Below are 438,466 nucleotides of genomic sequence, written 5' to 3' on the forward strand. Positions count from 1 at the left end.
GCGTACGTCAACGGGCTGCCCGGCTTCGACGTCGCCGACGGCTACGATTCCGCGCTGCGCAACGCGACCGTGCCGGCCGACGAGCCGGTGGTCGGGCGGTACGGGCTGGAGAAGTCGATCTTCGCCGGCTACACCTCGACCGCGATCGAGGAAGGCCTGTCCTGGACGCTCGAGGGCGCGATCAACGACTACGGCCTCGCGGTCTGGTCGGCCGCGCTGGCCGGGAGTGCCGCCGCGGACGACCCGCGCCGGGAGGAATACCGGGCGAACGCGCGCTACTTCGCCTCCCGCGCGGCCTGGTACGTGAACCTGTTCGACGAACGGGCCGGCTTCTTCGTCGGCCGTGATGATCATGGTGCGTTCCGGGTCGGGCCGGACGACTACGACCCGCGCCAGTGGGGCGGCGACTACACCGAGACCAACGGCTGGGGGATGGCGTTCACGGTGCCGCAGGACGGTGCCGGGCTGGCGGCGCTGCACGGCGGCCGAGATCAACTCCGGGCCAGGCTGGACGCCTTCTTCGACACCGACGAGACCGGCGCCGAGGACGTCAAGGGCGACTACGGCCACGTGATCCACGAGATGACCGAGGCCCGCAACATCCGGCTCGGCATGCTCGGCCTGTCCAACCAGCCGGCCCACCACATCCCGTACTTCTATCTGCACGCGGGGGCGCCGGAGCGGACCCAGCAGCTGGTCCGGGAGTGCGTCCGGCGGCTGTTCCTCGGTTCCGAGATCGGCCAGGGCTACCCGGGCGACGAGGACAACGGCGAGCTGTCCGCCTGGTACCTCTTCTCCGCCTTCGGCCTCTACCCGCTGTCGCTGGCCAGCGGTGAACTGGTGCTGACCGCGCCGACCTTCGCCGAGGTGCGGATCGCCCTGGACCATGATCGGGAGCTGGTGATCATCGCCCATGATCAACATCCCGACCACCACTACATCCAGTCGGTGCTGATCGACGGCGAACCGTGGACCTCGGTCGCGGTGCCGTACCGGAAGGTGGCCGACGGGGCCACCATCGAGGTCTTCCTCGGCCCGGAGCCGTCCGACTGGGGTGCCGGCAGCGCCCCGGCCTCGCTGACGCCGGCCGGTGAATGCCCGCGCCCGCTGGCCGACCTGACCCGCCCGGACGGCCGGTACAGCGCCAGCTTCGGCGACGGCCGTGCCGCGGTCGACGACACCTCCGCCACCGCCCTGGTGCTGCCGGGCGGCGGCTGGATCGCCTACGAGTTCGACGAGCCGCGGGCCTTCGAGCTCTACACGATCACCGCCTCACCGGGCGGCCTGACCTCCTGGGTGCTGGAGGGCTCCGACGACGGCACCGACTGGAAGCCGATCGACGAGCGCACCGCGGAGGAGTTCCGCTGGCGCCGCCAGACCCGCCCCTTCCTGCCGGCTCACCCGGCCGCGTACCGCCAGGTCCGGCTCCGGGTCGCCGAGGCCCACGGCGCCGCCGACCTCCACCAATGGGAACTCCTCGCCTGACTCCCTCCAAGAAAAGCCGCCGACCGGTCACCAAAGCAGCGCATTCGACGGAGTGTCGCTGCTGTTGTGCCCGGTCGGCAGACTCGGGTCGGGCGAAGTCAGCGCGCAGCCTGATCAGGGCGCGGACCGAGCCGAGCCGCCCGGGGACCGTGATCCGCCTCAGACCCTGGCTGTACTGCGGGGGCTTCGTCGATGAGTCGCCCAGGTTCCAACTGAACGGCTCCGGCGCCCTGACCACCAGTCCCACCGCAGATCCCGCGGTCCGTGCGAGCCGCTCTCGATCCAGCCGACATCGACTCGACGCTTGTGACGGCGATCCGACGCGAGAAGGTGCCCTTCCAGTCGGTTGTGGCCGAACCCCCGAACCACGAGCGACCCTTACGACGCACTGCTCCGGATCGCGGCCGGCGGCGTCGCCCTCGATCTCGAGACGCTCCGACCGGAACGTTCGGCGGCCTGACCGAGCGCGAACACGAGGTGCTCGTCCTGCGCGACGACGGCACCACCGCCGCGCCGGGATCGTCGACCTCGGCGCGGGTGACCGAATTCCAGCGGACTTCGGCCCGACTGGCCCCCTACGGGTCCGAAGGGGTCAAGTCCGCTGGCCCTCGGTCACTCGACCAGCTTGCCGGCGGTCGAGACGTCCTTGATCAACCTCCCGATCTCCTCCGGTACGGCCGCAATCGGCTCCCGGACGACGCCGGTTGCGGGTGACCAGACCAGGTTGACCTGGAGGGCAGGGTCGAGGTCGGGGAAGTCGGAGCGGTTGTGGCAGCCGCGGGTCTCCCGGCGCTCCAGGGCCGACTCGAGGGTCGCCCGGGCGGCGAGGATCGACGCCTTCAGGTCGAACGCGTGGGCCAGGTCGCCGTACCCGGCGAGGTCGGGATGGACGCCGATCTTGGTCGCGCGCTCCTCGATCTCGGCCAGTTCGGCCAGTCCCGTGGTCAGGCCGTCCTCGTCGCGGACCACGCCGGCATGCTCGGTCATCGTCGTACGCAGCGCCCGCTGCAGGGCCCGGACGTTCTCCGGGCCGTCGGCGCCGAGCAGTCCGTCGAGCTCGGCCCGGGCGTCGGCGACCGCGCCGGGGGAGCGGCGCTGCACGGAACGGCGGGCGGCGAACTCGGCCGCGGCGCGGCCGGTGAGCCGGCCGTAGACCAGGAGTTCGATCAAGGAGTTGCCGCCGAGCCGATTGGCGCCGTGCAGGCCACTGGCCGCCTCGCCGATCGCGTACAGGCCGGCCACGTCGGTGCCATGATCATCGGGCCGGGTCCGGACGCCGCCCATCGAGTAGTGCGCGGTCGGCGCGACCTCGATCGGCTGTTGCGTGATGTCGAGCAACTGCAGGTCGAGCAGGGTCTGGTAGACCCGAGGTAGCCGGTTCATGATCGTTTCCCGCGGCAGGTGCGAGACGTCCAGCCAGACGCCGCCGTTCTCGGTGCCGCGGCCCGCCTTGATCTCCGTGTACGCGGCGAGGGCGACCCGGTCCCGCGTCGACAGCTCCATCCGCTCCGGGTCGTAGCGCTCCATGAACCGTTCCCCGACGGCGTTGCGCAGGATGCCGCCCTCGCCGCGGGCCGCCTCCGAGACCAGCGTCCCGGCCGCGCTCTCCGGCTCGAGGATCCCGGACGGGTGGAACTGGACCAGCTCGGCGTCGCGCAGCCGGCCGCCGGCCTCGACCGCCAGCCGGAACGCGTCACCGGTGTTCTCGTCCCGTCGCGACGACGTCCGCCGCCAGATCCTGGTGTGCCCGCCCGCGGCCAGGATCACCGCGTCGGCGTGGATCAGGGCCGGACTGCCGTCGGCCAGGTCGAAGCCGTACGCGCCGAAGACGGTGTTGTCGTCGACCAGGATCCGGGTCACGTACAGCCTGTCCAGGATCGGGATCTCCAGCTGCTCGGCACGGGCGAGCAGGCTGCGCTGGATCTCCAGTCCGGTGTAGTCGCCGGCGAACGCGGTGCGCCGGAACGTGTGCGCGCCGAAGAACCGCTGCGAGATCCGGCCGTCGGTCTCCCGGGCGAACGCCATCCCGTAGCGCTCAAGATCACGGATGCCCTGCTCGGCGCCGCGGGTGACGATCTCGACGGTCCGCGGATCGGCCAGGAAGTAGCTCTCCTTGATTGTGTCCGCCGCGTGCTGCTGCCAGGAGTCCTGCGGATCCATGGTGCCGAGCGGTGCGTTGATGCCACCCGCGGCGAGCGAGGTGTGCGCGTCCAGCCGAGGCCGCTTGCCGAGCACGATCACGTCCACCCGCTGTTCGGCGAGCTCGATCGCGGCGCGGAGCCCCGAGCCACCGCTGCCGATCACCAGGACCGTGGTCGCGATCCGCCGTTCCGCGCTGTTGTTCATCAGATTCCCTTCGGATGATGGCCGAGCGCAAGCTTCGGCCGAGGTGACTCGATCGCCGGCGGTGGCGGGAAATGATCTTCGATGTAGCCGCCGCTGGGCAGCCGGACGATCACGCCGGTGGGCCGGCCGTGTTCGGCCAGTTCGGCGTCCTGGCGTTGCAGCCAGCGGCACAGACTCCAGGTCATGCCGAAGCCGAGCACCGGGCCGGTGATCAACATCACCTGGAGCACGGTGAGGATCTGGTTCAGCCCGAGGCCGAACTCTCCTGCCATGATGTCGGCGCTGGCCGCGGCCCAGAGGACTCCGTAGAAGATCATTCCGGCGACTCCGATGCCGGTCCGGACCGGTACGTCGCGCGGCCGGTCGAGCAGGTCATGATCAAGCCGGTCACGCGTGAACCGTTCCTCGAGGAAGGGATACAGCGCGACGATCAGCATGAACGTGCTGATCACGGCGAGCGGCGCGATCACCGCCAGGGTCCAGGTGCTGCCGAGCCAGGTGATCTCCCAACCGGGCGGCACCAGCCGCAGCGCACCGTCCAGGAACCCGGTGTACCAGTCCGGCTGGCTGCCGGCCGAGGCGTCGCTGGTGGAGGCGGGGCCGTACAGCCAGATCGGGCTGATCGTCATCGTGCCCGCCATCACCATGATCACGCCGACCGACAGCGCGAACAGGCCGCCGGCCCGGACCGCCGCTGTCGGCAGCAGCGCCACCTCGCCGACCGGCTTGCCGCGCCGGCGCAACGGGCGTTCCTTGATCGCCGACCGCAGCCACAGCGCGATCAGGCCGACCAGCAGGGCACCGGTCACCCAGACGTGGACCGGGAACAGGAACTCCAGCACCCGGCCCGGGAAGGCGTCGCCGAAGACCAGCCCGGAGGCCAGCGTGCCGATCACCGGGATGCCGAGCATGATGCCCTCGAAGATCCGCAATCCGGTGCCGGACAAGGAATCGTCCGGCAGCGCGTACCCGCTCCAGCCGCCGAGCAGCGCGGTGAGGAACAGCCCGAACAGCAGCAGCCAGCGGAACCGGTGCGGCTTCCGGAACGCTCCGGTGAAGAACGTCACCAGCAGCTGCAGCATGATCGCGGCCGGCAGCAGCAGCGCGGCCCAGTGGTGGGCCTGCCGCACCAGCAGGCCGCCGGGCAGGTCGACCGAGATCCGCAGCGTCGACGCGTACGCCTTGGACACCTCGGCGCCGTTCAGCGGGCCGTAGCTCCCGTGGTACACGGTCGAGTCGCTGGACGGCTCGTAGAAGACCATCAGGATCACGCCGGTCACCAGCAGCACCACGACGCAGGCGAAGGCGAGGATGCCGAACAGGTTCGACCAGTGCGGGACGAAGGTGCGCTGCCGCAACGGCAGCGGCCGCTCAGCTGGCATGATCGACTTCCTTTCGCTCGGTCGGAATGGGCTTCGGTACGACGATCGACTCGGCCGCCTCGGTGAACGCCTGGCGCGGATGCTGCACCGCGAGCAGCGAAACCGTGTCCCGGCCGAAGAAGAACGCGGCCAGCCAGACCAGCAGGACCCGGATCTTGCGTTCCCAGGTCGGCACCGCGAGCACGTGGTAGCCGCGGTGCATCAGCCAGGCGAGCAGGCCCTTGATCACCAGACCGCGCCACTGGAAGATCCCGCGACCGAGGCCGAGCGTGGCGACGACGCCCAGGCTGTGGTGCTTGTACGGCTTCGGGCTGCGGCCGCGCAGGTCGGCGACCAGGTTGGCCGCCAGCAACCGGCCCTGCCGGACCGCGTGCTGCGCATTGGGTACGGTCAGCGCCCCCGGCACCGCCAGGTCCGGGACGGCCGCGTTGTCACCGGCCGCCCAGGCGTCCTCGACGATCTCCTCGTCGGGTTCGCCCTGGCGCAGCACCACCCGGAGGTCGGCCCGTACCGGCAGCATCCCGCGGTTGTCGATCGGCAGGTCGGTGTGCGACGCGACGACCGGGTTCGCGGCGTTGCCGGCGGTCCAGATCAGCAGCTCGGAATCGTATTCCGTACCGTCGGACAAGGTGACGTGGCCGCCGGTGGCGGACACCAGCCGGCTGTTCAGGTGGACCGTGGCGCCGCGGCGCTCCAGGTCCCGGACGACCCAGGCACCGGGCTCGTCGGTCACCTCGGGCAGGATCCGCGGCGTCGCCTCGACCAGGTGGAAGGCCAGGTCGTCGAAGCTCAGCTCCGGGTAGCGCTTCAGCAGCGCGGTGGCCAGCGACAGCAACTCGCCGGTCGCCTCGACGCCGGTGAACCCGCCGCCGACCACGGTCACCGTGAGCAACGAGCGGCGGCGCGGGCCGGCCGGCAGGTTGGACGCGCGCTCGAAGGCGGTCAGCAGCCGGTCCCGGATCGCGACGGCCTCCTCGACGTGCTTCAGGCCGATCGCGTTCTCGGCGATGCCGGGAATGGCGAACGTCCGGGTGACGGCGCCGGCCGTGATCACGATCGTGTCGTAGCCGAGCTCGCGGTCCGGACCCTCCAGCGGGCGTACCCGGACCGTCCGGTCGGCGTGGTGGATCGCGGTGACCGTACCGGCGATGATCTTGGTCCGGTGCAGGTGGCCGCGCAGCGCGACGGCGACGTGCCGGGCCTCGACGGAACCGGCCGTGACCTCGGGCAGGAACGGCTGGTACGTCATGTAGGGGCGGGGATCGACGAGGGTGACCTCGGCCTCACCGCGGCGGAGCCTCTTCTCGAGTCCCCAGGCCGTGTAGAAGCCGGCGTAACCGCCGCCGATGATCAGGATCCTTCGCATCTCTGCCTCCGTTGGGTCTCACCCTTAAGACCGTGCAGGTGGCTCCGTTGTGACAGGACGTGACCAAGCGGACACCACGTGACGGAGAGCACGTGACCCCCGATGACATCCGTCATGGATGTCCGGGCGAGGGTCCACGGCGAGGCGCTGCCCGTTGACCGGCCGCGACAGGTCTCCTAGCGTCCGTGTAAACGATTTCGAGCGACCAAAGGGGGCCGCCGTGACGGGTGTGACACGACGCGGATTCGTAGCCGGTACGTCAGCGGCGGTGGCCGCGGGCTGGTTGAGCGGGGCGGCCGGGACCGCCTGGGCCGAGACCGGGACACCACCCGACGAGGACGGTTCCCAGCTTTGGCTGCGCTACCCGCTGGTGTCCGACCGGGGCCTGCTCGATGCGTACCGGCGGGACCTCCGCTACGTGGTGGCGCCCGATGGCGACGGCCCGCTCGGCTCCGCGGCCGCAGAGCTGTCCCGGGCGCTCACCACGCTGCTCGGCCGGGACGTGCCGATCCGGCGCCGGGTCGACGGCGCCGGCCCACTCGTGCTCCGCACCGCCGCATCGGGTTCCGGTCCGGAGAGCTACACCCTCCGCCGCGGCCGGGTCGACGGGACCGCTGCCGTGATCATCACCGGCGGTGGCGAACGCGGCGTGCTCTACGGGGCGTTCCATCTGCTCCGACTGGTCCAGACGCAGACGGCGCTCGACAAGCTCGACCTGGCCGAGCGGCCACGGAACCCGCTCCGGCTGGCCAACCACTGGGACAACCTGGACGGCAGCGTCGAGCGCGGCTACGCGGGCCGGTCGGTGTTCGGGTTCGCGGACCTGCCGGAGCTGACCGAACGGCACTCCACCTACGCCCGCGCCCTGGCCTCGGTCGGGTTGAACGGGACCGTGATCAACAACGTCAACGCGAACGCCCAGTTCATCGCGCCGGAGATGTTGATCAAGCTGCAACCGCTGGCCGCGCTGCTCCGCAGCTGGGGCGTCTCGCTCTACCTCTCGCTCAACTTCGCCAGTCCGATGATCTTGGGCGGCCTGTCCACGGCCGACCCGTTCGACGCCGGCGTGAAGGACTGGTGGCGGACCAAGATCACCGAGATCTACCAGGCGATCCCCGATCTCGGCGGCTTCCTGGTCAAGGCCGACTCGGAGGGCCAACCGGGCCCGATCTCGTACGGCCGTACGCATGCCGACGGCGCGAACCTGATCGCGGAGGCCGTCGCACCGCACGGCGGGATCGTCATGTGGCGGGCGTTCGTCCACGACTTCAACGCGCTGGAGTGGTCCAACAAGGCGTACGAGACGTTCAAGCCGCTGGACGGCAAGTTCGCCGACAACGCCGTGGTCCAGATCAAGAACGGCCCGATCGATTTCCAGGTCCGGGAGCCCGCCCACCCGCTGTTCGGCGCCCTGCCGAACACCAACGCGATGATGGAGCTCCAGGTCACCCAGGAGTACACCGGGCAGTCCACCCACCTGTGCTATCTGGTGCCGCAGTGGCAGGAGGTGTACGGGTTCGACACCCATGCCGAGGGCGCCGGGACCACCGTCGCCAAGATCATCTCCGGCCAGGCCCACGGCCGTGAGCTCGGCGGCGTCGCCGGCGTGATGAACCTCGGCGACTATACCGACTGGACCCGGCACCAGCTTGCCGCCGCGAACACGCACGGCTACGGCCGGCTGGCCTGGAACCCAGGACTGAAGGCGCGCGACATCGCCACCGAGTGGACCCGGCAGACGTTCGGCAACGATCGACGCGCGGTCGCGGTGATCACCGACCTGCTGCTCGGCTCCTGGCAGACCTATCTCGACTACACGAACCCGCTCGGGGTCAGCTTCCTGATCAAGGGCGACCACTTCACGCCGAGCCCGCAGACCAACACCGCCTGGCACCAGGCCGACGCGGAGGGCACCGGCTTCGACCGGACGGTCGCCACCGGCAACGGCTTCACCGGCTTCTACCACCGGCCCGTCGCGGACCGGTTCGAGAGCCTCGCCGACTGCCCGGACGAGCTGCTGCTTTTCCTGCACCACGTCCCGTACGGGCACCGGCTGACCTCCGGCAAGACCGTGATCCAGCACGTCTACGACAGTCACTTCGACGGCGCGGCCGCGGCCGGCCGGATGCGGGACCGGTGGCGCGAGCTGCGTGGCCGGATCGATCAGCAACGGTGGGCGGACACCGCGGAACGCTTCGACCGGCACCGGGAGCAGGCGACGCTGTGGCGCGACACGATCGCCGGCTACTACTTCGCCGCGTCCCGGGTGCTCGACGAACGGCGTTCCTGGGTTCAGGTGACGCCGACCGGCAACGCCGCGATCTGCCTGATCGGCGGCCGGGAGAACCAGGTCCGGCTGGCCCTGGCCAACGCCTCGGCGAACGAGGCCGAGCTGGTCGCCGGGCTGCCCGAGCGGGACGGCTGGACCAGCGGCACGGCCAGTCTGGTGCTGCCCTCGAAGGGCGACGGGACCGTCGACGTCCCGGTGACCCCGTCGCTGCCGCCGCAGGTGCTGACCCTCCGGCCCACCCTGCGCTCAGGTGACCTGCCCGCGCTGATCGCCGAGCAGCCGGTGATCACCGCGCCGGCCGGCGATCGCTGCCTGCTCGCGGTCGACGCCGGCTCGGCGACCTCGCCGGTGCTGGACGGGTACCGCCGACTGTCACCGTCGGACGTCTGGGCCGACGGCGCGCCGTACGGCTGGGTCGGTGGCGCGCCCCAATCGCGGGACCGCAACATCGCCGATCCGCTGCTGCGCGACTTCGTCAACGACACCAGGGCCCGGACGCTGCGGCTCACCGTGCCGGCCGGTGATCATGAACTGCACCTGCTCACCGGCGACGTGCACGACTCGTTCCCGACCACGGTCAAGCTGGACGGCACGGTGGTCGCGGTCAGCGAGTTCCTGCTCGGCGGCTCCTTCGCCTGGCTGACCGTTGCGGTGACCGGAGGTCGTACGATCGACCTCGAGTTCTCCGGCGTGCCCGGTCAGCACTGGCACCTGAACGGGCTCGCCATCCTGAGCTGAGGCCGGCTCACGGTGCTCGAGTTAGCGGTCGCCGGGCAGCGCCGCTGCGGCGACCTCGGCCGCCACAGCCCTCGCCTCGTCGAGCCGCCGGCCGTCGGCCACCGCCTGCAGCACCCGGGTGAGGGCACTGAACCGGGCGGGCCAGGCGATCGCCTGCAGATCCAGCACCGTCTGCGCACCGAAGCCCAGCTGGCCGATCTGCCATGACATCAGGGTCCGCAGCGACGTGAAGCGGCCTGCCTCCCACAGCCGATAGGCGGTGCCGGAGGCGGTCCCCATCACCCGCGCATCCCTTGCAGCGGCACGATGCAGCAGCCCGAGGTAGGTCGAGAGGCGTCGCCGCTCGTCGTCCGGCTCCGGCAACCCCCGGCCCGCGGCTTCCTCGGCCGACGGTGCGGGTGTCAGCTCGACCACCGAACGGCCCGCCTCGCCGGGGAGGACCGCGCTCACGATCGCGGGCCGGATCTGGTCGGTGGTCAGCGTGTAGAACCCGTCGGCGTTGACCGTGTCGGAGCGCCGCAGCGGCCGGGTGGCCATCGCGACCCGGCCCACCGTGAGGTCGGCGGTGAAGGCGAGCCAGCCCGCCGCGAAGGCCTTCTCGGCGATGAAGGCGCTGGCGGTGATCGTCGACACCGCGCCGGGCGTGAGCCAGATGTCGTTGGCCAGGACCGGGACCGGCTCCGACGGGAGGTCGGTCAGCGGACGATCGAGCCGCTGCGCGGTCTGCGCCGCCGGCGGGATCCCGTCGGCAATCTCGCGGAGCCGGCGGATCAGGGCATCGAACCGCTCCCGCCCCGGTCGGGCCATCAGCTCGATCCGCGTCGAGAGCGGCATCGCCAGTCGGCGCAGCAGATCCTCGGCGACGGCGCCGTAGGGCAGATCCTCCAGCGCCGTCGGCGCCGGCAACTCGGCGCGTCGCCAACCGGTGACGAAGGTGGGGTCGCGGTCGGACGCCCGCCGCACCAGCTGCCGTAGCTCCGCCCGGTCGACCACACCATCGAGGTCGTCGGCCGGCGGCGCCGGAACCCATTCCACCTGGGCTTCGAACCCGCCGTCGGCGCGGCGGGCGACGCCACTCAGCTGCACCAGGCCGATCGCCTCGTACCTGATCTCCCGGGCCTCCGGATCCGAGTCGCGCGACCGGACGAGCAGGCCGAACGCCCCGTCGGCGGCCCGCCCCGCCCAGACCGCATGCCGGTGCCGGGAGACCTCGGGCCAGGCGGCCGGGCTCGGCCTGGTCCGGGTCCGGTCCCCGACGGCCAGGTTGACGTCTTCGTTGAGATGCACCGGAGCCGTGAGCAACGGGACGCCGGGGAAGTCCTCCGGGCCGGGCCGGAGTGCCTCGGCGAGGCGCTCCCGGCCGGCGAGGGCCGGCCGCCACTCGTCGGCTGCCCGACCGTACGCGAAGCGCAGCGCGACTCGCCCGGTCATCCGGTGCAGCATCACGATCGCTGCGTCCCACGCTTCGCCCTGGACGCCTCGGATCCGGTCGTGCAGTTCCCGGTACAGGTCGTCATCGGGCGGCGCGGTGGGCACCGGCGGACCCGACTCGGCGTACCGGTGGGCCACCATCGCGACCGAGTCCGCCGACGGCTCGACCGCCAGGACGTACGTGTCCCAGTCCGGCTCGCCCAGCTCCGGCAGGGCCAGGAGGTCCCGGGCGATCGCCGCCCTGAACTCGGCCAGGAGCGAGGCCCGTGCCTCGGCTCCCACCGCTTCGTGGAACAGCTCGCGGAAGGTCGCCTCGTCGACGCCGGGGTCGACCATGAGCCAGCCCGGCTTGTTGTTCGCCGGGTACGTCGTCCCGAGCTCTCGGTCGACCAGCTCCGGGACGCGCTGCTCGTCGAACAGGAGGACGACCCGGCCGTCCCTGACGAAGCCACGCATCACGCCTTCGACGGTCACGCTGCCGTTGGCGGCGAGGTCGGATCCAGAACTCAGTTCGTTCCACACCAGCCGCTCGTACAGCGGTACGTGATCCACGTGCTCATCATCGCAGGGCGACGCCGGCGGGTCGGGTGCTTCAGGCGAGTTCGCTCAGGTGGACCACCCGGCGTTCCCGGAGGCTGCGCCAGACGGCCTCGGTGAAGGTCAGATAGCCCAGCCCGTCGGCGAAGGTGGTGCGCCGCACCGGCTCGGTGCCGCGGATGGCGCCGATGAACTCCTCCTCGACCCGCCAGCCGATCCGCTCGGTGTCCGGGATGTCGATCCTGGTCGGCTCGGCCTCGCCGCGGCGGGCGCCGCGGAGTCCGTCCGCGGTGAGCCGGAGGGTGCCGTCGGTGCCGTACAGCCAGACGCCGTTGGCCGGCGCGTGACCGGTGACCTGGGAGACCGCGATCCGCAGCTGGGCGCCGGAGGGCAGGGCGCCGATCACGTCGAGATGGTCCGGTACGTCGACGAACTCGCTCGCGCCGTCCCCGCCGGGCCGCCTGGTGATCATGGTCCGGCCGGCGGCCATCACCCAGGCCGCGTCGCCCAGCCAGCGCTGCAGCGCCTCGTACCAGATGCCGAGCGACATCACGTTCACGCCGGAGATCGCCGTGGTCTGTCGCCAGGTCCGGGGCGTCGTCGGGTCGGTGAAGCCGGACCGGTCGGTGATCTCTACCGCGACCAGGTCGCCGAGGTAGCCCTCGCCGAGCAACCGGGAGATCGTCGCGTCGTACGCCAGCGTGAACGGCGACGGGACGACCTGGGTGATCAACCGGGGCCGGCGCTCGGCGGCGGCGATCATCAGCTTCGCCTCGGCCACGTTGCGGGCCAGCCGGGCCTCGCACAGCACGTGCTTCCCGGCTTCCAGGGCGGCGATCGTGACCTGCGCGTGCAGGTTGGGCCAGGTGCCGATCACGATCGCGTCGAGCTCCGGGTCGGCGATCAGTTCGGTCCAGTGCGCGGCGACCCGCGGGATGCCGAACTCGCCGGCGACCGCCTCGCCGGAGGCCACCGAGCGGTTGCTCACCGCGACCACCTCGACGCCCTCGATCGCCTGCAGCTTGGGCAGGTGGTGCAGCTTGGTGTTGCCACCGGCACCGACCACGCCGACGCGGATCACCGAATCGATCATGGTCACCAATCTAGGGGTTCGGTCAGCCGAGCCTCGGCTGCAGGGCGAGCTTGACACCGAAGCCGACCAGGACGACCCCGCAGACGCGGTCGCACCACCTGATCACGGCCGGCCGGCGCAGCCAGCGCCCGGCCAGCTCGGCACCGAAGATGATCATGGCGAACCAGACCAGGCTGAGCAGGCTGTGCTCGGTCGCCAGCAGCGCGCCGACCAACAGCGGCGACGTGCCTTCCGGGATGAACTGGGGCAGTGTGGCCAGATAGAACGCGCCGATCTTGGGGTTCAGCAGATTGGTGCCGATCCCGGACAACCAGCCCCGGACCGGCGAACGGTCAGGCGCCGGATGATCATGGGCGATCGCCGCTCCGTCCGGATCGCGGCGGCGCAGCGTACGCAGCAGCAGGGTGAGGCCGAGCCAGCACAGGTAGCCGGCCCCGGCCAGGGTGAGCAGCCGGTACCCGAGTTCGGAGGCGGCCAGCAGGGCGGAGGCTCCGGCGGCCGCCGCGAGTCCCCAGATCAGCGCACCGGTGCCGATCCCGAGGGCTGCCGCGAAGGCGTACCCGCGGCCGCGGCTGATCGCCGACCGCAGCACCAGCGTGGTGTCCAGGCCGGGAATGATCGCCATCAGGGCGGCCAGCAGACCGAACGACACGAGGGATGACCAGATCTCCACCCGCCGACGATAACCGCGGGTAGCTTCTGCCTATGACCACACCGATCGTCACCGTCCGCGGCGAGGCGGAACTCGACGTTCCGCCCGATCTTGCCGAACTGCGGATCACCCTGCACGCCGCCGCGGCCGACGCCCGGGCGGTCTTCGCCGAACTGGCCAGGTCCGGTTCCGGCCTGACCGAGGTGATGGACAGCCACGCCGCCGCGATCGAGGAACGGGCCACCACCGGGGCCCATGTCGGCCCGGTGTTCCACCGGCGCAGCCAGACCAAGATCACGGGCTATCGGGGCAGCCAGCACACCCGCGTGGTCGTGCACGACTTCGACGCCCTCTCGCCGTTGCTGCTGGCCGTGGTCGAGCTGCCCAACGGGCAGGTGGACGGGCCCGACTGGTCGCTGCGCCCGGACAATCCGGTCTATCGGGAGGCCCGGCTCGCCGCGATCGAGGACGCGCGGTCGCGGGCTGCGGACTACGCGGCCGGCTTCGGGGGCCGGATCGCCGAGCTGCTGGAGATCTCCGATCTCGAGGAGGGCTTCGGCGGTCCGCGCCCGCTGGCCATGTACGCCCGCGCCGCCGGCGGCATGGCCGACGAGGTGGAGCTCGATCTGGAGCCGCAGCCGCAGCGGGTCACCGGCCGGATCACCGTCCGGTTCGGCCTCGCCGCGGTCTCCGTCGGCTGATTCCCCGGCCCGTCCCGAGGTGTCCATCCCCGGCCCGCGGATTCGGGGGCGCGGCGCGCGGAAGATAGATTCAGGGGCATGTTCGCCAAGGTCTTGGTCGCCAATCGGGGCGAAATCGCCGTCCGAGCCTTCCGCGCCGCGTACGAGTTGGGGGCGGCCACCGTCGCCGTCTATCCGTACGAGGATCGCAACGCCGTCCACCGGATCAAGGCGGACGAGGCGTACCTGATCGGGTCGAAGGGACACCCGGTCCGGGCCTACCTGGACGTCGCGGAGATCATCCGCGCGGCCAAGGAGTGCGGTGCCGACGCGATCTATCCCGGGTATGGCTTCCTGAGCGAGAACCCGGACCTGGCCAGGGCCTGCGCCGAGGCCGGGATCACCTTCATCGGCCCGCCGGCCGACGTGCTCGAGCTGGCCGGCAACAAGGTGCGCGCGCTGGCCGCGGCCAAGGCCGCCGGCATCCCGACGCTGCGCTCCACCCCGCCGTCCGACGATGCGGAGACGCTGCTCGCGGGCGCCGCCGAGATCGGTTTCCCGGTCTTCGTCAAGGCCGTCGCCGGTGGTGGTGGCCGCGGCATGCGGCGGGTCGACGATCCGGCCGCGCTGCCGGAGGCACTGGCCGCCGCCATGCGCGAGGCCGAGGGCGCGTTCGGCGACCCGACCGTCTTCATCGAGCAGGCGGTCGGCCGGCCGCGGCACATCGAGGTGCAGATCCTGGCCGACAACGACGGCAACACGATGCACCTGTTCGAGCGCGACTGCTCGATCCAGCGGCGGCACCAGAAGGTCGTCGAGATCGCGCCGGCCCCCAACATCTCCACCGAACTGCGCGAGGCGCTCTGCCGCGACGCGGTCGCCTTCGCCAAGTCGCTCGGCTACTCCTGCGCCGGCACCGTCGAGTTCCTGGTCGAGACCGAGGGCGAGCGGGCCGGCCAGCACGTGTTCATCGAGATGAACCCGCGGATCCAGGTCGAGCACACGGTCACCGAGGAGATCACCGACGTCGACCTGGTCCAGGCGCAGATGCGGATCGCGTCGGGCGAGTCCCTCGATGATCTTGGTCTGAGCCAGGACGTGGTCCGGATCAACGGCGCCGCGCTGCAGTGCCGGATCACCACCGAGGACCCGGCCAACGGGTTCCGGCCGGACACCGGGACGATCACCGCGTACCGGTCGGCCGGTGGAGCAGGCGTCCGGCTGGACGGCGGCACCGCGGCGACCGGCGCCGAGATCAGTGCCCACTTCGACTCGATGCTGGTCAAGCTGACCTGCCGCGGCCGGACCTTCCAGGCCGCGGTGGCCCGGGCCCGGCGCGCGCTGGCGGAGTTCCGGATCCGCGGCGTCAGTACCAACATTCCTTTCCTGCAAGCCGTTCTGGAAGATCACGACTTCCTGGTCGGGGACGTCTCGACCGGCTTCATCGAGCAGCGGCCGCAGCTGCTGACCACTCACGCGCCGGCCGACCGCGGCACCCGGCTGCTGCGCTGGCTGGCCGAGGTGACGGTCAACCAGCCGTACGGCAAGGCGCCGACCCTGCTCGATCCGGGGGAGAAGCGGCCGCCCGGCATCGATCTCGATCAACCGTCGCCGCACGGTTCGCGGCAGCGGCTGCTCGAGCTCGGCCCGGAGGGGTTCGCCGCCGACCTGCGGAACCGGACCGGGGTCGAGGTCACCGACACCACCTTCCGAGACGCGCACCAGTCGCTGCTGGCGACCCGGCTGCGGACCAAGGACATGCTCCGGATCGCGCCGTACGTGGGCCGGATGACGCCGGAGCTGTTCTCGGTGGAGTGCTGGGGCGGCGCCACGTACGACGTCGCGCTGCGGTTCCTCAACGAGGATCCGTGGGAGCGGCTGGCCGCGCTGCGCTACAACATGCCGGGCCTGTGCCTGCAGATGCTGCTGCGCGGGCGGAACACGGTCGGCTACACCCCGTACCCGGAGAAGGTGACCAGCGCGTTCGTCGCCGAGGCCGCCGAGACCGGGATCGACATCTTCCGGATCTTCGACGCGCTGAACGACGTCGAGCAGATGCGGCCGGCGATCGAGGCGGTCCGGGAGACCGGGACCACGGTCGCCGAGGTCGCCCTCTGCTACACGGCCGACCTGAGCGATCCGGCCGAGGACCTCTACACGCTGGACTACTACCTCCGGTTGGCCGAGAAGATCGTCGACGCCGGCGCGCACATCCTGGCGATCAAGGACATGGCCGGGTTGCTCCGGCCGCCGGCCGCGCGGACCCTGGTCACCGCGCTCCGGGAGCGGTTCGCCCTGCCGGTGCACCTGCACACCCACGACACCGCGGGCGGCCAGCTGGCCACCCTGCTGGCGGCCGTGGACGCCGGGGTGGACGCGGTCGACGTGGCGAGCGCGCCGATGTCGTCGACGACCAGCCAGCCGCCCGCGTCGGCCCTGGTCGCGGCGCTGCAGCACACCGAGCGTGCGACGAATCTCGATCTTCGTGCGGTGATGGACCTGGAGCCGTACTGGGAGGCGGTGCGGAGGGCGTACCTGCCGTTCGAGTCCGGCCTGCCCAGCCCGACCGGCCGCGTTTACGATCATGAGATCCCGGGCGGTCAGCTGTCCAACCTGCGCCAGCAGGCGATCGCGCTCGGGCTCGGCGACAAGTTCGAGCAGATCGAGGCGATGTACACCGCCGCGAACAAGATCCTCGGGCGGCCGACCAAGGTCACGCCGTCCTCGAAGGTCGTCGGTGATCTTGCTCTGCACCTGGTCGCGGCGGGCGCGGATCCGGCCGAGTTCGCCGAGCACCCGGAGAACTACGACGTGCCGGACTCCGTGATCGGCTTCCTGAACGGCGAACTGGGCGACCCGCCCGGCGGCTGGCCGGAACCGTTCCGGAGCAAGGCGCTGCAGGGCCGCAAGGTGCCGCCAGCCCGGGCCGACCTGTCCGAGGACGACTCGGCCGCGCTGGACAAGCCCGGCCGGGACCGCCAGATCACCCTGAACCGGCTGCTGTTCCCCGGACCCTCGAAGGACTTCGAGGCGGCCCGCGAGACGTACGGCGACGTCGGCCGGCTCGACACGATCGACTACCTGTACGGCCTGCGCCCGGGCGAGGAACACGTCGCCCGGATCGGCAAGGGCGTCAGCTTGATCTTGGGCCTGGAGGCGATCGGCGAGGCCGACGAGCGCGGCCTGCGGACCGTCATGTGCACCCTGAACGGCCAGCTGCGGCCGATCCGGGTCCGCGACAACTCGATCAAGGTCGACGTGAAGGCCGCCGAGCGGGCCGACAACGGCAACCCGGGCCACGTGGCCGCGCCGTTCGCCGGCGTGGTCAGCGTGACCGTCGCCGAGGGCGACAAGGTCGAGGCCGGCGCGACCGTGGCCACCATCGAGGCGATGAAGATGGAGGCCTCGATCACGGCGCCGATCGCCGGCACCGTGCAACGGCTCGCCATCGGCCGCGTCCAGCAGGCCGAGGGCGGCGACCTGGTCCTGGTGATCAACCCCGGCTGACCTCGTCCCGGTCAGGCGCTCCAGTCGCCGACCCTGTGAAGCAGGTGGGCCGGCGACCGACCGGAATCGCGGACCGTCCGCTTGACGCGGGCGGGGACCGGCCGCGATCGCGCGGAAGGCGAACCAGCCGGGCTCGGCGTCGACCAGCCGGGCCGCCCGGTCCGCGGTCGTGCCCATTTCCGATGTCACGATTTCTCTTTGCACCGACCGGTTAAGCGCTTGAACGATCGTTCGGGGCCCGTTAGAAGAGAAATCGCGTCAAGGTCCGCTGGACCAAGCCCACCGAAGGCCTACCGCGAGTCGGCCCGGGGCAGTTCCGCGGCTGCGTGTCGGGCCTGTCCGGCGGGCCGCCGGACCGACAGATCCAGCCTGCCCGGTGTCAGTCCGGCCAGTCGCCAACCCGGCGCAGCAGGTCGGCGGTGGGCCGGCGTCCGACGGCGATCGCGGATCGGCCGCTCGGTGCGGGCTGGGGCCGGCCCAGGGCGATCGCATGGTGCGCGGACCAGCCCGGCTCGGCGTCGACCAGCCGGGCTGCCCGGTCCGCGTTGGGCTCCGGATACAGGCTGACCACGCAGCTGCCCAGGCCGGACTCGGCGGCGGCGATCATGATCGACTGCGCAACCCGACCGAGATCGAAGGCGGTGTCTCGGCCCTCCTCGGTCGGACTGAGCAGGACCAGCACGGCCGGAGCGTGCCGGAGCAGCCCGGCGTAGGCGCCGAGCCGCGCGAGCTGATCCTGACGGCGCGGGTCCCGGACCGCTGCGAAGCGCCACGGCTGCCCGTTGCGCGCCGACCCCGTCCACCGGGCGCGGTCGATCAGCTCACGTACCGTCTGCAGCGGGATCGGCTCCGGCGCGAACGTCCGGACGGCGCGGGGCGCGAAAGGCGGGCGTTCTCCCATGGCCGTAGTGTGCCCGGTCGCTCTCCTCCCGAACCTCCGGGCGGGCCACTATCCTGCTGCGATGTCTCAACCTGGATCCGCACCGCCCCGGCCGAGAGCGGCTGCCGCCATGATCACGGCAGCAGTCCTGGCGCCGCTCGGCGGCCTGGTCTGCAGCGTGATCAACTACCTGATGGCGCTGGCGGCGGTGGAGGCGATGCCGCTGCGGCTGCTGTTCGGTACGCCGATCTCGCTGCCGATCCGTCTCCGGCCGGCCGGGCTGGTGGCGACGCTGGTCGCACTCGTCGTCGTCGCGGTCGTGGTGGCGTTGATCGTCTGGCTGGTGGCCCGCGCCGCGTCGCCGCGGTACGGGTTCGCGGCGGTCCTGTTCGGCGGCTGGATCGCGGTGGTCCTGGCCGGCTGGCTGGCGGCGCTGGCCACGTCACCCCTGGTGGCGCTCGACTTCGAGTACCCGGCGGAGATGGTCGGGCAGCTGGTGCTGCAGCGGATCAGCGCGGGCGGCGGCTGGGGACTGTACTGGGGCTGGCTGACCGGCCTGGCCGCCGCGGTGGTGTTCCTGATCACCAACCGGGCCAGGCGAGGTGGTCCGGTGCCGGGGCAGCCGACCCCGTAGGCTCGCCAGCATGGAGTTGCGCGAACTGTCTGATGCCGTCGAGTCGCGGTCGGAGTCGTACGCCCGGCATTTCAAGATCGACCGGACTCCGGACTGGCTGATGCTCAAGCTCAACGAGGAGGTCGGGGAGCTGACCCGGGCCTACCTGATGCGCAGCGGCCAGTCCCGGGACCACGGCCTGGACGCCGCCGACGTCGACGACCTGCTCGGCGAGGAGATGGCCGACGTGTTCGCGCACGTCCTGCTGCTCGCCCGGAAGTACGACATCGACCTCGAGGCCGAGGTCAAGAAGAAGTGGCTCTGAGCCAGGCATCATGATCCGGCACCGCGTCCCGCCGGCCGCCGCGATCGGCCTGGCCGCCCTCATCGCGCTGTCCGCCTGCTCGACCGCGCCACCGTCGGATTCCGCCGCGTCACCGTCCGCGACCCAGCCGTCCGCCGAGACCGCCACGCCCACCCCGCCAGCCACACCCACACCGACGCCGACCCCGACTCCGACGTCGGCGAACCCGGAGAAGGCCAGGGGGACCGTCGAGGGCACCTGGTGCCCGACGAAGCAGAGCAACGCGAAGCGTTGCCTCACGGTGAAGCTGCCCAAGGTCACCTACGACGACGGATCGAGCTACACGATCGTGGGCAAGCCTTTCCGGCAGGAGGACGGAGGACTTCAGTACTCGTTCGAGGGCGCGCCTTTCGGTGCGTTCTACGCCGCGGGAACCAAGATCGACATCCCGGACCACTACTCCGGCGCCGACCTGCCGCAGCAGGACCGCATCTGGAATGCGCAGACCGGAGACCTCTTCGTACGCGAGCAGACCGGCTAACTCCGGCCCTCCCGGAGCTGCCGCGGCGAGGCGCCCAGCCTGGCCCGGCAGAACTTGTTGAACGTCTGCAGGTCGCCGATTCCGATGCTCGCCGCGACCGACCCGATCGACTGTGTCGTATCCCGGAGCAGGTGCTGCACCTGGTCCGCCCGGCGCCGCCGGACATAGCCGGCGACCCCGACGCCGAATCCCGTTCGGAACAGCCGATTCAGATGGCTGGCCGACACATGCGCCGCGCCCGCCACCCGCTCCACGGTGATCCGCCGGGCCAGATTCCCCTCGATGAAGCCCACCGCCGCCGCGACCGCCGGGTGGTCCGGGCCGGCTCCGGGATCGGGCCCCGCCGGACCGGTCGCCGCCCGCCAGAGCAGCGACCAGAGTTCGGCCGACCGCCGGGCGGCCGGTGCCACCACGATCGCGGTGAGCCGGGCCCGGACGGAGGCGGCGTCGTCGCCGAGGTTCTGCATGATCGGTGCCGCCACGGCCCGGCCGGCGCGCGGCAGCCTGAGGTGGGCGTACACGTGCTCCGACGGCCCGCGATACCGGAACTCCATCGGTGCCCCGGCCGGGATGATGCTGAGCGATCCCGGCTCGATCGGGTAGCCGACGCCCGCGACGACGACCTCCGCGTCGTAGTCGTACAGGTGGACGGAATGGAGTTCCGGCAACAGCCACTGCTCGACCCGTTCCCGCAGCCCATGCCGGCCGACGCCGACGCCCACCACCTCCGGCGGTGCCTCGAGCCGGAGCGGGACGAACGATGCGGACATGATCGGTTTCTACCACCAGCCGATCGGTCTTGACCACGACCCGGGCGGCGGAGATTCGTAAGCTCACAAGCCATGAGAGCAGCGATCAGCCGCAACGATGATCAACTCGGCAACGCCCGGATGCGTGCCGGCAACCACGGGAGCCTGACCCAGGACCAGGTCCTCCGGTACGACACCGAGGGCTATCTGGTCCTCGACGGGCTGCTCGACGACGCCGACATGGCACCGGTCCGGGCCGCGCTGACCGAGAAGGTGGACCGGATCGCGGCCGACCTGCTGGCCGCCGGCAAGATCGACGACCCGCTGACCGAGGTCGGCTTCCCGTACCGGCTGGCGCGGTTGTTCGACGGCCTGACCGGCGACGACTTCCTGGAGTACGGGCGCAGCTGGCGGGACCGGATCGCCGGCTATCACACGCTGATGAGCAACCCGAGGATCCTCGACGCGGTGGAGAGCCTGATCGGCCCGGAGATCTTCGCCAACCCGGTCTACAACGTCCGGCCCAAGGTGCCGCGGATCGCCGCCGGCGCGGTGCCCTGGCACCAGGACAAGTCGTACTGGCCGGACGCCAACTCGAACCCGGTGATCACGGTCTGGATCTCCTTCGTCGACGCCACCCTGGAGAACGGCTGCCTGCACGTCTACCCGCGGACGCAGCGGCACCGGGTGATGACGTACGAGGCCGAGCAGCAGTCCGGCACCGGCTACCTGACCCTCGGGGCCGGCGAGCTCGACCTCGAGCCGAGCCGGGTCGTCGCCCTGCCGGTGCGGGCCGGGACGGCGATCCTGTTCAACGACCGGCTGGTGCACAGCTCGACGCCGAACGACTCCGACCACGTCCGGTGGAGCGTCGACCTGCGTTACCAGCCGACCGACCAGGACCCGATGCCGCAGCACGGCGCAGGATTCCTGGCCCGGAGCCGACGGCACCCGGAGCGGGTGGCCACCGAGGAGGACTGGCTCGCCGAGCGGCCCGAGCACGGCCAACCCGTGCCCTGAGCCCCCGCTCCCGTGCCTGGCTCCCGTGCCCTGAGCCCGTCGAAGGGCCGTCAGCCGACGACCCAGAACCCGATCAGGTCCGGCGTCGGCCGGCCGAGCTGCTGCGCCACCCCGGCCCAGTGCACGAACCCGTCCAGCCAGCTGACCAGGCCGGAGATCAGCTCCTGCTGCTCCGGCGTCTTGATCTCCGGCATCGCCGACCGGTACGCCGACGCCATCCCGAGCGCCTTCGGGTACGGGTGGTAGCCGACCACCAGGCCCTGCACCGGCACCAGGTTGACGCTGGTCGGGGAGTTGAGCAGGTGCCGCAGCCCGACCGCGGCCGAGACGCCGCCCCGGGCCAGCGCGAAGTCGAGGTCGTCCAGCGACCGGGAGGTCAGCTCGAGCTTGGTGGCGCCCCAGGCCGAACCGGCGACCAGGATCTCCAGCAGCCGCCAGGTCGCGCCGACCCGGTCCGGCGGGATGTAGGAGCCGCCGAGCAACGCGTCCAGGTCGGCCGGCAGCGGTTGGGTCGGGGACAGCACCGGGGCGGACGTGTCGCGCCGGAAGATCGGGCCGAGCCGGGACAGCAGTCCGCCGGACGGGGCGGCCGGGGCAGGCTCCAGGGCACGCTGCGCCACCTCACGCAGCCGGGCCGCCTGCTCGGGACGGGCGCCGAACATGCCGCGGACCTCATCGATCCCGATCGCGTACAGCCGAAGCTCTCCCATGGCAGAACCGTAATGGAGCCGCGACGAGGGTCGCCAGAGTCGGCGCGGCTCACCGACCTGTGGATTTTCGATCGGCCGGTCCGGCGAGCGAGGATGGACCGGTGACCCCGCGGACCAGGCGCGCGATCGTCTCCGGCGTGCTGATCGGACTTCTTGCCGTGATCGTGATCGCCGCCCTCTGGCAGCAGCTCGGCTGACTCAGCCCCACACGGCCGTCGAGCCGGAGTGGCCCGCGCGCACCACCTGGACGGTCGCGCCGACCCCGGCCACCACCGAGAGCGCCATCCCGACCCAGGTGGCGATCCGCTGCCAGAGCACCGGCGCGGCGTCGGACCTGTCGATCAGGAACTGGAGCACGGTCACCGCGGCGGCGCCGACGAACAGCAGCACCACCCACGGCAGTAGGCCGCCGGCGATCTCCATGTGGCTGGTCATCTCCGCGGTCGGGCGCGGGAAGGTCTCGTACAGGTGGGCGCCGGCCTGCTGCGCCACGAAGGTCGACCCGGCGGCCACCAGCGCGAAGGCCGTGGTCAGCCAGCCGTACCGGCGGCGGATCCAGACCGAGACCGCGATGGCGACCGCGCCGAGTGCCGACAGCGGGACGAAGACGACGACCGCGTGCACGACCAGAGGGTGCAGCGGCAACCCGGCGAGTTCCATGGTTGAAGCGTAAAGAGCGACCGCGCGCTGGGCCAGCACTCGGCGCGCGTGGGGGGATCACGTACTCTCTGTGGGCGGGTGAATCGCCGGAACGGAGGACCAACGGATGATGCGGACGGCCGGGCGCGTCCTGGTGTCGGCGCTGATCCTGCTGCCGCTCTCGGCCGGGTTGTGGGCGGCGACGCCGCGCCCGGCGGCGGCCGAGGACAAGGTGGCGTTCACGATCAGCGACGAGCGGATCGAGGAGTCGTCCGGGCTGGCGACCGACTTCGACAACGAGCGCTACTGGACCGTCAACGACTCCGGCGACGAGGGTCGGGCGTTCGCGCTCGACCCGGACGGCGAGGTCACCGGCACCTTGTCCTTCCGCGGCGAGCCGACCGACATCGAGGCAGTCGCGTTCCATGACGGCCGGCTCTACCTGGCCGACATCGGCGACAACGACGCCGAGCGCGAGTTCGTCACGGTCTACTACTTCGACGATGCCGAACCGAGTTCCGAGTCGCGCCAGTACCGCTCGTACGACTTCAAGTACCCGGACGGCCCACGGGACGCCGAGGCCCTGTTCGTCGACGACGACGGCCGGCTCTACATCGTCAGCAAGGAGGGCGACGGCGGCATCTACGCGGCGCCGGAGAACCCGTCCCGGCAGGGTGTCAACGAGCTGGAACGGGTCGCCGACGCGCCGGCCTTCGTCACCGATGCGGTCGCGCTGCCGGACGGCCAGGGCTTCGCGCTCCGTACCTACGTCTCGGTCGAGATCTACGACACCGACAACTTCGAGGTGATCGGCCGGGAACCGCTGCCGTTCCAGCGGCAGGGCGAGTCGATCACCGTCTCGCTGGACGGCGAGAACCTGCTGGTCGGCAGCGAGGGCAAGAATTCCGAGGTGCTCCAGGTCGCCATTCCCGACGAGGTCAAGAAGGCCTCGGAGGGATCGAGCACGCCGCCGAAGAAGGAGTCGAAGACCCCGAAGCCGTCGTCCAGCGCCCCGGCGCCGGAACCGTCCGAGACCGCGCCGCCGACCGCCGGGCCGAGCCGCGTCGGCACCATGTTCTCGCTCGGCGCGGCCGCCGTGGTCGCCCTGATCGCCGGCCTCGTCGTCGCCCTGCTCAAGGGCCGCTGAGCGGTCAGTTGTGCTCGATCGGGCGGCCGCTCCGCCGGCCGCCCCTCGGATCGGGGTCCGACGACGAGCACCCAACCGCCGGCCTCACTCCGCCGACGCGTCCGAGGAAGATCAGCCGGCGAGGCGCTCCAGGATCCAGTCGATGCAGGTGCAGAGTCGGCTGACGTCGTCCGGGTCGACGTTCGGGTACATCCCGACCCGGAGCTGGTTCCGGCCCAGTTTCCGGTACGGCTCCGTGTCCACGACTCCGTTCTCGCGCAGCACGGCGGCGATCCGGGCCGCGTCGACGCCGGTGAAGTCGACCGTGCCGACGACGGGGGAGCGCTGCGCCGGATCGGCGACGAACGGGGTGGCGACCGGCGACGCGTCCGCCCAGTCGTAGAGCCGGGTCGACGACTCCGCGGTCCGGGCGGCGGCGAAGGCCAGGCCACCATGATCATTGAGCCAGTTCACCTGGTCGGCGAGCATGATCAACGTCGCGATCGCCGGGGTGTTCAGGGTCTGGTCCTTGGCCGAGTTGTCGATCGCCGTGGCGAGGCTGAGGCTCTCCGGGATCCAGCGGTCGGTCGCCGCGATCTCGGCGGCCCGGTCCAGCGCGGCGGGCGACAGCAGCGCCAGCCAGAGCCCGCCGTCGGAGCCGAAGCTCTTCTGCGGTGCGAAGTAGTACACGTCGGACTCGGCGACGTCGACCTGGACACCGCCGGCCGCCGACGTACCGTCGATGATCATCAGCGCGCCGTCGTCGGCGCCGGCCACCCGGGCCACCGGCGCGATCGCCCCGGTCGAGGTCTCGTTGTGGGCCCAGGCATAGCTGTCCACGCCCGGCACAGCGGCCGGGACCGCGATCGAGCCCGGCTCCGCCGACGTGACCGCCGGATCCTCCAGGTGCGGGGCCGCGGCGGCCGCCGCGGCGAACTTCGCGGAGAACTCGCCGAAGCTGCCGTGCGCGCTGCGGCGCCGGATCAGGGACGCGATGGCCAGGTCCCAGAACAGCGTGGAGCCGCCGTTGCCGAGCACCACCTGGTAGCCGTCCGGCAGGGCGAACAGCGCGGCCAGGCCTTCCTTGACCTCGCCGACCAGCCGGCGGATCGGTGCCTGCCGGTGCGAGGTGCCGAGGAGGTCGGCGCGGTCAACGGCCAGCGCCTTGATCGATTCCGGCCGGACCTTCGCCGGGCCGGAGCCGAACCGGCCGTCGGCGGGCAGCACGTCGGCGGGAAGCTTGAGCTCGGTCACGTCCGCTCATTCTTCCATCCGGCCGGCAGCAGGCCGAAATGGCTCAGCACCTGCTCTGCGACCTGGTGCGGCGAGAGTTCGTCGGTGTCGATCACCGCCTCGTCCAGGTCCGCCTCGGCGAGCTGCCGGGTGAGCTCCAGGTGACGCTCCAGATGCCAGTTCAGCGCGTCGCTCTGGGACGCCGAGTAGCGGCCGTGCAGGCGCCGCTCCGTGGTCTCCGGCGACGCGACCAGCCGCACCGGCCGGACCTCCAGTCCGAAGGCGTTCCGGTAGCGATCATGGATCGCCCGGTCGGAGATCACGCCGCTGACCACCAGACGGCGCGGCCCGACCCGCCGGTAGTTGGTCCAGGCGAAGGCCATGTTCTCGGCCTCGATGATCTTGTTCCCGAGGTCGAAGTCGGCGGGCGGCCAGGACCGGTGGAACCAGTCGACGTCCATCAGGCTGAACGGCTGCTCGGTCCGGAACAGCAGATCGCCGATGTGGTCCAGGGTGGACGACTTGCCGACGCCGTACGAGCCGTTGAGGAAGATCGCGTACTCCGTGGTGGCCATCCGTCGACCCTAGCGACCGGAGTGCGAGACTGGGCCTGTGGCCGACACTCCGAGCAATCCTGATCTCGCCGCCGAGCGAGTGGACTACACCGGTGATCATCTTCTGGAGTCCGCCGCGCCGCCGAACCCGTACCCGCTGTTCGAGGCGTGGCTCGCGGAGGCCTTCGCTGCCAAGGAATCCGGCGTGCTGCCGGAACCGACCGCGATGGTCGTCGGTACGGTCAGCGAGGGCCGGCCGCGGTCCCGGACGGTGCTGCTCAAGGAGGCCGACCAGGACGGCTTCGTCTTCTACACCAACTACGACTCGGCCAAGGGCCGGGAACTGGCCGGCCAGCCGGCTGCGTCGCTGTTGTTCGGCTGGTATCCGCTGCACCGCCAGGTCCGCGTCGAGGGTACGGCCGCGCCGGTGCCGCGGGCCGAGTCGGAGGCCTACTTCGCGACCCGGCCGCGCGGCTCGCAACTCGGGGCCTGGGCGTCGGCCCAGTCCAGCCGGGTGACCTTCGAGGAACTGCACGCCTCGTACCGAACGGCGGAGGAGCGGTTCGCGGAGCGCGACGTGCCCTGCCCGCCGCACTGGGGCGGCTACCGGGTGGTCCCGACCATGATCGAGTTCTGGCAGGGCCAGCCGAGCCGGATGCATGATCGACTTCGGTACGACCGCGTCGGCGGCGGCTGGACGATCACTCGCCTGGCCCCTTAGAAGGGTGCTGAAGGATCCTGACCTACCGAGCGGCGAGGATCCTTCAGCACCCTTCTAGGCCGGCTCCACCAGCAGGATCCACGAACCGACCGAGTCCCGATCGGCGACGACGGACAGCCGCGGGCCGGCCAGCGGGACCGACCGGCCGGTGGCCAGGTCGGTCACCCGGTAGGCCCGTCCCGAGTCGAGACCGCTGACCGGCAGAGTGGCCGGCGTCGCGCCACCGGCCAGCCGGAAACCGGCGACCAGGTGCCGGTCGCCGAGGCTCAGCTGGAACACCGGCACCCGCTCGCCCTCGCCGCCCCGCAGCGGCTGCCCGGCCGGCCGCCGCAGCACCCCGTCCCGGACGAACGGCGCGACCACGGTCCGGAACAGCTCGACGTGGGTCCGCAGCCGGTTCCGCAGGTCGGAACGCAGTTCGGGGAGCCGGAGCGACACCCCGAACCGGTGCAGCAGCGCCGCCCGGAGCATGGTGTCGAAGTCGTCCGGGCCGAGCGTGGCGAAGTCCAGCTGCGAGGGGGCGTAGTCGTTGCGCCACTGCGACCAGGACCAGTGCAGGATCGCCGCCGGCGGCAGCATCAGGCCGGCGCCCCAGAACACCTGCAGCGCGTGCTCGGTGTAGTCCGGGTCGGACAGGAAGAAACAGTGCACGTGCCGGGCCAGGCCGAGATCGATCCTCAAGCCCCCCGACGAACAGGCCTCGACGATCACGTCCGGGTGCCGGGCCCGGAAGGCGTCGAGCACCGCATAGAGGCCCTGATAGTGGCGGAACAGCCCGTCGCCGGGCCCGTGACCATGATCATCCCGGGTACAGCCGGCGTCCGGGTCGATGTTGAAGTCGATCTTGATCCACTCCGCGCCCATCGCCGCGACGGTCCGGTCCAGGGCCTCGGCGGCGAAGGCGCGGCCCTCCGGCGAGCCGAGACAGACGTAGCCGAGGAAACCGGGATCGTCGGGATCGAGCGACACGGTCATCGTCCGGTACGCGCTCGGATCCCGGGCCGCGTCCGACCGGGCGACCAGGCCCGGCCGGGTCCGGCGCAGCTCGGCCGCCGCCCCGATCGCCTCCAGCTCGATCCAGATCCCCGGTTTCACTCCGTGCCTGCGGATCTCGGCCCCCAGGGCGTCCAGTCCGCTCGGGAACCGGGCCGTGTTGACCCGGTCCCAGTCGCCGCGCTGGAGTTGCCAATCGCTGCCGGCGTCGGCGTCACCGAACCAGCCCGCGTCGACGGTGCACACCTCGAGGCCCAGGTCGGCGGCCAGTTCGGCGTTGTCGGCGATCACCTGCTCGGTCACCTCGGCGTCCTCGTACGGCCACCAGTGGTTCCACTCCACCGGCAGCGCCTCCGACGCCGGCGACCGCGGCAGCAGGTGCCGGCCGACCGCACCGGTCAGCGCGACCGCGGCCTCGTCCAGGGTCGGCCCGGTGGCGATGATCACCGACGGCGCGGTCAGCCGCTCACCGGGGGCCAGCACGGTGGCGAACCGCCACGGCGAGAGGCCGGCGGCGATCCGGTGATCATGATCGATCTCGATCCGCCAGTTGCCGCTCCAGGCCGGGGCGATGATCACCGCGAGGCCGTACCGCTCCAGACCGAGCCACGGCGACCAGCCGTGCGAGGAGCGGCCGGACCGGGACTCGATCAACAGGCCGTCCCTGGTCTCGGAGCGCACCGGGGCGAACTCGTCGCCCCAGGCCGACCGGAACGCCAGTGCCTGCCAGTTCGTCCCGGCGAGCCGCCCGGCCAGCGGATCCATCCGGGTGATCGTCACCGGCTGGTCACCGACGTTCGTCAGGTCCAGGGTCAGCTCCCAGACCGGGCCGTCGCCGATCCGGTGCACCCCGGGCTCGGCCCGCAGGTGATCATGGTCGGCGGTCACCGCGTGGGTCTCGGGCGACTCCAGGATCGCCGACAGCGCGGACGGGTTCATCGGTCAGGCACTCCGATCGATCAGCGGCCGACGCCGGCGGCCAGCCCCTGCATCACGTACCGGGATGCGAAGGCGAGCAACAGGATCGGCGGCAGGGCGGTGATCAACAAGCCGGCCGAGACCAGCGGTTGATCGGTCAGGTAGCGCTCGCCGATCTGGGCCAGCGCCGGGGTGAGCAGGCGTTTGTCGTCGTCCGGCAACAGGATGTAGGCGAACAGCAGCTCGTTCCACATGCCGAGGAACTGCAGCACGGCCAGGGTGGCGACGCCGGACGCGCCGATCGGCAGCACGACCGAGAACAGGGTCCGGAAGAAGCCGGCGCCGTCCAGCCGAGCCGCCTCCAGCACGTCGTCCGGGATCGCCCGGAACGTCAACGACAGGAAGAAGACCGCGAACGGCAGCCCGGTCGCGAGATAGACCAGGACCAGCCCGGGGAGGTCGCCGACCAGCCGCAGCCGGGACAGCATCAGGTAGATCGGGATGATCAACACCTGGCTCGGGATCAACATCACCGACACGAACGAGGCGTTGATCCAGCGCAGCCCGGGCACGTCCAGCTTGGCCATCGCGTAGCCGGCGGCGACCGCGAGCAGCAGTTCCAGGATCAAGGCCGAGCCGACGACGATCAGGCTGTTCAGGGCGGCCCGGCCGGCGCCGTAGTTGTTGATCAACACCAGGAAGTTCTGCCCGGTCAGCTCGGCCGGCAGCCCGAACGGGTTGCGCAGGTAGTCGGTGTTGGTCCGGAACGCCGACAGGGCCAGGAAGACGATCGGGTACGCCACTGTCAGCGCGACGACCACCAGCAGTGCGAAGATCGGCCCGCGGGCCCGCCGCGGCAGGGTGGCACTGGTCTCGGCCATGGCTCACTCCTCCCCGGACAACCGGAAGAACCGGGCCTGGATCACGGTCAGCAGGCCGATGAACAGGAACAGCAGCACGGCCAGCGCGGCGCCGGAGCCGAGGTTGCCGGAGCTCGAGAACGCCTTCAGGTAGACGAGATAGTCGACCGTCGTGGTGTCGTACCCGGGACCGCCGGCGGTCATCACGAAGACGAACCCGAACAGCGAACTGAACGTGTAGAGCACGTTGATGATGAAGACGAAGCCGAGCACCCGGCGGATGTTCGGCAGCGTCACGTGCCAGAGCCGCCGCCACCAGCCGGCGCCGTCCAGCGCGGCCGCCTCGAACACGGTGGGCGGGATCGCGGTCAGCCCGCTGAGCAGCAGCAGGCTCTGGTAGCCGAAGCCGGACCAGACCAGGGCGAGCACGATCACCGTGATCGCCGTGTTGCCGTCGATGAACGGATCGATCCGCCGCCCGGTGGCCGCCTCCAGCAGCGCGTTCAGCGGGCCGTTGTAGCCGAAGATCGACTTGAACATGATGCCGACCACCGCGGCCGACAGCACGTTCGGCAGGAAGAACAGGATCCGGAAGAACCGCCAGCCCCGGATCCGCTCGAACAGCAGCACCGCGGTGATCAAGGAAACGAAGATCACCAACGGCACCGAGATCAGGAACTTGAGGTTGGTCACCAGCACCTGGCCGACCAGCGGATCGGTGACCAGGTCGACGTAGTTGTCCAGCCCGATCCAGCGGAACGAGACGCCGTTGGACCGGTTGAGCGACAGGAACAGGGCGAACAGCACCGGGTAGATCATGAAGCCGACCACGATCACCAGCGCGGGAGCGACGGCGGCCAGCCCGATCCAGCGCTCCCGGGCGCGCCAGGACCGACGGCGCGGCGCCGGCGCTCCGGTACGGCTCGCCGGGACCGCCGTGGCGGGCTGGACCAGGGTCACCGCTGCTCCAGTTCCTTGGCTCCCGCGTCCTTCAACTGCTTCACCGCGTCCTCCGGCGTCGTCGAGCCGATGAAGGTGCTGGCGTTGACCTTGTAGAACAAGTCGATCATGGCCTGCGGCATCACGTTGTCGTACGGGAAGACGACGGCGTCGGCCTGCTTCAGGGTCTCCGCCTCGGTCTTCAGCAGCGGATTCGTGATCACCGACGCGTCGGCGCGCTTGCTGTTCGACGGCTCGGTCTGGAACAGCCGGACGTAGGTGTCGATCATCTCCGGCGTGGCCAGGAACCGCAGGAAGTCCTTGGCCAGCTCCTGCTTCTTCGAGTAGTTGGTGATCGACACCGCGACGTTCGGACCGCCGGCGATGGCCGCCGGGTAGCGGGCACCGCTGAGCATCGGGATCGGGAAGACGCCGACGTCGTCGCCGAGCGCCTCGTCCAGCACCGCGTTGTCCCAGCCGCCGGAGATGAAGAAGACACCCTTGCCCTGGATGAAGCCGGCGGCGGCGTCGCCGTTGCCGACACTGCCCGCGTCGGGGTTGGTCAGCTTCCGCGAGAACAGCTGGGTGTAGGCCTGGTACGCCTTCAGCATCGCCGGGTCGTCCAGTGGCACCGTGCCGTTGAACATGTCGGTGAACGCGGTGCCGCCGAGCTGGCCGCCGACCAGGGCGGCGATCACCCAGGCGCCGACGTACCCCTCCTGATTGCCCATCCAGAACGGGGTCTCGCCGGTCTGCTTGACCTTCTCGGCGTCGGCGAGCAGGCCCTCCCAGGTGGCCGGCGGGGTGCTCAGGTCGAGGCCGGCCGCGGCCGCCTTCTTCTTGCTGTAGAAGACGTAGAAGTAGGAGCCGCCGCCGTACGGCAGACCGAGCAGCTCGCCCTCCTCGGTGTAGCCCTTGCGGACCGTGTTCCAGCCGGTCAGGTCGGCCGTGGTCTGTTCGTCGAACGTGCCGTCCAGGTCGAGCAGGAAGTCGGCGAACGACGTCGTGTTGCCGCCGGTGTAGGCGGTCCGGATGTCGGGGCCGTTGCCGGCGATCGAGGCGGCCTGGAACTGGGCCGAGTTCGCGCTGATGTCGCCGGTGGTGGTGACGATCTCGACGGTGACGCCGGGATGGTCCTGCTCGAACCGGTCCGCGGCCTGGTGCAGGAACGACTTGGCGGTGTCCACCTTGCCGTCGTCGGTGCTCTTGGTGAGCAGCCCGGAGTCCCAGATCAGCAGGGTGCCGGTCTTGTCCTCGGTGCAGGACGTGGTCAGCCCGGTGATCAACACGGCGGCGGCCAGCGCCGCCGCGACTTTCCTGAGTTTCATGGCATGTCCTGGTGGGTTCGGTGATCAGAAGGTGGCGGTCAGGCCGCCGTCGACGGCCAGGATCTGGCCGCTCACATAGCTGTTCTGCGGGGAGACGAAGAACTCGGCGACCGCGGCGATCTCCTCGGGTTGCGCCGGCCGGCCGCGCGGCAGCCGGCGGTGCTCGAGATAGATCGAGCGGAACCAGTCCGTGTCGTACTCCTTCGATCCGTCCGGCAGCCGGGCCATCGCCGTGTCGACGAAGCCCGGCGCGAGCGCGTTGACGAGGATGCCGCGACCGGCCAGGTCCACGGCCAGGGCTCGGGTGGCGTTGACCAGCCCGCCCTTCGACACCGCGTACGCCAGCGAGTCCTCGGCCGCTCGGAAGCCGTGGATGGAGGCGATGTTGAGCACCCGCGGGGCGTCGGACCGCTCGAGTCGGCCGGCCAGGGCCAGGGTGATCGCGATCGCCGCGTCGAGGTTCACCGTCAGCACCCGCCTGTACCGCTCCGGGTCGAAGCGGACCGTCGGGGTGTCGTCGAGCAGGCCGGCCGAGTGGACCAGCACGTCGAGCCGGCCGTCCGGCCAGTCCAGAGCGGCGAGCCGGCCGGCGGCGTCCGGCTCGGCCAGGTCGAGCGTGACGCCGGTGGCGCTGATCCCGTCCCGGACCAGACCGGCCACGGTCTCGGCCAGGGCTCGCTCGTCCACGTCGACGCAGGTCACGGCATGGCCGGTGCGGCCGAGCCGGCCGGCGATCGCCGCACCGATGCCCCCTGCGGCTCCGGTGACCAGGGCCGTCCTTGGATCCTGTGACATCGTCTCCCTCAAATCTGCTTTCATCATACTTTATGACATCTGCTGGACAGTCAAGGTGGACTCAGAAGCATTCTTAGATACGATGTAATGGCTGGGTCAGGGCCGTGGGTCGGCTCGGGGCGACAAGAACAGGAACCCATGAAGATCGAATCGGTTGACTTCTTCTACGCGGCGATGCCTGAGATCACGCTCGACGCCGACGGCAGCCAGGACGCGCTGATCGTTCGCGTCCGGGCCGGGGACCACGTGGGCTGGGGCGAGTGCGAGGCCTCGCCGCTGGTGTCGATCGCCGCGTTCGTGACGCCCCGCTCGCACGGCGTCTGCCGTCCGGTGTCCGACTCGGTCCTCGGCGAGCGGCTCGACGGGCCGGCGGACATCGGCCGGATCGCCGACCTGGTGGCCCGCAACAGCATGGACCTGCTGCAGGCGCAGCACACCTTCTCCGGCATCGAGATCGCGCTCTGGGACCTGCTCGGCCGGGTTCGCGGCGAACCGGTCTGGAAGCTGCTCGGCTATCCGCGGTCGTACCCGAAGCTCCCGTACGCCTCGATGCTGTTCGGCGCGACGCCGGAGGAGACGCTGCGGGCCGCCCGGGACGCGGTCGGGCGCGGCTTCCGGGCGATCAAGGTCGGCTGGAACGGCTTCGGGGAGGGGAGTGCCGCCGCCGACGCCGACCAGCTCGCGGCGGCCCGGGAGGGTCTCGGCCCGGACGGGCAGCTGCTGGTCGACGCCGGCCAGATCTGGGGCTCCGACCTGGCCGCTGCCCTGGAGCGGCTGCCGAGCCTGGAGCGGGCCGGCGTCACCTGGATCGAGGAGCCGTTCCATCCGCTCGACTACGGCGCCCACGCCGCGTTCGCCCGGCAGAGCGGACGGGTCGCCGTGGCGGGTGGCGAGAGCGCGCACCAGGCCCGGCTCGCGACGAACCTGATCGACCACGGCGGGATCCGGTTCGTCCAGATCGACACCGGCCGGATCGGCGGGATCGGGGCCGCGAAGCTGGTCGCGGACCACGCCGTGGCGCGCGGGGTGACCTTCGTCAACCACACCTTCACCTCGCAGCTGGCGCTGTCCGCCTCACTGCAGCCGTTCGCCGGGCTGGCCGAGCACCGGCTCAGCGAATACCCGGTGCATCCCACTCCGCTGGCCCGCGACCTCACCGCCGGCGAGCTGAGCCTCGACTCGTCCGGCGAGATCGCGGCGCCGGACGCTCCCGGTCTCGGCGTCGAGGTCGATCTGGACGCGCTGGTACCGTACCTGCGGACCGTGGAGATCTCGGTGTCCGGCCAGCAGCTCTATCCGTCCGGGGAGACCCGGGACGGCACCGGCCGGACCCGCGACCGGGCCGGGCAGCCGGTCGGCTGACGCGACGCTCGGAGGAATCGGATGGCAGCTCGGGAGCCCGCCCGCGACTCACCCGGCGGGTACGCGCTGCGCGGACGGCAGGGCCAGGTGATCGACGACCTCGGCCGGCAGATCGTCGGCGGCCGCTACCGGCCCGGTGACCTGCTGCCGCGCGAGCCCGAACTGATCACCGAGTACCAGGTCAGCCGGACCGTGATCCGCGAGGCGATGAAGGTGCTCGCCGCGAAGGGCCTGATCGAGATCCGGCCCAAGATCGGCACCCGGGTCCGGCCGGAGGAGCTGTGGGGCGTCTTCGACAGTGACATCCTGCGCTGGTACGAGGCGCAGGGCCGGGGCGAGGAGGTCATGGGCGACCTGATCGAGATCCGTCAGCTGCTCGAGCCATCGGCGGCCCGGCTGGCGGCCGGTCGATCGCAGATGGCCGACCTGCGCCGGATCGAGCTCGCGGTGGACCGGATGCGGGACCAGGCCCATGATCATCTCGGCTACGCCGACGCCGACGTCGAGTTCCACATGGCCGTCTACGCGGCCTCGCACAACGCTTTGCTGCAACGGTTCGGCCGCCTGGTGGCCGACTTCATGCGGCTCACCTTCGACGTCCAGCAGCGGGCCCGGGCCGGTGCGAAGGGCGGGGTCGACTTCGCCGACGACGCGGCCGCGCACGCCGCCGTCTACCAGGCGATCACCCGCGGGGACGCGGAAGGCGCCGCCGAGGCGATGCTGGTCGTCGTCCTGGAGGGCAAGCGGGCCCTGATCGAGGCGATGTCCCGGCAGCCGTGATCAGGCGAGCTCGTTGAGGCCGATCTCGACGGCGGTGAATTGGCGTGGCAGGTCCTGCAGGACAGCCAGCTTCGGGTCGGGCACCGGGTAGAGCCGGGGCATGATCAACGGGCGCAGCGGTGCCAGTCGATGATCATCGAGGACGGCGTCGACGCCCGCCCGGTCACCGCCGGTGGCCACCGCGTCCAGTCGGTTCAGTTCCGGGACGAGCAGCCGGTCGGCATGATCGGCGACGTCGCCGTACAGTGCGGTCGCCTGGTTGTCCCGGCGCCGCGCGAACCGCTGCTGCGACCAGCCACCGGCCTTGGTCTTGCCTTGCACGTAACGGGATCCGACCTTCGAGACGATCAAGGCCGACCCGGCGAAGACGCCGACCGCGTACCCGCTGCGGCGGACCAGCAGGGCGCCGACCCGGCGCTCGGCGGCGACATGGGCGAGCAGGGTCTCGAGCGGGTCGCCGTCCGGCGGCAGTGGAGGGAAGGGCGGTGTGATCACGGCGATCGCCCCGTCGTCGGCGTTGATCGTGATCTTGCCGGCGTCCAGGTCGCCCCGGAACGCACCGTGTCGCCGCCGGAACCCGTCCAGCCAGGCCGGCAACCGTACACCGGGGATGGTGACCGTCCTGGTGATCATGGTCCGACCTTCTACCAGAGAAAGGACGAACCCGCGAGCTCTTCGTCGACCACCGACTCAGTGCGTCGGCTGATCAACGGCCGGGAGGACAAGCCCTGGCGCTCGCGGGTCCGGGTGTCGGCCTTTGGATTAGCCGGTCATGGACCGACAGTCACAAGACCTGGTCAGCGACTAGCTGGCCGCCACCTCACGAGTCCCAAAAGAATTCATTCTTCGGACCACCTCCTTTCACGTGTGCCACCACCGTAGGCGGCGACCAAAAGGCCGTCAACGGATTTCACTCGCAGCGATCCGGGTCGTCCCCGCATCGCCGGTCGCGGCTGCGTGCGGGATCGGCGGGGCGGGCGGTCAGGCGAGGATCACTTCGGGGCCGGCGGCTCGGAGGGCGGCGACGATCTCCGGGTCGGCGTCGGCGTCGGTGAGTACGGCGTCGACCTCGTCGACCCGGCAGATCCGGCAGAAGTCGACCCGGCCGAGCTTCGCGGAGTCGGCGACGACGACGGTCCGCTTGGCCTGCTGCATCATCACCCGGTTGATCGCGGCCTCGGCCTCGTCGTTGGTGGTCAGGCCGGCCTCCGGGTCGAGTCCGACGACGCCGAGGAAGCACAGGTCCGGGGTGAGCTGGCTCAGGGTCTCGCCGGCGATGGCGCCGACCAGTTCGTAGCTCTGCGGCCGGGCCACGCCGCCGCAGACGACGATCTTGATGAACGGGCGGACGGTCAGTTCGGTGGCGATGTTGAGCGCGTTGGTGACGACCGTGATCCCGTGCGGCTCCATGCTGCCCGGCGCGGACTCCCGGAGCCGGGCCGCCCGGGGCAGGGCGCGGGCCACCTCGACGGTGGTCGTACCGCCGTTCATCGAGACGGTGCAGCCCGGCCAGAGCAGTTCGACGGCGCGCTCCGCGATCCGGGCCTTGGCCTCGCTGCGGGCGCTGGTCTTGTAGCGCAACGGGAGGTCGTAGCTGGTCGTGTTCGGGACTGCGCCACCATGGGTCCGGGCGAGCAGTTGCTGTTCGGCCAGGTAGTCGAGGTCGCGCCGGATCGTCGCGGCGGAGACCCCGAAGAAGGCGGCCGCGTCCTCGACCTCGAGTTGCCCGGCGGAGACGAGGCGTTCGAGGAGTGCCGACAACCGCTCCGCCCGGGTGAGTTCGGCTTTCATGGTGATCAGCATGATATGCTCATATCTGCACATTTGGGTGCGAAACACGCATAATTACGACCAGGATGTTGCCCATGAGCTTCCATGTCGAGGCGGAGATCGCCTCTCAACCCGACTGCTGGTCCACGGCGGTCGACCGCGCCGCCCGGGTGGCCGACCGGCTGCCGAAGCCAGGGGAGCGGGTCGCCTTCGTCGGCTGCGGCACCTCCTGGTTCGTCGCGCAGATCGTCGCGCACTGGCGCGAGGCGCGCGGGCTCGGCGAGAGCGACGCCTACACGGCCTCCGAAGCGCTGCTGGACCGCGGGTACGACCGGGTCGTCGCGCTGACCCGGTCCGGCACCACGACCGAGGTGCTCGACGTGCTGACCCGGCTGCGCGGCCGGGTGCCCACCGTCGCCGTGACCGGTGACCTGAGCACTCCGGTGGTCGATCTGGCCGACGAGATCGTCGACCTCGCGTTCGCCGACGAGCAGTCGGTGGTGCAGACCCGGTTCGCCACCTCGACGCTGGCGCTGTTCCGCTCCGCGTACGGCGATGATCTTGATCCGCTGATCGCGGCGGCCAAGGACACGGTCGCCGCGCCGCTGCCGGAGGGTCTGCCGGAGGCGGAGCAGCTCACCTTCCTGGGTCGCGGCTGGTCGGTCGGGATCGCCCACGAGGCGGCGTTGAAGTTCCGCGAGACCTCGGCCAGCTGGGCGGAGTCGTACCCGGCGATGGACTACCGGCACGGCCCGATCTCCATTGCCAGCAAGGGACGTGCGGTCTGGATGTTCGGCGACGCTCCGGCCGGCCTGGCCGACGACGTGACCGCGACCGGCGCGACCTTCGTCGATCATGATCTTGATCCGCTGGTCGACCTGATCCTGGCCCAGCGGGTCGCGGTGGCCCGGGCGATCGGGCTCGGCGTCAACCCCGATGAGCCGCGGCACCTGAGCCGCTCGGTCGTCCTGGACGCTTGATGGCTGATTCGCCCGAGTGCGTCGTCGCGGTCGATCTCGGCGGCACCCTGACCAAGATCGGGTACGTCAGCGAGGACGGCACCGCCTCCGCGGTGCGACGCCTGGACACCTACCGGGCCGGCGGCGCGGACGGACTGGCCGACTGGCTCGGTGACCGGATCGCCGAGGCGGCGGCCGCGGCACCCGGCCCCTGCCACGGTTTCGGCATCGTCGTCCCCGGCATCATCGACGCGGCCAGCGGCACCGTCCGGGCCGCGCCCAACGTCGGCTGGACCGAGATGCCGATCCGGGACCGGCTGCACGACCGCACCGGGCTGTCCGGCGCGGTCGGCCACGACGTCCGGGCCGGCGGCCTGGCCGAATGGCAGCTCGGCCGCCCGGACGCCCAGAACGTGTTCTTCCTGCCGATCGGCACCGGCATCGCGGCGGCCATGATCGTGGACGGGCGGCTGCTCGAGGCCGGCGGCTATGCCGGCGAGATCGGCCACACCCGGGTCCGGGCGGCCGGCGAGACCCCGTGCGCCTGCGGCCAGATCGGCTGTCTGGAGACGGTGGCCTCGGCCGCCGGTGTGGCCCGCGGCTACGCGGCCGCCCGCGGCGAGGAGGTCGGGCCGAACCCGGACGCCCGCGCGGTCGCCGAGGCGGCCCGCGCCGGAGACCCGGACGCTCTGGCCGCGTTCGCCGTGGTGATCGACGCGCTCACCGAGTCGCTGCTGCTGAGCACCACGCTGCTCGGCTCCGAGGTGATCATCATCGGCGGCGGGCTGTCCGGTGCGGCCGACCTGTTCCTGCCCGAGGTGGAGCGCCGGATCGCCGCCACGGCGACGTTCCAGCGGGTGCCGGAGTTCCGGCTGGCCAGCCTCGGCGCCGACGCCGGCCTGATCGGGGCGGGCCTGCTCGGCTGGGCCGAACTGCGAGGTGATCATGACTGAGACCGTGCTGCGTTGCGAGCGCGTGGTGACGCCGGACGGGGTCCGCACCGACGTCAGGATCAAGATCGCCGACGGTGTGATCACCGACCTCGGCCCCTCGACGGGTTCCGGCGAACCGGTGGCGGGCTGGGTGCTGCCGGGCTACGTCGACACCCATGTGCACGGCGGTGGCGGCGGCGACTACCCGACCACGGACGCCGACGAGGCCCGTACGGCGCGGGAGTTCCATGCCCGCAAAGGAACCACGACCAGCTACGCCAGCCTGGTCAGCGCCGCGCCGGACCTGCTGGTGCAGCAGATCGAGACCCTGGTGCCGCTGGTCGACTCCGGCGCGTTCGCCGGCATCCACCTCGAGGGCCCGTTCCTCTCGGCGGCCAAGTGCGGAGCGCACGACCCGGCCCTGCTGACCCCGCCGACCCCCGAGCTGCTGGACCGGGTGCTGGCGGCGGGCGACGGCCGGATCGCCATGATCACGCTGGCCCCGGAACTCGATCATGGTCCGGAGGCGATCGAACGGCTGACCCGGGCCGGGATCCGGGTGGCGTTCGGGCACAGCGACTCCGACGAGCGGCAGACCGCGGCGGCGATCGACGCCGGTGCCACGGTGGCGACCCACCTGTTCAACGCGATGCGGCCGATCCATCACCGGGAACCAGGTCCGGTGCCGCGGCTGCTCGACGATCAACGGGTGACCGTCGAACTGATCTGCGACGGGATCCACCTGCACCCGGACGTGATCAGGCTGGCGATCGACGCCGCCGGCCCGGACCGGGTGGCGTTGATCACCGACGCGATGTCCGCGGCCGGCCTCGCCGACGGTACGTATTCACTGGGGCACCTGGAGGTGGCGGTCGCCGGCGGCGCCGTGCACCTGGTCAATCCGGACGGCAGCGCCGGCTCGATCGCGGGCTCGACCCTGACCATGGCCGGCGCCGTCGAGTTCGTCGTCGGGCTCGGGGTGCCCGTCCCCGACGCCGCACGGATGGCCGCGACCACCCCGGCCCGCGCGCACGGTCTGGACCGGGTGGGCGAGCTCACGGTCGGCCGCGCCGCCGACCTCTGCGTTGTCGATGATCATGGCCGGCTGCAGCGCGTGCTGCGGGCCGGGAACTGGCTGGAGACCGAATGACCCTGGCGACCCTGACCGACGTCCTCGCGACCGCCGCCGAGCGCCAGCAGGCGGTCGGCGCGTTCAACGTGTTCAGCATCGAGCACGCCGAGGCCCTGGTGGCCGGCGCCGAGCAGGCCGGCGCCGACGTGGTGCTGCAGGTGTCCCAGAACGCCGTGCGCTATCACGGCGCGCTGCGCCCGATCGGGCTGGCGACGCTGGCGATCGCGGAGGCGGCGTCGGTCCGGGCCGTGGTGCATCTCGATCACGCGACCGAGCGCGGGCTGGTCGACCAGGCGGTCGAGGTCGGCTTCACCTCGGTGATGTTCGACGCGTCGGCGCTGCCGTACGCGGAGAACGTGGCGGAGACGGCGGCCGTGGTGGCCCAGTGCCGGGCCCGCGGGATCTCGGTCGAGGCCGAGCTGGGCGAGGTCGGCGGCAAGGACGGCGTGCACGCGCCGGGCGCCCGGACGCGGCCGGACGAGGCGGTCGCCTTCGTCGCGGAGACCGGTGTCGACGCCCTGGCGGTCGCCGTCGGCTCGTCGCACGCGATGACCGAGCGGACCGCGAAGCTGGACCTGGACCTGATCGCCGAACTGGCCGCCGCGGTGCCGGTGCCGTTGGTGCTGCACGGCTCGTCCGGGGTGGCCGACGACGAGATCGTCCGGGCCGTCGCCGCCGGCATGACGAAGATCAACATCGCCACCCATCTGAACGCCGTGTTCACCGACCGGGTCCGGGCCGTGCTCGGCGACAACCCGGCCATGGTGGACAGCCGGAAGTATCTCGGCCCGGCTCGTGACGCGGTGGCCGCCGAAGTGGCCCGACTGCTGACGCTGCTGGCATCCTGACTCAGGAACGTGGTGTCGAGCAGTCGGGGACGGCATTGATTGCCATGTTCTAGTCTTACGAACACGTTCGTGCGGCCTCTCGACAGTGCAGCGCGGCAGCTGGATCCGAGGGCGCTGACGACTGCGCCGTGTAACTTTGGTTTGATCAGGGAGAATGGGCACCGTGAGCGATTTGATCGACACCACGGAGATGTATCTGCGGACCATCTTCGAGCTTGAGGAAGAGGGGATCGTGCCGCTGCGGGCCCGGATCGCCGAGCGGTTGCACCAGAGCGGGCCGACCGTCTCGCAGACGGTCGCGCGGATGGAGCGGGACGGACTGGTCAAGGTCGAGGGCGACCGTCATCTCGAACTGTCCCCGGAGGGCCGGGACCGGGCCATGCGGGTGATGCGGAAGCACCGGCTGGCGGAACGGCTGCTGACCGACGTGATCGGGCTGGAGTGGGAGAAGGTGCACGTCGAGGCGTGCCGCTGGGAACACGTCATCTCCACCGACGTCGAGCACCGACTGGTCGAGCTGCTGGAGGCTCCCGTCGCTTCGCCGTACGGCAATCCGATCCCGGGCCTGGAGGAACTCGGTGTGAAGGCGCCGAAGGTGGAGTTCCGGGCCGGCAACGACCAGCTGCGGGACCTGATCGAGCGCACCGACGGCGCCTCCGCCCGGGTCGTCGTCGAGCGGATCAGCGAAGAGATCCAGAAGGACATCGACACCATGGGGACGCTGCGGGCGGCAGGCATCAAGCCCGGGGTCGAGGTGCAGGTCGAGGGCGGTGGTCTCGGGGTCAAGCTGACCGCGGTCGACGCCCCGCCCTGCGAGATCTCGCTCGAGGCGTCCGCCTACCTGTTCGTCTCCCGGGTGTGATGCCGGCCCTCGTCGTGTCCGAGGACGGTCTGGACTGGCCGCGGTTCCTGGCCCAGTTCCACGCGGCTCGCCCGGGCGTCATCGAAGCCGTGCTGTCCCGGTCGCTGGCCGGCGACCACACGCCGTACCGCTGGCTGGCCCGGGCCGTCTCCGACGCCGGTACGGTGCTCGACGTCGCCTGCGGCTCCGGCCCGATGTCGCGCGAACTGCTGAGCCGGCCGCCCAGTGCCTCGAAGGTACGGACCGTGATCGGCGTCGACCTGTCCGCCGGGGAGCTGAGGCTGGCGGCCGAGCGCGGCCCCGGGCCATGGGTGCGCGGCGACGCCCTGCGGCTGCCGTTCCGGGACGGGTCGGTGGACGCCGTGACCAGTTCGATGGGCCTGCTGGTGATCCGGCCGCTGGACCGGGTGCTGGCCGAGATCGCCCGGGTCCTCAAGCCGGGCGGCGTGCTGGCGGCGATCGCGCCCGCACTGCGCCCGCTGTCCCCGGCCGAGATGCGGGTGCCGGCCCGGATCAACGCCCGGCTGCGCGGCTCGCCCCGGTTCCCCGGCTCGGTGGAGCTGGCCGGCTTCACCCGAACCCTGCTGGGGGCCGGGCTGCGCCGGGTCGAGGACGCCCGCGAGCGCTACCACTACACGGTGACCTCCCGCGAGGACGCCGAACTGCTGCTCTCGGCGCTCTACCTGCCGAGCACCAAGCCGGCCCGGGTCGCGTCCGCGGTCGACTTCCTGACCCACCGGCTGGCCAAGCGCGGGCCGTTCCCGATCACCATTCCGATGCGGCGGGTGGTGGCGATCAAGTAGCGTGCGGGGCTTGCGGGCCCCGGAATAGTCCGGCCCCCGCCGGGCGTTACAGCCGGCGACAAGGCATTCATCACAACCGCTGCCGTCAGGGCAGCCAGGAGCAGACATGGCAACGATCGAACTCAACTCTGACCAGTTCGAGAAGACGATCTCCGACAACGACATCGTGTTGGTCGACTTCTGGGCCGAGTGGTGCCCGCCGTGCAAGCGGTTCGGCCCGGTCTTCGAGGCCGAGTCCGAGAGTCACTCCGACATCGTGTTCGCCAAGCTGGACACCGACGCCAACCAGGCCCTGAGCGGCCAGCTCGGCGTCTCCAGCATCCCGACCCTGATGGCGTTCCGCGAGGGCGTGCTGGTGTTCAACCAGGCCGGCGCGCTGCAGGCCCCGCAGCTGAAGCAGGTCGTGGACGCGGTGAAGGGTCTCGACATGGAGAAGGTGCATGCCGAGGTCGCGAAGCTGAAGGAAGAGCACGGCGAGGCCTGAGCCCCGTGTTCGCCGCCCCGGCGCCTGGTGACAGGCGCCGGGGCTTCCGTCACCCTGCGGACCCGGTGCGGCGCCCTCGCTGTGGTACCTGATAGAAGTTGATCATGACCACGACGGCGCCGCTGGCGCTGGCCACGTTCCGCGTCGACGCCACCCCGCCGGTCGGCAGCGAGATGGCGTACCGGCAGGTCGGGGCGACCGACGAACTCTCCCTCAGCTGTCGCGGCATCGTACTGCTCGGCGCCGAGGCACCGATCGTGCTCTGCGCGGTGGACTGGATCGGGATCGGCAACGAGGGCCACGACGCGTTCCGGGACCGGCTCGCCGACGCGGCGGGTACGACGCCGGACCGGGTCGCCGTCCACACGCTGCACCAGCATGACGCCCCGGCGTGTGACTTCTCGGCCGAACGGATCCTGATCGAGGCCGGCCGCGAACCCGGTCGCTGGGACGGCACGCTCGCCCGCCGGGTGCTCGACGACGCCGCCGCCGCGATCAAGCTCTCGCTCGCCGAACCGGTCCCGGTCAGCCATCTCGGCTGGGGCACCGCGAACGTCGAACGGGTCGCCTCCAACCGCCGGATCCTCGGCGACGACGGCCGGGTCCGGGCGATGCGGATGACCAAGACGGTCGAGCCCGAACTGCGGGCCGAGCCGGAGGGCGTGATCGACCCCGAGGTCAGCCTGGTCACGTTCTTCGCGGGGGAGCGCCCGGTGGCGCTGCTCAGCTACTACGCCTGCCATCCGCAGAGCTACTACCTGACCGAGACACCCAGCCCGGACTTCCCCGGCATCGCGCGGTTCCTGCGCGGGCAGTCGGTGCCCGGCGCGCTGCACGTCCACTTCAACGGAGCGGGCGGCAACATCGGTGCCGGCAAGTACAACGACGGCGACCCGGAGAACCGGGTCGTGCTGGCCGGCCGGCTGGCCGACGGGCTGCGCCGGGCCTGGGCGGCGACCGAGCGGACCCCGATCACGGCGGCCGACGTCGGCTGGCGCACCGAGCCGGTCCGGTTGCCGCCCGCCGAACACCTGGACGAGCCGGCGCTGCTGGCGATGATCGACGCGGGGGAGGGTGACGCGTTCCTGTCCGGAGCGGACCGGCTCAGCTGGCTGCGCCGGGCCCGGGCCGGGCGGGCGATCGACCTGCAACTGCTCCGGGCCGGTGGGGTGCGGTTGCTGCACCTGCCCGGCGAGGCCTTCGTCGAGTACCAGCTGGCGGCCAAGCAGCTGCGGCCGGACCTCGGTGTCGGCGTCGCGGCGTACGGCGACTACGGGCCGGGCTACATCGGCACCGCGCGGGCGTACGGGGAGGGCGGCTACGAGACCAGCGAGCGGGCCAGCAACGTCAGCCCGGCCGCCGAGGCCGAGTTGCTCCGGGCGATCACGGAACTGCTGAAGGACTGATCAGCCGGCCGGGTCGGCGACCGTGATCCCGTGGCTGCCCGGCCGGTCCATCGCCTGCAGCGCCGCCCCGGCGCCGGCCAGGTCCGTCCGGTTCATGATCAACTTGCCGGGATCGACCGCGCCGGACGTGATCAACTCCAGCATGGCCGGGTAGTCCGCCGCCGGCATCCCGTGCGAGCCGAGCACGGCCAGCTCCCAGGCGATCACCCGGTCCAGCGGCAGCGGGGGTGTGGAGTGATCACCGAGCAGCAGGCCGACCTGCACGTGCCGGCCGCGGCGGCGCAAGGAGCCGACCGCGGCGACCGCGGCGACGGGCGAGCCGGCGCAGTCCAGGGTGAGGTCGGCACCGCCGAGGTCCATGATCGACTGCGGTACGTCCAGCGCGGCCGGATCCATGATCAGCTCCGCGCCGAACCCGGTGGCCAGGTCGCGGGCCGCCGGCGCCGGGTCGATCGCGATCACCCGGGCGCCGCGCGCGCGGGCGATCATGATCGCGGACAGGCCGGCGCCGCCGCAGCCGAACACCGCGACCAGCTGACCCGCGGCCAGGCCGCCCTGTGCGGTGAGCGCGTGATAGGCGGTGGCGAACCGGCAGCCGAGCGCCGCCGCCTCGGCGAACCCGAGCGACTCCGGCAGCCGGACCAGGTTCAGGTCGGCCGCGGCCACCGGCACCAGTTCGGCGAACGAACCCCAGCCGGTGAACCCCGGCTGGGTCTGCGCCGGGCACACCTGCGCCTGACCCGCGGCACAGTAGGCACAGTGCCCGCAGCCGTTGACGAACGGGGCCGTGACCCGGTCGCCGACCGCCCAGGTCCGGACCCCGTCCCCGACGGCGGCGATCACGCCGGCGAACTCGTGGCCGCCGACGTGCGGCAGCCGGACCGGGTCGTGGCCCTGCCAGGCGTGCCAGTCCGACCGGCAGACTCCCGTCGCCGCCACCCGGATGATCACGCCGTCGGGCGGGCAGTCCGGGTCCGGGACGTCGCGGACCGCCGGCGGCCCGGCGACCTCGTCGTAGACCAGGGCCCTCATCGGATCGTCGGCCCGTCCGGGAGAAGTCGCTGCACGCGGTCACGGTAACCCGAGGTTGTCGGTGGTGGCCCCTAGAGTCCGGCGCATGGTGACCGAGGAGATGATCGACCGGGCCGGGCGGTTCGTGATCGGCAACGGCCGGCTGGTCGAGCGGCGGCTCTGGCAACTCGTCCGGTGTCGTGCCGGCGGCGGCAGGGGCCCGGCGGACCCGGCCGTCGGACACGCGGTGCTGGCGGCGCTGGACGGCTATCGGAACCCCGACGGGGGCCTCGGCCACGGGCTGGAAGCGGACGTGCAGGCGCCGGACAGCCAGCCGGTCGCGGTGGACTTCGCCCTGGGCGTGATCGACCAGGTGCTCGACCTGGTCGACGACGCCGGCGTGCGCGAGCACGCGCGCGACTTCGGGGCCCGGACGCTGCCGTACCTGGCGGCGGTGGCGGCCCCCAGCGGCGCACTGCCGATCGTGCTGCCGTCGGTCCAGGACCACCCGCACGCGGACCACTGGGACAGCGAGGCGTTCCCGCTCGGCCTCAACCCGACCGGTGGGATCGTGGTCCGGCTGCGCCGGCTCGGCCTCGCCTCCTCCTGGCTGGACCGAGCCGAGGCGTGCTGCCGTACCGAGGTCGAACAGTCACTGGAGGAGCCCGAGCTCGGCGGCCACGCCGCCCTGAACATCGCCGCGTTCCTGGCCGGCAGCGACGACCGGGCCTGGGCGGACGAGCAGTTCCAGGTGCTGGCCGGTCGGGTCGACACGCTGTCGCACTTCCACCTCTACCCGGGGCCGGGCTACGGCGTGACGCCGCTCCAGTTCGCGCCGAAGCCGGACGCGCCCGCTCGGCGGCTGTTCCCCGACGACGCCGTCAAGGCGCACCTGGACGCCCTCGTCGCGGGCCAGCAGGACGACGGCGGCTGGCCGATCAGCTGGCAGCCGCCCGGCCCGGTGGCCGAACTGGCCTGGCGCGGCGTGGTGACCGTCGACGCGGTCCGGACGCTGGTGGCCTACTCGCGGGGGTGGTCGGCCGGATAGCTGTGCCGGCGGTCCGCCGGATCGACCCGGCCGGCCTCGTCCTCCGGGTCCCGCCGCCGGCGCGGCTCGTCGGAAGGTTCGGAGTCGGCTGGGGCACTGGGCCCGGCCGACCGGGCGGCCTCGAGGCGCTCGGCCGCCTCGGCCTCCTTCCGGTCCGCCTCCGTCTGGTGGGTCTCGGCGGCCCGGTCGCGGCGTTCGGCCTCGACCTCGGCCCGGTCCGCGGCGGCGCGGGCCTGTTCGGCGTCGGCGCGGGCGTGGTCGGCTGCCGCCCGGTGGTCGACGGCGTCAGCTCGGCGAGCCTTCGCCGCGAGCTGGGACTGGTTGCCCGCCTCCCGGAGTGCGCTGGCGCGCTCCTGGTCGCGGTTCAGTTGCGCCTCTCTCGCCTTGGCCCGACTCCGCATCACCACGGAGATCACGATGAGGGCGAGGACGATCAGGATGACGAGACCGAGGACCGGCAGGAGCCATGCGGTGGGGTCCATCGGATCCCTCCTTCGACAGGTACGGGTTGACTCGGCCGACGTACCCGTACGTGGTGGGACCGAAACCCGTAGTCTCAGCGCATGAGGATTCGCCGGGCCGCCGAGGCCGATCTCGGGGAGCTGCAGCGGGCGATCTTCACCGACATGACCCTGGCCGAACTGCGGGCGGCCGACGAACGGTTCAACCGCCCGCCGGACTCGCTCCACATCGTCGCCGAGAACGATGACGGCGAGATCGTCGCCAGCTGCAACCTGATCCGGGAGACCCACCGGATGCGCCGGCACCGGGCCGAGCTCGGCGGCTTCGTGATCGTCCCGGCCGAACGCGGGTCCGGGCTGGCCCGGCGCATGATCGACTACCTGGCCCGCTATGCCCGGCGGGAGTGGGACGTCTCGATCCTGGACGTGGCCTGCCGGGGCGGCACGGCCGCCGAGCGCGCCTATCGCGGGCTGGGCTTCACCGAGTGGGCGCGGCTGCCCGGGGGCTATCTCGACTACGACGCGATCTACGACGAGGTACGGCTCTACCGGCCCGTTCCGCCCTTGGACTGACCGCCGTCCCGGCGTTTCCGGGGGGCGGCTGACCGCGGCGGCTGCGCCCGCATGTGATCACGGACCCGGGCCATGATCTCGCCGAGCCGGCCCAGGTCCCGGTCGGACAGCGGCTCGAAGAGCAGCCGGCTGACCACCTCGATGTGGCCGGGCAGTGCCCGGTTGACCAGGGCGACGCCCTTCCTGGTGATCGTGACGAGCGTGCCGCGCTCGTCGTCCGGGCTCGGCTCGCGGGTGATCAGGCCGGCCTTCTCCAACAGCCCCGCCTGGTACGTCAGCCCGCTGCGGCTGTAGACCACGCCGTCGGCGAGCGCCGTCATGGTCAGCTTCCCGTCGGCAGCGGCGAGGCTGCTCAGCACCTGGAACTGGACCGTGCTCAACCCGACGCTGCGCAGCTGCTGCTCCACCTGGTGCTGGAGCAGGGTGACGGCCTCCATGAGCGCGAAGTACGCGCCCAGGCGCTGGGGATCGGGAGCCTCGACGTCGTCGCCGAGGTCGATCAGTGGGCCGGTCATCGCCGGCCAGCCTACCTGCTTCGAGTTCGAAGCATGTGCCGCAGGTCACCCTCGCACCCTATGTGCTTCGAATTCGAAGCGAGCTAGATTCGTACTCAAGTGCTTCGAATTCGAAGCAGATCGAGGAGAGGAATGTTGATCATGAAGGCCATGCGTTATCACTCCCACGGCGACTCCGGTGTCCTGGTCTACGAGGATGTGGACCGTCCGGTCGCCGGCGCGGGTCAGGTGGTGTTGCAGGTGGCCGGCACTGCGTTCAACCTGCTGGACGCCGCGATCCGGATCGGCATCATGCGGGACGCCTTCGCGGTGTCCTTCCCGCACACGCCCAACCTCGACGTGTCCGGCGTGATCACCGAGGTCGGCCCGGAGGTCGACGGCTGGCGGGTCGGGGACGCCGTGATCGGGATGCTGCCGGCGACGGAACCCGGTGCGGCCGCCGAGTACGTCACCGCACCGGCCGCTGTCCTGGCCCGGGCGCCGCGGGCGGTCGATCCGGCCGACGCGGCGGCCCTGCCGGTGGTCGGGCTGACCGCCTGGCAGGCCCTGTTCGAGGTCGCCGGGTTGCAGCCGGGGCAGCGGATCTTGATCAACGGCGCCGGCGGGGGTGTGGGCGGCTACGCTGTGCAGCTCGCCCGGCGGGCCGGTGCCGCCGTGACCGCGGTCGCCGCGCCGCGCAGTGCGGAACGGGTCCGGGCCCGCGGCGCGGAGCGGGTGGTCGACCACACCGCCGGCCCGATCGAGGAGGCGCTGGCCGGCGAGCGGTTCGACGTCGTGCTGCACCTGGTCCGGACCGGCCCGGAGGAGACCGCTCGGCTGATCGGCCTGGTCGCCGACGGCGGCGCCTTCGTCAGCACCACCACGCCTGGTCCCGAACAAGCCGGGCGTGGTGTCCGTACCCTGCGGGTCTTCGTGCGTCCCGACCCGGACCAGCTGGCCGAACTGGTCGCGCTCGTGGATGCCGGCGAGCTGGTGATCGACGTCGCCGAACGGCGCTCGCTGACCGAACTGGCCGACGTCCACGACCGGGGCGTCGCCGGGCGGCTGGCCGGCCGGACGATCCTGGTTCCGTGAGCGTTCAGTCGATGAGCACCCGGCGGCCCCGCCAGGCCGACTGGCCGAGCAGGCGGCCGAGCTCGGTGACGAGGCGGTCGGCGACCTCCTCGGTCGGCGGGACCGCGGTGACCAGGGTCTGCCCGTCCGGCAGGCTGAGCACGAGGGTGAGATCGTCCTGGCCGGCGCAGGTGCGGGTGCAGCCGGCGAGCGCGATGGTGATGGCGTCGGTGTTCAGTGCGGCGGACACCGCTGACCGGAGCCGGCGCAACCAACGGGCGGAACGGTCGGGCAGGCAGCGCTCGCACACGGTCAGGATGGCGTCCCGGCGGGCCTGCCACACGAAGCCTCCGGGCGCGGTCGCCGGCCGCCCGGCCGGGCGGCCGGGGTCGAAGGTCTCGAACGGCATGGAGCTCCTGCGGGTCGCGTCGACCTGATTCTACATATCGTAGAAGTCCTGTCGGGGCGGGGTCGCGGAAGCCCTGGGCGGGCCTGTCTCAGCCGGCCCAGTCCGGCGGTGGGGCGGCCCGGAAGGTGTCGTACACGACCCTCGGGGTGTCGCCGTCCCAGCGCAGCATTCCCATGTAGGACAGGCCGTTCAACTCCATGTTGTAGTTCCGGCGCTGCTTGTAGTCCTTGAGCACCCAGAACGCGTAGCCGGCGACGTACGGCTTCGCGACGACCTGGTCCCAGTGGGCCTGGAAGTAGGCCGCGTGGTGTTCCTCGGTGCCGGCCTCGGCCGGGTCGCCGTGGTTGCCCCAGAATGACCAGGTGCCGTTCTCGGTGATCAGGATCGGCTTGCCGGGATGGTTGGCGTGGACCTGGTCGAGGGTCGGCGTGAGGTCCTCGTTCTTGCCGTAGAAATAGCCGAAGTACTCGTTGAAGCCGACCACGTCGGCCAGGTCGAACGCCTCGTCCCAGCTGGTCGCCGAGGCCCAGGTGACCGGGCGGTCGGCCAGGTCGACGGCCTTCACCGCATCCCGCATCTGGGCCAGCCAGGCCCGGTAGGTCGGCGTGTTCGGGGTGCATTCGTTCTGCAGCCCCCACATGATCACCGACGGGTGGTTGTGGTTGTGCCAGACGGTGGCCGCGGCGAGTGCCGCGGAGAGGCCGTAGTCGAGCTGGATCGCCTGCTGGGCCTCGGAGATCCACATCGTGTCCCACTCGTCCAGCTGCAGTACGCCGTTGTGGTCGGCCCAGTCCGTGACGTACGGGTGCCGCTGGTAGACCGCGTTCCGGAGCAGGTTGGCGCCGAGCTCCTTGGCGTGGCCGAGTTCATGATCATATTCGGCTCGGGTCAGCGACCGGCCGCTCCGGTCGGTCTCCTCGTGCCAGTTGTAGCCCTTGAGGAAGACCGGCGTCCCGTTCAGCAGAAGTTGATCTTGACCGACGCTCACGGTGCGGCGCCCGTACGTCGACGACAGGGTGTCCGTGATCGGCCGGCCGGCGGTCCCGGTGAGCGTCGCCGTCGCGCGCAGCACGGTCGGGCTCGCCGGGCTCCACTCCGGTGCCCGGGGGATCGGCAGGTCGGCCGCGGCCACGGCGACGCCGCCGGCCGGGACTGCGACCGCCAGTGTGACCGGCCGTCCGCCGGCGCGCCGACCGGGATCGATGATGATCTTGCCGCGGAACGTGCGGTCGCTGTGGTTCTCGATCACGGCGCGCGCGTCCAGGGTCGACCCGCCGGCGTTCAGCAGCAGCTTCGCCACCGTCACCTCCGGCACGGCCTCCAGCCAGAGGGAGCGGGTCAGTCCCGCGTACGGCCAGTAGTCGACCGGCCCGGACGGCAGCGCCCGGTCGGCGGCGATCGGCTGGCCGGTCCCGTCGTAGGCGGTGTAGGTGGCGGCCCGGTGCACCCGGATCGCGATCGTCGCGGTCCGGCCGGGTCGCAGTGCGGTGCCGTCGACCGGCAGCGCGAACGGCGTGTGGCCGCCCTCGTGGGTGCCGAGCCAGGTCCCGTTCACCCAGGCATCGGCGCGGTAGAACGCGCCGAGGAAGGCGAGCCGGACGTGCCGGCCCCGCCACCCGGCCGGGATCTCGATCTTGGTCCGGTACCACCCGTAGCCGTCGATCAGGCTGCCGCCCTTGCCGAAGTCGGCGCCGTCGTAACCGGCCCAGCCGTCGTTGTCGCGCAGGTCCCACGACGACGGTACGGCGATCGAACCCCAACCGCCGTCGTCGAAGCCGGGCCGCTGCCAGCCGGCCGCCTCGCCGGTGCCGTCACGGTCGTAGGCGAACTTCCAGCGGCCGTCCAGGTCGAGGTAGTCGCGCGTCGGTTCGTGCGTGGTCCAGCCGTCGAGGGACGGCAGCACGGTGCCGTAGCTGAACACGACGACGGTGCCGTCGATCGTGCGGAGTTCGGTGCCGGAGGGCTCGCGGTCGGAGCCGGGTTCGGCACGTGCGGTGTACGGGAGCGTCGAGGCCAGCGCGGTCAGGCCGGCGCCGGCGATCAGGGCCCGACGACGCAGTCGGGCTGGCGACCAAGGCATGTGTTAACGCTAACATCGCGCCTGGAGGTCGAACCAGGGCCAATTTCTGCTGCGGGCGAAGTGGGCTGGCCCCGGCGCTGCCGTACCGGCTGGAATGGGTGCATGAGCCAAGTCCTGATTCTCGGCGGTACGGCCTGGCTGGGCGGCGAGCTGGCCCGGCAGGCGGTGGCCCGCGGCGACGAGGTGGTCTGCCTGGCGCGGGGCGCCGGTGCCGGGGTGCCCGACGGCGCCGCACTGATCAAGGCCGACCGGGAACGCCCGGACGCGTACGGCGAGGTCGCCGACACGGACTGGGACCTGGTGGTCGACGTCAGCCGGCAGCCCGGTCAGGTGCGCGGGGCCGTTCGGGCGCTGGCGGATCGGGCCCGGCACTGGGTCTTCGTCTCGACCTGTTCCGTGTACGCGGAGCACGGTCGCCCAGGCGTCGACGAGTCGGACCCGCTGCTGCCCGCGCTCGACGGCGACGTCGCGACCGTCGAGCAGTACGGGGAGGGCAAGGTGGCCTGTGAACAGGCCTGCCGGGACGCGCTCGGCGACCGCGTCGTCCTGGCCCGGGTCGGCCTGATCGGCGGCTGTGGCGACGAGAGTGACCGGTTCGGCTACTGGCCGGGCCGGTTCGCCCGGGACGGTGGGCCGGTGCTGGTCCCCGACGCCGCGAACCAGCCGACGCAGACCATCGACGTCCGCGACCTGGCGGCCTGGCTGCTGCTGGCCGGGGACGAGCGGCTGACCGGGCCGTACAACGTGCTGGGCGAGCAGATCCCGTTCGGCGAGATTCTCGAGCTGGCCCGCGCCGCCGCCGGTTTCGCCGGCGAGGTCGTACCGGTGCCGGGGGAGTGGCTGCTGGAGCAGGGCGTCGAGCCGTGGATGGGGCCGCGCTCGCTGCCGCTGTGGCTGCCCGGTGCCGAGTACGCCGGCTTCATGTCCCGCAGCGTCGAGCGGGCGGTCGCCGACGGACTGACCCGGCGGCCGCCGGCCGAGACGGTCGAGCAGGCGCTGGCCGAGGAGCGTGAGCGCGGGCTGGATCGGGACCGGAAGGCCGGGCTCACCCCGGCCGAGGAGCAGGAACTGTTGGCCGCGCGGGGCTAAGCGAAGGCGTAGCGGACGATCCGCATGGACTTCCGCATGCCGAGTGCGTTCATGATCGCGTACAGCAGCCGGATGCTCGCGGGTGCCTGGGAGATCAACGGCGAGTCGTTCATCGGCGTCTCGCCGAGGTAGCGCAGTCGCGGATGCCAGTCGGCCAGGCCGGCGGGGTCGTTGCAGGCGAAATTGAACCTGGTGCCGTACTTGCGCAGCGTCGGATCCCAGGCCGAGGTGCGCTGGATCCAGGTCGGGCAGGTCTCGAACTGGAACTGGCCGAGCGGGAACGCCGCCACGAGATCGGTGAGCAGTCGGCGCACCTCGTCCACGGTCAGGTACGGCACCAGTCCTTCGGCGATCATCAGCACCGGCCGGCCGCGAGGGATCCGGTCCAGCCAGGCCGGGTCGGTCACGCTGGTCCCGATCATGGTCGTGTGGTCGCGCTCGGGCAGCAGCTCGCGGCGCAGGGCGATCACGTCCGGATAGTCGAGGTCGTACCAGTCGACGGTGGCCGGCGGATCGACCCGGAAGACGCGGGCGTCGAGCCCGCAGCCCAGGTGCAGCACCACCGCGTCGGGATGGGCGGCGAGGAAGTCGCGCGCCCAGTCGTCATGCGCCTTGGCCCGGACGACTGCGCCGATCCCGGCCTGACTGGTCGCGAACCGGCCCCGGTCGTAGTCCGGGTCCAGTGCCCGCATCGTCCGCTCGGCCCAACTGTCGCCGAGCACCGGCTCGGGCAGCCGGTTGTCCAGCGCCTTGGCCCGGAGCACCGGCGTGAGGGTCCGCTGGACCCCGGCGAGTTCGTGGTCGGCCACGCCCCTCATCGTACTCGTATGTCATGAATTTCGTGAAGTTCTTGCAGCCTCTAAACTGCAGGGGTGACGGCAGCGAGGGACGAGTCGGTGGCCGCGTTCCGGGAACGGTTCGCTCAGATCATGATCGAGTCGGGCATGCCCAGGATGGCGGCGCGGGTGTACGCGGCGCTGGTCGTCGAGGACTCCGGGACGCTGGCGCCGGCCGACCTCGCCGAGCGGCTGGGCGTGGTCCCGTCGGCCGTCTCGGGTGCGGTCAAGTATCTGGTGCAGGTCCGGCTGGTCGAGCGCGGCCGCGATCCCGGGACCCGGCGCGACTTCTGCCGGATCCACGAACACACCTGGAGCCATTTCATCAGCCAGTCCGACCCCGTCTTCGTACGGTTGCAGAGCGGGGCCGACGAGGGCATCGAGGTGCTGGGCGCCGACACCCCGGCCGGGCGGCGGCTGGACGAGACCCGCCGGTTCTTCGCCTTCATGCGCGAGGAGATCCGGCAGGCGATGGTCAAATGGCAGAGCCTCGACCAGTGAGTCCCTGGTCGCTGGTCCGGGTCGGATAGAGCCTGATGCCGGGGCTCTCGACATGCGGGAAGGACCGGTAGAACCCGAGCGACTCCGGCTCGCTGAGCAGGTCGACCCGCGCTCCGCCGGCCAGTCGCAGCGCCTCGGTCACCAGCGACCGGCCGATCCCGGCGCCACGGCGCTCCCGGTCCACCGCGAGCAGGGCCAGGAACGCCTGCAGTTCGCCGTCGCTGAACAGTTGGGCGAAGCCGAGCACCGTAGCGTCCTCGACGGCGACCACCGTGGTGACGCCGGGAGCGGTCAGCACCCGGACGGCGCGCTCGGGATCGGCCGGGAACGACGGCCAGCCCTCGGCCTCGCAGAGTCGGACCACGCCGTCGAGGTGGGAACGTTCGAACCGCAGCAAGGTGATCACCCGTCGATCCTGCGCGGCGTGAGCCCGGCGCACAATGGGTATGCCTGCTCGGGGACCCTCGCCCGACGCCCCGGGAGGACTCGTGACCGACAGCGTGAACGGCATGGCCGTCAGCGCGACGCTGCACTGCCTGACCGGTTGTGCCATCGGCGAGATCACCGGCCTGCTGATCGGCACCGCCGCCGGCTGGCCGACCGCGCCGACGATCGCGATCTCGATCGCGCTGGCGTTCTTCTTCGGCTACCTGCTGTCGACGCTGCCGCTGCTCAGGGCCGGGCTCGCCGTCGGTGCCGCACTGCGGATCGTGCTGGCCGCCGACACCGCCTCGATCGCCACCATGGAGATCGTCGACAACCTCGTGATGATGATCATCCCCGGCGCGATGGAGGCCGGTCTGGTCAACATCGTCTTCTGGGTCGGGATGATGATCGCGTTCGCCGCGGCCTTCGCTGCCGCGTACCCGGTCAACCGCTGGCTGCTGGGGCGCGGGAAGGGGCATGCGCTCACCCATGGCTATCACGACGAGGCCGCGGACCGGGGCGCCCGCCGGTTCATTCCGTCGTTCCGTACCTGCGCGTTGGTCGCGGTGCTGGTCGCGTTCATGCTGGGCGGCCTGATCGTCGCGATCGCCGACGAGCTCGGCACCGCCGATGATCATGCGATCCCGTCCGGGAGCACGGAAGGTGGCTCATGATCACCCGCTTCCGCCGCGCCGAGCCGCGCGAGGCGCGGGACTTGGAGGAGCTCCAGAGTCGGTCCGCCTCGCACTGGGGCTATCCGGACGGCTACTTCGACTGGGCCGGGGACGCGCGCAGGATCTCGGCGGCGTACGTCCGCGACAACCGGGTGCAGGTGCTCGTCGACGGCGACGGTCGGCGGCTCGGCTTCTACAGCTTCACCGAGGACCAGGGTGGCCTGCTGCTGGACCGGATGTTCCTCGACGCCGACCAGATCGGCCGCGGCCTGGGGCGGACGCTGTGGCAGCACGCCGTGCGGACGGCGCGCGACCTCGGGGTCGCGGAGTTCCGGATCGGCGCCGACCCCAACGCGGCGGCCTTCTACGAGGCGATGGGCGCGCGCTGGTGCGGCTCGCAACCGACCGCCGAGCCGACCTGGACGATACAGTTGTATCGCTTCAGGGTGTCGGGACGCCCAGCCGAGTGAAGACGCGCTCGACGGCCGCGGGCTCCAGCGGCTCGAGCCCGAGCACAGCACCGAGGTAGAGCCCGTCGCCGACCAGGCGGATGATGTCGGCGAGCACCGGGTCGTCCACCTCGGCGCGGAGTGCGTCGCTCCACACGCTGAAGACCTCCTGGACCAGGTCACGGGTCTCCTGGCTCACCTCGATCCCGCTGCGCAGGGCACTGAACACGGCCCAGTAGTGCTCTGCCTCGACGCCGCCGGGCCGGGAGGTCTCGAGGAACGTACGCACCGCGCCGTCCTCCGCCGCTCGCCGCACGTTGGCCGCCGTGTAGTCGCGCAGGCGTTCGGCCAGCCCCTCGATCAGGGCCGACTTGGAGGGGAAGTGGTAGAGCAGTCCGCCCTTGGAGACCCCGGCCAGTTCGGCCACGGCGTCCAGGGTCAACTGACCCGCACCGCGCTCGACCAGGATCTGCCTCGTCGCGTCGAGCAGTCGGGCCCGGGTCTCTTCCGGTCGCCTTCTTGCCATCGGTCACTCTCCGATCTACTGTACCGTCCAGACGGTACAGTACCAGGGCGAGAAGCACCCGACGAGAAGCACCAGACGAGGCAGCAACCGAGGGAGTGGTGACGATGAGGAAAGTCCCGGTTCGAGATGGGCACGTGGTGGTCGAGGAGCGGTCGCCGGCCGGGCCCGGCCCGGTGGTGCTGCTGGTGGCCGGCACCGGCTGCTCGCTGGACTTCTGGCGGCCCGACCTCTGCGAGGCGCTGGTGGCGGCGGGGTTCCGGGTGATCCGGTTCGACCAGCGGGACACCGGCGAGGCCTCGGCCGATCCGGCCGGTGCGCCCCGGTACGGACTGCCTGACCTGGTCGAGGACGCCGTCGCCGTCCTCGACGCGCTGAAGGTACGGCAGGCGCACTGGGTCGGCTTCTCCCAGGGCGGCTGGGTCGCGCAACTGGCCGCCCTGCGGCATCCCAGTCGGGTCCAGTCCCTGACGCTGATCGCCTCCCGGCCCGTCGCGCACGGCCCGAACGATCCCGACCTGCCCGAGGTGACCGAGGAACTGCTGGCCGCCTTCGCCGCCGACGCGCCCACCCCGGAGCCGGCCGACCGGGCGGGCTGGGTCGGCTATCTGGTGGACGGCGAACGGCCCTTCGCGAGCGCGCAGCGGCCCTTCGACCTCGAAGATGCCCGGGCCCTGGCGGCGACGGTCGTCGAGCGAACCCGTGATCTTGGAGCCATGCTGACCAACCATCCCGTCGCGCCGCAGGGCGACCGCTGGCGGGAGCGGCTCGGTGAGATCGCCGTACCGGTTACGGTGATCCACGGCGAGGACGACCCGCTGTTCCCGCCGGGCAACGGCGCGGCACTGGCGCGGGAGATCCCGGACGCCCGGCTGCACGTCGTGGCCGGGATGGGCCACGAACTGCCGCGACGGGTCCGCCCGGTCGTCGCGTCCTTGATCGTCGACGCCGTCCGGAAGGTGGCGCCCCCGGCAGGATTCGAACCTGCGCACAAGGTTTAGGAAACCTCTGCTCTATCCCCTGAGCTACGGGGGCGTGACGCGGCAACGCTACCCCGGCCCGGCTCGGTCGGGCCAGTCGAAGCGGGCCCGACCGATCGCCCGTCCGGGCCACTAGGAATATCGAAGGTGCTAGGCGAGTTACGGGTGACATGCCCTTGAACGGAGAATATGAACCCAGCCCGTCGGACTTCGCCCGGAACCAGGTCGAACTGTACGAGGCGTCCGGAGGTCGGGAAGGCACCACGAACCGGGGCCGCCCGGTGGTCGTGCTGACCACGCTGGGCGCGAAGAGCGGGAAGGTCCGCAAGACGCCGCTGCAGCGGGTCGAGCACGGTGGCGAGTATGCGGTGGTGGCCTCCCTGGGCGGGGCGCCGAAGCCGCCGAAGTGGTACTACAACGTGCTGGCCCATCCCGAGGTCGAATTGCAGGACGGCCCGGTCAAGAAGGACTACCGCGCCCGTGAGGTGACCGGCGAGGAACGCGCCGTCTGGTGGGAGCGTGCGGTGGAGTCGTGGCCCGACTACGCGAACTACCAGACCAAGACCGACCGCGAGATCCAGGTCTTCGTCCTGACGCCGGTCGGGGCCTGACCAGCGGCCATGTGGCGCACGGGCGGTCCACCCGTCCGTAGACTCTGCGCTCATGGCGGTCCGAATCAAGAGCCGGATCATCGTCGCCTGCGCCTGGCTGGTGCTGGGCGCGGCGATGATCATCGTTCCGACCCTGGTTGCGGTGAACGCGCTGCGGGCGACCCTGGCCGGGCATCCGGTCAATCTGATCCTGACCGTGATCTGCCTGGTCATCGGCGTGATCGGCATCGCCTGGGGGATCGGCAGCCTGATCCTCGGCGAACGCTACGACCAGGTCGACCGCAGTGGCCGGCGGCCCCGGCAGCGCACGCCCGAGGAGATCCAGCGGCAGGTGAAGCGGCGGATCGCGCTCGCCGTACCGGCCATGATCATCGGGCTGGTGCTCGTCGTCGCGGTCGGGTACGCGAGCCCGCGGGTGGCGGTCGAGCCGGCGCTCGGTGAACTCCGGTCGGACGAAACGGTACGAGTCGTCGACAAACTCACCTGGTACGAACTCGTCCCGGACCGCCGTGACCGCTACGACAACGTGATCGAACCGACCACCGGCTTCGTCTTCTACCCGGGCGGGCGGGTCGATCCCCAGGCGTACGCGGCGATGCTGCGGCCGCTCGCCGAGGCCGGCTACCTGGTCGCCGTGCTCAAGGTGCCGCTCTCGCTGGCCATGATCGACATCGACCACGCCCGCTCGGTGATCAATGTGCATCCCGAGATCGACGCCTGGGCGGTGGCCGGGCACTCGCTGGGCGGCGTCGCCGCTGCGGCGTACCTGGACAGCGACGATCGGGTGGACGGGCTGGTGCTCTACGCCTCGTACCCGTCGGCCAAGATCAAACGCGACGACTTCCAGGCACTGTCGCTGTTCGGCTCGGCCGACGACCAGACCACACCGGCCCGGGTGGACGCGGCGAAGGACCTGCTGCCGCCGAAGACCCGCTACGTGGCGCTGGACGGTGCCACCCATGACGTCTACGGCGACTACGGCGGCGAGACCGGCGATGCGGCGGCGGACCGGAACCTGCGCGGCGTGATCATCAAGGAGACCGTCGAACTGCTGAAGGCGATCAAGCCCGCCCCCTGACCCCGGAGGCGCTGCCCTACGATCGTTGCCTGTGACCGACGGATTGCAGCGAGCCCAGCAGAAGATGGCCGAGGCCGGCGTCGCCGAGCAGGCGATCAACGTCTTCACCGACTACTACCGGCAGCTGGAGCAGGGCAGCACCGGCTACATCGCCGAGGACTCGATCGAGCCGCTCACCGATCCCGACCTGCTCAGCGAGGTCGAGCTGGATCCGGAGGACGCGCGCCGGGCGATCGACCGGACCGTGATCATCAAGCTGAACGGCGGTCTGGGCACCTCGATGGGCCTGGACCGCGCCAAGTCGCTGCTGCCGGTGCGCGACGGCGCGACGTTCCTCGACCTGATCGCCGGGCAGGTGCTGGCGGCCCGCGCCGAGCACGGCGCCCGGCTGCCGCTGATCTTCATGGACAGCTTCCGGACCAGGGACGACACCCTGGACCAGCTGCTCCGGCACCCCCAGCTGCCCGTCGCCGGGCTCGACCTGGACTTCCTGCAGAACTCCGAGCCGAAGCTGCGCGCCGACGACCTGACCCCGGTCGAGTGGCCGGCCGACCCGAGCCTGGAGTGGTGCCCGCCCGGGCACGGCGACCTCTACCCGGCGCTGGCCGCCTCCGGCCTGCTGGATCGCCTGCTGGAGCAGGGTTTCCGGTACGCGTCGGTGTCCAACTCCGACAACCTCGGGGCGGCGCCGAACGCCACCATCGCCGGCTGGTTCGCGGCCAGCGGGGCGCCGTACGCGGCCGAGGTGTGCCGGCGGACGGCCGCCGACCGCAAGGGCGGTCACCTGGCGATCCGGAAGTCCGATCGCCGGCTGATCCTGCGGGACACCGCGCAGACCTCGGCCGACGAGATGGACTACTTCACCGACGAGCACCGGCACCCGTACTTCCACACCAACAACCTGTGGTTCGACCTCGAGGTGCTGGCCGCCACGCTGGCCGAACGCAACGGCGTGCTGGGCCTGCCCATGATCAGGAACGAGAAGACGGTCGACCCGACCGACCCGTCCTCGCCCAAGGTGATCCAGGTCGAGTCGGCGATGGGCGCCGCCGTCGAGGTGTTCGACGGGGCCACCGCAATCGGCGTCGGCCGGGAGCGCTTCCTGCCGGTCAAGACGACCAACGACCTGCTGCTGCTCCGCTCCGACGCGTACCGGGTCGCCGACGACGGCCGCCTGGTCAGCACCGCCGACCCGATGCCGCTGGTCGACCTCGACCCGGCCCACTACAAGACGATCCAGGACTTCGACGAGCGGATCCGCGTCGTGCCGTCGCTGCGCGAGGCGACCCGGCTCTCGGTCCGCGGCGACTGGACCTTCGACCAGCCGGTACGCGTCGTCGGCGAAGCCGTCCTCGACGGCCCCGGCGGCCAGGTCCCACCCGTCCTCGGCGACGCCTGACCCGAAAGACCCGCCGACCGGTCACCAAAGCAGCGGTTCTTGCGGCGTGTCGCTGCAGAACTGACTGGTCGGTGCGGAGAGCGGGCCTGTCTCCGGCAGATCCGTCCGGTCGACCAAGCCGCGTCCGCACCGGTGACCGAAATCGAGCGCACTTCGGCGGAACCGGCGTGCCTCGGCCACACTTCGCTCGAGTGCGCTGGATTCCGGTCAGCCGGTCGCGACACGCTGGGCCACCCCACCGACCGGTCACCTACGCAGCGACACGCCGCAAGAACCGCTGCTTTGGTGACCGGTCGGCGTCAGGGGGTGGGGTGGGCGTACTTGGCCCAGAGGTCCTCGGCGGGGAGCGCGGTCTCCTTCTCGGAGAGCTTCGGGGCCTCGGGCTTGGCGGACCGGGCGGCGTCCGGCAGTTGCGGCTGCTCGGGCGGCTTGATCACGTCGCGGAACGAGATGCCGCGCGGGGCGGCCGGCTGGCTCCACTTCTCGCCGGAGGCCTTCGCCCCGCCCTGCGGGCAGGCCCAGATGTGGTCCAGCCCGGTCGGCAGGGTGGAGCTGAAATCATTGCCGTCCAGGCAGTTGCCGGAGCCGGGCGCTCGTTCGGTCGCCACGTAGGCAAGATCGACTTCGTTCTCCCGGGCGACGTTGCCGGTGAGCCGGTTGTCCAGCGGCGCGATGTCCTCGGAGGAGGAGATCACGATGCCGGCGGTCGGGTTGCCGGTGATCAGGTTCTTGGTCAGCTCGTTGTCCTGGCCGCCGGAGATGCCGATCCCGATCCCGTACGCGCCCTCGGCCTGCTCGGGCGTCTTCTCGGCGTCGTTGTCGGCGATCAGGTTGCCGGCGATCAGGGCCTTCCGCTGCGGGACGTAGGCCTCCTGGTAGTCCGACAGCAGGGTCATCCCGACCCGGTTGTTGGTGAACCTGTTCCGCACCACCGAGACCACGTTGCTCGCGTTGGCCTGTTCGTAGCCGACCGCGTTGAACTCGGAGATGTTGTTGCGGACCACGATGTTGCAGTCGTCGCACTGGCCGACGTAGATGCCCGAGTCGGCGTGCCCGGAGGCGTAGTTGTTCTCGATCACGCCGTTCTGCGAGTCGAACGCGTAGATCCCGTACAGGGCGTTGTTGGAGGCCGTGACGTAACGGACCGCGAAGCCCTGCAGCGGGGGGAACTTCTTCTCGTCCAGCCGCCGGTAGCCGTCGCTGCCGCTGGCCAGGCCGCCGTTCTCGTCGACCAGGCCGGTGATCAACACGCCGTTCAGGTTGAAGCCGCGGACGGTCAGGTTGGCGACCGTGACCCGCGGGGCGGTGACCACGATGCCGTTGCCGCGCAGGCCGCCGCCGTCGATGATCACCGCGTTCCGGTCGGTCCCGACCAGGGTCACGTCGGGGGTCTTGAGCGCCACACTCTCGCCGTACGTTCCCGGTGCCACCTGGATCGTGTCGCCCGGCCGGGCGGCGTCGGCGGCCTGCTGGATCGTGGTGGCGTCACCGGGGACCTTGATGGTCACCGGGCCGTCTCCGGGCGGTCGGACCTCGACCTCGGGCTGGCCACAGCCGCCGGCCGCGACCAGCACGACCAGCACCACGGCGAGAGCCCAGCGGCGTAGAAGCATGGGGGACAATCTAACCGGGTGGCCCAGCGGGAGCGGAACCGCGGCCGGACGGCGTCGCCGGACCCGCCGGGGCGACTGCCCCTAGGATTCCGACATGCCTGAACAGGATCGTTCCGATCCGGGAAATCTGCGGCGTCGCTTGGTCCTCGGCGGTGGCATCGTCGCCGTCGGTGCGGCGGGAGTCGGGTACGGTCTCGGCCGGGTGGCACCGAGCGCTGCGGAGACAGTCCCGTCCACGAACACGTCGGCCACGCCGGAGCCGGAGTCCCAGCTGGTGGACCCGTACGGGCCGCAGCAGGCCGGCATCGCCCGGCCGGCGGTCCGGCAGGGCCACATCGGCCTGACCGTCGCCGACCTGACCGCCGGCGTCCGCCCGCTCGAGCTGCTCGCCGAACTCGGCCAGACGATCGCGGCGCTGACCAGCGGCACCGACCCGGCCCTGGCCGGCGTGCCGCCGGCCCGGCTGACGGTCACCGTCGGCATCGGGCCGGCCGTCGTCACGGCCATCCGCGGCGGCGGTCCGGGCAGCCAGGATCTGCCACGCTTCCGCCGCGAGGACCTGACCGATGCGTCCCGCGGCGGTGATCTGCTGCTGCAGGTCTGCGCCGACGACCCGACCGTGATCGTGCTGGCCGAGCAGGCCCTGCTGACCAGACTTTCCGGGGCGGTGACGGCGCGCTGGCAGCTGTCCGGCTTCCGCGGTGCGCTGGACGGCCCGGCCGCCCGCAACCTGCTCGGCTTCTACGACGGCATCAGCGTGCCGCGGACCGAGGCCGAGCTGGGCGCGGACGTCTGGCTGACCGATGCCGACCGGGTCGCCGACGGCGACGGCACCAAGGAGCAGGGCGGCGCCCCCGGGGATGCGGCCGGTCTGGCCGGTGGGTCGATCGCCGTGGTCCGGATCATGCCGATCGACGTCGCCGGCTTCGCCCGGCTCCCGGTGGAGCGGCAGGAGGCCGCGATCGGCCGGAAGCGGGGGAGCGGGGTGCCGCTCTCCGGCGGCACGCTGGACGAGGACCCGAACCTGCAGACCAAGAACGAGCAGGGCGTCTGGGCCATCGCCGTCGACGCCCATGTCCGGCGGGCCCACCCGCTGCCGTCCGGCGCCCCCGGCCTGATGCTGCGGCGCAGCTACTCCTACTCGCGCGGGCCGCAGGACCAGGGCCTGATCTTCGTCGCCTTCCAGCGGTCCCTGCTCACGTTCACCCGGACCCAGGCCCGGATGGACGAGCAGGACGCGCTGATGGAGTTCACCCGGACCACCGCGTCGGGCACGTTCCTGATCCTGCCGGGCTTCACCGCCGACCGGCCGCTCGGCTCGACGCTGCCACGCTAGCCCTACGATTTCCGACATGCCCGACGCCGATCCCGCCCTGGTCCGCGCGATCGCGTACGCCCTCGCCGGCGACCCGGACTCCGCGCCGGGAGTCACCGATCCGGACGACCTGATCGAGCGCCTCGGCGGCACGGCGCCGCTCCGGGCCCATGCCTCCGCGGTGCGCTCGGCGGGCGAGCCGTGGCCGCATCCCGTCCCGGCCGAACTGCGGGCCGGCCTGAGCGCAGCCCAACTGCACGCCGCGATCGAGCAGGCGCGGCGCCGGATCGATCCGCCGCCGAACCGCCCGGTGCGCCGTACCGCGGCGCCGGATGCCGATGATCTCCGGCTGCTCCGTGAGGTGCCCCCGCATCACGGGGGCTGAGGCCGGAGTCGGCGGGGTCAGCCCTGCCGGTCGCGCAGCAGGTCGCGGATCTCGGTCAGCAGTTCCTCAGTCGTCGCGGCGGCCTCCGGCTCCTCCTTCTTGAACCGCTCGCGCAGCCGGTTGTACGGCAGCACGATGCCGAAATAGACCACGAACGCGATGATCAGGAACGTGATCAGCGCGGACAGGAACGCGCCGATGTTGATCCCGCCGACCGCGACCGTGCTGAAGCTGTCGACGTTGGCGACCTTGCCGACCAGGTCCAAGATGATGTTGACCAGTGCCGTGACCACCGCACCGAACGCCGTGGCCATGACGACCGCAACGGCAAGCTCGATGAGGTTCCCTCGCATCAGGAACTCTTTGAAGCCCTTCACCCCTGCTCCTCCTTGGCATTTCGCTGACTGGGTCGCCCGTCGTCGTTGCGACCAAGATCACAGGGACACTAGCAGAGACGATCTTGGCGGAAATGATCTTGCCGAAATGATCTTGCCCTCAGCGGAGCAGCACCGACAGGGTCGAGACGCTCGCGGCCCGGGCCAGCTCGGCGGCCGTCTCGGCGTCGGCCTCAACCAGGACGAGCACGCCGCCCGCCTCCGGGGCCGGTTCCTCGTTCACCGGGATCGTCACGATCCGGGCCCGCTCGGCGACGGTCCGGACCGGCCCGCCCTGGCCGTCGGCGGCCAGCAGGTCCACCAGGTCGCCGGGCCGCAGCACCGCCGCCAGGCCGGGATCGGCGAGCCGGACCGGAGCCAGCAGCCGGCCGGGACCGACCGACCGTTCGCCGACCAGGTCGTAGCCGGTCAGCACCTGGCCCGCGGGGACCGGCCCCGCGACGAGCCGGCCGATCGCCTGCCCGGGGTCGGTCAGGGCCTCGTCGGGGACCGAGCCGACGGCGACCTCCGCGGCCCGGACCTGGCCCTCGGCGACCGGCCTGCCGCCGGGCAGCAGGTCGACGGCCCGGAGCACGGTGACGGTGTCCGGCGGCTGCGGTGCCGCGGCGTTGATACCGGTCAGCACGGCCAGCACGGCCGCGACGACGGCCAGCTTGCGCCGGTGCCACGACACGGCGCGGGCCAGGCTGCGCCAGGCCTGACGAAGCCCGGACCGACGGGATGGGGATTGCACGATGACCTCCTCGGGTTCTCGCCCGAGGAGGTTAAGCAGGAGGGCGCGGGCCGTTCACGCTGTCCACAGTTGCACGGCGATGGCCGCGCCTGTGGACAAGTCAGGCGGCGCCGGCGCTGACCTTGGAGCCGCTGGACCCGGAGCTGCTCGAGCTCGCGGAGCCGGACTTGGCCGAGCCGGAGTCCGAGGACGAGGACGTCGTCGAGGAGGACGAGTCGCTCTTCTTCGCCGCGTCGGACTTGCTCTCGCCGGACGACGACGAGGAGGAGGACGAGTCCGACTTCGTACCGCTGCCGCCGGACTTGCCGTCCGACCGGCTGTCGGTGCGATAGAAACCGGAACCCTTGAACACGACGCCGACGGCGTTGAAGACCTTGCGCAGCGATCCGGAGCACTCCGGGCAGGTGGTCAACGGCGAGTCGGTGAACTTCTGCACGATCTCGAGCTCGTTGCTGCACGCGGTGCATCGGTACTGATAGGTAGGCATGGTGTTCGGGTTCTCCTGCTCCCGGGCCCGGTGTGGTGGTCCCGCTGGCACTCAAGCATACCGACTGCTAATCGAGTGGGCGAGTCGAACCAATAGGCTGACCCGGTGCCTCGTCGCCTGCCGCGCTGGTTGATCCTGACCGTCATCATCGTCGTGCTCGCGCTGGGCGGGCTGTCCAGCCTCGGCGTGACCACGGTACGGCGCTCGTTCCCGCAGACCGAGGGCCAGCTCTCGCTGCCGATGCTGTCCCGGCCGGTCGAGGTGTTGCGCGACGCACGCGGGGTGCCGCACCTCTACGCCGACGACCCGCAGGACCTGTTCGCGGCGCAGGGCTTCGTCCATGCCCAGGACCGGTTCTTCGAGATGGACGTGCGGCGGCACATCACGGCCGGCCGGCTGTCCGAGCTGTTCGGGCCGTCCCAGGTGAACACCGACGCCTTCATCCGGACGATGGGCTGGCGCCGGGTGGCCGAGCAGGAGCTCGAGCTGCTGTCGGCCGAGACCCGGCGCTATCTCGACGCGTACGCCTCCGGCGTGAACGCCTACCTCCGGGAACGCGGCACCAGCGACCTGTCCCTGGAGTACGCGTTGCTCGGCGTCCAGGGGCTGAACTACCGGCCGGAGGACTGGACCGCGGTCGACTCGCTGGCCTGGCTGAAGGCGATGGCCTGGGACCTCGGGGCGAACCGGCAGCAGGAGATCGACCAGGCGCTCACGGCCGCCGCGGTGGGCAGCGAGCGGGCCGCCGAGCTGTGGCCGGACTACCCCCTGCACGACTTCGCCCCGATCGTCGGCTCCGGCAAGGTCAACGACGGCGCCTTCACGCCGGGCGGCCCGGTGACCGGTGCCGCGGCCTCGCTCACCGACGCCCAACGCCGGTCGGCCGTCCCGGCTCTGGAGACCGTCCGCCGGATCTCGGCGGCGCTGCCCGAGCTGGTCGCGCCGGATGACCTGGGCGCCGAGGTCGGCTCCAACTCCTGGGTCGTCGCCGGCTCGCGGACCGAGTCCGGGAAACCGCTGCTGGGCAACGATCCGCACCTGGCCACCTCGATCCCGTCGGTGTTCGCCCAGGTCGGGCTGCACTGCCGGGTGGTCTCCGACGCCTGCCCGTTCGACGTCAGCGGGTTCAGCTTCGCGGGCATGCCCGGCGTGGTGATCGGCCGGAACGCCAGGATCAGCTGGGGCCTGACCACGAGTTACGCCGACGTCCAGGATCTCTACCTGGAAGAGTTGCAGGGCAACACGGTGCGGGTCGGCAATGCCTTCCAGCCGCTCGAGGTCCGCACCGAGCAGATCACCGTACGCGGCGAGGACGAGCCGCGGACCTTGATCATCCGGACCGGCAAGCACGGTCCGCTGCTGTCCGACGTCGACCAGGACCTGGGGCAGCTCTCCGGTGGCCAGCCGGACGACGGCAAGAACTACGGGATCGCGCTCAACTGGGTCGCCCTGACGCCGAGCCGGTCCATGGACGCGATCTTCGGCCTGAACCGGGCCGGGAACTTCGAGCAGTTCCGGAAGGCGCTGGCGAGGTTCGGTGCGCCCTCCCAGAACATCGTGTACGCCGACGTCGAGGGCAACATCGGCTACCAGCTGGCGGGCCAGCTGCCGGCGCGGCGCAAGGGCGACGGCCGCACTCTCGCCCCGGGCTGGGACCCGGCCTACGACTGGCGCGGGCTGCTCCCGTACCAGGCGCTGCCGTACAGCCTCAATCCGCCGGAGGGCTACCTCGTCGCCGCCAACCAGCCGATCATCGGGAAGGGCTACCCGTACCGGCTCGGCTCGGACTATTCGTACGGGTGGCGCAGCCAGGAGCTGACCGACCGGCTGGCCAACGCCGAGGACCTGACGCTCGATCAGGCCGAGCAGCTCTTCTACGTCGACACGAACCGGTTCGCCGCCGACCTGGTGCCGCTGCTGCTCAAGATCAAGGTCGACGATCCGTGGGTGGCCGAGGGCCAGAAGACCTTGGTGGGCTGGGACTACGGCACACCGGCGGACTCGGCGGCCGCGGCCTACTTCAACGTCGTGGTGAACAACCTGCTCGAGGTCACCTTCCGCGACGAGCTGCCGGAACGGCTCTGGCCGGCCGGCGGCGATCGCTGGTACGGAGTGCTGTCCCGCCTGCTGGAGCAGCCGAAGGCGGACTGGTGGGACGACCGGGCGACGCCGGACGTCACCGAGCGCCGCGACGACATGCTGGAGCGGGCGATGATCGAGGCCCGCAAGGAGATCACCTCCAAGATCGCCCGCGACACGAACCATTGGGAGTGGGGCAAGCTGCATCGGGTGACACTGCGGCACCAGACCCTCGGTGCCAGCGGGATCCCGCCGGTCGAGGCAATCTTCAACCGCGGCGACTTCGCCGTTCCCGGCGGGCCGGCCGTGGTGAACGCGCTCGGCTACCGTCTCGACGAGCCGTACCGGGTGATCAACGGGCCGACGATGCGGATGCTGATCGACCTCGGTGATCTTGATCGCTCCCGCTGGGTCAATCAGTCCGGCGTCTCCGGCCACGCCTACCACCCGAACTACGACGACCAGACCCAGCTCTGGGCCCGCAACGAGACCTGGCCGTTCCTGGCCGGCCGGGCTCAGGTGGAGGCGGCCACGACGCAGCGGCTGGAGCTCCGGCCCGGCGAGTGATCAGCGGCCGGCCAGCCGCTCGATCCCGTCCAAGATCAACGCCAGGTCGAAGCGCAGCCACTGTTCCGGATCGGCTTCGGCGTAGCCCTCCAGCATCGGCTCCAGTTCGGGCTGGTGCGGACCGCCGGCGTCGCGCACCTGGCGCCGCCACCAGGTGACGTTGTCCTCGCCCGATGCGGCCGCGTGCCGGGCCTCGGAGGTGGCGAGTAGGGCGACGGCCTGGACATGGCCGGCGACGGCCATGATCGCGCTGACCGCGTCCTGAGGTCCGAGGCGCAGTTCGGCGATGCCGGTCAGGGCCCACGCCATCGATCGCAACGTGCTGGGCCCGATCGGCGGGCGACTGGTCACGGTCGCGGTCAGCACCCACGGATGCTCCAGATACATCGCCCAGTCGTACTCGGCGAGGGTGGTCAGGTTCTCCCGCCAGGTCCGTCCGTCGTGATCCGGGTAGGCGTACCGCGCCATCACCGCGTCCACCATCGCCGAGACCAGCCGCTCCTTGTTGGGTACGTGCCGGTAGAGCGACATCACGCCGGCGCCGAGCCGTTCGGCGATCGCCCGCATCGAGACGGCGTCCAGCCCGCCCTCGTCGGCCAGCGCGATGCCGTGCTCGACGATCGCTGCCTCGCTCAGGATTCCTCGCTGCACCGCCATGGCTTGGCAGTCTAGCGAACCCATGCGTATAGTGTACGCAACTCGTGCGTACGGCGTACGCAAATTGGCGGCGAAGGGAGAGGCGATGGCACGGGCGGGGACCCGGGAGTGGCTCGGGCTGGCGGCCCTGCTGCTGCCGGTGATGATCACGTCGATGGACATCTCGGTGCTCTACCTGGCGGTGCCGCGGCTGTCCGAGGACCTGCGGCCGAGCGCCGGTGAGCTGCTCTGGATCCTCGACGTGTACGGCTTCCTGCTGGCCGGCCTGCTGATCACCATGGGCAACCTGGGCGACCGGATCGGGCGCCGCCGGCTGCTGATGATCGGCGCGGCGGTGTTCGGCCTGGCCTCCGCGCTGGCGGCGTTCGCGAGCAGCCCGGAGCAGTTGATCATCGCGCGGGCCCTGATGGGGATCGGCGGCTCCACCCTGATGCCGTCGACGCTCTCGTTGATCCGCAACCTGTTCCACGACGACGGCCAGCGGGCGACCGCGATCGGCATCTGGAGCGCCGCGTTCGCCGGCGGCTCGGCACTCGGCCCGGTCGTCGGCGGCGTGCTGCTGCAGTTCCTGCCCTGGGGCTCGGTCTTCCTGATCAATCTTCCGGTCGTGCTGATCATGCTGATCGGCACCGCGATCCTGGTGCCCGAGTACCGGCACCCGCGGCCGGACCGGCTGGACCCGCTCAGCGTCGTCCTGTCGATCGGCGCGATCCTGCCGATCGTCTGGGCGATCAAGCACGCCGCGGAACGGCTCGCGTTCGACGGCTGGACCGCGCTGGCACTGCTGATCGGCGTCGCCGCGGCGTTCGGCTTCGTCCGCCGGCAGCACCGGCTCGCCACTCCGCTGGTCGATCTCGACCTGATCCGGCGGCCGGCCGTCTGCGGCTCGGTGCTCGGCGGGATGATGTCGCTGTTCGCCTTGCTGGGCGTGAATCTCTATCTGACGCAGTACCTGCAGTTGGTGCTCGGGCTGGACCCGCTGCCGGCCGCGCTGTGGACGCTGCCCGGCATGATCACCGTCGCCGCCGGTGCCGTGTTCTCGCCGAAGCTGCGGGCCCGGGTCGGGGCGCCGCGGTCCTTCCTGATCGGGTTCGCCGCGGCCGCGGCGGGCGTCGCGGTGTTGATCTTCACCCCGGACGCGGGCGGGCTGCCGGTCGTCGTCGCCGCTGAGTTGATCTTCGGCTTCGGGCTCAGCGTCGCGCTGACAATCGCGACCGACCTGGTCGTCGCGGCGGCGCCGCCGGACCGGGCCGGCGCCGCCTCGGCGATCTCGGAGACCGGCAACGAACTCGGTGCCGCGCTCGGGGTGGCCGTGCTCGGCTCGGTCGGCACCGCGCTGTACCGGGCCACCATCGACGGCGTGCTGCCGGCCGGGCTGCCCGGTCCGGTCCGGGAGGCCGCCGAGACGACCCTGGCCGGCGCCGTCGGGTCGGCCCGGGAGCTGAGCCCGGAGCTGGCGGAGACGATGATCACCGCGGCCCGCTCGGTCTTCGTCGACAGCCTGTCCGCCGTCGCGGTGTGCGGGACCGCGGTGCTGGCCGCGCTGGCCGTGCTCATCCCGCGGCTGGTCCGGCGGGCCGGATCCGTACCGGAGGAAAAGGGTGCGGCAACCGGCGGCCGGAGCGAGCTACCATCGTTCCAGCACGGCGTTGACCCGGCCATCACCGGCGAGCCTCCGGAAGAACCAGACTCTCCCGATCGCAACGGCCTACGCCGCGGGAAGCTGCAGTAGAACCGGACGGGTGGGCCCGTCACAGCCCGCGACGAGTGGTCGCCCCGGCCCGGCCGGAGCGGCAATCGAGGTGGTACCGCGGTGGTGACATCGTCCTCGGGCCTGGTGACCGAGACGAAAGACGATCATGAACTACCCGAAGGCGACCACCGGTGATCACGACCGCGTCCCGTCCAGCCTGAGCCTGCCCGAGCTGGAGGAGCGGGTGCTGGCGTACTGGAAGACGGACGACACCTTCCGCGCCTCGATCGAGCAGCGGCCCGCCGGCGACCGCGGGGCGAACGAGTTCGTCTTCTACGACGGTCCGCCGTTCGCCAACGGGCTGCCGCACTACGGGCACCTGCTCACCGGCTACGTCAAGGACGTGGTGCCGCGGTTCCAGACCATGCGCGGCCGCCGGGTGGAGCGGCGGTTCGGCTGGGACACCCACGGGCTGCCCGCCGAGCTGGAGGCGATGAGCCAGCTCGGCCTGAAGCGGCGGGACGAGATCCTCGAGCTCGGCATCGAGAAGTTCAACGCGGCGACCCGGGAGTCGGTGTTCCGCTACACCGAGGAATGGGTCCGCTACGTGACCCGGCAGGCGCGCTGGGTCGATTTCGATCATGACTACAAGACGCTCGACCGGGACTACATGGAGAGCGTGCTGTGGGGCTTCAAGACCCTGTACGACAAGGGCCTGGTGTATCAGGGCCTGCGGGTGCTGCCGTACTGCTGGAACGACGAGACGCCGCTGTCCTCGCACGAGCTGCGGATGGACGACGACGTCTACCAGGACCGCGAGGACCCGTCGGTCACGGTCGGGCTGCGACTGGAGACCGGTGAGCTGGCGCTGATCTGGACGACGACTCCGTGGACCCTGCCGTCCAACCTGGCGATCATGGTCGGACCGGCGATCGACTACGTGGTCGTCGAGGCGGGCGGTGAGCGGTACGTGATCGCCGACGCCCTGCTGGCCTCCTACCCGGAGCTGGCCGACGGCACGGTCGTCCAACGCCTGAAGGGAACCGACCTGGTCGGCCGGTCCTACACGCCGCCGTTCGACTACTTCGCCGGCCATCCAGGTGCGCACCGGATCGTCGCGGCCGACTTCGTCACCACCGACGAGGGCACCGGGCTGGTGCACAACGCCGGCGCCTTCGGCGAGGAGGACCTCGACGTCGCCCGGGCCGAAGGGATCGAGCCGGTGCTGCCGGTCGATGCCGGCGGCAGGTTCACCGCTCCCGTCGACGAGTACGCCGGGCTGCTGGTGCTGGACGCCAATCTGAAGATCATCGACGACCTGCGCGCGGGGTCGGACCGGGTGTCGGCCGGCACGGTGTTGCTGCGCAGCGCACCGTACCGGCACTCCTATCCGCACTGCTGGCGCTGCCGGAACCCCTTGATCTACAAGGCGGTGACCAGCTGGTTCGTCGCGGTGACCAAGATCAGGGACCGGATGGGCGAGCTGAACCAGCAGATCGGCTGGGTGCCCGAGCACATCAAGGACGGCCAGTTCGGCCGCTGGCTGGCCGGCGCGCGGGACTGGTCGATCAGCCGGAATCGCTTCTGGGGCAGCCCGATCCCGATCTGGGTGTCGGACGACCCGGCCCACCCGCGGATCGACGTGTACGGCTCCGTGGCCGAGCTCGAGGCCGACTTCGGGGTGCCGGTGCCGGACCTGCACCGGCCCTACATCGACCAGCTGACCCGGCCCAACCCGGACGACCCGACCGGGCGCTCCACCATGCGCCGGGTGCCGGACGTGCTGGACGTCTGGTTCGACTCCGGGTCGATGCCGTTCGCCCAGGTGCACTACCCGTTCGAGAACGCGGACTGGTTCGATGATCATTTCCCGGGCGACTTCATCGTCGAGTACGTCGGCCAGACCCGGGGCTGGTTCTACACCATGCACGTGCTGGCGACCGCGCTCTTCGACCGGCCGGCCTTCCGGAACTGCCTCAGTCACGGCATCGTGCTGGGCAGCGACGGGCAGAAGATGAGCAAGTCGCTGCGCAACTACCCCGACATCTGGGAGGTGTTCGACCGGGACGGCGCCGACGCGATGCGCTGGTTCCTGATGTCGTCGCCGATCCTGCGCGGCGGCAATCTGGTGGTCACCGAGCCGGCCATCCGCGAGGGCGTCCGGCAGGTGATCATCCCGCTCTGGAACACCTGGCACTTCTTCGCCCTGTACGCCGGTGTCGCGCGCGGCGGCCACGGCTACCAGGCCAAGATCGTCGAGGACGCCGAGCACGTCCTGGACCGCTACATCCTGGCCCGGACCCGGACGTTCGTCGCGGCGGTCGGTGATCATCTGGAGGCGCTGGACATCGCCGACGCCTGCGACGACGTCAAGGACTTCCTCGACACGTTGTCCAACTGGTATGTGCGGCGGTCCCGGGATCGCTTCTGGAACGGGGAATCCGAGGAGGCCCTGGCCGCGTTCGACACCCTCCACACGGTGCTCGAGGCCGCGGTCCGGGCGATGGCGCCGCTGCTGCCGCTGGTCGGCGAGGAGATCTGGCGCGGCCTGACCGGCGGCCGGTCGGTGCACCTGACCGACTGGCCCGATCTCGATCGACTGCCGGCCGACGACGGGCTGGTCGCGGCGATGGAACGCGCCCGGACGATCTGCTCGACCGCGTCGGCCCTGCGCAAGTCGGCGGGGCTCCGGGTTCGGCTGCCGCTGGCCCGGCTGACCGTCGTCTCCGCCGACGCCGCCTCGCTGGCCGGGCTGACCGAGGTGATCACCGCCGAGCTGAACGTCCGCGAGGTCGACCTGCTCGACCCGGCCGACGTGGATCCGGCGACGCTCGGCGTCCACCGGGAGCTGCGGGTGGACGCCCGCGCCGCCGGGCCGCGGCTCGGCCGGGACGTCCAGACGGCGATCCGGGCCAGCAAGATCGGCGACTGGTCGGTCGACGACGCCGGCCGGGTCACGGCCGGCGGGATCGCCCTGCTGGAAGGGGAGTACGCCGTGCACACTGTCGCCGACCAGGCCGGAGCCGATGATCGACGCGCCGTCGCGCTGCTGCCGGACGCCGGCTTCGTGATCTTGGAGACCGCCGTCACTCCGGACCTCGCCGCCGAGGGGCTGGCCCGCGACGTCGTACGCGCCGTGCAGCAGGCCCGCCGCGACGCCGGCCTGGAGATCACCGACCGGATCGAGCTCACCCTGGCCGGTGATCACGACGTCCGGGCGGCGATCCAGACCCACCGGGACCTGATCGTCGCCGAGACCCTGACCGACCGGCTCACCGTCACCGAGCCGACCGGCAACGACACCGTGGAGGTCGGCGAGGGCCAGCGACTCGGCGTCACCGTCGTGCAGCTGTGAGAGCCTTGTCTGCGGAGGTGGAGCCATGGGTGACATCACGATCCACGATCTGCCCGCCGACGCCGAGCAACGACTGCGGCAGCGCGCGGCCGCGCATGGCCGCTTGGTGGAAGCCGAGGCTCGCGCGATCCTCCTCGATGCCCTCGACGCCACAGAGCGCGAGGAACGGACCTGGATCTGGGCGCTGAAGGCGGCCGGTGATGAATCCGGTGGAGTCGAACTGCCGGTGCCTGAAGCCTGAGCCTCCTCACCCCTTCTCGGCCAGCACCAGCAGGTACTCCCACGGCATGGCCCCGCCGGACAGGAAGCGGGCCACCAGGTCGTCGATCTCCCGGTCCAGGGCGGCGGTGCGGTCCGGGTCGTCGGCGATCGCCCGGTAGACGGCGATGGTCGGGCCGTAGTTCTCCTTGAAGTACGTCCGGAAGGCCGGCCCGTCCTCGAAATGATCAACGATCAGCTCCTGCCGGCGCAGCCGCAGGTCGCGGACCCGGTCGCCGAAGAGCTCCCGGAGATGATCTTCGTCGCCCCAGCGCGGCGGCGGCTCGACACCGGGCGGCGGCGCCGGCGCGTACGGCTTCATGGTGGCGAACAGCTGTCCGATGAAGCCCTCCGGCGTCCAGTTGATCATGGCGATCCGGCCGCCGGGCCGGCAGACGCGGAGCAGTTCGTCGGCGGTGCGCCGGTGGTGCGGGGCGAACATGGCGCCGATGCAGGACAGCACGATGTCGTACGCGTCGTCCGGGAACGGCAGCGCTTCGACGTCGGCCTCCCGCCAGGTCAGCGCGACGCCCTCGGCCTCGGCGGCCGCCCGGCCGACGGCGAGCAGCTCCGGGGTGAGGTCGGAGGCGGTCACGTCGGCGCCGGTACGGGCGGCCGGGATGGCGGCGTTGCCGGTCCCGGCCCCGGCGTCGAGCACCCGGTCGCCGGCCGTCACGGCGGCGGCCTCGACGAGCACCGGGCCGAGCGGGGCGACCAGGTCGACCGCGACGGACGGGTAGTCGCCCAGCGCCCACAGGGCTCGGTGCTTGGCCTTGAGCGCCTGATCGGCGTCGGTGGGTGACGTGGTGGTTGTGTTCATGCGTTCCCCCTGGGGATCGATTCGTTCCTGACCGCACCAGGGTCCGGCCGCCGGCGCCGCCGTTCCAGTGCTGGATCTGTACCGGCCGCGGTTCTCGATCTGTACCGAAAGGCCCTGGTGGCGGCGTGGTTCGCGAGGCTCTACTGGTGGCGTCCGAACGGAAGGACGGGGAGACGATGACGTCGTACGGGCAGTTCTGTCCCATCGCCAAGGCGATGGAGGTGCTGGACGAGCGGTGGACGCTGCTGGTGATCCGGGAACTGCTGCTCGGCAGCACCCGGTTCAACGAGCTCCGCCGCGGCGTCCCGAAGATGTCGCCGGCCCTCCTGTCGAAGCGGCTCCGCTCGCTGACCCGGGCCGGCATCGTGGCCCGGACCCCGGCCGGCTACAGCCTCACGCCGTGCGGGGCGGAACTGGTCGACGTGGTCACCGCGCTCGGTGTCTGGGGCACTCGCTGGATCGGCGAGCTGGGCGAGGCCGACCTCGATCCGCATCTGCTGCTCTGGGACATGCGGCGCACGGTGCCGGTCTCCGCCTGGCCGCGCGCCCGGACCACCGTCGCGATCCGGTTCGACGACATCCCGCGGGCGACCGCCTGGTGGCTGGTCGTCGCCGGTGACGAGGCGGACCTGTGCGACTACGACCCGGGCTTCGACGTCACGGTCACGGTCCGGACCGGATTGGGCACGCTGACCCGGATCTGGCGCGGCGACCTGTCCTGGGAGTCCGCGTTGCGGGCCGGCCGGGTGACCCTGGACGGCCCCGAGCACGCCCGCCGCGCGCTGCCGACCTGGATCGGCCAGAGCACGCTCGCGGCCACGCCTCGCCCCCTGGTGTCCTGACACCACTAGGATCAGCGCCGATGAAGAAGCCCAACCCGGCGCTGGTGATCCTGACCGCCCTCTGGCGGGTCGGCATCGCCGTCTGCGCGTTCTCCGGCTGGTGGATCTACGGCCACGACCCGGCGGAGCTGCCGTTCCTCACCCAGAGCGGCAACCTGCTGGTGGCGATCGTCTACCTCGGCCTGGCCTTCTATTACCCGATCGCCAGTTTCGCGCTGGGCCGCGAGCCCGGCCGGGGCAAGCTCCGCGGCGCGATGACGCTGCTGCTGGTCATCGTCGGCTGCACCTACGTCGGCGTGATGGGCGGCGATCTCGAGGACCCGAAGGACCTGCTGACCCACGTGGTCACGCCGCTGCTGGTGTTCCTCGACTGGTGCTTCGTCGGCCGCAGCCAGAACCGGGCCCGGTGGTGGCACCCGTTCGTCTGGATCGTCATCCCGGCACTGTGGCTGATCGGCTACTCGCTGACCGGCGGCTACTCCTGGGTGCGCGGCGGCAGCCCGCTCTACAGCTTCGCCAACCCGAACCGGGGCAGCTACCCGATGATCCTGCTCGGGCTGGTGGTGGCCTCGCTCGCCGCGGCGTTCCTGCTGTACGGGATCGCGAAGCTCAAGAACGTCCTGTCCCGGGCGATCCGGGGGCCCGAACAGCCGGCCCAGCAGCAACAGCGGCCGCCGCTCCCGCACCGGCAACCACCCCAGCAGCCGTGGGCCGGGCCGCCGCAGCCGCCGGGGACGTACCAGCCGATCCCGCAACAGCCGGCGACCTATCAGCCGGTCCCGGGCCAGCAGCCCTATCCGCCCGGACCGCCGCCCCAGCAGGGTTTTCCGCCGCACCAGGGCTACCCGCCCGTACCGCAGCAGCCCGGGCCCTACCCGCCCGGGCCGCCGCAGCAGGGCTACGGGCAGCCGCCGCCGCGAGGCTGACTCAGGCCAGCGCCCGGCCGACGGAGGCGACCTGCTCGTCGGTCAGGATGATCTTGCCCGCCCGGGCGTTGGACTCCAGCTGGTCGACGTTGGAGGAGCTCGGGATCTGCGGGCCCATCCCCGGCAGCGTCAACAGGTACGCCAGCGCCAGCTGGCTCACCTCGAGGTCCCACTCCTTCGCCAGCCCGGCCAGCGCCCGCACCTTGTCCAGGCTGCCCGCGATCGCCTCCAGCGACCCCTCGTCGTGCAGCCGGTCGCCGGCGCCGACCTTGGCCGGGTCCAGGTAGCGGCCGGTCAGCAGGCCACGCCCGAGCGGCGAGTACGGCACATAGGAGATCGCGTTCTCGGCGCAGAACTTGAGCACTCCGGCATGGTTGTCGGTCTCGCCGTCGACCGGGTTGTACTGGTTCTGCACCGCGACCGGCCGGCACCGCCGCGAGATCTGGCCGGCCGCGTCGACCAGCTCGGTCAGCTCGTCGACGGAGAAGTTGGACACCGCGAGGTAGCGGATCTTGCCCGCCCGGACCAGGTCGTCGATGGTCTCCAGGCTCTCCTCGACCGGAGTGCTCGGGTCCGGCCGGTGGAAGTAGAGGACGTCCAGGTAGTCCAGCTGCAGCCGGGCCAGGGACGCGTCCAGCGCGTCGATGATCGCGCCGCGGGACAGCCCGCAGTGGTTCGGCGTGTAGCCGTCCATGCCGCCGTGCACCTTGGAGGCGAGCACGACGTTGCGGCGCTGGTCGGGATTGGCCCGGAACCAGCGGCCGATGATCCGCTCCGAGTTGCCGGAGCCGTTGTTGTAGCGGTTCGCGGTGTCCCAGAACGTGACGCCCAGCTCGATCGAGCGGTCCAGGATCTCGAAGCTGCCCGGCCCGTCCACCCGGGACCCGTCACCGGTGTCGGGGTAGCCGAACTTCCAGGTGCCCAGCCCGATCGACGCGGCCGACAGGCCGGAGCCGCCGAGCTTGCGGTACGGCATCTGATGGAAGCTGTCCATCGCGTACGGGACGTCGTAACGGTCGGGCCTGGGTGTGAGGTGATCCATGGCCATGATCTTCACCGATCGCGAAATGACCCGGCCAGTCGGGGGTCCGCCCGCTGGTCAGCCGTTGAGCGCGGTGATCGTGACGAACAGCGAGATCGCGAACAGGGCCAGCGCGGCCAGCCCGATCAGGACGTAGAACAACGCGGGTCGCTGGGTCTCGCCGGGGTCGCTGTCGGCCGCGGGGGTCGGAGACTGCTCGACGTACTGCTGCTGCGGCTGTTGCTGCAGGTACGGGTTCGGCGGGTAGCTCGGCGGCTGGGTGCCCGGCAGCTGGGTGCCCGGTGACTGGTAGCCGTAGGCCTGCTGCTGGTAGGACGGCGGCTGTCCGGAACCGGGCGGGCCGATCATGCTGGTCGGGCTGCCGCCGGACTGCACCGGCGGCGTCGTGCCCGGGCTGTGCGGCGTGGCACCGGGCCCCGGCGGGGTGGTGCCCGGGCTGTGCGGCGACGGATTCTGCAGGTACGCGGTCGCCGGCGACGGCCGCAGCGTCGTGGAGTCGGGCAGCGGGCTGACCTCGGCGGACGCGGAGTGCATCTGGTCGGCGATGCTGTCCAGCGCCTGCGCCAGCACGTCCGCCGACGGCGGCCGGCGCTGCGGATCCGTGGACAGGCCGGACACCATCAGGGCGTCCAGGATCGGCGGCGCACCCAGTCGGTCGGCGATCGGCTCCGGGTTGGCCTGCGGGCCGCGGCCGAGGATGTCGGCCAGCGAGCGCACCTTGAACGGCGGCTCGCCGGTCAGCATCGCGTACGTCAGCGCGGTCAGCGAGTAGATGTCGGCCCGGTGGTCCAGCGTGCCGATCCCGGTGGCCTGCTCCATCGCCATGTACGAGGGCGTACCGGCCGTCATCGTCGCCCCGGCCGCGTCGATCATCGACTTGGCCACGCCGAGATCGGCGATCAGGACCAGGGTCTCGCCGTTGCCTCCCCGGCTGATCAGCAGGTTCCCCGGCGTGACGTCGCGGTGGATGATGTCGTTGTCGTGCAGGACCTGGAGTGCCCGGCAGCCCTCGGCACACAGCCGCAGCGCGCGCTCCGGTTCGACCCGCTGCTTCCGCAGGTCGTCCAGCGAGCCGCCGTCGATGAAGTCCATCACGAAGTACGGGCGGCCGTCGTCCAGGGTGCCGATGTCGTACACCTGGACGATCCGCTTGTCCCGGATCTTGCGCATGATCCGGGCCTCGGCGAGGAAACGCTGCCGGACGTCCTCGTTGGCCGACCAGTTCTCGGCCAGCACCTTGATGGCGACCGGAACGTCGAGGCTGTCGTCGTGGCCCAGGTACACGGTCGCGAAGGACCCGGCGCCGAGGCGCCGGACCAGGCGGTAGCGACCGATCGTCTCCATCGTGAACATTCTTGCCCAAGGACGCGTCACGTGGGCCGACGGCTCCCCGTCCGTGCGTGTCGCGTGCCAGGAGGGTGGTGTCGAACGGTGACCTACGGCGCGGCACCCGGGCACGCGCCTCGCGGCGCGCGAGTCGCTCGCGCTACGGCCCGGTAGCCCTTCACTCCTCGCGCACCCCGAGGCACGCACCCGGGCACCTGCTCGCTACGGCCACCGTTCGACACCACCCTCCTAGGGCTCTGCTCAGGCGGTCTCGACGGGCAGCTCGGGGCGGTTGGACCACTGGGACCAGGACCCGGGGTAGAGGACCGGCCGGTAGCCGGCCACGGTCAGCGCCGCCGCGGCGTGCGAGGCGGTGATCCCGGAGCCGCAGTAGACGGCGACCTCGGCGCCGTCCGGCAGGCCGAGGGCGGCATAGCGCTCGCGCAGCGCGGCCGGGGCCAGGAAGTGCTGGTCCGGCCCGAGGTTCTCGCCGGTCGGCGCGTTCAGGGCACCCGGGATGTGACCGGCGCGCGGGTCGATCGGCTCGGTCTCGCCGCGGTAGCGCTCGGCGGCCCGGACGTCGATCAGCCGGCCCCGGTCGGCGAAGCCGGTGACGTGGTCCAGGTCGGTGGTCGGCAGCGCGCCGTACGCGAGGGTGACCGAGCCCGGGTCCGGCGTGACGTCCCCGGACTCGGTCGGCAGCCCGGCGGCGACCCAGCCGGCCAGGGCGCCGTCGAGGATCCGGACGTCGGTCAGGCCGGCGTGCCGGAGCAGCCACCAGGCCCGGGCCGCGGCCAGGTTGCCGGCGTCGTCGTAGACCACGATGGCCGAGTCGTCGTCGACGCCCCAGCCGCGGGCGGCCTGCTGCAGCACCGCGAGGTCCGGCAGCGGATGCCGGCCGTCGGCCGCGGTGGGCGGCGCGGCCAGTTGTTGATCAAGGTCGACGTACACGGCGCCGGGCAGATGCCGCTCCCGGTAGGCCGGCCGCCCGTCCGGTTCGGCCAGCGTCCAGCGGACGTCGAGCAGCACCGGACGGCGGTCGGAGGAGGCCAGGGCCTCGGTCAGCTCGCCCGCGGTGATCAAGATCTCGGTGTTCGTACCCACCTCACTAGGCTAGGGCGCGTGAGTAATGACATCCCGGTCGGCTCCCCGCCCGTCCCGCCCGGCCGCCATGCGGCGCCCGGCGGCTGGTATCCGGATCCGGTCGATCCGGCCCGGGAACGGTACTGGGACGGCTGGCAGTGGTCGCGGAACACGCGCGAGGCCGAGGTGCCGCCACCGCCCGCTCCGCAACCGGGTCTCCCGGTCCAGGGCCCGCCGCAGGGTTACCCGCAGCAACAGGGTTACCCACCACAGCAGGGTTACCCGCAGCAGCCAGGCATGCCGCAGCAGTACGGGATGCCGCAGCCCATGCCGGCCGGAGCTCAGCCGGTGCTGCGGACCGCGGACGGTGTCGAGGTGTCCGGCTGGTGGTACCGGGTGCTGGCCGTGGTGATCGACTGGCTGATCTTCACGGTGGTCTCGGGCCTGGTCTCGATCCCGATCTACCTGCGGATGGTGCCGGCGTTCCAGGCGCTGTTCGAGGAGTCGATGCGGGCGGCCGAACAGGGCCGGATCATGCCGCTGACCGACACCACCCGGCTCATCCCGCCGGGTGATCAACTGCTGCTCACGGTGATCGCGATCGGCGTCGGCCTGCTCTACCACGGATTCTTCCTGCGCTGGCGGGGCGCGACGCCGGGCAAGCTGGTCGTCGGGCTGCGGGTGGTGCCGCTCGACGAGGGCCGGTTCACCGGGCACCTGCCCTGGCGCGCGGTGATCCTGCGGACCTTGATCTGGGTGCTGCCGGGCGTCGCGGCGGTGCTGGCGATCTTCCAGTTGATCGACGTCCTGGTGCCGCTCGGCCATCCCAAGAAGCAGGCGCTCCATGATCTTGCCGCGGGCACCCAGGTGATCAAGAAACTGCCCGGAACCTGATCAACGTTTGATCACGAGGCGGCGGCCGCCAGTTCCCGGTGCTGCTGCGGACTGATCCCGCGCTCTCGTTTGAAGGCGGCACTGAGCGCGAACGCCGTCGCGTAGCCGACCCGGCGCGCCACGGCTTCCAGGGTCAGGCCCGGCTGACAGACCAGATCGGCGGCCAGGGCCAGCCGCCAGCCCGTCAGGTACGCCATCGGCGGCTCGCCGACCAGGTCGGAGAACCGGCGGGCCAGCACCGCCCGGGAGACGCCGACCTCCTTGGCCAGCGCGGCCACCGTCCACGGGTGCTCCGGCGCGTGCTGGAGCAGCCGCAGCGCCTTGCCGACCACGGGGTCGCCCTGGGCCCGGTACCAGGCCGGGGCCTTGTCCCGCTGTCGGCCGAACCAGGTGCGCAGGACCGCGATCACCAGCGCGTCCAGCAGCCGGTCCAGCATCGCCCGCTGGCCCGGTCCGTCCCGGTTGGACTCGTGGGCGATCAGCGAGACCAGCGGTGAGTCCCACTCCTCGCGGCGCACCGCGAGCAGCGGCGGCAGCGCGGCCAGCAGGGCTCGGCTGACCTCGCCGGCGCGCTCGTAGCTGGCGGTCAGCAGCACGGTTGCGCCGTCGGCGTGCTCGCCCCAGGTCCGGATGCCGAGGTTCCATTCATCCACCAGCGACCGGCCGTCCGCGGCGTCGGTGCAGCGCTGGCCGGGGTAGACGATCACCGAGGGCTCGGTGTCGGGGTGGTCGGCGACGGTGTAGTGCCCGCCGCCGGTCGCCACCGCGATGTCACCGGGGACCAGCCGGACCGCGTCGCCGTCGGGCGGCACGATCCAGGCCCAGCCGGCGATCGGGGCGACGACCGTGAGCGGTGATTCGTCCTCGATCCGGATCGACCAGGGCGGGCTCATGATCGACCGCAGCAGGAAGGCGCTCCGGGCGCGTGGCCCGTCCAGCAACCCGTCGAGCATGTCCATGATGGTCACCGTTCCTGGTGGGAGTTGATCAGTACGATAGCCCGGGCGCCTTGTGCAGCGAGGATTCGTCGGTCAGCCGGCCGACCAGGTAGTCCGCGACATCGGCCCGCGAGATCTTCAGGGTGAGTTCCGCCCGGGTGTCGAAGTCGTGCTGGTAGACCCCGGTCCGCGGGCCGTCGGTGAAGGCGGCCGGCCGGACGATCGTCCAGTCCAGGCCGCTCTCCCGGACGGCGGCCTCCTGGAGCTCGTGGTCGGCGTACGCCTTGCGCAGCAGCAGCCCGAACATCACGGAGCGCCACCAGAAGTTCAGGTGCGGCCGGCTGTCCCCGGCGCCGAGGGTGGACTGGCAGATCAGCCGGCGGACGCCGGCCAGGCGCATCGCTTCGATGACCGCGATCGTGCCGGCGGAGCGGACCCCGCCCTTGGCCCCGCCGCCGAGCGCGACGATCACGGCATCCGTGCCGGCCAGTGCCGGGGCGAGCTGGGCGGGGTCGAGCGGGTCGGCCTCGACCACGGTGAGCCGCTCGGCCCGGGTGCTGATCTTGGTGCGGTCCCGGGTCACGGCGGTGACGGCATGGCCGGCGTCGAGGGCCTGCTGGACGACCAGTCGGCCGACGGTTCCGGTGGCTCCGATGACGGTGACGTTCATGATCCTGCTCCTTCGATCGTTCTGGCTTGGTGTCTCCAGTACACGGTCTGCGGAGCGCCGGAACCATCGTTCTGAGTCTCGACGGCATGCGTGATCGTCTCGACTTTGAAGTCGAGTGCGTATGGTGTTGGTCAATCGGCGGTGGCCCAGCCCCGGTCGGCCAGGCCCTGCGCGACCGCTGCCGGCGCGGCGACCTCGATCCCGAGCAGCCGACGCCGGAGCCGTCGGCCCTGGTCCGGGTCCGGCGGGCCGTCCAGAGGTGCGGTCCCGTCCACGATCCCGGTCATGATCATGATCAACTCGGCGGCGCGGTCGGCGGACCCGACCGGCCCGGTGATCACGAACGGGACGTCGGCCTCGATCAACGCCTCGACCCGGTCCGTGATCTCGCCCTCGTCGCGTACCGCGGCCGAGAGCCCCTCCACCTCGGCTGTCTCGACCGCCCGCTGCCAGCCCGGCGCGTCCGGGATCTCGATCATGACCGTGACCTCGGGCTCCAGCTCCCGCGCCGCGACGGCGACCCGGGCCGCCGCCCCGGCAAGATCATCGAGATCACGCAGCCCGGTCCGGACACCGGTCAGCCGCAGCCGTTCGAACCGCCGCCGGGCCAGCGCGAGCAAACCGCCGGCCCCACCCGTGTTGATCACCCGACAGGGCACCGGACCCTCGGTCTGCAGCCCGCGTTCCACCGCAGTGAGCCGGTCGTCGGTCAGCACCAGGGACCCGATCATCGCAGCGTGTGGCGCGTCGAGCCGCGCCTGCCACGCCGGCGCCGCGTCGGTGCGTGATGCGTCGTCAAACAGCCCGTTCAGCCAGGAATCACCCATCCGGTCACGGTAACGGCTCGCGCCCGTGGGTTCGAAGCCAGCAAGGGCACGGCCCTTCTGATCCCGATCAGCTCGATCCCGCCGGGATCACCGCGCTGCGGTTCGCTGAGCTTGTCGAAGGGCCGAAGCCGACTCCCGACCCCGGTCGGACTCAGCGGTCGGTCGTGATCACGTCGGGGAAAGCCAGCCCCAGCCAGAACGAACCGGCCTCGGATCCGGAGGCGACCACGCCGCGGGACACCAGCCACGCCGTGAGCACCATTCCGTGAGTGGCGACAACGACCCGGCCGCCAAGATCATCGATGCCGGCCTGGAACCGGGCGGCCGCCTGCTCCGGCGACTCCCAACCCTGGTGCCGGTCGTCGGGACGGCCGATGACCCAGGCCAGCCGCCGGTTCCGGTGATCGCCGTCGAACGGCTCGCCGGGTCGCACGACTTCGCCGAGACGGCGGTCGACGTGTAGTTCGTCGCGCTCCCTGTCGGCGGCGAGACACAGCGTCTCGATCGCCTTCGTCTCCGCACTGGCAGCGAGGGTGGTTCCGGTCGTGACACGCAGGCGGAGCGCGGTCGCCGCACGCCGTCCCGCCGGACTCAGCGACCAGGCGCTCGGATCGAGGTCGGCTCGGCTCACCGGAGCGGCGTGGCGGATCAGCGTCACCCGGTTCGGCATCTCCGCAGCCTAGCTCCGGGACTGTCGTCATTCCGCCTCAACTGAGCCGATAAAGCGCTTCAGAGGCTCCCAGCGCCGGAGCTGAGGAGTTCTTGCGACACCGACTGCGGCGAACGTTGTGCGTCCGGAGTCGACAGACGCGCCGTTGCTGGCGGCAGAATGGCGGAATGGCTGCAACGGCATACACCGACGACGATGTTGATCATGCACTGGCCGCGGTCCGGGCGGCCTGCCTGGGACTGCCGGAGGCGTCGGAACGGCCGAGTCACGGCGGGCCGGCGTTCTTCATCAAGGACAAGAAGTGCTTCGTGATGTTCCTTGATGATCATCACGGGGACGGGCGGCTGGCGATCTGGTGCGCAGCGCCGCCCGGCGCGCAGGCGGACCTGGTGGACACCGAGCCGGACCGGTTCTTCGTGCCGCCCTACGTGGGTCACCGGGGTTGGCTCGGCGTCCACCTGGTCGAGATCGATCAGGACGAACTGAACGCGATCTGCCTGGACGCGTTCCGCAGCGTGGCGCCCAAGCGGGTGCTGGAGCAGCTCAACGATCAAGATCAGAGATAGCTGCCCTGCAGCGGTTCCGGCTGCCAGCGGCCCTCCTTCACCACGGTACGGACGCGGTCGGTGGTCAGGTCCTCCCCGTACGCGAGCAGGGCGCGCCGGACGATCTCGCGGAGATCGGCACCGGACACGTTGTCCGGCAGCAGGGCTGCGATCGCGTCGACGTCGACCTCGGACTCGAGGCCGGCCAGGTAACGCGTGAGGATCCGGGCCCGGTCGGCCTGGTCGGGATAGCCGAGCGTGATGATCGAATCGAACCGGGCGCTTCGGACGGCGGCTGCGTCGAGGGCTCCGGGGTCGTTGGTCGAGGCGATGGTGAGCACCTCCTCGTATTCCTCGGCTCCGTCCATCACCGAGAGGAAGTCGGCCAGCGCGGAGCCGCGGTCCCCCTGTCGGCGATCGCCGAGGTAGAGGTCGATGTCCTCCAGGATGATCAAGGTCGGGCCGAACCGCTCGGTCTCCCGGTACACCGCGCGCAGCGCGTTGGCGCCGGCGCGGGCGTCGACGATGATCACCGTGAACCGGCCGACCAGCTCGCCGGCGATCACCCGGGCGACGGCGCTCTTGCCGACGCCGGGCGGGCCGGCGATCAGGACACCTCGGCGGGTGCTGAAGCCGCGCTCGCGCATCACGGCGGCCCGGTCGGTCAGCGCGGCGAGGTTGAGGTCGAGCTCGGCCCAGACGTCGGGCTTGATGATCAGGTCCTGCCGGCGGAGCCGCGGCGTCTCGATGATCTTCCACTGCAGGGCCAGGGCAAGATCGACGCCGACCATCCGGCCGCGATAGAAGTTCTTGTCCTCGACGGCGGTGCGGTTCAGCTCGTCGAGCAGGGCGCGCGCCTCGGCCCGGTGCGCCGGATCGGCGAAGACCCGCAGGATCCAGGAGAAGTCGCCGTACTCCTCGCGCTCGATCTGGACGACCAGGGCGGCCTCCGAGACCGTACCGGCGGGGAAGTGGGCCGCCGTGGCGGACGGCAGCGACAGGGTCTCGCCGTCCAGGCCGAACTGGGTCCAGGTCGGCGCCTGGTCGCTCACCGCCGGGCCGAGCTGCGGATCGTGCTTCACGATCAGGTCGTTGAAGGCTGCCGAGAGCGAGATGCCGGCCCAGGCCGTCGTCGTGATCGACTCGCAGGCGAGCGAGGTCGGCTGGGCGCCGAGGGCGCGCCAGACGAACGACTCCGGCGATTCGGCGATCGAGGCGGAGTCGGTGAGCAGCTCGCCGAGCAGTTGCAGCGCCCGCCGCACGTCGTGCGGTTCGCCGAGCAGTCGCGACTGCATCGAGATGTCGTCCATGGGTCCTTTCGTACGGTCGTGGTCAGGCGAACATTCCAGAATACGGAGCGGTTCGTGTCCGTACAACGGGATTTCCGGTCGCCCGATCGATGATCATGATCGGGCGACCCTTGTGGTCGGCCGGACATCCTTGTTACCGTGTGGCGCAAAGTCGTTAATCGATTAACTAGTATGGTGCCCTGCATGCGGAGCAGATTGGACCCAACGATGATGTTCACGTCCCGTCCTCGGACCCTCCTCGCGCTGCTGGTGGCCACCGCCTGTGCCGTCGCCACCGCCGGGGTGTCGACTGCCGACGCGGAGGACACCGCCGCGGCGACCGAGTTCACGATCACCACCCGCACCGCCGCGGCCGACGACGCCGGCCGGCTCAAGCTGGCCATCGCGCCCGGCACCGATCTGCAGCCGACGAAGCTCTACCTGCCGCCGGACACCGACCTCACGGTCACCCTGTCCGGGGTGGCCGCCGGCGACCCGAACGGCCTGCCCAAGATCGCGATCGGGGCGCCGGCCACCCAGGTCGATCCGGACGCGACGCCCGAAACCCCTTGGTACGAAAGGGTTCTGGACCCGCGCTACACCCAGTTGAAGCCGGGCTCGACGACGGTCTCGGACTCCGAGGGTGGCGTGATCTACGTCAGCTACCCGGCCCGGACGGCGAAGCCGAGCACGGCCACGGTCGGCATCGGCGACGCGGCACAGGCCATGGCGACGTTCACCCTCGGCGCCACCTCGGAACGGCAGTTCCAACAGCAACTCGATCACCGCACGGCACCCTTCGTCGAGCTCTACGGGGCGCGGTCGATGATGACGTTCCAGCGTGATCAAGTGCTGCGCTACCGGAACGAGAACCATGCCAACCTGCTGCGCACCCTGGACCGGGTGATCGAGATCGAGGACCGGCTGGCCGGCTACGACGACAGCGGGCCCGCCGCCCGCCCGGCCGGACCGCACCATCTGGTCGGCTATCCCGGCGCGATCGACGGTGTCGGCGCCTACGCGACCACCTCCTTCACCGCCTACCCGCCGCCGATCCAGGAGAAGCTGCTGACGGTGAAGGGGCTGCGCACCGACGGCTGGGGGCCGTACCACGAGCTCGGGCACCAGCACCAGCGGACGCCGGTCAACCCGGGCGACCTGGTCGAGGTGTCGGTGAACGTCTACTCGCTCGCCGTCCAACGCGACTTCGCCCGCTACGGCCAGCCGCCGCGGCTCCGGGTGGTGAACGCGAGCGGCACCTCCTACTGGGACGACGCGATGACCGCACTTGATCAAGGAATCGGTTCGTACGTCGACCTGAACATCTTCGTCAAGATCATCCCGTTCGAACAGCTGCGGCTGGCGTACGGCGAGGAGATGATCACTCGCTGGCACGACGTGGTCCGGGAGCAGGACCTGCCGGCGCCGGACGACGCGGCGCGGTGGCAGAACGTCGTCTACAGCACCAGCGTCGCCGCCGAGGCCGACCTGGCCGACTTCTGGGACACCTGGGGCGTCACGGTCACCGCTGAGACGCGAGCCAGGATCGCCGCGCTCGACCTGCCGGCTCCGGCCGACGATCTCACCTCGCTCCGCGAACCGAACGCCTGAGTCCGTCGCCGCCGTAGGCTCGCCGGATGGACGTCGACTGGAACGCGGAGCTCGTTGATCAACTCGAGGCGCACTGGCAGCAGCAGCTCCGGCCGCGGCTGGACGGGCTGACCGACGAGGAGTTCTCCTGGCAGCCGGTCCGCGGCTGCTGGACGCTGAGCCGCCGCGGGGAGAGCCCGACCACGGCACCGATCGGGGACGGCCCGTTCGTCATGGACTACGCGCCGCCGCCGTACGAGCGGGTGCCGGTGACCACGATCGCCTGGCGGCTGGCTCACCTGATCGACGTCTTCGGGCCGCCGGACCGGCCGCACTTCGAGAGCCCGCGGGTTGATCATCCGGTCGCCGACTTCCCCGGCACGGCGGACGGCGCACTGCGTGCCCTCGACGAGGGGTACGCGGCTTGGCTGGCGGACCTGCGCGGCATCGGCGCGCCGGGCCTCGGGCTGCGCCAAGGCCGGCCGCAACTGTTCGCCGAGGCACCGATGGCGAAGTTCGTCCTGCACATCCACCGTGAGGTGATCCACCACGGTGCCGAGGTCTCGCTGCTCCGCGACCTCTACGCCTGGCGGGACGCCGAGGAGGGTGGTGTCGAACGGTGACCTACTGCGCGGCGCCCGGGCACCTGCTCGCTACGGCCACCGCTCGTCACCACCCTCCTAGCGGAGCTCGCCGGTGAAGGCGACACCGGCGTCGTCCAGTGCGGTCCGGGCGGCGGGCCAGCGGTCCGGGGCGACGGCGGCGGTCAGGTCGAGCAGCACCCGGGTGTCCAGGCCGTTGGCGCGGGCGTCCAGCGCGGTGGCGCGGACGCAGTAGTCGGTCGCGATGCCGCAGACGTCGACCCGGTTGACGTGGTGCTCGGTCAGCCAGGCGGCCAGTCCCCGACCGTCGGAGGACCGGCCTTCGAAGCCCGAGTAGGCGGCGGCGTACTCGCCCTTGTCGAAGACCGCCGCGAAGTCGCGGAAGGTCAGCTGATCATGGAACTCGACGCCAGGTGTGCCGACCACGCAGTGCGGCGGCCAGGAGTCGACGAAGTCCGGCTGATCGGAGAAATGATCACCGGGATCGATGTGGTGATCACGGGTCGCCACGACGTGGTCGTAGTCGTGGCCGCCCTGCAGCAGGGCGCTGATCCTGCCCGCGACGGCGGCGCCGCCGGCGACGGCCAGCGAGCCGCCCTCGCAGAAGTCCCGTTGTACGTCGACGACGATCAGTGCCGTGGTCATGATCGACTTCCCTTTCCGGTCCGGTACGGATTCGCGGCGTCCTCGCCATGATCGAGATAGCGCGTCTCGATCACCGGTTCGCCGCGGGACATCTTCAAGGCCTCGATCGGAAGCTCGGCCCGGGACCGGAAGTGGCGCTCCCGGGCGGCCGACAGCGGTTCCTCGCCGACGACCTCACCCTGATCGACGAGCTGCTTCAGCAGCGGCCGGTCGTTCTCGTCGCCCGCCGGCGGCTCGCCGATCCCGATCACCTCGGCCTCCGCGACCCCGGCCCGGTCCAGCCGGCGCAGCGCGAACTTGCGGCCGCCCACGCTGATCTTGTCGGTGCTCTTCTTCGCGACGCTGACCAGCTCCGCGTCCCGGTCGGCCGAACCCGCCCGGGCCACCAGCTTGTAGACGAAACCGCAGGTCGGGTGACCGCTGCCGGTGACCAGGGCGGTGCCGACGCCGTACCCGTCGACCGGGGCGCCGGACAGGGCCGCGATGGTGAACTCGTCCAGATCACTGGTCACGATGATCTTGGTCCTGGTCGCGCCGAGCGAGTCGAGCAGGTCGCGGACCTGCTTCGCCAGCAGGCCGAGATCGCCCGAGTCGAGCCGGACCGCGCCGAGCCGGCCCTCGGTGAGCCGCACTCCGGTCCGTACCGCCTCGAAGACGTCGTAGGTGTCGACCAGCAGCGTGGTCTGCTCGCCCATCGCCGCCAGCTGGGCGGCGAACGCGGCCTCCTCGGTGTCGTGCAGCAAGGTGAAGGAATGCGCCGCGGTCCCGGTCGTCGGCACCCCGTAGCGGCGCCCGGCCTCGAGATTGGAGGTGGCCTGGAACCCGGCGATGTAGGCGGCCCGAGCGGCCCCGACCGCGGCCAGTTCCTGGGTCCGCCGGGACCCCATCTCGATACACGGCCGGTCGCCCGCGGTCACCGTCATCCGGGACGCCGCCGAGGCGATCGCCGAGTCGTGGTTGTAGATGCTGAGCAGTACGGTCTCCAGCAGCACGCCCTCGGCGAACGTGCCGTCGACCACCAGCAGCGGCGAACCGGGGAAGTAGACCTCGCCCTCGGGATAGCCCCAGATCGACCCGGCGAACCGGTAGTCGGCCAACCAGTCCGCCGTCTCGGAGTCGACCACGTCGCGGTCGATCAGGAAGCGGATCGTCTCCTCGTCGAACCGGAAGTGCCGCAGTGCCCGGAGTGCCCGGCCGACCCCGGCCACGACGCCGTACCGGCGACCGGGCGGCAGCCGGCGTGGAAACAGCTCGAACACGCTGCGCCGCAGGGCCGTGCCGTCGCGCAGGGAGGCGCGCAGCATGGTCAGTTCGTAATGGTCGGTGAGCAGGGCCGTGGTCGGCACTTCGCTCGGTCCCCAGCTCGGCGTGATCGCCGCCGGGTCGTGTTCCGCTGCCACGTGGCCAGCCTACGGCGCCGGTCCGGCGCGGGCCGGGAATGCCGCCCGTGGCCTGGTGGTTGGACCCACCCGACGGAAGGTGTTGACATGGTTGGGGATGCGGTGGACGCGGCGATCGACGACGCGCTGGCGGAGCGGCGGATCGTCGGCGCCGTGGTGCTGATCGCGAAGGACGGGGAGCTCGCGTACCGGCGCGAGGCCGGGCTGGCCGACCGGGAGAGCGGCCGGCCGATGACGGAGGAGACCTGGTTCCGCTGGTCGTCGCTGACCAAGCCGGTCACGGCCGCGACCACGATGGCCCTGGTCGAGCGCGGCGTGCTGGATCTGACCAGCCCGATCACCCGCTGGCTGCCTGACTTCCGGCCGGCGCTCGCCGACGGCACCCGGCCCGACATCACGGTCGACCACCTGCTGCTGCACAGCGCCGGCCTCCGGTACGGCTTCGGCGACCCGAGCGGCGCCTATCCCGCCGGCGGCATCTCCGACGGACTGGACCGGACCGAGTTGACCCTGGCCGAGAACGTGGCCCGGATCGCCGAGGTCCCGTTGCTCTTCGCACCGGGCTCGGGCTGGGAGTACTCGGTCGGCTACGACGTCCTCGGCGCGGTGATCGAGGCGGCGACCGGCCGACCGCTGCCCGACGTCGTCGCCGACCTGATCACCAGTCCGCTGGGCCTGGCCGCCCGGTTCGCGGTCGAGAGCGACGAGCTGCTCGCCGTCCCGTACGCGGACGGGGTGCCGGAGCCGGCCCGGCTGCTCGAGACGACGCCGGTCCCGTTCGCCGACCTCGGCGAGCTCCGGATGTCGCCGGAACGGATCCTCGACGCGAACCAGTTCCCCGCCGGCGGCGCCGGGATGGCGGGCCCGGCCGGCGACCTGCTGACGTTCCTGGAGGCGATCCGGACCGGCGGCGGCCCGATCCTCAGCGCGGGCACGGCGGCAGCGATGCTGCCGTCCCGGATCGCCCGCGAGGTCGTACCCGGAGTCAGCGGAGGCTTCGGCCGCGGCTGGTCGGTGATCGTCGACCCGGCCGCCGAGGGCAGCCCGCTGTCGGCCGGCTCGATCACCTGGGGCGGCGTCTTCGGCCACAGTTGGGCCGTCGACCTGGACCGCGGGCTCACGATCGTCAGCTGCAGCAACACCGCCCTGGAAGGGATGTGGGGCCGCTTCCCGGCCGACGTGTTCGCCGCCGCGGTGTCCGGCTGAGCCGCCGGCTTGGACCGGGCCGGACCTTTGACACAATGGCGGCATGTCGCAAACCGAGGGTCCGGTGGTCACGCCGGCCGGAGGGACCGCGATCGCCGAGCGTCCCGTCGAGGATGCCGTTCAGGACACTCCCTGGGTGACGATCGTCTGGGACGATCCGGTCAATCTGATGTCGTACGTCACCCATGTCTTCGTCACGTACTTCCACTATCCGAAGGCCAAGGCCGAACGGTTGATGCTGCAGGTGCACAACGACGGCAAGGCGATCGTGGCCAGTGGGACCCGGGAGGCGATGGAGCGCGACGTCAAGGCGATGCACGAGTACGGGCTCTGGGCCACGCTCGACCGCGCCGAACAGTAAGGAACTGGGTATCACGTTGCAGAGGTTCAAGCGCAAGGGCGGGACGATCGTCACGACGCTGAGCGCCGACGAGGTCGAGTTGCTGGCCTCGCTGGTCGGTCAGCTGGTCGAGATGGTGTCCGAGGGGGAGCCGGAGCAGTACGCGGGCCCGGCGGACGACTCGTTCGCCCGGTGGGCCCGGGAGCTGGAACAGCCCGACGAGACCACCGAACCGGACGATCCGGTGCTGAAGCGGCTGTTCCCGAACGCGTACCCCGCCGACGCCGACGCGGCCGCCGACTTCCGGCGTTTCACCGAGCGGGACCTGCGGGCGACCAAGGTGGCCGAGGCGACTGCGGTGCTGCGCCGGCTCGGCGAGACCGACCGCGGGCGCAACCCGCTCCGGATCCCGGCCGAGGAGACCGACGCCTGGCTGCGCACCCTGACCAGTGTCCGGCTCGCGGTCGCCACCCGGCTCGGCGTCACCGACACCGCGGCGGCCGAGGAGATCGCCTCGATCCCACCGCACGATCCGCGCGCCTTCATGGCCAGCGTGTACGAGTGGCTGGGGTTCGCCCAGGAGACGATGATCATGGCCCTGGACCGGTGAGCGGGTGACCACGACCGAGTCCGGTCCGCCGACCAGCTGGCGCGACCTGGCGCCCTGGCAGGGCAAGGCGACCCGGCTGGACAAGGCGCTGCTGATCTCGATCCTCGTCCTGATCGCGTACGGCTTCGTGATGATGCCGTTGAAGCCCTTCCTGATCGCGTCCCACCCGGTACTGCTGGAGTTCCTCACCGGCGGCTACGCCTCGATCGGTGCGGCCGCCGCCTTCGCCCGGGTCGGCGACTTCCCGCTCTGGCAGGTGATCTTCGCGGGCGTCGTCGGCATGATCAAGTTCGACTGGCTGTTCTGGTGGACCGGACGGCAGTGGGGCCGCGGCATCATCAAGCTGTTCGCCAACGGGGAGCGGGCGAAGCGGTTCGCCGGCCGGGCGCACGACCTCAACCCGTGGCTGGTCCGGTCCGCCGTCGTGCTGGCGATGCTGCCGGGCATCCCGTCCGCGCTGGTCTTCGCGATCGCCGGCTGGACCGGGATGCGGCTGCTGACCTTCATGCTGCTGGACGCGCTCGGTGCGCTGATGATCACCGGCCTGGTGGCCGGGCTCGGCTTCCAGCTCGGCCAGTGGGCGGTCGACATCGTGCTCACGGTCGACAAGTACGCGCTCTGGGTCAGCCTGGCCTTGATCATCGGGATCTCGATCATCACCGGCGTCAAGCAGAGCCGGCGGCAGGCGAGGGCCGCGGCGAAGACCCCGGAGGCGAAGTCTCAGGATGCGGGCGCGGCGCCGGAGCCCGTCCCGAGCGGCCTAGGCTCCACGTCTGTGCTGACGATTCGCCGTGACCTGGTCGATGACATCATCGCGCACGCCAAGCAAGATCATCCGGACGAGGCCTGCGGTGTGATCACCGGGCCGGAGGGCTCCGACGACCCGGTGCGGCTGGTCCGGATGACCAACGCGGCGCGGTCGCCGACGTTCTTCGAGTTCGACTCGACCGAGCACAAGCAGTTGGCCAACGAGCTGTTCGAGCAGGACCACGAGATCGTCGTGGTCTATCACTCGCACACGGCGACCGAGGCCTACCCCTCGCGGACCGACATCTCGCTGGCCGCCGAGCCGCAGGCGCACTACCTGCTGGTGTCGACGGCGGAGAGCGGCAACGGCGACGGCCCGGTCTCGGTGCGTTCGTACCGGATCCTGGACGGCGTCGTCACCGAAGAGGAGATCGCGTACCGGGAATAGCCCGGCCCGACGAGGGTGTTGCTGACGGAGTGGGACCCGCACCGGCGGGCGAGCGAAGGAGAAGGTGAATGGCCGTCGAGATCAGGATTCCGACCATTCTGCGGACGTACACGGACGGGCAGAAGCAGGTGCAGGGCACCGGTGACACCGTCGAGCGGGTGATCGACGACCTGGAGAGCCGGCATCCCGGCCTGAAGGACCGACTGGTCGAGGAGGCAGGCATCCGCCGCTTCGTCAACGTCTACGTGAACGACGAGGACGTCCGGTTCACCGGCGGGCTCGGCTCCCCGGTCGCCGACGGCGACGTGATCGTCGTCCTGCCGGCCGTCGCCGGAGGCTGACCGGCCGATGACCCGGTACGAGTCGCTCGCGGCCTCGGTCGGCAACACGCCCCTGATCGGGCTGCCCCGGTTGTCGCCGGGGGAGGGCGTGCGGCTCTGGGCCAAGCTCGAGGACCGCAACCCGACCGGATCGATCAAGGACCGGGCCGCCCTGTCCATGATCGACGCGGCCGAGGCGGACGGCACGCTGCGGCCGGGCTGCACGATCCTGGAACCGACCAGCGGCAACACCGGCATCGCGCTGGCCATGGCGGCCAAGATCAAGGGCTACCGGCTGGTCTGTGTGATGCCGGAGAACACTTCCGCCGAACGCAAGCAGTTGCTCGCCATGTGGGGCGCCGAGATCGTCTCCTCGCCCGCGGCCGGCGGCTCCAACCAGGCGGTCAGCGTGGCCAAGAAGCTTGCCGCGGAGCACCCGGACTGGGTGATGCTCTACCAGTACGGCAATCGGGCCAATGCCGATGCGCACTTCGCCGGCACCGCCCCGGAGATCGCCGCCGACCTGCCCGAGGTGACCCACATCGTCGCCGGGCTCGGCACCACCGGCACCCTGATGGGGATCGGCCGCTACTTCGCCGAGCACCGTCCGTCGGTCAAGATCATCGCCGCCGAGCCGCGCTACGGCGAACTCGTCTACGGCCTGCGCAACCTCGACGAGGGTTTCGTCCCGGAGCTCTACGAGGAGAAGTACGTGACCGGCCGGTTCTCGGTCGGCGCCCGGGACGCGATCCGCCGGGTCCGGCAACTGCTGGAGACCGAGGGCATCTTCGCCGGCCTGTCCACCGGCGCCGTGCTGCACGCCGCGCTGGCCCAGGCCGCGCGCTCCCTGAAGGCCGGCGAGACCGCGGACATCGTCGTGATCATCGCCGACGGTGGCTGGAAGTACCTGTCCACCGGCGCCTACGACACCGACCTGGACACCGCCGAGGAACTGCTGGACGGCCAGGTCTGGGCCTAGCGCCCGTGGCCCGGCCCCTTCGACAGGCTCAGGGGACGTCGGTAGCCGGCTTGACCCTTCGGCAGGCTCAGGGGACGTTCTGGCGGCGCCAGTCCCACAACTCCGGTAAACGCTTGCCGATCTTGATCTTGCGATGGTACGTTGAGCCGCGTTCGAGGCGAAGACAGGCACCGTGGCCGCATTCGGGAGTGATCAACATGCCTCCGTTCAACCGTCGACAGTTCCTCGCCGCCAGTGCGGCCGGCACGGCCGGTGTCGCGTTCGCGGCCGGCACCGCGCACGCCGCGACCGAGGGGATCACGGTCCGGGTCGGCGACGCCGCCGGACCGGGGATGACGCTGGTCGGCTTCAACACCGGGCACTTCATGCCGAACGGGAACACGGCAGCCTGGATCGAGTACGCCGCCGTCAACGCGGTCCGGTTCTTCGCCAACCTGTCCGAGTGGTGCCCGGACGCCGCGTTCGACGACGGCGCCGGGGTCGAGACGATCGCCGACTTCGACACGCGGATCTCCCACCTGCGCAAGGATTCCGGCCGGTTCATCGACTGGCGGACGCTGCGCCGGGTCTGGTCGACCCACATCTACGAGACGACCAACCACTACAACCTCGACCACCAGGTCGACCGGCTGCACCGGCTCGGCATCACGCCGATCATGGAGGCGGCCGAACTCCGGTGGAACGCGCCGTGGTCCGGGCTCTGGCTGATGTGGCAGAAGCACTACGCCTTCACCCACCACCTGGCGTCGCGGTGGGGCGTCGAGCGGTACAACTTCGTCAACGAACCCGATCACCCGAGCGCGGCCGGGGACATCGTCGATCAGGCCGTCTACATCCGCGGGCTGCAGATCGCCGCGAACGCGGTCCGGGCGGCGATCGCCGACGTCAACGCCGAGCACGGCCGGACGCTCCGGGCGATCGTGCAGGCGCCGGTGATCACCCACGCGTCGCAGACCGGTGCCGACTACCACATGGACGCCGACCCGGACGCCGATGCCCGCGACGACGAGCACGGCTGGGGCGAGATCTGCCTGCGCAACCTGCGCACCGACTACCACGGCGAGACCGTCGACCATGATCTGTTCGACGTGTTCGACACCCACCTGTACAACAAGACGGCCGACACGTACGCGTACGAGCTGGGGATGATGCGCGCGAAGATGCGCGAGTACACCCCGACCGGAGTGGCGCTGCCGATCGTCTACTCGGAGTTCAACCGCCGCAACACCGGAGCCTTCGAGACCAGTGGTGACGATCTGAACACGCCGATGATCTTCAGCGACCTGGCCGAGATCTGGGGCGCGACCCTGACCGGCGGCGCCGAGGGGATGATCTGCTTCAAGTTCGACAACACCATGCGGGCCAACGGGATCCCTTACGGGACCGGGCACTACTACGTCGAGAACTCCGGCGACTGCAACATCCGCGGCGCGAAGAAGGCCGCCGAGGCGAACCGGATGTTCGCCGACCGGTTCGCGGCCCGGGACGAGCGGGTCGTGCTGGCGGCCGACGTCAGCTCGGCCGGGCCGGCGGTGATGGCCGGGGCGATCGCGGCCTCCCATGATCGAGATCTCGGGCGCTGCTCGCTGTGGCTGCCGCACCGTTCGTCCGAGGCCGCCCACCCGCTGACCCTCGACCTGTCCGGCGCCCCGCTCCGGGCCGCCGGCTCGACCATGATCATCCGCGAGGTGAGTGCCGGCCACAGCGGCGACGTGATCATGGTGGACACGGTGCCGGCGTCCGGCGTGATCACGGTGAACCAGCCGGCCGGCTGCGTCTGGCTGATCACCCTGCTCGAGTGGCGCTCCGAGCCGCGGCGGCGGACACCGTTCGCGGCGGTCGGGCTGACCCCCGACGGCACGGCGGAGCACCTGCCGGTCGGCCGCGGCCCGGGCGCGGCGCCCGCCGTCAGTTATCTCGCCTTCGAGGCGCCGGCGGATACCGGTGCCCGGTCGGCGATCCTCGAACTCGACGGCGTTGCCGGCGACGGGTCGCCGCTGACGTTCCAGGTGTACGCCCTGACCCGGACCGACTGGGCCGGCGACGAGCTGACCTGGGACTCGGCGCCATGCCTCGAACCGGTCGAGGTCAGGGCCGGCGCGGTCGGCCGGGAGGCGTTCCCGGCCGGACAGGTGACCGCTCCGGCCGAGCCGGGAACGGCGCGGCTCGACGTCACCCGGGTGCTCGGCAAGGCGCGGCAGGGCCGGCTCGGTTTCCTGCTGGTCCGCGAACAGGCGCACGACGGGGACACCGCCGACGACGGGCGCCGGGCCGAGTTCACCGGGGCTCGGCTCGTGCTGTGGCCCTGACCTCGAACCCGCTCCACCATTAGGCTCCCCGGCGTGAGCGAATTCCCTGTCTATCAACCGGGCCAGAGTTCCGAGGCCAAGCCCGAGGGCATGTTCTACGTGCTGGTGGAGTTCTCGAACCAGGGTCAGGCGAAGCCGCCGACCTTGATCGAGTACGGCGTCGAACAGGCCTTCCCGTCACTGGAGCAGGCCCAGCAGGAGGCACGCCGGATCGCCTTCGAGTTCGAGCCGCCGGACCCGTTCTCGCCGCAGGGCCGGCAGATCTTCCAGACCGGCGACCGGGAGTACGTGACGATCATCCAGGGCGCCATGTCGACGTTCCACTTCTTCACCCGGGTGGCCCAGTACCTCGGCGGTTCATGATCGCCGGCGCGCCTCGTCCTTGACATGGAACGGTGCCGCGATCACGATCATTCGTGACGTGGCACACCGTTTCGTGTTCGCGTGATCGGTGTCGGAGACCGGCGAGGGGACTGATCATGACTTGGAGGATGCGCACGCGACGGACGGTGGCGGTGCTCGCGATCGCCGGGGTGCTCGGGCTGGCGACGGCCCAGGCGCAGACGCTGCCGCAGCGGGTGGTCGGGACACCGGCGCCGCTGCTGGCGAACCCGGGATTCGATGCCGGCAACGGATCCGCGCAGCCGCTCGGCTGGGCGGTGACTGGCCCGCAGGGCTCGGCCGTGGTGATCAACCGGGCCGCCGACCGCACCGCCGGGCCGGGATCGCTGCAGCTGACCGACCCGGCCGCCGGCTCCGTGTCCGTACGGTCGGAGAAGGTCGTCGCCACGCCCGGCCGGGACTACCGGCTGACCGCGAAGGTCAAGACCGGCAGCGGCACTCCGGCTTCGCTCTACCTCGAGTTCTGGGACTTCAACCGCGCCAGGGTCGGTGTCGTCGATCTCGTACCGGAGCCGTCGTCGGAATGGCAGACGGTGACGCTGTCGGCCAAGGCGCCGCCGACCGCGGCCCACGTGACCGCGCTGATCTACGGCACCCAGGCGCCGGCCGGCGTCTCGTACTGGGACGAAGTCGATCTTGAAGCCGCGGCGCCCGGCTACGACCCGGCGCTGACCGGGGCGCGGGAGCTGTTCCTGGACGACTACCGGATCGAGTCGGCGCACGACGTCGGCCGGGTCGTCCATCCGGCCACGGTGGCACCGGCACCGGTGCTGCGGGCGGACCGGCCGTGGGAGGACAGCGCGTACATCTACGGCTCGGTGATCAAGATCGGCTCGACGTACCGGATGTGGTACACGTGCTACAACGACCAGCCGCCGAACTACCACCTCTGCTACGCCGAGTCGAAGGACCTGAGGGCCTGGACCAAGCCGCTCGGCCGCGGCTCGGTCGGGTACGGCGACCTGCCCGCCTCGAAGACCAACATCGTCGCCGAGCATTCGGGCACCGTCGCCTACAACCCGGAGGCTCCGGCCGATCGTCGCTACGTGATGCTGACCTTCCGGTCCGGCACCGTGAACGACACCCTCGGCTACTACACGCGGTTCTCCGCCGACGGCTACACCTGGACCGAGATCACCGCCAAGCCGCAGCTGCTGGACGGCGACGTCTCCAACATCAGCTGGGACCCGGTGACGAAGCGCTACGTCGCGACGATCAAGAAGCGGATGTTCACCGCGCGGACGCCGGGCACCTACGAGCGGTCGGCGTTCGTGTCGACCAGCCCGGACGCGATCACCTGGACCGAGCCGACGCTCGCGGTCAGCGGCGACTACGCCGACGACGGACGGGCCGAGCAGCTCGGCGGCCTGGAGGGCCAGATCTACGGCATGCCGGCGATCCGGTACGAGAGCACGTACCTCGGCTTTCCCTGGGTCTTCTCGCTGACCGACTTCACCTCCGGCGAGCACAAGGCGGCGGCCGACGGACCGGTCGAGGTCCAGGTCGCCTCGTCCCGGGATCTGCTCGACTGGCACCGCCCGGTCCGCGATCCGGTGATCGAGACCGGAACGCCCGGGGCCTGGAACGACGGCGCGCACTACACGGCCAGCACGCTGCACGTGACGCCGGAGACGGTCAGCCTGCTCTACGGCGCGTTCAACAACGAGCACGGCGGCGCCGATCCGAACGACCCGAACCGCGACCGCCACGTCGGCAACATCGGCCTCGCGACCTGGCGCCGGGACGGTTGGGTGTCGCTCAGCAACGGTGCCGCGGGCGGCGTCGGCGACCCGGGGCAGCTGATCACGAAGCCGATCACCGTGCCGGCCGGGCGGTTGCGCCTGAACGGGACGGCACGTCCGGAGGGGAAGCTGGTGGTCGAGGTGCTCGACCAGCAGGGCCGGGTGATCGACGGGTTCGGCCGCGACCAGGCGGTGCCGATCACGGGCGACCGGCTGGACGCCGAGGTCACCTGGCGCGGCGGCCGGCGGCTGTCCGAGTTGCGGGGGCAGCAGGTCAAGCTCCGCATCGCGATCGAGAACGCCGACCTCTACGCCTTCTGGTTCTCCGATTGAGATTACGCTGGCCGGGTGAATCCACAGGCACCGATCGGGATCTTCGATTCGGGGTTCGGCGGGCTGACCGTCGCGCGGGCGGTGCTGGACCAGCTGCCGTACGAGGACGTGCTCTACCTGGGTGACACGGCCCGGGCCCCGTACGGCGAGAAGCCGCTGGCCGAGGTCCGGGAGTACGCGCTTGAGTGCCTGGACCACCTGGTCGAACAGGACGTCAAGCTGCTCGTGATCGCCTGCAACTCGGCCAGTTCGGCGGTGCTGCGCGACGCCCGGGAGCGCTACCCGGTGCCGGTGGTCGAGGTGATCCTGCCGGCCGCCCGGCGGGCGGTGGCGGCAACCGCGACCGGGCGGGTCGGGGTGATCTGCACCGAGGCGACGGCGACCTCGCTGTCCTACGACGACGCCTTCGCGGCGGCGCCGCAGGTCGACCTGCACACGGCCGCCTGCCCGCGGTTCGTGGAATTCGTCGAGGCCGGGATCACCGGCGGGCCGGAGCTGCTGGCCTGCGCCGAGGAATACCTGAAGCCCTTGCAGGCGGCCGACATCGACACGTTGATCTTGGGCTGCACGCACTATCCGCTGCTCACCGGCGTGATCTCGTACGTGATCGGCGACGTGACGCTGGTGTCCAGCGCGGAGGAGTGCGCCAAGGAGGCGTACGCGGTGCTGACCCGGCTCGGGCTGGTGCACGAGACCCCGCGCCGGAGCAACACCCGGTTCCTCACCACCGGCAGCCCGGACCAGTTCGCCCGGCTGGGGCAGCGGCTGATGCCGGGCATGATCAACATCGTGGAACAGTTCAGCTGAGCGGAGAGTGATCATGAAGCTGACCATCGTCGGTTGCAGCGGTTCCGGGTCCGGTCCGGAGTCGCCGGCCTCGAGCTACCTGGTCCAGGCCGATCACGAGGGCCGTACCTTCTCGCTGCTGCTGGATCTCGGGCCGGGCTCGTTCGGGGCGCTCTACCGCTACGTCGACCCGTCCGAGGTCGAGGCCGTCCTGCTCAGTCATCTGCATCCCGACCACTGCCTCGACCTGTGCGCCCTGTACGTCGGCGCCAGCTACTCGCCGACCGCGCCGTGGCGGCCGGCCGCCGTCTACGGCCCGGCCGACACCGCCGAACGCCTGGTCCGTGCCTACGACGTCGCCGCCCCGCCCGGCGTCGAACCGGCCGAGCCCGCCGGCGGCATCGCCGAGTACTTCGCTTTCCACGCCTGGCAGCCGAGCCAGCGGATCGGCCCGTTCGACGTCACCGTGGCGCGGGTGGCGCATCCCGTCGAGGCGTACGGGATCCGGCTCACCGAGCGGGCCGGCGGCGCCTCACTGGTCTTCTCCGGCGACACCGGCCCGTCGCCGGCGCTGACCGAGCTGGCCGCCGGCGCCGACCTGCTGCTGATCGAGGCGTCCTTCCTGGACCGGCCGGACAACCCGTCCGGGCTGCACCTGTCCGGCCGGCAGGCCGCGGAGCTCGGAACGGCCGCGGGTGTCGGTGCCGTGGTGCTGACCCACATCCCACCCTGGCACGACCCGGACCAGGTGCTCGCCGAGGCCGTCCCGCACTTCGCGGGTTCGGTCGAGCTGGCCCGGTCCGGGGCGCGCTGGACGATCGGCTAGGGCTCGCGCGGCGGCAGCACCTGCCGACCCTGGTAGCGACCGCAGGCCGGGCAGGCCTGGTGCTTCGGGGTCAGTTCACCGCACGCCGGGTTGGCGCACCGGGTCAGCGGTACGGCGGAGATCCGCCGCCACTGGGCGCGGTGCCGCCGGACCCGGGCCCGGGAGCGTCGTCGAAACATCGAACTGGACATGATCGAACTCCTTGGTAGTCGGGGAGGCGAAGACCGAGGAGTCGAGGCGGGTCACGGCCGACCTCGGGCCGGAGCACGAGCGCGTGCCGGGCCGTGTGGTCGGGAACGAGTCGGTCGCGGGCAGACCGACGAACCGGAGGTATTCCGGTGATCACGAAGGATTCCCCTCAGAGCGGGCGGACCCTCACGGTCCGCGGAGGCAGGGACGCCAACGCCGCCGCGCACCGGTTCCGGTGGGCAGCGACCTGTCCGGAGCTAGGAGGCTTCCGGGCTCTCCGAGGGGGGATTCACCCGCCGCACGATAGTGGCGGATCCGCGGCCGGGCCATCGATTTTCGACCCGGCGACGGGATCGCCGGCAGCGCGTCAGGGGATCCGGCTGTAGACGATGCGCCCGTCGTCGTCGCCGAGCCCGTACCAGCGGCCGGCGTACTCCGAGAAGTCGTCGTTGAAGCGGGCCGCGAAGTAGGTGTCCGACTCGGCGCCGTCCAGGCTCACCCGGAGCCGCCGGCCGTCGAGCGACCAGGTGTAGCTCGCGTCGTTGCCGAGGCTGTCCAGGTAGCGGGCCCGTACCGTCCCGGTCGCCGGATCGTGGGCCAGGTGCTGCAGGTTCGTCATCGCGGTGCCGTCGACGTCGACCGTGACCAGCCCGACCAGCAGCCGCCCGTCGTGGTGGGACCGGTACTCGGCGCGGCCCTCGATGCCCGGCCCGGTGACGCGCCAACGGCCGTCCAGCCGCCCGGCCAGCGCCGCGAACTGCGGGTTCAGCTCCGGCGATTCCGGTGCGCCGGTGTCGTCGGTCTCGGTCATGATGCTCCTTGAACTGAGGTGGTGAGTGGGCTCTCACCTTCACCACGAACCGGGAACGCCGGTCCGGACACCTCGGTCCCGGGAAAGAATGTCGGATCGGGATCGCGGCGTTCGTGGAGTGGGCGAGCGACCCGCTCGGGGTCGCAGGTCCGAGAGGAGAAGACCGTGCCGCAATACCTGATCGCGTTCAACGACGAGTGGGTGCCCGCGCACACGCCGGAGGAGCTCGCGGCGAAGGGCGTCGCCGTCCGCGCCGTGTCGGCCGAGATGAAGGAGGCCGGGATCCTCCGGTACGAGAACGGCGGCATCGACGCCTCGACCGTGGTCTGCAGTGTCGTGAAGAAGGACGGGAAGCCGATCTTCACCGACGGGCCGTACGTCGAGACCAAGGAGCACCTCGGCGGCTTCTGCGTCATCGAGGTGCCGGACGACGAGGCGGCCCGCCACTGGGCCGGCCGGATGGCCGTCGCCCTCGACTGGCCCCAGGAGGTGCATCGCTTCCCGGACCACACGGCGTGATCAATCGAGGCGACGGGAGGCCAGCCAGCTCCGCAGCCGGTCGGCCTTCTCGGTGCGCCCGAGCAGCTGGTACGCCCTCGCCCACACCACCGGATCCGCCAGTGGCAGACCACGCCAGGTCCCGCTGACCCGGGTCGGCAACGGCTCCAGCCCGTCGGGTCCGCGCAGCGCGAAGTTGACCATCAGGTCCAGGTGATCATGGACCTTGAGGCAGCGGTCGGTGCCGTAGACGCCGTCCGTCCTGGTGGCGTCGCGACAGGGCAGCCCAGCACCGTCGAGGGCTGCCTGCACCGCCTCGGCCGGAGCGTCGACGGTGACGTCCCAGTCGTGCGCGACCGTGCCCAGCCCGAGGGCCACCAGCAGCCCGGAGCCGCCCACGGCCGGCTGCCAGCCCTGCCCGCGCAGGACGGACAGCAGCCGATCCAGGCCCTCCCGGGGCGGCAGGTGCAGGGTTTCGGTCGATGGCGGGACCACGGGGCCAGTGTCCCAGCCCGGCCGCATTCCCCCTCCCGTACCTGCACGCGGCCGGACCCGACTAGGGTGGGCTGCCGTGACGAAACGAGCCGATGGACGGGCCAACGACCAGCTACGCGACGTGAAGATCACGCGGGGGTGGCTGGACCACGCCGAGGGATCGGTGCTGGTCGAATTCGGCCACACCCGGGTGCTGATCGCGGCCAGCGTGACCGAGGGTGTGCCGCGGTGGCGGAAGGGCTCCGGGCTCGGCTGGGTGACCAGCGAGTACGCGATGCTGCCCCGGTCCACCCACACCAGGTCGGACCGCGAGTCGATCAAGGGCCGGGTCGGCGGCCGGACCCACGAGATCAGCCGGCTGATCGGCCGCAGCCTGCGCGCGGTGATCGACTACCAGGCGCTCGGCGAGAACACGATCGTGCTCGACTGCGACGTGCTGCAGGCCGACGGCGGCACCCGGACCGCCTCGATCACCGGTGCCTACGTGGCGCTGGCGGACGCGGTGGACTGGCTGCGGCACCGCAACCTGCTGGCCGGTGAGCCGCTGACCGGGTCGGTGGCCGCGGTGTCGGTCGGCGTCGTCGGCGGCGATCCGATGCTCGATCTCTGCTACACCGAGGACGCCGCCGCCGAGGTCGACATGAACGTCGTGATGAGCGGTGCCGGCGAGTTCATCGAGGTGCAGGGCACGGCCGAGGGCAAGCCGTTCGACCGGACCACGCTGAACGACCTGCTCGAGCTGGGCAGCGCCGGCTGCGTCGCCCTGACCAGGCTGCAGGAGAAGGCCCTGGCAGGTCGTTGATCATGGAGTCCGTCGTCCTGGCCACCGCCAACGCCAAGAAGCTGGCCGAGCTGCGCCGGCTGGTCGCCGCCGCCGGTCTCGACGTGACGGTGCACGGTCTCGGTGAGGTCGCGGACTATCCGCCGCCGGCCGAGACCGAGCCGACCTTCGAGGGCAACGCGTTGATCAAGGCCCGGGCCTGCGTCGCGGCGACCGGCCTGCCCGCGCTCGCGGACGACTCCGGGATCGCCGTCGACGTGCTGAACGGCATGCCCGGGGTACGGTCGGCGCGCTGGGCCGGGCCGGATGCCACCGACGAGGACAACAACACCCTGCTGCTGCGGCAACTGGACGACGTGCCGGACGAGCGTCGTACCGCACGGTTCGTCTGCGCCATGGCCCTGGTTCTTCCGGACGGGACCGAACATCTCCGGACCGGGGAGATGCACGGGCGGCTGCTGCGGGCACCGGCCGGCGTGCGCGGCTTCGGCTACGACCCGCTGTTCGTCACCGACGGGCAGACGGTGACGAACGCCGAGCTGACCGGGGAGGCCAAGGACGCGATCAGCCATCGCGGCCAGGCGGTCCGGGCGATCCTGGAGGTGCTGGCCGAGGAACTGGAGAGGACCGGACGTGAAGACCTATCTCGATCTTCTTGATCATGTGCTGACCACCGGGGTCCGCAAGGGCGACCGGACCGGTACCGGGACCTTGAGCACGTTCGGCTATCAGTTGCGGTTCGACCTGGCCCAAGGGTTTCCGCTGCTGACGACGAAGAAGCTGCACACGAAGTCGATCTTCGCCGAGCTGCTCTGGTTCATCGCCGGCTCGACCAACGTCCGGCCGCTGCAGGAGCAGGGCGTGTCGATCTGGGACGAGTGGGCCGACGAGGACGGCGACCTCGGCCCGATCTACGGCTATCAGTGGCGGTCCTGGCCGTCCCATGACGGCGGGAACCTTGATCAACTCGCGGCGGTGATCGACGCGATCAAGACGAACCCGGACTCGCGGCGGCACCTGGTCAGTGCCTGGAACGTGGCCGACCTGGACCGGATGGCGCTGCCGCCGTGCCACACGCTGTTCCAGTTCTATGTCGCCGAGAGGAAGCTGTCCTGCCAGCTGTACCAGCGGTCGGCGGACATCTTCCTGGGCGTCCCGTTCAACATCGCCTCGTACGCGTTGCTGACCAGCATGATCGCCCAGGTCTGCGGCCTGGCCCCGGGCGAGTTCGTGCACACGCTCGGCGACGCGCACCTCTACCTGAATCACGTCGAGCAGGCCCGGGCCCAGCTGGCCCGGGAGCCGCGGCCGCTGCCGAAGCTGATCATCAACCCGGACGTGAAGGACATCGACGAGTTCACCCTGGCCGATTTCACGATCGAGGGCTACCAGCCGCATCCGGGCATCAAGGCCCCGATCGCCGTCTGATGCCCTCGACGATTCCTGAGCCTGTCGAAGGGCCCGCGCTCGTCGCCGGGGCGGAGCCGGGCTCGATCGTCGCGATCGCCGCGTACGCCCGGAACCGGGTGATCGGCAACGGGCCGGAGATCCCGTGGCGGATCTCCGAGGACTGGAAGCGATTCCGCCGGATCACCGACGGTCACGTGCTGATCATGGGCCGGAAGACGTACGCCTCGATCGGCCGGCCGCTGCCGGGCCGGCACACGATCGTGATCACCCGCGATCCGGACTGGCGGGCCGACGGCGTGATCGCCGCCGGCGGCCTGGACCGGGCGATCGAGCTGGCTCGCGTACGGCATCCGGAGGCGATCATCTTCATCGCCGGCGGCGGCGAGATCTACCGGGCCGCGTGGGACCGCACCGAGTTCCTGGACGTCACCGAGGTGGACGCCGAACCGAAGGGCGACATCACCTTCCCGGAGATCACGGACGCCGAGTGGCAGGAGGTGTCCCGGGACCAGCGGGACGGCTTCGCCTGGGTCGGTTATCGGCGGTTCGTCGCCTGAATCATTGCCTGAGCGACGTTCTCGGCTGACAATGCCGGAATCGGCCCGTCATCCCGGCGGGCCCTCGGCAACGGAGGAGATCTCCATGAGTGAGCCTCGCTTGGCCGCCAAACTGGGCGCTGAGTTCCTGGGCACGTTCTGGCTGGTCTTCGGGGGATGCGGCAGCGCGGTGCTGGCCGCGAAGTTTCTGTCGGCTGATCCCGGCACCAACACGCAGGTCCAGCTCGGGATCGGATTCGTCGGCGTCGCACTGGCGTTCGGCCTGACCGTGCTGACCGGCGCGTACGCCTTCGGGCACGTGTCCGGCGGCCATTTCAACCCGGCTGTGACGATCGGCCTGGCGATCGCGAAGCGGTTCGAGTGGAAGGGCGTGCTGCCCTACATCGTGACCCAGATCGTCGCTGCCTCGTTCGCGGGGCTGGTGCTGTTCATCATCGCCGCCGGCAAGGACGGCTTCAACGCCGTGGAGAGCGGGTTCGCGACGAACGGGTTCGGTGATCGTTCGCCGGGCGGCTACAGCCTGCTGGCCGCGTTGATCATCGAGGTGGTGCTCACCGCGGTGTTCCTCTACATCATCCTCGGCGCCACCGACGACCGGGCGCCGAAGGGCTTCGCGCCGATCGCGATCGGTCTCGGCCTGACCCTGATCCACCTGGTCAGCATCCCGGTGACCAACACCTCGGTGAACCCGGCCCGTTCCCTCGGCGTCGCCTGGTTCGCCGGTGGGGCCGCGTTGTCGCAGGTCTGGTTGTTCATCGTCGCGCCGATCATCGGGGCGGCGATCGCCGGCTTCACGTACGCGCTGATCACCGGGGCCAACGCGACGCCGGTGGACGAGGGGGTCGCCAACAACCCCTGATCCACCCGGTTGGGCTCACGACCCGGCGTCGGTCGCCGTCACGGCGAACCGACGCCGGGTCTCGTCGTCCGCGGGCACGAACGTCTCCAGGTGCAGCCCCTCCAGGGTCGCGTCGGCCGCCGTGGTCAGCCGGCTCGAGATGCTGAACAGCCGCAGCACGCCGCCGTCGACGGCCAGCTCCAGGGCGAGCACCGGCCCGGTGATCACCGGCCCGGCCGCGGGTCGGAGCGCCCCGACCTCCGCGGCCAGCTCCGCCAGCCGCGGATCGTGGGTGCGCTCGGCCCGGGCCACCAGCTGATGGTGCAGGTGTGCGCTCCAGGCGTCGAAGTTGACGATCCGCGGCGCCAGGCCGTCCGGGTGCACCGAGAGCCGGATGACGTTGATCGGCGGCTCCAGCAGCTCCGGGGCGCAGCCGGCCAGCAACGGATCGACGCCGGCATTGGAGTCGATCACGTCCCAGTGATCATCGAGCAGCAGCGCCGGGTACGGCAGGTGAGCGTCGAGCAGCCGACGCAGCCCGTCCATCACCACGGACACCTCAGCACTGTCCAACTCCTGATCTTGGTAGCGCGGCGCGTAGCCGGCCGCCAGCAGCAGCCGGTTCCGGTCCCGCAGCGGCACCTCCAGGTGATCGGCCAGCCGGATGATCATCTCCGCCGTCGGATGGGCCTTGCCGGTCTCGACCCGGCTGACGTGCCGGGTGGAGATGTCGGAGCGGTCCGAGAGCTCCTGCTGGCTGTAGCGACGGCGCTCGCGCCACTGGCGCAGCAGCGGCCCGATCGGGCGCTGCTCGGCGGTGCTGATCATGGCCGTCACTGTAACGCCGCAGGTCCAGACCTTCATGACCTCCGAGGTCATGGCCCGTCGACGCCGGCCGGGTGAGGCTTGGTCTCGTCAACACCACGAACGACGAAGGAGCAAGATCATGAACGACATCGTCAAGGCCTACCTGGAGACCTGGAACGCCGACGGCGCCGACCGCGACCGGCTGCTCGCCGAGCACTGGTCGGAGTCGGTCGGCTACACCGACCCGCTCGCCGAAGTCTCCGGCCACGCCGGCATTGCCGCCGTGATCGACGGCGCCCGGCAACAGTTCCCCGGCTTCGTCTTCACCCCGGTCGGCGAGCCGGATGCGCACCACCGGCAGGTCCGGTTCCAGTGGGGCCTCGGCCCGGAGGGCGCCGAGCCCCTGGTGATCGGCTTCGACGTCATCGTGCTGGACGAGCAGGGCCGGATCAGCGACGTCCGGGGCTTCCTGGACAAGCTCCCCGGCTGACCACTCTCGGCGCATGAAGGTGTGAGGGCTCAGCTATGGCGCCGGGGTGCGCGGCGGCGTACAACGGGAGGATCGACTGCTCATCGAGGAGGAGCCATGTCCAAACTCGCACGGATCGTCGCCCCGGCGATCATCGTCACGGCCGGTCTCACCGGGAGCCCGGCCGCGGCGGCCACGCCGGCCATTCCCTTGAGCGGCGGCCAGGAAACACAAGCCGCCGACCCCGACGGCCACGGCTTCGTCACCTACACGGTCGAGGGAACCGAGTTCTGCTGGACCCTCGCCTGGCAGGACATCGAGGCCCCGACCGCCGCGCACATCCACGTCGGCGCCCGGCACGTCGCCGGTCCGGTGGTCATCCCGCTGGACGTCGACGGCGCGCCCGGCCCCGATCCGGCCGGCTGCACGACGATCGGCACGGAACTGGCCTCGGCGATCAAGGCGGACCCGGGCCACTACTACGCCAACGTGCACAACCGATCGTTTCCGGCCGGTGCCATCCGCGGCCAACTCAAGGAGCAGCAGCCTGGGTAGGATGAGGCGGCACCAGCCGAAGTGGTGGAACTGGTAGACACGCAGGATTTAGGTTCCTGTGCCCACGGGTGTGCGGGTTCGAGTCCCGCCTTCGGCACTCCCGGTGGGGGCGTGGTGATCAGATGCCGAGGTCGCGGCGCAGCTTGGCGACGTGCCCGGTGGCCTTCACGTTGTACTGGGCGACGGCGATCGTGCCGTTCCCGTCGGCGTCGACGTCGATCACGAACGTGGAGCGGATCACGCCCTGGATCAGCTTCCCGTACAACATCTTCTCGCCGAACGCCGCGTACGCCTCCAGCGTGGACTTGTCCTCGTCGGACAGCAGCGGGAAGGACACCGACTCGGCATCGCGGAACTGCGCCAGCTTCTTGACCGGGTCGGGCGAGATGCCGAGCACCTGCAGCCCGGCCTGGTCCAGTTCCGGTCCGGCGGCCGTGAAATCGACCGCCTGCGTGGTGCAGCCGGGGGTCATCGCGGCCGGGTAGAAGTAGACGATCACCCGCTGGCCGGCGAAGTCGGACAGCGAGACCGGCTTGCCGTCCGCGTCGGGCAGGGAGAAGGCGGGCGCGACGTCGCCCGCGGTCAGTCGATCGGTCATGGTGAGCACCCTATTGCCTGAACTTCGCGGCCACGGCCGGGGCACGGCCCGCACAGCGGGTCAGGTGCAATACGCTGTTGCGGGTTGACGGCACGGGATCGCAGGAGAAACGGCCGAAGGAGGATCGCCGATGGCGACGGAAGCACAGCGCCCGGAACGGACGCGGGCCGAGATCGAGGCCGATCTCGCAGCGGCCCGAGCGCGGCTCGGCCACTCCGTGGAGCAGCTGATCGACCAGGTGCACCCGACCCGGATCAAGCAGCGGCAGATCGCCGGCATCAAGGACTGGGCGACCGCCGAGCTGGAGAACGCCAAGGCACAGTTCGTCAACGAGGACGGAAAGGTACGGACCGAGCGCCTCGCCGTGATCGGTGGGGCCGTGGCCGGCTTCGTCACCTTCGTGGTGATCGTCCGCGCGATCGTACGGAAGAGGAAAAGCTGACTCGTGGCTGATCAAACAGGCAGCGCAGACCCGCTGCCGATTCGGATGCTGCACGACCGTCTCCTGGTTTCGGCCGAGAGTGAGGCCGGGGAGCGCCGGAGCGGGGGAGGGATCGTCATCCCGGCAACCGTGTCCATCGGACGGCGGTTGGCCTGGGCCAAGGTGGTCGCGGTCGGGGCGGGAGTCCGGACCGTCAAGGTGGACGACCGCGTGCTGTACGACCCGGCCGACCGGGCCGAGGTCGAGGTGCGCAACAAGGACTACGTCCTGCTCCGGGAACGCGATCTGCACGCCGTCGCCGCCGAGCGGTTGTCCGACGGCAACACCGGCCTCTACCTCTGAGCCTCGTCCAGATAGAGGAAGTCCTTCACGTCGGCCAGGGCGAGCACCTGGCTGACGAACACCTTCGGCATGTGCCGCCGGGTCTCGTCGTGCACGACCCGCGGATTGATCAGTGAGTGCCGCTGTCCGCGGGTCAGCAGGTCGCAGCCGCCGGCGGCGAGGACGTTCTTCACCCAGTCCGCCTCCGGACCGTAGGTGAGGGCGATGACGAAGCCGTCGTCGGTGCGGAAGACGTTGAGCGGGGTACGGAACTCCCGGCCGGACCTGCGGCCGCGGTGCAGCACGATGCCGAAGCCGGGCAGCCGGTCCGCGATGTGCCTGGTCAGCCGGTTGAGCCCGACCCGATTGAGTTCGGCGACCTTCTTGGGAAACACCATGGCAGGTCCTTCCTCGGATTAATTCAACACTTGTAGAATAACACCCATGGCTCGAGGACGAAGGCCCGGCGGACCGGACACCCGGGCGGCAGTGCTGGACGCGGCCCGCAGCCGGTTCGCCGAGGTCGGGTACGCCCGCGCGTCGCTGCGGTCCATCGCGACCGCGGCCGGGGTCGACCCGTCGCTCGTGGTGCACTACTTCGGTTCCAAGGAGGGGCTGTTCCGGGCCGTGATCGAGTGGCCCTTCGATCCCGCTGTGTTCCTTGATCAACTCACCGTCGCCGGGCCGGACGGGCTGGGTCAGCGGCTGGCGGCCGGCTTCCTCGGCATGTGGGAGTCCGCCGACACCGGGCCGCGGCTGCAGGCGGTGTTCCGCGCCGCGGTCACCGACGACGCCGTCGCGGCCCTGATCCGGGAGTTCCTGACCGAGGTGGTGGCGGACCGGCTGGCGGCGGTGATCGGCCGGGACGGTGCCGAACAACGGATCGAGCTGGCCCTGGGCACGCTGCTCGGCATCGCTGTCGTACGGCACATTCTGCGGGTCGAGCCGCTCGCCGGGCTTGCGATCGACGAACTCGTCGACCGGGTCGCTCCGGCGGTGCAGCACCAGCTCGACGGGGCCCTTACAGTGGATTGATGGACCGACCGCGCCCCGACGGCGGGGCGGCGCTGCCGCGGCTGGCCGAACTCGACGACCGAGTGCGGCAGTTGCATCGAGTCCACGACGAGTTCCTGGCCACCGGCGAGACCGTCGCCGCGCGCGGTCTCGTCCTCGAATCGTGGCGCCGAAGCCTCGCCGCCGGCGTCGATCCGGAGTCCGCCCGCGTCCCGCTCCGGCTGAGCGGGGACGACCTGAACCGGCTGCGGGCCGATCATCCGCTGGCTCCGGCGATGCCGGTGATCCGCAAGCTCCTGGTCGCCGAGGCGGCCGACGCGGGCATGATCGTCGCCGTCTCCGACGCGGCCGGCCGGCTGCTCTGGGTGGAGGGCGACCGCGGGCTGCGCGGCCGGGCCGAGGGGATGCTGTTCGTCGAGGGCGCGGACTGGAGCGAGGAGGTCGCCGGCACCAACGCGCCGGGCACCGCGCTCAGCCTGGACCGGCCGGTGCAGATCCTCGGGGCCGAGCACCTGGTCCGGCAGGTGACGCCGTGGAGTTGCGCCGCCGCTCCGATCCATGACCCGGACACCGGCGCCATGCTCGGCGTCCTCGACGTGACCGGCGGCGACGAGGTCGCGCTGCCGCAGAGCCTGTCGCTGGTCCGGGCCACAGCGTCCGCGGTCGAGGCCGAGCTCCGGGTGGCGCGGATCCTCGGCCGTTCGATCCCGTCCCGGACCGCCGTCGATCCGCAGACGCCGCGGCTCGAGGTCCTCGGTGCCCACACCGGGATCCTGGCCGGACCGGACACCGTGCACCGGCTGAGCCTGCGGCACTCAGAACTGCTGGTGCTGCTCGCGCTGGCCGGCGACGGGCTGACCGCGGCCGAGCTGGCCGTCGCTCTGCACCAGCGCGAGGTGCCCGAGGTGACCGTCCGCGCCGAGCTGGTCCGGCTGCGCCAGGTGCTCGCGCCGGTTCGGTTACTGGCACGGCCGTATCGGCTGGGCGATCCACTGGACACCGACGTCGGCCGGCTCCGGACGGCCCTGGCCCAGGGCGATCTGCGGGGCGCCGTGACGGCCTATCGCGGACCGGTACTGCCGCAGTCGGAGGCGCCGGCGATCATCGACCTGCGGGCCGATCTGCATCATCGGCTGCGCGCCGGTCTGCTCCGGTCCGACGACGCGGACGCCCTGCTGCGGTTCGCCGACACCGCCCATGGGGCCGACGACTACGAGGTCTGGCTGGCCTCGCTGCGAGCCCTGCCGCCGGCGTCGCCGCGGCGGCCGCAGGTGCAGGCCCACCTGGCCCGGCTGGACACTTCGCTGCGCTGATCAAGCTGCTGGGCTGATCAAGGTCGCAACGTTGTTGCAACCCTTGCCGAACTAGCGTCGGGTCGCCGGGCGAGGCCGCTCGGCGCCGCAGCTTTCGAGGAGTGTCGATGACGACGTACGCCAAGCCGGGCGAAGCGGAGAGCCCGGTCAGCTATCAATCCCGCTACGAGAACTGGATCGGCGGCGAGTTCGTACCGCCGGTCAAGGGTGGCTATTTCGAGAACCCGTCGCCGGTGACCGGTCAGACGTTCTGCGAGGTGGCCCGGTCCACCGCCGAGGACGTCGACCTGGCGCTGGACGCGGCCCACGTGGCGGCGCCGGCCTGGGGCAAGACCTCGCCGGCCGAACGCGCGGTGATCTTGAACAAGATCGCCGACCGGATCGAGGAGAACCTGGAACTGCTCGCCGTCGGCGAGACCTGGGACAACGGCAAGCCGGTCCGTGAGACGCTCGCCGCCGACCTGCCGCTCGCCGTTGATCATTTCCGTTACTTCGCCGGGGCGATCCGGGCCCAGGAGGGCGGTCTCAGCCAGCTCGACGACAACACGGTGGCGTACCACTTCCACGAGCCGCTCGGCGTCGTCGGCCAGATCATCCCGTGGAACTTTCCTTTGTTGATGGCGACCTGGAAGCTCGCCCCGGCCCTGGCCGCCGGCAACGCGGTCGTGATCAAGCCGGCCGAGCAGACCCCGGCGTCGATCATGCTGCTGATCCAGCTGATCGCCGATCTGCTGCCGCCCGGCGTGGTCAACGTCGTCAACGGGTTCGGGGTGGAGGCCGGCAAGCCGTTGGCGTCGTCGCGGCGGATCCGCAAGATCGCGTTCACCGGCGAGACGACCACCGGCCGGTTGATCATGCAGTACGCCAGCCAGAACCTGATCCCGGTCACCCTGGAGCTGGGCGGCAAGAGCCCGAACCTCTTCTTCGACGACGTGACCCGGGCCGACGACGCCTTCTACGACAAGGCTCTCGAGGGCTTCGCCATGTTCGCGCTGAACCAGGGCGAAGTCTGCACCTGCCCGAGCCGGGCGCTGATCCAGCGGTCGATCTACGACCAGTTCCTGCCCGCGGCCACCGAGCGGACCAAGAAGATCGTCCAGGGCAACCCGCTGGACACCGACACCATGATCGGCGCCCAGGCGAGCAATGATCAACTGGAGAAGATCCTGTCCTACATCCAGATCGGGCTGGAGGAGGGGGCCCGAGTGATCGCGGGCGGCGAGCGCGTCGATCTTGGCGGCGACCTGTCCGGGGGCTACTACGTCGCGCCGACGATCTTCGAGGGTACGAACCGGATGCGGATCTTCCAGGAGGAGATCTTCGGTCCGGTCGTCTCGGTGACCAGCTTCGACGACTACGACGACGCGATCTCGATCGCCAATGACACCCTGTACGGCCTCGGCGCCGGCGTCTGGTCCCGGGACGCCAACACCGCGTACCGGGCCGGTCGGGACATCCAGGCCGGCCGGGTCTGGACCAACTGCTACCACGCCTACCCGGCGCACGCGGCGTTCGGTGGTTACAAGTCGTCCGGCATCGGCCGGGAGAACCACGCCATGATGCTTGATCATTATCAGCAGACGAAGAACCTGCTCGTCTCCTACGACGAGAACGCCCAGGGATTCTTCTGATGCCCGAGCGGGTCGCCGTCACCCCTCCGGCCGCGGACCTGCTCCGCGACCTGTGGGACCAGCACGGGCCGCTGATGTTCCACCAGTCCGGCGGCTGCTGTGACGGGTCGTCGCCGATGTGCTACCCCGACGGCGAATTCCTGATCGGGGACTCGGACGTACGCCTCGGTGATCTTGACCTGGGCGACGGCCGTACGGTCCCGGTCTGGATGTCCGCCGAGCAGTTCGAGCTGTGGTCGCACACCCACCTGACCATCGACGTGGTGCCCGGCCGGGGCTCCGGCTTCTCCCTGGAGGCCCCGACCGGCCACCGCTTCCTGATCAGATCCCGCCTGCTCCGCCCCGACATCCTCACTGAACGCGTCGGCAGCCGCCCGATCCCGGCGGCCGACCTCCTCACTCCTGCCGACCCACCGAGCTCGTGACCGAAATCCAGCGCACTCTGCGGAAACTCGCCCGTTGGGCACCGGTGACGCGAAAGTCGGCTCGATTCCGGTCACTCAACCGGATCCAGGCTCCCGACCTGTGGGAGGCATGGTGCGTCGGATCAAGATCATCTCCGCGCTCGTCGGAGCGCTGGCAGCCGTGCTGGTAGGAGTCCTGCCGGTGACGGCCGCCCAGGCAAAGCCGGCCGCGGACCCGACGAACTGCGTCGCGGCGGCGATCGACCTGAACGGCGGCGAAGCCAGCACGGCACCGTTCGCCGGGACCGGCACGCTGGACTGCACCGCGCCGACCGACTTCACCCTGCGGTTCCTGGTGAACGGTCAGCAGGTCAAGCAGACCACCACGTCGAGCGGCGCGGGCACCGTAACCGTCGACGCCACCCTGTCCGCCGCCGAGGCGCCCGGCTGCCTGATCACCCCGACCCCGGCCGCCGGCTCCGGCGACTGCGTCGGCCTCCGCTCCGACCTCGAGCGCTTCGCCGTCAGCGATCCGAACGTGACCCGCTTCCTCGGCGACGCGACCATCCGCTGCTACGACCCGACCGACCTCGGTGGCCGGCTCACCGTGAACGGCGCCACGGTGCCGTCCTTCTTCTACCCGGACTGGCCTCCCGGTGACATCCCGGTCTTCGAGGGCGTCCCGGCCGCCGAGGTCGACGACCAGCCCGGCGACGAGGTCTGCTGGTTCGCCCGCGTGTACGGCTACGACGCGGTCGGTGCCTGCGACACGTACGACGACTGAGAACCGGGCTCTGACAAGCCGAAACCCCCGGCCGGATCGCTCCGGCCGGGGGCCTTTCGGTGCGCCATCAGGGACTCGAACCCCGAACCCAGTGATTAAGAGTCACTTGCTCTGCCAATTGAGCTAATGGCGCGCGGGGATGACTGTAGCAAAGGTGGGGCGGAGTCGCGAAATCGGAATCGGACGGCGCCGTTCCGGGCCCGGGTGGACGGCGATCACTACGATCAGCACCCTGCGGAGGGTGAGCCAGGAGGTGTCGAGATGCCACGCCGATCCGGTGCGGAGACCCAGGCCCTGTTGTTGGAGACGGCCAAGGAGCTGCTGCTCGAGCGGGGAGTGGCCAACGGGGTGGCCCATATCAGGCTGCAGGAGGTGGTACGGCGGACCGGGCTGACCACGGGCGCCGCGTACCGGCTCTGGGCCGACCAGGAGGACTTCCAGCGCGACCTGGCGGCGGCGGTCGTGCGTTGGCGGCAGGACGCGCCGGTGGAGAGCACCGAGCGGGCGGTCGGGGCGTTGCTGGAGGCCGGGTCGAGCCTGGACGAGGTGATCCGGATCGCGTCCGCCAGGCACGTGGCGACGTTCACCGCGGCGACCGCGGGCGGCTCCCGCTCCTCGCGGCTCTTCCTGCTCGCCCTCGCGGTCCGGGCGACGGCGCAGGCCTGTGACGGGTTGCGGGACGCCAGCCGGGAGCGGCACGCCGAGTCGGTGGCCGAGTTCATGGCCTTCTACCGGCGGGTGCTGGACCGGTTCGGCTACCGGCTGCGCCGGCCGTACACGCTCGAGCAGTTCGCCGAGGCGATGGCGGCGCTCGGTGAAGGGTTCGGCCTGCACGCGCTGGAGGGGCTCGCGCATCCGGACGTGATCGTCGACGAGGACGACGAGGCGGCGGCCGGCAGGTGGACGCTGTTCGGCATCTGTGTCCGCGGGCTGGTCGGCGAGTTCTTGATCATGAAAGACCCGGCCGAGCCGGAACCGGTCACTGCCGATTCCGACCCGGCCGGGGCGGTGGGGGGTCAAGATCAAGATCAGGAGAAGACGGTCTTCACCCGGACGACGGCCCAGTAGACCTTCGCGGTGTCGAGGCAGGCGCCGCGCCGCGGGTCGTACCACTTGTACGTGTAGCGGCACTCGCTCGACATGTTGCGCAGCAGATCGGAGTCGCAGGAGCTGCGCTTCTTCTGCTTGTACTGGATGCACATGTCGTGCCGGGCGCACGGACCGCGGAAGTCGGCGTTCTTGCCCGGCGTCGGGAACGAGTCAGGGGACTTGGTGCAGTAGTCGTGCAGCGTGCGCTGGTGCTTCGTGTTCGGGTTGTAGACGTAGTTCGACGGAATGCTGATGTGCTTGGCATCGGCGGCCGCGGCCGGCGTGATGCCGAGGGCGGGGACGATGAACAGGGCCAGTACGGCCCCGAGGATGAGTCGGACGGCGATCTTCATGGCAGGCTCCTCGGTCCGCAGCCACCGGGAGGTGGCCTCCTGGTACCGATGCTGGCCGACCGTGCGCCCGCTTGTACAGAAAGATCATTTATTTATCCTCGGCCCCGTGATCAAGGAGCTCGAGGACGGCTTGAGCGGCGTTGTGACCGGCGATCCCGCTGACCGCGCCGCCTCGGACGGCGCCTGAGCCGCAGAGCAGGATCCGGGGATCGTCGGTGGCCACGCCCCACCGTTCGGCAGCGGTACGGGGAGCGTCCGGCCCGGCCAGCCACGGCCAGGACAGGTCGCCGTGGAAGATCTGGCCGCCGGGCATGCCGAGCTCGGCCTCGATGTCGAGCGGGCTCATCGCCTCGACACAGGGCCGGCCGTTCGCGTCGGTGGCGAGGCAGTCCTCCAGCGGCTCGGCCAGCGCGTGCTGCAGGCTGCGCAGCGCCGCGTCACGGACCCGGTCCCGGGTTCCCTCGGGATCGGTGCGGAAGAGTCGGGCCGGGGTGTGCAGCCCGAACAGGGTCAGGGTGTGCCAGCCGGCGGCGGCCAGTCCGTCACCGAGGATCGAGCGGTCGGTCAGCGTGTGGCAGTAGACCTCGCAGGGCAGCGGCTCCGGGATCCGGCCGGCCGCGGCCTCGTCCGCGGCTCGGGCGAGCTCGGTGAGGGACTGGTGCAGGTGCAGGGTGCCCGCGAACGCCTGCTCGGGATCGCGGCCGGACCGCAGCCGGGGCAGCCGGCGCAGCACCATGTTGATCTTGATCTGGGTACCCTCGGCCTCCTCGGCGGGCGTACGGCCGCGCAGCCGGTCCAGCACGGCCGGCGCACAGTTGGCCAGCACCAGTCCGGCGCGGAGTTCGGTCCCGTCGGCCAACTCGAGCACGCGATCGTCGCCGTCCTCGCGGACCGCCTCGACCCGGGTGCCGAGCCGCAGTTCGGCGCCGGCGTCGCGGGCGGCGCGCTCGATCTCGGCCGCGACGACGCCCATGCCGCCGACCGGGACCCGCCACTCGCCGGTGCCGTTGCCGATCACGTGGTAGAGGAAGCAGCGGTTCTGCCGCAGTGTCGGGTCGTCCAGCCGGGTGTCGGTGCCGATCAGGGCGTCGGTCGCGACGATGCCGCGGACCACATCGCTGCCGAAGCGCTCCCGCAACAGCTCGTCCAGCGGCCGCTCCACCAAACCGCTCCAGAGTGCTGGGTCGATCAGGGCGCGGACGTCGTCGACCACCGGCAGCGGCTCGGTCAGGGTCGGCGCGATCGCGGCCGCCACCGCCCCGAGCTGATCATGGAACTCGCCCCAGGCCGGGTAGTCGGCGCTGCCGGCCAGCCGCGCGAACGACACCGCCGTCTCGTCGCCCTCCGGTCGTTCGACGAGGATGCCGTCGTCGCCGACCGGCGTGTACGAGGCGACCGGCCGCGACCGCAACTCGATCCGGAGGCCGAGGTCGGCGACGATCCGGTCGGGCAGCAACGAGACCAGGTAGGAGAACCTGGACAGGTCGGCCGCGACGCCGGGGAAGACGGGTTCGCTCGCGACCGCCCCGCCGAACCGGTCCCGCGCCTCGCAGACGACCACCCGCAGCCCGGCGCGGGCGAGATAGGCCGCCGCGACGCCCGCGTTGTGGCCGCCGCCGATGACGGCGACGTCCGGGTCAGCCGGCACGGTACGCCTCGGCCGGCACCCGGGCCAGGACCGCGATGGCCAGCACCGCCTGCGCGCCGAGGTAGGTGATCATCACCCAGGCGCCCTGGGTGGGAAAGGCCATGCTCGGCACGAACAGCATCAGGGCCAGGATCGTGTCGGAGACGAAGAACAGCAACCCGCCGATCACCCCGAGCCGGCCCAGTCCGGTCGCCAGCACCGCCATGGTGCCGACCAGCAGGGCGTAGCCGATCACCGGGATCGCCAGATTCCCCGCGTACGGGATCAGGAAGACGATCATGGCGACGGTCGCGATCGCGTACAAGATCAGGAACTGGGGCCTGCGAACCACGCTGTTCCGCCAGAACGGCAGGAACGCCACCAGGTAACAGATCTGGGCCACCGCGAAGAAGGCGATCTTGACGATCACCTGCTGGCCGAACGCGTCGCCGAGCCAGGAGAACACGATCGCGGCGAGCAACCAGCGGACCAGCGCCCCGGCCGGTCGGACCCGGGCCAGGACGTAGCCGAAGAGCAGCGGCATCGGGAAGAAGATCAGGATCCGGGTCAGCGTCTTCGCTTCGGCGAACTCGGCCGCCACGTCGGCGACGCTCATGATCAGGAAGGCCCCGAACCAGAGCTTGGTGGCCAACGTGGGCAGGATCGAGCGCCGGGCGGCTCCCGCAAGGCCGTTCCGTATCGTCATGATCAGTGGGTCGTCCTCATGGCCGCCAGGATACGCCGACGACGGAGCTCATCGACGTCAGTACGGACCAGAGAACGCAGGGAACGGTCCAGCGCCAGACCGAGGATCCGGTCGGCCAGGCCCGGGTTGCGGGCCAGCACCGGGCCCTGCAGGTTGGTCCCGACCACCGACCCGGTCACGGCGCCCTCGGTGCCGTCGCCGCAGTTGCCGGAGCCGACGCTGATCATCGCCAGCGGATCGGCGCCCGGCCCGAGATGGGTCAGCCCGGAATGATCTTCGTAGCCGGTCAGGATCTGCGGATCCGACGCGGCCTGGTCGGCGTCCAGTCCGGGCTCCGGCGGATGCGTCTCCTCGGCCTTCGGCCGCTCCGCTCCCTTCCGGTCCGCCGCGATCCGGTTGCCGGCCAGCAGATGCAGGCGTCCGACCACCTCGCCGCGCGCGGGTTCCGGGCCCGGAACCGTCTCGATGTCGAGCAGTCCGAGGCCGTCGATCCGGGCACCGTCGGGCGCCGGGAAGGAACGGCCCAGCAGTTGATAGCCGCCGCCGGTCGCGAACACCAGGGCCCCGCCGGTGGCGGCCCGGGCCAGCCGGCCGTCGGCGGCCAGCAACTGGACGGCAGCGACCTGGGCCGGGCCCTCCGCGCCGCCGATCAGGTACAGCCGGGCGTCGTCCGGCACCGGCTGATCATGGCCGATCAGCCGCAGCCGGGGCCGGAAGCCGCGCCACGCGAGCCGACGGGCCAGCACCTCCGCGTTGCCGGCGTCACCGGGAGCCCGGAGCAGGTCGGGGTAGACCACGACGATCCCGACTTCCTCGCCGGGTGTCTGGTTCATGATCGGCCGCCGAGCCGGAGCAGGGCCCGGAACGCGCCCGGGGTTGCGATCACGTCGGCACCGCGGCGGTGCCCGGCGAGGGCGGCGGCCAGCTCCGGGACGTCCCGGCAGTCCAGGCCGGCGTGCCCGAGCCGTACCGCGACGTCCGGGGCGCGCGGACCGGTGGCGATCATGGTCCGGCCGGCCAGCGGAGCCGGATCGCAGTCCCAAAGCCAGGGCAGTTCGCTATCGTCGGTGGCCATGATCACGGTAGGGTTCTCGATCATGGAAAGGGCGTCGGTGAACTCCGCGGGGTGGCGGGCGACGATCAGCCGCGCCATCGTCTCGCCGAGCTTGATCGGAGCGAACCGGCCGAGCGCGTCGTCACACTGGCGCATGCCGACGAAGACCGTACCGGCGTTGATGCCCAGCGTTCCCGCCGTGGCCAGGGCGAAGCAGGCCTGATCGATGATCAACCGGCCCGGCAGCGGTAATCGGGGATCCCAGACCTGACCCTCGGCGTCGGTGATCTTGCCGTCCTGCACGAGGTAGTCCGGCTCGGGCTGCCGGTAGTCGCGCCGCGGGCAGCTCCAGCCGGGATGATCATCGGTGTTCCAGGTCAGGATCGAACCGCAGCCCGGACACAGGAGTTGATCATGGTACGTCCTGGTGCCGCGAACCCAGATCGTCCTCCGGGCGGACCCGGCAGCCAGCACCGTCATCGGGTCGTCGGCGTCGGCGATCACCGGGACCACCGCATGGATCCGGTCGATCGCCGCGCGTAATCGGCGGGCCTGGGCGTAGCGCTCGTTCGGGGCCACGCCCGAACTGTTCACCAGCACGATGGCCCGCGGCAGGTCGCCGGTCGAGAGCAGTTCCACCGCGTCGTCGGGCCGGGTGGCGAGGACGGCCAGTTCCGGGACCACGCGATCGGTCAGTGTGGCGACCACCCCGTCCAGCCCGTCGTCGGCCTCGGTCTGCGCGAGCGGTCGTTCGTGGGTGCCGTGCGAGGCCCGTACCGCCGCCACCAGCAGGCTGGACAGCACCGTGGTCCCGTACTGCCCGACGACCAGGACCCAGGGCTGGCGGCGGACCACCCGGGAGAGCGCGGCCGGGTCGACCCGGCGGATCACCTGGCCACGCAGCGCGGCACCGTCCTGGCGGGTGATCCGGCTCGCCGCAGCAGCGACGCGGCCGGCCAGGGACGCCACTCCGAAGCGGGCGCGCGACGATGCAGCGGTCGCGGGCACCCCCCGATGCGCTGCTGTGGTCCGTTTGCCTTCCGGCCCCCTGGACATGGGCCCTATTGTTGCCGATCCATCAATCGGACGCGGACCGAACTGGGCCTGCTGCGGCTCAGGATCGGCTCAAGTCCCCTAGGAAATGGCCCTGACCAGGGGCGAAGCCTTCGTCCCCGGCTGTCGCTGGAGTGCGCCGGCACTGTGGACAACGTGCTCGCGACTCACCACGCGGACAACGTGGAACCCAGCGCCGGGTCTCGTCGGCGCGAAGTTCCACCCTCGGGCAACGGCCACGTTGGGGTGCCGTCGTACGCGTGCCGAGGTCCCGAGTTGATATCAGCAGCGCTCGGCGGGGTGACCTGCTGGCGCAGATAGGGGACCATGGATGCTGACGGACGATGCGGTCAGACGCCGGCAGGCGGGTTGGGACGGGAGCTTGCCGGCTTTCCGGTCGGGGGTGCGACCGGGGACCGGTACGTTCGGCTGTCCTGAAGTACATCCAGTGCGGGAGGATGATCATGGTCGAAGCATGGTGGCAGCACGGTGCGGCGTCGATCCTGTCGACAGACGACGACGTGGACGCAATGATCGACAGCATGGTCCGGGCCGGCGCCGACTACTCGGTCGCCTCGCTGACCTGTCCGGACCGAAAGACCCTGCCGAGCGGACTGCCGGATCACGAGCTCCGGATCGCGGCGCTCTGCAAGAACGGCGGCATCCTGTACGGCGGCCCGATCGACGGTCACGACGGCACCTGGTACGCGGCGGGCGCCGTGTCGGACCAACCGCCGGTCGAGTACTACCACCTGGGCAAGGACGAGGAATGGCCGGCCGACTCCCTGGTCCCGGTCGACCTGGTCCGAGCCGCGGTGAAGGACTTCATGATCAACGGCGGTGACCGGCCGACCGGCGTCGAGTGGCGGCCCTGGCCCGGCTGAGGTGCCGCCGCCCGGGTGATTTTCGCGTAATCGCCGCGCGAGCACCGCGGTCCGGAATAGCATCCTTCCACCTTTGAGCGTGGGGGCGTGCGGAATGATCACTGGTCGTGGGGGCCGGGACAAGCGGGTGCCGTTTCGGCTGGCGGCTGACGGCTGGCCGGCGTCTTTGCAGCGGGGGGGGGGTAGCTCGACGAATGTTCGTCGACAACCCGGCCGTCATCACCGATCCCGGCGTGACCTGGCAGCAGTTCGAGCGGGCCATGTTCAACATCCACCTCGGCGGGACGGCCAAGATCACCTGGCGCGGACGCCAGACGGCGGCTGATCAACTGCTGCTGGACCACGTCCCGCTCGACGGCGCCAGGATCGTCGAGATGGGTGCCAGTGACGGGAGTACGGCGGTCGATCTGATCGACCGGCTCGGCGACCGGTTCGCCTCGTACCTGATCACTGACCGGTTCGTCCGGATCGAGGCCGCGAAATACGGCGGCTGGACGATTCTGTTCCGGGACGGTCTCGGCGTGGTCGTCGCCGGCCGCAGAGTCGTCGCGTGGCCGCAGATGGCGCCCTGGATGGCGAGGGCGCTGGCCCCGATCCTGGCCGCCGCGGCACGCCGGCCACGGTCCGAGATCCTGATGCTGAATCCCGAAGCCCGAGCGATCCTCGACCGGGACCCGAGGGTGACCTGGGCCGAGCACGACGTCTTCGTACCGCTGGCGGAACCGGCCGACGTGATCAAGGTCGGCAACCTGCTCCGCCCGGTCTACTTCACCGATGATCAGATCCGGGTCGCGCTGCGGGCGATCCATGCGAGTCTGGCCGGGTCGGGACACCTGTTGATCGCGGACCATCTCCGCGAGTCCGCCGGGAGCCTGTTCCGGCGCACCGAGACCGGATTCGTGGCGGTGGCCGTGACCGACCCGCGATCGGAGATCCATGATCTCGTGGTCGAGCCCGGCCTGGTCGGCGACGCCGTACGAGCTCCTGAGATCGAGTAGTCAGTTGTGCAGCGACACGCCGCCAGAACGCCTGCTTTTCTGACCGGTCGGCGAAAAAGGGGGGGTGGGGGACGAGCCGGTCGGTAAGCCGGATTCCATGTGAACGTCGCCTGACTAGGGAACTTGTCCCGCCTGCTCCGTCTCTGCTCCGTCCCAGAACGTCAGACGCTGGACGAATGGGCGGCCCGGATGCCGCGGAGCAGGTCCCGGAACCCGCCGGTCGCGGGCTCGGCCGGGAACCGCTGCTGCAGCTCGTCGTCGAGTTCGCTCGCGACGAGGACCAGCGACGGCAGCGACACCCGCTCGGTACTGAGCGCCGCGGTCCCGAGCGTCGCGGCCTGCTCGAGGTCGCCGGCCCGGGCGGCGACGGTGCCGAGGGTGATCCGGGCCTCGGCCATCCGCATCGGTGACTGCTCGGTGCCGTCCGGCCGGCGCCCGGCGGCGAGGACCTCGCGGGCGTGCTGCTCGGCCAGGTCGTCCTGGCCGGCGATCCGGAACGCGTCCATGGCGTAGAAGTCCCACTTGGCCGGGTCGACGACGAAGTGGTGGTCGGTCCGTTCCGGCCGGGGGAGGCGGGCGAGGATCTCGCGGCCGAGGTCGAGGGACTGGACCAGGTTCGGGTCGCCGATCCGGGCCTGTGCCTTGGCCTGCTGGGCGATCAGCTGGACGTGCACGCTATGGCCGCGGTCGGCGGCCCGGCCGGCCTCTGCGGCGGTGATCACGTCCTGGTAGCGGCCCTGGGTCAGGGCGTACCAGGCGGCCATCTCCCACGACCAGCCGACGATCTCGCTGTTGCCTGCCTCGTCGCCGATCGAGCGGGCGGCGCGGCGGGTCGTCTCGGCCGCGGTCCTCATGCCGAGGTCGTACTCCAGGCAGCCGATCAGCAGCGCCAGCCACCCGGCCGAGACCAGCAGCTCGGTGTGCTCGCGCAGGCCGACCGGCTTCCGGACGAGCCGGCCGACGTGCTGCAGCCAGCCCTGCGCCTCGGCCCGCAGCTGGGCGGCGTTGCGGTAGGGGTACTGGCAGCACAGCTCGGAGACGGTCGCCTGCAGCGCGTCGAGCGTGCCGGGCGCGGTGTCGGAGGCCTGGATCCGGCCGAGGAGTTCGGCGGTCTGCCACGGCTGGGTGTCGTGCTTTGCGGCCTGGTCCATGTGCTCGGCGGCGACCAGGAGCCCGCCGGCGCCGAGGGCCCGGTCGACGGCCCGGGCGAACCGCTCGTTGGGCGGCTTGTTCCCGCGCTCGACGTTGGAGATGTAGCCCTTGTTGTACGCGGCCAGCTGGGCCAGCGTGGCGAGGGACATGCCCCGGCTGTTGCGGAACTCGCGCAGCTGGTCACCGAAGGTCATGCGGGCGGGCGGGGGGTTACCTGTCGCCCGTTCGGACGAGGCGACGGTAACCCCTGGCTGGTCGGGGTCGGTGGGGCGCAGGGTCGGATCCATGGTCCACATTTCTGCGGCGGGGTCTCGGTCGATCCCCATTGTTACAGGTCCGCCGGAGCCTGCCGTGTCGGTCGCGTCACAGCTGCGCGTACAGCTGTGGTTCGGGCCGCACCTGCTGCACAACTACCGGGCCGACGCCGCGGCCGCCGAGGAGTACGCCGCGGCGATCGGCCGCCGCTTCCCCGGGCTGACGATCAAGCTCGATACGGAGGTCAGCGACGACCTGGCGACCATCCCGTGTGAGCAGCTGTGGGGTGTCCTGACGCCATGACCGACGCACCGACGCCGCGCACCGCCGAGAGCACGGCGAGCCTGTTGCACGCGGCCTGGGAGACGGCCCGGTCGCGGCAGCGCAGTCCCGGCGCGCTCGCCGCCGAGAAGGATGCCCGCGAGACCCTCGAGCGGTGGCTCGATGATCATGGGCTGGCCGGCGGCCGGTGGGACCCGCGCTAGTCAGGGTGGTGTTCGGGCACGACGAACGCGATCAGGTCCCAGCCGTCCGGGATCTTCGCCCGGGCGAGTTCGCGGGCCTCGTCGTAGTCGGCGGCCTCGGCTTCGACCTCGTCGATCTCGGCCGGGTCGGTGTCGGTCTTGCGGATCCGGGCGATCACCTTCATGCGGTGAACTTTGCCAGACGTTGACCGTTTCGAACAATCGTTCGATACTCGGGTCATGGGTGGGTACGGACGCACGCCGGCGTGGTGGGAGCAGCTGGCCCCGAAGAACGAGCCCGACGTGGCGAACGAGGAATGGCCGCCCGGCCAGACCGCCCGCTACCTCCCCGAGATGGGCCGCGTCGAGGTCGAGGCCCGGGTGGTGTGGTCCGACGGCACCGAGGAGTGGATCCGCGGGTACGCCACGAAGTGGGTACGGCCGGTCGCCCTGGTCGAGCTCCACGACCCGCGCCGCGCCAGGGTCTGGCTTCCGGCCGCAGACGTACGTAGGCATGACGAAACGCCCCCACCCTCGGTATGAGGGTGGGGGCGGTGTCGCTCCAGGATCCGGTGGTCAGGTCGTCTGTGGGCTGATCTTCAGCACCCGCATCAGGTAGCTCAAGATCGTCACCAGTGCGGTCTTGGCCAGCGCGAGGCCGACCGCTCCCCACTGGATCGTGGCGACAGTCTCGGCGTTCGTGATCACCGGGTACAGGAACACCACCGCGGCGATCAGCAGGTCGGTCAGCAGGCCCTGCAGGAAGGTGCGGACCGCCCGGTGGAGGGCGTCGCGCTTGGTGTCGTCGGCGGTCTCCGCCGGCGGCGTCGGTTCGGTCATGATCATCACTTCTTCCGGCGCAGGTACGCCTTGGCGAACCAGTTGTCGTGGGCCGTGACCAGCCAGGTCCGGCGCTTGTCGGTGACCTGCTTGATCACCGTGATGTCCCGGCCCGGCTTCGCCTTGATGTTCTTCCGGGTGCCGCGCTTCAGGCCCCACAGGAACGTGGAGACCTTGTCCGGATCGACCTCCCAGACGCCGGGGATGCCATCGCCGGCCGGCTTCTCGCCGCCGCCACCGCCCGCGCCCGTCGGCGGGGCGACGTAGGCACCCGTGGCGAAGAAGACGTGCACGTGGTCCGTGTGCGGGTTATCGCCGTGGTACGGCTGCGCGGTCGACGGCTTGCCCGGGCTGGTCGAGCGGATCGTCCGGTTCCAGATGATCCACTTCACGCCGAGGCGCTTCCGGTTCGTCCAGAGGTAGGCGGCGAGGAAGTCGCCTGCCGCCTTGCCTCCAGCCGAGCCGGTGATCATCAGGTCCAGGGCCCGGCCGGTCGGATGCTCGGATCCCCGGGTGCCGATGCCCCAGAGTCGGGTCATCTTGTAGCCGGCGGCTGCGGCGACGTCCCACAGCTCCTCGGCTTTGTCGCGGGTCGGGCTGGTGACCTTGCCCAGCGTGGAGAGAGCGGACTCCTTGCTCATGCCGGTTGGTCCTCCTCGGCGTCATCGACTCCGACGCCTTCGCCCTCGGCGTCGTCGTCCGAGTCGTCCTCGTCCTCGCCGGGCTCTGGGTCGTGGTCGTAGTCCTCGTCCAGCGGCGCGCCGTCGGCGCCGGGCTCGTTCTCGATCTCGTCGAGCTCCGGGCGGACCTCGTCGGTCGGGTCGGTCATGGTGATTCCTCCTGGGTGGGTTCCTCCGTCGGGGTGACGGTGATCGTGGTGGTGGGTCCGGGCTGCGGTGCGCAGGCGCCGGCGTCCTCGTCGGTGGTGCCGTCGGTGTAGGTGATGCGCCAGCGGCCGTCGACGCACTCGGTATCGGCGATGCCGCGGCCGTCCTTGCCGGGTGCGCCGTCCTTGCCGTCCTTCCCGTCATGGCCGTCCTTGCCCGGCTCACCGCGGCACGCCCCGTCAGCGCAGTACGCGGCCACGCCGGCGGCGATCTGCGCGTCGGACGGCCCGGGTCCCTGGTCGCCCGTGTCGCCCTTCTCGCCGCGGCACTGGCCGTTCGCGTCGCAGTAGCCGGCGATCGCCAGCGCGGCCTGCTCGGCGGTCACGTTCTTGCCGTCCTTGCCCGGCGTACCGGGCCGGCCGGACGGTCCCCGGCAGCCGCCGTTGTCGCGGCAGAACGCCGCCACGGCGACGCCGATCTGCTCGAGGCTGGGCGGCTGAGCATCCCGGCCGTCACGCCCGTCCTTGCCGGGAATCGGGGCGACCGCGCCGGCGGTAGGCGTCGGCGGGGCTGGCGGCGGGGTCGGAGCCGGAGGGACGGGGACCGTGGCCTCGCCCGCCCGGGCGAGCTTCGCGTTCGCCTCCTCGGCCGCTTCACGGGCCCGGTTGCCGTCCTCGACCAGCTGCCGCACGACCGCGTCCCGTTCAGCGGCCCGGGCGGCGTTCTCCTTGCTGAGGTTGCCGAGGTTGTTGACCATCGCGGCGTTGACCGCGAACATGATCACCAGCGAGACCCCGAGCAGGCCTATCGCCAGCAACATCTGCGACTTAAACGACAGTCGTCTGATCGTCATCTTCATCGTTGGCCTTCTCGTTGTGGCGGAGCATGGTTTCGAACGACCGCTTCAGAGACGGAGGAACGTGCGGGAGGATCGGATTCCCGAGGATGGTTCCGGTTTCGAACCAGTCCCAGGTCCGCTGGAGCAAGATCATCGCGTTGCTGTAGGGGGCGTTCGCCCGCCGCAGCGCGGCGACCGCGAGGATCACGCCGCCGATCGCGGCACCGACTGCGGTCACAAGCCCCGCGATGAAACCCGACTCCACTTCGCCCTCCTTACGCAGTGGTAGACGAGGACTCCGTGCACGGCGGCCAGGAACAGGAACGGCGGCGCGGTGATCCCCGACGTTGTGCCGATCACGACTCCGGCGATGAGCGTGCCGAAGAAGTTGATCGAGAAGACGAACCCGACCAGGTGGCCGACGATGCCGATCGTCATGCGCCACCGCTCATCGCTGCGGGTCCAGTGAGTGGTGATGATCAACAGCGCGCCCAAGATCAGGAAGGGCATCGACCAGGAGGCGACCGCCTCGAACGGGGTCACGCGGGACGGGGAACGGTTCAGCAGACCGAACAGCCTGCCGATCATCTCGCCGGCGAGGGCGAACCCGGTGATCTGGGCCAGCCAGGCGATCGGGTTGGTCTGGCGGTCGGTCGGGATCGGCGTCGGCGTGTTCATCCCTGGCCGGTCTTCCACGCGGTGACGTGCCGGTGCTCGTACTGCCACTGCACGGTTCGGATCCCGTCGAGGGTCTGATCGGCGATCACCTTCGTGCAGCGTTCGTCGGTGTCGGTGGGGAACAGGCCGGCGGTGATCAGCGCGTCGATCGCGGCCGCGCCGGTCTTGCTGCCGATCGCGGCGATCCCGGCCGTGCGGAGCTCGGCGGGCGTCACGTGACCGACGCCCATCCGGTGTTGCCGACCCCGGTCTGCTTCAGGTAGCGGGTCGTGCCGGCGCCGCCACCGGTTCGGGTGTAGCTGGTGCCCGGCGGCGCCGCGACCGCTCCCTCCGGCGCGGCCGTGCCGACCATGACTGGCTGGTAGCCGGGCAGGACCTGTAGCCCGGTGAACGATCCGGCGGCTGCCGCGGGCGCGGCGATCTGGAGCTCGGCCGCGTAGCCGGACGCCGCGAGCCGCGAGATCGCATCCCCCGCCTTCAGCGTGCCGAGGTAGATCATCGGGCCGGCCGACCCGGTCGCTGTGATCCCGTCGAGCTCGACGGCGGTTCCGGCCCCGGTGGCCCGGAACACAGGGATCGCGAGAGTGCCCTCGACAACGACGTTCCGGACGGTGACCCGATTGCTGCCCTGCCCGTACGCCGAGGCGGTGGTGATGAACCCGCGGCCGGTGCCCGTGTCGGTGGCGCAGACTCCGATCGCGTAGACGCCGTCGATCAGGATGTCGTCGCAGCCGAAGTCGAGCACAATGTCGTTGGCGTACTCGCCGGACCCGCCGCGCAGCACCAGGTTGCGGATCTGGACGTTGCGGTAGCCGGAGACGGCGACACCCTCGATCACGGTGTCGGACGGCTCGACCGACTTCGGTTCGGGGTCGATCGATTCGCAGTCGAGCAGCGCGACGTTCTTCGCCCAGCTGATCTTGCCGACCGGCAGGGTTGACGGGTTGGCGTGGAAGATGTGGAAGCTGGTGCGGCACCTGAACGCCCGGCACCGGATCAGGGTCACGTCGCGGGCCGGCGCGGTCTGGGTGTGGCCCTTGACCTGGAATCCGGCGTTGTGGTCGTACACGGTGCAGTCGACGACGGCGACCCGGTAGCAGCCCTCGTCGATCTCGATGCCGTGTTGATCACCCGAGTTGAGCGGCCGGGTGCGTTCGACCACGCACTGCTCGATCAGCAGGTCGGACGAGTCGTGGCAGGTGATCGGGTCGTCCCGCACGCTGTCGGCGGCGTAGCAGCCGGAGATGATCACCCGCTGCGACGGGCCCGGCACGACGTAGTTGACGTCACCGTCCTCGCCGGGCAGGTAGGTCGGCTGGTACTGCGATGCGCACACGTCGATGCAGTGCAGGTAGCCGTTGATCGAGCGGACGTTGATGATCTTGGAGTCGCGGACGGTCGACAGGCGGATGTTCGATCCGTGGGTGTCGTTCGGCACGGTGAACGGCCGGTCGTGGCCGCGGCCGTCGACGGTCAGGTCGCGGATCGTGATCCCGGTCAGGTAGGTCGTGTGCTCGGTGCCGTCGGTGAGCGTGTTCGCGGACTGGATAAGGTTCAGGTTGTTCGGCATCGACAGGGCTGCCCGGATGATCGATCGGTCCCGGCCCATCCCGGCCAGGGTCTGGCCGGCCTTCAGCCGGAGGCTGCCGGAGATCAGATAGGTGCCGGGCGGCAGCAGCACGGTGTCGAAGTTGTCGAGCAGCCCCTGCAGGATGGAGGTGCAGTCGGTGACGCCGTCGGCGACAGCGCCGCGGGCGATCGCGTCGACCCCGGCCCGGTCTAGCCGGGCCGAGACCGCTGCGCCGGCACCACCCAGCTGGGGCAGCCCGGGCCAGGTGGCGACGCCGTCACCGACCCGGGCCTCGACGGTGCCGTCACCGTGCCGAGCCAGGACCATCTGCCCGTCGAGCGGAACGAGCGGTGAACCTTCCCAGACGGTGACCGGGCCGCGGGCGAACTGGACAGGACTCTCGGACACGATCCCTCCCTCAGACGGCGGCGCCGGTGGCGTCGCGCCACGCGGTTCCGTTGGACCAGAGCGGTTTGCCGAGGGTGGAGTCGTAGATCATCGCTCCGGCCCCGGCGGTCGAAGCGGACGGCCGGCTACCGCTGGCGTAGGTCGCGGTCCGGACGAAGCCACCCGCGGTGATCGCGCCGGCTGCGACGACGTTCGACCCGGCCGCGCCGAGCTGGATCTGGTTGTTCGCGCTGGTTGTCGCGTTGGGCCCGATCGCGACCGAGCTGGTGTGCGTGGTGAGCGCGTTGATGCCGAGCGCGACGCTGGACGCGCCGTTCGCCTTCGCGGTGTGGCCGAGCGCGGTGGCGTTGGTGACGGCCTCGGCGGCAGGACCGATCGCGATCGCGTTGTTGTAGTTGGTGATGTTGGCGTACGGGCCGATGGCGATGCCCTCGGTACCGGAGATCCGGGTATTGGCAGCGCCGTACCCGATTGCGATGTTGCGTCGGTTCGTGCTCGCCGTCGGCGCGACGACGCCGCCGGTGAAGTTCTCCAGCGCTCCGTACCCGATGGCGACGTGGCCGTCGGTGTGGGTGGCGAGCCGGAGCGCGTTGTTGCCGAGCGCCACGTTGTAGTTGCCGGACGCCATCTGGAGCATCGCCGACGCGCCGAGCGCGGTGTTGAAGCTGGCCTTCAGTCCGTCGCGGAGAGCGCCGTCACCGATCGCCGTGGAGGACCGGACCAGGAAGCCATGCGCGAGCGCGTTCGTGCCGGCCGCGACGCACTGGCTGGACTTCACCGCGTGCAGCAGCGAGTTCCTGCCGAGGCCGACGTTGTCGGCGTTGTCGTTCTCGTTCACCGCGACCTGCGCCGGCGAGCTCGGCGTGCCGACCAGGTCGGCCCGGGCCGTCGGCCACCGGTCGGCCGCGTCGATCCCGGCCAGGCTGTACGCCGGGTTGCCCTCGAAGAAGTCGTGCTGGTGGGCCAGCGGGTCCGGGTCGCCGGCCCACTTCCCGGCGTTGGACCCGACGAACGTGTTCCGGTCGGCCCAGACGGAGAACATGCCGGCGTCGGTGCCGACCCACACGTTGCGGCGGGCGTTGCCGTTGGTCTCGGTCACGCCGGGCCGGTCGTAGTCGCCGAGCATCTTCCCGGCGCCGGACCCGATCGCGGTGTTGCGCTGCGACTTGCTCGGGTTCATCAGCGCGTTGGTGCCGACCGCGACGTTCGCGCCGGACTCGTCGCCGGCGTTCAGCGCCGCGCCCTGGCCCAAGATCACGATGTTGCGGTGGCCGTCGCCGATCATCTGCGAGTTGATCGGCTGCGGGACCCACCGGTCGAGCCGCTGGATCTCGCCGTCCATCCCGGCGCCGGTGAACACCAGCTGGCCCTCGCCGAAGAACCGGCCGTCGGGCAGGTCGGTCGACGCGGCGGTGATCTTGTACGTGCCGGTGGGCACGTAGCCGCTCCGGCCGGCCGACGCGATCGCGACGAACGCGGCGGTGTCGTCGGCGATCCCGTTGCCGACGGCGCCCGCGGTCTTCACGTTCACCGCGAGCTCGACCTGCTGCGCGATCGCCTTCGCCTCGTTCGCGGTGACGACGGCCGCGTCGATGTCTTCCTGCGCGGCCGCGAGCATCGCGTCGACCTGGACCTGCAACTCGGCGAGCGCGACGCTGGTCTCGACCTGCACGATCTGCTTGGTAAAGGTCGGGTTGACCGGCCACCGGACGCCGTCGATCTCCAGCCACAGTGTGGCGGTCTGATCTTCGGCGAACCAGGCGAACCGGCCGAGGCTGTTCGCGGTGACCTGGCCGCCGGTCGCGTCGCCTGGGGTGAGCGGCGGCACAACCGCGAACGTCGCTGTGTACGGCGACGAGTCGAGCACCGAGCCGTAAACGGTGGCGACCGTGCCGGGCTTGATGTTCCCGGCCGGGTCCTGCATGACGTCGCCCGGGGTGAAGCCGTACAAGATCATCGCCATGGGTCAGCCCTTCCGCCAGGTCTTGGTGGCGGTGACGACCGTCCCGGCGGACCCGTCCAGCGTTCCGCCCGGGTAGATGTGGGTGACTGCGACGTTGCCGTTGACGGAGACGTTGATGTTGCCGCAGCAGGAGGCGAGGAACTGGACCGGGACCTGGCCGAGCACGGGCTTGACCTGTGAGGGCAGCAGCATCACGGGGATGTCGGAGATGTTGCCGCCGTTGGTCGGGTTCCCGACCGCGTTGTCGCCGGTGTAGGTGGCACGCAGATAGAAGTCGATCCGGCCGTTGTACTTCGACCAGCGTGACGCTACGTCGGACCACCCGGTCGCCCACACCGTCTCCGGGAACGTCTGCCAGTCGGTGAATTCGTACAGGGTGACCCAGCCGGGCACGGTGACGCCCTCGACGACGGTGAAGGTCCGCAGCCATACGTACCAAGGCGCCTGGGTGGTGCTGACGACAGAGCCGGCAGGCAGGTCTCCGTACTTCGAGTCGCGGTCGCCGATCGACACCGCGTGCAGCAGGATGTTCGGGTCGATCGCGTCGACGATCTGCTGCATCTGCGCAGGGCCTGCCGGTCCTTCCGGGAAGGTCGGCACCGGGATCTTGCCGAACGGACTGAGGTTGGGCACGACGGACAGCCCCCTTCGGGTCGGATGATCATGGAAGATGAGTGATCAGGAAGCGTTGAAGTTGATCACCAAGCGACCGGCGGAGCCGGTGAACTTCATGTAGTCGCCCTGGCCGGAGCCAGAGACGAAGAAGCCGCGCATCGCACCGGACGCGAGCAGGTCCCGCCAGGCGGCGGGGAGCGTGTAATTGCGGGCCTGATTCGGTTCGAGCTTGAACGGCGTCCGCGGACCCTCCGACTTGGGCGGCTTGCCCTTGGTCTGGCGATCATGCAGACCGAGGTGCACCGGGACGCCGGAGTTCCAGCCGATACCGCCACCGGCCCGGGCCAACCTGATCACCATCGACTTCACGGACTTGCCGGCGCAGGCGTCCTCGATCGCGTCGCCGTAGAACCAGCCGCCGAGCCAGTTCCCGAGGCTGGTCCACGATCCCTGCAGCACATCGGATTCCGTCTGCCCGGACGGCCGCCATGACCCGCGGGCGGTCGGCTCCAGAGTGATCGACTTCGGCGCGGTCTTGGCCGGCGGCTTGGTCGGCTTCGTCGGCGCGGTCGTCGGCGGGGGAGCGGCCACGGCCTCGTCGAAGTAGATGTCGCGGCCGCCGCTGCCAGTGTCGCGGAAGTAGACCCCCGCCGCCGGCCGCCACGACGGATCCGACGGCGCGCCGGTACCCCAGCTGATCTGGGGGACCGGCTTGATGTCGCCGCGGACGTCCTCGTCGCCGGCCTTGAAGTCCACGGTCAGCGAATCGGTCGCCGCTTCGAGCTGCTCCACCGTGGCGAACGGAGGCGCCTCACCGACTGACGATCGGAACATGACTTCCCAGTTGCCGGACGGGGCACGCATCACCCAGACCGGGTCGCCGATCGCCCGGATCGGGTAGCCGGACGAGCACGGCACCTGCTCGATGATCGACGTCCCGAACGCGAGGTTCACCGTGCCGTCGTCGCCGACCGCCGACACCGTCGCGTACATGATCGGCAGCGCGGCGGCGATCATCTGCTGAATCTTGTCCTGCAGGTCGCCGGAGCTGCTCACAGCGACTCACCGTCCAGCCCGACCTCGTCGGCCACGTCGGAGATGTCGCCGGCGAGCCGGGTCTGCTGGGTCCGGGTCTGGCACTGCATCGGGCCCGGCGTTGAGGAAAGGTCGAACGGGACCGTGTCCAGGATGATCTTGTGGTCGCCGTCGAACGCCCGGACGATCCCGACGTCGCCGGCCCGGACGGTCGGGTCGTGCAGCCGGCCGAACGTGAACGACCGCCGGACACCGAGCCGGTTCGCCAGTCGCGCCCGGGCGACGTTCTCCGCCTGCGCGACCGACGTGATCATCTGCGACTGGTATTCCGGCGCGGCGATCTCCCCGAACCCGCCGTCGTCGATCGCCCGGCCGACGTAGGTCAGCGACGCTGCGTCGGTGTCGCGGGCGATGCCCGGGCCGATCACCGCGCCGCCGGCGGTCCCGACGACGACCTCGACGTTGTACACGCCCTCCGACGTCAGCTCCTCCGCGGCGCCGAGCGAGACGCCGAGCTCGCCGTCGGTGACGGTCCAGGCCGGTTCGTCCTGCAGCGACGGGACCGGCGCGACCTGCCAGATGCCGGTGCCGTCGACGAAGACCCGGCCGCCGAGCGCTTTGCCGACCGACCGGGAGTCCCGGTCGCCGTCGACGGTGGCCCACCGGTCGGTGACGGCGACGAGCCGCGGCAGTTCCAGGTCCTTGTCGATGTCGGGATGCCAGTTGATCGTGGCGTCGCGCAGCACCTCGGTGATCAGGCCGCGGCGGCGGCCGAACTCGGCCCGCGGGTTCTCGATGATGTCCTGCGCCGATGCCGGCTGGATCGTCCGCGGCTGGTACAGCCGGGCCCGCTGCACGTAGGACTCGAACGACTGCCCCGTCAGCTGGATCAGATCATCGGTCTCGGACCGGGCGCACGAGGCGCACCGGTAGACGCCGAGCCCGACGAACTCCGGGTTCTCGTACGGGCTGAACCGGATCCCGCGCAGGATCCGGAACCGGGTCGTGAACGGGTTGATCCCGTCCCGGCCGAACGGCACGTCGGTGATCGCGATGTCGCAGGTCCACCGGATCTGCGAGGTCTGCGAGTTCGTCGCGGTGCCGGACACGAACGTCGACGGCCGCCACTCCCGGCCGCCGTCGTTGGACCAGTCCACCCGGGTCACGAACTGGGGCGACCCGTCGCCGCGCAGCTGCGCCATGAACCGTGCCGACGGCATCAGGGTGCGCCCTCGTCGCCACCGCCGCCAGTCTCCGGGATGATCGAGTCCGGGATCGGTGGCGCCGTGATCAACAGGTCCAGCCATGTTGGGACGATGGTCTGCAGGTGATCCCACGACAGGTACGCGGCGTTCACATCGGCCCACGAGTGGCCCGGCACGTACAGCGGCGCGCCCTCGGTCGGCGGCCGGCGGCACGGGTTGAAGGTGATGGTCACGGTCCGCCGCTGGTCGTAGGCGCCGACGTGGTAGGCCCATTGCAGCCGGCCGAGCTTGGCGAACTCGTCCGGGATGCCGTACAGGTGGTGGGTCTGGATGAGCATCGGGCCAGCGCTGACCAGGTCCTGCAGGGCGCGGAACTCGGCGTGGGTGTAGGTGCGGAACGTGTACGTCATGGGCTGCCGGACGGGGACGTCCCAGCCGCCGGCGAGGTACTCGCTGCCGGGGATGGCCTGCCCCGAGTCGCGACCTTCGAGCGCGCCTTCGGGATCCGGGCCGCGGCCCTCGAGCCTCAGCTGCAGCGGGGTCGCGACGGACTTGATCCAGAAGTCCTGCTCGTCGTCGACAGTCGGCGCGGCCAGTTGCACTCCCTGCGACGGCGGCCCGTCGACGAGTTGCCCGGCCTGCCAGAACACGGGGATCGCGTACCAGGCCGACGGCACCCCGCCGGGCGCTTCCCGGTCGTAGGCGACCGCGGTGCCGCCGGGGGCGGTGGCGTCGTGCCCGGACCGTACCGGGACCTGGGCCAGGCCGCGGACGAACCGGACCTTCCGCGGTGCCGGGTTCAGGTCGGAGAAGTTGGCGTACAGGAACACGCCGCCGCCCTCGGGGTGGGTGATGGCGCGGAGCCGGCCGTCAGCCGACTCGGCCTGCACCGGCAGCTGCGGCGTGGTGGCGCCGGGAGGGACGACGACCGGCATCAGTGCGACCTTCCGATTCCTCCGACAAGATCACCGACGACCCGCTCGGCCGCCGGCCGGGCGATGCCCTCGATGTAGGCCTGCCCGTTCCGCAGGGACAGCGCGCCCTCGATCCGCATGCCGTCCAGCGCCTGCCGCAGCGCGCCGACGTCGACCGCGGGGGCTGGCTGGACGTAGCCGCCGCCCGCGTAGCTGCGGGTGTAGTGCCGGGCCGGGCGCTGCGTGCCGTAGTTGATCTCGTGCAGCAGCGACAGGTTGCGGGCGGTTGCCGCGGCGTTGATCACGTACTCGCCCGTCGAGAGCCGGGCCGGGATCGAGTCGGACGTGGCCGTGCCGGGCCCGGTGACGAAGCCGCCGCCGGCGTAGCGGCCCTGCCCGGTCGCGCCGAGGTAGCCGAGCTTGTCCGCGACGTCCTGCAGGCCCTGGCTGACCTTGTTGAGCTCGCCGATCAGCGGCTTCCCGCCGGAGATGATCTCCGCCGCGAGCTCGCCGCCGCCGTTGACGCCCATCCCGATGATCTGCTGCAGCAGCGTCTCGGACAGGCCCCGGCTCCGGAGCGTCTGGATCTGCTTCAGGAACCCGCCGACGTCCTTCGTACCGGTCCGCATGAGGTCGATCCACGACCGGACGTCGGTCGAGTTCGCCTCGTACGCGGACCGGAACTGGTCCGACATCGACCGGGCCGTGTCGGCGACCTGCTTCTGCGCGTCGGCGAGGGCCTGCTGGGCGTCCTTCAACTTGTCCGCGGCGGCCTGGTTCCGGTCCTGCGCAGCGGTCAGCTTCTGTTGCGCGGCGGTCCGTTCCTTCTCGGCCTTGGACAGCGCGGTGTTGAGCTTGGCGAGGTCGGCGGTGTTGCCGCGGCTGATCTTGTCGCGCCGGTCCTTCGCCGCGTCGAGCCGGTCCTTGACCTCGGCGGCGTGCCGGTCGGCCGCCGTCTTGCCCTTCGTCGCGTCGGCCGCCTTCTTCGCCGCCCGGTACTCCTTCTCCAGGTCAGCGACCCGATCCCGGGCACGCTTCAGCTGCTCGGCGTTCGACCCGCGGGCATCGTCGCGGGCGTCCCGGGCGCGCAGGTACGCGGCGTTGGCCCGGTCGTACGCCTTCCGGACCGGGTCGCCCTTGTCGACCGAGTTCTCCCACGCGTCGCGAGCCTTCGCCACGGCGGCGGTCAGCTTGCCGAGGTCCTTGATCGGCTGCTCGATCGCCCGGATCAGCTTGACGATGATCGACACGTCGAACTGGGTGGACCGGCCGAACGCGGACGGGGCGACAGGGCCGCCGGTGGCGTAGCCGCCCATCGTGCCGCCGAGCGCGTTCAGCTTCGCCAGCAGCGTCGGCCCGATCACCTTGGCCGCCTTCTCGCGCAGCACGTACTCGCCATTGCTGGCCCAGATCGGCACCCGGTCATCGGTCGGGCCGCCCGGGCCGCGGACCGGGCCGCCTGCGGCGAGCCCGTTCCCGCCGCGGAGGTAGTCCTGCCACTGCCAGACCGCGCTGCCAGCCCCGTACCCGGCGCCCGGGCCGAAGATGCCGTGCATATGGCTGACCCAGTTCCCGAGTCCGGTCCGGTCCCACAGCTTCAGGCCGTGCCGGATCCCGGCACGCATCAGCGCCGAGTCGACCCGGGCGTCGATCGCATCCCCCTGGTGCGACGTGCCCGAGTAGCTCGTGCGCGGACGGAAGCCGCCCTGGAAGATCACGAACTGGCGGCCGGCGTCCTTCTCCGTCGCTGCCAGTGTCGCCGCGGCGAGGTTGGAGAACGTGTGCCCGCGGAACGTGGTGAGCCCGCGGGGGTTGGAGACGTCGATCTTGGTGTACGCGCCGCCAGGGATCTCGGTGGCCAGTTCGGCGGCGGCCTTCCTCAGCTGGCTCGCGGCCTCGGAGATCATCTTCTCGCCGGCCTTGCCCATCCGGTCGGCAGCCTTGGCCAGCGGGTCGTCCAGATCGAGCTTGCTGGCCGACGGGAACGCCGAGTTGACCGTGATCTTGCGCGACACGCGGCCGCCGTCGTAGAAGCCGGGCAGGGTGCCGGTGCGGTTCAGATGATCAAGTGCGCCCGGGTGCGAGGCTTCGAACCGGCTGCGGGATTCCTTCCGGACAACGAACTCGTCGCGGTGCACGACACCGGCCGGCTCGTACTTCCCGCCCGGACCGGTCCAGCCACCCTCGTGGTAGCCGCCGGGTGCAGGGTTGGCCGAGACAGTCTTGTTGCCGATCTTGATCGCGGTACCGGTCTCGAAATCGAGCGTGGTGCCCTTCACACCGAACGAGGCGGTGATGTTGATGACCTTGTCTTCGAGGTCCCTGATCTTGGTCTTCAGGTCGTCGATTTCGCCCTGGGCTTCCTTGATCCCGGGCGCGTCGGTCTTGACGTTGAGTTCCTTCGGTGCCTTCGTGACCGACCCGGCGAGCTTCTCGACCTCCTCGCGGTTCTGCCCGGCCGCGTCGGCGTTGTCGAGGATCTGCTCCATCCCCTTCTTCATTTCCTCGCGGGCCGTCTTGTAGGCGCGTTCGGCGGCCTGCTGCTGGGTTTCGCCCTTCCGGACCTCGGTGTTCTCCTTGAAGTTCGCGGCGACCTTCGCGTTCAGCGCCTCGACGGCGTCGACGATCGCCCGACGGTTCCGGCGCCCGGCCTCGGTGCCGGCGTCCAGCGACTTCGCGCCCTGGATCTCGGCAGCAGCCGCCCGCAGCGCCTGCTTCTCGTTCATGCCCTCGGCCTGGTACTTCTTGACGAGTTCGTCGCGGTTGAGCTTCAGCGACCCCGAGATGTTGTCGAGTGCCTCTTCGTAGGCGACCGTGGCCCGCTCCCCGGACAGGGCGCCCTCGTTCAAGATCGTGAACTTGTCGATCATCTTCTGCGTCTCGTCCGCGAGTGTCTGTGTCGCGGTTTCGAGCGCGTCGTACTTGGTGCCGAGGTCCTTCACGGTCAGTGCCAGGTCGCTGGTGCTGGTGTTGGCCTGTGCTGCTGCGGCGCCCTGCCCGGACATCGCCTGGGTCAGATCGGACACGTTGGTGAAGCCGCCGCCGGCGGCCTCGGCGGCCTTCCTGATCTTGTCGGAGTACTCCGGGAACAGGGCGACGAGTTGATCAAGGGGGATCTGCTGCTCTTCGGCGATCTGGCGGATCTGATCGAACGTCTTCGCTGCTTCGGTCCCGTCCATCGCGGACAGTTGGCGGTCGAGCTCGGAGAAGGTGTCCTTGGCGTCCTGAGCCATGGACGACATGCCGAACAGCCCGGAGACGGCTCCCTGCACGGTGTTGCCCAGGTTGACCTGGCTGACCGCCTTCATCGCTTCGCCGACGCCGTTGATCCGGTCCTTGATCAACACGCCGGACTCGAACTGGAAGAGGTCGTCCAGCGACTTCCGGTCTTGGTTGGTGTTCAGGTCGTCCAGGGCCTTCGTGGCGGCCTCGACTGATGGCGTGAATTCGCCGATAAGTGACTTCGCTACAGCGCCGACGATCTGCATCGCGGCGAACGAGGCACCCGCGAGGGCTGCGGCCTTGCCAAGCCCGGTGATCGACGAGGCTGCCCGTGGTGACTCGGCACGGAGTGTGCGGATCGACGTAGTCAGCCCAGCAACTGCCGTGACGGCCTTGAGCGCGCCACCGCCGAGGAGCGCGAACGCGGCAACGGTCGCACCGATCGCGACGACTGCCTGCTTCGCTGGGTCGGGGATGTCACCGAACAGGCCGGCGAACTCGGCGATGCCGCCAGAGATGTCCCGGACGATCGGCAGGATCTCCGCGCCGGCGTCGATCGCGGCGTCCTTGATCCCGTTCCAGGCGATCTTGACCTGGGACTCGGTGGTGGCGTACCGCTTCGCGGCTTCCTCGGCGAGCGCCGTGTTCTCCTGCCAGGCGGTGTTGCCGGTCTCCAGCGACTTGGACAGCAGGTCCCCGGCCGACGCGAGCCGGCGCAGCGCGTCCGCTTCGCGGATGCCGGTGATGCCGAGGGACTTAAGGATCGCCGTGGTGTCGCCACCCTCGCGCTGGACACGGCCGAGCCCGGAGATGAACTGCTCGACGGCCGCGCCGGCGTCCTTGGTGAACGCGTCGCGGAACTCTGCTCCGGTCATGCCTGCGGTCTCGGCGAGCGTTTCGAGCTTCGCGCCGCCGGACCGTACGGCCTGCTCGATGCGGAGGAAGCTGGTGGAGATCGCGGTGCCGCCGGCCTCGGCTTCGATCCCGACGGACGCGAGCGCGTTGGCGTAGGCCAGGACCTGGGTCTCGTTCAGCCCGATCGTGTTGCCGGCGCCGGCGATCCGCTGGCCCATTTCGACGATCTGCCGCTCGGTCGAGGCGCCCTTGTTACCAAGATCAACAATGGTCGCGCCGAGCCGGTCGACGTCCTGTCCGGACGTGCCCATAATGTTCGAGAACTGCGCCAAGCTGGTCGCGGCTTCGTCCGCGGTGAGGTTCGTCGTCTCACCGAGGTCGATCATGGTCTTGGTGAACTTCGAGATGTCGGCCGTCTTCACACCGAGCTGCCCGGCCGCCTCAGCGACAGCAGCGATCTCGCCGTGCGCCGCGGGCATGGTCTTGGCCATGTCGCGGAGTTCGTCCTGCAGGTGGCCCAGTTCCGCGGCGGACCCGTCGACGGTCTTAGTGACCCCGGCCCAGGCGGACTCCCAATCCATGGCCGCCTTGCCGGCTGCAGCCAGCCCGACGACGCCTGCCGTGCCGATGCCGAGCAGGGTCGTCGAGATCCGGTCCAGTGAGGCGGACTGCTTGTCCAGCTGGGCGAACGCATCGCCGAGGGACTTCACCTTCCGGCTGTCGGGGATTGAGTCCTTGACCTTCTTCGACGACCGCGACACCCGGTCCAGCCCGTCCGCGGTGCGGCCCATCGCACGCAGCGACAGCGCCAGCTTGTCGGCCGACGAGGCGGCCCGGTCGAGGTCGGTGGGGAACGATCCGAGGTCGGCCTTGATGGCGACGGCAACGCTGCGATCGGACATGCGTCACCGCCTTCCGGGTTGGGGTCAGGGGATTGGGTCGACCGTCCAGAGACGGGCGGAGTGGGGGACGTGCCGGCCCTTCTTCTCCAGGGCTTCGTCCTTCAGGTGCTGCTGGTGCTGAGCACGAGAGCGGGCCTGGCAGGCCATGCACACGCTGTAGCCGACTCGGTAGCGGCGGTGCTCGCCGCCGTGGCCGTGGAGCGACTCGGAGAGCGGCTGGCCGCAGCCGGGGCACAGGTCGGCCTCGTAGGCCTGGACCGCGTCGATGAGTGCGCGGTCTTCGAGACTCCATTCGGGGTCTCGGGTGGTGATCATCTCTGTTGGACGGCCCTCGGCGTCGTAGATGATCTTGGTTCGTTCGGCCGGCTCCCACCCCTCGAAGCGGCGGGGTGAGATACCGGCCTTGAGGCAGGCTTGGAGCGCCCGCAGTTCTACCGGGTGTTTGCGGAGGGCTTCGACGAGAAAGGGACTTCGACGCGCCGCTGGTTCAGGTGCAGCACGGACATGACCATCGGCTCCCACTCGCCGAACGTGAGTCCTTCGCAGATGTCGGCCCACTCGTAGTCGTCGGACTCTTCCTTGCCGTCCCGCTTCACCTTGGCCAGGCACTCGGACGCGAGATGATCAAGGAACGCATGCCACTTCACCGTGACCAGCTGGCCGCGTTCGTTGTGGGTGTCGTCGTGCTCGTTGACGATGCGCTGGTAGTGCACCGACGACAGGCTGCGGAACGTGAGTTCCATCGTCGCGGCGGCGATCTCGGCGTTCTTCGCCTCGATCAGTTGATCAAGATCGGTGGTGTCCTTCTTCGGCTTGCCGCCGAGGCGCGGCGGCTCCTTCGGGTCGACCGCGGTCAGTGCCGCCTTCTGGATCTCCAGGCGCTCGAGGTCGGCGATGAGGCTCGTGTCGAGGCAGATGTCGACGGTGATCGTGCCGAGCGCGCCGGCCTTCTTCTGCCGGTCACGCAGGAGGGTCCGCAGGGAATCGAATTCGGGCATGGCTGGTCCTTCGGTGCAGGTGAGGGGTGCAGGTGCAGGTGAAGGGGTACGTGCCGGCCCGGTACCTGCGGACCGGGCCGGCACGCGCTCAGGGGCTACGGCCCGGCGACGATCGCCACGTCTTCGCGGACCAGGCCGGTGACGAACGGCTTCTGGATGATCTCGAACTTGCCGCCTTCGGCGTTCGGGTCGATCGCGACCCGGCGCTGGTCGCCCAGTTGGACCGGGTAGACGTCGACCTTCTGGGCGACGGCCAGCGCGGCCGTCTCGGCGTCGAGGCCGCGGCGGTCGATCAGGTAGCCGGTGACGCCGCGCTTCATGGCGTCGTAGTGGACGTTGTCCGGGTCGGCCGCTGCGGCCTGCGGGTCGTAGACGTAGGTGATGTCGTTCAGGGTCTTGTTGACCCGGCCCGGCGACTCGAACGTCTGCTTGGACCCGAGCCGAACGTCCGGCACCGAGGACTGCTCGGACTGCGGTTCGAACCCGCGGACCGCGAACGAGAGGTTGATCGCGGCAGTGCCGGTCAGCTCGGTGAGCTTCGGGGCAGTCGGGTCGGCCAGGGTCGGGACGAAGATCAGGGACTCGGCGCCCTGCGAGGACACACCCTCGGGGTAGAAGACGGTCACGACTGGTTCTCCTTCTTGTCAGCGCGAGCGGCGGGCCTGGGCTGGCCCGTGGGCGGCGGGTCGGCGGCCGGTACGGGATCGGCCGGGGCCGGTTCGGGCGCGGGCGGTGCAGGCGCCTCGTCGGCGTCGGTCGGCTTCAGCGGCCGGCCGTCCCGGTTCACGGCCTTCAGGTCCTCGCGGATTTCCAGGCCCCGGGCCTCGGCGAACGCCCGGGTCACCGTGGCGTGCTGCTTCGACTCAGGGATCAGCACGCGGACGTAGTCGGGCTGAGACATGATCAACTCCTGTTGGTGGTGAGGGTGTAGCGAAGGGTCAGGGACCATCGGGGTCCGCCCGGGGCGTCGTCGTCGCGCTGCATGGTGGCGCCGGTCTCGTCCTCCTTGAGCCGGCCCATCGACTTCCGTTCGGGGTCCGGCCGCCAGCCGGTCAGCGCGCCGCGGACCTGGTCCACGACCCGGGTGCATTGGGTGGGGGAGTAGCCGACGCAGACGACGTAGAATGGCCAGCCGAGACCGTCGGCGACCGATCCGAGGAACTCGGCCGTGGCGTTCCCGGTGCCGGGGTAGAACACGGCGTAGCCCTGCGCGGGGCCGGTCGGGACCTCGGCGTTCAGCGCGGTCAGGTTGGGCAGGCTTTTGAGCCTGTCCATGATCAACTCGGACAGGCTGGTGACGGTGGGCACGGCTACAGCAGCCTGTCCAGGATCTGGCCGAGGGCCTTCTCGAACCGGGGCAGGTGCCGGTCCGCGGCCGGCATCATGTACGGCTGCGGAGCCTGCTTCCAGGTGCCGAACTCGACGTGCGCGCCGTAGTTCGCGGTCGGGCCGACTTCGGCGGCCAGGTAGTCGGGGGAGAACTCGCGGCTGATCGAGTTCCGCAGGTGGCCGGTGTCGACCGGGCACAGTCGTTTCGCGTCGGACTCGATGTCGGCGGCGACCTTGACCACGACCGCGGCCGCCTTGCCCTCGGCGGTCCGGCCGGCGCGGCGGAGATCGCGGGCCAGCTTCTGCAGTTCGCGCACGTCGGCGGGCATCAGGTCACCGCCTTCCCGGGCTGGGTGGTGGAGCAGAACAGGTCGCGTTCCCACACGTCGGTGCCGACGGCCGCGGCGACCACGTAGATCGGCTTGGTGTTCAGCACCGCGTCGGACGAGGCGGTGACGCGGGCGACCGTGCCGGGCGGGAGGTCGGTCGCGGTGTAGGGGATGGTGATCAAGTAGTCGCCGACCGAGAGGCGCTGCTCGCCGACGGTCGGGTTCTGCTCGTCGTTCAGCCGCTGCACCCGGCACGGCACAGCGCCGGGCAAGATCAACGGGCCCGGCACCCACACGATGCTGTTGGTGGCCGGGTCCTCGACCCGCACGTCCGGCCCGCGGAGCTCGCACCAGCCGGTCATGGTCCCAGCCGCTGTCGGCCGATGATCTTCAGCCCACGAGGCGGGAATGACCTCGGTTCCGGGCCGGCCGTGGTGCATGGGCCTCACCGCAGAGGCCATTCGGTCAGTTCGGGCCGGCCGGGCCCGTACGGCTGGAACGGGACGATCTGGAACGCGAACCCGTCCTCGTCCTGCTGCTCGTCGTCGTCCTGCAGCCGCAGCGCGGCGGCCCGTTTCCGCAGCGCGTCGGCGACCTTCGCGCCGTCGGTGCCGACGTCCTGGGTACGGATCACCTTGGACCGCAGAGCCTCGTTGTCGGCGATCGTGTCCAGCGCCTGCGCCGCGGCCCGCTTGACCCGGCCGCCCTCGAGCTCGAGGAACGTCGCAATCTCGGGGTCGGTGAAGATCGGACGGGCGTTGTCGACGTCGTTGATCAACAGCCGGACCTTGCCGGCGTCCGTGGTCGGGTCGTAGGGCATGATCAACTCCCTCACTGGTCAGGTTGTGGGCCGGGCGCAGATCGGCCGTACGAGGGTGGAAAGGAACGCTCCGGCGCCGGCGTGGCTATGCCCGCCACGGCACCCTCAGTCCGTCTTCCCGACCGGCAACGGATGACCCTGCGAGCTACGCCGGATTCGGTTCGGGTTGACGCCCGGCCCAACAGCTAGGGCGGCGCCCGGGCGGCGGGGCTTCGGTCACCGCCCGGGCGTCGTGATCAGGAACCCAGCGACACGTACGTGAACGTCGGGTCGCCCTGCTGGTGGCCGACGATATGACGCACCCGGTACTGGATGTCATCGACCTCGAACGACCCCTCGATCGGGGAGATGTCGCCGCCACCGATCCGGTTGCCGGTGTTGGCCTTGACCCGGAGGTCCGGGGTCTCGTAGCCGCGGAGGAACGCCGCGAACGACGCCGGGCGCCGCTGGCCGGTCTTCGGCAGCACGAACCACGTGGTGAGCGCCTTCGCGTTGGTGTTGATCACGTCCAGCATCGGCTCGACGGTGTAGTCGAGGTCGACCAGGAAGTTGTCGAACACGTTCGTGGTGTCGCCGTTCGTGATCCGGATCTCGCGCAGTGCCCGGATCCGCTTCATCTGCTGCTCCAGCGCCTTCGGCACCAGCAGCTGCAGGCTCGGCATCCCGACGAGCTTCCCGTTCTTCGACTTCCGCGTCCCCACGGCCTGGATGACCGCGTCGAGGTTCTCGGCGGTCAGCGGCAGCGCGGTCGGCGCGTTCCCGTTGGCCGCCTTGAAGAACGCGGTGTTGACCCCGTCGGCCAGGTTCGTCTCCGGGTTGACGTTGAGGATGTTCGCGAGCGCGTTGATCGTCTCGGTCTCGCCGGCGGCCCGGGCGTACTTGGTCGGGATGTCCTCGAGCTCGTCGATGGCCTCGTTGTTCTTCAGCGCCTCGAACGAGATCGCGTCACGCAGGCCGTACTTGAACACGTTGATCCAGAACTGGTCGTGCCCGCCCTTCGCGCCGGTCGGGTACTCGGTGAGCTCCGGCACCTGCTTCAGGCCCAGCTGGTTGTCCCAGCGGTCCTGGAGCCGCTTCGGCCGGAAGTCGTTGACCAGCGTGGTGTCGGTGTACTGCCGCCACACCGACGGCAGCTCGGCGTACTGCTGCTGCGTCTCGAAGTCGATCGCGGCGAACGCGGCCAGCGTGAAGTCACTGGTCGAGAACGCCTCGCGGATGTCCTTCTCCGACTTCCGGCCGGCGAACGCCTCCGACAGGAAGGTGTGCGCCCGGTCCATCAGCGACTCGCTGATCCGGTACCGGCGCGGCGCCACCATCCCCTCGAAGAACTTGCTGTCGTCGGCGCCCTCGGAGGCGGGACCGTTCAGCATTTCCAGCATGATTTTCTCCTGCTCAGTTCGCGATGCGAACGGTCAGCGGCCCCGACGTGGCCGACTTGGTGGACAGGGCGTGCCCGAACAGGTTGTTGCCGGACGCGGTGGCGGTCAGAGCGCCGCCGGGGGTCATGTAGACCGGGTCGCCGATGTTGGTGATCGCGAAGTCGACGACGAAGTCCCAGGCGCCCTTCAGCCACACCGTGGCGTAGCCGTGCGGGTTGAGATTCACCGCCGGGCCGCGGACCTCGTCCGGGGTCACCGACGTGTCGGACCTGTCGGTCTGCAGCACGCCGTTGAGGCCGCCGATCCGGATCGGATCACCGGACTTCTTCCCGGCCGGGACCGGGAGGCTCAGGTGGTCGGCGTCCCGGAACTTCTCGTTGCGCGCCATGATCAGGCCTCCTTGTTGATCTCGCGGCCCCAGCCGTTCTGGCGGGGGCGGGCGGATTCGGTGACCGGGCCGGACTGGCCGAACCCGGTGACCCCGGACGGGGCGAACTTGGCGGCGTAGGCCTGCTCGGCCTCGACCGCCTTGGTGACGGCCTGGTCGAACGCCGGCTCGTCCAGCCGGCCGTCCTTGGTCGGGATGTCCCGGCCCTCGCCGGCGACGGACTCGACGACCCGGTCGGCCATCGCCGGGTGCAGGTCCTTCACGGCGTCGCGGGCGCGCTTCTCGGCGGCCTCGCGCAGGTCGCGGGCTGCGAGCGCGGCACGGGCCTCCTCGGCGAGCCGCTTGGCTTCGGTCAGCTCGGTCTCGAGAGCCGGCACCCGCCCTGCAGCCTCAGTGAGTTCGGCCAGCTTGCCGGCCTCGATCTCGGGCATGTGAATCTCCTCGGATTCGGTGGTGGTGGTGCGCCCTGCCGAGGCGACAGGGACGTAGGTGGTGACGACACGGACCTCGGTCGGATCGCCGGTCAGCGTGACGCTGCGGTCGTCGTCGGCGACCTCGTACGACTGGGCGTAGATCCGGGACTTGTCGGAGTCCTCGTCGTACTGCGTGTAGAACACTTCGGCGGCGTCCGGGTCGAAGTCCCGCACGTACGCCCGTTCCGGCACGGCCCGCTCCAGCTGGTCTCGCCGGTCGCTGGTGACGGTCTCGCTGATCCGGGCCGATTCGAGGACCGACAGCACAGCGCCGCCGCGGCCCGGGCGCGTGACGAAGTCGACCGACGCGCACTCGGTCAGCGCCTCGATCACGCGGACCCGGCGGCCGTCATGCGTGCCTTCGGACACCTCGCCGTCGCAGCGGATCGACATGCCGATGTCCGGCGCCGCCTCGGCCAGCAACGGCCGATACGTCGAGTAGATCCGGGCCTTCGCCACGACCGCACCGTTCGACCAGCGGGCGTCCTCGGTCAGCGACCCGGCCAGGTCGCGCACGGACCGCTCCGGCCGCTCGAACGCCTCCGACGCGGTCGGATGATCAAGGAACAGCTGGGTGCCCTTGCCGAACACCTTGTTCTTGACGGCCTCGGTGAGCGTCTTCTCGGGGTACAGGCCGGACGACCCCATGCCGGGGCTGATGATCTGGAGCTCGAACAGCCCGTTGCTGTCGGCTTCGGATACGACAACCGGGCGTGCCTCGGTGATCTTGGGCATGGCGTGGTCTCCCGTAGGATCGGTCGGGTGGTGGATGACGGGCAGGACTGCCCGGAGCACGTGTTCCGGCTGACTGGTGCCGATCTGCGCGCCGACGGTGCGTTGAAGCGGTACGAGTGCCCGCGGTGCGATGCGCTGGTGCTGGAGCAGCCGGCCGGGTCAGCCGACCGGCGCGACCTGCCAGCTGTCCCGCCAGCCTGAGTTGCGGCGCAGCGTCGCCATGTCGTCCCACCCGATCCGGCCCTGCCGGTAGGCGGCGAGCCGGCCGGCGCCCATGATCTGCCGCTGCACCTTCTCCGGCTGCTGGTCGAACCATTCGCGGCCGGCCGGGATGCCGAGCGGCGCCGGCTCGTCCAGGACGATGCCGAGGTCGGCCCACGACCGGGTGACCGGGATCGCGGTGCACCGGCAGTTCGGGTGACCGTTCGGGCCTGGCTCGTCGGCCGGGTACTCGGTGCCGTCCAGCGACAGGCACGCCGGGCAGGTCCGCGACGACAGTGTCGCCGCCCACCGCCAGCCCGCCAGGATCGGCAGGTTCGCCTTCCGCGACTCCAGCGCCGCTGCCCGGTGCGCGTCGAGCAACTCGGTCCGGGCGATCGTCGTGGCCCGGTGCAGGCCGCCGTCGAACCCGCCCCGGGTCCGTTCGAGCATCCGCGCCGCGGCCCGGCGCGGGTTGTCGCCGACCACGACACCGCGGATCAGGGACTGCCGCATCGCCGCCTCGGCCTCGACCGACAGCGGCCGGGTCAGCGCGGTGATCTGCCCGGTCGTGCGCCGCACGATCTGCTCCAGCGCCCGGTCCCCGGTCGGGGTCCAGGCGACGCCCGGCCCGACGGTCGGCAGCTGCGACGCGACGAGCATCTGCTGCAGCCGGTCCATCTCCTGCACGATCAGCGGCACGCCGGCGGTGATCGTCACCCCGGCCCGTTCGGCCAGGTCGGTCAGCGCGTCACCGGCCGCCTTCAGCGCGTTCACCACCGACTGCGCACGGAGCACCTGCGACCGGGTCGGCCAGTCACCGTCGCCTAGCTCGATCAGGTCATCGACGGCGAGCCGGAGCTCGTCGGCGATCTCCTGCCACGCGTTCGCCCACGCCTCGACCAGTCGGCGGGTCGCGTCGTCGACCTGCTCGTCGAGCAGGATCCGCAACTCGCGCAGCGCGTGCAGCGTCTCCGACGTGACGGCCATGATCAGGCTTCGCCGCGGTCCTGCTGCCGGGCCGTGGTGGCGGCGTTTCGGGTCTGCGGCGGAACCCAGTTCCCGTCGTCGTCGGTGACCTGGTCGATGATGTCGTCGATGTCCTCGACCTCGAACAGCTTCAAGATCAACTTCAGGATCACGACCTCGGGGACCTTCTCGGTCGAGTCGGCAAGGCTGATCGCCTTCATCAGCACGTCGATCGGCGTCGAGTCCCACTCCGGCCAGGTGACCTCGACCGTCCGCTGATCACCGGCCGGAAGATCAACAACGAGCCGGTCACCGTCGCGGCGGTTCGTGCCGCGCAGCCCGTTCGCCGGGGCGAGGACAGCGGAGTCGATGACGTAGTCCGCGATGTCCTGCAGCACCCCGGTCCACAGCTTCTGCCGCAGACCCATCTCCAGTTCCAGCGGCTCGTCCAGCGTCTCGGCGACCGCCCGGGCCCCGGTGGAGCCGGGATCGCCGAGCAGCATCGTCAGCGGCACACCGAACGCCGCAGCGACGTACGAGGCGAGCGGCTTGTGGCTGTCGGCGTCGATCTCCGCACCCGACTTCGACACCACCGACATCGCGGTGTTCGGGTCCATGAGCGCGGTGGAGCCGGCTCCGCCCGGGTTGTGCGGCGCGGCCTGCGACGCGAGCACCGCGGCGGCCGCCTCCTGCGCCTTCGACCCCTTCGCGGTGACCTGGTACAGGATCCGGGTCATCGCCTTCATGTAGACGGCCCAGTTCTCCAGGAACTCCTTGTCCAGCTTCGCCCACGGCAGCGCGGCGAACACGTCGCCGATACCGCGCTGGTCGTTCGGGCGGAGCTTGTTCACCGCGATGAACCGGACCGGCGCATCCCACCGGATCTCCTCGCCGCCCCAGGTCCGCGGCCGCAGCGCCGGCCGCCACCCAAGCCGCGGATAGTAGGTGACCTTCTCCTCGACCTTCTCGCGGCCATTCGACTCCCTGGTCCGCACGGTCCAGCGGCGCCGGTACAGCCACACGTTCGCGGCGTCCTCGGGGTCGGAGACGATGTCGTCGATCTCCTCGGGCGGGATGTTCCGCACCCGGACCCGGCCCGTGATCGGGTCGGTCGGCAGCGCGAGGACGACTTCGCCGTCGGTGTGCAGCTGCCGCTCGAGCGCGGTCTGTGCCTCCGGCGCGCAGAACGTGGTCGTGTTCAGCGGGTCTTCCCAGAACGCCTGCCAGGTCGCGTTGACGTCCTGCCCGGTCGCGCCGTCGTCGGCGATCGCGACGGTCACGCCCTGGCCCCAGATGTAGCCGATGCGCAGGTTCACGCCCCGCTTGATCAGCGGGTTCGCGAGCGCCATGATCCGCGAGTACGCGGCGATCTGCTTCCGGGCCTTCGGCTTGAACTGCTCGTCGCCTTCGGCGCCGATCTTCCGCCAGCCGAGGTCTTCCATGTAGAGCCGTTCGAGGTCGGCCAGCGCCTCCTGCAGGAACGCGTTCGACTGCAGCGCGCCGGCCAGCTGCTCGCTGAGCGGCGGCTCGGCGAGCACGGTGGCGCCGTCACCGTTGATCGTCCATTCGGGCACGGGTCACCGCCTCTCGTTGATCATCAGTAGGGGCTGGCTTCCCAGCCGATGTAGTCCATCCGGTCGTACTCGTCGGGCTGGTGCACCGCATCGTCACCGGCCAGCAGCGGCTGCAGCAGCAGCCGGTTGATCGCCTGCGTCAGCGCGTCGACCCGGTCGTCGTGGGTGCCGTTCGGGAACGCGGCGCACTCCTCGATCAGGTCACCCACCCACGGCGCGAGCTCCGGCGTTGGCAGGTGCACGTTCCCGGCCTCGACGAACGGGGAGATCGCCGCCGCCCGGGCCTGTTTCGACCCGTTCGGTTCCTCCGGCACGATGCCCGGCACGACCCGCGACAGCGCCGAGATCACCGCCGGCCCGTTCGCCTTGTCCTCGACCAGCTTCAGCACCGCCTGCGGCCACTTCGCCGACAGGGCACGGAACTGGCGGCACGTCTCGACGAAGTCGAACCGGCCGTGGACCTGGTCGACCAGGTAGGCGTGCACGCCCCGCTTCAGCCACACCTGCCCGCACACGTAGTCCGAGCTCGCGGTGTCCTTGAACGCGAGGTCCCACGAGGCGATCAGTTCGGCGTCGGTGTCGAGCGCGATCCGGGCGCCGTCCTCGCGTTCGATCCACATCGGCTGGTGGTAACGGCGTTCACCTTCGTCGCCGTCCCACCAGTCGCGCTTCAGCAGGTCACCGCCGGCCGGGGACGGGCGGCCCTGGTAGAGGCTGGCCCAGGTGCGGGCGCCGGACCGGAGCTTGATCGCGTCCCACTGCCGCTCGGTGCGGCCGCGGGCCGAGATCATGTACTCGCCCGGCTGCCGGCCGAGCGGGTCGGTCTCGCCCTTCTCGGGACGGTGGTCGGCCTGCGCCGGGATGTTGATCACCCGCCACAGGTGCCCATCCTCAGCGGCCAGCAGCCGCCCGGCAAGATCATCTTCGTGCCAGCGGGTCAAGATCACGACCACGGGGGCGCCGGGCGCCAGCCGGGTCGCGGCGACGTCGGTCCACCAGTTCCACACGTTCTCGCGGAACGTCTCCGAGTCGGCTTCCTTGCGGTCCTTGATCGGATCGTCGATGATCAGCAGGTCCGCCGGGCGGCCGGTCAGACCGGCACCAACACCGACCGACAGCACGCCGCCGTCGTGCCCGGCGATCTGCCACTCGTGCACGGCGCCGTTGTCCGGCGCGATCGCCAGCCCCAGCTGCGGATGGCTGGTGATGTTGTTCCGGATCGTGCGGCCGTTCCGGTTCGCCAGGCCCTGCGCGTAGGACGCGGTGACGATCCGGCAGTCCGGGTTCTCGGTCAGCACCCAGGTCGGGAAGTCCTTCGCGACCCGGGTGGACTTGCCCTCCTGCGGCGGCATCGAGATGATCAGCCGGCCGTCTGGCGTGTCGAGGAGTCGGACGAGTTCGGCGTCGATCAGGTCGAGCGCCGGAGTCTGCCTCGTCCGATCGTCCAACTCACGGGCCAGGTGGCCCGGGGTGGGCCAGCGTCGGCCCTGGGTGAAGTGCTCAGCGACCATGCGCCACACCGGATCGACGATCGCGGTCATGATCAGACCGGCTCAACGTTCAGCACCCCTGACACCATCACGCCGTCCGCGCCCTTGCTGATCGCGGTCGCGACGTTCGCCGGGGTGACGCAGATGTGCCCGATGATCGGCTTCCCCGGCGCGGCCGCGGCCAGCGCATCCCACGCGGCCTGCGGCGCGGCGTGGTCCATGCCGACGATCGACCACCGGTCGGCGTAGGTGAAGTCCGACGCCTCGTAGAAGTAGCCCCACGACTCGTACCCGCGGGCCGCCGCCCGGGCCGCCCAGCTGGTCGAGTCCTCCGGCTGGCCGCCCTGCACGCCGAAGAACTTCGCGACGAACCGGTCGTGCGGATCGTTCGGCTGGCCGTCGATCAGGTCGAACAGTTCGTCGGCGTGGCCCATGGCGTACTTCGGATCGAAGAACACGACGCAGTCGGTCAGCTGGCCGAGGAGGTCCTCGAACCGGGCGTACGGCCGGTCCGGGGTGGTCGGGTTGTCCTCGCAGATCGCGCCGTCGATCAGCAGCGCCTGCACGTCGACCCAGTCCAGGGTGGCCGGGTCGATGTCCACGCCCGACGTCCGCAGCAGCGTCTGATCGTGCAGCCCGAACCAGACCCCATCAGCGGTGCGGGCCAGGCTGACCTCGACGGCCCGGTAGCCGGCCAGCACGGCCTGCGCGTACGCGTAGCTGGACATCTCGGGCCAGGCCCGGGAACCGCCGCGGTGCGCGACCGTGAACCCTTCGGTGGCGAGCATCGCCGTCACCGACGGGAAGCCGGGACCGAACCGGCGCAGCCGGGCCGGGGTGCGGGCGGTGATCCCGTCGGAGATCGCGAGCCTGCCGGGGGTGGTGAGCCCGCCGCCGAGCGACCACAGGATCGGCACGCCCGGCTCGCCGCTGGCCTTCGTCGGGATGGCGAGTTGGAACACGACCGCGTGCGCCGACCCGTTGAACGAGGCGAGCGTGTGCGCGGCGATCGGGCCCTGCCCGGCCCACGCGACCAGCACCGACCGGCTGACCGCGGTGTTCTCCGGGTCGTCGGCAGGGTTCCGGGCCACGCGCAGCATCGCGAGCTCGTCGCCGGGGATGCTGGTGAATCCGGACTGGGCGCCGCCGCCGAAGTTCGCCGCCCACACCTGCAGGACGAACCCGGACTGTGCGAAGCCGGGCACGGCGAGGCTGGTGTCGTTGGTCTCCCGGTCGGTGTACGGCGAGTTCGCGGTGATCGGCAACTCCAGGTCCGGAGCGGCGATCATGAACCCGACGTTCCGGCCGGTCGACCCGGTGAACGCGAACGTCGGCGCCGGATCGCCCGGCTGGAACACGCGGCCGAACACGGCGGTGAACCGGATCCCGACGTCGGTCGGGACGAACGCCGGGCCGAGCCGCTGCCAGCCGGCCGCGACGGCGTCGGCTGTCATGCCGGTCGACTGTGAGTGCAGGATCGCCAGGCACAGGTCACCCGCGGCGACTCCGACCGGGAACGGCACCTGCAGTTCGCTGGTGGCGTTGGTGGCGGTCGCGCCGATCTTGATGCCGCCGGCGAGCGCCGACACCGCGACGTCGACCCAGTAGTTCGCGCCGTTGAACGTGGACCCGGGGTAGCCGAGCGGTCCGGTCCGGAACGAGCCCTGCGCGTTGTCGGTCGCGTCGGCGGTCGACGGGGCGGTCAGGTGCTGGTCGGTGGTCCCGGCGGCGCCGGGCCCGGTGGTGAAGTAGGCGCCGGTCGCCGCGTAGCAGCCGCCAGGGTGGTAGACGGCGGCCCGGTACCGCGACAGCGGGCTGAGCATGATCGTTTCGGTCGGCGTGTGCGCCTGCCAGCCGGACCCGGCGACCGGCAGCGTGCCGGTGTAGAGCAACGCGAACGACGACGGGCCGTCGACCCGGTACAGCGCGACCTGCCGGTCGGCTGCCGAGATGGTGCCGGTCGACGGCTGCCAGAACATGATCGACTCGAGCCGGCACGGCGCGTCGACGATGATCTCGACTCCGACGGTCAGTTCGGAGGTGTCGTCGGCGGACGCGGTGGGCGGTGTGGCCCCGGCGAAGAGCCGCATGGCTACGGCAGCTCGACGATCCAGGTCCCGGCGGGCGGGACTGGCACGGTGTCGCCGACGTCGGCGAAGTTCTCGACGATCACTGGCAGGGGCCGGGCGTCGAGTTGGGCCTGCAGGTCGTCGATGGTGGCCTGCAGCAGCTGCACCTGGCTGATCGGGTGCTGGTGCCCGGCGGCCGGGAAAGTGGCGGGGTAGTCGGGCAGGGCCTCGACCTGGTCGTAGCTGACGAGACCGGCGCCGCCGCCGGCGGCCTGGAGTGCTTCGGTGAGGCCGGCGACGTCCTTGATCGCTGCGCGGAACACGGGGTCACCGTCCTTCCTGGTGTGGGGATGAAGAAACCCCCGCCTGGTGAGCCTGGGGCTCAGAGCGGGGGTCGGGCCGGCCGATCAACGACGGGCGGGGTTGGGGGCTGCTCCTGTCGACAAGGATTCGCAGCTAACCACGAAGGTAGTGGACATTTGTCAAGTCGTACAAACCCGTCACGCGCAGAGGGTGCGGAGGGTGGCGTTCCTCGGTACGCGGGCGGCGATCCTGGCGCGTTCGACCTCGGCCATTCGGAAGCGGAGGGGTCGGACTGCAGCCGGTGTCAGGTGGCCGAGCTTGACCCACCGACGGACGGTCTCGACGCGGACGCCGAGGCTTGCTGCTGCCGCTTGAATGTCGATCACGGTTCCATGATCGCACGCTGCTCAACGATCTAGTTGCGGAGTGTCAAGTGTGCACTTGACTTGAGTGTCTAGGGTGCCCTAGAATAAGATCATGAAGCGACGAGAAGTTCTCAAGACTCTTCGGGAGGCGGCTGAACGCGAAGGTCTCGACTACGAAGAGATCGAGGGTGGGCCGCACACGAAGGTCAAGGTCGGCGGCAAGAAGTCGACGATCAGCCGCACGACCGAGGTCGACGAGATCACGGCCAAGAAGTTCTTCAAGCAGTACGAAGAAGTCCTCGGGGAGGGATGGTGGAAATGACCAAGTACACCGTAACTGCGGAACGCGGTAAGCGCGTATGGGTCCTGCAGTGCGTCGAGGTGCCGGGCGCGATTTCGGAGGTCACCCGGCTCGACCAGGCCGACCAGATCAAGGACGCGATCGCCTGGGTCGCTGACGTACCCGAAGACTCCATCGAGATCGAGGTCATCCCACAGATCTCAGCTGACACCCGGGCACACATGGAAGCCGCCCGGCGCCTACGCGAGGAGTCCGACCGCGCCAAGACCCGGGCAGCCGAGGAGGCGAGGTCGGCCGCGGCAGCACTGGCCCGAGAGGGTCTATCCCTGCGGGACATCGGAACTGTCATGGACGTCAGCTTCCAGCGGGCTCAGCAGCTGGTATCCGAGGCCGACGCCGGAGTGTTCCGCCAACCGGCCCGCAAGGCCGCACGGCGCCGGGTGTCTGCTCGTAACGTGCCTGTGAAGGGCTCCGTCGTCCACCAGGTAGCGAAGGAGGGCGCCAAGCGCGCCGCCGCGAGGAAGTCCGCCGCGAAGACCGCCGCCGCCGCGAAGACCGCGGCAAAGACCGCGGCTAAGCGGGCCGTCGCTGCCCGCGCCTCCAAGAAGACCAGCCGCTAACGGCCCGGCCGGCTGGCTCGGATGATCACCGCGATCAGTTCTGGGCTGCAGCCGATCACGCGGGCCAGCTTCTCGTACGTCCACGACGGATCATCGCGCCGCAGCTGCCGGATCAGCTGATCCCGCCGGGCCCGGTGCCGGGCGCCGTCGGCGGCCGCGGCCAGGGAGGCCTCGTGTGCTTCCCTGGCCGCCGCTGCGCGGGCGTCCATCAGACCCGGCCTGCCGAGAAGTCGGCGAGCAGCTGGGGCGCGGCCGAGTCGACCCCGACGAGGTCGAGCATCCCCGGATCGGTGGGGTCCGCGATCGTGACGTTCGTCGCGGTCATGCCCCAGACGACGAGCCGGGCCGGGATGCCGGTCTTCTCCCGGTACCGGCGCAGCGCCTGGTGCGGGTGGATATTCCCGTGCCAGGTCTCGTTGTCGGTGATCACGAGGAACGTGTCGACCTGCAGGCCGAGCTCGAGCGCCTTGATCATCGGCAGCGCGCAGTCCGTCCCGCCGAACGGCAGGTTGGACACGGTCCGGATCACGTCGTCGAGCCGCCGCCGCGGGCTGATCGGGAGCGCCTTCATCGCGGTCTCGCCGCCGAGCCAGCTGGTCCCGGACGCCGAGGTGAACCCGTACGTGGCAGTGGCCGGCTCGGTCGCCGCGGTGATCAGCGACATCGCCGCGGACGCGTCCCGAGCCGACAGCGGGCTGTCGGCGATCTGGGCGCCCATGGACCCGGATACATCGAGCCCGATCAGGGTCCGCTTCCCGGCCGGGCCGACGTTGCCGTAGCTGGCGTAGAACGCCCGGTCGAGCGCGTCCACGATCGGCCGCGCCGGTGTCCATGTCGACGTGCCACGGAACGACCGGCCGGCCGCGTAGGTGCGCTGCGCGACCAGCACGTTGAACGGGTGGATCCGCGCCGTCTTCAGCCGGTCCCGGTCCTCGAGCATGGTGGCGACCTGCTCGGTCCGGTCACCGCGCCGGAGCGGGTTCCCGATCACCTCGAGCCGGGTCAACCGCGGCAGCTGCCGGACCAGCGCGCCGATCGGCATGCCCTGGTCGACGAGCGCCATCCACACGGCCGGGTCGGTCAGCGCCGCGTCGGGCAGCATCTCCCACGACAGCCGGTAGGTGTTGATCAACTCGACCCACGTCGCGACGTCCCCGGCCGCCTGCGCGGCAAGGTAGCCATGCACGATGTCGGGCAGGCCGTCGGACACGGTGCCCTGCGTGACCCAGCCGTACAGCGCGTTCCGTGCCTCGTCGAGGGTGCGCGGGTGGATCAGCCGGAGCAGGTCGCGCTGGGTGTAGCCCTCGCGCTGCCGGTACTTCACGACCTGGTAGGCCAGCTGGTCGACCGACTTCTGGTCGTACCAGCGGCGGCCGGCCTTCATCAGCCCGGTGCCCCAGCCGCGGAACTGCTTCACGTACTTCACGAACAGCGCCAGGTGGGTGCCGGTGCGGAGCACGGCCGGGAGAGCGTCGAACGCGGCCTTGCGGCCGGCCAGGTCGGGCGACGCCGCGGCGGCGGCGAGCGCGAAGATCGTCGGGTTCTGCTTCGGCGCCCGGCCGGCGAGCGAGATCTCGGTCAGGATCTCGACGAGCCGGACCGGGTCGTTCGCGGCGAACTCGATCAGCACCGACGCGTTCTCGCGAGTGAGTTCCTTCTCGCCCTGGTAGTAGGTGCCGCCGGTCGTGCCCAAGATCAGGAACCGGCGCAGCCGATCCTCGGGCGTGACGGTGAACGTGTAACCGCCGGCGTGGTTCTTCTCCTGGCGGCGGTCGGCGCGCTCGATCTGCGGGGTCGAGCGGGTGTTGATCATGGTGAGCGGATCGCCCATGGATTCCCCCTGGTGTGTTCGGTCCACCGGATCGGTGGACAAGTGAACGGGCGGCTCCCAGACAAGGGGTGATCACTCGGGTTAAGCGCTCTAGGCCACTGAGCTACCCCTGGTTGCCCAAGGGCCGGGATTCGAACCCGGGTCTCTCCTTTTCGAGAGGTAACGAATGATCTTCGGTCTGGGAGTTCACCCATCAGGCCGCACAGACAAGTTGGTGGCCACCCGTGTAACTGCTCTAGCCACTGAGCTACATCCCGGTTTCCCGGGATGGCGGGATTCGAACCCGCGACCTGTCGCTTAAGAGGCGATAACGGATGATCTTCGGTCTGTGCGGTCTGAAAGGAGGGGAGAGGACAAGGGGTGACAACCGGGATCATTTCACCTGAAGAAGTTAACCGACTGTCTTCGGTCCTCTCCCAACCGATCAAGCTATTCACTTGTTGTCTGCAATCCACTGTAATGCAGTACGGGAGAAGCTAGAAACCTGTTAAGCGACCCGCCGCCGGTTCATGATCAACTGCCCGGTCCGGTTCCACGTCCACGACGGCCACTCGACCCGGCACGATCGGCATCGCAGCACCGGCTGCTTCGCCTCGTCCCTGGGGAAGATGGCTTCGACCTCACCGGGGCAGATCACGGCAGGCCTCGGCGGCCGCGCCGGTTCGAGCTCGACGATGCACGGGCCGACGGTGATCCGGGTCCGGTTCTCCGGGTAGTCGATCGCCGCCATGATCCGGTACTGCAGCATCCGCAGCGACACCACCACGTCCGGCGCCGCCGTGTGCCCGGCCAGCCGGTCCAGCCACAGTTCGATCAGGACGGCCATCCCGGCCACGGTGTACACGTCCCGGGAGTGCACGATCCGTCGGCACGACAGGTGCGGGCAGTCCCGACGGCCGGCGCCTTCCTGGCAGACCGGACCGTTGATCATCGGGACCAGGTCGGCGGACAGTTCGTCGCGCAGCAGCTTCGTCCAGAACTCGAGCAGCGCCCGCTGCTCGCGCAGCATGTCGCCGGCGCGCACGTCGTACGGTCTCCGGGCCGTGTCCGCTTCGGTGATGTCGTCGAGGTACTTGAACCCGACCAGCGACCACGCCAGCCCAGGGTCCGAGCCGCGGCCGCCGTCGTTCGGCGCGGCCATCTTCGTGTCGCGGGCGAGCTTGATCAACAACTCCTGCCGGTTCTCCTCCTGGTCGGCGAGGATGCCGCGGGTCCGTTCGATGCAGCCGTTGCAGACGAGTTTGCCCTGCCGGGCGGGGTAGGCGTTGCAGGCGGTGCAGGTATCGGTCATCAGCCCTCCCAGTTGATCTTGGCCAGGATCTCGTTCATCTCCGTCACGGTCGGCGGCCGGAGCTTCAGATCGTTGGTGAACACGCACGCGTTCGCGCAGTACCAGCAGACGGTGACGTCGCCGGGCTGTGGGGTGGCGTCCCCGGTGGGGTCGTTGTGCAGTTCGTTGGTGGCGCCGCAGTACGGGCAGACGGCGTCGAGCTCGGTGATCACGGGCGCCACTCTTCGCGGTAGTCGGGGTGATCGGCGTACGGCTTCGCAGCAGCCTTGATGATCTCCTCGGCGCGCCGGTGCTCCCACCATGCGCCGTCCTCAAGGATTTCCACGCAGAGCTCGAGGATGGCGCGCTTGGCCTGTACCTCGGCGAGGATGCGAGTCGGGTCGAACCGGTCGATGTGGCCGGTCGTGCCGCCGTGGTACGTCTGTGCGATCGGGAAACCGAGACGATCAAGTACCTCGGCCCGGTAGCCGCCGGGGACCACGCCGACGGGCTGGACGTTCGACCACTGCCCGACCCGCCATGGTGATTCGGCGGCGCCGTATGCGGTCTCGTGGTCCTCGTCGAGGCGGGCGCGGAGGAACGCGATCAGGTCACTCATCGTCGGCCTCCGGGTCGAACGTGCAGGTCGCCCATGTGAACGAGTCCGGGCTGGCGTAGCCGAGCACTGGCGCCTGGCGGAACTCGGCCGGGGACGGTGGCATGGGTGAGCCGGCGGGCAGGAACCGGACCGCGTCGAGCAGCTGGCCGTCGCTGTCGATCGCGTGGCTGTCGTCGATCGGGTCGATGATCAGGTCAGGCATCGTCGGTCGCCTTTCGGATGATCTGGCAGTCGGGGCAGTGTTCGAACGCGCCGGCCTTGACCAGTCGTGCGCCGGCCGGGCGGGCGATGTCGATGATCTTGTACGGCACACGGATCGCGGCCGGGAGCAGACAGGACGGGCACCAGATGCCGAACTCGGGGCTGCCGGGCTTGATCATCATCGTGATCTGGCGCGGGGACCGGATCAGGTGCGGGTCCGGCAGGACGGGCAGCGAGTGCGCACCGCCTGGGCCGACGATGCCGCCGCGGTTGTACCGGATCCGGGAACGGCCCGGCCGGAGCCGGTCGAGGAGCCGCCGGAGCAGCAGCATGATCATCGCTGGTCCGCCTTCGGCATGCGGCGGTTGCAGTTCGGGCAGAACCAGTGGCGTTCGTCGCCGACGATCCGCGGGTCGACCCAAGATCCGCAGAACCCGCACTGGACCCGGGTGTCGAGCACCTCGGGGACGTGACCGACGAACGTCCGCGGTTCGGTCTCCCCGGAGAGGGTGATCGACAACGGGAGGTCGGGTGTGCGGCATTGGCAGCAGTCGCGGTCGAGGTGGAACGTGACATTGCGGGCGGGGATGGGAACGTCAGGCATCGGTGCCTCCGTCCTGAACGGCGAGCTTGAGGCCGTCGGCCGGGAACGGTGCCGGCGGCGCATCGAGCTGGATCGTGTGGGTGGCGACCCGACGGTCCGCGCCGAACGGGTCCGGCCCAAGGACGTACCGGTCGATGGTGATCGTCTTCGCCTCGTAGTCGGCGGTGATGGTGGCCGGGAGCAGAATGCGAACGGGGTCGATCCCGTACCGGTCGAGCCAGGCCCGCCACGCTGCCTCGACGCCGGGGGTCATGCTGCCGAAGTTCCGATCTTCGGGAGCGTGGGCGGTGATGATCTTGCCCGCGAGGTCGTTGGTCATGGTTGGTCTCCTTCGTTGTTGATCATGGGTAGTCCGCGGGCCTCGGCGTCCTCGCCGTAGAACCAGGTCTCGCCTTCGCCGAAGTACGGCGGGGCGCCGGCGTTGATCACGTCCGGGTCGTCGTCGGGCTCCATCGCGCAGGCGCAGATGCAGTCGCCGTCGTGGTGGCGGGGCAGGATGCAGCCGTGCGAGCCCCAGTAGACGCGGCACACGTCGAGAACGATGAACGTGTCCGGCGGGCCGGGCACGCCGCCGGCGAGGTCGATTTCCTCCTCCAGCCCGGCCCGCTGCCGGGCGGTCCAACTGTTGATCACGGGGACGAACACGACCGCGATCAGCCCACCGGCGACCATGCCGGCCACCATCGCCAGCCACACCCCGCCGGTCATGATGCGGCCGCCTTCCCGGACGTCTCCAACGACCGCAACGCGTCCACGATCACCGCATCCGCCGACCCGTCGATCGTGACCCGCGGATCCGCCACCAACGTCCGCAGCACCCCGGCCAGCTGCTCGGCCTGCGCCCGCGCCACCTCGACCATCGCCGCGTCCACACCGGCCTTCAGCGACGCCGCGGCGTAGTCGGCCAGGTCCCGCTCGGCCTGCCGCAGCATGGCCAGCGCGATGTGCGGCTTCGCCTCCTCGGTCGTGCCGAAGTCGTCGCCGCCAGTCTTGATCTTCGACACCCCCCACGTCAGGTCCTCCTCAGGGAGCTCAGCGACCCGGAACCGCCAATAGGCGACCTCGGACGCCTTCCACTGGACGAGCTCCAGCAACGCCTGCGCCGGGTGCACATCCCGCCGGCCGCCCCACAGGTCGACCTGCCGGCGGGCGATCTCGACCTCCGCGAACCGGGAGTGGTTCCGGGTCGACCCGCCGTGCAGCTTGCAGCGGCCGATGCCGGGGTGTGTGGTGCCCCAACCGGCCGGGCGTTTGCACAGTTCGCCCTCGTACTCGGGTTGCCGCTTGAGGCCGTTGCAGAGGCCGTTGTCACGACCTGCGGCCGGGTCGGTAGTGGTCATGGCCTGCCTTCCTTGATGGCTTGGGCGAGTGCCTTGATCAGTTGGGCTTGGGCGTTGAGTTCTGATCCGAGTCGGTTGATCATCGGGCCGAGGTTGGCTCCGACGTCCAGTCCGTTGAGAGCGGTGATCCGCTCGCGGCTGAGGTCGGCTTCGCGGATGAGGGCGTCGAGGTTGATCATGCTGCGTCGCCTCCGAGGTGGGTGCCGATGGTGCCGAGGGCGCGGATGTCGTGGGCGGGGAGTTCGGCGAGGGGTTGGCTGGGGATGGTTTCGCCGTCGGCGATGCGGCGGCGGGTGTCGCGGAGCCAGGTGACGGTCTCGGCCGGGGTGAGGTCCGGCGGTGGAGGCGGCTCGGGGTGTTCGGCGAGGCGGCGTTCGCGGATGCGGTGGACCTCCTTGCGGATCTCGGCGGGGGACACGAACGACTGGGTGCGGCCGAGGTTGGTGGCGGCTTCTTCGGCGTCGACGTAGCGGAGGTCGGCGAGGAGCCTGGCCCAAGCCTGCGGGGTGAACTCGTCGATGGCTTGTTGGGGGCAGCAGGCGCGGACGTAGCGGCAGAGGGTGACGGCTTCGGTGGGGGTCATGTCCCGATCGCTTTCTGTTCTTGGTCGGCGGCCCAGGCCATGGCCTGGTCGAAGGTGCGGTCGACGGCGGCCTGTCTTCGGTCCGTGGCGGTGGCCGGGCGGGAGTTGATGACTTCGTTGACGACGGAGGGGAGGGTCGACGGGTTGAGGCCTTTCGCTTGCCAGCGGATGAGGCCGGTCCGGACCTGCAGGTACGGGATGTGGTCGACGTCGAGGAGTTGCTTGACGAGCTTGGAGATCTGCCCGATGACCTGGCCGGGTGGCCGGGTGTGGCAGTGGTCGATCCATTCGGCGACGAGGCGCTGGGTCGGGGTCGCGTTGGGGCCGAGCTCGGCGGCGGGCGTTTCGCCCGCCGTAGGCGGAATCCTCTGTTCCTCTGTTCCCCTGTTCCCCTGATTAGGGATTGAGGGCTCTTGAGGACTCTTGAGCGCTCCGGAGGGCTCAGGTGTTGGGCCTGCGATTGAGGAGTCTCCGTAGTTCAAAGTGCCGTCTGGCCTGGGATGACGCCCCTTCGTCGGCCGGTTGATGTACTGCACCGACTCCCACCACGAGATGTAGAGCAGGTTCGTGCCGGCGACCTCGTATCTGTGGACCAATCCGGCTGCTGCGAGCTCGTCTACAGCTACTTGAACCCTCTTGAGGGTGCTGGAGGGCTCCCGAGCGAGGTCCCTGGAGAACAGGTCGCCGACGATCAGCTCGAGGTCGTCCTTCCCGACCCCGTTGTCGTCGACGTACGACTCCAGGCCCTTCAACACGAACCGGGACTCCCAGGACACGGAAGCGATCCGGCGCGACCGCCAGAACTCGGGCTTGGTGCTGCGGATACGCATCAGGCGGTGTCCTCTCCGTCGGTGGTGTTGCGGTCTTCGTCGACCAGCTGGGCGAACAACTCCTCGGCTTCGGTGCCGTGCGCTGCCTCGTGCTCGTGCTTGGCCTGCAGCAGCACCTGCAGGACGTGCTCGGGGTCGAGGTGCGGTACGGCGAGCGCGATGAGCCGGGCCCGCTCGGCCGAGTCGATGTCGGCGTGGCAGGCCCGGCGCAGCATCGCCCGGCGCAGCGGGTACAGACCGTGCGTCATGGCGTCCCCCGGGCGGCGTGGCCGAGGTAGGACGGCCGGCCGGCCTTGACCCAGCGCTGGTCGTACGTGACCGCCTCGGCGATGCACTTCTTGCGGAGGTGGAACGTGACCGGCTGGCCGTTCGGCACGACCAGGTTGTCCGGCCACGTCTGCCGTAGCTGCCGTGTCCCGACGGGTTCCTCGCAGGCCGGGCAGACGCCGGGGATCTCGTACCGGCGAGACCGTTCGGCGGCGGCCTGGACCTGGTGGTCGATGACCTGTTCGCGGCACGGGATCGGACCGCCGCAGGTCCGGCACACCGGGTAGTGGACGGGGTCGGGGTACCGGTAGAGCACGGTCCACTTCCCGACGGCGTAGTGCGTCCGATCGCCGCCGCCGGCCGGCTCGACGACCAGGACGTGCGTGTAGTCGTTGGCGAGGAGATCGGCGGGTCGCTGGGTGACCTCGATCAGGGTCCACACCTGGTGATCGATCGCGAGCGTGTCGCCGACCGTGAGCACGTCGACGTGCGCCCACTCGGACCCCAGCGGAGCGCGGGGGAGGTTCCTGTCGATCCTCATGGCCGCACCCACTCGCTGACGGTGCCGCGTTCGAGGTGGGCCTCGGCGCCGAGCGCGATCGCGTGCCGGACCCAGCGGTGCGCGGCGGCCGCGGACAGCCAGTGGACGCGGTCGCGCCGCGGGCAGGCGATGAGGAAATACCCGTAGTCGGTGTCGTCGTCCAGGTTCATCAGGTCGGGGTCGTTCTCGTCCATCTGTTGCACGCTCATGTCGTGCGGCAGCAGGCCGCGGTCGGCGAGGTCACGTAGATCCCGGGGCGGCGACTCGACGTGGCCGAACTGGGACGAGTCGGAGTACAGCCGGTCCCAGCCGTTGGGGCACCAGTCGGGCCAGCGGTCGACGATCACCCGGTAGACGTACGTCGGCCGGGTCACGGCTGCTCCTCATCGGGCGCGGCGAGCGCGAGCGCCAGCACGGCGTCCAGGACCGCGGCGCGGGAGACCGCCGGGTCGCGTACCACCGATAGCGTCGCCTCGTAGGTGCCGTTGCCGCGGTCGGCGACAAGCGCGACAGCGATCGTGCCGGGCGGCAGGTCCAGCTGGACACCGTCGTGCACGCTCGGGCCGGACAGTTCGGCGGCAACCCTTGCCGGCTTTGGCGGGATCGTCCAGTCGGGTCGGTCAGCCACGGTGATCACCGCCGTTCCGACGCCGCCAGCGGATGACGACAGTTGGCAGCGGGCAGACGTAGTGGTGGTAGTAGCCGATCCACCAGTCGTTCAGGTCGATGTAGATCTTGATCATGACTGATCACCGCCACTCCCGGTCAGCGCGGCACGCACCGCGGCCCACTTGTGATGATCAGCGAACGGCGCCTCAGCCCCGTCGAACTCGTCGATCAGCCGGATCGCCTCATCCTGTCCGGCCTGCAATCGCTCGACCTCGGCCACCAGCCAGTTGACGTCGTAGAACGCGTCCCGCGGCTCCCTGTCGTACAGGTGCCGGCGGCGCCTGATCTCATGCAGTCGATCACTCATGAGTCGGCCGCCTTGATCAACTCGTAGCCGCACTCGGCGAGGGACGCCTCGGTGACTAGGTAGATCGTGGTCTCGCCGAGCAGGTCATCGCGGGACTCGGCGATCGCGATGTCCCCGGCCAGGCAGTGGTACCTGAAGCCGGGAGTCAGCGCGGGACTGACCGCGGTCCGGACGACGTGGAGTTCGGCGCCGAGTTCGTTGCGGTACAGGCCCTTCGGGACAGCGTTGGTCATGATGCGATTCCTTCGAGCAGGGTGGGTTGGACGGCTTCGCCGCGGCGTCGGTGCGCGACCCGGTAGACGGCGATCCGGCGGCGCTTGGCCGGCCGGTAGGTGGAGCGGGTGGTCTCGCCGTGGAACGTGATCAGGCCTTTCGCGCAGGCCTCGGCGAACAGCGGCCCGTACGCGGCCGGCGGGACCTGCGCGGCTTCGAGCTCGCGGCGGACGTGGTCGATGCTGATCTTGGTCCCGGCGCGACGGCCGGAGATCGCGAGACGGAGGACCGGCAGGTAGCTCATGCTGCGGCCTCATCGGTCTGCTTGAGCCGGCGGACGAGGTCGCCACGGCGGAGGCGGAAGAGGCGCCGCTCAATCGCGTGTGGGGACGAGCGGAGGCGCCGGCTGACCCCGGCGAGCGTTTCGCCGGTGTCGAGCATCCAAACGATGTCCTCGATCCACGCCTCAGCGCGCCGCTTCGCCCGGATCTCGGACCTGGCCTTGATCAACTTCTCCAGGTTCTCGCCAGCGTGCGGGTCGGGCTCGATCGGCGTGCGCCACCACGAGAAGTCGGCCCGTTCCGCGAGGAGGTCGTCGATCATGATCCGCCTGCGCTCGGCGTCTTGCGGTCCCGCTGGCCCCGCTTCATGCAGGTGATGCACAACCGGTGGCCGCGGCTGCTGGTGGTCGTGTTCTCCGGCGTGTACGGGTGCCCGTGGCGACACTTCGTCGCCGGGGCCCGGACGGGCTTCGGCGCCAGCATCTCGAGTCGCTCCGCCGCCGACTTGCCGCCGCGGATACCCCAGCGTGCGCCGTCAGTAGCGAGGTCGTCCGCGAGGCACTCGGCCCTGACCGGGCAGCCGTTGCAGAACTCCTTGTACACCGCCTCGTGGGCGTCCAGGTCGGACGGGTCCGGGAAGAACACCTCGGGGTCCTCAGCGTCGGAGCAGTTGGCCCGGTCCCGCCAGGTCTCCGTACGTTCCGGCTCGGGCTTCGGCGCGTGCCGCTCGGCGCGGCTGTGTGCGCCTCCGCTCAAGTAGGTCGCCTTACCCGGGTTCGCGACAAGATCAACAGTGCTCACTTCTCCAACTCCCGTCGGCGTGGAACGTTCAGCAGGGTGGGGACTTCGCCGGTGGCGTAGGCCTCGGCGAGGGCGGGCAGCAGGTGCTCGCGGACGGTCGCGCCGCCGGGCAGGACCATGTGCATGGCGAACTCGTCTTCGAACGTGACGATCCCGGACTCGACGGCCTGCAGCTTGGCCTTGATCACCAGCGCGAGGGCGCGCCACTGGGCGCGGCACGCCTGCTCCCACGCGGCACGGGCGGGCCCGGCGGCACGCCACAGACCGGTCGGGGTGTGGGTGAATTCCCGGTCCTTCGGGTCGGGCAGCGGCAGGATGAATCGGATCTGTCGGTTGCTGACGACGAAGCCGAGCACGGCCTGATCGGCCGACCAACCGTAGGCGAACTGCTGCGCCCCGTACTTGGCCAGCGTCTTCTCGATCTCGTCCCGGCTCCGCGACGTCGCGACATCGGTCTTCGCCGCATAGGTGTTGGGCATCAGGATCCTTCCGTGTTGGTGGGGTCGGTCCAGGCCGTGCAGGCGGGCCAGGACTTGCGGAGATCGGTGCCGACCATCGATCCGGTCGGACCGTGGAGCTGCTTCGCGCACTTGAAGTACCGGCCCGACCCGATCCCGAGCAGGCCGCATTCCTTGATCACGAAGTGCGCGCAGTCGCCGCACGTGTGCCCGTTGTCGGCTAGCGGCCGCCGGGTCGCCGGGTGCTGGCCGGCGGCGATCATGTCCCGCTGCCTCGCGGTCCGGCGAGCGTCATGGCCGAGCCCGGCGTACGGGTCGACGGGCGGCTCCGGATCGGGGTAGCCGGCGAACAGCGGCTCAGTCACGGATCTCCTCCTCGAGAGGGCCGCCGCAGCAGGCCATGTGAGGGACGGCGACGTGGTTGCCGTCGCGGATCACCTCGCCGCACAGGCACCAGGTCTGGTTCCGCTGCGGGTGGTAGGTGACGCCGGGGTGGCCGTGCTGCGCGCACAGGTCCGGCCGCTTCCGGGTCCGAGGCTTCGTGATCATGACGCCTCCTTGCCGAACAGGTCAGGCTGCGATTCCGTAGCCTCGAAGGGGATGACGCGAACCTTCCGCCCGAAGTGGGCGTCTCGGGCCAGGTGCTCGGCAAGGTTTGCGTGGAAGAGCTGGCCGCGAACGCCGCCCGGAACCCACTCCTGATCAGTCCGCCAGTACGCGGCCCAATGGCACATCCCGTAGTCGCTCGTCTCTGACTCGACGATGATCAAGGTCTCGTCAGTGCCGAGACCGTAGGCGTCAGCGATCTCCCGCGCTGTCGGATGCCCGGTCATGGCGCCTCCCACAGATCCAGCTGTCCCGGCAAGGGTGCGGCCGGCTCCGGCTGGCTGTCGTGGACGGTGACCTTGGCGTGCGCCGCCAGGTCGTAGTAGTCGATCCGCTGTAGGCCGGTGATCAAGACGCGCAGGCTGGTCTCGCGAATCGTGAACGCGATCTCGGTGGCGTACAGGGTGCGGGTCTCCAGGCCGAGAGGAACGGTCAGCCAGTGGCGCAGGTGGCCGTGGGTCAGGTCCTCGGCGGCGATCACGGTGCTGGTCATGCCGCGAACACCTCCCCGTGCAGCACGGCGCGGAGCCGGAGCGCGATCCACTCGCCGACGGCCGGGGTGACGGCGTTGCCGTAGCCGTCGACCTGGTCGCGGGCGGAGCCCCAGACGATGAACTGGCCCTTGCGGCCGTTCCAGTCGACGTCGAAGCCGCAGCCGCGGCCGATCTCGTGGGCGGCCATCATGCGGAAGTAGCAGTCCTCGAGCTGGACCTCGGACAGTCCGGCCCACCACTCGGCGTTCAGCAGCGCGGTGGTGTCGCGGGAGGTCAGCGTGCCGAGCGGATCCGTCAGCGGGTGGGGCGCGGTCTCGTCGCCGTTGGAGCCGTTCTGCTTGTACCAGCCGGAGAACAGCACCGCGTGGTGGTTCCCGGTCGCGGTGACCGTCCGCAGCGGGTCGTCGACGGGGAACACGCGCCGGTCGACGCCCTCGTTCTGCTGCATGAACCCGGCCGCCGTGACCACGCCGGGGATCTGCTCGGCCGTGACGGTCGGCATCGCCTCGGCGTGCGACACCGGGGCGGTGTGCTGCCGGTACGGGACAATCCCGCTGGCCAGGATGCCGAGGCCGCCGGACCCGGCGCCGGCGACGACGGTCTCCATCGGCTCGCCGAGGCCGCGGCTGGTCGCGTTGGTCCGGTTCGGCATCACCCGCGCCGAGATCACGCCCATGGTCTCCGACCCGCCCTGCGTCGGCAGCGGCTCGCCGGCACTCCGCGGTGCGCCCTGGAAGTTGTCCACGGCCACCGCGGTGGGCGGGGTGATCATGCCCATGCCGTTGGTGCTGGTCTGCGTCGGCAGCGGTTCGGAGAAGTCGCGGGTGCGGCAGCCCGATCCCGGCCGCTCGTACGTGTTCCCGGCGGCCGCCATCAGCGCGCCGGTCGACAGGACCGCGGTCTCCTGCTGGCTGGTCTGGGTCGCCAGCGGCTGCCACGGATGCTTCTCGGTGCCGTGCACCGCTTTGGCCGGCATCAGCACGGCCGGGAACTCGGCGAACTTCTGGCGGCACCGCTCGGCCCGCTCCATCGTCGCCCGGGCCAGCGGCGCCTGGTACACCTCGCCGGTCTTCTTGTCCTTGATCGTTTTCAGCGGCATGTCACCGATCCGGGTGCCGAGGTCGGACAGGTCGAGCGCGTCCAGCGACGGCGTGAACGGCGGGATCACCGTGCCGCGGCACGACGGGCACCGGTAGCAGTACTGCTTCCCGTACTGCACCGTGCCCGACTGCGGGATCCCGGTCCGCCACGCCTGGAACGCCTCGACGACCGTGTCGCACCGCGAGCACCACGACGGCGGCCGGTGATCAAGATCAGGGGCCGGGAGCTTGTCGTCCCAGAACACCCAGTAGGCGCGATCGCGGGACTGGCCGACACCGAAGAACATCGAGTTGAGGAACAGCACCTTGTACCGGTAGCCCTGGATCTCGAACTGCTTCAGCCACCACCGATACGTCGACCCGTCGCCGATCTTCCGGCTGCCCGGAACGAGCTTCCCCCACGACTGCAGCTGCGTGGTGCACTCGACCAAGATCAACCGCGGGTGATGCTCGGCCGCGTAGTGCAGCACACAGTTCGCGGTCGCCCGGTCCCGCTCCGAACGAGTGACCTGGTCCTCGTAGTCGGGGTCGTGAAGATCGAACAGCGACGCGCCCTGCTGGTAGGCGCGCTGGCTGTTGGACAGGGAGTGGTTCTTGCACGACACGCCGGCGCACAGCATGTCGGCCGGCGGCAGGTCCCGCACCGAGTGGTAGTCGGCCGCGTCCCGGTCGACCAGGTCCGCCCGCCAGTGCTCGGCGTACGGATGGTTCTGCTCGTGGACCAGGACCTTGTACTCGTTGTGGTTCGCGCACATGATCACGTCGAACCCGGCCAGCTGGACGCCCCTGGTCAACCCTCCGAACCCGGAGAACAGGTCGAGCGCGGTCGGGGTGTCGTGGCGGAACCGGCGCTGACGTAGCGCCGGGCGGTGCTGCGCGGCGCGGCGCGTACGGTTGGACCTCGCGACCCGGGCGCTCACCGTGCCGCCTCGCACTTCTCGCAGGAGACGACCCCGTCGATCTTCTTCGTCGTGTCGTCGAAGACCCGGCCGCACCGGGTCTCGACCTGCACCCGGTAGCCGACGGTGTCGTCGCCGACGATGGTCACCCGGATGCCGTGCGTGGTCTTCTCGCGGCCGAACTTCGCGACGATCTCAGTCGCGATCAGGGCGTCGGCGATCATGGGACCTCCCGCGGCTCGGTGAGGGTGACCGTGACCTGGATCCGGCGCGAGGCCGTCGGCCGGCGGCTGGCCTCGGGGGAGAGCTCGCCGATCGTGATCAGCGGGCCCTGGACCCACTCGTGGTTGTCGTCGGGGAACACGCCGGCGTCGACCAGGCCGTCAGTCCACGCCTTCGCCGAGGGCTGCCAGTTGTTCTCGTCGCGGCGTTGCCGGTCGAGCATCCCGAGCGTGTAGACGACCAGGCGGCGTTCGGTGGCCGGGTCGAGTTGCTGCCCGAGGTGGCGGCCGAGCATCCGGAGGGTCGCGGTCTTCTCGCCCCTCCGTGACCAGTGCAGCCGGTCGTTCGCGTTGATCAACAGCGACGGATGGACCATGATCGCCGCCTGCGTTCTCACCGGCGTACACCGCCCTCCGCGTGCAGCGCAGCCGCGAGCAGCTCGGCGGCGAACGCTCGGGCAGCACGGACGGGAATGTTGCGCCCTGTCACCGTGTCGTGAACGCCCCAGTGCTCACCGGCGATGTAGCGGGCGCCGGCGTCCGGCAGCGTGACCACGACCGCCCGGCGCACCGGGCCGAGGTCGGCGATCTCGTCGTTGGTCCACTTCCGGCCACTGTGGTCGAGGTCGACCCAGGTGCCGTCGTACTCGTTGCCGAAGTGGCGCCCGTCTCCGGCGGTGATCAGGTCCCACAACTGCCACTCGGGCGCGGGCTCAGGTCGATCACCGGATGGATCGCTGACGTCACGCATGTGCAGCCCGTCATGCCCTGCTGGGAGAACACACATCGGCGGCGGTCCGTACACGTCCGGGCAGCCATAGGTCCCGGCTCCAATGGGTGCTCCGCAGGAGTCATCCTCGTCGTGGGTCTCCTCGTGAATCTGCGGTCCGATCGGGTGGCCGACTGTGATCTTGGTCGGGTCGATCCGGGGATCGTTGGCGGCGATTGGTTCGAGCAGGTACGCGTCGGGCATGCCGTGGGCGGCCGGGATGAAGTGCAGCCGGACCTTGGTGGCGCCGCCGTTGCGTACGGCGCGCTTCCGCATCCGATTGAGCTTGGTCGCGTACTTGATCATGACTTGTTCTCCGTGGTTCGCAGGTTGAGGTGCTTCCGGGCCTGGGCCAGGTCGAGCTCGGCAGCGGCGATCGCGGACTCGGTCGCTTCGGTAGCGAGGGCAAGGAGGTTGCCGAGATTCGGCGGCAGCCGGCGCCACCGAAGCGGTCGGTCGTCGTCGGCCCGGAACGCGGCCAGAGCAGCGTCCTCCAGGTCGGCGAAGGCCTCGTCGATGTCGCGCTGCGCCGACCGGGCGATCGCCTTCCACGCCCGGCGGTGATCGTCGGCGCGGGTCGCCGTGTAGTGCAGGATGTCGGCGTTCGGGTTCGCGGTGAGCGTCATGGCGTCTCCTGCGCGTAGTCGTTGGTGAACGCGTCCCGCGGATCAGGTGCGGGCGCCGGGGCGGGCCGGTGGTCGAACTCGCGGTCGACCGTCTCCAGTGCCCGCTTCGCCTTCTGCAGGTGCGACCGGAGGATCGCGCCGCGGGCCGCCTCGACCCATGTCACCGCCGACGCGACCTCGGTCTCGACGGCTTCGAGCCGCTGGTCGAGGTAGGCGATGATCGGCGCGATCTCGGTGATCGGCTGCCGGTCCGTCATTTGCCGGCCGCCTCACCGGCAGCTTCACGCCACTCGTCGGCGTGGTCCTGGAGGATCAGGACGCGGTCCTCGATCGGATGGGCGATCCCGACCGCCCTCGAACCCCAGCCGCCGCCCTCGGGGAACAGCACGAGGACCTGGCGGCCGGTGATCTTCTCCCACGATTCGGCCCCGACCACGCGCAAGATCTGCATCAGGTGGTCGGTGCCGTACGCGGTGCCGACCCGCTGGCTCTTCTCCTTGTCGTAGCTGTCGAGCGTGTACCCGCCGACGGAGATGCCGGTCGACCCGCCCTCGCAGTGCAGGTAGGCGGACAGGATCCCGCGGGAGTCCTCGCCGTTGCCGAGGTAGGTGGACGTGATGATCATGGGTTCAGCGGTGTACGTGGCGCCGTTGTGCTCGATGGTTGTGGAGCGCTTCATCGTTCGTTTCCTTCGGTGTCGTAGCGCTCGTGCAGCTGCTCCCCGAGGAGGTAGCGGCGGACGAGCTTGATGATCTTGATGAGCAGGCGACGCTGCAGCCGCTGCTCGATAGTCAGCGGCCTCCGGTCGTCCCACTCGGCGAGCTCGGCTTCGAGGACGACGATGAAGTCCTTGATCATGCGACGCTCCGCTCCGGTTCGACGTAGGCGCAGGGCCAGGTCGTGTTCGGCGGTTCGGAGTGCTGACCGTTACCGAGGCGGCGGTAGTGCGCGGCGCGCTGCTGGGCGTCGAACCAGCCGGCCTGCAGCCGCATCAGGTCGGCGACCGGGACGAGCGGGAGCAGGTCGTTGTCGGCGGCCAGGATGTACAGCAGCCGCAGCGAGGCGAGCGCGTCCGCGGTGGCGTCGTGCGCCGGGAACGTGATCCCGCGCCGGCTCGCCAGCGCAGACAGGGTGCGGGAACCGGTGGTCAGGTCGAACCGGCGGAACAGCACCAGCGTGTCCAGCACCAGCAGGCCGTCCGGCAGCTGGCCGAGACCGTGCCGGGCGAAGTCGTGCGCCAGCACGGTTAGGTCGAACTGCAGGTTGTGACCGACGACCGGGATATGCGCGTCGGCCACCGCGGCCAGCGCCTCCCGGACCCGACCCAGCCCCGACGACGGCGCCAGACCCTCGGCCGCGGCGCGTTCGTTGGTGATGCCGTGGACCTTGACCGCGTCCTCGGGGATCTCAACGTCGGGCTTGATCAACACCTGGCACGACGGGTTCCAGTGGCCAGCGTGCTGAGAGATCCCGACGCAGGCCTGCACGACGTGCGCCGTGTGCTGGTCGGCCGACGTGGTCTCGGTGTCCAGCGCGGCGAGCGGCGCGTCGATCCACCTCATGCCACACCGCCGGGCTCCGCGGCCGCCGGCCACTCGTCGACGATCTCGCCCTCGATCGGTTCGTCCGGATCGTCGCCGAACGCCCGGTCGATCTCGACCTCGCCCGTCAGCGGGTCGACGTGCTCGCCGTCGGCAGTCTGGATCGGTTCGATCCGGGACTCGCCGCGCTGCTCGGCTGCGACCTCCTGCGCGGCCCGCAGCTGCTCCTTGCGGTACTCGGCCGAGGTCGGCACCCACTTCGCCAGCTGCCGCACCGCCGACTTCAGCCACATCGCGGCCTCGTGCTTGTTCCACGGCGAGTAGTCCGAGTGCGCCGACCGGGACGAGGCCCGGATCCGGGCAATGTCCGCGCCGTTCAGCACGATCACCTTCGACGTGGCGCCGTCCTTCATCACCGCGTACGCGTAGACCAGGCGCAGCTTCCCGCGGTCGTCGGCGTCCCAATTGATGACGTGCTGCGGCCGGTCGTGCCGGCCGGGCTGGTACTCGAACTCGTCGTGCTCGTAGACGACCTCGGCGATCACCGACGACACCGCACCGGCCCGGTAGATCAGTTCGATCAGGCCCTGGTAGCCGACGACGCCCATGATCACCGCCGGGGTGCCCTTCTTCGGCGGCTGCGGCACCAGGTAGAACTGCTCGGTGCCGGGCTCCAACCCGAGCCGGGCCGCGGTCAGCATCGCGCCGAGGAACGTGCCGACGTCGTTGGCCGCCGCCTGGGCGACATTCGGGTCGCGGCGGAGCGCGCCGAGCGCGACGCCCATCCACTGCTTGCCGTCGATGTGGGACGGCAGGGTCGAGGTCAGGTCGTGCTCGTACTTCCGGACCAGTCCGGCCGGGCTGTTGTCCTGCGTGGCGACGGCGTTGCTGACGGTGTTGGTGGTCATGATCATTTCCTCGCGTTCTTGATCGACGGCGGCGCCATCAGCTGCTTGACGGTCTTGGCGTCTGCCATCAGGTAAGGGATTCCAGGCGTCCCGTCGGGACGCTTCCGGGCGGTGCGGTAGGCAACCCGGGTGCCGTCGACCTTGGCGTTCCGAGCGCGGCCCATCGCGTCGAGCACCCGCGACTTCATGCCGGTAAGTTCGGCTTCGAGCTGCTTCGCCGCGATCACCGCGCCGAGGAACTCGTTGGCCAGGTCCTGGTCGATCTCGACGTCCTCGGGGTCGATCTCCGGGTGCAGTTCGCGGACGACCTGCAGGGTCTGCTCGTGATCGTCGATGTCCGGCCGGACGTCGTTGATCAGCGAGTCGATGAACTCCCGTCCGGCGGCCCGCATGATGTCGAGGTCCTCGCGGGCCCGGTCGTCGAGCTCGATCACGTACTCGCGGTAGTCGCAGCCGGAGATCAGCACCACGACGTGGGCTCGGCGCAGGCCGAGCACGTCGAGGTACCACAGCACCTGGGTGCGGTAGTAGATCGGGATCTCGTCCGTGCCGGCGTCGCCCCAGCCCTCGCCCATCGGGGAGGTCTTCACCTCCAAAATCGCGTCCGGGTTGTTCCCGACGAACGACACCAGGTGATCAGGGCTGGCGGTCTGCCAGCGCCGGTCCGAGTGAACGAACGTTCCGCGGCCCAGCGACACGTACTCGTCGTGCACTTCGAGGAACTTCGCAAGGACGGCCGGCTCCAGCCGGTTGCCCCACTCCATCTCCGGGTTCATCTCGGCCGGAGCGGCGTAGCCCTTTTTCCGGTGCCACAGGGCGAACCGGGACTCGTACGGCGACAGGCCGAGCACCGCGGCGATCTCCGACCCGCCGATCGCGAACCGGCGCTGGTCGAGCCACTCGACCGTGCCGGGCTCGTGGTGGGCGACAGCGACCGCGGTCACGGCGTCCACCCCTTCGGCATTTTCGGCTTGCCGCGGCGGCGGAGTTCGGCGGCCCTCTCGGTGGTGACGTAGCTGGCTCCGAGGCAGTCGGGGCAATCGATGATCTTCGCGGCCGGGCCCTTGACCCGGTACGACTCCTGGAACTCGCCGAGACCGCCGCAGGACGGGCAATCGACGTTGCCCGGGGCCAGGATCAGCCCAGCCCGCTGCAGGTCCTTGGTGGTGTCGATGATCATGCGATCGCCTCTGGCAGGTGCCCGCGCAGCTGCGCGTCGCTGATCATGAGGTCGGCGATCGCGGACGCTGCTCGCTCGGTCAGGGACTCGACCGGCTGTGGCCGCTGGTCCCGCTGCTGGCGGCGCAGGTCGTCGAGGTGGTGCCGCTTCTCGATGTGGTCGGCCCGGCGGGCCTGGAAGGTCAGGACGGCGGGCTTCACACCGGCGAGCTCGGCGAGGTTGTCGATGTTGTCGATCCGGTCGGCGAGGTAGTTCGCGACGACCAGCGCGGCCAGGTTGCGGCTGGTGAGCGCGAGATCGCGGGCGACCTCGGCGACAGCGATCTCGGAGGCCAGCGCCTCCGGCTGCACGGCGGTCACCACGCACCGCCGATGATCTTGGCCACGAACAACACGAAGTGCCGGATGAGGTGGACGACGCCGGCGAGCACGAACAGCGCCAGGAGGATCGCGCCGACCTCGTAGGCGACGCGCCGCGCCCGCTGCTCGATGCGCCGCGCCCGACGAGCCGTCGCTGGCTCGTAATCGAACTGGCTGGTCATCGCTAGGATGTCCTTTCGTTGGAGGCTCCGGTGTCTTGTTCAGGGATTGCCGGGGCCTTCGGCTTGTTCTGTTGGTGGTGGGTGGCGGCCTGACGAACGGGGGTCTGACCGCCACCCGGTGTGCCCAGTCGGGGAACTGGCACGTCTTGGGTTCTCAGCGGACCGAGTTGACGTCGCTATGCATGTCGCCTCCTCTCGGCTCTGTCCGCAGTTGTTGATCAAGCTGTGCGGCGCAGGACCCGGGCGTTCTTGGTCGGGGTCTGCGCGTGGTTCTCGCGGCGGCGCTCGTACTCCTCGAGGTCGGCCTCCCGGATCCGCCAGCGCGGCTGGCGGCCGTTGCCGATGTTGATTGCCGTCAGCCCGCCGGGGACGTGGATCGCCTGCAGCACGGCCTTCTCGTTGCACTGCCAGCGCTCGGTGAGTTCGGCGACGGTGAGGAACTTCTTCTTACTGGTCACGCGACGTCCTTCTGATCGAACGGCGTGACGATGGCGGCCAGCGGGACGCCGAGGACGTCGGCGACGCGGCGGGCGATCTCCGGAGTCAGCGGGCGGCGGCCGGCCTCGATGTTGGCGAGGTAGCTGTGGCTGACTCCGACCGCGGTGGCGAACTTCCCGACCCGCCAGCCGTAGGCCTCTCGGAGGGCTCGGACCGTCGCGCCTTCGCGGGTCCGTTCCGGTTGGTTCTGGATCATGCCTACAGCGTAGGAACAGAACGGAACAAAGTCAAGGAGGGAACAGGAACGTATAGGTACAAACTGCATCCCACCTGATCAAGTGGGAATCACATCATTGGAGTTACTCCGATGTGTTTCCGGTTTTGGACCCCTACATTCCGTTTGGTTCCGGTTGATGTTTCTTCTTGTTCCCTAGATGCTTACTGGTGTGGCGAACGAACAGGACTGGAAGCGACTCGGCTCGACCGTGGTCGAGTGGCGCGTCCGGCGCGGGTACAAAACGACCAAGGCTTTCGCTGACGCACTCGGCCTGAGCTCCCGCATCGTCGGCGACATTGAGAACGGCCGGCGCACGTCGTACCGGCCCGCCACGCTCGCCGCGATCGAAGATGCGTTGCAGTGGTCGCCCGGATCGGCCCAGCGCGTGCTGGACGGCCGGGATCCACAACCCGACTCGATCCGGGAACTCATCGAGTTGAAAGAACGAAACCCGACCCCGCCCGATCAGTTCCAACGGCCGGCCAATCTGCACCGCAACCGGGTCCTGATGGAGCAGGTCCTCGCGGGCGAGATATCCGCGGCAGCTGGTCAGCTGATCGAGCTGGTCAACGGAGTCAGTGCCACCCTCGACTACGTAGAGGTGCTCCAACAGATGGGCGTCGACCAGGCGCTGACCCGGCGGCTCGCGTTCACCGCGATCAGAGCGTTCGACGAGGCCGGCGGTGTCGCGTTGGCGTCCGAGCTGGACCCTGAAGAGACCGAGCGAATCCTGCTCAGATCCCTGCGGCTGCAGGGCAGAGAGCCCGTCCAAGCGGAAGGAGGTGAGGTGGATGCAGGACAGGCTGAGGCTCAGAAGACCGAGCCCGACGTGGACGACGGCGTAATCGGTTCCGGCCGGCCGAGGCGCCGGAAGACCTCCCGAGAAGACGAGTAACGAAACGAGTTTCTGTAATTTCGAAGGAAACCGTTCCCCGAACGTTCATCAATGCTTAGGATTGCCGCACTCCGGGGTGGGGAAATCGCAAGCTTCAGCACGAGTCCGAACGCATCAGCGGAGATGCGTTCGGCTCGGCACTGTCGGGGAAGGTCATAGTCAGGACGTGTCTGGTAACAGGCGCGGAGATCCACTCACACCTGTCAGCTGCTCTGCCCAGCGGCTGTCCGGATGGATCTTCGCGCTCGAAAATCTCGATAGGGGCACCGAGAAGATCATCACCAGTCAGCAGGTCGTGCTGCTCGACGTAGACGCCTGGGGCGACGACTACGAGGAGGGGGTCGCCCACGGCGCCGCGCACATCGACCTCGGACACCGGCCCGTCAACGGCCAATTCACAGCGGTACAGGAGATCCAGGCGGACCACCTGTGCGATATCAGGCTCGACCGATGGGAGGTTGAGTCATGATCAACAAAGTCAACTCGATCTAGGGAACGCGATGAGGGATCAAGGCGAATACGCCAAAGCGCTCGACCAACTTGACGCGATGCACGCGGCCGGCAAGATCGGCCGCAACGAGTACGAACTGAAGCGAGCGGCGCTGATCAAGGAGTCCACCCAATCGGGCAGGCCTCTCGCCTGGCGCGTGATCGGCTGGGTCACCGGCGGCATCCTGGCGTTGCTGCTCATCCTGCTGATCGTGCAGGGCGTGATCAACATGACCCGGTCGTAGGAGCCTCGCCCGTGGCTCACATCCGTGATGTCTGGATGAAGAAGGGCCCCAACGGTCGGAAGGTCAAGACCGACCGTTGGGGCACGGGCAAGCGGTGGCAGGTCCGGTGGGTCGAGAATGGTGTCGAGCAGTCGCAGACCTACAGCACCAAGGACGCCGCCGAGGACAAGGTCGCCAAGCTCGAGCTAGGCCTGACCGGGCCGACCTGGACCGGCATGACGGTCGCCGAGTTCGCCGAGGTCTGGCTGGCGAACCAGCTGCACTACGCCGACAATTCCCGCACGACCGCGGCGAACCGGATCCACAGCCAGATCGTGCCGGCGTTCGGCGACCGCCGGATGGTCGACGTGACCAGGCTCGAGGTGCAGACGCAGGTCACGCGTTGGTCGGAGGACCTCGCGCCGAACACGGTGCGGCTGGTCGTCAGCTTCCTCCGCAACATGTTCGGCACGGCGGCCGAGGACAAGCTGATCCCGATCTCGCCGTGCGTCCGGCTGAACCTGCCACCGCGGTCCCGCCGCAAGATCATCCCGCTGTCCTCGGAGCAGGTCGGGACGATCGCCGCGGCCGTCGCGCCGCGGTATCGGGCGATGGTGATCGTCGCGGCGCAGAACGGGCTGCGGCCGGGCGAACTGGCCGGCCTGACGACGGAGCAGGTCGTCCTGGGCGACCTGGTCATCGACCGGCAGTTGGTCGACGTGCTGCCCGGCGGTGCTCCGGTGTTCGGGCCGCCGAAGTCGGAGGCCTCGGACCGCCGGATCGCGAACGGCTACCTCGGCCAGGCCGCGCTGGCCGAGCACATGGAACAGTTCCCGCCCGGCCGGGACGGGCTGATCTTCACTACCCGCCAGAGTGGGGCACTGCGCCGAACTCAGCTGGGTCAGATCTGGCGGGCAGCCACGGAGGGTATGGGGCTGCGACCGCGCACCGGGTGGCACGAGCTCCGGCACTACCACGCCTCGGTGCTGATCCATGCCGGTCGCTCACCGAAGGCCGTCGCCGAGCGGATGGGCCACGCCGACGCAGCCGAGACGCTGCGGACCTACGCCCACCTGTGGCCGTCGGACGAGGCCGATCTGGTGGCGATTCTGGACGCCGAACTTGCTCCGTATATCTCCGTCACAGCCTCGGCCGATCCGGAATTCACGCGGGGCCTGCACCGTATTTCTCCGTCGCGAACGGGCGCGGAATGGAGCGAAGTGGAGTCGCAAGGGAACGTGCGATCCCTAGTCAAGGCCTGATTCAGCCTGGCCAGGCGGCGAGTGGGGGACGAGCCGGTCGATAAGCCGGATTCTGTTCTCACCGTACGGTGAGCGACGATCATCCATCTGCGACCGCTGTTGCCAGCGGCCTGGTGCGATCTACCCGGAGACTCGGGCGAGCAGCCCTCGGGCGTCTCCGCAGATGCGCGCTCGGCGCATCCTCTTGATCTTGCTCCGGGTGGGGTTTACCGAGCCACCCCAGTCACCTGGGGTGCTGGTGGTCTCTTACACCACCGTTTCACCCTTACCTCCGCTCCGGCGGACCGGAGCAGCGGCGGTCTGTTCTCTGTGGCACTGTCCCGCGGGTCGCCCCGGGTGGGTGTTGCCCACCACCCTGCTCTGTGGAGTCCGGACTTTCCTCGGTGCCGCCGGGCGGCACCGCGATCGTCTGACCGGCTCGTCCACGGACATGGTAGCCCGCGCGACACTCCGTGACCTCTAGGTTAGCCTTTCCTTACCTAGGGAGAGGGGAAGGTTGTGGCCGCAGGGCTGACCGGCACGCGCCGGCGAGGGATTCCGATCATGATCGTGGTGGCGGTGGTCGCGTTGCTGGCCTCCGCCTGCGGGCAGGGTGCGGGGGCGGCGCCGGCGGAGGAACGGCCGGAGATCTCGATCGAGCACACGTTCGGTACGTCGACCTTCCCGGCGAGCCCGCAGCGGGTGGTCACGTTCAGCGCTCCGTGGACCGACGCCCTGGTGGCGCTCGACGTACCGATCACGGCCGAGTTCATCACCCGCAACTACTCCGGCGACAACGGCGCCTTCCCGTGGACGCCGCAGCACGAGTCGGAGAAGGTCGTCGGCGCGGACAACACCGACATCGACTACGAGAAGCTGGCCGCGCTGCAGCCTGAGTTGATCTTGGCCGGGTACCAGACCAAGGAGACCTACGACCGGCTGTCCGCGATCGCCCCGACGATCCCGGTGATGGACTCCACCGCGGTGCTGGACAGCTGGCAGGACGTGACCGCGACTGCCGGAAAGATCTTCGGCAAGCAGGCCGAGGCCGATGCGCTGATCGCCGACGTCACGGCCAAGATCGACACGTTCAAGTCCGACTTCCCTTCCGTGCAAGGCAAGACGTTCAGCTACGGGCAGTTCACCGGTGATCAGTTCGGGCTCGTCGCGGCCGACACCGACCCGGCCGCACGGGTCCTCGCCGAGTTGGGCCTGACCCTCGATCCCAAGTCCAAGAAGGAGGGCAAGGGATCGGCCCGGGTGCTGGTGTCGCTGGAGAAGGTCGAGGTGCTGGACGCCGACCTGGTGATCATGTGGCCGCTGACCGGCGGCGAGGAGGTGCTGAAGGGTGCGGTCGGCTGGTCGGACCTGGCGGCCGTCCGCCGCGGCTCGTACGTGATCGTCGACGACACCACCGCCTCCGCCCTGGCCAGCCCGAGCATCTACTCGGTGCCGTGGGCGCTGGAGCATCAGCTCCGCCCGGCGGCCGCCGAGCTGCGGTAATTTCGTGGTCATGACCGACCCGGAAGAGCAGTGGTGGTACGACCTCACGACGAAGCAGGTGGTCCGCGGCCGCAAGCTGGGCAAGGCCGTCGACCGACTGGGCCCGTACGCCAGCCGCGAGGAGGCCGAGCAGGCGATGGAGCGGGTGGCCGAACGCAACGAGGAATGGGAACACGACCCCAAGTGGAACGACGACGAGGAGAACTGAACCCTTCGACAGGCTCAGGGAACGGCTGGGTCAGCGGGCGGTGATCGCCTCGGCGAACGCGGTGAACATCCGCACTCCCGCCGCGTCGATCGGCGCGGCGACGGCGTCGTAGTCGGCCAGCAGCCGCTGCCGGCCGTCCGGCCCGAGATCGGCGGCCATCTCGGGCACCTCGAGCCAGTCCGCCAGCAGGGCCCGGTCGGCCTCCAGGTGGAACTGGGTCGCGAAGACCGCGTCGCCGATCCGGTACGCCTGGTTCGGTGTGCCGGGGGAGCGGGCCAGCACGGTCGCGCCCGGCGGCGGGTCGACGATGTCGCCGTGCCAGTGCACCACGGGCTGGACCGTGCCCGGCACGCCGAGCGGCCCGTCCGCGATCACCTCGACGGTGCCGATTCCGGCCTCCCGGTCGGCGCCGGGATGGAGCGCCGCGCCGAGCGCGGTCGCGATCAGCTGATGACCGAGGCAGACCCCGAACAGCGGCACGCCGGCCTCCGCGCACTCACGGACCAACTGGGCCTCGACCGCCAGCCCGGGATGCGTCTCGACGTCCAGCGCACCCATCGGCCCGCCGAGCAGCACCAGCCCGGCCAGCCGGTCGACCGCCGGAGCCTCGGAACGGGCCCTCACCCCGGTCAAGCACGTCGTGGTCCAGCCGAGACCGTGGTCGGACAGCACCTCGCCGAGCCGGGCCGGGCGCTCCCAGGGAACGTGCTGGACCACCAGCACTGAACGGTCGGTCACCGACGGGAGGCCTTGCGGCGGCGCAGCCGGCGGAACACCAGGGCACCGACGCCGACCGCGGCGGCCACGCCGGCGATCACCGGCACCAGGGAGCGGCGCCGTTCGGCGACAGCCGGGGTGGCCGAGTCGGCCTGCTCGATCAGGGTCACCTGCCCGGCGTCGCCGTCGACGGTGATCCGTTCGCCGCTGCGGATCCGGCGGGTCGCCGAGCCGGTGCCGAGGACCGCCGGGATGCCGTACTCGCGGGCGACGATGGAACTGTGGCTGAGCGGCCCGCCGATGTCGGTCACCACCGCCGAGGCCTTGGCGAACAAGGACGTCCAGGCCGGCGTCGTGATGCTGGCGACGAGCACGTCACCCGGTTCCAGCCGGCCGAAGTCGGCCGGCCCGCCGAGCACCCGGGCCGTGGCCGTCACCGAGCCGGCGCTGGCTCCGATGCCGCGCAGCACCGGGCCGGTCTCGTTGCCGGACACCGCCGGCATCCAGCGGGCGAACAGCTTGGCCCAGCCGTTGTCGGGCAGCATCTGCGGCGGTGTGGCCAGCCGCTGCCCGCGCCAGACCGCCTTCCGCTTCGCGATCTCGTCGGTACGCGAGCCGAGCACGCCGCCGGACAGCCAGTCCTTCAGCTCGGCATCGCGCAGCCAGTAGACCTGGTCCGCCTCGTCGATCACTCCGTCGCGGACCAGCCGCCGGCCCAGCTCGCCGAGCAGCTGGCGCAGCCGCGGCCAGGCCAGCCCGACATCGGCCAGCGCGTCCTCGCGGATCGGGGCGAACCGTTGCGCCTGACCCACCAGTCGGGTGAACACCGAACGGCGGACCGGGTCGAGCCGGTCCGAGATCTCGCGGACCAGGCGGTCCCGCCGGGCGGCCGCCTCGGCCTGCCGCCGGTGCGGGTCGGTGCCCTGACCGGTGAGGAAGAACCGCAGCGTGTCCAGCACCGGGTCCGGGTCGTCGGCCGGCACCGGTTGCGAGAAGTCGAGGTTGTACGTGGTGTGGCCGAACCGGGCCAGATGATCATGGAATCGGGTCCGGAACTCGTCGGCGTCGGCGGGCTCGTGGGTGGCTTGATCGTTGAGCAGCCACTCCTTGAGCTCCGGCCGCTCGGCGGCCCAGGCGGCGAGATCGTACAGCGACTTCTCGGCCAGGATCGGCAGCGAGTCGTAGCCGAGCAGCAGGGTCGAGGCGGGCGGGTCGCCGGCGCGCCGGACCGCCCGGTCGTAGAACGAGGTCAGCGCGGTCTCGCTGCTGGCCGCCGGCGGGATGATCGTCTGCACGACCGTGTAGTAGGTGGCGCCGGCCTCGAGCAGCTCCGCGACGCCGTCGTAGAGGTCGGCCGACGACAGCCGGGTCAGGTCGCGCGCGTTCCAGTCGGCCACCAGCCGCTGGTAGGCCGGGTGGGCGTCGTCGCGCCAGCGCTCGACGAAGCCGGCCCGGCCGGTGATCGCCTTCATCGCCGACGGCAGGGCGGTCATCACCCGGCCGAACGCCGAGATCTCGTACGCGTAGTAGGCGTAGCCGTTGATCATGGGGAAGGTCATCGCGCCCGGCGGCAGCGCGTCCTTGCCGAGCAGCTCGGCGAAGATCCCGGTCAGCGAACGCGAGACGGCGCCGTTGATCAGATCCCCGAACAGCGGCGTCAGCGGATCCGGCAACTGCTCGACGATGCTGGCCCGGAAGTACCAGCTGTTGGCCCGCGGCACGTCCCAGCGGGTCGGCACGTCGCCGGTCTCCTCCGGCAGGGCGGTGATCGGCCGCGCCTGCACGATGAAGAACTCGCCGTCCCTGCGGGCCCACTCGATGTCCTGCGGGGCGCCGTAGTGATCACTGACCCGGCGGCCGAGGCCGGCCAGTTCGGCGGCCGCCGCGTCGTCGAGGACGGCCAACCGACGGCGTGCCTCGGGCACGGGAAGCTCGGCGGTCCCGTGGTCGACGTAGCGGGTCTGCACCGCCTTGTCCGCCGTGTGCCGCTCGATCACCCGGCCGGTGCCGTCGACCACCAGGTCATCGGTGTTGACCGCGCCGCTGACGATCGCCTCGCCGAGGCCCCAGGCGGCCGCGATCACCGTCTGGTCCCGGCGGCCGTTGGTCGGGTTGGCCGTGAACATCACCCCGGACGCGTCGGACTCGATCATCTGCTGCACCACGACGGCGAGGCTGACCTGGTCCGGTGCGATGCCCTGCCGGGCCCGGTAGCCGATCGCCCGCGCGGTCCACAGCGACGCCCAGCAGCGGCGGACCGCGTCGAGCAGTTCGGCGTCACCACGGATGTTGAGGTACGTGTCCTGCTGACCCGCGAAGCTGGCGTCGGCCAGATCCTCGGCGGTCGCGGAGGACCGGACGGCGACCCGGACGTCGCCACCCAGTCCGTGGTACGCGGCGAGGATCTCGGTCGCCATCGGGTCGGGCACCGGCGACCGGGCGAACAGGGCGGCGATCGTCTCGGAGGCGGTCTGCAATCGAACCGGGTCGTCGGTGTCGGTGCCGGCCGCCTCGATGATCGCCGGGCCGATGCCGGTGTCCCGGACGAACGTCCGGTAGGCCTCGGTGATCACCACGAAGCCCGGTGGCACAGGGAATTCGGCGCCGGTCAGCTCGCCGAGGTTGGCGCCCTTGCCGCCGGCCGTTTCCAGGTCGGACCTGCCGATGTCCGCGAACTGCCGCACCAGATTCACGGATGGCACGTTACTCCCGGCCTGGGAGTGGTGTGTAGTGCCCCTAGCGCAGTGTCTGGCGACGCCCGGGCACGCACATCGCTGCGTTCTCCTCGGTCGCGTTGCGACCCGGCAGCCCTCCCTCGTCGGCCTGGCGCTGCACGCACCCGGGCGCCGCCAGACACCACGCTAGGGGCACTACACACCACTGGCGATCAATCGACCCGAAGGCCCTTGATCACCGTGTCCATCAGCGCGATCCGTTGGCTGTCACCGATCGGGACCAGCCCGACGAAACCGGACAGCCGGTCCCGGCGGCCGTCGTCGACGAAGATCACGGCGACCCGGTCGCCGTCGACCGAGATGTCGGTCCGGTCGACCCGGACCTCGGCCATGATCATCCAGGCCGGCCGCCCATCCACCGTGATCGCCTTGTTCTGCAGATCCTTCCGGCCGGAGAAGTGCTCGAAGCCGTCGCCGGTGATCATGCACTGCAGGGTGTGCTCGGCCGCCTGCTGCTGGTTGCCGAACAGCCCGGCCCGCTGCACCTCGCCCAGCGTGAACGACGAGGCCCAGCCCGGCTCGGTGACCTGGAACTGGGACGCGGTGTCGTAGAACCAGGAGAGCCGCGGCCTCGGCTGCGGAGCGGCATAGCCCGCGACCATCGCGTACGAGAGCCGGCCGCCGTGCACCCGCCGGTCGGCCGGCTTGGCCGGCCCACGGGTCGGATTCCCTTCCGGGCAGCGCAGCCGGTTCTCGGACGGGCTCGGGCTCGACGGCCGCCGGGAGGCCAGCGTGGTCGGCACCGGAGTGGGTCGCGGCGACGGCCCGGCCGTCGGGCTGCTGTCGTCCCAGGCCGAGGCGGCCGGTGGCTGCGGGCCGGTCAGGCCGAGGTCGGGGCCGCGCCAGATCAGGAACCCGCCCGCGGCGACGATGATCAACAGCAGCAGTGCACCGCCGATCACCAGGACGCGGCGGCCGCGCCGGTTCGGAGCCGCGGCCGCGCGGGCCGGCTGATAGCGGGGGTCGATCGCCCGGGTCGGCTCAGCGGTGCTGCCGACCGCGGCCGTTCCGGACGCCCGGCGCGGAACGCCTTCGGCCGGCGGAGCGGTGCGCGGGTCGGTGGTGGTCGTCGCGGACCAGGCCTGGCCGTCCCAGTAGCGGTAACGGCCGGACGTACCGTCCGGATCCGGGTACCAGCCCGCAGTCGACATCGATCCAGGCTACCGAACTCACCTGCCGGGCCGCGAGCGTCACCATGATCAACTGGACACCGCGGCACCGGCCAGGCTCAGGACGCGGTCACGGCAAGATCGAGCTCCGGCTCCGGTACCGCAGCGCCGTCCGCCGGCAGGCTCGGTGCTCCGGCCACGTGGCGCAGCCAGACCGCCGCCCCGCTCTCGACCCGGTGCGCGGACGCCTCGGCCCGGGTCAGGAACACCGTGACCGGATCGCCCGGGCCGGCCAGGTCGACCTCGAGCCGTACCTCGAAACCGACCCTGGTGTAGCGGCCGACCCGCCCCGGCACGCCGCCGTCCAGCGGCGCGGTCGAGATCTCCAGGTCGTGCGGCCGGACCAGCCGGCCGGCCAGCGTGGTGACCGGCCCGAGGAAGCTCATCACGAACGGGTTGGCCGGCCGGTCGTACAGCTCGTCCGGGGTGCCGACCTGCTCGACGGTGCCGTTGTTGATCACCACGATCTGGTCGGCGATCTCCAGCGCCTCCTCCTGATCATGGGTGACGAAGACCGTCGTCACATGCACCTCGTCGTGCAGCCGGCGCAGCCAGTCCCGGAGTTCCTTGCGGACCTTGGCGTCCAGGGCGCCGAACGGCTCGTCCAGCAGCAGCACGGCCGGCTCGATCGCCAGCGCGCGGGCCAGCGCCATCCGCTGCCGCTGACCGCCGGACAACTGGGCGGGAAGCCGGTCGGCGAACTGGGACAGGTGCACCAGCCGCAGCAGCTCGTCGACCCGGGCCGCGATCTCCGCCTTCGGCCGGCGCCTGATCTTGAGCCCGAAGCCGACGTTGCCGGCGACCGTCAGGTGCCGGAACGCCGCGTAGTGCTGGAAGACGAAGCCGACGTTGCGGCGCTGCGCCGGCAGCCGGGTGGCGTCCTGGCCGTCGATCTCCACCGTGCCGGAGTCCGCCTCCTCCAGGCCGGCGATGATCCGGAGCAGGGTGGACTTGCCGCCGCCGCTCGGGCCGAGCAGGGCGGTCAGGCCGCCGCTCGGGATGTCGACCGAGACGTCGTTCAGCGCCACGAAATCGCCGAAGCGCCGGCTGATCCGGCTGGCTCGGATGCTCATGATCGTTTCCCCTTAACGTGATCCGGGCTTGGCGCCGTGGTTCGGGCGGAGCAGTGCGACGATGATCAACGCGACCACCGCGGTGAGGGCCAGCACGAAGGCGGCCGTGTAGGCGGTCGTGGTGTTCGCCACGCCGAACTGCTGGTAGCGCTCCTCGACCAGCAGTGTCGCGGTCTGGGTGCGCAGTGCGACCCCGCCGGAAACGATCTTGACCGCACCGAACTCGCCCAGCGACCGGGCCAGGCTGAGCACGATCCCGTACAGCAGGGCCCAGCGGATGGCCGGCAGCGTGATCCGGGCGAACGTCTGCAGCGGCGAGGCGCCCAGGCTGCGGGCGGCCTGCTCGGAGTCGGTGCCGAGCTCGGTCAGCACCGGGACGATCTCGCGGACCACCAAGGGCAGGCTGATGAACGTGGTGGCCAGGATGATGCCGAGCGGCGCGTAGATCACCTGGATCCCGACGTTCTCCAGCAACGGCCCGAACCAGCCGGTCCGGCCGCCGTACGCCAGCAGCAGGGCGAGCCCGACCACGACCGGCGACACCGACAGCGGCAGGTCGATCAGGGCGGACAGCAGGCGCCGGCCGGGGAACCGGGTCCGGACCAGCAGCAACGAGATGCCGACCCCGAACACGGTGTTGATCAAGACCGCCCAGAACGAGACCGAGACGCTGAGCTGGAAGGCGAAGATCACCTCGGGCTGGGACAACGCGTCCAGCACCGGGCCGACACCGCGGGCGAACGTCGCCTGCGCCACCAGGGCGGTCGGCCAGATGATCAACAGGAACAGGTAGCCGATCACGATCAGGCGCAGCGCCCAGCGGACCGGCCCGCCGGAACTCCTTCGCGGCGGGCGCTCCGTCGGCGCGGCCGGGACCTTCTCGCGGGTCAGGGTGTCAGTCACGGCGGGCCACCCGGCGGGAGATCACGTCGAGCGCGATGATCACGGCGAGCGCGATCACCAGCAGCAGCGACGCCACGGCGGCGGCGCTGGTGAGCTGATCACCTTCGACGTAGGAGAGGATCCGGACCGAGGCGACCTCGGTGTCGTACGGGAGGTTGCCGGACAGCAGCACCAGCGACCCGTACTCGCTGATCCCGCGGGCGAACGACAGTGCCGCACCGGAGGCGATCGCCGGAGCCAGCGCCGGCAGCACGATCAGCCGGAAGGTGGTGAACCGGCCGGCCCCGAGCGACGCCGCGGCCTCCTCGACCTCCGGCTCCAACTCCAGCAGCACGGGCTGCACGGTCCGGACCACGAACGGCACCGTGACGAAGAGCAGCGCGAGGAACACCGCGATCCGGGTGTTCGCCCAGTTCACGCCGAGCGGGCTGCCCGGCCCGTACAGGGTGAGCAGCACCAGCCCGGCCACGATCGTCGGCAGCGCGAACGGGATGTCGATCACGACCTCGAGGATCCGCTTGCCCCAGAACCGGTCCCGGACCAGCACCCAGGCGATCATGGTGCCGATCACGACGTTGACCGCGGTCACCGCGGCCGCCTCGCCGACGGTGAGGGCCAGCGCGGAGAACGTCTGCGGACTGCCCAGCGCCGCCCAGTAGCCGGCCCAGCCGCCGCTCGAGGCCTGGACCAGGATGGCCAGCAGCGGGATCAGCACCAGCAGGCTGAACCAGAGCAGGGCGACCCCGAGGCCGAGGCCGGAACCGCGGGTCAGCGTGCTGACCCGCTGCGTCGCGACCGTGGTGCTCATTGCTTGTCGGTCTCGGCCTGGATGCGCGGCACCAGGCCCGTCTTGTCGGCGAAGAACTTCTCGTTCACGCTCTTCCAGCCACCCAGGTCGTCGTTGATCGTGAACAGCCGCTTCGGCAGCGGGAACGGGTTCGCCGGGTCGTTCGCGCCGGCCACCTCACCGACCGTCACCCCCTCGACGACCGGCCGGAAACCCTTGCCGGCAAAGGCCTGCTGGCCGTTCGGGCTGAGCACGAAGTCCAGGTACGCCTTCGCCTTCGGGTCGGCGTCCTTGAGCACGGCTCCCGGGTTCTCGATCTTGAGCGTGTCGTCCGGCACCAGGTAGTCGAAGGTCTCGCCGGACTGCCGGGCCAGGATCGCCTCGTTCTCGTACGAGATCAGGACGTCGGCCGTGCCCTGCAGGAAGGCGGTCGTGGCGTCGCGGCCGCTGCCCGGCAGGGCCACCACGTTGCCGAAGAACTTGCGCAGGTACTCCTCCGCCTCGGCCTCGGTGCCGCCGGCCGAGATCACCTGCTGGTAGGCGGCCAGGATGTTCCAGCGCGCGGAGCCGGACGAGGCCGGGTTCGGCGTCACGATCCGTACCCCGGGCTTGATCAGGTCGTCCCAGCCGGTGATCTTCTTCGGATTGCCCTGGGCGACCACGATCACGACCACCGAGTCGGACACGATGCCCTTCGTCGGCCCGTCCTTCCAGGTCGGGTCGACCAGCCCGGCGTCGACCAGCCGGGTCACGTCGCCCTCGAGCGAGAAGTTCACGTAGTCGGCCTTCAGCCCGTTGACGACCGCGCGGCTCTGGTCGCCGGACGCGCCGTAGGACTGTTCCCAAGTGATGCCCGCGCCCTCGGGCGTCTTCGCCCAGGCCTCCTGGGCCGCCTTGTTCGCCTCGGCCGGTACGGCGAACCCGACCAGGTGCAGCGTCGTCCCGCCCGTGCCGGAACCGACCGCGCCACCGACGCAGCCGGTCAGCGCGAGCAGGCCGGCGACGACGCCGGCGAGCAGGACCACGGCACCGCGTCGTACGCGCCGCCCCCGAATGATTCCGACTCGGTCGGTATTGTCTGTCGACATAGCGGGGAATATAGGCATACTCGGGACCGGTCGGGACGACTGTCCGGTCGCCGAGACGGCTGCTCAGTGCGCACTGAGCCTGTCGAAGTGCCGAGCCTGCCCTTCGACAAGCTCAGGGAACGTTGGCCAGCTCAGTGATCGGGGGCCCTAGTCGACCCGCAGGCCCGCCTTGGTGGCGTCCAGAATCGAGAGCAGGCGCCGGTCCCCGATGGTCCCGGCGCCGAGATACATGCCGAGGCCGTCCGGGTCCCCGGTGTCGACGACGATCACGTCGACGGTGTCGCCGCCGGCCTCCACGTTCGGGTCCTTGATCCGGATGTCGGTGCGGATCCACCAGGCCTGGCGGCCGTCGATCTTCACGGCCGCGGACTTCTGCTCGTCCGCGCCGGTGAAGTGGGCGTAGAAGCTGGAACTCGCGACGCACTGGACGATGCTCTCGGCCGCCTGCCGGGGCTCGACGAACCCGTCGGAACGACGGAGCTCGCCCACCGCGACCAGCGAGAACCAGCCGGGCTCCTGGTTCTGGCTCTGCGACCCGACGTCGTGGGCCCAGCTGATCCCGCTGCCGTGCAGATCGTCCTCCCAGTCGGAGAGTCGGGGGAAGGACAATCCGCCGCCGTGGACCCGGTCGTCGGTCGGATGCTGCCGGCGGGCTCGCGGGTCGCCGAAGGGGCACTCGGTCAACGGACGTACGGTCGACGAACCGGACGGGCTGGGGGTCGGCGATGGTGACGGACTGGGGGAGGGAGCCGCGGTCGGGCTGCTGTCGTCCCAGCCGGTCACCGTCTCCGTGGGTACGGGAGCGTCGGTGATCCGGACCGGCCGGTCACCCAGCTGTCCCAGGACGAAGGCGACGATCAGGCCGATCACCAGGACCAGCGCGACGGCGCCGATGATCAAGGGAGCCGTGCGGCGCCGGTTCGGCCCGGCCGGCGGCTGACCGCTCGGGCGGTCGGTGGTCTGCGCGGACCAGGCGTGGCCGTCCCAGTAACGGAAGCGGCCAGGCGCACCGGAGGGATCCGGGTACCAGCCGGGCGTCGACACCGCGGGTCAGTCCAGCAGGTCTTCGACGCGTTGCACCTTCGCGGTCAGCTGGCCGGTGTGGCCGGGCCGGATGTCGGCCTTGATCACCAGGCTGACCCGGTCGGCGTGGGCGAGGACGGCGTCGGTGGCCTGCTTGATCACGGCCATCACCTCGTCCCACTCGCCCTCGACGTTGGTGAACATCGCGTTCGTCTCCGAGGGCAGGCCCGAGGCGCGGACGATCCGTACCGCATCGGCGACGGCGGCGGCTACCGAGCCGTCCGGGTCGGCAGTGGCAGGGGCGATGCTGAAGGCGACGAGCATGCCGCCATTCTTCACCACTGGCCTTTGTGCTCGGGAACCCGGAACACCAGCGGCAGGGTCAGCACGATGATCCCGGCGAAGATCAGGAACACCACCGAGAGGGTGGCGCCGGGGTCGTCGCTGCGGGCCATCACCGCGGTCGCGATCGAGATCGCGATGATCGAACCGGACTGCCGGAACATGCCGCGCAGGCCCGCCACGCCCGCGGCCTCGTCGGGCGCGAGCTGCAGCACGGCGTTGTTGCCGGCCGGAACGGACAGGCCCATGCCGAGACCGGTGACGCCGGCCGCGATGGCCAGCCAGAGCACCTGGGACACCCCCGGCGGCGGGAAGCAGATCGCGACCATGCCCGCCGCCAGCACCGAGAACCCGACGATCATGGGCAGCCGGTAGCCGGTCCGCCGCAGCGTCATCACGGCCACCCCGGCGATGCAGATCATGCCGATCGCCCGAGCGGTCATCAGGGTGCCCGACTCGAGGATCGGGATCCCGAACCGGGCCTGGGCGAACAGCGGGACCAGCGCGCCGAAGCCGATCGCCGCGGCGCCCTGCAGGAAGTTGATCACGTTCATCACGCCGAACCCGCGGCCGCGGAGCAGTCGCATCGGGATGAACGGGGCGGTGCCGCGGGAGGCGTTCCGGAGGAACAGCACCAGGGCGACGACGGCGATCGCCTCGGGCACGATGAACTGCGGGCTGAGCGGGGTGCCGTCCTTGCTGCCCAACGAGGTGACTCCGAGCATCACGCCGAGGATCAGGACGCCGAGCAGCACGATGCCGTAGACGTCCAGGCGCCGGCTCGCCGGCTGCCGGCTCTCCGGGATCACCAGCAGTGCGAGCACCAGCAGCAGGATGCCGACCGGTACGTTGACGATGAAGATCGCCCGCCAGTCCCAGTACGTCAGCAGGATGCCGCCGATGATCGGGCCGACGATGCCGCCGATCGGGAACACGCTGGTGAACATGCCGACCGCCCGGTCCCGGTTCGGCCCGAAGTTGTCGGCGACGATGCCGGTCGCCGCCGGCATGAAGGCGCCGCCGCCGATCGCCTGGATGGCGCGCAGGAGGACGAGCAGGTAGATGTTGTCGACCAGGCCGCAGAGCAGCGAGGCAGCCGTGAAGAGGGCCGCCGCGACGACGAAGACCCGCTTGCGTCCGTACTGATCACTCAGCTTGCCGGCCAGCGGCATCACCAGCACCGCGCCGAGCGAATAGATCGTCACGGTCCAGCCGGCCCACTCGAGCCCGGTGCCGAGATCGGCCTGGATCGAGGGCAGTGCGATCGCGACGACGGTGTGGTCGATCGACGACATGAACAGTGCCATCGAGACCACGGCGAAGATCAGCCAGCGTCGTGGGGAAGCCTCCGGCAGCTTGGTATCGTGCGCGTCCTCGACGATCGGGACCGATGAGCCGGGCGGAAGGCGTGACATCCGAGCGCAGACCCTCCTTCCGGGGATCGGGCCGTTCTCGGGCTGTGCTGTTCTCGTTGGGATATTACATTGCGTGCCGGCAAGCAAGTAACTGGAAGGCCAGGGGATGGACACGGACGATGTGGCTCGGCTGCGAGCGGTGATCGGCCGGCTGTCGCGCCAGCTCAACGCTTCGGCCACCCATGAGGGGCTGACGCCGAGCCAGGCGTCGGCCCTCGGCCTGATCGGCGGGCGCGGACCACTGAGCCTGGCCGAACTGGCCCGGCTGGAGAGCCTGAACCCCACGATGGTGTCGCGGATCGTCGGCCGGCTGGACGAACTCGGACTGATCCGGCGGAGGCAGAACCCCGACGACCTGCGGGCGGCGTGGGTCGAGATCACCACGGACGGCCGGGCGATGACGGACCGGATCCGGGACAGCCGGGGTCAGGTCGTCAAGGCCTGCCTTGATCAACTGGACGCCCCGGACCGGGAGGCGATCGCCGCCGCACTGCCGGCCCTGGAGCATCTGGTCGACGAGCTCAAGAAGCTCGCCGAGTCCTGAGCCGCCGCGCGGCCCTCAGCACGAGAAAGCCTCCGCCGGAAGATCCGGCGGAGGCTTCACGTACTGCTCTGATCAGGTGGCGTCAGTTGGTGTGGACGCCGAGCGAGTTCAGCCAGGGCTGCGGGTTCGACGCGCTGTACACGTCGCCGTAGCGGGCGCCCGGCTTGTAGAGCTCGAAGTGCAGGTGCGCACCGAACGCACGGCCGGTGGAGCCGACGTGGCCGATCACCTGGCCGGCCTCGACCCGCTGGCCGGGGCTCACCGAGTTGCTCGACATGTGCGCGTACAGCGTGGTGTTGCCGTCCGGGTGCTTGACCGCGACGTAGTTGCCCGCCCAGCTGCCGGCGTTGCCGCCGTAACCGGCGTGCAGCACGGTGCCCGACTGGACCGACTTGATCGGGGTACCCGAGCCGGCCCGGAAGTCGAGGCCGGTGTGGTACCGCGCCCAGAGCCCGGTCTGGCCGAAGTAGGCGCCGATCACCGCTCCCGGCACCGGCGAGGCGGCGCCGCCACCGGACGACGGCGGCTCGGTGTCGTCACCGGAGTCGTCGTACGAACCGTCGTCGGAGTCGTCGTTCGAGCTGTCGTCGGAGAAGTCGTCCTGGTTACCTTCGGCGGCCCGGCGAGCAGCGGCCTCGCGACGCTCCTTGGCGATCCGCGCGGCGTTCTCGTAGCTCTCCTTCTCCGTCTCGCTCAGATCCTCGGAGCGCTGCTTGAGGTTCTCCTCGTGCGCTGCCTTGAGGGCGGCCTCGGCGTCGCGGGCCAGCGCCTCTTCGCGGTAGGCGGCGAGTTCCTTGGCCTGCAGTTCACGATCTTGGCTGCGGCTCGGGTCCTCGGCGGCGGAGTCGCGCCGGTCGCTCTGGTTCTGCGGCTGGGCCGCCTGTGACTGGGCCGCCTGCGGCCGGGTGATCGCGACCTGGCCGCCACCCTCGGCTGCGGAGGTGCTCAGCGCGACGGAGCCGGCGACCGCGAGGCCGAGGGCCGAGACCGTCAGCGCGGCGATGCCATGGGTCAACCAACCGCGTCGTTCTTGGGGCTCGATGGAAGAAAGCGCCCGGCGCGACTTGCGCCGGAGCGGTTCGGGAATCACCTACGGATCTCCTCGTCGTTCCACGTACGGCGAACGCCCCCGGTTGTCGCTTCCTCAACCGTCAACGTTCATCCCTTCACTCTGGGGTAGGTGACCCCGCATAGTCCCTGCCGCGTATCGCTCGGGTGAGCGACCACTGAAAGAAGATAACGGAAAGATAACTGGTCCACAAACCCCGGGCCATTTTTCCCGTTGCGTGTCGCGTTCCGGCGAGCGCCGAGCCTAGTGGTAGCCGGTGATGACCCGGGAAGTCCCCGTCTCGCAGGATGGGAAACCGAGTTCTGAGGTGCTTCGGCGGGCGCGGTTCGTCGTATCGGAAATGCGCATGGCGACCTTTCGAACAAATGTTCGTTAATTCAGTGGGGGTGGCGGTAGTAATCTGCCCGGGTGAATACCGTTTCGTCGGAATCGGCGGGTTCCGGCCGACTGCGCATCGTGGTCGCCAAACCGGGCCTGGACGGTCACGACCGGGGCGTCAAGGTGGTCGCCCGGGCCCTGCGCGACGCCGGTATGGAGGTCATCTACACGGGGCTGCACCAGAGCCCGGAACAGATCGTCCGGACCGCGATCGCCGAGGACGCCGACGGGATCGGGCTGTCCGTGTTGTCCGGCGCCCACCTGACGCTGTTCGCCCGGGTGGTCGAACTGCTCAAGGAGGCCGACGCCGGCGACATCGTCGTGTTCGGCGGCGGGATCATCCCGGATGCGGACCGCGAGCGGCTGGCCGAGCTGGGCGTCGCCGGGATCTTCACGCCGGGGGCGTCGATGGCCGAGATCGTCGACTGGGTCCGTGCCAACGTCGGCCGGGCCGGGTGACGGGGCCCCGATTGTGCTCACCGTACGGCTGAGACGTTAGGCTCCGATCGCACTGAAGCAAGCAATCAGACACAACGAAATCTGGATGGAGCCGTCGTGGATCTGTACGAGTACCAGGCGCGCGATCTCTTCGAGGCGCATGGGGTTCCCGTCCTGCGCGGGATCACTGCGACGACACCGGCGGAGGCCAAGGCCGCTGCGGAGCAGCTGGGCACGCCGGTGGTCGTGGTCAAGGCGCAGGTGAAGACCGGTGGCCGGGGCAAGGCGGGCGGGGTCAAGATCGCCAAGAGCCCGGACGAGGCCGCGGCCCGCGCCGAGGAGATCCTCGGGATGGACATCAAGGGCCACACGGTGCGGACGGTGATGATCGCCGAGGGCGCCGACATCGCCGAGGAGTACTACTTCTCTCTGCTGCTGGACCGGGCGAACCGCCAATACCTGGCGATGTGCTCGAAGGAAGGCGGCATGGACATCGAGCAGCTCGCCGTCGAGCGGCCGGACGCGCTGGCCCGGATCCCGGTCGACCCGAACGTCGGCATCGATCAGGCCAAGGCGGACGAGATCGTCGAGGCCGCGGGCTTCGCCGAGGCGGACCGGGCCGAGATCGCCCGGGTGCTGCAGATCCTCGGCACCGTGTACGGGGCGGAGGACACCACGCTGGTCGAGGTCAACCCGCTGGTGAAGACCGGCGACGGCAAGATCATCGCGCTGGACGGCAAGGTGACGCTGGACGACAACGCGTCCTTCCGGCACCCGGACCATGCGGCGCTGGCGGACAAGTCGGCCGAGGACCCGCTGGAGGCGGCGGCCAAGGCCAAGGACCTCAACTACGTGAAGCTGGACGGCGCGGTCGGCATCATCGGCAACGGCGCCGGGCTCGTGATGAGCACCCTCGACGTCGTCGCGTACGCGGGCGAGGAGTTCACCGCCAAGCCGAAGCCGGCCAACTTCCTCGACATCGGCGGCGGTGCGAACGCCGAGGTGATGGCGTCCGGGCTGGAGATCATCCTCGGTGATCAGCAGGTGAAGAGCGTCTTCGTGAACGTCTTCGGCGGGATCACCGCCTGTGACGAGGTGGCCAACGGCATCGTGCAGGCGTTCCAGCTGCTCGAGTCGCGTGGCGAGGCGGTGACCAAGCCGCTGGTGGTCCGGTTGGACGGCAACAACGCCGAGCTGGGCCGGTCGATCCTGACCGAGGCGAAGCTGCCCGGCCTGGAACAGGTGGACACGATGGACGGTGCGGCCCGCCGCGCCGCCGAGCTGGCAGCGAGCTGAGGGAGCGTCGAGTCATGGCAGTTTGGTTGAACGCGGATTCGAAGGTCATCGTCCAGGGCATGACCGGCTCCGAAGGCCGCAAGCACACCGCCCGGATGATCAAGTCCGGTACGAAGATCGTCGGCGGCGTCACGCCGGGCAAGGGCGGCCAGTCGGTCGACTTCGACGGCACCGAGGTGCCGGTCTACGGCTCGGTCGGCGAGGCCGTCGCCGCCACCGGTGCGAACGTCAGCGTGATCTTCGTCCCCGCGAAGTTCACCAAGGGCGCGGTCGTCGAGGCGATCGAGGCCGAGGTGCCGCTGGTCGTCGTGATCACCGAAGGCGTACCGGTCAAGGACACGGCCGAGTTCTTCACCCTGGCCAAGGGTTCCAAGACCCGGCTGATCGGCCCGAACTGCCCCGGGTTGATCACGCCCGGGGTCTCCAATGCCGGCATCATCCCGGCCGACATCACCAAGTCCGGCCGGATCGGGCTGGTCTCGAAGTCGGGCACGCTGACGTACCAGATGATGTACGAGTTGCGTGACTTCGGCTTCTCCACCGCGATCGGGATCGGTGGCGACCCGGTGATCGGCAGCACCCACATCGACGCCCTGCAAGCGTTCCAGGACGATCCGGACACCGACGCCGTGGTGATGATCGGCGAGATCGGCGGCGACGCCGAGGAGCGGGCGGCCGAGTTCATCAAGACGAACGTGACCAAGCCGGTCGTCGGTTACGTGGCCGGGTTCACCGCGCCGGAGGGCAAGACGATGGGCCACGCCGGCGCGATCGTCTCCGGCTCGTCGGGCACCGCCGCGGCCAAGAAAGAGGCCCTCGAGGCCGCCGGGGTCAAGGTCGGCAAGACGCCGAGCGAGACCGCCCAGCTGATGCGGGAGATCATGACCGGCCTCGCCGGCTCCTGATCGACTTCGACGGCGCCCCGCCCTCCTGATTGTGGAGCGCGGGGCGCAGTCATGTCCGGATCCGTGACGGAGAAGGGAATGTGCAGGTGAGCTGGCAGCGACGGTCCAGCCGGGAGATCTATCGCAACGCCTGGATCAGCGTCCGCGAGGACGACGTGGTCCGGCCGGACGGGGTGCCCGGGACGTACGGGGTGGTCACGGTGAACCGCCCGGCGGTCTTCGTCGTCCCGGTCACCGGCGGCGGCGAGGTGATCATGATCAGGCAGCGCCGCTACACCACGGGCGCCGAGTCGCTCGAGGTGCCGGGCGGCGGGATGGACGACGACGAGCCGCTGGTGGCCGCGGCCCGGGAGTTGCGCGAGGAGACCGGGTACGCGGCCGGGACCTGGCGCGACCTGGGCCCGGTGTACAGCCTGAACGGTGTCGCCGACGCACCCGGCCGGGTCTTCCTGGCCACCGACCTGACGAGGGTCGGTGGCGACGAGCGCGAGGCCGAGGGTATCTCCGACGTGATCGCGGTCGGGCTCGCCGATCTGGTCGCGAGGATCGGCCGCCGGGAGATCACCGACAACGAATCGCTGGCCGCCCTGCTGCTCGCCCTGGTCGCACTGGATCGGGTGCGCAGCTCCTGACCCCGTCGTCCGAACGCGCCCGGATCCACCCGCCGCTGCTGGTCGGCCGCAGTGACCGAAATCCAGCGCACTTTCGCCGATTCTCGCTCGCCGAGGTCGATCTCGGCGAAGTGCGCTCGATTCCGGCCAGGCGCTCGCGGTCCGCTACCTGATCTACGCGGCCACCCGGAGCGAGCCCGGCCCGGACGCACTGCGCTCCTGGGCGTTGGCGATGCTGGGTTTCGTCGGTGTGACCGTCGTGGTCCTGGTCGTAGTGCAGGTCCTGTTCCACGTCGTGCTCGCGGCCCGGCTGTCCGTCACCGACGGGGACGCCGCCGAGCGGGTGATGACCTCGTCGCTGCTGCCGGACGAGATGGACCGCACGATCCGCCTGCGGTCCGGCCAGCTGGGCTACCTGATCGTCGGGCTCGGCTTCGTCGCTGCGCTGGCGGCCGGGGCGCTGGGAGCCTCGGCCGTCGCCGTCCTGCACATCGTCCTCGGCGCGTTCCTGGTCGGTTCGCTGGCCGGCGGCGCGGTCACGGTCTACCGCCTCGAACGGGCCATGGCTGAGAAGTTGATCATCACCATCAACATCCGCCGGCTCCGGTTCTTCGCCGGCGAGATGACCCAGCTGGAACTCGCCGAACGAGTCGGCGCCTCGCGCCAGACGATCATGAACGTCGAGGCCGGCAAGTACGGGCCGTCGCTCGAGCTCGCCTTCCGGATCGCCGACGCGTTCGGGGTGCAGATCGGCGAGGTCTTCGAGCGTCAGTCGGCAGAACACAACGACGAGGACCAATGACGGGGGACAACCTCAAGGCCCGGTTCGCCGGGGCCATGTTCGTGACGGCCAGCCTGGCCGGCGGCACGCTGATCCAGACGGTGCTGGGCCGGCCCGACGCCGCTGATCAGCTTCGGCCGGACCGCTGGTGATCATCGGCGCGATGCTCGAGTTGATCAACGCGCTGGCGGTGATCGGGATCGCCGCGGCGCTGTTCACCGCGGTCCGGGACGGCCTGGTCGGGACCGGCGTGCCGGTGCTGTTCGGGGCGGTGCTGCTGTACCTGATGTTGCACCGGTCCGGCCTGGTCCCGCGCGCGCTCCGGCCGCTGCTGGTGCTGCCGATCATCACGCGCCCGGATCCACCCGCCGCTGCTGGTCGGCCGCAGTGACCGAAATCCAGCGCACTTTCGCCGATTCTCGCTCGCCGAGGTTGATCTCGGCGAAGTGCGCTCGATTCCGGTCAGGCTCTCGTCGGGATCGGGTTCGCCGCGGCGCTCGCGGCCCGGCCCGACCCGGGATCATGACCGGCGTACTCGCGGCTACCTGATGGCCCGCGGCTTCCGCCGGACCCGTCCCAGCCGGTGCCGGTCAGTTGACCTGGGTGGCCCGCTCGGCGGCGCGGACGGTGACGCGCTTCCAGTCCCCGTCGGTGATGTCCAGGTTCTTGGTCGGGCTGAGGAAGGTGTAGACGACCTTCGGGCCCACCCAGGCCACGCCGACCCGGAAGATCCGCGCGTTCGCGTTGCTGGTCGGCACCTTGATCTCGGTCACCCAGCCGTTGATCTTGGCGTCCTTCGCCCCGGTGCCCTTGATCTTCGCCGGGTCCTCGACCTTCGGCGTGATCTTGCGCTTCTCGCAGGACTTCCAGTCGTCGACGAACTTCTTGGCCAGCTTCTTGGCCTCCGCCTCGGACTTCAGCGTGACCATGTATTCGTCGAGGCCGAAGTCGCCGGAGTCGCCGTCCACCAGGAAGGTCCGGGACACCGCGCGGCCGCCGGCGACCTTGGACAGGTCGGCGGTCTCGCAGGTGCTGTCGTGCTGGGCTTCGGTGAGGTTGCGCGGCTCGTCGGCGAACCAGGGGCCGGCCTGGTCGCCCGGCGTCGGCAGGTCGCCGCCGGACAGGTAGCCCGGCTGGTCGCCGACCGGCGGCGGGCCGGCCTTGTCGGCGGTCTGCTTGGCGCAGGCCCCGCCGGCGGTGGTGCACTGGCGATTGACGGCCGCGGCCACGGTCCGTACCGCCTTGTCGACCGGTACGTCGTCGGACTGCTTGGCCACGTCGACCACGTTCAGCACCCGGCCGGTCCGGCTCAGGATCAGGCTGCGGTACTCGGGCTGCTCGCCGCCGGCCAGCTTGACCACGACGCCGAGCGACTGGTCGCCGAGGCCGGTCACCACACGTGCCGTGTAGAGCCAGGCCCCGCGGTCCTTCACGGTGCAGTTGCCGATCGCCTTCGCGATCAGGGCGTACGCCTGCGCGGCCTCCTCGGGCGAGCCGTAGGCGCTGGCCAGGTGCAGGATCGCCGGCGGCTCCTTGCCGTTGCTCTCCAGCGTCTGGATCATCGCCTCGCGGGCCGTCGGCAGCCCCTCGATCGCGGTGCCGAGGCAGACCGCCTTCGGCGAGTTGTTGTCCGTCTTGGTCAGGGTGCGGGACACCTTCCAGTCCCGAGCTCCGTCGATCGGCTTCGCGTCGGCGGCGGCGACCAGCATCTCGGTCGTCAGCAGCTCGCCCCTCGGCTGCTCCGGGGTGCCGGTGGTGCTGGTCTCGGAGGCGGAGGGGGAGTTGCTCGGACTGGGCGGGTTCGCGCTCGGGCCGTTCGGCCGGCCGATCACGGCGTAGCCGATGGCCAGGCCGAGGACGACCACGGCAGCGACGGCGCCGATCAGCAGGGCGAGCCGGCCGCGCTGGCCGAGCCGGGGCCCTTCCTCGTCGATGTCGCCGAGGTCGTCCAGGACGTCCTCGTCGGGGTGCCGGCTGTCCGGGAGCCGCACCCGCGGAGTCGCGGCGGGCTGCTGGATCCGGGTCCGGTCGTCGAAGCTGCTCTCGCCCGGAACCTCGTCGCGGTAGAGCGGCTTCGGCTGGTCGGGCTCGGCCTCCGCATAAGCCGGGAAGCCGAACGCCGTGTCGTCGTCCTCTTCGGGGTGTCCGTCGGTAAGATCATCGGCCGGGGTTGACGGCTGCTGAGCCGGTGGCTGAGGAGGGACCGGCTGCTGCTCGGGGAGGTCGACCTCATCGTCGGCGGGTAGCGCGCGCCGTGGGCGGTAATCGGAAGAATCCTTGCCGACCATCGTTTCCTTCGTACTCCTCGACTGTGGGTCGCCACACCCCCGACGTGGGCGCGGACCTGCAAACTTTACTCGCTCAGGGCGTGTCCGGGCGATTTTCGCCGATCGACTGGGCAACCATGGGATCACCATGGCCTCCCCGTCCCCCGGCAACGTGTCCTCGCGGACGACTGCGCGCCGGCCGGGCGAGACGATCGAACTGACCACGACTGTGCCACGTGCAGCCGGTTCAGCCAATCCCTCGTCGGGTCCGGACCGCCCGTTGGTCGGCGGCTGGCCGGTCGCGGCGATCGGCGCGGCGGTCACCGCGGCGGTCGGCTGGGTGCTCGCCGCCGGTTTCGCCGTGGTGGGCTGGCTGACCTCGGTCCCGGGCACCCTGCTGGACGCCCTCGGCGTCGGCACCCAGCTCTGGCTGCTCGGCAACGGCGCCGGCGCGACGCTCGGTGCGACCAGGATCACCCTGATCCCCTGGGGACTGACCGCGATCTTCGTCCTGTTGCACTTCCAGGTCGCCGGCTATGCGGCCCGCCGCAGCCGCGCCGAGACCGATCTGTCGGCGGTGCTCAGCGTGACCGGCGTCATGGTCGGCGGGTACGTCCTCGCGGTGACCGGAACGACCCTGCTGGCCGGGGACCCGGCCCAGCTGCCGCGCGCCGCCGTGATCTCCGCCCTGATCGCCGGGCTGCCGGCCGCGGCCGGTGCCGCGCACGCGCTCGGCCTGGACCCGGCGGAGCGCTGGCCGGACTGGGCCAGATCGCTGCCGCGGGCCGTGATCGCGGCCCAGTTGGCCCTGCTGGTCGGCGGCGCCGGGCTGCTGGTGACCTCGCTGGCGCTGGCCTGGGGCCAGGTCGGCGGCCTGATCGACGCGCTGGCGCCCGGCGTCCCGGGCAACATCGCGCTGCTGGTGCTGCAACTGGCCTTCGCGCCCAATCTGATCGTCTGGGCCGCGTCCTTCGCCCTCGGCGCCGGCTTCAGCTTCGGCCCCGGCACCGTGGTGTCGCCGGCCGACACCGACCTCGGCCTGCTGCCGGCCATCCCGGTGCTGGCCGGGCTGCCGGACGAGGGTCCGGGCCGGCCCGAACAGCTGGCCTGGCTGGCCGTCGGCGTCGTCGCCGGCGGCGTGGCGGCCTGGCTGGTCAACCGGGCCCGTACGGACGTGCGGCCGGACCAGACCTGCCTGGTCGGCGGCCTGGCCGGTGCGCTGGCGGGGCTGGTCTTCGTCGCGCTCGCCTGGGCCTGCAGCGGCGACCTGGGGCAGGCCCGGCTGGCCGGCATCGGACCGCGGCTGCCGGAGCTCGCGGTGCTCGCGGTGAGCACGCTCGGCCTGTCCGGGCTGCTGGTCGGCCTGGGGTACGGGCTGGTCCGGCAACTGCGCCGGTAGGCTGCGCCCGTGAATGAGTCAGGGCCTGATCGAAAACGCCTTGTCGTGCTGATCTCCGGCAGCGGCACGCTGTTGCAGGCCCTGATCGACGCCTCCGCCGATCCCGGGTTCGGCGCTGAGGTGGTCGGGGTCGGCGCCGACCGGTCCAAGATCGCCGGGCTGGACCGGGCCCGCGCCGCCGGGATCGACTCGTTCGCGCTGCCGTACAAGAAGGGATCGGACCGGGCCGCCTGGGACCGTGAGCTGACCGAGCGGGTGGCCGCCTTCCGGCCGGACCTGGTGATCAGCGCCGGCTTCATGAAGCTGGTCGGGCCGGCCTTCCTGGACGCGTTCGCCGGCCGCATGATCAACACCCATCCGGCGCTGCTGCCGTCCTTCCCCGGGATGCACGGGCCGCGGGACGCGCTGGCGTACGGAGTGAAGGTGACCGGCGCGACGATCTTCCTGGTCGACCACGGCGTCGACGACGGGGTGATCATCGCCCAGGCCGCCGTACCGGTGCTCGACGACGACACCGAGGACACGTTGCACGAACGCATCAAGATCACCGAGCGCACATTGCTCGTCGAGACGACCCACCGGCTCGTCACCCAACCGTGGCGAGTGATCGACAGAAAGGTCTGCTGGGACCGATGACCCAAGACACCCCCGACCGCATCCAGATCAAGCGCGCGCTGATCTCGGTCTACGACAAGACCGACCTGCTGGTGATCGCGCAGCAGCTCGTCGACGCCGGCGTCGAACTCGTCTCCACCGGCTCGACCGCCGGCCGGATCGCCGACGCGGGCCTGCCGGTGACCCAGGTCGAGCAGCTGACCGGCTTCCCGGAGTGCCTGGACGGCCGGGTGAAGACACTGCACCCGAAGATCCACGCCGGCCTGCTGGCCGACCTGCGGCTCGATGATCATCGCAACCAGCTGGACGAGCTCGGCGTGGCGCCGTTCCAGTTGTTGATCAGCAACCTGTACCCGTTCATCGAGACCGTCGCGGCCGGTGCGAGCCCGGACGAGTGCATCGAGCAGATCGACATCGGCGGCCCGGCGATGGTCCGCGCGGCGGCGAAGAACCACCCGTCGGTCGCGGTGATCACCTCGCCGGCGCAGTACGCCCAGCTCACCGAGGCCCTGGCGGCCGGCGGGTTCACGCTGGCCGAGCGGCAGGCGCTGGCCGCCGCCGCGTTCACCCACACCGCGACCTACGACGTCGCGGTGGCCAGCTGGCTCGGCAACGTGCTCACCGACACCAGTGAGGGGACCGGGTTCCCGGCCTGGGTCGGGGCCACCTGGACCAAGCAGGCGACCCTGCGGTACGGGGAGAACCCGCACCAGAAGGCGGCGCTCTACCGCAGCGGCTACGGCCCGGCCGGCCTGGCCGGGGCGACCCAGCTGCACGGCAAGGAGATGTCGTACAACAACTACGTCGACGCCGACGCGGCCCGCCGTGCCGCGGCCGACTTCGAGGCCCCGGCGGTCGCGATCATCAAGCACACCAACCCGTGCGGCATCGCGGTCGGCGCCGACATCGCGGAGGCGCACCGCAAGGCGCACGCCTGCGACCCGGTCTCCGCGTTCGGCGGTGTGATCGCCGCCAACCGGCCGGTCAGCGTCGAGATGGCCCGCCAGGTGGCCGAGGTGTTCACCGAGGTGATCATGGCGCCGGGGTACGACGACGGCGCCGTGGAGATCCTGCAGGCCAAGAAGAACATCCGGATCCTCGTGGTCGAGCCGGTGCCGTCCGGCGGCGCCGAGATCCGGCCGGTCTCCGGCGGCCTGCTGATGCAGACCGTCGACGTCACCGACGCCGATCATGATCACGCCGCGAACTGGCAGCTGGCGACCGGCGAGCCGGCGGCGGAGTCGGTGCTGGCCGACCTTGAGTTCGCCTGGAAGGCCTCCCGGTCGGTCAAGTCGAACGCGATCCTGCTCGCCAAGGACGGCGCCTCGGTCGGCGTCGGGATGGGCCAGGTGAACCGGGTCGACTCGGCCCGGCTGGCGGTCAGCCGGGCGGGCGACCGGGCGGCCGGCTCGGTGGCTGCGTCGGACGCCTTCTTCCCGTTCGCCGACGGCGCGCAGATCCTGATCGACGCGGGCGTCTCGGCGATCGTCCAGCCCGGCGGCTCGGTCCGCGACGCCGAGGTGATCGAGGCAGCCAAGGCGGCCGGGGTGACCATGTACCTCACCGGGGCCCGGCACTTCTTCCACTGAGGCCGATGTGGACGAGTTGATCATGGACCAGCCGGAGCCGGAACCGGAACGCCGGCTGGCCCCCGACCGCGGCCTCAGCCCGTGGGCCCTGCTGCTCGTCCTGGCCGGCGTCCTGGCCGGCCTCGGCTACGCCGTGATCGGCGGCGCCGGGGCCTGGCGGATCGGCTGCATGATCATCGGCGGCTCGCTCGGCGTCGGCGGCCTGCTCCGCCTGTTCCTGCCGAAGGAGGGCGCCGGCCTGCTCGCCGTCCGCGCCCGCGGCTTCGACGTGACCATGCTGATCCTGGCCGGCGCCGCCGTCATCATCCTCGCCCTGGTCATCCCGCCCGGCCGCTGACCCCTTCCGGACTGGCCCGCCGGTTTTTCACGTTGCGTGAAAAACTGTCGCTTCACCAGAGAAGTTTCTCGGGTAAAGCGCCAGGAAAGTTGGTGAGGTGCTGCTGGTGGGGCGTCGGCCTTAGGGTGGAGGCATGATCACAACCCGGGGCCGGCAGTTGATCATCGACGGGAAGCCGCGGGTGATCTTCGCGGGCGAGGTGCACTACTTCCGCCTGGCCCGGGACGCGTGGCGGGACCGGCTGGTCGCGCTGCGGGACACCGGGGCGCAGGCCGTCGCGACCTACATCCCGTGGGTGGTCCACGAACTGCCGGACGGCCGGATCGACGTCACCGGCGAGACCGCGGACTGGCGCGATCTCGGCGCCTTCTGCGACCTGGCCGCCGAGCTGGGGCTGCTGGTGATCGCGCGCCCTGGACCGTTCTGCATGGCGGAGCTGAAGAACGAGGGCATCCCGCACCGGGTGTACGGGCTGCCCGGCGTGGTGGCTCCCGGCTGGCGCGGCGCCCCGCCGCCGACCCGGGACCTGGACTACCTGGCGCCGGCCTTCCTGACCGAGGCCCGCCGCTGGTACGACGCGGTGCTGCCGGTGCTCGCCGCGCGGCACCATGATCACGGCGGCCCGGTGATCGCGATCCAGCTGGACAACGAGATCGGGATGCTGGCCTGGGTCTCCAACAGCCCGGCGCTGACCGAGGCGGTCGCGGCCGACTGGCGGGACTGGCTGACGGTGCAGGACCGGCTGGACCGGCACCCCGGACTCACCGGCGCCGAGCCCGCCGACGTGCTCGGTTACCTGGCCGACCCGCCGGCCGGCGCGGCGGTCGCGGTCGCCGACGACCTGATGCGGTTCTGCCGGGCCCGGTTCCGTCGTTACACCGACACCCTGGCCGGTTGGGTGGCCGAGCACGGGCTCGGCACGGTGCCGCTCTTGATCAACATCCACGGCACCGGCGGCGGCCGCGGGCTGACGTACCCCATCGGCATCTCGCAGCTGATCGGCACCTGGCGGAACCGGCCCGGCACGGTGGCCGGCTCCGACATGTATCTGGGCGATCTCACCGTCGGCAACGTCGCCGATTTCGTGCTGGGCAACGTGTTCGCGGCCGCCACGGCCGGTCCGAACCAGCCCCTGACCGCGCTCGAGTTCGAGGCCGGGGACGGCGACTACGGCCAGGACCTGGGCGCGCTGGTGCCGCCCGAGGCGACCGCGCTGAAGACCCGGCTGGCGCACGCGCTCGGCAATCGCTTGATCAACATCTATCTGTTCGCCGGCGGGGTCAACCCGCCGCTGGCCGCCGATCCCGAGCTGCCCGGCGGTGACGGGATCGATCGGATCGCCTTCACCGGCGAGGAACACGGCTTCGCCGCGCCGCTCGGCCCGACCGGCCGGCCGAACCGGACCCTGCCGGTCCTGGCCGAGACGATCACCGACCTGAACCGGATCGAGCAGCGGGCCGCCGGGATGGTCCCGCACTCCGACCTGGCGTACGGTTTCGTCGCCGACCACTACCTGACCGAGTACGCCGTGCCGGGCGACCCGGCCACCCGGGAGCTCCATGATGATCTTGGCCGGTTCCGCGGCTTCGGGCCGCGGCAGATCCTGGCCCGGGCCCTCGTCCTCGGCGGGTACGGCCTGGCCGGTGTCGACCTGAGCCCACACGATGATCTTGACCGGACCGACCCGCGGCCGGTCGACCAGGCCGAGCTGCCGGCGACCCTCAGCCCGGCCTCGCATCCCGTGCTGGCGTTGGCCTCCGGGCGTTCGCTGGCCGCCGCCACCCAACGGCTGCTGGCCGACTACGTGGCCGCCGGCGGCCGGCTGCTGCTGGCCGGCGCGCTGCCCGTCCAGGACGAACTGGGCCGGGACTGCCGGGAGCTCGCGGACGCGCTCACGATCACGGTGGGGGAGCCGCTGCCGGACCAGCTGGTCGATCGGCTGGGCCGGTCCCGCAGCAACCATCCGACGGTCCGGCTCGACCCCGACACCACCGGCCTGACCCGGCCGGAGGTGCGGGTCGGCTTCGCGCAGCCGCTGCGGCATCCCGACGCGACCGTGCTGGCGCGGACCACCGGCGGCGACGCGGTGGCGCTGGAGTTGCGGCACGGCGCCGGTACGGCGATCGTGCTGACCACCGACTACCCGTGCGATCTCGGAGTCCATGCGGCCCTGCTGGAGCGGCTCGGCGTGCGCCGCCGTTACCGTACCGACGCCGTGGATCCGGGGCTCGTGGTGGCGGGCCTGGTCAGCCCGGACGGCACCGACGACCTGGTGCAGGTGATCAACGTCGCCCCGTACCCGATCGAGACCTCGGTCTGGCGGGAGGCGGAACTGATCACGCCCCGACCGATCACGGTCGGGGCGCGCTCAGCGGTGTTGCTTCAGTAGGCGGCCGCGCCGACGGAGGCGACCATGACCACGATGAAGATGATGTAGATGATCACGAACACGATGCCGATGATGCCCAGGATCGTGGTGACCATGCCGAGGATCTTGCCGACGTTGATGTTGGACTCGTTGGAGTAGCGGGCTCCCGTGGCCTGCATCTCCTTCTGGACCTTGTTCCCCATGTACCAGGCGATCGCTCCGCAGATGCCGCTGGTGACGAAGCCGAGGATGCCGAGAACCAGGATGATCGTGCCCTGCGGGTGTTCCTGCATCATCTGGAACGGCTGCTGCTGCGCGTACGGCGACGGCTGCTGATACGGGGCCGGCTGGCCGTAGGGCTGTTGCTGCCCGTACTGCGGCTGCTGGCCGTAAGGCTGCTGCCCGTACTGAGGCTGCTGGCCCTGTGGTTCGGACTGACCGTAGGGTTCCTGGCCGTACGGCGGCGGGTTCTGGCTCACTGTTCTTCCATTCGCGTGAAGTCCGGTGTACCGGTGCTCAGTAGGCGGCGACGGACGCCATCATGCCGGCAATCAGGACGATGTAGACGATGAAGTAGGCGATCACGATCGCCACTCCGACAATACCGAGGATTGTCGTCACCATGCCCAAGATCTTGCCGATGTTGACGTTCGACTCGTTGCCGTACCGCACGCCGGTGGCCTGGATCTCCTTCATCGTCTTGTGGCCCATGTACCAGGCGACGATCCCGCAGGGGAAGACGAAGAAGCCGAGGATGCCGAGGACGAGGATGGTCGTGCCCTGCGGGTGCTCCGGCAGCGGATAGCCGTAGCCGTAGGGCTGCTGGGAGTAGGGGGACTGCTGCGGCGGGTACGGACTCTGCTGTCCGTACCCGTAGGACTGGTAGTACGGCGGTTGGCTCATCGGGGCTCCGTTCGGCCGAGAAGGTCAATGGGGACGTCCGGTGTTCCGGACGTCCCCAGTCGCGCCGCGGTTCCCCTCGGCACAGAGGTCAGTTCAAGGCGCCCGAGCCGACGGCGGCGGCGATCGCGATGATGTAGATGATCCAGAAGACGATCGCGACGATGCCGATGATCAGGCCGACGATGCCGCAGATGCGGCCGATGTTGACCTGCTGGCGGTTGTTGTACGCCGACGGGTTCGCGTCGATCTCGGCCAGGACGGGCTTGGACTGCACCATCGTGACGATGCCGAGGATCAGACCGACGACACCGCAGCCGAGGACGATCGACAGGATGCCGAGGACAAGGATCATGGTGCCCTTGGGGTGGGGCTGCGGCACGGCGCCGCCCCCACCACCGTAGGGATTCTGGTCGTATGGGTTGCTCATGGCGGACATTCTTGCGTAAACGGGGCCAGCTTGGCCACGGAGGTCGAAATTAGGCTGGCCTTAGGTCGCCGTTGAGCCGTCAGACCTCCGACGCGATGATGGCGATCACGACGATGACCAGGTAGATCGCCCAGAACGCCGCGTACACGATCGAGATGATCCCGAGCACCCAGCCGGCCGTGATCATGCCGCCGTTGCTGTAGCGCTGGGGCTCGGCCTGGACCTCCTTGCGGGCCCGGGACGAGATCGTGAAGCCGACGATGCCGACGATCGGGCAGACCACCAGGCCGAGGATCCCGAGCACCAGCGCCGTGGTGCCCTTCGGATGCTGCTGCTGGGCGTAGCCGTACGGGTTGGCGGCGGCGTACTGATAGCCGCCGGTGTCGTACGGGTTCGGCGGATAGCCGGTCGACTGGCCGTAGCTGGCGCCGTACGCGGGCGGGGACGGCACCGGGTCGGACGCGGACGGCGCCGAGTACGGGTCGGCAGGCGTGGTCGACCCGCCCGGCGGCGCGTAGGGCGCGTCCGGAGACGGGTAGGTCGAGCCCGAGGGATACGAAGAGCCCGAGGGATACGAAGAGGAGCCCGAGGGATACGACGACGAGCTCGAGGGATACGACGAGCTCGAAGGGTAGGGCTGGGTCTGGTCCGACCAGGAGCCGGAGCTCGCCGGGTAGCCCGGGTCCGCGGGGTAGGACTGCGTCGAGGAGTACGTACCGGGGCCGGTGTAGGGGTCCGCGGACGGGTAGGCCGGCGGCCCGCCGGGGGAGCCGACGATGCCGTCCGGCTCGGTGTCGTCCTCCGGGCCTGAGCTCGGCGCCGGGCTGTCCGCCCCGAGCCCCGCGCCGTCCCCGGCCGCCTCGCGGCTGAACGGGTTCGGCGCGGCACCCGGCGTCGGCGGCCGGTCCGACTCGCCGTCGGGACCGCCGGGATGCTGCTGACTCATGGGGGCCAGCTTAGGGCGTCCTGGTTGCGCTTCCGGATTCTCAGCCGATCAGGCCGAGCGCCTTCACGGCGTCGCGCTCCTCGGCGAGCTCGGCCACGCTGGCGTCGATCTTGGCGCGGGAGAACTCGTTGATCTCGAGGCCGGGGACGATCGTGTACTCGCCGCCGGAGGTGGTCACCGGGAAGGAGCTGATCAAGCCCTCCGGCACGCCGTACGAGCCGTCGGACGGGACGGCCTGGGAGACCCAGTCGCCGGACGGCGTGCCGAGCAGCCAGTCGCGGGCGTGCTCGACGGTGGCGTTGGCCGCGCTGGCCGCCGAGCTGGCGCCGCGGGCCTCGATGATCGCCGCGCCGCGCTTCTGCACGGTGGGCAGGAAGTCCTGCTCCAGCCACTCCTGGTCGTTGATCACCTTCGCCGCGTTCTGGCCGGCGATCAAGGTGTTGTAGAGGTCCGGGTACTGGGTCGCCGAGTGGTTGCCCCAGATGGTCAGGTGGCTGACGTCGCTGACCGCGACGCCGGCCTTGGCCGCGACCTGCGCCTTGGCCCGGTTGTGGTCCAGCCGGGTCAGCGCGTTGAACCGCTCGGCCGGGATGTCCGGGGCGTTGTGGCGGGCGATCAGGGCGTTGGTGTTGGCCGGGTTGCCGGTGATCAACACCCGTACGTCGTCGGCGGCATGATCATTGAGGGCCTTGCCCTGGGCGCTGAAGATCGCGCCATTGGCCTCCAGCAGGTCGCCCCGCTCCATGCCCTTCGAACGCGGCCGCGCACCGACCAGCAGGGCCAGGTTCACGCCGTCGAAGATCTTGGCCGGGTCGTCGCCGGTCTTGACGTCGCTGAGCAGATCGAACGCGCAGTCCTCCAGCTCCATCACCACACCGTCCAGCGCCTTCAGCGCCGGCGTGATCTCCAGCAGACGCAGCTCGACCGGCCGGTCGGGACCGAAGATCGCGCCGCTGGCGATCCGGAACAACAGGCTGTAGCCGATCTGACCGGCGGCACCGGTGACGGCGATCTTGACGGGAGTGCTGGCGGGCACAGTGGTCTCCTTCTCGACGAAACGCTGACTGACCGTAGGCTATGCCCCGGCCGTTTCCGCGGACAGCGGGGAGGCGGTTCCAGGGCAGGCCTGGGTCAACGGGGAGGACTGGGAAGCGTGGACGACGCAACGTTCGCATGGCATCCGCTCGCGACACCGGAGGGCAAGGGCTGGCCCGACGAGGCCACCATCCGCCGCTACGACCGGTTGCCGCGGCACGCCGAGGGCAAGGTCCCGGAGGAGGTCTGGGCGCTGAGCCGGCATTCCAGCTCGCTCTACTCGCGCTTCCGTACCGACGCGACCCAGATCCGGGCCCGCTGGCGGCTCGGCCTGGAGAACCTGGCCATGTGGCACATGCCGAACGTCGCGGTCAGCGGCCTCGACCTGTACGGCGAGAGCGAGCCCGGCAGCTGGCGCTGGGTCGGCTGCGCTGCCGCCAGCGGCTTTCCCGAGTCGGAGAACGTGCTGGCGGTCGACCTGGACCCGGCGGATCGCCGCTACACCGTCTACTTCGGGATCTTCAACCGGCTCGAGGACATCGAGATCGGCGTACCCGAGGGGTCGAGCTTCGAGCTGGTGCCGGCCGACCCGACGCCGCCGGTGGTCTACTACGGCACGTCGATCGTGCACGGTGCCGCCGCCTCGCGGGCGGGGATGACCCTGCCGGCCCAGCTCGGCCGGCGGCTGGGCCGTCCGGTGATCGGGCTCGGCTTCTCCGGCCGGGGCAAGATGGAGGTCGAGCTGGCCGAGTTGATCGGTGAGATCGACGCGGCGCTGTGGATCGTCGACTGCCTGCCGAACATGGACGCGGACCTGGTCGCCGAACGGGCCGTGCCGTTCGTCCAGGCGTTGCGGGAACGGCGACCGGAGGGGCCGATCGTGCTCGTCGAGGACCGGACCTGGACCGGGTCCTGGGCCAAGTCGTCCCAGGCCGACGCCTCGCGGGCGAAGCGGGCCGCCTTCCGGGTCGGCTACGAGAAGCTGGTCGCCGACGGGACGCCGGACCTGCACTACGTCGAGGGCGAGACGCTGCTCGGCCAGGACCGTGACGACACGGTCGACGGCTCCCACCCGACCGATCTCGGATTCCTCCGGATGACCGATCGGCTGGAAGCCGTCGTCGCGCCGTTGTTGATCAATCGGTAGCCGTCAGGCGCCGGGCTCCAGCTTCCCGGACAACATCCACATGATCACGAAGTTGTCCGCGTACGGGGCGTTGGCCAGGATCGGGTCGCCGTCCGGCGGGAACGCCTTGATCCGCGTCCCTTCCAGAGCCGGGTTGTTGCCGTACCGCTCGAACAGCGGGACCATCGGCAGCAGCTCGTTGAACGCGATCGCGATCTTGGTCACGTTCGCCTTCTGAGCGGCCTCGTCCAGGCCGGAACCGGCCGCCGTGACGGCCTCCTGGAGATCGATCGCGCCGAACGCCTTGGTGGTCGTCTTCAGTTCGAACGCCATGCCCTTGCCGCCCTGGTTCTTGGCGATCGGGATGTTGTGGGTGAAGAGGTCCTGCACGAACGCGAAGTGCGGGTGCGGGTGGTTGGACGCGCCCCAGGCCTGGATCGCCAGCTGGAAGGCGCCCTTGTCGATGTCGACCGGAGCCTGCTTGTCGTCGACGCCGCGTGGCACCACCTTGATCCCGAACGCGGACAGCTGTTCGGCCGCGTTGGTGGCCGCGGCCGACCAGTCGGCGTAGGTCTGCGGGAACTGGATCTCGTACTCGGCGGCCTTGCCCTGCGGGGTGGTCCAGGCGTTGCCGTTCTTCTTCCAGCCCGCGTCGGTGAGCAGCTGGGCCGCCTTGTCCAGGTCGAGCTCGTACTTGTTGAGCTTGCCCTGGTCCTCGGCGGACAGCCAGTCCGGGACCTGGTTGTCGGAGAACCCGGCCATGAACTCGACACCCTTGCCCGACTCGCCGAGCGCGACCGTACCGTTGGCCTTGCGGTCGATGATGTGGGCGACGGCCTGCCGGGCCCGCGGGTCGCCGAACTCCTTCAGCTTGTCCAGGTTGAACAGCAGCGCCGGGCCGGAGTAGACCGGCGGCCGGAGGATCCGGAAGCCGGCCGACTGGAACGACTTCTCCGAGGCGGTCGGGAAGCCGTGGGTCGCGTAGTCGACCTCCTTCTGCTGCACCAGCGGCGTGATCTCCGGGGTCTCACCGTTGTAGATCACGATCTTGTCGAACTTGACCACGTCGGCCGCGAACCCGGTCGGGTTCTTGACCATGTTGATCTGCGTGTTCGACACGGCCTTGTAGTCGATGTTGAACGGCCCGCTGGCCACGTACTCCTTGGGCAGGAACTTCTGGAACTCGGTGCCGAGCTTCTCGCCGTCAGGCGACGACATGTCCTTGCCGGAGGCGTGCAGGGCGGCGGCCTTGTCGGCCCACTCGCCGAACACCGACGTGGCGATGATGTTGCTGCGCAGGATGTAGCGCTCCACCACCGTGGACGGCTGGTTCATCGTGATCACGAACGTCTGGTCGTCCGGCGCGTCCAGCTTGGTGACGTAGTTCCACAGCGAGGTGCGCTGGATGAACTGGCACCAGAACGTCGTCAGGTAGTCCTTCGACGTGATCGCGCTGCCGTCGCTCCACTTGAGACCCGACTTGACCTTGACCGTGAAGGTGTTGGCCTTCGAATCGAGCGTGTAGGACTCGGCCAGGTACAGCTCCCACTTCTTGTCGGCCCAGTAGTACATGCCGGACGGGAGGCAGATCAGGTCGCCGTACGGGGAGTCGGTCAGGATCCGGTACGGGATGCCGGCGAAGGGGACGCCGGCGTTGTTGAAGTTGCCCTCCGGCGGCTGCTTGTACGGCCAGCCGCCGTGGAACTCGCCGCCCGTGCCGGCCGGGCCGGACCCCTGCGGCGTGTTCGGCTCGGCCGGTGCGCAAGCCGTGGCCAGGCCACCGGCGCCGGCGACGACGGTGCTGAGGCCAGTCGCCTGCAGCAGCGTCCGCCGCGACAGGGATGGCTTGTTTTCGGTCATTTCTCCTCCTCGCGACGAACACTGCGTTGTTTCGTCGAATTGCGATGGGTCAGGTGATGCAGGACGACGGCGACGGCTCCGATGCCGACCCCGACGCCGACGGTCGCCACGCTGATCACGAACGCCCCGGTCCCGGGACGCACCACGAGCAGCATCAGCAACGCGCCGATGGTGATGAAGCAGGCGAGCACGAGGATCGCTCTGCTGAGTTCAGGCATGCGCGGCTCGTTCCCGCTGCTCGACGATGCAGGCGACGCTACGCGTTTCTTCGGTGAACAGCAGTTCCGGGCGCTCCGTGTCGCAGGTTCCCGGTTCGTACTGCGGGCAGCGCGGGTGGAACGGGCAGCCGGCCGGCAGGTCGCGCAGGCTCGGGATGTCCGCGGAGCGCAGCCCCCCGTCCGGCAGCTTGGTCCGGGCCAGATCCGGGTCGGGTTCCGGCACGGCGTTGAGCAGCGCCCGGGTGTACGGATGCTGCGGGTTGTTGATCACGTCCGGGGTCCGGCCGAACTCGACGATCCGGCCCAGGTACATCACGGCGATCCGGCCGGACCACCCGAAATACTTGGCGATCGCGAGGTCGTGGGTGATGAACAGGAATCCGACGTCGAGGTCGTCCCGGAGCCGGCCCAGCATGTTGAGCATGCCCACCCGGATCGACACGTCGAGCATCGAGGTGGACTCGTCGGCGATGATCAACTTCGGGTCCAGGGTGAGCGCCCGGGCCACCGCGACCCGCTGCCGCTGGCCGCCGGACAGCTGGTGCGGGAACTTGGCCAGGTAGGCGTCGGCGGGCTTCAGGTCGACCCGCTCCAGGAGTTCCCCGGCGAGCTGCTCGGCCTGACCGCCGTTCTTGGCCAGCTTGTGCTTGAGCAACGGGGCGGTCAGCGTCTTGCCGATCGAGCGGATCGGGTTGAGCGAGGCGTAGGGGTCCTGGTGCACGTACTGGACGGCGCGCCGGAAGTTCACGAACTCCGGCTTGTCCATCGTCCAGATGTCCTTGCCGCCGAACTCGACGGTGCCCCCGGTGGGCCGGTTCAGGCCGGCCGCCATCCGGGCGCTGGTGGTCTTGCCGCAGCCGGACTCGCCGACCAGGCAGAGCACCTCGCCCGGGTTGACCTGGAAGCTCACCTGGTCCACCGCCGGGACGTCGCCGCGCTTGGTCTTGAAGACCTGGGACGCCTCGTTGAGTCTGATCAGCGGGGTCGAGCTGGAACCGGGATCAGACACGGTCGATCACCTTCCGTTCGTGCCGCACGTCCTGCCAGCGGATGCAGGCCGCCTCATGATCACGGCCGCGGCCGCGGGCCTCGATCTCCAGCAGCGGGGGCTGCTCGAGCCCGCACTGATCCACCGCGTAGCTGCAGCGCGGCTGGAACGAGCAGCCGGGCGGCAGCGCGGTGAGGCTCGGCGGCGAACCGCCGATCGACGCCAGCTCCGGCAGGTCGCCGGCCACCGGCGGGACCGCGTTGATCAGACCCGAGGTGTACGGGTGCCGCGGGGAGTAGAAGATGTCCCGGCTGGTCCCGGTCTCGATGATCTGGCCGGCGTACATGGTGGCCACCCGGTCCGCCAGTTCCGCGGCGACGCCGAGGTCGTGCGAGATGAAGATCATCGCGAACTTGTGCCGCTCCCGGAGCTCGGCCAGGACGTCGACGATCGAGCGCTGGGTCAGGATGTCCAGCGCCGTCGTCGGCTCGTCCAGCACCAGCAGGCGCGGCTCCAGCAGCAGGCTCATCGCGATCAGCACGCGCTGCCGCATGCCGCCGGACAGTTCGTGCGGATAGCTGGACAGCACCCGGGCCGGTTCCAGCCGGACCGCCCGGAGCAGGTCCGAGCCGCGTTCGATCACTTCCGCCCGGCTCGGCTTCGCGCCGTCGGCGTGCGCCCGGAGCGTGTCGCCGATCTGCTCGACGATCCGGAGCACCGGGTTGAACGAGTTCATCGCGCCCTGGAACACCATGGCCGCCTGGCGCCAGCGCCAGCGCCGCAACGGCCCGCGGTCCAGCTTGACCACATCGATCTCGCGGCCCTCGGCGGTGCGATAGATCACGCTGCCGGACGGGATGGTGCCGAGCCGCGGCAGCAGCCGGAGCAGGCCCAGGCCGAGCGTGGTCTTGCCACAGCCGGACTCGCCGACCAGGGCCAGTGACTGGTCCGGGTAGAGGTCGAACGAGACGCCGCGGACGGCGTCCACCTCGGAGCCGGCGCCGGTCCGGTAGCGGACCACCAGATCACGGACGGAGAGGATCGGGGCGTCGTCCTGTTCGGGTTCGGACAAGGTGATCACCGGTCTCTCAGCCTTGGGTTCAGGATCTCCTCGAGGGAGCGGGTCAACATGATCAGCCCGAGCTGCAGCAGCACGATCATGGTCACCGGCGCGACGATGTAGAGGATCGCGTCCTGGTTGAACATGGCCCCCTTGATCCACGCGTCGTTGATCATGATGCCCCAGTTGGCACCGGCCAGCGGTGCCAGGCCGAGCAGGTAGAGCCCGACCAGGGCATAGATCGCGTTGGTCACCGCGATGATGAAGTTGATCAAGATGTAGGAGGCCATGTTGGGCACGATCTCGACGAACACCACGCGGAGGGTGCCCAGGTCGAGCAGCCGGGCCGCCTCGACGAACTCACGCTCCTTGAGCGAGAGCACCTGGGCCCGGATCGAGCGCATCAGCACCGGCCAGGACAGCACCCCGATCAGCACCGCCAGCGCGACCGGCGAATCGAGCCGGAAGAACGCTCCCATCACCGCCAGCAGGACGATCTGCGGGATCGTCATGACGATGTCGGTGAGCTGCAGCATGACCGCGTCGAACCGGCCGCGGAAGTAGGCGGCCAGGGCGCCGATCACCACGGCGATCACCGTGGTGATCGCCGCTGCGGCGAAGCCGACGAAGATCACGGTCTGGCCGCCGAGCAGGATCTGCTTCAGCGTGTCCTTGCCACTGCCGTCGGTGCCGAGCGGATGCTCCAGCGAGGGCCGGCCCCAGATCTTCTCCAGGTCGGTCGGGTTGTCCGCGCTCACCACGAACGGCGCGACGATCGTCATGCCGACGATCAGAGCGACCAGGACGAAGCCGGCGAAGCCCGCCTTGCTGCGGGTCAGCTCACGGAGGAAGCCCTTGGCGGCGTTGGCCCGGGGCAAGGCGACGGGCGTGGTCGCGGCCGACATCAGTTCCCCCCTTCATCGGTACGGATGCGCGGGTCGAGCACGCTGTAGATCAGGTCGGCGGCCAGGTTGGCCAGCACCACGGTGATCGTCACCACGAGCAGAATCCCTTGGATCACGGGGTAGTCGCGGGCGTTCACCGATTCGAAGAGGGTGATGCCGATGCCGTCGTACTGGAAGGTCTTCTCGACGAAGATCGCCCCGCCGACGACGAAGCCGGCCTGGGTCGCGATCTGCGCGACCAGCGGGAGCACCGCGTTGCGGCCGACGTACTGACTGCCGATCCTGAAGCCGGACAGACCGCGGGCCCGGGCCACCATGACGTAGTCCTCGCCGAGGATCTGGGTGGTCGAGGACTTCATCACCAGGGCCCAGGTGCCCACCGTGGTGAGGATGTAGGTCAACATCGGCAGCGTCGCGTGATACATCGCGTCCGAGAAGAACGCGAGCGTGAACTGCGGCTCGACGCCGGGCGAGCTGTGCCCGCGCATCCGGGCGAAGTTCAGCGGCGACCTGGGGTCGTCCGGCTGGATCGCGACCAGGATCAGCACGATCAAGATCGCCAGCAGGTAGTTGGGGATCGCGTGGAACACGCTGCCCACCGTGCTGACGGTGTGGTCGATCACACCGCTGCGCCGGTAGGCCATCACCATCCCGAGCAGCAGGCCGACCCCGACCGAGATGAGCAGGGCGAGGCCGACGCTGAACAAGGTCCACGGCAGGTGCAGCGCGATCTTGTCCAGCACCGTGGTGCCGGGGGACAGGATCGACATCCCGAAGTCGCCACGGACGATGCCGGCCAGGTAGTTCAGGTACTGCAGCGGCAGCGGCGTGTTCGGGTCGAACGTGAAGAGCGCGGCGGCCTGGGCCGCGGCCGCCTCGTAGGAGAGGCCGTACATCGCGATCTGGGTGTTGATGTAGACGTCGACCGGGTTGCCCGGCAGCAGCCGGACCAGGAAGAAGACGCCGGTGGCGACGATCCAGATGACGAAGATCGCGCGCAGCACACGGCGGAGAACGTAGTTGTGCCAGATCCGAAGCGGCAGTGGAGTGGTGCGGTCGGACCGGCGGCCGGCAGTTGCTGGGGCGGCGACTGTCGTAGTCACATCACATCCTTGTCTGGGTCAGGCCGTTCGCCGGCATCTGCTTCGTTCGTCGGAAGGGTAACCCTGCGCATTCGTGTTCGCTGACGAACCGCTGCAACCGTATCCGATCATTGACCAGGCTGATACGGGATCGCAACACGGCGGCTCCGGCCAGCTTTGCAGCAGCCGTTTTGTGGATTTCGAGGGGGTCGAATGTCCACTCACCGGATGGTCTGCTGAGTCCTTAAATGAAAATGGTTATCGTATGCAGATGACTCGGGGGATTCAGCGGTACGGAGCTGGGGTGGCGCTCCGGACCCAGGACCAGGTGAGCGTCGGCGACTCAAGGGTGCGCGGCGCCGCGATTGAACCGTTTCTTCCTTCCCCGGCCCCGATCCGATGACGGCCGGCCTCGGTCTGCCGACCAGACTCGGTGTGGGGTCGCGGCTCGGGCTGGCCGGAATGATCTTGTTCGTCGCCTTGATCATCGCGGCCGGGACCGGCGTCGCGCTCGGCACCGCCGATCTCAGCCCGGGCGAGGTGATCAACATCATCGCGGGCCGGCTCGGCTGGGGACCGGCGGACCTGGCCTCGCCGCGGGACACCGTGGTGGTGTTGCAGGTACGGCTGCCGCGGGTGATCGTCGCGGCCCTCGTCGGGGCGGCGCTCGGCGTCGCCGGAGCTGCTCTGCAGGGCGTGTTCCGGAACCCGCTCGCCGAGCCCGGCGTGGTCGGGGTCTCCGCCGGCGGCGCGCTCGGCGCGGTGATCGCGCTCTACTTCGGGCTGACCTCGATCAGCCGCTGGATCCTGCCCGGGCTGGCGTTCCTGGGATCGGCCGCGGCGATCGCGGTGGTGCTCGGCGTCGCGGCCCTCAACGCCCGCCGGCTGGTCTCGTCGCTGCTGCTGGTCGGCATCGCGATCAACGCGCTGCTCGGTGCGGTGATCTCGATGATGGTCGCGACCGCCGACACCGACGACGACCTGCGCAGCATCGTGTTCTGGCTGCAGGGCGGGCTGCAGGCACGGACCTGGGACCATGTCGGGTTGATCATCGTCCCGGTCGGGCTCGGGCTGGTGTTGATCATGACCTTCGGCCGGGAGCTGAACGTGCTCGGCCTCGGCGACGAGCAGGCCCGCGCCGGCGGGGTCGACGTCACCAGGACGCGGATGATCATCCTGTTGCTGGCCGCGTTGATCACCGGGGCCTCGGTCGCGGTGTCCGGCACGATCTCGTTCGTCGGCGTGGTGGTGCCGCATGCCATCCGGCTGATCGCCGGTCCTGATCACCGGGTGCTGCTGCCGGCCAGCGCGCTCGGCGGCGCGACGTTCCTGATCCTGGCCGATCTGATCGCGCGCACCGTGTTCGCGCCGGTGGTGCTGCAGGTCGGCGTGATCACCGCGCTGATCGGTGCGCCGGTGCTGCTCTGGTTCGTCGTCCGGTCCACCCGGGAGCGGCTCTGATGGCCACGCCCTCCCTGCTGGAACTCAGCGACGTCACGGTGACCGGCGGTGCCACGACGATCGTGGACCGGGTCACCGCCGCCGCCGGGGCCGGTGCGGTGATCGGCCTGATCGGGCCGAACGGTGCCGGCAAGTCGACCTTGTTGCGCACCGTGGCCGGCACCGTCCGGCCGGCCTCCGGTGCGGTGCTGATCGACGGCTGGGCGGTGCGCGGCTGGTCGGCCCGGGAGCTGGCCCGCACGGTCGCGTTCGTACCGCAGAACACGAACGTCGACTTCGGCTTCACCGTCCGCGACGTGGTGCTGATGGGCCGGCATCCGCACCTCGGCCGGTTCGGGGTCGAGGGCCCGGCCGACCGGGAGCTCGCCGCGGCGGCGTTGGAGCGGACCGGCACCGCGGGGCTGGCCGACCGGGTGATCACCACCCTGTCCGGCGGCGAACGGCAGCTGGTGCTGATCGCGAAGGCGTTGGCGCAACAACCCCGGATCCTGGTGCTCGACGAGCCGGTCTCCGCGCTCGACCTGCGGCACCAGCTCACCGTGCTGCGGCTGATCGAGGCCGTCGCCGCGACCGGCTGCCTGGTCGTGGTGGCGATCCACGACCTCGAACTGGCGGCCCGGTGCTGCGAGCGGCTCTGGCTGCTGGACCGCGGTCGGCTGCTCGCCGACGGGCCGCCCGGCGACGTGCTGCGGCCGGACCTGATCCGGACCGCCTTCGGCGTGACGGCGTCCGTCCGGCCCCATCCAGACCTGAAGACGATCACGGTCACGGCCCTGGACGCCGTGGACCGGGAAGGAGAACTCCGATGAGAAGGTTGATCATCCCGTTGCTGTTGTTGATCATGGCGAGCGGCTGTGCCGGGACGGCGGCCGCACCGCCGGGGGCCGGCGGGGGCGGCGTGGCCGACGGCGCGGACTGGCCGCGGACGATCGACTACCCGGGCGGGTCGGTGACGCTCGCCGGGGCACCGCAGCGGGTGGTCGCGCTGTCGTCCGACGTGGCCGACGTCGCGCTGCAGCTGGTCGAGCCGGAGCGGATCGCTGCCGTACCGACGCTGAACACGAACCCGCACCAGTCGCTGCGCTCCGCCGAGGCGAGCCGGGTGGCCGGCCGGCTGGCATCGGCCACCGGTGCCGATCCCGAGTCCGTGCTGAGCTTCGATCCGGACCTGGTGCTGGTGACCACGCGACACGATGCGGAGAGCGACGCGTTCGCGATCCTGGAGCAGGCCGGAGTGCCGATCCTGGCGATCACCAACACCTGGTCCGATCCGGCGATGTACGCCGACAACGTCCGACTGATCGGCCGCGCCCTGGGTGCCGAGACCCCGGCCGAGACGTTGATCAAGGACTACCAGGCGCGCTGGCAGCGGGTCGCCGACGCGACCGCCGGGCTCGCCGATGATCAACGTCCGCTGGCCGGCCAGCTGCGGGTGATCGGTGACACCATCTATCTCTCCGGGCCCGGCTCGATCAACCAGGCCGTCCTCGGCGCCGCCGGGGCCCGGCAGGTGAGCGACGTGCTCGGCCTGCAGAAGAGCCAGCCGGCCGCCACCGAGCAGCTGATCTCGGCGGCACCCACGGAGCTGGTGGTGCTGGACGGCACCGGCAAGGGCCGGGGGCAGTACGACCACCTGTTCGGGTCGCCGGGCATGGCGGCCGTACCGGCGGTGGCGGAGGGGCGGATCCTGGTCCTGCCGGCCGCCGCGATGTCGTCCGGCTCCGGCGGGATCGACGCCCTGGAAGCGATCGCGCATTGGCTGCATCCCGACCTGGTGTCGGCGCCATGATGGATCCGCCACGCCTGGTCCTTGCGACGGTCGGCTTCGAACAGGCGGCCGCGCTGCCGCTCCGGCGGGCGATCGAACAGCTCGCCGACGCAGGGGAGTTGATCACCGAGTGGCGTCGCGTCCCCGGCCCGGCCGTACTGGCGGACGATCCGTCGGTGGCGGCGGCGCTGGACGGCGCGGACGTGCTGCTCACCTCGACCGCCGATCCCCGGGTCTGCGGCCCGCTGCTGGAGTTGATCATGGAGCGGCCCGGCCTCGCTGTCGTACCGCTGCTGCTGGCCGACCAGGGCCTCCTCGATCAGGCCCGCCTCGGAGCGTTCGACCCGTCCGGGCGGGCGGGGCCGAGCCGGGAGTCGATCATGGCCGCTGCGGGGGCGCTGGCCGCGGCGGGCGTGCCGGTGCCGGCCGAGCTCGGGCCGATCCTGCGTGCTGCGGCCACGACGGCGCACCGGCTGCCGGCCGGTGATCTCCGGACGCTCGCCCTGGTGATCATGTGCTTCCGCCAGCTCAGTGTCGGCAACCTCGTGCTCGCGCTACGCCTGCTGGCCCGTCGGACCGGAGCGGACCGCCGGCCGGTGGACGATCTCGGCGTCCCCGAACCGCAGCCGGAGCACGGGCTCTGGCATCCCGCCGGAACCGTGCCCGCGCGCGGGACGCCGGTGATCGTCGTGGCCTGCTCGCGGAGCCAGCTGTTCAGCGGCAACGACGGGCACCTGCGGGCACTGTTCGACCGGCTGGAAGGGTCCGGTCACCCGGCGGTCGGCTGGTTCGGCTCGACCGCGGACCTGGCCGTCGACCTGGAGCCGTACGCGGACGGGATCCGGCTCTGGATCAACACCCGCGGCTTCACTCTGAGCGGCCAGCACGGCTCGCCCGAACTGGCCGAGGGGCTGGCCGCGCTGGCCCGCGCGGACGTACCGATGATCGCCACGGTCACGCTGAGCAACCAGACGCTGCAGGAGTGGCTGGCCGACCCGACCGGGCTGTCCCGGACGACGGTGGCGATGCAGCTCGCGGTGCCGGAGTTGCAGGGCGGGATCGCGCCGCTGGTGATCGCCGGGCGGGACGCCGCGACCGACGAACTGGTCGCCGTCGATGATCAACTCGACCGGCTGGTCCGACTGGCCGGCCGGATGATCAGGCTCCGGGCCAAGCCGGTGTCGGACCGGCGGATCGCGGTGATCTTGGTGTCGCACGCTCCGGAGAAGGGCGCGATCGGCGCCGCGGCTTCGCTCGACGTCTGGGCCTCGCTGCAGGCCCTGCTCGATGCGCTGGCCGGGGCGGGTTACCGGGTGGACGTACCGGAGGATGCCGAGGCGACCTTCGACGCCGTCGTCGAGCGCGCGGCGCCGGCGACCGCACGGGTGCTCGCCCGCTACCCCGCGGCCGACTATCTGCGGGAGTACCGGGCCGGCCGCCGGATCACCGCGGCGTGGGGACCGGCGCCGGGGGAGTTCGACAACGACGGCGAGGCCTTCGAGGTGCACGGCGCCCGGTTCGGCAACGTCACGGTCTGTTTCCAGCCGTCCCGTGGCTACGGTGCCGATCCGGCCGGCCTGCTGGCCAAGCCGGATGCCACCCCGACCCACGCGTTCGCGGCCTGTTACACCTGGCTGGATCGGCACCTGGACCCGGATCTGGTGCTGCACTTCGGCACCCACGGCGCCCTGGAGTTCATGCCGGGCAAGCAGACCGGGCTGGTCCGGACCGACTTCTCCGATCACCTGCTGAACGCGATTCCGCACAGTTATCTCTATGTCGCGTCCAATCCGTCCGAGGCGGCGATCGCCAAGCGCCGTTCGGCGGCCACCATCGTCAACCACCTCTCGCCGCCGCTCGCCGACGCCGAACTGGACGGCAGGCTGCGGGGGCTGCGGGACGACATCGCGGGTTGCCTGGCCGCCGCTCCGGCGCTCCGGGCCCAGCGGCTCGCCACGATCACCGAGGCCGCCGAGGCCGAGGGCCTGCACCACGACGTCGACGCCGACCTGGCGACCTCCGACCCGGCGACCTATCTGGAGCGGCTGGCCGCGACGCTGGACGAGGTCGCGGAGACGCTGATCTCGGTCGGGCTGCACCGGCTCGGCCGGGGGATGGCGCCCGAGGACACCCGGGCGATCCTGCGCGCCTGCTGCGACCAGGGGTGCGACGAGCGGGGCCTGGCCGGCCTGATCGACGAGCCGGACCGGGCCGAGGCGCTGGTCGACGCGGTGATCAACGGCCGGCCCGGCGATGATCATGATCCGGCCTGGTACGACTACCTGGCCGACACCATGATCAAACTGGGTCGCAACGACGAGCTCGGCGCGTTGCTGCACACCCTGGACGGCGGCTTCGTCCCGCCGGGGCCGGGCGGTGACCCGATCCGGGAGCCCAACGTGCTGCCGACCGGCCGGAACACGTACTCGATCGACCCGACCACCATCCCGACCGCGGCGGCGGTGCGGCGCGGCCGCGCCTCCGCGCAGGCCCTGCTGGACAAGCTCACCGACACCGGGGACCTGCCCGAATCGGTGGCGCTGGTGATCTGGGGGATTGAAACGATCAAGAGCCGCGGCGAGACGCTGGGCCAGGCGTTCGCGCTGCTCGGCGTCGAGCCGTACGCCGACTCGCACGGCCGGGTCAACCGGTTCCGGATCATCGACCCGGCGACGCTCGGTCGGCCCCGGATCGATGTCGTCCTGACCGCCTCGGGGGTGTTCCGCGACCTGTTCGGGCAGGCGATGGCGCTGCTGGACGAGGCGATCCGGGCGGTCGCGCTCCTCGACGAGGATCCGGAGCAGAACTACGTCCGCAAGCACGCCCTCGAGCAGGCCCGCGAGCTCGGGATCGACGTCGCGGACGCCGCCACCCGGGTCTTCTCCAACGCGCCGGGCGACTACGGCTCCGGTGTCAACCACGTCGTCGACGCCTCGACCTGGGAGACCGATCTCGAACTCGGCGAGCTGTACGCGAACCGTCAGGGCTACGCCTACGGAGTGAGCCTGACCGGGGCCGAGGCGGGCCGGCTGTTCCGGTCCGTGCTGGCCACGGTCGACGTGACCTTCCAGAATCTCGACTCAGTGGAACGGTCGCTGGCCGACAGCGACCACTACTTCGAATACCTCGGCGGGGTCTCGGCCGCGGTGAAGGCGGCCGGCGGCCGGGCGCCGCGGGTGCTGGTGTCCGACACGTACTCGCCGCGGGCCCGGGTCCGCGACATCGACGAGGCGCTGCGGCTGGAGTCCCGGACCCGGCTGCTCAATCCGCGCTGGTACGAGGCGATGCTCGAGCACGGCTTCCAGGGCGTACGGGAGGTGGCGCAGCGGCTGGACAACACGTTCGGTTGGTCGGCGACCGTCGACGCCGTGGACGACTGGATCTACTCCGCCGCCGCGGCGACGTTCCTCTTCGACGACGCGCTGCGGGACCGGATGGCGGCCGTCAACCCGGCCGCCGTGCGGTCGATGGCACTGCGGCTCGACGAGGCGGACCGGCGCGGCCTGTGGCAGCCCGGTCCCGCCGAACGGGCCCGGCTCGACCAGGTCGCCGACCTGCTCGAGGACGCGGTGGAAGGAGTCGGGCCGTCGGCCGCCTGACCATGATCGGAAACGGACCATGATCGAAAACGGAGAACCCATGATCGACAACGAACCACCGGTCTTCCCGTTCAGCGCGGTCGCCGGCCAGGTCGAACTGAAGCGGGCGCTGCTGCTGTGCGCCGTGGATCCACGGATCGGCGGCGTGCTGGCGCTCGGCGACCGCGGCACGGCGAAGTCGACCACCGTCCGCGCGCTCGGCCAGCTGCTCGCGCTGACCGACCCGGACCGCGTGGTCGTGACGCTGCCGCTCGGGGCCAGCGAGGACCGGGTGATCGGCTCGATCGACCTGGAGGCCGCGCTGACCACCGGCGAGCGGCGGTTCGCGCCGGGCCTGCTCGCCGCCGCGCACCGCGGGTTCCTCTACGTCGACGAGGTGAACCTGCTCGACGACTACCTGGTCGACGTGCTGCTCGACGTCGCGGCGTCCGGGGTCAACGTGGTGGAGCGGGAGGGGATCAGCCACCGGCACCCGTGCGAGTTCGTCCTGGTCGGATCGGGCAACCCGGAGGAGGGCGAGCTGCGGCCGCAGCTGACCGACCGGTTCGGCCTGGCCACGACGGTGTCCACCGAGCGCGACCCGGCCGTACGGCGGGAGATCATCCGGCGCCGGCTGGAGTTCGCCGACGACCGGGACGGGTTCTACCGGCGCTGGTCTGCGGCCGAGGTCGAGCTCGCGGCGAGCGTGGCCGAGGCACGCCGGCGGCTCGAGGCCGTGCTGCTGCCGGACGCGGTGCTGGAGTCGATCATCGAGCTCTGTGTCGCCGCCGGGGCGATCGGGCATCGCGGCGAGGTGGTGCTGAGCTATGTCGCCCGGGCCGGCGCGGCGTTGCGGGGTGCCGAACAGGTCGAGCTGCGCGACGTTGTCGATCATGCCCTGCTGGCGTTGCGCCACCGGGTGCACCGGGAGGCGTTCGACAGCGCCGAGACGATCGACCGGCGGTTGCTGGACCTGGTCCGGTCGGTGATCAGCCCGGCTCCCGTACCGGCGTGATCATGATCGATCCCACGCTGCTGGCGGCGATCCTGGAGGACCCGGGACCCGGGTTGGTGGTCACCGGTGATGCCCTGGTACGGGAGCGGGTCTGGCGCGAGCTGGCCCTGGCTCTGGTGGAACGTGGTCACCGGGTCCGGCCGGTGCCGCCCGGCCTGGCCGCCGGCGAGCTCGAGCCTCTCGGGACGGGTGCGGTGATCATGGTCGCCACCGCGGAGCTGGTGGAGCCGGAGCTGGCCGCCGGGTTGGCCAGGCTTCCCGCGGTGATCGTTTCCGCCCCCGCCCTGGCTGCGCTGCCGGCGGCGCTGGCCCGCCGGTGCTGTGCCGTGGTCGACCTCCCGCCGGGCCTCGTCTCGCTCCGGGACCTCCTGGCTGGGCGGCTGCTGCCGGATCCGTCCAGCGCCGTGGCCGGAGCGGAGGACGCCCGGGAGCGGATCGTGACGACGGTGGTGGAACTGGCCGACGGCCACGGGATCGCCGATCATGGACTGGAGCTCGGTGCGGCCCGGCTGGCCGAACTGGTGCACCGGGCCGGGGCCGATCCGCGGCCGATCCTGATCGATCATGTCTTCGGTCCCCGCGCCGTCACGGCGGCCCAGGTGCCGGCTGTGCCGGACGACGCCGGCGACCATGATCAGGACGGCGACCGGGAATCGGGCCGTCGCGACGGGGGTCGCGACGACAGGCCGGATCAAGGTCAGGATGGGAGCGACGGAGCCGACCGAGGGCCGGATCGCCGGGGCGGTGCAGCGCCCGGAACGCGACGCGGCGAGGACGCCGGCTCCGACGAGAGCGAGCCGACGGCGGCGGCCGAACCGTTGCCGCCGGCCCGGTCGGACGCGGCCGGGCCGCCGCCGGCCCGGGTCCGCCGCGCACCGGCCGGACGTCGCGGCGCGGTGATCACCGGTGGGGCCCGGGGCCGGCCGGGCCGCGTGGTGCCGTACGGGCGGCGCGGGGCACCACTGGCGCTGCTGCCGACGCTGCGGACCGCGCTGCCCTGGCAGCAGGTCCGGTCCGGCGGCCGCCCGGGCCGGGTGATCATCGCGCCGGAGGACCTGCGCGGCCAGCTGCGCCGGCGGCGGGCCGGCCGGTTGACGATCATGATCGTCGACGCGTCGGGATCGATGGGCCGCGACGCCGTCCGTACCGCGAAGGCGCTGGCGCTCGGGTTGCTCGACGTCGCGTACCAGCGGCGGGACGAGGTGGCGATCGTGCTGGCTCGCGGCAGCCGGGCCGTCCTCGGCCTGGCCCCGACCCGCAGCCGGGCCAAGGCGCTGCTCTGCCTGCGCCGCCTGCCGGCCGGCGGCGGCACCCCGCTGGCTTCCGCGCTGTTGTTGGCGGCCGGGTTGGCCGGCCGCTACGACCCGCCGGCCGTGGAACTGGTGATCTTCACCGACGGCCGCGCCAACGTCGGGGTCGGCGGCGACGCCCAGGAGGATGCCGCGCAGGCGGCCCGGCTGGCCGCCCGCCGCTGCGGCTCGGTACGGGTCGTCCCGCCGGCCCGCCCGTCCCGCCGTGACGACACCTGGCTGACCGACGCGTTCGCCTCGGCCGCCCGGACGTTCCGCTAGGTCCCTACCCGCAGGTCCGGGGTCCTCACCAGGCTGCGGCGACCGGTCACTTCCGCAGCGACACGCCGTCAGAACGCCTGCTCTTCTGACCGGTCGGCGGAGGGTCAGAGGGTGGCGGCTCGGCCGATCTGGACCAGCTTCCAGCCGGCGTCGCGCCAGGTGGGCGCGTGCAGCTTGAGTCGGCCGTCGATGATGATCTTGGACTTGACCAGGGGGCCCAGCTCGCTCGGATCCAGGTAGCGGAACTCGGGCCAGGCGGTCAGGTGCAGCACGATGTCGGCGTCCCGGACGGCCTCGGTGACGCTGCCGACCTGGGTGAATCCGTCCCGCGGGGCGAGGTGGGCCTGCGGGTCGTACACCTCGACGATCGCGCCGCGATCATGGAGATGGTCGGCGACGGTGAGTGAGGGGGAGTCCCGGGTGTCGTCGGTGCCCTCCTTGAAGGCGGCACCGAGGACGGCGACCTTCTTGCCCGCGATGTCGCCGCCGACCTGGTCGATCGCGAGTTCGGCCAGCTCGATCCGCTGGGCGGAATTGATCACCTCGACGCTCTTGATCAAGTCGCTCAGGACGTTCACGCCGAGTTCGTCGGCCCGTACCGCCAGAGCCCTGATGTCCTTGGGGAAACAGCCACCGCCGAAGCCGAGGCCCGGGCTCAGGTGGCCGCGGCCGATCCGGGCATCCAGGCCCAGCGCGTCGGCCAGCACGGTCACGTCGCCGCCGGCCACCTGGCACAGCTGGGCCATCGCGTTGATGAAGCTGATCTTGGTCGCCAGGAACGTGTTCGCCGCCTGCTTGATCAACTCCGCGGTGGCCAGGTCGCAGGTGATCACCGGGGTCTCCTCGGACAGCGGGATCGCGTACGCCTGTTCGAGCAGGCGGAGCGCGTGATCGGACTGCACGCCGAAGACCAGTCGGTCCGGCCGCAGCGTGTCACCGACCGCGAAGCCCTCGCGGAGGAACTCCGGCTGCCAGGCCAGTTCGATCCCGTCGCCGGCCGGGGCGAGCCGCCGGAGCCGTTCCTGCAGCGCGGGCGCGGTGCCGACCGGAACGGTCGACCGGCCGACCACCAGGGCCGGCCTGGTGAGCTTCGGCGCCAGCGCGTCGATGGTCGCGTGCAGCTGGCTGAGATCCGCCGAGCCGTCCGGCAGCGCGGGTGTGCCGAGGGTCAGGAAGTGCACATCGGCCCAGTCGGCGATGTCGTCGTAGTCCAGCGTGAAGCGGAGCCGACCGGACCCGGTGTGCTGCTCCAGCAGGTGTTCCAGGCCGTTCTCGAAGATGTGCGGCTGGCCGGCGTTGAGTTTCTTCACCACCTCCGGCACGACGTCGACGCCGATCACCTCGTGGCCGAACTCGGCCAGTCCGGCGGCGAGCGTCGAGCCCAGATAGCCCGTCCCGATGACGCTGATCCGCAAAGTCACTCAGCGAGTGTGGCACACGCGATGGAACAACAGGAGATCGTCCACCGTCCCGTCGGCGAGCACCTCGGCGGCCGGCTGGGTCCCGACCAGCGCGAAGCCGGCCCGCTCCGCGACCCGCCGGGAACCGGCGTTTGTCGCGGCGCAGCGGATCAGGGCCGAACGCACCGGAACCGACAGCCCGGTGGTACGGCTGCTGAGGAAGTCGACCACGGTGCGCACCGCCGCACTGGTCAGGCCGCGCCCGCGCGCGTCCGGGTGGGCCGAGTAGCCGAGCTCGGCGCGGCCGGCGTCGGACAGGGCGACGGTGATCGTGCCGGCGGCGACGTCGGTCGCCGGATCCGTGTAGCACCAGCCGAAGCCGCGGCCGGTGGCGGCGGCCTCGCGCAGCGACTCGACGAACTCCACCGCATCCCGCCTCGTGTAGGGGTACGGCAGCCGCGGCGCGAAGCGCCGGACCGCCGGATCGGTGCAGATCTGGACCAGCCGCTCCGCGTCGTCCTCGGTGTACGGCCGCACCCGGACCGGCGGGCCGGACGGGGAGGCTTCCCCGGTCAGGACGGGGTTCTCGGGCAGCCGGATCGGCTGCCGCGGATCGTCGCAGGTCATCGTGGCGACCCAGCCGTCGACCAGCTCACCGCGGATGTCGAGCGATCGCCGGATCCGGCCGTCGAACCGGAAGCCGGCCGCGGCAGCCACCCGTCGGGACGGCCAGTTGCCGACCCGGGCGCGCCAGCGGAGCACCCGTACCCCCAACCTGTCGAAGCCATAATCACGGACCAGCCGCACCGCGGTGCTCATCACGCCGTGGCCACGGGCGGCCGGATGCAGGCTGAACCCGATCTCGGCACTGCCGTCGTCGCGCAGCCCGAGGTCGACCGAGCCGGCATAGCGGTGGCCATGCCCGAGGACGGCGTCGATCGCCCAGCCGAAGCCGGTCCCGGACCGCCAGCCGGCCGGGATGACGCCGAGGGCGTACTCGCGGGCCTCGGCGAGCCCGTACCCGTCGGCCGGGATCGGGACCGGGGTCCAGCGCCGCGCGTCGGGGTCGTTGCTCTGTTCGACGATGGCCGGCAGATCGGCCTCGGTGTGGGCCCGCAGCCGGATCCGTCCGGACGGATCGGCCAGGATCGGGACCTCGTCGGGGAACACCCGGCCGTGCCGGTCTCCGGCACTCGGCCGATCGGTCGCCATGGCCCTATCCAACACCCCAGGCCGCGCCGTCCCCGAGGGGGACGGCACGGCACTAAAGTAACGCCGGTGATCAGCGAACACGCGCCGGATCCGGGCCCCGTGCCGGATGCCGAGGCTGCGCCGACCGACGACGGGGAAAGTCACAGTACGCAGCAGGTGTGTCCGTGAACGACACCCTGCTGAACATCCTCGTCATCTTCGTCTTCATCCTGATCGGCGGTGTCTTCGCCGCCGCCGAGATGGCCCTGGTCTCGTTGCGGGACAGCCAGGTCAAACAACTCGCCCAACGGAGCAAGAGCGGCCGGACCGTCGCCCGGCTGAGTGAGAACCCGAACCGGTTCCTGTCCGCCGTCCAGATCGGCGTCACCCTGGCCGGCTTCCTGTCCGCCGCGTTCGGTGGCGCGACGTTGGCCGACGACCTGGGGCCGCTGCTGGCCCAGGTGCTGCCGATCTCGGAGGCCGTCGGCGGCACGATCGCCCTGGTCGTGGTGACGATCATCATCTCCTACGTCTCGATCGTGGTCGGCGAGCTGACCGCGAAGCGGCTGGCCCTGCAGCGGGCGGAGTCGTTCGCGCTGGCGCTCGCGCCGCTGGTCGATTTTATCGCCCGGCTGGCCCGCCCGGTGATCTGGCTGCTCGGCGTCTCCACCGACGGCCTGGTCCGGCTGCTCGGCGGCGACCCGAAGGCCGCCCGCGAGGAGGTGACCGACGAGGAGATCCGCTCCCTGGTCAGCACCTCCTCGACGCTCGGCGCGGAGGAACGGCAGATCGTCGAGGACGTCTTCGCCGCCGGCGACCGCGGGCTGCGCGAGGTGATGGTGCCGCGGACCGAGGTGGACTTCCTGCCCGGGGACATGCCGGTGCACCGCGCCGTCCGGGAGACCGCCGACGCGCCGCGATCCCGGTATCCGGTGACCGGCCGGTCGGCCGACGACATCCTCGGCTTCATCCACGTCCGGGACCTCTTCCACAGCGACCCGTCCCGGAGCACGGTGCCGGTCCGCGAACTGGTCCGGCCGGTGCTCTCCCTGCCCGAGACGGTACGGGTGCTGCACGCGCTCACCATGATGCGGCGCGATTCGGCACACCTGGCGATCGTCGCCGACGAGTACGGCGGCACGGCCGGCATCGTCACGATGGAGGACCTGGTCGAGGAACTGGTCGGCGACATCACCGACGAGTACGACATCGTCACCGAACGGCCGGCCGACAACGGCGGCGAGGTGATCATCGACGGACTGACCACGCTGGACGAGTTCGCCGACCGGTTCACCCTGCCGCTGCCCGACGGCCCGTACGACACGGTGGCCGGATTCGTGGTGGCCCGGCTGGGCCGGCTGGCCAAGGTCGGCGACCTGCTGGTCGAGGTGGTCGGCCCGGTCGACCCGGAGGACGAGGACGTGGTCCCGGTCCGGTTCGAGCTGCGCGTCGCCGAGCTGAGCGGGCGCCGGGTGACCGCGGTCGGCGTCCGCCGGCTGGATGCGCCCGAGCTCGCCGCCGAGCCGCCGCCGGACACCGACCCGGCGGCGAGCCGGGCTCCGGAGGCTGACCCGCACGAGCCCGGTGCGCCGGGTCCGGCGGCGGGTGAGTAACAATGTCGCCCATGTCTGCTGACACGACGACCGCAGATCCGGCCGCGACGGCCGGCGCGCAGGGCCGGGACGACCGGACCACGAAGCCTCGGGTGCTCTCGCTGGTCCAGCCGACCGCGGCCTCGCTGCACCTCGGCAACTACCTGGGCGCGCTGCGGCAGTGGGTGCCGCTGCAAGATGATCATGATGCGTTCTACGGCGTCGCCGACCTGCACGCGCTGACCGTCGAGCAGGACCCGAAGGAGCTGCGGCAGCGCACCCTGCGCAGCGCGGCGCAGTTGATCGCGGCCGGAGTCGATCCGGAGAAGTCGACGATCTTCATCCAGTCGCACGTGCCCGAGCACACCCAACTGAGCTGGATCCTCGGCTGCCTGACCGGGTTCGGCCAGGCCAACCGGATGACCCAGTTCAAGGACAAGTCGGCCCGCGGACTGGGTGATCAGGCGAGTGTCGGCCTGTTCACGTACCCGATCCTGATGGCGGCCGACATCCTGATCTACAAGGCCGACCGGGTGCCGGTCGGCGAAGATCAACGGCAGCACCTGGAGCTGACCCGGGACCTGGCGGCGCGGTTCAACCATCGCTACGGCCGGACGTTCGTGGTGCCGGAGCCGCACATCGTCAAGTCGGTCGGCCGGATCGCGGACCTGGCCGACCCGGTCGGCAAGATGAGCAAGTCGTCGTCCTCGCCGGCCGGCATCATCGAGCTGCTCGACGAGCCCAAGATCAACATCAAGAAGATCAAGTCGGCGGTCACCGACTCGGAGCGGGAGATCCGCTACGACGAGGAGGCCAAGCCGGGCGTGGCGAACCTGCTGACCATCCTGTCCGCGCTGACCGGGACGTCGATCGAGGAACTGGTGGATTCCTTCGCCGGCAAGGGGTACGGGGACTTGAAGGGTGCCGTGGCCGACGTCGTCGGCGAGGTCGGCGGTGCGTACCGGGAACGGGCGCTCGGCCTGATCGAGGAGCGCACCGAGCTCGAGGGCATCCTGGCCGCCGGCGCGGAGCGCGCCCGGTCCATCGCCGCCGCCACCGTGGCCGAGGTCTACGACAAGGTCGGCCTGCTGCCTCGCTGAGGCGCCCCGCACCCGTACCAGGCATGCGAAGATCGATCCGTGATGAGTAGCGTCACCCGCGACCCCGACGGCTCGGGCCTGCTCACGTCGCCGGAAGTCGCCGACCTGCTCACCGCCGCGGTGGCACACGGCGGCGGCCGGCTGATCTCCTGGCAGTTGGACCACGTCGACGCCAATCCGCGCCGGTCGACGACGGCCACCTATACGGCGACGGTGGACTGGCCGTTCGGCCGCCGTACCGAACTGCTCGGGGCCAGCGCCCGCGCCGGCGGCCGCTCGACCAGCGACGAGAACGCGGTGATCTTCGCCGACGGCGAGCGGGAGGTCGCGGTCTGGCTCTATCCGCGCGATCCGGAGCTGCCCGGCCTGGTCCGGGCCGCGTTCGCCGACGACGTCGCCGAGCTGCTGACCGCGCACCAGGTGCTGTCGGCGCCGGTGCTGCCGGGCCAGGTCGAACTCGAGATGATCGGCTACCGGCCGCGCCGCCGGGCCGTGCTGCGGGCGACCGTGACCACGGCCGCCGGGCCGGAGACGTTCTTCATCAAGGTGCTCCGGGAGCGGCTGTTCGAGCCGACCGTGCGGCGGCACCAGTTGCTGCTCGCGGCCGGCGTGCCGGCGCCGCCGATCGCCGCGGTGACGCCGGATTTCCTGCTGGTGCTGCGGCAACTGCCGGGCCGGCCGCTGGCCCAGGCGATCTTCGACCCGGAGCCGCCCTGCACCGCCGAACAGCTGATCGGCGTGCTCGACGCGATGCCGGTCGAGGTGGCCGCGCTGAGCCGGCGCAACCCGTGGTCCGACGCGGTGGAGCAGTACTCGACCATGGTCGCCGCCGCGCTGCCCTCGCTGCGGCCGCGGCTGGACTGGCTGACCGAGCAGATCCGGACCGGGCTGGCCGGGATCCCGCTCGGCACCGAGCCGACCCATGGCGACTTCCACGAGGGTCAGTTGTTCGTGTCGGCCACCGGCGTCAGCGGCATCCTCGACATCGACACGATCGGCCCCGGCCGGCGCGCCGATGATCTTGCCTGCCTGCTGGCGCACCTGTCGTCGGTGCAGCGGATGAACGCCGAGCAGGCGGCCCGGGTGAGCCGGCTGATCCGGGACTGGGTCCCGGTCTTCGACACCCGGGTCGACCCGGTCGAACTGCGGCTGCGCGCCGCCGCCGTCGCGATCTCGCTGGCTACCGGCCCGTACCGGGGTCAGGAGCCGGCCTGGGAGCACGAGACGACCATGATCATCGACGCCGCCGAGCGGCTGATCCGCAGCATCGGCTGACGCCGCTCGCTAGGTCCAGAGGGCCATGCCGATGGAGCGGTCGCGGTCCTCGGTGAAGCCGTGCTTGGCGTAGAGCCTGCGGCCGGGCGGGTCGGCCATCAGCGAGACGAAGGCCTTCGGCGGCGCTGCGGTACGGATCTCGTCGACCAGCCAGGTCAGCACGGCGTCGCCGATGCCCTGGCGCTGGTGGGCGGGCAGCACCGCCATGTCGACGACGTGGAAGTACCAGCCGCCGTCGCCGATCACGCGGCCCATGCCGACCGTTTCGCCGCCGTCGTGGACCACGTGGCAGGCCCGCCAGCTGCCGGGCAGGGCCAGCTCGGCCTGCTCCCGGGTGCGCGGGGTGAGCCCGGACTCGCTGCGCAGCCTCAGATAGTCGGGCACCGGTGGAACGCCGATCCGGAACCGGTAGGCCGCGGGCAGGCTCATTTCCGGACCGCCCGCTCGGGCTGCCCGGGCTGCCAGACCGTGATCAACAGCCCGTCGTCGATCTCCACCGAGGAGGCGCCCTCGATGTCGGCCACGTAGAACGGGTCGAACCGTCGGCCGCGCAGGTCGAAGCCGCTGTCGGCGAACAGCCAGTCGGCGAACCGGCGGTGCAGGTCCTCGTCCTGCAGGTCGTGCACCACGCCCCAGAGCTTGGCGTCGCCCTCGGCCACGTGCGGGTCGACCGTGGCCGTGTGCAGCGTGAAGCGGGGATCGCGGCCGAGGTCACGGAACTTGGTGGTGCCGGGCATCCCGGCGATCACGAGATGATCTTCGAAGATCCGCGGCTCGACCGGGCTGATCCGCGGGTAGCCGTCGGAACGCAGGGTGCCGAGCAGGCAGAGGTTGCCGGTCGCGGCGTGGCGGCGGGCGAACAGCCCGGACACCCTCGGCGATTCCTCGGCGAAGTCCTTCCAGGTCGTCATGACGACACGGTAGCCCCACCCGGCGGTCCGATCAGGCCGTCCAGCAGTTGCCGTACGGTCCAGCGGAACTGGGCCGCCGAGTCGTAGCCCGCGATCACCGGCCAGCTCTGCTCGGTGAGCGGGAACGCGGTCAGCTCGGGTACGGAACGCTCGGCGGGGCCGGCCTCGGCGAGCGCGATCGAACCCAGCACCTGCACCTGGAAGGCGTAGCTCGCCCGGGCCGCGTCGGCCACGCCCAGTCCGGCCTCGACGAAGATCGCGATCAGGTCCTCGCCGAACCGGAGTGCGTTCGGTCCGGTCAACGGCGCGCTCATGATCACCGCGATCGCGCCGGGCCGGGCCAGCAGCCGGCTCCGCACCCGGTCGGCGAGGGTGGTCAGGCGCTGCCGCGGCGCCGCCCTGCCACGGCCCGGCCGGAGCTCGGCCAGCAGCTCCTCCGCCATGCCCTGGAGCAGGGCGGCCTTGCTCGGGAAGTAGGTGTAGACGGAGTTCGGCGAGATGCCGAGGCCGGCCGCGACCGCCCGGATCGATACCGCGGCCGGCCCACCGTCCGACAGCACCGCGAAGGCGGCCGCCAGCACCTCCGGCTCGGTCAAGCCTCGTCGCGGTCCCGGCACGTCGCGTCCTCTCGTCGACTATTGCTGCACAGTGTACAGTGATGATTACTCTGCACGGTGTGCAGTGTTAGGGATCAGGGGGATGATCATGAAGAGATCGCTGTGGTGGCTGGCCTGGGGTGCCACCGTGTTCGGCTACCCGATCGGCGGTGCGCTGGCGACCGCTGTGGCCGGGCCGGTCGACGGCCCCGGTCCGGCAGCGGTGGGCGGTGCCGTGGTCGGGCTGGTCGTGGGCTCCGGGCAGGCGCTGGCCGCGCGTGACCGGCTGCCTGCGGTGCGCTGGCCGCTGGCCACCATGATCGGCACCGCGGCCGGCCTGGTGCTCGGCTCGGCGGCGGTCGGCTACCGGACCTCGCTGGCGGAGCTGGTCGGTCAGGGGGCGATCACCGGGCTGGTGCTCGGGGCGGCGCAGGCGGTCGTGCTGCCTGCGGCGGCCCGGGCGCGGGCGGCCTGGGTCGGGGCCAGTGCGGTGATCATGGCCGCCGGCTGGCTGGTCACGGCCGCGATCGGTGTCGATGTCGAGCGGCAGTACGCCACGTTCGGTGCGTCGGGTGCACTGGTGGCCACGCTCGGGTCCGGGCTGCTGCTGTTCGGGCTGGTCCGGCGGGAGGTGCGGCGATGACGTCCCTGGTGCTGGGTGGCGGGCCGGTCGGCCGGGCCGTCGCGCGCCGGCTCGCCGAACGGGGTGACCGGGTTCGCGTGGTCACGCGTTCCGGTGCGGCGGGGTTGCCGGACGGCGTCGAGTCCATCGCTCTTGATGTCACCGGCGACATCACCGATCGGCGGCTCGTCGACGGGGTCCGGGTCGTGTACCAGGCGCTCAATCCTGCCTATCACCGGTGGGCCGAGGAGTTTCCGGACCTGCAGCGCGCCGCCATCCGGATCGCCGAACGGGCCGGGGCGCGGCTGGTGGTCGTGGACAACCTCTATGCCTACGGACGGTCGCACGGGCAGCCGCTGACCGAGGTGACGCCGGAGCGGCCGCACACCCGCAAGGGTCGGGTCCGGATGATCATGAACGCCGAGCTCTGGGCCGCCCACCGGGCCGGCCGGGTGCAGGCCGTTGCCGGGCGGGCTGCCGACTACTTCGGCCCCGAGGCCGGGCTCGGGACCGTGCTCGGCGACCCGGTGATCACGGCCGTCCGGGCGGGCCGGGTGGCAACCCTGCTTGGCGATCCCGACACCCGGCACAGCTTCGGCTATCTGCCCGACCTGGCCGCCGGCCTGGTACTGCTCGGTGATCATCCGGAGGCAGTCGGCCGGGTCTGGCACCTGCCGGCCGACCCGGAACCGTGGACCACCCGGGCCATGGTGGGCGAGCTGTACCGGCTGGCCGGGCACCGGCCGCGGATCCGCCGGATCCCGATGATCATGGTCCGGGCGGCCGGGCTGATCGATCGGACCGCGCGGGAGCTGGTGGAGATGGAGTACGAGTTCGCCGAGGACTTCGTGGTCGGCAGCTCGGCGATCACGGGGCTCGGTGCGGCGGCCACGCCGATCCGCCGTGCGCTGGCCGACTGGCTGGACTGGGCCGAGCGGTCTGACATCTAGGAGCCTTGCGGTAGGCGTCAAAATGATGTCATCATGACGCCATGATGCTGCGAAATCGGCTGGACCGGCTGGCCTCGTCAGGCCGCGGCGTGCTCACCCTGCTCCGGCTGCTGCCCCGGCTGGACCGTCGGCTGGCGGCGGTCCTCGGTGGCTCCGTGCTGGTGACCGCGGCACTGCCGGTCGCGGCGGCGGTGCTGACCGGCCTGCTGATCGGGTCGATCCCGGCGGCGATCGCGGGTGGGTCGGGCTCCGCCGCCATGTCGGAGACGTTCCGGCTGCTGGTCGCCGTGGGCGCCCTGGTGCTGGTCGACCGGATGGTCGCGCCGGTCGCGATGACGGCGGGCCAGGCCCTCGGGCGGGAACTGGACAGCCACCTCGCCGAGCGGGTGATGGCGGCGGTCGGCCGGCCGGAGGGCATCGCGCACCTCGAGGATCCGGAGACGCTGGACGAGATCCGGATCGCCCGTGGCCTCGGCAGCGACCTGAACCGGGCCGGCCGAGCCGTCGAGGCGCTGCCGCGGGCCCTGCCCTCCTGGCTCCGGGCCCTCGCCTCGGCCGGCGTCCTGTTCGCCCTGCAGTGGTGGCTCGGCGTCGTCTGGCTGATCATCTGGCCGCTGACGTTGCTGCTGATGCAGCGCGAGTACGTCAAGATCGGCGCCGTCGTCTACGGCCAGAGCAGCGCGCTGCGCCGCTCCGAATACCTGCGCGACCTCGTCCTCGAGGCAGGACCGGCGAAGGAGTTGCGGATCTTCGGCCTGCGGGACTGGCTGATCGGCCGGTTCGAGGAGTCCTGGCTGTCCGCGATGCGCCCGGTCTGGCGGGCCCGGCGGCCGGATCCGCGGTCCGTCGGTGGCTCCGTTCTCGCGATCATCGTCGTCGACACGCTCTCGTACGGGCTGCTGGTGGCGGCCGGCCTCGGCGTCGGCCCCGGCCCGGCCGCGCTCTCCCTGGCGGCGGTCGCGGTCTTCGTCCAGGCGCTCGCCGGCGTGAACTCGTTCATGGCCTTCGACGACGACAACGCCCACCTGGCCGCCGCGGCGCTGCTGGTGCCCAAGGTCCTGGCGATGTCGGACCGGCTGGACGCGGTGGACGCGCCGTCGCAGCGGGCGCCTGCGCTGACCCGGCGTCGCGAGGTTCCTCAGGATCTGCCGTGCCGAGAAATCAGGTTCGAGAACCTGACGTTCCGCTACCCGAACGCCGAGAGGGCGGCGATCGACGGCCTCGACCTGGTCGTTCCGGCCGGCCGGTCGCTGGCCGTGGTGGGACGCAACGGCGCGGGCAAGACCTCGCTGGTGAAGCTGCTCTGCGGGCTGTACCGGCCGACAGCCGGCCGGATCACCGTGGACGGGATCGACCTCGCCGACCTGGAGCCGGACGGCTGGCGGTCCCGGCTGGCCGTGCTGTTCCAGGACTTCGCCCGCTATCACCTGACCATCGCCGACAACATCGCCCTCGGCGCGCCGCAGTACGCCGGTGACCGGGACCGGCTGGAGCTGGCCGCCCAGCGGGCCGGGCTGGAGTCGGTGATCGAGGTGCTGCCGGACGGCTGGGACACCGTGCTGTCCCGCGAGTACACCGGCGGCGTCGACCTGTCCGGCGGCCAGTGGCAGCGGGTCGCGCTGGCCCGGGCCATGTTCGCGGTCCAGGCCGGCGCCCGGGTGCTGGTGCTCGACGAGCCCACCGCCGCGCTGGACGTCCGGGCCGAGGCGGCGCTCTACGACCGCTTCCTGGAACTGACCGAGGGTCTGACCACCTGGCTCATCTCGCATCGGTTCTCCACCGTCCGCCGGGCCGACCGGATCGTCGTCCTCGATCCCGACGCCGGCGGCCCCGTGATCGCCGAGGACGGTGATCACGACCAGTTGCTGGCGGCCGGTGGTGCCTATGCCCGGATGTTCACGCTGCAGGCCGAACGCTTCGCCGGACGGAGTTGATCATGATCAAGGAATGGGGTACGAAGGCCCGGCGACTGTGGCGGGCCTACCGGATCTCGCTGGGTTTCGGCTTCCGGGCCGCGCCCGGTGCCGCGGTCGGCCAGTTGATCACCGGCGTGCTGATGGCGGCGTTCGGGCCGCTGCTGGCGTACGGCGGAAAGTTGATCATCGACGCCGTGGCGCAGGTCGACCTGTGGCTCGGCCTGATCACCGGTCTGGTGATCGCGGTGCTGATCGGGCTCTCGCTGCTCAACGTCTTCGTGTACGTGAGCTTCGTCTTCGTCGTGCTGGAACGGGCCCGCGAGCTCGCCGACCGGCGGCTGATGGAACTGGCCGGCGGCACCGACGGGATCGCCCACTACGAGCGGTCCGACTACCTGGACCAGATGCAGCGGATCAGGGAGGACCGGGACGGCCTCGGCACGATGGTCAACGCCACCACCGGCATCGTCCGCGCGCTGGTCGGCCTGATCGCGTCGGCGATCATGCTGGCCGCCATCCATCCGGTGCTGCTCGGGCTGTTGATCATCGCGGTGGTCTCGGTGCTGGTCGGCCGGCGCAGCACCGACCTGGAGATCGCCGCCGACGAGGCGACCAGCGAGTCGGAGCGCCGGCGCCGGCACCTGTTCGCCGTCGGTACCGAGGCCGACACCGGCAAGGAGCTCCGGATCTTCGGCTCCGTGGACGAGCTGGTCCGGCGGCACCGGGCGGCCGCGGCCGAGGTCAACGGCATCCGCAACGCGGCCGGCTGGCGGGCGACCCGGCTCCGGCTGCTGGACGCGGCGATCTCGGCCGCCGGCTACATCGCCGCCGTCGCCGTCGTGATCATGCTCGCACTGGCCGGCCGGGCCACCCCGGGCGACGTCGTCCTGGCGGTCGGGCTGGCCACCCAGCTCGGCGGCATGGTCATGGTCGGCGTGGCGTACGGGACGAGTTTCGTCCGCGGTCTGAAGACGGCGGATCGCCTGCTCTGGCTGGAGGACTATGCGGCGACGGCGCGGCACCGGCCGGTCGATCCCGCGCCGATCCCGGACCGGTTGGGTGACGGGATCACGCTCACCGACGTCTCGTTCGGCTACCCCGGAGCGCCGGGCGGCCGTGGGGTGCTGGACCGGGTGTCAGTGCGGTTGCCGGCCGGAGCGGTGGTCGCCCTGGTCGGCGAGAACGGCGCCGGCAAGACCACCCTGGTGAAGCTGCTGTCCGGCTTCTACCAGCCCGACGCGGGTTCGATCATGATCGACGGCACCGACCTGGACCGGATCGACCCGCACCTGTGGCGGCGCCGGGTCAGCGCGACCTTCCAGGACTTCGTGGCGTTCGAGTTCCTGGCCCGAGAGGCCGTCGGCATCGGCGACCTGGACCGGATCGACGACCGGGACGCCGTCGCGGACGCGGTCGCCCGGGCCGACGCCGGGCCGGTGGTGGCCGACCTGCCGGAGCGCCTGGACACCCAGCTCGGCACGGCCTGGGGCGGCATCGACCTGTCCGGCGGCCAATGGCAGCGGCTCGCCCTGGCCCGCGGCCTGATCCGGCCGGATCCGCTGTTGGTGATCTTGGACGAGCCGACCGCCGCGCTCGACCCGCAGACCGAGCACGCCCTCTTCGAGCGCTTCACCGCCGCGGCGGGCGACGCCCGGAGCCGGGGCGGAGTGACGCTGCTCGTCTCGCACCGCTTCTCCACGGTCCGGATGGCCGACCTGATCATCGTCCTGGACCAGGGCCGGATCCGCGAGGTCGGTGATCATGAAACCTTGATCGAGCGCGGTGATCTCTATGCGGAGCTCTACGAGCTGCAGTCGAGGGCGTACCGCTGAACCTCTTGACGGGGCCTCCGATCCGGCGCATCCTGCGCTCAACAGCTTGGACCGGAAAAGTCCGATGCCGACATTCAGCAAGGTCTCACACATCTCGTTCTCGGCCCGCGACGCCGACCGAAGCGCCCAGTGGTGGTCTCGGGTCTTCGACCTCCAGGAGCTCGACCGGTCCAGCGGGGACGGTTGGCGCGGGATCCTGCTGTTGCATCCCGCGACGGCGACGATCATCGAGTTCCAGCAGCACGACGAGAACCAGGGCGAACCCTTCGATCCTCGACGGACCGGGTTCGACCACCTGGGTTTCAAGGTCGACACCCGCGCCGGCCTGGACGATTGGCTTGATCATTTTCAGCGTCTCGGGGTGACCTGTTCGCCGATCGCTGATCGCGACTACGGGTCCGTCCTCACCTTCAAGGACCCGGACGGCATCCAGTTCGAAATGTTCTACCGCGCGAACCACCCCTGACCGGTCGGTCCTGCCGATCAGGTGGGATCGGCCACGCAGAACTCGTTGCCCTCCGGGTCGAGCAGGGTGGTCCAGCTGTCCAGCACCTGGTGCACGCTGGCACCCAGCCCGAGCAGCCGGTCCACCTCCGCGGACCGGTCCGGCGCCTCGACGTCGAGGTGGACCCGGTTCTTGGTGATCTTGGACTCCGGAACGAGCTGGAAGAAGAGCGTCGGGCCCGGCCCGCCGACCCCGACCGTCGGGTCCGTCTCGGGCGTGAACCCGAGCGCGGCCAGTCGGGCGATCTCCGCCTCGTCGTACGGCAGCACCTCGTACCCGTCCAGCACCGCCGCCCAGAACCGGGCCAGCGACGCGGGGTGCCGGCAGTCGATCACGATCTCTCTGAGGGCGGCCATGGGGCGACGCTAACCGCGCCCCCTCCGCGCGGCAATGGACTTTCGGCGATCACCGAGTCCGGCGGCGCTCCACCATGCCGATCCCGCTCGAACCGACCCCGCGCACGCTGAATCGGCACACCACCCGCGGATGACCGAAATCCAGCGCACACTCGGAGGTTCGGCGCGATAGGGCACGTTCTGGCCCGAGTGCGCTGGATCTCGGTCAGCGTGGCTTTCGGCGCAGGGTCCGCTGGATCGTCTCGATCACCCAGTCCGGGCGTTCGGCGAGCTGGTGCCAGGTGAAATGGAGCAGGGTCCAGCCGGCCGCGGTCAGGTCGCTCCACTTCTGCCGGTCCCGCTCGAACTGGCCCCGCTGGCCGTGCACCGCGTAGCCGTCCACCTCGATCCCGAGCAGGAGCCGGCCGAACGCCGCGTCGATGAAGTACTGCTGGGAGCCGCACCAGACCTCGACGTTGGTCCGCCACCCGGTGATCTTGGCTCTGCGCAGCAACCGGTGCAGCAGGCGTTCGGCCTCCGACCACGGCTCGTCGCGGGACTCGTGCAGCAGCAGGCGCCGTTCCCGGTTGCCGTAGCGGTGCGGGCTGGTCGCGATGGCCTGGTGGAGCTGATCCAGCGTCACCGCACCACGCCGAAGCGCTTCATCGATCCCGTTCCCACCGAGGTCGAGTGCGGTCAGCGCCGGAACGGTGCAGCGCAGCCCTTGGCGTTCCATGATCAGGTCCGGCGCGATGCGGCCGCGGTGCAGCCTGACGCCGGGCGGCGGTACACGATCGGACGAGACTCCGATGGACACGACCGGCACGGCGATGTCCGGCCAGAAGGTGATCCTGGCCGCCGCTGCGCCGAGCAGGACGCCGTCGCCGGACCAGAGCGCGGCGCCGTGGATCCGGACCTCGGGCGAGGTCGCAAGGCCGGGATCGCAGTAGATCCCGGGATAGAGCCGGACGACGGCGCCGCGCTCGGCCAGGCGCAGCAGCTTGCGTTTCAAGTACGGGGACCGGGGTACGAACAACGTGGTCATGTTCGGGTTATGCGCAACTGGAGGCGGTTTCAGCCGGGCCCGAGAAAGTCTGTGGATGGGGGATTCGGTGGGTGCACGGCTGTGGATGACCGAAATCCAGCGCACTCGGCGCGAAAAGGGCCGGGAACACCGCTTTCGGCCCGAGTGCGCTCGATTTCGGTCATGCCAGACTGGGGCGGTGGAACAAACCATCTCTGCGGCCACCGATGCTCTGCGGGACCGGCTGGTCGAGATCCGGCGTGACCTGCACGCGCATCCCGAGATCGGCCGTACCGAGCACCGGACGACGGCGAAGATCGGGTCGCTGCTGGCCGAGGCCGGGCTGGACTTCCGGGTGCTCGCGGTGGGCACCGGCGGGCTCTGCGACCTCGAGCCGGAGGGCGACGCGCCGGTGATCGGGCTCCGCGCGGACATCGACGCGCTGCCGATCTCGGACGGCAAGCAGACCGCCTACGCCTCGACGGTGCCGGGCGCCTGCCATGCCTGCGGTCACGACGTGCACACGACCGTGTTGCTGGGCACGGCGCTGGTGCTGGCCCGGCTGCGCCGCGAAGGCCTACTGCGCAACGGGGTCCGGCTGATCTTCCAGCCCGCCGAGGAGACCACGCCCGGCGGTGCCCTGGACGCCATCGCCGACGGCGCCTGCAAGGACCTGAGCGAGGTGTACGCGCTGCACTGCGACCCGCGCACCGATGTCGGTCAGGTCGGGCTGTCCCCGGGGCCGATCACCTCCGCCGTGGACAAGGTCCAGGTCACTCTGACCGGGTCCGGCGGCCACACCTCCCGACCGCACCTGACCGCGGATCTGGTCGGCGCGATCGGCGCGCTGGCCACCCAGGCGCCGCTCCTGCTGTCCCGCCGGATCGACCCGCGCGGCGGCGTCTCGCTGGTCTGGGGCCGGGTCAACGCCGGCAGTGCGGCGAACGCGATCCCGCAGTCGGGCCAGATCGAGGGCACCCTGCGGGCGCTGCAACTGGCCGCCTGGCAGGAGGCGGAGGGCCTGCTGCCGTCGCTGCTGGCCCAGATCGTCGAACCGTACGGCGTCTCCTGCGAGATCGTGATCAGCCAGGGCGTGCCGCCGACGGTCAACCACACCGAGCAGGTGAGCCGGATGGCCGCCGTCGCCCGCACGATGCTCGGGCCGGACAGCGTGCAGCCGACCGAGCAGTCGCTCGGCGGCGAGGACTTCGCCTGGATGCTCCGGGAGGTGCCCGGCGCGCTGGCCCGGCTCGGCGTCCGGCCGGTCGGCGTCGGCCGGGTGCCCGACATCCACACGCCGTTGTTCGACGTGGACGAGGCCTGCATCGGCTCCGGGGTACGGCTGCTGGCGGGGCTGGCTGCCGGGGTCGATCGCTGATCATCGGCAACGATGGTTACAACTGGGTATCCACCCCGTGCGGGTTTCTCGGCCCCAGCGATCTGCCATTACAGTGCGGAATGACCCGACAGCCAGGGCAAGGATGAGGCGTTGATCCTGGGCTCGGGAGGACGTTTCAGCGCGCCGAGGAGGCAGTACGTGAAGAAGTCTCTCATTGCCGGTCCCGCGATCGCGGCCGCGGTCATCCTGACGATGGCCGGTTGTGCCGAGCCGCCGGGGGCGACGCCGTCGTCGGCTGCTCCCAGCGGCGGCACGTCGAGCTCGGCACCGGCCGGCGCCAGCGACTTCAAGGCCTGCATGGTCTCCGACGCCGGAGGCTTCGACGACAAGTCGTTCAACCAGACCTCCTACAAGGGGCTGACCGACGCGAAGACCGAGCTGGGCATCGAGACCGGCCAGGTCGAGTCGACCAACACGGCCGACTTCGCCAAGAACATCCAGTCGATGGTCGACGCCGACTGCAACATGGTCGTCACCGTCGGCTTCCTGCTCGGTGACGCCACCCTGGCCGCGGCCAAGCAGAACCCCGAGGTCGAGTTCGCCATCGTCGACTTCAACGACCCGGCGAAGTTCGCCGACGTGAAGAACCTGAAGCCGCTCGAGTTCAACACGGCCGAGTCCAGCTTCATGGCCGGCTACCTGGCCGCCGGGATGTCGCAGACCAAGAAGGTGGGAACCTTTGGCGGCGCCAACATCCCGACCGTGACGATCTTCATGGACGGGTACGCCCAGGGCGTGCAGTACTACAACCAGCAGAAGGGCGCCTCGGTCCAGGTGATCGGCTGGGACGCGGCCAAGCAGGACGGCCAGTTCGTGCCCGGCGACAAGCCGTTCGACAACGTGGCCGGCGGCAAGCAGATCGCCGAGAACCTGTCCAGCCAGGGCGCGGACATCATCTTCCCGGTGGCCGGTCCGTCCGGTGAGGGCGCGCTGCAGGTGGCCAAGGCCAGCGGCGGCAAGGTGAACGCGATCTGGGTCGACACCGACGGCTGTGTCAGCGCCGAGGCGTACTGCCCGAACCTGATCTCGAGTGTCTACAAGGCGATGGACGTCGCGGTGAAGGACTCGATCGCCGCGGCCGTGGACGGTTCCTTCACCAACGAGCCGTACGTCGGCACCCTGGCCAACGACGGCACCGGTCTGTCCCCGTTCCACGAGTTCGACGGCAAGGTCCCGGCCGAGCTGAAGACCGAACTGGACAAGATCAAGGCCGACATCCAGGCCGGGACGATCAAGATCGAATCGAAGGCCCAGCCGAAGTAGTCCCCGTCCACCGCCTGAGTCGGAGGGCGATATGTCGAGCACTGCTGCGCCGGAGCCCGGTCACGGGCTCCGGCTGATCGAGATCACCAAGCGGTTCGGTTCGCTGGTGGCCAACGATCGCGTAAGCCTGGACATCGTTCCGGGCGAGATCCATTGCCTGCTGGGGGAGAACGGCGCCGGCAAGTCGACCCTGATGAACGTCCTGTACGGGCTGCTGCAGCCCGACGGGGGTTCGATCGAGGTGGACGGCGTCCCGCTGGTCTCGCGCAACCCGAAGCAGGCGATGGCGGCCGGGATCGGCATGGTGCACCAGCACTTCATGCTGGTCGACGTGTTCACCGTCGCGGAGAACCTGATCCTGGGCCGGGAGCGTTCCGCGCTGCTCGATCTCAGGCGGGCCCGCCGGCTGGTCCGTGAACTGTCCGACCGGTACGGGCTCGACGTCGACCCGGACGCGCGGGTGGAGGATCTGCCGGTCGGGATCCAGCAGCGGGTCGAGATCCTCAAGGCGCTCGCCAACGACGCCCGGTTCCTGATCTTCGACGAGCCGACGGCGGTGCTCACTCCGCAGGAGACCGACGAGTTGATCACCGTGATGCGGTCGCTCCGGGACGAGGGCAAGGCGATCGTGTTCATCACCCACAAGCTGCGCGAGGTGCGCGCGATCGCGGACAAGATCACCGTGATCCGGCGCGGCAAGGTGGTCGGCCAGGCCGATCCGGCCGAGTCCGAGGCCCGGCTGGCCGAACTGATGGTCGGCCGTGCGGTCAGCCTGCAGGTGGCGAAGGAAGAACCCGAGGTCGGCCCGGACCGGCTGGTGGTCGAGGGCGCCACGGTCGTCGCGCCGAACGGCACCGTCGTCGTCGATGATCTTTCGCTGGCCGCCCGCGGCGGCGAGATCCTTTGTATCGCAGGGGTTCAGGGCAACGGCCAGAGCGAGCTGGCCGAGGCGCTGATCGGGGTCGCGCCGCTGGCCGGCGGCAAGGTGTTCCTGGACGGCAGGCCGATCCAACAGTTGTCGCCGCGGCGGCGGATCGACGCCGGGCTCGGCTACGTCCCGGAGGACCGGCAGCACGACGGCTTCGTCGGCACCTTCAGCGTCGCCGAGAACCTGGTCCTGAACAGCTTCGACGAGCTGCCGTACGCCAAGGGCCTGTCGCTGAACCTGAAGCGGATCGACCAGAACGCCACCGAAAGGGTCGGCGAGTTCGACATCCGGACCCAGTCGATCAAGGAACCGGTGGCGTCGCTGTCCGGCGGCAACCAGCAGAAACTGGTGCTGGCCCGCGAGCTGTCCCGGCCGCTGTCGGTGCTGATCGCGTCCCAGCCGACCCGCGGCGTCGACGTCGGCGCGATCGAGTTCCTGCACCAGCGGTTGGTCGAGGAACGGGACCAGGGCACCGCCGTGATCATCGTCTCCAGCGAACTGGACGAGGTGGCGGCGCTGGCCGACCGGATCGCGGTCATGTACCGCGGCCGGATCGTCGGGATCGTCGACCCGGACACGTCGCGCGAGGTGCTCGGCCTGATGATGGCCGGAGTGCCGGCGGACGAGGCGATGGCCTCGGCGTCGGTGACCAGTGCGATCGAGGAGGACGCCATCCTGGACGCCCAGCTCGCCGACCAGGCCGGTCCCGACGGGGAGGATCAGCGGTGACCGCCACCCAACCCCAGCCTTCCGGCACCCCGAACCGCCGGCGCCGCAGCTTCGGCTCGGTGCTGCGCGGCCTGCCCTGGTCGGAGGTGGCGACCACCGCGGTCGCGTTCGTGCTGGCCCTGATCATCGGCGCGATCCTCATGATCGTTTCCGACTCGGACGTGCGGAACACGTTCAGCTACTTCCTCGGCCGGCCGGGCGACGCACTGGCCGCGTCGGCGGACAAGGTCGGTGGGGCGTACTCGGCCCTGCTCGCCGGCTCGCTCGGCGGGTACGGGCCGATCACCGAGACCACCGCGCAGGCGGCGCCGCTGATCTGTGCCGGGCTCGGCGTCGGGCTGGCCTTCCGGGCCGGACTGTTCAACATCGGCGGCCAGGGCCAGGCGATCGTCGGGTCGATCCTGGCCGCCTGGGTCGGCTTCGCGCTGCACCTGCCGCCGGTGATCCACCTGGTGGTGGCCATCGTCGCCGGCGTCCTCGGCGGTACGGTCTGGGGCGGCATCGTCGGCTGGCTGAAGGCGAAGGCCGGCGCGCACGAGGTGATCGTGACGATCATGCTGAACTACATCGCGGCCGGCATGCTGGCGTTCCTGCTCACCACGACCGCCTTCCAGCGGCCCGGCCGGACCGACCCGATCTCGCCCGAGGTGGACTGGAACGCGACCCTGCCGAGGCTGACCGGTGGCCGGCTGCACCTCGGCTTCCTGCTCGCCATCGTGGCCGCGGTGCTGGTCTGGTGGATCCTGGAGCGGTCGACGATCGGCTTCGCGATCAAGGCGGTCGGCGCCAACCCGAACGCGGCCGCGACGGCCGGGATGAGCGTGGCCAGCACGACCATGATCACGATGGCGATCGCCGGAGCGCTGGCCGGGCTGGCCGGTGCCCTGGCGGCACTGGCCCCGAGCAGCAACGGGTACGCGGTGCCGCTGTCGATCGGTCTGGTCGGCAGCGTCGGGTTCGACGCGATCACCGTCGCCCTGCTCGGCCGGGCCCGACCGCTCGGCACGGTCCTGGCCGGGCTGTTGTTCGGCGCCCTGCACGCCGGCGGCCTGTCGATGCAGAGCCTGGCCGGGACGCCGCTCACCCTGACCACGGTGCTGCAGGCCCTGATCGTGCTGTTCGTCGCCGCGCCCGCCCTGGTCCGCACGGTGGCGCCGTTCCTCAAGGCACGCGGGCTGCGGGACAAGGGTGCCGACAAGGTCGTACCGACGAGTGGAGCCCTGACATGACAGCCCCGGTGACCGAGGGCGTGCCGGCGGTGGTGGCGCCACAGCTGGCCGAGTCCGCCGAGGAGCGGCGGCAGCGCTATTCCGCCGGTGTGTTGATCATCGTCGCCGGCGCCCTGTTGTTGATCTTCCTGCTGTCCACCCAGGGCGAGGCGAAGTTCGCGCTGTCCAACGCGTTCGACGAGGTGCAGCTGCCGACGCTGGCGATCCCCGGCGTGGCCACGGTCGCCGTCTGCGGCGTGCTCTGCCTGCTGGCCGGGGTCGGCTATCTGATCAAGCTGCCCGGCCGCTGGCCGGCGGTCGCCGGTGCGGTCGGCGGGCTCGCCTTCGTGATCGGCTTCCTGGCCTGGGCCGCGGCCGGCCGTGACCTGCCCTTCCCGGTCAGCAACCAGCTGGCCGGCACCCTGACCGTGGCGACCCCGCTGATCTTCGGCGCGCTCTGCGGCGTGCTCTGCGAGCGGGCCGGCGTGGTCAACGTGTCGATCGAGGGCCAGTTCCTGGCCGCGGCGTTCGCCGCCTCGGTGGTCGGCAGCGTGACCAAGTCGGTGCCCGCCGGCCTGATCGCGGCGATGCTCGCCGGCGTCGCGATGGCGGCCCTGCTGGCCCTGTTCGCGATCAAGTACAAGGTGAACCAGGTCGTGCTCGGCGTCGTGCTGAACCTGCTCGCCGTCGGCGTCACCGGGTTCCTCTTCGATCAGCTGGTCGAGCCGGCGTCCGGCGAGTTCAACGCGGCGCCGGTGCTGGAGAAGATCGCCATCCCGGGGTTGTCGGCACTGCCGTTCTTCGGGCCGGTGCTGTTCGAGCAGACGATCCTGGCCTACCTGGCCGGGGTCTCGGTGCTGGTGGTCTGGATCGTCCTGTTCAAGACGTCCTGGGGACTGCGGATCCGTTCGGTCGGCGAGCATCCGAAGGCTGCCGACACGGTGGGGATCTCGGTGGTCGGCATCCGCTGGTCGGCGGTGCTGGCGGGCGGCGTCTTCGCCGGTCTCGGCGGCGCCTTCTTCACGCTGAGCGCGACCGGCGCGTTCTCCAAGGAGATCACCGTCGGCAACGGCTTCATCGCGCTGGCCGCGTTGATCATGGGCCGCTGGCATCCGGGCTGGGGCGCGATCATGGCCCTGTTCTTCGGGTTCGTGACCCAGATGGCCTCGCAGATGCAGAGTCTGTCCACGCCGGTGCCGAGTCAGTTCCTGCTGATGCTGCCGTACCTGGCGACGATCATCGCGGTGGCCGGTCTGGTCGGCCGGGTCCGGGCCCCGGCCGCCGACGGCATTCCGTACGAGAAGTAGGTCAGGCCGGCAGGCTCCAACGGACGGCGTGGGCCTCGCTCACGCCGTGGCGAAGCCGGTAGTAGCAGGTGTAGAGGGAGCCGTCGGCGAGCTGCACCGTCATCGGGTGGTAGCCGACCTCCTGCTCGGGCTGATCATCGACCGCCAGCAGCAGTCGACGTTCCACATCCCAGGTCTCGCCGCCGTCGGTGCTGAGCGCGGCCATGATCCCGAACGGTTGCCGCTGGTGTCCGTACGTCGCGAGCAGCCGTCCGTCGGCCAGGGTGAGCAGGTGCGGCGGCCGGCCCCAGAGGTCGGTCGCCAGCGGCAGCGTCCAGCTGCGGCCGCCGTCCTCGGAGTGGCTCGCCAGCAGCCGGCCGTCCCCACCGCGGGCGGCGTCGGCGCGCATGAGCATGAGGACGCGATCCGCGCCCAGGTCGGCCAGGGCGGCTTCGCTGCCGGTGACGCCGTCGAGGTCGCGCGGGACCGGATGGACCCGGATGCGGTCCGGCTCGCCGGGGGTCACCCGGATGACGAGGAACTGGCCTCGCTGAGCGTCCCGGGACCGCTGCCGGGCCGGCAGGAGCACCGTGCCGTCCGCGAGGACGAGGTTGCGGGGTAGGCCCAACGTCCAGCCGGCGGAAGGCAGGTCGACCTCCCGGCGGGTCCAGTTGCGACCGCCATCCGCCGACTTCTGCACGAAGAGCGTGTTGGTCCCCACGCCGATCGTTCCGGGAAGGCCCGGCGGAGCCGTCGGCGTGACGTAGCGTCCCTCCGCTCGGGCCCGCGCGCCGTCGCCCTCCGGCCAGGCCTGCCAGCCGACGACCCCGGTGGCCAGCCAGGTGCCGTCGGGCCGTACGAGGGCCGCCCGATCGTGGCGTTCGCGGGTCGACGACCCCGGCCAGTTGAACGGCAGGGAGGGATCGTCGCAGGACTCCCAGCGGTCGCCGTCGTCGGACACCAGCACGGTCCAACGGCCGCCGACGAAGTAGTCCCAGGCGACGTCGTAGGTCACCGCGGCGGCCAGCCGGCCGTCCGGGAGCACCTCGACCCGTGGGTACGCGGCGGTGCTGCCGGACGCCGACAGCCGGACGTGGTGGGCGTCCAGGTGGACGGGCCGGATCACACGCCGAGCTCGGCGTACCCGGGCTTGATCACGTTCTCGATCAAGTGACCCCGCTGATCGAACGGCAGGAACGCGCTCTTCGCCGCGTTGATCGTGAACCAGCGCACCTTGGCCAGGTCGTAGCCGAACGCCTCGCTGAGCAGCCGGAACTCCTGGCTCAGCGTGGTCCGGCTCATCAGCTGGTTGTCGCAGTTCACGGTGACCCGGAACCGCAGGTCGGTGAGCAGGCCGATCGGGTGATCGGCGATCGAAGCCGCAGCGCCGGTCTGGAGGTTGGAGGACGGGCACAGTTCGAGGGGGATCCGCTCGTCCCGGATGTAGGAGGCGAGTTCGCCGAGCACCGGCTTGCCGTCGGTGTCGAAGGTGATGTCGTCGGCGATCCGTACCCCGTGGCCGAGCCGGTGCGCCCCGCAGAGCTGGACCGCCTCCCAGATGGACGGCAGCCCGAACGCCTCGCCGGCGTGGATGGTGAAGTGGGCGTTCTTCTGCCGCAGGAAGTCGAACGCGTCCTTGAACCGCGAGGGAGGGTAGCCGTCCTCGGCGCCGGCGATGTCGAAGCCGGCCACGCTGTCGTAGCGGTACTTCACGGCGAGCTCGGCGATCTCCAGCGTCGGCGTCGCGTGCCGCATCGAGGTGACCAGCTGGCGCACCTCGATCGGCCGGCCGGCCGCGCGGGCGGTCGCCATGCCCTCGGCGATGCCGTCCCGGACGGCCTCGATCGCCTGTTCCTTGGTCAGTCCCTGCTGCTCGTGCTGTTCCGGCGCCCAGCGGGCCTCGCCGTACACGACGCCGTCGGCGGCCAGGTCCTCGACGAACTCGGCCGCCACCCGGCGCAGCGCCGGCGCGGTCTGCATCACGGCGATCGTGTGGTCGAACGTCTCGAGGTAGCGCACCAGCGAGCCGGACGTGCAGGACTCCTCGAACCAGTCGGCCAGCTTGTCGGCGTCCGAGGTCGGCAGCGGATGATCGATCTCGGCGGCAAGTTCGATGATCGTCTGCGGCCGCAGCCCGCCGTCGAGATGATCATGAAGAGAGACCTTCGGGGCACGCCGCAGCAGGTCGAGGTCAAGGGTCACGTAGAGCTCCTCAGATGGTCGAGGTCGGCGGGACCGAAGGCCTGGGGGAGGACCTGGTCCATGGTCTTGATACCGGACGGGGTGTCGAAGCGGCAATCCGGCGCGGCATGTTCGTACAACAGCTGACGGCACCGCCCGCAGGGCATCAGCGGCTCCCCGAGCCCGTTCACACAGGCGAACGCGATCAGCTTCCCGCCGCCGGTCGCGGCGAGCGCGGAGACGAGGCCGCACTCGGCGCACAGACCGACGCCGTAGGAGGCGTTCTCGACGTTGCAGCCGGACACGATCCGGCCGTCGTCCACCAGGGCGGCGGCTCCGACAGGGAAGTTCGAGTACGGGGCGTACGCGTGCTCGCAGGCCGCCCGCGCCGCCTGCCGAAGCGCCTCCCAATCGAGGTTCTGACCGCTCATCGCACGATCATGCCAGAGGCGGTCCGAAATGCCAGTCGCGGCGCTGCAATAGGGTGACCGCTATGAGTTCTCGCGTGTTGACCGCCGTGGCCTGGCCGTACGCCAACGGCCCGCGGCACATCGGTCATGTCTCCGGATTCGGCGTTCCCTCCGACGTGTTCTCCCGCTACATGCGGATGTCGGGGCACGACGTGCTGATGGTGTCGGGGACCGACGAACACGGCACGCCGATCTCCGTCCAGGCCGAGGCGGAGGGGCTCACCACCCGCGAGCTGGCCGACAAGTACAACCGAGTCATCGTGGAGGACCTGCAGGGCCTCGGGCTGTCCTACGACCTGTTCACCCGGACCACGACGCTCAATCATTACGACGTCGTGCAGAAGATGTTCACCGGCCTGTACGACAACGGTTACGTGGTGCCGAAGGTCCAGCTCGGCGCGGTCAGCCCGTCGACCGGCCGGACGCTGCCGGACCGCTACATCGAGGGCACCTGCCCGATCTGCGGGTACGACAGCGCGCGCGGTGATCAGTGCGACAACTGCGGCAACCAGCTGGACCCGGCGGACTTGATCAATCCGGTCTCCCGGATCAACGGCGAGACGCCCAAGTTCGTCGAGACCGAACACTTCTTCCTCGATCTTCCGGCGCTGGCCGAGTCGCTCGGCAGCTGGCTGGCGACCCGGACCGACTGGCGGCCGAACGTGCTCCGGTTCAGCCAGAACCTGCTCTCCGAACTGCGGCCGCGGGCGATCACCCGTGATCTCGACTGGGGCGTGCCGATTCCCTTGGACGGTTGGCGTGATCAACCGATGAAGCGGCTCTACGTCTGGTTCGACGCGGTGATCGGCTACCTGTCGGCGTCGGTCGAATGGGCCCGCCGGATCGGCGATCCGGACGCGTGGCAGAAGTGGTGGGCCGACCCGGAGGCGCTGGCGTACTACTTCATGGGCAAGGACAACATCGTCTTCCACTCGGTGATCTGGCCGGGCATGCTGCTCGGCCAGAACGGTGCCGGTGATCATGGTGGCCAGGTCGGGCCGATGGGCACCCTGAACCTGCCCAGCGAGGTGGTGTCCAGCGAGTTCCTCACCATGAGCGGCTCGAAGTTCTCCACCAGCCGCGGCAAGGTGATCTACGTCGGCGACTTCCTGCGCGACTTCGGCCCGGACGCCCTGCGCTACTTCATCGCCGTCGCCGGCCCGGAGAACCAGGACGCCGACTTCACCTGGGACGAGTTCGTCCGCCGGACCAACTCGGAACTGGCCAACGAGTGGGGCAACCTGATCAACCGCTCGATCTCCATGGCGCACCGCTACGTCGGCGCGGTGCCGGCCGCCGATGATCTTCGTGATCGTGATCATGAACTGCTCAAGGAGTCCCAGGCCGCGTTCGGGATCGTCGGCGACGCGCTGCGGCGGAGCCGGTTCAAGCAGGCCAGCAGCGAGGCGATGCGGATCGTCACCCAGGCCAACCGCTACCTCTCCGAGGCCGAGCCGTGGAAGCTCAAGGACGACCCGGTCCGCCGCGACTCCGTCCTGCACACCGCGCTGCAGGTGGTCTCCGACGCGAACACGCTGCTCACCCCGTTCCTGCCGCACTCGGCGCAGCGGGTGCACGAGGCGCTCGGCGGCGAGGGAGTGTGGGCCGCGCAGCCCGAGATCCGTACGGTCGAGGAGGAGGGCGGCCCGGACTATCCGGTGCTGATGGGGGATTACGCGAGCGAGCAGGCCCGCTGGGAGTCGGTGCCGCTGCCCGTCGGCCGCCCCCTGGCGAAGCCGGAACCCCTGTTCGCCAAGCTGGACGACAAACTCGCCGAGACCGGCCCCGAATGGGCCTCTATCGCCTGACCCCAAAACAATCCGCCGACCGGTCACAAAAGCAGGCGTGACGCCCGTCCTGAGCTTGTCGAAGGGACGGCGTGTCGCTGCACTCGTGACCGGTCGATCTTGAGCGCGGATGGCGCGCGCCCGAACGGACGGGCAGGTTCTCGAGGGTGTGAGAACCCGCGAACCCCGGGTTGTGGTGGTGTGTACGTTCCTCGACCCCGGTGGAGAAACGCACGCTCCCGCCGGGCAGAGGATGGGACCGGGTCTCGACGATGGCAGGCCGGCTTCCGCTGACCGTCGGTCGTTCCTCGTTGCGCCGGCCCGGGGCAAGGCGTCTGTGAGGGGGCAGCCCCGAGGACGGATGGGCGCGGTCCGCCTACTCGCTTGCCTCGGGGTCAGAGGCCGATGTACTTGGTCTCGAGGAACTCCTCGATGCCGGCAAAGCCGCCCTCGCGGCCGAGGCCCGACTGCTTCATCCCGCCGAACGGCGCCGCCGGGTCGCTGACCACGCCCCGGTTGACGGCGACCATGCCCGAGTCGAGCCGCTCGGCGACGGCCAGGGCCTGGCCGCGTTCCCCGTACACGTAGGAGATCAGGCCGAAGATCGTGTCGTTGGCGAGGGTGATCGCCTCGTCGATCTCGTCGAAGCCGATGATCGTCACCACCGGGCCGAAGATCTCGGTGGTGGTGATCTCGGTGCCGTGCCGGACGCCGGTCAGCACCGTCGGCCGGTAGAAGGCTCCCACGCCGTCGCCCGGTCCGCCGATGATCAACTCGGCGCCGTCCGCGACGGCCCGGTCGACCAGCCCGGCGACCTTGTCCCGCTCGACGCCGGAGACCAGCGCGCCGAGGGTGTTGCCGCGGTCGCGCCCGGGCCCGAGGCGTACCTCGCTCATCGCCGCCGTGATCTTGCTGGTGAACTCGTCCAGCAGCGATCGGTGGACGTAGAACCGGTTCGCGGCGGTGCAGGCGGCGCCGCCGTTGCGCATCTTGGCGATCATGGCGCCGGCCACGGCGTCGTCGACGTCGGCGCCGGGCAGCACCAGGAACGGCGCGTTGCCGCCGAGTTCCATCGACGCGTCGACGACCTGGTCGGCCGACTGCCGCAGCAGCTCCCGGCCGACCTCGGTCGAGCCGGTGAACGACAGCTTCCGTACGGCCTCGTGGTGCAGCATCGCCGCCACCGCCGGCCCCGGCGGCTCGGGCGTGACGAGGTTGACCACGCCGCGCGGCACGCCGGCCCGGGCCAGCGCGTCGACCACGTACGCGGCGGTCAGCGGCGTCTCGGCGGCCGGCTTCACGATCACCGGACAACCGGCCGCCAGCGCCGGGCCGAGCTTGCGGGTGGCCATCGCCGCCGGGAAGTTCCAGGGCGTGATCAACACCGAGACCCCGATCGGCTGCTGGGTCACGACGATCCGCTTGTCACCGGCCGGGGCGAGCCGGTAGTCGCCACCCACCCGGACCGCCTCCTCGGCGAACCAGCGGAAGAACTCGATCGCGTAGCCGGCCTCGGCCTTCGCGTCGGCATGGGCCTTGCCGTTCTCGGCGATGATCAACTCGGTCATCGTCTCGGCCTCGGCGGTCAGCAGTTCGAACGCGGAGCGCAGGATCTCCGACCGCTCCCGCGGTGCCTGGGCCGCCCACCCGGGCCTGGCCCGTTCCGCGGCCTCGACGGCCGCCAGGCAGTCCTCGACGGTCGCCGCGGCGAACTCGGTGATCACCGAGCCGTCGGCCGGGTCGTACACCGGGTACCGGGCGCCGTCGCCGGCGGCGCGCCACTCGCCGTCGATGTAGGAGTCGCGGCGCAGGGTGGGATCGGTCAACGGAGCTCCTTCAAGATCACGATCAGAACGGCAGGGTGCGGTCGCCGTGGTGGGCGGCCTGCACGAGCTGCCGCATGGCGTCCAGGTCGAGCGGGCGCGGGTTGTTCTCGGCCAGTCGTTTGGAGACCAGGCCCTGTTCGGCGACGTAGTCCAGCCGGTCCTCGGTCAGGCCGAGATCGGCCAGCGTCTTCGGGATCCCGATCTTGGCCAGGATCGCGTCGACGGCCTCGATGCCCTTGATCGCGAGTTCCCGTTCGGAGTCGGCCGTCTGGCCGAGCAGGGTGCCGATCTCGGCGAACTCGGCCACCCGGTCCGGTGCGTTGAACCGCATCACGTACGGCAGCAGGACGCCGACCCCGACCCCGTGCGGCGTGTGCGTGATCGCCCCGAGCGGATACTGCAGGGCGTGCGCGGCCGCGGTGCCGGCGACGCCGAGGGCGAACCCGCCCGCGTTCGCGGCGAGCATCGTGTCGGCCCGGGCGGCCAGGTCCGCCGGGTCCTCGACGGCGGCAGGCAGCGCCTTGCCGATCAGCTGCAGGCCCCACCGCGCGTAATGATCACTGATCGCGTTCTTGCCGATGAAGACCCGGCGCTCGCCGAGTGCCGAGGCCGGCCGGCGGACCGCGGTGAACGACTCGACCAGGTGCGACAGCGCGTCGGCCCCGGCGCTGGCGGTGAGCGCGGTCGGGCAGGACACGGTCAGCTCGGGATCGCAGATCGCGATGGTCGGGATCAGTTCCGGGGAAGAGATCCCGGTCTTCAGCTCGCGCCGGGCGTCGGTCAGCACGCAGACCGGGGTCGCCTCCGAACCGGTCCCCGCCGTCGTGGGTACGGCGACGATCGGCAGCACCGGGCCGGGCACGGCGTACTCACCGTAGTAGCGCTCCAGCGGGCCGCCGTGGGCCAGCATCAGGGCGACCGCCTTGGCCATGTCGAGGCAGCTGCCGCCGCCGACCCCGACCACGACGTCGATGCCGCGGCCGGTCATCGCCTCATGGCAGGCGGCGATGTTCTCGCTCGGCAGCTCGGCCTCGGTCTCGGACCAGACCGCCGCCGTCACGCCGTGATCGGCAAGATCGTCGATCATGGAACGGAGCTCGGCGGAGCCGGCCAGCCGGCGATCCGTACAGATCAGGGCGGTGCTGCCCAGCGTGGCGACCTGACGGCCCAGCGTGGAGCGCTGGCCCGGTCCGAAGATCACCGAACGTGGTGCCCGCAACAGTCCGGGACTCACAGTCGACACGTTTCCTCACTTCCTCGGCTGGCTGATCCTGCGGTCGGGGCGGGCGACGGACGCAGCGCCAGCAGCTCCGACCACAGCCCGTCGTCGAGGTCGATCCCGGTGGCCCGCGCCGCCGCGGCCCGCGACTCGCCGCCGTCGCCCGGCACGGTCACCGGACGCTCCGGGTCGGTCGGCGGCGTCGCCCGGATCTGATCGAGGAACGCCGTCACCGGATGCTGGGCGCCCTTGATCACGACGAACAGATCGCCCTTGCCGCTGCGCTGGTCGTCGTCGAGCGTGCCGCGGACGTCGACGTCGGGCGCGGACCCGGTGACGAAGCTGACGACGGCACCGAGAGCCAGCCCGAGCGCGTACCCCTTCGGGCCGCCGAACGGGGCCAGCGAGCCGTGCATGGCGGCGCTCGCGTCGGTGGTCGGCCGGCCCTCGGCGTCGAGGGCCCAGCCCGGCTCCAACGGGACGCCGCGCCGGGCGTGATCATGGACCCGGCCCATCGAGATCATCGAGGTGGCCATGTCGAGCACCAGGGGCTGCGGTTCGGCCGGAACACCGATCGCCAACGGATTGGTGCCGATCATGGCCCGGCTGCCGCCCCACGGATGGACCAGCGGCTCGCTGGTGGTCATGGCGATGCAGGCCAGGCCGCGCCTGGCGACGACCCGGGCGTAGTAGCCGAGCATGCCGAGGTGGTTGTTGTTGGTGATCGACACCGCCGCGATGCCGTGCCGGTCGGCCGCGGTGATCACCGCGTCGAGGGCGTGCAGCGCGACCGGCGGTCCGAGGCCCCGCTCGCCGTCGACCGTGAGATAGCTGGGGGAGACCCACGCGTGCCGGCCGCAGGCCAGGGGATCGGCGACGTCGTTCGCGATTCGGCGGACCAGCCGGGGCAGGCGCAGCAGGCCGTGCGAGGGAACCCGGCGTGCCTCGGCGTCGATCAGCACCGCGGCCTGCTGGTCGGCGTGACGAGCGGTGGCGCCGGCGCCGACGAGGACCTCGGTGGCCACGGCCCGCGCCGTCGCGAGGGGAATCAGCACGATCGCCCTTTCTGGCTGATCGGATCTTGATCAGAAACCGTTGTCACCATAAATCAGATCAGATACGATCAGCAAGCGATCTTCCGGGGACTGACCCGGGGCCGCGCGACCAGCAAGGAGGCGATATGGGCGACGACCGCGCCGAACGGACCAGCATGAGCGATCGCGTGTACGAGCGCCTGCTGGCCATGCTGATCGACGGCGAGATCGAGCCGGGTCAGCGGATCCGGGTGGACGCGATCAGCCGGCAGTTCGAGGTCTCGCAGACTCCGGTGCGCGAGTCGCTGCTCCGTCTCGAGGCCGAAGACCTGGTGGAGAAGAAGCATCTGATCGGATATTCGGCAACACCGCGTCTGTCCCCGGAGCGCTTCGAGGAGCTGTTCGAGGCGCGCTTCCTGATCGAGCCGTACTGCGCCGGCCTGGCCGCGGCCCGGCACCAGCGCGGTCAGCTCGAGGCGATCACCGGCCTGGCCCAGGAGATGCGGACCGGTTACGAGTCCGGCGAACTGTCCTACGGTGCGTTCGCCCGGTCCGACGCCGAACTGCACCGGGCGCTGATCGGCGCGACGGGCAACGGCTACTTCAGCGAGATCTTCGCCAAGTTGCACGCCCATCTGCAGCTGTTCCGGCTGCTGCGCGACTCCTCGGTCACCGAGGACGCGCTCACCGAGCACGACCGCATCATCACCGCGATCCGGACCCGGGACGCAGCCGGCGCCACCGAGGCGATGACCGCACACCTGACCGCATCCAGGTCCCGGTTGCGCAAGGCCTTCGACCAAGATCATCGGGATCGTGAGGAGCCGTCGCAGGCATCATGACCAGCACAGTGATGCGACCAGAGACGATCGCGTCGGAACCTCGGGCGGCGCGCCGGCGGGCGCGCCCGAGACGCCAGAACCTCGCCGGCTGGCTGTTCGTCGGCCCGGTCATCGGTGGCGTGATCTTGTTCCAGATCGCGCCGGTGATCGCCTCGCTCGGCGTCTCCCTGACCAACTGGACCGGACTCCGTACGCCGAAGTTCCTCGGCGCGGAGAACTACGTCCGGCTGTTCACCGCCGACGCCGACTTCTACCGCTCGCTCTGGCACACGGCGCTGTTCACGGTCGCCGTCGTGGTCGCCTCGATCGCGATCGGGTTGGCCCTGGCCGTGCTCTGCAACCAGAAGGTGGTCGGGGTCGGGCTGTTCCGGACCCTCTACTACTCGCCGGCGATCACCAACGTCGTGGCGATCGGCTTCGTCTGGTTCTGGCTGTACGAACCGAACAACGGCCTGATCAACGCGATCCTGAAGGGCGTCGGGTTGCCGGCACCGGCCTGGCTGTCGGACACCAGGACGGCCCTGATCGCGGTGATCATCGTGGCGATCTGGCAGGGCGTCGGCTATCCGATGGTGATCCTGCTGGCCGGGCTGCAGGCCATCGACGGCTCCATCCTGGAGGCCGCGACGGTGGACGGCGCCTCGGCCTGGCGCCGGTTCTGGTCGGTCACCCTGCCGCTGCTGACGCCGAACCTGTTCTTCCTGTCCATCGTGCAGTTCATCTCGTCGTTCCAGGTCTTCGGGATCATCTACGTGATGACCTCCGGCGGGCCGAACAACGCGACCCAGGTCTTCATCTACAAGATCTACAGCGCCGCCTTCGGCGAGGGCCGGCTCGGCTACGCCTCGGCGATGGGCTGGGTGCTGTTCGCGATCATCGCGGTGATCACCTTCATCCAGTGGAAGGGCGAGAAGCGGTGGGTGCACTATGACAACTGAGACCGCCGTCCGGCGCCGGCCGCGGCGTCACCTGACCCGGCGGGTCGTGATCTTCCTGGTGCTCGTCGTGCTGGCCGTCGTCTTCGCGACTCCGCTGATCTGGATGGCCAGCGCCTCGCTGAAGCCGGAGAACGAGGTGCTGCAGTCGCCGCCGACGCTGTTCCCGTCGACCTGGCTGTGGAGCAACTACGCACAGGCGGCCGACGGCCTGCTGCCGTACTTCCTCAACAGCGTCAAGCTGGCCGCCCTGAACGTGGGTTTCCTGCTGCTGTTCGCCTCGATGGCCGGGTACGCCTTCGCCCGCCTGGACTTCGCCTTCAAGGGCGCGGCGTTCGCGCTGCTGCTCTCCACGGCGATGATCCCGAGCATGGTCTACCTCGTGCCGCAGTACATGCTGTTCCGCGAGCTCGGCTGGATCGACACCCACCTGCCGCTCTGGGTGCCGCAGGTGCTGACGCCGGTGTTCGGCACCTTCCTGCTCCGGCAGGCATTCCGCGGCGTTCCGATGGAACTGGAGGAGGCCGGCAAGCTGGACGGCGCCTCCACGTTCGGGATCTTCTGGCGGATCATGCTGCCGCAGGTCAAGCCGGCCCTGGCGGCGGTCGGCGTGATGACGTTCATGGCCTCCTGGAACGACCTGTTCGGCCCGTTGATCTTCCTCAACTCGACCCGGCTGCAGACGATGCCGATCGCGCTGGCGCTGTTCCGCGGCGAGTACTTCACTCAGACCAATCTGATGATGGCGGCGGCCACCCTGACCATCCTGCCGCCGCTGTTGATCTTCCTCGTCGCGCAACGCTACTTCGTGCAGGGCATCACCATGTCCGGCCTGAAAGGGTGACCACCCGATGATCATCACCGAAGTCGAGTCGATCGTGCTGCTCGGCCGGTTGCACTTCGTCAAGGTGCACACCGACGAGGGCCTGGTCGGCCTCGGCGAGATCAGTCCGATGAACGCCGCCGTCACCCACACGATGATCACGGCGGCCCTCGGGCCGCTGCTGGTCGGCGAGGAGGCCACCGACATCGAGCGGCTCTGGCGGCGGCTGTACACCAAGCCGTTCAAGCTCGGCCCGAGCGGTGCCCAGCTGAACGCCATCGCCGGGATCGACATCGCGCTCTGGGACCTGCTCGGCAAGGCCACCGGGCAGCCGGTCTACAAGCTGCTCGGCGGCAAGTACCGCCCGGGCGCCAAGGTGTATGCCAGCTCGATGTCGCGCAGCATGACGCCGGCCGAGGAGGCCGAGCGGGCGCTTTCGTACAAGGAGAAGGGCTTCCACGGCTACAAGATCCACTCGGCCACGCCGTGGATGCACGACGACGGGTTCGACCAGACGATCGCGACGGTCACCGCGGTCCGGGAGCTGGTCGGCGACGATTTCCCGATCATGGTCGACGTCAACAACGCGTACTACCCGCACACGGCGCTCAAGATCGCGCGGGCGCTGGAGGAGCTCGGCGTCTGGCACTTCGAGGAACCGCTCGCCGCCCACGACTACGAGGCGTACGGACGGCTGGCCGACGCGGTCGACATCCCGATCGCGGTCGGCGAACAGGAGTACAGCAGCTGGCAGTTCCGTGACCTGATCACGACCGGCAGGGTCGACATCCTGCAGCCGGACGTGATCAAGTGCGGCGGCATCACCGAGCTGAAGAAGATCGCGGTGCTGGCCGACACGTACACGAAGCCGATCACCGTGCACAACACGCAGCAGACGGTCGGTACCGCGGCCCACGCGCATGTCTGGGTGAGCACCCCGGCCTGCGTCTACCCGCAGGAATACAACATCGAGCACAACCCGATCCTCGACGACACCCCGATCTGGACCAATCCGCTGCTCCCGGTCGACGGCGTGATCACGCCGCACGAGCTGCCCGGACTCGGTGTCGAACTGGACGACGACGTCGTCGCACGTCTCCGGACGGCGTGATCACGATCCGCGCATGGCCGGGCTCCGCCCGGTCGAAAGGACTCACACCATGACCAGTTCAGCCTTCAGCCGCCGATCACTGCTCGGCCTCGGCGCCGCCGCCGGTGCGGGCCTGCTCGGCGGTTCCCTGACCGCCTGCAGCGGCGGCCCGTCCGGCGGTGACGGTACGTTCTCCTTCCTCACCTGGGATGCCGCCTCGGGCTCGCCGCTGGCCAACGTGGCCACGAAGTGGGCCGAGCAGGCCGGCACCCAGTTGGACCTGCAGAACGTGCCCGGCGGCGACGACTTCGAGGCGAAGCTGCGCACCGTGCTGGCCTCCGGGGCACCGCCCGAGTTGATCAGGATCAACGACGACTACGTCAAGGGCTATTACGCGGAAGGCTCGTTGCTCGACCTGAAGCCGTACCTGGAGAAGGACGGGATCAAGGACGCCGACTACTACTCGGTGGCGTTCAACTTCGCCAAGCAGCCCGACGGTGCCCATGCGGCCTGGCCGATCATGACCAACCCGGGCGTGATCTACGTCAACGTGGACGCGTTCGAGGAGGCCGGGATCGACCTGCCCAGCACGGACTGGGCGGACGACGGCTGGACCTGGGACGACTTCCTCGCGGCGGCCAAGGAGCTGAACCGGCCCGGCGAGCGCTTCGGCTGCCTGGTCTTCCCGGACACCTCGCTGGAGACGGTCTTCCCGACCAGCAACGGCGGCGACGGCATCTACTCCAAGGACGGCACCCGGTTCACGCTGGCCGAGGATCAAGGTCTCGAGGCGGTCCAGTGGGTCGCCGATCTTGCGCTGAAGCACAAGGTGCATCCGGACTTCGCGACGATCACCGCCGGCGAGAACACGCCGAACTGGCAGCAGAGCCAGCTCGGCACCGGCAAGGTCGGGATGATGCTGGCGCTGACCAGCAGCGTGCCGTGGCTGCGCGAGAACGCGACGGTCAACTGGGACATCCGGCCGGTGCCGAAGAAGGTCAGCCGGACCACGGTGAACACGATGACGGTGCTCGCGATCCCCAAGGATTCCAAGAATCCGGACCAGGCGTGGGAGTTCCTCAAGTACTGCGTCGGGGAGGAGGCGTCGGCCGACTTCGCGAAGTCGCGCGGCTTCATCCCGGTGAGCAAGAGCGCCGGCGGGCTGTTCGAGCCGGACGACAAGGCGCCGGAGAACCTGCCGGTCGCGATCGAGGCGCTGGAGCACGCGGTGAACGAGAACTTCAGCGAATACATCCAGCAGGCACGCGGCGTCTACCGGCCGGTGCTGGACGACGTCTGGAGCGGCAAGCGCACGGCGGCCGAGGCACTCGGCGGCGTCCGTGATCAGGTGAACGCGATCCTGGCCGGGGAGGGCTGATGAAGATCACCAAGGTCGAGGTGTCGATCACCTCGGAGGCGAAGGACCATCCGGTACGGGACGCGATCCAGCTGCTGGATCGCAACGGGCAGACGACCGTGACGATCGAGACCGACGAGGGTGTGTCCGGCCGGAGCCGGATCTACTTCGGCCGCGAGGAGCACTCGCCGGCCGTCCTGGCCATGATCATCGAGCGGCAGCTGGCCCCGGTGATCATCGGCGAGGACCCGGCGTTCATCCGCGGCATCCGGGACCAGCTGCGCACGCTGACCGACTACCAGGGCACGCCCGGCCTCTCCACGTTCGGGATGGCGGCGATCGACCAGGCGCTCTGGGATCTGCAGGGCAAGGCGCTCGGGGTCCCGGTCTGGCGCCTGCTCGGCGCGCAGCGTTCGGCGATCCCGACGTACGCGATGGTGGGCTGGCTGGAGCTGGACATCCCCGGCCTGGAGCGGGTCAGCGCGAAGGCGATGGAGCAGGGCTTCCGCGGCGTCAAGGTGAAGGTCGGCGGCGGCCCGCTGAGCGAGGACCTGGAGCGGGTCGGTGCCGTGCGCAAGGTGATCGGCGACGACGCGGCGCTGATGGTCGACGCCAACCAGGCGTTCGACTACGGCGAGGCGTTGCGCCGCGGCCGGGCGTACGAGCAGTTGGGCTGCCGCTGGTTCGAGGAGCCGCTGCCCGCCGCGGACACCGCCGGGCACATCCGGCTGGCCGAGAAGCTGGACCTGCCGATCGCGACCGGTGAGAACCGCTACGGGCAGGCCGCCTTCCGCGACCTGATCGAGCGCGGCGGGGTCGGCGTGGTGCAGCCCGACCTGCGCCGGGCCGGCGGCGTCACGGACTGCTTCGAGATCGGCCTGATGGCGGCCGGGTTCAACATCCCGTACGCCTCGCACGGCGGCGGCGCGCACATCCACGTCCTGGCCGCGCTGCCGAACACGATCTACGTGGAGAGCGGCCTGCTGCCCGAGGACAGCCCGATCTCCCTGGTCGACGGCTGCTACCCGCTGCCCGACAAACCCGGGCTGGCCGGCTGGAACGACTGAACGATCCACGATCAGGTCGCCGGAAAGCCGTACGCTCTCGTCATGACGTTCCGAAGTGACGGTCCGCTGGACACCGGCGGGGTGTCCGGCCGCGGCGGCGGCGGACGCGGCCGGGTGGCGATCGGCGGCGGAGTCGGCCTGGTGGTCGTCGTGATCGCCGCGCTGGTCTTCGGCATCAACCCGGCCGACATCCTCGGCGGCGCCGGTGGCTTCCCGACGGAGGATGTCGGCACCGGCGGCAGCGGCAGCGACGAGATCGATCGGCAGATCCAGAGCTGCACGATCGAGAAGGCGAACACGGACACGGTGTGCCGGATCGTGGCCACCACGAACAGCCTGAACAAGGTCTGGCCCGGTCTGGTGTCGGGCTACCAGCGTCCGCAGACGGTGATCTTCGCCGGCTCGGTCGACACCGACGGCTGCGGTTCGGCGACCTCGGCGGTGGGCCCGTTCTACTGCCCGGCGGACCAGACCGCGTACTTCGACCCCAGCTTCTTCGACACCCTGCAGCAGCAGCTCGGCGGCAGCAACGGACCGCTGGCGCAGGAGTACGTGGTCGCGCACGAGTTCGGCCACCACGTGCAGCATCTGCTGGGCGCGGACCAGCAGGCCCGGCGGATGGGCTCCAAGGGCGCGAAGTCCGGCTCGGTCCGGCTGGAGCTGCAGGCCGACTGCTATGCCGGCGTCTGGGCGAACCGGGCCGACGACGGCCCCGACGCCATGCTGGAGCCGATCACCAAGGACCAGATCGCCGACGTGATCACCACCGCGAAGGCGATCGGTGACGACCGCCTCTCCGGCAGCAACTCCGACGGTTGGACCCACGGCTCCAGCACCCAACGGGTCCGCTGGTTCACCACCGGCTACGAATCCGGCGACCCGCAGACCTGCGACACCTTCGCCACCGACAACCTCTGAGTTGACGGTCCGGTGACCAATCCGGCCGGCCCGCTTCACCAGGTTTCCTGCCGCTTTACCAGAGAAGTAGCCCTGGTAAAGCGACGGTTTTTCACGGGACGTGAAAAACTGCGCCGGGCCGGCCGAGCAGGTCGATGATCTCGGGCCAGGCCTGCGCGCCGAGGGCGGCGTCCGCTGCCGGGGTGCCGCCGCGGGCCATCGCCTGACCGCCGGTGGCGATCGGCTCGCCGGGCAGGACGGTGCGGTGGCCGGCAGCCGGGGCGGAGATGATCATGGTCTCCAGGCCGGCCGAACGGCGCCGCTCGGCGATCCGGCCGGCGTGGTCGGTCGAGGGCCAGACCCGGTCGTCGCCGCCGGTCACCAGCAGCACCTGCGGGATCCGTTCCACCGGGATGGTCGCGGCGGCGCGGCGCTCGGGATCCGCGCGCTCCCAGGAGCCCCGGTAGAGGTCGCGGTAGGCGGGCGGATCGGTGTCCGGTCGCCAGTCCTCGACGAACGGGAGGTACGGCAGCGGCACGCCGGCCAGCGTCCAGTGTGAGGTCTGCCCGCCGTCCGACCGGATGCCGGCCCACAACACGTCGGTCGGCGCGAACGCGATCACCGCGTCGACCTCCGGGGTGTGCGCCGCCGTGACCAGGGCGGCCTCGGCGCCGAACGACGTACCCAGGATCACGATCCGGTCGGCGACGGTACGGAGGTCGGCGACCCGGTCCTGGAACAGCTCGACCGGCACCTCCCACGGCCCCGGCTGCTGGCCCGGTCCACCGAACCAGCGGATGCTCTCCGCCACCGCGCCCGCATGAGCGAGCAACTCGGCCCGCGCCGTCTCGACCCGCCCGCTGGACCCGGCCAGCACCAGCACCGCGGTGCCGGACGGTCGGTCCGGCGTGACCCGGACCCCGATCGGATCGGTCAGCTCGGTCGTGATCATGGCCGCAGTCTAGGAAGCCGGGTCGATCACGTTCCCTCAGTGCGCTTGGCAGCTTGAGAAACTTAGCTTAGCTATGTATCCTGGCTGTGGAATCAGACCCCGAACCTCGAAGGAGCCGCCAGGTGAGCAGGACCCATTCAGCAGCCGGGTTCAGCCAGATCCTGCGACAGCCCAAGGCCGTCTGGGCTGTCGCGTTCTCGTGTGTGATCGCGTTCATGGGGATCGGCCTGGTCGATCCGATCCTGCCCGCGATCAGCCATGAGCTCGGCGCGACGCCGTCGGAGGCGATGCTGCTGTTCACCAGCTACCTGTTGATCACCGGCCTGGCCATGTTCTTCACCAGCTTCGTGTCCAGCCGGCTCGGCGCCAAGAAGACGCTGCTGATCGGGCTGGCCCTGATCGTGATCTTCGCGGCCGCCGCCGGTGCGTCGGACGGGGTCGGGATGATCATCGGGTTCCGGGCCGGTTGGGGTCTCGGCAACGCGCTCTTCATCTCCACCGCGCTGGCCACCATCGTCGGTGCCGCCAGCGGGGGCGTGGACAACGCGATCATCCTGTACGAGGCCGCACTCGGCCTCGGCATCGCGACCGGCCCGTTGCTCGGCGGGGCCCTCGGCAGCGTGTCCTGGCGCGGCCCGTTCTTCGGCACCGCGGTGCTGATGGCGCTCGGCCTGATCGCGTTGCTGATCTTGCTCGGCCGCAGCCCGGCCAGTCCGGAGCCGGTCCGGCTGACCGCGACCTTCGCGGCGCTGCGGCACCCCGCACTGCTCACCCTCGGGATCGGCGCCCTCTTCTACAACTTCGGCTTCTTCTCCCTGCTGGCCTACAGCCCGTTCCCGCTGGAGGCGGCCGCGCACGCCGCCGGGGTGGCCGAGTTCGGTGCCCACGAGTTGGGTCTGGTCTTCTTCGGCTGGGGTCTCTGCGTCGCGGTCACCTCGGTCTTCGTGGCGCCGCCGCTGACCCGCCGGTTCGGTCGGCAGCCGGTGCTCTACGCGATGCTGGCACTGCTCGGGGCCGACCTGGTGCTGATGGCACTCGGCTCGGCCAGCCTGGTGCTGCTGGTGGTCGGCGTGATCGTCGCCGGGCTGTTCCTCGGCGTGATGAACACCGTGCTCACCGAGTCGGTGATGCTGGCCACCGACCTGCCCCGGCAGGTCGCCTCGTCGACGTACTCCGGGATCCGGTTCTTCGGCGGCGCGCTGGCGCCGGCCGTCGCCGGGACCATCGCGGCCCATCTCGGGGCCGGCGGCCCGTACTGGTTCGGTGCCGCGGCGATGATCATCGCCGTCGTGGTCTTGGTGGCCGGGCGGCGTGCGATCGGCCACATCGACCGGACCGCGCCGGAGACCGCGATCGAGGAGGCAGGAGTGCTCACCGCGGCCGACGCCTGACCGGACGGTCGGCGCCGGACATCCCGCTCGCCGCCGCGGCGGCCCGGAATTCGCGCGGCGAACTGCCGATCAGCTGCCGGAACCGGTGCGAGAAGTGCGACTCGCTGGCGAAGCCGAGCCTGGCGGCGATCTCCCGGTCGGTCTGATCACCGGCGATGATCAACTCGCAGGCCCGGTCCAGTCGCCGCTGGCTGCGATACCGGGCCGGCGTCACCCCGGCCAGCCGCCGGAACCGCTTGCGGAACCCGTCGTAGGACAGGCCGAGGGTCGCGGCGACATCGGGCAGCGAGTCGGGGTTGCCGAGGTCGGAGGCCAGCAGGGCGGTGGCCCGGGCCAGCCACAGTTGATCATCGGTGCTGCCCGGGCCGTCGGCCGTGGAAGCGGCCAGCGCGTCCGCGATCAGCAACTGCAGCCGGGCGATGTCCTGCAGCACCGCGCCGGGCGTGGTCGCCTCGTCCAGGAACACCAGCTCGGCGAACCGCCGCGTCCAGTGCTGCACCGGGGCGACATGGCGGACCGGATGGCTGTCGTCCAGCAGCCCGTTCGCCCGCCAGAGATCGAACACCGGGCCGTCGAAGACCACGTACAGGTGGTCCCAGAACTCGCCCGGCGGCGGCCCGTACCGGTGTGGCAGGTCGGGGAAGATCAAGATCAGATCGCCGGTGCCGACGTGCCGGTTCCGGCCGGTGGCGTCGACGTAGCGACCCTCGCCCGCGAGCAGGTAGACCACCGCATAGCTGCCCAGGGTCCGCAGTGGCTGGTCGGCCGGCCAGGCCTTGGTGCGGGGGACCCGACCGGTCACCGAGATCCGGCCGATCCGTGGCAGCAGCAGCGGGTGCGGGAACCGCAGCTGCGGGCCGGCGCTCATGGGAGGAAAGGGTACGTGGCGGTCGCGGGCCGTGCCAGGAACTGCAAGTGACGAGGTCAATCCGGACAACGACGGGCGCCGCGGCCGGGTTAGCGTCGTTTCATGATCAGCTCAACCGAACCGATGATCACCGCTCAGGGTGCACCGCTGGAGGTCGGGCCGCTCCGGTCCTCGGCCGACGCGGTGGACGACGCCGACGAACTGCGGGCCCGGCTGGGCACCGACGGTTACCTGTTCCTGCCCGGCTATCTCGATCGGGACGAGGTACGGGCCGCGCGCGCATCGATCCTCGGCGCGCTGGCCGACGGCGGCGCGCTGCGACCGGACACCGACCCGGACCTGGCGATCCCGGCCGAGGACTACCGGCCGTGGTCGCTGCACGAGGCGGCCCGGGACAGTGAGCCGCTGCAGGCGCTGCTGTACGGCGACCGGATGGCCGACCTGTACCACCGGATCTTCGACGCCGATGTACGGCACTTCGACTACACCTGGCTCCGTGCGGTGCCGCCCGGGAAGGCCACGCCGCCGCACATGGACAGCGTGTTCATGAACCGCGGGACGCTCGACCTGATGACCGCCTGGACCCCGCTGGGCGACATCGACCGCGCGCTCGGCGGGGTGGCGGTGCTGGAGGGCTCGCACCGGCTGGACGAGATCATCGACGGGTACGGCAGCCGGGACGTCGACACCTACTGCGAGGACGATGATCAAGCCGCCACCATCGCGGCGACCGACGGCCTGACCTGGGACGGCGTGCTGACCCGCGACCCGGCCGGCTTCGGCAGGACGCACGGACTGCGCTGGCGGACCGCCGACTACCGGGCCGGCGACCTGCTCACGTTCACGATCTTCACCGTCCACCTCGGCCTGGACAACAACGCGGACCGGATCCGGCTGTCCTCGGACTCGCGCTACCAGCGGGCCACCGAGGAGGTCGACCCGCGCTGGATCGGTCTCGACCCGACCGCGCATTCCGCCCGCAGCAAACAGGGCCTGATCTGCTGACCCCCAACCCTCGGCCGACCAGTCACCAAAGCAGCCGTTTTCGCGGCGTGTCGCTGCACAAGTGACCGGTCGATCCGGCGAGGAACCGTGACGGCTGGAGGTCCTGGGCCGGGCAGGGTACGTCGGACCGAGCAGAAGTCGGCGTACCTGAGCCGGCTGCGCTGAGTTGCGAGAACCGCCGACCGGTGGGACGCCTCCACGTCGCTCCCGCAGCGCTCCGGCGCGTCGAGCGGACGGAACAGGCGCGGTTCCCGTAGCCGAGGCTGCCCTTCGGGTCCACTCGGCGCTTCCGGCGGAGGAGTTGCGCGGGCGGGCTGGCGGCAGCGCGGGCAGGCGTGCAGCATGGGGAGATGACCGTGGAGCAGGGCCGGGCGGGTGAGGGGTCGGCGGAGTGGCTGGACCTCGGCCGGGTCCGGCCGCCGTTCTGGCGCCGGCCGTGGTTCCTGCCGGCGCTGGCGATCCTGCTGGTCGCGGCCCTGGCGGCCGGCCTGCTGCTGGCCAGGCCGCACTGGCAGGCCCGGAACCGGCAGCTCGATCAAGCTCAGGTACGGGCAGCGGTCGAGACCCTGGACCTGACCGAGCTGCAGGTCCGGCTGACCGAGGAGGCCCCACTGGCCGGCTCGCCGGACGATCGGTGCATCGCGCTGCAGGCGCCGATCGGCCGGGACCGGGACGGTGCGGTCCCGTCCGTCGAGGCGGCCGGCCGGGCCGCGGACGGGCGCGCCTGGGTCACCGTCGTCGTCCTGGTGCTGGAGTCGCCGGAGGTGGCCGGCAGCCGGTTCGGTGACGCGGGGTCGGCCCTGGTCGACGAGTCCTGCCGGGACACCCCGATCGGCCGGCTGGGCGTCGACCCGCCACCGCTGCCGGACCGCCAGCTGGCGTACGGGATCGCGTCGGGAGGCGGCGGCGGTGGTGCCGACTCCTGGTGGTACCGGGTCCGGGTGCTCCGGTTCGGCAACACGGTCAGTTTCCTGACCACCTTCGGGCCGGTCGGCTCGGCCGACGTCACGGCGCCGCTGGTCGACGCGCTGGACCGGGCACTGGCAGCGGCGTGATCAGCGACTGACGGTGACCCGGATCGCCTTGATCACGGCCGGGATCGACCCGATCAGCAGGATCAGTCCCCAGACGATCGCGATCACCGCGAAGATCACGGCGGCCAGGTCGTCGACGATGCTGACCAGCACGATCGGTACCAGGCCGTGCAGGAAGGCCAGGATCACGTTGCACAGCAGCGAGGTGAGGATCAGCAGCACCAGACCCTTGTTCTGCAGGAACCGTTGCTGGGCCAGCACCAGCAGCACCGCGAAGACGAGCTTGAGGAACATCAGCAGGGACAGCAGTACGGCCGCGTCGCCGCGCGGGAAGAAGCCCCACAGCGCGAGATAGGCGATGGTGCCGAACGGCGTGGCGAAGAACAGTGCGATCATGATCAACAGTTCGACGAAGGCGATGATCGCGAACAGGAACGCGACGATGATCAACACGATCGAGCCGATCAAGGTCAGCAGTCCCTGCAGCCGGCCGTGCAGCCGGTCCGGCACGAGCAGGCCGGCTCCCATCAGCAGCACCGTGTAGAGCATGATCACGTCGACCAGCGCGAGGTGGCCGAGGCCGCGGCCGGGCGGCTCCTCGATGCCGGAGACATCGGACGGGGTGCCGCCGCGGGCGATCGCCTCGGCCCGCAGCGCCGGGCCGGCGGCGTCGCCGCCGAGCAGCAGGGGAGAGCCGACCTCGACCAGCACGATCAGGACGGCGGCGACGATCGCCAGGATGAAGAACGGCAGTCGCAGCTTGTCCATCGTCTCGGCCCCCGATCCTCAGGACACCCGGACGACGCAGCCGCCGAGCGCGCCACAGCCGAGCTCGATCTCGGCCCCGGACTCGTCGACGGCGATCAGCAGTTCCTGTCCGGGGTCGAGGTCGGCCTCGATCCGCAGCTCCTCGGTCCGGGGTGCGGGCGCGTCGACCGCGAGTGGTTGGGCCGACCTCAGCCGGACCGTCCGCAGCGTCGCCGCATCGCCCGCCGCCACGGTCAGCGTGCAGGTCCCGGTGAAGATCAACTGGTCGCCCTCGAGGCAGCCCGAGGTCAGCTGCGAGCGGTCCACCGAGGGAGGTTCGGGACGGAGCAGCCGGAACGGACCGGCCGCCTGCTCGGTCTCGCCCGGGGTGCCGGAGCCCGAGCCGCCGGGAAGGATCATCGCGGCGACGAAGCACAGCCCGATCAAGATCAGGATCCCCAGGGCCACCTTCTGACTCGTGCTCATGTCACGGCGTCGCGATCACGTATTCGAAGACGGCGGAGCTGGGCCCGGGGTCCTTGAAGTCGTCCAGCGCGGCCACCTGCCAGCGGACCAGGCCGGTGGCCTCGGCCGGGAACCGCAGCGGCGGCGGCTTCTCGGCGCCGGGCAGCCAGGTCGGGTCGGTCACGTTGACGTTGGTGATCACCTGGAACCGGCAGTCGAAGTTGATCCCCTTGTTGCAGATCTCGCGTTCCCGCCGCACGTTGTAGCCGCCGGCGTCCGGCACCGGTTCCCATTGCAGCGGCGGCGTCTCCGTACCCGCGGGGAACTGCTGGTGGTGCGGAGGCGAGAGCGGCTTCGGCGCGGTCAGCCGCACGGTGATGATCACGTCGACGGCCGAGCCCGGCTCGGCGGCCGCCCCGGCGGCGAGCGACTGCCCGACGATCCTCCGCTCGGAGCCGGCCTGATGGCGGCGCTGGACCTGGCCGAGGGCCAGCCCGGACTCGCTCAGCCGTGCCACCGCCTCGTCCTGGGTGAGCCCGGTCAGTTCCGGTACGGCAGCCTTGGCACCCGGCCGGAACACCAACCAGCCGACCACGCCGAGGACGATGACGATCAGCGCGGCGACGGCGATCAGCCACCACGGCCTCGACTTCTTGATCATGGTCGGCGGCACGGTGCCGGTGATCCGTTCGCTGAGCCGGGAGCTCTCCTCCGGTGCGGTGTCGGCGGAGTAGACCCGGCCCTGCAGCCAGAACGGCCCGGCCGGGGTGCCGGCCGGCACCATGATCTTGGTCAGGAACGGCACCGACTTCCCGGCGGGCACCGGCAGCAGGGGTTCGCCGACGGTGAACCAGGTCTTCTGTGCGCCGTCGCCGGGCACGATCTCGAAGACGGCACGATCCTCCACGGGGCCGTTGTTGGTGACGGTGAACTGCAGTTCGCCGAGGCTGGGGCCGGGCGCTTCCGCCGTACCGGACGGCTTCAGTTCGACGCGCTCGGCTCCGCCCGCCGAGATCTGCCAGTTGGCGGCCATGTCACAACCCCTCGACCTGGTAGGCGAAGTTGCCCGATGGGGTGGCGAGCGTCCCGAAGTCGTCGATCGAGATCACCCACCAATGCACGAGGCCCGTGGCGAAGTCGGGCAGCGGGCCGGGGTCGGGCTGCCAGAAGTTCGTGGTCACGACGGTGTCGCTGAGCAGCACTTCCTCGCAGCGACGGCGACGAACGCACTGGTGGTAGGTCCGCAGCACCCGGTAGCTGCCGGCCTCCGGGACCTCCTGCCACCTCAGTTCCGGTTGCGAACCGGCCGGCAGCGTGGCCCCGTTCTCCGGGCTGACCAGCACCGGGGCCGGCACGTCGAGCGCCACCTCGAGATCCACCGCGGTGCCGACGTCGACCAGCTCGCCCGCGGCGACGGATTGGGCGACCACCTCCCGGCCGGCCCCGGCGACGTGGCGGCGTTTGACCGCGCCGACCTGGAGGCCGAGGGCGGCCAGCTGCTGCTCGGCCTGATCCTGGGCGAGCCCGGTCAGCAGTGGCAGCGAAACCTGCTGCGGCGGTGGCGGCGGCTCGTCGGGCCGGAACACCAGCCAGCCGGCGACCCCGAGCACGATGACGACCAACCCGGCCACGCCCAGCAGCCACCAGGGCTTCGGCTGCTGTACGACGCTCGCCGGCACCTCGCCGGTGACCCGATCGCTGAGCCGGGAGCCCTCCTCGGGGGCCGTGTCGGCGGAGTAGACGCGGCCCTGGATCCAGAACGGGCCGGCCGGCGTGCCGGCGGGCACGCTGACCTGGACGAGGAAGGGGACCGACCGCCCGGGCGGCACCGGCAACAACGGTTCCGGTACGACGAACCACTCCCGTCGGGCGCCGTCGCCGGCCACGATCTCCAGCACCGCCCGGTCCTCGACCGGCCCTGGATTGGTGACCGTGAACTGGAGCTCGCCGAGGCTGGGCCCGGGCGCCTCCGCCGTACCCGAGCGCGCCAGCTCCACGTTCTGCACGCCGATCGAAACCGCCCACTCGGTGGTCATGCTGGACGCTCCTCGTCCGCGAGACGGATGCGACAGGTCGTCGCCGCCGGCTTCTCGTGTTCGACGATCCGGCGGACCAGGTCCAGTTGGTCCGCGGCCGCCGTCGGCACCGTCACGACGAAATGGAACCGGGGCCGCCGCGGCTCCTCGACCACGAAGCCGCCGACGCCGGTCGCCACCTCGAGGTAGCGCCGGAGCCCGATCCGGGTGCCTCGCCACTGCGCCAGCAGCGCACCCTCGGTGACCAGGTCGCGGAGTCGGCCGACCGGCGGCACGACCGCCGGCGGGTCGCCCCGGACGACCTCGAGCGCGACCCACCCGGCGAGGAAGCCGACCAGCTCGTCGGGGGTGCGGTACGGAGCGAACAGGTCCTCCACGTCCGCCAGCAGCGCCTCGTCCGGCGCGTGCAGGTCGGCCATGATCTGGAGCAGGGTGGCCAACGGGCTGCCGGGGATCGCGGCCCGCTGGTACGCGGCCGGCAGCAGTCGTTCAATCGCCGCGGGTTGCACGGGTCACCTCGATCTGGTGGTCGCCGGAACAGAGCAGCCAGGTGTCGGGCACGGTCACCACGCCCCGGGTCTCCCGGTAGGCCGCGGCCGTCCAGGCACGGGCGTCCTGGCTGCGGTGCACGCCGCGCGGTCCGCCGGCCAGGACCTGACCGGGTGAGCCGGCGACGGCGGCGATGGACTCGACGGACTCGAAGCGGGGCCGGTCCCGCAGCGGCAGCCCGCAGTTCACGTCCGGCGCGTCCCAGGCCGGCTGCGCCGCCGTCGTGTCGATCCGCAACACTCCGCCGCTCTGGGTCGCGGCGAACCCGGCGCCGTCGGCGAACGCGAGTCCCCAGCAGGTGCCGCCGCCCCAGCCCTGGGACACCTGGTCCCAGCGAACGTCGCTCTCGAACAGCCGGGCCCGGAAGCAGCCCGGCCCGGGCCGGTTCTGGTCGGCCTCGCCACAGCCGGCCCAGAGCATGGTGGCCGGTCCGTCCAGCTGGATTTCGAGGGTACGGAGATCGACGCCGGGTAGGCCGATCATGCCGAACGTGCCGGCCTGGCCGCCCTGCACCGACAGATAGACCCCGAACTGGGCCTGGGCCGCCAGCGCCACTCCGACCGTGCCCCGTTCCGAGACGCAGGTCCGGACGGCGGAGAAGCCGCGGTCGGGATCGGACGGCTCGACCACCACCTGCAGCGGTACGGAACCACGCAGCACCGGGAGCTCGTACAGCCCGACGTCGGTCGCCAGCAGCAGGGTCGGGGTGCCGCCGCGGTCGATCCAGGCCAGGTCGGACACCCCCGCCTGCAGTTCGGCGAGCCGGTGCCAGGTCTCGCCGAGGTCGGTGGACAGGTGGACCCCGGAACCGCCCCCGTCGCTGCGCCGGGTGACCACCGCGACCCAGCCCGGGCGGCCGACCATGCCGGCCCGGACCGGTGCCGGGGCCGGCAGCACCCGCCGGGCCTCCTCGCCGGGGAACCGGCCGGCCGGCTCCCAACCGGCGCCGTCGTTGGTCGACCGGAACACCACCTCGCCGCACGCCGCGTACCAGGTGTCGGCCTGGCTCGGGTCCGCGGCGAGGGCCCGGACCCGCTGATCCGGTGCCTCCTCGACGACGAACCGGACGTCGTCGACGTAGCGGACGCCCGGCTCGGCCTGCTCCAGCAGCCGGTAGACGTTGGACGCCCGGAGCGGCTCGCCGAACGGCCAGCCGCCCGGGTTCAGCGGGGTCGGCAGCGGACTGAGCGTCTGCTGCAGCCGGTCCAGCACCCGGACCCGGACCGCGTCCGGATCCTCCTCGGGGCGAACGATCACCCGGGCCAGCACCGAGACGGTCTTGTAGCGCGCCCAGGACGCGACGCAGGAGGTGCCGAGCGCGCGCCGGTCGTTCAGCTCCTGCTCGGTGCGCTGCCGCGCCTCGGGCACCTGGTGGTCGGCGAGCACCTGCGCGGGCAGCCGCCAGCCGGGCCGGGCCTCGTCGCCGACGTGCGGGACCAGGACCACCTCGACCTCGCCGGCCGGGGCGAAGGACCAGGAGGCGGACCGGGTGAAGGCCTTGGCCCGGGCGACCGAGCCGGAGCCGGCGGTCGCCAGCAGTTCGAAGTCGCGCGCGGTGACGGCCCGCCGCAGGGAGAAGAAGTCGTGCGAGCCCCGGGCCATCACCGAGTCGATCGACTCCAGGTCGCGGCCGCCGCGGGCCGGCTTCGGCTGGCTCACCCGCAGCCCCGGCAGCGGGTCGCGCAGGGTGGTCAGGGCACCGGCGGCGACGTTGCCGGCGGAACCGCCGCCGCTGCGGTACCAGAGCCGGATCTCCTTGCCTGGTTGGGGTACGGCGGCCAGCGTGATCAACTCGGGCCGGGTCCGCGGCCGCAGGTCGAGGGCCGGGGCGAACGTGATCGTGCCCGACGCGCGGTCGAGGACGTACGCCTTCGCGGTCGGGCCCAGCCCGGCGAAGCTCGGCACCTGCTGCCAGATCTCGAACGACCGGCCGTCGTGCTCGCGGGCGGTCGCGCCCTCGGCCAGCGAGTCCCGGTCCGCCTCGACGCCGAGCAGCAGGTCGACCGGCTCGGCGGTCGTCACGATCGGCGCCTGGCCGGCCTGGCAGCGCTGGCCGGGCTGGCCGGTGCCGATGCCGAGCAGTTCGCCGTTCTGCGGCAGACAGTGGTGCGCCCGGACCACGATCTCGGCAGCGCCCTCGGCCAGCACCGCGGTGTCCGTGGTGACGAACACCACCGGCTCCGCCCCGGAACCGCGGGCGGCGGCGATCCGGGTCCCGGCCGGGATCGTGAGCGGCCCGGTCGGCGCGCCCGCCTCGAGCCGGGCGAAGGTGAGGTCGACCCAGGCGGCGGACGGCGGGTGCCGGCTGACGCCGAGCAGGTTCAGGAAGGCCACGTACGCCTTCTCCGGCAGCCGGTTGACCCGGTAGATCATGATCTCGGTCAGGTACGCGAATGCCTCGACCAGCGCCATCCCGGGATCGTGCACGGACAGGTCGGTCCAGTCCGGCGAACTCTGCCGGATCCGCTCGCGGGCGGCCGTCACCAGGTCGATGAACCGGCGGTCGTCGAGGTTCGGCACCGGAAGGGTCACTGGTCCGCCTCCTTCGGTTCCCCGCCCACGGCCAGGTCGAGCGGATAGACGAGTTCCGCCGTGGCCAGGCTGGCCCGGACCCGGTAGCGAAGCCGGATGTCCAGCCGGCTCGGCTCGTCCGGTGCCGCGGCGGCGTCGACCTCGATCACCTGGACCCGCGGTTCCCACCGTTCGACGGCCTGCCGGACGTAGTGGATCGCCAGGCCGGCGGTGGTCTGGTCGTTCGGCGCGAAGAGCAGCCGGTGCAGGTGCGAGCCGTACTGCGGGCGCATCAGCCGCTCGCCCGGGGTGGTGGTCAGCAGCAGCAGGATGGCCTGCCGGATCGACTCGTCGCCGTCGATCATGGCGACGCCGCCGGTCGCGGTCACCGTGAGCCCGAGCGCCCCGGCCCAACCGCCGGCGCCGGCGAACCTGAAGGCACGGTTGCCCGTGACCTGGGCGGGGCTCATCGGTCCGCGTCCACGAACGGTTGGGCGGGGTCCCGGACGACGTAGTGCACGGTGCCGGGCACCGTGCCGTCGGTCAGGCCGTCCAGGTGGTCCAGCACGACCCGCCGGCCGTCGATCCGGATCCAGTCGCTGTAGCCGCGCGCCACCACCAGAGTGGTGGCGCACGGCTTCATGGTCGGCCCGGCGTTGGGGCAGGCGATGATCTTGCGGCCCTCGGGATCATGATCGACGAGCACCGGGGCGGACTCGACGGTCAGCCAGTGCTGGCTGGGCACGTTCCGCACCTGGCCGTCGTGGTCGCAGTGGATGATCGACTTCTCGGTGATCAACTTCATCGTCCGTCCTCCTCGACCGGGTAGACGTCGGCGGTACCTGCCGCCTGCTGGAAGTCGATCTTGTTCGCGCGTACGGTGAGCGTCCGGCCCGGCGCCTCGATCACCAGGTCGGCGGTCTCCGCGTGCAGCCGGACCAGCTCCGGCCGCAGCTCGACGAAGCTGCCGGCCCGGTCGGCCACCCGGAGCCGCTGCCGGCCGTCGTCGAGCATGATCGACAACCCGTCCGGGGTTCGGGTGGACCAGCGGCGGACCCGGCCGTCGACCACACCGGACTCGGGCGGCCGGACGGTCCCGTACAGGCCGCCGAGCACGACGCCGGCGGTCGGCTCGCCGTGCGGCAGGGCGATCAGCACGGTGTCGTCGACGTCGGGCAGCACGACGGTGCCCTTGTCCGGCCCGGCGCCGGGGCAGGCGACGGCCAGCCAGCCCGCGTCCAGGTCCCCGTAGGAGGGCAGTGAGATGCGGACCCGGCCGCAGCCGTCCGGGTCGTCCACGGCGGTGACCAGGCCGATCGTGATCATGCTCGAGGCGGTCCGCGCCGGCGGCACCGGTGGCCGGGTGCCGAACGCGGTCCGGTAGCCGGTCGCGTCCACGGTGTGCACCGCCTCGGTGACGACATAGCTGCCGCAGAAGGGATCCGCGACTCCGTCCAGCTCGAGCCGGCGGCCGGGCCGGAGCCGGGCGTCGCCGTCCGCGACGCCGTCGATGATCACCGCGCCGGCCGCGGCCCGGTCCAGGCCGGACTGGGCCAGCCCGGCCAGCTGGTCGGCGCTGTGACCCGGCTGGTCGACCAGGAACCGGTCGCCCTCGACGCCGACGTCGGCCAGCCGCGGGGTGAAGTCGATCATGGGTTCGGACCGCGGCGTGCCGGCCTCCTCGCGGTACGCCTCGGCCCGCTGCGGGTGCCAGCCGAACGCGGTGACCCGATCTCCGAGCCGGTCCAGATTGGCCTCGATCCGTACCTCGTGCAGGTTCTTGCCGAGCACCAGCGTCGCCTCGGCCGCGTCGTCGCCGGCCAGCGAGACCAGCCGCAGGTCGCCGCCGTCGATCACCGGGTGCAACCCGGACCGGCCGGCCAGCTCGGTCAGCAGATCAAGATCGTTCTGCCGGTGCTGCAGGACCCGGTCGTGCTCCGGGCCGGGGTCGTCGGCGACCACGGCAAGATCGAGATCGGCGGTCAGCGCGGTCGCCAGCGCGGCCGCGGTGACCGCCTCGAACACCCGCAGCTGCTGGCGTTTCCGCAACCGGTGCAGCAGGTCGTAGCCGCGGACCCGGAGGATCGCCTCGCCGTCCGGGCTGTGCGCCAGCTCGACGCAGGTCACCTCACCGTCGAACAGCGGCTCGTCCTGGCCGGCCACCCCGATCCGGATCGCCGACCCGATCGGCGCCGCGTCGAACTCCGCCGCCGCGCCGGGCGCCGTGACCAGGCCGAACTCCGCCTGGGCCGGCTGACCCAGCCGCCCGGCCACCCGGACCGAGACCAGCCGCATGATCGACTCGGCCGGCAGCGACCGGCCGTTCACCGTCACCTCGACCGCCGGGATCGCGCTGCTGTGGCTCATCGTGGGGTGGCTCATCGGGCCGCTCCGGCGTCCGGCGGCACGGTGAGCACCGTGCCGGGTTCGATCCGCAGCGGGTCGGCGATCTCGTTGTAGTCGGTGAGCAGCCGCCACAGGAACGGGCTGCCCAGGCTGTCACAGGCCAGCGTGTCCGGCCGGACGCCGGCGAACCCGCCGTCGCTCTCGGTCCCGCCGTCGCCGACCGCCCGCAGCGCGTCGCCGGGCAGCACGTCGCCGCTCTGCCGGGTGCGCTCGCCCGGCGGCAGCGCGTTGGCCAGCTCGTCCTCGAACGACTCCTGGGCCGCGGCCGCCGACTCGGCCACCCGGACCAGCTTCAGCCGCAGCCAGGACCGCTGCGGCGCCCCGACCGGGTCGAACACGTCGAACCGTTCCGCGACGGCGACGATCACGCCCGGCACGTTCCAGGTCTTGCCCCAGACCAGGCGGACCAGCGGCGGTCGTACCGAACCGGACTCCTCGGCCGAGTTCTCCGCCAGCAGCCAGAGCCGCCGGGTGAGGGTACGGACATCTGCCGGCCGGGTCGCCGGCTCCACGAAGTCGACGTCGAAGAGGAGGTCCAGCACCAGCGAGGTGCGGCCGCCGCCGGTGAACTGGAGCGGGTCGTCGGCCTGCCCGGACCCGACCAGGCGGCCGCTCGCCGTACCCCGGGGCCGGACACCGGCCAGTCGGGTCACCTCGAACGACTCGGGGTTGAGCAGACAGTCGATCCGCTCCCCGGTCTCCTCGACCAGAAACGCCACCCGCTCCATCAGCCACCCCGCTGTTCGTCGTCCAGTCGGGCGATCCGGGCCGCCGAGAACTCCGGCCGGGCCGGTTGCCAGAGATCGGCTCCGAGCAGTCGGTCCGGGTCCGCCAGCTCCGGCCACCGCCCCTGCACCGGAACGCTCTCCGGTACGTCAGCCGACCGGCCCCACACCGTCGCTGCCGGGCCCTGAGCCTGGCGAAGGGCCGACCAATCCGGCAGCCGGCCAAGATCAACTCCGGCCCGCTCCGTCCCCGCAGCCGGTCGGAGGGCGGGCCCGTCGGCAGCCGTTCCCTGGGCCGCCCTCTCCGTCCCCTGAGCCCGCGCTTCCGTCCCCTGAGCCTGTCGAAGGGCGGACCCTTCCTCTCGCGGGGTCGCGGGTGGCTGGAAGCGCCGGCCGGCCGGGGATCCCGCGGGCTGCCCGTCGCCAGGCTCGGGGGATGGACGGATGGGCCGCTCCGGAGCGGGGTCGCGCTGCGGATCCGGCCGCCGGCGATCCGGGACGGCTCGTGATCTCGACGGCGTGACCGGCCGGCCGCGCCCCCAGCGGTCGGTCGGCACCGCCGGTCGCCCCACGATCCCGACCGGCCCCCCAGACGGTCCGGGATCGATGCGCCGCGCCAGGTGGCGCAGAGTTTCCTTGGCGGCAAGGGAGATCGAGGTCACGAGCCGCCGCGGAACGCCGGCGGCCGGAGCCGGTGCGGGCGCCGGAGCGGTGCTGTCCAGGGCAGGGCCGGCCGGGCTGGTCGGAGAGATCGAGGGATCGCTGCCGACCGGCGCGATCGGAGCGAGTGGTTCGGGCCGGGGCCGCTGCCAGCCGGCCGCGCGGGATCGGCCGCCGGGCGCGCCGAGGTCAGCGAGCAGTTGCGGCGCCCGCTCCCGGACGACCGCCAGCCAGTGCTCCGGCGGTCCGTCCGGTCCGTCCGTCCGGTCCGGCGGCGCGACCGGAGCGGGCTCGGCCGACAGGCGGACGGAGGCACGCCCGGCCGCCCCGGCGAGTCGCTGCAGCCAGCGGGCCAGCCAGTCCGAGACCCTGCGTCGCCAGTGCCGGGTCGCCGGATCACCGTGCTCAGCCGGCCGGGGTCGCGCTGCCATTCGGTCCCACCCGTTCGATGCCCTCGTGCGCCAGCACCAGCGACTCGACGGCCAACTCGCGGCTCATCGCGTCCAGCGGCGCCCCGTACCAGGCCTCCGGCCAGGCGTTGGCCAGGTTCCAGCGGAGCACCTCGGTGGTGCCGCTCGGGTCGAGCATGACGATCGACGGGTTGCGCCGGCTGACCTTGCCGATCGACAGCCACTGCCACAGCTCGGTCGAGTCGGTCAGCCCGTACCGCAGCGTGACCGACGGATAGGTGACCCGGCCGGGGATCGCCCGGACGATCGCGTTGGTGCCGGCCTCCCGGTAGGAGATCCGCTCGATCTGGACGCCCAGCCCGGTGACCTCGGTGAAGTGGCCCTCGGTGACGCCGTTGATCAACAGCTTGAAGTTGTACGCCCGGTAGGGATCCACCGAGACGCCCGGCTGATTCTCCAGCGGCATGTCATTCCCCGATTCTCTCGGTCGCGGTGCCGCCCATCGACTGGCTGATCTTGAACACGACGAACTCGGCCGGCTTGACCGGGGCGACGCCGATCAGGACGACGACCTGGCCGGCGTCGCGGACCTCGGGCGGATTCGTTTCTTGATCACATTTGACGAAGAACGCCTGCTGCGGGCTGCTGCCGAAGAGCGCGCCGTCCCGCCAGACCCGGGTCAGGAAGTTGCTGATCTCCCGGTTGATCGATCCCCAGAGGAACGCGTCGTTCGGTTCGAAGACGATCCACCGGGTGCCCTCGGCGATCGATTCCTTGATCATGTTCATCAGCCGGCGGACGTTCAGGTAGCGCGATTCGCTGGCCTCGGCGGCCAGGGTCCGGGCTCCCCAGACCCGGATGCCGAGTTCGGGGAAGAAGCGGATGCAGTTCACGCCGGCCGGGTTGAGCAGTTCCTGCTCCTGCCGGGTGACCCGGTAGGCGAGGTCGACGACACCGCCTGCGATGGCCTGGTTCGCCGGCGCCTTGTGCACGCCGCGTTCGGCGTCGGTCCGGGCCCAGACTCCGGCCAGGTGACCGGACGGCGGGGTCTCCACGATCTCGCCGCCGAGCGGGTCGTAGGCGCGGAGCCAGGGGAAGTAGAACGCGCCGTAGTCGGACTGCCGGGGCCGCGCCGCCTCGACCGGGGCCGGCTCGGCAGGTTCGGCCGCGGCGTCGGCGGCCGCGCCGCCGGAACGCCGGCCGCCGCCGGTGCCGCTGGCGACTTTGGTCAGCGCGTCGACGTCGTTGACCCCGGCCGGCGGGTCCAGGATCGCCAGCCGGTCGCCGAGCCGCTCGCAGTGACTCAGCAGCGCCTCCCAGGTGACCGGGTCGGCGAGGCCGGGCGCGGCGACGATCGAGATGTCGTCGATCGCCTCCAGCAGGTCCAGCCCGGACCGCTGCCGGCCACCACCCGCGATCGGGTTCCCCGGGCCGACGTTGACCACATAGCAGCGGCCGCCGCCGTTGGCGAAGAATCCGTAGACGGCCCGGGCCAGCGGCGTGCCGGCGAGGTCGTCGCGGCCCGCGAAGTTGCGCAGGAAGTCGGACCAGTTGTTGATCGCGACGGCCTCGTTGAGCCGCGCCGCGTCGTCCGGCGCCACGCCCAGGAACGCCGCGGTGCTGGTGCCGACCGCGCCGATCGGGCGGGCCCCGCCAGGCACTTCTTCGACATAGATGCCGGGGGCACGATAGTTCGGCATCAGACCTCCTCGAGCTCGAAGCGGATGATCAGGGATACGTCCTCGCCGGCCGAATCGACCTCGGTCTCCAACCGGCGGCCGCGGCCGACCAGCCGGAGCCGGGTCCGGTCCTGTGCCGGGACGCTGCCGAAGCCGAACTCGCCCCGGCTGTTCGTGTTCGCGTACGCACCGGTCGCGGACACCTCGACCCGCAGCCCGGCCAGCGGCACGTCGTCGGGGCCGAGCACGGTGCCCCGCAGCGGCCGTACCGGAAGGTCGTCGATCCGCAGCGGGCGCCGGACCAGCACCGGTTCCGGAACCACCCGGGCGACCTCGGCCGGTACGTCGAACAGCAGCGCCGGCCGCGGCGCGGTGCCGAGCGCACGCCAGAGCTCCGGGGCCAGCGGCGCGATCCGGACCTCCGGCTCGTCCGCCCGCACGGCCGCCGTCAGCACCCGGTCCAGCAGCCGCGTCGCGCCCGGCTCGGGCCCGTCCGCCGTCACCAACTGCCGGACCTTGAACCGCAGTGGCGGCCGGCCCCCGACCGGCCGCACCTCGGTCTCGGCCACCAGTTCGATCGGCCGGACCCGCAGCTCCGGCTGGTCCGGCTCTGCCGCGTCACCGGCCCGGACCGGGCCGTCGACGACGGTGCCGAGCCACTCGGTCAGCCGCGCGATCGCGCCCTCGATGGGCCCGGGCCCGTCCGGATGATCTTGGTCCACGGAAGGCTCCGTCACCGTGCCGGTGCGCCGGCTTTGGGCTTCAGCTCCTCCGGGCCCCAGGACGGCGCCTGGCGGGCCACCCCGCCGACGATCGACGTGAGCACGGAGATCAACATCGCCATCAGCGCGGCCAGCAGGGCCTTGACGAAATCGATCTGCAGCAGGTTGATCGCGCCCGACCCGAGCAGGGCCAGCAGGGTCTGCGCGAACGTCTTGATCGCGCGCTCGGCGGTCGCCTTCCAGAAGGTTGCGGTGAACATCTCGGCGGTCCTCTCGCTCCTCGTTCCTCGGTCAGCCGGGCCCGTCGGCGCCGGACTGGAATGCCTCGACGATGCGCTGGTACGAGATCGCCGCCCGCTCGAACACCCGCCGGACCGCATCGATCGACGAGCCCTCGACGAGGAAGAAGCACGTCTCGTCGCTGGGCAGGGCGATACAGGACCGCACCAGCACCCACCCCGACCCGGACCGCAACGCCGACGCGGCACTGCGCAACTGGGACACGGTGGCGGTCACCAGCCGGGGACTGGTCAAGGGAAGATAGGCCTCGACGAGGAACGTCCCCCGACGTCCGTCGCCGTCATCCCCAGGCCCACCCAGGATGGCTTCCACATCCGAACGCTACGGACGCACGTGCGGCGGCGAAGCCGGGAAGAACCCTCTAATTGATCACCCGTGACCCTCGGGTCCTGCCGCCGACCCGGCCTGCCGTACACAACCCCGGAATCCTCTCCCCGGTGCGGTTGTCGGCCTTCGCACCCTTTCGGGTCGGTTGCGGGTGCGGTTGTCGACAATCCCGCAGATCGAGCCGGGGGTGCGAGTTGGGCGCCGGGAGGGCTGAGGCGTGTCGCGATTCCTCCATGCTCGGAGGGTTCGGGTCCGGCTGCCACGCGGCAACCTCCCGACCGTGGAGGAATCCCGACACCGACGGAGCACCGTCCCCTCGGAGCACCCGATCAGGCCTCGCGTGGGCACAGTGTGGAACCTGGAGCACACCAGACCCGGCCCGATCTTCCACGATCCGGCGCCCGCCTACTGGCTGACCGGCTCCGAGTTGATCATGGAGCGGAGATCGCGGCGGGACCGGACGCCGAGTTTGCGGAAGACCCGGCCGAGGGTGGCCTCGACGGTCTTGGTGCTGGTGAACGTCGTGGCCGCCACCTCGCGGTTGGTCATCCCGGTCGCGGCGAGCCGGGCGATCCGTTCCTCGGTCGGGGTCAGCTCGCCGACCGTGCCGCGGCGCAGGCCGAGCCGGCCCAGCTCCTCGTCGGCCCGGTCGACCCAGGGCACCGCGCCGAGGTCGGCGAAGAGCTGCCGGGCCGAGACCAGGGCGCCGCGGGCGGCCAGGCGCTCCCGGCGGCGGCGCAGCAGCCGGCCCCGGACCAGCAGCGTCCGGGCCCGTTCGAACGGCATCCCAAGATCATCTTGGAGCCGCAGTGCCTCGTCCAGGGCCGCCGCCGCGGCGTCCAGGTCGCCGCCGGCCAGCTGCCGGATTCCCTTGCAGCGTTCGGTGGTGGCGACCAGCCACGGGTACGGGGCGACCTCGGCCCGGGCCTGCAGCCGGGCCAGCAGGCGGTCGGCCCCGGCCAGGTCACCGCGGCCGACCGCGACCTCGAACTGATCACCGTGGAACGGGTGCCGCGCCGGCTCGGCCACGCCCATCTCGTGGATCAGCGCCTCGGCGGCCGCGAAATGATCATGGGCCAGGGCCAGCTCGCCACCGTAGAACGCGATCGAGCCGAGCAGTCCGTACTGCATCGCCGAGACCCACGGATCGGAGATCGCGGCGGCGAGCTCCAGCGCCTCGCTCGCCGACGCCCGCGCGGCGTCCAGGTCGCCCAGCTGCGCCTCGGCCAGACCCTTGGCGTACAAGGCGAAACCGCGCCAGCGTCGCTGGCCGGACTGGTCCAGGATCTCGATCGAGCGGTCCGCCTCGCGCAAGGCCAGGCGAGGGTCGCCGAGCCGGCAGTCGATCTCGGCCAGGTGCATCAGCGAGGTCGCCACCGAGATCTCGTCGCCCACTTCGTGGCCGAGGTCGTACGCGGCCGCGTACGACTGCCGGGCCGTCGCCGGATCGATCAGCTTGACGATCCCGCGCCAGATCATCGTGGCCCAGGATCCCTTCCAGGAAAGGCTGTCGGGGTCGAGCAGGGCGTACACCGCCGCGATCCGGTCGAGGTCGAGCCCAAGTCCGTTGTAGAACCGGTAGTACTCGGTCATCAAGATCACGCAGGCATACAGGTCGGGGTCGGTCTCGGCATCCGACTCGAGCAGCAGGGCGTGTGCCGACTCGATCCGGCGCAGCTGGAACCGGGCGTCGTGGGTGCCGTACCAGGCGCCGCAGAGCCGGGCCACGATCCGCAGCGAACGGTCGGCGCCGGCCTCGCCGGAGGCCTCCTCGCAGAGCTGCACCGCCTCCCGCGGGTTGCCCTCGTAGAAGATCACCTCGGCGAGCTGGACCAGCACGCCGGCCCGGTCGTGGCCGGCCGGCAGCGCGCGGGCGCTCGCCTCCAGCAGTCCGCGGGCGCGCGGGGCGTCGCCGGCGTGGAACAGGCAACTGCCGGCCGCGGCCAGCCGGAGCGACCGCGGGACCGCCGAGTCGGCCGGTGTCCGCTGCGCCGCCAGCTCCCAGAACTGCGCCGCCGAGCAGGGGGCGCCGCGGGCCTGCGCCGAGGCGGCCGCCGCCTCGAGCGCGGCCGCAACCTCCCCGTCCGGCTCGCTGGTCACCCAGGACAGGTGCCAGGCGCGCTGCTCGACGTCCTCGACGATCGTCGCGAGGTGCTGATGCAACTGCTGCCGGCGGAGCGGCGGCAGCGTGGTCTGGATGGCCGACGCGAGCAGCGGATGGGTGAACCTGACCCGGTCGCCGGCCACCTCGAGGATGCCGTGGTCGACCGCAAGGGTGAAGCCGTCGCGTTCCTCCGGCGTCGTCAGCGCCGACCGGACCATGGCGAGATTCGGCTGGACCAGCGTCGCCACGACGGCCAGCGCGCTCCGGGCCCGGGCCGGCAGGGCACCGATCCGGCCGACCACCAGTTCGCTCAGCCGGTCCGGGATCGGCAGTTGATCACCGGGCGCCGGCTGGCCGCCGGACCGGGCCAGGGCACCCGCGATCTCCAAGGCGTAGAAGGGGTTCCCCTCGGCGGCCCGCTCGATGAGGTGCAGGGTCGGCCGGGTCAGCGCCAACCCGGTCCGGGCCCGGACCAGGGTGTGCAGGGCGCCGAGACTGAGCCCGCCGAGGCCGATCCGGCTCACCCGGTCCGGCGGCAGCGCGAGCTCCAGCCCGAACGGCGCGTCGTCGCCCGCCTCCTGGCGCAAGGAGACCAACAGCCCGATCGGCTCGTCGTCCAGCCGCCGGACCAGGTGCTCGACGACCGCAACGGTGGACGGGTCCAGCCACTGCGCGTCGTCGATGGCGATCAGGACCGGCTGATCCCGGGCCAGGGTCCGGACGAGTTGCAGCACCCCGACCCGGACCGCCCGGTGGTCCGGTACCGAGGCGTCGGCGTCGGCCCGGAGCAGCGCCACCTCGAGTGCGTGCCGTTGCGGGGCGGGCAGTCCCGCCAGCCCGTCGTCGGGCAGCCGGTCCAGCAGATCGCCCAGCCCGACGAAGGAGAACCTGGACTCGGCCGCGGTCGGCCGGCAGCACAGGATCCGGTAGCCGAGCGATTCGGCCGCCACCAGGGCCTGCCGCCAGACGGTCGTCTTGCCGATCCCGGCGGCCCCGTCGATGACGCAGCCGTACGGACCGTCCCGCATCGCGGCAACGGCCGACGCGGCGGCGGCGAGCTCGCGCTCCCGGCCGACCACCGGCGCCTCTCGACGGTCCACCTCAACATTCTCGTGAGGTCAGTCGGCGCTGTATAGGTAGGAAAGTCCCACGTCACCCGCCGGGAAAATGGGTCAGTACGCGGAGCCGCCGGCCAGCGAGACGGCGCCGGTGGGATGCCAGACGGTCTTGGTCTCCAGGAAGGCGCGCAGCCGGCCGGTGCCGGGCGGCGCCGCGAAGTCCGGGGTGCCGGCCGGCACGTAGACCCGCTTCAGGGTCTGCGCGGCGGAGCGCTCCAGCTCGGTCCGCAGTTCATGATCATCCGGATGGTCGGTGACACCGGTCAGGTCGAGCGCGTTCACGTCGGCGTGCGCGGCGAGGTGCGGGCCGAGCTCGGCGGCCTTCCCGGTGAGGATGTTCACGGCGCCGCCGGGCAGGTCGGAGGTGGCCAGCACCTCGGCGAACGAGATCGCGACGCACGGGTCCGGCTCGGACGCCACCACCACCGCCGTGTTGCCGCCGGCCAGCACCGGCGCGACCACCGAGACCAGGCCGAGCAGCGGCGAGTCCCGGGGCGCGAAGATCACCACGACGCCGGTCGGCTCCGGCGCCGAGTAGGAGAAGAACGGGCCGGACACCGGGTTCGAACTGCCGAACGCCGCGGCCAGCTTGTCGGTCCAGCCGGCGTAGTGGACCAGCCGGTCGATCGAGGTCTCGACCTCCGACGCGGACACCCGGCTGGTCACGCCGCGGCTGCTGGTGATCAACTTCGTGAACTCGCGGGCCCGTCCCTCGAGCATCTCGGCGGCCCGGTAGATCACCTGCCCGCGGTTGTACGGCGTCGCCCCGGCCCAGGCGCCGAGACCCTTCCGGGCCGCGACCACGGCATCCCGAGCATCCTTGCGGGACGCCAGCGCCGCATTGGCCATGAAGCCTCCTTCGGCATCGACCGCCTGGTAGGTACGGCCGGACTCCGACCGCGGGAACTTGCCGCCGATGAACAGCTTGTACGTCTTCGGAATCGCGAGGTGCGCCATGATCACTTCCCGTCGGCCAGGGGCTCGTCGTCGCTGTGCAGGTAGGCCGCCATGCCGGCCGGTCCACCTTCCCGGCCGTAGCCCGACTCCTTGTAGCCGCCGAAGCTGGCCGCGGGGTCGAACCGGTTGAACGTGTTGTCCCAGATCACGCCCGCCTGCAGCGCCGCGGCCATCCCCATCGCCCGGGAGCCCTTCTCGGTCCAGATCCCGGCGGACAGCCCGTACGGCGTGTTGTTGGCCTTGGCGATCGCCTCGTCCGGGGTCCGGAACGTCACCGTGGTGAGCACCGGGCCGAAGATCTCCTCGCGGGTGATCCGCATCGACTGGGTCGCCTCGGTGAAGATCGTCGGGGTCACGTAGTAGCCCTTGTCCGGCACCGCGCAGGAGGACCGCCAGACCTCGGCGCCCTCGGCGATGCCGGCCTCGGTCAGCTCGTTGATCTTGTTCAGCTGCATGATCGAGTTGATCGCGCCGACGTCGGTGTTCTTGTCCAGCGGATGGCCGACCCGTAGCGTCTCGACCCGCGCCTTGAGCCGGTCCAGGAACTCCTCGGCGATCGACTCCTGGACCAGCAGCCGGGAGCCGGCGCAACAGACCTGGCCCTGGTTGAAGAAGATCCCGTTGACGATGCCCTCGACCGCCTGGTCCTGGGCGGCGTCCTCGAAGACGATGTTGGCGCCTTTGCCGCCCAGCTCGAGGGTGAGCTTCCGGCCGGTGCCGGCCAGCTCGGCGGCGATCCGCCGGCCGACCGCGGTGGAGCCGGTGAACGCGACCTTGTCGGTGTCCGGATGGTTCACCAGGGCGGAGCCGATCGCGCCGGCTCCGGTCACGATGTTGACCACGCCGGGCGGCAGGTCCGCGTCGGCGATGATCTCCGCCAGCACCAAGATCGACAACGGCGTGGTCTCGGCCGGCTTGATCACCACCGTGTTGCCGGCGGCCAGCGCCGGGGCGATCTTCCAGGCCGCCATCAGCAGCGGGAAGTTCCACGGGATCACCTGACCGGCCACCCCGAGCGGGCGTGGCTCCGGCCCGAGACCGAGATGATGCAGCTTGTCCGCCCAGCCGGCGTGGTAGAAGAAGTGCTGCGCCGCCGTCGGGACGTCGAAGTCGCGCGATTCCTTGATCGGCTTGCCGTTGTCCAGCGACTCGATCACGGCCAGCTCGCGGGCCCGTTCGGCGATGCCGCGGGCGATCCGGAACAGGTACTTGCCGCGCTCCGCGCCGCTGGTCCTCGACCAGACCCGGTCGTACGCCTTCCGGGCCGCCTTGACCGCGGTGTCGACGTCCTCCTCGGTGACGGTCGAGTAGCTGGTCAGCGGCTCGCCCTCGGACGGGTCGATCGTCTTCACGTCGTCGCCGTGGCCCTCGACGAACTTGCCGTCGATGAACGGCAGGTAGCGGTCCTTGACGCCGGCGATACTCGGCGACTCCGGTGCCGGTGCGTATTCCCAGTCCATGATCAACTCCCGGTCAGTCGACGGTCACGTAGTTGGCGCCCCAGTAGTGACCCTCGAGCTGGGTCCGGCGCTGCATGATCAGATCGTTCAGCAGCGAGGAGGCGCCGAACCGGAACCAGTGCGGGTCGAGCCACTCCGGCCCGGCCACCTCGTTGACGGCGACCAGGTAGCGGATCGCGTCCTTGGCGTTGCGGATCCCGCCGGCCGGCTTGACCGCGCGCTGCTCCCCGGTGAGGTCGCGCCAGTCCCGGACCGCCTGCAGCATCACGTGGGTGACCGGCAGCGTCGCGGCGGGGGAGACCTTGCCGGTCGAGGTCTTGATGAAGTCGGCGCCGGCCAACAGGGCCAGCCAGGACGCTCGCCGTACGTTGTCGTAGGTGGCCAGCTCGCCGGTCTCCAGGATCACCTTGAGCCGGGCCGAGCCGCAGGCCGCCTTGATCGCCTGGATCTGCTCGAGGACAAGGCCGTACTTCCCGGACAGGAAGGCACCGCGGTCGATCACCATGTCGATCTCGTCCGCCCCGGCCGCGACCGCGAGCTCGGTGTCGGCCACCTTGACGTCGAGGCTGGACCGGCCGGACGGGAACGCCGTCGCCACGCTGGCCACCAGCACGCCGGTCCCCTTGACCTCCGCCACCGCCGTCTCGACCAGGTCCGGGTAGACACAGACCGCGGCCGCGTGCGGCGTCTCGGGCCGCTCCGGGTCGGGCAGGATCGCCTTCCGGCACAGGTTGCGCACCTTGCCGACCGTGTCCGCGCCCTCCAGGGTCGTCAGGTCGACCATGGACACCGCCAGGTCCAGGGCGGCGAGCTTGGACGCCTTCTTGATCGAGCGGGTGGCGAGGTTGGCCGCGCGCAGTTCGATGCCGACCGGATCGACCGCCGGGAGGCCGGTCAGGAACCTCCGCAGCCGGGTCTCGTCGGCGATCGCGTCGCTGATCGCGTCTTGAGTCGGGCTCATACCGCCGATCCTAGTGCCGGGTCAGGAGGCCCAGGGATCGATCAACTCGATGCCGGTTCCCTCGAAATCGCCGGTGCTCCGGGTGGCGCAGGCGGCGCCGTTGCTCCGACAGATGGCAGCGATCTCGGCGTCCGCCATGCTGATGGGACGGCCCGCCCTTTCCCGGGCCGCGACGATCCGGGCGTAGCTGCGCGCGGACTCGGTGTCGAACGGGAGGATCGCCCGCGTCCCGAGGTACGGTTCGAGGGCGTTCTCGACCTGTTCGGTCAAGGACGTCCGGCGCCGGCCAGGTGGTAATCGCTGCAAACCTGCCAGGAGTTCGGCGACCGTGATCGTGGTGATCGCCACGTCGTCGGTCAACTGTTCCAGCCAGGTGAGGACGCGCTGGTTCGGCTGCGGCCGCAGCGTCTCGGAGACGACGTTGGTGTCGAGGATGATCAAGGGAAGTCCACCGAGCGAGCCGGATCGCTGCGATCGGGCACCGGCAACTCGTCGATGCCGCCTGACTCCTGTCCGGCCTTCACCAGGGCCAGTCCGATGTGGACCCGACCGCCGGCCGCGGCCCGAGTGAGGATGTCGCGCACCTCGGCCTCCATGGACCGTCCGTGATCGCGGGCCCGTTCGGCGAGCCGTTGTTTCACGGTCTCGTCAAGTCCCCGTACGACGATCGATGCCATGGTCACGCCCCTCGAGTCGGCCTGATAGCAGTGATGATATCAGGACCGCGTCAGGTCAGCCGCGGCCGCGAAGGCGGCGCGGGGGTCGGGATGGCGCTCCGGGTCGGCCCAGATCATCTGGGCCAGCCCGATCGCCATCGCTGCGGCGGCCTCGCAGCGCAGCGGATCGCCGTCGTAGTCGCCGCGCCTGACCAGAGCTTCGGTGAGCTGCTGCCGCCAGGTCCGCGTCAGGCCCAGCGCCGCGGACCGGATGTCGGCGTTCTGCTGGATCACCCGGAACGCCTTGCCGGTCAGGGAATCCGGGGCCATCGCGTCGATCGCGTCGCAGAGGGCACCGCCCAGCGCGGCCCAGTCGCGGGTCGGTTGATCATCCAGGGCGTCCGCGACCTCGGCGCCGAAGGCGGCGATCTGATCAAGGACCAGGTCCTCCCGGCGGCTGACGTAGCGGAAGAAGGTGGGCCTCGAGATGCCGGCCGCGGCGACGATGTCGGCCACGGTCACCGCCGGATAGCCGTCGGCGAGGAACAGGTCGAGGGCGACCTCGTCGATGGCTTCCCGGGAGGTGGCCTGCGGCCTAGCCATCGATCAGTTCCGAGACCGTGACGAACCGGTAGCCCTGCCGGTGCAGGTCGTCGATGATCATGCCGATCGCCTGCCGGGTCGCGGTGCGGCCGTACCAGGGGTGCAGCAGGATGATCGAGCCGGGTCGGGTGCCGGCGACCGTCGCGATCGCCAGTTCCTCGGCGGAGCGGGTGGCGTTCTCGCTGTCGGCCTCGACGTCCCAGGTGACGGTGGTCCGCTGGGTCGCGGCCAGGTAGAGCGGTAGGGTCAGCAGTTTCTTGCCGTACGGCGGCCGGAAGGTGATCTCCCCGTCGTAGCCGGCCTGCCGGATCAGCCGGTCCGTGGCGGAGACCTCACGGGCGATCTCGGACGGCGGGAGCAAGATCATCCGTGGATGGCTCCAGGTGTGATTGCCCAGCTCGTGCCCGGCGTCGACCAGCTCGGCCGCGGCGTCGGGGAACCGCTCGATCCCGTTGCCGTTGAGGTAGAACGTCGCCCGTACCGACCGATCGGCCAGGGTCCGAAGGATCGCCTCGGTGTCGGCGTCGCCGGTCGGGCCGTCGTCGAACGTCAGCGCGACCACCTTCTCGGTGGTGTCCACGCGGTCGACCAGGCGCCCGGCGACCTGCACGGTCCGCGAGTTCATCAACCGAAAGCCGCCGGCGAGCACCAACGCGAGTTCGAGGAGGCAGATCCCCACGACGATCACGATCACCCGTACCTTCATATGAGACACGGTATCAAAACCGTGTCAGGCGAGCAGCAGGCCCGCCTCGTGCAGGACCCACGGCCATGACTCGGGGTCCACGAAGGTGGCGAACCGGAGATGATCAAGGGCGATCCGGGCACCGCAGAACCGCCAGATCTCTGCCGGTACGGCAGCCTCGGCGCGGTCCTTGACCAACGCCGACGCGGCCGGTTCGAAGGCGTCGACCGAGGCACCGCCGGTCCACAGCCGGACCAGGTCGAACCGGGCGTCGCCGGCCCTGGTCCCCTCCCAGTCGATCACCGCGGCGAGCCGTCCGTGATCATCGACGAGCACGTTGCCGGTGTGGAAGTCGCCGTGCACCACGTCACCGGTCCGGAAGCCTGCGGCGTCGGCGGTCCGGCCGACGGCGAGGACCCGGTCCAGCACGGCGACCGCTCGTGGATCGGTCAGCCGCGGCCGCAGCTCGGTGCCGCCCTCGATCTCGTCGGCCAGCCGCCGTGCCCAGCCGCCGTCCGCCCGCGGAGCGGCGCCCCGGTGCAGCTCCCAGAGCTCGACCAGGCGACCCGCGACGGGCTCGGTGATCCGGTCCGGGACCTCGCCCGGCACGTACTCCTGCAGGGTGAAGACCGTGCCCTCGACCAGGCCGAGGTCGAGCACCGCCGGGATCGGGTAGCCGCGATCGCGAAGCCGGTCGGCCGCTGCCGCCGCCTCGGTCACGGCGGCGAGCGACAGCGACTCCCAGTCCGGCAGCAGCTTGAGCACGGCCCGCCCGGCGCCGGCCGTTCGGACCAGAACGGCTCCGAAGACCCCGCCGTCGAGCCGCCGCTCGATGGTCAGGCCGAGCCGTTCGGCGGCGCGTTCGGCGGTGATCACCGGGCGACCGTACCCGCTCAGGCGCTGCGGCCGGCGACCCAGGCCATGTCGGGGTAGCGATCACCGGAGGCGACGAGCGCGTCGAGTCCGGCCAGCGCGGTCTCGGGCAGTCGTACCTCGACCGCGCCGAGGTTGTCCTCGAGGTTGGTCCGGCGCCGGGTGCCGGGGATCGGCACCACGTCCTCGCCCTGGGCCAGCAGCCAGGCCAGGGCGATCCGGCCGGGGCTGGTGGTGAGGTCGTCGGCGAGGTCGCGGATCCGCTGCACCAGGGCCAGGTTGCGGTCCAGGTTCTCGGCCTGCCAGCGGGGCAGCGTCCGCCGGAAGTCGCCGTCGGCCAGGTCGGTCGTCGCGGCGATCGCGCCGGTCAGCAGGCCGCGGCCGAGCGGGCTGTACGGGACCAGGGCGATCCCGAGTTCGCGCGCGGTCGGCACGACCTCGGACTCCAGGTCACGCGTGAACAGGCTCCATTCGCTCTGCAGCGCGGCGATCGGGTGCACTGCCACAGCGCGCCGCAGCGCCTCCGGCGACGCTTCGGAGAGGCCGAGGGCGCGGACCTTGCCGGCCTCGACCAGCTCGGCCATCGCGCCGACCGACTCCTCGATCGGCACCTCCGGGTCGACCCGGTGCAGGTAGTAGAGATCGATCACGTCGATACCGAGCCGCTGCAGCGATCCGTCGACCGCCCGCCGGGCGTTGTCGGCCGAGCCGTCCAGGCCGTTCGGCATCTGGGTCACCGGGTGCGGCGTGATGCCGAACTTGGTGGCGATCACGACCTCGTCCCGGCGGTGCTTGAGCACCTCGCCGACCAGGCTCTCGTTGTGTCCGGCGCCGTACATCTCGGCGGTGTCGAGGAAGTTCACGCCGGCGTCCAGGGCGGCGTTGATCGTCGCCAGTGACTCGGTCCGGTCGGCCGGGCCGTACGCGTTGCTCATGCCCATGCAGCCGAGGCCGAGGGCGGAGACGGAGAGGTCGCCGATCTTGCGATGAGGGAAGGTGGGCATGCTTGAATCTCCTTGCATGATTGGGAAGTCCAGAGGAAGTTGGAGGTCGGGGACTAACTAGGCGCCGCAGTCGCCGCCGTAGGTGGTGATCTTGTAGTCGATCACGGCCTCGGCGAACTCCAGATCGGCGATCTGCTGCCGGATCCGGTCCCGGTGCCGTTCCAGCAGGGCGAGCCGGTCCGGCACCGTGTCGGGCCCGGCGTTGACCAGGTCGACGTAGCGTTTGATGTCGCGGATCGGCATGTCGGAGAGCCGCAGCCGGGTCAGGAAGACGATCCGGCCGACGGCCTCGCGGTCGTAGCAACGGTAGCCGTGGGCGTCCCGCGCCACCTCGACCAGGCCGATCCGCTCGTAGTAGCGCAGCGTGTGCGCCGAGACGCCCACCAGCTCCGAGACCTCGGCGACGGTCAGCGCCGCCTCGACCTCGTCGCCGAACACCTGGCTGGTGAGCGAGTGGGTCAGGGCCGGGAGCTGGTCCGGCGGCGTGGACTCGATGAGCTGTCGTACCTCGGTCGCCGTGAGCGTCATGTCCTCGAAGGTACGCCTTCGAGTGTGCTCAAACGCAAACCCTGAGGGTGAGGATTCCCCGGTGGTTAGGCTCGGGCCGTGACCCGAGTCCACGCCGTCCTGCTCGACGTCTACCGAACGCTGATCGACGTCGACTTCGAGGCCGCGCTGGACCAGCTGGCCGCCCGGTCCGGGCTGAGCCGGGCCGACTGGGTCACCGGGATCGAAGCCAATGCCGCGGCACTGACGATCGGGACGATCACCCTGGAGCAGGCGTTCGCCGAGACGTTCCGGCTGGCCGGTCAGGAGCCGCCGGACCTCGAGGCTCTGCTCCGGCATGATCGCGACGTCCTCGCCGGGCAGGCCAGGCTCTATCCCGACGTCCGGCCGTTCCTGGCCGAACTGCGGCGGCGCCGGGTCGCTACGGCGCTGGTCAGCAACTGCTTCGCCAACACCACCGACCTGCTGCAGCGGCTGGGCCTCACCGACCTCACGGACCGGGCGTTCCTGTCCTGCGAGGTCGGAGCCGCCAAGCCGGATCCGGCGATCTTCCGGGCCGCACTGGCCGGCCTCGACGTCCGGCCGGAACAGGCGATCTTCGTCGACGACCGGCCCGCGAACTGTGCGGCGGCGGCGGGCCTGGGGATCACCGCCGTGCTGATCGACCGCGGCGCCGCAACGCCGGGCGCGGTGACGTCGCTCGAAGGGGTGCTACGGATGATCATCGGACCTCCGGTCGCGAGGCCATCGACGGTCCCCGGGCGATCCTGAATGATCGAGTGTTCAGAGGTCGTCGGGAAGTAGGCGGAAGTACTTCTCGCCGCCGATGGGACGAAGGGCGCGGAAATGTTTGCGATCCAGGGTGAGGATGGCGTTGGTGCGAAAGGTCGCAGCCAAGGCGACGTTCATGGCATCGGTAAGACCGATCTCGCTGTGTCGCCGCATGATCACCTGGGCGGCCGCGAGCTCGGGACCTACGTCCGGGACCTCGAAGCGTCGGATCGCGATCTGGCCGAGCATGTAGTCAAGGGCCTGCTCGGCAGCCGTCGCGCTGATTCCGGTCGTGAGCAGATAGTCGAGTTCGGCGAGCACCATCGGCGAGACCACTGCGTGGCTGAGGGACGCCATGGCGGCGCGACAGCGCGCGTGCTCGGGTTCGCTTCGATCGAAGTACGCCAGCAGGCCGGACGTATCGGCAATCGCGACGGGTGCCGGCATCGAGGACTCGGTCACCGCCCGAAGCCGCGCAGGTAGTCGTCCATGCGATCAACCAGGTCGCCCGGGCCGTCGAACACGGGCGCGCTCGGGTCGTCTCCCATCGCGTCGGTCGGATAGCTCGGAAGCGGATCCTGGTCGGCCGGAATGACCGTCGCGACATGCCGACGGTTCTTGAAGACGCGCACCGTGCGCCCGCCCTCGACCTCGGCAAGGATCTGGGACGACTGTTGGTTGAACTCCCGTGCAGATGCGGTCTCCATGCCCCAAATGTACTACATGTAGAACAGATTCAGCTGAAGGCGCTGTGGCCGGTCAGGGCCTGGCCGATCACCAGCTGGTGCACCTCCGAGGTGCCCTCGTAGGTGAGCACCGACTCCAGGTTGCTGGCGTGGCGCAGGACCGGGTACTCGCCCGTGATGCCGGCGGCGCCGAGGATGGCCCGGCACTCGCGGGCGATGGTCAGCGCCTCTCGGACGTTGTTGAGCTTGCCGAGGCTGACCTGGCGCGGGTCGAGTCGATGATCATCCTTGAGCCGGCCCAGGTGCAGCGCGAGCAGGAAACCCTTCTGCAGTTCGAGGGCCAGGTCGGCGAGCTTGGCCTGGGTCAGTTGGAACGCGGCCAGCGGGCGGCCGAACACCTCCCGGGTGCTCGCGTACGCCAGCGCCGTCTCCAGGCAGTCCCGGGCCGCACCGAGTGCGCCGAACGTGATCCCGAACCGGGCCTCGTTGAGGCAGGACAGCGGTCCCTTCAGGCCGGTCACGTCCGGCAGCACGGCGTCACCCGGCAGCCGAACGTCGGTCAAGATCAACTCCGAGGTCACCGAGGCACGCAGCGACAGCTTCTTGCCGATCTTGGGCGCCGAGAAGCCCGGGGTGTCGGTCGGCACCACGAAGCCGCGGATCCCCTTCGGGTCGTCGGTGGTCTGCGCCCAGACGATCGCCACGTCGGCGACGCTGCCGTTGGTGATCCACATCTTGGTGCCGTTGATCACCCAGTCGTCGCCGTCCCGGCGGGCCCGGGTCCGCATCCCGGCCGGGTTGGAGCCGAAGTCGGGCTCGGTCAGGCCGAAGCAGCCGATCAGCTCGCCGGCGGCCATTCCGGGCAGCCAGGCCTGCTTCTGATCCTCGCTGCCGAACTTCCAGATCGCATACATGGCCAGCGATCCCTGCACCGAGACCATGCTGCGGATGCCGGAGTCGCCGGCCTCCAGCTCGAGGCAGGCGAGGCCGTACGAGACGGCGTTGGCACCGGCACAGCCGTAGCCGGTCAGGTGCATGCCGAGCAGGCCGAGGGCACCGGCCTCCTTCATCAGGGCGAGGTCGGGCTCGCCGCTCTCGTACCAGCCGGCGACGTGCGGCCGGACCCGTTCGTCGACGAACTCCCGCACACCGTGCTGGATGTCGCGCTCGTCCTCGGACAGCAGGTGATCGACACCGAGGAACTCCAGGGGTCCGACAGTCATGATCTTTCCTTCCCGGCCAGGTCCGTGGCCGCCTTGATGATCTCATCGGTGTCCAGCAGGACGTGGCGCGCTGCCGCGCCGAGGGGTACGAAGCTGTCGGCGCTGGACACCCGGGCCAGCGGCCCGGCGAACCCGCCTTCGACGAGGGCCGTGATCACGCCCTCGCCGACGCCGCCGGAGCGCCGGGTCTCGTCGACGACGAGCACTCGCCCGGTGGCATGGGCCGCTGCCAGCACGTCCTCGACCGGCAGCGGGGCGAGCCAGCGCAGGTCCAGCACGGTCGCATCGATCCCTTGGGCTGCGAGGGATTCGGCGGCCCGCAGGCTCATCGGGACGCCGTTGCCGAACGTGATCATGGTCAGGTCCGGGCCGGACCGGACGGTCCGGCCCCGGCCGATCGGGGCCGGGTCACCATGATCGATCCCGAGCCAGCCGCCGTCGCCGGCGGCGTGCAGGTCCCGGGTGTGATAGAGCGCGATCGGCTCCAGGAACACCGCCACCGTACCGTCGGTCGCGGCCGCCGCCACGCAGGTCCGCAGCAGCGCGGGCGCGTCGTCGGCCCGGCTCGGGCAGGCCACCACGAGGCCGGGAATGTCCCGCAGTACGGCTACCGCGTCGTCGTTGTGGAAGTGCCCGCCGAACCCCTTCTGGTACGCCAGCCCGGCGATCCTGATCACCAGCGGGTTGCGCCAGCGGCCGCGGGAGAAGAAGGACAGCGTGGCCGCCTCACCGCGGAGTTGATCTTCGGCGTTGTGCAGGTAGGCCAGGTACTGGATCTCGGGGATCGGCACCAGCCCGGCCAGCCCGGCGCCGAGGGCGAGGCCGAGGATCGACTGTTCGTCCAGGATCGTGTCGAACACCCGCGCCGCGCCGAACCGCCGGGCCAACCCGCGGGTCACTCCGTAGACGCCGCCCTTGACACCGACGTCCTCGCCGAACGCGATCACCCGGCGGTCGGAGTCCATGATCACGGACAGCGTCGCGTTGATCGACTCGGCGAGCGTCGCGGGCCGGTCGGACCCCCGCTCGGCCCAGCGCGCGGCCAGTTCGGCGACCCGGTCCGGGGTGCGCGGGGCCAACGGCTCGATGATCTCGGCGGCGGACGCCAGTTGCCGGGACCCGGTGAGCCGGCCGGCCTCGGCCCGGACCTCGGCGCCGATCCGGTCGTAGGCCGCCAGCACCTGGCCGGCGGAGGCGCCGTGGTCGATCATGGCGCGGGCGGTGCCGAGCAGCGGATCGAGGTCGTAGGCCGCCTCGATCTCGCTCGGCTTCCGGTAGCCGATCTCGGCGTCGCTGCCGGCGTGGGCCAGGTAGCGCACCGTGCGCAGGTGCAGGAAGACCGGGCGGCGATGATCACGGACCCGGCGGACCGCGTCCATGATCACCGGCCAGGCGGTGACCGGGTCGGCGCCGTCCGCGGCCAGATAGTCGAGGCCGGGCCGGCTCCCGTACGCGTGCTCGATCCAACCGGCCGGGGTCCGGACCGAGATGCCGAGGCCGTTGTCCTCGCAGACGAACAGGATCGGCACCGGCAGCCCGCGGTAGGCGGTGTTGATCGCCGTGTTGATCGCGCCGGCCGCCGTCGAGTGGTTCGCCGACGCGTCGCCGAACGAGCAGACCACGATCGCGTCGGCCGGCCATTCATGATCGACACCGAGCCGGGCCGCCCGCTGAAGGGCGATCGCCAGGCCCACCGCGCGCGGCAGGTGCGAGGCGATCGTCGAGGTCTGCGGGATGATCGCCAGGTCGGGGTGACCGAACACCTTGTGCCTGCCGCCGGCGATCGGCTCGTCGGCCAGGCACATCAGGCCCTGCAGGACATCCGTGACCGGCGTGCTGCCCTGGCGCAGCCCGGCCCGGGCGGCATAGAAGCCGCCCGACCGGTAGTGCAGCAGGGCCGGGTCGCCGAGCCGGGTCGCCAGACCGATCATGGCGTTGCTCTCGTGGCCGGCCGACCCGATCGTGTAGTACGCCAGCCCGCGTGCCTGCAGTTCGCGCGCCACCAGATCAAGCTGCCGGCTGGCTGCCTGTGCTTCGAACAGGCTGGCCCAGTCGCGATCGGCACGCGCCCTGAGCCTGTCGAAGCGTCGTCCTGAGCCTGTCGAAGGGGGCCTTGGGGTCACCGGGCCTCGCCCTTCGACAGGCTCAGGGAGCTGAGGGGGCAGCTCAGGGAGCGTTGCCAGCCGGTCGCGGAACGCCCGGTCCAGCTCCTCGGCCGGCGTCGCCATGATCAGTCGTCCAGACGGAAGTCACGATCCGGGGTCAGCTCCACGGTGTCCATCTGCGCCTTCTGCAGCCGGCCGGAGTAGTCCCAGTTCACCGACTGCCAGCGGGTGAACTGATCGAGCACCCAGACGCCCGACTGCCGGGAGCCGTTGCCGGACTTGCCGTTGCCGCCGAAGGGCAGGTGCGCCTCGGCACCGGAGGTCGAGTTGTTGATCGACACCATGCCGGCCCCGATCCGGTTCCGGAACGTGAACGCCTCCTGCGGATCGGTCGTGTAGATCGCCGAGGAGAGTCCGTAGCCGGGACGGTTGGCCAGGTCGATCGCCTGGTCGAGGTCGCGGTACGTGATCACGCCGACGATCGGGCCGAAGGTCTCCTCCAGGAAGAGTTGATCATCGGGCCGGACCCCGTCGACGACCACCGGGTGGTAGAACAGCCCGGCCGCCGGATCCCCGACGAAACCGTCCCGCGGGTTGTCCGCCCCGATCCGCCCCTTCCCGCCGACCACGGTGTGGTGCGGCTGGATCCAGCCCAGGTACTCCTCGTACCGGTCGGCGAACTTCTGGTCCAGCATCGGGCCCATCAGCACGTCCTGCGTCGGATCGCCGATCCTGGCGGCCGCGACGGCGCGGGCGAACCGGGCCAGGAACTCGTCGTGGACGGACTCGTGGACGATCACCGTACCGAGTGACGTGCAGCGCTGGCCGGCCGTACCGAAGCCGGAGAACAACGCGCCCTCGACCGCAAGATCGAGATCGGCACTCGGCGTGATCACCAGCGGGTTCTTGCCACCCAGTTCCAGGCAGGCGTTCTGCAGGTGCCGCCCGGCCAGGGCGCCGATCTCCCGGCCGACGGCCGATGAGCCGGTGAAGCCGATCTTGTCGATCAGCCCGCGCTCCAGCGACTGCTCGAGCCCGGCGAAGGTCTGCTCGCCGTCGGCGAAGACCAGGTTGAACACGCCCGCCGGCAGCCCGCCGCCACGGACGAAGATCTCGTGGAACGCGGCGGAGACGACGGGGGAGTAGTCGGCCGGCTTCCAGACGATCGTGTTGCCGGCCAGCAGCGCCGGCACGATGTACCAGGACGGCACCGCGACCGGGAAGTTGCCGGCGGTGATCACCGCGACGGCGCCGACCGGCACCCGGTGGGTGAACAGCTGCTTGTCCGGCATCTCGCTCGGCACCGTCTGCCCGTACAGCCGACGTCCCTCGCCCAGGAAGAAGTCGCAGGTGTCGACGATCTCCTGCACCTCGCCGAGCGCCTCCGCGTACGGCTTGCCGATCTCGGCCGTGACCAGCCGGGCCAGCGCCTCCTTGTTGTCCTCGACCAGGCGGCCGATGTGGGCGATGGCGCGGCCGCGGATCGGGGCCGGCACCGCGGCCCACTCCCGCTGTGCGGCCTTCGCCGACTCGGCGGCCCGGACGAACGTCGCGGCATCGGCGAAGGCGACCTCGCCGACGACCTCGGCGGTGCGAGCGGGATTGCCGCTCGCCACCGTACGGCCGCCGTCGACCGTCTTGCCGTCGACGACGGAGGTGATCAAGGTCTTGCTCACTGCACGTTCTCCGTTCCGTTCGCGAGCCGGCCCAGCGCGCGACCCAGCGCGGCCACCGCCTCGTCGATGTCCTCGTTCTCGATCGACAGGGCCGGGCGGAACCGGATCGACCGCTCGCCGCAGGGCAGCGCCACCACGTGTTCAGTGTCGCGCAGGTCGGCCAGCAGCGCATCACGGGCGCCGGGGCCGGCCAGGTCCACCGCGATCATCAGCCCGCGGCCGCGGACGTTGGCGAGGGTCCCGGGCCGTTCCGCGGCCAGCGCCCGCAGCCCGGCGACGAACCGTTCGCCCTTCGGCCCGGCGGCCTCGATCAGCCCCTCGGCCTCGATGATCTCCAGCAGCCGCTGGGACCGGACCATGTCGACCAGACCGCCGCCCCAGGTGGAGTTGATCCGGCCGGAGACGTGGAACACGTTGTCGGCGACCTCGTCCACCCGGCGGCCGGCCATGATCCCGCCGACCTGCACCTTCTTGCCGAACGCGACGACGTCCGGCTGCAGCCCGAGCTGCTGGTACGCCCACGGCGTGCCGGTCGTCCCGGCGCCGGTCTGTACCTCGTCGACGATGAACAGGGCGTCGTGATCATGGGCGAGCTGCTGCATCGCCTGCAGGAACTCCGGCCGCAGGTGGTTGTCCCCGCCCTCGCCCTGGATCGGCTCGGCGATGAACGCGGCGATGTCGTGCGGATGATCCTCGAACGCCTTGCGGGCCTGGGAAAGCGCGCGCTCCTCGGCCGCGATCACGGACTCGAGATGATCTTCGAGCGGGTGCACGATCGCCGGTACGTCGATCCGCGGCCAGTCGAACTTCGGGAACCGGGCGACCTTGCCGGGCTCGGTGTTGGTCAGCGACATCGTGTACCCGCTGCGGCCGTGGAACGCCTTGCTCAGGTGCATGATCCTGGTGCCCAGGCCGGGATCCCGGCCGGCGGCCTCGTTCTGCCGGCTCTTCCAGTCGAAGGCGACCTTGAGCGCGTTCTCGACCGCGAGCGCGCCGCCCTCGATGAAGAACAGATGCGGCAGCTCGGGGTCACCGAGCACCCGGGCGAACGTCTCGACGAACTCCGCGTACGCGCTGGAGTACATGTCCGGGTTGGCCGGCTTGTTCGCCGCGATCATGGACAGCTTCGCCAGGAACGCCGGGTCGTCGACGACGCCGGCCGGGTTCAGCCCGAGCGGGGCGGAGGCGAAGAACGTGTAGAGGTCCAGATAGGAGACGCCGGTCCGGGCGTCGACCAGCCGACTGCCGCGGCTGCGTTCCAGGTCCAGGACGAGCTTGAACCCGTCGGTCAGTACGTGCCGGGAGAGCACCTCGTGCACCTCGGCAGCGGAAACGTGGGCATGTTCGGCCATGTCGCCTCCTCACAGGATGATTTTCGGTGAGATCCACTCTAGAGGAGAAGTCTTGTCGAAGGCGAACTGTGAGGTGGGCGAATTTCGGGAGCCCCGAAGGTCGGTGATCCGGCCGCGTCGGCTCGCTCGCTGACCAGGCCGGAGGTCACCGGGCGGGATGGTCCAAGGGGCGTCGCAGCGACTGTGGCCCTTGGGCGTCGCCGGCGCAGGCGGCGCGCTCGGGCCGACAGGGATTGTCGGTGGTCAGCGGTCGTCCGCGACGGCGAGCAGGCGGGTCCCCTCGGATTCGACGGCCAGGGCGAGCTTGCGGAGCAGCCCGGAGAGTTGCGTGCGTTCGGGGCGGGTCAGGGCGGAGAGGAGCTCCTTCTCGGCGTCGCTGATCACTTCGATCGACGCCTCCAGGGTCCGGTGCGCCAGGGCGGTGAGCTCGACGAGCAGTCGCCGCCGGTCGTCGGGATCGTGTACGCGGATGACGTACCCGGACTGTTCGAGCCGGTCCAGTCGGCTGGTCAGGGTCGCCGGGTGGATGTCGGCACGCTCGGCGATCAAGGTGGGTGTCGCGCGGTACGGCGATCCCAGGGAGCGCAGGTGCCAGAGGATGTCGAACTCGAAGTTCTTCAGGCCCTGATCGGCGACGACTCGGGCCCTCAGTCGATCCATTCGTCGGACGAGGACCTGCATCCGGACCACGACACCCTCGACCGTCGGGTCGATGCCCGGCACCTCGCGTCTCCAGATCCTGACGTGACGATCGATCGAATCCTTCTCCGTCATGGCGCGATCGTACGTCTCCGGCACGACGCGGTGATCAGCTCTCGACACGGATTAGTACGATCTCGTAATATCTCATGTCGTTCCTTTACCTCAGCACTCGACCGTCCGGAGGGATGGCATGCACCATCGACTGGGATTGCTCGGCGGTACACCGGTTCGGAAGGAGCCGTTCCCGAGCTGGCCGCCGGTGACCGACTCGGCGGTGGCCGCGATCACCGAGGCCGTCACGGCCGGCACCTGGGGTGACGTGGCCGGACCGGCCAAGACCCGGTTCGAGCAGGAGTTCGCCGCCTACCACGGCGCCCGGCACGGCATCGCCGTGTGCAACGGCACGGTCTCGCTGGAGATCGCGCTGCGGGCGCTCGGGGTCGGCCACGGCGACGAGGTGATCGTTCCCGGCTACACCTTCCTGGCCACCGCGACCGCGGTGCTGTCGGTCAACGCGCTCCCGGTCTTCGCCGACATCGAGCCGGTCACCGGCTGCATCGACCCGGATGCGGTCGAGGCGCTGATCTCGCCGCGGACCAAGGTGATCATTCCGGTGCACCTGGCCGGGCATCCCGCCGACCTGGACCGGATCTGCGCGATCGCCGAGGCTCACGGGCTGGCGGTGATCGAGGACGCGGCCCACGCGCACGGCGCCGAGTGGAAGGGTCGCGGCGTCGGCTCGTACGGCGACTTCGGCAGCTGGTCCTTCCAGGCTTCGAAGAACATGACCGCCGGTGAGGGCGGGATCTTGATCACCAACGACGACGAGCTGGCCGAGTCGGCCTGGAGCCTGCACCACTGCGGCCGGTCCCGGACCGGCGCCTGGTACGACCACCGCCGGCTCGGCGGGAACTACCGGCTGACCGAGTTCCAGTCCGCCCTGCTGCTCGATCAACTCGGCCGGCTCGCCGAGGACGTCGCCCGCCGCGAGCGCGGCGCGGCGACGATCACCGACGCGCTGTCGAAGATCGACGGGCTGGAGCCGCTCGGCCGCGATCCCCGCTGCACGGCGCACGGCTACCACCTCTACCAGTTCCGCTACCACGCGGACGCCTTCGACGGACTGCCGCGCGAGCGGTTCGTGGCGGCCCTCGCCGCGGAGGGCATCCCGTGCAGCGCCGGATACGGAGTGCCGCTGGACCGGCAGGGCGTCTTCGCCGACCGGGCGTTCGACGTCGCGGCCACCGGCTGGACCGCGGACAACCCGCGCACCCGCTACGGCCGGACCGAGCTGCCGGTCACCCAGGCGCTCTGCGACGAGGGCGTCTGGATCCCGCAGTTCGTCCTGCTCGGCGAGGAGCGGGATCTGGCGGACCTCGCCGAGGCGCTCGACAAGATCACGAGGTCGGCGGCCGAGCTTCGGGTACCGGCCTGATCGGCGTGCTCACCAAGACGATGTGACCACCTGAGCGGCACCGGAGTCACCCATCCCACCGGAGTGTGATCATGACCAGCACCACGCTCGGCGCCGCGATCGCCGACATCACGCCGCGACACCCGGTCGACCTGTCCGGGTTCGCCAGCCGCACCGAGCCGCTGACGGGTGTCCGGGCTCCGCTGGAGCTGCAGGCGTTCGCGTTCGGTGACGAGGCCGGGCTGCGGGCCGTCCTGGTCGCCGCCGACCTGCTCTGGTGGGGACCCGACATCGCCGACGCGCTGCGGACCAGGATCGCCGCCGATCACGGAATCGGGGCCGAGGCGGTGCTGCTGCACGCGTCCCACACGCACAGCGGGCCGCAGCCCGGGCTGACCTTCTCGACGTTGATCGGCCGCGGCGATCCCGACTACCTGGAGTTCCTGGCCGCGACGACGCTCGAGGCGGTCGCCGCCGCGGTCGCGGACCGGGAGCCGGTCACCGTGGCCCGCGGCAGCGGCTCCTGCTCCATCGCGCTGAACCGCCGCCGGGCCGATCCCGGCGGCGGCCGCGGCGGGCCGGATCCTGCCGGGCCGAGGGATCCCGAGGTCGCGGTGATCAGGTTCGACCGGCCGGACGGGTCGGCGAAGGCACTGCTGACCCACTACGCCTGCCACCCGGTGATCACCGCCGACCAGCTGGCCGGGCCCGACTTTCCCGGGGTGACCAGGGCTCGGCTGGCGGAGCGGCTCCCTTCGACAGGCTCAGGGAACAGTGTGGTGATCGGGTTCCTGCAGGGCTGCTGCGGCGATCTTGATCCGGACCTGACCGAAGGGGACCGGTTCGTTCGTGGCGGGGACGCCGATCTTGAACGGCTCGGCGGCGCCCTCGCCGACGCGGTGATCACGGTGCTGGAGGCCGGGCTGGAACCCGCCGGCGACCTCGCGGTACGGACCCGCACCGGCACCGCCCGGCTGCCGCTGCACTCGCCGTCGCTGGCCATGCTGGCGAACCGCAAGGACGAGGAGGGCATCTGGGGCGACTGGGCCCGGCACCTGTTGGCGCACCCGGAGTTGATCACCGAGGAGATCCCGCTCCGGCTGATCATGCTCGAGCTGACCGACCGGTTGGCCCTGCTCGGGCTGGACGCGGAGATCACCGTCGAGTACGGGCTGTGGCTGAAGAACTGGTCCAACGGAGGTGTCTTGCCGATCCCGTACACCAACGGCATGATCGGTTACGTGGTCACCGCGGATCAGGTGCGCCAGGGTGGCTACGAGCCGGACGACTCCTTTCCCTACGTCTACCGGTCCGGGCGGTTCACGACCCGTACCGAAGAGATCGTCCGGTCCGCGATCACCAGCCTCCTCACAGAACGGACGACCGCGTGACCTCCTTCGACGGCCTCGGCCTCCATCTCGGCAACCTGCATCAGCTCTCCGACGCGCAGTCCCGGTCCCTGTCGGCCGAGAACCCGACCGGTGCCCCGGGCCAGGGAGCGTTGGCCACCGAGGGTCTCGGCGCGGCGGCGGCCCGTGATCTCGGGCAGGGCTGGAAGGTCGCCCCGGCGGTCAAGATCGCGCCGAAGTCGATCTTCGAACTCGGCGACATCAGCGGCCCTGGCTCGATCCAGCAGATCTGGATGACCACCACCGCGGCGGCCCGGACGTTGGTCCTGCGGATCTACTGGGACGGGCAGGAGCAGCCGTCGGTGGAGACCCCGCTGAACGACTTCTTCGCCTCCGGCTGGGGCGTCTACGCGCCCATCGCGTCGCTCGCGGTCTGCGTGAACCCGAAGAACGGCTTCAACTCCTACTGGCAGATGCCGTTCCGGCAGCACTGCCGGATCACCGTGGAGAACCTGGCCGACGACGAGTGCATCCTCTTCTACCAGGTGAACTACCAGCTGACCGAGGTGCCCGAGGACTCCGCGTACTTCCATGCCCAGTTCCGCCGGACCAACCCGCTGCCGTACGCGGAGGAGTACACGATCGTCGACGGCGTGTCCGGCCGCGGCCACTACGTCGGCACCGCCGTCGCCTGGGGCGTGAACAACAGCGGCTGGTGGGGCGAGGGCGAGCTGAAGTGGTTCCTGGACGGCGAGGACGCGCCGACGATCTGCGGCACCGGCACCGAGGACTACTTCTGCGGCGCCTGGGGCTTCCACGTCGGCTCGCGCTACGAGACCTTCACGACGCCGTACGCCGGGATGCCGCTGAACACGACGCCGGACGGCAGTGATCAAGATCCCGGCCGCAACCAGACCCGGTACGGCCTGTATCGCTGGCACATCACGGATCCGATCCGGTTCCGGACCGGGCTGAAGGTCACCATGCAGGCGCTCGGCTGGCGCAGCGGCGGCCGCTACCTGCCCTTGCAGGACGACATCGCCAGCGTCGCCTACTGGTACCAGACGCTGCCCACCGCGCCGTTCCCGGAGCTCCCGGACCGCGACGGACTGGAGATCATCTAGCACACTGGTGACGTGATGGAGTTGGAACCCGCGGTCGCCGCGGCCCGGTCCCAGGTGCCGCGCGAGCAGTCGTCGGAGGACATGACCGAGCATCGTCGGCTGGCCGATGCCTACCAAGATCAGCTCTGGCCACTGGTCGGGCTGGACGGGCCGGAGCTGCCCACCCGCGAGGTCATGATCAGCACGCCGGGACGTCCGGACGCCCGGCTGCAGCTGCTCTATCCGCCCGGCACCGAGCCCGGCCGGGAGTCGCTGCCGGCCTGTCTGACCCTGTTCGGCGGCGGCTGGCGGCAGGGCGGGCTGCATCATCCGTCGCACAGCCACCCGGCCGCGCGCCGGGCTGCCGGGGCGGGCGTGATCATGGCCAGTCTGTCCTACGCGCTCGCGCCCGAGCACCCGTACCCGGCCGCTCTGGACCAGTGCGTCGCCACCCTGGACTGGCTCGTCGATCATGGACCGGACCTGGGCGTCGACCCGGACCGGCTCGCCGTGGACGGGACGTCGGCGGGCGGCAACCTGGCCGCGGCGTTGGCCCTGCGCAACCGGGACGGCGCCGGCCATCCGCTCCGGCTGCAGATCCTCGAGGTCGCGGCGCTCGACCTCACCGGCGGCCATTTCGACTGGACCTGCGTCGACCCGTCGGTGCGGGACGCCGCGCAGCCGGAGCTGCTCGGCATCGTCGGGCAGTACGTGCCGTCCGGCCTGGTCACGGATCCGTACGTGTCGCCGCTGCTGGCCGCCGACCTGTCCGGTCTGCCGCCCGCGTACATCCTGACCAGTGAGCTGGACCCGCTGCGCGGCGACGGCGAGGCGTACGCCGGTGCCCTGGCCCGGGCCGGCGTGCCGGTCGCGGCGTTCCGGGTGATCGGGGCCGACCACGGCAGCCAGGTCTTCGAGAAGGTCTCGCTCGGTGCCCGGACGGCCCAGACCATGATCGTCTCCGCGCTGCGTACCCTGCACGACTAGTCAGTCCGGCACCAGGCTGAGCGCCCGGGCCGGGCACAGTCGGACCGCTTCCTCGACCTCCGTGTCGCAGTCCTCCGCCTCGTCGGCGAGCAGGACGACCCGGCCGTCCTCCTCGTCCTGGTCGAAATACTCCGGGTCGGTCAGCACGCACATGCCGGAACTGGCGCACAGCTCGCGGTCGGCGATGATCTTCACCATGATCACCAGGCCACCGGGAGCTCGGCCGCCCCGTAGAAGTTCTGGTCGGTGCGCAACGGGACCTGGCTCGCCGGGACCGCCAGTCGCAGCTGTGGAAAGCGTTCGATCAGCCGGCCGATCGCGATCCGCAGCTCGACCCGGGCCAGCTGCTGGCCCAGGCACTGGTGCACGCCGTGGCCGAAGGTCAGGTGGCCGCGGGTCTGGTTGGTCACGTCGAACCGGTCCGGATCGGTGAAGTGCGCCTCGTCCCGGTTCGCGGTCTGGACCGAGACGGTGACGTACTCGCCGGCCTTGATCAACTCGCCCTCGAGCTCCACGTCCACGTCGGCCTGCCGGATGATCCCGGTGTGGATGACGCCGACGTAGCGGAGCAGTTCCTCGACGCCCGTGGTGATCAACTCGGGCTGCTCGCGCAGCAGATCCCATTGATCACGGTTCTCCAGCAGCGCCAGGGTGCCCAGGCCGATCATCTTGGCGGTCGTCTCGTGGCCGGCCACCAGCAACAGCACCGCCATCCCGATCACCTCGTCGGTTGCCAGCTCCGGGTCGGCGGCGAGGTCGGACAGCAGGTCGTCGGTCGGCTCGGTCTGCTTCGCGACGACCAGTTCGGCCAGGAACGTGAACAGGTTCTGCTGGGCCAGCGCCTTCTCCTCCGCGGTCGAGGTCATCGTCATGAAGGTCGCCGCGTCGGCGGTGAACCGGTCCCGGTCCCCGTACGGGACGCCGAGCAGTTCGCAGATGACCAACGACGGCACGGGCAGCGCGAACTCGGCGACCAGGTCGGCCGGCGCTCCCGCGGTCGCGATCGCGTCCAGCCGTGCGTCGACGATCTCGGCGATCCGCGGTTCCAGCTGGCGCATCCGGCGGACGGTGAAGACGCCGGTGAGCTTGCGGCGCAGCCGGGAATGGTCCGCCCCGTCCATCTCGATGAACATGCCCGGCGTCACCGGCAGGTCGCCCTCGAAGTCTGCGTACGCCTCCAGCCCGCCCATCGGCACCGGGACCTGGATCGGGGCGGCGAGCCGGGACCGGAACCGGGTGTCGGCCAGCACCTGACGGCACAGGGCGTGGCTGGTGACCAGCCAGCCGAGGGTTCCGGCGGGGAAGTAGCGGAGCCGGCGCAGTGGGGCCTCCCGGTGCAGCGCCATCACGGCGGCCGGCGGGTCGAACGGCCGCTCGCGCTCGAGCGGGATGCCGTACGGGGCGGGGTCGGTGGTCGTCATGGATCTCTCCTCGGTGGCAGCAGGGTGCCGGGGCACGCTCTCCCGGGCTATACGTAGAAATCTAATATACGTATATGGGTGCGTGCAAGTAGTTCGAGGAGTTCAGAGCAGCCGCGCGAGCAGGTACGCCTCCGTTCCGGCCAGTCCCACCGAGAGGAACAGGGTTCGCTGATCCGGCCCGGTCCGCCCGGTCGCGCGGCCGGTGATCAGATCGCCCAGCGCGACGACCCGATCGCCCTGCGGGGTGCCGGCCAGGACGTTCGGCGGCTGGTAGCCGGCCAGCTGGGCGGGGGAGTCGGTCGCCGCGAGTTGCACCGCGTCGACCAGCTCGGGACCGAATTCGGCCCGGCCGACCTGCTTCGGCCCGAGGGTCGACACGAAGCAGCCGGGCGCGAGCCAGGCCGGGTCGATCACCGGCACCGGGCTGTCGGTGGCCAGTACCACCAGGTCGGCGCCCGCCACCGCCGATCGGGCGTCGTCGGCCGCGACGCACGGTACGCCGAGCTCGGCCCCGGCCCGTGCGGCGAACGCGCGGCGGTGCCGCTCGGTGGGGGAGAAGCAGCGCACCTCGGTCAGGGCGCGTACGGTGCGGATCGCGTCCAGCTGCGCCCGGGCCTGCCGGCCGGTGCCGATCAGCGCGAGGACGCTCGCGTCCGGGCGGGCCAGCAGGTCGGCCGCGACGCCGCCGATCGCGCCGGTCCGGCGCGGGCCGAGTTCGGTGCCGGTCGCGATACCGCGGACCCGGCCGGAGGCCAGGTCCTGCACCACGACGACCTGATCGTCGTCGCCGCTGCCCGGCGCGAGATAGCTGCGATAGCCGTACCAGTCGTCCTGGCGCAGTCCGGCTGTGATCATCAAGCGGTGGCCGGCCAGGTCGGCGGTCGCCCGGGGCGGTGCGACGAGCAGTCCTTCGGCATGATCACGCAGCGCGTCCCGGATCCAGGCGACGGCGCGGTCCGGGGTCAGCCGCTCCTTGATCAGGTCGTCGTCGAGCAGCACCGGCTTCATGATCGACTTCCGGTGGTGAGCTCAGAGGCCGAGCACCGCGGTCAGGTCCAGGCCGACCTGGTCCAGCGTCCGGTCGGCCCGCGAGCGTGCGGCATCGAGGTCCTGGCTCTCCGCCGGCGGGATCCGCACCTCCAGGTAGCACTTGAGCTTCGGCTCCGTGCCGGACGGTCGGACCACGACCTTGATCGAATCGCCGCAGAGCCGGACACCGTCGGTGGCGGGCAGTTCCTTGGTGCCCTCGGCAAGATCGAGGAAGGCCACCGGCTCGCCGGCCAGCCGGTCCGGCCGCTGGTCCCGGAGCCGGGCCATCGCGTCGGTGATCAAGGACAGGTCGGACACCCGGAACGTCAGCGGCCGGGTCTGGTGCACCCCGTAGCGGAGGGCCAGCTCGTCCAGTCGGTCGGCCAGGGTCAGGCCCTCCGCCTTGAGTCCGGCCGCGACGCTCAGAATCCGTACCAGAGCAGAGATCCCGTCCTTGTCCGGTACGGCAGCGGGGTCGCAGCAGTAGCCGATCGCCTCCTCGTACCCGAAGGCGAGGCTGGGCACCCGGCCGATCCACTTGAAGCCGGTCAGGGTGGCCACGAAGCGCTGTCCGTGCGCGGCCGCCATCGCCGACAGCAGCGAGCTCGACACGATCGAGCAGGCGTAGCTGCCACGCACACCGCGGCGCAGCGCGTCGTCGCCGAGGATGGCGCCCAGCTCGTCGCCGGAGAGCGTACGCCAGCCGTCGGGACCCGGGATCGCGACGGCACAGCGGTCCGCGTCCGGATCGTTGGCGATGATCAACTCGGCGCCGGCCGCGGTCGCCGTGGCGACCGCCCGGTCCAGTGCGCCCGGCTCCTCCGGGTTGGGGAACGACACGGTCGGGAAGGCCGGGTCCGGGTGCTCCTGCTCGGCGACCACGGTCGGCGCCGGGAAGCCGGTCCGTTGCCAGGCCTGCCGGACGATGGCGCCGCCGACGCCGTGCATCGGCGTGTAGACCCAGTTCAGCCGGCGCGGGCCGTCGGCATCGACCAGCGTCGCCAACCGATCGAGGTAGGCGTTGATCAACTCCTCGCCGATCACCGTGTAGTCCTCGGACCGGGGAAGATCACCGACCGGCAGCCGGCTCATCCAGCCGATCCGTTCGGCGATCTCCACGTCGGCCGGCGGGATGATCTGCGAACCGTCGCCGAGATAGACCTTGTATCCGTTGTCGTTCGGTGGGTTGTGCGACGCGGTGACGACGACACCGGCGACGCAGTCGAAATGCCGGATGCCGAACGCGACGACCGGGGTCGGCGTCGGTCCGGCGGTGATGATCACCTCGAAGCCGGCCGCGGCCATGATCTCCGCAGAGTCGCGGGCGAAGACGTCGGAGTTGTAGCGGGCGTCGTAGCCGATGATCACCCGGCCGCGGGACTTGCCCTCGTCGTTGAGGTAGTGGGCCAGGCCGGCCGCGGCCCGGGCGACGACGACCCGGTTCATCCGGTTCGGGCCTGGGCCGAGGGCGCCGCGCAGACCCGCGGTGCCGAACTCGAGCCTGCCGGTGAACGCGTCGGACAGCTCGGCCCGGGCGGCCGCGTCACCGGCCTCGGCCTTCTCGATCAGATCGTCCAGCGCGACGGAGGTCGCCGGGTCCGGATCCTGCGCGCGCCAGGAGGTGAGGCGCTCGCGCAGCGCGGGGTCGAACGCCGGCGCCCCGGTCACAGCACGGCCGCCAGACCGCCGAGCAGGGACCGCAGCCTCGGTTCGGCGGCGCGCCCGGCCGCGATCACCTCGGCGTGGTCCAGCGGGGTGGGCGAGATGCCGGCGGCGAGGTTGGTGACCAGCGAGATGCCGAGCACCTCGAGGCCGGCCTCGCGGGCCGCGATCGTCTCCAGCGTGGTCGACATGCCGACCAGGTCGCCGCCCAGGATGCCGGCCATCCGGACCTCGGCAGGGGTCTCGTACTGCGGGCCGCGGAACTGGACGTAGACGCCCTCGGCCAGCGTCGGGTCGACCGTGCGGGCGAGCTCCCGAAGTCGCGGCGCGTAGGCCTCCGTCAGGTCGATGAAGGTCGCACCCTCCAGCGGGGTGGCGCCGGTCAGGTTGAGGTGATCACGGATCAGCACCGGGGTGCCCGGGCCCCAGTCCGGATTGAGCCCGCCGCAGCCGTTGGTCAGCACGAGGGTGGTGGCGCCGGCCGCAGCGGCGGTCCGGACGCCGTGCACGACGGCTGCCGTACCGCGGCCCTCGTAGTAATGGGTGCGGCCGGTGAAGACGGCGGCGGTCTTGCCGAGCGGCGTCCGGTACGCCCGCAGGGCGCCGCCGTGCCCCGCGACGACCGGGGCGCTGAAGCCGGGCAGCTCCGACAGCGGCAATTCGCCCAGCGGCTCGCCGATCTCGTCGGCCGCCGCCGACCAGCCCGAGCCGAGCACCAGCGCCAGGTCGACCTTGTCGACGGACAGCTCGCGTACCAGTGCTTCTGCGGCGCGGGCGGCCAGCTCCTTGGGATCCTCAGTGGTCACCTGGGCACTATAAGTGAGCCGGCGCCGCGTGTCGCCGGTACGCGAGGGGCACCGCTCAGCTCGGGCCGGCCAGGCGAGCGCGGCGGACATGATCACGGGCGTGGGCGATCGCCGGTACGAGGTCGTCGAACAGATGGTTCTCGTGCCGCAGCGAGTCGATCACGCCGACCCGGGTCAGCACCCGCAGATGTTCGCGCCGGATGCCCTTGATCAACACCGTGATGCCGCGCCGCTCCAGCGTGTGCACGAGATCGACCAGGATGCGTGCGCCGGTGACGTCGAGCAGTTGCAGCTGGGACAGCCGGAGCACGACAACCGTGACGCCGTCGACGGTCAGCACCCGGTCGACCAGTCGCTGGGCCGCTCCGAAGAACAGGGCTCCGTCGATCCGGAACAGCGCGATCTCCTCATCGCCAGGGCGCGGCTGGTCCGGGATCGGCTCGCGGTGGACCCCGCTGGAGCGGGCCAGCATCCGGAGGGCGAAGAAGGTCGCCACCGCCAGCCCGATCACCACGGCGATGATCAAGTCGAACGCGACCGTGATCACCGCGGTGATCAGGAACGTCAGCGCCGCGGACCGGCTGGCCCGCAGTACCAGCCGTACGGTGCCGAGGGAGATCATCCGGGTCGCGGTGACCATCAGCACTCCGGCCAGCGCCGCGACCGGGATCCGGGACACCGCCGCCGCGCCGACCAGCACGATCAGCAACAGCACCAGGGCATGGGTGATCGACGCGACCCGGGTCCTGGCCCCGGACCGTACGTTGACCGCGGTGCGGGCGATCGCGCCGGTGGCGGGCATCCCGCCGAACAACCCGGCCGCCAGCGAGGCGAGCCCCTGCCCGACCAGTTCCCGGTCCGGGTCGATCGGCCCGGTGTCCGCCATCGCCGAGGCGACCCGGGCCGACAGCAGCGACTCGATCGCGGCCAGGCCGGCGACCGCCGCGGCGGGCCCGAGCAGGCTGATCACGACCCCGGGGTCCAGCGGGGGCAGTACCGGCGCCGGCAACCCGGCCGGCAGCTCTCCGATCCGCGGCAGCGGAACGTCGAGCAGCACCGCCGCGGCCGTGACGACGATGATGGCGATGATCGAGCCGGGCACTCGCGGGTGCAGCTTCGGCGCGATGATCATGATCGCCACGACGACCGCGATCGCGCCGAGGGACCAGGCGGCCCCGGGCCAGCGGATGGCCGAGATCGCCTGTACGGCAGCGATGACGGCGTTGCTGTCGTGCCCGGCCGACGACACGGCCGACGGGACCTGCTGCAGGAAGATGATGATCGCGATGCCGAGGGTGAAGCCCTCGATCACCGGCCACGGGATCAGCTCGACCACCCGTCCGAGCCGGAGCAGTCCGGCAATGATGATCATGGCGCCGGCGATCAGGCTGACCGTGACCACCGCCCCGGTGCCGTGGCTGGCCACGATCGGCGCCAGCACCACCACCATGGCGCCGGTCGGTCCGGACACCTGGACGTTCGAGCCGCCGAAGACCGCGGCCACCACGCCGGCGACGATCGCCGTGATCAACCCGGCCTCGGCACCGGCGCCGGAGCTGATCCCGAACGCGAGGGCCAGCGGCAGCGCGACGATGCCGACGGTCAGCCCGGACAGCAGGTCGACCCGCCAGGTCCGCCCCAGGCCGCGGTAGTCGGCGGACGACGGCAACAGCGGTCGCAGCAGGCCGCTCAGCCGCCCGGTCCGCGCCGTCCCGGCGGTCACGAAGCGGAGCCGGAGCCGACGGCCGGCAGCGCGTCGGCCGAGCCGAGGTCGTGCTGATTGCGGTTCAGGATCTCGCCGAGCAGCGTCCGGGCCACCCGGAGCAGCTCGGCGACCTGCGGATAGGCGAGCCGGTAGAAGACCTGGCTGCCGCGGCGCTCGGAGAGCACCAGGTGATCGTTCCGCAGCACGGCGAGGTGCTGGGACAGGTGGGACGCCTCCAGGCCGGTCTCGGCCAGGAGCTCACCGACCGACACCGACGGCGCGGCGGACAGCACCTCGAGGATCCGGATCCGCAGTGGATGCGCCAGCCCCTTGAAGAGGGTCGCCTTGACCTCGTACAGCGGCCGAAGGCTCTCGCCGATCCCCGTCACACGCACTCCATCCGGACAGCTGGACGTATCCATGAATTGATGGATTCATCATATCGCGCGCCTGTGGGAGGGTCGATCCGGACCGGCGGACTGTGCCGGCGCGTTGTCGGGACGCTGCGGGCCCTGGCCTCGGACCGCGACGCACGGTGCAGACGAAAGGAATCTCCGTGGCGAGCCAACCTTCCCGGCCGCTGTCCGCGATGGTCGTCCTGCTGGCCCTGTCGGTGTTCGCGGGGTGTTCGTTACTGCCGAAGGCCGGCCCGAAGGAACTCGATTACGAGGGACCGGGGCAGCCCGGCCTGACCGTTGAGCCGGTGGGATCGCCGATCGGCGAGATCCGGACCCAGGTGGTCGCGCTGACCGAGGACGGCGTCGTCATCGCCGAACCGGACGGGAGCCTCCACCAGGTCGGCGGCGACGGCGAGGTCCGGTGGGAGCAGCCACGCAGAGTGGAGCTGCCCGGTGGTGTCGGAACGGCCCGGCTCGCGCTGACCGCCCCGAGCGTCGACCCCGCTGCCGGTGCCGTGGTCGTCGCCGGCTATCTCCGCGACCCCTGCATCACCGACCGGAAGACCTGCAACGAGCAGGGCGGCAACATCACCTTCGAGTACGGGATCGTCGCCTTCGCCACCGACGACGGTGCCCCGGTCTGGTCGAAGGTCCTGATCCCGTCGAAGGTGCTGAAGCCGGGGCAGCTGCCGCCGAACGACTTCAGCTGGGGCGTCTCCGTGGTCTCCGCGGCCGCCGTCGCGGCGTACGTGCAGCACGAGGACGAACGGGATGCGCGGACGACCTTCGGGTTCGATCCGCGCACCGGCGAACGACTCTGGGAGGTCGACGGCGTCCAGGTCGACTGGGCGGGCGGCGAGGGCGGCGGCAAGCTGCTCGGCCTGGAGATCCGGCGCGGCTCGGGCGGCGATCTCGACTTCGACGGCTACCCGGTCGTGCTCGACGCCCGGACCGGCGACCAGACCTGGCGCTCGGATGATCTTGGTCGCTGGGGACCGGCCGGCCGGCCGCCGGTCGGTGACCTCGACGGCTACGGGTTCATCAGGATGGGCGAAGAACTGACGGATCGGCCGAGCTACGTCGTGGTCGATCTGGCGACCGGTGCGACGACATCATTCGACCGTTCGGGTGTCGTGGGCGAGGACGAGGCCGGCCCCTTCTACGCGTGGGTCGGGAATCGGGACGGGACGGCCCGGATCGTGTCGACGGGCCTGCCGTCCGGCGAACCCGCCTTCGGCCGCGAGGCGACCGGGCAGGCCTCGCCCTCGGCCTCGGTCGGCGGCTATCTCTGGAACTACACAGCCCGCGACAGATCGCTGATCGCGTACGACCGTACCGGGGCTCGCCGCTCGGAACCCGCCTCCGGCATGCTCCTCGCGGTGAACGAGGACTGGCTGGTCACCCGGCAGACGGACCTGGAGAAGGTCGGCATCTACCGGATCACCCGCTGACCGACGACTGCAGCCGGCCGATCACCGCGGTGCCGTCGATCTCGTCGTCGGTGATGATCATGGTCCGGAATCCGTTGTCGGCAAGGATTGTGGCGGTCTGCGGCGCCTGCAGTCGACTGGACTCGATGAGCAGCCAGCCGCCGGGAAGGAGCCAGTCCGGGGCGGCCGCGGCGGCCCGCCGGTGCAGGTCGAGGCCGTCCGGGCCACCGTCCAGGGCGATCCGGGCCTCGTGCTCGCGGGCCTCGCGCGGCATCAGCTCGATCTGCTCCGTCGGTACGTACGGCAGGTTGGCGACGACCAGGTCGACCCGGCCGCGCACCGGCTCGGGCAGCGGAGTGAACAGGTCGCCGTGCAGCACGGTGCCGCCGAGCCGGGTCAGGTTGCGGCGGGCGCAGGCGACGGCGGCCGGGTCGAGTTCGGTGGCGTACACCTCGAGGCCGGGCACCTCGGTGGCCAGCGCGGCCCCGATCGCCCCGCTGCCGCAGCAGAGGTCGATCACGACGGCGCCGGACCGGAGCCGGCGGGCGGCCTCGGCGACCAGCAGCCCGCTCCGCCGCCGCGGCACGAACACGCCCGGGTCGACCGCGATCCGCAGCGAGCGGAACTCGGCCCAGCCGAGCACGTACTCCAGGGGTTCGCCGGCGACCCGGCGCCGGACCAGCCGTTCCAGCGTGGCGGCGTCGACCGCCTCCGCGAGCAGCAGGCCGGCCTCGTCCTCGGCGAACACGCAGCCGGCGGCCCGCAGTCGTGCGACGAGTTCGGCTTCCGCGGTCAGCCGGTCACCGGCCGTCCCCGCTGCACGGCCGCAGCCGCAACTCGGCGACGTACTCCTCCGGGGCGCCGGCGGCCTCGGCCGCGTCGGCGATCAGCCCGATGGTCCGGGCGCTCGGCAGCCCGCCCTCGAAGTCGTTCAGCACGTAGACCCAGGCCCGCACGATGCCGTCCTGCGCCGCGACGCTCAGCTTCACCTTCCGGTAGAGGCCGGAGTCGGCGCTCTCCCAGGCGTCCAGCTTCGCCTCGTCCACCGGCGACAGGTCGTACAGCCCGACGAACACCTGCGAGTCCGCGTCCTCGGCGAGCGTGGGCAGCGGTCCGTCCCAGCCGTCGCCGCCGAACGCGAGCCGCCAGCCGGAGAGCCAGCCCGTGCCGCGCCGGGGCGAGTGGGGACACCGTTCACCCATCTGGCCCGGATCGAGGTTGCTACCGTACGCCGCATACAGCACACCCCGGAGGGTACCGGTTCCGCCTCCCCGGTGGTCGGAGATTGCGTGGAAGAATGCCGGACGTGACCCGAGTTGTGATCATCGGCGGTGGACCTGGCGGGTACGAGGCGGCACTGGTGGCTGCGCAGTTGGGCGGCGAGGTGACGCTGATCGACTCCGACGGGATCGGCGGCTCTGCGGTGCTGACCGACTGCGTGCCGTCGAAGACGCTGATCGCGACCGCCGAGGTGATGACCGAGGTCAGCGAGTCCGCGGAGCTGGGGATCCGGTTCGCCGACGGCGACTCGCCGGCCAACGGCCTCAGCGTCGACCTCAAGGCGGTCAACCAGCGGGTGCTCGAACTCGCCGCCGCGCAGTCCGAGGACGTCGCCTCCCGGCTGGTCCGGGACCAGGTGACGATCGTGCCCGGCCGGGGCCGGCTGGCCTCCTCCGAACTGGTCGTCGCGGAGACCGCCGAGGGCGAGCGGTCCTATCCGGCCGATGTCATCCTGATCGCCACCGGCGCGCATCCCCGGGTGCTGCCCGATGCCGTACCGGACGGCGAGCGGATCCTCACCTGGACCCAGGTGTACGGCCTGGCCGAGTTGCCGGAGAAGCTGATCGTGGTCGGCTCCGGCGTGACCGGAGCCGAGTTCGCCGGCGCCTACAGCGCGCTCGGCGCCGAGGTCGCCCTGGTCTCCTCGCGGGACCGGGTGCTGCCGCACGAGGACGCCGACGCCGCGCAGGTGCTGGAGGACGTGTTCACCCGGCGCGGGATGGAGGTGTTGTCGCGGTCCCGCGCCCAGTCGGTGGTACGGGACGGCGACCAGGTCGTGGTCACGCTCACCGACGGCCGCACCGTCACCGGCTCGCACTGCCTGCTGGCCGTCGGGTCGATCCCGAACACCGAGGGCCTCGGGCTGGCCGAGGCAGGCGTCGAGCTCAACGAGGGCGGCTTCGTCGCCGTCGACCGGGTCTCCCGGACCTCGGCCCGCGGCGTGTACGCGGCCGGTGACTGCACCGGCGTCCTGATGCTCGCCTCGGTCGCCGCGATGCAGGGCCGGATCGCGATGTGGCACGCGCTCGGCGACCGGGTCAGCCCGCTCGACCTGAGCGTCGTCTCGTCCAACGTCTTCACCGCACCGGAGATCGCGACCGTCGGGATGACCCAGCAGCAGGCCGACACCGCGATCCCGAAGGTCGCCACCGTGATGCTGCCGCTGGAGGGCAATGCCCGGGCCAAGATGCAGGGCCTCCGGGACGGCTTCGTCAAGGTCTTCTGCCTGCCGGTGACCGGCATCGTCGTCGGCGGCGTGGTCGTCGCGCCGCGGGCCAGCGAGCTGATCTACCCGCTGGCGATCGCCGTCGCCGAGCGGCTCACCGTCGACCAGGTCGCGGAGTCCTTCACCGTCTACCCGTCCCTGACCGGCTCCCTCGCCGAGGCCGCCCGCCGGCTGCACCTGCACGGCCAGGAACTGCGCGGCTGAGGTCGCGAGTCAGGAGACGCAGAACTCGTTGCCCTCCGGGTCGCGCATGACGTGCCAGCGGTGCGGGCCCTGGGAGGCGCTGTCGACGTAGGTCGCGCCGCGCTGCTCCAGGGCGGCCCGGCCGGCGTCGGCGTCGGGCGTCCGGATGTCCAGGTGCAGCCGGTTCTTGACCGTCTTCGGCTCCGGTACGTCCTGGAACAGGATCCGGCGCCGCTCCGGGCCGGAGTCGTCCGGGTGCTGGATCGCCGCGGCACCCTTCCAGACCCGCCGGCCGCGGTGCTCGGTGGTCTGGTCCGCGGTCGCGTACCCCTGCGTGATCATGGAATCGATGAAGCTCTCGTCGGTCTCCTCGACGACCCAGCCGAGGGTCTCGGCCCACCAGTCGGCCAGGGTCAGCGCGTCCCGGGTGTCGACGACGACTTGGAAGTTGTACGGCATGGGGGTCAGCCTGCCACCCGACGCCGACAGCCGTTCCGGTCGCTGGGTAGCGTGGGTGCGTGAGCGGGGTTGAGGCGGCGGTCGACATGCTGCGCGGGCGACGGTGGTCGGTGTTGTCGGGGGCCGGGATCAGTACGGACAGCGGGATTCCCGACTATCGCGGGCCGAACGCGCGGCCCGCGTCGCCGATGATGTACGGCGAGTTCGCGGGCTCCGTGGAGGCCCGGCAGCGTTACTGGGCGAGGTCGTACCAGGGCTGGAGCCGGATCGGCACGGCCCATCCGAACCGGGGTCATCGGGCCCTGGTCCGGCTGGAGGCGTCCGGCCTGGTCGGCGTCGTGACCCAGAACGTCGACGGGCTGCACGAGGCGGCCGGCAGCAGTCGGGTGATCGACCTGCACGGCCGGATCGACGACGTGATCTGTCTGGACTGCGGGCTCCGGGTGTCCCGGGCCTCGGTCCAGGACCGGTTGGCCCGGCTCAACCCGGACGTCCCGGCGGCCGAGGAACTGGAGCACGCCGAGTTGCGGCCGGACGGCGACGCGGTGGTCGAGGACTGGCACGACTTCGTGCTGGCCGAGTGCGAGCGGTGCGGCGGCCGGCTCAAGCCGGATGTCGTGTTCTTCGGCGAGAGCGTGCCGAAGGACCGGGTCGCCGCCGCGTACGATCTCGTCGACGACGGCGAGGTGCTGCTGGTGGCCGGATCGTCGCTGACCGTGATGTCGGGGCTGCGGTTCGTCCGGCACTTCTGGAAGGCCGGCCGGCCGGTGATCATCGTCAACCGGGGCCGGACCCGCGGTGACGAGTTCGCCACGCTCAAGCTCGACGAGGGTACGTCGGAAGTGCTCGACCGCCTCGGCGACGAACTCAGCGTGATCGGTGCGACCGAAGCTCCCTGACCCGGCGCCGGACCGACTCGGCCAGCTCTTCATGATCATCACGGAGTCGGGACAGCACCCGGCCCAGCGCCTCGGCCGCATCCAGCAGTGATTCCTGATCAAGGTCGGCCGGGTGGGTGGCGTGGATGCCGGGCGGCTCGGGCACGCCCGCGTTCTCCACGCTGACCACACCGAACGCCGGATGGACGACGCCGCGGTCGGCGCCCCACAACTGCCAGACCAGGTCGCGGCCCTCGGTCAGCGACCGCAGGGCCCGCCAGCGGTGCCCGCGGACCGCGTGCCGGGCCGCGTCGCCGATCGCGATCCAGGCCAGGAAACCCCACTCCGCAAGGGTTTCCGGGGCGGTGGCCAGACGCTCGACGGGCACCGGCTCGGCCAGCCGGCCGGTCCGGTCCAGCAGCGCCAGGGACTCGGGCGGCCTGCCGGAGCGGAAGTCGGCCGGCGCGACGACCAGGGACAGCTGCCGGCCGTCGGCGTAGGCGACGATGCAGTGCGAGCCGGCCTGCCAGTTCTGGATCAGCGTTCCGGCGACCGGCGCGAACGCACTCACCGCCCGGACCGCTTCCTCCCGGCGCGCCTCGAGATCATCACCGGTGACGCCGATCCCGGCGTCCAGGTCGGACCAGGCGTCGCCGGCGCCGCGGCCCAGGGAGCCGCCCAGCTCGAGCCAGTCCACCCACGGCTGTCCGGCCGCCCAGTCGGTCAGCCGCCGCACCAGTTCGGCCGGGTCAGCCGTCATCGTCGTCCTCCTCGAGTCGTCGGGCCCGGTCCCGCAGATAACGCTGCTGAGGCAGGTTGACCGCCCGGTCCGCCGCCCGGCGATAGGCCGCCCGGGCCGTTCCATGATCACCGGACAACTCCAGCAGGTGGGCCCGGACCGCGATCAGGCGATGATCGTCGCCGAGCCGGCCGGACCTCTCCAGGTCGTCGATCAACTTCAGCCCCGCGTCCGGCCCGTCCGCCATCGCCACCGCGACCGCATGGTTCAACTCGACCACCGGGTTGACCGTGGACCCCGAGAGCAGCAGCCGGTAGAGCGCGACGATCTGCGGCCAGTCGGTCTGCTCGGCCGACGGAGCCTCGTCGTGCAGCGCGGCGATGGCCGCCTGCAGCTGGTACGGCCCCGGCTCGCCGCGCGGCAGCACGGAGCTGATCAAGGTGACGCCCTCGGTGATCATCGTCCGGTCCCACCGGGACCGGTCCTGCTCGGCCATGGTGATCAACTCGCCGGCCGGGCCGGTGCGGGCGTCACGGCGGGCGTGGGTGAGCAGCATCAGGGCGAGCAGGCCGGCGGCCTCGGCGTCGTCGGTGAGGCGGTGCATCAGCCGGGCCAGCCGGATCGCCTCGGCGGCCAGCTCGGGCCGGTGCAGGTCCGGGCCGGCCGTGCTGGCGTACCCCTCGTTGAAGATCAGATAGAGCACGTGCAGGACGGCCGCGACCCGCTCCAGCTGCTGCTCCCGCGGTGGCAGCGCGAACGGGATCCCGCTGCCGGTGATGCTCTGCTTGGCCCGGGTGATCCGCCGGGTCATCGTCGCCTCCGGCACCAGGAACGCCCGGGCGATCTCGGCCGTGGTCAGGCCACCGACCGCGCGCAGGGTGAGCGCGATCTGCGAGGCCGGCGAGAGGGACGGGTGGCAGCACAGGAAGAGCAAGATCAACGAGTCGTCGGTGTTCGCCGGCACCGGCTCGCCCGGCAGCGCCGGATCCGGCCGGATCTCCCACTGGACCAGCGATTCCTCGCGCCGTCGCCGGGCCTGCTCGGACCGCAGCAGGTCGATCAACCGCCGCGACGCCACGGTGATCAACCAGGCGCGCGGCTGCTCCGGGATCCCGGTCTGGGGCCACTGGGTCGCCGCGGCCAGCAGCGCCTCCGACACCGCGTCCTCGCAGCTGTCGAAGTTCCCGTAGCGGCGCACCAGTGCCCCGAGGACCTGCGGCGTGAGCTCCCGCAGCAGGCCCTCGGTGTCGCTGTCGATCATGAACCGGCCACCATGATCAGGCTTCGCCGATGATCATGCCTCGTGCTCCGGCGGGCCCTCGTCGATCGGCCGTACGTCGACGTACCACTCCGAGCTGGTGACCGCGTCCGGCGGATGCGGAGTGTCGGCGAGCTGGGCCGCGATCTCGGTGGCCCGGTCGAAGCTCACACAGTCGACGATCGTGTAGCCGGCCAGCACCTCCTGGGTCTCCGCGTACGGTCCGTCGGTGACCACCGGCGCGCCGTCGCGGAGGCTGATCCGCCGCGCGTGCACCGGGGCGCTCAACCCACGGCCGTCGACGAACTCGCCGGACTCGACCAGCGCGTTGTTCCAGTCCCGCATGAAGTCGACCATGGTGCCGAGGTCCTCGGCCGACCAGGCCGGCTGGCCCTCCGCTCCCTTGCCGGACAGCATGTCGTAGTCCCGCTGCGATCCGTACAGCATGATCAGGTATTTCATCGCCTGCTCCTTCGTCCCGCGGCACCGCGAGCCGGCGCCGTCACCCCTTGATCGGAGCCGGGCCGGCGAACCGGACACACCTCGAACAGAAACCTAGCCCGGAACAGCGAAAGTGCCCGCCTCCGCGAGGGAGACGGGCACCTGGGGCGAGACTCAGTCGCCGAAGCCGTCGAACATGCCGCCGATGCCTTCGCCGATCTCACCGATGCCGTCGCCGATGCCCTCGAACATGCCGCCGATGCCTTCGCCGATCCCGCCGATGCCCTCGCCGATCCCGCCGAACACGTTGCCCATGCCGCCGAACAGGAAGCTGCCGATCAGCACGCCGGACAGCAGGTCCGAGCCGCGCCAGTTGCTGTAGTAGCCCTGCGCCCACGGCGCGTAGGCCTGGCCGCCCTCCCAGTACGGCACCCGCTGGGCACCGACCTGGACGGTCCGGATGTACGGGTCGGCGCCGGCGAGCACCCGCTCCGCGTCGGCCGGGCAGGCCGGGATCTTGCGCGGCGCGCCGCCCGGCGGGGCCCACTCGACGTCCTGGCTGGACGGTCCGTGGGCCGGGTTGAAGAAGCACGGCGGGCGCTTGGCCGGCAGCGGTTCGCCCGCCACCCGGGCCTTGACGCACGCGATCGCGTACCGCCCGTCCTCGAGGATCTCGGTGACGTGCCGGATCTCGTCCGGCTGCTTCACCGCGTCCAGCGACATCTTCGCGTCGTCGTAGGCGTCCAGGGCGCGCTGGTAGTCCTGCTGCATGGCCTCGTCCAGCGGGTGGCCGGCGACGTCGGAGTCGAGCCGCTGCAGCTCCTCGCCGAACTTGGTCACGTCCTCTTCGGCGGCGCGCTTCGAGGTCGACAGCTGGCTTTCCAGCTCCGCTCGCGCAGCATCCTCACGCTGTCGCGCATGGCGACGGCTGATCAGCATGGCGCCGCCACCGACGACACCGAGCACAATCAAGAGAACAAGCCACTCCATGCCCTTCAGTCTGCCCGGTTATCCCCGAACACCCACCGCTGGGGACCTAAAAAGCCATAAGAACCCTGTGCCGGACCTGTTTCAGTCGACGATCTCGCAGATCAACTGGCCGCTGGCGACCGTTCCACCGGCCTCAGCCGTGAGCCCGGTCACTTTTCCGGCCCGGTGCGCGGTCAGCGGCTGCTCCATCTTCATCGCCTCCAGGACGACAATCAGATCGCCCGCGGCGACCGTCGTCCCTTCGGTGACCGCGACCTTGACGATCGTGCCCTGCATCGGCGACCTCACCGCGTCGCCGGTTCCGCCCGCGTGCCCCGACGCCCCCGAGCCTCCGCGCCCCGAGCCCGTCGAAGGGCCCGGCCTCCGGGCGCCGCGCCGCCCACCGTCGGTCCCGCCGACCGTGAGACCGGTCGGCAGCGCGACCTCGAGCCGCTTGCCGTTCACCTCGACGATCATGGTCTCCCGCGGCTCCGGAGCGGCGCCCGGTTCGACGGCGCCCTCGTACGGGGCGAGCCGGCCGGCGAACTCGGTCTCGATCCAGCGGGTGTGCACCGCGAACCGGCCGTCCTCGGCGGTGAAGGCCGGGTCGGCGAGCACCGCGCGGTGGAACGGCAGCACGGTCGGCATGCCGGTGAGCTCCAGTTCGGCCAGGGCCCGGCGCGATCGCTGCAGCGCCTCGGCCCGGTCGGCCCCGGTGACGATGATCTTGGCGATCAGCGAGTCGAAGCTGCCCGGCACCGTCATGCCGGCGCGGTAGCCCTCGTCGACCCGAATCCCTGGACCGGCCGGTGGCCGCCAGCCGGTCAGTGTGCCGGGGGCGGGCAGGAAGTTGCGGCCCGGGTCCTCGGCGTTCAGCCGGAACTCGATCGCGTGCCCGCGGACCGGCGGGTCGTCGTAGCCGAGCGGTTCGCCGTCGGCGATCCGGAACATCTCCCGGACCAGATCGATCCCGGTCACCTGTTCGGAAACGGGATGCTCCACCTGGAGCCGGGTGTTCACCTCGAGGAACGAGACGGTGCCGTCGTCGCCGATCAGGAACTCGCAGGTGCCGGCGCCGACGTACCCGGCCGCGCGCAGGATCGCCTTCGACGCGGTCAGAAGTTGATCATGCTGAGCTGCCGTCAGGTACGGGGCGGGCGCCTCCTCGACCAGCTTCTGGTGCCGCCGTTGCAGCGAGCAGTCGCGAGTGGAGACGACGATCACGCTGCCGTACCGATCGGCCAGGCACTGGGTCTCGACGTGTCGCGGATGATCAAGGTAGCGCTCGACGAAGCACTCGCCGCGGCCGAAGGCGGCCAGCGCCTCCCGGGTCGCGGAGTCGAAGAGCTCGGCGATCTCGCCGGCTTCGCGGACGACCTTGAGACCGCGGCCGCCGCCGCCGTACGCCGCCTTGATCGCGATCGGTAGCCCGTACCGCGCGGCGAAGGCCTCGACCTCGGACGCCTCCGAGACCGGGTTCGCCGTGCCCGGCGCCAGCGGGGCGCCGACCTGCCGGGCCAGTTGCCGGGCCCGGACCTTGTCGCCGAGGGCGTCGATCGCCGCCGGCGGCGGCCCGATCCAGGTCAGCCCGGCGGTGATCACGGCCCGGGCGAAGTCGGCGTTCTCGGCCAGGAAGCCGTAGCCGGGATGGACGGCGTCGGCGCCGCTGCGGTCCGCGATCGCGAGCAGCTTCACGATGTCGAGGTAGGTCTCGGCGGGCGTGCTGCCGCGCAGTGCGTACGCCTCGTCGGCGAGCCGGGCCGGCAGCCCGTCGGCGTCCGGGTCGGCATAGACCGCGACGCTGCCCAGGCCGGCGTCGGCCGCGGCCCTGATCACCCGGACGGCGATCTCGCCACGGTTGGCGACGAGCACCTTGCTGATGGCCACGCCAGACCTCCCCACCGTTGGTGATTGGGGAGTCTAGACGCAAACCCGGGTGATCACGGGGAAGTTGATCTTCACGCCGATCTTGATCAGAACCAGGTGGGCATGATCAAAAGGAGGTGGGCCTCTCTCAGTATGAGTGAGAGAGGCCCACCAGGCCAGAGTTGTGTGACGTCTCCGGCCGATCGATCAGCGGCACAGCCCGACTCCCCGTCACCGGAAGCCGCAGCGGGCCTGACAGACGTCAACTTCCCACTGTTCGGCCGACCGATCCGATCGATCACGTTCTCACGCTCAGGTGTGAACGTAGCAACGTTTCTACACCTCGCTGACAGGCGTTCGCAACCCCTCCGACACCGGCAAGTCGCCCCGATCCGGCTGTCCACTGCGGCGTCCACACGACACTCCGAGTTATGCACCGAACTGATCAACTTCTGCACAGGCACCGGTGGATAATTCCGGTTCCGGTGCTCGCGTCGCCCTAAGCTGTCCGGCATGGAGCCGGAGCCGGACACCAAGGATTGGACCTGGACACTGCAGCGGCAGTGCCCCGACTGTCGGCTGTCGGCCGGCCAGGTCCCGATCGCGGAACTGCCCGACCGGGCCGAGGCCGCGGCGGCGGAATGGGTGCAGATCCTGACCGCCAGCGCCGGGGTCGGGATCCGGCCGCGGCCCGATGTCTGGTCGCCGCTGGAGTACGGTGCCCACGTCCGGGACGTGTACCAGTTGTTCGACGCGCGGCTGGCCCTGATGCTGGTCGAGGACGAGCCCACCTTCGCCAACTGGGACCAGGACGAGAGCGCGATCACCGGCGACTACCGCAGCCAGGACCCGGACCGGGTGGCCGCCGAGCTGGCCGGTGCCGCAGAGGCCTTCGTGTCCCGGCTGCGCGGGCTGACCGAGGACCAGTACGACCGGGTCGGGCGTCGGTCCGACGGGGCCGAGTTCACCGTGATCAGCTTCAGCCAGTACTTCCTGCACGACGTGATCCACCATCTCTGGGATGTCACCGGTCAAACCGACCTTTAGCAACAAACCTTCGCTTCTGAAACGTTACTGGCGAGTAGGCTCGGCCCACAGCGTTGTCGAGGAGGCGAGGCAGCATGACTGCGGTTGATCATGGATCGGCCTTCCGTCTGGGCCCGGAACACCGGGACTTCCGGGCGGCCGTCGCCGACTTCGCCCGGGCCCGGCTGGCTCCGCACGTGGAGAAGTGGAACGCCGGGCACCGGCTGCCGCTGGAGGCGGTTCGGGAGATGGCCGACCTCGGGCTGTTCGGGCTGGCCGGACCGGAGGAGTACGGCGGCGCGGGCGACTTCACCAGCCTGTGCCTGGCGATCGAGGAGATCGGCTACGTCGACCAGTCGCTCGGGATCACCCTGTCGGCGGCAGTCGGTCTCGGCAGCAACCCGATCGCCACGTTCGGGACGGCGGAACAGCGGGACCGCTACCTTCCCGACCTGCTGGCCGGGCGGGCGCTGGCGGCGTTCGGCCTGACCGAGCCGGAGGCGGGCACCGACGCCGGAGCGCCGCGGACCAGGGCCACCCGGACGGCCGGTGGCTGGGTGATCAACGGGACCAAGCAGTTCATCACCAACTCGGGCACCGAGCTGACCTCGGTGATCACGATCACCGCGCGGACCGGCACGGCCGCCGACGGCACGGCGGAGGTGACCGCGTTCCTGGTCCCGGTCGGCACGCCGGGGCTCGAGGTCGGGCCGGCCTACGACAAGGCCGGCTGGTTCGCCTCGGACACGCACCCGCTGACCCTGGCCGACGTCGAGGTGTCCGACGATCAGGTGCTCGGCGAGGTGGGTCGCGGCTACGGTCAGTTCCTGGCCACCCTTGACGACGGCCGGGTGGCGATCGCGGCCCTGGCGCTGGGCTGCATCCGGGCCTGTCGTGATCTTGCCGTCGAGTACGCCGGGACCCGGGAGACGTTCGGCAAGCCGATCGGCTCCCGGCAGGGGATCGCCTTCCAGTTGGCCGATCTGGACGTGATGGCGCACGCCGCCGAACTGCTCGTCTATGCCGCGGCGGAACGGAAGAACCAGGTTGATCATGATCGCTGGGAGTTCAAGCGGGCCGCGTCGATCGCCAAGCTCTACGCCACCGAGGCGGCGGTCAGCGCGACCCGGATCGCCACCCAGGTCTTCGGTGGGTACGGGTTCATGAACGAGTACCCGATCGCGCGCTTCCACCGCGACGCCAAGATCCTCGAGATCGGCGAGGGTACCTCGGAAGTGCAACGGCTGCTGATCGCCCGCGGACTCGGGCTGCCGGTCGTATGAACGCCGACACCACGCGGCCTGAGCCTGTCGAAGGCCCTTCGACAGGCTCAGGGCACGCTCGCGCGATCGAAGCGGCCGTCGAGGCGACGCTCCGGCCCACGGCGAAGGCGGCGGAGAAGCTTGCCGGACAAGGAAAGCTGTTCGTCCGGGAGCGGATCGCGCTGCTCTTCGACGAGGGTACGTTCAGCGAGGACGGCCAGCTGGCCAACGCGCTGGCGCCGGGCCTGCCGGCCGACGGCGTGGTCACCGGACGCGGCCTGGTGGACGGTCGCGCCGCACTGGTGGTGGCCAACGACCCGAGCGTGAAGGCGGGTTCCTGGGGTGCCCGTACGGTGGAGAAGATCATCCGGGTCACCGAGGAGGCGCTGCGGGCCGAGCTGCCGGTGTTCTGGTTCATCGACTCGGCCGGCGCCCGGATCACCGACCAGGTCGACCTGTTCCCCGGCCGGCGTGGCGCCGGCCGGATCTTCCACAACCAGGTCGCACTGTCCGGCAAGGTGCCGCAGATCTGCTGCCTGTTCGGCCCGAGCGCGGCCGGCGGCGCCTACATCCCCTCCTTCTGCGACGTCGTGATCATGGTCGAGCAGAACGCGTCGATGTATCTCGGCTCGCCGCGGATGGCCGAGATGGTGGTCGGCGAGAAGGTCAGCCTGGCCGAGATGGGCGGCGCCCGGATGCACGCCGAGGTGTCCGGCTGTGGTGATCAACTCGCGGTCGACGATGCGGACGCGATCGAGCAGGCGAAGGCGTACTTCTCCTATCTGCCGGGGAACTGGCGCACCGATCCGCCGGTCTACGACGAGGCGGAGCCGACCCGGTCCTTCGCCGACGACCTGGTTCCCGCCGACGAGCACACCGGCTACGACGTCCGCGGCGTGATCGAGGCGATCGTCGACGCCGACTCCTTCTTCGAGCTGAAGCCGCTGTTCGCCGCCGAGCTGGTGACCGGCTTGGGCCTGCTGGCCGGTCAGCCGGTCGGCATCGTGGCCAACCAGCCGGCGGTCAAGGGCGGAGTCTTGTTCGTCGACTCGGCCGACAAGGCGGCCCGGTTCATCTGGCTCTGCGACGCGTTCAACGTGCCGCTGCTCTACCTGGCCGATGTGCCCGGCTTCATGATCGGCAGCGCCGTCGAACGGCAGGGGATCATCCGGCACGGCGCGAAGATGATCACCGCGGTCGCCGAGGCCACCGTGCCGACCGTCTCGCTGATCCTGCGCAAGGCCTACGGTGCCGGCCTCTACGCGATGGCCGGCCCCGGCTTCGGCCCCGACGCCTGCCTGGCCCTGCCGACCGCCAAGATCGCCGTGATGGGCCCGGAGGCCGCGATCAACGCCGTCTACGCGAACAAGATCGCCGAGATCACCGACGAGGCCGAGCGGGAGGCCTACGTGGCGAAGCTGCGCACCGAGTACGAACTCGACATCGACATCCTCCGCCTGGCCGGCGAACTCGTGATCGACCAGATCGTCCGCCCCGCCGACGTCCGCCGCGAACTGATCACCCGCTTCGCCGCCGCCGCGACCAAGGACCGCCACTTCTCCACCCGCCGACACGGCGTCCCCCCGGTGTAACTCTGGCCCCAAGTTTTTCACGTTAACGTGAAAAACTGGCGCTTTGCACGAGAAGCATCCTGTGTATTGCGCGAGGAAGCTGGGTAAGGCTGATTCGCTACGAGGCTCGGAATCCTGTCACATAGAGGCGGCGGGAGTTCTGCAGCTCGGCCCGGAGCTTCGCCATGGTTGTGCTCACCTGTGGTCGACGGAGGTCATCCCAGACGAATCGGGTCATGCCTCGGCCTGTGCTCCTGATCGCGTCCTCCCGCTGCTTCTCTCGGAACACGATGTCACTCGGTGACTCGCCGGGCTTCACGTACCGCTGATACTTGATCTTTCCATCGAACTCGGCGACATGACGGTCGCTGTCCCAGGCGAAGTCGACGATGCCGATCTTGTCTCCGGCGTGGTCCAAGATCGGCACCTGCAGCTCCGGTCTCGGCACGTGGTAGCGGTAGAACAGCACGCGTGCGTAGGACTCGCCTCCGTTGGCCGCTCGTCCGTCGGCGAGTGCGAGGGCGAACCTGGCGGTCCGTGCTCCGGGGTGATGACGTGAGCGGGCATGAGTCGCCAGCAGCGCCGGCTCCAGATCAGGTCGGACGTGCAGGGCAGAGTCGAGCGTGATCACTGCGCCCTCGAGGGACGATCCGCGGGCCACGTCCCAGGCGGTACGCGCGAGGCTGGTGATCATGACGCCGTCCTGGCGGACGAGGTCCTGCTCGCGGTCGATGGTCATGACGTGATGCTTCACGCCCGCGACGGTGCGTGTCGCTGCGGAATCGAGCCGTAGCAGGTGGACGGTTTCGAGGTCCTGGTGGTGAAGCTCCAGTCCGTGCGCGGCGGCGGCGCTGGCCCCGCAGAGCGCCACCTCTCCTTGTTGGACCGCGACGACAGCTCGGGCAAGGAGGACGTGACGGCCCAGCGCATCCAGGCCGTTCTGAACGTCGGCAGTCGAGTAGACGCCGTGGCGAATCCGGATCAAGCTGCCTGTACGTACAGCCACCGCGAGGTCCCGATCGGTGTAGCCGCAATCGAGCGCCTGGGCACGGGTGATGAACCCCCCGTTGGTCGCGATCCGCCCTTCGATGCTTGTCATGAACAGAGCATTGCCGGTGGAACGCCGATGACGGGTGTGATCAGAAATCCTGTGGATGACTGAATTCGTTCGCTCTTGGCTGTGGAAAAGCTGCGGGTCGGGACTTGACACGCGATTCTGGCGCTTTACACGAGTTGCAACCTGTGCAAAGTGCCAGTTTTTCACGTTAACGTGAAAAACTGCGGGGGCCTTCCAGCGTCAGCTGGACCAACTTCGGCGGAAGATCAGGACGAGTGAGCGTAGGGCCAGGACGAAGCCGACGAAGAGTAGGCAGGCGCCGATCACCGGGAAGACCTGGATCGTGGTGCCGGGCAGGTTCGGGCCACCGGTCGCGGTGATCATGATGATCGCGGCCAGGGTGGCGGCGGAGGCGAGTACGGCGACGATCACCTGGTGGGCCAGGCCGAGCAGGAAGTTCCGGTCGCCCTCGTCGCTGAGCAGCCGCAGGTTGACGCTGAGCCTGCCGCGTTCCAGGTCCTCGGTGATCTTGTTCACCCGGCGGGGCAGCCGGCGCAGCAGCGGCAGCAGGTTGAGCAGTTCGGAATCGAGCTGCTGCCGGATCGTGGCCGGGTCGGCGGCCGCGGCGAAGATCTCGCCGCCGTGGCTGCGGGCGACCTGGACCAGGTCGAGCTTCGGGTCGATCAGCCGGCAGGTGCCCTCCAGCGCGGCCAGCGCCCGGAACGCCGCGGCGACCTGGCCCGGGATCGCGAACCCGTACCGGCGGACCAGGCCGAAGATGTTGCCGAACATGCCACCGGTGGTCGTGGTGCCGGACCGGTAGCGGACGATCAACTGGCCGACCTCGCGCTCCATCGCCTTCTCGTCCAGCGGCACCGGCGGCCGCTCCAGGATCTCCACCAGGGCGTCGGTAGCGGCGATGCTGTTGTTGCGGTCCACCGCGAGCAGCAGCAGCCCGAGCGCGTCCCGGGAATGATCATCGAGCCGGCCGACCGAGCCGAAGTCGAGCAGCCCGATCCGCGCGTCGGCGTCGATCACCACATTGCCGGGATGCAGGTCGGCGTGGAAGACGCCGCTGATCATGATCTGGTCCAGCACGGCTCCGAGCAGCCGCTGCGCCGCCGCCGACCGGGCCTCGGTGGTCAACCCGGCCAGGGTCTCGGTCGAGTTGCCGATCGGGGTGCCGGTCAGTCGCTCCTGGACCAGGATCGTCTCGCCGGAGTACTCGGGGAAGACCCGCGGGATGATGATCTCCGACTCGGGCCGGGTGGCCGCGGCGACGCCGATCATGTTGTCCGCCTCGACCCGGTAGTCCAGCTCCTCCCGCAGCGAGGCGGCGAAGCCCTCGGCCAGCCGGCGGACACCGAGCTCGCGGGCCCAGCCGGTGGCGCGTTCCAGCCGGTCGGCCAGCCGGCCGACGATGTCCAGGTCGGCCGTCACCTGGTCGCGCGCGCCCGGCCGCTGCACCTTGACCACGACCGACTCGCCGGTGATCAACACCGCGGTGTGGACCTGGGCGACCGAGGCGGCGGCCAGCGGCTCCGGGTCGATCTCGGTGAACACCTCGTCGATCGGCCGGCCGAGCCCGGCTTCGATCACCGGCCTGATCGCCGGCCAGGGCAGCGCCGTGGTCGAACTCTGCAGTTGCGACAGCTCCCGTACGAAGACGTCGGGCACCAGGTCCGGCCGGGCCGACAGCATCTGACCGATCTTGATGAACGTGACGCCGGCGTCGTTCAGCGCCCGGCGCAGCGACCGGGCCACCGAGGCGGTCCGGGTCTCGGCGGCCAGCCCGGTGACCCGGTCCCGGGCCCGCGGCCGGAGGAAGCCGCCGAGGCCGTGCCGGACGGCGATCGCGATCACCTGGACGTAGCGGCGGAACCGGCGGAACCGCTCCCGGGTGCTCCGGAGCACCCGCCACGGCGTCGGGATGGTGCCGGTCGGAATGATCAACTCCGCCACCACGAGGACGGCGATGGCGAGGAAGAACGCCCAGGCCAGCACCAGAACGAAGACCAACAGCAGGCCGAGCGGGACCCGGTCGTCGTTCTGATCGAACAGGCCGGACTGGAAGGCGATCCAGGGCAGTGCCGTACTCAGCGAGCCGATCATGATCAACCCGACCAGGATCGACCGCGGCCAGCCGATCGGGACGCCGAGGACCCGTCGCGCGATGTAGGCGACCAGCGCCGCCATCGCGATCAGCGACGCGATCCCGAGGATTTCCACCATGGCGGCGATTGTTCCAGGGCGCGGCCGGATCGGGCGGAGCACCACGCGGCGGCTCCGGTCGCCGGCGGGTCCAGGACCGACGGTCGGGCCTTGCCCGGCCCGACCGGCGGCGGTTACCGTACCCGAAATTGGTATTGCCCAATCGGAGTCTTCCGGCGTAGGAGGAACGATGCCCGCACCCGAGTCCACGAAACCCCGGCGGCCCTGGTCGCGGTCCGTGATCGCCCTGCTCGCCTCGCTGGCCGTGGCCGTGCCGCTGTTCGGCGGAACCGCGCAGGCGGCGGAGCCGAAGGATCTGGCGGCCGGTCGGAGCTACACCTGGTCCGAGACTCCGGACGCCGACCGGCCCGACCGCGGCCGGCAGTTGACCGACGGCAGGCTGGGCGCCCTCGACGTGACCGACCCGGCGTGGGTGGGCAGCACCAAAGGGCGGACCCGGGAGCTCGTGATCGACCTCGGCGGGTCGAAGTCGATCACCGGGATCCGGGCCCATTTCCTGCAGGACTGGCCGGCGGCCTCGGTACTGGTCCCGCTGAACGTCTCCTTCGCCGTGGCGGACTCGCCCAGGCAGTGGGCGACCGTCGGGCGGCAGGCGACCGCGCTGCTCTGGGGCGACGGCCCGGCCCGCGACGAATGGTTCGCCTGGAACGTCGGAGCCGACGGCGTGCCGGAGCGGCCGGGTGCCCGGGCGGTGTACGGTCGCTTCGTCAAGATCAGCTTCTCGGTGCACACCCGAGCCGCGCAGCTGATCGACGAACTCGAGGTGAACGGGTACCACGGCAGGATCGACGGCGCCGCGACGCCGGAACCTGATCGCCCCGGCTATCTCCAGCCGGGCCGGGCGACGGCCGGGATCCGGGACCTCGCCCTGATCTACAACGGCCAGTACGACAACGATCGCGGCAACTGGACGGCCGACGAGTTGCGGCCCTACCTGGCCCGGGTCGACCGCTCCGGCCGACCGGGCGGGCGCCTGTTCGACGGGATCCTGATGCTCGGGCTGCTGACGCCGAGCGGGATCGATCTCGGCTCCGGCTACGCCCGGAAAGCGGACTGGGAGTGGTATCGGGACAAGACGTTCGCGGCCGGCGGTGACCTTGATCAACTCGAGCGGGCGGCCGGCCAGGTGAACGCCGCACTGCCCGGCCCGGATCACAGGACCAAGGTGGTCCTGGCCATCCCCAACCCGGGCGGTGCGCTGACCGACTTCGGCGACGTCGACGGGGACGGCGTGACCGAGAACCTGAACGCCGACGCGGTCGGCCGCGAGCAGGCGCTGGCCAACCAGGAGAAGGTGGTCCGCTGGTGGACCGCCGGGCTGATCGAACGCTGGCGGGCGGCCGGCTACCAGCAGCTGGAACTGGTCGGGCTCTACTGGCTGCCGGAGCAGATCGACGTCGGGCCGGACGGGCCGGAGCAGGCGCGCCGGGTCGCCCGGGTCGTCCATGATCATCACCTGACGGCGTTCTGGATTCCCCATTTCCTGGCCTACAAGGCGTTCCAGTGGCAGGAGGTCGGGCTGGACGCGGCCGCGTTCCAGCCGAACTACTTCTTCGAGGAGATGGACCCGGCCCGGATCGCGGACGCGGCCGGGATCGCGAGATCGTACGGGATGGGCATCGAGATCGAGTTCGACGAACGGGCGGAGACCGACCCGGCGCTGCGGGAGCGGCTGCTGGCGTACCTGCGCGGTGGTTCCCGGTACGGCTACCAGGATGCCTTCGTCGCCTACTACCAGGGCGTGGACGCGCTGTACCGGTTCTCGACCAGTACGGATCCCGCGGTGCGCGAGCTGTACGACCTGGTGGCGGACTTCGTGGCCGGCAAGAAGATCGGGTGAGCCGGCCGGACCGGCGCCGAGGAGCGGTGACAGACTGGCCGCCATGACGGATCGTGGATGGGCCGAAGTTGATCAGTACCTCGTCGACACGCTGGTCGGCGATCAGGACGCGGACGTGTTCGAGGCCAACGCGGCCGGCGGGCTGCCGTCGATCGACGTGTCGCCGCCGCAGGGCAAGCTGCTGCACCTGATCGCCCGCTCGATCGGTGCCCGCCGGGTGCTCGAGATCGGCACGCTCGGTGGCTACAGCACCCTGTGGCTGGCCCGTGCGGTCGGTCCGGAGGGACGCGTGATCACCCTCGAGTACGAGCCGCGGCACGCCGAGGTGGCCGCCGCGAACCTGGGCCGCAAGGGTGTCGCCGACCAGGTGGAGATCCGCGTCGGCGCGGCCCTGGACAGCCTGCCGGTGCTGGCCGAGGAGAACCCGGAGCCGTTCGACCTGGTGTTCATCGACGCCGACAAGCCGAACAACTCCAACTACCTGACCTGGGCGCTCCGGCTGACCCGGCCCGGCTCGGTGATCATCGTCGACAACGTGGTCCGTAACGGCGGCATCGCCGATCCGGACTCGGACAACGAGGCGGTCCGGGCCAGCCGGGCCGTGCTGGAACTGATCGCCGCCGAGCCGCGGCTGGACGGCACCGCACTCCAGCTCGTCGGCGGCAAGGGTTGGGACGGGTTCGCCTACGCGCTGGTCACCGGCTGATCATCGGTGGCGAGGATCGCGTAGAGATCGGAGTCCCGCCAGCCGTCCCGGAGCTTCATCGTGCCGCGCAGCCGGCCCTCGTAGCGGAGGCCGGTCCTGCGCAGCACGGCTCCGGAGGCCAGGTTGCGCGGGTCGCAGGTGCCCTCGATCCGGTACAGCCCCTGCTCGTTGAAGCCGAACCGGACCAGGGCGGCCGCGATCGCGCCCGCGTAACCGCGGCCCCAGAGGTCGGGATGGACGATGTAGCCGATCTCGCCGCGGTCGAACCGGCGGCTGACGATCTTGAGCTCGCCCATCCCGACGACCAGGCCGGAATCGACCGCACAGAAGGGAAACCTGACCTGCGGGTCGGCGTCCCAGGCGGCCACCGCCTCGCTCACGTACGCCCGCGACTCGGCCTCGCTGTTCGGGCCCCAGGCCTGGAACCTGCTGCTGCGCGGGTCGGCACCCCAGCTGTGCACCCGGTCCAGGTCGCCGGGCCGGATCGGCCGCAGCGTGATCACCGGCCGGGTCATCGCCGGGCCAGGCCGACGGCGGCCCGCCAGCGGTCCCGCCGGGACTCGCGCTCGTCCGCACCGATCGCCGGTACGAAGACGCCCGCCGGATCTTGATCATGCTCCCGCCACTCCTCGGCGGCGCCGAGGCTGGCCCAGGCCAGCCGGGCAGCTCCCACCGCGGACACCTCGGCCACCGGCGCCACCCGGACCTCCAGACCGAGCAGGTCGGCCTGGGTCTGCATGGCCAGCGCCGACGCGGTCACGCCGCCGTCGACCCGCAGCTGGTCGATCGAGACGCCCTCCCCGGTGATCGTCTCGATCACGTCGGCGACCTGGTGCGCGACGGCGTCGACCGCGGCCCTGGCCAGCTGCTCCCGGGTGGTGCCGGCCGACAGGCCGACGAAGGTCGGCTCTGCGGACCGGAGCCAGTGTGGGGCACCGAGGCCACCGAACGCGGGCACGAAGGAGACCCCGCCGCTGTCCGGGACCGAGCCGGCGAGCGCGAGCAGTTCGGCGACCGAGGCGAGACCCAGCAGGGGAGCGAGCCAGGCCAGCGCGGCGCCGGAGGACACGATGTTGCCCTCCCGTCCGTACGTCGGGAAGTCGGTCAGCCAGGCCAGCGTGGTCGGCACCGGCGACGGCTCCGGGTCGAACTCGTTCACCGGCGTCATCACCGAACTGCCGGTCCCGTAGGTCGCCTTCGCGGTGCCGGGAGCCGTGCAGCCCTGTCCGTACAGCGCGGCATGCGAGTCGGCCAGCACCGCGGCGATCTCCGGCCGGCCCTCGATCCCGGGCAGCTCGGTCCGGGTGGGCAGCCGGGTGTCGGAGTTGATCACCGCCGGCAGGGCGGACTCGGGCACCCCGAACAGGCCGAGCAGCTCGTGCGACCACATCAGCCGGTCGACGTCGAACAGCAGGGTCCGGGAGGCGTTGCCGGCCTCGATCACGTGATCATGACCGGTCAACCGCCAGCAGAGCCAGGAGTCCACCGTGCCGACCGCGATCCGGTCGACCGGGGCGCCGGCCGTCCGGAGCAGCTCGCTGATCTTGGGCGCGGAGAACATCGGGTCGATCCGCAACCCGGTCAGGCTCCTGACCAGGTCGTCGGCCCCCGGCTCGGCCACCAGCCGGGCACACCGCTCGGCGGTCCGGGTGTCCTGCCAGCCGATCACCGGACCGAACGGCCGCCCGGTCTCGCGGTCCCAGGCCACCACCGACTCGCGCTGGTTGGAGATCGCCAGGGCCTGGACCGGCCCGGTCGGGGTCCGGCGGCAGTCCGCGACAGCGGCGCAGACCGAGTCCCAGAGCTGCTCGGGATCCTGTTCGACCCGATCCGGTCCTGGAGTGCTTACCTCCACGGGGGCTGCACCTTGGGCGACGACCGCGCCTGCGGCCGTAACGGCGATCGCCTTGGAGTTGGTCGTCCCCTGGTCGATCGCGATGATCACCGGCTCGGCTGCGGGCAACGGGCCGACCTCCTCGCTTCGAAGTCGATCATGATACCGGTCGGCTGCCTTGACGCCCTAGCCGCCGTCGGGAGATCATCAAGCTGGGCAAGCATACAATAGTGAATAGCTATTCACGCCAGATCGAGGAGCAGCGATGCCGGATCGTCGTCGAGTGATCATCAACACCGACGCCAAGAACGAGGCCGACGACCAGTTCGCGATCGTGCACGGCCTGTTGTCGCCGACCTTCGACATCCGCGGGCTGATCCCGGCCCACTTCGGCACCCGTCGGTCCGACCGGAGCATGGCGGAGTCCCGCGAGGAGATCGACCTGCTGCTCGACCTGCTCGGGATGACCGGGACGATCACCGTGGCCGACGGCGCGCCGGCCGCGATCCCGGACGAGCGGACCCCGGTCGACTCGCCGGGAGCGCGGCTGATCATCGAGGAATCGAAGCTCGCCGGCGAGGGAGATCCCTTGCATGTGGCGTTTCTGGGCCCGCTGACCGACATGGCGTCGGCGATCCTGCTCGATCCCGACCTGGTCCGGCGCAACGTGATCGTGATCTGGATCGGCGGCGTCGACTACTCCGGCCTGGACTCCGGGTCCAAGATCGAGTTCAACCTCTCCAACGACATCGCCGCCGCCAATGTGGTGTTCGACTCCGGGATCACGGTCTGGCAGGTGCCGAACAACGTCTACCGGCAGGTCTCGGTCTCCTACGCGGAGCTGGATGCCAAGGTCGCCGGTGCTGGACCGCTCGGTGAGTACCTGGTCCGCCAGCTCAAGGAGTGGAACGCCCGGGTGCATCCGGAGCCGATCGAGTCCCGCTCGCTCGGCGACTCGCCGGCGATCGCCCTGATGCTCTACCCGGGCAGCGGCAACTTCCGGGTCCGGCCGGCACCGCGGTTCGGGGCCGAGGGACACCACGTGCCGGGCTCCGGGAACCCGATCCGGGTCTGCGAATCGGTGGACACCCGGTTCCTGCTCGAGGACATGTTCGCCAAGATCAACAGGTTCGCCGAAAGGACTCAGGGATGACGACCGAACTGCCGGTCTTCGGTGCCGGCATCTGGCACTTCGCCACCTACAAGGATCGCTACGCCACCGACGGCTATGGGCCCGAGGTCGGCCTGCTGGAGCAGATCGACCGGGCCGGTGCGGTCGGCGACCTGTCCGTGGTCGACCTGAACTATCCGTTCGTCGGCTTCGACGGGACGCTGGACGACGTCCGGGCCGCGCTGCGGCGCAACGGGCTGCGGGCGATCGCGATCACCCCGGAGATCTACACCCGGGACTTCGTCAAGGGTTCGCTGACCCACCCCGATCCTGCGGTACGGAAGCGGGCGCTGGACCTGCTGCACGAGGCGACCGGCGTGGCCAAGGAACTGGGCTGCGACTACGTGAAGCTGTGGCCGGGCCAGGACGGCTGGGACTATCCGTTCCAGGTGGACTACCACGACGCCTGGCAGCTGGCGCTGGACGGGCTGACCGAACTGGTCTCGGCGCATCCGGAGATCAAGTTCGTCATCGAGTACAAGCCGCGCGAGCCGCGAGTCAAGATCATCTTCCCGAACGTGGCACGGACCCTGCTCGGGATCGAGAGGATCGGCCTGCCCAATCTCGGCATCCTGCTCGACTTCGGTCATTCCCTGTACGGACAGGAGACCCCGGCCGACGCGGCCCAGTTGGCGATCGACTACGGCCGGCTGTTCGCGATCGACGTCAACGACAATCTGCGCGGCTGGGACGACGACATGGTGGTCGGCTCGGTGCACCTGATCGAGACGTTCGAGTTCTTCCACACGTTGCGCAAGAACAACTGGCAGGGCGTCTGGCAGCTTGATCAGTTCCCGTTCCGCGAGGACAGCGTGCAGGCAGCCCGGCAGGCGATCACCTTCCTCAAGGGGGTGCACCGGGCGCTCGACGTCCTCGACGTCGATGCCCTGGCCGCCGCGCAGGCCGAGCATGACGCCCTCGCGGCGCAGCGGATCGTGCAGCGCGCCCTGCTGCCCAGCCTGCTGGATGAGTAGACCGCGGGTCCTGGTCTCGACCGACATCGGCGGCACCGACCCGGACGACTTCCAGTCCCTGGTCCACCTCCTGCTGTACGCCGACCGGCTGGACCTCGAGGGTCTGGTCTCCTCTCCGTACGGGGACGGCACGGTCGCCGACCTGGAGGCGGTCCTTGATCACTACGCGGCCGATCATGCCTCGCTGCTGACCCACTCCGACGACTATCCGGAGCCGGACGCGTTACGGGCCGTGATCAAGCAGGGTGCGCTCGAGGTCGCAGATCACCGGGGCTTCGGCGACCCGACGGAGGGGTCTGACTGGATCGTCCGCTGTGCCCGCCGGGACGATCCGCGGCCGCTGGATGTCCTGGTCTGGGGCGGTATCGACGATCTGGCCCAGGCGCTGCACGACGCGCCGGACATCCTGCCGCGGCTCCGGGTGCACTACATCGGCGGGCCGAACAAGCTGTGGGGCGTGGACGCGTACGACTACGTCGAGACGCACCATCCGGAGTTGTCGATCATCGAGTCGAACTCGACCTACCGTGGCTTCTTCGCCGCCGTCGGCGCGGATGATCACCGGGCGCGCGACTTCGTCGGACGCCACGCCGCCGGGCACGGTGCGCTCGGCGACTTCTTCGCCCGGCAGTTGCCCGCGGTGAAGATGGGCGACAGCCCGACCGTCACCTGGCTGCTGCACGGCGCCCAGGACCCGGCGCGGGCGTGCTGGGGTGGTCGCTACGTCCGGGTCTGGGACGGCCGGAAGACGATCTTCGAGCGGCACACCACGGCGGCCGACGTCGCCGAGGTCTATGGCGTGGTGGAGTTCCTGCTGCCGAAGCCGGTCGACTACGGGCCGTGCGATACCGCGCGGATGATCATCGACGGCCGCCGGCAGGGCCCGTTCTCGACTGCCGTCGATAACGGCGACCGGCTGCGGTTCCGTTGCGCGCCGCGGGATCCCAAGATCATTCCGTACCTGATCGAGAGCAGTCACGCGGACCTGGACGGACGGGCCGGCGCGTTCACCGCGGCGCCGCCTTCGGAGGCCCGGTGGCGCACCCCGTCCGGCCGACACTCGAACTGGTGGTGCGACGACCAGGACCCGCCCGCGGCGCTCGGGCCCTGGCCGGGCGCGAGCACGATCAGCGACTGGCGGGACGAATTCCTGGCCGACTTCGCGCGCCGCCTGGATCGCTGCCGGCCGGGCTGACGCCTCACGTGCCCGGAGCTCGTCGAAGGGCGGGGCCTGATCTGGCGGCCCTTCGACAGGCTCAGGGCACAGCGATGCCGTCTTGACAAAAATATTTGTCAATGATTCGCTGGGTCACATGAACGACATCGAGGTGATCGCCGACCCGGCGGCAGCCCTGGTGGCCCTGGACCCGGGGCGGGCCCGGCTGCTGGGCGAACTGCGCGAGCCGGCGTCGGCGGCCGAGCTCGCCGGGCGGCTGGGCCTGCCCCGGCAGAAGATCAACTACCACCTGCGTCAGCTGGAGCAGCACGGGCTGGTCCAGGTGGCCGAGAGCCGCACCTGGGGCGGGCTGACCGAGCGGCGCCTGGTCGCGACGGCGGCCGGTTACGTGGTCTCGCCGGAGGCCATGGGCGCGGCCGGCGGCGGGCCCGATCAGGTCCGGGATCGGTTGTCGGCCTCGTACCTGATCGCCCTCGGTGCCCGGCTGATCCGGGAACTGGGAGCGCTGGCCAGGGCGGCGGCCCGGCGGCGCGGCCGGCTGCACGTGTACGGGCTGGACACCGAGCTCCGGTTCGCCAGCACGGCCGACCGGGCCGCCTTCGCCGAGGAACTGACCGCGGCGGTCACCCGGCTGGCCGCGAAGTACCACGACGAGAGCGCGCCGAACGGCCGCTGGCACCGGCTGGTGATCGCGGTCCATCCGCGGCCCGGCAACGCCGAACATGCCAAGCAGCGCGAGGAAGGGGACGCATCGTCATGAGTGGCGACCATGATCGCGGACGCTACGGCGAGACCGAACTCGAGGTGCCCGGCACGCCGGAACAGGTGTGGCAGGCGATCGCCACGGGACCCGGCCAGGCCGCCTGGCTGTTCCCGGCCGACCTTGATCCGGCCGTCGGCGGTTCCATGATCATCCACCGGGAGCCGTTCGGTCCCGACGCCAACACCACGGTGACCCGCTACGAGCCGCCGCACGCGGTCGCGTACGACGAGCCGAACCAGGGTCCGCCCACCCCGCTGGCCACCGAGATCCTGGTCGAGGCGAGGTCCGGCGGTAGTTGCGTGGTCCGGGTGATCTGTGGCTTCGCCGACGCCGGCGAGGAATGGGAGGACCTGGTCCAGGGCGCGCTGGAGGGCTGGCGGATGACGCTGGTCGTGCTGTCCGAGTACCTGCGTTCGTTCGCCGGCCGGCCGGCCCACCGGATCGACCTGATCACCATGATCGATCCGGCGCCGGCGGACCGGGCCACACCGGCGGCCGACCTGTTCCGCCGGCTGGGCCTGGGCTCCGCTCCCGCGGAATCCGGGACCCGGTTCCGTACGGCGCCCGGTGCGCCCGAACTGGCCGGCCTGATCGTCCGCTCGGAACCCGGCTACCTGCTGCTGCGGTCCGAGTCACCCGGGCCGGGCCTGTGGGCGCTGTCCTGCTTCCCGATGGGGATGGATCAGCCGATCTCGATCAACCTGATGGGCCGGGTGTACGGGTGGCCCGCTGATCAAGCCGCCCGGCTTCGCACCACCTGGCAGACCTGGCTGCAGCGGCAGGCCGAAGAACTCGCCGCACCCGAATCGATCTTGGAGGAGAAATGACGAGAACCGTGAGTGTCGAGCTGTTCTGCTCGGTGGACGGGTACGGCTTCGCGAAGGACTATCCGCCCTACTTCGGGTACGGCGGTCCGGATCTGGACCGCTGGATCGGCGCCCGGACGTCTGCACCGCACCTCGAGGTGATGGGCCGGAAGACCTTCCAGGAGCTGGCGGAGATCGTCGCCAGCATCGAGGACCCGAGCGCCGGCGTCGGCGACGGCGGCAGTTTCGCCGAGATGAAGCGGATGCCCAAGATCATCTTCTCGTCGACGCTGACCGAGCCGCTGGCCTGGCCCAACTGCACGCTGATCAAGGAGGACGCCGTCGAGGCGGTGCGCCGGCTGAAGCAGGAGGACGGCGATCCGCTCCGGGTGAGCGGCAGCCTGTCGCTCGGCTGCAGCCTGATCCGGGCCGGCCTGGTGGACCAGGTCTCGCTGGTCGTGTTCCCGCTCCTGGTCGGCGACAGCGGCGCGAAGCCGATCTTCGCCGAGGTCCATGATCACAGCTTGACCCTGACCGGCAGCGAGGTGCTGGACGGCCGGCTGATCGCGCTCGACTACCGGCTCGAGCCCGCGGCGGCGTGATCATGCTGTCCGGGAAGATCGCCGTGATCTACGGCGCCGCCGGACCGATCGGCGCGGCGATGGCACGCGGCTTCGCGCGGAACGGTGCCAGGGTCCACCTGGCCGGCCGGACCGAGGAGACCCTGCGCGCCGTCGCCGCCTCGATCCCGGACGGAGTCGCGACCCCGCACGTCGTCGACGCCCTCGACCGGGAGGCGGTCGAAGACCTCGTCCGGGGCGTGGTCAAGGCCGAAGGCAGGATCGACATCTCGGCGAACGTGATCGGGGTCGGTGACGTGCAACGCCCGTTGCTGGAGCTCGAGCCGGACGAGTTCATCCACCCGATCGCCACGATGGCGCGGACCCAGTTCCTGACCACCCGTGCCGTCGCGCCGGCCATGATCGAACAAGGCAGCGGCGTGATCCTGGCCTTCGGCGGGTCCGGCCCACAGACCCTGCCCGGCCTGGGAGGCTTCAAGATCGCGCTGGACACCCTGGAAGGGATCCGGCGCCAGTGGGCCGTCGAACTCGGCCCGCACGGGATCCGCGTGATCACCCTGAAGTCCGGCGGAATCGGCGAGGCCGTGCCCGACTCGATGCCGGCCGAGGCTCGGGCGCAGCTCCTCGACGACCTGCGCGCACCAACCCTGCTGGGCCGCCTGGCCACCCTGACCGACGTCGGCAACGTAGCCTCCTTCGCCGCCTCCGACCTGGCCGCCTCGATCACCTCGACCGAGCTCAACATCTCCTGCGGCGCCACCCCCGACTGAGAGCCCTCCGACCGGTCAGAAAAGCAGCGTTCTTGGCGGCGTGTCGCTGCGTAGGTGACCGGTCGATGGGAGGTGATGAGGTCGAGAACGACTGTGCCGATCTCTGCCGCCACATGGATCGGCTCAGGGATGGCGGCGTGTCGCTGCGTAAGTGATCGGTCGATGGTCGGTGGTGAGGTCGAGAACGACTGCCGATCTTCACGGTCGCGTGGTTCGGCGCAGGGTGGGCGTGTCGCTGGGTCGGTCCCCGTTCGGTGGTCGGAGGTGGTCGAGCTCGTCTGGGCTCGCTTCGCACTGCCGACTGGTTCGGGCTGGGGTCGGTGGGGTGTTGCCGCGTGGGTGGCCGGTCGGGCGGGATCCGAGCTCGTCTGTGCCCGCACCTCGCCGCCGCGTGGGCTGGGTCTCGGCTCGGCCGAACAGGTCGAGTGAGTGGGCTCCGGCCGGCGCCGTCGGGTGCTCCGTGGTGATGCGGTTGGCGTCGCGGCGCCCTCGGCGGTGCGGCGTGGTGGGCTCGCACGGCAGCATCGTCAGTGGGTCGGGCGAGCTCGTCATGCCGGGTCGTCCGGCCTCGCCAGGTGCCCTGCGTCCATGACCCGCAGGCAACGCGGGTCGGCCTGGTGTCGCAGAATCACTGCGGATGGAGCGCTCGCAGCGATTTCAACGTTGAACCGTCCAGTACCAAGAGAAATCGCGACAGCGAAGGCGGCTGAACTCGCGCGCGGCGAACTCCTTGGCGCAGCATGCCACCGCCGATCGGGCCGACGCCCTGCCGCTGGTCCAATTCGGCGCGCGGTGCCACCATCGATCATGTCGCCGACGACCCGGCGCGAGGGCGGTGCCGGGCTGCTGGACGGCTCAGCGCAGCTGGAGCCGGACCGTGCGCTCTTGATCATGATCCTCGGCGATCGGGACGGTGATCACGACGCTCGGCCGGCCGAAGACGTCCAGCTCGGTCACCTCGACCGGCTCGCCGTCGACGGTGGCGGAGCCGGCCCGGCCGGCCGGTAGCGGCAGGGTGAGCGCGAAGGCGCCTCGGGGCGAGCGTCCGCTGACGCGGCAGCTGAACTCCTCGTCGGTCCAGACCACCCGGTCGAGCCGGGCGGCGTCGCGGGCGCGGACGAAGTCGGCCCACTCGAAGGCGCTCCAGATCGGCAGGCCGAGCTCGCGCGCGATGCTCCAGCAGCGCTCCTGGAAGGCGCGCGAATAGGTGGCGAACGAGATCGGGTGGGACAGCATCGACAGCGGGCTGAAGTAGCGCTCGACCTTGTCGATGATCAACTGCTTGACCAGCGCGGCCTGACCCTCGGGATCCGAGGACAGCAGGCCCTTGATGCCCAGGTCGTCGTAGGCCTGGGTGGCCTGCTGGAAGCAGTCGATCACGGACCCGTCCTCGTCCACGACGCGCAGCGGGCGGGCCGAGCCGGTGAGGTACTGGAGCCAGGACGGGCCGGCGTTGTTGGCGTTCAGGTCCATGGCGACGCCGAGCTCCGCGTACACCTTGGGCAGGTCCACATAGCCCTTCCAACCCAGGCAGTGGTTGCGGTTGGTCACCGGCACACCGCCGTACAGCGCGGTGAACTCGGCGATGTCGCGCCGGACGACCTGCTCGATCACCTCCTCCTGGTCCTCGCCGCCCAACGACGGGTCGAAGGCGTTGTGGTGGATCCCGAACGAGTGGCCGCGGTCCCGCCAGGCGGCGACCTTCTCCGGGGTCGCGATCGTCCGCTGGCCGCCGCCGAGCATGAGGTAGATCGTGATCTTGCCGCCGTGCCGCTCCACGGCCTCGATCAGCGCGTCGAAGTGCTCCGGCGCCGACCAGTCGTCGTCGGAGTCGAGCACCAAGACGCTCCGTGTCGCCGCCTCCGGGTAGTACCAGAGCCGCGGCTGCCCGGTCCGGGCGACCTGGTGCACCGCGTTGATCAACAACATCGCATGCAGGTCGGCCTGCGGCAGATGCCAGCAACGCGGATCGGCGTAGCCGGTGAGCAGGTCCTGCAGCCGGTACGGTTCGCCGGCGCCGAGCCCGTGGCCGCCGACCCGGCCCGGATCGCCCTGCCGGATCAGCGAGACCGCCTTGGCCAGGTCGTAGCCGAAGACGATCACCCGGCCCTCGCCGTACGGCAGCTCGATGACCGCCGGGAAGGCCGTCCGGGTGTCCGGGTCCAGCCGCAGGTCGGCGACCACCCGGGCACCGTCGGGCAGCGCGTCCGGCTGGTAGCCGTCGGCCGGCACGTGGGTCTCGAACGGCTCCCGGGTGAGCCCGGCACCGACCGGGTGATCACCGCGGACGCTCACGTACGCGGGATCGATCATGGTGTGCGTCGGGGCCAGCCCCAGCTGGACCGCGAACAGGTACGAGGGCCGGATGATCACCAGCCGGCCGCCGCCGCGGGCGTAGTCCAGCAACGCCCCGATCTGGGACTTGGACGGCCTCAGCCGGGAGACCACGACGGCGTCGTGATCATCCAGGGTGGGCAACTCGGGCCCGGTGAACGGGATCACGGTCCGGTCGGCGAATCCCTCGGCGCGCAGGATCTCGGCGAGGTAGTCGCCGAACCGGCCGGCCACCTGATCAGTACGGGTGAGGACGGCGATGCTCATGAGTTTTCCTTCAGGAGTTACGGAAATCGGGTACGGCCAGCGGTCGGCTGCCCTGGGCGATCGAGGTGGCGGCCAGGATCGCGGGCGCGGTCGCGTCCATCGCCCGGTAGACGTCGAAGTCCGGCTGCCGCCCGGCCAGGACGGCGTCCCGGAATGCGACGTGGGTGTAGTAGTCGGCGTCGCCATGGCCGCTGCCGCGGGCTGCTTCGGGCGCGTCCGGCCGTTCGAAGCCCCAGTCGGCGTCGACCAGATCGGGACCCTGGCCGAACCGCCAGATCTTCGGATGATCATGGACGGCGCGCTTCCACTCGACCCGGCCGCCGGTCCCGGTGACCTGGTACCAGTGCCAGTTGCCCTCGGGGTGCGGCTGGACGAAGCTCGCCGCCAGCCGCAGCACGGCACCCTTCTCGGTCTTCATCAGCGCCACCTGCAGGTCCGGCTGGCTGATCTCCGGATGAGCGGCACTCGGGCCGTCGGTGCCCATGCCGACGACCTCGACGACCCGGTCGTCGAGCACGCTGAGCAACGGGCTGAGCTCGTGCGGCAGATAGTGGATCGGCGGCATCAGCTGGGACCAGGTCGGTCGGGCGCCCGGGTGCTCGGCAAGATCATCCGGACCGTGCAGCCGGTTGGTCTCCGGGTCCCGGAACATGGCGCCGGGATGGTAGTGGAAGTACTGCCCTTCGGCGAAGGTGATCTTGCCGAGGTCCCCGTCGCGGACCATCCGGCGCCACGCTTCGACGAAGCCCCAGTAGCGGGTCTGCTCGGCGAGTTGGTACGTCAGCCCGGTCCGCTCCACCGCGCGGACGATCCGCCAGCAGTCCTCGATCCGGTGCGCGCCCGGCACCTCGGCGTGCACGTGCTTGCCCGCCTCGAGCGCCAGCGCCGCCAGCTCGCCCTGCTCCTCGCACCGCACCGTCAGGGCGATCGCGTCGACGTCGGTCCGGCCCAGCACATCCTGGTACGACGAGCAGACGGTCACCCCGGCCGGATCGTCGAGAAGCTCCAGGGTCGGCCGGTGTGTCGCCACCACCGGGTCGCAGAGCGCGGTGATCTTGAACCCGTCCAGCTTCTGCAGCAGCGGCAGCCAGGTGTCCAGTGCGCGCGCCCCGAGCCCGACCAGGCCGATCCGGATCTCCTGCACGGTGACCCCATTCTTCAATATGTCGAAGAGTTCATCGGATATTGAGAAGATAGCACTTGTTGATCATGGTCGACAAGATCTGTCCGGCGGGGGTCCCGGGTTTTGAACTCGATCGGCGAGCCCCTATGCTCCCGTACCGAATTAGGTTTGCCTAACCATAGGGGGAATTCGTGGTCCGACCTGTTGCGGCCGTCGTCGCGCTGGTGATGTTCCTGGCCGGCCTGGCCGCGTGCGCGAACCCCGGTGCCGAGCCCGGTACGGCCCCGGAATCCGCCGCCGGCCAAGGCTTCCCGGTCACGATCAAGCACGCGTTCGGCGAGACCACCTTGGACAGCCGACCCGAGCGGGTGCTCACCTGGGGCTGGGGCAGCACCGATGCGAGCCTGGCGCTCGGCGTGGTGCCGGTGGCCATCCCGGCCGCGATCTACGGTGGCGACGAGAACCAGGTGCTGCCCTGGAACGCCGAGAAGCTCAAGGACCTGGGCGCCGAGACCCCGACGCTGCTGTCCAATCCGGACGGTGGCACCACCATCCCGTTCGAGGAGTTCGCGGCGGCCGCGCCGGACGTGATCTTGGCCGTCTACTCGGGGGTGACCGAGGAGGAGTACCGGCGGCTGTCCGAGATCGCGCCGACCGTCGTCTACCCGGACCAGCCCTGGGCGACGGCGTGGCAGGACGTGGTGACGACCGTCGGCACCGCGCTGGGCCGCACGGCCGCAGCCGAGACGCTGCTCGGCGACATCGACCGGGCGACCCGCGAGGCCGGGGCGGCGCATCCGGAACTGGCCGGCAAGAGCGTGATCGCGGTGTTCGACGTGGCCGAGCAACTGGCCGTCTACAAGGAGATCGACCCGCGCGTCGTGTTCCTCACCGATCTCGGGATGACCGTCCCACCCGCCGTCGCCGAGGTACCTCCGGTCGCACCGGGGTTCTACGGCAACCTCAGCTACGAGAAGGCGGACCTGCTGGTCAGCGACGTGCTGTTGATCTACTCCGAGAGCGAGGAGACGCTGCAGAAGACCCTGGCCCGGCCGTCGATCAAGAACCTGCCGCAGGTCAGGAACGGACGCTACGCCGCGATCGTCGGCCAGCAGCTCGTCGCGGCCGGGTCGCCGCCCACGGCCCTGTCGCTGACCTGGGCCCTCGACGCGTACACGACGAAGCTGGCCGCCGCTGCCGGGTGACCGCGCGGACCCCGAGATCGGCAGTCGGGGTTCGCCGGGTCAGGGCTCCGTGGCCGGCTCGGGGTCCGGGGAGGGTTCGGTCCGGATGGCGCGGATCAGCCGCCAACCGGCCACGGCCGCAGCGAGCGCACCCAGTCCGCCGGCGAGGACGAGGGTGACCGGCGGCGAGGTCGCGTCGATCAACAACCCGCCGCCCACGTACGACAGGGCCGCCGCGATGCCGATCATCCCGTACAGGTTCCCGAAGACCCGGCCCAGCAGATGCTCAGGCGTACGCGCCTGGATCAGGGTGGTGCTCGCGACGTCCGACGCGCCGATGCCCAGGCCGCGGATCGCCTGCAGCGCGACCGCGGCGGCAACCGCCCAGGCCAGGCCGGTGAGCAGGTTGCCGACACTGCTCATCGCGAAGCCGATGATCAACAATGTCGGCATGGCGATCCGCGGACCGAAGCGGGACAGCAGCAGGTAGCCGGCCAGAAGCCCGACGCCGACCGCGCCGAGCAGCATCCCGACCGCGAGATCACCGGCCTGCAGGGTCTCCTTGGCGAGCAGGATGAGGGCGACGTCGTCGATCCCGGTGCAGGCCACGATGGCGAAGCTGCCGAGCGCGATCACGCGGAGGATGGGCGTACGCCAGATGTAGCCGAGTCCGATCCGTGCATCGGTCAGCAAGGACCCCGGGACCTCGCCGGTCCGGCTCTCGGGTGGCAGGGTCGGCAGCCGGAGCAACAACAGGGCCGAGATCAGGAACGACGCCGCGTCGATCAACAACACGCCCCGGATCCCGATCAGCGGGAACAGCCCGGCGGCGATCAAGGGCCCGACCGCCTCGGCGCCGTTGGTCCCGAAGCCGATCGTGGAGTTCGCGGTGGGCAGGTCTCGTTCCCGGACCAGCGCCGGAACGACCGCCCGGGAAGCCGGCTGGAACACCTGTCCGGTGATCGCCCGCGCGGCCACCAGGGCCAGCAGCAACGGCAACGGCGGCAGGGCGAGCGCGATCGCCAGCAGCAGACCGCCCTGCACCAGTTCGCAGATGATCATCACCCGCCGGCGGTCGAAGCGGTCGCTGATCGCGCCGGCGATCGGGCTGAGCAGCGACGGGGCGAAGTCGCCGACCAGCAGGAGGACGGCGATCGCGATCGCCTGACCGACGGTGTCGGCGACGTAGATCATCAGCGCCACCAGGCTGACCGAGTCGCCGAGGAAGGAGACCATCCGTGCGGTGCTCAGGGTGCGGAACGGCCCGTTGTCGCGCAGCAGCGCCATGGCGCTGCCGCCGGCTGAGTTGGCCATGAGTCATGGTGCGCTCGCGGGCGGACTCCGGCAACCGACTTTCGGCAACGGTGTTCCGGCCGGCGTTGTCCAGCCGTTGCACAGATTTCACCAAGCCGTCGGAGCCACGGCTAGGGTGCTGGCATGCCGACTGCCCTCACCCCGGCGGTCCGTGCTCGGGGGAGCGGTCGCGGCCTCCCTGGCACTGACCGCGCATCCCGCCCAGGCCGCCGAACGTGACTTGTTGATCTTCATCGCGTTGGACGGCTTCGACATCGACTACCTGGACGGGCGGGTGGAGCTGCCACAGCTGCGCTCCCTGGCGCGGCGCGGGTCGCTCAGCACCAGCACGGGCGTGATGACCAGCATCACCAACCCGTCCTGGACCGCGATCTCCTGCGGTTGCCATCCGGACCGGACCCGGAACGCGGCGTACTACTACGACGAGGCGGCCGGCGTCGCTCGCGGCCAGAGCCGGGACAGCGCGGTGGAAGGGCTCGGCCAGGCCTGGCGGCGGCAGGGCGTGCTGATGGCCTCGGCCCAGTGGTTCATCCTGCAGGACAAGGGCGTCGGGTACGGTGATCTTGGTGGCCTGTACACCCAGCCGGGCGGCCGGATCGACGCCCGGGTGGACGACGCGATCGCCATCCTGCGTGGCGAGCCGGTGAACAGCGGCGGCCAGCAGGTGACCTTGCCGCGGCGGCCGGACTTCCTCGCCGTCTACTCCAGCGACGTCGACGGCGACGGGCACAGCTGGGGCCCGAACGACCCGCGGATGTTGGACACGCTCCGCGAGACCGACGTCGCGATCGGCCGGTTGATCAACGCCGTTCGTGATCTTGACCTGTTCGGCCGGACCACCTGGGTGATCACCGCCGATCATGGGATGACCACGTGGAACAAGCCGATGGCCGCGCAGGCGATCGCGGCGCTGACCGCGGCCGGCTTCCGGCCCGAGGTTTTCGGCTCCGGCGGCTCGCCCAGCTCGCCCGACACCGACGTGGTGCTGATCGCCGGCGGCAGCATCTCCTCGGTGCATCTGCTCGGCCCGCTGGCCGATGACGCGGACGCGATCGAGCGGGCCCGGGTCGCGCTGGCCGGTGTGGAGGGCGTGGCTGCCGTCCTCACCGAGGATGATCAGGCGAAGCTGCGGATGGCGCCGCAGTACGGCCAGCTGGTGCTGGAGTTCGAGGAGCCGTACGCCCTGGCCGCGGCACCGCCGCCCGAAGGCTCGGACGGCCGCCACGGCAGCCGCTCCGAACTCGCGGTCCCGTTGATCTTGTCCGGCCGCCGGATCCGTCAGGGCGTACGGCCTCGGAAGCCGCGCCACATCGACCTCGCGGCCACGATGTCCGCCCTGCTCGGCGTGGACCCGCCGGCCGCCTCGGAGGGCCGCGTACTCCGCGAGGCCCTCCGCTGACCGGTCACTGGAACGGCCGCACCTCGATCTTGCGGTCGCAGATCTTCGACGCCTCGGTGGCGAGCTTGAGGGCGACGTCGAGATCCGATGCCTCCCAGACCCAGACGCCGGCCAGGAATTCCTTCGACTCGACGAAGGGACCGTCGGTGACGACCGCCTGCTCGCCCCTGTTGTCGATCACCGTGGCCTCTTCGGTGGCCGCCAGCCCGCCCGCGAAGACCCAGTAGCCCTCGGCGATCAACCGGTCGTTGAACTTGTCGATCAAGGGCCGCCGGTCGTCGCTGCCGGGGTTCTCCTTGTCGTCGATGACGGAAACCAGGTACTTCATCCGGATCTTCCCTTCGCTCGGTTCTGCCACCTGGAGGTGGCGGTGCTATCACTGCTACGAACAGCATGGTCCCGATCGGACATCGGTGCAGCGGCGGGATCAGGGGGACAGGTCGAAGAGGGTGGTCAGGGCGGCGAGCACGGTGGGGAGTTCGTCCTCGCGGAGGCACTGGGGGTTGATCGCCAGGCGGTCCTGCTCGATGCCGACGGCGATCGGCGGGTCGTGGGCGAGCAGCGCGTCCCGGAGTTCGTCCGTGGGGCGACCGGCCTGGCTGACGTACGCGCGGGGGATCACGGTCGGCTGGATGCCCGGCTCCGTCGGGAAGCCCCGCTCGACGGTCACGCCCGGCAGCCCGGCCAACGCGTCGAGCGCGGTGGCGACCATGGACTCCCAGCGGTCGAAGATCACCGAGTAGTCCCGGGCGACCCACAGTTCCACGGCCTTGACCAGGCCGGCGATGGTCTCCTTGTCGGTCTTCATCCCGCGGCCGATGGAGTGGGCCGGGAACGAGTTCGCGTGGCAGTAGTCGATCAGCCGTCGGTCTCCCATGATCAGACCGGACGACTGCGGCCCGGCGAGCTCCTTGCCGCCGCTGACCACGACCAGGTCGGCGCCCTCGTCGAGGAAGCGGCGCAGGTTGTCCGGCGGCGGCACCTCGGCGGCGGCGTCGACCAGCACCGGCAGCCCGCGGGCGTGCGCGCACTCGGCCAGTTCGCGGAGCGGCAGGGAGCCGCGGGTGCCGGCCGACTCGGCCGCGTAGAACAGGCAGGCGGTGCGGTCGGTGATCGCCGCGTCGACCTGCTCGATCCGTGCCGCGGAGGCGACCCCGACCTCGACGAACCTGGCGCCCGCCACCAGCACCGCCTGGTCGTACAGCATCCGGTGCGCCTTCAATACGACGACCTCGTCGGGCAGGCCGGTGGTGTCCGGCAGGGCGAGGACGGCCTCGATCCGGTCCTTCGCCATCACGGCCGCGGTGGCGATGGTCAGGCCGGCCGCCGCCCCCGAAGTGACGCAGGCGGCCTCGACCCCGAGCAGGTCGGCGATCCGTTGCCCGGCCCGCCGGTGCAGCTCGGTCAGATCGACGAACGCGGTCGCGGCCTCGGCCATCGCGGCGACCACGGCGGGGTCCATCACGCTCCCGCCGAGGGCGGTCAGGGTCCCCCGCGCGTTGATCACCGGACGGACGCCGAGGTCCTCGTACACGCCCATCAGCCGATTCCCTTCTCGGAGGTACGCGGCCCGACGTAGTGGAACCGCTCGAGGTGCCGGCCATGATCATCCAGGTCGAGGAACGTCTCGACGAAGTCGTCCAGGGACACCGGTGCCGCGGCCTCGGCCAGGTGTTCCCGCCACATCCGGTGCATCGGCGTCCGGTGCAGCCGCAGCGCGTTCCGCTTGTCGGCCAGCACCCGGGTCACGTCCACGACGCGGTTGACGAGCTGCGGGCCACGGGCCACATAGTACTTGTGCAGCACGGATCGCGGCACCAGCCCGAGGTCGGCCAGTTCGGGCAGATCGAGCCGGCGGCCGGCCATCCAGCAGGCCGCCTCGACGGCGGCACCGGTCAGGGCATGATCGGGATTCTCCTCGTAGTGGCCCCACGGGTCGAAGGTGATCACGGTGTCGATCTCGAGGAACCGGAACAGCGTGATCAGCCGGTGCCGGATCTCGATCAGCTGGCCGTGCTCGAGGTAGTGGTTGTGGTAGTTGAAGCAGTAGACCTTGGCCAGCCCGAGTGCCGCCGCGACCTCATCGGTCTCCAGCTCGATCCGCCGTACGGTCTCGCCGACACTCAGGTCGTACGAGTCCTTGTCGTCGTTCGTGATCTTGATGAAGTAGCCGGTCCCGCCCTCCAGGACGAGCTTGCGGACCAGCCCGCCGGCGAAGATCGACAGGTCGTCGGAGTGCGGGAAGACGGCCGCGAACGTCCGGCCCTCCGCCGGCCGTCCGTCCAGCCACGGTTCGAACTGCGGTTCCGACATGGTCACCCCTTGAGTCCGGAGAAGGCGACGCCGGCGATCACCCGGCGTTGCATGACGACGAACAGGATCATCATCGGCAGCATGATGATCAAGGCCGCGGCCATCATGGGACCGTAGTCGGTCGAGTGCTCGCCCTGGAACGTGGCCAGCCCGACGGTGAGCGTCATCTGCCGCTGGTCGGTGTTCACCACCAACGGCCAGAGGAACGCGCCCCAGCAGTCGATCAGCGAGATCACGGTGAGCGCGCTGACCGCCGGCGTGGCCAGCGGCAGCATCACCTCGGCGAAGGTCCGGAACGGCCCGGCGCCGTCGATCCGGGCGGCCTCCTCGAGTTCCCGGGGCAGGCCGAGGAAGAGCTGCCGCATCATGAACGTGCCGAACGCGCTGACCAGGCCCGGCGCGACCAGACCCGGGACCGAGTTCAGCCAACCGAGCGCGCTGACCAGCTGGTACTGCGGGATCAGCAGCAGTTCGCCCGGGATCATCATGATCGACAACAGCAGCCCGAACAGCACCCGGTTGCCGCGGAACCGCATTCGGGCGAACCCGTAGCCGGCCAGGGCGCTGAAGATCACCAGGCTGACCGTCCGGATCGCGGTCATCAGCACCGTGGTCCGGAGCTGATCCCAGAACGGGAACCGGCTGATCGCGTCGGTGTAGTTCCACCAGCGCAGCTCGCCCGGCAGCAGCCGTTTCGGGATCGCCAGCACCTCCGGGTTGGACATGAAGGACGCGGACAGCTGGTAGAGGAACGGGAACACCATGACGAAGCCGCTGAGACTGAGGACGACGTACGCCGCTGCGTTGGACCGTTGCCGGCGGGGCCTAGGCATAGTGCACCCACCGTCGCTGCAGCCGGAACTGGAGCAGCGTGACCAGGGCGATCACGACCAGCAGGGTGAACCCGATCGCGGCGGCGTAGCCCTTGTCGTTGACCTGGAATCCCTGCGTGTAGAAGAGGAAGACCAGGGTCTGCAGGTCGTCGATGGCCGGGTTGTCCCGGCCGATCATGACGAAGATCAGGTCGAACACCTTGAACGAGCCGATCGCGGTCATCACCGTGACGAAGAAGATGCTCGGCGTCAGCAACGGCACGGTGACCGCGGTCAGCTGCCGCAGCGGGCCGGCCCCGTCCAGCTCGGCGGCCTCGTACAGCTCGGCCGGGATCGACTGCAGGCCGGCGCCCAGGATGATCATGTTGAAGCCGAGGCTCATCCAGGCGCCGACGATCCCGACCGCGATGATCGACACGACCGGCGTGGACAGCCAGTACGGGCCGTCGATGCCGACCAGCGACAGCGCGTAGTTGATCATGCCCGTGTCGCCGTTGTAGAGCAGCCGCCAGACCACCGACACCGCGGCCGGCGTGGTCACCACCGGCAGGAAGTGCAGCACCCGGAAGAACGGCCGGAACCGCAGGCCGGGCCGGTTCAGCTGCACCGCCAGGAAGACGGCGACCGGGATGGACAGCAGCACGACGCCCGCGTAGAGCACGGTGTTGCCGAGCGCCTTGACGGTGTCCGCCGACGTGATTACCCGCTGGTAGTTGGCGGCCCCGACCCACTCGGTGCCGCCGAACGGGCCCCACTCGGTGAAGCTGAAGTAGAACGACTGCGCGATCGGCCAGAGGTAGAACACGGCGATCCCGGCCAGGGTCGGCAGGATGAAGACCCACGGCGCCCAGCCGTCACCCCGCGGGCCGCGCCTCCGGCGTTCCGGCATCGCCGATCACGCCGGGAACGGCGCGAACTCGGCCAGGTCGACCCAGCGCTGTTCGGCCAGGGCCCTGTCGGCGGCGAAGACGATCAGGTGACCGTCGATCGAGTTCTCGATCCTGGTGCTGGACACGCTGACCGGCTCGCCGCGGACCGCCCGGACGAAGTCGGCCACCAGCTTCAGGTCGCCGCCACCGTGTGCCTGCCCGGCGACGTCGGTGGTGATCAACTCCTCCTGGTACAGCTGATCACCGGTGTCGGAGATCCGGCGCAGCCGGAGGGTCCCGGTGTCCAGCGAGCCGGAGAGGTCGCCACGGGTGCCGACGATCTCCAGCGTCCGGTTGCCGACGGCCGCGTTGCCGGAAAGCAGGAACGAGCCGACGATGCCGTCGGCGAACTCGACCGAGACCGACTGCCGGTCCAGCACGTCGTTGTCGCTGCGCCAGACACAGCGGCCGTACGGGTTGTCGGACGCCAGCGAGGCCAGCTTCTGCTCCGGCGTCGGCTCCGGGCCCAGCTGCTCGATCCCTTCCCAGGCGTACGTTCCCCACAGGCCCAGCTCCAGGTACTGCCGGCGGGCCGAGTACGCGCAGCGCGACTCGATCGCACAGTCGTCGACGCACCGGGTGCCGGCGCCGGCCGGGGCCCGCTCGGCGGTGAACAGTCGCCGCGACCCGGCGCTGGTGACCCGGGCCGGGCGGTCGTCGCAGAGCCACGCCATCAGATCGATGTCGTGACAGCACTTGGAGAGCAGGATGCTCGAACCGGTGCGGGCGGAGTTCGCCCAGCGCCCCCGCACGTAGGCGGCCGCCATGTGGTCGAAGCTGACGTGCTCGGCCAGCTGGATGCTCATGATCTCGCCGAGGTCACCGGCCACGATGCGTTCCTTGGCCGCGACGTAGAACGGCGAGTAGCGCAGCACGTGACAGATCATCAGCAGCCGGCCGGTGCTGCGGCTGGTCTCGGCCAGGCCCAGCACCTCGGCCGCGGTGCCGGCGATCGGCTTCTCCAGCAGCACCGGATAGCCGGCCCGCAGCAGCCGCTCCGCGGTCGGCACGTGATCGGCGTCCATCGTCGCGTCGATCGCCACGTCGGCGATCACCCCGGCCGGCGGAAGATCATCGAGAGTGGCCAGCCGCCGGTCGGCCGGCACTCCGTGCTGGTCGCCGAGTCGGTCCCGGCGGACCGGGTCGGGGTCGACGACCGCGGTGATGATCAACTCGGTGGGTTCTTCGAGGGCGTACGTCGCGTAGAGGACGCCGCGATGGCCGGCGCCGACGACGACGGCACGGAGGGGTTCGGGACTGGTCATGATCATGCCGCCTCGGGGGTCAGGTCGGTGTGGGTCGGGCCGGGCGCTTCGACAGGCTCAGGGCGTGTTGGGTGGGCTCGGCGCGCGTTGGTTCGGGGTCGGGTCAGGCCTTGGCGAGTTCGGCGTCCATGCCGGTGGCGAGTTCGCGGCCGGCCTGCTCGGCGGTGATCTTGCCAGACCACAGGTCGGGCAGCTTGTTCGCCTCCAGCTGGGTCCAGGCCGAGGTGTTCTTCGAGCACGGGTACGGGTAGCCCTCGCGGGCCGCGTCCAGGAAGACCTGCAGGTTCCACTCCGGATGGCTGGCCAGGTAGGGGCCCTCGCTGCCGGCCAGGCCGGGGATCGTCGACGCCCGCGCGGCCAGCTTGGTCGCGTAGTCCGGGCCGGAGATCCAGGCCAGGAAGGCCTTGGCCGCGGCCTTGTTCTTCGACTTGGCGTTGATCACCGGCGCCACGCCGTGGGTGACCGAGATGTTGGTCTGCTTCTTCGGCATCCGGACGACCTGGAACTGCTCGGCGTACTGGCTGTCGCCGAAGTTCGCGACGTTGAACGCGGCGCCCTGCATCATGGCGGCCTTGCCGCTGATGAACCACTCGTCGGCGGGGGAGTCGTTCAGCTGCTGCACGGTGGGCGACGTGCCGTTCTGCATCAGTCCGGCCCAGAGATCGAGGCCCTCGATCGAGCCCGGCTCGGCGTACCCGGACTTCTTGCCGTCCTCGGAGATCACGTAGCCGCCGGCCTGTTTGATCGAGTTGTAGTAGGACTGTTCGCCGTCGGCCGCGACGGCGATGCCGTAGATCCCCTTGCCCTTCAGCTTTTCCGAGATCCGGGCACCGGTCGCGGTGAAGTCCTCCCAGGTCCAGTCGCCGGTCGGTTCGGCCTCGCCGGCGTCGGCGAAGATCGCCTTGTTGAACCACAGTGCGCTGGAGGCGTACTCGCCCGGCAGCCCGTAGATCTTGTCCTCGTACGTGTAGAGCTTGACCAGCGGCTGCGGGAACTTCGCCGGGTCGACCACGCCGTCCTTGATCAGATCGTCGATCGGTTCCAGCTGCCCGTTGCCCGCGTACAGCTGGAAGTGCGGGCCGTTCATCCAGAAGACGTCGGGCGCGGTGCCCGAACTGGCCTGGGTCTGCAGCTTGGTCCAGTAGTCGGCCCCGGCGGGGGAGACCTGGACCTCGACCTCGATCCCCGGGTAGTCGGCGTGGAAGGTGCCGAGGTTGTCGTTGACCAGCTTCGCCGTGTCGGTGTTCCAGGTGGCGAACGTGATCTTGGCCTGATCCGTACTGCCGTCGGCCCCGCCGGACTGGTCGGCGCTGCAGCCGGCAATCCCGCCGGTCGCCGCGACGGAGGCGAGGCCGGTCAGGAATCCCCGTCGGTTCATGATCATTCTCCTTCGTCGGAAGTGGCTCCCGAGTTGCGGACCAGCCGGACGTTGCTGGTCTGGCCGTGATCCATGCCCTGCTCCCGTTCCAGCGCGATCATGGCGGCCGGCCGGTAGTTGAGGATGTAGGCCCGGCGGTGCCGGTCGGTGGAGTTGCCCCGGGAGTAGTGCAACGTGCGTCCGGCGTGGGCGGCCGCCGCGCCCGGCACCAACGGGACGGCGACGGCGCCGGGCTCGTCCTCGGAGCCCTCGCACTCGATCGCGCCGCCGCCCTTCCCGGCCGGCCAGTGCCGCCGGACCGGGCCGAGGTGCGACCCGGTGACGTACCACATGCAGCCGCTGTCCAGCGTCGCCGTGTCCAGCGACACCCAGATCGAGGCGGCCCGGTCGTCGGGCAGGTCGATCCAGTAGCCGGCGTCCTGGTGCCACGGCGTCGGCGTCGCCGAGCCGGGCGCCTTGTCGATCAACATGTCGAAGTCCAGTTCGGCGTCGTCGCCGATCAACGCGCGGGCGAGTTCGAGACCGCGCCGGTGCAGCGGCAGGTCGGTGAGCTCGGGGTGGAGCGCGGAGGGCCACATGATCTGGGTGATGTTCTCGCCGTCGGACTTCCGCTCGCTGCCCGCGCCGAGGTCGGTGCGCTTGTCGCCGGCCTCGATCTCGCCGGAGAGGAAGCGGTCGTAGATCGAACGGTAGAGCTCCACCTCCGCGCTGCTCAGCAGGTTGTCGATCACGGCGAAGCCGTCCTGCCGGAAGCGTTCCGCGAGCTCGTCGGTTGCCTGGTCCATGCCTGAGGATCGTAGGATTCGAGGACCGCCCGTGGCGTCCGCCTTCTTCCACCGGAGGTTTCCTGCAGTGGCCACCGAAGTCGTCGACCGGGACACGCCCGATCTTCGCTGCACGGCCGAACGGACGATCGTCGATCTTCAGGGCGACGGCCCGCTGGTCAGTCTCGGCCGCTATCGCTACCTGACCGCCCGGGAGCCGGTGCCGGCGCAGCGCCATGCCAGCCTGCTGGTGCTGGCGTTCCCGATCCGCAGCGACGTCGAGTTCAACCTGGACGGCACGGTGGTCGATGTCGTGCCCGGACAGGTGATCATCATCCCGCCGGGTACGGTCTACGGCACCGACGGGACCGCCCAGCCGCGGGGCGAGCTGTTCTGGCTGGTCGCCCGGGTCGGCCCGGAAACCGCGTCGGCGGGCTCTGTTGATCTTGCGGTACGGGAGCTGGCCGGCGGCTCCGGCCCCACCTGGGCGGTGCCGGGATCGGTCGTTGATCAACTCGGCCGGGCCCTGGCCGACCCGGATGATCTTCGCTGGCCGGTCGCCGCGGCCCGGCGGTCCCTGTGCGCGACGGCCGTCTTCGAGGTGCTGCTGGCTCGGGACGGCGGGATCGACGAGCCGGCCCGCGACGTACCGCCGGGCGTGCGGCGGGCCCTCGCCCAGGTCGCCGAGCAACTCGACGAGCCGGTCACCGTGCACGACCTGATCGAGTCGTCCGGGATGTCGCCGACCCAGTTCTACGACGCGTTCGTCGCGGCGGCCGGGACCAGCCCGAAGGACTACATCCTGCGGGCCAAGATCGCCCGGGCCAAGGAGTTGCTGGCCGGGCCGGACCCCACGATCACCGAGATCGGCCACCGGCTGGGCTTCTCGTCCAGCCAGCACTTCGCCGAGGTCTTCCGCCGCTACGAGGGCCGGGCGCCGTCGGAGTTCCGTCGCGAGATGTGGACGAGGTAAGCCTCTCCTTATCACCGATGGTACGGTCTCGTCCGTGGGAAAGTCCCGGAAGCTGCCGAAGCTCAAGTGCTGCGTGTCCAAGGACCGCTGTGGCCGCTGCCCGTTGCGCATGCTCAAGGAAGGCACCCTGCCCGACGGCTACACCGTCAAGCACCGCGAAGTCGTCCGGCTGGACGGCAAGAAGGTGACCAAGAAGAAGCTCGCCAAGGCCGCCTGACCCGGCCTCGGCTCGTCGGCCGGTTTTCACGTTGCGTGAAAAACTGTCGCTTCACCACAGAAGCTTCCCTGGCAAAGCGCCAAGAAGTGTGGGGAGGTGGGGCTGGAGAGGCGGCAGGGCGGTCAGGAGCCGAGCTTGCCGACCAGCTGGACCGTACGTTCGGCCAGGTCGGAGATCACCGAGTGGTCGAAGCCGAACAGGGCCGACCGGGTCCTGTTCTGCAGCGGCTCGACGAAGTTGGCCGGTAGTGCCTTGGCGCCGAGCACGACACCGGCCACCGAGCCGGCCGTCGCCCCGTTGGAGTCGGTGTCCCAGCCGCCCTGCACGGTGAGCCCGACGGTCGCGGCGTAGTCGTCCTCGCCCCAGAGCAGGCCGGCCGCGATGATCGCGGCGTTGTTGATCGTGTGCACCCAGCTGTAGTGGCCCCAGCGCTGCTGGATCTGGGCGATCGCCTCGTCCCAGGTCGCGCCGTCGTCGCGCAGGTCCTGCACCGCGGTGAGCGTCTCGTACAGGCGGGACTGCGGCGGCACCGACCTCAGCGACCGGTCGAACGCCTCCCGCACCGTGCCGGCGGTGAACGCGGACGCGATCAGGGCGGCCGACCAGAGCTCGCCGTACACGCCGTTGGCGACGTGCGACAGCGAGGCGTCCTGGAAGGCCAGCGTGAGCGCGGCCCGCGGGTCGCCCGGGTGGGTCCAGCCGAAGATGTCGCCGCGGATCAGCGCCCCGATCCATTCCCGATACGGATTCCGGGTGATCGCGACCCGGTCGATCGGCATCCGGGACAGCAGGTTCCGGTACGCGGCCCGCTCGGCCGTGTAGGTCTGCGCGTACGGCAGCAGGTGCAGCCAGCCGTCCGCGACCAGCTGCGGCGTCAACGCCGTGCCGTGCCGCTCCAGCAGGTGCAGGCCGAGAATCGGGTAGTCGATGTCGTCGTCACGGGCCGAGCCGTTCACCCGGCCGCGGGTGGTCTCGGTCCAGTTCGGCAGCAGCTGGAACTCCTCCGGCATCGGGTCCAGCACCGGCACGTAGTCGCGCAGCGGCCAGGCCTTCGCCTGCTCCAGGTAGGCCCGGATCCGGGCGGTGGTCCAGTGATCACCGTTCTCGACCGGCTTGCCGAGGTTGCAGCCGGCAATCCGGCCCAGCCAGCCGCCGTTGATCTTGTCCGCCAGCACGTCGCCGGACGGCGGCTCGCTGGCCGGGTCGTCCGGCAGCGAACGCAGGATGCCGGGCAGCAGTTCGGGTTCCCAGTACGGCCAGTCCAGCCGGCGCTTCGCCGTGACCACCTCGAAGTAGAGCCGCTCCAGCGCCTCGGTGTCCTCCGGATCCAGCTCGGCGAACCGTTCGTCCAGCTCCTCGATGAGATGCCCGGTCTCCCGGGCCTGGTCCAGCTCGTCGTGGACCAGGTCCACTGCGCTCAGCGGATCGTGCATCCGACCTCCCCGATCGGTGCCGTACGTCGCCGAACGGCACGCCTAGATCGGCAGTTTACGGAACAGCGGCCGGGGCACGTGACGCAGTGCCGACATGACGAACCGCCACGGTCCCGGCACCCAGATCAACTCCTTGCCCTGGCGGACCCCGTCGGCGACCGCCTCGGCGACCTCCTCCGGCGTCGAGGACAGCGGCGTCGGGCTCAGGCCGTCGGTCATCTTGGACTTCACGAAGCCCGGCCGGACCACCAGCACCCGGACCCCGGAGCCGTCGAGTGCCTCGCCGAGGCCGAGGTAGAAGCCGTCCAGGCCGGCCTTGGTCGAGCCGTAGACGAAGTTGGACCGGCGCACCCGCTCGCCGGCCACGCTGGACAGGGCGACGATCCGGCCGTGGCCCTGGCTGCGCATCCGGTTCGCCAGCAACACGCCGAGGTGGACCGGCGCCGCGTAGTTGATCTCCGCCAGCTCGAGGGCGTGATCGGCATCGGTCCAGGCCCGCTCCGGTTCGCCGAGCACACCGAACGCGACCACCACAAGATCAAGATCGCCGCCGGCGAACGCCGCGTCGATGGTCGCCGCATGGGTCGCCGGGTCACGCGCCTCAAGATCGACTTCGGTCACCTCGCAGCCCAGCCCGGTCAGCTCCTTCGCCGCGTCCGCGCGCCGGTCACCGGGACGTGCGGCCAGCACCACCCGGAGCGGCCGTACGCCCGCGTACCGCCGGGCGATCGCCAGCGCGATGTCGGAGGTGCCGCCGAGCAGCAGCAGGGACTGCGGGACACCGAGGGAGTCGATCATGAATTCCTCTCACACCAGTTGAAGACGGCGGGCCAGGTCGGAGACGAAGATGCCGTCGGGGTCGACCCGGCGCCGGACCGCCAGGAAGTCGTCCAGTCGCGGATACATCAGCCGCAGCGATTCCGCGTCGATCCGGGAGTCCTTGGCCAGGTAGACCCGGCCGCCGACGCCGAGCACCAGTTCGTCCAGCCGCCGGCAGAGCCGGTCCAGCCCTTCGGTGATCGGGAAGTCGACCGCGAGCGTCCAGCCCGGGGTCGGGAACGACAGCGGAGATGCGTTGCCCTCACCGAACCGCTTGAGCACGTTGAGGCAGGAGATCTGGCCCGAGTTGGCGATCTCCCGGACGCACTCGGCGAATGTCTCCGTCGCGTCGAACGGCACCGCGAACTGGTACTGCAGGAAGCCCGGCGGGCCGTAGACCCGGTTCCACTCATCGAACATGTCCAGCGGGTGGAAGAACTGGGTGATGTTCTGGATCTCGCCGACCCGGTGCTTCGGTGCCTTGAAGTACCAGGCCAGGCTGAACGCCTTGCCGGTCGCGCGATTGACCAGGCCGCTCGGGAACAGGTCGGGGAAGGTGCCGAAGTTGGGGGCCGCGAACTTCATCGGATCCCGGCGCAGCTTCGGCGGCAGGTCCTCCAGCTTCGCCTTCTCGCCCCGGGTCAGCACCGCCCGGCCGAGGCCGCGGCCGCGGGTGACCGCGTCGAACCAGGCCACCGAGTACGTGTAGTTCTCGTCACCGGTGCTCATCTGGGTGAGCAGATCGTCCAGGTCCCGGGTGCGGTCGGTGTCGACGGTGAAGTACGCCGACTCGACCCGCTGCAATCTGATCTTGGCCCGGGTCACCACGCCGGTCAGGCCCATGCCGCCGATCGTCGCCCAGAACAGGTCCGGGTCGCTGCCGTCCGCGCTGAGCCGGTGCTCGACGCCGTCGGCGGTGATCAGGTCCAGCCACTCGACATGATCACCGAAGCTGCCCTGGGTGTGGTGGTTCTTGCCGTGCACGTCGGCCGCGATCGCGCCGCCGATGGTGACCTGCCGGGTGCCCGGCAGCACCGGGACCCACAGCCCGCAAGGGAGCAGCGCCCGCATCAGCGAGTCCAGGCTGACCCCGGCCTCGGTGATCACCGACGGCGGCTCGCTCTCCGCGTCGATGGTGAGGATCCGGTGCATGGCGGTGAGATCGAGCGCGGTGCCGCCCGCGTTCTGGGCCGCGTCGCCGTAGGAACGGCCCAGGCCTCTGGCGATCAGGCCCCGGTCGCCGTCGGCCTTCCGTACCCAGGAAGCGATGTCGTCCGACGTCGTCGGCCGGACCAGGTGGGCCGCCGACGAGCCCGTACGTCCCCAGCCGTGCAGTTCCTCGACGGTGCTCACAGGAACACCGCGATCGCGATCAAGATCAGCCACAACACTCCCAGGACTTGCAGGATCCGGTCGGAGAGGACGATGTCCTCCGGCTCGCCCGCCGTACCGGCGTCGATCTCCAGCGCGTACTGCAACAGCGCCAGGGTGAACGGTGCGATGGACAGTGCCGTCCAGGGTACGCCGAGCCACGCGTCGCCCCGGTTCTCGAACGCCCACAGGCAGTAGGAGACCAGGACCGTGCCCGCGGCGAGCATCCAGACGAACCGCAGGTACGACTCCGAGTAGCGCTCCAGCGAGCGGCGGGTGCCGGCCTCGACGCCGAGCGACTTGAGTTCGGAGTAGCGCTTGCCGGCGACCATGAACAGCGAGCCGAACGACGCCACCAGCAGGAACCACTGGCTCAGCACGATCCCGGTCGCGACGCCGCCGGCGACCGCGCGGAGCAGGAAGCCGCTGGACACCACGGCGAGGTCGATCACCGGCCAGTGCTTCAGCCAGGTCGAGTAGACGATCTGGATGACCGCGTACGCCGCCAGCGTGATCCCGAGCGGGATCGCGGTGACGAACCCGACCGCGAGGCCGACCACACCACAGATCACCGCGAGGATGATCGCCGGCCTGGTGCCGAGCTCGCCGGCCGCGATGGGGCGGAACCGCTTCTTCGGGTGCTGCCGGTCCTCCTCGACGTCGCGGACGTCATTGATCAGGTAGATCGAGGCGCTGATCAGGCAGAACGCGACGAAGGCCAGCGCCGCGTTGAGGATCACGCCCGGCTCGAAGAGCCGGCCCGCGGCGAGCGGGACGGACAGCACCAGGACGTTCTTGATCCACTGGCGCGGCCGCATCGCGCGGATCGGAGCGGGCAGCCGCGACCGGCGGACCGCGACGGCCCCCGGCTCGGAGATCTCTGGTTGCTCGGGCATCGCCTGAGAGGTTATCCGTCCGGGTCGGGCTGAGCGATTCGGGCGATGTCGCAGATCTGACGGTAGCTTCGCGGAGACCGGTTGCCGGGGCCGATTCGGCGAACAGATGTCAGATCTGCGACACGTTGCGTTCATGAGGCGAGGTGAGCCTGAGCACGTGAACGCTCGGGAGAACTCAGGAATGATTTCGCGCCGACTCCTGCTCGGCGGCGGTACGGCGACGGCGATCGGGCTGGCCTCCGGGCCGGCCAAGGCGAACGCTCAGCCCACGGCTCCGGCTCAGCTGCGGCGGGGTCGGCCGGTGCTGACGCACGGCGTGCAGTCCGGTGACGTACGGACCCGGAAGGCGGTGCTCTGGTCCCGCGCCGACCGGCCGTCCCGGCTGATCGCCGAGATCGCGCGGGACCCGTCGTTCCGGAAGGCGGTCACCGTGCCGGGCCCGGTGGTGACGCCGCGGACCGACCTGACCGGCGAGCTCGACGTGGCCTGGCTGACGCCGGGGACCGAATACCACTACCGGATCCGGGCCGTGGACCTGCACGATCCGCGGCGGTCCAGCGCACCGGTGGCGGGCCGCTTCCGTACGGCCTCGGAGCGGGCGGCGGACCTGAGCTTCCTCTGGTCCGGCGACATCGCCGGCCAGGGCTGGGGCGTCAACCCCGAGTACGGCGGCTTCCGGATCGCCGACGCGATGCGGGCCCGGAACGCCGACTTCTTCCTCTGCAGCGGCGACAACGTGTACGCCGACGGGCCGGTCACCGCGTCCGTCGCGCTGCCGGACGGCTCGACCTGGACGAACCTCGTGATCGAGGAGAAGAGCAAGGTCGCCGAGACCCTGGACGAGTACCGCGGCCAGTACAAGTACAACCTGCTCGCGGACAACTGGCGCGCCTTCCTGGCCGAGACGCCGCAGGTGACCCAGTGGGACGACCACGAGGTGACCAACAACTGGTACCCGGGCGAGATCCTCGACGACGACCGCTACACGGTGAGCGACGTCGACACCCTCGCGCGGCGGGCCCGGCAGGCCTTCCACGAGTACGTACCGGTCGCGAGGATCTCGCCCGATCCGGAGGGCCGGCTCTACCGGGTGATCAACTACGGCCCGTTGCTCGACCTGTTCGTGCTCGACATGCGGACCCACAAGGACAAGAACTCCGACGGTACGGAGACGGTGCCGGACGGCGGCCTGCTCGGCGAGCGGCAGACCCGCTGGCTGATCCGCGAGCTGAAGAAGTCGAAGGCGACCTGGAAGATCATCGCCAACGACCTGCCGGTCGGCCTGATCGTGCCCGACGGCACCACCGCCCAGGAGGGCGTCGGCCAGGGCGACCCGGGCGCGCCGCGGGGCCGTGAGCTGGACCTGGCGCCGGTGCTGTCGGCCCTGAAGCACGCGGGCATCCGCAACCACGTCTGGCTGACGGCCGATGTGCACTACACCGCGGCCCACCACTACTCGCCGGACCGGGCCGCCTTCACCGACTTCGATCCGTTCTGGGAGTTCGTCTCCGGCCCGCTCAACGCCGGCGCCTTCGGCCCGAACGTGCTCGACCCGACCTTCGGCCCCAAGGCCGAGTTCGTCGCCGCCCCGCCGGCACCGAACACCTCGCCCGCCGACGGTTTCCAGTTCTTCGGCGAGGTGTCGATCGACGGCAGGACCCGTGAGCTGACCGTCGACCTCCGCGACATCGACGGCACGTCCCTCTACTCCAGAACGCTGGCTCCCCACCCCCGCTGACTCGGGCGAGCCGCCTCGTTCCCTGAGCCTGTCGAAGGGCGAGCCCGAGGTGGCCTGCCCTTCGACAAGCGCAGGGAGCGTTGTGGCTCAGGCTCAGGGACCCTCGGCGTCGAAGGCGGCGGCGTTCGCCTCGGCCCATGCGCGGAAGCTGCGGGGCGGGCGGCCGGTCACCTCGGCGACAGTCGGGTGGACGGTCGTCTCGTCGATGGTGCCGTCGACGAAGAAGGAGAAGAACGCGTCGACGTACGGCTTCGGCATGGCCGCGAGCATCCGGGCCCGGGCCTCGTCGTCCGGCTCGGCCTCGAAGCTGAGCGGCCGGTCCAGCACCTCGGCCAGCTGTGCGACCCGGTCGGCGGGACGCAGGGCGGCGGGGCCGGTCAGGGGATAGGCCCGACCGTCGTGGCCCTCGCCGAGCAGCGCCTCGGCGGCGACAGCGGCGATGTCCGCGGGATCGATGGTGGCGATCGGTACGTCGGCGAACGGGGCCCGCACCACGTTGCCGGCGGCCAGCTGCGCCTTCCACTCGAAGGTGTTGGTCATGAAGCTGACCGGCCGCAGAAAAGTCCAGACCAGGCCGGAAGCACGTACCGCGTTCTCGGACCGTGCCATGTACTCCGTCACGGCATTGTCGGGTGCGGAGCTCAGCACGGAGCCGCCGGACAGCAGCACGATCCGCCGCACTCCGGCGCGGGCCGCCTCGGCGGCGATCCCGTCGGCGTACCCCGGCATCAGGAACAGCCCGTCGACGCCGGTCAGGGCGTCGCGCAGACTGCTCGCGTCGGTCAGATCGCCGACGACCGGCTCCACTCCGGGCGGCACCGCTCGGGCCGGGTCTCGGACCACGGCGCGGGTCGGGACCCCGCGCTCGACGAGCGTACGAGCCAGCGCACCGCCGACGTTTCCGGTAGCACCGGTGACGAGCATCCTCGGGTTCACGATGCCGAGGATGCCACGCCCGGCGTCTCGGCGCGGCGGCTTCGCGCAGCCCGCTACCTTGGGCGCGTGCGTTTCCTTCGGGCCGGTGCCCTTCTCGCGGTCGCGGTGATGATCATGCTGGCCGGCTGCAGTGCCGCTCCCAACGGAACGCGGCCCAGCGGCGGGCCGAGCCCGTCGGCACCGACCGCCGGCGCGTCGATCCCGGCGGACGGGGTGAGCCTGGCCGAGCTCGGGTTCCAGAACGGGCCGAGTGATCGGGTGTCGCTGCCCCGGGGCGTGTCGTTCGTGACGTCGGCGGATCAGCCCAACGCGGTGACGCTGGTGATCGACCGGCCGTCCGGCGACGAGGTCGCGACCTACCTGCGGCGCACGCTCCCGGCGGCCGGCTTCACGATCGACTCGGATCTCGGGGCGACGCTCACCTTCACCGGGTTCGGCTGGACCGGCAGCTTCACTGGCTCCGCCGGGGGTTCGGCCCTGGTCCTGCGTCCGGCGTGATCAACTTCGTTCTTGATCAACTCTTGACAGTGGCGAGATCGCACGGCTTGAATGTTCCAAGGATTACGAAAACATCTTCGATATTTCGTAAGTAACCTCGGGGCGGAGGATCTCATGTCCGGTCGGTCCATCTCACGACGCGGCATGCTGCAGGCGGCCGGTGGCGGCGCGGCTCTCGGTGTGTCCGGCTTCTTCGCTCCGGCGACCGCGACACCGGCCTACGCGACGCCGGGGCGTCCGGAGGGAGCAGCGATGACCGAGCCCGACGCCGAAGCGGCCCGGCACTGGTGGCCGCCGCAGCGGCAGGTCTGGACCCCGGTCGGTTGGAAGGGGCACCTGTTCCGGTTCGACGTGTTCTACAACGGCGCGATCCTCAGCCACCCCGCCGTCGCCCTCGCGCCGAGCAGTGCGCCGACCTTGAAGCCGTACCTCAAACCGTATCTGGGCAAGGATTTCCAGGTCACGCCGGTGATGCCACAGGGCTCCGGCTTCCCGGCCCTGAGCACGACGCCGTACTACCTGCACCGAGGCGACTTCGGGGTCGGGCTGCAGGGCTGGCGGACCGACACCGAGACCCCGGTGCTGTGGACCGAACACCGCCGGCAGGCCGGCCTGGTGCTGCGGCAGGAGACGTTCGCGCACCTCAAGGGCGGCGGCGAGGTCGACACCGCCGACGAGCCGCTCTACTCCTGGACCAGGTTCACCGTCGACCATGTCGATGATCATGACGCGCCGGCCGAGTTCTCCTTCGTGCTGCGGCTGAGCAAGGTGTTCTACCGGCACGTGGTCGGCCCGCCGGAGCAGCAGGAGGGCTTCATCACCATCGAGTCCCGGCCGGCCGCCGCACCGCTGGACGGGCCGCTGCGGATCGACCGGATCTGGAACCCGGACGGCAAGCCGCTGACCGTGCCGGTCTACGACCACGAAGATCAGGTACGGATGATCGTCGGCACCCCGGCCGGCGGGACGATCAACCTGACCGCGGTCGAGAACCATGATCACGTGTACGACCTCAAGCTCGGCCTGCCGGTCAAGGAGGGCACCGCGATCGACGTCCTGCTGCCGGCCGTTCCGCAGGCCAAGGTGGAAGCCCTGCGGGAGTGGGAGGTCGGCCGGGACGCCGCACTGGCCGAGTCCGAGACGTTCTGGGCCCCGCCGGCCCGGGCGACCGAGTTGATCACGCCGGAACCGCACGTCAACGAGTACTTCCGGCGCAGCGTCCAGCTGGCCGAGGTGATCGCGGAGAAGAGTCCGGACAGCGGCAAGTACACGTTCCTCACCGGCTCCTACGGCTACGACCTGCTCTGGAGCACGCCGACCTCCATGATCGGTCACATGTTCCTCGACCTGCTCGGCCGGCACGAGGTGGTGGAGCGCCACATCGACCTCTACCTGGACGTCCAGGGCAAGCGGAAGCCGCCCGGCCAGGCCTACGCGACGCTGCCCGCCGACGGCTTCTTCGCCACCCCGCTCAGCCTGCAGTCGTTCGACTGGCTCGGTGATCATGGGGCGATCCTCGAGGTCGCGGCGCGGCACGCGTTGCTGAGCTGGGACGAGGCCTACACCCAGCGCTGGCTGCCCGCGATCGTCAAGGCCTGCGAGTTCATCAAGGCTGCGGTCGAGTTCACCGGGCACGACGGCGTGAAGGGCCTGATGCCGGCCGCGGCATCCAACGACACCGGCGTGGAGCAGCAGTCGATCTGGATCCAGGTCTGGAACTACAAGGGCCTGGCCAGTTCGGTCGAGCTGCTGCGGCGGGTGAAGCATCCACGGGCCGAGGAGTTCGCCTCGGTGGCGGCGAGGTTCAAGGAGACCTTCGTGACCGCGCTGCGCGCCGCGGCGGAGGACGCCCCGACCTGGACCGACCCGGACGGCGCGACGCACCCGATCCTGCCCAGCAAGTTCCACGGCCCGACCAGTCCGTGGCCGTACCTGGAGGCGTTCGACACCGGCGCGCTGACGGCGGTCTGGGCCGGGCTGCTGCCGGCCTCCGATCCGCTGATGCGGTCCTACGTCGACTTCTACCGGGTCGGGCCGAACACGAAGCTGTTCGATCCGTGGCACCACACCGCGCTGGACCGGGTCGTCCTTGATCACGAACAGAGCAGCGGCGAGCCCTGCTACAGCTGGAATCTCTTCCACACCTGGCAGAACGGTGAACGAGCCCTGTTCCTGGAGGGTCTGTACGGGCTGATGCTGGGCGCCTGCTCGGAGAACACGTTCATCGCCGGCGAGCATCGCAACGCCATGTACGGCACCCTGTTCGTGCAGCCGCTGGTGACCTGGGCGGCCCGCACCGCGCTGGTGGACGACGGCCTCGATCCGGACGAGCTGCACCTGCTCCGGCTCTGCCCGCTGGCCTGGCTCGTCGACGGTACGAAGACGAAGCTGCTCCGGGCCCCGACCCGGTACGGCACGGTCAGCCTCGAGCTCAACCGGGACGACGAGAACCGGCAGCTGGACGTCAAGCTGGACCTCGCCTGGAAGCGCAAGCCGAAACGCATCGTGCTGCATCCGCCGCCGATCCCGGGACTGCTCCGGGTCACGGTGAACGGCACCGGCTATCCCGCGCGCAAGCCGATCGAGCTCTGACCATGATCATCACGAACCGGCGGCGGCTGATCATCGCCGTGCTCGCCGTCCTGCTCGCCCTGCCGCTGTTCGCCGCCGTGGGCACCGAACCGGCCGCCGCCGGCCAGCGCCGGGCGAAGCTGATCCTGGCCCGGGACCACGCCGACCGGACCGAACGGGGCCGGGCGGCGACGCTCGCGGCCCGGCCGGCGGACGTGACCGGCGACGGCCTGGCCGATGCCGTGGTCCGCGACCCGGGGGCCGACCGCGGCACCCTGCGGCTCTACGCGCACAACGGCGCGGCCGGCGAGAACCCGTGGCCGGCACCGGAGACGCTGGGCGGCTCCTGGGACTTCGCCGACCTGCTGCTGCTCGGCGACGTCACCGGCGATGATCATCCGGACCTGATCACCCGGGACGCCGCCGGCGCGTTGGCGATCTTCCCGTGGACCGGCACCGAGCCGAACCCCTGGCCGACCAAGATCACCGCCGGTATGGGCTGGTCCCGCTACAACACCTTGCTGCTGGGCGATGTCACCGGCGACGGCCGGCCCGACCTGATCGGTCGCGACCCCGGCGCCGCCTCCGGGACACTGTGGATCATCCGGCACGACGGCAGCGCCCAGAACCCGTACGGCTCGACGCCGGTCTGGGCGGGCACCGGCTGGAACCTCGCCGACGCGCTGCTGCTCGGCGACGTCAACGGCGACGCCTTCCCCGACATCGTGGTCCGCGACGGTGCCGGCGCCCTGTGGATCTATCCGCACAACCGGTCGACGACCCAGAATCCGTACACCAGTCGCTCGGCCGCCGGCACCGGCTGGCCGGTCGGCCGGCCACTGCTGCTCGCCGACGCCACCGGCGACGGCCGGCCGGACCTGATCGAGCGGATCGACGACCGGCTGGTGATCCATCCGCACACGGGAGCAGCGACCGGCGAGGTCTGGGGCGGGCCTCCGATCGAGGCCGGCACCGGCTGGGACTTCGCCGACACGGTGATCACCGGCGACGTGACCGGCGACGGCCGGCCCGACCTGCTGGCCCGGGTGTACCACGGTGATCTCTGGGTCTACCCGAACGACGGCAGCACGCCCTGGTCGTCACGGTTCTCGGCCGGCGACCGCTGGACCGGCGTTGATCAACTGCAGCTCGGCGACGTGACCGGCGACGGGAAGCCGGACCTGGTCGCCCGCGATCCCCGGGCGGCCGACGGCACGCTCTGGGTCCATCCCGGCAGCGGAGCGACGGACTCCGATCCGTGGACCGCGCCGCGGGCCTTCGCCGGCACGGGCTGGAATCTGGCCACGGCGCTGGCGCTCGGCGATCTGACCGGCGACGGCCGCCCGGACCTGCTGCTCCGCGACCGCGGCGGCGAGCTGTGGGTCTATCCGCACAGCGGTCTGAACGGCCCGGGCAATCCGTGGACCGTCCAGCGGCGTTGGGTCGGGTCGGGCTGGACCACGGCCCGGGAGTTGCGGCTGGCCGACGTCGACGGCGACGGCCGGGCGGACCTGATCGACCTCGAACGCGACGGCACCCTCTGGGTCTATCCGACCGGCGGCTCCGAGCCGGTCAAGATCACCGGCGACTTCAGCGGGATCGAGACGTTCGCGGTCGGTGCCGTGGACGACAGCGGGCGGCCGAGCCTGGTGACGATCACCGGCTCGGGTGACGTGATCAACTACCCGCACTCCGGCGGGGTCGATCCGTGGCCGAGCGGCACGCGCGTCGCGACCGGTTGGGACTTCGCTTCCGCGATACTCCTGTGAGTGACGCAGGAACCCGAACTCGGTGCCTTCTCCGGCGGCCAGCCGTACCTCGCGCTGGGAACCGGCCGGCCGCTGGTCTACCTGATCGGGCTCAGCCCGAACCACGAGCTGCCGGCCGGCGGTATCGAGCAGCGGATCACGCTGGGCACGGCCCGGCCGTTCGCCCGCGCCGGCTACCGGGTCTACCTGACCAACCGGCCGCCCGGGCTGACTCCGGGCACCACCTGGGCCGAGTTGGCCGGCGGCCTCGCCGACTCGTTGCGGGAGGAGTTCGACGGGCCGGTCGACGTGATCGGACACTCCACGGGCGGCTCCCAGCTGCTCCAGCTGATCGCCGACCGTCCCGAGGTGGTCCGCCGGGCGGTCGTGGCCAGCGCCGCCTACCGACTCGGCCCGCTGGCCAAGGCGATGCAGCTGGAGTTGATCGACAACGTCGAGCGTGACGGCCGGTTCTACAGTCCTCAGCTCATCGCCGGGTTCGTTCGGAACGCTGTCCTGCAACGGATCCTGAACGTCCCGATCAAGCTGCTCACCTCCGGGGTCAAGATCAACAACCGGACCGACCTGGCCACCGCGCTGCGGGCCGAGGACGGCTTCGACGTGTACGACCGGCTGCCGGCGATCGAGACCGAGACGCTGGTGGTCTACGGCGGCCGGGACCACTACTGGACCCAGGAGATGTTCGCCGAGACGGCAGCCCGGATGCCCAACGCGACCGCGCTCTGCTACCCGAAGGCCGGCCACGCGATCGTGTCCAGCCGGCGGTTCTTCGCCGACGTGATCAACTTCCTCGGCCGGGAGTGATCACCAGAGCTCGGGCCAGGCGACGCCCAGCTCGGCCAGCAGCTCCCGCAGCAACGGCAGGCTGATCCCGACCACGTTGTGGTGATCGCCGTCGATGCTCGTCACGAACGGGCCGCCGAGGCCGTCGACGGTGAACGCGCCGGCCACCTGGAGCGGCTCGCCGGTCGCGACGTAGGCCTCGATCTCGGCGTCGGACAGGTCGGCGAACCGGACCCGGGTGCTCGCCGTGCGGTTCCGCTCCCGTACCTCATCGCCTTCGATGATCATCACCTGGTGGCCGGTGTGCAGCACGCCCTCCCCGCCGCGCATCCGGCGCCACCGGTCCACCGCGTCCGCATGATCGGCCGGCTTCCCGTACGGGCGGCCGTCCAGTTCCAACAGCGAATCGCCGCCGAGCACGATCGTCGGCCCGGACGTCCCCTCGGCACGGAGCCGGTCGACGACGGCGGACGCCTTGAGCCTGGCCAGTTCGGCCACCAGGTCCGCCACCCGCTCGGCGTGGACGCCGTCCTCGTCGACCCCGGAGACGATCACCTCCGGGTCGAGGCCCGCCGAGCGCAGGGTCGCCAGCCGGGCCGGTGAGGCCGAACCGAGCACGAGACGCCAAGGCTTGCCGGTTGCAGTCACGCCGGTCACCCTAACGCGAGCGGCCGCGCCGTACGCCGTGCCAATAGCCCACCCAACCCGCCGGGCGAGCCGGCGAGCGGCGGGCCCGGACCGCGAGCAGGGCGGCGACCACGGCCGCGATCTCCTCGTCGGTCGGGTTGCCGCGGATGACGGTCGGCTCGGTCATGCGGCCAGCGTAGGCTCTCCGGTCATGCCCTACGACGAGCCGCTGGACGCCGCCGGACTCCGCGCCGCGTTGACCGGGCCCGGCTCGCTCTGGCGCGACGTCCGGCTGATCCCGGAGACCGGCTCGACCAACACCGACCTGGCCGCGCAGGCGAGGTCCGGCGCCCCGTCCGGCACCGTCCTGATCGCCGAGCACCAGACCGCGGCCCGCGGCCGCCTCGGCCGCAGCTGGACCGCCCCGCCCGGCACCGCCATCGCGCTGTCGCTGCTGGTCCGGCCGGAACTGCCGGCGGCCCGCTGGACCTGGCTTCCATTGCTGACCGGGATCGCGGTGAGCGAGTCGCTGCAGCGGGCCGCGAAGGTCCCGGCGGAACTGAAATGGCCGAACGACGTGCTGATCCGGGACCGCAAGATCTGCGGGATCCTCGCCGAACGGATCGAACCCGCCGGCGGCGCCGAGACGCCGGGCTGCGTGATCGGGATCGGGCTCAACGTCGGACTGACCGCCGACCAGTTGCCGGTGCCGACCGCGACCTCGCTCCGGCTGCAGCCGGACTCCGCGCCGGTCGGCCGGTCGACGATGATCATCACGGTGCTGCGGGCGTTCGCGCTGCTCTATGCCGAATGGCGCGACTCGGCCGACGACACCGCGCTCGCGGCCGCCTACCTGGCCCGGTGCGGCACGGTCGGCCGCCGGGTCCGGGTGCTGCTGCCCGGCGGCGAGGACGCGGTCGGCGAGGCTGAGGCGATCGACACCGACGGCCGGCTCGTGGTGCGGACCGCGTCGGGCCGGCGCGCCTTCGGAGCGGGCGACATCGTGCACCTGCGCTGATGCACGGGTTCGCCCGGGTGTGTCACGATGGGCGGCATGGGATTACCGGCCAAGCTGCTGGGCGCCGACGAACACGTCGTGCTGCACATGCGGACCCATGGAAAAGCACTGATCCTGCCCGCGCTCGCCCTGGTGCTGTGCGGAGCCCTGATCGGGGTGGGGCTTGCGCTGATCCCGATGGACTTCCGGCCGGTCGGGCAGTACTTCATCGTCGGCATCGGGCTGGTCCTGATCATCTGGTGGTCGGTGATCCCGTTCCTGAACTGGTTGACCCGGACCTACACGGTGACCAACCGCCGGTTGATCACCCGCTGGGGCATCCTCAACAAGATCGGCAAGGACCTGCCGCTGATCCGGATCAATGACGTCTCGTACGAGCGCAGTCTGCTGGACCGGATCCTCGGCTGCGGCACCCTCAACATCCAGACCGCCGCCGACGCCGGGCCGATCGTGCTCGACGACGTGCCGGACGTCGAGCGGGTGCACGTGGTGATGACCGAGTTGCTGTTCGGCACCGGCGGCCACGACCAGGGCAGCCTGCCGGCCGAACCTCCGGACCGGGACTCGGACACGTGACGCAGCCGGTGGCGACCCGGCCGGCCGCCGAGCACGTCACCGAGCTGATCTTGAACCGGGCCGAGGCACTGAACGCGATCTCCACCGCGATGGCCGAGTCGATCACGGTCGCCTGTGCCACCCTGGCGCAGGACGCCGTGACGGATGTCGTCGTGATCACCAGCGCGTCGGCCAAGGCGTTCAGTGTCGGCGCGGACCTCAAGGAGCGAGCGGGTTTCAGCGATGATCAACTCAGCCGTCAGCGGCCGGTGCTGCGCGCCGCCTTCGCGGCCGTACGTGAACTGCCGATGCCGGTGATCGCCGTCGTCGAGGGGTACGCGCTCGGCGGCGGCTGCGAGCTGGCGTTGGCCGCCGACCTGATCATCGCCGGGGCGGACGCCACCTTCGGGCTGCCGGAGACCTCGGTCGGGCTGGTGCCCGGCGGTGGCGGCACCCAGGCGCTGCCGCGCCGGGTCGGCCCGGCCCGGGCGGCGGAGTTGATCTTCACCGGCCGGCGGCTGCCGGCCGACGAGGCGGGCCGGATCGGGCTGGCCGACCGGGTGGTCCCGCCCGGCGCGGCCCGGGCGACGGCGTTCGCGCTGGCCGGGACGATCACCGGCAACTCTCCGCTCGCCGTACGCGCGGCGAAGCGGGCCCTCCGCGACGGCGCCGACCGGCCCTGGGCCGAGGCACTCGAGGTCGAGGACCAGGCCTGGCGGACCGCGGCGTTCTCGGCCGACCGGCGCGAGGGGATCGCGGCCTTCGTCGAGAAGCGGCGGCCGGAGTGGGTCCGATGACCTCCGGGACGGCGGACATGTCCGAGCCCGCGGACCGGCCCGAGCCGATGCCGCTCGGCACCCAGCTGTTCCGGTTCGTGGCGACCGGCGGCCTGTCCGCGATCGTCGACTTCGGTTCCTGGACCCTGCTCACCATGCTCGGCGTGAACGTCTCGCTGGCCAAGGCGGTCGGCTTCGTGCTCGGCACCACGACCGCGTACCTGATCAACCGGCGCTGGACCTTCAAGGCCACCCATTCCGCCCGCCGGCTGATCGCGGTCTTCATGCTCTACCTGATCACGTTCTTCCTCAACACCGGGCTGACCCTGCTGGTGTTCTGGGCCGTGCAGCGCTACGGCCCGCCGGAGCTGCCGCAGGTCGGTGCCCAGGTGATCGCGTTCGTGATCGGCCAGGGCGCCGCGACCACGGTGAACTTCCTGGTCCAGCGGTTCCTCATCTTCAGAATCCGCTGACCGGTCACCAAAGCAGGCATTTTGACGGCGTGTCGCTGCAGAACTGACCGGTCGATCACATCAAGGAGCGGTTCGGTCGCCGGATCCGCTCGCCAGTAGTCTGACCGCGTGTCGGAAGCTGCAACGCCCACTCGTCCCTTCGTCGTCGGCATCATCGGCGGCGGCCAGCTCGCCCGGATGATGCACGCGGCCTCGATCGGGCTCGGCATCCGGGTCCGGCTGCTGGCCGAGGGGCCCGAGGTCTCCGCCGCTCAGGTGGTCGGCGACGTGACCGTCGGCGACTACACCGACCCGGAGACGGTACGGAACTTCGCCGCGGGCTGTGACGTGATCACGTTCGACCACGAGCACGTGCCGACCGGGCTGCTCCGCGAGCTCGAGGAGTCCGGAATCCAGGTCCGGCCCGGCCCGGCGGCCCTGATCCACGCCCAGGACAAGGCGGTCATGCGGGAACGGCTGACCGCGGCCGGGATCCCGTGCCCGGTCAATCGGGTGGTCGCCGACCCCGCCGCGCTGCAGGCGTTCGGCGACGAGCACGGCTGGCCGGTGATCGCGAAGACGTCCCGCGGCGGCTACGACGGCAAGGGTGTCTGGAAGATCGACACCGCCGCGGAGGTCGGGATCCCGTTCGAGAACCTGGGCGACGGGATCCAGATCGTCGCCGAGGAGTACGTCGCGTTCACCCGGGAGCTCAGCGCCCTGGCGGTGCGCTCGCCGTCCGGCCAGGCGGTCGCGTACCCGATCTCGGAGTCCGTGCAGCGGGACGGGATCTGCGTCGAGACCGTGACGCCGGCGCCCGGGCTGACCGAGCAGCAGGCGATCGACTGCCAGCAGTTGGCCCTCACCGTCGCCGCCGAGCTCGAGGTGGTCGGCCTGCTCGCGGTGGAACTGATGCAGCGCGACGACGGCTCGGTGGTGGTCAACGAGCTCGCGATGCGGCCGCACAACACCGGGCACTGGACCATCGACGGCTCGCACACCTCGCAGTTCGAGAACCACCTGCGGGCGGTGCTCGACCTGCCGCTCGGCGACCCGACGACGCGGTCGCCGTGGACGGTGATGACGAACGTCCTCGGCGGCACCGTCGAGGACCTGCCGTCGGCGCTGCTGCACTGCTTCGCCCGGGACCGCCGGCTCCGGGTGCAGCTGTACGGCAAGGAGGTCAAGCCGGGCCGCAAGGTCGGCCACGTGACCACCTACGGTGATGATCTTGCCGACGTACGGAAGCGATCCCGGCACGCCGCCGGTTATCTGATGGGAGATCCGGATGCCTGACGCCACGCCCCGAGTCGGAATCCTGATGGGTTCGGACTCGGACTGGCCCGTGATGCGCGCCGCCGCCGAGGCCGTCGCCGAGTTCGACGTCGCGTACGAGGCGGACGTCGTGTCCGCGCACCGGATGGTCGACGCGATGATCGACTACGGCCGGACGGCGCACACCCGCGGCATCGAGGTGATCATCGCCGGGGCCGGCGGCGCGGCTCATCTGCCCGGCATGCTGGCCTCGCTGACCCCGCTGCCGGTGGTCGGCGTGCCGGTGCCGCTCAAGTACCTGGACGGCATGGACTCCCTGCTGTCGATCGTGCAGATGCCGGCCGGGGTGCCGGTGGCCACGGTGTCGATCGGCAACGCCCGCAACGCCGGGCTGCTCGCGGTCCGGATCCTGGCCGCCGGCGATCCCGTCCTCACCGAGAAGATGATCACGTTCCAGGATCAGCTCCGGGCCGCCGCGGAGGCGAAGGGGGAGCGGGTCCGGAGCGGCCGCGCGGACAAGCCGTGACCGGACCGGTCCTGATCACCGGCGGCAACCGCGGGATCGGCGCGGCGACCGCCCGCCGGCTCGCCCGGGACGGCCGCGACGTCGTGATCACGTACGCCAGCCGGGCGGCCGAGGCCGACCAGGTGATCGCCGACTGCCGTACCGCCGGCGTCACCGCGCACGCCCGCCAGGTCGAGCTGACCCGGCCCGGCGCGGTGGAGGAGCTGTTCGGCTGGCTCGATGCCGAGGTCGGCCCGATCGGCGCGCTGGTGAACAACGCCGGCGTGGTGTCGCCGGGCGCTCCGGTGGTCGACTACGACAGCGAACGGGTCCGACGGGTGATGGAGATCAACGTCGTCGGCGCGTTCGCGATGGCGACCGCGGCGGCCCGGCGGATGGCCGTTGATCATGGCGGCTCCGGCGGCGTGATCGTCAACGTGTCGTCCCGGGCGGCGGTCCGCGGCGGCGCCTTCGAGTACGTCGACTACGCCGCGAGCAAGGCCGCGATCGATGCGCTGACCGTCGGGCTCGGGCTCGAGCTGGCCCGGCAGGGCGTCCGGGTGGCCGGTGTGCGGCCCGGCGTGATCGACACCGAGATCCATGCTCCCGGCCGCCTGGAACGGGTCGCGCCGGAGATCCCGCTGGGCCGGGCCGGCACCGCCGACGAGATCGCCGCGGCGATCGCCTGGCTGCTCAGCGACGACGCCTCGTACGTCACCGGATCGACGATCGATGTCGGAGGCGGCCGATGATCTCCGAGGCCATCGCCGGGGTCGGCCTGCTCGGCCGCGGCGCCAAGATCATCCTGAAGCGGCCGAAGCTGTTCCTGCTCGGCGCGCTGCCGGCGGTGATCACCTCGGTGATCTTCCTGATCCTGTTGATCGTGCTGCTGTTCCGGGTCGACGAGATCGTCCTCTGGATGTCGCCGTTCGCCGACGGCTGGGACGTCGGCTGGGCGACGACCGTGCGGATCCTGATGGGCGTCGCCCTGGTCGCCGGCTCGATCCTGCTCATGGTGATCAGCTTCAGCGCGCTCACCCTGGCCCTCGGCGCCCCGCTCTACGACCAGATCTCCGAGGCCGTCGACGAGGCCGAGGGCAACGCGCCGCCGTCGCGCGAGGAGCCGCTCGGCACCCAGATCGGCCGGGCGATCCGGCAGGCGATCGCCTTGATCCTGGTCTCGCTCGTCGGTGCGATCGTGCTGTTCGGGATCGGCCTGATCCCGGTGGTCGGCAACGTGGTCGCCGCGGTCCTGTCGGCCCTGTTCGGCGGCTGGATGCTGGCCACCGAGCTGATCGGTTCGGCCAGTGAACGGCGCGGCGTGATCACGCTGGCCGGGCGGCGCGCCGCGATGCGGACGGCGCGGGCCAAGGTGTTCGGCCTCGGCGTACCGACCTTTCTGCTGCTGTCACTGCCGCTGGTCGCGATCGTCGTGTTCCCGATCGCGACCGCCGCCGGCACCCTGCTCGCCCGCGAGCTGCTGCCGGCCGAGGAGAGACTGCGGTGATCACCGTCTTCGTCGACCGGGACTCGGTCGCGATGGGCGACGACATCGATCCGCACGTCGTCGCCTGGCGGTTCGGCGACGGCGCGACGCCCGGCGACGTGCTGGTCCGGGCACTGTCCGAGCACTATCTCGCGAGCGTCGCGGGGGAGGTCGCCTGGGCCTACGAGGTCGGCGCCTTCACCCTGGACCGCTACCCGGACTTCATCGCCCCGCGGGCCCGGCAGACGGTCACGGCCGCCGTCGTGCTGCAGCCCGGACCCGGGCAGTGGACGGCCCTCCCGCTGCGCCGCCGGGTGCTCGAGCAGCCCTTCCTGGACCGGCCGGACTGGGTCGCCGGTGACCGCGAGTTCGCCGTGAACTTCCACTACGCGAGCGAGGGACAGTTGCTCGACCTGCGGTCCCTCGAGAGCAGGCTGCGGACGCCCGGCGGCTGGTGATGGACGTGCGCTGAGCCTGCCCTTCGACAGGCTCAGGGACCGTGCGGTTAGCGGGCTCGGCCCTCGGCGAGCATCGCGACCGAGGCGGCGACCCGCTTGGCCCGGGTCTCCGGCTTCTTGGCCCCGGTCACCTGGAGCACGTGCCAGCTCTGCTTGCTGTACGACAGCGAGTCGAAGAACGACTTCGCGGCCGGCTGCTCGGCCAGCGCGGCGGCCAGGTCCTCGGGCACGTCGACGGTCCGCTCGGCGGTGTCCAGCTCCACCTCGACGTCCAGCACGTCACCGGCCGCGACCCCGGCCTCGGCGCGCCGCTCGGCGCTGACGCCGAGCAGGAACCGGCCGCCCATCCGGGCGATCGAGGTACGGAACTCGTACCCCTGGAGCCGGACGACGACCTTCGGGCGGTGGCCGCCGCCAAGACCGTCGACGAACTCCTCGGACACCTCGAAGCCGGCCGTGTTCTTGCCGGTCGCCTCGAGTTCGGCGCGGAACTTCATGATGGGCTCCTTCTGCAGAGAACGGCGTTCCTGACTCCGTGGACGGACTCAGCGGTTGCGGCGCATCCGGATCTCGTCGATCCGGCCGGACACGATCGGGACCACGGCCCAGAGTACGAAGGCCCAGCGGCCGACCAGGGCATACACCGGGATCGAGACCGCGAACGCCGCGGCCATCGGCACCACCCGATGCAGCGTCGAGCGCAACCGGGCCGGATCGTGGCTCGCCAGCATCAGCCGGTGCTTGCTCAACTGCAGCACCAGCAGCGCGAAGACGGAGAACTGCAGCGCCTGGGCCCCGGCGTAGATGGAGAACCGGAGCAGGTTGTTCTCGCCCAGGCTGATGATCTTGGTCGTGAACGGCGTGATCACGATCAACAGCAACCAGAGCAGGTTGAGCTGGACCAGCCGCGCGTTCACCTCCCGGACCTGGCGGAAGACCCGGAAGTGCGTCGACCAGTGGATGGCGATCACCAGGAAGCTGACCAGGAAAGCCAGGTATTCGTCGGCGTGGGCGGAGAAGAAGGTGATCATCTCCGACATCTGTTCCCCGGACCCGCCGGTCAACTCCTCCGGGACGGGCAGTTCCAACGCCAGCAGGGTGATCGCGATCGCGATCACCGCGTCGCTGAAGAACGTGAGCCGTTCGGCGCCGGACGTCGCCTCCTCGGTCCGCAGAGATTCGGGCACCCGGCGATCGTAGTACCGATATCGCAGGTTGGCCGTCGCTCCGGGCGAGGGCGTACAGGCGCTAAATTGTCGGGATGACGGTAGCCCAGCAGGCCGAACGGGCACGGGTCGCGGCCCGGGTGCTGAGTTCGGCGAACCGGTCGGCCAAGGACGCCGGCCTGCATGCGATGGCCGACGCCCTGACCAAGGCGGAGACGGCGATCCTGGAAGCGAATGCGGTGGACGTCCGGCGGGCCGAGGAGTCCGGCACCGGCGCGGCCCTGATCGACCGGCTGCGGCTGACCCCGGACCGGATCGCCGGCATGGCCGACGGGCTGCGGGCGCTGGCCGACCTGCCCGACCCGGTCGGCGACGTGGTCCGCGGCTGGACCAACCCGAACGGGGTGCAGGTCCGGCAGGTCCGGGTGCCGTTCGGCGTGGTCGGGATCATCTACGAGGCACGGCCCAACGTCACCGCCGACGCCGCGGGCATCTGCCTCAAGTCCGGCAACGCGGTGCTGCTCCGCGGCTCTTCCAGCGCGGCCGACTCCAACGCCGCGATCGTCGAGGCGCTCCGGGCCGGCCTGACCGACGCCGACCTGCCGTCCGACGCCGTACAGCTGGTGCCCGGGCCGCGCGAGGTGACCGCCGAGCTGATGGCCGCCCGAGGTCTGGTCGACGTGCTGATCCCGCGGGGCGGCGCCGGGCTGATCGAGACCGTGGTGACCCAGAGCCAGGTGCCGGTGATCGAAACCGGCACCGGGAACTGCCATCTCTACGTCGACCGGTCGGCCGACCATGATCAGGCACTCCGGATCATGATCAACGCCAAGGCCCAGCGTCCCAGCGTCTGCAACGCGCTGGAGACCCTGCTGGTGCACGCCGACATCGCGGATTCCTTTGTGCCGAAGGCACTGCAGGCGCTGGCCGAGGCCGGTGTGACCGTGCACGGTGATGATCGTTTCCGGACGTACGGCGAGCAGGTGGTGCCGGTCACCGAGACCGACTACGCCGAGGAGTTCCTGTCGCTGGACCTCGCCGCGGCCGTGGTCGGCTCGCTGGACGAGGCGCTGGCCCACATCCGGCGGTACAGCTCCGGGCACAGCGAGACCATCGTCACCGACTCGCAGACGGCCGCGAACCGGTTCGTGGCCGAGGTCGACGCGGCGGCGGTGCTGGTCAACGCGTCCAGCCGGTTCGTCGATGGCGGCGAGTTCGGCTTCGGCGCCGAGATCGGGATCTCGACCCAGAAGCTGCACGCGCGCGGCCCGATGGGGCTGCCCGAGATGACCTCGACGAAGTACGTGGTGACCGGAGCCGGGCAGATCAGAGGATAAGGTTCTCGCATGCTGTTTGGGTTGACCGTCCTCGAGACCGAGGTGCACACCGAGTTGCCGATCCCGGCCTGGGGTTTCGGCGTGCTCGCCTTCGCCATCCTCATCGCTCTGCTGCTGATCACGCTGGCCATCGGCAAGGGCCGGAAGCACAGCTGAATCTGTCGTGTCGGAGAACCATCGGTCGGCCACCGGACTGGCTCGCGATCCTGGCGAGCCGAACGGTCGGCACTACCGGCTCGGGGTGATGGGCGGCACGTTCGATCCGATCCACCACGGCCACCTGGTCGCGGCCAGCGAGGTCGCCAGCCGGTTCGGCCTGGACGAGGTCGTGTTCGTCCCTACCGGCCAGCCGTGGCAGAAGGCCGACCGGGACGTGTCCGGCGCCGAGGACCGCTACTTGATGACGGTGATCGCGACCGCGTCCAATCCGCGGTTCACGGTCAGCCGGGTCGACGTGGAGCGGCCGGGGATGACGTACACGGTGGACACGTTGAAGGACCTGCGCTCCGAGCGCGGCGACGACGTCGACCTGTTCTTCATCACCGGTGCCGACGCGATGGCCCAGATCCTCACCTGGCGGGGCGTGGACGAGCTGTTCGAGCTGGCCCACTTCGTGGCCTGTAACCGGCCCGGCGTGGAGCTCGACCCGGCGATCACCGGCGGCCTGCCGAAGGACCGGGTCAGCATGGTGTCGATCCCGGCGCTGGCGATCTCGTCCACCGACTGCCGGGCGCGGGTGGCCGACGGTGAGCCGATCTGGTACCTGGTGCCGGACGGCATCGTGCAATACATCCAGAAACGCGGGCTCTATCGAGAGCCCGCGCAGGAAAGGCGATCGTGACTTCACCCCACGAAGTTCTTCTCCTCCGCTGCGCTCCCCCGAACAACTTCGCGAGGACCCCGAAATGACTGCAACCGACCGAGCGATCGAGCTGACCCGCGCCGCGGCGCAGGCGGCCGTCGACAAGCTCGGCACCGACCTGATCGCGTACGACGTGTCGGACCAGCTGGCGATCACGGATGTGTTCCTCGTCGTCACGGCCACCAACGAGCGGCAGGTAGGCTCGGTCGTCGACGGCGTCGAGGAGGCCCTGCGCGAGCTGGATGCCAAGCCGGTCCGCCGGGAAGGCGATCGGCAGCAGCGCTGGGTGCTGCTCGACTACCTCGATCTCGTGGTGCACGTTCAGCACACCGAGGAGCGCCAGTTCTACGCGCTGGAACGGCTCTGGCGGGACTGCCCGGAGATCGACCTGGACATCGACGAGCGGCGCTGAGCGTACGCGACACTGAGGGGGAAGCTTCATGACCGCGAGCCGGATGATCATCTGGCGACACGGCCGGACCGAGTGGAACGCCACCGGGTTGATGCAGGGTCAGGAGGACATCCCGCTCGACGAGCTGGGGCAGCTGCAGGCCAAGACCGCGGCCCGCCTGATCGCGACCTACAGCCCGACCTCGCTGTACGCCAGCGATCTCTCCCGGACCCGGCAGACCGCCGAGGCCCTGGTCGAGGTCTCCGGCCTGGAGATCAACTTCGAGCCGCGGCTGCGCGAGATCCACGTCGGCAGCTGGGCCGGTCTCAGCCATGATCAGCTGGCCGAGATCGACGCCGAGGCCGTGATCAAGATCAAGTCCGGCGAGGACGTACGGCGCTCGGCCACGGGCGAGGACCACCGCGAGGTCGCGACCAGGGTGGTGGAGGCGTTCACCGCGATCAGCGAGGCCGAACCGGACGGCGCCGTCGTTGTCTGCGCCATGCACGGCCTCTCCGGCCGCCTCGGCATCGCCGCCTTCCTGGGCCTCCCCGAGGACCACTGGAACCTGCTCCGCGGCATGGACAACTGCGCCTGGGCGATCCTCGACCGGAGCCGTCTCGGCTGGCGCCTGACGGGCTACAACCTGACCGGCCTGACCGACGTCCCGGACCCGGTCGCCCCGCTGGATCCCAAGTCGTGACCTGATTTCGCCTCAGCGGGGTCGGCACGCTAGTATTTCCGAGTTCTCACGGGCCGGCGGGTCGGGCCGAGGGGACAAACCCACTAGGGGCTATGGCGCAGTTGGTAGCGCGTCTCCATGGCATGGAGAAGGTCAGGGGTTCGAATCCCCTTAGCTCCACCGGACTCCGGATGATCCTGCTCAGGTGCCTTTGGCACCTTTCGCGGGGTCGTCCGGTTTGTTTTTTGGGGGTGCAACCCCCAAGCCCCGCCCGGATGGGCTTCGCCCCCGGACCCCCATGCGGTGGTTGGGTTGGTGGGGTCGTGGGAGTTGGGCTTCGCCTCCGGACCCGATGCGGTGGTTGGGTTGGGTCGTGGGAGTTGGGCTTCGCCTCCGGACCCGATGCGGTGGTTGGGTCGGGTCGTGGGAGTTTGGTTTCGGCTCCGGACATCACCTCGGTGGGCTCAGGCTCTCGCCGAAGATCGGCCGGGCTGGGGTAACGTCCCTGTCGTCGAGGACACCGGTGTTCTGGCACGCCGCGAGGAGCCAGGCACCGCCCTCCTTGGTCATCACCCACAGGGGTGAACCGACATCGGATCCCTGTTCGGTGCTGTAGACCTGCCCACTTTGACCGCGACAGCCCGAACCGTTCCTCGCCCTGTTCCGACCCGATGCGATCTGAACCACCGGCGGGTGTTCATGATCATCGTCCTGGTGCTTCAAGGGCTGTTGAGGTCAAGCGCTCGGCGTACCGGTTGGTTCGGTTGTCCGGTCGATGGCCGTGAGCCGGCGGCCTTGATCTCCACGGGGTGGGTTCAGACGTTGATCAGGGACACCGGGATGCCCCGCCAGGTCCAGCCGGAGGTCGGGTCCCAGGTGCCGGCTCGGGCCAGGTAGGCCTCCAGCTCCCGCCGGGCAGCTGTGCCGGCGAAGTCCACGCGGATGTGCCCGCGGTCGGGGCAGGCGTCGCGCGCCCAGGCTCCGGCGTCGTAGATGTCGTCGCGGATCAGGAACGGGTTCTCTTTGGCCAGTTCGGCCTCGACTGCCGATGTCAGCGGCAGGTCGTCGCATCCGCGCAACGTGGGCACGTTGCCGTAGAGCTCCGACTGAATCGCGAGCAGGAGCCGTTGCGGTACATCGGCCAGAAGGAGCACAGTCGTGGCGATCGCGATCGTCAGGCTGACCAGCAGGACCAGCCGTAGCCCGTACCGGCCGCCGGTGGGGGTCAGAACGAGATCCCCACGAAGTACTTGAACTGCCAGGCCAGGGGAAGGACCAGCAGGCTGCCGATCAGGCCGAAGGCTCCCCACAACCGGCCCCGTCGGGTGACAACGGCAACGATGGACAGTCCGAAGCCGACGCAGCCGGTGGCGATTCCCGCGATCGCCAGGCCGGAGGCGTTCGCCAGGAACGCTTCCGGGGACAAGGTCGTGAGCAGCTGGATCGTGACCGATGTGAACAGGGCCAGGGACGTGAGGACGAGGACGAAGGCGATCGCGCCGAGGGCCCGGGAGCGGCGAGGCACGGTCACGGGATCCGGTGGGCGCTGTTGACCGGCGATGGAACGCGGATACGGATCGCTGCGTGGAGATGGTTCGTCCTGCGGCGACATCTGCTGGGTGTCATTCACTGGTCCTCCTGGTCGTGATCATGGGCAGGAGTCGGCCGGCGTGATCTTCACCGGCGGGCGAAGATGTCGTCGATGGCCTTGCCGAGGAGCCCGTACTTCTCGGTGTACTGAACCGGGTAGCTGCCCGGCGGGTCGGCCGGCCGGTCGACGTCGATGTAGCGGTTGCCGAGGTTGGAGTGAATGGCCACGATGTAGTGGCGTTCCTCGGCGCCGGGCAGGTTGCGGACGATGCCGGCGTCCTGGCCGGACGTGTCGATGTAACCGGTCTTGTGCTGGAAGGTCACCTCGGCGGTCTCCTGGCAGGGCCGTACGTCCTGGCCGTACTCGCGGCCGGGGACGGTGACGTTGCCGGTGGCCGGGTCGATCCAGCGGTCGGAGATCAACTGGGGCAGGCCGGCCGCCGGATAGTCGCGGCCGCACCAGTTGGTGGTGGAGAGCACCTGGTTGAGCGCCTGTTGGCCGAGCACCTCGAGGTAGTGGTCGCGTGCGGCGGGGGACAGCAGGTTCGGCCGGACCGGCGTGCCGTCGGGTGCGGTCCACAGGCGCCCGCCGCCGTTGATGATCATGAGCAGCTTGGCCGTGTCCAGGGCGTTCATCCGCACGCCGCCCCAGCCGCCTCCGTCGACGGTACGGGTGCCGTTGAGCTGCAACATCGGCAGGCCGAGGTCGGCGAAGTGCTGGTTCAGCGGTGCCACGGCGTCGTGCTCGTGCAGCAGCTTGATCATCGCGCAGGTCGACTCGTTGCTGGAGACCGTCAGCATCTCATCGAAGAAGGTTGCGATCTTCTTGGTGACGTTGGGGCCGCAGGCGTTGTTCGGGGCGCCGGTGCGGTCGTAGGCGTAGTCGTCGTCGAGGCGGACGGCGCCGGTGTCGACCAGCCTGAGCACTCCGTAGCCGACCATCAGTTTCAGCACCGACGCCGGGTACGGCGACATGAAGTCGAGCGGTGCGTCCTCCCGGCCCGGCACCGCGTCCACGGTCCCCTGCCCGCCGTTGTGGTCCCAGGTGCTGTCGGACCAGGCGCGCCACCGGACCTGATCGGTGGACAGGTCGGCATCCAGCGGCACGATCACGCCGGTGGGGTGTTGTGGGCTGAGGAGCACGTTCGCGGCGGCGACCGGCGTGCCGACCCGGCTCAGTTCGATCACCGTCACGTCCACGTTCGGCGTCTGGTGGATCGGCACCGCCACGTCGGCGCGGTGCCGTGGCGCGGCCGACCCGTCGTACTTCTCGGTGCCGGCGGCGTAGAGCTTCCGTGCGGCGGGCGAGTCGGGCGGCGCGGTGTCCAGCACGTCCTTGAAGTCCTGCTGGCGTACGGCGTCGAGCAGTGCTGTGGCCAACCGCTGGTTGTTCTGCGCGGTCACCCCGGTGGCCGCAGTCGCGGTGCCGGTCAGGCCGGCCATGATCATCCCGACGATCACACCGACGGCCACCGCGCTCCGCCGGCGACGCTTCGCGCCGTGCGACCTTGTGGTCCCGTGCCGACCCATCAACGTCAACCCCTCCGTCATCTCGGCTTCCTGTGGCCTGCGTGGACAACCCTCGGCCGTCCTTTCCGGGCAACCTTAGCGGAGTTGATAACAGCGTTATGGAAGGTACGGCAGGGTGTCCGAGAGCGGTCCAAGGACTCTGTTCTGCGGCCCGGTTCTGCGGTCAGATTCAGGTGATCCTTGAGCAGCGAGCATGAGGAAAGCCATGGACAGCATCAGTTCCGACAGGTCAGAGGCTCCGCTGATGACCGCCTTCCGCACCGATCACCGGCCCGTCGACCCGGTCGGCGAGCTGGCGCAGCTGGTCCGGATCCTTGAGCTTCAGGAGCGACAGCCGGGTGTCCGGCGGCTGCGGGACTGGGCCCTGGAGGCGGTGGCGCCGGAGCCCGGCGAGATCGTGGTCGACCTCGGCTGCGGGACCGGGTCGGAGGTCGCGCGGCTGGCCGAGCTGGTCGGGGAGTCCGGTACGGCGATCGGGGTCGAACCGCATCCGGGGCTTCGGGCCACGGCGGCCGGCCGGCTGGCCGGCATCGCTCAGGCCCGGCTGGTGGACGGCGACGCCGAGGCGCTGCCCTTCCCGGACGGCTCGGTCGACGTGCTGCGGTGCGAACGGGTGTTCCAGCATCTGGCCGATCCGGCGGCCGCGGCCGAGCAGATCGCCCGCGTGCTGGCTCCGGGAGGACGCACGGTCGTGATCGATTCGGACTGGGAGACCTTCGTCCTCGCCCCTGGCGACCCGGAGATCGTGGCGCGGGTGATGGCCGCGGCCCGCGGCCGGATGCGGCACCCGACGATCGGCCGGCAGCTCCGCGCCCTCTTGATCGGAGCCGGTCTCTCGGTGGCCGACGATGTCGGTGCCTCCGCTGTCGTGTTCGGTTCCGACATGACCGGTGGCCTCGAATTCCTCGATTTGCAGATCGCCGCGGCACGCCAGGAGGACGTGATCGACGAGGCCGAAGCGGACCAGCTCCGTTCCGAGATCATGACGGCCGTCGCCGCCGGCACCGCGTTCAGTGCGGTCACGCTGTTCGCCGTCGTGGCCCGACGGTAGGAGGGTCCGTCCGGATCTCGTTCGCGTACGCCCGCAGGGTCGCCGCGTACTGAGGCAGCACGGTCTCGGGGTCCTCGATCTCGGGGTGCCACAGCTTCTCCCAGTCGACCGAGACCCAGCCGTCGTAGCCGCGGGCGGCCAGGGCGGCAAGCTGCTCCCGGACCGGTAGTTCGCCCTCGCCGAGCCGGACGTAGTCCCAGCCGCCGCTCGTGCGGACCGCGTCCTTGACGTGCACGTGACGGACCCGGGCGCCGATCAGCGAGTCGGTGAGGGAGACCGGCTCGCCCACCCGGTACGGGTGGTGCACGTCCCAGAGAGCGCCGACCCAGTCGTCGTCGACATGATCAAGGACGGCGGCGAGGGTCTCGCCCCGGCAGAAGCCGTCGTGGGTCTCGATCACCAGCCGGACGCCGGTCCGGCGCGCGTGATCGGCCAGCCGGTTGGCCGAACCAGCGACGTGATCGATCACCGACTGCGTACTGCGCCCGTCCGGGAACGCGCCGCCGAACGCCTTGACCAGCGGGCAGCCGAGCTCGGCGGCGAGCTCCATCGTGGTGATCACCTGGGCCTCCGGGTCGGGCCCGTCCTCGGTCATCGACGAGGTCAGCGATGCCCAACTGTTGATCGAGACGATCATGGTGCCGGCCAGGGCGCTGCGCAGCTCGGTCAGCCTGTCCCGCAGCAGGTCCGGGGTCAGCCGCACGCCTTCCAGCGCATACAGTTCGACGCCGTCGTAGCCGTACTCGCCGACGGCTCGGGCGATCCGGGCGGCGTTGTCGTCGGGGCAGCTGATCGTGGAGAAGGCGATCTTCATGCCGATTCCTCGAGTGTGATCATCGAGCGGGTGGCTGCCGACTCCTCGATCGCCTGGTAGAGCCGCATGGTGCGACTGGAGCCGGCGATGCTCGACTCGGGCTGCCGCCGCTCCCGGACCGCGGCCACGAACTCCGCCAGCTCGCCGGCGAAGCCGGTCTCGATCATGGAATCGCCGCCGGCGGTGGAGAAGCTCGGGTCGTGCCAGTCGACGATGTCCCGGCCGGCGTGGCGGACCATCGTGATCGAATTCCGTACCGAAGCGAACTGCCCCGGACCGCCGGTGACCTCGACCTGCTCGGTCGAGACACCCCAGTCCCGGAGGGCCGACAGGGCCAGCGTGCCGACTGCGCCGTTGGCGAAGTTCAGGGTGACCGCGTAGGTCGACGGCTCCGGGCTGCTCGCGTACACGGTGGACACCTCGCCGAACAGGAATCTGGACAGGTCGATGATGTGGATCGCGAAGTCGAGCAGGAAGCGGCTTCGCGGTCGCTGATGATCATTCTCGTACGCGCCGCTGGCGTAGTCGATGCTGAGCAGGCTCGGCGTCCCCATTGCCCCGGTCGCCAGTGCGTCACGCAGTTTCCGGTACGCCGGAGCGAACCGCTTCTTGAAGCCGGTCATACAGATCAGCCCGGTCTCCCGGCTGACCTCAGCCACCTCGGCCGCCGCCGCGGCCGTCACGGCCGGCGGCTTCTCGGTGTAGACCGGCAGCCCGGCCCGCATCGCCTCGATCGCCAGCCGGGCATGGGCCTCCGGGTCGACGCAGATGATCACCGCGTCCAGGCCGGCCTCGGTGAACATGGCGCGGTGATCGGTGTAGACCGCCGCGGCGCCGAACCGGCGGGCCGCGGCCCGGCCGCGATCCTGGTCCAGCTCACAGACCGCGGCCAGCTGGACCGGGAGCATCGGCAGCCAGGGATAGATCCGTTTCGAAGCCAGGGCGCCCGCCCGATGATGCCGACGCGAAGATCGGGATTCATGCGTTCTTCTCCTCTGGTTGGCGTGGCCGATGATCAATTCTGCGCCGGAGTCGAGATGATCATGAAGACCAGGATCAGGTGTGGTGGTTCGGCTCGGCGAAGTACAGCTGTGCGACGTCGGTCGCCCCTTCGTAGTGCTGCCGGAAGCTCGCCACCGCCTCGGGGCGCACGTTCCTCAGGTCGTCGGCGACCACCATCGGCTGGTACGGCATCGGCATCGTGCCGATGATCCAGACGTTCTCGTCGTGGGCCTTGAGGATCTCCCGACCGAGCCGGAGCCGTTCCTGGTCGGTCGGCGCGACCTTGAGCTGCTCGTAGAGCGCCAACAGGTTCTTGAACACCTCGGGTGGTTCGGCGGAGTCCTTGTGCTCGGGGTCGTAGCTCCAGCGGCCGAACCGGGGTGCCCAGTAGCAGTACTCGGTGTTCGGTACGTACCAGAGCGGGTCGATGTCCCACTGATAGCCGGCGAAGGAGTAGCAGATGATGTCGAAGTTGCCTCGCGGTACGTCGACGTACCAGAGATCCTGGCTGACCGTCCTGATCACGGTGTCGAGGCCGACCTCGGCCAGGTCGCGCTTGGCGTACTCGACGACGGTCAGTTGATCAAGGCCGATGCCGACGGCGAAGGTCAGCAGGGTCAGGCGCAGCGGCTTGCCGTCCGGGCGCAGCCGCATGCCCTGGTCGTCGCGCTCGGTCAGCCCGGCCGCGTCGAGGCGCCGGTTGGCCTCCTCCGGGTCGTACTCGATGAAGCGCTGCCCGAAGCTCTCGTCGAAGTAGGGGTCGCCGACCTGTCCGCAGGGATGGACCGGTCGGGCCTGGCCGGCGAGCAACGCGTCGTTGAGCTCGGTGCGGTTGATCGCGTGGCTGACACCGGCGCGGAAGTCGAGCTTCCGGAACAGCTCGGCGAGCACCGGATCCCGGTGACTCTGATTCGGTGCCAGCGCGGTGTGGGCATCGGGCTGCCAGCGCAGCACCCGGAAGGGCTTGGTGTCCTGGTTCTTGATCAACACGGGCAGCGCGGTCGGGGGCAGGTCCCACAGGGCGAGGTCGAGTTCGCCGTTGGCGGCGCGGAGCCCGATCGCTTCCAGGGACAACACCTGGAAGGACGCGGAATCGATGTAGGGCAGTTGCCGTCCTGCCTCGTCGATCTTCCAGTAGTACGGATTGCGTTCGATCCGGCCGGTGGTGTTCGTCGCGTTGACCGTCTTGACCAGCCGCCAGGGGCCGAGCACCGGCCGGTCGGGATTGAGGTGGCGATTGGCCCTGGACCAGTAGAGATCCATCCAGGTCGCGGCCGACGCCTTCTTCAACTCGGCTTCGAGTTCGCTCTTCTCGGCCAGCTCCTGGTGGAACCGGGACAGGTAGTGCTTCGGCTGCAGCACGGAGCCGCCGAACGGTGCGAAGCAGAGGTACTTGAGGAACAGTGAATGCGGCGCGGCAAAGGTCACGGTCAGCGTGATGTCGTCGGGAGCGGCGAAGATCGCCTCCCGGTCGGCGACGGTGAGCCAGGCCGGGAAGACCGGATTGAGTTCCTTGTTCTTCAGGACGTTCTCGTAGACGTACATGAGGTCGTCGGTGGTGAACGGCCGGCCGTCGGACCACTTCAGTCCTCGCCGGAGCGTAAACGTATACATTCTGCCGTCCGGGCTGATCTCCCACTGCGCGGCCAGGCCGGGCTGGGGTTGGCTCGGCGTGGTCGGGCTCCATTCAGTCAGACCGCCGAAGGTCATGTAGTTGCTGCCGGTCTCTCCCGTGTTCGCCTGGGCGCGGCGCATCGAGCCGCCGTAGATCCCGGGAGATTCCTGCATCGGGACCACGAGCGGATCGGCCGGCAGGCGCTCGGCGAGATCGGGAAGTTTTCCTTCGTCGACAAGCTTCTGCAGCATGGGTGCCTGCTTCTGGCTCGTGTCGATCGGGGGACCGGTGTTGCCCTTGCCGGTGTCCGGGTTGATCTCGAGCGCCGAGCAGCTGGTCAGGGTCGCGGCCGCCGCGGCGGCGGAGCCCATCCTCAGGAAATCCCGGCGGTTCGGGGAGTGGTCGATCATGTCCACCTCACTCGGATGCGGGCCGACGATGACGTGAAATCGATTACAGAAGGCGCCAGATCTGAGGCATATCTTCTGAATATGGAAAGTAGCTTCGACAAATGAAGACTATGAGAAAATCTAGTTCGCGGGTCGAATAGCCGTCAAGAGCGCAATTCGATAACGTTGTGATGCCCGTCGCGGACGACGGCCCACGCTGGCTTTGCCCGCCCCTGACTGCGTTGGGACAGACCAGGGTTCCGATTCAGATCTTGGTCAGCCGGGGCTGGAGGCACGGACGACCAGGTTGGGTCGGGGACCGATCTCACGGCGGGGCTTGCCGTCGAGGGCGTCCATCAGGCAGCGGGCGACGCCGCGGCCCAGCTCCTCGATGTGGTGATCGAGAGCGGAGACCGGGGGATCGGCGCGCTGGCAGGCCAGCGAGTCGTCCCAGGACACCAGCGCGACGTCGGCCGGCACCGAGCTGCCGAGCCGGCGGAGCACCTCGATCGCCACCGTGGCCAGATGGCCGCCGTCGACCAGGACGGCGGTCGGCGGGTTCTCGCGCTTCATCGCCGCGGCGATCAGGTCCCGGCAGCGCTCCTCGTCGTACTCCGCCGGGCTGGCCTGCCCTTCGATCAGGCCGCCGGAGACGTACTCCTGGAAGACCTGCAGCCGGACGTGGGTCTGCCATTGCGCGGGCGGGCCGTTGAGCCAGTCGATCCGCCGGTGTCCGGTCGCCCGCAGGTGATCCAGCACCTCCCGCAGGGCGCCGGCGTTGTCCACGGTCACCGCGTTGACGGTGATCGTCTGGTTGGTGTCCCCGAGCACGGCGTACGGCAGCCTCAGCTCCCGCAGATGGTCCTCGAGGTCGTCGTCGACCGTGACGTCCTTGCACACCACGGCGTCGACCGAACCGTCTCCGGCCCAGCGCGCGAAGGTGGCGCGTTCCTCGTCCCGGTCGGCGACGATCTGGATGATCATGGTGTGGCCGTGCCGGAGCAGCTCCTCCTCCAGCCCGACCACCAGCCGGTTGTAGAAGTGCTCACTGCGCGGAGTCCAGCCGTTGCGCTGGACGGTCATCCCGAAAGTCGGCACAACCACAGTTGTATCCCGTGCACGCACCTGTGCAGTACTCAACCGCGGACATGGTTCGGCATCGGGACGCCGCGCCGCTTCGCCTCGTCGAGGAATCGGCGACTGGTCGTCGGTTCGGGTGAGGCGTTGCGCAGGGCGCGGGTGAAGTCGGCGCGCGGGTTCAAGATCACCTCGTCGGCCCCGCCCCGCTCGATCACCTCGCCGCGGTACATGACCAGGATCTCGTCGGAGAAGTGCCGGGCAGTGGCCAGATCGTGGGTGATGTAGAGCATCGCCAGGTTCTCCTCCCGCTGCAACCGGGCCAACAGGTTGAGCACACCGAGGCGGATGGAGACGTCGAGCATCGACACCGGCTCGTCCGCGATCAGCACCTTCGGTCTCGGCGCCAGGGCACGGGCGATCGCCACGCGCTGCCGCTGCCCGCCGCTCAGTTCGTGCGGGCGCCGGTCGAGGTACGGCTCGGCCGGGGTGAGATTGACCCGCTCCAGCAGTTCCACCGCCGCCGACCGGAGCTCGGACCGCCCGGTCGCCGCGCCGCTGATCCGCAACGGGCGCATCAGATGGTGGCCGATGCTGTGGAACGGATTCAGCGAGGCGAAGGGGTCCTGGAACACCATCTGCACCTCGGCCCGGTACTGCCGCAGCGCGGCCCCCGAGCGGCCGAGCGGCCGGTCACCGAGCAGGATCTCGCCCGAGGTCGGCCGCTCCAGCTGGGCGATCATCCGGGCCACGGTCGACTTGCCCGAACCGGACTGTCCGACCAGAGCGACGGTACGGCCGCCGGTCAGGTCGAACGACACGTCCCGCACGGCGGCCAGGGTGGTGATCTTGAGGCCGTTGCGCAGCCGGAAGTTCTTGCACAGTTCGCGTACGGTCAGCGTGCTCATCGACGCTCCTGATAGCCGGCGCGGACGAAGTCTCCGGTGTCGCCGGTCAGCGACGGGAACGAGGACAACAACGTCGCGGTGTAGTCATGGCGCGGTTCGAAGTAGAGGTCTTCGGCCGTCGCCAGTTCGACGATCTCACCCTGCCGCATCACGGCGATCCGGTCGGAGATCTCGAGCAGCAACGGAAGATCGTGGGTGATGAAGATCACCGCGAAGCCGAGGTCCTGACGTAGCCGCAGGATCTCCTGCAGGATCTCGCGCTGGACCACGACGTCGAGCGCCGTCGTCGGTTCGTCCATGATCATCAACTGCGGGTCCAGGGCGAGCGCCATCGCGATCATGACCCGCTGCCGCATCCCACCGGACAGTTCGTGCGGATAGGAGGAGATGCGGCGCCGTTCCACGCCGACCAGCTCGAGCAGGTCCTCGCTGCGGCGCAACCGGGCCTCCCGGCTCAACTGCGGAGCATGGGTGGCGAAGACATCGGCGAGTTGGGCGCGCACGCTGATCACCGGATTGAGCGAGTTCATCGCGCCCTGGAAGACCATCGACACCTTCGACCATCGGAACCTGCGCAGCTCCGCTCCGGCCAGGGCGAGTACGTCGATGTCCGTGCCGGTTTCGGCGTCGTGGAAGATCACCGTGCCGCCGACGATCGACGCCGGTGGCTTGTGCAGCTGGTTCAGACCGTACGCCAGCGTCGTCTTCCCGCAGCCGGACTCGCCGGCCAGGCCGAGGATCTCACCGCGGCGCAACTCGAAGGACGCCGACTTCACCGCGTGCACGGGTTCGGCCACCAGGTAGTCGATGGTCAGGTTTTCGACGGTGAGCACCGGCCCGCCGAGCTTCGGCGGGCCGAACTCGAGCCCGGGTTCGCTCGTGGTCATGCCGGGACCTCCTCCTCGATCCTCTTGTCGGCTCTGGTGAGCCGCTTCGCCCGGTGCAGGTGCTGGGTCCGCAGCCGGGGATTGATCACCTCGTCGATGGCGAAGTTGATCAAGGCCAGGCCCATGCCGAGCAGCGCGATCATCGCGCCGGGAGGGGCGAACCACCACCAGCCGCCCAGCGTCAGCGCCTGCCCGTTCTGGGCATAGGCGAGCATCGAGCCCCAGGTCTGGGTGCCGACCACCCCGAGGCCGATGAAGGCGAGTCCGGCCTCGCCGAGGATGGCCCAGATCATCGCGAAGACGAAGCTGGACGACATCACCGGCAGCAGGTTGGGCAGGATCTCCACGGCGATGATCCGGACCGGGTTCTCGCCGGCAACCCTTGCCGCGAGCACGTAGTCCCTGGTACGCAGCGACAGTGTCTGGGCCCGCAGCACCCGGGCGTTCGCGGCCCAGGAGGTGATCGCCAACACCACGGAGATCAACAGGATCCCCTTCTGCGGTACGTACGAGCCGATCACGATCATCAACGGCAGCCCGGGCAGGATCAGGATCACGTTGGTGAACAGCGAGAAGGCCTCGTCCAGCCAGCCGCCGGCGTACCCGCCGAGCACGCCGAACAGGAAGGCCAGGAACAGAGCCATCGCCCCGACCAGGACACCGATGATCAACGAGCCGCGGGTGGCGTACGCCAGCTGGGCGAACACGTCCTGTCCGGTCTGGGTGGTGCCGAGCAGGTGATCGGCACTCGGCGGAGCCATCCCGATGTTGTCGATGGCCAACGGGTCCTGGACGAAGAACGGCCCGACGATGCCGAACAGGAAGATCACCACGACGACGGCGAGGCCTGCGACGGACTTGCGGTTGAGGTAGCTCTTGAGCATGGTCCGTCTCCCTCAGTGTCCGGTCCGGGTTCGTGGATCGATGAATCCGTACAGCAGATCGACCAGCAGGTTGGCCCCCAGGACGGACAGCGTGATCACCAGAAACAGGCCCTGCATCAGCGCATAGTCGTTGTTCTGCACGGCCTGCAGCATGGTGAACCCGATCCCTGGATAGCTGAACACCGTCTCCACCACGATCGATCCGGACACGACGAACCCGAGCGAGATCGCGAACCCGCTCAGGCTGGGCAGTACCGCGTTCCGTGCCGCGTACGTGATCATGGTTCGCATCGGTGACAGGCCCTTGGCCTCGGCCGTCAGCACGTAGTCCTCGCTCAGCGTCGAGACCATCATGTTGCGCATGCCGAGCAGCCAGCCGCCGATCGAGGACAGCACGATGGTCAGCGCCGGCAGGATGCCGTAGTAGGTCGCGTTCGCGACGAACGGATAGTCGAATGCCGGACGGACCAGGTTGACGTCATAACCGCCACTGATCGGGAACCAGCCGAGGTTGACCGCGAAGATGTAGACGAACACCAGAGCCAGCCAGAAGTACGGGATCGACTGCAGCACCGTGGTGGACGGGATCAGGGCATCCAGCCAGGTGCCCCGCTTCCAGCCGGCGAACATGCCGATCCCGACGCCGAGCACGAAGGTGATCACCGTGGACAGGCCGACCAGCCACAAGGTCCAGGGCAGCGAGGACGCGATCACCGGAGCCACCTGCTCGGGGAAGAACGTCACGCTGACACCGAGATCGCCGCGCAGCAGTCCGGTCAGGTAGTCCAGGTACTGCTGCGGCAGCGACTGCTGGTTGTCGGCCCCCAACATCATCTCGATCGATCTGCGGGTCTCCGCGCTGACCGGCCCGCGGAGCGCCAGCTTGGCCAGCATGGCGTCCACGGGACTGCCCGGCAGCGCCCTCGGAATCAGGAAGTTCAACGTGACCGCTGCCCAGGCGGCCACCAGATAGAACCCCAGCTTTCTGATCACATACACGAGCGACCCTCGGGCTCAGCCGACCGGGACCAGATTCATCAGCACCTGGGCGTTGTCAGGCGCCGCCCACGCCGCCGGGAACGCGTACAGGTTGTCGGCGGTCGGGAAGCCGGTGACCTTGCTGGTGTTGAACTCGGTCAGGGTCGAGCCGATCAGCAGGGGAACGTAGGGCAGGTCGGCCGAGATGATCTTCTGGATCTCGAAGTACGCCTGCCGCTTCACCTCGACGTCGTTGGTGCCGGCCGCCTGCCGCAGCGCGGCGTCGACAGCCGGATCGGAGAACCGGGACGAGTTGCCGTACGGGTTGCCGTTCTCGCCGACCTTGACCGTGCTCTCGGTGCCGAAGAAGTTGTTGTAGAGGTAGTACGGGTCCGGAGCCGGGCCCTGGCCGAGCGAGTCGATCACCAGCTGGAACTTGCCGGTCGCCTTGGCACTGTTCCACTCGTTCACACTGACCTGTTGCGGAACGAGCTCGACCCCGATCGCGGCGAACTGCTGCTTCAGCGTGTCGATCGCGGTGATGAAGTCGGTCCAGCCGGACACCACCTTCACGGTCAGCTTCAGCGGTTTGCCGTCCTTGGCGTAGACGCCGTCCTGCAGCTGATAGCCGGCCTCCTCCAGGGTCGTCTTCGCGGCCGCGACGTCGGCGGTCCAGGGAGCGTCGGCGATGCTCGGATCGATGAAGGCGCGATCCCGGTCGGGCAGCGCGAAGGCCGGGGTGACCGGCTTGCCGAGCTTGTAGAAGGCGAGGTTGGACAGCTGCTCGCGATCCATCCCGAGATACATCGCCTTGCGTACCGCCGGATCGATCTGCGGCCCGGTGCAGCCCAGCTCGGGATTGGCACAGGTGAACAGCGCCGCCTGGGCCGTGCCGGTGTTGAGGTAGGTCAGCTCCGGCTTGTTCTTGATCAGTTGATCAAGGTTCGGGATCGCCGCGCTCTGGTAGTCGATCTCCCCGGCCAGGTATTTGTCGGTCGCAGCCTGATTGCCGGAGAGGGTGATCACGCGAACGCCGCCGATCGCCGGTTTGCCCTGCTGCCAGTACGTCGGGTTGGCCTTCAGCGCGTACGACTGCTGGGTGAAGCTGTCGAGCATGAACGCCCCGGTGCCGACCGGCTCCTCGTTCGGCTCGGTCACGGGATCGGAGATCTTGGACCAGATGTGCTCGGGCACGATGTAGGTCCGGCCGAGCACGTTCGCACCTTCGGCGAACGAGGGCTGGTCGAACTGCAACTCGATCTTGGTCTCGCTGAGCTCAGTCGCCTTCGGCGAATGCCCGGAGGTGTTCAGCTCCTTGGTCTGCTGGATCAGATTGAAGGTGAAGGCGACGTCCTTGGCGGTGAAGGGCCTGCCGTCGCTCCAGGTGACCTTCGGTTGGAGGTCGACCGTCAGCTTGGTTCCGTCCTCGTTCCAGGAGAAGCCGGTGCCGAGCACGGGCACCGGCTGCTGGTCGATCGGCTTGAGCTGGTTGAAGTAGAACAAAGGCTCATAGATCACGCCCTGGGTCAGGGTCATGACATTCGGCGAGAAGGGGTTGAAGTTCTCGGCGAACGGGCCGGCACCGCCGCCGACCGTGATCACCGGCTTGCTCGCGCCGGTACTGGACGGCCCGGAGGCGGCCGGCGGCTGCTCGAGGTTCGAACCGGCGTTGCAGCCGGCAACGATCAGCGAGGCCGAGGCAGCGAGCGCCACCAGGCCCTTGATCAGAAAGGAATTGCGTGACATCCGGTCTCCCCAGGTGCATCAATGAACCAGACGTGTCCGATCGGACACTTCATTAACCAAATGAATAAACTTAGGATAGTTTGCGGGCGACCACGATGGTTGTCAACGGATCCCGTACCGTCGTGACCCAGTTGATGCGATGGTCCGAGACCCCCGATCGAGTGAGGAGGCGCTCCGCATGAGTCGTGCTCGGCGCCCCCTGGACGGCGCCGTTCTGGACCTGACGAGGCAGCGCGGCGTCGTCACCCGGCTGGAGTTGGCCGAGGATCTGGGAGTCACTCCGGCGACGATCACGAACGTGGTGAAGCGCCTGCTCGCCGGCGAACTGCTGGTGGAGAAGGGCCATTCGGCCTCGACCGGCGGCAAGCGCCGGACCCTTCTGCAACTGAATCCGGCCTCCCGGTACGCGGTCGGACTGAGCTATGACCGGGTCCGGATGACCCTGGCCGTGACCGATTTCGCCGGGGCCCTGGTCGGCCAGGCGGTGACGCCGATGCCCGCCGACGGAGAGTTGGAGCAGGTGATCGACGACCGGCTCGCCCGGACCCTGCGCGCGGTCGGGATCGCGGCGGACTCGGTCGCGGGCGTGGGCATCGCGGATGCGCCCAGCGGTGCCATGCCCTGGCTGCCGCCCAACGGTGCCTCCTCGACCTCGATCAGTCAGACCGTGCAGCGGATCAGGGCCGCTGCCGGCCGGCCGGTGGTCGTCCGGGATGAGGCGACCTGTGCGGCCATGGGTGAACTGTGGACCGGGTCGATGGGTGAGGCGGCGCGGTTCGCGACCGTGTACCTGTCCGATCAGATCAGTGCCGGCCTGGTGCTGGGGGGCCGGGCGAACGATGCCGTACCGCGGGGCAGCCTCGGTCACATGTCGATCGACCGGGACGGTCCGCCCTGCCCCTGCGGTGCTCGCGGCTGTGTCGACGTGCTGGCCTCCCCGGCATCGGTGGTCGCACACGTGCTGACCAACGGCGCACATGCCGCACGGCTCGGGCTGGTCGGCGGGCCGGCCGAACTGGTCGCCGATTTCAACCGGATCGCCCGCGGAGCCGTGCAGGGCGATCGGACCTGCCTGGCGGCGATCACCGACGCGGCGACCGCGCTCGCGGTCGGCATCGCGAACCTGGTCACCGTGCTCGGCCTGGAGCGGATCTTCCTCTCCGGGCCGGGCTTCACCGAGGCCGGCGGGATCTACGAGCGGGTGATCACCGACTGGCTCCGGCAGGTGCACCGCCCGGGCACGCCTGCGGTCACGGTCACCCTGTCCGCTCTGGATCTGGAGGCAGCTGCGATCGGCGCGGCGGCGTTGGTGCTTCAGGCCAGCCTGGCCGACTGATCCGTACTTCGTTCATTTCGTGAAGTTAGTCCCGGTGCCTTTGTGCCCGCGGAGCGGCGATGTGCACGCGATCACCGCTCAGCGAGGTCACCGCGGCGCGGTGTCGCGGGATCGGCGAGGCTGGTTCACCCTCGCGGCGAAGGGCGAGGCCGAGCAGGGCCCAGAGCACGCCCCAGCAGGCGTTGGGGACCGGGTTGGGCTCCGGGCCGATCAGGGCGAACGGAAACATCAGGACGAACGGGTAGCTGCCGACGGCCAGCGGTGCCAGGCGCGGCCAGCCCCGCCCAGCATCGAGCCGGCCAGCGCGGACAGAGCGCCGCGTGCTGCCGGCGTGCCGTGTAACCGAGCCCCGGGCGGGTACTTCGGAGTGCTGCCGAGGGGAGGCCGGGACGTGGTTGATCAAGAGCAGGGGCGGTCCGTGCTGGTGACAGGCGCGTCCGGCGGGATCGGCCGGGCCGTCGTGGCGTCCTTGCTGGCCGAGGAGTTCAGGGTCTGGGCCGGTGTCCGGACCGAAGCTGCGGCCGTTGACCTGAGCCGCAGGTACGGGAGCCGCGTGAAGCCGGTGATCTTCGATCTGACCGAGGCCGACGCGGTCGCGGCCGCGGCGGAGAGCGTGATCGCGGACGGGCCGCTGTTCGGGTTGATCAACATCGCGGGTGCGGCGTTGCCCGGGCCGTTGGAGTACGTGCCGATCGCCCAGTTCCAGCGCCAGCTCGAGATCAACCTGACCGGCCAGCTCCGGGTGACCCAGGCGATGCTGCCCGCGTTGCGCGCCGGTGTGGCCGAGTGGGGTGCCGCGCGGATCGTCATGATGGGTTCGTTGGACGCGCGGATCGTCGGGCCGCTGTTCGGGCCGTACGCGGCGTCGAAGCATGCCCTGGTCGGGCTCAGCGACGCTCTGCGTGCAGAGCTCCATCCGGCCGGGATCACGGTGACCCTGATCGAACCGGGCGTGATCGCGACCCCGATCTGGGAACGCGGGACCGCGGTGCTCGGCCGGCTCCAGTCCGGCCTGCCGGACCGCGGCGGCCCGTACCGCTCGATCATGGACTTCGCCCGGCGCCACGTCTCCAGGCTCAGCGGGCACGGCTCGTCGCCCGACCGGGTGGCGCACGCCGTCCTGGATTCCCTGACCCGGCGCTCGGCGCCGCCGCGCCGAGTCGTCGGGATCGACGCCCGGATCGTGACCGGCCTGCTGGCGATCCTGCCGGCCCGGATCATCTACCGGCTGACCGCGTTGCCGCGCCTGGGGTCGGCCCGGGACCAGCCGGGTCGTCGACCCGGCCCTTGATCAGACCTGCGGGAACGGACATGGATCGCAAGGATTCGGACTGCGGGGTTTCGTCGCCGGGACGGAGCCGGATCGGCCGGTGACGATGCTGCCGTGACCGATCGGATCTCGCATCGGCCCCGGCTTCGTCTGATTGCGGCTCCGAAGGACACCTGCGATGACCATGATCGACTCGGACGACCTCGAGTCCTATCTCGACGGCAAGATCACCGAGCTCGAGCGGGCCAGGAGCGCGCTCCCGCCCGGCGGCGCCCCGGTGTTCTCCGCCGCCGCGGTGCTGGACCGGCAGGCCAGGCTGCTCGCCGGGATCCGGAAGGATCTCGCGTGGCTCGGGACCGGCGGCGAGCCGGCGGACGGTGATCGGGACTGCGGCGATCAGGTCACCGACGCCTACGCCGACCCGAACGTCGACGAACTCGACGACTTCGTGCCCGGTACGGCTTAGTCGGGACGGTTGCTGATCAGGCCGAGCCGCGAGGGCGGCACCCCGTACGTGGCGATGAAGGCGCTGCGGAGGGCTTCGGACGTGCCGAACCCGCAGCGTTGCGCGACCCGGGCGACGGGCAGGGAGGTCGTGGCGAGGAGCTGCGCCGCCGCCTCCGCACGGACCTGCCGGACGTAGCGGGTCGGGGTCTGGCCGACATGGGTGCGGAAGAGCCGGCTCAGGTGGCGGGGGCTGATGCCCGCGTTCCGGGCGAGCGTGGCCGGGGACAGATCACCGGCCAGCTGCCGGTTGATGTGCTCGATCGTGCGCTGGACGACCGGGTCGGCGGGCGCCGGAGCTGCGATGTGCAGGCTGATCTGGGCCTGATTGCCGGGCCGCTTGAGGTACGTGACCAGCGCTCGGGCAACCTCGCGCGCTCGCGCCTCGCCGAGGTCCTCGGCGATCAGGGCCAGGGTCAGATCGAGCGCGGCCGTGACGCCGGCCGAGGTGTACACCCGTCCGTCGCGGATGTAGATCGGCTCGGCGTCGAACCGTACAGCGGGATATTGGTGCGCGTAGAGGTCGGCGAAGCCCCAGTGCGTCGTGGCCCGTCGGCCGTCGAGCAGTCCCGCGGCCGCGAGGACGCCGACGCCGGTGCAGACCGAGGCGACCCGGCGGGACAGCGTGGCCAGGCGCTGGACCTGCCCGATGAGCTGCGGGTTGGCGGCGGCGCGTCCGGACCCGAACCCGCCGGAGACCACGACGGTGTCGACCAGGGAGTGGTGGTGTTCCAGAGACCCGTGGGCCCGCAACTCCAAGCCGGACGAGCAGGTGATCGGACGGCCGCCGGGCGTCAGCAGCCGGACCCGGTACGGCTGCTCCGACGGGTCGGTGCCGGTGATCAGCGCGGCTGTCGTCAGCGCCGTCGTCAGGGTCGTCGTCACGCAGGCGATGTCGAGCAGTTCGGCACCGTCGTAGCCGATGACCAGGACCTCACGCTGTGCCATGGTCACGGATCCTACGTACGTGGCGTCGGGCCGGGTCCTGGTTCTGCTGAGGTCGCCGATCCCGGCCGCGGGCGGAGCCGATCATCGCCGGAGGCCGGCGGTGCTGGTGCATTCCACCTCCCGCGGGGCCGCAGCGTCGAGCTCGGCGCCGAGCTGCGAGCTGGGGATCGGTCGGGGCACCGACGGGTCGACGACCTCGAAGATCAACAGCAGTGCCTGGGCGATCCGGCAGCGATAGCGCTGCCGCCAGCCGCCGTCGTCGCGGTAGTAGACGAAGTCCCGTGGCACCGACGTGGCGTACCGGGTGCGCTCGACCACGGCGACGAGGACCAGGACCAGGATCGCCACCGGCAGCGAGCGTCGCGCGACCCAGCGCAGCCCGATCGGGGACAGCCAGGCGACGGCCGGGAGCACGAACACGAGATAGCGCACCTTCGTCGCCGGCAGGTCGACGGTGATCTTGGCTCCGAGCAGGAGCAGCGGTGGGATGATCATCCAGCAGAGGGCCAGCACGACGCTGTCCCGTACGGCTTCCTGGCGGACGGCGGCCACGATCCCCAGGACGATCAGGACGGCCAGGACCAGCGCGACCGGCCAGGGAACCAGGCCGTGGACCAGCCGGGCCAGGGACGAGACCGTGATCGGACCGTCGGTCGGGACCCGGTCGGATGCCGCAGATTGATCATCAGGTGTGGCAGCAGGACGAGGCCGACGGACACCACCGGGAGCGCGGTCCGGGCCATGGCCGCACCGCGGTCCCCGGCCGGCCGGAGACAGGCGACCAAGATCAACACGGGAACCAGGCACAGGGTGTACAGGTGGGCCAGTCCGCTCGCGACGACGGCGGCCCCGTACCCGGCACTCCACCAACGGGACGCGCCTCGCTCGAGTGATCGGCGCCAGAGCCAGACCAGCGCGACCGTGCTGAGGACGGCGAACGCGTACGGCCGATGCTCCTGGGCGAACCGGGACATCACCGGCAGGGCGAGGAGCACCCCGGCGACCAGCCAGGCCGTGGCCGCGCCGGTCGTTCGCCGGACCAGGGAGGCCATCACCGTCACGGCACCGGCGAGCGCGATGATCGACGGCAGCCGGATCCAGAACCGGGACTCGCCGTCGGTCAGGAGTTGCCAGGCCTTGCTGACGACGTAGTACGGTCCCGGCGCCGGGTCCCGGTTCGCGATCCAGTCGATCAGCTCGGGCCAGGTCCGCCGGACCGCCGCCTGGGTCAGGTACTCGTCGACCCAGAGCAGCGGCTCCCAGGACCCGGTGCCGAAGATCAACAGGCCGATCAGGAGGACGAGCACGGAGGCCGGGCCGATGATCGTCTGCGGCGCGCGGAGCCTGCCGTTCACCGAGGGGCCGCAGGTCCGCGGGCCGAGGTACGGTCCCGGACCGGCCGAGTGTTGATCATGGAGCAAGATCGAGCCGGGGATCCGACGCGGCGGCGACCAGTTCGTCCACTTCGAACGGGAATCCGTCGATCGCCGCGGTGAAGTCGTTGCCGAAGCCGCGATCGGCGATGATCATGACCGTCTCGCCGCCGGTGCGCTCGATGATCACCGCGAAGCCGCTGTCGAACGTCCCGACCCGGGCACGGGTGATCCCGGCGCCCCGGTGCGCGACGGGCTTGCAGACCCAGCCGTCGCCGCAACCGAGGTAGGGCTCGTGCAAGCTCAGCCGACTGGCCACGGTGACGTCGAGTTGCCCGCCGGCGCGGCCCTCGGTCCAGGCGAACTTGGCGCCGAGCGCCCAGCGCGCATCGGACTCGCAGCCGACGTGCAGGCCCGAGACTCCGCGCTCGAGGTGGCGATACCCGGGATCGAGGTGCTCGGCCAGGACCGCCTTGTAGCGGGTGAGCAGACGCTCGAACCGCTGCTCCTGCGCGGCGGTGAAACGGAAGGTCTCGCCGCCCCGCCTCGGGCGTCGGCAGGTGCCGAGCCCTACCGGCGCCGGCGAGGGACCGCCGGCCCGGGCCGGTGTCGGGGTCGGAGTCGGGGTCGCTCGAGCCTCGGACCCGGACTCGGTCGGCCGGGCGGCCACCGGCTGTGGGGACCCGACGCCGTTCGGGAGGACGATCAGGGCGATGAGGGCCAGCACGGCCAGGCCCAGGGCCGCAGCCGAGGCCGCGAGGAACGGGGCGCGCAGCGACGGGCGAGCGCGGGTCGAGCGGCCGGCCTGCCGGGGTTCGTCGGCGTCAGCCGGCATGATCGTGGTCCGCCGCGCCCACGTCGGTGTTGCTGGTGCTCACGATCAGTCCGAATCCCGCCTTCACGGCCGCCGTCGTTCGTCGAGGCGGCGACATCGATCACGAACACCATCGGAGTCGCAGCGCACCGTGACAACCGGAGAACGGGCGGGATGTCCGTGGACGCCCGAGACATGTCCGGATCCCTGCGGTCAGCGTCGATGGGCCGCTCGGCTCAGGCGGTGCGGGCGTCGGAGTTGAGCAGGACGGCGCCGGTGATGACGGCGAGCAGCGCCAGGGCCTTGATCACGGTGATCTGCTCGCCGAGCCAGCCGATGCTGATCACGGACACGGCCACGGTGCTCAACCCGAGCAGCGCGTACGCGTTCGTGGGCGGGATGTGGCGCAGCGCGACCGTGAAGAGGACGAGCTCGGCGGCGAAGGCGACGATCGCCGCGGCGGTCAGCAGGGGACTGGTGAAGCCGGCGGAGGCATCGAGGGCGAAGACCTGCGCGACGTCCAGGGCGATGGCGAGTCCGAGCGCGCCCCAGGCCAGGACGATCGGCCCCGTCGGCCGGCGGTCCTTCGGCGCGGGTTCAGCCATGATCGACTCCGAGCCGGAGGACGCCGACGCCGACGATGATCAAGGTGAGCGCCACGACCTTCCGTACGGTGACGGTCTCACCGAGCCGGACCGCGCCGACGACGGCGATCACCGCGGTGGCGCCGGCGAAGAAGATCGCGTCGGCGACAGCGGTGGGAACGGACCGCAGGGCCTGGGCGAACGCCCACAGCCCGACCAGGTAGGCGACGGCGGCGAGAACGAAGCAGCCGACGGCAGTGCGCCGGCGCCGGCTGCCGGCGACCCGGTCGAGCGCGACCGTACCGACGACGTCGCCCGCGATCGCCAGGACCAGCAGGAGCCAGCTCATGGCCTTGCGGCCGCCGACCACGCGGCCGTGAGGTGGTCGACGATGGCGCGAGCGTGGCGTCGATCGGCATCGAGATCGGGGTTGTAGTCCGTCACCGACAGCCCGACGCAGCCGTCCACCAGCGCGGCGGCGGTGATCGCGTGCAGCTCGGTCCAGCTCAGTCCGCCCGGCTGCGGGTAGTCGACCGCGGGCAGCGCCTCGGTGGTCAGGACGTCGAGATCGACATGCAGCCACCAGGGAAGACCCGCGGCGCGGAACCGGCGTACGGCATCGTCGGCCGGCCCGGCGGCCTGCCCGCGGAGCTGCCGGTCGGTGTGCAGTGTGATCATCGAGGAGAGGGACGGCACGCCGTACGCGACGAGCTCCTCATGATCACGGGGTCCGAGCGCCACCACCTGGTCGGCGGCCAGGTCGGGCAGATGTGTGATCAGTTCCGACGGCAGGCCGTCGCGGTGACGGCCGAGCGCCAGGCCGAGTTCGCTGTCGGCCGCCTCCCCGGTCGTGCTCCGCCGGGGCGGCCAGGCGTCCTCGTGGCCGTCGACGAACAGCAGTCCGGTGGCGCCGCCTTCGTCCTGGACGCCCTTGATCGCCCCCAGCAGCAGCGGGCAGTCCCCGCCCAGCAGGAGCGGAACGTGTCCGGCGCGCAGGGTCCGCCGTACCGCCCGGCGGACCGACGCGGTCGTGGTGATCAAGGAATCCTGGTTCTGCAGCCCGCTGACCGGATCCCGGGCCGTGGACGGTGGGCCGACGTCCACATCACCGACGAACGCCGCCGGCTGGGGCCAGCGCCGAACGAGGCCCGCGTTCAGCAGGGCGGTGGGAGCACCGGCGACGCCGTCGCCGGTACCGGCCGAGTCGAACGGGACGCCGAGGATGTCGATCATGATCTTGCCTCCTGGTGATCGGGTTCGGATCGCCGGACGGCGCATTCGACCGGGCAGTCCTCCGGCGGGCAGGCTTCGAGGTCGCAGAGTCGGCAGATCTCGTCGGCCCGCTGCGCACTGGTGGTCAGCCGGCCCAGAACGCGCTCCAGCAGACCTTCCAGCGCGGACCGTTCCGCTTCCTGCAGACCGTCGAGCAGGGGATCGAGGACCTCGGCCCGGGCCCGCAGGACCGCACCGGCCCGCTCCTGACCGGCCACCGTGAGCCGGAGCGCCAGCGACCGTCGGTCAGGTCCGGGCTCGCGGACCAGCAGCCCGCCCGCCTGCAGGGCATCGACCGTCCGGACGGTCGCCGGCTGGCTGATGCCGAGGCACCGCCGCAACTGCTCGACGGTCAGCCCCGGGTCCTGGGCCAACGTCGCCAACGCCGCCGCGGTGACACCGGTGCGGCCAGCCGTGGCCTGGGTGACCTCGGCCAGCCGGTCGTGCGCGCCGACCACGACGGCCCCGAGAAGGTTCGCCATTCGTGATCCATACCTCATGCATCTATAGGCTAGCAGGCAGCACGCATCGGTACTTGCCTATATAGGTGGCAGACGATATAAAGGGGTCGTGCACGCGTTCGACGTTCTCGGGGACCCGGTCCGGCGGCGGATCATCGAGTTGCTGTCGGCCGGGGAACTGGCGGCGGGGCAGGTGACCGAGGTCGTGATGGAGGAGTTCGGGATCACCCAGCCGACGGTGTCGGGGCACCTGCGGGTGCTGCGCGAGAACGGGTTCGCGTCGATGCGTCGCGAGGGAACGCGTCGCGTCTATGCGATCGAGGCCGAGCCGCTGCAGGAGGTCGATCACTGGCTGGACGGGCTGCGGCAGCTGTGGAGCCAGTCGCTGGACGCCCTCGAGACCGAGCTGGCCCGAGGGCGTCGCCGGGAACGCCTGCGCGGGCGTGACGCGCAGACCGAGCAAGCTGATCAAGGAGAAGACGTTGAGTGACATCGCCGACCAGGACACGAGCATCGGCCTCATCGAACGATCGATGGGCGACCGGAGGATCGAGCAGGGGGCGGCGCGGACCGTGGTCCTGAAGCGCCGGTTCGAGTCCCCGATCGAGGAGGTGTGGGCCGCGATCACCACGGCCGACCGGATCGATCGGTTCTTCCTTCCGGTCGACGTGGATGCCGCTGCGGGCACGTACGCGTTCCAGGGCCAGGCCGGCGGGCGGATCCTGGCCTGCGAGGCACCGCACCTGCTCCGGCTGGAGTGGCTGCCGCCGGATCGTTCCGAGGCCGATCAGGTCGAGGTCCGGTTGACCGCCGACGGCGCGGGCGCGACCTGGCTCGAGCTGGAGCACGCCTCGATCGCCGACGTCTTCCACACCGATCTCGACGGTGACAAGTTCAGCCCGGCGATCGGGTGGGAGGGTCCGCTGCACTACCTCGGCGAGTACCTGCGCGGAGTGCTGCCGGACCGCCCGAGCCTGGAGTGGTACGAGTTCGACGAGAACGAGGAACTGCGGCTGGCCCACCTGCGGGCCGCCGAATGGGTGAAGGCCGAGTCCGCCTACGCGAACCGCCCTTGATCATCGGGACAGGCTGATCATGAACGCATCGTCGAGCCGGCCGGACGGGGTCGAGCCGGTCCCGTCCGAGCCGGCCGCCGGGAATCCGGTCCCGCCGGACGGGTTCCGCCTGTTCGTGCAGGTGTTGATCAACACCGCCCTGGCCAACGTCACGACGAGCTTTCTCTGGTTCGGACTGACGTTCTGGATCTACGCGGAGACGCGGAACGTGATCGCGACCGGCGTGATCGGCGCCGCCTACATGGTGTTCGTCTCACTGTTCAGCATGATGTTCGGCACCCTGGTGGACCGGTTCCGGAAGAAGGCCGTGATGGTCGGTGCCACCGGCGCCGCCCTGGCCGTGTTCCTGCTCGACTCGGTCCTCTTCCTGCTCGTCGGGGAGCGGGCGATCGGCGATCTCAGCCGGCCCTGGTTCTGGATCTTCGCGGTGATCATGCTCGCCGGAGCGGTGGTCGAGCAACTGCGCAGCATCGCGTTGTCGACCACGGTGACCCTGCTCGTCCCCGAGGACCGGCATGCCAACGCCAACGGGATGGTCGGTGCCGTGCAGGGCCTGGCCATGCTCGTGACCAGCGTGTTCAGCGGACTCTCCGTCGGCTTCCTCGGCCTGGGCTGGACACTGGTGATCGGCATCTCCGTGCTGGCCCTGACCCTGCTGCAGTTGATCATGCTGCGCATTCCGGAGCGCGTTGCCGACCCGGCCGGGTCGCAGGACGCGGCCGGCAAGCTGGTGGACCTCCGCGGCGGCTGGCTGGCCGTCAAGGCGACCTCGGGCCTGCTCGCCCTGGTGCTGTTCACCACGCTGAACAACCTCGTCAACGGCGTGTCGATGGCCCTGATGGATCCGTACGGCATCGAGCTGTTCGGCGTGCAGGGCTGGGGCGTCTGGTTCGCGGTCGCCTCGACCGGCCTGTTCGTCGGCGGCGCGGTGATCGCGAAGAAGGGCCTCGGCCGGAGCCCGATCCGGACGATGTTGATCATCGCCGCTGTGATCGGTGTGATCGGCGCGGTGTACGGCCTGCGTGAATGGGGCTGGCTGTTCGTCGCCGGCATCTGGCTGGCGATGGCGCTCATGCCGGCGATCGAGGCGGCGGAGCAGGCGGTGATCCAGCGCGTCGTCCCGTACCAGAAACAGGGGCGGGTGTTCGGCTTCGCGATGACCTTCGAAGCCGCCGCGGCGCCGGTCACCGCGCTGCTGATCGCGCCGATCGCCGAGCTGTGGGTGATCCCGCACCTGCGCACGGAGGCCGGCCGGCGGCAGTGGGAGTGGCTGCTGGGGACGGGGGAGTCCCGCGGCATCGCGCTGATCTTCCTGATCTCCGGACTCGTCTGCACCTTGCTGGCGCTGGTGGCCTTCCTGACGCCGCAGTACCGGCGCCTCGCTGCCCGGTACCAGGCCGCGGAACCCGTTGCGGAACCGGCTTCGGTCGACTGACGGGGGTGGGTTCAGGTCAGCGGGGCTGCCGGGCCGTCGGGGCGTTGCAGCCGGCCCGCGAGCATCCGGTCGACCAACTCGGCCACCCGCTGCTCCGCGACGCGTTCCACGCCGTCGGGGCCGGCGATCATGATCACCGGATAGATCCGGCGAGCCACATCCGGCCCACCGGTCGCCGAATCGTCATCGGCCGCGTCGTACAACGCCTGGATCACCGCCGTCGCCGCCCCGGTCGCATCCAGCTCGGGCCGGTACAGCTTCTTCAACGAGCCCCGGGCGAACACCGACCCCGAACCGATCGAGTGGAACTCGTGCTCCTCGTACCGCCCGCCGGTCGGATCGTAGGAGAAGATCCGGCCCCGGCCCGCGGCCTGATCCCAGCCCGCGAACAGCGGCACCGCGACCAGCCCCTGCATCGCCAACGGCAGATTCCCGCGCACCAGCGTGGCCAACCGGTTCGCCTTGCCCACCAGGGACAACGACGACCCCTCCAGCTTCTCGTAGTGCTCCAACTCCAACTGGAACAACCGGATCAGGTCGATGCCCAGCCCTACCGAGCCGGCGAAGCCGATCATGGAGAACTCGTCGGCCGGGTGCACCTTCTCGAGTTCCCGTTGCGCGATCATCGCCCCCGCCGTGGCCCGCCGGTCGCCGGCCAGCACGACTCCGCCGGCGAAGCTCGCCGCGATGATCGTCGTACCGTGCGGCGACAGGTCGCCCGCGTGCCGGCCACCGCGTTCCTGGCTGCGCGAGGTCGGCAGCACGTGGGGTGCGACCGCGGCGGCGAACTCGTAGAACGACGACGCCCCGATCTTCAGATACTCCGGCGACAGCCCCACCGACGACAGATCGCTCACGGCCCACCCTTCCGAACGACGCTCCGGACGCCCAGCCTAGTGTTCCCGGACCGCGGTCCGGTCCGGACCGCGGCGGGCCGTACGGGACCGGACCCGGCCGAGAGCCGCGACGCCCGCGATGACCCCGAGAGTCGCGGCGACCCCGGCGCCGAGGAAACCCAGGCGGTAGCCGGCGATCGGGTCCTCGGCGGTGGCCGCGAGGCCGACGAGCAGGGCCAGCCCGATCGCTGTGCCGAGTTGGCCGCCGGCGGTGAGCAGCCCGGCGACCGTCCCGGCTGCGGCCGCCGGCAACCGGCCGGCCAGGCCGATGAACCCGAGCTGGGCGGCGCTGGCGCCGATGCCGAACAGCAGCCAGCCGAGCAGGAACGGGTGCCAGACCGTGCTCGCCGCGTCGACGGTGGCCAGCAGCAGAACGCTGAGACCGACCAGGCCCATCCCAGCCGCAATGGTGAACCGGCGGCCTCGGCGCCGAACCGCCGCGGCGCCGAGGACCGAACCCAGGACCAGCCCGACGTTCGCCGGAACGTAGCCGAGGCCGACCTCGAACGTCGTCGCGCCGCGGTAGGCCTGGAGGAACAAACCGTAGAAGAAGATCGGGGTGTTGATCGCCGCGGCGTGCAGGACCGCGAGCAGGATCGGCTGCAGGGCCGGCCAGTTCCGCAGCTCGGGCGTCACCAGAGGGTGCCGGGCCCGTCGCTCCCGGATCAGCCAGACCGTGATCAGGACCGCCGCCCCGACCAGGAACGGGGTCCGCGTGCTCATCGTCTCGTTCGGCCCGGTGACACCGAAGATGATCAAGGTCGCTGCCAACGGCGGCAGGCCGGCGTTGATCAGGCTCACCCGGCGCGGCGGCTCCGCCCCGCCATCCTGCTCCGCCGGGAACGCCAGCACGGTCAGGATCGCGGTCAGCAGCGGCGGGAGCGCGAGCAGTACGAACGCGGCTCGCCAGCTGTATTGCGCGACCCAGCCACCGGCGGCCACGGCGAAGAAGCCGCCGGCGCCGCCGGCCGCGTTCCACCAGGTCAGTGCTCGATGTCGCCGATCCTCGTCGGCGAACCCGGTGGACAGCAAGGCGATCATCGCCGGTGTGTAGAGCGCCATGCCCGCACCCTGGCCGGCGCGGGCCGCGATCAGCACGGCCTCGGACGGGGCCGCGGCGGCCGAGCCGCTGAACACCACCAGGACGAGGGATCCGATGATCAACATCCGTCGCGCCCCGAAGCGATCCGCGAGCCTCCCGGCCACCAGCAGCCCGCCGGCGTACGTCAGCGCGGTCGCCCCGACCAGCCACTGCAGGGCCGCCGGCGCCAGGCCCAGACCGGCGCCGACCGCGGGCAGGACGATGGCCACCGCCTGGAAGGCGACGACGATGCCGAACTGACCGACGCTCAGTGCGGCGGTCCGCAGGGCGAGGCGTTCCTCGGCCATGGACCGATCACTCCTTGCTACCAGCAAAACGTCATTAGACGGAAGCAGGCTCGATGTTACCATCGAAGTGGATTTAGGAGGTAGGTTCGGTGGAACGTCGGGCACCGGCGGAGGAGCTGGAGTTTCGAGTCCGGGCCCTGGGCCCGGCGATCTCTGGTGCCCTCTGTCTGGACTTCGCGAACACCATCGAACCGCGCGGCGGTCCGCACGCGGAACCGCGCGAACTGGAACACCATCAAGATCATCTTCGGGACGGCCGCGACCTGGTCGCCTGGGGTCTTCGGCAGGGTCTCTACGATCATGGCCAAGCCCTCGCGATGTGGCCGCTGCTCGACCGGTCTGGTGTCGCCCGCCGGCTGCTCGGCCAGGCTGATGTGCTGAGGGATGCGGTCTATCGCAGCTTCGCGTCCGTGGCAGCAGGAGAGCAGCCGCCGGACCGGGATCTGGCCGAACTGCAGGCGTTCGGCGCCGAGGCCCTCCGGGCCGCGTCCTGGGTCGCGGTCGGGCCTCACCTGAAGCTCGACTGGCCGGAACCCCATCCCCGCAACGTCATCCGGCAGGTCGCAGTCTCCGCCCTCGATCTGCTTCGTGATCCGGAGTTGGCCAAGATCAAGATCTGCCCCGGCGAGGGTCGGGGCGGGATGCCCTGCGGCTGGCTGTTCCTGGACACGACGAAGAATCGGTCCCGCCGGTGGTGCAGCATGGCCGACTGCGGCAACGTCAGCAAGGGCCGGCGGCAGAACGCCCGCCGTCGCGCCGAGCGTGGACGATCATGATCGAGAGGCAGGATCGGACTCGCGGCGGGGACGGGTCGACGACAGGTCGACCACGGCGAGCATCACCGCGGGCGAGCTGATCCCCGCGGCGGACCGCCCGCGGGCGTAGGTCCGCGGCTCACGCCGAGCGGACTCGGCGCGACCGGCGCCGGCTCACGCCGCGGGTCGCTCCAGTTCGGCGATCAGGCTGTCCTCGCCGACGAAGACGGCTCGGCCCTGGCGGACCGCGTCGGTGATCCGCTGGATCATCCTTGGCTTGTCCGCCCGTACGGCGGCGACCCAGTCCAGCGGTGCACCCGAGTCCGGGTCGGCGTCGACGCCCCAATCGGCGATCTCGACCAGGACCGGGATCAGCCGGAGGCCTTCCTCGGTGAGGTTGTAGGCCACTCGCCGGCGGTCGGCCGGGTCCTTGTCCTTGCTCAGCAGTCCGGCCGCGACCAGCTGCTCCAGCCGGTTCGACAGCACGCTCGGCGCGATGGCCTCTTCGGACGCGAGGAACTCGTTGAATGTGTGCTTGCCGAAGTAGACGATGTCGCGCACCAGCAGCAGCGTCCACGGGTCGCCGAACGTCTCCAGGCCGTAGTTGATCGGGCAGTGCGACTTGCCACTCGATCGCTTCACCGGAACCACCTCCGCGAGGGCTTGACTACGATCATCATAGCGATTAATTTAACTATCGTCATCGTAGTGATTAACGCAGACCAGGAGCCCGAGATGAGCACCATCGAGATCGACCCCGAGCGCGGTGGGCCGGCGCCCGCGGCAGCGAACCGGCTGAGCCTGACCGACCCGGCCGTTCGGACCTTCCTCCAGTTGCTCGCGAACGTGCTGCCGGTGGCGGTGATCAACCTCTCCATGTGGTTCGCGGTCACCTTCTTCGTCTATCTGGAGACCCGGTCGGTCTTCGCGACGGGCGTCATCGCCGGCATCTTCCTGGTCAGCACGGCCGGCACCGGGATCTTCTTCGGCGGCATCGTGGACCACCACCGCAAGAAGGCCGTGATGCAGGCCTCGGCGGCGATCTCGCTGGGGCTGTACGCGATCGGGCTGGTCTTCTACCTGGCGACTCCGGCCCAGGCCTGGAAGGATCCGGCCGACCCGCGGGTCTGGATCCTGGTGGTCGTGCTGATGGCCGGCATGATCGTCGGCAACCTGCGGACGATCGCGCTGCCCACCGTGGTCACGGCACTCTTCGACGAAGCCCGCCGGGGCAAGGCCAACGGCCTGGTCGGCACCACCTCGGGGATCTCGTTCCTGATCAGCTCGGTGATCAGCGGCGTCCTGATCGGGATCAGCGGCCTGCTGGCCATGCTGGTCCTGGCCGTGGTCGTCCTCGGTCTGGCGCTGCTGCACCTGCACGCGGTACGGATTCCCGAGGCGCTCACCGTGGCCGCCGCCGACGGCGCGGACAAGAAGCTCGACCTCCGCGGCACCATCCGCATCGTCGGCCGGACCCGCGGGCTGTTCGCCCTGATCATCTTCACCACGATCAACAACTTCCTGTTCGGCGGCTTCATGGCCCTGATGGACCCGTACGGACTGTCGATGGTGTCGGTTCAGGTCTGGGGCCTCGCCCTCGGCGCGCTGAGCTCGCTGACGATCATCGGCGGCCTGTTGATCAGCAGGACCGGCCTCGGCTCGAATCCGGTACGGCTGCTGCTGTTGATCAACCTGGCGCTGTGGACGGTGACGATCATCTTCCCGCTGCAGGCCTCGATCATCCTGCTGCTGGGCGGGATGGCGGCGTTCATGCTGCTGATGCCGTTCGCCGAGGCGTCGGAGCAGGCGGTGCTGCAGAAGGTCGTCCCGTACGAGCGGCAGGGCCGGGTCTTCGGCTTCGCCCAGAGCGTGGAGCAGTCCGCCTCGCCGCTGACCGCGTTCCTGATCAGCCCGCTGGCCCAGTTCGTCTTCATGCCGTTCATGACCGACGGTGCGGGGGCTCGCCTGATCGGCGACTGGTTCGGCACCGGCCCGGAACGCGGCATCGCGCTGGTGTTCGTGATCATGGGGATCAGTGGCCTGCTGTTGACGGCGTACGCGCTGACCACTCGGCACTACCGCAACCTCAGCGCGCAGTTCCGGAAGCAGTCCGCCGGTGAGACCGCGGAGCCGGCAGGGGCTCCGGCCGAGGTGGATCAGCCGCTCCCGCTGGGTGCCGCGGCCTGACCCGGGCGGCGCCGCCACCTGATCATGGACCGGGATGGCGCAAACCCGCCAGATCGATCGCCGCGGCGGTGCTGGACTGGGCCCGAACCGGAAGACGTTCCGCTGAAGGGAGAAGTGCCGCCGATGAGCCTGCACCATGATCACTACAGCCTCCTCGCCGCTCGGCAGCGGCGGGCGGAACTCGTCGCCGAGGCCGATCGCGACCGGCTCGGCCGGCTGGTCCGGCCGCGCCGGCCCGGTCCATTGCGACGCCTCTGGGCCCTGCTGACCGGGCCGCCGGCCCGAACTGACGCGGGCGGGGCCGAACGGCCGGCATCACGGCCTCGCGGCGACCCGGCCGTACCCGGCGAAGTTACGCTGAGCCTCTGACCTGGAGGAGGGGCGATGGGAACGTTCGACGAGGCGGAGTTGCGGCGGCGGGTCGAGGGCGTGGTGTACGCGTCCGCGAGCACGGTCGACGCCCAGGCACGACCGCGGGTGCGCATCCTGCACCCGGTCTGGGACTGGGAGACGCGCACGGTCTGGATCGGGACGAACCCGCAGGGGGCCATGGCGGCCGAGCTCGCGAGCCATCCGCACCTGGCGCTGTGCTATCTCCGGTCCTCGCTCGAGCCGTTCGCGACCGAGCAGGCCTACGTCGACGGGCCGGTCACCTGGATCGACCCGCACGAGGGCTGGGACAAGATCAAGTCGGCGCCGCCGCCGGTCGGCTACGACCCGCTGGTGAGCTGGTCGTCGCCCGACGACCCGAAGTTCGGCGTCCTCGAGCTCACCCCGTCGCGGATCGAACTCGCCGCATTGAGCGCGGCGTCCGGCTGGAGCCAGTCCATCTGGCACGCCGGCAGCTGACCGGATCAGCCGGGCTTCCGGGGTCGACCAGGGGTTCGGCGCTGTCTGGATCGAGCCGTCGTCCTTGATCAGCTGGACCTTGACGCGGCCGGTCCCGGGCTCCGGGAGGCCGGCCCGCTGCCCCGCGACACCGCGTCGTCCGGTTCGCTGACCGGCAGGGGCCGGATGGTCGGGACCGGAAGATCGTCGAGGCCGTAGACGGCCCGCCGGTGTTGCGTGTAGGCGTGCACCAGGGCACCGTGGACCGACGCGTCGGCGCCGAGCAGGCCACCGACGACGGGCAGGGCGACGGGTAGTCCGATCACCCGGTGCAGGTCCCGCGTGAGCGGTTCGATCACCCGGTCCCGGGCCAGGGAGAGGCCGCCGCCGATGACGATCATCGCCGGGTCGACGGTCATCGCGACCGTGGCGAGGCCGCGGGCCAGTTCCGCGATGAAGGCGGCGATCTCGGCGTCGGCCTCGGCGTCGCCGGCAGCGGCGAGCCGGAAGACCTCGGCCGCGGTCGGGGCCCGCCGCCAGGACAGCTGACCGGTCGGGCCACCAAGATCACCGAAGGCGAGGTGCCCGATCTCGCCGGCGGCGTGGTGCACGCCGCGGCGCGGCCTGCCGCCGAGGACCAGCCCCATGGCGATCCGGTTGCCGACCGAGAGGTAGATCAGGTCGTCGACCAGCCGCGCGGCGCCGAGGTGATGCTCGGCGACGGCCGCCAGCCGGACGTCGTTGTCGACGGCGACCGGGCCGGCGAGCGCCGCGGACAGCTGTGCGCCGAGGGCGGCTCCGGACCAGTCCGGGAGGATCGACGAGGTGATCACGCGGCCGTCGTCGCTGACCAGGCCGGGAACCGAGACACCGGTGGCGCGGAGCGCGCCGCGGTCGAGGCCCTCCTCGGCGAGCAGGCCGGTCACGCCCTCGATCAGGCCGGTCCAGCGTTCCGCCGGCCGAGTGACCAGGTCGAAGCCGGTGAGCGTCCGCCGGCTGATCACCGTGCCGGCCAGGTCAGCCAGGACCACCCGGATGCTCGCCGTACCGACGTCGACCCCGGCGACCACCCCCGCGTCGGCCGGGAAGGCGAGCCGGCGGGCCGGCCGACCGGCTCCGCGACTCTCCGGCCGCGGCGCGTCGACCACAAGATCAAGAGCGATGAGTTCGGTGACCGCGTTCTCCACGGCGGAACGCGACAGCGCCAGAGCCTGAGCCAGTTCGGTGACCGAGGCCGGGCCGCCGTCGCGGAGTCGGGTCGCCACGCGAGTCAGGGCCGGTCCTGGCGCCGTCATCCGCATCCTCTCCCTCGATTACCACAGCGTGATCTCTGAACCGGCTGAGCGGATCCCGGACGGTTCGCTGCTTCTCATTGTGCGCTACGTCATCCTCGGCTAGCGTTAGCGCCACTCATTATCACAGTGCAGTGTCATAATACGGGGGAACGATGAACGATTCCGCGGCGACGCCACCGGTCAATCAGCGACGGGCGTTCCTGTCCGGGATGGGGCTGGCGGCCGTCGGTGGCGGCGTGGTCGCCGCGGCCTTGGCGCCGTCCCCGGCCGCGGCGGCCACCGACTCGCCGGCCGTGGTGGACACGGTCGGCCAGTTGGCGGGCAGGCCGGCCCAGCCGGGTGATCTTGCGCTGGCTCGCGGCTACTCCCGGATCGGGGACGTACCCGGGCCGCTGCTCTATCGCTCGGTCGCCGACGATCCGCCGGCCGTGAACGGCGGAACCGTGGTGCGCGGGCGGGGACGGTCGGTCTGGGTCCTGTTGCACGACGGGGTCGTCGACTTCCGGCGCTTCGGCATCGTCGACGCCTCCCGTCCGGCCGACGACGCCCTCGACGCGATGCTCGCCGACCCGGCGATCCACCGGATCGAGGCGCACACGCCGCTCAACTTCACCCGGCGGCACCGCACCGACCGCTCCGCCGTCGAGCTCGACTTCGGCCATCAGTTGATCACGACGCGGGGCATCGAGGACGCCGCCGCGGACGACCCGTTCGCCGCCGTGATCTTCTTCCGGGGCAAGATCACCGACGAGGTCCAGACGGCGACGCTGAAGGAGGTCGTGCCCGACCTGGCCGACATCCTCCCGGTGGCGGATGCGTCGTTTTTCTCGGTCGGCTCGTGGTACGCGGCTGAGGTCAACGGTCTGGCCGGCCGCTGGGAGCGGGAGTTGCAGCGGCTGCTCCAGGTGACCGAGATCGTCGACGACACCCACATCCGGGTCAACTACAAGATCGGCTGGGAACTGGGGGAGGATCGCTCGATCACCTGGACCAGAGTGGAGCCCGTCCGGGACGTGCGGGTCGCGAACCTGATCTTCGAGGGCGGCGGCAAGGATCAGTTCACCGGCTCCCACCCGCTCGCCTTCGAGTACGCCGTGCGGTGCGACGTCGACAGCGTCGAGGCGACGAAGACGTTCTGGCCGGTCGTGATGCGCCGCTGGAACACGTACTTCCGGACGACGAACTGCTCCCTGGCGAACCCGACCTCGGTGACCTGGGGCGGCGCCGGCTACCTGACCCAGCAGATCTACTGCCTGTACGGGTACGTCGCGAACTGCCACACCTCCAACGCGCGGCACCTCAACGACTGGACCGCGAGCGCGTACGGCCTGGTCGAGAACTGCCACGGCGACGGAGATGATCAAGGACCGTTCGTGACCCATGGACAGTACGAACACGACCTGACCTACGTCGGCAACTCGGGCTTGATCACCTTCGCGAACTCGGGCGCCGCCTGGGGTTCCGCGGCCAAGCGGATCACCGTGCGCCAGCACGTCTGCTCCTGGTTCGTGGCCCGGGTGAAGATCACCGACCTGACCCTCGAGGACGTCCAGGTGATCGGCAAGCCCGCACTGGCCGGGTCCGGGATGCTGTGGATCAACGCCGACGGTGCACAGCTCCGCGGCTGTGCGGCCAGCGGCCCGCTCGTCGTGACCCAGCAGTCGAGCCGGTCCGGCCGGCCGACGACGATCAGCGATTCCTCCTTCGCCTTCGCGGCCGGGGCGGCGCTGACCAACACCACGGTCACCGCGCCGATCACCTTGATCGACACCAGCCTCCGCGGCATCGACGGCATGATCATGGCCGGGGCGGGGGAGCTCACGTTCCGCGGTTGCACGCTGACCTCCGACGTCGACTCGGCTCCGGTCTCGATCACCGTGCCGCGGGCCCGGTTCGAAGGCTCCACCCTGACCGAGGTCCGGCTCGTGATGGCCGGCGACGAAGATCAACACCTGGTCGTCTCCGGCAGCACGATGACCGGCTCGGGCACCGGGATCGACCGGTCCGGCCAGGCCGAACTCACCGTGCTCCTGGACGGCTCCGACTTCCGCCGTACCGACGAGGCCGGGGTGCATGTCCGCCTGATCGAGGGCACCAACCACTACCGCGCCACCGGCTCCCGCTTCACCGGTGGCCGGCTCGAGCTCGAGACCGGTGGCTTCGCCGCGCCGTCGACGCTGATCCAGTCCGGCTGCCTGGAGTCCGGCGTCACGAGAACCGACTTCCCGGTCGACGGTGAACGGGTGACGACGATCGGGAGCCTCAGCCTCTGACGCGCCACCGTGGATGCACATGAGTTGTGCAAAATTTCTGTGCACAGTTATTGTGTACGCATGCCCGAGAACATCCGCCTCGATTCCGCGGCCGTCCGTGTGCTGGCCCACCCGCTGCGCTCGCGCCTGCTCTCGGCCCTCCGGCTGCACGGCCCGGCGACGGCCACCGAGCTCGCCGATCGGCTCGGGACCAACACGGGCGCGACCAGCTATCACCTGCGCAAGCTCGAAGCAGTGGGGCTGGTCGAGGACACCGACGAGGGTGAGGGCAAGCGCCGGATCTGGCGGGCGACCAGCCAGTACCACTCGTGGCGGCCCAGCGACTTCGCGGGCGACGACGACGCCGAGACCTCGATCGGCTGGCTGACCCGCGACTACGTCCGGTATGCGGCCGAGCAGATGCAGCGGTGGTTCGACGTCGAGCACAGTTGGCCCGCCGCCTGGCGGGACGCGATCGGAGTCAGCGACGACGTGGTGCGGTTGACCGCGGCCGAGGCCCAGGCGCTGCACGACGAGCTCAATGCCGTGATCACCCGGTTCAAGCAGAACCACGTCGAGGGCCCGGACTCGCGCCGGATCTCGGTCTGGCAGCTGACCTATCCCGTCGATCTCGATCAGCCATGACCGGCACCGTCCTGTCGCCGGGTGCCGCGCGCCGAGTCTTCCTGGCGTTGACGTTCACGCGCTGGTTCCCGGTCGGACTGGTCGTCGGACTGACCACGCTGCTCCCGATCGAGCGCGGGCTCACGGTCGCCGAGACGATGCTGGCCTGGTCGCTGATGGGCTTCATGGTGTTCGGCCTGGAACTGCCGACCAGCGGGTTCGCCGACGCCTTCGGTCGCCGCCCGGTGTACGTCACGGCAGCAGTGATCAACGTGATCGCCATGATCGCGTACACCGTCGCCGATTCGTTCTGGGCCTTCGCGCTGGCGGCCGCGCTGATGGGTGTCTTCCGCGCGCTCGACTCGGGCCCGCTGGAGGCCTGGTTCGTCGACACGGTGCACGCCACGACGCCCGGGGCCGACGTCGACCGCTCGCTGGCGGCCCACGGCACGGTGCTCGGCGGGTCGATCGCGGTGGGTGCTCTGGTGTCCGGCGGGCTGGTGCTCTGGAATCCGTTCGGCTTCGCGTCGGCGCTGTTGCTGCCGTACCTGGTCTCGACCGGGCTCACCCTGGTCCACCTGCTCGCCGTGGTGATCTTGCTCAAGGAGCCGCGGACCCGAGCCGGGGCCGGCGGTGCGCGCCAGGCGCTGGCTTCGGCCCGGCAGGCCCCGGTGGTGATCCGCGACGGGCTGCGGACGCTGCGGGACAACAGGGTGCTGCGCGGGATCGCCCTGGTCGAGGTGTTCTGGGGTGCCGCGATGCTGGTGTTCGAGTCGTTTCAGCCGATCCGGCTGGCCGAGTTGCTCGGCAGCGAGGAGCAGGCCGGGGCGCTGATGGGTCCGGTCGCCTCCGTCGGGTGGGGAGTCTTCGCGCTCGGCGCAGCCCTGGCCGGCCTGAGCTCCGCCCGGGTCGGTGTCGCCCGGACCGCGATCCTGGCCCGGATCCTGAACGGTCTCGGCGCCGTCGTCATGGGCCTGGTCCTCGGTCCGGTCGCGCTGATCGCCGCCTACCTGGTGACGTACGGGCTGCACGGCTCCGCCGGCCCGATGCACAGCGCGCTGCTGCACCGCGAGGCCGTGGCGGCCAACCGGGCCACCGTGCTGTCGATGGATTCCATGATCGCCTTCGGCTCGCTCAGCCTGATCGGCCCACTGGTCGGCTGGCTGGCCGGAGCGACCTCGAACCAGCTCGCCATGATCATCGCCGGCGCCTTCAGCCTGATCGGCGCCGCCTGCTACCTGCCGGCCCTCCGCGCGGAACGGCAGCGGGCTGCGCTCGGGAGCGGTGTTGACACTGTTTTATAGTCGAGGTACAACTAAGTGTCATGAGGCAGGTCGATGCTCACCTGATCGAGGCGGCGATCGCGGCGGCGCGCGAAGGTGATCGCGACGTGGCCGACGTGCCGCTGGAGGCGATCGCCCGGGCGGCCGGCATCTCGCGCAGCACGCTGGTGCGGCGTCTCGGTGGCAGCCGGGCCGTTCTCGACCAGGCGGTACGGGAAGCGGGGGTCGATCCGGGCGGCCGGCTGCCGGTCCGGGATCGGGCCGTGGCGGCCGCGGCGGGCCTGATCGCCGACCGCGGCCTCGGCTCGGTCACGCTCGCCTCGGTCGCGGAGCAGGCCGGCTGCTCGCTGCCCGCCGTGCATGCCGCGTTCGACGGCCGGGACAGTCTGCTCGCCGCCGTGTTCGACCGGCACAGCCCGTTGCCGGACCTGATCGCGTTGGCGCAGGCTCCACCGGCCGAGCTGGACCAGCTGGTGCGCCGGGTCTGTCGGACCCTGATCACGGTGCTGCAGCGGGAGCCGCGGGTCTTCCCGGCCCTGCTCGGTGACCTGTTCAGTCGCCCGTCCGGACCGGCCGCGGAGCTGATGCGCGGCAATGCGCCCAAGGTCGCAGCGGCGCTGGCGGCGCTGTTCCGGCCGCACCAGGAAGCCGGCGCACTGAGGTCGCTGCCGCTGCCGGTCCTGCTGCAGTTGCTGATCGGGCCGCTGCTGCTGCACGTCGTGTTGCGGCCCGGGCTCGAGGACGCCCTGCCGATGCCGCCGATCGACGAGGCGGTCGAACTCTTCGCCGCTGCCTTCCTCCGGGCCGCGGGCACCCGACCTGACTAGGAGCTGATCATGAAGGTACGCCAGGCCGCGCTCGGCAGCGCGCTGTTCTTCCTCGTCGGGCCGGGCACGGTGGTGATCTTGATTCCCTGGCTGCTCAGCCGGTGGCGGTTCGATGCGCCGCCGCCGGGGCTGGACTGGCTGTCGATCGGCGGCCGGGTGGCCGGCGTGGTGTTGATCTTGGTCGGCGGCGGGTTCCTGGTGCACGCCTTCGTCCGGTTCGTCGTCGAGGGGTTCGGCACGCCGGTGCCGGCGGCGCCGCCGAGCCGGCTGGTGGTCGGCGGAGCGTACCGCCATGTCCGCAATCCCATGTACGTGGCGATCTTCGCCGCGGTCGCCGGCCAGGCGCTGCTGTTCTGGTCGGCTCCCGTCCTCGGCTACCTCGGGATCGCGGTCCTGGCCGTCGTGTCCTTCGTGCGGCTCTACGAGGAACCGCACCTGCGCCGCCGGTTCGGCGACGACTACGTCCGGTACTGCGGGAACGTGCCGGGCTGGCTGCCCCGGCTCCGGCCCTGGGTCGCGGTCACTCGTTGAACCGCGTGATCATCCCGGAAGAGCCGCTCGTCGGGTGTACCTGTGGGGGACGGGACTGAGGGTAAGGACACCCCCACAGGACACCCCGAGCGGTCACCAGCGGAGGTCCGGGGCGGGACCTCCGCTCACTGGTTCGGCCTGGTGGTCGGGTACCGGACAAAGTGCAAACCGCCACCGATGACCGCGCCAGTGAATGGTGCCGTCTTTGGGAAGCAGAGCCCCGCAGAAGGACCATGTGAGAGCCCTGTTTGCCCTGCTTCACCCTTCTAGACACCCCAGTCGTCGCCGATTGACGCCGCTTTCGAGTGATCTGGGTCACAGGATCGGGTTGGTCACCCGTCGAAGACGATCTCGTTGTTGTTCGGGTCCTTGTCGGACTTCCCCGGCTCACTGATCGTCATCCGGCCGACCAGCGCGTCGGCGGTCGTCGCGACGAACAGGGTGAGTGGCCGGTCGTCCCGGGACGGGCCGAACAGCCGGCACTCGACCGTTCCGCTCGCCGTCGGCAGGCACACCGCGTTCTGGCGCTGGAAGCCCGGCTCTGCCCAGGCGTGGTCCAGCCCCTCGAACTCGACGGTGACCACGCTGCTCGCCGTGGCGTCGGTCAGATAGACGTCGAGGCGGTGCACGCCCGGTGCCGGTGTCGAGTGCTCGGCCCGGGCGATTCCGAGGTTCTTGCCCGTCCGGGAGGGCGTCGGCGTCGGCGTCGGGCTCGGCGGTGGCGAGGTCGGCGGAGTGGAGCTCGGCGGTGTCGACGTGGGCGGGGCCGAGGACGACGGCGGGGCCGAGGTCGGTGGGGCGGACGTGGGCGGTGCCGACGTGGGCGGAGCGGAGCTCGGTGGCGCCGAGGTGGGTGGCGCGGAGCTGGGGGGCCGCGAGGTCGGCGGCGCCGAGGCGGGCGGTTCGGAGGTGGGCCGTCGCGAGGTCGGCGGAGCGGAGCTGGGCGGCTCCGAGGCAGGCGGCTCGGACGTCGTCGGCGGGGCCGAGGTCGGGGGTGCCGACGTGGGTGGTGCCGACGTCGGCGGCTTGGACGGGGCCTTCGAGGCCGGTGGCTTCGACGGCGGTTCCGCCGGGCGGGTGGGCGGCGCCGGCGGTGGCGGCGGTGCCTGGGTCGGGCCGTTCGACGCGGCGCCGCCGATGCCGGGCGCGGACACGTCGGGTGTGGCCGTCGGCATCAGCGCCCGGCCGAGCAGGACGGCGAGCACCACGACGATCACCACCCCCGCGACCGGGGCAGCGACCCAGGCCCGCGAGGTCCGCGGCCGCGGCGGCCGCAGCCCGGTCGTCGCGGCCGCGGCGGCGACCTCCGGCTGCCGCAGAGCCAGGTAGGCGCCACCGCCGCCGGCGACCAGGCCGCCGATGAGGATGCCCGCGATGCCCGACTTCGCCGCGGCCGGGGCCAGCGCGGCCAGCCGGTTGCAGTTGTCGCACTCGTCCAGGTGCCGGTTCAGGGCGTTGCGCTGGGTCCGGCTCAGATCGTCCGGGTCCTGGCGCAGCAGTTCTCGGGTGGGCAGGCACTCGTCGCCCTCGACGGCCAGCTTGGCCATCAGGACGTTGGACAGCCCGCGCCGGGCCCGGTACGTGAGCGAGCCGACCGCGGCCGGAGTCGTGCCGAGATGCTGGGCGGTCACCTCGAGCGAGTCGCCCTCGATCAGGGTGTGCCACAGCACGACCTGCCAGCGCTCCGGCAACTCGTAGAACGCTTCCGCGACGAGACCGGTGAACGGCGCCTCGTCGTCGCCGAACTCCTGCTCGAACTCGCCCAGGTCGTCCACCAGGACGTAGCGGTCGTCCGAGCGGATCATCGACACGAAGGTGTTGTGCACCGCGCTGATCAGGTACGGCCGGAACGCCGCGTCCGGGCCCTTGCCGTCACCGAGCAGGGCGAGCGTCTTGGTGAACGCCTCGGCCGCGATGTCGTCGGCCCGACTCGAGCCGGCCAGCTTGCGCGCGTACGTCAGCGCGGCTTCGTGGTGGCGTTCGAAGAGCAGACCGGCCGCTTCGGGGTCGCCGTTCCGACACTCCCTGATCAGCTCCGCATCGCTCGGCGCCTGCGGATCGTCCCAATCATGGTCGGACGTCATTGCGTACTTTCGCTCCCCCTGGCGACCCCGGAATCGTCACAGCCGATGACCATGATCACCGAGATGACGATGGCCCACCACCTGCCGCGCCCGATCGCCACATGGTGGACGAGTTCTGACCGGGAAAGGCGGAAGCCCGGTCAGGGCGCGGTCGGCGGCTCCCCATCATCGCACTGATCAGGGCCTGAGTCCGAATCCGCTGCTATCAGATCTTTGAGCCCGAACCCGTCGTCGGGCCCGGTCCGGATGATCTTGACAACCTCGCAGAACGTGAGCGGTTGCCGGAGAGAACGCTCGGGGGTTCGCCCCCTCCGGCAACCACCACCAGACCGTAGTGGATCACGACCCCGGTTGGGAACCTTTGATCTCATCGAATTCCGATCAGTTCCCCGAACGGCCGGAATAGGACCCTCGGAGCCGGGGTTGGGGCCTGGCGTGCGCTTCGGACTCTCCTGGAACTCCGGCTTCTTCGGCCTCGATCCGGAACAGCTGATCACCGTGGCCCGGCGGGCCGAGCAGGTCGGCTTCGAGTCGATCCAGTTCCCCGAGCACATCGCGCTGTATCCGGAGGCGGAGGTGGGCGGGATCCCGTTCCCGTCCGACGCCGCGATCGCGGACCCGCTGGAGTGTCTGAGCTTCGTGGCCGCGGCGACCGAGCGACTGCTGCTCGGCACCGCGGTGCTGCTGCTGCCGTACCACGATCCGGTGGTGCTGGCGAAGCGGCTGGCCACGATCGACGTGCTGTCCCGCGGCCGGCTGCGGCTGCTGACGATCGGCGTGGGCGCTCTGCCCGGCGAAGCCGCAGCGGTCGGCGTCGAGTACGCCAGCCGCGGGCGCCGGGCCGACGAGGCGATCGAGGTGCTGCGGGCGCTCTGGGCGGGCGACCGGGACGGCGTCGATCACCACGGCGAGTTCTTCGCCTTCGACCGGATCTGTTCCTTCCCGAAGCCGTACGCGGGCGCGCCGTTGCCGATCCACGTCGGCGGTTCCAGCCTCGCCGCGGCCCGGCGGGCCGGCCGCAACGGCGCCGGCTACTTCCCGGGCGGCCGGCTCACCCCGCAGCAGCGCGCCGAGCAGTGGCAGGCCGCCCGCTCCGCGGCCGCGGCGGCCGGCCATGACCCGAATGCTCTCGAGCTCACCCGTTGGGGATCGCTCGACCTGACCCGCGACGAGGTGGCGGCCCGGGCGGCCGAGGGCGTCACCCGCCTCGTGATCAATCTCGGCTCGCCGGACCTGGACGGCCAGCTCGCCGAACTCACCGGGTTCGCCGAGCGGCTGGGGCTGCCCACCACCTGACCCGGCGCGCCGGGTCAATGATCAAGGGCGTCGGCGGCCCGGGCCAGCAGGACGGTCAGCGCCCCGGCCACGAAATGATCTTGGTCCGAGGAACGCCGGGCTTCGCGGACGACCTCCCGCAGTTTCCCGAGGGACTCGTGCAGCCGAGCCCCGGAGGGACCGTCCGAGACCAGGGCGGCGGTGAGATGGCGCAGGGTGGCGGCGAACGCCGGTCGCAGCCGGTGGCCCAGGGCGAGATCGTCCCGCTCGCTCGATTCCCAGTCGACCAGCAGCCGGACCACCTCGTCGACCACCTCGGCGGTCGTCTGCAGCGCGGCGGACCGCCGGACCTGGGCGGCGATCCAGTCCTGGTGGCGGGCCAGCCGCCGATTCGCCCGGGACGCCTCGCGGCTTCGCGCGACCGCGGCCCGGGCGGTCTCGATCACCGGGTCGAGGCGCTGCCGCCGCCGCTCCCATTCCTCCGGCTCCAGGGGGCCTTCGTGCTCCAGCCAGCCGGCCAGCGCCTCCAGTTGCTCGACCAGGCCGTCGCGGAGCCGGTCCAGGGCCCGTTCCGACGGGGTCAGCGGCAGCGGCGGCAGCAGCAGGTTGAGCCCGATCCCGATCGCCGCCCCGACCAGGACCAGGCCGGCGTAGGCGCCGATGTACTCGACCGGGTTGCCGTCCCCGATGATCAGGACGAACACGGCGGCCATCGCGACCCACGGGCCCTGATCGCCGAACACCCGCCAGCCGACGCAGAGCAGGGCCGTGCCGACGACCGCCGCGACCTTGATCACGTCCGGCACCGGGAGCAGGTCCACCGCCCGGGCGATCACGGCGCCGGCCAGGATCGCCGCCACCGACTGGACGGAGTCCCGGATCGAGCGGACCACGGTCCCGGTCGCGGCGACCACGGCGCCCAGCGGGGCATAGTACGGATAGTCGGAGAGCGGGGCCGGCGCGAGGGTTCCGACGAACCAGGCCAGCGTCGCCGCGACGGCGCCCTTGGCCGCGAGCGACCACCCGGGATGGCGCAGCCAGGTACGACGGACGGCCCCGTACAGCCCGTGGACCGTGGCGGTCCGCGGCTGGGTCGACGTGTTCATCGGTGCGGCTGCACCCCCGATCCGGCTCGTGCTCGCTGTTCCCCGTACCCGGTCCGCGGGCGGGCAATCCGTCGCGACGCTCTCACCGGATTCGGTTGGCGCCCGGGTCCGCTGGGTACGCGAAGGCTCGTGAACGATCAGCGCCCCACACCGTCGTCGGGACAGCCGTCGGAGGGACCGTCCGGCTACTCGACCGCCGAGACCTCGTACGGAGGCGCGGACGCGGTCCCGGACACCCCGGACGCGCTGCCGAACGACGAGAACGAACCGCCCCGGCTCCGCCAGCCCGAATATCCGGACGATCCGGCGTGATGTCGCTGGCTGGGATCGCGCTTGCATCCCGGACCTGACCTGCCCAGGATCTCCGTATGCCCGACTCGAGCCGGCCTCCGTCCCTGACCGCGATCGCCCGCCCGAGCGGTGCCCTGGCGATGGTCGCCATGGATCAGCGCGACAGCCTGACCACCATGTTCGCCGCTGCCGGCGTCCAGGCCGGACCGGCGGACCTGGTCGAGTTCAAGCTCGCCGTCGCCCGCGCCCTCGGCCCGCTGGCCTCCGGCTTCCTGATCGATCGCACCTACGGCTTCGACCGGGTCCGCGCGGAGCGGCTGCTGCCCGACGGCACCGGCCTGATCCTGGCCGCGGACGACCTTGATCAACAACCGGGCGGCCCGGTCGACGACACCGACCTGGACGCCGTCGTGCTGGCCGACGACTTCGACCTGACCGGGGTCAGCGCGATCAAGCTGCTGCTGATCTGGCGGGACGACGAGCGCCGTACCGAACGGGTCGAACTGGCCCGCCGGTTCACCGCCGCCGCGGCCGAACGCGGCCTGCTGTCGGTCCTGGAGCCGGTGGTCCAGCCGGCCCGCGGGCAGGAGACCGGCTTCGACCGGGAGCAGGCGATCCGGACCGCCGCCCGGGAGCTGAGCGTGGTCGGGCAGAGCCTGTACAAGGTGCAGGTGCCGCTGTTCGGCAAGGCGGCCGGCGACGAGCTGGACCGGGCCTGCGTCGCCCTGAACGACTGCATCAGCGGACCCTGGGTGGTGCTCTCCCAGGGCGTCGCGGCCGCCGACTTCGCCGACGCGGTCGCCGCCGCCTGCCGGGCCGGGGCGAGCGGCTTCCTGGCCGGCCGGGCGCTCTGGGCCGACGTCGTCGGGCGGGCCGACCTGGCCGACGCGCTGCAGCAGGTCTCGGTGCCGCGGCTGCAGAAGTTGATCACCATCGTCGACGAACTGGCCACGCCGTGGGATGCGCGATGAACGAGCCGGTGCTGGGCCTGCTGCACACCGGGGCGATGCATCCGCCGGTGTTCGACGCCCTGGTGGCCGGCCAGGTCGCCGACGACGAGCGGTTGCGCGGCGCGCAGCGGGTGCACGTCTGCGACGCCTGGCTGCTGGACACCGCGATCGCCGACGGGGTGACCCCGCTGGTCGTCGAGCGGATCGCCGACCACGTCGAGGCCCTGGCCCGGCGCGGCGCGACGGCGGTGTTGATCACCTGCTCCTCGATCGGCGAGGCGACCGAGGAGGTGGCGGCGGCCGCTTCCGTACCGGTGGTCCGGGTGGACACGGCGATGGCCCGGGCCGCGGCGGCCGAGGCCGCCCGGCGCGGCTGCGGCATCACGGTGCTGGCGACGCTGGCGTCCACGCTCGGCCCGACGACCCGGCTGGTCGAGACTGCGGCCGGCGGTACGGTCGCGGTCCGGTCGCTGGTGATCGAGGACGCCGTGGCCCGCCGGGAGCGCGGCGATCAGGCCGGGCACGACCGGCTGATCCGCGACGCGGTCGAGGCGGAGCTGGCCGGCGACGCCGTGGTGGTGCTCGCCCAGGCTTCGATGGCGGGCGCCTTGGCGGGCGCGGATCCGCGGGTCTTCAGGTCACCCGAGTCGGCGGTCCGGAGCCTGGTCGAGGCCGCCCGCGCGGCCCTCGCTCCCGGTCGCTGACGCCCGGCGGCCTCAGCCGGCGGCGGGCACCGCGGCCGGGGCGGGCGCGTTCAGGTTCGCCCGGAGGTCCTGGGCGGCCTGCTCGCCGTACGCCTGGCCGATCCGGTCGGCGAAGGCCCTCGGCTCGAAGGCGTACTCCTGCGGGCCGATGGCCTCCAGCACCAGCGCGGCGGTGCCGCAGCCGATCTGGGCGGCCCGCTCCAGGCCGAAGCCGCGGTGCAGGCTCCAGAGGAACCCGGCCCGGAAGGCGTCGCCGCCGCCGGTCGGGTCGGCCACCCGCGCCACCGGCACGGCGGGCACCGTCAGCGTCGGCTCGGTCGCGGACTCGATGGTCACGCCGTCGGCGGCCTGGGTGATCACCCAGCGGCCGACCCGGGACAGCACCTCCGCCTTCGTCCAGCCGGTCTTCTGCATCAGCAGCTCGGACTCGTACTGATTGGTGAAGAGGTACGCGGCGTCCGCCACCAGGCTGCGGATCCCGTCGCCCTCCATCAGCGCCAGCTGCTGGGAGACGTCGGCCGCGAAGGGGTAGCCGTTGGCCCGGCACTCGTCGGTGTGGGCGAGCATCGCGGACGGGTCGTTCGGCGCGATCACGACCAGGTCCAGCCGGCCGACCCGGTCCTCGATCGGCTTCAGCTCGATCCGGCCGGCCTCCATCATCGCGCCGGCGTAGAACGTCGCGATCTGGTTCTGCGCCTGGTCCGTCGTGCAGACGAACCGCGCCGTGTGGTGGGTGCTCGAGACGTAGACCGACTTGGTGTCCACGCCGTGCTGCTCCAGCCACGGCCGGTAGTCGACGTCGAAGTCGGCCCCGACCGCGCCGACCAGGATCGGCGTCATGCCCAGCCGGCCGAGCGTGAAACTGATGTTCGCCGCGACGCCGCCGCGGTGGATGTCGAGCTGATCGGCCAGGAAGGACAGCGACACCGTCTCCAGCTTGCCGTCGACGAGACTGTCGGTGAAGCGACCCGGGAACTGCATCAGGTGATCGGTCGCGATCGACCCGGTGACGGCGATCTGCATGGCGTGTGGCCCCCTGTTCACGTCAGGGACGTGGTTGCCCCTGAGGTCGTGCGCACCGGCGACGATACCGAGGTGCCCGGTTGGCGACCAACCGCCGTACGTCATCCACGGCGCGTCGCGGCCGACGAGATTCAGTCAGCCAGGCGCTGCCCGTACTGGACCAGACAGAACTCGTGACCCTCCGGATCGGCCATCATCACGACGACTCCCTCGGCGTAGTCGTGCCGCTCGCCGGTGAACCGCCCACCGAGCTCGACCACCCGCTCCATGCCCCGGTCGATCGCGTCGACGGCGACGTCGAGATGCAGCCGGACCTTGCCGCGGCTGGGCTCGGTGACCGGCTGGAAGACGAGCCGGGGCAGCGCATCCCCGGGCTGCCCGAGATAGACCCAGCCGGGCCGGCTGGGCCCGGCCGGCCGGTCCAGCAGCGCGCTCCAGAAGCCCGCGACGCGGTCCACGTCGAGGCAGTCGATCGTCACGCCGACCCATCGCGCCGTGCCGTTCGGTCCGCCGTCCTCCGCCATCCTGACCTCCTCGGGCCGGGGTTCCGGAGCCGGCCGCCGGAACGACCGTACGCTCCTCGCTGGATCGGCCTCCTAGAGTGGCGCCGTGCGCGCACCTGTGGACGAAGTGACCCGCTTCTGGGGACTCGGCGGCGAAGCCACCCCGCTCGGGGCGTCCGTCGCGGTCCGCAGCGAGGTCGCTCCGGCGCTCGGCCTGGCCAATTTCCTGTACGGCCTGCGCCCGAGCACCGCCGCCGACCTCGACCGCGACCTGGCCGAGTGGCGGCCGGGCGAGCACGCCCGGATCGTCATCGAGCCGGACACCCCGGCCTGGGTCGAGGCCGAACTGCTGCTGCGGGACTGGGACCTCGAACGGGAGTACCGGCTGGTGCTGCCGGCCGGCGAGCGGCTGACCGGAGTGGTCCCGCCGGCCGAGGTCCGGCCCGCCGCCGAACTCGACCCGGACTGGTCGCTGCGCGGGGACCTGTTCCGGCTGGACCATCTCGAGGAGGACGCGCGGCACGGCGACGCGCCGCGCCCGCAGTCGGTGACCGACGCGATCGTCGCGTACCGGCGAGTCCTCGAGCGGTACGCCACGTACCTCGGCGTGGAGCGGGACGGCGAGCTGGCCGGATTCCTGTGCTGCTGGCGTACCCCGGAGGGCCGGGGTGTGATCGAGGACGTCTTCGTCCAGCCGCGGCACCGGCGCGCCGGGCTGGCGAGCGCGCTGCTGCACGGCGCCGTCGATCTCCTGCGCGGCCAGGACTGCGGCGAGATCACCATCGCCGCCGAGGTCGGCGACACCCCGGTGCACCTGTACCGGCGGCTCGGCTTCCGGCCCGGCAACGTCCAGCGCGGCTACGTCGCACGGCCGAGACCGACCCGCGAGCGCGGCTGAGGCTGCGTCATACTGCGGATCCGAACGGGAGGAACTTTCATGACCGATCCGGTCTCGAGCATGCTCGAGGCCCAGGAGGCGATGGGCAACGCCACCTGGCTGCTGCTGCGCCAGGAGAAGTGGGCGCCGATCATCCTGGCGACGCTCTCCACGGTGCTGGACCGGGGCCAGCATCAGATGCCGTCCGAGGAGTTCCACCACCGGGTCAGCCGGACCTTCGACTCGCTGCGGGAGGAGGTCGACGACTTCCCGGTGCCGCGCGACGACCCGAAGGCGGTCCGGTCGGCGTGCAAGGCCTGGGTCGAGAAGGGCTGGCTGCTGCGCCACACCGACGCCGGCGGCGGCGAGGTCTACCGGATGTCGGCCGAGGCGCGGGAGGCGATCCGGATCGTCCAGTCGATGACGAACACCCGGGCCGCGGTCAGTGAGTCGCAGGTACGGGTCGTCCTCGACCGGGCCCAGCGGCTGGCGCTGAAGGCGACCTCGGATCCGACGGCGCGGATGCACAGCCTGCGCGGCGAAATCGGCCGGCTGGAGTACGAACTCGCCCGTCACCGCGCGGAGCTGGAGCGGCTGGAGGCCGGCGGCCCGGTCGATCTCACCGACGACGAGGACGTGCACAACGAGTTCCTCCTGCTGCGGGACGACATCGACCGGTTGCCGAGCGACCTGAAGCGGGTGGAGGAGTCGTTCCACGAACTGGCGCAGGAGCTGCTCAGCGCGTTCTTCTCCGAGACCCGGCCGCACGGCGAGGTGGTCGCCGAGTATCTGGCCAAGGCCCGGAACCTGGCCCAGTCCGACCGCTACGGCCGCGGCTTCCAGCAGGCCAAGCGGCTGCTCACCGATGCGGGGGAGCGGCAGCAGTTGCAGGAGCACATCGCCACGATCCTGACCCACCCGTTCGCCGACACCTACCTGTCGCCGCGGGCCCAGGCCGACCTGCGCGGCACCGTGCACATGATCGGCGACAGCGTGTCGGCGGTGATCGAGCAGCGGCGCGCGATGACCCGGCGGCTCACCTCGTTCATCCTGTCCAACGACACCCAGCGGGAACGTGAGCTCGACGACGCGCTGCGGGCGGTGCAGGCGGCCCTGCGCGGCTGGTCCGCCGAACACGGCCCGCGGGCGACGGTGCCGTTGCCGGTCGGGCACCACGCCGAGGACGGCGAGGATCCGGACGGCCCGGTGATCGCCGTCGGCGAGGTCGGCGTCGCCGGGATCGCCACCCTGCGCGAGAAGCCTCGCCAGCAACGGATCCCGACCTCGTTGAAGCCGCTGTCCGCTGCCGACGGTACCGCTCCGGGCGACTTCTCGGCCGACGAGCTGCGGGCCAAGGGCGGCCCGTTCTACGAGGAGCTGGCGGCCGAGATCCGGCGGGCGACCGTGCGCGGCCGGATCGCCGCGTCGGCGGCGCTGTTCAACGGACTGCCCGATCAACTGCGCCGGCCGGTGGACCTGCTCGGTCTGCTCACGCTGGCGACCGAGCTGGGGGCGCTGCGTCCCGGGCTGCCGGTCGAGGAATACCACGCGGTCCGGCCGGACGGGTCGACGGTGACGTACCTGGGGCCTGCCCTGACGTTCGTCGACACGGTTCAGGTCCGCTGATGAAGAAGGGGAGTACGGCCTCCGATGACTGACACCCAGCTCGAGCAGGACCAAGATCAGGAAGCGGTCGCGGACCTCGATGATCTCGAGATCGACGACGGCGGGGACGACCGGGTCTACTTCGACGGTGACACCGGCACCCTGCGGTTGATCACCCGGCGGGCGCTGGTGCTGCTGCTGAAGCGCACCCACGTCGCCGCCTATCGGCATCAGCGCGAGTACCAGGCGATCGTCGACGACGCCGACGAGCTCCGGTCCCGGCTGAACGACATGTTCCTGGAACTGGTGATCGACCCGGTCAACGAGGTCGCGTACAAGCGCCAGGCCGGGCAGGAGCTCGGCCGCGCGTTCCCGACGTTGTTGATCAACCGCAGCTACACCCGCGACGAGATCGCTGTCCTGCTTCGGATCCGGGACGCCCACCACCGGGCCAAGCGGGACGGCGAGGAGGCCGCGTACGTCGAGCGGTCGGAACTGCTGGAGACCCTGCAGTACATCCGCCCGGCCGACGTCAAGGACCAGGTCCGGGCCGACGCGGTCGCCGTCCGCGCGATCGAGCGGCTGACCGAAGATCGTTTTCTCCAGGTCACCGAGGATCCGGACCGGCTCCGGATCTCGCCGGTGATCGAGACGCTGCTGACCGTCGAGCAGCTGCAGGCGTTCACCGAGGCGTTGACGGTCGACGGCCCGCCGGAGCAGCGCGCCGACTCCGGCGACGACGCCGACGACAGCGACGACGGTGACGAGCCGACCAGCGAGGAGGGCCGATGACCCAGTCCGAAACGATCACGCCCGAAACGATCATGCCCGAAACGATCATGGACGAGTCGGCCGGGGCGGACGTGATCATGGACGAGCCGGCGCAGTCGGCGCTGCTCAGCCCGGTCGACGACCGGAACCAGCAGTGGCGCGCGGAGGCGTTCCTGCTCTGCAACTGGGGCGGTTTCGACGGCGTGCACCGGGTCGAGCTGGACCCCGAGTCGACCTTGATCTCCGGGGCCACCGGGGCCGGCAAGTCGACCATCCTGGACGCGTACACGTGTCTGATGCACCCGAACAAGCCGCTCAACTCCGCCTCGAACGAGACCGGCGCCAAGACCCGCGGTGAGGGCATCCGGTCGCCGCTGACGTACGTCCGGGGCGTCTACGACCACACCGAGCAGCCGGACGGCTCGATGAAGCCGCTCCAGCTGCGCGGCGACGGCGCCGACACCTGGTCCTGCATCGCGATGGTGTTCGCCTCGACGACCGGGGCCCGGTTCACCCTGCTCCGGCTGTTCTACGCGCCGCGCGAGGCGGCCCGGATGGGGGACCTGCAGACCCGGTTCGCCACCTACACCGGCGGGCTGCGGGAGCACCACATCGTCGAACTGTTCGAGCCGCTGGCCGTGAAGTCCTTCCGCAAGGACCTGATGGAGCGGGGCCTGCCCGGACTGCGGATGCTGACCCCGGGCGACTACGCCGACCACGCGCAGCGGCAGCTCAACATCGGTTCGCACTCCGAGGGCGGCGCCAAGGCGCTCCGGCTGCTCTACGACCTGCACGCCGGCTCGGCGGTGACCAGCGTCGATGCCCTGTTCAAGCAGCTGGTCCTGGAACGGCCCAGCACCTTCGCGGTCGCCGACGCCGTGATCGGCTCCTTCGATCATCTCGACGAGATGCACCGCGAGATGCGGGACAAGGAGAAGCAGGCCCGGATCCTGGCCGACATCGAGGAGCACCATGCGTCGCTCCGGGACGCGCAGGACGAGATCGAGCGGGTCGACACGCTCAAGCTGCGGGACCCGGACCGGTCACCGTTCGTGCTGTGGGCCGAGACGCGCAAGGACGCGTTGTTCGAGGCGGCGATCGGTGCCGCGGCCGAGGCGGAGCTGGCCGCGAAGACGGCGAAGTCCCGCTGGGACGACCGGGTCAAGGAGCTGACCGCGCAGGTCAAGGAGAAGCGGCGCCAGTGGGCCGATCTCGGCGGCGCGGAGATCGAGGCGCTGGACGCGACCCTGGAACGGCTGCAGCTGCGATTGGGCCAGGTCGAGAACTCCCGGAACACGTACGAGCGGGCGACCCGGGAACTCGGAATCCAGACGCCGCAGACCGAGGACGATTTCGCGGCGGCCCAGAGCCACGCCCGGGAGTTCCTGGCCAATTACGCCGACGAGGAACGGCGGCTGCGGCAGGACGTCCGGGACACCACGCTGCGGCACGGCGAGCTGAAGGCCCAGTGCGAGGCGGCCCGGAAGGAGGAGGCCGAACTCGGCCAGCGGGCCGGCAACATCCATCCGGAACGGCATCGGATCCGGGTCGAGTTCGCGCACGCCGCCGGACTCGCCGTCGAGGACCTTCCGTTCGTCGGCGAACTGATCGACATGGCCGAGGAGTACGACGCGGACTGGCGGGTCGCCGCCGATGCGGTGCTCGGCGGCTTCGCCAACACGATCCTGGTCGACGAGCGGCACCGGAACACGTTGCGCAAGGCGATCGACGGCCTGCGCAGCCCGCTCCGGATCGAGTACCGCGGCGTCGCCACCGGCCTCGACATCCCTGCCACAGCAGACGAGGCGGTGCTGGCCGGCCGACTGCTGGTCAAGCCCGGCAGCCCGTTCGAGGGCTGGCTGCGGCAGCACCTGAACCGCGAGTTCGTCCACGAGTGCGTCGACCGGGCGGAGGATCTCGGTGACGGCGATCAGCCCCGGGTCACCCGGTCCGGGCAGACCCAGCGGCGGGGCCGCGGCGCCCACGGCGGCCACGGCCGGCGCACGATCGGCTTCTCCAACGACGCCCGGCGGGCCGAGCTGCGCGCCGAGATCGAGCGGCTGGAACCGGAGATCTCCGAACTCGAGACCTATCTCGACGCGGTGGAGAGCGACCGGGAACGGCTGGTCCGGCGCCGCAGCGGCTGCGAACACATCGGCCACACGCAATGGTCCGAGATCGACGTCGCCGGCGCCCGCCGAGAGATCGACGACTACAACGGTTCCAAGGCGCAACTGCTCTCCTCGAAGGACAAGCTCCAGGCGCTCGGCGAACACCTGGCGGAACTGGAGGCCGAGCGGGAACAGGCGCAGAAGTTCTCCTGGGAACAGGAACAACTCGCCGCCGGTTGCGAGCGCCGGCGCGGCGACCTGACCGAGGGCGCCGACCAGCTCCGGGAACACCTGTGGGCGATGCAGGACGACGAGTCGATCGTCCTGACCGACGACCAGCGGGAACTGCTCGACAAGGCCCTGGCCGACAGCACCTGGGACGGCACGCTGGAGACGTTCGACGAGTACGTCGACCTGCGCGGCAAGCAGCCGGGGCATCTGCCGCGGGAGCTGGCCAACAGCCAGAACCTGGCCCAGAGCCGGCTGGAGACCGCCGTGACCGGTCTGACCAGTGCCTTCGCCGCCTTCCAGAACGAGTGGTACGACCCGAACCGGGGGACCGGTCTCGCCTCGTACGAGGACTACCACGCGATCCTCACCGACCTGCGCGAGCAGGGGCTGAGCGAGCAGCGGCAGGACTGGGCCCGCCAGGTGATCGAGTGGGGCGGTGAGGACCTGATGACGCTGCACAACGCGTACGACCGGACCCACCATGAGATCGAGGAGCGGCTGCGGCCGATCAAGCGGATCCTTGCCGAGATCCCGTTCGGCAACGACACCACGCTCGACATCAACAGCTCGGCCCGGACGCCGGGGGTCGTGGTGTCGTTCAAGAACGCGCTGCGCACGCTGGCCAGCGGCTCGATGGACCCGCGGATGGGGCTGGACGAGATCGAGGCCAAGTTCGAGGCGATCCGGTCCACCGTGGACCGGATCCGGCCGCAGGGCGACGAGCGCGAACGCAACCTGCTGCTCGACGTCCGCAAGCACCTGAAGGTCACCGCCAGCGAGGTGGACGGCAACGGCATCCGTGGCGCCGGGTACGACTATCTCCGCGGCAAGTCCGGCGGCGAGACGCAGACCCTGACCGCGTTCATCGTCGGGGCCGCCCTGCGCTACCACCTCGGCGACGAGGAACGGGACCGGCCGCGCTTCATGCCGGTGGTGCTGGACGAGGCGTTCATCAAGGCCGACGTCCGGCATGCGGCGCGCGGCGTGGATGCCTGGCGGCGGCTCGGGTTCCAGCTCGTCGTCGGCGCCCCGGAGGGACAGTTCAGCGCCCTGGAACAGTCGATGGGGATCGTCATCGGCGTCACCAAGGACAGTGCCGAGCGCTCGTACCCGATCCATCTGGCCCGCAAGGGAGCCGGCGAGCGCGCATCGTGATCATGATCACCGTCGTGGACGAGTTCGGCCGTTGAAGGTCACCCGGGCGGGAATTCGCCAGTGCCGGTGATCCTGGTGTGATCGAGTCCTGGCCGGGAGGACCGTGGCGATCATCGGATCCGAGACGCCGGAGGCGATCCGGCGCCCTGCACTCGATGCGCGCGGGATCGGCATCAGGCAGCGGCGAGCGCAAGGACCTGCCGCACCTGACCGCTGCCGAACGCGACGTGCACCTGAACCTGACGGCCCCCGACTGGCGGCGCCACCTGCGGGTCGAACAGGAACGCATCCCGCTCACCGTGGCCCACGCTCTCGTCGGCTGACCTTCCGATCAAGGTGGAACTCTGCGCCGGGTCTGGTGGGTTCGAAGTTCCACGTTGTCCGTCGAATCGGCCCGGGAGGAGGGTGGTGATCACCCTTGCGGGGGATGGCCGGTGCCGGGAGGGGTGCTGTGATCGAGGTAGGAGTCGGCGCGGTGCCGGGCTCCGACCCGAGCGAAAGGCCTGCGATGCCGGAATCCGCGGGGACCACGACCAGGCTCGATCCCGGACCCGGCCGGGCCGCGGGCCGGCGCTGGGTGGCGGTGCTGGCGATGGCCCGGCCGCAGTTCTGGCTCGTCTCGCTGGTCGCCCTGCACCTGGGTTTCGTGCTGGCGACCCGGCGGTTGGTGCCGACCGGGGTGGAGGCGGTGACGCTGGCGTACGCCGGGCTGATCGCCGGTCCGCTGATCTGGCTGGCCGTGCTCGCGATCAACGACGCCCATGATCAGGAGACCGACCGGCGCAACCCGCGGAAGGCCGACGCGCCGCTGGTCACCGGCCTGCTCGACCGCCGCCACGCGATCGGCATCGGGATCGCGGCCGGCGCCGCCGCGGTGCTCGCCGCGCTCCCGCTCGGTGGGCTGTTCACCCTCGGCGTCGGGCTGACCGTCCTGCTCGGCTGGGCGTACAGCACTCCGCCGCTGCGGTTGAAGGCGCGGCCCGGCGCCGACGTCGCGGTCAACGCGTTCGCCGTCGCGGGCCTCGGCCCGCTGGGCGGCTGGGTCGCCCTGACCGGAACGCTCACCGGCTTCCCGTGGCCGATGGCGCTGATCGGTTCGCTCGCGGTCGCCGCGCTCTACCTGCCGACCACGCTGGTCGACCGGCCGGCCGACCAGGCCGCCGGGGCCCGGACCACCGCGGTGGCCCTCGGCGATCGGGCGACCTTCGAACTGGGCTTCGCGTTGTGGACCGCCAGTGCGGTCGTGGCGGCCGTGCTCGCGGGCACGGGAACGGTGCTCGACCGCTCGCTGCTGCCGCTGCATCTGATCATGGCCCCGATCCTGCTGGTGGCCTATCGCATGCTGTTGCGGCGCCGGCCCGGCTTCCGGGCGATCACGGTCGTGGCGGCGACCTACCTGGTCCCGTGCACAGCCTTCGTCCTGGCCTACTGCGGCGTGATCACCGACTGGGGTACCGGCTCGTGATCATGGTCAGCCGGGCGCCGTGCCGACGCCGATCAAGGTCGTGGCATCGACCTCGGTGATGCCGTCGCCGGCCAGGGTCTCCAGGTAGCGGGCTCGTACCGCGCGGACCTGATCTCCGGGGAGTCCCGCGATCGCCGACCGGTAGCCCGAGCCGGTGATGATCAACCAGGCCAGTTCCTCGGTCAGGTCGAGCCGCCGCTCGTCGGTGATCACCGATACGTACGTCAGGCCGAGGCCCTCGAGCCAGCCGGCGTACGGCTCGGCCGCGTTGACCTCGTTGATCAGGTGGGGCCTGCGTGCGGGCAGCGGGGCGCCGGTGACGGCGTTGACGGCGCGCGCCAGATGATCACCCGGAACCTCCATCGCACCGCGCCGCCAGACCGTGAACCCGATCCGGCCGCCGGGCCGGGCCATCCCGATCAACCGGCGGGTGCCGGCAGCCATGTCGGGGAAGAAGAAGATGCCGAGCGCGGCCTGCACCACGTCGTAGCCGGACCCGGACCAGCCGAGCACGTCGGCGACGTGGCCGTGCAGTTGCGGCAGAGTCGCGGCGGCCGCGCGGACGATGTCGATCATGGGCGGCGAGACGTCGACCGCATCGACGGAACCGTCCGGGCCGACGGCGTGCGCCGCGGGGATCGCCGACGCTCCCGTACCGCAGCAGGCGTCGAGCACCCGATCGCCGGGCCCTGGCTCGGTGGCGGCGACGGTGGCCCGGCCGATCGGACCCCAGAGGTGCAGCCCCAGGGCGTCGAAGTCGGCCGCGGCGGCGTCGAAGCCGCGGCGGTAACCGGTCGGAGAGTGGTCGGACATCGATCAGCTCCGGCGCGGGGTCGCGATCATGATCATGGTCAGGCGGCCGAGTTCGCGGCGCCGAGCCACGGGTCGAATCCGTCGTCGACACCGCGCCAGCGGTCCAGGTCACCGAGTTCCCGTTCGGTCATCAGGACCGCTGCGAACGCGTCGCGGATCCGTTCCCGCTCCGCGGCGTCGATCCCGGTGATCCTGAGCGCGGTGCCCGGCATCCGGTCGCGCCACGGTCCGTGGACGCCGACGCTGAGTTGGCCGCCGGAGCCGTCCCAGACGCAGGCGAGCCCGGGCCGGCTGGGCAGCCAGAAGTGGCCTCGGGCGCGGATGCTGCCGGTGCCGAGGTCCTCCAGTCGAGCCATCAGCCGATGCGGTTCGAACGGCCGGCCGGACTGCAGGACCATGGTCCAGACCCCGTCGGCGTCCGGGCGGGCCCGGCCGACGGGCCGGAGCGGATCGATCCTGCTCCGGGCCGGTTCGAGGTCGTGCCGGCGACCGATCAGGTCGGCGACGTCGATGCGATGCGGGCTGGCCAGGTACGCGGACGAGGCCAGCAGGTGGCGGAGCAGGCTGCGGCTCTGCCGGTCGGCGTTGCCGACGGCCAGCACCGCGTCCGCGTACTCCAGTTGGGCGCACACCGCCTCGCCGACCGAACGCCGGTCCCGCGGGCCGTGCGCCAGGCCTCGTTCGTCGAGCAGGTCGTCGCCGAGGACGTCCCGTACGGCAGCCTCGCCGTCGACGGCTGCCAGCACCGGAGCGAGTCCGATGCCGCTCAGCCGGCCGTCCCGGATCGCCGCGTCGATCGCGGCCGCGATCGGTTCGGGCGGCGTCGCCAGGGGGAGCGCCAGCACGACGGTGCGCCAGCGGTCGACCTCCTCCAGCCGGGCCAGGGTCGCCAGCACGTCGTGCCGCAGGGTGCAGCCGAGACACTCGTGATCAAGCTCGACGACCTCGGATTCGGCCGTCCCATAGGGATCCGCGACCACCCGGTGCAGCGCCGGAGCCGGCCGGGCCACCAGGTCGTAGCTGAGCTGGACGGCGTCCGGCAGGTCGAGCAGGACGGTCGCCGCCGCGGACTGCCGGGCAACCGGATCGACCGAGGCGATCACCGCGACCGAGAGGTACGGGCTGTCGTTCATGGTCGTTCGGCTCTCCTCGCTGTGGTTGGCTTCCCGTACTCTAATGAATATGATTGTCATATCCAAACTAGCAGGAGCAGGAGGTCGCCGATGGCTCGGCGCAACGAGGTGCGTCCGTTGATCAAACTCAGGTCGACGGCGGGTACGGGCTACACGTACGTCACGAAGAAGAACAAGCGCAACGACCCGGACCGGTTGGTGGTGCGCAAGTACGATCCGCGGATCCGCCGGCATGTCGAGTTCCGCGAGGACCGGTGAGCCGATGGCGAAGCGCAGCAAGATCATCAAGAACCAGCAGCGCGCCGTGGCGGTGGAGCGCTACCGCGACCGCCGGGCCGGCCTGAAGCAGGTGATCCGCA

The 438,466-nt window shown here is 70.6% G+C and carries 472 protein-coding genes, 5 tRNA genes and 1 other RNA gene (2 of these 478 running past the window's edge); 200 read left to right on the forward strand and 278 right to left on the reverse strand.

Going from position 1 to position 438,466, the window contains the following annotated elements; genetic code table 11:
* A protein-coding gene (locus tag AC6CCG_RS02975) for a GH92 family glycosyl hydrolase (protein WP_496652959.1) crosses the window boundary here: on the forward strand, nt 1–1,485 show its 3' portion. 1,758 nt of this gene lie to the left of the window's left edge; the window shows 1,485 of its 3,243 coding nt (coding positions 1,759–3,243); its start codon lies beyond the left edge, outside the window; its stop codon occupies nt 1,483–1,485.
* Nucleotides 1,486–2,097: 612 nt separating this feature from the next.
* Here the strand turns inward: AC6CCG_RS02975 and AC6CCG_RS02980 are convergent.
* From AC6CCG_RS02980 to AC6CCG_RS02990, 3 genes are read right to left on the reverse strand one after another with little or no spacing between them, the layout of a single operon-like run.
* Nucleotides 2,098–3,831 (reverse strand): L-aspartate oxidase, encoded by a 1,734-nt coding sequence (locus AC6CCG_RS02980; RefSeq protein ID WP_496652960.1) that lies wholly within the window; start codon nt 3,829–3,831, stop codon nt 2,098–2,100.
* Nucleotides 3,831–5,213, reverse strand: coding sequence for a cytochrome b (locus AC6CCG_RS02985; RefSeq protein ID WP_496652961.1), 1,383 nt, complete (start codon nt 5,211–5,213; stop codon nt 3,831–3,833). Before AC6CCG_RS02985 ends, AC6CCG_RS02980 begins: the two co-directional genes overlap by 1 nt.
* The gene (locus AC6CCG_RS02990) at nt 5,203–6,579 is read right to left on the reverse strand and encodes an NAD(P)/FAD-dependent oxidoreductase (RefSeq protein WP_496652962.1); all 1,377 of its coding nucleotides are present in this window, start codon (nt 6,577–6,579) and stop codon (nt 5,203–5,205) included. The genes AC6CCG_RS02985 and AC6CCG_RS02990 overlap by 11 nt, the downstream gene beginning before the upstream one ends.
* A gap of 268 nt (nt 6,580–6,847) precedes the next feature.
* Here AC6CCG_RS02990 and AC6CCG_RS02995 point away from each other — a divergent pair, with 268 nt between their 5' ends.
* A complete protein-coding gene (locus AC6CCG_RS02995; RefSeq protein ID WP_496652963.1) occupies nt 6,848–9,607 on the forward strand; it encodes an alpha-glucuronidase family glycosyl hydrolase in 2,760 nt (919 codons plus the stop codon).
* Between the two features lie 21 nt (nt 9,608–9,628).
* Here the strand turns inward: AC6CCG_RS02995 and AC6CCG_RS03000 are convergent, their stop codons facing one another.
* The 3 genes from AC6CCG_RS03000 to AC6CCG_RS03010 are packed head-to-tail and all read right to left on the reverse strand — an operon-like array spanning nt 9,629 to nt 13,341.
* Entirely contained in the window at nt 9,629–11,590 is a 1,962-nt protein-coding gene (locus tag AC6CCG_RS03000) for a hypothetical protein (RefSeq protein WP_496652964.1), read from the reverse strand.
* A 40-nt stretch (nt 11,591–11,630) separates the two neighbouring features.
* A complete protein-coding gene (locus AC6CCG_RS03005; protein ID WP_496652965.1) occupies nt 11,631–12,668 on the reverse strand; it encodes a Gfo/Idh/MocA family protein in 1,038 nt (345 codons plus the stop codon).
* A 22-nt stretch (nt 12,669–12,690) separates the two neighbouring features.
* Nucleotides 12,691–13,341, reverse strand: a complete 651-nt coding sequence (locus AC6CCG_RS03010; protein WP_496652966.1) for a LysE family translocator — start codon at nt 13,339–13,341, stop codon at nt 12,691–12,693.
* A gap of 32 nt (nt 13,342–13,373) precedes the next feature.
* On the opposite strand from AC6CCG_RS03010, the gene AC6CCG_RS03015 reads away from it, so the two are divergent.
* Together AC6CCG_RS03015 and AC6CCG_RS03020 are read left to right on the forward strand one after the other, a co-directional pair.
* Nucleotides 13,374–14,021, forward strand: coding sequence for an SIMPL domain-containing protein (locus AC6CCG_RS03015; protein WP_496652967.1), 648 nt, complete (start codon nt 13,374–13,376; stop codon nt 14,019–14,021).
* A gap of 78 nt (nt 14,022–14,099) precedes the next feature.
* On the forward strand, nt 14,100–17,507 hold the full coding sequence (locus AC6CCG_RS03020) for a pyruvate carboxylase (protein ID WP_496652968.1): 3,408 nt from the start codon (nt 14,100–14,102) through the stop codon (nt 17,505–17,507).
* Between the two features lie 379 nt (nt 17,508–17,886).
* On the opposite strand, the gene AC6CCG_RS03025 is transcribed toward AC6CCG_RS03020, so the two are convergent.
* A complete protein-coding gene (locus AC6CCG_RS03025; RefSeq protein ID WP_496652969.1) occupies nt 17,887–18,408 on the reverse strand; it encodes a nitroreductase family protein in 522 nt (173 codons plus the stop codon).
* A 109-nt stretch (nt 18,409–18,517) separates the two neighbouring features.
* On the opposite strand from AC6CCG_RS03025, the gene AC6CCG_RS03030 reads away from it, so the two are divergent.
* The 3 genes from AC6CCG_RS03030 to AC6CCG_RS03040 are packed head-to-tail and all read left to right on the forward strand — an operon-like array spanning nt 18,518 to nt 19,845.
* A complete protein-coding gene (locus tag AC6CCG_RS03030; RefSeq protein WP_496652970.1) occupies nt 18,518–19,021 on the forward strand; it encodes a hypothetical protein in 504 nt (167 codons plus the stop codon).
* 10 nt (nt 19,022–19,031) lie between these two features.
* Nucleotides 19,032–19,325 carry a MazG nucleotide pyrophosphohydrolase domain-containing protein gene (locus AC6CCG_RS03035; RefSeq protein ID WP_496652971.1) on the forward strand — a complete coding sequence of 98 codons (294 nt, stop codon included), beginning with the start codon at nt 19,032–19,034 and terminating at the stop codon, nt 19,323–19,325.
* 10 nt (nt 19,326–19,335) lie between these two features.
* Nucleotides 19,336–19,845, forward strand: coding sequence for a hypothetical protein (locus tag AC6CCG_RS03040; RefSeq protein ID WP_496652972.1), 510 nt, complete (start codon nt 19,336–19,338; stop codon nt 19,843–19,845).
* On the opposite strand, the gene AC6CCG_RS03045 is transcribed toward AC6CCG_RS03040, so the two are convergent.
* A complete protein-coding gene (locus AC6CCG_RS03045; protein WP_496652973.1) occupies nt 19,842–20,615 on the reverse strand; it encodes a helix-turn-helix transcriptional regulator in 774 nt (257 codons plus the stop codon). The genes AC6CCG_RS03040 and AC6CCG_RS03045 overlap by 4 nt on opposite strands.
* Nucleotides 20,616–20,687: 72 nt before the next feature.
* On the opposite strand from AC6CCG_RS03045, the gene AC6CCG_RS03050 reads away from it, so the two are divergent.
* Nucleotides 20,688–21,614, forward strand: a complete 927-nt coding sequence (locus AC6CCG_RS03050; RefSeq protein WP_496652974.1) for a phytanoyl-CoA dioxygenase family protein — start codon at nt 20,688–20,690, stop codon at nt 21,612–21,614.
* A 50-nt stretch (nt 21,615–21,664) separates the two neighbouring features.
* Here AC6CCG_RS03050 and AC6CCG_RS03055 read toward each other — a convergent pair whose 3' ends face one another.
* Together AC6CCG_RS03055 and AC6CCG_RS03060 are read right to left on the reverse strand one after the other, a co-directional pair.
* The gene (locus tag AC6CCG_RS03055; protein ID WP_496652975.1) at nt 21,665–22,324 is read right to left on the reverse strand and encodes a DUF7691 family protein; all 660 of its coding nucleotides are present in this window, start codon (nt 22,322–22,324) and stop codon (nt 21,665–21,667) included.
* Nucleotides 22,325–22,522: 198 nt separating this feature from the next.
* The gene (locus tag AC6CCG_RS03060; protein WP_496652976.1) at nt 22,523–22,984 is read right to left on the reverse strand and encodes a DUF2231 domain-containing protein; all 462 of its coding nucleotides are present in this window, start codon (nt 22,982–22,984) and stop codon (nt 22,523–22,525) included.
* A 106-nt stretch (nt 22,985–23,090) separates the two neighbouring features.
* Between AC6CCG_RS03060 and AC6CCG_RS03065 the strand changes: the two genes are divergently transcribed.
* A complete protein-coding gene (locus AC6CCG_RS03065) occupies nt 23,091–24,110 on the forward strand; it encodes a hypothetical protein (RefSeq protein WP_496652977.1) in 1,020 nt (339 codons plus the stop codon).
* A gap of 111 nt (nt 24,111–24,221) precedes the next feature.
* On the opposite strand, the gene serC is transcribed toward AC6CCG_RS03065, so the two are convergent.
* Together serC and AC6CCG_RS03075 are read right to left on the reverse strand one after the other, a co-directional pair.
* A complete protein-coding gene (gene serC / locus AC6CCG_RS03070; RefSeq protein ID WP_496652978.1) occupies nt 24,222–25,343 on the reverse strand; it encodes a phosphoserine transaminase in 1,122 nt (373 codons plus the stop codon).
* The gene (locus AC6CCG_RS03075; protein ID WP_496652979.1) at nt 25,340–25,897 is read right to left on the reverse strand and encodes a hypothetical protein; all 558 of its coding nucleotides are present in this window, start codon (nt 25,895–25,897) and stop codon (nt 25,340–25,342) included. The genes serC and AC6CCG_RS03075 overlap by 4 nt, the downstream gene beginning before the upstream one ends.
* Nucleotides 25,898–25,934: 37 nt before the next feature.
* Here AC6CCG_RS03075 and pdxH point away from each other — a divergent pair, with 37 nt between their 5' ends.
* Entirely contained in the window at nt 25,935–26,597 is a 663-nt protein-coding gene (pdxH, locus tag AC6CCG_RS03080; protein ID WP_496652980.1) for a pyridoxamine 5'-phosphate oxidase, read from the forward strand.
* 54 nt (nt 26,598–26,651) lie between these two features.
* Here the strand turns inward: pdxH and AC6CCG_RS03085 are convergent, their stop codons facing one another.
* The 5 genes from AC6CCG_RS03085 to AC6CCG_RS03105 are packed head-to-tail and all read right to left on the reverse strand — an operon-like array spanning nt 26,652 to nt 32,430.
* Nucleotides 26,652–28,529: an alpha-galactosidase gene (locus AC6CCG_RS03085; RefSeq protein ID WP_496652981.1), complete on the reverse strand. Its 1,878-nt coding sequence runs from the start codon at nt 28,527–28,529 to the stop codon at nt 26,652–26,654.
* 20 nt (nt 28,530–28,549) lie between these two features.
* Nucleotides 28,550–29,389, reverse strand: coding sequence for a carbohydrate ABC transporter permease (locus tag AC6CCG_RS03090; RefSeq protein ID WP_496652982.1), 840 nt, complete (start codon nt 29,387–29,389; stop codon nt 28,550–28,552).
* 3 nt (nt 29,390–29,392) lie between these two features.
* A complete protein-coding gene (locus AC6CCG_RS03095; RefSeq protein WP_496652983.1) occupies nt 29,393–30,328 on the reverse strand; it encodes a carbohydrate ABC transporter permease in 936 nt (311 codons plus the stop codon).
* A complete protein-coding gene (locus AC6CCG_RS03100; protein WP_496652984.1) occupies nt 30,325–31,635 on the reverse strand; it encodes an ABC transporter substrate-binding protein in 1,311 nt (436 codons plus the stop codon). The genes AC6CCG_RS03095 and AC6CCG_RS03100 overlap by 4 nt, the downstream gene beginning before the upstream one ends.
* A 24-nt stretch (nt 31,636–31,659) precedes the next feature.
* Nucleotides 31,660–32,430: an SDR family NAD(P)-dependent oxidoreductase gene (locus AC6CCG_RS03105; protein ID WP_496652985.1), complete on the reverse strand. Its 771-nt coding sequence runs from the start codon at nt 32,428–32,430 to the stop codon at nt 31,660–31,662.
* 138 nt (nt 32,431–32,568) lie between these two features.
* Here AC6CCG_RS03105 and AC6CCG_RS03110 point away from each other — a divergent pair, with 138 nt between their 5' ends.
* A complete protein-coding gene (locus AC6CCG_RS03110) occupies nt 32,569–33,792 on the forward strand; it encodes a mandelate racemase/muconate lactonizing enzyme family protein (protein WP_496652986.1) in 1,224 nt (407 codons plus the stop codon).
* Between the two features lie 21 nt (nt 33,793–33,813).
* Nucleotides 33,814–34,572 (forward strand): FadR/GntR family transcriptional regulator, encoded by a 759-nt coding sequence (locus tag AC6CCG_RS03115; protein WP_496652987.1) that lies wholly within the window; start codon nt 33,814–33,816, stop codon nt 34,570–34,572.
* Here the strand turns inward: AC6CCG_RS03115 and AC6CCG_RS03120 are convergent, their stop codons facing one another.
* Complete coding sequence (locus AC6CCG_RS03120; protein WP_496652988.1) at nt 34,573–35,205, reverse strand: acVLRF1 family peptidyl-tRNA hydrolase; 633 nt, start codon at nt 35,203–35,205, stop codon at nt 34,573–34,575.
* A gap of 348 nt (nt 35,206–35,553) precedes the next feature.
* Nucleotides 35,554–36,363: a DeoR/GlpR family DNA-binding transcription regulator gene (locus AC6CCG_RS03125; RefSeq protein ID WP_496652989.1), complete on the reverse strand. Its 810-nt coding sequence runs from the start codon at nt 36,361–36,363 to the stop codon at nt 35,554–35,556.
* A gap of 74 nt (nt 36,364–36,437) precedes the next feature.
* Here AC6CCG_RS03125 and AC6CCG_RS03130 point away from each other — a divergent pair, with 74 nt between their 5' ends.
* From AC6CCG_RS03130 to AC6CCG_RS03165, 8 genes are all read left to right on the forward strand, one after another.
* Entirely contained in the window at nt 36,438–37,322 is an 885-nt protein-coding gene (locus AC6CCG_RS03130; protein ID WP_496652990.1) for an SIS domain-containing protein, read from the forward strand.
* Nucleotides 37,322–38,254 carry an ROK family protein gene (locus AC6CCG_RS03135; protein ID WP_496652991.1) on the forward strand — a complete coding sequence of 311 codons (933 nt, stop codon included), beginning with the start codon at nt 37,322–37,324 and terminating at the stop codon, nt 38,252–38,254. The genes AC6CCG_RS03130 and AC6CCG_RS03135 overlap by 1 nt, the downstream gene beginning before the upstream one ends.
* Nucleotides 38,247–39,383 carry an N-acetylglucosamine-6-phosphate deacetylase gene (gene nagA, locus AC6CCG_RS03140; protein ID WP_496652992.1) on the forward strand — a complete coding sequence of 379 codons (1,137 nt, stop codon included), beginning with the start codon at nt 38,247–38,249 and terminating at the stop codon, nt 39,381–39,383. Before AC6CCG_RS03135 ends, nagA begins: the two co-directional genes overlap by 8 nt.
* The gene (locus AC6CCG_RS03145) at nt 39,380–40,213 is read left to right on the forward strand and encodes a class II fructose-bisphosphate aldolase (RefSeq protein WP_496652993.1); all 834 of its coding nucleotides are present in this window, start codon (nt 39,380–39,382) and stop codon (nt 40,211–40,213) included. The genes nagA and AC6CCG_RS03145 overlap by 4 nt, the downstream gene beginning before the upstream one ends.
* A gap of 163 nt (nt 40,214–40,376) precedes the next feature.
* Nucleotides 40,377–41,075, forward strand: coding sequence for an iron-dependent transcriptional repressor DtxR (locus tag AC6CCG_RS03150; protein WP_496652994.1), 699 nt, complete (start codon nt 40,377–40,379; stop codon nt 41,073–41,075).
* Nucleotides 41,075–41,878, forward strand: a complete 804-nt coding sequence (locus AC6CCG_RS03155; RefSeq protein WP_496652995.1) for a class I SAM-dependent methyltransferase — start codon at nt 41,075–41,077, stop codon at nt 41,876–41,878. Before AC6CCG_RS03150 ends, AC6CCG_RS03155 begins: the two co-directional genes overlap by 1 nt.
* A 106-nt stretch (nt 41,879–41,984) precedes the next feature.
* Complete coding sequence (trxA, locus tag AC6CCG_RS03160; RefSeq protein WP_179755150.1) at nt 41,985–42,362, forward strand: thioredoxin; 378 nt, start codon at nt 41,985–41,987, stop codon at nt 42,360–42,362.
* Between the two features lie 104 nt (nt 42,363–42,466).
* Nucleotides 42,467–43,768, forward strand: coding sequence for a hypothetical protein (locus AC6CCG_RS03165; RefSeq protein ID WP_496652996.1), 1,302 nt, complete (start codon nt 42,467–42,469; stop codon nt 43,766–43,768).
* On the opposite strand, the gene AC6CCG_RS03170 is transcribed toward AC6CCG_RS03165, so the two are convergent.
* Nucleotides 43,769–44,800: an alcohol dehydrogenase catalytic domain-containing protein gene (locus AC6CCG_RS03170; protein WP_496652997.1), complete on the reverse strand. Its 1,032-nt coding sequence runs from the start codon at nt 44,798–44,800 to the stop codon at nt 43,769–43,771.
* An 85-nt stretch (nt 44,801–44,885) separates the two neighbouring features.
* On the opposite strand from AC6CCG_RS03170, the gene AC6CCG_RS03175 reads away from it, so the two are divergent.
* On the forward strand, nt 44,886–45,827 hold the full coding sequence (locus AC6CCG_RS03175) for a hypothetical protein (RefSeq protein ID WP_496652998.1): 942 nt from the start codon (nt 44,886–44,888) through the stop codon (nt 45,825–45,827).
* On the opposite strand, the gene AC6CCG_RS03180 is transcribed toward AC6CCG_RS03175, so the two are convergent.
* Nucleotides 45,800–46,309, reverse strand: coding sequence for a hypothetical protein (locus tag AC6CCG_RS03180; RefSeq protein WP_496652999.1), 510 nt, complete (start codon nt 46,307–46,309; stop codon nt 45,800–45,802). The genes AC6CCG_RS03175 and AC6CCG_RS03180 overlap by 28 nt on opposite strands.
* 81 nt (nt 46,310–46,390) lie before the next feature.
* On the opposite strand from AC6CCG_RS03180, the gene AC6CCG_RS03185 reads away from it, so the two are divergent.
* On the forward strand, nt 46,391–46,861 hold the full coding sequence (locus AC6CCG_RS03185) for a GNAT family N-acetyltransferase (RefSeq protein WP_496653000.1): 471 nt from the start codon (nt 46,391–46,393) through the stop codon (nt 46,859–46,861).
* On the opposite strand, the gene AC6CCG_RS03190 is transcribed toward AC6CCG_RS03185, so the two are convergent.
* Nucleotides 46,834–47,376 (reverse strand): MarR family winged helix-turn-helix transcriptional regulator, encoded by a 543-nt coding sequence (locus tag AC6CCG_RS03190; protein ID WP_496653001.1) that lies wholly within the window; start codon nt 47,374–47,376, stop codon nt 46,834–46,836. The two genes, AC6CCG_RS03185 and AC6CCG_RS03190, sit on opposite strands and share 28 nt — an antisense overlap.
* A gap of 132 nt (nt 47,377–47,508) precedes the next feature.
* Here AC6CCG_RS03190 and AC6CCG_RS03195 point away from each other — a divergent pair, with 132 nt between their 5' ends.
* The gene (locus AC6CCG_RS03195) at nt 47,509–48,450 is read left to right on the forward strand and encodes an NADP-dependent oxidoreductase (protein ID WP_496653002.1); all 942 of its coding nucleotides are present in this window, start codon (nt 47,509–47,511) and stop codon (nt 48,448–48,450) included.
* Nucleotides 48,451–48,454: 4 nt separating this feature from the next.
* On the opposite strand, the gene AC6CCG_RS03200 is transcribed toward AC6CCG_RS03195, so the two are convergent.
* Nucleotides 48,455–48,838 (reverse strand): hypothetical protein, encoded by a 384-nt coding sequence (locus AC6CCG_RS03200; RefSeq protein ID WP_496653003.1) that lies wholly within the window; start codon nt 48,836–48,838, stop codon nt 48,455–48,457.
* A gap of 88 nt (nt 48,839–48,926) precedes the next feature.
* The gene (locus AC6CCG_RS03205) at nt 48,927–50,918 is read right to left on the reverse strand and encodes a glycoside hydrolase family 2 protein (protein WP_496653004.1); all 1,992 of its coding nucleotides are present in this window, start codon (nt 50,916–50,918) and stop codon (nt 48,927–48,929) included.
* 102 nt (nt 50,919–51,020) lie between these two features.
* On the opposite strand from AC6CCG_RS03205, the gene AC6CCG_RS03210 reads away from it, so the two are divergent.
* Nucleotides 51,021–52,007, forward strand: a complete 987-nt coding sequence (locus tag AC6CCG_RS03210; RefSeq protein WP_496653005.1) for an NAD-dependent epimerase/dehydratase family protein — start codon at nt 51,021–51,023, stop codon at nt 52,005–52,007.
* Here AC6CCG_RS03210 and AC6CCG_RS03215 read toward each other — a convergent pair.
* A complete protein-coding gene (locus AC6CCG_RS03215; RefSeq protein WP_496653006.1) occupies nt 52,004–52,816 on the reverse strand; it encodes a class I SAM-dependent methyltransferase in 813 nt (270 codons plus the stop codon). The two genes, AC6CCG_RS03210 and AC6CCG_RS03215, sit on opposite strands and share 4 nt — an antisense overlap.
* 63 nt (nt 52,817–52,879) lie before the next feature.
* On the opposite strand from AC6CCG_RS03215, the gene AC6CCG_RS03220 reads away from it, so the two are divergent.
* On the forward strand, nt 52,880–53,344 hold the full coding sequence (locus AC6CCG_RS03220) for a GbsR/MarR family transcriptional regulator (RefSeq protein WP_496653007.1): 465 nt from the start codon (nt 52,880–52,882) through the stop codon (nt 53,342–53,344).
* Here the strand turns inward: AC6CCG_RS03220 and AC6CCG_RS03225 are convergent.
* Nucleotides 53,319–53,750 (reverse strand): GNAT family N-acetyltransferase, encoded by a 432-nt coding sequence (locus AC6CCG_RS03225; protein WP_496653008.1) that lies wholly within the window; start codon nt 53,748–53,750, stop codon nt 53,319–53,321. The genes AC6CCG_RS03220 and AC6CCG_RS03225 overlap by 26 nt on opposite strands.
* An 82-nt stretch (nt 53,751–53,832) precedes the next feature.
* On the opposite strand from AC6CCG_RS03225, the gene AC6CCG_RS03230 reads away from it, so the two are divergent.
* On the forward strand, nt 53,833–54,444 hold the full coding sequence (locus AC6CCG_RS03230; protein WP_496653009.1) for a DUF4396 domain-containing protein: 612 nt from the start codon (nt 53,833–53,835) through the stop codon (nt 54,442–54,444).
* The gene (locus AC6CCG_RS03235) at nt 54,441–54,914 is read left to right on the forward strand and encodes a GNAT family N-acetyltransferase (protein WP_496653010.1); all 474 of its coding nucleotides are present in this window, start codon (nt 54,441–54,443) and stop codon (nt 54,912–54,914) included. Before AC6CCG_RS03230 ends, AC6CCG_RS03235 begins: the two co-directional genes overlap by 4 nt.
* Here the strand turns inward: AC6CCG_RS03235 and AC6CCG_RS03240 are convergent.
* Nucleotides 54,886–55,419 (reverse strand): TetR/AcrR family transcriptional regulator, encoded by a 534-nt coding sequence (locus AC6CCG_RS03240; RefSeq protein ID WP_496653011.1) that lies wholly within the window; start codon nt 55,417–55,419, stop codon nt 54,886–54,888. The genes AC6CCG_RS03235 and AC6CCG_RS03240 overlap by 29 nt on opposite strands.
* Nucleotides 55,420–55,523: 104 nt before the next feature.
* Here AC6CCG_RS03240 and AC6CCG_RS03245 point away from each other — a divergent pair, with 104 nt between their 5' ends.
* Nucleotides 55,524–56,417: an alpha/beta fold hydrolase gene (locus tag AC6CCG_RS03245; protein ID WP_496654383.1), complete on the forward strand. Its 894-nt coding sequence runs from the start codon at nt 55,524–55,526 to the stop codon at nt 56,415–56,417.
* On the opposite strand, the gene AC6CCG_RS03250 is transcribed toward AC6CCG_RS03245, so the two are convergent.
* Nucleotides 56,377–56,451: transfer RNA gene (locus AC6CCG_RS03250), tRNA-Arg, on the reverse strand. The two genes, AC6CCG_RS03245 and AC6CCG_RS03250, sit on opposite strands and share 41 nt — an antisense overlap.
* Nucleotides 56,452–56,566: 115 nt before the next feature.
* Here AC6CCG_RS03250 and AC6CCG_RS03255 point away from each other — a divergent pair.
* The 3 genes from AC6CCG_RS03255 to AC6CCG_RS03265 all read left to right on the forward strand — a co-directional run bounded on the left by AC6CCG_RS03255 (nt 56,567) and on the right by AC6CCG_RS03265 (nt 59,484).
* Entirely contained in the window at nt 56,567–57,007 is a 441-nt protein-coding gene (locus AC6CCG_RS03255; RefSeq protein ID WP_496653012.1) for a nitroreductase family deazaflavin-dependent oxidoreductase, read from the forward strand.
* A 52-nt stretch (nt 57,008–57,059) separates the two neighbouring features.
* Nucleotides 57,060–58,085, forward strand: coding sequence for an alpha/beta hydrolase (locus tag AC6CCG_RS03260; protein WP_496653013.1), 1,026 nt, complete (start codon nt 57,060–57,062; stop codon nt 58,083–58,085).
* A 64-nt stretch (nt 58,086–58,149) separates the two neighbouring features.
* Nucleotides 58,150–59,484, forward strand: coding sequence for a UTP--glucose-1-phosphate uridylyltransferase (locus AC6CCG_RS03265; protein ID WP_496654384.1), 1,335 nt, complete (start codon nt 58,150–58,152; stop codon nt 59,482–59,484).
* Between the two features lie 299 nt (nt 59,485–59,783).
* Here the strand turns inward: AC6CCG_RS03265 and AC6CCG_RS03270 are convergent, their stop codons facing one another.
* Nucleotides 59,784–61,097 (reverse strand): right-handed parallel beta-helix repeat-containing protein, encoded by a 1,314-nt coding sequence (locus AC6CCG_RS03270; RefSeq protein WP_496653014.1) that lies wholly within the window; start codon nt 61,095–61,097, stop codon nt 59,784–59,786.
* Nucleotides 61,098–61,191: 94 nt separating this feature from the next.
* On the opposite strand from AC6CCG_RS03270, the gene AC6CCG_RS03275 reads away from it, so the two are divergent.
* Together AC6CCG_RS03275 and AC6CCG_RS03280 are read left to right on the forward strand one after the other, a co-directional pair.
* Nucleotides 61,192–62,433 (forward strand): Dyp-type peroxidase, encoded by a 1,242-nt coding sequence (locus AC6CCG_RS03275; protein WP_496653015.1) that lies wholly within the window; start codon nt 61,192–61,194, stop codon nt 62,431–62,433.
* A 16-nt stretch (nt 62,434–62,449) separates the two neighbouring features.
* Complete coding sequence (locus tag AC6CCG_RS03280) at nt 62,450–62,797, forward strand: hypothetical protein (protein WP_496653016.1); 348 nt, start codon at nt 62,450–62,452, stop codon at nt 62,795–62,797.
* 17 nt (nt 62,798–62,814) lie between these two features.
* On the opposite strand, the gene mscL is transcribed toward AC6CCG_RS03280, so the two are convergent.
* The 3 genes from mscL to AC6CCG_RS03295 form a co-directional block, all read right to left on the reverse strand.
* The gene (gene mscL / locus AC6CCG_RS03285) at nt 62,815–63,174 is read right to left on the reverse strand and encodes a large conductance mechanosensitive channel protein MscL (protein WP_496653017.1); all 360 of its coding nucleotides are present in this window, start codon (nt 63,172–63,174) and stop codon (nt 62,815–62,817) included.
* Nucleotides 63,175–63,292: 118 nt separating this feature from the next.
* Nucleotides 63,293–63,925 (reverse strand): CpaB family protein, encoded by a 633-nt coding sequence (locus tag AC6CCG_RS03290; RefSeq protein WP_496653018.1) that lies wholly within the window; start codon nt 63,923–63,925, stop codon nt 63,293–63,295.
* A 100-nt stretch (nt 63,926–64,025) separates the two neighbouring features.
* On the reverse strand, nt 64,026–64,412 hold the full coding sequence (locus AC6CCG_RS03295; RefSeq protein ID WP_496653019.1) for an FmdB family zinc ribbon protein: 387 nt from the start codon (nt 64,410–64,412) through the stop codon (nt 64,026–64,028).
* A gap of 105 nt (nt 64,413–64,517) precedes the next feature.
* On the opposite strand from AC6CCG_RS03295, the gene AC6CCG_RS03300 reads away from it, so the two are divergent.
* Nucleotides 64,518–67,058 carry a penicillin acylase family protein gene (locus tag AC6CCG_RS03300; RefSeq protein WP_496653020.1) on the forward strand — a complete coding sequence of 847 codons (2,541 nt, stop codon included), beginning with the start codon at nt 64,518–64,520 and terminating at the stop codon, nt 67,056–67,058.
* On the opposite strand, the gene AC6CCG_RS03305 is transcribed toward AC6CCG_RS03300, so the two are convergent.
* Nucleotides 67,059–67,715 carry a TetR/AcrR family transcriptional regulator gene (locus tag AC6CCG_RS03305; RefSeq protein ID WP_496653021.1) on the reverse strand — a complete coding sequence of 219 codons (657 nt, stop codon included), beginning with the start codon at nt 67,713–67,715 and terminating at the stop codon, nt 67,059–67,061.
* A gap of 85 nt (nt 67,716–67,800) precedes the next feature.
* Between AC6CCG_RS03305 and AC6CCG_RS03310 the strand changes: the two genes are divergently transcribed.
* The 3 genes from AC6CCG_RS03310 to AC6CCG_RS03320 all read left to right on the forward strand — a co-directional run bounded on the left by AC6CCG_RS03310 (nt 67,801) and on the right by AC6CCG_RS03320 (nt 73,004).
* The gene (locus AC6CCG_RS03310; protein ID WP_496653022.1) at nt 67,801–69,447 is read left to right on the forward strand and encodes an MFS transporter; all 1,647 of its coding nucleotides are present in this window, start codon (nt 67,801–67,803) and stop codon (nt 69,445–69,447) included.
* Between the two features lie 127 nt (nt 69,448–69,574).
* Entirely contained in the window at nt 69,575–72,763 is a 3,189-nt protein-coding gene (gene ileS, locus AC6CCG_RS03315; protein WP_496653023.1) for an isoleucine--tRNA ligase, read from the forward strand.
* 25 nt (nt 72,764–72,788) lie between these two features.
* Complete coding sequence (locus tag AC6CCG_RS03320; RefSeq protein WP_496653024.1) at nt 72,789–73,004, forward strand: FitA-like ribbon-helix-helix domain-containing protein; 216 nt, start codon at nt 72,789–72,791, stop codon at nt 73,002–73,004.
* Between the two features lie 6 nt (nt 73,005–73,010).
* Here the strand turns inward: AC6CCG_RS03320 and AC6CCG_RS03325 are convergent, their stop codons facing one another.
* Nucleotides 73,011–73,841: a class I SAM-dependent methyltransferase gene (locus tag AC6CCG_RS03325; protein WP_496653025.1), complete on the reverse strand. Its 831-nt coding sequence runs from the start codon at nt 73,839–73,841 to the stop codon at nt 73,011–73,013.
* A gap of 146 nt (nt 73,842–73,987) precedes the next feature.
* On the opposite strand from AC6CCG_RS03325, the gene AC6CCG_RS03330 reads away from it, so the two are divergent.
* The gene (locus AC6CCG_RS03330) at nt 73,988–74,683 is read left to right on the forward strand and encodes a winged helix-turn-helix transcriptional regulator (protein ID WP_496653026.1); all 696 of its coding nucleotides are present in this window, start codon (nt 73,988–73,990) and stop codon (nt 74,681–74,683) included.
* 20 nt (nt 74,684–74,703) lie between these two features.
* Complete coding sequence (locus AC6CCG_RS03335; protein WP_496653027.1) at nt 74,704–75,609, forward strand: Pr6Pr family membrane protein; 906 nt, start codon at nt 74,704–74,706, stop codon at nt 75,607–75,609.
* 1 nt (nt 75,610) lies between these two features.
* Here AC6CCG_RS03335 and AC6CCG_RS03340 read toward each other — a convergent pair whose 3' ends face one another.
* The 3 genes from AC6CCG_RS03340 to AC6CCG_RS03350 all read right to left on the reverse strand — a co-directional run bounded on the left by AC6CCG_RS03340 (nt 75,611) and on the right by AC6CCG_RS03350 (nt 79,081).
* Nucleotides 75,611–76,651, reverse strand: a complete 1,041-nt coding sequence (locus AC6CCG_RS03340) for an aldo/keto reductase (protein WP_496653028.1) — start codon at nt 76,649–76,651, stop codon at nt 75,611–75,613.
* Nucleotides 76,652–76,708: 57 nt separating this feature from the next.
* Entirely contained in the window at nt 76,709–77,995 is a 1,287-nt protein-coding gene (locus AC6CCG_RS03345; protein ID WP_496653029.1) for a serine/threonine-protein kinase, read from the reverse strand.
* A 243-nt stretch (nt 77,996–78,238) separates the two neighbouring features.
* On the reverse strand, nt 78,239–79,081 hold the full coding sequence (locus AC6CCG_RS03350) for a sulfurtransferase (protein ID WP_496653030.1): 843 nt from the start codon (nt 79,079–79,081) through the stop codon (nt 78,239–78,241).
* 18 nt (nt 79,082–79,099) lie between these two features.
* Between AC6CCG_RS03350 and AC6CCG_RS03355 the strand changes: the two genes are divergently transcribed.
* Nucleotides 79,100–79,954 carry an RDD family protein gene (locus tag AC6CCG_RS03355; protein ID WP_496653031.1) on the forward strand — a complete coding sequence of 285 codons (855 nt, stop codon included), beginning with the start codon at nt 79,100–79,102 and terminating at the stop codon, nt 79,952–79,954.
* 11 nt (nt 79,955–79,965) lie between these two features.
* On the opposite strand, the gene AC6CCG_RS03360 is transcribed toward AC6CCG_RS03355, so the two are convergent.
* The 4 genes from AC6CCG_RS03360 to AC6CCG_RS03375 form a co-directional block, all read right to left on the reverse strand.
* Nucleotides 79,966–80,913, reverse strand: coding sequence for an AraC family transcriptional regulator (locus AC6CCG_RS03360; RefSeq protein WP_496653032.1), 948 nt, complete (start codon nt 80,911–80,913; stop codon nt 79,966–79,968).
* A gap of 28 nt (nt 80,914–80,941) precedes the next feature.
* A complete protein-coding gene (locus AC6CCG_RS03365) occupies nt 80,942–81,562 on the reverse strand; it encodes an NAD(P)-dependent oxidoreductase (RefSeq protein WP_496653033.1) in 621 nt (206 codons plus the stop codon).
* A gap of 131 nt (nt 81,563–81,693) precedes the next feature.
* Entirely contained in the window at nt 81,694–82,389 is a 696-nt protein-coding gene (locus AC6CCG_RS03370; protein WP_496653034.1) for a hypothetical protein, read from the reverse strand.
* Between the two features lie 151 nt (nt 82,390–82,540).
* Nucleotides 82,541–83,059, reverse strand: a complete 519-nt coding sequence (locus tag AC6CCG_RS03375) for a histidine phosphatase family protein (RefSeq protein WP_496653035.1) — start codon at nt 83,057–83,059, stop codon at nt 82,541–82,543.
* A gap of 167 nt (nt 83,060–83,226) precedes the next feature.
* Here AC6CCG_RS03375 and AC6CCG_RS03380 point away from each other — a divergent pair, with 167 nt between their 5' ends.
* A complete protein-coding gene (locus tag AC6CCG_RS03380) occupies nt 83,227–83,625 on the forward strand; it encodes an MmcQ/YjbR family DNA-binding protein (protein ID WP_496653036.1) in 399 nt (132 codons plus the stop codon).
* Here AC6CCG_RS03380 and AC6CCG_RS03385 read toward each other — a convergent pair.
* Complete coding sequence (locus AC6CCG_RS03385; RefSeq protein ID WP_496653037.1) at nt 83,616–84,914, reverse strand: AAA family ATPase; 1,299 nt, start codon at nt 84,912–84,914, stop codon at nt 83,616–83,618. The genes AC6CCG_RS03380 and AC6CCG_RS03385 overlap by 10 nt on opposite strands.
* A gap of 183 nt (nt 84,915–85,097) precedes the next feature.
* Between AC6CCG_RS03385 and AC6CCG_RS03390 the strand changes: the two genes are divergently transcribed.
* Nucleotides 85,098–86,504 (forward strand): M60 family metallopeptidase, encoded by a 1,407-nt coding sequence (locus AC6CCG_RS03390; RefSeq protein ID WP_496653038.1) that lies wholly within the window; start codon nt 85,098–85,100, stop codon nt 86,502–86,504.
* A 26-nt stretch (nt 86,505–86,530) separates the two neighbouring features.
* Nucleotides 86,531–87,106, forward strand: a complete 576-nt coding sequence (locus AC6CCG_RS03395) for a DinB family protein (RefSeq protein WP_496653039.1) — start codon at nt 86,531–86,533, stop codon at nt 87,104–87,106.
* Between the two features lie 57 nt (nt 87,107–87,163).
* Here the strand turns inward: AC6CCG_RS03395 and AC6CCG_RS03400 are convergent, their stop codons facing one another.
* On the reverse strand, nt 87,164–87,730 hold the full coding sequence (locus AC6CCG_RS03400) for an isochorismatase family protein (RefSeq protein ID WP_496653040.1): 567 nt from the start codon (nt 87,728–87,730) through the stop codon (nt 87,164–87,166).
* Nucleotides 87,727–89,076, reverse strand: coding sequence for a nicotinate phosphoribosyltransferase (locus AC6CCG_RS03405; protein WP_496654385.1), 1,350 nt, complete (start codon nt 89,074–89,076; stop codon nt 87,727–87,729). The genes AC6CCG_RS03400 and AC6CCG_RS03405 overlap by 4 nt, the downstream gene beginning before the upstream one ends.
* A gap of 141 nt (nt 89,077–89,217) precedes the next feature.
* Here AC6CCG_RS03405 and AC6CCG_RS03410 point away from each other — a divergent pair, with 141 nt between their 5' ends.
* The 11 genes from AC6CCG_RS03410 to AC6CCG_RS03460 all read left to right on the forward strand — a co-directional run bounded on the left by AC6CCG_RS03410 (nt 89,218) and on the right by AC6CCG_RS03460 (nt 100,178).
* Nucleotides 89,218–90,336 carry a serine hydrolase domain-containing protein gene (locus tag AC6CCG_RS03410; protein ID WP_496653041.1) on the forward strand — a complete coding sequence of 373 codons (1,119 nt, stop codon included), beginning with the start codon at nt 89,218–89,220 and terminating at the stop codon, nt 90,334–90,336.
* A 43-nt stretch (nt 90,337–90,379) separates the two neighbouring features.
* Nucleotides 90,380–90,697: an ATP-dependent Clp protease adapter ClpS gene (gene clpS / locus AC6CCG_RS03415; protein WP_377489737.1), complete on the forward strand. Its 318-nt coding sequence runs from the start codon at nt 90,380–90,382 to the stop codon at nt 90,695–90,697.
* A gap of 16 nt (nt 90,698–90,713) precedes the next feature.
* Nucleotides 90,714–91,286 (forward strand): DUF2017 domain-containing protein, encoded by a 573-nt coding sequence (locus AC6CCG_RS03420; RefSeq protein WP_496653042.1) that lies wholly within the window; start codon nt 90,714–90,716, stop codon nt 91,284–91,286.
* Between the two features lie 4 nt (nt 91,287–91,290).
* The gene (locus tag AC6CCG_RS03425; RefSeq protein WP_496653043.1) at nt 91,291–92,481 is read left to right on the forward strand and encodes a Mov34/MPN/PAD-1 family protein; all 1,191 of its coding nucleotides are present in this window, start codon (nt 91,291–91,293) and stop codon (nt 92,479–92,481) included.
* Nucleotides 92,482–92,549: 68 nt separating this feature from the next.
* A complete protein-coding gene (locus tag AC6CCG_RS03430; RefSeq protein ID WP_179755256.1) occupies nt 92,550–92,822 on the forward strand; it encodes a MoaD family protein in 273 nt (90 codons plus the stop codon).
* 7 nt (nt 92,823–92,829) lie between these two features.
* Nucleotides 92,830–93,780 carry a PLP-dependent cysteine synthase family protein gene (locus AC6CCG_RS03435; RefSeq protein WP_496653044.1) on the forward strand — a complete coding sequence of 317 codons (951 nt, stop codon included), beginning with the start codon at nt 92,830–92,832 and terminating at the stop codon, nt 93,778–93,780.
* Nucleotides 93,781–93,977: 197 nt separating this feature from the next.
* Nucleotides 93,978–96,089 (forward strand): hypothetical protein, encoded by a 2,112-nt coding sequence (locus AC6CCG_RS03440; protein ID WP_496653045.1) that lies wholly within the window; start codon nt 93,978–93,980, stop codon nt 96,087–96,089.
* 33 nt (nt 96,090–96,122) lie between these two features.
* Entirely contained in the window at nt 96,123–96,452 is a 330-nt protein-coding gene (locus AC6CCG_RS03445) for a hypothetical protein (RefSeq protein WP_496653046.1), read from the forward strand.
* A gap of 128 nt (nt 96,453–96,580) precedes the next feature.
* Nucleotides 96,581–98,566, forward strand: a complete 1,986-nt coding sequence (locus AC6CCG_RS03450; RefSeq protein WP_496653047.1) for a hypothetical protein — start codon at nt 96,581–96,583, stop codon at nt 98,564–98,566.
* A 15-nt stretch (nt 98,567–98,581) separates the two neighbouring features.
* Nucleotides 98,582–99,373 carry a glutamate racemase gene (gene murI / locus AC6CCG_RS03455; RefSeq protein WP_496653048.1) on the forward strand — a complete coding sequence of 264 codons (792 nt, stop codon included), beginning with the start codon at nt 98,582–98,584 and terminating at the stop codon, nt 99,371–99,373.
* A 13-nt stretch (nt 99,374–99,386) separates the two neighbouring features.
* The gene (locus AC6CCG_RS03460) at nt 99,387–100,178 is read left to right on the forward strand and encodes an MBL fold metallo-hydrolase (RefSeq protein WP_496653049.1); all 792 of its coding nucleotides are present in this window, start codon (nt 99,387–99,389) and stop codon (nt 100,176–100,178) included.
* Here the strand turns inward: AC6CCG_RS03460 and rpmF are convergent.
* Together rpmF and AC6CCG_RS03470 are read right to left on the reverse strand one after the other, a co-directional pair.
* Nucleotides 100,175–100,369, reverse strand: a complete 195-nt coding sequence (gene rpmF, locus AC6CCG_RS03465; RefSeq protein WP_496653050.1) for a 50S ribosomal protein L32 — start codon at nt 100,367–100,369, stop codon at nt 100,175–100,177. The two genes, AC6CCG_RS03460 and rpmF, sit on opposite strands and share 4 nt — an antisense overlap.
* Before the next feature lie 365 nt (nt 100,370–100,734).
* Entirely contained in the window at nt 100,735–101,178 is a 444-nt protein-coding gene (locus AC6CCG_RS03470) for a hypothetical protein (protein ID WP_496653051.1), read from the reverse strand.
* Between the two features lie 165 nt (nt 101,179–101,343).
* Here AC6CCG_RS03470 and AC6CCG_RS03475 point away from each other — a divergent pair, with 165 nt between their 5' ends.
* Nucleotides 101,344–101,697 (forward strand): YciI family protein, encoded by a 354-nt coding sequence (locus AC6CCG_RS03475; protein WP_496653052.1) that lies wholly within the window; start codon nt 101,344–101,346, stop codon nt 101,695–101,697.
* On the opposite strand, the gene AC6CCG_RS03480 is transcribed toward AC6CCG_RS03475, so the two are convergent.
* Nucleotides 101,698–102,171 carry a hypothetical protein gene (locus AC6CCG_RS03480; RefSeq protein ID WP_496653053.1) on the reverse strand — a complete coding sequence of 158 codons (474 nt, stop codon included), beginning with the start codon at nt 102,169–102,171 and terminating at the stop codon, nt 101,698–101,700.
* Nucleotides 102,172–102,196: 25 nt separating this feature from the next.
* On the opposite strand from AC6CCG_RS03480, the gene rph reads away from it, so the two are divergent.
* The 5 genes from rph (at nt 102,197) to aqpZ (ending at nt 105,778) form a co-directional block, all read left to right on the forward strand.
* Nucleotides 102,197–102,973 carry a ribonuclease PH gene (gene rph, locus AC6CCG_RS03485; RefSeq protein WP_496654386.1) on the forward strand — a complete coding sequence of 259 codons (777 nt, stop codon included), beginning with the start codon at nt 102,197–102,199 and terminating at the stop codon, nt 102,971–102,973.
* A 2-nt stretch (nt 102,974–102,975) separates the two neighbouring features.
* Nucleotides 102,976–103,611, forward strand: coding sequence for an RdgB/HAM1 family non-canonical purine NTP pyrophosphatase (gene rdgB / locus AC6CCG_RS03490; protein ID WP_496653054.1), 636 nt, complete (start codon nt 102,976–102,978; stop codon nt 103,609–103,611).
* Entirely contained in the window at nt 103,586–104,380 is a 795-nt protein-coding gene (locus AC6CCG_RS03495) for a thymidylate synthase (RefSeq protein WP_496653055.1), read from the forward strand. Before rdgB ends, AC6CCG_RS03495 begins: the two co-directional genes overlap by 26 nt.
* Nucleotides 104,380–104,919: a dihydrofolate reductase gene (locus AC6CCG_RS03500; RefSeq protein ID WP_496653056.1), complete on the forward strand. Its 540-nt coding sequence runs from the start codon at nt 104,380–104,382 to the stop codon at nt 104,917–104,919. The genes AC6CCG_RS03495 and AC6CCG_RS03500 overlap by 1 nt, the downstream gene beginning before the upstream one ends.
* An 85-nt stretch (nt 104,920–105,004) precedes the next feature.
* Nucleotides 105,005–105,778 (forward strand): aquaporin Z, encoded by a 774-nt coding sequence (aqpZ, locus tag AC6CCG_RS03505; RefSeq protein WP_496653057.1) that lies wholly within the window; start codon nt 105,005–105,007, stop codon nt 105,776–105,778.
* 15 nt (nt 105,779–105,793) lie between these two features.
* Here aqpZ and AC6CCG_RS03510 read toward each other — a convergent pair whose 3' ends face one another.
* Entirely contained in the window at nt 105,794–106,585 is a 792-nt protein-coding gene (locus AC6CCG_RS03510) for a helix-turn-helix domain-containing protein (RefSeq protein ID WP_496653058.1), read from the reverse strand.
* Nucleotides 106,586–106,703: 118 nt separating this feature from the next.
* Here AC6CCG_RS03510 and AC6CCG_RS03515 point away from each other — a divergent pair, with 118 nt between their 5' ends.
* The 3 genes from AC6CCG_RS03515 to AC6CCG_RS03525 all read left to right on the forward strand — a co-directional run bounded on the left by AC6CCG_RS03515 (nt 106,704) and on the right by AC6CCG_RS03525 (nt 107,685).
* Nucleotides 106,704–107,054 carry a nuclear transport factor 2 family protein gene (locus tag AC6CCG_RS03515; protein WP_496653059.1) on the forward strand — a complete coding sequence of 117 codons (351 nt, stop codon included), beginning with the start codon at nt 106,704–106,706 and terminating at the stop codon, nt 107,052–107,054.
* Between the two features lie 96 nt (nt 107,055–107,150).
* Complete coding sequence (locus tag AC6CCG_RS03520) at nt 107,151–107,588, forward strand: CHRD domain-containing protein (protein WP_496653060.1); 438 nt, start codon at nt 107,151–107,153, stop codon at nt 107,586–107,588.
* 15 nt (nt 107,589–107,603) lie between these two features.
* Nucleotides 107,604–107,685: transfer RNA gene (locus AC6CCG_RS03525), tRNA-Leu, on the forward strand.
* Between the two features lie 21 nt (nt 107,686–107,706).
* Here AC6CCG_RS03525 and bcp read toward each other — a convergent pair.
* Nucleotides 107,707–108,186 (reverse strand): thioredoxin-dependent thiol peroxidase, encoded by a 480-nt coding sequence (bcp, locus tag AC6CCG_RS03530; protein WP_496653061.1) that lies wholly within the window; start codon nt 108,184–108,186, stop codon nt 107,707–107,709.
* A 130-nt stretch (nt 108,187–108,316) separates the two neighbouring features.
* Here bcp and AC6CCG_RS03535 point away from each other — a divergent pair, with 130 nt between their 5' ends.
* Nucleotides 108,317–108,628: a DUF3618 domain-containing protein gene (locus tag AC6CCG_RS03535; protein WP_496653062.1), complete on the forward strand. Its 312-nt coding sequence runs from the start codon at nt 108,317–108,319 to the stop codon at nt 108,626–108,628.
* A 45-nt stretch (nt 108,629–108,673) separates the two neighbouring features.
* Nucleotides 108,674–108,970 carry a GroES family chaperonin gene (locus tag AC6CCG_RS03540; protein WP_179758682.1) on the forward strand — a complete coding sequence of 99 codons (297 nt, stop codon included), beginning with the start codon at nt 108,674–108,676 and terminating at the stop codon, nt 108,968–108,970.
* On the opposite strand, the gene AC6CCG_RS03545 is transcribed toward AC6CCG_RS03540, so the two are convergent.
* Nucleotides 108,961–109,347 carry a nitroreductase family deazaflavin-dependent oxidoreductase gene (locus AC6CCG_RS03545; RefSeq protein ID WP_496653063.1) on the reverse strand — a complete coding sequence of 129 codons (387 nt, stop codon included), beginning with the start codon at nt 109,345–109,347 and terminating at the stop codon, nt 108,961–108,963. The two genes, AC6CCG_RS03540 and AC6CCG_RS03545, sit on opposite strands and share 10 nt — an antisense overlap.
* Nucleotides 109,348–109,393: 46 nt before the next feature.
* On the opposite strand from AC6CCG_RS03545, the gene AC6CCG_RS03550 reads away from it, so the two are divergent.
* The 5 genes from AC6CCG_RS03550 (at nt 109,394) to AC6CCG_RS03570 (ending at nt 114,095) form a co-directional block, all read left to right on the forward strand.
* Nucleotides 109,394–109,984, forward strand: coding sequence for a TetR/AcrR family transcriptional regulator (locus tag AC6CCG_RS03550; RefSeq protein ID WP_496653064.1), 591 nt, complete (start codon nt 109,394–109,396; stop codon nt 109,982–109,984).
* A complete protein-coding gene (locus AC6CCG_RS03555; RefSeq protein ID WP_496653065.1) occupies nt 109,984–111,276 on the forward strand; it encodes a GAF domain-containing protein in 1,293 nt (430 codons plus the stop codon). The genes AC6CCG_RS03550 and AC6CCG_RS03555 overlap by 1 nt, the downstream gene beginning before the upstream one ends.
* Before the next feature lie 107 nt (nt 111,277–111,383).
* On the forward strand, nt 111,384–112,907 hold the full coding sequence (exaC, locus tag AC6CCG_RS03560) for an acetaldehyde dehydrogenase ExaC (RefSeq protein WP_496653066.1): 1,524 nt from the start codon (nt 111,384–111,386) through the stop codon (nt 112,905–112,907).
* On the forward strand, nt 112,907–113,332 hold the full coding sequence (locus AC6CCG_RS03565) for a DUF779 domain-containing protein (RefSeq protein WP_496653067.1): 426 nt from the start codon (nt 112,907–112,909) through the stop codon (nt 113,330–113,332). Before exaC ends, AC6CCG_RS03565 begins: the two co-directional genes overlap by 1 nt.
* A gap of 109 nt (nt 113,333–113,441) precedes the next feature.
* A complete protein-coding gene (locus tag AC6CCG_RS03570) occupies nt 113,442–114,095 on the forward strand; it encodes a hypothetical protein (protein ID WP_496653068.1) in 654 nt (217 codons plus the stop codon).
* 60 nt (nt 114,096–114,155) lie between these two features.
* Here the strand turns inward: AC6CCG_RS03570 and AC6CCG_RS03575 are convergent.
* Nucleotides 114,156–114,228 (reverse strand) — tRNA-Lys (locus tag AC6CCG_RS03575).
* Between the two features lie 128 nt (nt 114,229–114,356).
* Between AC6CCG_RS03575 and AC6CCG_RS03580 the strand changes: the two genes are divergently transcribed.
* A complete protein-coding gene (locus AC6CCG_RS03580) occupies nt 114,357–115,163 on the forward strand; it encodes a hypothetical protein (RefSeq protein ID WP_496653069.1) in 807 nt (268 codons plus the stop codon).
* On the opposite strand, the gene AC6CCG_RS03585 is transcribed toward AC6CCG_RS03580, so the two are convergent.
* The 5 genes from AC6CCG_RS03585 to AC6CCG_RS03605 form a co-directional block, all read right to left on the reverse strand.
* Entirely contained in the window at nt 115,124–115,537 is a 414-nt protein-coding gene (locus tag AC6CCG_RS03585; protein WP_496653070.1) for a phospholipase A2 family protein, read from the reverse strand. The genes AC6CCG_RS03580 and AC6CCG_RS03585 overlap by 40 nt on opposite strands.
* A gap of 88 nt (nt 115,538–115,625) precedes the next feature.
* Nucleotides 115,626–117,185 (reverse strand): phytoene desaturase family protein, encoded by a 1,560-nt coding sequence (locus AC6CCG_RS03590; RefSeq protein WP_496653071.1) that lies wholly within the window; start codon nt 117,183–117,185, stop codon nt 115,626–115,628.
* Nucleotides 117,175–117,870 carry a lysoplasmalogenase gene (locus AC6CCG_RS03595; protein WP_496653072.1) on the reverse strand — a complete coding sequence of 232 codons (696 nt, stop codon included), beginning with the start codon at nt 117,868–117,870 and terminating at the stop codon, nt 117,175–117,177. Before AC6CCG_RS03595 ends, AC6CCG_RS03590 begins: the two co-directional genes overlap by 11 nt.
* A gap of 2 nt (nt 117,871–117,872) precedes the next feature.
* A complete protein-coding gene (locus AC6CCG_RS03600; RefSeq protein WP_496653073.1) occupies nt 117,873–118,703 on the reverse strand; it encodes a type 1 glutamine amidotransferase in 831 nt (276 codons plus the stop codon).
* A complete protein-coding gene (locus AC6CCG_RS03605) occupies nt 118,700–119,932 on the reverse strand; it encodes a hypothetical protein (RefSeq protein ID WP_496653074.1) in 1,233 nt (410 codons plus the stop codon). Before AC6CCG_RS03605 ends, AC6CCG_RS03600 begins: the two co-directional genes overlap by 4 nt.
* A gap of 503 nt (nt 119,933–120,435) precedes the next feature.
* Between AC6CCG_RS03605 and AC6CCG_RS03610 the strand changes: the two genes are divergently transcribed.
* Together AC6CCG_RS03610 and AC6CCG_RS03615 are read left to right on the forward strand one after the other, a co-directional pair.
* Nucleotides 120,436–120,861 (forward strand): Imm1 family immunity protein, encoded by a 426-nt coding sequence (locus tag AC6CCG_RS03610; protein ID WP_496653075.1) that lies wholly within the window; start codon nt 120,436–120,438, stop codon nt 120,859–120,861.
* Between the two features lie 194 nt (nt 120,862–121,055).
* Nucleotides 121,056–121,859, forward strand: coding sequence for a hypothetical protein (locus AC6CCG_RS03615; protein WP_496653076.1), 804 nt, complete (start codon nt 121,056–121,058; stop codon nt 121,857–121,859).
* A gap of 161 nt (nt 121,860–122,020) precedes the next feature.
* Here the strand turns inward: AC6CCG_RS03615 and AC6CCG_RS03620 are convergent, their stop codons facing one another.
* Nucleotides 122,021–123,205, reverse strand: coding sequence for a helix-turn-helix domain-containing protein (locus tag AC6CCG_RS03620; protein ID WP_496653077.1), 1,185 nt, complete (start codon nt 123,203–123,205; stop codon nt 122,021–122,023).
* A 157-nt stretch (nt 123,206–123,362) separates the two neighbouring features.
* On the opposite strand from AC6CCG_RS03620, the gene AC6CCG_RS03625 reads away from it, so the two are divergent.
* Together AC6CCG_RS03625 and AC6CCG_RS03630 are read left to right on the forward strand one after the other, a co-directional pair.
* Nucleotides 123,363–123,569, forward strand: a complete 207-nt coding sequence (locus AC6CCG_RS03625) for a hypothetical protein (protein ID WP_496653078.1) — start codon at nt 123,363–123,365, stop codon at nt 123,567–123,569.
* Complete coding sequence (locus tag AC6CCG_RS03630; RefSeq protein ID WP_496653079.1) at nt 123,566–123,751, forward strand: hypothetical protein; 186 nt, start codon at nt 123,566–123,568, stop codon at nt 123,749–123,751. The genes AC6CCG_RS03625 and AC6CCG_RS03630 overlap by 4 nt, the downstream gene beginning before the upstream one ends.
* Here the strand turns inward: AC6CCG_RS03630 and AC6CCG_RS03635 are convergent.
* A complete protein-coding gene (locus tag AC6CCG_RS03635; RefSeq protein WP_496653080.1) occupies nt 123,748–123,915 on the reverse strand; it encodes a hypothetical protein in 168 nt (55 codons plus the stop codon). The genes AC6CCG_RS03630 and AC6CCG_RS03635 overlap by 4 nt on opposite strands.
* A 55-nt stretch (nt 123,916–123,970) precedes the next feature.
* Here AC6CCG_RS03635 and AC6CCG_RS03640 point away from each other — a divergent pair, with 55 nt between their 5' ends.
* Nucleotides 123,971–124,273, forward strand: a complete 303-nt coding sequence (locus tag AC6CCG_RS03640) for a hypothetical protein (RefSeq protein WP_496653081.1) — start codon at nt 123,971–123,973, stop codon at nt 124,271–124,273.
* A gap of 33 nt (nt 124,274–124,306) precedes the next feature.
* On the opposite strand, the gene AC6CCG_RS03645 is transcribed toward AC6CCG_RS03640, so the two are convergent.
* The 31 genes from AC6CCG_RS03645 to AC6CCG_RS03795 all read right to left on the reverse strand — a co-directional run bounded on the left by AC6CCG_RS03645 (nt 124,307) and on the right by AC6CCG_RS03795 (nt 153,042).
* Nucleotides 124,307–124,570, reverse strand: coding sequence for a hypothetical protein (locus tag AC6CCG_RS03645; protein ID WP_496653082.1), 264 nt, complete (start codon nt 124,568–124,570; stop codon nt 124,307–124,309).
* Nucleotides 124,571–124,575: 5 nt separating this feature from the next.
* Nucleotides 124,576–125,211: a VldE C-terminal domain-containing protein gene (locus AC6CCG_RS03650; protein ID WP_496653083.1), complete on the reverse strand. Its 636-nt coding sequence runs from the start codon at nt 125,209–125,211 to the stop codon at nt 124,576–124,578.
* Complete coding sequence (locus tag AC6CCG_RS03655) at nt 125,208–125,399, reverse strand: hypothetical protein (RefSeq protein WP_496653084.1); 192 nt, start codon at nt 125,397–125,399, stop codon at nt 125,208–125,210. Before AC6CCG_RS03655 ends, AC6CCG_RS03650 begins: the two co-directional genes overlap by 4 nt.
* Entirely contained in the window at nt 125,396–126,256 is an 861-nt protein-coding gene (locus tag AC6CCG_RS03660; RefSeq protein WP_496653085.1) for a hypothetical protein, read from the reverse strand. The genes AC6CCG_RS03655 and AC6CCG_RS03660 overlap by 4 nt, the downstream gene beginning before the upstream one ends.
* On the reverse strand, nt 126,225–126,500 hold the full coding sequence (locus tag AC6CCG_RS03665) for a hypothetical protein (protein WP_496653086.1): 276 nt from the start codon (nt 126,498–126,500) through the stop codon (nt 126,225–126,227). Before AC6CCG_RS03665 ends, AC6CCG_RS03660 begins: the two co-directional genes overlap by 32 nt.
* Nucleotides 126,470–126,913 carry a hypothetical protein gene (locus AC6CCG_RS03670; RefSeq protein WP_496653087.1) on the reverse strand — a complete coding sequence of 148 codons (444 nt, stop codon included), beginning with the start codon at nt 126,911–126,913 and terminating at the stop codon, nt 126,470–126,472. The genes AC6CCG_RS03665 and AC6CCG_RS03670 overlap by 31 nt, the downstream gene beginning before the upstream one ends.
* Nucleotides 126,910–127,143, reverse strand: a complete 234-nt coding sequence (locus AC6CCG_RS03675) for a hypothetical protein (RefSeq protein ID WP_496653088.1) — start codon at nt 127,141–127,143, stop codon at nt 126,910–126,912. Before AC6CCG_RS03675 ends, AC6CCG_RS03670 begins: the two co-directional genes overlap by 4 nt.
* On the reverse strand, nt 127,125–128,891 hold the full coding sequence (locus tag AC6CCG_RS03680; protein WP_496653089.1) for a right-handed parallel beta-helix repeat-containing protein: 1,767 nt from the start codon (nt 128,889–128,891) through the stop codon (nt 127,125–127,127). Before AC6CCG_RS03680 ends, AC6CCG_RS03675 begins: the two co-directional genes overlap by 19 nt.
* Before the next feature lie 10 nt (nt 128,892–128,901).
* Nucleotides 128,902–130,854 carry a hypothetical protein gene (locus AC6CCG_RS03685; RefSeq protein WP_496653090.1) on the reverse strand — a complete coding sequence of 651 codons (1,953 nt, stop codon included), beginning with the start codon at nt 130,852–130,854 and terminating at the stop codon, nt 128,902–128,904.
* Between the two features lie 3 nt (nt 130,855–130,857).
* The gene (locus AC6CCG_RS03690) at nt 130,858–131,487 is read right to left on the reverse strand and encodes a hypothetical protein (RefSeq protein ID WP_496653091.1); all 630 of its coding nucleotides are present in this window, start codon (nt 131,485–131,487) and stop codon (nt 130,858–130,860) included.
* Nucleotides 131,488–131,532: 45 nt separating this feature from the next.
* Nucleotides 131,533–132,525 (reverse strand): hypothetical protein, encoded by a 993-nt coding sequence (locus AC6CCG_RS03695; protein ID WP_496653092.1) that lies wholly within the window; start codon nt 132,523–132,525, stop codon nt 131,533–131,535.
* Complete coding sequence (locus AC6CCG_RS03700) at nt 132,522–133,811, reverse strand: hypothetical protein (RefSeq protein WP_496653093.1); 1,290 nt, start codon at nt 133,809–133,811, stop codon at nt 132,522–132,524. Before AC6CCG_RS03700 ends, AC6CCG_RS03695 begins: the two co-directional genes overlap by 4 nt.
* Nucleotides 133,724–134,644, reverse strand: coding sequence for a hypothetical protein (locus AC6CCG_RS03705; RefSeq protein ID WP_496653094.1), 921 nt, complete (start codon nt 134,642–134,644; stop codon nt 133,724–133,726). Before AC6CCG_RS03705 ends, AC6CCG_RS03700 begins: the two co-directional genes overlap by 88 nt.
* Complete coding sequence (locus AC6CCG_RS03710) at nt 134,644–139,602, reverse strand: phage tail tape measure protein (protein WP_496653095.1); 4,959 nt, start codon at nt 139,600–139,602, stop codon at nt 134,644–134,646. Before AC6CCG_RS03710 ends, AC6CCG_RS03705 begins: the two co-directional genes overlap by 1 nt.
* 24 nt (nt 139,603–139,626) lie before the next feature.
* Nucleotides 139,627–139,917, reverse strand: coding sequence for a hypothetical protein (locus tag AC6CCG_RS03715; RefSeq protein WP_496653096.1), 291 nt, complete (start codon nt 139,915–139,917; stop codon nt 139,627–139,629).
* Nucleotides 139,918–140,033: 116 nt separating this feature from the next.
* Complete coding sequence (locus AC6CCG_RS03720; protein WP_496653097.1) at nt 140,034–140,600, reverse strand: hypothetical protein; 567 nt, start codon at nt 140,598–140,600, stop codon at nt 140,034–140,036.
* A 95-nt stretch (nt 140,601–140,695) separates the two neighbouring features.
* Nucleotides 140,696–141,226, reverse strand: coding sequence for a phage tail tube protein (locus AC6CCG_RS03725; protein ID WP_496653098.1), 531 nt, complete (start codon nt 141,224–141,226; stop codon nt 140,696–140,698).
* Nucleotides 141,223–141,501: a hypothetical protein gene (locus AC6CCG_RS03730; protein ID WP_496653099.1), complete on the reverse strand. Its 279-nt coding sequence runs from the start codon at nt 141,499–141,501 to the stop codon at nt 141,223–141,225. Before AC6CCG_RS03730 ends, AC6CCG_RS03725 begins: the two co-directional genes overlap by 4 nt.
* Before the next feature lie 2 nt (nt 141,502–141,503).
* Nucleotides 141,504–141,908, reverse strand: coding sequence for a hypothetical protein (locus AC6CCG_RS03735; protein ID WP_496653100.1), 405 nt, complete (start codon nt 141,906–141,908; stop codon nt 141,504–141,506).
* A 2-nt stretch (nt 141,909–141,910) separates the two neighbouring features.
* Nucleotides 141,911–142,258, reverse strand: coding sequence for an HK97-gp10 family putative phage morphogenesis protein (locus AC6CCG_RS03740; RefSeq protein ID WP_496653101.1), 348 nt, complete (start codon nt 142,256–142,258; stop codon nt 141,911–141,913).
* Complete coding sequence (locus AC6CCG_RS03745; protein ID WP_496653102.1) at nt 142,258–142,719, reverse strand: DUF6093 family protein; 462 nt, start codon at nt 142,717–142,719, stop codon at nt 142,258–142,260. The genes AC6CCG_RS03740 and AC6CCG_RS03745 overlap by 1 nt, the downstream gene beginning before the upstream one ends.
* Nucleotides 142,704–143,078, reverse strand: a complete 375-nt coding sequence (locus AC6CCG_RS03750; protein WP_496653103.1) for a hypothetical protein — start codon at nt 143,076–143,078, stop codon at nt 142,704–142,706. Before AC6CCG_RS03750 ends, AC6CCG_RS03745 begins: the two co-directional genes overlap by 16 nt.
* A 236-nt stretch (nt 143,079–143,314) precedes the next feature.
* Nucleotides 143,315–144,457 (reverse strand): phage major capsid protein, encoded by a 1,143-nt coding sequence (locus AC6CCG_RS03755; RefSeq protein WP_496653104.1) that lies wholly within the window; start codon nt 144,455–144,457, stop codon nt 143,315–143,317.
* 13 nt (nt 144,458–144,470) lie between these two features.
* Nucleotides 144,471–144,845, reverse strand: a complete 375-nt coding sequence (locus AC6CCG_RS03760; RefSeq protein WP_496653105.1) for a DUF2190 family protein — start codon at nt 144,843–144,845, stop codon at nt 144,471–144,473.
* 2 nt (nt 144,846–144,847) lie between these two features.
* Nucleotides 144,848–146,053 (reverse strand): hypothetical protein, encoded by a 1,206-nt coding sequence (locus tag AC6CCG_RS03765; protein ID WP_496653106.1) that lies wholly within the window; start codon nt 146,051–146,053, stop codon nt 144,848–144,850.
* A 159-nt stretch (nt 146,054–146,212) separates the two neighbouring features.
* The gene (locus AC6CCG_RS03770) at nt 146,213–147,241 is read right to left on the reverse strand and encodes a phage minor head protein (RefSeq protein ID WP_496653107.1); all 1,029 of its coding nucleotides are present in this window, start codon (nt 147,239–147,241) and stop codon (nt 146,213–146,215) included.
* Nucleotides 147,242–147,243: 2 nt separating this feature from the next.
* Nucleotides 147,244–148,794, reverse strand: coding sequence for a hypothetical protein (locus tag AC6CCG_RS03775; RefSeq protein ID WP_496653108.1), 1,551 nt, complete (start codon nt 148,792–148,794; stop codon nt 147,244–147,246).
* Between the two features lie 23 nt (nt 148,795–148,817).
* A complete protein-coding gene (gene terL / locus AC6CCG_RS03780) occupies nt 148,818–150,335 on the reverse strand; it encodes a phage terminase large subunit (protein ID WP_496653109.1) in 1,518 nt (505 codons plus the stop codon).
* Between the two features lie 2 nt (nt 150,336–150,337).
* On the reverse strand, nt 150,338–152,374 hold the full coding sequence (locus tag AC6CCG_RS03785; RefSeq protein ID WP_496653110.1) for a DUF4082 domain-containing protein: 2,037 nt from the start codon (nt 152,372–152,374) through the stop codon (nt 150,338–150,340).
* 2 nt (nt 152,375–152,376) lie between these two features.
* Entirely contained in the window at nt 152,377–152,676 is a 300-nt protein-coding gene (locus tag AC6CCG_RS03790) for a hypothetical protein (protein WP_496653111.1), read from the reverse strand.
* A 177-nt stretch (nt 152,677–152,853) separates the two neighbouring features.
* Nucleotides 152,854–153,042, reverse strand: a complete 189-nt coding sequence (locus AC6CCG_RS03795) for a helix-turn-helix domain-containing protein (RefSeq protein ID WP_496653112.1) — start codon at nt 153,040–153,042, stop codon at nt 152,854–152,856.
* Between the two features lie 91 nt (nt 153,043–153,133).
* On the opposite strand from AC6CCG_RS03795, the gene AC6CCG_RS03800 reads away from it, so the two are divergent.
* The gene (locus AC6CCG_RS03800) at nt 153,134–153,343 is read left to right on the forward strand and encodes a ribonuclease PH (RefSeq protein ID WP_496653113.1); all 210 of its coding nucleotides are present in this window, start codon (nt 153,134–153,136) and stop codon (nt 153,341–153,343) included.
* Nucleotides 153,340–153,942 (forward strand): hypothetical protein, encoded by a 603-nt coding sequence (locus tag AC6CCG_RS03805; RefSeq protein WP_496653114.1) that lies wholly within the window; start codon nt 153,340–153,342, stop codon nt 153,940–153,942. Before AC6CCG_RS03800 ends, AC6CCG_RS03805 begins: the two co-directional genes overlap by 4 nt.
* Here the strand turns inward: AC6CCG_RS03805 and AC6CCG_RS03810 are convergent.
* From AC6CCG_RS03810 to AC6CCG_RS04035, 46 genes are all read right to left on the reverse strand, one after another.
* Nucleotides 153,939–154,151, reverse strand: a complete 213-nt coding sequence (locus AC6CCG_RS03810) for a hypothetical protein (RefSeq protein WP_496653115.1) — start codon at nt 154,149–154,151, stop codon at nt 153,939–153,941. The two genes, AC6CCG_RS03805 and AC6CCG_RS03810, sit on opposite strands and share 4 nt — an antisense overlap.
* Complete coding sequence (locus AC6CCG_RS03815) at nt 154,151–155,773, reverse strand: TROVE domain-containing protein (protein ID WP_496653116.1); 1,623 nt, start codon at nt 155,771–155,773, stop codon at nt 154,151–154,153. Before AC6CCG_RS03815 ends, AC6CCG_RS03810 begins: the two co-directional genes overlap by 1 nt.
* Before the next feature lie 110 nt (nt 155,774–155,883).
* Nucleotides 155,884–156,028: transfer RNA gene (locus tag AC6CCG_RS03820), tRNA-Ser, on the reverse strand.
* A 232-nt stretch (nt 156,029–156,260) separates the two neighbouring features.
* Nucleotides 156,261–157,064: a hypothetical protein gene (locus AC6CCG_RS03825; RefSeq protein WP_496653117.1), complete on the reverse strand. Its 804-nt coding sequence runs from the start codon at nt 157,062–157,064 to the stop codon at nt 156,261–156,263.
* Nucleotides 157,064–157,276 (reverse strand): hypothetical protein, encoded by a 213-nt coding sequence (locus AC6CCG_RS03830; protein WP_496653118.1) that lies wholly within the window; start codon nt 157,274–157,276, stop codon nt 157,064–157,066. The genes AC6CCG_RS03825 and AC6CCG_RS03830 overlap by 1 nt, the downstream gene beginning before the upstream one ends.
* Nucleotides 157,273–157,662: a DUF6221 family protein gene (locus AC6CCG_RS03835; RefSeq protein ID WP_496653119.1), complete on the reverse strand. Its 390-nt coding sequence runs from the start codon at nt 157,660–157,662 to the stop codon at nt 157,273–157,275. Before AC6CCG_RS03835 ends, AC6CCG_RS03830 begins: the two co-directional genes overlap by 4 nt.
* Nucleotides 157,655–157,864, reverse strand: coding sequence for a hypothetical protein (locus tag AC6CCG_RS03840; protein WP_496653120.1), 210 nt, complete (start codon nt 157,862–157,864; stop codon nt 157,655–157,657). The genes AC6CCG_RS03835 and AC6CCG_RS03840 overlap by 8 nt, the downstream gene beginning before the upstream one ends.
* The gene (locus AC6CCG_RS03845) at nt 157,857–158,201 is read right to left on the reverse strand and encodes a hypothetical protein (protein WP_496653121.1); all 345 of its coding nucleotides are present in this window, start codon (nt 158,199–158,201) and stop codon (nt 157,857–157,859) included. Before AC6CCG_RS03845 ends, AC6CCG_RS03840 begins: the two co-directional genes overlap by 8 nt.
* Nucleotides 158,198–158,467, reverse strand: coding sequence for a hypothetical protein (locus AC6CCG_RS03850; RefSeq protein ID WP_496653122.1), 270 nt, complete (start codon nt 158,465–158,467; stop codon nt 158,198–158,200). The genes AC6CCG_RS03845 and AC6CCG_RS03850 overlap by 4 nt, the downstream gene beginning before the upstream one ends.
* The gene (locus tag AC6CCG_RS03855; RefSeq protein ID WP_496653123.1) at nt 158,460–158,786 is read right to left on the reverse strand and encodes a hypothetical protein; all 327 of its coding nucleotides are present in this window, start codon (nt 158,784–158,786) and stop codon (nt 158,460–158,462) included. The genes AC6CCG_RS03850 and AC6CCG_RS03855 overlap by 8 nt, the downstream gene beginning before the upstream one ends.
* A complete protein-coding gene (locus AC6CCG_RS03860; protein ID WP_496653124.1) occupies nt 158,783–159,175 on the reverse strand; it encodes a hypothetical protein in 393 nt (130 codons plus the stop codon). Before AC6CCG_RS03860 ends, AC6CCG_RS03855 begins: the two co-directional genes overlap by 4 nt.
* Entirely contained in the window at nt 159,172–159,807 is a 636-nt protein-coding gene (locus AC6CCG_RS03865; protein WP_496653125.1) for a hypothetical protein, read from the reverse strand. The genes AC6CCG_RS03860 and AC6CCG_RS03865 overlap by 4 nt, the downstream gene beginning before the upstream one ends.
* Complete coding sequence (locus AC6CCG_RS03870) at nt 159,804–159,986, reverse strand: hypothetical protein (protein WP_496653126.1); 183 nt, start codon at nt 159,984–159,986, stop codon at nt 159,804–159,806. The genes AC6CCG_RS03865 and AC6CCG_RS03870 overlap by 4 nt, the downstream gene beginning before the upstream one ends.
* Nucleotides 159,983–160,390 (reverse strand): hypothetical protein, encoded by a 408-nt coding sequence (locus tag AC6CCG_RS03875; RefSeq protein WP_496653127.1) that lies wholly within the window; start codon nt 160,388–160,390, stop codon nt 159,983–159,985. The genes AC6CCG_RS03870 and AC6CCG_RS03875 overlap by 4 nt, the downstream gene beginning before the upstream one ends.
* Nucleotides 160,387–161,220, reverse strand: coding sequence for a hypothetical protein (locus AC6CCG_RS03880; RefSeq protein WP_496653128.1), 834 nt, complete (start codon nt 161,218–161,220; stop codon nt 160,387–160,389). Before AC6CCG_RS03880 ends, AC6CCG_RS03875 begins: the two co-directional genes overlap by 4 nt.
* The gene (locus tag AC6CCG_RS03885; RefSeq protein WP_496653129.1) at nt 161,220–161,468 is read right to left on the reverse strand and encodes a hypothetical protein; all 249 of its coding nucleotides are present in this window, start codon (nt 161,466–161,468) and stop codon (nt 161,220–161,222) included. The genes AC6CCG_RS03880 and AC6CCG_RS03885 overlap by 1 nt, the downstream gene beginning before the upstream one ends.
* On the reverse strand, nt 161,465–162,028 hold the full coding sequence (locus AC6CCG_RS03890) for a hypothetical protein (protein ID WP_496653130.1): 564 nt from the start codon (nt 162,026–162,028) through the stop codon (nt 161,465–161,467). Before AC6CCG_RS03890 ends, AC6CCG_RS03885 begins: the two co-directional genes overlap by 4 nt.
* Entirely contained in the window at nt 162,025–162,402 is a 378-nt protein-coding gene (locus tag AC6CCG_RS03895) for a hypothetical protein (RefSeq protein ID WP_496653131.1), read from the reverse strand. Before AC6CCG_RS03895 ends, AC6CCG_RS03890 begins: the two co-directional genes overlap by 4 nt.
* Nucleotides 162,399–162,656, reverse strand: a complete 258-nt coding sequence (locus AC6CCG_RS03900) for a hypothetical protein (protein ID WP_496653132.1) — start codon at nt 162,654–162,656, stop codon at nt 162,399–162,401. The genes AC6CCG_RS03895 and AC6CCG_RS03900 overlap by 4 nt, the downstream gene beginning before the upstream one ends.
* Nucleotides 162,649–162,771, reverse strand: a complete 123-nt coding sequence (locus AC6CCG_RS03905) for a hypothetical protein (protein ID WP_496653133.1) — start codon at nt 162,769–162,771, stop codon at nt 162,649–162,651. The genes AC6CCG_RS03900 and AC6CCG_RS03905 overlap by 8 nt, the downstream gene beginning before the upstream one ends.
* A complete protein-coding gene (locus AC6CCG_RS03910; RefSeq protein ID WP_496653134.1) occupies nt 162,768–163,004 on the reverse strand; it encodes a hypothetical protein in 237 nt (78 codons plus the stop codon). The genes AC6CCG_RS03905 and AC6CCG_RS03910 overlap by 4 nt, the downstream gene beginning before the upstream one ends.
* Entirely contained in the window at nt 163,001–163,237 is a 237-nt protein-coding gene (locus AC6CCG_RS03915) for a hypothetical protein (RefSeq protein ID WP_496653135.1), read from the reverse strand. Before AC6CCG_RS03915 ends, AC6CCG_RS03910 begins: the two co-directional genes overlap by 4 nt.
* A complete protein-coding gene (locus AC6CCG_RS03920) occupies nt 163,234–163,521 on the reverse strand; it encodes a hypothetical protein (protein WP_496653136.1) in 288 nt (95 codons plus the stop codon). Before AC6CCG_RS03920 ends, AC6CCG_RS03915 begins: the two co-directional genes overlap by 4 nt.
* A complete protein-coding gene (locus AC6CCG_RS03925; protein WP_496653137.1) occupies nt 163,518–163,820 on the reverse strand; it encodes a hypothetical protein in 303 nt (100 codons plus the stop codon). The genes AC6CCG_RS03920 and AC6CCG_RS03925 overlap by 4 nt, the downstream gene beginning before the upstream one ends.
* Entirely contained in the window at nt 163,817–164,254 is a 438-nt protein-coding gene (locus AC6CCG_RS03930) for a WhiB family transcriptional regulator (protein WP_496653138.1), read from the reverse strand. The genes AC6CCG_RS03925 and AC6CCG_RS03930 overlap by 4 nt, the downstream gene beginning before the upstream one ends.
* Nucleotides 164,255–164,295: 41 nt before the next feature.
* Nucleotides 164,296–164,778, reverse strand: a complete 483-nt coding sequence (locus AC6CCG_RS03935; protein ID WP_496653139.1) for a hypothetical protein — start codon at nt 164,776–164,778, stop codon at nt 164,296–164,298.
* On the reverse strand, nt 164,778–165,122 hold the full coding sequence (locus AC6CCG_RS03940) for a hypothetical protein (protein ID WP_496653140.1): 345 nt from the start codon (nt 165,120–165,122) through the stop codon (nt 164,778–164,780). Before AC6CCG_RS03940 ends, AC6CCG_RS03935 begins: the two co-directional genes overlap by 1 nt.
* Nucleotides 165,115–165,306: a hypothetical protein gene (locus tag AC6CCG_RS03945; RefSeq protein ID WP_496653141.1), complete on the reverse strand. Its 192-nt coding sequence runs from the start codon at nt 165,304–165,306 to the stop codon at nt 165,115–165,117. The genes AC6CCG_RS03940 and AC6CCG_RS03945 overlap by 8 nt, the downstream gene beginning before the upstream one ends.
* A complete protein-coding gene (locus AC6CCG_RS03950) occupies nt 165,303–165,590 on the reverse strand; it encodes a hypothetical protein (protein ID WP_496653142.1) in 288 nt (95 codons plus the stop codon). The genes AC6CCG_RS03945 and AC6CCG_RS03950 overlap by 4 nt, the downstream gene beginning before the upstream one ends.
* Nucleotides 165,587–165,856: a hypothetical protein gene (locus AC6CCG_RS03955; protein WP_496653143.1), complete on the reverse strand. Its 270-nt coding sequence runs from the start codon at nt 165,854–165,856 to the stop codon at nt 165,587–165,589. The genes AC6CCG_RS03950 and AC6CCG_RS03955 overlap by 4 nt, the downstream gene beginning before the upstream one ends.
* Nucleotides 165,853–167,877 (reverse strand): DNA cytosine methyltransferase, encoded by a 2,025-nt coding sequence (locus AC6CCG_RS03960; RefSeq protein ID WP_496653144.1) that lies wholly within the window; start codon nt 167,875–167,877, stop codon nt 165,853–165,855. Before AC6CCG_RS03960 ends, AC6CCG_RS03955 begins: the two co-directional genes overlap by 4 nt.
* Entirely contained in the window at nt 167,874–168,080 is a 207-nt protein-coding gene (locus tag AC6CCG_RS03965; RefSeq protein ID WP_496653145.1) for a hypothetical protein, read from the reverse strand. The genes AC6CCG_RS03960 and AC6CCG_RS03965 overlap by 4 nt, the downstream gene beginning before the upstream one ends.
* A complete protein-coding gene (locus AC6CCG_RS03970) occupies nt 168,077–168,475 on the reverse strand; it encodes a hypothetical protein (protein ID WP_496653146.1) in 399 nt (132 codons plus the stop codon). Before AC6CCG_RS03970 ends, AC6CCG_RS03965 begins: the two co-directional genes overlap by 4 nt.
* Nucleotides 168,472–169,152, reverse strand: coding sequence for a hypothetical protein (locus AC6CCG_RS03975; RefSeq protein WP_496653147.1), 681 nt, complete (start codon nt 169,150–169,152; stop codon nt 168,472–168,474). The genes AC6CCG_RS03970 and AC6CCG_RS03975 overlap by 4 nt, the downstream gene beginning before the upstream one ends.
* On the reverse strand, nt 169,149–169,472 hold the full coding sequence (locus tag AC6CCG_RS03980) for a hypothetical protein (protein WP_496653148.1): 324 nt from the start codon (nt 169,470–169,472) through the stop codon (nt 169,149–169,151). Before AC6CCG_RS03980 ends, AC6CCG_RS03975 begins: the two co-directional genes overlap by 4 nt.
* On the reverse strand, nt 169,469–169,729 hold the full coding sequence (locus tag AC6CCG_RS03985; RefSeq protein WP_496653149.1) for a hypothetical protein: 261 nt from the start codon (nt 169,727–169,729) through the stop codon (nt 169,469–169,471). Before AC6CCG_RS03985 ends, AC6CCG_RS03980 begins: the two co-directional genes overlap by 4 nt.
* Nucleotides 169,726–170,151: a hypothetical protein gene (locus AC6CCG_RS03990; protein WP_496653150.1), complete on the reverse strand. Its 426-nt coding sequence runs from the start codon at nt 170,149–170,151 to the stop codon at nt 169,726–169,728. Before AC6CCG_RS03990 ends, AC6CCG_RS03985 begins: the two co-directional genes overlap by 4 nt.
* The gene (locus AC6CCG_RS03995) at nt 170,148–170,330 is read right to left on the reverse strand and encodes a hypothetical protein (protein ID WP_496653151.1); all 183 of its coding nucleotides are present in this window, start codon (nt 170,328–170,330) and stop codon (nt 170,148–170,150) included. Before AC6CCG_RS03995 ends, AC6CCG_RS03990 begins: the two co-directional genes overlap by 4 nt.
* Nucleotides 170,327–171,034, reverse strand: coding sequence for an exonuclease domain-containing protein (locus AC6CCG_RS04000; RefSeq protein ID WP_496653152.1), 708 nt, complete (start codon nt 171,032–171,034; stop codon nt 170,327–170,329). The genes AC6CCG_RS03995 and AC6CCG_RS04000 overlap by 4 nt, the downstream gene beginning before the upstream one ends.
* Nucleotides 171,031–171,921 carry a recombinase RecT gene (locus AC6CCG_RS04005; protein ID WP_496653153.1) on the reverse strand — a complete coding sequence of 297 codons (891 nt, stop codon included), beginning with the start codon at nt 171,919–171,921 and terminating at the stop codon, nt 171,031–171,033. Before AC6CCG_RS04005 ends, AC6CCG_RS04000 begins: the two co-directional genes overlap by 4 nt.
* Before the next feature lie 2 nt (nt 171,922–171,923).
* Nucleotides 171,924–172,865, reverse strand: a complete 942-nt coding sequence (locus AC6CCG_RS04010; protein WP_496653154.1) for a YqaJ viral recombinase family nuclease — start codon at nt 172,863–172,865, stop codon at nt 171,924–171,926.
* On the reverse strand, nt 172,862–173,101 hold the full coding sequence (locus AC6CCG_RS04015; RefSeq protein ID WP_496653155.1) for a hypothetical protein: 240 nt from the start codon (nt 173,099–173,101) through the stop codon (nt 172,862–172,864). Before AC6CCG_RS04015 ends, AC6CCG_RS04010 begins: the two co-directional genes overlap by 4 nt.
* Nucleotides 173,098–173,463 (reverse strand): hypothetical protein, encoded by a 366-nt coding sequence (locus AC6CCG_RS04020; protein WP_496653156.1) that lies wholly within the window; start codon nt 173,461–173,463, stop codon nt 173,098–173,100. Before AC6CCG_RS04020 ends, AC6CCG_RS04015 begins: the two co-directional genes overlap by 4 nt.
* Nucleotides 173,457–173,642 (reverse strand): hypothetical protein, encoded by a 186-nt coding sequence (locus AC6CCG_RS04025; RefSeq protein WP_496653157.1) that lies wholly within the window; start codon nt 173,640–173,642, stop codon nt 173,457–173,459. Before AC6CCG_RS04025 ends, AC6CCG_RS04020 begins: the two co-directional genes overlap by 7 nt.
* 218 nt (nt 173,643–173,860) lie before the next feature.
* The gene (locus AC6CCG_RS04030) at nt 173,861–174,100 is read right to left on the reverse strand and encodes a helix-turn-helix domain-containing protein (RefSeq protein WP_496653158.1); all 240 of its coding nucleotides are present in this window, start codon (nt 174,098–174,100) and stop codon (nt 173,861–173,863) included.
* Nucleotides 174,097–174,336 (reverse strand): helix-turn-helix domain-containing protein, encoded by a 240-nt coding sequence (locus AC6CCG_RS04035; RefSeq protein ID WP_496653159.1) that lies wholly within the window; start codon nt 174,334–174,336, stop codon nt 174,097–174,099. The genes AC6CCG_RS04030 and AC6CCG_RS04035 overlap by 4 nt, the downstream gene beginning before the upstream one ends.
* A 190-nt stretch (nt 174,337–174,526) precedes the next feature.
* Between AC6CCG_RS04035 and AC6CCG_RS04040 the strand changes: the two genes are divergently transcribed.
* The 4 genes from AC6CCG_RS04040 (at nt 174,527) to AC6CCG_RS04055 (ending at nt 177,227) form a co-directional block, all read left to right on the forward strand.
* Nucleotides 174,527–175,252, forward strand: a complete 726-nt coding sequence (locus AC6CCG_RS04040; RefSeq protein ID WP_496653160.1) for a hypothetical protein — start codon at nt 174,527–174,529, stop codon at nt 175,250–175,252.
* Between the two features lie 166 nt (nt 175,253–175,418).
* A complete protein-coding gene (locus AC6CCG_RS04045) occupies nt 175,419–175,721 on the forward strand; it encodes a hypothetical protein (RefSeq protein WP_496653161.1) in 303 nt (100 codons plus the stop codon).
* A gap of 31 nt (nt 175,722–175,752) precedes the next feature.
* Nucleotides 175,753–175,986 (forward strand): hypothetical protein, encoded by a 234-nt coding sequence (locus AC6CCG_RS04050; protein WP_496653162.1) that lies wholly within the window; start codon nt 175,753–175,755, stop codon nt 175,984–175,986.
* Between the two features lie 11 nt (nt 175,987–175,997).
* A complete protein-coding gene (locus AC6CCG_RS04055; protein ID WP_496653163.1) occupies nt 175,998–177,227 on the forward strand; it encodes a tyrosine-type recombinase/integrase in 1,230 nt (409 codons plus the stop codon).
* Nucleotides 177,228–177,252: 25 nt separating this feature from the next.
* Here the strand turns inward: AC6CCG_RS04055 and rnpB are convergent.
* Nucleotides 177,253–177,648: RNase P RNA component class A (gene rnpB / locus AC6CCG_RS04060), an RNA gene on the reverse strand.
* A 122-nt stretch (nt 177,649–177,770) separates the two neighbouring features.
* Here rnpB and AC6CCG_RS04065 point away from each other — a divergent pair.
* Nucleotides 177,771–178,709 (forward strand): ABC transporter substrate-binding protein, encoded by a 939-nt coding sequence (locus AC6CCG_RS04065; protein ID WP_496653164.1) that lies wholly within the window; start codon nt 177,771–177,773, stop codon nt 178,707–178,709.
* Nucleotides 178,710–178,719: 10 nt separating this feature from the next.
* On the forward strand, nt 178,720–178,917 hold the full coding sequence (locus AC6CCG_RS04070) for an SPOR domain-containing protein (protein ID WP_496653165.1): 198 nt from the start codon (nt 178,720–178,722) through the stop codon (nt 178,915–178,917).
* 30 nt (nt 178,918–178,947) lie between these two features.
* On the opposite strand, the gene AC6CCG_RS04075 is transcribed toward AC6CCG_RS04070, so the two are convergent.
* From AC6CCG_RS04075 to AC6CCG_RS04120, 10 genes are all read right to left on the reverse strand, one after another.
* A complete protein-coding gene (locus AC6CCG_RS04075; RefSeq protein ID WP_496653166.1) occupies nt 178,948–179,655 on the reverse strand; it encodes a type 1 glutamine amidotransferase in 708 nt (235 codons plus the stop codon).
* The gene (locus tag AC6CCG_RS04080; RefSeq protein ID WP_496653167.1) at nt 179,652–182,327 is read right to left on the reverse strand and encodes a PEP/pyruvate-binding domain-containing protein; all 2,676 of its coding nucleotides are present in this window, start codon (nt 182,325–182,327) and stop codon (nt 179,652–179,654) included. Before AC6CCG_RS04080 ends, AC6CCG_RS04075 begins: the two co-directional genes overlap by 4 nt.
* Nucleotides 182,328–182,521: 194 nt before the next feature.
* Nucleotides 182,522–183,520: a DUF2510 domain-containing protein gene (locus AC6CCG_RS04085; RefSeq protein ID WP_496653168.1), complete on the reverse strand. Its 999-nt coding sequence runs from the start codon at nt 183,518–183,520 to the stop codon at nt 182,522–182,524.
* 77 nt (nt 183,521–183,597) lie between these two features.
* Entirely contained in the window at nt 183,598–184,611 is a 1,014-nt protein-coding gene (locus AC6CCG_RS04090; RefSeq protein WP_496653169.1) for a sulfate/molybdate ABC transporter ATP-binding protein, read from the reverse strand.
* Nucleotides 184,612–184,623: 12 nt separating this feature from the next.
* Nucleotides 184,624–185,514 carry a sulfate ABC transporter permease gene (locus tag AC6CCG_RS04095; RefSeq protein ID WP_496653170.1) on the reverse strand — a complete coding sequence of 297 codons (891 nt, stop codon included), beginning with the start codon at nt 185,512–185,514 and terminating at the stop codon, nt 184,624–184,626.
* Nucleotides 185,507–186,322 carry a sulfate ABC transporter permease subunit CysT gene (gene cysT, locus AC6CCG_RS04100; RefSeq protein ID WP_496653171.1) on the reverse strand — a complete coding sequence of 272 codons (816 nt, stop codon included), beginning with the start codon at nt 186,320–186,322 and terminating at the stop codon, nt 185,507–185,509. The genes AC6CCG_RS04095 and cysT overlap by 8 nt, the downstream gene beginning before the upstream one ends.
* The gene (locus AC6CCG_RS04105; RefSeq protein ID WP_496653172.1) at nt 186,319–187,389 is read right to left on the reverse strand and encodes a sulfate ABC transporter substrate-binding protein; all 1,071 of its coding nucleotides are present in this window, start codon (nt 187,387–187,389) and stop codon (nt 186,319–186,321) included. The genes cysT and AC6CCG_RS04105 overlap by 4 nt, the downstream gene beginning before the upstream one ends.
* A 147-nt stretch (nt 187,390–187,536) precedes the next feature.
* Nucleotides 187,537–188,433: a DUF2510 domain-containing protein gene (locus tag AC6CCG_RS04110; protein ID WP_496653173.1), complete on the reverse strand. Its 897-nt coding sequence runs from the start codon at nt 188,431–188,433 to the stop codon at nt 187,537–187,539.
* A gap of 6 nt (nt 188,434–188,439) precedes the next feature.
* Nucleotides 188,440–188,736, reverse strand: a complete 297-nt coding sequence (locus tag AC6CCG_RS04115) for a thiamine-binding protein (RefSeq protein ID WP_377489904.1) — start codon at nt 188,734–188,736, stop codon at nt 188,440–188,442.
* An 11-nt stretch (nt 188,737–188,747) separates the two neighbouring features.
* Nucleotides 188,748–190,169 carry an MFS transporter gene (locus AC6CCG_RS04120; protein ID WP_496653174.1) on the reverse strand — a complete coding sequence of 474 codons (1,422 nt, stop codon included), beginning with the start codon at nt 190,167–190,169 and terminating at the stop codon, nt 188,748–188,750.
* 106 nt (nt 190,170–190,275) lie between these two features.
* Between AC6CCG_RS04120 and AC6CCG_RS04125 the strand changes: the two genes are divergently transcribed.
* Nucleotides 190,276–190,713 carry a MarR family winged helix-turn-helix transcriptional regulator gene (locus AC6CCG_RS04125; RefSeq protein WP_496653175.1) on the forward strand — a complete coding sequence of 146 codons (438 nt, stop codon included), beginning with the start codon at nt 190,276–190,278 and terminating at the stop codon, nt 190,711–190,713.
* Between the two features lie 82 nt (nt 190,714–190,795).
* On the opposite strand, the gene AC6CCG_RS04130 is transcribed toward AC6CCG_RS04125, so the two are convergent.
* Nucleotides 190,796–191,728, reverse strand: coding sequence for a M23 family metallopeptidase (locus tag AC6CCG_RS04130; protein ID WP_496653176.1), 933 nt, complete (start codon nt 191,726–191,728; stop codon nt 190,796–190,798).
* Nucleotides 191,729–192,190: 462 nt separating this feature from the next.
* On the opposite strand from AC6CCG_RS04130, the gene icmB reads away from it, so the two are divergent.
* From icmB to AC6CCG_RS04165, 7 genes are all read left to right on the forward strand, one after another.
* Nucleotides 192,191–192,619 carry a coenzyme B12-dependent isobutyryl CoA mutase small subunit gene (icmB, locus tag AC6CCG_RS04135; RefSeq protein WP_496653178.1) on the forward strand — a complete coding sequence of 143 codons (429 nt, stop codon included), beginning with the start codon at nt 192,191–192,193 and terminating at the stop codon, nt 192,617–192,619.
* 96 nt (nt 192,620–192,715) lie between these two features.
* Nucleotides 192,716–193,894, forward strand: coding sequence for an ADP-forming succinate--CoA ligase subunit beta (sucC, locus tag AC6CCG_RS04140; RefSeq protein WP_496653179.1), 1,179 nt, complete (start codon nt 192,716–192,718; stop codon nt 193,892–193,894).
* Nucleotides 193,895–193,908: 14 nt separating this feature from the next.
* The gene (gene sucD, locus AC6CCG_RS04145; RefSeq protein ID WP_496653180.1) at nt 193,909–194,799 is read left to right on the forward strand and encodes a succinate--CoA ligase subunit alpha; all 891 of its coding nucleotides are present in this window, start codon (nt 193,909–193,911) and stop codon (nt 194,797–194,799) included.
* An 86-nt stretch (nt 194,800–194,885) separates the two neighbouring features.
* Complete coding sequence (locus AC6CCG_RS04150) at nt 194,886–195,431, forward strand: NUDIX domain-containing protein (protein ID WP_496653181.1); 546 nt, start codon at nt 194,886–194,888, stop codon at nt 195,429–195,431.
* Between the two features lie 229 nt (nt 195,432–195,660).
* A complete protein-coding gene (locus AC6CCG_RS04155; protein WP_496653182.1) occupies nt 195,661–196,212 on the forward strand; it encodes a helix-turn-helix transcriptional regulator in 552 nt (183 codons plus the stop codon).
* Entirely contained in the window at nt 196,209–196,343 is a 135-nt protein-coding gene (locus AC6CCG_RS04160; RefSeq protein ID WP_496653183.1) for a hypothetical protein, read from the forward strand. The genes AC6CCG_RS04155 and AC6CCG_RS04160 overlap by 4 nt, the downstream gene beginning before the upstream one ends.
* Complete coding sequence (locus AC6CCG_RS04165; protein ID WP_496653184.1) at nt 196,340–196,582, forward strand: hypothetical protein; 243 nt, start codon at nt 196,340–196,342, stop codon at nt 196,580–196,582. The genes AC6CCG_RS04160 and AC6CCG_RS04165 overlap by 4 nt, the downstream gene beginning before the upstream one ends.
* A gap of 199 nt (nt 196,583–196,781) precedes the next feature.
* Here the strand turns inward: AC6CCG_RS04165 and AC6CCG_RS04170 are convergent, their stop codons facing one another.
* Entirely contained in the window at nt 196,782–198,479 is a 1,698-nt protein-coding gene (locus AC6CCG_RS04170; RefSeq protein ID WP_496653185.1) for a hypothetical protein, read from the reverse strand.
* 127 nt (nt 198,480–198,606) lie between these two features.
* Here AC6CCG_RS04170 and AC6CCG_RS04175 point away from each other — a divergent pair, with 127 nt between their 5' ends.
* The 5 genes from AC6CCG_RS04175 to AC6CCG_RS04195 all read left to right on the forward strand — a co-directional run bounded on the left by AC6CCG_RS04175 (nt 198,607) and on the right by AC6CCG_RS04195 (nt 204,787).
* Nucleotides 198,607–199,857, forward strand: a complete 1,251-nt coding sequence (locus AC6CCG_RS04175; RefSeq protein ID WP_496653186.1) for a cell division protein PerM — start codon at nt 198,607–198,609, stop codon at nt 199,855–199,857.
* Nucleotides 199,858–199,902: 45 nt separating this feature from the next.
* Nucleotides 199,903–200,493 carry a phosphoribosylglycinamide formyltransferase gene (gene purN / locus AC6CCG_RS04180; RefSeq protein ID WP_496653188.1) on the forward strand — a complete coding sequence of 197 codons (591 nt, stop codon included), beginning with the start codon at nt 199,903–199,905 and terminating at the stop codon, nt 200,491–200,493.
* A complete protein-coding gene (purH, locus tag AC6CCG_RS04185) occupies nt 200,490–202,061 on the forward strand; it encodes a bifunctional phosphoribosylaminoimidazolecarboxamide formyltransferase/IMP cyclohydrolase (RefSeq protein WP_496653189.1) in 1,572 nt (523 codons plus the stop codon). The genes purN and purH overlap by 4 nt, the downstream gene beginning before the upstream one ends.
* Nucleotides 202,062–202,083: 22 nt before the next feature.
* Complete coding sequence (locus tag AC6CCG_RS04190; RefSeq protein WP_496653190.1) at nt 202,084–202,398, forward strand: DUF3017 domain-containing protein; 315 nt, start codon at nt 202,084–202,086, stop codon at nt 202,396–202,398.
* A gap of 133 nt (nt 202,399–202,531) precedes the next feature.
* Entirely contained in the window at nt 202,532–204,787 is a 2,256-nt protein-coding gene (locus AC6CCG_RS04195; protein WP_496653191.1) for a beta-galactosidase, read from the forward strand.
* Here the strand turns inward: AC6CCG_RS04195 and AC6CCG_RS04200 are convergent.
* The 5 genes from AC6CCG_RS04200 to AC6CCG_RS04220 all read right to left on the reverse strand — a co-directional run bounded on the left by AC6CCG_RS04200 (nt 204,781) and on the right by AC6CCG_RS04220 (nt 208,078).
* Nucleotides 204,781–205,245 (reverse strand): hypothetical protein, encoded by a 465-nt coding sequence (locus tag AC6CCG_RS04200; RefSeq protein ID WP_496653192.1) that lies wholly within the window; start codon nt 205,243–205,245, stop codon nt 204,781–204,783. The two genes, AC6CCG_RS04195 and AC6CCG_RS04200, sit on opposite strands and share 7 nt — an antisense overlap.
* A gap of 37 nt (nt 205,246–205,282) precedes the next feature.
* A complete protein-coding gene (locus AC6CCG_RS04205) occupies nt 205,283–205,669 on the reverse strand; it encodes a hypothetical protein (RefSeq protein ID WP_496653193.1) in 387 nt (128 codons plus the stop codon).
* A gap of 88 nt (nt 205,670–205,757) precedes the next feature.
* On the reverse strand, nt 205,758–206,096 hold the full coding sequence (locus AC6CCG_RS04210) for a CCC motif membrane protein (RefSeq protein ID WP_496653194.1): 339 nt from the start codon (nt 206,094–206,096) through the stop codon (nt 205,758–205,760).
* 79 nt (nt 206,097–206,175) lie between these two features.
* Nucleotides 206,176–207,042 (reverse strand): hypothetical protein, encoded by an 867-nt coding sequence (locus tag AC6CCG_RS04215; RefSeq protein ID WP_496653195.1) that lies wholly within the window; start codon nt 207,040–207,042, stop codon nt 206,176–206,178.
* A gap of 40 nt (nt 207,043–207,082) precedes the next feature.
* On the reverse strand, nt 207,083–208,078 hold the full coding sequence (locus AC6CCG_RS04220) for a malate dehydrogenase (protein WP_496653196.1): 996 nt from the start codon (nt 208,076–208,078) through the stop codon (nt 207,083–207,085).
* Nucleotides 208,079–208,195: 117 nt separating this feature from the next.
* On the opposite strand from AC6CCG_RS04220, the gene AC6CCG_RS04225 reads away from it, so the two are divergent.
* A complete protein-coding gene (locus tag AC6CCG_RS04225) occupies nt 208,196–209,224 on the forward strand; it encodes an SGNH/GDSL hydrolase family protein (protein WP_496653197.1) in 1,029 nt (342 codons plus the stop codon).
* Between the two features lie 3 nt (nt 209,225–209,227).
* Here AC6CCG_RS04225 and AC6CCG_RS04230 read toward each other — a convergent pair whose 3' ends face one another.
* Genes AC6CCG_RS04230 through AC6CCG_RS04255 form a run of 6 tightly spaced genes read right to left on the reverse strand, consistent with a single transcriptional unit; the run spans nt 209,228 to nt 215,337 of the window.
* Nucleotides 209,228–211,063 carry an ABC transporter substrate-binding protein gene (locus AC6CCG_RS04230; protein WP_496653198.1) on the reverse strand — a complete coding sequence of 612 codons (1,836 nt, stop codon included), beginning with the start codon at nt 211,061–211,063 and terminating at the stop codon, nt 209,228–209,230.
* Nucleotides 211,060–211,281 (reverse strand): hypothetical protein, encoded by a 222-nt coding sequence (locus AC6CCG_RS04235; protein WP_496653199.1) that lies wholly within the window; start codon nt 211,279–211,281, stop codon nt 211,060–211,062. The genes AC6CCG_RS04230 and AC6CCG_RS04235 overlap by 4 nt, the downstream gene beginning before the upstream one ends.
* On the reverse strand, nt 211,274–212,290 hold the full coding sequence (locus AC6CCG_RS04240) for an ABC transporter ATP-binding protein (RefSeq protein ID WP_496653200.1): 1,017 nt from the start codon (nt 212,288–212,290) through the stop codon (nt 211,274–211,276). The genes AC6CCG_RS04235 and AC6CCG_RS04240 overlap by 8 nt, the downstream gene beginning before the upstream one ends.
* Nucleotides 212,283–213,350 carry an ABC transporter ATP-binding protein gene (locus AC6CCG_RS04245; RefSeq protein WP_496653201.1) on the reverse strand — a complete coding sequence of 356 codons (1,068 nt, stop codon included), beginning with the start codon at nt 213,348–213,350 and terminating at the stop codon, nt 212,283–212,285. Before AC6CCG_RS04245 ends, AC6CCG_RS04240 begins: the two co-directional genes overlap by 8 nt.
* Nucleotides 213,347–214,234, reverse strand: coding sequence for an ABC transporter permease (locus AC6CCG_RS04250; protein WP_496653202.1), 888 nt, complete (start codon nt 214,232–214,234; stop codon nt 213,347–213,349). Before AC6CCG_RS04250 ends, AC6CCG_RS04245 begins: the two co-directional genes overlap by 4 nt.
* The gene (locus AC6CCG_RS04255; protein ID WP_496653203.1) at nt 214,234–215,337 is read right to left on the reverse strand and encodes an ABC transporter permease; all 1,104 of its coding nucleotides are present in this window, start codon (nt 215,335–215,337) and stop codon (nt 214,234–214,236) included. Before AC6CCG_RS04255 ends, AC6CCG_RS04250 begins: the two co-directional genes overlap by 1 nt.
* A gap of 378 nt (nt 215,338–215,715) precedes the next feature.
* On the opposite strand from AC6CCG_RS04255, the gene AC6CCG_RS04260 reads away from it, so the two are divergent.
* Genes AC6CCG_RS04260 through AC6CCG_RS04285 form a run of 6 tightly spaced genes read left to right on the forward strand, consistent with a single transcriptional unit; the run spans nt 215,716 to nt 224,709 of the window.
* A complete protein-coding gene (locus tag AC6CCG_RS04260; protein ID WP_496653204.1) occupies nt 215,716–216,777 on the forward strand; it encodes a FecCD family ABC transporter permease in 1,062 nt (353 codons plus the stop codon).
* The gene (locus tag AC6CCG_RS04265; protein ID WP_496653205.1) at nt 216,777–217,586 is read left to right on the forward strand and encodes an ABC transporter ATP-binding protein; all 810 of its coding nucleotides are present in this window, start codon (nt 216,777–216,779) and stop codon (nt 217,584–217,586) included. Before AC6CCG_RS04260 ends, AC6CCG_RS04265 begins: the two co-directional genes overlap by 1 nt.
* Complete coding sequence (locus AC6CCG_RS04270; RefSeq protein ID WP_496653206.1) at nt 217,583–218,566, forward strand: ABC transporter substrate-binding protein; 984 nt, start codon at nt 217,583–217,585, stop codon at nt 218,564–218,566. Before AC6CCG_RS04265 ends, AC6CCG_RS04270 begins: the two co-directional genes overlap by 4 nt.
* Nucleotides 218,563–222,144 (forward strand): cobaltochelatase subunit CobN, encoded by a 3,582-nt coding sequence (locus tag AC6CCG_RS04275; RefSeq protein ID WP_496653207.1) that lies wholly within the window; start codon nt 218,563–218,565, stop codon nt 222,142–222,144. Before AC6CCG_RS04270 ends, AC6CCG_RS04275 begins: the two co-directional genes overlap by 4 nt.
* A gap of 40 nt (nt 222,145–222,184) precedes the next feature.
* A complete protein-coding gene (locus AC6CCG_RS04280; RefSeq protein WP_496653208.1) occupies nt 222,185–223,138 on the forward strand; it encodes a magnesium chelatase ATPase subunit I in 954 nt (317 codons plus the stop codon).
* 2 nt (nt 223,139–223,140) lie between these two features.
* Nucleotides 223,141–224,709 carry a VWA domain-containing protein gene (locus AC6CCG_RS04285; protein ID WP_496653209.1) on the forward strand — a complete coding sequence of 523 codons (1,569 nt, stop codon included), beginning with the start codon at nt 223,141–223,143 and terminating at the stop codon, nt 224,707–224,709.
* Between the two features lie 104 nt (nt 224,710–224,813).
* Here the strand turns inward: AC6CCG_RS04285 and AC6CCG_RS04290 are convergent, their stop codons facing one another.
* Nucleotides 224,814–226,130, reverse strand: coding sequence for a UDP-glucose dehydrogenase family protein (locus AC6CCG_RS04290; protein WP_496653210.1), 1,317 nt, complete (start codon nt 226,128–226,130; stop codon nt 224,814–224,816).
* Nucleotides 226,131–227,321: a GNAT family N-acetyltransferase gene (locus tag AC6CCG_RS04295; protein WP_496653211.1), complete on the reverse strand. Its 1,191-nt coding sequence runs from the start codon at nt 227,319–227,321 to the stop codon at nt 226,131–226,133. It lies immediately after the preceding gene.
* Between the two features lie 164 nt (nt 227,322–227,485).
* Here AC6CCG_RS04295 and AC6CCG_RS04300 point away from each other — a divergent pair, with 164 nt between their 5' ends.
* Genes AC6CCG_RS04300 through AC6CCG_RS04310 form a run of 3 tightly spaced genes read left to right on the forward strand, consistent with a single transcriptional unit; the run spans nt 227,486 to nt 231,267 of the window.
* A complete protein-coding gene (locus tag AC6CCG_RS04300) occupies nt 227,486–228,913 on the forward strand; it encodes a hemolysin family protein (RefSeq protein ID WP_496653212.1) in 1,428 nt (475 codons plus the stop codon).
* Nucleotides 228,914–228,924: 11 nt separating this feature from the next.
* On the forward strand, nt 228,925–229,992 hold the full coding sequence (trpS, locus tag AC6CCG_RS04305) for a tryptophan--tRNA ligase (protein WP_496653213.1): 1,068 nt from the start codon (nt 228,925–228,927) through the stop codon (nt 229,990–229,992).
* Nucleotides 229,993–230,034: 42 nt separating this feature from the next.
* Complete coding sequence (locus AC6CCG_RS04310) at nt 230,035–231,267, forward strand: phosphotransferase (RefSeq protein ID WP_496653214.1); 1,233 nt, start codon at nt 230,035–230,037, stop codon at nt 231,265–231,267.
* Between the two features lie 9 nt (nt 231,268–231,276).
* Here AC6CCG_RS04310 and AC6CCG_RS04315 read toward each other — a convergent pair whose 3' ends face one another.
* Genes AC6CCG_RS04315 through AC6CCG_RS04325 form a run of 3 tightly spaced genes read right to left on the reverse strand, consistent with a single transcriptional unit; the run spans nt 231,277 to nt 232,795 of the window.
* Nucleotides 231,277–231,696: a GNAT family N-acetyltransferase gene (locus tag AC6CCG_RS04315; protein ID WP_496653215.1), complete on the reverse strand. Its 420-nt coding sequence runs from the start codon at nt 231,694–231,696 to the stop codon at nt 231,277–231,279.
* Nucleotides 231,693–232,178, reverse strand: coding sequence for a pyridoxamine 5'-phosphate oxidase family protein (locus AC6CCG_RS04320; RefSeq protein ID WP_496653216.1), 486 nt, complete (start codon nt 232,176–232,178; stop codon nt 231,693–231,695). The genes AC6CCG_RS04315 and AC6CCG_RS04320 overlap by 4 nt, the downstream gene beginning before the upstream one ends.
* Nucleotides 232,175–232,795 carry a TetR/AcrR family transcriptional regulator gene (locus AC6CCG_RS04325; RefSeq protein ID WP_496653217.1) on the reverse strand — a complete coding sequence of 207 codons (621 nt, stop codon included), beginning with the start codon at nt 232,793–232,795 and terminating at the stop codon, nt 232,175–232,177. The genes AC6CCG_RS04320 and AC6CCG_RS04325 overlap by 4 nt, the downstream gene beginning before the upstream one ends.
* A gap of 82 nt (nt 232,796–232,877) precedes the next feature.
* Here AC6CCG_RS04325 and AC6CCG_RS04330 point away from each other — a divergent pair, with 82 nt between their 5' ends.
* From AC6CCG_RS04330 to AC6CCG_RS04350, 5 genes are all read left to right on the forward strand, one after another.
* Nucleotides 232,878–233,417: a hypothetical protein gene (locus tag AC6CCG_RS04330; protein WP_496653218.1), complete on the forward strand. Its 540-nt coding sequence runs from the start codon at nt 232,878–232,880 to the stop codon at nt 233,415–233,417.
* The gene (locus AC6CCG_RS04335) at nt 233,414–234,346 is read left to right on the forward strand and encodes an NAD-dependent epimerase/dehydratase family protein (RefSeq protein WP_496653219.1); all 933 of its coding nucleotides are present in this window, start codon (nt 233,414–233,416) and stop codon (nt 234,344–234,346) included. Before AC6CCG_RS04330 ends, AC6CCG_RS04335 begins: the two co-directional genes overlap by 4 nt.
* A 41-nt stretch (nt 234,347–234,387) precedes the next feature.
* The gene (locus AC6CCG_RS04340; RefSeq protein WP_496653220.1) at nt 234,388–236,280 is read left to right on the forward strand and encodes an ABC transporter ATP-binding protein; all 1,893 of its coding nucleotides are present in this window, start codon (nt 234,388–234,390) and stop codon (nt 236,278–236,280) included.
* 2 nt (nt 236,281–236,282) lie between these two features.
* Entirely contained in the window at nt 236,283–238,094 is a 1,812-nt protein-coding gene (locus tag AC6CCG_RS04345; protein WP_496653221.1) for an ABC transporter ATP-binding protein, read from the forward strand.
* A 64-nt stretch (nt 238,095–238,158) separates the two neighbouring features.
* On the forward strand, nt 238,159–238,560 hold the full coding sequence (locus AC6CCG_RS04350) for a VOC family protein (protein WP_496653222.1): 402 nt from the start codon (nt 238,159–238,161) through the stop codon (nt 238,558–238,560).
* 17 nt (nt 238,561–238,577) lie between these two features.
* Here the strand turns inward: AC6CCG_RS04350 and AC6CCG_RS04355 are convergent, their stop codons facing one another.
* Together AC6CCG_RS04355 and AC6CCG_RS04360 are read right to left on the reverse strand one after the other, a co-directional pair.
* Nucleotides 238,578–238,955, reverse strand: a complete 378-nt coding sequence (locus tag AC6CCG_RS04355) for a VOC family protein (RefSeq protein WP_496653223.1) — start codon at nt 238,953–238,955, stop codon at nt 238,578–238,580.
* Nucleotides 238,956–239,160: 205 nt separating this feature from the next.
* Nucleotides 239,161–239,979 (reverse strand): DUF559 domain-containing protein, encoded by an 819-nt coding sequence (locus AC6CCG_RS04360; protein ID WP_496653224.1) that lies wholly within the window; start codon nt 239,977–239,979, stop codon nt 239,161–239,163.
* 178 nt (nt 239,980–240,157) lie between these two features.
* On the opposite strand from AC6CCG_RS04360, the gene AC6CCG_RS04365 reads away from it, so the two are divergent.
* The 5 genes from AC6CCG_RS04365 to AC6CCG_RS04385 all read left to right on the forward strand — a co-directional run bounded on the left by AC6CCG_RS04365 (nt 240,158) and on the right by AC6CCG_RS04385 (nt 246,792).
* The gene (locus AC6CCG_RS04365; RefSeq protein ID WP_496653225.1) at nt 240,158–241,336 is read left to right on the forward strand and encodes an amidohydrolase; all 1,179 of its coding nucleotides are present in this window, start codon (nt 240,158–240,160) and stop codon (nt 241,334–241,336) included.
* Nucleotides 241,337–241,495: 159 nt separating this feature from the next.
* The gene (locus tag AC6CCG_RS04370) at nt 241,496–242,620 is read left to right on the forward strand and encodes a BMP family lipoprotein (protein WP_496653227.1); all 1,125 of its coding nucleotides are present in this window, start codon (nt 241,496–241,498) and stop codon (nt 242,618–242,620) included.
* Nucleotides 242,621–242,651: 31 nt separating this feature from the next.
* Entirely contained in the window at nt 242,652–244,277 is a 1,626-nt protein-coding gene (locus AC6CCG_RS04375; RefSeq protein WP_496653229.1) for an ABC transporter ATP-binding protein, read from the forward strand.
* Nucleotides 244,274–245,506, forward strand: a complete 1,233-nt coding sequence (locus tag AC6CCG_RS04380; protein WP_496653231.1) for an ABC transporter permease — start codon at nt 244,274–244,276, stop codon at nt 245,504–245,506. Before AC6CCG_RS04375 ends, AC6CCG_RS04380 begins: the two co-directional genes overlap by 4 nt.
* Nucleotides 245,503–246,792, forward strand: coding sequence for an ABC transporter permease (locus tag AC6CCG_RS04385; protein ID WP_496653232.1), 1,290 nt, complete (start codon nt 245,503–245,505; stop codon nt 246,790–246,792). The genes AC6CCG_RS04380 and AC6CCG_RS04385 overlap by 4 nt, the downstream gene beginning before the upstream one ends.
* Before the next feature lies 1 nt (nt 246,793).
* Here AC6CCG_RS04385 and AC6CCG_RS04390 read toward each other — a convergent pair whose 3' ends face one another.
* The 3 genes from AC6CCG_RS04390 to AC6CCG_RS04400 are packed head-to-tail and all read right to left on the reverse strand — an operon-like array spanning nt 246,794 to nt 249,383.
* On the reverse strand, nt 246,794–247,897 hold the full coding sequence (locus AC6CCG_RS04390; RefSeq protein WP_496653234.1) for an exo-alpha-sialidase: 1,104 nt from the start codon (nt 247,895–247,897) through the stop codon (nt 246,794–246,796).
* On the reverse strand, nt 247,894–248,973 hold the full coding sequence (locus AC6CCG_RS04395; RefSeq protein WP_496653235.1) for an adenosine deaminase: 1,080 nt from the start codon (nt 248,971–248,973) through the stop codon (nt 247,894–247,896). The genes AC6CCG_RS04390 and AC6CCG_RS04395 overlap by 4 nt, the downstream gene beginning before the upstream one ends.
* Nucleotides 248,970–249,383 carry a cytidine deaminase gene (locus AC6CCG_RS04400; protein WP_496653237.1) on the reverse strand — a complete coding sequence of 138 codons (414 nt, stop codon included), beginning with the start codon at nt 249,381–249,383 and terminating at the stop codon, nt 248,970–248,972. Before AC6CCG_RS04400 ends, AC6CCG_RS04395 begins: the two co-directional genes overlap by 4 nt.
* Nucleotides 249,384–249,445: 62 nt before the next feature.
* Here AC6CCG_RS04400 and metG point away from each other — a divergent pair, with 62 nt between their 5' ends.
* Complete coding sequence (gene metG / locus AC6CCG_RS04405; RefSeq protein WP_496653238.1) at nt 249,446–251,230, forward strand: methionine--tRNA ligase; 1,785 nt, start codon at nt 249,446–249,448, stop codon at nt 251,228–251,230.
* Between the two features lie 374 nt (nt 251,231–251,604).
* Here metG and AC6CCG_RS04410 read toward each other — a convergent pair whose 3' ends face one another.
* Genes AC6CCG_RS04410 through AC6CCG_RS04420 form a run of 3 tightly spaced genes read right to left on the reverse strand, consistent with a single transcriptional unit; the run spans nt 251,605 to nt 255,309 of the window.
* Nucleotides 251,605–253,035, reverse strand: a complete 1,431-nt coding sequence (locus AC6CCG_RS04410; RefSeq protein WP_496653240.1) for an NAD-dependent succinate-semialdehyde dehydrogenase — start codon at nt 253,033–253,035, stop codon at nt 251,605–251,607.
* A gap of 22 nt (nt 253,036–253,057) precedes the next feature.
* On the reverse strand, nt 253,058–254,278 hold the full coding sequence (locus AC6CCG_RS04415; protein WP_496653241.1) for an iron-containing alcohol dehydrogenase: 1,221 nt from the start codon (nt 254,276–254,278) through the stop codon (nt 253,058–253,060).
* Nucleotides 254,266–255,309 (reverse strand): Ldh family oxidoreductase, encoded by a 1,044-nt coding sequence (locus AC6CCG_RS04420; protein ID WP_496653242.1) that lies wholly within the window; start codon nt 255,307–255,309, stop codon nt 254,266–254,268. Before AC6CCG_RS04420 ends, AC6CCG_RS04415 begins: the two co-directional genes overlap by 13 nt.
* Before the next feature lie 125 nt (nt 255,310–255,434).
* On the opposite strand from AC6CCG_RS04420, the gene AC6CCG_RS04425 reads away from it, so the two are divergent.
* The 7 genes from AC6CCG_RS04425 to ypfJ are packed head-to-tail and all read left to right on the forward strand — an operon-like array spanning nt 255,435 to nt 262,320.
* On the forward strand, nt 255,435–256,130 hold the full coding sequence (locus AC6CCG_RS04425) for a GntR family transcriptional regulator (protein WP_496653244.1): 696 nt from the start codon (nt 255,435–255,437) through the stop codon (nt 256,128–256,130).
* Nucleotides 256,127–257,068 carry a carbohydrate ABC transporter permease gene (locus AC6CCG_RS04430; RefSeq protein ID WP_496653246.1) on the forward strand — a complete coding sequence of 314 codons (942 nt, stop codon included), beginning with the start codon at nt 256,127–256,129 and terminating at the stop codon, nt 257,066–257,068. The genes AC6CCG_RS04425 and AC6CCG_RS04430 overlap by 4 nt, the downstream gene beginning before the upstream one ends.
* Nucleotides 257,058–257,909: a carbohydrate ABC transporter permease gene (locus tag AC6CCG_RS04435; RefSeq protein WP_496653248.1), complete on the forward strand. Its 852-nt coding sequence runs from the start codon at nt 257,058–257,060 to the stop codon at nt 257,907–257,909. The genes AC6CCG_RS04430 and AC6CCG_RS04435 overlap by 11 nt, the downstream gene beginning before the upstream one ends.
* 7 nt (nt 257,910–257,916) lie before the next feature.
* Nucleotides 257,917–258,999, forward strand: a complete 1,083-nt coding sequence (locus tag AC6CCG_RS04440) for a mandelate racemase/muconate lactonizing enzyme family protein (protein ID WP_496653249.1) — start codon at nt 257,917–257,919, stop codon at nt 258,997–258,999.
* Between the two features lie 49 nt (nt 259,000–259,048).
* Nucleotides 259,049–260,356 carry an extracellular solute-binding protein gene (locus tag AC6CCG_RS04445; RefSeq protein ID WP_496653251.1) on the forward strand — a complete coding sequence of 436 codons (1,308 nt, stop codon included), beginning with the start codon at nt 259,049–259,051 and terminating at the stop codon, nt 260,354–260,356.
* Nucleotides 260,356–261,402 (forward strand): mandelate racemase/muconate lactonizing enzyme family protein, encoded by a 1,047-nt coding sequence (locus tag AC6CCG_RS04450; RefSeq protein WP_496653253.1) that lies wholly within the window; start codon nt 260,356–260,358, stop codon nt 261,400–261,402. The genes AC6CCG_RS04445 and AC6CCG_RS04450 overlap by 1 nt, the downstream gene beginning before the upstream one ends.
* A 42-nt stretch (nt 261,403–261,444) precedes the next feature.
* Nucleotides 261,445–262,320, forward strand: coding sequence for a KPN_02809 family neutral zinc metallopeptidase (ypfJ, locus tag AC6CCG_RS04455; RefSeq protein ID WP_496653255.1), 876 nt, complete (start codon nt 261,445–261,447; stop codon nt 262,318–262,320).
* Nucleotides 262,321–262,411: 91 nt separating this feature from the next.
* Here ypfJ and AC6CCG_RS04460 read toward each other — a convergent pair whose 3' ends face one another.
* Nucleotides 262,412–263,251, reverse strand: coding sequence for an acyl-CoA thioester hydrolase/BAAT C-terminal domain-containing protein (locus AC6CCG_RS04460; RefSeq protein ID WP_496653257.1), 840 nt, complete (start codon nt 263,249–263,251; stop codon nt 262,412–262,414).
* A 122-nt stretch (nt 263,252–263,373) separates the two neighbouring features.
* Here AC6CCG_RS04460 and AC6CCG_RS04465 point away from each other — a divergent pair, with 122 nt between their 5' ends.
* On the forward strand, nt 263,374–264,642 hold the full coding sequence (locus AC6CCG_RS04465) for an MFS transporter (RefSeq protein WP_496653259.1): 1,269 nt from the start codon (nt 263,374–263,376) through the stop codon (nt 264,640–264,642).
* Here the strand turns inward: AC6CCG_RS04465 and AC6CCG_RS04470 are convergent.
* Complete coding sequence (locus AC6CCG_RS04470) at nt 264,623–265,510, reverse strand: helix-turn-helix transcriptional regulator (protein WP_496653261.1); 888 nt, start codon at nt 265,508–265,510, stop codon at nt 264,623–264,625. The genes AC6CCG_RS04465 and AC6CCG_RS04470 overlap by 20 nt on opposite strands.
* A gap of 102 nt (nt 265,511–265,612) precedes the next feature.
* On the opposite strand from AC6CCG_RS04470, the gene AC6CCG_RS04475 reads away from it, so the two are divergent.
* Nucleotides 265,613–266,515, forward strand: a complete 903-nt coding sequence (locus tag AC6CCG_RS04475; RefSeq protein WP_496653262.1) for a phytanoyl-CoA dioxygenase family protein — start codon at nt 265,613–265,615, stop codon at nt 266,513–266,515.
* Between the two features lie 350 nt (nt 266,516–266,865).
* A complete protein-coding gene (locus tag AC6CCG_RS04480) occupies nt 266,866–267,570 on the forward strand; it encodes a hypothetical protein (RefSeq protein ID WP_496653263.1) in 705 nt (234 codons plus the stop codon).
* On the opposite strand, the gene AC6CCG_RS04485 is transcribed toward AC6CCG_RS04480, so the two are convergent.
* The 27 genes from AC6CCG_RS04485 to AC6CCG_RS04615 all read right to left on the reverse strand — a co-directional run bounded on the left by AC6CCG_RS04485 (nt 267,571) and on the right by AC6CCG_RS04615 (nt 292,035).
* Nucleotides 267,571–268,317: a hypothetical protein gene (locus AC6CCG_RS04485; RefSeq protein WP_496653264.1), complete on the reverse strand. Its 747-nt coding sequence runs from the start codon at nt 268,315–268,317 to the stop codon at nt 267,571–267,573. It lies immediately after the preceding gene.
* A gap of 18 nt (nt 268,318–268,335) precedes the next feature.
* On the reverse strand, nt 268,336–268,782 hold the full coding sequence (locus AC6CCG_RS04490; RefSeq protein ID WP_496653266.1) for a hypothetical protein: 447 nt from the start codon (nt 268,780–268,782) through the stop codon (nt 268,336–268,338).
* Nucleotide 268,783: 1 nt separating this feature from the next.
* The gene (locus AC6CCG_RS04495) at nt 268,784–269,794 is read right to left on the reverse strand and encodes a PASTA domain-containing protein (RefSeq protein ID WP_496653268.1); all 1,011 of its coding nucleotides are present in this window, start codon (nt 269,792–269,794) and stop codon (nt 268,784–268,786) included.
* Nucleotide 269,795: 1 nt separating this feature from the next.
* Nucleotides 269,796–270,797 carry a PASTA domain-containing protein gene (locus AC6CCG_RS04500; RefSeq protein ID WP_496653269.1) on the reverse strand — a complete coding sequence of 334 codons (1,002 nt, stop codon included), beginning with the start codon at nt 270,795–270,797 and terminating at the stop codon, nt 269,796–269,798.
* Nucleotides 270,794–271,306, reverse strand: a complete 513-nt coding sequence (locus AC6CCG_RS04505) for a phage tail protein (RefSeq protein ID WP_496653271.1) — start codon at nt 271,304–271,306, stop codon at nt 270,794–270,796. The genes AC6CCG_RS04500 and AC6CCG_RS04505 overlap by 4 nt, the downstream gene beginning before the upstream one ends.
* A complete protein-coding gene (locus tag AC6CCG_RS04510; RefSeq protein WP_496653272.1) occupies nt 271,287–273,878 on the reverse strand; it encodes a putative baseplate assembly protein in 2,592 nt (863 codons plus the stop codon). The genes AC6CCG_RS04505 and AC6CCG_RS04510 overlap by 20 nt, the downstream gene beginning before the upstream one ends.
* Complete coding sequence (locus AC6CCG_RS04515) at nt 273,875–274,327, reverse strand: GPW/gp25 family protein (RefSeq protein WP_496653273.1); 453 nt, start codon at nt 274,325–274,327, stop codon at nt 273,875–273,877. The genes AC6CCG_RS04510 and AC6CCG_RS04515 overlap by 4 nt, the downstream gene beginning before the upstream one ends.
* On the reverse strand, nt 274,324–274,662 hold the full coding sequence (locus AC6CCG_RS04520; RefSeq protein WP_496653274.1) for a hypothetical protein: 339 nt from the start codon (nt 274,660–274,662) through the stop codon (nt 274,324–274,326). The genes AC6CCG_RS04515 and AC6CCG_RS04520 overlap by 4 nt, the downstream gene beginning before the upstream one ends.
* Nucleotides 274,659–276,239, reverse strand: coding sequence for a phage baseplate assembly protein V (locus tag AC6CCG_RS04525; protein WP_496653275.1), 1,581 nt, complete (start codon nt 276,237–276,239; stop codon nt 274,659–274,661). Before AC6CCG_RS04525 ends, AC6CCG_RS04520 begins: the two co-directional genes overlap by 4 nt.
* Nucleotides 276,236–276,991: a CIS tube protein gene (locus tag AC6CCG_RS04530; RefSeq protein ID WP_496653276.1), complete on the reverse strand. Its 756-nt coding sequence runs from the start codon at nt 276,989–276,991 to the stop codon at nt 276,236–276,238. The genes AC6CCG_RS04525 and AC6CCG_RS04530 overlap by 4 nt, the downstream gene beginning before the upstream one ends.
* Complete coding sequence (locus tag AC6CCG_RS04535; RefSeq protein WP_496653277.1) at nt 276,991–278,079, reverse strand: hypothetical protein; 1,089 nt, start codon at nt 278,077–278,079, stop codon at nt 276,991–276,993. Before AC6CCG_RS04535 ends, AC6CCG_RS04530 begins: the two co-directional genes overlap by 1 nt.
* Complete coding sequence (locus AC6CCG_RS04540) at nt 278,054–278,524, reverse strand: phage tail protein (protein ID WP_496653278.1); 471 nt, start codon at nt 278,522–278,524, stop codon at nt 278,054–278,056. Before AC6CCG_RS04540 ends, AC6CCG_RS04535 begins: the two co-directional genes overlap by 26 nt.
* Nucleotide 278,525: 1 nt before the next feature.
* Entirely contained in the window at nt 278,526–279,758 is a 1,233-nt protein-coding gene (locus AC6CCG_RS04545) for a phage tail sheath family protein (protein ID WP_496653279.1), read from the reverse strand.
* A complete protein-coding gene (locus AC6CCG_RS04550) occupies nt 279,758–280,474 on the reverse strand; it encodes a hypothetical protein (RefSeq protein ID WP_496653280.1) in 717 nt (238 codons plus the stop codon). The genes AC6CCG_RS04545 and AC6CCG_RS04550 overlap by 1 nt, the downstream gene beginning before the upstream one ends.
* Nucleotides 280,471–280,719, reverse strand: coding sequence for a holin (locus AC6CCG_RS04555; protein WP_496653281.1), 249 nt, complete (start codon nt 280,717–280,719; stop codon nt 280,471–280,473). The genes AC6CCG_RS04550 and AC6CCG_RS04555 overlap by 4 nt, the downstream gene beginning before the upstream one ends.
* A 31-nt stretch (nt 280,720–280,750) precedes the next feature.
* Nucleotides 280,751–281,071, reverse strand: a complete 321-nt coding sequence (locus AC6CCG_RS04560; protein WP_496653282.1) for a hypothetical protein — start codon at nt 281,069–281,071, stop codon at nt 280,751–280,753.
* Nucleotides 281,072–281,491: 420 nt separating this feature from the next.
* On the reverse strand, nt 281,492–284,290 hold the full coding sequence (locus AC6CCG_RS04565) for a helix-turn-helix transcriptional regulator (protein WP_496653283.1): 2,799 nt from the start codon (nt 284,288–284,290) through the stop codon (nt 281,492–281,494).
* Between the two features lie 72 nt (nt 284,291–284,362).
* Entirely contained in the window at nt 284,363–285,265 is a 903-nt protein-coding gene (locus AC6CCG_RS04570) for an aldehyde dehydrogenase family protein (RefSeq protein WP_496653284.1), read from the reverse strand.
* Nucleotides 285,266–285,267: 2 nt separating this feature from the next.
* Entirely contained in the window at nt 285,268–286,725 is a 1,458-nt protein-coding gene (locus AC6CCG_RS04575) for an aldehyde dehydrogenase family protein (protein WP_496653285.1), read from the reverse strand.
* A gap of 13 nt (nt 286,726–286,738) precedes the next feature.
* Nucleotides 286,739–287,686, reverse strand: coding sequence for a deoxyribose-phosphate aldolase (deoC, locus tag AC6CCG_RS04580; RefSeq protein ID WP_496653286.1), 948 nt, complete (start codon nt 287,684–287,686; stop codon nt 286,739–286,741).
* 21 nt (nt 287,687–287,707) lie between these two features.
* On the reverse strand, nt 287,708–288,127 hold the full coding sequence (locus AC6CCG_RS04585) for a type II toxin-antitoxin system VapC family toxin (protein WP_496653287.1): 420 nt from the start codon (nt 288,125–288,127) through the stop codon (nt 287,708–287,710).
* The gene (locus AC6CCG_RS04590) at nt 288,124–288,363 is read right to left on the reverse strand and encodes a FitA-like ribbon-helix-helix domain-containing protein (RefSeq protein ID WP_496653288.1); all 240 of its coding nucleotides are present in this window, start codon (nt 288,361–288,363) and stop codon (nt 288,124–288,126) included. The genes AC6CCG_RS04585 and AC6CCG_RS04590 overlap by 4 nt, the downstream gene beginning before the upstream one ends.
* Before the next feature lie 39 nt (nt 288,364–288,402).
* The gene (locus AC6CCG_RS04595) at nt 288,403–288,945 is read right to left on the reverse strand and encodes a TetR/AcrR family transcriptional regulator (RefSeq protein ID WP_496653289.1); all 543 of its coding nucleotides are present in this window, start codon (nt 288,943–288,945) and stop codon (nt 288,403–288,405) included.
* A complete protein-coding gene (locus AC6CCG_RS04600) occupies nt 288,938–289,651 on the reverse strand; it encodes a polysaccharide deacetylase family protein (protein ID WP_496653290.1) in 714 nt (237 codons plus the stop codon). The genes AC6CCG_RS04595 and AC6CCG_RS04600 overlap by 8 nt, the downstream gene beginning before the upstream one ends.
* A gap of 24 nt (nt 289,652–289,675) precedes the next feature.
* Entirely contained in the window at nt 289,676–290,506 is an 831-nt protein-coding gene (locus AC6CCG_RS04605; protein WP_496653291.1) for an aminoglycoside phosphotransferase family protein, read from the reverse strand.
* Nucleotides 290,507–290,523: 17 nt separating this feature from the next.
* Complete coding sequence (locus AC6CCG_RS04610) at nt 290,524–291,507, reverse strand: aldo/keto reductase (RefSeq protein WP_496653292.1); 984 nt, start codon at nt 291,505–291,507, stop codon at nt 290,524–290,526.
* Nucleotides 291,508–291,564: 57 nt separating this feature from the next.
* Complete coding sequence (locus AC6CCG_RS04615; protein WP_496653293.1) at nt 291,565–292,035, reverse strand: MerR family transcriptional regulator; 471 nt, start codon at nt 292,033–292,035, stop codon at nt 291,565–291,567.
* A gap of 78 nt (nt 292,036–292,113) precedes the next feature.
* Between AC6CCG_RS04615 and AC6CCG_RS04620 the strand changes: the two genes are divergently transcribed.
* Nucleotides 292,114–292,785: an HAD family hydrolase gene (locus AC6CCG_RS04620; protein ID WP_496653294.1), complete on the forward strand. Its 672-nt coding sequence runs from the start codon at nt 292,114–292,116 to the stop codon at nt 292,783–292,785.
* Nucleotides 292,786–292,797: 12 nt separating this feature from the next.
* Here the strand turns inward: AC6CCG_RS04620 and AC6CCG_RS04625 are convergent, their stop codons facing one another.
* From AC6CCG_RS04625 to AC6CCG_RS04655, 7 genes are all read right to left on the reverse strand, one after another.
* The gene (locus AC6CCG_RS04625; protein WP_496653295.1) at nt 292,798–293,232 is read right to left on the reverse strand and encodes a PIN domain-containing protein; all 435 of its coding nucleotides are present in this window, start codon (nt 293,230–293,232) and stop codon (nt 292,798–292,800) included.
* Nucleotides 293,233–293,243: 11 nt separating this feature from the next.
* Complete coding sequence (locus AC6CCG_RS04630; protein ID WP_496653296.1) at nt 293,244–293,492, reverse strand: type II toxin-antitoxin system Phd/YefM family antitoxin; 249 nt, start codon at nt 293,490–293,492, stop codon at nt 293,244–293,246.
* Nucleotides 293,493–293,521: 29 nt separating this feature from the next.
* Nucleotides 293,522–294,694, reverse strand: coding sequence for an acyl-CoA dehydrogenase family protein (locus AC6CCG_RS04635; protein ID WP_496653297.1), 1,173 nt, complete (start codon nt 294,692–294,694; stop codon nt 293,522–293,524).
* Nucleotides 294,691–296,922, reverse strand: a complete 2,232-nt coding sequence (locus tag AC6CCG_RS04640) for a transketolase C-terminal domain-containing protein (protein ID WP_496653298.1) — start codon at nt 296,920–296,922, stop codon at nt 294,691–294,693. Before AC6CCG_RS04640 ends, AC6CCG_RS04635 begins: the two co-directional genes overlap by 4 nt.
* Before the next feature lie 2 nt (nt 296,923–296,924).
* A complete protein-coding gene (locus AC6CCG_RS04645; RefSeq protein ID WP_496653299.1) occupies nt 296,925–298,475 on the reverse strand; it encodes an aldehyde dehydrogenase family protein in 1,551 nt (516 codons plus the stop codon).
* Nucleotides 298,472–299,827 (reverse strand): L-lysine 6-transaminase, encoded by a 1,356-nt coding sequence (gene lat / locus AC6CCG_RS04650; RefSeq protein ID WP_496653300.1) that lies wholly within the window; start codon nt 299,825–299,827, stop codon nt 298,472–298,474. The genes AC6CCG_RS04645 and lat overlap by 4 nt, the downstream gene beginning before the upstream one ends.
* Nucleotides 299,828–300,070: 243 nt before the next feature.
* Nucleotides 300,071–300,601, reverse strand: a complete 531-nt coding sequence (locus AC6CCG_RS04655; RefSeq protein ID WP_496653301.1) for a MarR family winged helix-turn-helix transcriptional regulator — start codon at nt 300,599–300,601, stop codon at nt 300,071–300,073.
* Nucleotides 300,602–300,788: 187 nt separating this feature from the next.
* On the opposite strand from AC6CCG_RS04655, the gene AC6CCG_RS04660 reads away from it, so the two are divergent.
* From AC6CCG_RS04660 to AC6CCG_RS04675, 4 genes are all read left to right on the forward strand, one after another.
* Nucleotides 300,789–301,964 (forward strand): DegT/DnrJ/EryC1/StrS family aminotransferase, encoded by a 1,176-nt coding sequence (locus tag AC6CCG_RS04660; protein WP_496653302.1) that lies wholly within the window; start codon nt 300,789–300,791, stop codon nt 301,962–301,964.
* 71 nt (nt 301,965–302,035) lie between these two features.
* Nucleotides 302,036–303,334: a neutral/alkaline non-lysosomal ceramidase N-terminal domain-containing protein gene (locus AC6CCG_RS04665; RefSeq protein ID WP_496653303.1), complete on the forward strand. Its 1,299-nt coding sequence runs from the start codon at nt 302,036–302,038 to the stop codon at nt 303,332–303,334.
* Entirely contained in the window at nt 303,331–304,416 is a 1,086-nt protein-coding gene (locus AC6CCG_RS04670) for a glycoside hydrolase family 172 protein (RefSeq protein ID WP_496653304.1), read from the forward strand. The genes AC6CCG_RS04665 and AC6CCG_RS04670 overlap by 4 nt, the downstream gene beginning before the upstream one ends.
* Before the next feature lie 15 nt (nt 304,417–304,431).
* Nucleotides 304,432–305,382, forward strand: a complete 951-nt coding sequence (locus AC6CCG_RS04675) for an alpha/beta hydrolase (protein WP_496654387.1) — start codon at nt 304,432–304,434, stop codon at nt 305,380–305,382.
* Here AC6CCG_RS04675 and AC6CCG_RS04680 read toward each other — a convergent pair whose 3' ends face one another.
* The 7 genes from AC6CCG_RS04680 to AC6CCG_RS04710 form a co-directional block, all read right to left on the reverse strand.
* Nucleotides 305,383–305,580, reverse strand: a complete 198-nt coding sequence (locus tag AC6CCG_RS04680; protein ID WP_496654388.1) for a ferredoxin — start codon at nt 305,578–305,580, stop codon at nt 305,383–305,385.
* Between the two features lie 2 nt (nt 305,581–305,582).
* Nucleotides 305,583–306,803 carry a cytochrome P450 gene (locus AC6CCG_RS04685; protein WP_496653305.1) on the reverse strand — a complete coding sequence of 407 codons (1,221 nt, stop codon included), beginning with the start codon at nt 306,801–306,803 and terminating at the stop codon, nt 305,583–305,585.
* A 102-nt stretch (nt 306,804–306,905) separates the two neighbouring features.
* A complete protein-coding gene (locus AC6CCG_RS04690; RefSeq protein WP_496653306.1) occupies nt 306,906–307,811 on the reverse strand; it encodes an ornithine cyclodeaminase family protein in 906 nt (301 codons plus the stop codon).
* A 21-nt stretch (nt 307,812–307,832) separates the two neighbouring features.
* Complete coding sequence (locus tag AC6CCG_RS04695) at nt 307,833–309,500, reverse strand: phospho-sugar mutase (RefSeq protein WP_496653307.1); 1,668 nt, start codon at nt 309,498–309,500, stop codon at nt 307,833–307,835.
* Nucleotides 309,497–310,300: a purine-nucleoside phosphorylase gene (locus AC6CCG_RS04700; protein ID WP_496653308.1), complete on the reverse strand. Its 804-nt coding sequence runs from the start codon at nt 310,298–310,300 to the stop codon at nt 309,497–309,499. The genes AC6CCG_RS04695 and AC6CCG_RS04700 overlap by 4 nt, the downstream gene beginning before the upstream one ends.
* A 55-nt stretch (nt 310,301–310,355) precedes the next feature.
* A complete protein-coding gene (locus AC6CCG_RS04705) occupies nt 310,356–312,023 on the reverse strand; it encodes a SulP family inorganic anion transporter (protein ID WP_496653309.1) in 1,668 nt (555 codons plus the stop codon).
* Nucleotides 312,020–312,394: an ArsR/SmtB family transcription factor gene (locus AC6CCG_RS04710; RefSeq protein WP_496653310.1), complete on the reverse strand. Its 375-nt coding sequence runs from the start codon at nt 312,392–312,394 to the stop codon at nt 312,020–312,022. The genes AC6CCG_RS04705 and AC6CCG_RS04710 overlap by 4 nt, the downstream gene beginning before the upstream one ends.
* A gap of 167 nt (nt 312,395–312,561) precedes the next feature.
* On the opposite strand from AC6CCG_RS04710, the gene AC6CCG_RS04715 reads away from it, so the two are divergent.
* Nucleotides 312,562–313,854, forward strand: coding sequence for a hypothetical protein (locus AC6CCG_RS04715; protein ID WP_496653311.1), 1,293 nt, complete (start codon nt 312,562–312,564; stop codon nt 313,852–313,854).
* On the opposite strand, the gene AC6CCG_RS04720 is transcribed toward AC6CCG_RS04715, so the two are convergent.
* Together AC6CCG_RS04720 and AC6CCG_RS04725 are read right to left on the reverse strand one after the other, a co-directional pair.
* Entirely contained in the window at nt 313,844–314,629 is a 786-nt protein-coding gene (locus tag AC6CCG_RS04720) for a putative protein N(5)-glutamine methyltransferase (protein ID WP_496654389.1), read from the reverse strand. The genes AC6CCG_RS04715 and AC6CCG_RS04720 overlap by 11 nt on opposite strands.
* Nucleotides 314,630–314,633: 4 nt before the next feature.
* Complete coding sequence (locus AC6CCG_RS04725; RefSeq protein ID WP_496653312.1) at nt 314,634–315,077, reverse strand: gamma-glutamylcyclotransferase family protein; 444 nt, start codon at nt 315,075–315,077, stop codon at nt 314,634–314,636.
* Nucleotides 315,078–315,139: 62 nt separating this feature from the next.
* Between AC6CCG_RS04725 and AC6CCG_RS04730 the strand changes: the two genes are divergently transcribed.
* Nucleotides 315,140–316,543, forward strand: a complete 1,404-nt coding sequence (locus AC6CCG_RS04730; protein WP_496653313.1) for an NAD(P)H-quinone dehydrogenase — start codon at nt 315,140–315,142, stop codon at nt 316,541–316,543.
* A 9-nt stretch (nt 316,544–316,552) separates the two neighbouring features.
* On the opposite strand, the gene AC6CCG_RS04735 is transcribed toward AC6CCG_RS04730, so the two are convergent.
* The gene (locus tag AC6CCG_RS04735) at nt 316,553–316,981 is read right to left on the reverse strand and encodes a VOC family protein (protein WP_496653314.1); all 429 of its coding nucleotides are present in this window, start codon (nt 316,979–316,981) and stop codon (nt 316,553–316,555) included.
* Nucleotides 316,982–317,040: 59 nt separating this feature from the next.
* Between AC6CCG_RS04735 and AC6CCG_RS04740 the strand changes: the two genes are divergently transcribed.
* Nucleotides 317,041–317,880, forward strand: a complete 840-nt coding sequence (locus AC6CCG_RS04740; RefSeq protein WP_496653315.1) for an NAD-dependent protein deacetylase — start codon at nt 317,041–317,043, stop codon at nt 317,878–317,880.
* On the opposite strand, the gene AC6CCG_RS04745 is transcribed toward AC6CCG_RS04740, so the two are convergent.
* From AC6CCG_RS04745 to AC6CCG_RS04765, 5 genes are all read right to left on the reverse strand, one after another.
* Nucleotides 317,849–318,619 carry a hypothetical protein gene (locus AC6CCG_RS04745; RefSeq protein ID WP_496653316.1) on the reverse strand — a complete coding sequence of 257 codons (771 nt, stop codon included), beginning with the start codon at nt 318,617–318,619 and terminating at the stop codon, nt 317,849–317,851. The genes AC6CCG_RS04740 and AC6CCG_RS04745 overlap by 32 nt on opposite strands.
* Nucleotides 318,609–319,859 carry an RNA polymerase sigma factor gene (locus tag AC6CCG_RS04750; protein ID WP_496653317.1) on the reverse strand — a complete coding sequence of 417 codons (1,251 nt, stop codon included), beginning with the start codon at nt 319,857–319,859 and terminating at the stop codon, nt 318,609–318,611. Before AC6CCG_RS04750 ends, AC6CCG_RS04745 begins: the two co-directional genes overlap by 11 nt.
* A 33-nt stretch (nt 319,860–319,892) precedes the next feature.
* Nucleotides 319,893–320,318 carry a YciI family protein gene (locus tag AC6CCG_RS04755; protein WP_496653318.1) on the reverse strand — a complete coding sequence of 142 codons (426 nt, stop codon included), beginning with the start codon at nt 320,316–320,318 and terminating at the stop codon, nt 319,893–319,895.
* Nucleotides 320,319–320,471: 153 nt separating this feature from the next.
* Nucleotides 320,472–321,287, reverse strand: a complete 816-nt coding sequence (locus AC6CCG_RS04760) for a hypothetical protein (protein WP_496653319.1) — start codon at nt 321,285–321,287, stop codon at nt 320,472–320,474.
* A gap of 81 nt (nt 321,288–321,368) precedes the next feature.
* Nucleotides 321,369–323,153: an acetyl/propionyl/methylcrotonyl-CoA carboxylase subunit alpha gene (locus AC6CCG_RS04765; protein WP_496653320.1), complete on the reverse strand. Its 1,785-nt coding sequence runs from the start codon at nt 323,151–323,153 to the stop codon at nt 321,369–321,371.
* A 492-nt stretch (nt 323,154–323,645) separates the two neighbouring features.
* On the opposite strand from AC6CCG_RS04765, the gene AC6CCG_RS04770 reads away from it, so the two are divergent.
* From AC6CCG_RS04770 to AC6CCG_RS04780, 3 genes are all read left to right on the forward strand, one after another.
* On the forward strand, nt 323,646–324,179 hold the full coding sequence (locus AC6CCG_RS04770) for a DinB family protein (protein ID WP_496653321.1): 534 nt from the start codon (nt 323,646–323,648) through the stop codon (nt 324,177–324,179).
* 74 nt (nt 324,180–324,253) lie between these two features.
* Nucleotides 324,254–325,441, forward strand: a complete 1,188-nt coding sequence (locus AC6CCG_RS04775) for an acyl-CoA dehydrogenase family protein (protein ID WP_496653322.1) — start codon at nt 324,254–324,256, stop codon at nt 325,439–325,441.
* Complete coding sequence (locus AC6CCG_RS04780) at nt 325,438–327,012, forward strand: acyl-CoA carboxylase subunit beta (protein WP_496653323.1); 1,575 nt, start codon at nt 325,438–325,440, stop codon at nt 327,010–327,012. Before AC6CCG_RS04775 ends, AC6CCG_RS04780 begins: the two co-directional genes overlap by 4 nt.
* Nucleotides 327,013–327,109: 97 nt before the next feature.
* On the opposite strand, the gene AC6CCG_RS04785 is transcribed toward AC6CCG_RS04780, so the two are convergent.
* On the reverse strand, nt 327,110–328,090 hold the full coding sequence (locus AC6CCG_RS04785; RefSeq protein WP_496653324.1) for a type IV toxin-antitoxin system AbiEi family antitoxin domain-containing protein: 981 nt from the start codon (nt 328,088–328,090) through the stop codon (nt 327,110–327,112).
* 198 nt (nt 328,091–328,288) lie between these two features.
* Nucleotides 328,289–330,280, reverse strand: coding sequence for an ABC1 kinase family protein (locus AC6CCG_RS04790; protein WP_496653325.1), 1,992 nt, complete (start codon nt 330,278–330,280; stop codon nt 328,289–328,291).
* A 169-nt stretch (nt 330,281–330,449) separates the two neighbouring features.
* Here AC6CCG_RS04790 and AC6CCG_RS04795 point away from each other — a divergent pair, with 169 nt between their 5' ends.
* Both AC6CCG_RS04795 and AC6CCG_RS04800 read left to right on the forward strand, forming a co-directional pair.
* Complete coding sequence (locus AC6CCG_RS04795; protein WP_496653326.1) at nt 330,450–332,120, forward strand: DUF4855 domain-containing protein; 1,671 nt, start codon at nt 330,450–330,452, stop codon at nt 332,118–332,120.
* A 43-nt stretch (nt 332,121–332,163) separates the two neighbouring features.
* Complete coding sequence (locus tag AC6CCG_RS04800; RefSeq protein ID WP_496653327.1) at nt 332,164–332,826, forward strand: O-methyltransferase; 663 nt, start codon at nt 332,164–332,166, stop codon at nt 332,824–332,826.
* Here AC6CCG_RS04800 and AC6CCG_RS04805 read toward each other — a convergent pair.
* Nucleotides 332,805–333,329: a GNAT family N-acetyltransferase gene (locus AC6CCG_RS04805; RefSeq protein ID WP_496653328.1), complete on the reverse strand. Its 525-nt coding sequence runs from the start codon at nt 333,327–333,329 to the stop codon at nt 332,805–332,807. The two genes, AC6CCG_RS04800 and AC6CCG_RS04805, sit on opposite strands and share 22 nt — an antisense overlap.
* Before the next feature lie 8 nt (nt 333,330–333,337).
* The gene (locus AC6CCG_RS04810; RefSeq protein ID WP_496653329.1) at nt 333,338–334,789 is read right to left on the reverse strand and encodes an FGGY family carbohydrate kinase; all 1,452 of its coding nucleotides are present in this window, start codon (nt 334,787–334,789) and stop codon (nt 333,338–333,340) included.
* Nucleotides 334,790–334,925: 136 nt separating this feature from the next.
* Here AC6CCG_RS04810 and AC6CCG_RS04815 point away from each other — a divergent pair, with 136 nt between their 5' ends.
* From AC6CCG_RS04815 to AC6CCG_RS04845, 7 genes are all read left to right on the forward strand, one after another.
* Nucleotides 334,926–335,813 (forward strand): nucleoside hydrolase, encoded by an 888-nt coding sequence (locus tag AC6CCG_RS04815; RefSeq protein WP_496653330.1) that lies wholly within the window; start codon nt 334,926–334,928, stop codon nt 335,811–335,813.
* The gene (locus AC6CCG_RS04820; RefSeq protein WP_496653331.1) at nt 335,810–336,805 is read left to right on the forward strand and encodes a sugar phosphate isomerase/epimerase family protein; all 996 of its coding nucleotides are present in this window, start codon (nt 335,810–335,812) and stop codon (nt 336,803–336,805) included. Before AC6CCG_RS04815 ends, AC6CCG_RS04820 begins: the two co-directional genes overlap by 4 nt.
* A complete protein-coding gene (locus AC6CCG_RS04825; RefSeq protein ID WP_496653332.1) occupies nt 336,798–338,000 on the forward strand; it encodes a DUF1593 domain-containing protein in 1,203 nt (400 codons plus the stop codon). Before AC6CCG_RS04820 ends, AC6CCG_RS04825 begins: the two co-directional genes overlap by 8 nt.
* A 118-nt stretch (nt 338,001–338,118) precedes the next feature.
* Nucleotides 338,119–338,742: an ArsR/SmtB family transcription factor gene (locus AC6CCG_RS04830; RefSeq protein ID WP_496653333.1), complete on the forward strand. Its 624-nt coding sequence runs from the start codon at nt 338,119–338,121 to the stop codon at nt 338,740–338,742.
* On the forward strand, nt 338,739–339,572 hold the full coding sequence (locus tag AC6CCG_RS04835; protein ID WP_496653334.1) for an SRPBCC family protein: 834 nt from the start codon (nt 338,739–338,741) through the stop codon (nt 339,570–339,572). The genes AC6CCG_RS04830 and AC6CCG_RS04835 overlap by 4 nt, the downstream gene beginning before the upstream one ends.
* Nucleotides 339,569–340,153, forward strand: coding sequence for a dihydrofolate reductase family protein (locus tag AC6CCG_RS04840; protein ID WP_496653335.1), 585 nt, complete (start codon nt 339,569–339,571; stop codon nt 340,151–340,153). Before AC6CCG_RS04835 ends, AC6CCG_RS04840 begins: the two co-directional genes overlap by 4 nt.
* 2 nt (nt 340,154–340,155) lie before the next feature.
* A complete protein-coding gene (locus AC6CCG_RS04845; protein ID WP_496654390.1) occupies nt 340,156–340,902 on the forward strand; it encodes an SDR family NAD(P)-dependent oxidoreductase in 747 nt (248 codons plus the stop codon).
* Nucleotides 340,903–341,757: 855 nt separating this feature from the next.
* Here AC6CCG_RS04845 and AC6CCG_RS04850 read toward each other — a convergent pair.
* Together AC6CCG_RS04850 and AC6CCG_RS04855 are read right to left on the reverse strand one after the other, a co-directional pair.
* Complete coding sequence (locus tag AC6CCG_RS04850) at nt 341,758–343,503, reverse strand: hypothetical protein (RefSeq protein WP_496653336.1); 1,746 nt, start codon at nt 343,501–343,503, stop codon at nt 341,758–341,760.
* Between the two features lie 10 nt (nt 343,504–343,513).
* The gene (locus AC6CCG_RS04855; RefSeq protein ID WP_496653337.1) at nt 343,514–344,647 is read right to left on the reverse strand and encodes a Gfo/Idh/MocA family protein; all 1,134 of its coding nucleotides are present in this window, start codon (nt 344,645–344,647) and stop codon (nt 343,514–343,516) included.
* 170 nt (nt 344,648–344,817) lie between these two features.
* On the opposite strand from AC6CCG_RS04855, the gene AC6CCG_RS04860 reads away from it, so the two are divergent.
* Nucleotides 344,818–345,831 (forward strand): ABC transporter substrate-binding protein, encoded by a 1,014-nt coding sequence (locus AC6CCG_RS04860; protein WP_496653338.1) that lies wholly within the window; start codon nt 344,818–344,820, stop codon nt 345,829–345,831.
* Nucleotides 345,832–345,870: 39 nt separating this feature from the next.
* Here AC6CCG_RS04860 and AC6CCG_RS04865 read toward each other — a convergent pair whose 3' ends face one another.
* Entirely contained in the window at nt 345,871–347,124 is a 1,254-nt protein-coding gene (locus AC6CCG_RS04865; protein WP_496653339.1) for an MFS transporter, read from the reverse strand.
* Nucleotides 347,125–347,275: 151 nt separating this feature from the next.
* On the opposite strand from AC6CCG_RS04865, the gene AC6CCG_RS04870 reads away from it, so the two are divergent.
* Entirely contained in the window at nt 347,276–348,523 is a 1,248-nt protein-coding gene (locus AC6CCG_RS04870) for an alkaline phosphatase family protein (protein WP_496653340.1), read from the forward strand.
* A 4-nt stretch (nt 348,524–348,527) separates the two neighbouring features.
* On the opposite strand, the gene AC6CCG_RS04875 is transcribed toward AC6CCG_RS04870, so the two are convergent.
* From AC6CCG_RS04875 to AC6CCG_RS04910, 8 genes are all read right to left on the reverse strand, one after another.
* Complete coding sequence (locus AC6CCG_RS04875) at nt 348,528–348,851, reverse strand: YciI family protein (RefSeq protein WP_496653341.1); 324 nt, start codon at nt 348,849–348,851, stop codon at nt 348,528–348,530.
* Between the two features lie 99 nt (nt 348,852–348,950).
* Complete coding sequence (locus AC6CCG_RS04880; RefSeq protein ID WP_496653342.1) at nt 348,951–350,063, reverse strand: aminotransferase class V-fold PLP-dependent enzyme; 1,113 nt, start codon at nt 350,061–350,063, stop codon at nt 348,951–348,953.
* Entirely contained in the window at nt 350,063–350,836 is a 774-nt protein-coding gene (locus AC6CCG_RS04885) for a PIG-L deacetylase family protein (RefSeq protein WP_496653343.1), read from the reverse strand. Before AC6CCG_RS04885 ends, AC6CCG_RS04880 begins: the two co-directional genes overlap by 1 nt.
* Nucleotides 350,837–350,838: 2 nt before the next feature.
* Complete coding sequence (locus AC6CCG_RS04890; RefSeq protein WP_496653344.1) at nt 350,839–351,669, reverse strand: carbohydrate ABC transporter permease; 831 nt, start codon at nt 351,667–351,669, stop codon at nt 350,839–350,841.
* Nucleotides 351,662–352,558 carry a carbohydrate ABC transporter permease gene (locus AC6CCG_RS04895; protein ID WP_496653345.1) on the reverse strand — a complete coding sequence of 299 codons (897 nt, stop codon included), beginning with the start codon at nt 352,556–352,558 and terminating at the stop codon, nt 351,662–351,664. The genes AC6CCG_RS04890 and AC6CCG_RS04895 overlap by 8 nt, the downstream gene beginning before the upstream one ends.
* A 6-nt stretch (nt 352,559–352,564) precedes the next feature.
* Entirely contained in the window at nt 352,565–353,869 is a 1,305-nt protein-coding gene (locus AC6CCG_RS04900; RefSeq protein ID WP_496653346.1) for a Gfo/Idh/MocA family protein, read from the reverse strand.
* A gap of 97 nt (nt 353,870–353,966) precedes the next feature.
* Nucleotides 353,967–355,241 (reverse strand): ABC transporter substrate-binding protein, encoded by a 1,275-nt coding sequence (locus AC6CCG_RS04905; RefSeq protein WP_496653347.1) that lies wholly within the window; start codon nt 355,239–355,241, stop codon nt 353,967–353,969.
* Nucleotides 355,242–355,243: 2 nt separating this feature from the next.
* Entirely contained in the window at nt 355,244–356,026 is a 783-nt protein-coding gene (locus AC6CCG_RS04910; RefSeq protein ID WP_496653348.1) for a phytanoyl-CoA dioxygenase family protein, read from the reverse strand.
* Nucleotides 356,027–356,093: 67 nt separating this feature from the next.
* On the opposite strand from AC6CCG_RS04910, the gene AC6CCG_RS04915 reads away from it, so the two are divergent.
* Together AC6CCG_RS04915 and AC6CCG_RS04920 are read left to right on the forward strand one after the other, a co-directional pair.
* Entirely contained in the window at nt 356,094–356,978 is an 885-nt protein-coding gene (locus tag AC6CCG_RS04915) for a helix-turn-helix transcriptional regulator (protein ID WP_496653349.1), read from the forward strand.
* A 34-nt stretch (nt 356,979–357,012) separates the two neighbouring features.
* Nucleotides 357,013–357,195 carry a hypothetical protein gene (locus AC6CCG_RS04920; protein WP_496653350.1) on the forward strand — a complete coding sequence of 61 codons (183 nt, stop codon included), beginning with the start codon at nt 357,013–357,015 and terminating at the stop codon, nt 357,193–357,195.
* A 122-nt stretch (nt 357,196–357,317) separates the two neighbouring features.
* On the opposite strand, the gene AC6CCG_RS04925 is transcribed toward AC6CCG_RS04920, so the two are convergent.
* Genes AC6CCG_RS04925 through AC6CCG_RS04940 form a run of 4 tightly spaced genes read right to left on the reverse strand, consistent with a single transcriptional unit; the run spans nt 357,318 to nt 361,714 of the window.
* A complete protein-coding gene (locus AC6CCG_RS04925; RefSeq protein WP_496653351.1) occupies nt 357,318–358,628 on the reverse strand; it encodes an ADP-ribosylglycohydrolase family protein in 1,311 nt (436 codons plus the stop codon).
* Between the two features lie 42 nt (nt 358,629–358,670).
* Nucleotides 358,671–359,426: a decaprenylphospho-beta-D-erythro-pentofuranosid-2-ulose 2-reductase gene (gene dprE2, locus AC6CCG_RS04930; RefSeq protein WP_496653352.1), complete on the reverse strand. Its 756-nt coding sequence runs from the start codon at nt 359,424–359,426 to the stop codon at nt 358,671–358,673.
* Between the two features lie 9 nt (nt 359,427–359,435).
* Nucleotides 359,436–360,800 (reverse strand): decaprenylphosphoryl-beta-D-ribose oxidase, encoded by a 1,365-nt coding sequence (gene dprE1, locus AC6CCG_RS04935; protein ID WP_496653353.1) that lies wholly within the window; start codon nt 360,798–360,800, stop codon nt 359,436–359,438.
* The gene (locus AC6CCG_RS04940) at nt 360,797–361,714 is read right to left on the reverse strand and encodes a decaprenyl-phosphate phosphoribosyltransferase (RefSeq protein ID WP_496653354.1); all 918 of its coding nucleotides are present in this window, start codon (nt 361,712–361,714) and stop codon (nt 360,797–360,799) included. Before AC6CCG_RS04940 ends, dprE1 begins: the two co-directional genes overlap by 4 nt.
* Before the next feature lie 181 nt (nt 361,715–361,895).
* On the opposite strand from AC6CCG_RS04940, the gene AC6CCG_RS04945 reads away from it, so the two are divergent.
* Nucleotides 361,896–363,452, forward strand: coding sequence for an alkaline phosphatase D family protein (locus AC6CCG_RS04945; RefSeq protein ID WP_496653355.1), 1,557 nt, complete (start codon nt 361,896–361,898; stop codon nt 363,450–363,452).
* A 93-nt stretch (nt 363,453–363,545) separates the two neighbouring features.
* Here the strand turns inward: AC6CCG_RS04945 and AC6CCG_RS04950 are convergent, their stop codons facing one another.
* Nucleotides 363,546–364,388, reverse strand: a complete 843-nt coding sequence (locus tag AC6CCG_RS04950; protein ID WP_496653356.1) for an NAD(P)H-binding protein — start codon at nt 364,386–364,388, stop codon at nt 363,546–363,548.
* Between the two features lie 66 nt (nt 364,389–364,454).
* Here AC6CCG_RS04950 and AC6CCG_RS04955 point away from each other — a divergent pair, with 66 nt between their 5' ends.
* The 4 genes from AC6CCG_RS04955 to AC6CCG_RS04970 all read left to right on the forward strand — a co-directional run bounded on the left by AC6CCG_RS04955 (nt 364,455) and on the right by AC6CCG_RS04970 (nt 370,030).
* On the forward strand, nt 364,455–364,886 hold the full coding sequence (locus AC6CCG_RS04955; protein WP_496653357.1) for a hypothetical protein: 432 nt from the start codon (nt 364,455–364,457) through the stop codon (nt 364,884–364,886).
* A 114-nt stretch (nt 364,887–365,000) separates the two neighbouring features.
* Nucleotides 365,001–367,478 (forward strand): hypothetical protein, encoded by a 2,478-nt coding sequence (locus tag AC6CCG_RS04960; RefSeq protein ID WP_496653358.1) that lies wholly within the window; start codon nt 365,001–365,003, stop codon nt 367,476–367,478.
* Between the two features lie 2 nt (nt 367,479–367,480).
* Nucleotides 367,481–369,226, forward strand: coding sequence for an FG-GAP repeat domain-containing protein (locus tag AC6CCG_RS04965; RefSeq protein WP_496653359.1), 1,746 nt, complete (start codon nt 367,481–367,483; stop codon nt 369,224–369,226).
* Nucleotides 369,227–370,030, forward strand: a complete 804-nt coding sequence (locus AC6CCG_RS04970; protein ID WP_496653360.1) for an alpha/beta fold hydrolase — start codon at nt 369,227–369,229, stop codon at nt 370,028–370,030.
* Here AC6CCG_RS04970 and AC6CCG_RS04975 read toward each other — a convergent pair whose 3' ends face one another.
* The gene (locus AC6CCG_RS04975) at nt 370,031–370,657 is read right to left on the reverse strand and encodes a Maf family protein (protein WP_496653361.1); all 627 of its coding nucleotides are present in this window, start codon (nt 370,655–370,657) and stop codon (nt 370,031–370,033) included.
* 10 nt (nt 370,658–370,667) lie between these two features.
* Nucleotides 370,668–370,823 carry an acyl-CoA carboxylase epsilon subunit gene (locus tag AC6CCG_RS04980; RefSeq protein WP_496653362.1) on the reverse strand — a complete coding sequence of 52 codons (156 nt, stop codon included), beginning with the start codon at nt 370,821–370,823 and terminating at the stop codon, nt 370,668–370,670.
* Between the two features lie 24 nt (nt 370,824–370,847).
* On the opposite strand from AC6CCG_RS04980, the gene AC6CCG_RS04985 reads away from it, so the two are divergent.
* The 9 genes from AC6CCG_RS04985 (at nt 370,848) to AC6CCG_RS05025 (ending at nt 377,161) form a co-directional block, all read left to right on the forward strand.
* Nucleotides 370,848–371,654, forward strand: coding sequence for a biotin--[acetyl-CoA-carboxylase] ligase (locus AC6CCG_RS04985; RefSeq protein ID WP_496653363.1), 807 nt, complete (start codon nt 370,848–370,850; stop codon nt 371,652–371,654).
* Nucleotides 371,655–371,690: 36 nt separating this feature from the next.
* Nucleotides 371,691–372,230, forward strand: coding sequence for a PH domain-containing protein (locus AC6CCG_RS04990; RefSeq protein ID WP_496653364.1), 540 nt, complete (start codon nt 371,691–371,693; stop codon nt 372,228–372,230).
* Complete coding sequence (locus AC6CCG_RS04995; protein ID WP_496653365.1) at nt 372,227–373,006, forward strand: enoyl-CoA hydratase/isomerase family protein; 780 nt, start codon at nt 372,227–372,229, stop codon at nt 373,004–373,006. The genes AC6CCG_RS04990 and AC6CCG_RS04995 overlap by 4 nt, the downstream gene beginning before the upstream one ends.
* A gap of 17 nt (nt 373,007–373,023) precedes the next feature.
* Nucleotides 373,024–373,458 carry a GtrA family protein gene (locus AC6CCG_RS05000; RefSeq protein WP_496653366.1) on the forward strand — a complete coding sequence of 145 codons (435 nt, stop codon included), beginning with the start codon at nt 373,024–373,026 and terminating at the stop codon, nt 373,456–373,458.
* A 108-nt stretch (nt 373,459–373,566) separates the two neighbouring features.
* Nucleotides 373,567–374,733 carry a 5-(carboxyamino)imidazole ribonucleotide synthase gene (locus tag AC6CCG_RS05005; RefSeq protein ID WP_496653367.1) on the forward strand — a complete coding sequence of 389 codons (1,167 nt, stop codon included), beginning with the start codon at nt 373,567–373,569 and terminating at the stop codon, nt 374,731–374,733.
* Nucleotides 374,726–375,238: a 5-(carboxyamino)imidazole ribonucleotide mutase gene (purE, locus tag AC6CCG_RS05010; RefSeq protein ID WP_496653368.1), complete on the forward strand. Its 513-nt coding sequence runs from the start codon at nt 374,726–374,728 to the stop codon at nt 375,236–375,238. The genes AC6CCG_RS05005 and purE overlap by 8 nt, the downstream gene beginning before the upstream one ends.
* Nucleotides 375,235–375,969, forward strand: a complete 735-nt coding sequence (locus AC6CCG_RS05015) for an SDR family oxidoreductase (protein WP_496653369.1) — start codon at nt 375,235–375,237, stop codon at nt 375,967–375,969. The genes purE and AC6CCG_RS05015 overlap by 4 nt, the downstream gene beginning before the upstream one ends.
* The gene (locus tag AC6CCG_RS05020) at nt 375,966–376,724 is read left to right on the forward strand and encodes an EI24 domain-containing protein (RefSeq protein WP_496653370.1); all 759 of its coding nucleotides are present in this window, start codon (nt 375,966–375,968) and stop codon (nt 376,722–376,724) included. The genes AC6CCG_RS05015 and AC6CCG_RS05020 overlap by 4 nt, the downstream gene beginning before the upstream one ends.
* Nucleotides 376,721–377,161 carry a hypothetical protein gene (locus AC6CCG_RS05025; RefSeq protein WP_496653371.1) on the forward strand — a complete coding sequence of 147 codons (441 nt, stop codon included), beginning with the start codon at nt 376,721–376,723 and terminating at the stop codon, nt 377,159–377,161. The genes AC6CCG_RS05020 and AC6CCG_RS05025 overlap by 4 nt, the downstream gene beginning before the upstream one ends.
* 47 nt (nt 377,162–377,208) lie before the next feature.
* Here AC6CCG_RS05025 and AC6CCG_RS05030 read toward each other — a convergent pair whose 3' ends face one another.
* Both AC6CCG_RS05030 and AC6CCG_RS05035 read right to left on the reverse strand, forming a co-directional pair.
* Nucleotides 377,209–377,658: a YdeI/OmpD-associated family protein gene (locus tag AC6CCG_RS05030; RefSeq protein ID WP_496653372.1), complete on the reverse strand. Its 450-nt coding sequence runs from the start codon at nt 377,656–377,658 to the stop codon at nt 377,209–377,211.
* A 48-nt stretch (nt 377,659–377,706) separates the two neighbouring features.
* The gene (locus AC6CCG_RS05035) at nt 377,707–378,348 is read right to left on the reverse strand and encodes a TMEM175 family protein (protein ID WP_496653373.1); all 642 of its coding nucleotides are present in this window, start codon (nt 378,346–378,348) and stop codon (nt 377,707–377,709) included.
* A gap of 74 nt (nt 378,349–378,422) precedes the next feature.
* Between AC6CCG_RS05035 and AC6CCG_RS05040 the strand changes: the two genes are divergently transcribed.
* From AC6CCG_RS05040 to AC6CCG_RS05065, 6 genes are all read left to right on the forward strand, one after another.
* A complete protein-coding gene (locus AC6CCG_RS05040; protein WP_496653374.1) occupies nt 378,423–379,664 on the forward strand; it encodes a glutamate-5-semialdehyde dehydrogenase in 1,242 nt (413 codons plus the stop codon).
* Nucleotides 379,665–379,673: 9 nt separating this feature from the next.
* Complete coding sequence (locus tag AC6CCG_RS05045) at nt 379,674–379,820, forward strand: hypothetical protein (protein WP_496653375.1); 147 nt, start codon at nt 379,674–379,676, stop codon at nt 379,818–379,820.
* 7 nt (nt 379,821–379,827) lie between these two features.
* Entirely contained in the window at nt 379,828–380,505 is a 678-nt protein-coding gene (gene nadD, locus AC6CCG_RS05050) for a nicotinate-nucleotide adenylyltransferase (protein ID WP_496653376.1), read from the forward strand.
* A 64-nt stretch (nt 380,506–380,569) separates the two neighbouring features.
* Nucleotides 380,570–380,938, forward strand: coding sequence for a ribosome silencing factor (gene rsfS, locus AC6CCG_RS05055; protein WP_496653377.1), 369 nt, complete (start codon nt 380,570–380,572; stop codon nt 380,936–380,938).
* A gap of 28 nt (nt 380,939–380,966) precedes the next feature.
* Complete coding sequence (locus tag AC6CCG_RS05060; RefSeq protein ID WP_496653378.1) at nt 380,967–381,620, forward strand: histidine phosphatase family protein; 654 nt, start codon at nt 380,967–380,969, stop codon at nt 381,618–381,620.
* Between the two features lie 86 nt (nt 381,621–381,706).
* Nucleotides 381,707–381,779 (forward strand) — tRNA-Ala (locus AC6CCG_RS05065).
* Between the two features lie 635 nt (nt 381,780–382,414).
* On the opposite strand, the gene AC6CCG_RS05070 is transcribed toward AC6CCG_RS05065, so the two are convergent.
* The 3 genes from AC6CCG_RS05070 to AC6CCG_RS05080 form a co-directional block, all read right to left on the reverse strand.
* The gene (locus tag AC6CCG_RS05070; RefSeq protein WP_496653379.1) at nt 382,415–382,678 is read right to left on the reverse strand and encodes a hypothetical protein; all 264 of its coding nucleotides are present in this window, start codon (nt 382,676–382,678) and stop codon (nt 382,415–382,417) included.
* A gap of 146 nt (nt 382,679–382,824) precedes the next feature.
* Entirely contained in the window at nt 382,825–383,229 is a 405-nt protein-coding gene (locus tag AC6CCG_RS05075) for a hypothetical protein (protein WP_496653380.1), read from the reverse strand.
* Nucleotides 383,230–383,276: 47 nt separating this feature from the next.
* Nucleotides 383,277–384,740, reverse strand: a complete 1,464-nt coding sequence (locus AC6CCG_RS05080; protein ID WP_496653381.1) for a serine hydrolase — start codon at nt 384,738–384,740, stop codon at nt 383,277–383,279.
* Nucleotides 384,741–384,963: 223 nt separating this feature from the next.
* On the opposite strand from AC6CCG_RS05080, the gene AC6CCG_RS05085 reads away from it, so the two are divergent.
* Nucleotides 384,964–385,770 (forward strand): methyltransferase domain-containing protein, encoded by an 807-nt coding sequence (locus AC6CCG_RS05085; RefSeq protein ID WP_496653382.1) that lies wholly within the window; start codon nt 384,964–384,966, stop codon nt 385,768–385,770.
* Here the strand turns inward: AC6CCG_RS05085 and AC6CCG_RS05090 are convergent.
* From AC6CCG_RS05090 to AC6CCG_RS05130, 9 genes are all read right to left on the reverse strand, one after another.
* Nucleotides 385,739–386,584, reverse strand: coding sequence for a sugar phosphate isomerase/epimerase family protein (locus tag AC6CCG_RS05090; protein ID WP_496653383.1), 846 nt, complete (start codon nt 386,582–386,584; stop codon nt 385,739–385,741). The genes AC6CCG_RS05085 and AC6CCG_RS05090 overlap by 32 nt on opposite strands.
* Nucleotides 386,581–387,603 carry a Gfo/Idh/MocA family protein gene (locus AC6CCG_RS05095; protein ID WP_496653384.1) on the reverse strand — a complete coding sequence of 341 codons (1,023 nt, stop codon included), beginning with the start codon at nt 387,601–387,603 and terminating at the stop codon, nt 386,581–386,583. Before AC6CCG_RS05095 ends, AC6CCG_RS05090 begins: the two co-directional genes overlap by 4 nt.
* Before the next feature lie 37 nt (nt 387,604–387,640).
* A complete protein-coding gene (locus AC6CCG_RS05100) occupies nt 387,641–389,611 on the reverse strand; it encodes an ABC transporter substrate-binding protein (protein WP_496653385.1) in 1,971 nt (656 codons plus the stop codon).
* Between the two features lie 255 nt (nt 389,612–389,866).
* Nucleotides 389,867–390,673 (reverse strand): LacI family DNA-binding transcriptional regulator, encoded by an 807-nt coding sequence (locus AC6CCG_RS05105; RefSeq protein ID WP_496653386.1) that lies wholly within the window; start codon nt 390,671–390,673, stop codon nt 389,867–389,869.
* A gap of 53 nt (nt 390,674–390,726) precedes the next feature.
* On the reverse strand, nt 390,727–391,575 hold the full coding sequence (locus AC6CCG_RS05110) for an ABC transporter ATP-binding protein (protein ID WP_496653387.1): 849 nt from the start codon (nt 391,573–391,575) through the stop codon (nt 390,727–390,729).
* Nucleotides 391,572–392,462 (reverse strand): ABC transporter ATP-binding protein, encoded by an 891-nt coding sequence (locus tag AC6CCG_RS05115; protein ID WP_496653388.1) that lies wholly within the window; start codon nt 392,460–392,462, stop codon nt 391,572–391,574. The genes AC6CCG_RS05110 and AC6CCG_RS05115 overlap by 4 nt, the downstream gene beginning before the upstream one ends.
* On the reverse strand, nt 392,459–393,346 hold the full coding sequence (locus tag AC6CCG_RS05120) for an ABC transporter permease (protein ID WP_496653389.1): 888 nt from the start codon (nt 393,344–393,346) through the stop codon (nt 392,459–392,461). The genes AC6CCG_RS05115 and AC6CCG_RS05120 overlap by 4 nt, the downstream gene beginning before the upstream one ends.
* Nucleotides 393,347–393,358: 12 nt before the next feature.
* A complete protein-coding gene (locus tag AC6CCG_RS05125) occupies nt 393,359–394,339 on the reverse strand; it encodes an ABC transporter permease (protein ID WP_496653390.1) in 981 nt (326 codons plus the stop codon).
* Nucleotides 394,340–394,360: 21 nt separating this feature from the next.
* Nucleotides 394,361–396,070 (reverse strand): ABC transporter substrate-binding protein, encoded by a 1,710-nt coding sequence (locus AC6CCG_RS05130; protein WP_496653391.1) that lies wholly within the window; start codon nt 396,068–396,070, stop codon nt 394,361–394,363.
* 178 nt (nt 396,071–396,248) lie between these two features.
* Here AC6CCG_RS05130 and AC6CCG_RS05135 point away from each other — a divergent pair, with 178 nt between their 5' ends.
* On the forward strand, nt 396,249–397,406 hold the full coding sequence (locus AC6CCG_RS05135) for an ROK family protein (protein ID WP_496653392.1): 1,158 nt from the start codon (nt 396,249–396,251) through the stop codon (nt 397,404–397,406).
* A 25-nt stretch (nt 397,407–397,431) separates the two neighbouring features.
* Here the strand turns inward: AC6CCG_RS05135 and AC6CCG_RS05140 are convergent, their stop codons facing one another.
* Complete coding sequence (locus AC6CCG_RS05140) at nt 397,432–397,635, reverse strand: hypothetical protein (RefSeq protein WP_496653393.1); 204 nt, start codon at nt 397,633–397,635, stop codon at nt 397,432–397,434.
* Nucleotides 397,636–397,797: 162 nt separating this feature from the next.
* Here AC6CCG_RS05140 and AC6CCG_RS05145 point away from each other — a divergent pair, with 162 nt between their 5' ends.
* The gene (locus tag AC6CCG_RS05145; protein WP_496653394.1) at nt 397,798–398,697 is read left to right on the forward strand and encodes an SDR family NAD(P)-dependent oxidoreductase; all 900 of its coding nucleotides are present in this window, start codon (nt 397,798–397,800) and stop codon (nt 398,695–398,697) included.
* A 157-nt stretch (nt 398,698–398,854) separates the two neighbouring features.
* A complete protein-coding gene (locus AC6CCG_RS05150) occupies nt 398,855–399,142 on the forward strand; it encodes a hypothetical protein (protein ID WP_496653395.1) in 288 nt (95 codons plus the stop codon).
* On the opposite strand, the gene AC6CCG_RS05155 is transcribed toward AC6CCG_RS05150, so the two are convergent.
* From AC6CCG_RS05155 to AC6CCG_RS05190, 8 genes are all read right to left on the reverse strand, one after another.
* Nucleotides 399,139–400,128: a GlxA family transcriptional regulator gene (locus AC6CCG_RS05155; RefSeq protein WP_496653396.1), complete on the reverse strand. Its 990-nt coding sequence runs from the start codon at nt 400,126–400,128 to the stop codon at nt 399,139–399,141. The genes AC6CCG_RS05150 and AC6CCG_RS05155 overlap by 4 nt on opposite strands.
* Before the next feature lie 81 nt (nt 400,129–400,209).
* On the reverse strand, nt 400,210–400,680 hold the full coding sequence (locus AC6CCG_RS05160; protein ID WP_496653397.1) for a hypothetical protein: 471 nt from the start codon (nt 400,678–400,680) through the stop codon (nt 400,210–400,212).
* A 14-nt stretch (nt 400,681–400,694) separates the two neighbouring features.
* Entirely contained in the window at nt 400,695–401,483 is a 789-nt protein-coding gene (locus AC6CCG_RS05165) for a glycosyltransferase family 39 protein (protein ID WP_496653398.1), read from the reverse strand.
* A 55-nt stretch (nt 401,484–401,538) separates the two neighbouring features.
* Entirely contained in the window at nt 401,539–402,336 is a 798-nt protein-coding gene (locus tag AC6CCG_RS05170; RefSeq protein WP_496653399.1) for a hypothetical protein, read from the reverse strand.
* A 215-nt stretch (nt 402,337–402,551) separates the two neighbouring features.
* Nucleotides 402,552–402,920 carry a DMT family transporter gene (locus AC6CCG_RS05175; RefSeq protein WP_496653400.1) on the reverse strand — a complete coding sequence of 123 codons (369 nt, stop codon included), beginning with the start codon at nt 402,918–402,920 and terminating at the stop codon, nt 402,552–402,554.
* Nucleotides 402,913–403,248, reverse strand: a complete 336-nt coding sequence (locus AC6CCG_RS05180) for a DMT family transporter (RefSeq protein WP_496653401.1) — start codon at nt 403,246–403,248, stop codon at nt 402,913–402,915. The genes AC6CCG_RS05175 and AC6CCG_RS05180 overlap by 8 nt, the downstream gene beginning before the upstream one ends.
* Nucleotides 403,245–404,132, reverse strand: a complete 888-nt coding sequence (locus AC6CCG_RS05185; RefSeq protein ID WP_496653402.1) for an arginase family protein — start codon at nt 404,130–404,132, stop codon at nt 403,245–403,247. The genes AC6CCG_RS05180 and AC6CCG_RS05185 overlap by 4 nt, the downstream gene beginning before the upstream one ends.
* On the reverse strand, nt 404,129–404,653 hold the full coding sequence (locus tag AC6CCG_RS05190; protein WP_496653403.1) for a MarR family winged helix-turn-helix transcriptional regulator: 525 nt from the start codon (nt 404,651–404,653) through the stop codon (nt 404,129–404,131). The genes AC6CCG_RS05185 and AC6CCG_RS05190 overlap by 4 nt, the downstream gene beginning before the upstream one ends.
* Nucleotides 404,654–404,741: 88 nt before the next feature.
* Here AC6CCG_RS05190 and AC6CCG_RS05195 point away from each other — a divergent pair, with 88 nt between their 5' ends.
* Genes AC6CCG_RS05195 through AC6CCG_RS05205 form a run of 3 tightly spaced genes read left to right on the forward strand, consistent with a single transcriptional unit; the run spans nt 404,742 to nt 407,143 of the window.
* On the forward strand, nt 404,742–405,122 hold the full coding sequence (locus AC6CCG_RS05195; protein WP_496653404.1) for an ArsR/SmtB family transcription factor: 381 nt from the start codon (nt 404,742–404,744) through the stop codon (nt 405,120–405,122).
* Nucleotides 405,115–405,708 carry an SRPBCC domain-containing protein gene (locus AC6CCG_RS05200; RefSeq protein ID WP_496653405.1) on the forward strand — a complete coding sequence of 198 codons (594 nt, stop codon included), beginning with the start codon at nt 405,115–405,117 and terminating at the stop codon, nt 405,706–405,708. The genes AC6CCG_RS05195 and AC6CCG_RS05200 overlap by 8 nt, the downstream gene beginning before the upstream one ends.
* Before the next feature lie 19 nt (nt 405,709–405,727).
* A complete protein-coding gene (locus AC6CCG_RS05205) occupies nt 405,728–407,143 on the forward strand; it encodes an MFS transporter (RefSeq protein WP_496653406.1) in 1,416 nt (471 codons plus the stop codon).
* Nucleotides 407,144–407,154: 11 nt separating this feature from the next.
* On the opposite strand, the gene prcB is transcribed toward AC6CCG_RS05205, so the two are convergent.
* Both prcB and AC6CCG_RS05215 read right to left on the reverse strand, forming a co-directional pair.
* Nucleotides 407,155–407,991: a proteasome subunit beta gene (prcB, locus tag AC6CCG_RS05210; protein ID WP_496654391.1), complete on the reverse strand. Its 837-nt coding sequence runs from the start codon at nt 407,989–407,991 to the stop codon at nt 407,155–407,157.
* Between the two features lie 45 nt (nt 407,992–408,036).
* Nucleotides 408,037–409,428: an MFS transporter gene (locus AC6CCG_RS05215; protein ID WP_496653407.1), complete on the reverse strand. Its 1,392-nt coding sequence runs from the start codon at nt 409,426–409,428 to the stop codon at nt 408,037–408,039.
* Between the two features lie 89 nt (nt 409,429–409,517).
* Here AC6CCG_RS05215 and AC6CCG_RS05220 point away from each other — a divergent pair, with 89 nt between their 5' ends.
* Nucleotides 409,518–410,204 (forward strand): CGNR zinc finger domain-containing protein, encoded by a 687-nt coding sequence (locus tag AC6CCG_RS05220; RefSeq protein ID WP_496653408.1) that lies wholly within the window; start codon nt 409,518–409,520, stop codon nt 410,202–410,204.
* 153 nt (nt 410,205–410,357) lie between these two features.
* On the opposite strand, the gene AC6CCG_RS05225 is transcribed toward AC6CCG_RS05220, so the two are convergent.
* The gene (locus AC6CCG_RS05225; protein WP_496653409.1) at nt 410,358–410,825 is read right to left on the reverse strand and encodes a winged helix-turn-helix transcriptional regulator; all 468 of its coding nucleotides are present in this window, start codon (nt 410,823–410,825) and stop codon (nt 410,358–410,360) included.
* A gap of 93 nt (nt 410,826–410,918) precedes the next feature.
* Here AC6CCG_RS05225 and AC6CCG_RS05230 point away from each other — a divergent pair, with 93 nt between their 5' ends.
* From AC6CCG_RS05230 to AC6CCG_RS05240, 3 genes are all read left to right on the forward strand, one after another.
* Entirely contained in the window at nt 410,919–412,370 is a 1,452-nt protein-coding gene (locus AC6CCG_RS05230) for an MFS transporter (protein WP_496653410.1), read from the forward strand.
* Between the two features lie 123 nt (nt 412,371–412,493).
* Nucleotides 412,494–412,739 (forward strand): hypothetical protein, encoded by a 246-nt coding sequence (locus tag AC6CCG_RS05235; protein WP_496653411.1) that lies wholly within the window; start codon nt 412,494–412,496, stop codon nt 412,737–412,739.
* Between the two features lie 15 nt (nt 412,740–412,754).
* Complete coding sequence (locus AC6CCG_RS05240; protein WP_496653412.1) at nt 412,755–413,219, forward strand: pyridoxamine 5'-phosphate oxidase family protein; 465 nt, start codon at nt 412,755–412,757, stop codon at nt 413,217–413,219.
* Between the two features lie 68 nt (nt 413,220–413,287).
* On the opposite strand, the gene AC6CCG_RS05245 is transcribed toward AC6CCG_RS05240, so the two are convergent.
* Nucleotides 413,288–414,493: an ROK family protein gene (locus AC6CCG_RS05245; protein ID WP_496653413.1), complete on the reverse strand. Its 1,206-nt coding sequence runs from the start codon at nt 414,491–414,493 to the stop codon at nt 413,288–413,290.
* A 152-nt stretch (nt 414,494–414,645) separates the two neighbouring features.
* Between AC6CCG_RS05245 and AC6CCG_RS05250 the strand changes: the two genes are divergently transcribed.
* Genes AC6CCG_RS05250 through AC6CCG_RS05270 form a run of 5 tightly spaced genes read left to right on the forward strand, consistent with a single transcriptional unit; the run spans nt 414,646 to nt 420,010 of the window.
* Nucleotides 414,646–416,766 (forward strand): hypothetical protein, encoded by a 2,121-nt coding sequence (locus AC6CCG_RS05250; RefSeq protein ID WP_496653414.1) that lies wholly within the window; start codon nt 414,646–414,648, stop codon nt 416,764–416,766.
* Nucleotides 416,767–416,826: 60 nt separating this feature from the next.
* Complete coding sequence (locus AC6CCG_RS05255) at nt 416,827–417,390, forward strand: ArsR/SmtB family transcription factor (RefSeq protein WP_496653415.1); 564 nt, start codon at nt 416,827–416,829, stop codon at nt 417,388–417,390.
* Nucleotides 417,387–418,673 (forward strand): MFS transporter, encoded by a 1,287-nt coding sequence (locus AC6CCG_RS05260; protein ID WP_496653416.1) that lies wholly within the window; start codon nt 417,387–417,389, stop codon nt 418,671–418,673. The genes AC6CCG_RS05255 and AC6CCG_RS05260 overlap by 4 nt, the downstream gene beginning before the upstream one ends.
* Before the next feature lie 20 nt (nt 418,674–418,693).
* Nucleotides 418,694–419,479 carry a TetR/AcrR family transcriptional regulator gene (locus AC6CCG_RS05265; RefSeq protein ID WP_496653417.1) on the forward strand — a complete coding sequence of 262 codons (786 nt, stop codon included), beginning with the start codon at nt 418,694–418,696 and terminating at the stop codon, nt 419,477–419,479.
* Between the two features lie 9 nt (nt 419,480–419,488).
* Complete coding sequence (locus AC6CCG_RS05270; protein ID WP_496653418.1) at nt 419,489–420,010, forward strand: methyltransferase family protein; 522 nt, start codon at nt 419,489–419,491, stop codon at nt 420,008–420,010.
* 332 nt (nt 420,011–420,342) lie between these two features.
* Here AC6CCG_RS05270 and AC6CCG_RS05275 read toward each other — a convergent pair whose 3' ends face one another.
* Nucleotides 420,343–422,094, reverse strand: a complete 1,752-nt coding sequence (locus AC6CCG_RS05275) for an RNA polymerase sigma factor (RefSeq protein ID WP_496653419.1) — start codon at nt 422,092–422,094, stop codon at nt 420,343–420,345.
* Between the two features lie 435 nt (nt 422,095–422,529).
* Here AC6CCG_RS05275 and AC6CCG_RS05280 point away from each other — a divergent pair, with 435 nt between their 5' ends.
* On the forward strand, nt 422,530–423,390 hold the full coding sequence (locus tag AC6CCG_RS05280; RefSeq protein WP_496653420.1) for a TIGR03619 family F420-dependent LLM class oxidoreductase: 861 nt from the start codon (nt 422,530–422,532) through the stop codon (nt 423,388–423,390).
* Nucleotides 423,391–423,404: 14 nt separating this feature from the next.
* Here AC6CCG_RS05280 and AC6CCG_RS05285 read toward each other — a convergent pair whose 3' ends face one another.
* The gene (locus AC6CCG_RS05285; protein WP_496653421.1) at nt 423,405–424,475 is read right to left on the reverse strand and encodes an FUSC family protein; all 1,071 of its coding nucleotides are present in this window, start codon (nt 424,473–424,475) and stop codon (nt 423,405–423,407) included.
* Nucleotides 424,476–424,604: 129 nt separating this feature from the next.
* Here AC6CCG_RS05285 and AC6CCG_RS05290 point away from each other — a divergent pair, with 129 nt between their 5' ends.
* From AC6CCG_RS05290 to AC6CCG_RS05300, 3 genes are read left to right on the forward strand one after another with little or no spacing between them, the layout of a single operon-like run.
* Nucleotides 424,605–424,787 (forward strand): hypothetical protein, encoded by a 183-nt coding sequence (locus AC6CCG_RS05290; RefSeq protein ID WP_496653422.1) that lies wholly within the window; start codon nt 424,605–424,607, stop codon nt 424,785–424,787.
* A gap of 56 nt (nt 424,788–424,843) precedes the next feature.
* Nucleotides 424,844–425,737 (forward strand): aldolase, encoded by an 894-nt coding sequence (locus AC6CCG_RS05295; RefSeq protein WP_496653423.1) that lies wholly within the window; start codon nt 424,844–424,846, stop codon nt 425,735–425,737.
* Nucleotides 425,734–426,420, forward strand: coding sequence for an aspartate/glutamate racemase family protein (locus AC6CCG_RS05300; protein ID WP_496653424.1), 687 nt, complete (start codon nt 425,734–425,736; stop codon nt 426,418–426,420). The genes AC6CCG_RS05295 and AC6CCG_RS05300 overlap by 4 nt, the downstream gene beginning before the upstream one ends.
* A 12-nt stretch (nt 426,421–426,432) precedes the next feature.
* Here AC6CCG_RS05300 and AC6CCG_RS05305 read toward each other — a convergent pair whose 3' ends face one another.
* The gene (locus AC6CCG_RS05305; RefSeq protein ID WP_496653425.1) at nt 426,433–427,443 is read right to left on the reverse strand and encodes a carbohydrate kinase family protein; all 1,011 of its coding nucleotides are present in this window, start codon (nt 427,441–427,443) and stop codon (nt 426,433–426,435) included.
* Nucleotides 427,444–427,574: 131 nt separating this feature from the next.
* On the reverse strand, nt 427,575–427,967 hold the full coding sequence (locus AC6CCG_RS05310; protein WP_496653426.1) for a VOC family protein: 393 nt from the start codon (nt 427,965–427,967) through the stop codon (nt 427,575–427,577).
* A gap of 85 nt (nt 427,968–428,052) precedes the next feature.
* Between AC6CCG_RS05310 and AC6CCG_RS05315 the strand changes: the two genes are divergently transcribed.
* The 6 genes from AC6CCG_RS05315 to AC6CCG_RS05340 all read left to right on the forward strand — a co-directional run bounded on the left by AC6CCG_RS05315 (nt 428,053) and on the right by AC6CCG_RS05340 (nt 436,161).
* Nucleotides 428,053–428,844, forward strand: coding sequence for a GNAT family N-acetyltransferase (locus tag AC6CCG_RS05315; RefSeq protein WP_496653427.1), 792 nt, complete (start codon nt 428,053–428,055; stop codon nt 428,842–428,844).
* A gap of 39 nt (nt 428,845–428,883) precedes the next feature.
* Complete coding sequence (locus AC6CCG_RS05320) at nt 428,884–430,449, forward strand: DUF3375 family protein (protein ID WP_496653428.1); 1,566 nt, start codon at nt 428,884–428,886, stop codon at nt 430,447–430,449.
* Nucleotides 430,450–430,473: 24 nt separating this feature from the next.
* Nucleotides 430,474–431,220, forward strand: a complete 747-nt coding sequence (locus AC6CCG_RS05325) for a DUF4194 domain-containing protein (protein ID WP_496653429.1) — start codon at nt 430,474–430,476, stop codon at nt 431,218–431,220.
* A complete protein-coding gene (locus AC6CCG_RS05330) occupies nt 431,217–434,696 on the forward strand; it encodes an ATP-binding protein (protein ID WP_496653430.1) in 3,480 nt (1,159 codons plus the stop codon). The genes AC6CCG_RS05325 and AC6CCG_RS05330 overlap by 4 nt, the downstream gene beginning before the upstream one ends.
* Nucleotides 434,697–434,851: 155 nt before the next feature.
* On the forward strand, nt 434,852–435,019 hold the full coding sequence (locus tag AC6CCG_RS05335) for a hypothetical protein (protein ID WP_496653431.1): 168 nt from the start codon (nt 434,852–434,854) through the stop codon (nt 435,017–435,019).
* A gap of 185 nt (nt 435,020–435,204) precedes the next feature.
* Complete coding sequence (locus AC6CCG_RS05340) at nt 435,205–436,161, forward strand: UbiA prenyltransferase family protein (RefSeq protein WP_496653432.1); 957 nt, start codon at nt 435,205–435,207, stop codon at nt 436,159–436,161.
* 6 nt (nt 436,162–436,167) lie between these two features.
* Here AC6CCG_RS05340 and AC6CCG_RS05345 read toward each other — a convergent pair whose 3' ends face one another.
* Nucleotides 436,168–436,974 (reverse strand): class I SAM-dependent methyltransferase, encoded by an 807-nt coding sequence (locus AC6CCG_RS05345; protein WP_496653433.1) that lies wholly within the window; start codon nt 436,972–436,974, stop codon nt 436,168–436,170.
* A gap of 38 nt (nt 436,975–437,012) precedes the next feature.
* Nucleotides 437,013–438,107, reverse strand: a complete 1,095-nt coding sequence (locus tag AC6CCG_RS05350) for a GTP-binding protein (RefSeq protein WP_496653434.1) — start codon at nt 438,105–438,107, stop codon at nt 437,013–437,015.
* 90 nt (nt 438,108–438,197) lie between these two features.
* Between AC6CCG_RS05350 and rpmG the strand changes: the two genes are divergently transcribed.
* The gene (rpmG, locus tag AC6CCG_RS05355; RefSeq protein ID WP_496653435.1) at nt 438,198–438,365 is read left to right on the forward strand and encodes a 50S ribosomal protein L33; all 168 of its coding nucleotides are present in this window, start codon (nt 438,198–438,200) and stop codon (nt 438,363–438,365) included.
* A gap of 4 nt (nt 438,366–438,369) precedes the next feature.
* A protein-coding gene (gene rpsN, locus AC6CCG_RS05360; protein ID WP_496653436.1) for a 30S ribosomal protein S14 crosses the window boundary here: on the forward strand, nt 438,370–438,466 show its 5' portion. Its footprint extends 209 nt past the window's final position; only the first 97 of its 306 coding nucleotides appear in the window; it begins with the start codon at nt 438,370–438,372; its stop codon lies off the right edge, out of view.

It is taken from the genome of Microlunatus sp. YIM B11417 (assembly GCF_059617205.1).

What these genes read in the sequence shown, in the direction of transcription:
- AC6CCG_RS02980 (WP_496652960.1), bottom strand. Translation starts at nt 3,831, where the DNA reads ATGAACAACAGCGCGGAACGGCGGATCGCGACCACGGTCCTGGTGATC.
- AC6CCG_RS02985 (WP_496652961.1), bottom strand. Translation starts at nt 5,213, where the DNA reads ATGCCAGCTGAGCGGCCGCTGCCGTTGCGGCAGCGCACCTTCGTCCCG.
- AC6CCG_RS02990 (WP_496652962.1), bottom strand. Translation starts at nt 6,579, where the DNA reads ATGCGAAGGATCCTGATCATCGGCGGCGGTTACGCCGGCTTCTACACG.
- AC6CCG_RS03005 (WP_496652965.1), bottom strand. Translation starts at nt 12,668, where the DNA reads ATGATCGATTCGGTGATCCGCGTCGGCGTGGTCGGTGCCGGTGGCAAC.
- AC6CCG_RS03015 (WP_496652967.1), top strand. Translation starts at nt 13,374, where the DNA reads ATGACCACACCGATCGTCACCGTCCGCGGCGAGGCGGAACTCGACGTT.
- AC6CCG_RS03020 (WP_496652968.1), top strand. Translation starts at nt 14,100, where the DNA reads ATGTTCGCCAAGGTCTTGGTCGCCAATCGGGGCGAAATCGCCGTCCGA.
- AC6CCG_RS03025 (WP_496652969.1), bottom strand. Translation starts at nt 18,408, where the DNA reads ATGGGAGAACGCCCGCCTTTCGCGCCCCGCGCCGTCCGGACGTTCGCG.
- AC6CCG_RS03030 (WP_496652970.1), top strand. Translation starts at nt 18,518, where the DNA reads ATGATCACGGCAGCAGTCCTGGCGCCGCTCGGCGGCCTGGTCTGCAGC.
- AC6CCG_RS03035 (WP_496652971.1), top strand. Translation starts at nt 19,032, where the DNA reads ATGGAGTTGCGCGAACTGTCTGATGCCGTCGAGTCGCGGTCGGAGTCG.
- AC6CCG_RS03040 (WP_496652972.1), top strand. Translation starts at nt 19,336, where the DNA reads ATGATCCGGCACCGCGTCCCGCCGGCCGCCGCGATCGGCCTGGCCGCC.
- AC6CCG_RS03045 (WP_496652973.1), bottom strand. Translation starts at nt 20,615, where the DNA reads ATGTCCGCATCGTTCGTCCCGCTCCGGCTCGAGGCACCGCCGGAGGTG.
- AC6CCG_RS03050 (WP_496652974.1), top strand. Translation starts at nt 20,688, where the DNA reads ATGAGAGCAGCGATCAGCCGCAACGATGATCAACTCGGCAACGCCCGG.
- AC6CCG_RS03055 (WP_496652975.1), bottom strand. Translation starts at nt 22,324, where the DNA reads ATGGGAGAGCTTCGGCTGTACGCGATCGGGATCGATGAGGTCCGCGGC.
- AC6CCG_RS03060 (WP_496652976.1), bottom strand. Translation starts at nt 22,984, where the DNA reads ATGGAACTCGCCGGGTTGCCGCTGCACCCTCTGGTCGTGCACGCGGTC.
- AC6CCG_RS03065 (WP_496652977.1), top strand. Translation starts at nt 23,091, where the DNA reads ATGATGCGGACGGCCGGGCGCGTCCTGGTGTCGGCGCTGATCCTGCTG.
- AC6CCG_RS03075 (WP_496652979.1), bottom strand. Translation starts at nt 25,897, where the DNA reads ATGGCCACCACGGAGTACGCGATCTTCCTCAACGGCTCGTACGGCGTC.
- AC6CCG_RS03085 (WP_496652981.1), bottom strand. Translation starts at nt 28,529, where the DNA reads ATGAACCCGTCCGCGCTGTCGGCGATCCTGGAGTCGCCCGAGACCCAC.
- AC6CCG_RS03090 (WP_496652982.1), bottom strand. Translation starts at nt 29,389, where the DNA reads ATGGCCGAGACCAGTGCCACCCTGCCGCGGCGGGCCCGCGGGCCGATC.
- AC6CCG_RS03100 (WP_496652984.1), bottom strand. Translation starts at nt 31,635, where the DNA reads ATGAAACTCAGGAAAGTCGCGGCGGCGCTGGCCGCCGCCGTGTTGATC.
- AC6CCG_RS03105 (WP_496652985.1), bottom strand. Translation starts at nt 32,430, where the DNA reads ATGTCACAGGATCCAAGGACGGCCCTGGTCACCGGAGCCGCAGGGGGC.
- AC6CCG_RS03110 (WP_496652986.1), top strand. Translation starts at nt 32,569, where the DNA reads ATGAAGATCGAATCGGTTGACTTCTTCTACGCGGCGATGCCTGAGATC.
- AC6CCG_RS03115 (WP_496652987.1), top strand. Translation starts at nt 33,814, where the DNA reads ATGGCAGCTCGGGAGCCCGCCCGCGACTCACCCGGCGGGTACGCGCTG.
- AC6CCG_RS03120 (WP_496652988.1), bottom strand. Translation starts at nt 35,205, where the DNA reads ATGATCACCAGGACGGTCACCATCCCCGGTGTACGGTTGCCGGCCTGG.
- AC6CCG_RS03125 (WP_496652989.1), bottom strand. Translation starts at nt 36,363, where the DNA reads ATGAAAGCCGAACTCACCCGGGCGGAGCGGTTGTCGGCACTCCTCGAA.
- AC6CCG_RS03130 (WP_496652990.1), top strand. Translation starts at nt 36,438, where the DNA reads ATGAGCTTCCATGTCGAGGCGGAGATCGCCTCTCAACCCGACTGCTGG.
- AC6CCG_RS03135 (WP_496652991.1), top strand. Translation starts at nt 37,322, where the DNA reads ATGGCTGATTCGCCCGAGTGCGTCGTCGCGGTCGATCTCGGCGGCACC.
- nagA (WP_496652992.1), top strand. Translation starts at nt 38,247, where the DNA reads ATGACTGAGACCGTGCTGCGTTGCGAGCGCGTGGTGACGCCGGACGGG.
- AC6CCG_RS03145 (WP_496652993.1), top strand. Translation starts at nt 39,380, where the DNA reads ATGACCCTGGCGACCCTGACCGACGTCCTCGCGACCGCCGCCGAGCGC.
- AC6CCG_RS03155 (WP_496652995.1), top strand. Translation starts at nt 41,075, where the DNA reads ATGCCGGCCCTCGTCGTGTCCGAGGACGGTCTGGACTGGCCGCGGTTC.
- trxA (WP_179755150.1), top strand. Translation starts at nt 41,985, where the DNA reads ATGGCAACGATCGAACTCAACTCTGACCAGTTCGAGAAGACGATCTCC.
- AC6CCG_RS03165 (WP_496652996.1), top strand. Translation starts at nt 42,467, where the DNA reads ATGACCACGACGGCGCCGCTGGCGCTGGCCACGTTCCGCGTCGACGCC.
- AC6CCG_RS03170 (WP_496652997.1), bottom strand. Translation starts at nt 44,800, where the DNA reads ATGAGGGCCCTGGTCTACGACGAGGTCGCCGGGCCGCCGGCGGTCCGC.
- AC6CCG_RS03175 (WP_496652998.1), top strand. Translation starts at nt 44,886, where the DNA reads ATGGTGACCGAGGAGATGATCGACCGGGCCGGGCGGTTCGTGATCGGC.
- AC6CCG_RS03180 (WP_496652999.1), bottom strand. Translation starts at nt 46,309, where the DNA reads ATGGACCCCACCGCATGGCTCCTGCCGGTCCTCGGTCTCGTCATCCTG.
- AC6CCG_RS03185 (WP_496653000.1), top strand. Translation starts at nt 46,391, where the DNA reads ATGAGGATTCGCCGGGCCGCCGAGGCCGATCTCGGGGAGCTGCAGCGG.
- AC6CCG_RS03190 (WP_496653001.1), bottom strand. Translation starts at nt 47,376, where the DNA reads ATGACCGGCCCACTGATCGACCTCGGCGACGACGTCGAGGCTCCCGAT.
- AC6CCG_RS03195 (WP_496653002.1), top strand. Translation starts at nt 47,509, where the DNA reads ATGTTGATCATGAAGGCCATGCGTTATCACTCCCACGGCGACTCCGGT.
- AC6CCG_RS03200 (WP_496653003.1), bottom strand. Translation starts at nt 48,838, where the DNA reads ATGCCGTTCGAGACCTTCGACCCCGGCCGCCCGGCCGGGCGGCCGGCG.
- AC6CCG_RS03205 (WP_496653004.1), bottom strand. Translation starts at nt 50,918, where the DNA reads ATGCCTTGGTCGCCAGCCCGACTGCGTCGTCGGGCCCTGATCGCCGGC.
- AC6CCG_RS03210 (WP_496653005.1), top strand. Translation starts at nt 51,021, where the DNA reads ATGAGCCAAGTCCTGATTCTCGGCGGTACGGCCTGGCTGGGCGGCGAG.
- AC6CCG_RS03235 (WP_496653010.1), top strand. Translation starts at nt 54,441, where the DNA reads ATGATCACCCGCTTCCGCCGCGCCGAGCCGCGCGAGGCGCGGGACTTG.
- AC6CCG_RS03240 (WP_496653011.1), bottom strand. Translation starts at nt 55,419, where the DNA reads ATGGCAAGAAGGCGACCGGAAGAGACCCGGGCCCGACTGCTCGACGCG.
- AC6CCG_RS03245 (WP_496654383.1), top strand. Translation starts at nt 55,524, where the DNA reads ATGAGGAAAGTCCCGGTTCGAGATGGGCACGTGGTGGTCGAGGAGCGG.
- AC6CCG_RS03255 (WP_496653012.1), top strand. Translation starts at nt 56,567, where the DNA reads ATGCCCTTGAACGGAGAATATGAACCCAGCCCGTCGGACTTCGCCCGG.
- AC6CCG_RS03260 (WP_496653013.1), top strand. Translation starts at nt 57,060, where the DNA reads ATGGCGGTCCGAATCAAGAGCCGGATCATCGTCGCCTGCGCCTGGCTG.
- AC6CCG_RS03265 (WP_496654384.1), top strand. Translation starts at nt 58,150, where the DNA reads ATGGCCGAGGCCGGCGTCGCCGAGCAGGCGATCAACGTCTTCACCGAC.
- AC6CCG_RS03270 (WP_496653014.1), bottom strand. Translation starts at nt 61,097, where the DNA reads ATGCTTCTACGCCGCTGGGCTCTCGCCGTGGTGCTGGTCGTGCTGGTC.
- AC6CCG_RS03275 (WP_496653015.1), top strand. Translation starts at nt 61,192, where the DNA reads ATGCCTGAACAGGATCGTTCCGATCCGGGAAATCTGCGGCGTCGCTTG.
- AC6CCG_RS03280 (WP_496653016.1), top strand. Translation starts at nt 62,450, where the DNA reads ATGCCCGACGCCGATCCCGCCCTGGTCCGCGCGATCGCGTACGCCCTC.
- AC6CCG_RS03295 (WP_496653019.1), bottom strand. Translation starts at nt 64,412, where the DNA reads ATGCCTACCTATCAGTACCGATGCACCGCGTGCAGCAACGAGCTCGAG.
- AC6CCG_RS03305 (WP_496653021.1), bottom strand. Translation starts at nt 67,715, where the DNA reads ATGGCGGTGCAGCGAGGAATCCTGAGCGAGGCAGCGATCGTCGAGCAC.
- AC6CCG_RS03310 (WP_496653022.1), top strand. Translation starts at nt 67,801, where the DNA reads ATGGCACGGGCGGGGACCCGGGAGTGGCTCGGGCTGGCGGCCCTGCTG.
- ileS (WP_496653023.1), top strand. Translation starts at nt 69,575, where the DNA reads ATGAACTACCCGAAGGCGACCACCGGTGATCACGACCGCGTCCCGTCC.
- AC6CCG_RS03320 (WP_496653024.1), top strand. Translation starts at nt 72,789, where the DNA reads ATGGGTGACATCACGATCCACGATCTGCCCGCCGACGCCGAGCAACGA.
- AC6CCG_RS03325 (WP_496653025.1), bottom strand. Translation starts at nt 73,841, where the DNA reads ATGAACACAACCACCACGTCACCCACCGACGCCGATCAGGCGCTCAAG.
- AC6CCG_RS03335 (WP_496653027.1), top strand. Translation starts at nt 74,704, where the DNA reads ATGAAGAAGCCCAACCCGGCGCTGGTGATCCTGACCGCCCTCTGGCGG.
- AC6CCG_RS03340 (WP_496653028.1), bottom strand. Translation starts at nt 76,651, where the DNA reads ATGGATCACCTCACACCCAGGCCCGACCGTTACGACGTCCCGTACGCG.
- AC6CCG_RS03345 (WP_496653029.1), bottom strand. Translation starts at nt 77,995, where the DNA reads ATGGAGACGATCGGTCGCTACCGCCTGGTCCGGCGCCTCGGCGCCGGG.
- AC6CCG_RS03360 (WP_496653032.1), bottom strand. Translation starts at nt 80,913, where the DNA reads ATGGACATGCTCGACGGGTTGCTGGACGGGCCACGCGCCCGGAGCGCC.
- AC6CCG_RS03365 (WP_496653033.1), bottom strand. Translation starts at nt 81,562, where the DNA reads ATGAACGTCACCGTCATCGGAGCCACCGGAACCGTCGGCCGACTGGTC.
- AC6CCG_RS03370 (WP_496653034.1), bottom strand. Translation starts at nt 82,389, where the DNA reads ATGGGTGATTCCTGGCTGAACGGGCTGTTTGACGACGCATCACGCACC.
- AC6CCG_RS03375 (WP_496653035.1), bottom strand. Translation starts at nt 83,059, where the DNA reads ATGCCGAACCGGGTGACGCTGATCCGCCACGCCGCTCCGGTGAGCCGA.
- AC6CCG_RS03380 (WP_496653036.1), top strand. Translation starts at nt 83,227, where the DNA reads ATGGCTGCAACGGCATACACCGACGACGATGTTGATCATGCACTGGCC.
- AC6CCG_RS03385 (WP_496653037.1), bottom strand. Translation starts at nt 84,914, where the DNA reads ATGGACGACATCTCGATGCAGTCGCGACTGCTCGGCGAACCGCACGAC.
- AC6CCG_RS03390 (WP_496653038.1), top strand. Translation starts at nt 85,098, where the DNA reads ATGCGGAGCAGATTGGACCCAACGATGATGTTCACGTCCCGTCCTCGG.
- AC6CCG_RS03395 (WP_496653039.1), top strand. Translation starts at nt 86,531, where the DNA reads ATGGACGTCGACTGGAACGCGGAGCTCGTTGATCAACTCGAGGCGCAC.
- AC6CCG_RS03400 (WP_496653040.1), bottom strand. Translation starts at nt 87,730, where the DNA reads ATGACCACGGCACTGATCGTCGTCGACGTACAACGGGACTTCTGCGAG.
- AC6CCG_RS03410 (WP_496653041.1), top strand. Translation starts at nt 89,218, where the DNA reads ATGGTTGGGGATGCGGTGGACGCGGCGATCGACGACGCGCTGGCGGAG.
- clpS (WP_377489737.1), top strand. Translation starts at nt 90,380, where the DNA reads ATGTCGCAAACCGAGGGTCCGGTGGTCACGCCGGCCGGAGGGACCGCG.
- AC6CCG_RS03430 (WP_179755256.1), top strand. Translation starts at nt 92,550, where the DNA reads ATGGCCGTCGAGATCAGGATTCCGACCATTCTGCGGACGTACACGGAC.
- AC6CCG_RS03435 (WP_496653044.1), top strand. Translation starts at nt 92,830, where the DNA reads ATGACCCGGTACGAGTCGCTCGCGGCCTCGGTCGGCAACACGCCCCTG.
- AC6CCG_RS03440 (WP_496653045.1), top strand. Translation starts at nt 93,978, where the DNA reads ATGCCTCCGTTCAACCGTCGACAGTTCCTCGCCGCCAGTGCGGCCGGC.
- AC6CCG_RS03450 (WP_496653047.1), top strand. Translation starts at nt 96,581, where the DNA reads ATGCGCACGCGACGGACGGTGGCGGTGCTCGCGATCGCCGGGGTGCTC.
- AC6CCG_RS03460 (WP_496653049.1), top strand. Translation starts at nt 99,387, where the DNA reads ATGAAGCTGACCATCGTCGGTTGCAGCGGTTCCGGGTCCGGTCCGGAG.
- rpmF (WP_496653050.1), bottom strand. Translation starts at nt 100,369, where the DNA reads ATGTCCAGTTCGATGTTTCGACGACGCTCCCGGGCCCGGGTCCGGCGG.
- AC6CCG_RS03470 (WP_496653051.1), bottom strand. Translation starts at nt 101,178, where the DNA reads ATGACCGAGACCGACGACACCGGCGCACCGGAATCGCCGGAGCTGAAC.
- rdgB (WP_496653054.1), top strand. Translation starts at nt 102,976, where the DNA reads ATGGAGTCCGTCGTCCTGGCCACCGCCAACGCCAAGAAGCTGGCCGAG.
- AC6CCG_RS03500 (WP_496653056.1), top strand. Translation starts at nt 104,380, where the DNA reads ATGCCCTCGACGATTCCTGAGCCTGTCGAAGGGCCCGCGCTCGTCGCC.
- aqpZ (WP_496653057.1), top strand. Translation starts at nt 105,005, where the DNA reads ATGAGTGAGCCTCGCTTGGCCGCCAAACTGGGCGCTGAGTTCCTGGGC.
- AC6CCG_RS03510 (WP_496653058.1), bottom strand. Translation starts at nt 106,585, where the DNA reads ATGATCAGCACCGCCGAGCAGCGCCCGATCGGGCCGCTGCTGCGCCAG.
- AC6CCG_RS03515 (WP_496653059.1), top strand. Translation starts at nt 106,704, where the DNA reads ATGAACGACATCGTCAAGGCCTACCTGGAGACCTGGAACGCCGACGGC.
- AC6CCG_RS03520 (WP_496653060.1), top strand. Translation starts at nt 107,151, where the DNA reads ATGTCCAAACTCGCACGGATCGTCGCCCCGGCGATCATCGTCACGGCC.
- bcp (WP_496653061.1), bottom strand. Translation starts at nt 108,186, where the DNA reads ATGACCGATCGACTGACCGCGGGCGACGTCGCGCCCGCCTTCTCCCTG.
- AC6CCG_RS03535 (WP_496653062.1), top strand. Translation starts at nt 108,317, where the DNA reads ATGGCGACGGAAGCACAGCGCCCGGAACGGACGCGGGCCGAGATCGAG.
- AC6CCG_RS03540 (WP_179758682.1), top strand. Translation starts at nt 108,674, where the DNA reads ATGCTGCACGACCGTCTCCTGGTTTCGGCCGAGAGTGAGGCCGGGGAG.
- AC6CCG_RS03545 (WP_496653063.1), bottom strand. Translation starts at nt 109,347, where the DNA reads ATGGTGTTTCCCAAGAAGGTCGCCGAACTCAATCGGGTCGGGCTCAAC.
- AC6CCG_RS03550 (WP_496653064.1), top strand. Translation starts at nt 109,394, where the DNA reads ATGGCTCGAGGACGAAGGCCCGGCGGACCGGACACCCGGGCGGCAGTG.
- AC6CCG_RS03555 (WP_496653065.1), top strand. Translation starts at nt 109,984, where the DNA reads ATGGACCGACCGCGCCCCGACGGCGGGGCGGCGCTGCCGCGGCTGGCC.
- exaC (WP_496653066.1), top strand. Translation starts at nt 111,384, where the DNA reads ATGACGACGTACGCCAAGCCGGGCGAAGCGGAGAGCCCGGTCAGCTAT.
- AC6CCG_RS03565 (WP_496653067.1), top strand. Translation starts at nt 112,907, where the DNA reads ATGCCCGAGCGGGTCGCCGTCACCCCTCCGGCCGCGGACCTGCTCCGC.
- AC6CCG_RS03570 (WP_496653068.1), top strand. Translation starts at nt 113,442, where the DNA reads ATGGTGCGTCGGATCAAGATCATCTCCGCGCTCGTCGGAGCGCTGGCA.
- AC6CCG_RS03580 (WP_496653069.1), top strand. Translation starts at nt 114,357, where the DNA reads ATGCCACGCCGATCCGGTGCGGAGACCCAGGCCCTGTTGTTGGAGACG.
- AC6CCG_RS03585 (WP_496653070.1), bottom strand. Translation starts at nt 115,537, where the DNA reads ATGAAGATCGCCGTCCGACTCATCCTCGGGGCCGTACTGGCCCTGTTC.
- AC6CCG_RS03595 (WP_496653072.1), bottom strand. Translation starts at nt 117,870, where the DNA reads ATGACGATACGGAACGGCCTTGCGGGAGCCGCCCGGCGCTCGATCCTG.
- AC6CCG_RS03600 (WP_496653073.1), bottom strand. Translation starts at nt 118,703, where the DNA reads ATGAACCAGACACCCGGCGAGGAAGTCGGGATCGTCGTGGTCTACCCC.
- AC6CCG_RS03610 (WP_496653075.1), top strand. Translation starts at nt 120,436, where the DNA reads ATGATCATGGTCGAAGCATGGTGGCAGCACGGTGCGGCGTCGATCCTG.
- AC6CCG_RS03615 (WP_496653076.1), top strand. Translation starts at nt 121,056, where the DNA reads ATGTTCGTCGACAACCCGGCCGTCATCACCGATCCCGGCGTGACCTGG.
- AC6CCG_RS03620 (WP_496653077.1), bottom strand. Translation starts at nt 123,205, where the DNA reads ATGACCTTCGGTGACCAGCTGCGCGAGTTCCGCAACAGCCGGGGCATG.
- AC6CCG_RS03630 (WP_496653079.1), top strand. Translation starts at nt 123,566, where the DNA reads ATGACCGACGCACCGACGCCGCGCACCGCCGAGAGCACGGCGAGCCTG.
- AC6CCG_RS03635 (WP_496653080.1), bottom strand. Translation starts at nt 123,915, where the DNA reads ATGAAGGTGATCGCCCGGATCCGCAAGACCGACACCGACCCGGCCGAG.
- AC6CCG_RS03640 (WP_496653081.1), top strand. Translation starts at nt 123,971, where the DNA reads ATGGGTGGGTACGGACGCACGCCGGCGTGGTGGGAGCAGCTGGCCCCG.
- AC6CCG_RS03645 (WP_496653082.1), bottom strand. Translation starts at nt 124,570, where the DNA reads ATGACCGAACCGACGCCGCCGGCGGAGACCGCCGACGACACCAAGCGC.
- AC6CCG_RS03650 (WP_496653083.1), bottom strand. Translation starts at nt 125,211, where the DNA reads ATGAGCAAGGAGTCCGCTCTCTCCACGCTGGGCAAGGTCACCAGCCCG.
- AC6CCG_RS03655 (WP_496653084.1), bottom strand. Translation starts at nt 125,399, where the DNA reads ATGACCGACCCGACCGACGAGGTCCGCCCGGAGCTCGACGAGATCGAG.
- AC6CCG_RS03660 (WP_496653085.1), bottom strand. Translation starts at nt 126,256, where the DNA reads ATGAAGATGACGATCAGACGACTGTCGTTTAAGTCGCAGATGTTGCTG.
- AC6CCG_RS03670 (WP_496653087.1), bottom strand. Translation starts at nt 126,913, where the DNA reads ATGAACACGCCGACGCCGATCCCGACCGACCGCCAGACCAACCCGATC.
- AC6CCG_RS03675 (WP_496653088.1), bottom strand. Translation starts at nt 127,143, where the DNA reads ATGGGCGTCGGTCACGTGACGCCCGCCGAGCTCCGCACGGCCGGGATC.
- AC6CCG_RS03685 (WP_496653090.1), bottom strand. Translation starts at nt 130,854, where the DNA reads ATGGCGATGATCTTGTACGGCTTCACCCCGGGCGACGTCATGCAGGAC.
- AC6CCG_RS03700 (WP_496653093.1), bottom strand. Translation starts at nt 133,811, where the DNA reads ATGGCTGGACCTGTTGATCACGGCGCCACCGATCCCGGACTCGATCAT.
- AC6CCG_RS03705 (WP_496653094.1), bottom strand. Translation starts at nt 134,644, where the DNA reads ATGCCGGTCGTCGTCCCTCCCGGCGCCACCACGCCGCAGCTGCCGGTG.
- AC6CCG_RS03710 (WP_496653095.1), bottom strand. Translation starts at nt 139,602, where the DNA reads ATGTCCGATCGCAGCGTTGCCGTCGCCATCAAGGCCGACCTCGGATCG.
- AC6CCG_RS03715 (WP_496653096.1), bottom strand. Translation starts at nt 139,917, where the DNA reads ATGATCACCACCCGAGACCCCGAATGGAGTCTCGAAGACCGCGCACTC.
- AC6CCG_RS03720 (WP_496653097.1), bottom strand. Translation starts at nt 140,600, where the DNA reads ATGCCCGAATTCGATTCCCTGCGGACCCTCCTGCGTGACCGGCAGAAG.
- AC6CCG_RS03730 (WP_496653099.1), bottom strand. Translation starts at nt 141,501, where the DNA reads ATGTCTCAGCCCGACTACGTCCGCGTGCTGATCCCTGAGTCGAAGCAG.
- AC6CCG_RS03740 (WP_496653101.1), bottom strand. Translation starts at nt 142,258, where the DNA reads ATGCCCGCCGACGTGCGCGAACTGCAGAAGCTGGCCCGCGATCTCCGC.
- AC6CCG_RS03745 (WP_496653102.1), bottom strand. Translation starts at nt 142,719, where the DNA reads ATGGCCTCTGCGGTGAGGCCCATGCACCACGGCCGGCCCGGAACCGAG.
- AC6CCG_RS03750 (WP_496653103.1), bottom strand. Translation starts at nt 143,078, where the DNA reads ATGCCCTACGACCCGACCACGGACGCCGGCAAGGTCCGGCTGTTGATC.
- AC6CCG_RS03755 (WP_496653104.1), bottom strand. Translation starts at nt 144,457, where the DNA reads ATGCTGGAAATGCTGAACGGTCCCGCCTCCGAGGGCGCCGACGACAGC.
- AC6CCG_RS03760 (WP_496653105.1), bottom strand. Translation starts at nt 144,845, where the DNA reads ATGGCGCGCAACGAGAAGTTCCGGGACGCCGACCACCTGAGCCTCCCG.
- AC6CCG_RS03765 (WP_496653106.1), bottom strand. Translation starts at nt 146,053, where the DNA reads ATGCCCAAGATCACCGAGGCACGCCCGGTTGTCGTATCCGAAGCCGAC.
- AC6CCG_RS03770 (WP_496653107.1), bottom strand. Translation starts at nt 147,241, where the DNA reads ATGGCCGTCACGTCGGAGACGCTGCACGCGCTGCGCGAGTTGCGGATC.
- terL (WP_496653109.1), bottom strand. Translation starts at nt 150,335, where the DNA reads ATGACCGCGATCGTCGATCCGGTGTGGCGCATGGTCGCTGAGCACTTC.
- AC6CCG_RS03785 (WP_496653110.1), bottom strand. Translation starts at nt 152,374, where the DNA reads ATGCGGCTCTTCGCCGGGGCCACACCGCCCACCGCGTCCGCCGACGAC.
- AC6CCG_RS03800 (WP_496653113.1), top strand. Translation starts at nt 153,134, where the DNA reads ATGAAGCGACGAGAAGTTCTCAAGACTCTTCGGGAGGCGGCTGAACGC.
- AC6CCG_RS03805 (WP_496653114.1), top strand. Translation starts at nt 153,340, where the DNA reads ATGACCAAGTACACCGTAACTGCGGAACGCGGTAAGCGCGTATGGGTC.
- AC6CCG_RS03810 (WP_496653115.1), bottom strand. Translation starts at nt 154,151, where the DNA reads ATGGACGCCCGCGCAGCGGCGGCCAGGGAAGCACACGAGGCCTCCCTG.
- AC6CCG_RS03815 (WP_496653116.1), bottom strand. Translation starts at nt 155,773, where the DNA reads ATGGGCGATCCGCTCACCATGATCAACACCCGCTCGACCCCGCAGATC.
- AC6CCG_RS03825 (WP_496653117.1), bottom strand. Translation starts at nt 157,064, where the DNA reads ATGACCGATACCTGCACCGCCTGCAACGCCTACCCCGCCCGGCAGGGC.
- AC6CCG_RS03835 (WP_496653119.1), bottom strand. Translation starts at nt 157,662, where the DNA reads ATGAGTGACCTGATCGCGTTCCTCCGCGCCCGCCTCGACGAGGACCAC.
- AC6CCG_RS03840 (WP_496653120.1), bottom strand. Translation starts at nt 157,864, where the DNA reads ATGCCTGACCTGATCATCGACCCGATCGACGACAGCCACGCGATCGAC.
- AC6CCG_RS03845 (WP_496653121.1), bottom strand. Translation starts at nt 158,201, where the DNA reads ATGATCATGCTGCTGCTCCGGCGGCTCCTCGACCGGCTCCGGCCGGGC.
- AC6CCG_RS03850 (WP_496653122.1), bottom strand. Translation starts at nt 158,467, where the DNA reads ATGCCTGACGTTCCCATCCCCGCCCGCAATGTCACGTTCCACCTCGAC.
- AC6CCG_RS03855 (WP_496653123.1), bottom strand. Translation starts at nt 158,786, where the DNA reads ATGACCAACGACCTCGCGGGCAAGATCATCACCGCCCACGCTCCCGAA.
- AC6CCG_RS03860 (WP_496653124.1), bottom strand. Translation starts at nt 159,175, where the DNA reads ATGACCGGCGGGGTGTGGCTGGCGATGGTGGCCGGCATGGTCGCCGGT.
- AC6CCG_RS03865 (WP_496653125.1), bottom strand. Translation starts at nt 159,807, where the DNA reads ATGACCACTACCGACCCGGCCGCAGGTCGTGACAACGGCCTCTGCAAC.
- AC6CCG_RS03870 (WP_496653126.1), bottom strand. Translation starts at nt 159,986, where the DNA reads ATGATCAACCTCGACGCCCTCATCCGCGAAGCCGACCTCAGCCGCGAG.
- AC6CCG_RS03875 (WP_496653127.1), bottom strand. Translation starts at nt 160,390, where the DNA reads ATGACCCCCACCGAAGCCGTCACCCTCTGCCGCTACGTCCGCGCCTGC.
- AC6CCG_RS03880 (WP_496653128.1), bottom strand. Translation starts at nt 161,220, where the DNA reads ATGCGTATCCGCAGCACCAAGCCCGAGTTCTGGCGGTCGCGCCGGATC.
- AC6CCG_RS03885 (WP_496653129.1), bottom strand. Translation starts at nt 161,468, where the DNA reads ATGACGCACGGTCTGTACCCGCTGCGCCGGGCGATGCTGCGCCGGGCC.
- AC6CCG_RS03890 (WP_496653130.1), bottom strand. Translation starts at nt 162,028, where the DNA reads ATGAGGATCGACAGGAACCTCCCCCGCGCTCCGCTGGGGTCCGAGTGG.
- AC6CCG_RS03905 (WP_496653133.1), bottom strand. Translation starts at nt 162,771, where the DNA reads ATGATCAAGATCTACATCGACCTGAACGACTGGTGGATCGGCTACTAC.
- AC6CCG_RS03910 (WP_496653134.1), bottom strand. Translation starts at nt 163,004, where the DNA reads ATGAGTGATCGACTGCATGAGATCAGGCGCCGCCGGCACCTGTACGAC.
- AC6CCG_RS03915 (WP_496653135.1), bottom strand. Translation starts at nt 163,237, where the DNA reads ATGACCAACGCTGTCCCGAAGGGCCTGTACCGCAACGAACTCGGCGCC.
- AC6CCG_RS03920 (WP_496653136.1), bottom strand. Translation starts at nt 163,521, where the DNA reads ATGAGCTACCTGCCGGTCCTCCGTCTCGCGATCTCCGGCCGTCGCGCC.
- AC6CCG_RS03925 (WP_496653137.1), bottom strand. Translation starts at nt 163,820, where the DNA reads ATGATCGACGACCTCCTCGCGGAACGGGCCGACTTCTCGTGGTGGCGC.
- AC6CCG_RS03935 (WP_496653139.1), bottom strand. Translation starts at nt 164,778, where the DNA reads ATGCCCAACACCTATGCGGCGAAGACCGATGTCGCGACGTCGCGGAGC.
- AC6CCG_RS03945 (WP_496653141.1), bottom strand. Translation starts at nt 165,306, where the DNA reads ATGATCACGAAGCCTCGGACCCGGAAGCGGCCGGACCTGTGCGCGCAG.
- AC6CCG_RS03950 (WP_496653142.1), bottom strand. Translation starts at nt 165,590, where the DNA reads ATGACCGGGCATCCGACAGCGCGGGAGATCGCTGACGCCTACGGTCTC.
- AC6CCG_RS03955 (WP_496653143.1), bottom strand. Translation starts at nt 165,856, where the DNA reads ATGACCAGCACCGTGATCGCCGCCGAGGACCTGACCCACGGCCACCTG.
- AC6CCG_RS03965 (WP_496653145.1), bottom strand. Translation starts at nt 168,080, where the DNA reads ATGATCGCCGACGCCCTGATCGCGACTGAGATCGTCGCGAAGTTCGGC.
- AC6CCG_RS03975 (WP_496653147.1), bottom strand. Translation starts at nt 169,152, where the DNA reads ATGATCAAGTACGCGACCAAGCTCAATCGGATGCGGAAGCGCGCCGTA.
- AC6CCG_RS03980 (WP_496653148.1), bottom strand. Translation starts at nt 169,472, where the DNA reads ATGACGCTCACCGCGAACCCGAACGCCGACATCCTGCACTACACGGCG.
- AC6CCG_RS03985 (WP_496653149.1), bottom strand. Translation starts at nt 169,729, where the DNA reads ATGACGGACCGGCAGCCGATCACCGAGATCGCGCCGATCATCGCCTAC.
- AC6CCG_RS03990 (WP_496653150.1), bottom strand. Translation starts at nt 170,151, where the DNA reads ATGAAGCGCTCCACAACCATCGAGCACAACGGCGCCACGTACACCGCT.
- AC6CCG_RS03995 (WP_496653151.1), bottom strand. Translation starts at nt 170,330, where the DNA reads ATGATCAAGGACTTCATCGTCGTCCTCGAAGCCGAGCTCGCCGAGTGG.
- AC6CCG_RS04000 (WP_496653152.1), bottom strand. Translation starts at nt 171,034, where the DNA reads ATGAGGTGGATCGACGCGCCGCTCGCCGCGCTGGACACCGAGACCACG.
- AC6CCG_RS04005 (WP_496653153.1), bottom strand. Translation starts at nt 171,921, where the DNA reads ATGACCACCAACACCGTCAGCAACGCCGTCGCCACGCAGGACAACAGC.
- AC6CCG_RS04015 (WP_496653155.1), bottom strand. Translation starts at nt 173,101, where the DNA reads ATGATCATCGACACCACCAAGGACCTGCAGCGGGCTGGGCTGATCCTG.
- AC6CCG_RS04025 (WP_496653157.1), bottom strand. Translation starts at nt 173,642, where the DNA reads ATGACCAGCCAGTTCGATTACGAGCCAGCGACGGCTCGTCGGGCGCGG.
- AC6CCG_RS04035 (WP_496653159.1), bottom strand. Translation starts at nt 174,336, where the DNA reads ATGATCCAGAACCAACCGGAACGGACCCGCGAAGGCGCGACGGTCCGA.
- AC6CCG_RS04050 (WP_496653162.1), top strand. Translation starts at nt 175,753, where the DNA reads ATGAGGGATCAAGGCGAATACGCCAAAGCGCTCGACCAACTTGACGCG.
- AC6CCG_RS04065 (WP_496653164.1), top strand. Translation starts at nt 177,771, where the DNA reads ATGATCGTGGTGGCGGTGGTCGCGTTGCTGGCCTCCGCCTGCGGGCAG.
- AC6CCG_RS04070 (WP_496653165.1), top strand. Translation starts at nt 178,720, where the DNA reads ATGACCGACCCGGAAGAGCAGTGGTGGTACGACCTCACGACGAAGCAG.
- AC6CCG_RS04085 (WP_496653168.1), bottom strand. Translation starts at nt 183,520, where the DNA reads ATGTCGACTGCGGGCTGGTACCCGGATCCGGACGGTACGTCCGGCCGT.
- AC6CCG_RS04090 (WP_496653169.1), bottom strand. Translation starts at nt 184,611, where the DNA reads ATGAGCATCCGAGCCAGCCGGATCAGCCGGCGCTTCGGCGATTTCGTG.
- cysT (WP_496653171.1), bottom strand. Translation starts at nt 186,322, where the DNA reads ATGAGCACCACGGTCGCGACGCAGCGGGTCAGCACGCTGACCCGCGGT.
- AC6CCG_RS04105 (WP_496653172.1), bottom strand. Translation starts at nt 187,389, where the DNA reads ATGTCGACAGACAATACCGACCGAGTCGGAATCATTCGGGGGCGGCGC.
- AC6CCG_RS04115 (WP_377489904.1), bottom strand. Translation starts at nt 188,736, where the DNA reads ATGCTCGTCGCCTTCAGCATCGCCCCTGCCACTGCCGACCCGGACGGC.
- AC6CCG_RS04120 (WP_496653174.1), bottom strand. Translation starts at nt 190,169, where the DNA reads ATGTCACGCCTTCCGCCCGGCTCATCGGTCCCGATCGTCGAGGACGCG.
- AC6CCG_RS04125 (WP_496653175.1), top strand. Translation starts at nt 190,276, where the DNA reads ATGGACACGGACGATGTGGCTCGGCTGCGAGCGGTGATCGGCCGGCTG.
- sucD (WP_496653180.1), top strand. Translation starts at nt 193,909, where the DNA reads ATGGCAGTTTGGTTGAACGCGGATTCGAAGGTCATCGTCCAGGGCATG.
- AC6CCG_RS04160 (WP_496653183.1), top strand. Translation starts at nt 196,209, where the DNA reads ATGACGGGGGACAACCTCAAGGCCCGGTTCGCCGGGGCCATGTTCGTG.
- AC6CCG_RS04170 (WP_496653185.1), bottom strand. Translation starts at nt 198,479, where the DNA reads ATGGTCGGCAAGGATTCTTCCGATTACCGCCCACGGCGCGCGCTACCC.
- AC6CCG_RS04175 (WP_496653186.1), top strand. Translation starts at nt 198,607, where the DNA reads ATGGCCTCCCCGTCCCCCGGCAACGTGTCCTCGCGGACGACTGCGCGC.
- purH (WP_496653189.1), top strand. Translation starts at nt 200,490, where the DNA reads ATGACCCAAGACACCCCCGACCGCATCCAGATCAAGCGCGCGCTGATC.
- AC6CCG_RS04190 (WP_496653190.1), top strand. Translation starts at nt 202,084, where the DNA reads ATGGACCAGCCGGAGCCGGAACCGGAACGCCGGCTGGCCCCCGACCGC.
- AC6CCG_RS04195 (WP_496653191.1), top strand. Translation starts at nt 202,532, where the DNA reads ATGATCACAACCCGGGGCCGGCAGTTGATCATCGACGGGAAGCCGCGG.
- AC6CCG_RS04205 (WP_496653193.1), bottom strand. Translation starts at nt 205,669, where the DNA reads ATGAGCCAACCGCCGTACTACCAGTCCTACGGGTACGGACAGCAGAGT.
- AC6CCG_RS04210 (WP_496653194.1), bottom strand. Translation starts at nt 206,096, where the DNA reads ATGAGCAACCCATACGACCAGAATCCCTACGGTGGTGGGGGCGGCGCC.
- AC6CCG_RS04215 (WP_496653195.1), bottom strand. Translation starts at nt 207,042, where the DNA reads ATGAGTCAGCAGCATCCCGGCGGTCCCGACGGCGAGTCGGACCGGCCG.
- AC6CCG_RS04230 (WP_496653198.1), bottom strand. Translation starts at nt 211,063, where the DNA reads ATGACCGAAAACAAGCCATCCCTGTCGCGGCGGACGCTGCTGCAGGCG.
- AC6CCG_RS04235 (WP_496653199.1), bottom strand. Translation starts at nt 211,281, where the DNA reads ATGCCTGAACTCAGCAGAGCGATCCTCGTGCTCGCCTGCTTCATCACC.
- AC6CCG_RS04250 (WP_496653202.1), bottom strand. Translation starts at nt 214,234, where the DNA reads ATGTCGGCCGCGACCACGCCCGTCGCCTTGCCCCGGGCCAACGCCGCC.
- AC6CCG_RS04260 (WP_496653204.1), top strand. Translation starts at nt 215,716, where the DNA reads ATGACGGCCGGCCTCGGTCTGCCGACCAGACTCGGTGTGGGGTCGCGG.
- AC6CCG_RS04265 (WP_496653205.1), top strand. Translation starts at nt 216,777, where the DNA reads ATGGCCACGCCCTCCCTGCTGGAACTCAGCGACGTCACGGTGACCGGC.
- AC6CCG_RS04270 (WP_496653206.1), top strand. Translation starts at nt 217,583, where the DNA reads ATGAGAAGGTTGATCATCCCGTTGCTGTTGTTGATCATGGCGAGCGGC.
- AC6CCG_RS04275 (WP_496653207.1), top strand. Translation starts at nt 218,563, where the DNA reads ATGATGGATCCGCCACGCCTGGTCCTTGCGACGGTCGGCTTCGAACAG.
- AC6CCG_RS04280 (WP_496653208.1), top strand. Translation starts at nt 222,185, where the DNA reads ATGATCGACAACGAACCACCGGTCTTCCCGTTCAGCGCGGTCGCCGGC.
- AC6CCG_RS04285 (WP_496653209.1), top strand. Translation starts at nt 223,141, where the DNA reads ATGATCGATCCCACGCTGCTGGCGGCGATCCTGGAGGACCCGGGACCC.
- AC6CCG_RS04295 (WP_496653211.1), bottom strand. Translation starts at nt 227,321, where the DNA reads ATGGCGACCGATCGGCCGAGTGCCGGAGACCGGCACGGCCGGGTGTTC.
- trpS (WP_496653213.1), top strand. Translation starts at nt 228,925, where the DNA reads ATGTCTGCTGACACGACGACCGCAGATCCGGCCGCGACGGCCGGCGCG.
- AC6CCG_RS04310 (WP_496653214.1), top strand. Translation starts at nt 230,035, where the DNA reads ATGAGTAGCGTCACCCGCGACCCCGACGGCTCGGGCCTGCTCACGTCG.
- AC6CCG_RS04315 (WP_496653215.1), bottom strand. Translation starts at nt 231,696, where the DNA reads ATGAGCCTGCCCGCGGCCTACCGGTTCCGGATCGGCGTTCCACCGGTG.
- AC6CCG_RS04320 (WP_496653216.1), bottom strand. Translation starts at nt 232,178, where the DNA reads ATGACGACCTGGAAGGACTTCGCCGAGGAATCGCCGAGGGTGTCCGGG.
- AC6CCG_RS04330 (WP_496653218.1), top strand. Translation starts at nt 232,878, where the DNA reads ATGATCATGAAGAGATCGCTGTGGTGGCTGGCCTGGGGTGCCACCGTG.
- AC6CCG_RS04335 (WP_496653219.1), top strand. Translation starts at nt 233,414, where the DNA reads ATGACGTCCCTGGTGCTGGGTGGCGGGCCGGTCGGCCGGGCCGTCGCG.
- AC6CCG_RS04340 (WP_496653220.1), top strand. Translation starts at nt 234,388, where the DNA reads ATGATGCTGCGAAATCGGCTGGACCGGCTGGCCTCGTCAGGCCGCGGC.
- AC6CCG_RS04345 (WP_496653221.1), top strand. Translation starts at nt 236,283, where the DNA reads ATGATCAAGGAATGGGGTACGAAGGCCCGGCGACTGTGGCGGGCCTAC.
- AC6CCG_RS04350 (WP_496653222.1), top strand. Translation starts at nt 238,159, where the DNA reads ATGCCGACATTCAGCAAGGTCTCACACATCTCGTTCTCGGCCCGCGAC.
- AC6CCG_RS04355 (WP_496653223.1), bottom strand. Translation starts at nt 238,955, where the DNA reads ATGGCCGCCCTCAGAGAGATCGTGATCGACTGCCGGCACCCCGCGTCG.
- AC6CCG_RS04360 (WP_496653224.1), bottom strand. Translation starts at nt 239,979, where the DNA reads ATGACCACGTTGTTCGTACCCCGGTCCCCGTACTTGAAACGCAAGCTG.
- AC6CCG_RS04375 (WP_496653229.1), top strand. Translation starts at nt 242,652, where the DNA reads ATGTCGAGCACTGCTGCGCCGGAGCCCGGTCACGGGCTCCGGCTGATC.
- AC6CCG_RS04385 (WP_496653232.1), top strand. Translation starts at nt 245,503, where the DNA reads ATGACAGCCCCGGTGACCGAGGGCGTGCCGGCGGTGGTGGCGCCACAG.
- AC6CCG_RS04400 (WP_496653237.1), bottom strand. Translation starts at nt 249,383, where the DNA reads ATGAGCGGTCAGAACCTCGATTGGGAGGCGCTTCGGCAGGCGGCGCGG.
- metG (WP_496653238.1), top strand. Translation starts at nt 249,446, where the DNA reads ATGAGTTCTCGCGTGTTGACCGCCGTGGCCTGGCCGTACGCCAACGGC.
- AC6CCG_RS04425 (WP_496653244.1), top strand. Translation starts at nt 255,435, where the DNA reads ATGGGCGACGACCGCGCCGAACGGACCAGCATGAGCGATCGCGTGTAC.
- AC6CCG_RS04430 (WP_496653246.1), top strand. Translation starts at nt 256,127, where the DNA reads ATGACCAGCACAGTGATGCGACCAGAGACGATCGCGTCGGAACCTCGG.
- AC6CCG_RS04435 (WP_496653248.1), top strand. Translation starts at nt 257,058, where the DNA reads ATGACAACTGAGACCGCCGTCCGGCGCCGGCCGCGGCGTCACCTGACC.
- AC6CCG_RS04440 (WP_496653249.1), top strand. Translation starts at nt 257,917, where the DNA reads ATGATCATCACCGAAGTCGAGTCGATCGTGCTGCTCGGCCGGTTGCAC.
- AC6CCG_RS04445 (WP_496653251.1), top strand. Translation starts at nt 259,049, where the DNA reads ATGACCAGTTCAGCCTTCAGCCGCCGATCACTGCTCGGCCTCGGCGCC.
- AC6CCG_RS04450 (WP_496653253.1), top strand. Translation starts at nt 260,356, where the DNA reads ATGAAGATCACCAAGGTCGAGGTGTCGATCACCTCGGAGGCGAAGGAC.
- ypfJ (WP_496653255.1), top strand. Translation starts at nt 261,445, where the DNA reads ATGACGTTCCGAAGTGACGGTCCGCTGGACACCGGCGGGGTGTCCGGC.
- AC6CCG_RS04460 (WP_496653257.1), bottom strand. Translation starts at nt 263,251, where the DNA reads ATGATCACGACCGAGCTGACCGATCCGATCGGGGTCCGGGTCACGCCG.
- AC6CCG_RS04470 (WP_496653261.1), bottom strand. Translation starts at nt 265,510, where the DNA reads ATGAGCGCCGGCCCGCAGCTGCGGTTCCCGCACCCGCTGCTGCTGCCA.
- AC6CCG_RS04475 (WP_496653262.1), top strand. Translation starts at nt 265,613, where the DNA reads ATGATCAGCTCAACCGAACCGATGATCACCGCTCAGGGTGCACCGCTG.
- AC6CCG_RS04480 (WP_496653263.1), top strand. Translation starts at nt 266,866, where the DNA reads ATGACCGTGGAGCAGGGCCGGGCGGGTGAGGGGTCGGCGGAGTGGCTG.
- AC6CCG_RS04485 (WP_496653264.1), bottom strand. Translation starts at nt 268,317, where the DNA reads ATGGACAAGCTGCGACTGCCGTTCTTCATCCTGGCGATCGTCGCCGCC.
- AC6CCG_RS04490 (WP_496653266.1), bottom strand. Translation starts at nt 268,782, where the DNA reads ATGAGCACGAGTCAGAAGGTGGCCCTGGGGATCCTGATCTTGATCGGG.
- AC6CCG_RS04495 (WP_496653268.1), bottom strand. Translation starts at nt 269,794, where the DNA reads ATGGCCGCCAACTGGCAGATCTCGGCGGGCGGAGCCGAGCGCGTCGAA.
- AC6CCG_RS04500 (WP_496653269.1), bottom strand. Translation starts at nt 270,797, where the DNA reads ATGACCACCGAGTGGGCGGTTTCGATCGGCGTGCAGAACGTGGAGCTG.
- AC6CCG_RS04515 (WP_496653273.1), bottom strand. Translation starts at nt 274,327, where the DNA reads ATGAGCCCCGCCCAGGTCACGGGCAACCGTGCCTTCAGGTTCGCCGGC.
- AC6CCG_RS04520 (WP_496653274.1), bottom strand. Translation starts at nt 274,662, where the DNA reads ATGAAGTTGATCACCGAGAAGTCGATCATCCACTGCGACCACGACGGC.
- AC6CCG_RS04525 (WP_496653275.1), bottom strand. Translation starts at nt 276,239, where the DNA reads ATGAGCCACCCCACGATGAGCCACAGCAGCGCGATCCCGGCGGTCGAG.
- AC6CCG_RS04530 (WP_496653276.1), bottom strand. Translation starts at nt 276,991, where the DNA reads ATGGAGCGGGTGGCGTTTCTGGTCGAGGAGACCGGGGAGCGGATCGAC.
- AC6CCG_RS04535 (WP_496653277.1), bottom strand. Translation starts at nt 278,079, where the DNA reads ATGGCAGCGCGACCCCGGCCGGCTGAGCACGGTGATCCGGCGACCCGG.
- AC6CCG_RS04540 (WP_496653278.1), bottom strand. Translation starts at nt 278,524, where the DNA reads ATGCCGCTGGAGAATCAGCCGGGCGTCTCGGTGGATCCCTACCGGGCG.
- AC6CCG_RS04545 (WP_496653279.1), bottom strand. Translation starts at nt 279,758, where the DNA reads ATGCCGAACTATCGTGCCCCCGGCATCTATGTCGAAGAAGTGCCTGGC.
- AC6CCG_RS04555 (WP_496653281.1), bottom strand. Translation starts at nt 280,719, where the DNA reads ATGTTCACCGCAACCTTCTGGAAGGCGACCGCCGAGCGCGCGATCAAG.
- AC6CCG_RS04570 (WP_496653284.1), bottom strand. Translation starts at nt 285,265, where the DNA reads ATGGCGCACCTCGCGATTCCGAAGACGTACAAGCTGTTCATCGGCGGC.
- AC6CCG_RS04575 (WP_496653285.1), bottom strand. Translation starts at nt 286,725, where the DNA reads ATGGACTGGGAATACGCACCGGCACCGGAGTCGCCGAGTATCGCCGGC.
- deoC (WP_496653286.1), bottom strand. Translation starts at nt 287,686, where the DNA reads ATGAGCCCGACTCAAGACGCGATCAGCGACGCGATCGCCGACGAGACC.
- AC6CCG_RS04590 (WP_496653288.1), bottom strand. Translation starts at nt 288,363, where the DNA reads ATGGCATCGATCGTCGTACGGGGACTTGACGAGACCGTGAAACAACGG.
- AC6CCG_RS04595 (WP_496653289.1), bottom strand. Translation starts at nt 288,945, where the DNA reads ATGGCTAGGCCGCAGGCCACCTCCCGGGAAGCCATCGACGAGGTCGCC.
- AC6CCG_RS04600 (WP_496653290.1), bottom strand. Translation starts at nt 289,651, where the DNA reads ATGAAGGTACGGGTGATCGTGATCGTCGTGGGGATCTGCCTCCTCGAA.
- AC6CCG_RS04610 (WP_496653292.1), bottom strand. Translation starts at nt 291,507, where the DNA reads ATGCCCACCTTCCCTCATCGCAAGATCGGCGACCTCTCCGTCTCCGCC.
- AC6CCG_RS04615 (WP_496653293.1), bottom strand. Translation starts at nt 292,035, where the DNA reads ATGACGCTCACGGCGACCGAGGTACGACAGCTCATCGAGTCCACGCCG.
- AC6CCG_RS04625 (WP_496653295.1), bottom strand. Translation starts at nt 293,232, where the DNA reads ATGCCGGCACCCGTCGCGATTGCCGATACGTCCGGCCTGCTGGCGTAC.
- AC6CCG_RS04630 (WP_496653296.1), bottom strand. Translation starts at nt 293,492, where the DNA reads ATGGAGACCGCATCTGCACGGGAGTTCAACCAACAGTCGTCCCAGATC.
- AC6CCG_RS04635 (WP_496653297.1), bottom strand. Translation starts at nt 294,694, where the DNA reads ATGACTGTCGGACCCCTGGAGTTCCTCGGTGTCGATCACCTGCTGTCC.
- AC6CCG_RS04640 (WP_496653298.1), bottom strand. Translation starts at nt 296,922, where the DNA reads ATGGCGACGCCGGCCGAGGAGCTGGACCGGGCGTTCCGCGACCGGCTG.
- lat (WP_496653300.1), bottom strand. Translation starts at nt 299,827, where the DNA reads ATGGCCGAACATGCCCACGTTTCCGCTGCCGAGGTGCACGAGGTGCTC.
- AC6CCG_RS04655 (WP_496653301.1), bottom strand. Translation starts at nt 300,601, where the DNA reads ATGACGGAGAAGGATTCGATCGATCGTCACGTCAGGATCTGGAGACGC.
- AC6CCG_RS04665 (WP_496653303.1), top strand. Translation starts at nt 302,036, where the DNA reads ATGACCAGCACCACGCTCGGCGCCGCGATCGCCGACATCACGCCGCGA.
- AC6CCG_RS04675 (WP_496654387.1), top strand. Translation starts at nt 304,432, where the DNA reads ATGGAGTTGGAACCCGCGGTCGCCGCGGCCCGGTCCCAGGTGCCGCGC.
- AC6CCG_RS04680 (WP_496654388.1), bottom strand. Translation starts at nt 305,580, where the DNA reads ATGGTGAAGATCATCGCCGACCGCGAGCTGTGCGCCAGTTCCGGCATG.
- AC6CCG_RS04685 (WP_496653305.1), bottom strand. Translation starts at nt 306,803, where the DNA reads ATGACGACCACCGACCCCGCCCCGTACGGCATCCCGCTCGAGCGCGAG.
- AC6CCG_RS04690 (WP_496653306.1), bottom strand. Translation starts at nt 307,811, where the DNA reads ATGAAGCCGGTGCTGCTCGACGACGACCTGATCAAGGAGCGGCTGACC.
- AC6CCG_RS04735 (WP_496653314.1), bottom strand. Translation starts at nt 316,981, where the DNA reads ATGCCGTACAACTTCCAAGTCGTCGTCGACACCCGGGACGCGCTGACC.
- AC6CCG_RS04745 (WP_496653316.1), bottom strand. Translation starts at nt 318,619, where the DNA reads ATGACGGCTGACCCGGCCGAACTGGTGCGGCGGCTGACCGACTGGGCG.
- AC6CCG_RS04750 (WP_496653317.1), bottom strand. Translation starts at nt 319,859, where the DNA reads ATGATCGACAGCGACACCGAGGGCCTGCTGCGGGAGCTCACGCCGCAG.
- AC6CCG_RS04755 (WP_496653318.1), bottom strand. Translation starts at nt 320,318, where the DNA reads ATGAAATACCTGATCATGCTGTACGGATCGCAGCGGGACTACGACATG.
- AC6CCG_RS04760 (WP_496653319.1), bottom strand. Translation starts at nt 321,287, where the DNA reads ATGGAGTGGCTTGTTCTCTTGATTGTGCTCGGTGTCGTCGGTGGCGGC.
- AC6CCG_RS04770 (WP_496653321.1), top strand. Translation starts at nt 323,646, where the DNA reads ATGGAGCCGGAGCCGGACACCAAGGATTGGACCTGGACACTGCAGCGG.
- AC6CCG_RS04775 (WP_496653322.1), top strand. Translation starts at nt 324,254, where the DNA reads ATGACTGCGGTTGATCATGGATCGGCCTTCCGTCTGGGCCCGGAACAC.
- AC6CCG_RS04780 (WP_496653323.1), top strand. Translation starts at nt 325,438, where the DNA reads ATGAACGCCGACACCACGCGGCCTGAGCCTGTCGAAGGCCCTTCGACA.
- AC6CCG_RS04785 (WP_496653324.1), bottom strand. Translation starts at nt 328,090, where the DNA reads ATGACAAGCATCGAAGGGCGGATCGCGACCAACGGGGGGTTCATCACC.
- AC6CCG_RS04790 (WP_496653325.1), bottom strand. Translation starts at nt 330,280, where the DNA reads ATGGTGGAAATCCTCGGGATCGCGTCGCTGATCGCGATGGCGGCGCTG.
- AC6CCG_RS04795 (WP_496653326.1), top strand. Translation starts at nt 330,450, where the DNA reads ATGCCCGCACCCGAGTCCACGAAACCCCGGCGGCCCTGGTCGCGGTCC.
- AC6CCG_RS04800 (WP_496653327.1), top strand. Translation starts at nt 332,164, where the DNA reads ATGACGGATCGTGGATGGGCCGAAGTTGATCAGTACCTCGTCGACACG.
- AC6CCG_RS04815 (WP_496653330.1), top strand. Translation starts at nt 334,926, where the DNA reads ATGCCGGATCGTCGTCGAGTGATCATCAACACCGACGCCAAGAACGAG.
- AC6CCG_RS04820 (WP_496653331.1), top strand. Translation starts at nt 335,810, where the DNA reads ATGACGACCGAACTGCCGGTCTTCGGTGCCGGCATCTGGCACTTCGCC.
- AC6CCG_RS04825 (WP_496653332.1), top strand. Translation starts at nt 336,798, where the DNA reads ATGAGTAGACCGCGGGTCCTGGTCTCGACCGACATCGGCGGCACCGAC.
- AC6CCG_RS04830 (WP_496653333.1), top strand. Translation starts at nt 338,119, where the DNA reads ATGAACGACATCGAGGTGATCGCCGACCCGGCGGCAGCCCTGGTGGCC.
- AC6CCG_RS04835 (WP_496653334.1), top strand. Translation starts at nt 338,739, where the DNA reads ATGAGTGGCGACCATGATCGCGGACGCTACGGCGAGACCGAACTCGAG.
- AC6CCG_RS04840 (WP_496653335.1), top strand. Translation starts at nt 339,569, where the DNA reads ATGACGAGAACCGTGAGTGTCGAGCTGTTCTGCTCGGTGGACGGGTAC.
- AC6CCG_RS04845 (WP_496654390.1), top strand. Translation starts at nt 340,156, where the DNA reads ATGCTGTCCGGGAAGATCGCCGTGATCTACGGCGCCGCCGGACCGATC.
- AC6CCG_RS04850 (WP_496653336.1), bottom strand. Translation starts at nt 343,503, where the DNA reads ATGAGCATCGCCGTCCTCACCCGTACTGATCAGGTGGCCGGCCGGTTC.
- AC6CCG_RS04865 (WP_496653339.1), bottom strand. Translation starts at nt 347,124, where the DNA reads ATGGCCAACTCAGCCGGCGGCAGCGCCATGGCGCTGCTGCGCGACAAC.
- AC6CCG_RS04875 (WP_496653341.1), bottom strand. Translation starts at nt 348,851, where the DNA reads ATGAAGTACCTGGTTTCCGTCATCGACGACAAGGAGAACCCCGGCAGC.
- AC6CCG_RS04880 (WP_496653342.1), bottom strand. Translation starts at nt 350,063, where the DNA reads ATGGGCGTGTACGAGGACCTCGGCGTCCGTCCGGTGATCAACGCGCGG.
- AC6CCG_RS04885 (WP_496653343.1), bottom strand. Translation starts at nt 350,836, where the DNA reads ATGTCGGAACCGCAGTTCGAACCGTGGCTGGACGGACGGCCGGCGGAG.
- AC6CCG_RS04890 (WP_496653344.1), bottom strand. Translation starts at nt 351,669, where the DNA reads ATGCCTAGGCCCCGCCGGCAACGGTCCAACGCAGCGGCGTACGTCGTC.
- AC6CCG_RS04895 (WP_496653345.1), bottom strand. Translation starts at nt 352,558, where the DNA reads ATGCCGGAACGCCGGAGGCGCGGCCCGCGGGGTGACGGCTGGGCGCCG.
- AC6CCG_RS04900 (WP_496653346.1), bottom strand. Translation starts at nt 353,869, where the DNA reads ATGATCATGACCAGTCCCGAACCCCTCCGTGCCGTCGTCGTCGGCGCC.
- AC6CCG_RS04905 (WP_496653347.1), bottom strand. Translation starts at nt 355,241, where the DNA reads ATGAACCGACGGGGATTCCTGACCGGCCTCGCCTCCGTCGCGGCGACC.
- AC6CCG_RS04910 (WP_496653348.1), bottom strand. Translation starts at nt 356,026, where the DNA reads ATGGACCAGGCAACCGACGAGCTCGCGGAACGCTTCCGGCAGGACGGC.
- AC6CCG_RS04925 (WP_496653351.1), bottom strand. Translation starts at nt 358,628, where the DNA reads ATGCACGATCCGCTGAGCGCAGTGGACCTGGTCCACGACGAGCTGGAC.
- dprE2 (WP_496653352.1), bottom strand. Translation starts at nt 359,426, where the DNA reads ATGATCGACTCCCTCGGTGTCCCGCAGTCCCTGCTGCTGCTCGGCGGC.
- AC6CCG_RS04940 (WP_496653354.1), bottom strand. Translation starts at nt 361,714, where the DNA reads ATGCCCGAGCAACCAGAGATCTCCGAGCCGGGGGCCGTCGCGGTCCGC.
- AC6CCG_RS04945 (WP_496653355.1), top strand. Translation starts at nt 361,896, where the DNA reads ATGATTTCGCGCCGACTCCTGCTCGGCGGCGGTACGGCGACGGCGATC.
- AC6CCG_RS04960 (WP_496653358.1), top strand. Translation starts at nt 365,001, where the DNA reads ATGTCCGGTCGGTCCATCTCACGACGCGGCATGCTGCAGGCGGCCGGT.
- AC6CCG_RS04965 (WP_496653359.1), top strand. Translation starts at nt 367,481, where the DNA reads ATGATCATCACGAACCGGCGGCGGCTGATCATCGCCGTGCTCGCCGTC.
- AC6CCG_RS04980 (WP_496653362.1), bottom strand. Translation starts at nt 370,823, where the DNA reads ATGACCGAGCCGACCGTCATCCGCGGCAACCCGACCGACGAGGAGATC.
- AC6CCG_RS04985 (WP_496653363.1), top strand. Translation starts at nt 370,848, where the DNA reads ATGCCCTACGACGAGCCGCTGGACGCCGCCGGACTCCGCGCCGCGTTG.
- AC6CCG_RS04990 (WP_496653364.1), top strand. Translation starts at nt 371,691, where the DNA reads ATGGGATTACCGGCCAAGCTGCTGGGCGCCGACGAACACGTCGTGCTG.
- AC6CCG_RS05000 (WP_496653366.1), top strand. Translation starts at nt 373,024, where the DNA reads ATGTCCGAGCCCGCGGACCGGCCCGAGCCGATGCCGCTCGGCACCCAG.
- purE (WP_496653368.1), top strand. Translation starts at nt 374,726, where the DNA reads ATGCCTGACGCCACGCCCCGAGTCGGAATCCTGATGGGTTCGGACTCG.
- AC6CCG_RS05020 (WP_496653370.1), top strand. Translation starts at nt 375,966, where the DNA reads ATGATCTCCGAGGCCATCGCCGGGGTCGGCCTGCTCGGCCGCGGCGCC.
- AC6CCG_RS05030 (WP_496653372.1), bottom strand. Translation starts at nt 377,658, where the DNA reads ATGAAGTTCCGCGCCGAACTCGAGGCGACCGGCAAGAACACGGCCGGC.
- AC6CCG_RS05040 (WP_496653374.1), top strand. Translation starts at nt 378,423, where the DNA reads ATGACGGTAGCCCAGCAGGCCGAACGGGCACGGGTCGCGGCCCGGGTG.
- AC6CCG_RS05045 (WP_496653375.1), top strand. Translation starts at nt 379,674, where the DNA reads ATGCTGTTTGGGTTGACCGTCCTCGAGACCGAGGTGCACACCGAGTTG.
- rsfS (WP_496653377.1), top strand. Translation starts at nt 380,570, where the DNA reads ATGACTGCAACCGACCGAGCGATCGAGCTGACCCGCGCCGCGGCGCAG.
- AC6CCG_RS05060 (WP_496653378.1), top strand. Translation starts at nt 380,967, where the DNA reads ATGACCGCGAGCCGGATGATCATCTGGCGACACGGCCGGACCGAGTGG.
- AC6CCG_RS05080 (WP_496653381.1), bottom strand. Translation starts at nt 384,740, where the DNA reads ATGACGGAGGGGTTGACGTTGATGGGTCGGCACGGGACCACAAGGTCG.
- AC6CCG_RS05085 (WP_496653382.1), top strand. Translation starts at nt 384,964, where the DNA reads ATGACCGCCTTCCGCACCGATCACCGGCCCGTCGACCCGGTCGGCGAG.
- AC6CCG_RS05090 (WP_496653383.1), bottom strand. Translation starts at nt 386,584, where the DNA reads ATGAAGATCGCCTTCTCCACGATCAGCTGCCCCGACGACAACGCCGCC.
- AC6CCG_RS05100 (WP_496653385.1), bottom strand. Translation starts at nt 389,611, where the DNA reads ATGATCGACCACTCCCCGAACCGCCGGGATTTCCTGAGGATGGGCTCC.
- AC6CCG_RS05105 (WP_496653386.1), bottom strand. Translation starts at nt 390,673, where the DNA reads ATGACCGTCCAGCGCAACGGCTGGACTCCGCGCAGTGAGCACTTCTAC.
- AC6CCG_RS05110 (WP_496653387.1), bottom strand. Translation starts at nt 391,575, where the DNA reads ATGAGCACGCTGACCGTACGCGAACTGTGCAAGAACTTCCGGCTGCGC.
- AC6CCG_RS05115 (WP_496653388.1), bottom strand. Translation starts at nt 392,462, where the DNA reads ATGACCACGAGCGAACCCGGGCTCGAGTTCGGCCCGCCGAAGCTCGGC.
- AC6CCG_RS05120 (WP_496653389.1), bottom strand. Translation starts at nt 393,346, where the DNA reads ATGCTCAAGAGCTACCTCAACCGCAAGTCCGTCGCAGGCCTCGCCGTC.
- AC6CCG_RS05130 (WP_496653391.1), bottom strand. Translation starts at nt 396,070, where the DNA reads ATGTCACGCAATTCCTTTCTGATCAAGGGCCTGGTGGCGCTCGCTGCC.
- AC6CCG_RS05135 (WP_496653392.1), top strand. Translation starts at nt 396,249, where the DNA reads ATGAGTCGTGCTCGGCGCCCCCTGGACGGCGCCGTTCTGGACCTGACG.
- AC6CCG_RS05140 (WP_496653393.1), bottom strand. Translation starts at nt 397,635, where the DNA reads ATGTTTCCGTTCGCCCTGATCGGCCCGGAGCCCAACCCGGTCCCCAAC.
- AC6CCG_RS05150 (WP_496653395.1), top strand. Translation starts at nt 398,855, where the DNA reads ATGACCATGATCGACTCGGACGACCTCGAGTCCTATCTCGACGGCAAG.
- AC6CCG_RS05155 (WP_496653396.1), bottom strand. Translation starts at nt 400,128, where the DNA reads ATGGCACAGCGTGAGGTCCTGGTCATCGGCTACGACGGTGCCGAACTG.
- AC6CCG_RS05170 (WP_496653399.1), bottom strand. Translation starts at nt 402,336, where the DNA reads ATGCCGGCTGACGCCGACGAACCCCGGCAGGCCGGCCGCTCGACCCGC.
- AC6CCG_RS05175 (WP_496653400.1), bottom strand. Translation starts at nt 402,920, where the DNA reads ATGGCTGAACCCGCGCCGAAGGACCGCCGGCCGACGGGGCCGATCGTC.
- AC6CCG_RS05180 (WP_496653401.1), bottom strand. Translation starts at nt 403,248, where the DNA reads ATGAGCTGGCTCCTGCTGGTCCTGGCGATCGCGGGCGACGTCGTCGGT.
- AC6CCG_RS05185 (WP_496653402.1), bottom strand. Translation starts at nt 404,132, where the DNA reads ATGATCGACATCCTCGGCGTCCCGTTCGACTCGGCCGGTACCGGCGAC.
- AC6CCG_RS05190 (WP_496653403.1), bottom strand. Translation starts at nt 404,653, where the DNA reads ATGGCGAACCTTCTCGGGGCCGTCGTGGTCGGCGCGCACGACCGGCTG.
- AC6CCG_RS05205 (WP_496653406.1), top strand. Translation starts at nt 405,728, where the DNA reads ATGAACGCATCGTCGAGCCGGCCGGACGGGGTCGAGCCGGTCCCGTCC.
- AC6CCG_RS05215 (WP_496653407.1), bottom strand. Translation starts at nt 409,428, where the DNA reads ATGGCCGAGGAACGCCTCGCCCTGCGGACCGCCGCACTGAGCGTCGGT.
- AC6CCG_RS05230 (WP_496653410.1), top strand. Translation starts at nt 410,919, where the DNA reads ATGAGCACCATCGAGATCGACCCCGAGCGCGGTGGGCCGGCGCCCGCG.
- AC6CCG_RS05235 (WP_496653411.1), top strand. Translation starts at nt 412,494, where the DNA reads ATGAGCCTGCACCATGATCACTACAGCCTCCTCGCCGCTCGGCAGCGG.
- AC6CCG_RS05240 (WP_496653412.1), top strand. Translation starts at nt 412,755, where the DNA reads ATGGGAACGTTCGACGAGGCGGAGTTGCGGCGGCGGGTCGAGGGCGTG.
- AC6CCG_RS05245 (WP_496653413.1), bottom strand. Translation starts at nt 414,493, where the DNA reads ATGACGGCGCCAGGACCGGCCCTGACTCGCGTGGCGACCCGACTCCGC.
- AC6CCG_RS05250 (WP_496653414.1), top strand. Translation starts at nt 414,646, where the DNA reads ATGAACGATTCCGCGGCGACGCCACCGGTCAATCAGCGACGGGCGTTC.
- AC6CCG_RS05255 (WP_496653415.1), top strand. Translation starts at nt 416,827, where the DNA reads ATGCCCGAGAACATCCGCCTCGATTCCGCGGCCGTCCGTGTGCTGGCC.
- AC6CCG_RS05260 (WP_496653416.1), top strand. Translation starts at nt 417,387, where the DNA reads ATGACCGGCACCGTCCTGTCGCCGGGTGCCGCGCGCCGAGTCTTCCTG.
- AC6CCG_RS05265 (WP_496653417.1), top strand. Translation starts at nt 418,694, where the DNA reads ATGAGGCAGGTCGATGCTCACCTGATCGAGGCGGCGATCGCGGCGGCG.
- AC6CCG_RS05270 (WP_496653418.1), top strand. Translation starts at nt 419,489, where the DNA reads ATGAAGGTACGCCAGGCCGCGCTCGGCAGCGCGCTGTTCTTCCTCGTC.
- AC6CCG_RS05275 (WP_496653419.1), bottom strand. Translation starts at nt 422,094, where the DNA reads ATGACGTCCGACCATGATTGGGACGATCCGCAGGCGCCGAGCGATGCG.
- AC6CCG_RS05285 (WP_496653421.1), bottom strand. Translation starts at nt 424,475, where the DNA reads ATGAACACGTCGACCCAGCCGCGGACCGCCACGGTCCACGGGCTGTAC.
- AC6CCG_RS05295 (WP_496653423.1), top strand. Translation starts at nt 424,844, where the DNA reads ATGCCCGACTCGAGCCGGCCTCCGTCCCTGACCGCGATCGCCCGCCCG.
- AC6CCG_RS05300 (WP_496653424.1), top strand. Translation starts at nt 425,734, where the DNA reads ATGAACGAGCCGGTGCTGGGCCTGCTGCACACCGGGGCGATGCATCCG.
- AC6CCG_RS05305 (WP_496653425.1), bottom strand. Translation starts at nt 427,443, where the DNA reads ATGCAGATCGCCGTCACCGGGTCGATCGCGACCGATCACCTGATGCAG.
- AC6CCG_RS05310 (WP_496653426.1), bottom strand. Translation starts at nt 427,967, where the DNA reads ATGGCGGAGGACGGCGGACCGAACGGCACGGCGCGATGGGTCGGCGTG.
- AC6CCG_RS05320 (WP_496653428.1), top strand. Translation starts at nt 428,884, where the DNA reads ATGACCGATCCGGTCTCGAGCATGCTCGAGGCCCAGGAGGCGATGGGC.
- AC6CCG_RS05325 (WP_496653429.1), top strand. Translation starts at nt 430,474, where the DNA reads ATGACTGACACCCAGCTCGAGCAGGACCAAGATCAGGAAGCGGTCGCG.
- AC6CCG_RS05330 (WP_496653430.1), top strand. Translation starts at nt 431,217, where the DNA reads ATGACCCAGTCCGAAACGATCACGCCCGAAACGATCATGCCCGAAACG.
- AC6CCG_RS05335 (WP_496653431.1), top strand. Translation starts at nt 434,852, where the DNA reads ATGCGCGCGGGATCGGCATCAGGCAGCGGCGAGCGCAAGGACCTGCCG.
- AC6CCG_RS05340 (WP_496653432.1), top strand. Translation starts at nt 435,205, where the DNA reads ATGCCGGAATCCGCGGGGACCACGACCAGGCTCGATCCCGGACCCGGC.
- AC6CCG_RS05345 (WP_496653433.1), bottom strand. Translation starts at nt 436,974, where the DNA reads ATGTCCGACCACTCTCCGACCGGTTACCGCCGCGGCTTCGACGCCGCC.
- AC6CCG_RS05350 (WP_496653434.1), bottom strand. Translation starts at nt 438,107, where the DNA reads ATGAACGACAGCCCGTACCTCTCGGTCGCGGTGATCGCCTCGGTCGAT.
- rpmG (WP_496653435.1), top strand. Translation starts at nt 438,198, where the DNA reads ATGGCTCGGCGCAACGAGGTGCGTCCGTTGATCAAACTCAGGTCGACG.